At 63.7% G+C, this 461,373-nt stretch carries 399 protein-coding genes, 2 tRNA genes, 1 other RNA gene, 7 pseudogenes and 1 riboswitch (2 of these 410 cut by a window edge); of the genes and pseudogenes, 185 read left to right on the top strand and 224 right to left on the bottom strand.

The window, feature by feature from the left end:
• A protein-coding gene (locus LT988_RS07835) for an alpha-amylase family glycosyl hydrolase (RefSeq protein ID WP_232409619.1) crosses the window boundary here: on the bottom strand, window positions 1-196 show its beginning. 1,559 nt of this gene lie to the left of the window's left edge; 196 of the gene's 1,755 nt are visible here — the first part of the coding sequence; its start codon is at window positions 194-196; the stop codon falls past the left edge of the window.
• An 881-nt stretch (window positions 197-1,077) separates the two neighbouring features.
• On the opposite strand from LT988_RS07835, the gene LT988_RS07840 reads away from it, so the two are divergent.
• Entirely contained in the window at window positions 1,078-2,016 is a 939-nt protein-coding gene (locus LT988_RS07840; protein WP_232409620.1) for a sulfotransferase family protein, read from the top strand.
• Window positions 2,017-2,951: 935 nt separating this feature from the next.
• On the opposite strand, the gene LT988_RS07845 is transcribed toward LT988_RS07840, so the two are convergent.
• A complete protein-coding gene (locus LT988_RS07845; protein WP_232409621.1) occupies window positions 2,952-4,388 on the bottom strand; it encodes a pyridoxal phosphate-dependent decarboxylase family protein in 1,437 nt (478 codons plus the stop codon).
• A 181-nt stretch (window positions 4,389-4,569) separates the two neighbouring features.
• On the opposite strand from LT988_RS07845, the gene LT988_RS07850 reads away from it, so the two are divergent.
• Together LT988_RS07850 and LT988_RS07855 are read left to right on the top strand one after the other, a co-directional pair.
• The gene (locus LT988_RS07850; RefSeq protein ID WP_232409622.1) at window positions 4,570-5,262 is read left to right on the top strand and encodes a YrrC family ATP-dependent DNA helicase; all 693 of its coding nucleotides are present in this window, start codon (window positions 4,570-4,572) and stop codon (window positions 5,260-5,262) included.
• Between the two features lie 16 nt (window positions 5,263-5,278).
• Window positions 5,279-5,515: a type II toxin-antitoxin system ParD family antitoxin gene (locus tag LT988_RS07855; protein ID WP_232409623.1), complete on the top strand. Its 237-nt coding sequence runs from the start codon at window positions 5,279-5,281 to the stop codon at window positions 5,513-5,515.
• 165 nt (window positions 5,516-5,680) lie between these two features.
• Here LT988_RS07855 and LT988_RS07860 read toward each other — a convergent pair whose 3' ends face one another.
• The 6 genes and pseudogenes from LT988_RS07860 to LT988_RS07885 form a co-directional block, all read right to left on the bottom strand.
• Window positions 5,681-6,118 (bottom strand): DUF29 domain-containing protein, encoded by a 438-nt coding sequence (locus tag LT988_RS07860; protein WP_232409624.1) that lies wholly within the window; start codon window positions 6,116-6,118, stop codon window positions 5,681-5,683.
• A 120-nt stretch (window positions 6,119-6,238) separates the two neighbouring features.
• The gene (locus LT988_RS25530; protein WP_408648056.1) at window positions 6,239-6,403 is read right to left on the bottom strand and encodes a helix-turn-helix domain-containing protein; all 165 of its coding nucleotides are present in this window, start codon (window positions 6,401-6,403) and stop codon (window positions 6,239-6,241) included.
• A 41-nt stretch (window positions 6,404-6,444) separates the two neighbouring features.
• Window positions 6,445-6,759 (bottom strand): annotated as a pseudogene (locus tag LT988_RS07870) (transposase); the annotation flags it as partial.
• A 25-nt stretch (window positions 6,760-6,784) separates the two neighbouring features.
• Window positions 6,785-7,132, bottom strand: a complete 348-nt coding sequence (locus tag LT988_RS07875; RefSeq protein WP_232409625.1) for a DUF5615 family PIN-like protein — start codon at window positions 7,130-7,132, stop codon at window positions 6,785-6,787.
• On the bottom strand, window positions 7,129-7,359 hold the full coding sequence (locus LT988_RS07880; RefSeq protein WP_232409626.1) for a DUF433 domain-containing protein: 231 nt from the start codon (window positions 7,357-7,359) through the stop codon (window positions 7,129-7,131). The genes LT988_RS07875 and LT988_RS07880 overlap by 4 nt, the downstream gene beginning before the upstream one ends.
• 333 nt (window positions 7,360-7,692) lie before the next feature.
• Complete coding sequence (locus LT988_RS07885) at window positions 7,693-7,878, bottom strand: hypothetical protein (RefSeq protein WP_232409627.1); 186 nt, start codon at window positions 7,876-7,878, stop codon at window positions 7,693-7,695.
• 384 nt (window positions 7,879-8,262) lie between these two features.
• On the opposite strand from LT988_RS07885, the gene LT988_RS07890 reads away from it, so the two are divergent.
• The 4 genes from LT988_RS07890 to LT988_RS07905 all read left to right on the top strand — a co-directional run bounded on the left by LT988_RS07890 (window position 8,263) and on the right by LT988_RS07905 (window position 9,651).
• Complete coding sequence (locus tag LT988_RS07890; RefSeq protein ID WP_232409628.1) at window positions 8,263-8,511, top strand: type II toxin-antitoxin system VapB family antitoxin; 249 nt, start codon at window positions 8,263-8,265, stop codon at window positions 8,509-8,511.
• Window positions 8,508-8,927 carry a PIN domain-containing protein gene (locus LT988_RS07895; protein ID WP_232409629.1) on the top strand — a complete coding sequence of 140 codons (420 nt, stop codon included), beginning with the start codon at window positions 8,508-8,510 and terminating at the stop codon, window positions 8,925-8,927. The genes LT988_RS07890 and LT988_RS07895 overlap by 4 nt, the downstream gene beginning before the upstream one ends.
• A gap of 266 nt (window positions 8,928-9,193) precedes the next feature.
• Window positions 9,194-9,400, top strand: coding sequence for a hypothetical protein (locus LT988_RS07900; RefSeq protein ID WP_232409630.1), 207 nt, complete (start codon window positions 9,194-9,196; stop codon window positions 9,398-9,400).
• A complete protein-coding gene (locus tag LT988_RS07905) occupies window positions 9,397-9,651 on the top strand; it encodes a type II toxin-antitoxin system RelE family toxin (protein WP_232409631.1) in 255 nt (84 codons plus the stop codon). The genes LT988_RS07900 and LT988_RS07905 overlap by 4 nt, the downstream gene beginning before the upstream one ends.
• Window positions 9,652-10,274: 623 nt before the next feature.
• Here the strand turns inward: LT988_RS07905 and LT988_RS07910 are convergent.
• The 3 genes and pseudogenes from LT988_RS07910 to LT988_RS25535 form a co-directional block, all read right to left on the bottom strand.
• Window positions 10,275-11,318, bottom strand: coding sequence for an LPO_1073/Vpar_1526 family protein (locus LT988_RS07910; protein ID WP_232409632.1), 1,044 nt, complete (start codon window positions 11,316-11,318; stop codon window positions 10,275-10,277).
• A gap of 695 nt (window positions 11,319-12,013) precedes the next feature.
• Complete coding sequence (locus LT988_RS07915; protein WP_232409633.1) at window positions 12,014-12,790, bottom strand: hypothetical protein; 777 nt, start codon at window positions 12,788-12,790, stop codon at window positions 12,014-12,016.
• A 263-nt stretch (window positions 12,791-13,053) separates the two neighbouring features.
• Window positions 13,054-13,203: pseudogene (locus tag LT988_RS25535) on the bottom strand (transposase domain-containing protein); the annotation flags it as partial.
• Window positions 13,204-13,322: 119 nt separating this feature from the next.
• On the opposite strand from LT988_RS25535, the gene LT988_RS07920 reads away from it, so the two are divergent.
• The 3 genes from LT988_RS07920 to LT988_RS07930 are packed head-to-tail and all read left to right on the top strand — an operon-like array spanning window position 13,323 to window position 16,485.
• Window positions 13,323-14,564, top strand: coding sequence for a tyrosine-type recombinase/integrase (locus LT988_RS07920; RefSeq protein WP_232409634.1), 1,242 nt, complete (start codon window positions 13,323-13,325; stop codon window positions 14,562-14,564).
• Window positions 14,561-15,487: a tyrosine-type recombinase/integrase gene (locus tag LT988_RS07925; RefSeq protein ID WP_232409635.1), complete on the top strand. Its 927-nt coding sequence runs from the start codon at window positions 14,561-14,563 to the stop codon at window positions 15,485-15,487. The genes LT988_RS07920 and LT988_RS07925 overlap by 4 nt, the downstream gene beginning before the upstream one ends.
• Entirely contained in the window at window positions 15,484-16,485 is a 1,002-nt protein-coding gene (locus LT988_RS07930) for a tyrosine-type recombinase/integrase (protein ID WP_232409636.1), read from the top strand. The genes LT988_RS07925 and LT988_RS07930 overlap by 4 nt, the downstream gene beginning before the upstream one ends.
• Here the strand turns inward: LT988_RS07930 and tnpC are convergent.
• From tnpC to LT988_RS07965, 7 genes are all read right to left on the bottom strand, one after another.
• Entirely contained in the window at window positions 16,374-18,197 is a 1,824-nt protein-coding gene (gene tnpC, locus LT988_RS07935) for an IS66 family transposase (protein WP_332460556.1), read from the bottom strand. The two genes, LT988_RS07930 and tnpC, sit on opposite strands and share 112 nt — an antisense overlap.
• On the bottom strand, window positions 18,198-18,551 hold the full coding sequence (gene tnpB / locus LT988_RS07940) for an IS66 family insertion sequence element accessory protein TnpB (RefSeq protein WP_269752113.1): 354 nt from the start codon (window positions 18,549-18,551) through the stop codon (window positions 18,198-18,200).
• Window positions 18,548-18,907, bottom strand: coding sequence for an IS66 family insertion sequence element accessory protein TnpA (gene tnpA, locus LT988_RS07945; protein ID WP_232409638.1), 360 nt, complete (start codon window positions 18,905-18,907; stop codon window positions 18,548-18,550). Before tnpA ends, tnpB begins: the two co-directional genes overlap by 4 nt.
• A gap of 394 nt (window positions 18,908-19,301) precedes the next feature.
• Window positions 19,302-19,487 (bottom strand): hypothetical protein, encoded by a 186-nt coding sequence (locus LT988_RS07950; protein ID WP_232409639.1) that lies wholly within the window; start codon window positions 19,485-19,487, stop codon window positions 19,302-19,304.
• Between the two features lie 14 nt (window positions 19,488-19,501).
• Window positions 19,502-20,254, bottom strand: a complete 753-nt coding sequence (locus LT988_RS07955) for a DUF4760 domain-containing protein (RefSeq protein WP_232409640.1) — start codon at window positions 20,252-20,254, stop codon at window positions 19,502-19,504.
• Between the two features lie 127 nt (window positions 20,255-20,381).
• The gene (locus LT988_RS07960; protein WP_232409641.1) at window positions 20,382-20,696 is read right to left on the bottom strand and encodes a hypothetical protein; all 315 of its coding nucleotides are present in this window, start codon (window positions 20,694-20,696) and stop codon (window positions 20,382-20,384) included.
• 534 nt (window positions 20,697-21,230) lie between these two features.
• The gene (locus LT988_RS07965; RefSeq protein ID WP_232409642.1) at window positions 21,231-22,079 is read right to left on the bottom strand and encodes an NAD(+)--dinitrogen-reductase ADP-D-ribosyltransferase; all 849 of its coding nucleotides are present in this window, start codon (window positions 22,077-22,079) and stop codon (window positions 21,231-21,233) included.
• 179 nt (window positions 22,080-22,258) lie between these two features.
• Between LT988_RS07965 and nifH the strand changes: the two genes are divergently transcribed.
• From nifH to LT988_RS08005, 8 genes are all read left to right on the top strand, one after another.
• Window positions 22,259-23,143, top strand: coding sequence for a nitrogenase iron protein (gene nifH / locus LT988_RS07970; protein ID WP_232409643.1), 885 nt, complete (start codon window positions 22,259-22,261; stop codon window positions 23,141-23,143).
• A 310-nt stretch (window positions 23,144-23,453) separates the two neighbouring features.
• A complete protein-coding gene (nifD, locus tag LT988_RS07975; protein ID WP_232409644.1) occupies window positions 23,454-24,938 on the top strand; it encodes a nitrogenase molybdenum-iron protein alpha chain in 1,485 nt (494 codons plus the stop codon).
• A 136-nt stretch (window positions 24,939-25,074) separates the two neighbouring features.
• Complete coding sequence (nifK, locus tag LT988_RS07980; protein ID WP_232409645.1) at window positions 25,075-26,646, top strand: nitrogenase molybdenum-iron protein subunit beta; 1,572 nt, start codon at window positions 25,075-25,077, stop codon at window positions 26,644-26,646.
• A gap of 216 nt (window positions 26,647-26,862) precedes the next feature.
• Window positions 26,863-27,081, top strand: a complete 219-nt coding sequence (nifT, locus tag LT988_RS07985; RefSeq protein ID WP_232409646.1) for a putative nitrogen fixation protein NifT — start codon at window positions 26,863-26,865, stop codon at window positions 27,079-27,081.
• Window positions 27,082-27,095: 14 nt separating this feature from the next.
• Entirely contained in the window at window positions 27,096-27,296 is a 201-nt protein-coding gene (locus tag LT988_RS07990; protein ID WP_232409647.1) for a 4Fe-4S binding protein, read from the top strand.
• Window positions 27,297-27,392: 96 nt separating this feature from the next.
• Window positions 27,393-28,100: a dinitrogenase iron-molybdenum cofactor biosynthesis protein gene (locus LT988_RS07995; protein WP_232409648.1), complete on the top strand. Its 708-nt coding sequence runs from the start codon at window positions 27,393-27,395 to the stop codon at window positions 28,098-28,100.
• Window positions 28,097-28,366: a DUF6129 family protein gene (locus LT988_RS08000; RefSeq protein ID WP_232409649.1), complete on the top strand. Its 270-nt coding sequence runs from the start codon at window positions 28,097-28,099 to the stop codon at window positions 28,364-28,366. The genes LT988_RS07995 and LT988_RS08000 overlap by 4 nt, the downstream gene beginning before the upstream one ends.
• A gap of 486 nt (window positions 28,367-28,852) precedes the next feature.
• The gene (locus LT988_RS08005; RefSeq protein ID WP_007192132.1) at window positions 28,853-29,173 is read left to right on the top strand and encodes a hypothetical protein; all 321 of its coding nucleotides are present in this window, start codon (window positions 28,853-28,855) and stop codon (window positions 29,171-29,173) included.
• Between the two features lie 113 nt (window positions 29,174-29,286).
• Here LT988_RS08005 and LT988_RS08010 read toward each other — a convergent pair whose 3' ends face one another.
• The 6 genes from LT988_RS08010 to metK form a co-directional block, all read right to left on the bottom strand.
• Window positions 29,287-31,485, bottom strand: coding sequence for a sodium-translocating pyrophosphatase (locus LT988_RS08010; RefSeq protein ID WP_232409650.1), 2,199 nt, complete (start codon window positions 31,483-31,485; stop codon window positions 29,287-29,289).
• A gap of 98 nt (window positions 31,486-31,583) precedes the next feature.
• Window positions 31,584-32,363, bottom strand: a complete 780-nt coding sequence (locus LT988_RS08015; RefSeq protein WP_232409651.1) for a hypothetical protein — start codon at window positions 32,361-32,363, stop codon at window positions 31,584-31,586.
• A gap of 332 nt (window positions 32,364-32,695) precedes the next feature.
• Window positions 32,696-33,112 carry a sulfur globule family protein gene (locus LT988_RS08020; protein ID WP_232409652.1) on the bottom strand — a complete coding sequence of 139 codons (417 nt, stop codon included), beginning with the start codon at window positions 33,110-33,112 and terminating at the stop codon, window positions 32,696-32,698.
• A 694-nt stretch (window positions 33,113-33,806) separates the two neighbouring features.
• Window positions 33,807-34,670, bottom strand: coding sequence for a methylenetetrahydrofolate reductase [NAD(P)H] (gene metF, locus LT988_RS08025; protein WP_232409653.1), 864 nt, complete (start codon window positions 34,668-34,670; stop codon window positions 33,807-33,809).
• 384 nt (window positions 34,671-35,054) lie between these two features.
• A complete protein-coding gene (gene ahcY / locus LT988_RS08030) occupies window positions 35,055-36,461 on the bottom strand; it encodes an adenosylhomocysteinase (protein ID WP_232409654.1) in 1,407 nt (468 codons plus the stop codon).
• Window positions 36,462-36,482: 21 nt separating this feature from the next.
• Window positions 36,483-36,568, bottom strand: a riboswitch (S-adenosyl-L-homocysteine riboswitch).
• A 224-nt stretch (window positions 36,569-36,792) separates the two neighbouring features.
• A complete protein-coding gene (gene metK, locus LT988_RS08035) occupies window positions 36,793-37,983 on the bottom strand; it encodes a methionine adenosyltransferase (protein WP_232409655.1) in 1,191 nt (396 codons plus the stop codon).
• Window positions 37,984-38,204: 221 nt separating this feature from the next.
• On the opposite strand from metK, the gene LT988_RS08040 reads away from it, so the two are divergent.
• From LT988_RS08040 to LT988_RS08080, 10 genes are all read left to right on the top strand, one after another.
• Window positions 38,205-38,762, top strand: coding sequence for a thioredoxin family protein (locus LT988_RS08040; RefSeq protein ID WP_232409656.1), 558 nt, complete (start codon window positions 38,205-38,207; stop codon window positions 38,760-38,762).
• Window positions 38,763-39,120: 358 nt separating this feature from the next.
• Window positions 39,121-41,127 carry a transketolase gene (gene tkt, locus LT988_RS08045; protein WP_232409657.1) on the top strand — a complete coding sequence of 669 codons (2,007 nt, stop codon included), beginning with the start codon at window positions 39,121-39,123 and terminating at the stop codon, window positions 41,125-41,127.
• 194 nt (window positions 41,128-41,321) lie between these two features.
• On the top strand, window positions 41,322-42,323 hold the full coding sequence (gene gap, locus LT988_RS08050) for a type I glyceraldehyde-3-phosphate dehydrogenase (RefSeq protein ID WP_007192123.1): 1,002 nt from the start codon (window positions 41,322-41,324) through the stop codon (window positions 42,321-42,323).
• A gap of 84 nt (window positions 42,324-42,407) precedes the next feature.
• Window positions 42,408-42,614 carry a type II toxin-antitoxin system HicB family antitoxin gene (locus tag LT988_RS08055; protein WP_232409658.1) on the top strand — a complete coding sequence of 69 codons (207 nt, stop codon included), beginning with the start codon at window positions 42,408-42,410 and terminating at the stop codon, window positions 42,612-42,614.
• Window positions 42,611-42,823, top strand: a complete 213-nt coding sequence (locus tag LT988_RS25230) for a type II toxin-antitoxin system HicA family toxin (RefSeq protein ID WP_269752114.1) — start codon at window positions 42,611-42,613, stop codon at window positions 42,821-42,823. Before LT988_RS08055 ends, LT988_RS25230 begins: the two co-directional genes overlap by 4 nt.
• 215 nt (window positions 42,824-43,038) lie before the next feature.
• A complete protein-coding gene (locus tag LT988_RS08060; protein WP_232409659.1) occupies window positions 43,039-44,220 on the top strand; it encodes a phosphoglycerate kinase in 1,182 nt (393 codons plus the stop codon).
• A 96-nt stretch (window positions 44,221-44,316) separates the two neighbouring features.
• Window positions 44,317-45,759 (top strand): pyruvate kinase, encoded by a 1,443-nt coding sequence (gene pyk, locus LT988_RS08065; RefSeq protein ID WP_232409660.1) that lies wholly within the window; start codon window positions 44,317-44,319, stop codon window positions 45,757-45,759.
• 64 nt (window positions 45,760-45,823) lie between these two features.
• Window positions 45,824-46,888, top strand: a complete 1,065-nt coding sequence (gene fba, locus LT988_RS08070; RefSeq protein WP_232409661.1) for a class II fructose-bisphosphate aldolase — start codon at window positions 45,824-45,826, stop codon at window positions 46,886-46,888.
• A gap of 368 nt (window positions 46,889-47,256) precedes the next feature.
• Window positions 47,257-47,652: a CPCC family cysteine-rich protein gene (locus LT988_RS08075; RefSeq protein ID WP_232409662.1), complete on the top strand. Its 396-nt coding sequence runs from the start codon at window positions 47,257-47,259 to the stop codon at window positions 47,650-47,652.
• A 44-nt stretch (window positions 47,653-47,696) separates the two neighbouring features.
• A complete protein-coding gene (locus LT988_RS08080) occupies window positions 47,697-48,311 on the top strand; it encodes an arylesterase (RefSeq protein WP_332460557.1) in 615 nt (204 codons plus the stop codon).
• A gap of 46 nt (window positions 48,312-48,357) precedes the next feature.
• Here the strand turns inward: LT988_RS08080 and pdxH are convergent, their stop codons facing one another.
• Window positions 48,358-48,996, bottom strand: a complete 639-nt coding sequence (gene pdxH, locus LT988_RS08085) for a pyridoxamine 5'-phosphate oxidase (RefSeq protein WP_232409663.1) — start codon at window positions 48,994-48,996, stop codon at window positions 48,358-48,360.
• 201 nt (window positions 48,997-49,197) lie between these two features.
• On the opposite strand from pdxH, the gene aceA reads away from it, so the two are divergent.
• Both aceA and LT988_RS08095 read left to right on the top strand, forming a co-directional pair.
• Complete coding sequence (gene aceA, locus LT988_RS08090; protein ID WP_232409664.1) at window positions 49,198-50,502, top strand: isocitrate lyase; 1,305 nt, start codon at window positions 49,198-49,200, stop codon at window positions 50,500-50,502.
• A 285-nt stretch (window positions 50,503-50,787) separates the two neighbouring features.
• Window positions 50,788-54,117 carry an EAL domain-containing protein gene (locus LT988_RS08095; RefSeq protein ID WP_232409665.1) on the top strand — a complete coding sequence of 1,110 codons (3,330 nt, stop codon included), beginning with the start codon at window positions 50,788-50,790 and terminating at the stop codon, window positions 54,115-54,117.
• Between the two features lie 107 nt (window positions 54,118-54,224).
• On the opposite strand, the gene LT988_RS08100 is transcribed toward LT988_RS08095, so the two are convergent.
• The 3 genes from LT988_RS08100 to LT988_RS08110 all read right to left on the bottom strand — a co-directional run bounded on the left by LT988_RS08100 (window position 54,225) and on the right by LT988_RS08110 (window position 56,321).
• On the bottom strand, window positions 54,225-55,061 hold the full coding sequence (locus LT988_RS08100) for an OmpA family protein (RefSeq protein ID WP_232409666.1): 837 nt from the start codon (window positions 55,059-55,061) through the stop codon (window positions 54,225-54,227).
• Between the two features lie 127 nt (window positions 55,062-55,188).
• Window positions 55,189-56,160: an SLAC1 anion channel family protein gene (locus LT988_RS08105; protein ID WP_232410536.1), complete on the bottom strand. Its 972-nt coding sequence runs from the start codon at window positions 56,158-56,160 to the stop codon at window positions 55,189-55,191.
• Window positions 56,161-56,180: 20 nt separating this feature from the next.
• Window positions 56,181-56,321 carry a hypothetical protein gene (locus LT988_RS08110; RefSeq protein WP_232409667.1) on the bottom strand — a complete coding sequence of 47 codons (141 nt, stop codon included), beginning with the start codon at window positions 56,319-56,321 and terminating at the stop codon, window positions 56,181-56,183.
• Between the two features lie 318 nt (window positions 56,322-56,639).
• Here LT988_RS08110 and LT988_RS08115 point away from each other — a divergent pair, with 318 nt between their 5' ends.
• The 5 genes from LT988_RS08115 to LT988_RS08135 all read left to right on the top strand — a co-directional run bounded on the left by LT988_RS08115 (window position 56,640) and on the right by LT988_RS08135 (window position 62,106).
• Window positions 56,640-57,050, top strand: a complete 411-nt coding sequence (locus LT988_RS08115) for a DUF6858 family protein (RefSeq protein ID WP_232409668.1) — start codon at window positions 56,640-56,642, stop codon at window positions 57,048-57,050.
• Between the two features lie 280 nt (window positions 57,051-57,330).
• Window positions 57,331-57,849 carry a ribonuclease E activity regulator RraA gene (rraA, locus tag LT988_RS08120; RefSeq protein ID WP_232409669.1) on the top strand — a complete coding sequence of 173 codons (519 nt, stop codon included), beginning with the start codon at window positions 57,331-57,333 and terminating at the stop codon, window positions 57,847-57,849.
• A gap of 244 nt (window positions 57,850-58,093) precedes the next feature.
• A complete protein-coding gene (gene aceK / locus LT988_RS08125) occupies window positions 58,094-59,860 on the top strand; it encodes a bifunctional isocitrate dehydrogenase kinase/phosphatase (RefSeq protein ID WP_232409670.1) in 1,767 nt (588 codons plus the stop codon).
• A 128-nt stretch (window positions 59,861-59,988) separates the two neighbouring features.
• Complete coding sequence (locus LT988_RS08130) at window positions 59,989-61,047, top strand: thioredoxin family protein (RefSeq protein WP_232409671.1); 1,059 nt, start codon at window positions 59,989-59,991, stop codon at window positions 61,045-61,047.
• 390 nt (window positions 61,048-61,437) lie between these two features.
• Complete coding sequence (locus LT988_RS08135; RefSeq protein WP_232409672.1) at window positions 61,438-62,106, top strand: DUF4397 domain-containing protein; 669 nt, start codon at window positions 61,438-61,440, stop codon at window positions 62,104-62,106.
• 312 nt (window positions 62,107-62,418) lie between these two features.
• On the opposite strand, the gene LT988_RS08140 is transcribed toward LT988_RS08135, so the two are convergent.
• From LT988_RS08140 to LT988_RS08185, 10 genes are all read right to left on the bottom strand, one after another.
• Complete coding sequence (locus LT988_RS08140) at window positions 62,419-64,635, bottom strand: hypothetical protein (protein ID WP_232409673.1); 2,217 nt, start codon at window positions 64,633-64,635, stop codon at window positions 62,419-62,421.
• 23 nt (window positions 64,636-64,658) lie between these two features.
• Window positions 64,659-66,374, bottom strand: a complete 1,716-nt coding sequence (locus tag LT988_RS08145; protein ID WP_232409674.1) for a DUF2207 domain-containing protein — start codon at window positions 66,372-66,374, stop codon at window positions 64,659-64,661.
• 98 nt (window positions 66,375-66,472) lie between these two features.
• Complete coding sequence (locus tag LT988_RS08150; RefSeq protein ID WP_232409675.1) at window positions 66,473-67,024, bottom strand: LemA family protein; 552 nt, start codon at window positions 67,022-67,024, stop codon at window positions 66,473-66,475.
• Window positions 67,025-67,076: 52 nt separating this feature from the next.
• Window positions 67,077-67,880: a lytic transglycosylase domain-containing protein gene (locus LT988_RS08155; protein ID WP_232409676.1), complete on the bottom strand. Its 804-nt coding sequence runs from the start codon at window positions 67,878-67,880 to the stop codon at window positions 67,077-67,079.
• Window positions 67,877-69,040: a glycosyltransferase family protein gene (locus LT988_RS08160; RefSeq protein WP_232409677.1), complete on the bottom strand. Its 1,164-nt coding sequence runs from the start codon at window positions 69,038-69,040 to the stop codon at window positions 67,877-67,879. The genes LT988_RS08155 and LT988_RS08160 overlap by 4 nt, the downstream gene beginning before the upstream one ends.
• Before the next feature lie 31 nt (window positions 69,041-69,071).
• A complete protein-coding gene (gene asd, locus LT988_RS08165; RefSeq protein ID WP_232409678.1) occupies window positions 69,072-69,983 on the bottom strand; it encodes an archaetidylserine decarboxylase in 912 nt (303 codons plus the stop codon).
• Complete coding sequence (locus LT988_RS08170; protein ID WP_232409679.1) at window positions 69,980-70,597, bottom strand: hypothetical protein; 618 nt, start codon at window positions 70,595-70,597, stop codon at window positions 69,980-69,982. Before LT988_RS08170 ends, asd begins: the two co-directional genes overlap by 4 nt.
• A gap of 462 nt (window positions 70,598-71,059) precedes the next feature.
• Window positions 71,060-71,551, bottom strand: coding sequence for a thermonuclease family protein (locus LT988_RS08175; protein WP_232409680.1), 492 nt, complete (start codon window positions 71,549-71,551; stop codon window positions 71,060-71,062).
• A gap of 91 nt (window positions 71,552-71,642) precedes the next feature.
• Entirely contained in the window at window positions 71,643-72,068 is a 426-nt protein-coding gene (locus tag LT988_RS08180; protein ID WP_232409681.1) for a hypothetical protein, read from the bottom strand.
• Complete coding sequence (locus tag LT988_RS08185; RefSeq protein WP_232409682.1) at window positions 72,038-72,286, bottom strand: hypothetical protein; 249 nt, start codon at window positions 72,284-72,286, stop codon at window positions 72,038-72,040. The genes LT988_RS08180 and LT988_RS08185 overlap by 31 nt, the downstream gene beginning before the upstream one ends.
• 166 nt (window positions 72,287-72,452) lie before the next feature.
• On the opposite strand from LT988_RS08185, the gene LT988_RS08190 reads away from it, so the two are divergent.
• The gene (locus LT988_RS08190; RefSeq protein ID WP_232409683.1) at window positions 72,453-72,923 is read left to right on the top strand and encodes an ATP-dependent zinc protease family protein; all 471 of its coding nucleotides are present in this window, start codon (window positions 72,453-72,455) and stop codon (window positions 72,921-72,923) included.
• A 5-nt stretch (window positions 72,924-72,928) separates the two neighbouring features.
• On the opposite strand, the gene LT988_RS08195 is transcribed toward LT988_RS08190, so the two are convergent.
• Entirely contained in the window at window positions 72,929-73,768 is an 840-nt protein-coding gene (locus LT988_RS08195; protein ID WP_456300847.1) for a 20S proteasome subunit A/B, read from the bottom strand.
• A gap of 239 nt (window positions 73,769-74,007) precedes the next feature.
• Between LT988_RS08195 and LT988_RS08200 the strand changes: the two genes are divergently transcribed.
• From LT988_RS08200 to LT988_RS08210, 3 genes are all read left to right on the top strand, one after another.
• On the top strand, window positions 74,008-75,465 hold the full coding sequence (locus tag LT988_RS08200; RefSeq protein ID WP_232409684.1) for a circularly permuted type 2 ATP-grasp protein: 1,458 nt from the start codon (window positions 74,008-74,010) through the stop codon (window positions 75,463-75,465).
• A gap of 59 nt (window positions 75,466-75,524) precedes the next feature.
• Window positions 75,525-76,487 (top strand): alpha-E domain-containing protein, encoded by a 963-nt coding sequence (locus tag LT988_RS08205; protein WP_232409685.1) that lies wholly within the window; start codon window positions 75,525-75,527, stop codon window positions 76,485-76,487.
• Window positions 76,488-76,619: 132 nt separating this feature from the next.
• Entirely contained in the window at window positions 76,620-77,000 is a 381-nt protein-coding gene (locus LT988_RS08210) for a nuclear transport factor 2-like protein (protein ID WP_232409686.1), read from the top strand.
• Between the two features lies 1 nt (window position 77,001).
• On the opposite strand, the gene LT988_RS08215 is transcribed toward LT988_RS08210, so the two are convergent.
• Both LT988_RS08215 and LT988_RS08220 read right to left on the bottom strand, forming a co-directional pair.
• The gene (locus LT988_RS08215) at window positions 77,002-79,293 is read right to left on the bottom strand and encodes a response regulator (protein ID WP_232409687.1); all 2,292 of its coding nucleotides are present in this window, start codon (window positions 79,291-79,293) and stop codon (window positions 77,002-77,004) included.
• A 7-nt stretch (window positions 79,294-79,300) separates the two neighbouring features.
• Window positions 79,301-80,668 (bottom strand): YhjD/YihY/BrkB family envelope integrity protein, encoded by a 1,368-nt coding sequence (locus tag LT988_RS08220; RefSeq protein WP_232409688.1) that lies wholly within the window; start codon window positions 80,666-80,668, stop codon window positions 79,301-79,303.
• Between the two features lie 239 nt (window positions 80,669-80,907).
• On the opposite strand from LT988_RS08220, the gene LT988_RS08225 reads away from it, so the two are divergent.
• Window positions 80,908-81,429 (top strand): TlpA family protein disulfide reductase, encoded by a 522-nt coding sequence (locus LT988_RS08225; RefSeq protein ID WP_232409689.1) that lies wholly within the window; start codon window positions 80,908-80,910, stop codon window positions 81,427-81,429.
• A gap of 255 nt (window positions 81,430-81,684) precedes the next feature.
• Here the strand turns inward: LT988_RS08225 and dbpA are convergent, their stop codons facing one another.
• The 3 genes from dbpA to LT988_RS08240 are packed head-to-tail and all read right to left on the bottom strand — an operon-like array spanning window position 81,685 to window position 84,078.
• Window positions 81,685-83,070, bottom strand: coding sequence for an ATP-dependent RNA helicase DbpA (gene dbpA / locus LT988_RS08230; protein ID WP_232409690.1), 1,386 nt, complete (start codon window positions 83,068-83,070; stop codon window positions 81,685-81,687).
• The gene (locus tag LT988_RS08235; protein WP_232409691.1) at window positions 83,067-83,573 is read right to left on the bottom strand and encodes a YehS family protein; all 507 of its coding nucleotides are present in this window, start codon (window positions 83,571-83,573) and stop codon (window positions 83,067-83,069) included. The genes dbpA and LT988_RS08235 overlap by 4 nt, the downstream gene beginning before the upstream one ends.
• Before the next feature lie 28 nt (window positions 83,574-83,601).
• Window positions 83,602-84,078 carry a hypothetical protein gene (locus LT988_RS08240; RefSeq protein WP_232409692.1) on the bottom strand — a complete coding sequence of 159 codons (477 nt, stop codon included), beginning with the start codon at window positions 84,076-84,078 and terminating at the stop codon, window positions 83,602-83,604.
• Window positions 84,079-84,501: 423 nt separating this feature from the next.
• Between LT988_RS08240 and dnaE the strand changes: the two genes are divergently transcribed.
• From dnaE to LT988_RS08320, 16 genes are all read left to right on the top strand, one after another.
• Entirely contained in the window at window positions 84,502-88,077 is a 3,576-nt protein-coding gene (gene dnaE / locus LT988_RS08245) for a DNA polymerase III subunit alpha (protein ID WP_232409693.1), read from the top strand.
• The gene (locus LT988_RS08250; protein ID WP_232409694.1) at window positions 88,077-89,402 is read left to right on the top strand and encodes a paraquat-inducible protein A; all 1,326 of its coding nucleotides are present in this window, start codon (window positions 88,077-88,079) and stop codon (window positions 89,400-89,402) included. The genes dnaE and LT988_RS08250 overlap by 1 nt, the downstream gene beginning before the upstream one ends.
• A gap of 253 nt (window positions 89,403-89,655) precedes the next feature.
• Window positions 89,656-91,053 carry a Si-specific NAD(P)(+) transhydrogenase gene (sthA, locus tag LT988_RS08255; RefSeq protein WP_232409695.1) on the top strand — a complete coding sequence of 466 codons (1,398 nt, stop codon included), beginning with the start codon at window positions 89,656-89,658 and terminating at the stop codon, window positions 91,051-91,053.
• A 389-nt stretch (window positions 91,054-91,442) separates the two neighbouring features.
• Window positions 91,443-92,192, top strand: coding sequence for a hypothetical protein (locus LT988_RS08260; protein ID WP_232409696.1), 750 nt, complete (start codon window positions 91,443-91,445; stop codon window positions 92,190-92,192).
• Between the two features lie 290 nt (window positions 92,193-92,482).
• On the top strand, window positions 92,483-93,286 hold the full coding sequence (locus tag LT988_RS08265; RefSeq protein ID WP_232409697.1) for a DUF2092 domain-containing protein: 804 nt from the start codon (window positions 92,483-92,485) through the stop codon (window positions 93,284-93,286).
• Window positions 93,283-93,603 (top strand): hypothetical protein, encoded by a 321-nt coding sequence (locus LT988_RS08270; RefSeq protein ID WP_232409698.1) that lies wholly within the window; start codon window positions 93,283-93,285, stop codon window positions 93,601-93,603. The genes LT988_RS08265 and LT988_RS08270 overlap by 4 nt, the downstream gene beginning before the upstream one ends.
• 430 nt (window positions 93,604-94,033) lie before the next feature.
• On the top strand, window positions 94,034-95,383 hold the full coding sequence (locus LT988_RS08275) for an alpha/beta hydrolase (protein WP_232410538.1): 1,350 nt from the start codon (window positions 94,034-94,036) through the stop codon (window positions 95,381-95,383).
• 67 nt (window positions 95,384-95,450) lie between these two features.
• A complete protein-coding gene (locus LT988_RS08280) occupies window positions 95,451-96,230 on the top strand; it encodes a bestrophin-like domain (protein WP_232409699.1) in 780 nt (259 codons plus the stop codon).
• Window positions 96,231-96,374: 144 nt separating this feature from the next.
• Window positions 96,375-96,863, top strand: a complete 489-nt coding sequence (locus LT988_RS08285) for a hypothetical protein (protein WP_232409700.1) — start codon at window positions 96,375-96,377, stop codon at window positions 96,861-96,863.
• Window positions 96,864-97,209: 346 nt separating this feature from the next.
• Entirely contained in the window at window positions 97,210-98,109 is a 900-nt protein-coding gene (gene ppk2, locus LT988_RS08290; protein WP_232409701.1) for a polyphosphate kinase 2, read from the top strand.
• Between the two features lie 85 nt (window positions 98,110-98,194).
• The gene (locus LT988_RS08295; RefSeq protein ID WP_232409702.1) at window positions 98,195-98,455 is read left to right on the top strand and encodes a hypothetical protein; all 261 of its coding nucleotides are present in this window, start codon (window positions 98,195-98,197) and stop codon (window positions 98,453-98,455) included.
• A gap of 26 nt (window positions 98,456-98,481) precedes the next feature.
• Window positions 98,482-98,760, top strand: a complete 279-nt coding sequence (locus tag LT988_RS08300; RefSeq protein WP_232409703.1) for a hypothetical protein — start codon at window positions 98,482-98,484, stop codon at window positions 98,758-98,760.
• Window positions 98,761-99,069: 309 nt separating this feature from the next.
• Complete coding sequence (locus LT988_RS08305) at window positions 99,070-100,008, top strand: hypothetical protein (protein WP_232409704.1); 939 nt, start codon at window positions 99,070-99,072, stop codon at window positions 100,006-100,008.
• 55 nt (window positions 100,009-100,063) lie between these two features.
• A complete protein-coding gene (locus tag LT988_RS08310; protein ID WP_232409705.1) occupies window positions 100,064-100,489 on the top strand; it encodes a hypothetical protein in 426 nt (141 codons plus the stop codon).
• Between the two features lie 3 nt (window positions 100,490-100,492).
• Window positions 100,493-101,722, top strand: a complete 1,230-nt coding sequence (locus LT988_RS08315) for an HlyD family secretion protein (RefSeq protein ID WP_232409706.1) — start codon at window positions 100,493-100,495, stop codon at window positions 101,720-101,722.
• 79 nt (window positions 101,723-101,801) lie between these two features.
• A complete protein-coding gene (locus LT988_RS08320; RefSeq protein WP_232409707.1) occupies window positions 101,802-102,074 on the top strand; it encodes a hypothetical protein in 273 nt (90 codons plus the stop codon).
• A 53-nt stretch (window positions 102,075-102,127) separates the two neighbouring features.
• Here the strand turns inward: LT988_RS08320 and LT988_RS08325 are convergent, their stop codons facing one another.
• Complete coding sequence (locus LT988_RS08325) at window positions 102,128-103,177, bottom strand: AraC family transcriptional regulator (protein WP_232410539.1); 1,050 nt, start codon at window positions 103,175-103,177, stop codon at window positions 102,128-102,130.
• A 278-nt stretch (window positions 103,178-103,455) separates the two neighbouring features.
• Here LT988_RS08325 and LT988_RS08330 point away from each other — a divergent pair, with 278 nt between their 5' ends.
• From LT988_RS08330 to LT988_RS08405, 16 genes are all read left to right on the top strand, one after another.
• Complete coding sequence (locus tag LT988_RS08330) at window positions 103,456-104,052, top strand: rhodanese-like domain-containing protein (RefSeq protein WP_232409708.1); 597 nt, start codon at window positions 103,456-103,458, stop codon at window positions 104,050-104,052.
• Window positions 104,053-104,104: 52 nt separating this feature from the next.
• Window positions 104,105-104,320: a hypothetical protein gene (locus tag LT988_RS08335; RefSeq protein ID WP_232409709.1), complete on the top strand. Its 216-nt coding sequence runs from the start codon at window positions 104,105-104,107 to the stop codon at window positions 104,318-104,320.
• Between the two features lie 64 nt (window positions 104,321-104,384).
• On the top strand, window positions 104,385-104,738 hold the full coding sequence (locus LT988_RS08340; RefSeq protein ID WP_232409710.1) for a potassium channel family protein: 354 nt from the start codon (window positions 104,385-104,387) through the stop codon (window positions 104,736-104,738).
• Window positions 104,739-104,863: 125 nt separating this feature from the next.
• Window positions 104,864-105,925 (top strand): HlyD family secretion protein, encoded by a 1,062-nt coding sequence (locus LT988_RS08345; RefSeq protein ID WP_232409711.1) that lies wholly within the window; start codon window positions 104,864-104,866, stop codon window positions 105,923-105,925.
• The gene (locus LT988_RS08350) at window positions 105,915-107,012 is read left to right on the top strand and encodes a DUF2955 domain-containing protein (protein WP_232409712.1); all 1,098 of its coding nucleotides are present in this window, start codon (window positions 105,915-105,917) and stop codon (window positions 107,010-107,012) included. Before LT988_RS08345 ends, LT988_RS08350 begins: the two co-directional genes overlap by 11 nt.
• Before the next feature lie 138 nt (window positions 107,013-107,150).
• Window positions 107,151-108,203, top strand: a complete 1,053-nt coding sequence (locus tag LT988_RS08355; protein ID WP_232409713.1) for an efflux RND transporter periplasmic adaptor subunit — start codon at window positions 107,151-107,153, stop codon at window positions 108,201-108,203.
• 17 nt (window positions 108,204-108,220) lie between these two features.
• Window positions 108,221-111,256 (top strand): efflux RND transporter permease subunit, encoded by a 3,036-nt coding sequence (locus LT988_RS08360; protein ID WP_232409714.1) that lies wholly within the window; start codon window positions 108,221-108,223, stop codon window positions 111,254-111,256.
• A 91-nt stretch (window positions 111,257-111,347) separates the two neighbouring features.
• On the top strand, window positions 111,348-111,653 hold the full coding sequence (locus LT988_RS08365) for a hypothetical protein (protein WP_232409715.1): 306 nt from the start codon (window positions 111,348-111,350) through the stop codon (window positions 111,651-111,653).
• Window positions 111,654-111,661: 8 nt separating this feature from the next.
• Entirely contained in the window at window positions 111,662-112,699 is a 1,038-nt protein-coding gene (locus LT988_RS08370; RefSeq protein WP_232409716.1) for an Lnb N-terminal periplasmic domain-containing protein, read from the top strand.
• Window positions 112,700-112,722: 23 nt separating this feature from the next.
• Entirely contained in the window at window positions 112,723-114,513 is a 1,791-nt protein-coding gene (locus LT988_RS08375) for a DUF1538 domain-containing protein (RefSeq protein ID WP_232409717.1), read from the top strand.
• A complete protein-coding gene (locus LT988_RS08380) occupies window positions 114,510-114,884 on the top strand; it encodes a P-II family nitrogen regulator (RefSeq protein WP_232409718.1) in 375 nt (124 codons plus the stop codon). The genes LT988_RS08375 and LT988_RS08380 overlap by 4 nt, the downstream gene beginning before the upstream one ends.
• Window positions 114,881-115,273, top strand: a complete 393-nt coding sequence (locus LT988_RS08385; protein ID WP_232409719.1) for a hypothetical protein — start codon at window positions 114,881-114,883, stop codon at window positions 115,271-115,273. Before LT988_RS08380 ends, LT988_RS08385 begins: the two co-directional genes overlap by 4 nt.
• Before the next feature lie 6 nt (window positions 115,274-115,279).
• Window positions 115,280-116,956 (top strand): SulP family inorganic anion transporter, encoded by a 1,677-nt coding sequence (locus LT988_RS08390; protein WP_232409720.1) that lies wholly within the window; start codon window positions 115,280-115,282, stop codon window positions 116,954-116,956.
• 84 nt (window positions 116,957-117,040) lie between these two features.
• Window positions 117,041-117,877, top strand: coding sequence for a DUF2092 domain-containing protein (locus LT988_RS08395; RefSeq protein WP_232409721.1), 837 nt, complete (start codon window positions 117,041-117,043; stop codon window positions 117,875-117,877).
• A 563-nt stretch (window positions 117,878-118,440) separates the two neighbouring features.
• Window positions 118,441-119,199, top strand: a complete 759-nt coding sequence (locus tag LT988_RS08400; protein ID WP_232410682.1) for a hypothetical protein — start codon at window positions 118,441-118,443, stop codon at window positions 119,197-119,199.
• Window positions 119,088-119,387, top strand: a complete 300-nt coding sequence (locus LT988_RS08405; RefSeq protein WP_232410540.1) for a hypothetical protein — start codon at window positions 119,088-119,090, stop codon at window positions 119,385-119,387. The genes LT988_RS08400 and LT988_RS08405 overlap by 112 nt, the downstream gene beginning before the upstream one ends.
• Window positions 119,388-119,490: 103 nt before the next feature.
• On the opposite strand, the gene gshA is transcribed toward LT988_RS08405, so the two are convergent.
• The 6 genes from gshA to rluD all read right to left on the bottom strand — a co-directional run bounded on the left by gshA (window position 119,491) and on the right by rluD (window position 126,541).
• Window positions 119,491-121,149, bottom strand: coding sequence for a glutamate--cysteine ligase (gshA, locus tag LT988_RS08410; RefSeq protein ID WP_232409722.1), 1,659 nt, complete (start codon window positions 121,147-121,149; stop codon window positions 119,491-119,493).
• 216 nt (window positions 121,150-121,365) lie between these two features.
• Window positions 121,366-123,465 carry a carboxy terminal-processing peptidase gene (locus LT988_RS08415; protein WP_232409723.1) on the bottom strand — a complete coding sequence of 700 codons (2,100 nt, stop codon included), beginning with the start codon at window positions 123,463-123,465 and terminating at the stop codon, window positions 121,366-121,368.
• A gap of 232 nt (window positions 123,466-123,697) precedes the next feature.
• Entirely contained in the window at window positions 123,698-124,201 is a 504-nt protein-coding gene (gene def, locus LT988_RS08420) for a peptide deformylase (RefSeq protein WP_232409724.1), read from the bottom strand.
• Window positions 124,202-124,204: 3 nt separating this feature from the next.
• On the bottom strand, window positions 124,205-124,726 hold the full coding sequence (locus LT988_RS08425) for a glycine cleavage system protein R (protein WP_232409725.1): 522 nt from the start codon (window positions 124,724-124,726) through the stop codon (window positions 124,205-124,207).
• A gap of 1 nt (window position 124,727) precedes the next feature.
• The gene (pgeF, locus tag LT988_RS08430; protein ID WP_232409726.1) at window positions 124,728-125,546 is read right to left on the bottom strand and encodes a peptidoglycan editing factor PgeF; all 819 of its coding nucleotides are present in this window, start codon (window positions 125,544-125,546) and stop codon (window positions 124,728-124,730) included.
• A 47-nt stretch (window positions 125,547-125,593) separates the two neighbouring features.
• On the bottom strand, window positions 125,594-126,541 hold the full coding sequence (gene rluD / locus LT988_RS08435; RefSeq protein WP_232410541.1) for a 23S rRNA pseudouridine(1911/1915/1917) synthase RluD: 948 nt from the start codon (window positions 126,539-126,541) through the stop codon (window positions 125,594-125,596).
• 144 nt (window positions 126,542-126,685) lie between these two features.
• Between rluD and LT988_RS08440 the strand changes: the two genes are divergently transcribed.
• A complete protein-coding gene (locus LT988_RS08440; protein ID WP_232409727.1) occupies window positions 126,686-127,513 on the top strand; it encodes an outer membrane protein assembly factor BamD in 828 nt (275 codons plus the stop codon).
• Between the two features lie 222 nt (window positions 127,514-127,735).
• Here the strand turns inward: LT988_RS08440 and LT988_RS08445 are convergent, their stop codons facing one another.
• The 4 genes from LT988_RS08445 to sucC form a co-directional block, all read right to left on the bottom strand.
• Window positions 127,736-128,074 carry a P-II family nitrogen regulator gene (locus LT988_RS08445; RefSeq protein WP_093032757.1) on the bottom strand — a complete coding sequence of 113 codons (339 nt, stop codon included), beginning with the start codon at window positions 128,072-128,074 and terminating at the stop codon, window positions 127,736-127,738.
• Window positions 128,075-128,232: 158 nt separating this feature from the next.
• Window positions 128,233-129,858 (bottom strand): NAD+ synthase, encoded by a 1,626-nt coding sequence (locus LT988_RS08450; RefSeq protein ID WP_232409728.1) that lies wholly within the window; start codon window positions 129,856-129,858, stop codon window positions 128,233-128,235.
• A 139-nt stretch (window positions 129,859-129,997) separates the two neighbouring features.
• Complete coding sequence (gene sucD, locus LT988_RS08455) at window positions 129,998-130,870, bottom strand: succinate--CoA ligase subunit alpha (RefSeq protein ID WP_232409729.1); 873 nt, start codon at window positions 130,868-130,870, stop codon at window positions 129,998-130,000.
• Window position 130,871: 1 nt separating this feature from the next.
• The gene (sucC, locus tag LT988_RS08460) at window positions 130,872-132,059 is read right to left on the bottom strand and encodes an ADP-forming succinate--CoA ligase subunit beta (protein ID WP_232409730.1); all 1,188 of its coding nucleotides are present in this window, start codon (window positions 132,057-132,059) and stop codon (window positions 130,872-130,874) included.
• A gap of 159 nt (window positions 132,060-132,218) precedes the next feature.
• Here sucC and LT988_RS08465 point away from each other — a divergent pair, with 159 nt between their 5' ends.
• The 4 genes from LT988_RS08465 (at window position 132,219) to LT988_RS08480 (ending at window position 140,501) form a co-directional block, all read left to right on the top strand.
• Window positions 132,219-133,865 carry a sensor histidine kinase gene (locus tag LT988_RS08465; RefSeq protein ID WP_232409731.1) on the top strand — a complete coding sequence of 549 codons (1,647 nt, stop codon included), beginning with the start codon at window positions 132,219-132,221 and terminating at the stop codon, window positions 133,863-133,865.
• Window positions 133,866-134,051: 186 nt separating this feature from the next.
• Window positions 134,052-135,404, top strand: coding sequence for a sigma-54-dependent transcriptional regulator (locus LT988_RS08470; RefSeq protein WP_232409732.1), 1,353 nt, complete (start codon window positions 134,052-134,054; stop codon window positions 135,402-135,404).
• A 28-nt stretch (window positions 135,405-135,432) separates the two neighbouring features.
• Window positions 135,433-136,806, top strand: a complete 1,374-nt coding sequence (gene argA, locus LT988_RS08475) for an amino-acid N-acetyltransferase (protein ID WP_232409733.1) — start codon at window positions 135,433-135,435, stop codon at window positions 136,804-136,806.
• A 257-nt stretch (window positions 136,807-137,063) separates the two neighbouring features.
• Complete coding sequence (locus tag LT988_RS08480; RefSeq protein ID WP_232409734.1) at window positions 137,064-140,501, top strand: mechanosensitive ion channel domain-containing protein; 3,438 nt, start codon at window positions 137,064-137,066, stop codon at window positions 140,499-140,501.
• Between the two features lie 31 nt (window positions 140,502-140,532).
• Here LT988_RS08480 and LT988_RS08485 read toward each other — a convergent pair whose 3' ends face one another.
• Window positions 140,533-140,709 (bottom strand): PA3496 family putative envelope integrity protein, encoded by a 177-nt coding sequence (locus LT988_RS08485; protein ID WP_332460558.1) that lies wholly within the window; start codon window positions 140,707-140,709, stop codon window positions 140,533-140,535.
• Between the two features lie 227 nt (window positions 140,710-140,936).
• On the opposite strand from LT988_RS08485, the gene LT988_RS08490 reads away from it, so the two are divergent.
• From LT988_RS08490 to LT988_RS08505, 4 genes are all read left to right on the top strand, one after another.
• Complete coding sequence (locus tag LT988_RS08490; RefSeq protein WP_232409736.1) at window positions 140,937-141,635, top strand: cytochrome b/b6 domain-containing protein; 699 nt, start codon at window positions 140,937-140,939, stop codon at window positions 141,633-141,635.
• Between the two features lie 150 nt (window positions 141,636-141,785).
• Window positions 141,786-142,220, top strand: coding sequence for an RNA polymerase-binding protein DksA (gene dksA, locus LT988_RS08495; RefSeq protein WP_232409737.1), 435 nt, complete (start codon window positions 141,786-141,788; stop codon window positions 142,218-142,220).
• Window positions 142,221-142,224: 4 nt separating this feature from the next.
• Complete coding sequence (gene gluQRS, locus LT988_RS08500; protein WP_332460559.1) at window positions 142,225-143,358, top strand: tRNA glutamyl-Q(34) synthetase GluQRS; 1,134 nt, start codon at window positions 142,225-142,227, stop codon at window positions 143,356-143,358.
• Entirely contained in the window at window positions 143,294-143,785 is a 492-nt protein-coding gene (locus tag LT988_RS08505) for a YaeQ family protein (RefSeq protein ID WP_332460560.1), read from the top strand. The genes gluQRS and LT988_RS08505 overlap by 65 nt, the downstream gene beginning before the upstream one ends.
• Window positions 143,786-144,065: 280 nt before the next feature.
• Here LT988_RS08505 and galU read toward each other — a convergent pair whose 3' ends face one another.
• The 3 genes from galU to lapB form a co-directional block, all read right to left on the bottom strand.
• Window positions 144,066-144,941 carry a UTP--glucose-1-phosphate uridylyltransferase GalU gene (gene galU, locus LT988_RS08510; protein WP_232409739.1) on the bottom strand — a complete coding sequence of 292 codons (876 nt, stop codon included), beginning with the start codon at window positions 144,939-144,941 and terminating at the stop codon, window positions 144,066-144,068.
• 97 nt (window positions 144,942-145,038) lie between these two features.
• Window positions 145,039-145,737, bottom strand: a complete 699-nt coding sequence (pyrF, locus tag LT988_RS08515; RefSeq protein ID WP_232409740.1) for an orotidine-5'-phosphate decarboxylase — start codon at window positions 145,735-145,737, stop codon at window positions 145,039-145,041.
• 159 nt (window positions 145,738-145,896) lie between these two features.
• Window positions 145,897-147,099, bottom strand: coding sequence for a lipopolysaccharide assembly protein LapB (gene lapB / locus LT988_RS08520; protein ID WP_232409741.1), 1,203 nt, complete (start codon window positions 147,097-147,099; stop codon window positions 145,897-145,899).
• Window positions 147,100-147,362: 263 nt separating this feature from the next.
• Here lapB and LT988_RS08525 point away from each other — a divergent pair, with 263 nt between their 5' ends.
• Both LT988_RS08525 and LT988_RS08530 read left to right on the top strand, forming a co-directional pair.
• Entirely contained in the window at window positions 147,363-148,076 is a 714-nt protein-coding gene (locus tag LT988_RS08525) for an SDR family oxidoreductase (protein WP_232409742.1), read from the top strand.
• A gap of 74 nt (window positions 148,077-148,150) precedes the next feature.
• Window positions 148,151-148,576, top strand: a complete 426-nt coding sequence (locus LT988_RS08530) for a hypothetical protein (protein WP_232409743.1) — start codon at window positions 148,151-148,153, stop codon at window positions 148,574-148,576.
• 88 nt (window positions 148,577-148,664) lie between these two features.
• Here the strand turns inward: LT988_RS08530 and LT988_RS08535 are convergent, their stop codons facing one another.
• Window positions 148,665-150,065, bottom strand: coding sequence for a methyl-accepting chemotaxis protein (locus LT988_RS08535; protein ID WP_232409744.1), 1,401 nt, complete (start codon window positions 150,063-150,065; stop codon window positions 148,665-148,667).
• 444 nt (window positions 150,066-150,509) lie between these two features.
• On the opposite strand from LT988_RS08535, the gene LT988_RS08540 reads away from it, so the two are divergent.
• Both LT988_RS08540 and LT988_RS08545 read left to right on the top strand, forming a co-directional pair.
• The gene (locus LT988_RS08540; protein ID WP_232409745.1) at window positions 150,510-152,066 is read left to right on the top strand and encodes a metallophosphoesterase family protein; all 1,557 of its coding nucleotides are present in this window, start codon (window positions 150,510-150,512) and stop codon (window positions 152,064-152,066) included.
• On the top strand, window positions 152,063-153,772 hold the full coding sequence (locus LT988_RS08545; protein WP_232409746.1) for a Na/Pi cotransporter family protein: 1,710 nt from the start codon (window positions 152,063-152,065) through the stop codon (window positions 153,770-153,772). The genes LT988_RS08540 and LT988_RS08545 overlap by 4 nt, the downstream gene beginning before the upstream one ends.
• Before the next feature lie 147 nt (window positions 153,773-153,919).
• Here the strand turns inward: LT988_RS08545 and LT988_RS08550 are convergent, their stop codons facing one another.
• The 3 genes from LT988_RS08550 to LT988_RS08560 form a co-directional block, all read right to left on the bottom strand.
• Window positions 153,920-155,764, bottom strand: a complete 1,845-nt coding sequence (locus LT988_RS08550; RefSeq protein ID WP_232409747.1) for an AMP-dependent synthetase/ligase — start codon at window positions 155,762-155,764, stop codon at window positions 153,920-153,922.
• A 443-nt stretch (window positions 155,765-156,207) separates the two neighbouring features.
• Window positions 156,208-156,810 (bottom strand): histidine phosphatase family protein, encoded by a 603-nt coding sequence (locus LT988_RS08555; RefSeq protein WP_232409748.1) that lies wholly within the window; start codon window positions 156,808-156,810, stop codon window positions 156,208-156,210.
• 28 nt (window positions 156,811-156,838) lie between these two features.
• Window positions 156,839-157,636 carry an MBL fold metallo-hydrolase gene (locus LT988_RS08560; protein ID WP_232409749.1) on the bottom strand — a complete coding sequence of 266 codons (798 nt, stop codon included), beginning with the start codon at window positions 157,634-157,636 and terminating at the stop codon, window positions 156,839-156,841.
• 813 nt (window positions 157,637-158,449) lie between these two features.
• On the opposite strand from LT988_RS08560, the gene LT988_RS08565 reads away from it, so the two are divergent.
• A complete protein-coding gene (locus tag LT988_RS08565) occupies window positions 158,450-159,988 on the top strand; it encodes a lipase maturation factor family protein (RefSeq protein ID WP_232409750.1) in 1,539 nt (512 codons plus the stop codon).
• Between the two features lie 227 nt (window positions 159,989-160,215).
• Here LT988_RS08565 and LT988_RS08570 read toward each other — a convergent pair whose 3' ends face one another.
• The 6 genes and pseudogenes from LT988_RS08570 to LT988_RS08590 all read right to left on the bottom strand — a co-directional run bounded on the left by LT988_RS08570 (window position 160,216) and on the right by LT988_RS08590 (window position 167,195).
• Entirely contained in the window at window positions 160,216-161,979 is a 1,764-nt protein-coding gene (locus LT988_RS08570) for a YfhO family protein (protein WP_232409751.1), read from the bottom strand.
• Between the two features lie 702 nt (window positions 161,980-162,681).
• Window positions 162,682-163,377, bottom strand: a complete 696-nt coding sequence (locus LT988_RS08575) for a MarC family protein (protein WP_232409752.1) — start codon at window positions 163,375-163,377, stop codon at window positions 162,682-162,684.
• Window positions 163,378-163,561: 184 nt separating this feature from the next.
• Window positions 163,562-163,750 carry a hypothetical protein gene (locus LT988_RS08580; protein ID WP_232409753.1) on the bottom strand — a complete coding sequence of 63 codons (189 nt, stop codon included), beginning with the start codon at window positions 163,748-163,750 and terminating at the stop codon, window positions 163,562-163,564.
• A 204-nt stretch (window positions 163,751-163,954) separates the two neighbouring features.
• Complete coding sequence (locus LT988_RS08585) at window positions 163,955-164,614, bottom strand: potassium channel family protein (protein ID WP_232409754.1); 660 nt, start codon at window positions 164,612-164,614, stop codon at window positions 163,955-163,957.
• Between the two features lie 246 nt (window positions 164,615-164,860).
• Window positions 164,861-164,971, bottom strand: a pseudogene (locus LT988_RS25540) (linear amide C-N hydrolase); the annotation flags it as partial.
• A gap of 394 nt (window positions 164,972-165,365) precedes the next feature.
• Window positions 165,366-167,195 (bottom strand): ABC transporter transmembrane domain-containing protein, encoded by a 1,830-nt coding sequence (locus LT988_RS08590; RefSeq protein ID WP_232409755.1) that lies wholly within the window; start codon window positions 167,193-167,195, stop codon window positions 165,366-165,368.
• Window positions 167,196-167,442: 247 nt separating this feature from the next.
• On the opposite strand from LT988_RS08590, the gene LT988_RS08595 reads away from it, so the two are divergent.
• The 3 genes from LT988_RS08595 (at window position 167,443) to LT988_RS08605 (ending at window position 172,163) form a co-directional block, all read left to right on the top strand.
• A complete protein-coding gene (locus tag LT988_RS08595; protein WP_232409756.1) occupies window positions 167,443-167,874 on the top strand; it encodes a CBS domain-containing protein in 432 nt (143 codons plus the stop codon).
• Between the two features lie 198 nt (window positions 167,875-168,072).
• Window positions 168,073-171,285, top strand: a complete 3,213-nt coding sequence (locus LT988_RS08600; protein WP_232409757.1) for a DEAD/DEAH box helicase — start codon at window positions 168,073-168,075, stop codon at window positions 171,283-171,285.
• A gap of 23 nt (window positions 171,286-171,308) precedes the next feature.
• A complete protein-coding gene (locus tag LT988_RS08605) occupies window positions 171,309-172,163 on the top strand; it encodes an SWIM zinc finger family protein (protein WP_232409758.1) in 855 nt (284 codons plus the stop codon).
• A 75-nt stretch (window positions 172,164-172,238) separates the two neighbouring features.
• On the opposite strand, the gene LT988_RS08610 is transcribed toward LT988_RS08605, so the two are convergent.
• The 7 genes from LT988_RS08610 to LT988_RS08640 form a co-directional block, all read right to left on the bottom strand.
• Complete coding sequence (locus LT988_RS08610) at window positions 172,239-172,766, bottom strand: DEAD/DEAH box helicase (protein ID WP_232409759.1); 528 nt, start codon at window positions 172,764-172,766, stop codon at window positions 172,239-172,241.
• Window positions 172,767-173,187: 421 nt separating this feature from the next.
• On the bottom strand, window positions 173,188-173,493 hold the full coding sequence (locus tag LT988_RS08615; protein ID WP_232409760.1) for a P-loop NTPase family protein: 306 nt from the start codon (window positions 173,491-173,493) through the stop codon (window positions 173,188-173,190).
• 12 nt (window positions 173,494-173,505) lie between these two features.
• Window positions 173,506-173,799, bottom strand: coding sequence for a nucleotidyltransferase family protein (locus LT988_RS08620; RefSeq protein WP_232409761.1), 294 nt, complete (start codon window positions 173,797-173,799; stop codon window positions 173,506-173,508).
• Between the two features lie 1,320 nt (window positions 173,800-175,119).
• Window positions 175,120-175,935, bottom strand: coding sequence for a tellurite resistance TerB family protein (locus LT988_RS08625; RefSeq protein WP_232409762.1), 816 nt, complete (start codon window positions 175,933-175,935; stop codon window positions 175,120-175,122).
• A gap of 346 nt (window positions 175,936-176,281) precedes the next feature.
• A complete protein-coding gene (gene nudB, locus LT988_RS08630; protein WP_232409763.1) occupies window positions 176,282-176,863 on the bottom strand; it encodes a dihydroneopterin triphosphate diphosphatase in 582 nt (193 codons plus the stop codon).
• Window positions 176,864-176,870: 7 nt separating this feature from the next.
• Window positions 176,871-178,649, bottom strand: coding sequence for an aspartate--tRNA ligase (aspS, locus tag LT988_RS08635; RefSeq protein ID WP_232409764.1), 1,779 nt, complete (start codon window positions 178,647-178,649; stop codon window positions 176,871-176,873).
• A 103-nt stretch (window positions 178,650-178,752) separates the two neighbouring features.
• Window positions 178,753-179,187, bottom strand: a complete 435-nt coding sequence (locus LT988_RS08640) for an FmdB family zinc ribbon protein (RefSeq protein WP_408648060.1) — start codon at window positions 179,185-179,187, stop codon at window positions 178,753-178,755.
• Window positions 179,188-179,270: 83 nt separating this feature from the next.
• On the opposite strand from LT988_RS08640, the gene LT988_RS08645 reads away from it, so the two are divergent.
• From LT988_RS08645 to LT988_RS08655, 3 genes are read left to right on the top strand one after another with little or no spacing between them, the layout of a single operon-like run.
• The gene (locus tag LT988_RS08645; RefSeq protein ID WP_232409765.1) at window positions 179,271-179,510 is read left to right on the top strand and encodes a hypothetical protein; all 240 of its coding nucleotides are present in this window, start codon (window positions 179,271-179,273) and stop codon (window positions 179,508-179,510) included.
• Entirely contained in the window at window positions 179,500-179,943 is a 444-nt protein-coding gene (locus LT988_RS08650; RefSeq protein WP_232409766.1) for a PIN domain-containing protein, read from the top strand. The genes LT988_RS08645 and LT988_RS08650 overlap by 11 nt, the downstream gene beginning before the upstream one ends.
• Before the next feature lie 19 nt (window positions 179,944-179,962).
• A complete protein-coding gene (locus LT988_RS08655; RefSeq protein WP_232409767.1) occupies window positions 179,963-180,817 on the top strand; it encodes an SDR family oxidoreductase in 855 nt (284 codons plus the stop codon).
• Between the two features lie 146 nt (window positions 180,818-180,963).
• Here the strand turns inward: LT988_RS08655 and greA are convergent, their stop codons facing one another.
• From greA to trxC, 4 genes are all read right to left on the bottom strand, one after another.
• Window positions 180,964-181,440: a transcription elongation factor GreA gene (gene greA, locus LT988_RS08660; RefSeq protein ID WP_232409768.1), complete on the bottom strand. Its 477-nt coding sequence runs from the start codon at window positions 181,438-181,440 to the stop codon at window positions 180,964-180,966.
• A gap of 130 nt (window positions 181,441-181,570) precedes the next feature.
• Window positions 181,571-184,780, bottom strand: coding sequence for a carbamoyl-phosphate synthase large subunit (carB, locus tag LT988_RS08665; RefSeq protein ID WP_232409769.1), 3,210 nt, complete (start codon window positions 184,778-184,780; stop codon window positions 181,571-181,573).
• A gap of 207 nt (window positions 184,781-184,987) precedes the next feature.
• The gene (carA, locus tag LT988_RS08670) at window positions 184,988-186,133 is read right to left on the bottom strand and encodes a glutamine-hydrolyzing carbamoyl-phosphate synthase small subunit (RefSeq protein WP_232409770.1); all 1,146 of its coding nucleotides are present in this window, start codon (window positions 186,131-186,133) and stop codon (window positions 184,988-184,990) included.
• A gap of 337 nt (window positions 186,134-186,470) precedes the next feature.
• Window positions 186,471-186,905, bottom strand: coding sequence for a thioredoxin TrxC (trxC, locus tag LT988_RS08675; RefSeq protein WP_232409771.1), 435 nt, complete (start codon window positions 186,903-186,905; stop codon window positions 186,471-186,473).
• A 124-nt stretch (window positions 186,906-187,029) separates the two neighbouring features.
• Here trxC and trxA point away from each other — a divergent pair, with 124 nt between their 5' ends.
• Window positions 187,030-187,890, top strand: coding sequence for a thioredoxin (gene trxA, locus LT988_RS08680; RefSeq protein ID WP_232409772.1), 861 nt, complete (start codon window positions 187,030-187,032; stop codon window positions 187,888-187,890).
• Between the two features lie 121 nt (window positions 187,891-188,011).
• On the opposite strand, the gene tilS is transcribed toward trxA, so the two are convergent.
• The 5 genes and pseudogenes from tilS to LT988_RS08700 all read right to left on the bottom strand — a co-directional run bounded on the left by tilS (window position 188,012) and on the right by LT988_RS08700 (window position 191,615).
• Window positions 188,012-189,382 (bottom strand): tRNA lysidine(34) synthetase TilS, encoded by a 1,371-nt coding sequence (gene tilS / locus LT988_RS08685; protein WP_232409773.1) that lies wholly within the window; start codon window positions 189,380-189,382, stop codon window positions 188,012-188,014.
• Window positions 189,383-189,386: 4 nt separating this feature from the next.
• Window positions 189,387-190,361 carry an acetyl-CoA carboxylase carboxyl transferase subunit alpha gene (gene accA, locus LT988_RS08690; RefSeq protein WP_232409774.1) on the bottom strand — a complete coding sequence of 325 codons (975 nt, stop codon included), beginning with the start codon at window positions 190,359-190,361 and terminating at the stop codon, window positions 189,387-189,389.
• Between the two features lie 161 nt (window positions 190,362-190,522).
• Entirely contained in the window at window positions 190,523-190,675 is a 153-nt protein-coding gene (locus LT988_RS08695) for a DUF3096 domain-containing protein (protein WP_232410543.1), read from the bottom strand.
• A 12-nt stretch (window positions 190,676-190,687) separates the two neighbouring features.
• A pseudogene (locus LT988_RS25235) lies at window positions 190,688-190,819 on the bottom strand (DUF3096 domain-containing protein); the annotation flags it as partial.
• 88 nt (window positions 190,820-190,907) lie between these two features.
• Window positions 190,908-191,615, bottom strand: a complete 708-nt coding sequence (locus tag LT988_RS08700; protein WP_232409775.1) for a type 1 glutamine amidotransferase — start codon at window positions 191,613-191,615, stop codon at window positions 190,908-190,910.
• 217 nt (window positions 191,616-191,832) lie between these two features.
• Between LT988_RS08700 and LT988_RS08705 the strand changes: the two genes are divergently transcribed.
• The 3 genes from LT988_RS08705 to LT988_RS08715 are packed head-to-tail and all read left to right on the top strand — an operon-like array spanning window position 191,833 to window position 196,233.
• Window positions 191,833-192,504, top strand: a complete 672-nt coding sequence (locus tag LT988_RS08705) for an ABC transporter ATP-binding protein (RefSeq protein WP_232409776.1) — start codon at window positions 191,833-191,835, stop codon at window positions 192,502-192,504.
• 4 nt (window positions 192,505-192,508) lie between these two features.
• Complete coding sequence (locus LT988_RS08710) at window positions 192,509-195,082, top strand: ABC transporter permease (RefSeq protein WP_232409777.1); 2,574 nt, start codon at window positions 192,509-192,511, stop codon at window positions 195,080-195,082.
• A complete protein-coding gene (locus LT988_RS08715; RefSeq protein ID WP_232409778.1) occupies window positions 195,079-196,233 on the top strand; it encodes a lipocalin-like domain-containing protein in 1,155 nt (384 codons plus the stop codon). The genes LT988_RS08710 and LT988_RS08715 overlap by 4 nt, the downstream gene beginning before the upstream one ends.
• Window positions 196,234-196,376: 143 nt before the next feature.
• Here the strand turns inward: LT988_RS08715 and LT988_RS08720 are convergent, their stop codons facing one another.
• The 3 genes from LT988_RS08720 to xseA all read right to left on the bottom strand — a co-directional run bounded on the left by LT988_RS08720 (window position 196,377) and on the right by xseA (window position 202,394).
• On the bottom strand, window positions 196,377-199,475 hold the full coding sequence (locus tag LT988_RS08720; protein ID WP_408648075.1) for a PAS domain S-box protein: 3,099 nt from the start codon (window positions 199,473-199,475) through the stop codon (window positions 196,377-196,379).
• 12 nt (window positions 199,476-199,487) lie between these two features.
• Window positions 199,488-200,717: a hypothetical protein gene (locus LT988_RS08725; protein ID WP_232409780.1), complete on the bottom strand. Its 1,230-nt coding sequence runs from the start codon at window positions 200,715-200,717 to the stop codon at window positions 199,488-199,490.
• A gap of 306 nt (window positions 200,718-201,023) precedes the next feature.
• A complete protein-coding gene (gene xseA, locus LT988_RS08730; protein ID WP_232409781.1) occupies window positions 201,024-202,394 on the bottom strand; it encodes an exodeoxyribonuclease VII large subunit in 1,371 nt (456 codons plus the stop codon).
• Window positions 202,395-202,515: 121 nt separating this feature from the next.
• Here xseA and guaB point away from each other — a divergent pair, with 121 nt between their 5' ends.
• The 4 genes from guaB to LT988_RS08750 all read left to right on the top strand — a co-directional run bounded on the left by guaB (window position 202,516) and on the right by LT988_RS08750 (window position 206,594).
• Complete coding sequence (guaB, locus tag LT988_RS08735) at window positions 202,516-203,982, top strand: IMP dehydrogenase (RefSeq protein ID WP_232409782.1); 1,467 nt, start codon at window positions 202,516-202,518, stop codon at window positions 203,980-203,982.
• A 154-nt stretch (window positions 203,983-204,136) separates the two neighbouring features.
• Window positions 204,137-205,711 (top strand): glutamine-hydrolyzing GMP synthase, encoded by a 1,575-nt coding sequence (gene guaA, locus LT988_RS08740; RefSeq protein ID WP_232409783.1) that lies wholly within the window; start codon window positions 204,137-204,139, stop codon window positions 205,709-205,711.
• A gap of 236 nt (window positions 205,712-205,947) precedes the next feature.
• Window positions 205,948-206,442 (top strand): tRNA adenosine(34) deaminase TadA, encoded by a 495-nt coding sequence (gene tadA / locus LT988_RS08745; RefSeq protein ID WP_232409784.1) that lies wholly within the window; start codon window positions 205,948-205,950, stop codon window positions 206,440-206,442.
• A 62-nt stretch (window positions 206,443-206,504) separates the two neighbouring features.
• Window positions 206,505-206,594 (top strand) — tRNA-Ser (locus LT988_RS08750).
• A gap of 165 nt (window positions 206,595-206,759) precedes the next feature.
• Here the strand turns inward: LT988_RS08750 and LT988_RS08755 are convergent.
• Entirely contained in the window at window positions 206,760-206,927 is a 168-nt protein-coding gene (locus tag LT988_RS08755) for a hypothetical protein (protein ID WP_232409785.1), read from the bottom strand.
• A 385-nt stretch (window positions 206,928-207,312) separates the two neighbouring features.
• On the opposite strand from LT988_RS08755, the gene LT988_RS08760 reads away from it, so the two are divergent.
• Window positions 207,313-208,449, top strand: coding sequence for a glycoside hydrolase 64/thaumatin family protein (locus LT988_RS08760; RefSeq protein WP_232409786.1), 1,137 nt, complete (start codon window positions 207,313-207,315; stop codon window positions 208,447-208,449).
• 238 nt (window positions 208,450-208,687) lie between these two features.
• Here the strand turns inward: LT988_RS08760 and LT988_RS08765 are convergent, their stop codons facing one another.
• Window positions 208,688-209,188 (bottom strand): SHOCT domain-containing protein, encoded by a 501-nt coding sequence (locus LT988_RS08765; RefSeq protein WP_232409787.1) that lies wholly within the window; start codon window positions 209,186-209,188, stop codon window positions 208,688-208,690.
• A gap of 304 nt (window positions 209,189-209,492) precedes the next feature.
• Between LT988_RS08765 and LT988_RS25240 the strand changes: the two genes are divergently transcribed.
• On the top strand, window positions 209,493-209,618 hold the full coding sequence (locus tag LT988_RS25240; RefSeq protein ID WP_269752115.1) for a hypothetical protein: 126 nt from the start codon (window positions 209,493-209,495) through the stop codon (window positions 209,616-209,618).
• A gap of 232 nt (window positions 209,619-209,850) precedes the next feature.
• Here LT988_RS25240 and LT988_RS08770 read toward each other — a convergent pair whose 3' ends face one another.
• Both LT988_RS08770 and LT988_RS08775 read right to left on the bottom strand, forming a co-directional pair.
• Entirely contained in the window at window positions 209,851-210,114 is a 264-nt protein-coding gene (locus LT988_RS08770) for a hypothetical protein (RefSeq protein ID WP_232409788.1), read from the bottom strand.
• 42 nt (window positions 210,115-210,156) lie between these two features.
• Window positions 210,157-210,354 (bottom strand): hypothetical protein, encoded by a 198-nt coding sequence (locus LT988_RS08775; protein ID WP_232409789.1) that lies wholly within the window; start codon window positions 210,352-210,354, stop codon window positions 210,157-210,159.
• 294 nt (window positions 210,355-210,648) lie between these two features.
• On the opposite strand from LT988_RS08775, the gene LT988_RS08780 reads away from it, so the two are divergent.
• The 4 genes from LT988_RS08780 to mtaB all read left to right on the top strand — a co-directional run bounded on the left by LT988_RS08780 (window position 210,649) and on the right by mtaB (window position 213,905).
• Window positions 210,649-211,197, top strand: coding sequence for a hypothetical protein (locus LT988_RS08780; protein ID WP_232409790.1), 549 nt, complete (start codon window positions 210,649-210,651; stop codon window positions 211,195-211,197).
• Between the two features lie 246 nt (window positions 211,198-211,443).
• Complete coding sequence (locus LT988_RS08785) at window positions 211,444-211,908, top strand: Hsp20/alpha crystallin family protein (RefSeq protein ID WP_232409791.1); 465 nt, start codon at window positions 211,444-211,446, stop codon at window positions 211,906-211,908.
• Window positions 211,909-212,146: 238 nt separating this feature from the next.
• Complete coding sequence (locus LT988_RS08790) at window positions 212,147-212,545, top strand: YybH family protein (RefSeq protein WP_232409792.1); 399 nt, start codon at window positions 212,147-212,149, stop codon at window positions 212,543-212,545.
• The gene (gene mtaB / locus LT988_RS08795; RefSeq protein WP_232409793.1) at window positions 212,529-213,905 is read left to right on the top strand and encodes a tRNA (N(6)-L-threonylcarbamoyladenosine(37)-C(2))-methylthiotransferase MtaB; all 1,377 of its coding nucleotides are present in this window, start codon (window positions 212,529-212,531) and stop codon (window positions 213,903-213,905) included. Before LT988_RS08790 ends, mtaB begins: the two co-directional genes overlap by 17 nt.
• Window positions 213,906-213,923: 18 nt before the next feature.
• Here the strand turns inward: mtaB and LT988_RS08800 are convergent, their stop codons facing one another.
• From LT988_RS08800 to xthA, 3 genes are all read right to left on the bottom strand, one after another.
• Window positions 213,924-214,478 carry a hypothetical protein gene (locus LT988_RS08800; protein WP_232409794.1) on the bottom strand — a complete coding sequence of 185 codons (555 nt, stop codon included), beginning with the start codon at window positions 214,476-214,478 and terminating at the stop codon, window positions 213,924-213,926.
• 35 nt (window positions 214,479-214,513) lie between these two features.
• Window positions 214,514-215,374 (bottom strand): glutamate racemase, encoded by an 861-nt coding sequence (murI, locus tag LT988_RS08805; protein ID WP_232409795.1) that lies wholly within the window; start codon window positions 215,372-215,374, stop codon window positions 214,514-214,516.
• Window positions 215,375-215,684: 310 nt separating this feature from the next.
• The gene (gene xthA / locus LT988_RS08810) at window positions 215,685-216,503 is read right to left on the bottom strand and encodes an exodeoxyribonuclease III (protein ID WP_232409796.1); all 819 of its coding nucleotides are present in this window, start codon (window positions 216,501-216,503) and stop codon (window positions 215,685-215,687) included.
• A gap of 195 nt (window positions 216,504-216,698) precedes the next feature.
• On the opposite strand from xthA, the gene murU reads away from it, so the two are divergent.
• The 3 genes from murU to LT988_RS08825 all read left to right on the top strand — a co-directional run bounded on the left by murU (window position 216,699) and on the right by LT988_RS08825 (window position 220,219).
• Complete coding sequence (gene murU / locus LT988_RS08815; RefSeq protein ID WP_232409797.1) at window positions 216,699-217,445, top strand: N-acetylmuramate alpha-1-phosphate uridylyltransferase MurU; 747 nt, start codon at window positions 216,699-216,701, stop codon at window positions 217,443-217,445.
• Window positions 217,446-217,478: 33 nt separating this feature from the next.
• Window positions 217,479-218,903 (top strand): glutamate--cysteine ligase family protein, encoded by a 1,425-nt coding sequence (locus LT988_RS08820; protein ID WP_232409798.1) that lies wholly within the window; start codon window positions 217,479-217,481, stop codon window positions 218,901-218,903.
• 281 nt (window positions 218,904-219,184) lie between these two features.
• A complete protein-coding gene (locus tag LT988_RS08825) occupies window positions 219,185-220,219 on the top strand; it encodes a M14 family metallopeptidase (RefSeq protein ID WP_232409799.1) in 1,035 nt (344 codons plus the stop codon).
• A gap of 72 nt (window positions 220,220-220,291) precedes the next feature.
• Here LT988_RS08825 and lipA read toward each other — a convergent pair whose 3' ends face one another.
• The 12 genes from lipA to pufB (LT988_RS08885) all read right to left on the bottom strand — a co-directional run bounded on the left by lipA (window position 220,292) and on the right by pufB (LT988_RS08885) (window position 228,599).
• Entirely contained in the window at window positions 220,292-221,287 is a 996-nt protein-coding gene (gene lipA, locus LT988_RS08830; protein WP_232409800.1) for a lipoyl synthase, read from the bottom strand.
• Between the two features lie 440 nt (window positions 221,288-221,727).
• Window positions 221,728-222,300 (bottom strand): isopentenyl-diphosphate Delta-isomerase, encoded by a 573-nt coding sequence (gene idi, locus LT988_RS08835; protein ID WP_232409801.1) that lies wholly within the window; start codon window positions 222,298-222,300, stop codon window positions 221,728-221,730.
• Window positions 222,301-222,348: 48 nt separating this feature from the next.
• Window positions 222,349-223,650 (bottom strand): RuBisCO large subunit C-terminal-like domain-containing protein, encoded by a 1,302-nt coding sequence (locus LT988_RS08840; protein WP_232409802.1) that lies wholly within the window; start codon window positions 223,648-223,650, stop codon window positions 222,349-222,351.
• Between the two features lie 3 nt (window positions 223,651-223,653).
• Entirely contained in the window at window positions 223,654-224,082 is a 429-nt protein-coding gene (locus tag LT988_RS08845; protein WP_232409803.1) for a secondary thiamine-phosphate synthase enzyme YjbQ, read from the bottom strand.
• Between the two features lie 95 nt (window positions 224,083-224,177).
• Window positions 224,178-224,381: a light-harvesting antenna LH1, alpha subunit gene (pufA, locus tag LT988_RS08850; protein WP_093189827.1), complete on the bottom strand. Its 204-nt coding sequence runs from the start codon at window positions 224,379-224,381 to the stop codon at window positions 224,178-224,180.
• Window positions 224,382-224,468: 87 nt separating this feature from the next.
• Complete coding sequence (gene pufB, locus LT988_RS08855) at window positions 224,469-224,612, bottom strand: light-harvesting antenna LH1, beta subunit (RefSeq protein WP_232409804.1); 144 nt, start codon at window positions 224,610-224,612, stop codon at window positions 224,469-224,471.
• A 133-nt stretch (window positions 224,613-224,745) separates the two neighbouring features.
• Window positions 224,746-224,880 (bottom strand): light-harvesting antenna LH1, alpha subunit, encoded by a 135-nt coding sequence (pufA, locus tag LT988_RS08860; protein WP_232409805.1) that lies wholly within the window; start codon window positions 224,878-224,880, stop codon window positions 224,746-224,748.
• Window positions 224,881-225,143: 263 nt separating this feature from the next.
• The gene (gene pufC, locus LT988_RS08865) at window positions 225,144-226,226 is read right to left on the bottom strand and encodes a photosynthetic reaction center cytochrome PufC (protein WP_232409806.1); all 1,083 of its coding nucleotides are present in this window, start codon (window positions 226,224-226,226) and stop codon (window positions 225,144-225,146) included.
• A complete protein-coding gene (pufM, locus tag LT988_RS08870; RefSeq protein WP_232409807.1) occupies window positions 226,223-227,194 on the bottom strand; it encodes a photosynthetic reaction center subunit M in 972 nt (323 codons plus the stop codon). The genes pufC and pufM overlap by 4 nt, the downstream gene beginning before the upstream one ends.
• 16 nt (window positions 227,195-227,210) lie before the next feature.
• Complete coding sequence (pufL, locus tag LT988_RS08875) at window positions 227,211-228,047, bottom strand: photosynthetic reaction center subunit L (protein ID WP_232409808.1); 837 nt, start codon at window positions 228,045-228,047, stop codon at window positions 227,211-227,213.
• Between the two features lie 115 nt (window positions 228,048-228,162).
• On the bottom strand, window positions 228,163-228,375 hold the full coding sequence (gene pufA / locus LT988_RS08880) for a light-harvesting antenna LH1, alpha subunit (RefSeq protein WP_232409809.1): 213 nt from the start codon (window positions 228,373-228,375) through the stop codon (window positions 228,163-228,165).
• An 80-nt stretch (window positions 228,376-228,455) separates the two neighbouring features.
• A complete protein-coding gene (pufB, locus tag LT988_RS08885) occupies window positions 228,456-228,599 on the bottom strand; it encodes a light-harvesting antenna LH1, beta subunit (protein WP_093033233.1) in 144 nt (47 codons plus the stop codon).
• Between the two features lie 453 nt (window positions 228,600-229,052).
• Here pufB (LT988_RS08885) and LT988_RS08890 point away from each other — a divergent pair.
• Window positions 229,053-230,441: pseudogene (locus LT988_RS08890) on the top strand (IS1380-like element ISTro1 family transposase); the annotation flags it as partial.
• Between the two features lie 578 nt (window positions 230,442-231,019).
• Here the strand turns inward: LT988_RS08890 and bchZ are convergent.
• The 6 genes from bchZ to LT988_RS08920 form a co-directional block, all read right to left on the bottom strand.
• Window positions 231,020-232,459 carry a chlorophyllide a reductase subunit Z gene (bchZ, locus tag LT988_RS08895; RefSeq protein WP_232409810.1) on the bottom strand — a complete coding sequence of 480 codons (1,440 nt, stop codon included), beginning with the start codon at window positions 232,457-232,459 and terminating at the stop codon, window positions 231,020-231,022.
• Between the two features lie 25 nt (window positions 232,460-232,484).
• Window positions 232,485-233,981, bottom strand: a complete 1,497-nt coding sequence (gene bchY / locus LT988_RS08900; RefSeq protein WP_232409811.1) for a chlorophyllide a reductase subunit Y — start codon at window positions 233,979-233,981, stop codon at window positions 232,485-232,487.
• Window positions 233,974-234,897 (bottom strand): chlorophyllide a reductase iron protein subunit X, encoded by a 924-nt coding sequence (locus LT988_RS08905; protein WP_232410544.1) that lies wholly within the window; start codon window positions 234,895-234,897, stop codon window positions 233,974-233,976. The genes bchY and LT988_RS08905 overlap by 8 nt, the downstream gene beginning before the upstream one ends.
• Window positions 234,898-234,968: 71 nt before the next feature.
• Complete coding sequence (gene bchC, locus LT988_RS08910) at window positions 234,969-235,922, bottom strand: chlorophyll synthesis pathway protein BchC (protein WP_232409812.1); 954 nt, start codon at window positions 235,920-235,922, stop codon at window positions 234,969-234,971.
• A 108-nt stretch (window positions 235,923-236,030) separates the two neighbouring features.
• Window positions 236,031-237,146 (bottom strand): acetylserotonin O-methyltransferase, encoded by a 1,116-nt coding sequence (locus tag LT988_RS08915; protein WP_232409813.1) that lies wholly within the window; start codon window positions 237,144-237,146, stop codon window positions 236,031-236,033.
• 394 nt (window positions 237,147-237,540) lie between these two features.
• Complete coding sequence (locus tag LT988_RS08920) at window positions 237,541-238,407, bottom strand: polyprenyl synthetase family protein (protein WP_232409814.1); 867 nt, start codon at window positions 238,405-238,407, stop codon at window positions 237,541-237,543.
• Window positions 238,408-238,526: 119 nt separating this feature from the next.
• Here LT988_RS08920 and crtD point away from each other — a divergent pair, with 119 nt between their 5' ends.
• Together crtD and LT988_RS08930 are read left to right on the top strand one after the other, a co-directional pair.
• Complete coding sequence (gene crtD / locus LT988_RS08925) at window positions 238,527-240,023, top strand: 1-hydroxycarotenoid 3,4-desaturase CrtD (RefSeq protein WP_232409815.1); 1,497 nt, start codon at window positions 238,527-238,529, stop codon at window positions 240,021-240,023.
• 80 nt (window positions 240,024-240,103) lie between these two features.
• Window positions 240,104-240,937, top strand: coding sequence for a carotenoid 1,2-hydratase (locus LT988_RS08930; protein WP_232409816.1), 834 nt, complete (start codon window positions 240,104-240,106; stop codon window positions 240,935-240,937).
• A gap of 115 nt (window positions 240,938-241,052) precedes the next feature.
• On the opposite strand, the gene LT988_RS08935 is transcribed toward LT988_RS08930, so the two are convergent.
• The 14 genes from LT988_RS08935 to bchF all read right to left on the bottom strand — a co-directional run bounded on the left by LT988_RS08935 (window position 241,053) and on the right by bchF (window position 258,637).
• Entirely contained in the window at window positions 241,053-242,459 is a 1,407-nt protein-coding gene (locus tag LT988_RS08935; protein ID WP_232409817.1) for an AMP-binding protein, read from the bottom strand.
• Window positions 242,460-242,517: 58 nt separating this feature from the next.
• Window positions 242,518-243,123 carry a bacteriochlorophyll 4-vinyl reductase gene (gene bchJ / locus LT988_RS08940; RefSeq protein ID WP_232409818.1) on the bottom strand — a complete coding sequence of 202 codons (606 nt, stop codon included), beginning with the start codon at window positions 243,121-243,123 and terminating at the stop codon, window positions 242,518-242,520.
• Window positions 243,120-244,481, bottom strand: a complete 1,362-nt coding sequence (gene hemN / locus LT988_RS08945) for an oxygen-independent coproporphyrinogen III oxidase (RefSeq protein ID WP_232409819.1) — start codon at window positions 244,479-244,481, stop codon at window positions 243,120-243,122. The genes bchJ and hemN overlap by 4 nt, the downstream gene beginning before the upstream one ends.
• Window positions 244,482-244,494: 13 nt before the next feature.
• Window positions 244,495-246,150 carry a magnesium-protoporphyrin IX monomethyl ester anaerobic oxidative cyclase gene (gene bchE, locus LT988_RS08950; protein WP_232409820.1) on the bottom strand — a complete coding sequence of 552 codons (1,656 nt, stop codon included), beginning with the start codon at window positions 246,148-246,150 and terminating at the stop codon, window positions 244,495-244,497.
• Window positions 246,151-246,539: 389 nt separating this feature from the next.
• Window positions 246,540-247,478: a putative photosynthetic complex assembly protein PuhE gene (gene puhE, locus LT988_RS08955; protein WP_232409821.1), complete on the bottom strand. Its 939-nt coding sequence runs from the start codon at window positions 247,476-247,478 to the stop codon at window positions 246,540-246,542.
• A 262-nt stretch (window positions 247,479-247,740) separates the two neighbouring features.
• Window positions 247,741-248,196, bottom strand: a complete 456-nt coding sequence (gene puhC / locus LT988_RS08960; RefSeq protein ID WP_232409822.1) for a photosynthetic complex assembly protein PuhC — start codon at window positions 248,194-248,196, stop codon at window positions 247,741-247,743.
• A 15-nt stretch (window positions 248,197-248,211) separates the two neighbouring features.
• The gene (gene puhB, locus LT988_RS08965) at window positions 248,212-248,868 is read right to left on the bottom strand and encodes a photosynthetic complex putative assembly protein PuhB (RefSeq protein WP_232409823.1); all 657 of its coding nucleotides are present in this window, start codon (window positions 248,866-248,868) and stop codon (window positions 248,212-248,214) included.
• On the bottom strand, window positions 248,865-249,632 hold the full coding sequence (puhA, locus tag LT988_RS08970; RefSeq protein ID WP_232409824.1) for a photosynthetic reaction center subunit H: 768 nt from the start codon (window positions 249,630-249,632) through the stop codon (window positions 248,865-248,867). The genes puhB and puhA overlap by 4 nt, the downstream gene beginning before the upstream one ends.
• A gap of 282 nt (window positions 249,633-249,914) precedes the next feature.
• Entirely contained in the window at window positions 249,915-250,616 is a 702-nt protein-coding gene (gene bchM, locus LT988_RS08975; protein ID WP_232409825.1) for a magnesium protoporphyrin IX methyltransferase, read from the bottom strand.
• Complete coding sequence (gene bchL, locus LT988_RS08980; RefSeq protein WP_408648061.1) at window positions 250,616-251,527, bottom strand: ferredoxin:protochlorophyllide reductase (ATP-dependent) iron-sulfur ATP-binding protein; 912 nt, start codon at window positions 251,525-251,527, stop codon at window positions 250,616-250,618. Before bchL ends, bchM begins: the two co-directional genes overlap by 1 nt.
• Window positions 251,524-255,261: a magnesium chelatase subunit H gene (locus LT988_RS08985; protein ID WP_232409826.1), complete on the bottom strand. Its 3,738-nt coding sequence runs from the start codon at window positions 255,259-255,261 to the stop codon at window positions 251,524-251,526. The genes bchL and LT988_RS08985 overlap by 4 nt, the downstream gene beginning before the upstream one ends.
• Window positions 255,236-256,840 carry a ferredoxin:protochlorophyllide reductase (ATP-dependent) subunit B gene (gene bchB, locus LT988_RS08990; protein WP_232409827.1) on the bottom strand — a complete coding sequence of 535 codons (1,605 nt, stop codon included), beginning with the start codon at window positions 256,838-256,840 and terminating at the stop codon, window positions 255,236-255,238. Before bchB ends, LT988_RS08985 begins: the two co-directional genes overlap by 26 nt.
• 4 nt (window positions 256,841-256,844) lie before the next feature.
• Window positions 256,845-258,131 (bottom strand): ferredoxin:protochlorophyllide reductase (ATP-dependent) subunit N, encoded by a 1,287-nt coding sequence (locus tag LT988_RS08995; RefSeq protein WP_232409828.1) that lies wholly within the window; start codon window positions 258,129-258,131, stop codon window positions 256,845-256,847.
• Window positions 258,128-258,637, bottom strand: coding sequence for a 2-vinyl bacteriochlorophyllide hydratase (gene bchF, locus LT988_RS09000; protein WP_232409829.1), 510 nt, complete (start codon window positions 258,635-258,637; stop codon window positions 258,128-258,130). Before bchF ends, LT988_RS08995 begins: the two co-directional genes overlap by 4 nt.
• Window positions 258,638-259,208: 571 nt before the next feature.
• Here bchF and ppsR (LT988_RS09005) point away from each other — a divergent pair.
• The 4 genes from ppsR (LT988_RS09005) to LT988_RS09020 all read left to right on the top strand — a co-directional run bounded on the left by ppsR (LT988_RS09005) (window position 259,209) and on the right by LT988_RS09020 (window position 263,148).
• The gene (gene ppsR, locus LT988_RS09005) at window positions 259,209-260,633 is read left to right on the top strand and encodes a transcriptional regulator PpsR (protein ID WP_232409830.1); all 1,425 of its coding nucleotides are present in this window, start codon (window positions 259,209-259,211) and stop codon (window positions 260,631-260,633) included.
• A gap of 5 nt (window positions 260,634-260,638) precedes the next feature.
• Window positions 260,639-261,547, top strand: a complete 909-nt coding sequence (gene chlG / locus LT988_RS09010) for a chlorophyll synthase ChlG (RefSeq protein ID WP_232409831.1) — start codon at window positions 260,639-260,641, stop codon at window positions 261,545-261,547.
• A gap of 109 nt (window positions 261,548-261,656) precedes the next feature.
• A complete protein-coding gene (locus LT988_RS09015) occupies window positions 261,657-262,862 on the top strand; it encodes a geranylgeranyl diphosphate reductase (RefSeq protein WP_232409832.1) in 1,206 nt (401 codons plus the stop codon).
• Between the two features lie 19 nt (window positions 262,863-262,881).
• Window positions 262,882-263,148 (top strand): hypothetical protein, encoded by a 267-nt coding sequence (locus LT988_RS09020; RefSeq protein WP_232409833.1) that lies wholly within the window; start codon window positions 262,882-262,884, stop codon window positions 263,146-263,148.
• A 10-nt stretch (window positions 263,149-263,158) separates the two neighbouring features.
• Here the strand turns inward: LT988_RS09020 and LT988_RS09025 are convergent, their stop codons facing one another.
• Both LT988_RS09025 and ppsR (LT988_RS09030) read right to left on the bottom strand, forming a co-directional pair.
• On the bottom strand, window positions 263,159-265,348 hold the full coding sequence (locus tag LT988_RS09025; RefSeq protein ID WP_232409834.1) for a GAF domain-containing protein: 2,190 nt from the start codon (window positions 265,346-265,348) through the stop codon (window positions 263,159-263,161).
• Window positions 265,349-265,556: 208 nt separating this feature from the next.
• Entirely contained in the window at window positions 265,557-266,924 is a 1,368-nt protein-coding gene (gene ppsR / locus LT988_RS09030) for a transcriptional regulator PpsR (RefSeq protein WP_232409835.1), read from the bottom strand.
• A 145-nt stretch (window positions 266,925-267,069) separates the two neighbouring features.
• Here ppsR (LT988_RS09030) and LT988_RS09035 point away from each other — a divergent pair.
• Window positions 267,070-267,146, top strand: a tRNA-Arg gene (locus LT988_RS09035).
• A 21-nt stretch (window positions 267,147-267,167) separates the two neighbouring features.
• On the opposite strand, the gene LT988_RS09040 is transcribed toward LT988_RS09035, so the two are convergent.
• The 6 genes from LT988_RS09040 to LT988_RS09065 form a co-directional block, all read right to left on the bottom strand.
• Complete coding sequence (locus tag LT988_RS09040) at window positions 267,168-267,986, bottom strand: type III pantothenate kinase (RefSeq protein WP_232409836.1); 819 nt, start codon at window positions 267,984-267,986, stop codon at window positions 267,168-267,170.
• Entirely contained in the window at window positions 267,983-268,834 is an 852-nt protein-coding gene (locus tag LT988_RS09045; protein WP_232409837.1) for a biotin--[acetyl-CoA-carboxylase] ligase, read from the bottom strand. The genes LT988_RS09040 and LT988_RS09045 overlap by 4 nt, the downstream gene beginning before the upstream one ends.
• The gene (locus LT988_RS09050) at window positions 268,831-270,672 is read right to left on the bottom strand and encodes a M61 family metallopeptidase (RefSeq protein WP_232409838.1); all 1,842 of its coding nucleotides are present in this window, start codon (window positions 270,670-270,672) and stop codon (window positions 268,831-268,833) included. The genes LT988_RS09045 and LT988_RS09050 overlap by 4 nt, the downstream gene beginning before the upstream one ends.
• 97 nt (window positions 270,673-270,769) lie before the next feature.
• Window positions 270,770-271,042, bottom strand: coding sequence for an RNA recognition motif domain-containing protein (locus tag LT988_RS09055; RefSeq protein ID WP_007191936.1), 273 nt, complete (start codon window positions 271,040-271,042; stop codon window positions 270,770-270,772).
• 153 nt (window positions 271,043-271,195) lie between these two features.
• Window positions 271,196-272,485 (bottom strand): DEAD/DEAH box helicase, encoded by a 1,290-nt coding sequence (locus tag LT988_RS09060; protein ID WP_232409839.1) that lies wholly within the window; start codon window positions 272,483-272,485, stop codon window positions 271,196-271,198.
• Window positions 272,486-272,860: 375 nt separating this feature from the next.
• Complete coding sequence (locus LT988_RS09065) at window positions 272,861-273,268, bottom strand: H-NS histone family protein (RefSeq protein ID WP_232409840.1); 408 nt, start codon at window positions 273,266-273,268, stop codon at window positions 272,861-272,863.
• Window positions 273,269-273,569: 301 nt separating this feature from the next.
• On the opposite strand from LT988_RS09065, the gene LT988_RS09070 reads away from it, so the two are divergent.
• Complete coding sequence (locus tag LT988_RS09070; RefSeq protein WP_232406313.1) at window positions 273,570-274,916, top strand: IS701 family transposase; 1,347 nt, start codon at window positions 273,570-273,572, stop codon at window positions 274,914-274,916.
• A gap of 122 nt (window positions 274,917-275,038) precedes the next feature.
• Here the strand turns inward: LT988_RS09070 and queA are convergent, their stop codons facing one another.
• Window positions 275,039-276,112: a tRNA preQ1(34) S-adenosylmethionine ribosyltransferase-isomerase QueA gene (queA, locus tag LT988_RS09075; protein WP_232410546.1), complete on the bottom strand. Its 1,074-nt coding sequence runs from the start codon at window positions 276,110-276,112 to the stop codon at window positions 275,039-275,041.
• 149 nt (window positions 276,113-276,261) lie between these two features.
• Here queA and LT988_RS09080 point away from each other — a divergent pair, with 149 nt between their 5' ends.
• Window positions 276,262-277,467, top strand: a complete 1,206-nt coding sequence (locus LT988_RS09080; RefSeq protein WP_232410547.1) for an exo-beta-N-acetylmuramidase NamZ family protein — start codon at window positions 276,262-276,264, stop codon at window positions 277,465-277,467.
• Window positions 277,468-277,500: 33 nt separating this feature from the next.
• Here LT988_RS09080 and LT988_RS09085 read toward each other — a convergent pair whose 3' ends face one another.
• The 3 genes from LT988_RS09085 to LT988_RS09095 all read right to left on the bottom strand — a co-directional run bounded on the left by LT988_RS09085 (window position 277,501) and on the right by LT988_RS09095 (window position 281,321).
• Complete coding sequence (locus LT988_RS09085; protein ID WP_232409841.1) at window positions 277,501-278,925, bottom strand: sensor histidine kinase; 1,425 nt, start codon at window positions 278,923-278,925, stop codon at window positions 277,501-277,503.
• Window positions 278,922-279,596, bottom strand: a complete 675-nt coding sequence (locus LT988_RS09090; protein ID WP_232409842.1) for a winged helix-turn-helix domain-containing protein — start codon at window positions 279,594-279,596, stop codon at window positions 278,922-278,924. The genes LT988_RS09085 and LT988_RS09090 overlap by 4 nt, the downstream gene beginning before the upstream one ends.
• A gap of 186 nt (window positions 279,597-279,782) precedes the next feature.
• Window positions 279,783-281,321, bottom strand: coding sequence for a Do family serine endopeptidase (locus tag LT988_RS09095; protein WP_232409843.1), 1,539 nt, complete (start codon window positions 281,319-281,321; stop codon window positions 279,783-279,785).
• Between the two features lie 342 nt (window positions 281,322-281,663).
• Between LT988_RS09095 and LT988_RS09100 the strand changes: the two genes are divergently transcribed.
• The 4 genes from LT988_RS09100 to LT988_RS09110 all read left to right on the top strand — a co-directional run bounded on the left by LT988_RS09100 (window position 281,664) and on the right by LT988_RS09110 (window position 284,408).
• A complete protein-coding gene (locus LT988_RS09100) occupies window positions 281,664-282,239 on the top strand; it encodes a copper-binding protein (RefSeq protein ID WP_232409844.1) in 576 nt (191 codons plus the stop codon).
• Between the two features lie 139 nt (window positions 282,240-282,378).
• A complete protein-coding gene (locus LT988_RS09105; protein ID WP_232409845.1) occupies window positions 282,379-282,564 on the top strand; it encodes a hypothetical protein in 186 nt (61 codons plus the stop codon).
• Between the two features lie 261 nt (window positions 282,565-282,825).
• Window positions 282,826-282,957, top strand: coding sequence for a hypothetical protein (locus tag LT988_RS25245; protein ID WP_269752116.1), 132 nt, complete (start codon window positions 282,826-282,828; stop codon window positions 282,955-282,957).
• Between the two features lie 29 nt (window positions 282,958-282,986).
• Window positions 282,987-284,408 carry a phenylacetate--CoA ligase family protein gene (locus tag LT988_RS09110; protein ID WP_232409846.1) on the top strand — a complete coding sequence of 474 codons (1,422 nt, stop codon included), beginning with the start codon at window positions 282,987-282,989 and terminating at the stop codon, window positions 284,406-284,408.
• A gap of 67 nt (window positions 284,409-284,475) precedes the next feature.
• Here the strand turns inward: LT988_RS09110 and LT988_RS09115 are convergent, their stop codons facing one another.
• The gene (locus LT988_RS09115) at window positions 284,476-285,294 is read right to left on the bottom strand and encodes a PEP-CTERM/exosortase system-associated acyltransferase (protein ID WP_232409847.1); all 819 of its coding nucleotides are present in this window, start codon (window positions 285,292-285,294) and stop codon (window positions 284,476-284,478) included.
• Between the two features lie 603 nt (window positions 285,295-285,897).
• Between LT988_RS09115 and LT988_RS09120 the strand changes: the two genes are divergently transcribed.
• The 3 genes from LT988_RS09120 to LT988_RS09130 are packed head-to-tail and all read left to right on the top strand — an operon-like array spanning window position 285,898 to window position 289,995.
• The gene (locus LT988_RS09120; RefSeq protein ID WP_232409848.1) at window positions 285,898-286,335 is read left to right on the top strand and encodes a type 2 periplasmic-binding domain-containing protein; all 438 of its coding nucleotides are present in this window, start codon (window positions 285,898-285,900) and stop codon (window positions 286,333-286,335) included.
• A gap of 1 nt (window position 286,336) precedes the next feature.
• Window positions 286,337-287,530, top strand: coding sequence for an OprO/OprP family phosphate-selective porin (locus tag LT988_RS09125; RefSeq protein WP_232409849.1), 1,194 nt, complete (start codon window positions 286,337-286,339; stop codon window positions 287,528-287,530).
• 11 nt (window positions 287,531-287,541) lie between these two features.
• On the top strand, window positions 287,542-289,995 hold the full coding sequence (locus LT988_RS09130) for a putative bifunctional diguanylate cyclase/phosphodiesterase (protein ID WP_232409850.1): 2,454 nt from the start codon (window positions 287,542-287,544) through the stop codon (window positions 289,993-289,995).
• 279 nt (window positions 289,996-290,274) lie between these two features.
• Here the strand turns inward: LT988_RS09130 and LT988_RS09135 are convergent, their stop codons facing one another.
• The 6 genes from LT988_RS09135 to LT988_RS09160 all read right to left on the bottom strand — a co-directional run bounded on the left by LT988_RS09135 (window position 290,275) and on the right by LT988_RS09160 (window position 295,754).
• Window positions 290,275-291,156 carry a 2-hydroxy-3-oxopropionate reductase gene (locus LT988_RS09135; RefSeq protein ID WP_232409851.1) on the bottom strand — a complete coding sequence of 294 codons (882 nt, stop codon included), beginning with the start codon at window positions 291,154-291,156 and terminating at the stop codon, window positions 290,275-290,277.
• A gap of 191 nt (window positions 291,157-291,347) precedes the next feature.
• A complete protein-coding gene (gene glcF / locus LT988_RS09140) occupies window positions 291,348-292,556 on the bottom strand; it encodes a glycolate oxidase subunit GlcF (protein ID WP_232409852.1) in 1,209 nt (402 codons plus the stop codon).
• A gap of 10 nt (window positions 292,557-292,566) precedes the next feature.
• A complete protein-coding gene (glcE, locus tag LT988_RS09145) occupies window positions 292,567-293,664 on the bottom strand; it encodes a glycolate oxidase subunit GlcE (RefSeq protein ID WP_232409853.1) in 1,098 nt (365 codons plus the stop codon).
• Window positions 293,665-293,789: 125 nt separating this feature from the next.
• Complete coding sequence (gene ruvA, locus LT988_RS09150) at window positions 293,790-294,398, bottom strand: Holliday junction branch migration protein RuvA (protein ID WP_232409854.1); 609 nt, start codon at window positions 294,396-294,398, stop codon at window positions 293,790-293,792.
• Complete coding sequence (gene ruvC, locus LT988_RS09155; protein ID WP_232409855.1) at window positions 294,395-295,012, bottom strand: crossover junction endodeoxyribonuclease RuvC; 618 nt, start codon at window positions 295,010-295,012, stop codon at window positions 294,395-294,397. Before ruvC ends, ruvA begins: the two co-directional genes overlap by 4 nt.
• Window positions 295,005-295,754: a YebC/PmpR family DNA-binding transcriptional regulator gene (locus LT988_RS09160; protein WP_232409856.1), complete on the bottom strand. Its 750-nt coding sequence runs from the start codon at window positions 295,752-295,754 to the stop codon at window positions 295,005-295,007. Before LT988_RS09160 ends, ruvC begins: the two co-directional genes overlap by 8 nt.
• A gap of 255 nt (window positions 295,755-296,009) precedes the next feature.
• On the opposite strand from LT988_RS09160, the gene LT988_RS09165 reads away from it, so the two are divergent.
• The 4 genes from LT988_RS09165 (at window position 296,010) to yacG (ending at window position 299,698) form a co-directional block, all read left to right on the top strand.
• Entirely contained in the window at window positions 296,010-297,980 is a 1,971-nt protein-coding gene (locus tag LT988_RS09165; RefSeq protein ID WP_232409857.1) for an LOG family protein, read from the top strand.
• A 226-nt stretch (window positions 297,981-298,206) separates the two neighbouring features.
• Window positions 298,207-298,386 (top strand): hypothetical protein, encoded by a 180-nt coding sequence (locus LT988_RS09170; RefSeq protein WP_232409858.1) that lies wholly within the window; start codon window positions 298,207-298,209, stop codon window positions 298,384-298,386.
• A 72-nt stretch (window positions 298,387-298,458) separates the two neighbouring features.
• Window positions 298,459-299,307, top strand: a complete 849-nt coding sequence (gene zapD / locus LT988_RS09175) for a cell division protein ZapD (RefSeq protein WP_269752117.1) — start codon at window positions 298,459-298,461, stop codon at window positions 299,305-299,307.
• 190 nt (window positions 299,308-299,497) lie between these two features.
• On the top strand, window positions 299,498-299,698 hold the full coding sequence (yacG, locus tag LT988_RS09180) for a DNA gyrase inhibitor YacG (protein ID WP_232409859.1): 201 nt from the start codon (window positions 299,498-299,500) through the stop codon (window positions 299,696-299,698).
• A 29-nt stretch (window positions 299,699-299,727) separates the two neighbouring features.
• Here the strand turns inward: yacG and LT988_RS09185 are convergent, their stop codons facing one another.
• The 4 genes from LT988_RS09185 to LT988_RS09200 all read right to left on the bottom strand — a co-directional run bounded on the left by LT988_RS09185 (window position 299,728) and on the right by LT988_RS09200 (window position 305,607).
• On the bottom strand, window positions 299,728-300,678 hold the full coding sequence (locus LT988_RS09185) for a Nudix family hydrolase (RefSeq protein WP_269752118.1): 951 nt from the start codon (window positions 300,676-300,678) through the stop codon (window positions 299,728-299,730).
• Window positions 300,675-301,913: a bifunctional glutamate N-acetyltransferase/amino-acid acetyltransferase ArgJ gene (argJ, locus tag LT988_RS09190; RefSeq protein WP_232410550.1), complete on the bottom strand. Its 1,239-nt coding sequence runs from the start codon at window positions 301,911-301,913 to the stop codon at window positions 300,675-300,677. The genes LT988_RS09185 and argJ overlap by 4 nt, the downstream gene beginning before the upstream one ends.
• Before the next feature lie 8 nt (window positions 301,914-301,921).
• Window positions 301,922-304,768, bottom strand: coding sequence for a preprotein translocase subunit SecA (gene secA / locus LT988_RS09195; RefSeq protein ID WP_232409860.1), 2,847 nt, complete (start codon window positions 304,766-304,768; stop codon window positions 301,922-301,924).
• Between the two features lie 152 nt (window positions 304,769-304,920).
• Window positions 304,921-305,607: a M23 family metallopeptidase gene (locus LT988_RS09200; RefSeq protein ID WP_232409861.1), complete on the bottom strand. Its 687-nt coding sequence runs from the start codon at window positions 305,605-305,607 to the stop codon at window positions 304,921-304,923.
• 401 nt (window positions 305,608-306,008) lie between these two features.
• Here LT988_RS09200 and LT988_RS09205 point away from each other — a divergent pair, with 401 nt between their 5' ends.
• On the top strand, window positions 306,009-306,566 hold the full coding sequence (locus tag LT988_RS09205) for a DciA family protein (RefSeq protein WP_232409862.1): 558 nt from the start codon (window positions 306,009-306,011) through the stop codon (window positions 306,564-306,566).
• Here the strand turns inward: LT988_RS09205 and lpxC are convergent.
• The 19 genes from lpxC to rsmI form a co-directional block, all read right to left on the bottom strand.
• On the bottom strand, window positions 306,563-307,474 hold the full coding sequence (lpxC, locus tag LT988_RS09210; RefSeq protein WP_232409863.1) for a UDP-3-O-acyl-N-acetylglucosamine deacetylase: 912 nt from the start codon (window positions 307,472-307,474) through the stop codon (window positions 306,563-306,565). The two genes, LT988_RS09205 and lpxC, sit on opposite strands and share 4 nt — an antisense overlap.
• 251 nt (window positions 307,475-307,725) lie before the next feature.
• Window positions 307,726-308,892, bottom strand: a complete 1,167-nt coding sequence (gene ftsZ, locus LT988_RS09215; RefSeq protein ID WP_232409864.1) for a cell division protein FtsZ — start codon at window positions 308,890-308,892, stop codon at window positions 307,726-307,728.
• Between the two features lie 298 nt (window positions 308,893-309,190).
• The gene (gene ftsA / locus LT988_RS09220; RefSeq protein ID WP_232409865.1) at window positions 309,191-310,426 is read right to left on the bottom strand and encodes a cell division protein FtsA; all 1,236 of its coding nucleotides are present in this window, start codon (window positions 310,424-310,426) and stop codon (window positions 309,191-309,193) included.
• A gap of 6 nt (window positions 310,427-310,432) precedes the next feature.
• Window positions 310,433-311,227 carry a cell division protein FtsQ/DivIB gene (locus tag LT988_RS09225; RefSeq protein WP_232409866.1) on the bottom strand — a complete coding sequence of 265 codons (795 nt, stop codon included), beginning with the start codon at window positions 311,225-311,227 and terminating at the stop codon, window positions 310,433-310,435.
• Complete coding sequence (locus LT988_RS09230) at window positions 311,220-312,155, bottom strand: D-alanine--D-alanine ligase (RefSeq protein WP_232409867.1); 936 nt, start codon at window positions 312,153-312,155, stop codon at window positions 311,220-311,222. The genes LT988_RS09225 and LT988_RS09230 overlap by 8 nt, the downstream gene beginning before the upstream one ends.
• Window positions 312,152-313,027, bottom strand: a complete 876-nt coding sequence (gene murB / locus LT988_RS09235; protein ID WP_232409868.1) for a UDP-N-acetylmuramate dehydrogenase — start codon at window positions 313,025-313,027, stop codon at window positions 312,152-312,154. The genes LT988_RS09230 and murB overlap by 4 nt, the downstream gene beginning before the upstream one ends.
• Window positions 313,024-314,454, bottom strand: a complete 1,431-nt coding sequence (murC, locus tag LT988_RS09240) for a UDP-N-acetylmuramate--L-alanine ligase (RefSeq protein ID WP_232409869.1) — start codon at window positions 314,452-314,454, stop codon at window positions 313,024-313,026. Before murC ends, murB begins: the two co-directional genes overlap by 4 nt.
• Complete coding sequence (gene murG, locus LT988_RS09245; protein WP_232409870.1) at window positions 314,451-315,545, bottom strand: undecaprenyldiphospho-muramoylpentapeptide beta-N-acetylglucosaminyltransferase; 1,095 nt, start codon at window positions 315,543-315,545, stop codon at window positions 314,451-314,453. Before murG ends, murC begins: the two co-directional genes overlap by 4 nt.
• Window positions 315,530-316,744, bottom strand: coding sequence for a putative lipid II flippase FtsW (gene ftsW / locus LT988_RS09250; RefSeq protein WP_232409871.1), 1,215 nt, complete (start codon window positions 316,742-316,744; stop codon window positions 315,530-315,532). Before ftsW ends, murG begins: the two co-directional genes overlap by 16 nt.
• Window positions 316,741-318,093 (bottom strand): UDP-N-acetylmuramoyl-L-alanine--D-glutamate ligase, encoded by a 1,353-nt coding sequence (gene murD, locus LT988_RS09255; protein ID WP_232409872.1) that lies wholly within the window; start codon window positions 318,091-318,093, stop codon window positions 316,741-316,743. Before murD ends, ftsW begins: the two co-directional genes overlap by 4 nt.
• Before the next feature lie 112 nt (window positions 318,094-318,205).
• Window positions 318,206-319,288: a phospho-N-acetylmuramoyl-pentapeptide-transferase gene (mraY, locus tag LT988_RS09260; protein WP_232409873.1), complete on the bottom strand. Its 1,083-nt coding sequence runs from the start codon at window positions 319,286-319,288 to the stop codon at window positions 318,206-318,208.
• Window positions 319,289-320,659: a UDP-N-acetylmuramoyl-tripeptide--D-alanyl-D-alanine ligase gene (locus LT988_RS09265; RefSeq protein WP_232409874.1), complete on the bottom strand. Its 1,371-nt coding sequence runs from the start codon at window positions 320,657-320,659 to the stop codon at window positions 319,289-319,291.
• Window positions 320,659-321,903, bottom strand: a complete 1,245-nt coding sequence (locus tag LT988_RS09270) for a Mur ligase family protein (protein ID WP_232409875.1) — start codon at window positions 321,901-321,903, stop codon at window positions 320,659-320,661. The genes LT988_RS09265 and LT988_RS09270 overlap by 1 nt, the downstream gene beginning before the upstream one ends.
• Window positions 321,900-323,669, bottom strand: a complete 1,770-nt coding sequence (locus LT988_RS09275; RefSeq protein WP_232409876.1) for a peptidoglycan D,D-transpeptidase FtsI family protein — start codon at window positions 323,667-323,669, stop codon at window positions 321,900-321,902. The genes LT988_RS09270 and LT988_RS09275 overlap by 4 nt, the downstream gene beginning before the upstream one ends.
• On the bottom strand, window positions 323,656-323,946 hold the full coding sequence (gene ftsL, locus LT988_RS09280) for a cell division protein FtsL (RefSeq protein WP_232409877.1): 291 nt from the start codon (window positions 323,944-323,946) through the stop codon (window positions 323,656-323,658). The genes LT988_RS09275 and ftsL overlap by 14 nt, the downstream gene beginning before the upstream one ends.
• Window positions 323,943-324,881 carry a 16S rRNA (cytosine(1402)-N(4))-methyltransferase RsmH gene (gene rsmH, locus LT988_RS09285; RefSeq protein WP_232410551.1) on the bottom strand — a complete coding sequence of 313 codons (939 nt, stop codon included), beginning with the start codon at window positions 324,879-324,881 and terminating at the stop codon, window positions 323,943-323,945. The genes ftsL and rsmH overlap by 4 nt, the downstream gene beginning before the upstream one ends.
• 2 nt (window positions 324,882-324,883) lie before the next feature.
• A complete protein-coding gene (mraZ, locus tag LT988_RS09290; RefSeq protein ID WP_232409878.1) occupies window positions 324,884-325,339 on the bottom strand; it encodes a division/cell wall cluster transcriptional repressor MraZ in 456 nt (151 codons plus the stop codon).
• A 297-nt stretch (window positions 325,340-325,636) separates the two neighbouring features.
• Window positions 325,637-326,008: RNase P RNA component class A (gene rnpB / locus LT988_RS09295), an RNA gene on the bottom strand.
• 73 nt (window positions 326,009-326,081) lie between these two features.
• The gene (rsmI, locus tag LT988_RS09300; protein WP_232409879.1) at window positions 326,082-326,957 is read right to left on the bottom strand and encodes a 16S rRNA (cytidine(1402)-2'-O)-methyltransferase; all 876 of its coding nucleotides are present in this window, start codon (window positions 326,955-326,957) and stop codon (window positions 326,082-326,084) included.
• A 33-nt stretch (window positions 326,958-326,990) separates the two neighbouring features.
• Between rsmI and LT988_RS09305 the strand changes: the two genes are divergently transcribed.
• Genes LT988_RS09305 through LT988_RS09320 form a run of 4 tightly spaced genes read left to right on the top strand, consistent with a single transcriptional unit; the run spans window position 326,991 to window position 331,302 of the window.
• Window positions 326,991-328,835, top strand: a complete 1,845-nt coding sequence (locus LT988_RS09305; RefSeq protein ID WP_232409880.1) for a penicillin-binding protein activator — start codon at window positions 326,991-326,993, stop codon at window positions 328,833-328,835.
• A complete protein-coding gene (locus LT988_RS09310) occupies window positions 328,832-329,230 on the top strand; it encodes a YraN family protein (protein WP_269752119.1) in 399 nt (132 codons plus the stop codon). Before LT988_RS09305 ends, LT988_RS09310 begins: the two co-directional genes overlap by 4 nt.
• Complete coding sequence (locus LT988_RS09315; RefSeq protein ID WP_232409881.1) at window positions 329,208-329,897, top strand: BON domain-containing protein; 690 nt, start codon at window positions 329,208-329,210, stop codon at window positions 329,895-329,897. Before LT988_RS09310 ends, LT988_RS09315 begins: the two co-directional genes overlap by 23 nt.
• Window positions 329,872-331,302: an FAD-binding oxidoreductase gene (locus tag LT988_RS09320; RefSeq protein WP_232409882.1), complete on the top strand. Its 1,431-nt coding sequence runs from the start codon at window positions 329,872-329,874 to the stop codon at window positions 331,300-331,302. Before LT988_RS09315 ends, LT988_RS09320 begins: the two co-directional genes overlap by 26 nt.
• 26 nt (window positions 331,303-331,328) lie before the next feature.
• On the opposite strand, the gene ptsP is transcribed toward LT988_RS09320, so the two are convergent.
• Together ptsP and LT988_RS09330 are read right to left on the bottom strand one after the other, a co-directional pair.
• Window positions 331,329-333,590, bottom strand: a complete 2,262-nt coding sequence (gene ptsP, locus LT988_RS09325) for a phosphoenolpyruvate--protein phosphotransferase (protein WP_232410553.1) — start codon at window positions 333,588-333,590, stop codon at window positions 331,329-331,331.
• Window positions 333,591-333,688: 98 nt separating this feature from the next.
• Window positions 333,689-334,228 (bottom strand): RNA pyrophosphohydrolase, encoded by a 540-nt coding sequence (locus tag LT988_RS09330; protein ID WP_232409883.1) that lies wholly within the window; start codon window positions 334,226-334,228, stop codon window positions 333,689-333,691.
• A 274-nt stretch (window positions 334,229-334,502) separates the two neighbouring features.
• Between LT988_RS09330 and LT988_RS09335 the strand changes: the two genes are divergently transcribed.
• The 5 genes from LT988_RS09335 (at window position 334,503) to LT988_RS09355 (ending at window position 338,665) form a co-directional block, all read left to right on the top strand.
• Entirely contained in the window at window positions 334,503-335,159 is a 657-nt protein-coding gene (locus LT988_RS09335) for a histidinol-phosphatase (protein WP_232409884.1), read from the top strand.
• A gap of 143 nt (window positions 335,160-335,302) precedes the next feature.
• A complete protein-coding gene (locus LT988_RS09340) occupies window positions 335,303-336,070 on the top strand; it encodes a GNAT family N-acetyltransferase (protein ID WP_232409885.1) in 768 nt (255 codons plus the stop codon).
• Window positions 336,071-336,074: 4 nt separating this feature from the next.
• Window positions 336,075-336,941, top strand: coding sequence for a lysophospholipid acyltransferase family protein (locus LT988_RS09345; protein ID WP_232409886.1), 867 nt, complete (start codon window positions 336,075-336,077; stop codon window positions 336,939-336,941).
• Entirely contained in the window at window positions 336,931-338,166 is a 1,236-nt protein-coding gene (locus LT988_RS09350) for a glycosyltransferase family 4 protein (RefSeq protein WP_232409887.1), read from the top strand. Before LT988_RS09345 ends, LT988_RS09350 begins: the two co-directional genes overlap by 11 nt.
• Window positions 338,138-338,665: a phosphatase PAP2 family protein gene (locus LT988_RS09355; RefSeq protein WP_232409888.1), complete on the top strand. Its 528-nt coding sequence runs from the start codon at window positions 338,138-338,140 to the stop codon at window positions 338,663-338,665. Before LT988_RS09350 ends, LT988_RS09355 begins: the two co-directional genes overlap by 29 nt.
• 151 nt (window positions 338,666-338,816) lie before the next feature.
• Here the strand turns inward: LT988_RS09355 and LT988_RS09360 are convergent, their stop codons facing one another.
• From LT988_RS09360 to LT988_RS09370, 3 genes are all read right to left on the bottom strand, one after another.
• Window positions 338,817-339,194 carry a sulfur globule family protein gene (locus tag LT988_RS09360; RefSeq protein WP_007191877.1) on the bottom strand — a complete coding sequence of 126 codons (378 nt, stop codon included), beginning with the start codon at window positions 339,192-339,194 and terminating at the stop codon, window positions 338,817-338,819.
• Window positions 339,195-339,335: 141 nt separating this feature from the next.
• The gene (locus LT988_RS09365; RefSeq protein WP_232409889.1) at window positions 339,336-340,220 is read right to left on the bottom strand and encodes a uracil-DNA glycosylase; all 885 of its coding nucleotides are present in this window, start codon (window positions 340,218-340,220) and stop codon (window positions 339,336-339,338) included.
• 11 nt (window positions 340,221-340,231) lie between these two features.
• Window positions 340,232-341,782 carry a 2-isopropylmalate synthase gene (locus tag LT988_RS09370; protein ID WP_232409890.1) on the bottom strand — a complete coding sequence of 517 codons (1,551 nt, stop codon included), beginning with the start codon at window positions 341,780-341,782 and terminating at the stop codon, window positions 340,232-340,234.
• 366 nt (window positions 341,783-342,148) lie between these two features.
• Between LT988_RS09370 and LT988_RS09375 the strand changes: the two genes are divergently transcribed.
• From LT988_RS09375 to LT988_RS09385, 3 genes are all read left to right on the top strand, one after another.
• Window positions 342,149-343,753, top strand: coding sequence for an AAA family ATPase (locus LT988_RS09375; RefSeq protein WP_408648062.1), 1,605 nt, complete (start codon window positions 342,149-342,151; stop codon window positions 343,751-343,753).
• A 107-nt stretch (window positions 343,754-343,860) separates the two neighbouring features.
• Window positions 343,861-344,787 (top strand): DnaJ C-terminal domain-containing protein, encoded by a 927-nt coding sequence (locus LT988_RS09380; protein ID WP_232409891.1) that lies wholly within the window; start codon window positions 343,861-343,863, stop codon window positions 344,785-344,787.
• A gap of 3 nt (window positions 344,788-344,790) precedes the next feature.
• Entirely contained in the window at window positions 344,791-345,135 is a 345-nt protein-coding gene (locus tag LT988_RS09385; RefSeq protein WP_232409892.1) for a chaperone modulator CbpM, read from the top strand.
• Between the two features lie 80 nt (window positions 345,136-345,215).
• On the opposite strand, the gene nadC is transcribed toward LT988_RS09385, so the two are convergent.
• Together nadC and LT988_RS09395 are read right to left on the bottom strand one after the other, a co-directional pair.
• Window positions 345,216-346,106 carry a carboxylating nicotinate-nucleotide diphosphorylase gene (nadC, locus tag LT988_RS09390; protein WP_232409893.1) on the bottom strand — a complete coding sequence of 297 codons (891 nt, stop codon included), beginning with the start codon at window positions 346,104-346,106 and terminating at the stop codon, window positions 345,216-345,218.
• Window positions 346,099-348,297 carry a DUF1631 family protein gene (locus tag LT988_RS09395; protein WP_232409894.1) on the bottom strand — a complete coding sequence of 733 codons (2,199 nt, stop codon included), beginning with the start codon at window positions 348,295-348,297 and terminating at the stop codon, window positions 346,099-346,101. Before LT988_RS09395 ends, nadC begins: the two co-directional genes overlap by 8 nt.
• Before the next feature lie 308 nt (window positions 348,298-348,605).
• Here LT988_RS09395 and ampD point away from each other — a divergent pair, with 308 nt between their 5' ends.
• A complete protein-coding gene (gene ampD, locus LT988_RS09400; protein ID WP_232410555.1) occupies window positions 348,606-349,202 on the top strand; it encodes a 1,6-anhydro-N-acetylmuramyl-L-alanine amidase AmpD in 597 nt (198 codons plus the stop codon).
• Here the strand turns inward: ampD and LT988_RS09405 are convergent.
• From LT988_RS09405 to pssA, 3 genes are all read right to left on the bottom strand, one after another.
• On the bottom strand, window positions 349,199-350,011 hold the full coding sequence (locus LT988_RS09405; protein ID WP_232409895.1) for a UDP-2,3-diacylglucosamine diphosphatase: 813 nt from the start codon (window positions 350,009-350,011) through the stop codon (window positions 349,199-349,201). The two genes, ampD and LT988_RS09405, sit on opposite strands and share 4 nt — an antisense overlap.
• 345 nt (window positions 350,012-350,356) lie before the next feature.
• Complete coding sequence (locus tag LT988_RS09410) at window positions 350,357-351,523, bottom strand: hypothetical protein (protein ID WP_232409896.1); 1,167 nt, start codon at window positions 351,521-351,523, stop codon at window positions 350,357-350,359.
• 437 nt (window positions 351,524-351,960) lie between these two features.
• The gene (pssA, locus tag LT988_RS09415; RefSeq protein ID WP_232409897.1) at window positions 351,961-352,713 is read right to left on the bottom strand and encodes a CDP-diacylglycerol--serine O-phosphatidyltransferase; all 753 of its coding nucleotides are present in this window, start codon (window positions 352,711-352,713) and stop codon (window positions 351,961-351,963) included.
• Between the two features lie 221 nt (window positions 352,714-352,934).
• Here pssA and hoxE point away from each other — a divergent pair, with 221 nt between their 5' ends.
• The 8 genes from hoxE to LT988_RS09455 all read left to right on the top strand — a co-directional run bounded on the left by hoxE (window position 352,935) and on the right by LT988_RS09455 (window position 359,456).
• Window positions 352,935-353,429: a bidirectional hydrogenase complex protein HoxE gene (gene hoxE / locus LT988_RS09420; RefSeq protein ID WP_232409898.1), complete on the top strand. Its 495-nt coding sequence runs from the start codon at window positions 352,935-352,937 to the stop codon at window positions 353,427-353,429.
• Window positions 353,429-355,039, top strand: a complete 1,611-nt coding sequence (gene nuoF / locus LT988_RS09425) for an NADH-quinone oxidoreductase subunit NuoF (protein WP_232409899.1) — start codon at window positions 353,429-353,431, stop codon at window positions 355,037-355,039. Before hoxE ends, nuoF begins: the two co-directional genes overlap by 1 nt.
• 187 nt (window positions 355,040-355,226) lie before the next feature.
• Complete coding sequence (hoxU, locus tag LT988_RS09430) at window positions 355,227-355,958, top strand: bidirectional hydrogenase complex protein HoxU (RefSeq protein ID WP_232409900.1); 732 nt, start codon at window positions 355,227-355,229, stop codon at window positions 355,956-355,958.
• A complete protein-coding gene (locus LT988_RS09435) occupies window positions 355,955-356,497 on the top strand; it encodes an NADH-quinone oxidoreductase subunit B family protein (RefSeq protein WP_232409901.1) in 543 nt (180 codons plus the stop codon). The genes hoxU and LT988_RS09435 overlap by 4 nt, the downstream gene beginning before the upstream one ends.
• Window positions 356,498-356,501: 4 nt before the next feature.
• Window positions 356,502-356,846: a hypothetical protein gene (locus LT988_RS09440; protein WP_232409902.1), complete on the top strand. Its 345-nt coding sequence runs from the start codon at window positions 356,502-356,504 to the stop codon at window positions 356,844-356,846.
• Window positions 356,843-358,270 (top strand): Ni/Fe hydrogenase subunit alpha, encoded by a 1,428-nt coding sequence (locus tag LT988_RS09445; RefSeq protein WP_232409903.1) that lies wholly within the window; start codon window positions 356,843-356,845, stop codon window positions 358,268-358,270. The genes LT988_RS09440 and LT988_RS09445 overlap by 4 nt, the downstream gene beginning before the upstream one ends.
• Complete coding sequence (locus LT988_RS09450; RefSeq protein ID WP_232409904.1) at window positions 358,271-358,813, top strand: hydrogenase maturation protease; 543 nt, start codon at window positions 358,271-358,273, stop codon at window positions 358,811-358,813.
• 238 nt (window positions 358,814-359,051) lie between these two features.
• Window positions 359,052-359,456, top strand: a complete 405-nt coding sequence (locus LT988_RS09455) for a DUF4124 domain-containing protein (RefSeq protein WP_232409905.1) — start codon at window positions 359,052-359,054, stop codon at window positions 359,454-359,456.
• Between the two features lie 260 nt (window positions 359,457-359,716).
• On the opposite strand, the gene LT988_RS09460 is transcribed toward LT988_RS09455, so the two are convergent.
• Both LT988_RS09460 and LT988_RS09465 read right to left on the bottom strand, forming a co-directional pair.
• The gene (locus LT988_RS09460; RefSeq protein WP_232409906.1) at window positions 359,717-360,424 is read right to left on the bottom strand and encodes a rhodanese-like domain-containing protein; all 708 of its coding nucleotides are present in this window, start codon (window positions 360,422-360,424) and stop codon (window positions 359,717-359,719) included.
• Window positions 360,425-360,521: 97 nt separating this feature from the next.
• Window positions 360,522-362,084: a CHAD domain-containing protein gene (locus LT988_RS09465; RefSeq protein WP_232409907.1), complete on the bottom strand. Its 1,563-nt coding sequence runs from the start codon at window positions 362,082-362,084 to the stop codon at window positions 360,522-360,524.
• Window positions 362,085-362,344: 260 nt separating this feature from the next.
• Here LT988_RS09465 and tal point away from each other — a divergent pair, with 260 nt between their 5' ends.
• The 3 genes from tal (at window position 362,345) to lon (ending at window position 366,758) form a co-directional block, all read left to right on the top strand.
• Window positions 362,345-363,316 (top strand): transaldolase, encoded by a 972-nt coding sequence (gene tal, locus LT988_RS09470; protein WP_232409908.1) that lies wholly within the window; start codon window positions 362,345-362,347, stop codon window positions 363,314-363,316.
• Between the two features lie 192 nt (window positions 363,317-363,508).
• Window positions 363,509-364,303, top strand: a complete 795-nt coding sequence (gene rsmA, locus LT988_RS09475; protein WP_232409909.1) for a 16S rRNA (adenine(1518)-N(6)/adenine(1519)-N(6))-dimethyltransferase RsmA — start codon at window positions 363,509-363,511, stop codon at window positions 364,301-364,303.
• 46 nt (window positions 364,304-364,349) lie between these two features.
• Complete coding sequence (gene lon, locus LT988_RS09480) at window positions 364,350-366,758, top strand: endopeptidase La (RefSeq protein ID WP_408648063.1); 2,409 nt, start codon at window positions 364,350-364,352, stop codon at window positions 366,756-366,758.
• A gap of 243 nt (window positions 366,759-367,001) precedes the next feature.
• Here lon and rfbD read toward each other — a convergent pair whose 3' ends face one another.
• The 6 genes from rfbD to LT988_RS09510 form a co-directional block, all read right to left on the bottom strand.
• Window positions 367,002-367,913 carry a dTDP-4-dehydrorhamnose reductase gene (rfbD, locus tag LT988_RS09485; RefSeq protein ID WP_232409911.1) on the bottom strand — a complete coding sequence of 304 codons (912 nt, stop codon included), beginning with the start codon at window positions 367,911-367,913 and terminating at the stop codon, window positions 367,002-367,004.
• Window positions 367,910-368,476, bottom strand: a complete 567-nt coding sequence (gene rfbC, locus LT988_RS09490) for a dTDP-4-dehydrorhamnose 3,5-epimerase (RefSeq protein WP_232409912.1) — start codon at window positions 368,474-368,476, stop codon at window positions 367,910-367,912. Before rfbC ends, rfbD begins: the two co-directional genes overlap by 4 nt.
• Window positions 368,473-369,354 (bottom strand): glucose-1-phosphate thymidylyltransferase RfbA, encoded by an 882-nt coding sequence (gene rfbA, locus LT988_RS09495; protein WP_232409913.1) that lies wholly within the window; start codon window positions 369,352-369,354, stop codon window positions 368,473-368,475. The genes rfbC and rfbA overlap by 4 nt, the downstream gene beginning before the upstream one ends.
• Window positions 369,355-369,365: 11 nt before the next feature.
• On the bottom strand, window positions 369,366-370,424 hold the full coding sequence (rfbB, locus tag LT988_RS09500; RefSeq protein WP_232409914.1) for a dTDP-glucose 4,6-dehydratase: 1,059 nt from the start codon (window positions 370,422-370,424) through the stop codon (window positions 369,366-369,368).
• A 222-nt stretch (window positions 370,425-370,646) separates the two neighbouring features.
• Window positions 370,647-371,162: a single-stranded DNA-binding protein gene (ssb, locus tag LT988_RS09505; RefSeq protein ID WP_232409915.1), complete on the bottom strand. Its 516-nt coding sequence runs from the start codon at window positions 371,160-371,162 to the stop codon at window positions 370,647-370,649.
• Window positions 371,163-371,240: 78 nt separating this feature from the next.
• A complete protein-coding gene (locus LT988_RS09510) occupies window positions 371,241-372,623 on the bottom strand; it encodes an MFS transporter (RefSeq protein ID WP_232409916.1) in 1,383 nt (460 codons plus the stop codon).
• Window positions 372,624-372,948: 325 nt separating this feature from the next.
• On the opposite strand from LT988_RS09510, the gene LT988_RS09515 reads away from it, so the two are divergent.
• A complete protein-coding gene (locus LT988_RS09515; protein ID WP_232409917.1) occupies window positions 372,949-373,176 on the top strand; it encodes a hypothetical protein in 228 nt (75 codons plus the stop codon).
• A 204-nt stretch (window positions 373,177-373,380) separates the two neighbouring features.
• On the top strand, window positions 373,381-376,206 hold the full coding sequence (gene uvrA / locus LT988_RS09520; protein ID WP_232409918.1) for an excinuclease ABC subunit UvrA: 2,826 nt from the start codon (window positions 373,381-373,383) through the stop codon (window positions 376,204-376,206).
• Between the two features lie 463 nt (window positions 376,207-376,669).
• Here uvrA and LT988_RS09525 read toward each other — a convergent pair whose 3' ends face one another.
• The gene (locus LT988_RS09525) at window positions 376,670-377,143 is read right to left on the bottom strand and encodes a cytochrome P460 family protein (protein WP_232409919.1); all 474 of its coding nucleotides are present in this window, start codon (window positions 377,141-377,143) and stop codon (window positions 376,670-376,672) included.
• Between the two features lie 255 nt (window positions 377,144-377,398).
• Between LT988_RS09525 and LT988_RS09530 the strand changes: the two genes are divergently transcribed.
• Window positions 377,399-378,028, top strand: a complete 630-nt coding sequence (locus tag LT988_RS09530) for a MarR family winged helix-turn-helix transcriptional regulator (protein ID WP_232409920.1) — start codon at window positions 377,399-377,401, stop codon at window positions 378,026-378,028.
• A 410-nt stretch (window positions 378,029-378,438) separates the two neighbouring features.
• Here the strand turns inward: LT988_RS09530 and cynS are convergent, their stop codons facing one another.
• The 7 genes from cynS to LT988_RS09565 form a co-directional block, all read right to left on the bottom strand.
• Window positions 378,439-378,882 (bottom strand): cyanase, encoded by a 444-nt coding sequence (cynS, locus tag LT988_RS09535; RefSeq protein WP_232409921.1) that lies wholly within the window; start codon window positions 378,880-378,882, stop codon window positions 378,439-378,441.
• Between the two features lie 13 nt (window positions 378,883-378,895).
• Window positions 378,896-379,831: an ABC transporter ATP-binding protein gene (locus LT988_RS09540; protein WP_232409922.1), complete on the bottom strand. Its 936-nt coding sequence runs from the start codon at window positions 379,829-379,831 to the stop codon at window positions 378,896-378,898.
• A 5-nt stretch (window positions 379,832-379,836) separates the two neighbouring features.
• Window positions 379,837-380,679: a nitrate ABC transporter permease gene (gene ntrB, locus LT988_RS09545; protein WP_232409923.1), complete on the bottom strand. Its 843-nt coding sequence runs from the start codon at window positions 380,677-380,679 to the stop codon at window positions 379,837-379,839.
• Between the two features lie 3 nt (window positions 380,680-380,682).
• Entirely contained in the window at window positions 380,683-382,044 is a 1,362-nt protein-coding gene (locus tag LT988_RS09550) for a CmpA/NrtA family ABC transporter substrate-binding protein (RefSeq protein WP_232409924.1), read from the bottom strand.
• 47 nt (window positions 382,045-382,091) lie between these two features.
• Window positions 382,092-382,805 carry a DJ-1/PfpI family protein gene (locus LT988_RS09555; RefSeq protein WP_232409925.1) on the bottom strand — a complete coding sequence of 238 codons (714 nt, stop codon included), beginning with the start codon at window positions 382,803-382,805 and terminating at the stop codon, window positions 382,092-382,094.
• 201 nt (window positions 382,806-383,006) lie between these two features.
• A complete protein-coding gene (locus LT988_RS09560; protein WP_232409926.1) occupies window positions 383,007-383,642 on the bottom strand; it encodes a response regulator in 636 nt (211 codons plus the stop codon).
• The gene (locus LT988_RS09565) at window positions 383,639-384,838 is read right to left on the bottom strand and encodes a sensor histidine kinase (protein WP_232409927.1); all 1,200 of its coding nucleotides are present in this window, start codon (window positions 384,836-384,838) and stop codon (window positions 383,639-383,641) included. The genes LT988_RS09560 and LT988_RS09565 overlap by 4 nt, the downstream gene beginning before the upstream one ends.
• Before the next feature lie 322 nt (window positions 384,839-385,160).
• Between LT988_RS09565 and LT988_RS09570 the strand changes: the two genes are divergently transcribed.
• Both LT988_RS09570 and metH read left to right on the top strand, forming a co-directional pair.
• A complete protein-coding gene (locus tag LT988_RS09570) occupies window positions 385,161-385,376 on the top strand; it encodes a PIN domain-containing protein (RefSeq protein WP_232409928.1) in 216 nt (71 codons plus the stop codon).
• 64 nt (window positions 385,377-385,440) lie between these two features.
• Window positions 385,441-388,080 (top strand): methionine synthase, encoded by a 2,640-nt coding sequence (gene metH, locus LT988_RS09575; protein ID WP_408648064.1) that lies wholly within the window; start codon window positions 385,441-385,443, stop codon window positions 388,078-388,080.
• Window positions 388,081-388,191: 111 nt separating this feature from the next.
• Here the strand turns inward: metH and LT988_RS09580 are convergent, their stop codons facing one another.
• Both LT988_RS09580 and recQ read right to left on the bottom strand, forming a co-directional pair.
• On the bottom strand, window positions 388,192-388,599 hold the full coding sequence (locus LT988_RS09580) for a hypothetical protein (RefSeq protein WP_232409929.1): 408 nt from the start codon (window positions 388,597-388,599) through the stop codon (window positions 388,192-388,194).
• 54 nt (window positions 388,600-388,653) lie between these two features.
• On the bottom strand, window positions 388,654-390,858 hold the full coding sequence (recQ, locus tag LT988_RS09585) for a DNA helicase RecQ (protein WP_232409930.1): 2,205 nt from the start codon (window positions 390,856-390,858) through the stop codon (window positions 388,654-388,656).
• Between the two features lie 177 nt (window positions 390,859-391,035).
• Between recQ and LT988_RS09590 the strand changes: the two genes are divergently transcribed.
• Together LT988_RS09590 and LT988_RS09595 are read left to right on the top strand one after the other, a co-directional pair.
• Window positions 391,036-392,559: a Ppx/GppA phosphatase family protein gene (locus LT988_RS09590; RefSeq protein WP_232409931.1), complete on the top strand. Its 1,524-nt coding sequence runs from the start codon at window positions 391,036-391,038 to the stop codon at window positions 392,557-392,559.
• A 172-nt stretch (window positions 392,560-392,731) separates the two neighbouring features.
• Window positions 392,732-393,151, top strand: a complete 420-nt coding sequence (locus LT988_RS09595; protein WP_232409932.1) for an SCP2 sterol-binding domain-containing protein — start codon at window positions 392,732-392,734, stop codon at window positions 393,149-393,151.
• A 144-nt stretch (window positions 393,152-393,295) separates the two neighbouring features.
• Here the strand turns inward: LT988_RS09595 and LT988_RS09600 are convergent, their stop codons facing one another.
• The 15 genes from LT988_RS09600 to LT988_RS09670 form a co-directional block, all read right to left on the bottom strand.
• Window positions 393,296-394,057: an SDR family NAD(P)-dependent oxidoreductase gene (locus LT988_RS09600; RefSeq protein WP_232409933.1), complete on the bottom strand. Its 762-nt coding sequence runs from the start codon at window positions 394,055-394,057 to the stop codon at window positions 393,296-393,298.
• Window positions 394,054-394,755 (bottom strand): SDR family NAD(P)-dependent oxidoreductase, encoded by a 702-nt coding sequence (locus LT988_RS09605; RefSeq protein ID WP_232409934.1) that lies wholly within the window; start codon window positions 394,753-394,755, stop codon window positions 394,054-394,056. The genes LT988_RS09600 and LT988_RS09605 overlap by 4 nt, the downstream gene beginning before the upstream one ends.
• Complete coding sequence (locus tag LT988_RS09610) at window positions 394,752-395,246, bottom strand: 6-pyruvoyl trahydropterin synthase family protein (RefSeq protein WP_232409935.1); 495 nt, start codon at window positions 395,244-395,246, stop codon at window positions 394,752-394,754. The genes LT988_RS09605 and LT988_RS09610 overlap by 4 nt, the downstream gene beginning before the upstream one ends.
• Before the next feature lie 167 nt (window positions 395,247-395,413).
• The gene (locus LT988_RS09615) at window positions 395,414-396,538 is read right to left on the bottom strand and encodes an IS1634 family transposase (RefSeq protein ID WP_232407511.1); all 1,125 of its coding nucleotides are present in this window, start codon (window positions 396,536-396,538) and stop codon (window positions 395,414-395,416) included.
• Entirely contained in the window at window positions 396,535-397,065 is a 531-nt protein-coding gene (locus tag LT988_RS09620) for a hypothetical protein (protein WP_232407510.1), read from the bottom strand. The genes LT988_RS09615 and LT988_RS09620 overlap by 4 nt, the downstream gene beginning before the upstream one ends.
• Before the next feature lie 372 nt (window positions 397,066-397,437).
• A complete protein-coding gene (locus LT988_RS09625) occupies window positions 397,438-398,019 on the bottom strand; it encodes a DUF3299 domain-containing protein (RefSeq protein WP_232409936.1) in 582 nt (193 codons plus the stop codon).
• Between the two features lie 76 nt (window positions 398,020-398,095).
• Entirely contained in the window at window positions 398,096-399,355 is a 1,260-nt protein-coding gene (locus LT988_RS09630) for an ABC transporter permease (RefSeq protein ID WP_232409937.1), read from the bottom strand.
• 15 nt (window positions 399,356-399,370) lie between these two features.
• Window positions 399,371-399,673, bottom strand: a complete 303-nt coding sequence (locus tag LT988_RS09635) for a 4a-hydroxytetrahydrobiopterin dehydratase (protein ID WP_232409938.1) — start codon at window positions 399,671-399,673, stop codon at window positions 399,371-399,373.
• Between the two features lie 211 nt (window positions 399,674-399,884).
• A complete protein-coding gene (locus tag LT988_RS09640) occupies window positions 399,885-400,172 on the bottom strand; it encodes a ferritin-like domain-containing protein (protein ID WP_232409939.1) in 288 nt (95 codons plus the stop codon).
• Between the two features lie 95 nt (window positions 400,173-400,267).
• Entirely contained in the window at window positions 400,268-401,032 is a 765-nt protein-coding gene (gene phoU / locus LT988_RS09645; protein ID WP_232409940.1) for a phosphate signaling complex protein PhoU, read from the bottom strand.
• Complete coding sequence (gene pstB, locus LT988_RS09650; RefSeq protein ID WP_232409941.1) at window positions 401,032-401,895, bottom strand: phosphate ABC transporter ATP-binding protein PstB; 864 nt, start codon at window positions 401,893-401,895, stop codon at window positions 401,032-401,034. Before pstB ends, phoU begins: the two co-directional genes overlap by 1 nt.
• 64 nt (window positions 401,896-401,959) lie before the next feature.
• Complete coding sequence (pstA, locus tag LT988_RS09655; RefSeq protein ID WP_007191821.1) at window positions 401,960-403,267, bottom strand: phosphate ABC transporter permease PstA; 1,308 nt, start codon at window positions 403,265-403,267, stop codon at window positions 401,960-401,962.
• Complete coding sequence (gene pstC, locus LT988_RS09660) at window positions 403,260-404,651, bottom strand: phosphate ABC transporter permease subunit PstC (RefSeq protein WP_007191820.1); 1,392 nt, start codon at window positions 404,649-404,651, stop codon at window positions 403,260-403,262. Before pstC ends, pstA begins: the two co-directional genes overlap by 8 nt.
• Window positions 404,652-404,736: 85 nt before the next feature.
• Window positions 404,737-405,780: a PstS family phosphate ABC transporter substrate-binding protein gene (locus tag LT988_RS09665; RefSeq protein ID WP_232409942.1), complete on the bottom strand. Its 1,044-nt coding sequence runs from the start codon at window positions 405,778-405,780 to the stop codon at window positions 404,737-404,739.
• A gap of 123 nt (window positions 405,781-405,903) precedes the next feature.
• On the bottom strand, window positions 405,904-406,302 hold the full coding sequence (locus tag LT988_RS09670) for a hypothetical protein (protein ID WP_232409943.1): 399 nt from the start codon (window positions 406,300-406,302) through the stop codon (window positions 405,904-405,906).
• An 84-nt stretch (window positions 406,303-406,386) separates the two neighbouring features.
• Here LT988_RS09670 and LT988_RS09675 point away from each other — a divergent pair, with 84 nt between their 5' ends.
• The gene (locus LT988_RS09675; RefSeq protein ID WP_232410556.1) at window positions 406,387-407,613 is read left to right on the top strand and encodes a glycosyltransferase; all 1,227 of its coding nucleotides are present in this window, start codon (window positions 406,387-406,389) and stop codon (window positions 407,611-407,613) included.
• A gap of 196 nt (window positions 407,614-407,809) precedes the next feature.
• Here the strand turns inward: LT988_RS09675 and dcd are convergent, their stop codons facing one another.
• From dcd to apbC, 3 genes are all read right to left on the bottom strand, one after another.
• Window positions 407,810-408,376, bottom strand: coding sequence for a dCTP deaminase (dcd, locus tag LT988_RS09680; protein WP_232409944.1), 567 nt, complete (start codon window positions 408,374-408,376; stop codon window positions 407,810-407,812).
• Between the two features lie 300 nt (window positions 408,377-408,676).
• Window positions 408,677-423,763 (bottom strand): DUF7933 domain-containing protein, encoded by a 15,087-nt coding sequence (locus LT988_RS09685; RefSeq protein ID WP_232409945.1) that lies wholly within the window; start codon window positions 423,761-423,763, stop codon window positions 408,677-408,679.
• Between the two features lie 381 nt (window positions 423,764-424,144).
• Window positions 424,145-425,236 (bottom strand): iron-sulfur cluster carrier protein ApbC, encoded by a 1,092-nt coding sequence (gene apbC / locus LT988_RS09690; RefSeq protein ID WP_232409946.1) that lies wholly within the window; start codon window positions 425,234-425,236, stop codon window positions 424,145-424,147.
• A 244-nt stretch (window positions 425,237-425,480) separates the two neighbouring features.
• On the opposite strand from apbC, the gene metG reads away from it, so the two are divergent.
• From metG to LT988_RS09725, 7 genes are all read left to right on the top strand, one after another.
• The gene (metG, locus tag LT988_RS09695) at window positions 425,481-427,562 is read left to right on the top strand and encodes a methionine--tRNA ligase (protein WP_232409947.1); all 2,082 of its coding nucleotides are present in this window, start codon (window positions 425,481-425,483) and stop codon (window positions 427,560-427,562) included.
• A gap of 394 nt (window positions 427,563-427,956) precedes the next feature.
• On the top strand, window positions 427,957-428,538 hold the full coding sequence (gene rsxA / locus LT988_RS09700) for an electron transport complex subunit RsxA (RefSeq protein ID WP_007191813.1): 582 nt from the start codon (window positions 427,957-427,959) through the stop codon (window positions 428,536-428,538).
• Window positions 428,539-428,551: 13 nt separating this feature from the next.
• Entirely contained in the window at window positions 428,552-429,124 is a 573-nt protein-coding gene (gene rsxB / locus LT988_RS09705) for an electron transport complex subunit RsxB (RefSeq protein ID WP_232409948.1), read from the top strand.
• A gap of 13 nt (window positions 429,125-429,137) precedes the next feature.
• The gene (gene rsxC, locus LT988_RS09710; protein WP_232409949.1) at window positions 429,138-430,736 is read left to right on the top strand and encodes an electron transport complex subunit RsxC; all 1,599 of its coding nucleotides are present in this window, start codon (window positions 429,138-429,140) and stop codon (window positions 430,734-430,736) included.
• Between the two features lie 111 nt (window positions 430,737-430,847).
• Window positions 430,848-431,894 (top strand): electron transport complex subunit RsxD, encoded by a 1,047-nt coding sequence (rsxD, locus tag LT988_RS09715; RefSeq protein ID WP_232409950.1) that lies wholly within the window; start codon window positions 430,848-430,850, stop codon window positions 431,892-431,894.
• Window positions 431,891-432,538: an electron transport complex subunit RsxG gene (rsxG, locus tag LT988_RS09720; RefSeq protein ID WP_232409951.1), complete on the top strand. Its 648-nt coding sequence runs from the start codon at window positions 431,891-431,893 to the stop codon at window positions 432,536-432,538. The genes rsxD and rsxG overlap by 4 nt, the downstream gene beginning before the upstream one ends.
• On the top strand, window positions 432,538-433,260 hold the full coding sequence (locus LT988_RS09725; RefSeq protein ID WP_232409952.1) for an electron transport complex subunit E: 723 nt from the start codon (window positions 432,538-432,540) through the stop codon (window positions 433,258-433,260). Before rsxG ends, LT988_RS09725 begins: the two co-directional genes overlap by 1 nt.
• 227 nt (window positions 433,261-433,487) lie before the next feature.
• Here LT988_RS09725 and LT988_RS09730 read toward each other — a convergent pair whose 3' ends face one another.
• Window positions 433,488-435,635 (bottom strand): ATP-binding protein, encoded by a 2,148-nt coding sequence (locus LT988_RS09730; protein WP_232409953.1) that lies wholly within the window; start codon window positions 435,633-435,635, stop codon window positions 433,488-433,490.
• A gap of 271 nt (window positions 435,636-435,906) precedes the next feature.
• Here LT988_RS09730 and LT988_RS09735 point away from each other — a divergent pair, with 271 nt between their 5' ends.
• Both LT988_RS09735 and LT988_RS09740 read left to right on the top strand, forming a co-directional pair.
• A complete protein-coding gene (locus LT988_RS09735; RefSeq protein WP_232409954.1) occupies window positions 435,907-436,797 on the top strand; it encodes a phosphoribulokinase in 891 nt (296 codons plus the stop codon).
• Window positions 436,798-437,017: 220 nt separating this feature from the next.
• Window positions 437,018-437,794, top strand: a complete 777-nt coding sequence (locus tag LT988_RS09740; protein WP_232409955.1) for a 23S rRNA (adenine(2030)-N(6))-methyltransferase RlmJ — start codon at window positions 437,018-437,020, stop codon at window positions 437,792-437,794.
• 314 nt (window positions 437,795-438,108) lie between these two features.
• On the opposite strand, the gene LT988_RS09745 is transcribed toward LT988_RS09740, so the two are convergent.
• From LT988_RS09745 to miaB, 7 genes and pseudogenes are all read right to left on the bottom strand, one after another.
• Entirely contained in the window at window positions 438,109-439,116 is a 1,008-nt protein-coding gene (locus tag LT988_RS09745; RefSeq protein WP_232409956.1) for a ribonuclease T2 family protein, read from the bottom strand.
• 39 nt (window positions 439,117-439,155) lie between these two features.
• The gene (locus LT988_RS09750; protein ID WP_232409957.1) at window positions 439,156-440,046 is read right to left on the bottom strand and encodes an HlyC/CorC family transporter; all 891 of its coding nucleotides are present in this window, start codon (window positions 440,044-440,046) and stop codon (window positions 439,156-439,158) included.
• Complete coding sequence (gene ybeY / locus LT988_RS09755) at window positions 440,027-440,554, bottom strand: rRNA maturation RNase YbeY (protein WP_232409958.1); 528 nt, start codon at window positions 440,552-440,554, stop codon at window positions 440,027-440,029. The genes LT988_RS09750 and ybeY overlap by 20 nt, the downstream gene beginning before the upstream one ends.
• Window positions 440,551-440,841 (bottom strand): annotated as a pseudogene (locus tag LT988_RS09760) (PhoH family protein); the annotation flags it as partial. The pseudogene LT988_RS09760 and the gene ybeY, both read right to left, overlap by 4 nt.
• A 242-nt stretch (window positions 440,842-441,083) precedes the next feature.
• On the bottom strand, window positions 441,084-442,478 hold the full coding sequence (locus LT988_RS09765) for an IS1380-like element ISTro1 family transposase (RefSeq protein ID WP_232406659.1): 1,395 nt from the start codon (window positions 442,476-442,478) through the stop codon (window positions 441,084-441,086).
• A gap of 99 nt (window positions 442,479-442,577) precedes the next feature.
• Window positions 442,578-443,288, bottom strand: a pseudogene (locus tag LT988_RS09770) (PhoH family protein); the annotation flags it as partial.
• 14 nt (window positions 443,289-443,302) lie between these two features.
• A complete protein-coding gene (miaB, locus tag LT988_RS09775) occupies window positions 443,303-444,679 on the bottom strand; it encodes a tRNA (N6-isopentenyl adenosine(37)-C2)-methylthiotransferase MiaB (protein WP_232409959.1) in 1,377 nt (458 codons plus the stop codon).
• A gap of 309 nt (window positions 444,680-444,988) precedes the next feature.
• Here miaB and LT988_RS09780 point away from each other — a divergent pair, with 309 nt between their 5' ends.
• From LT988_RS09780 to LT988_RS09790, 3 genes are all read left to right on the top strand, one after another.
• On the top strand, window positions 444,989-447,028 hold the full coding sequence (locus LT988_RS09780; RefSeq protein ID WP_232409960.1) for a ribonucleoside triphosphate reductase: 2,040 nt from the start codon (window positions 444,989-444,991) through the stop codon (window positions 447,026-447,028).
• A gap of 102 nt (window positions 447,029-447,130) precedes the next feature.
• The gene (nrdD, locus tag LT988_RS09785; protein WP_232409961.1) at window positions 447,131-447,319 is read left to right on the top strand and encodes an anaerobic ribonucleoside-triphosphate reductase; all 189 of its coding nucleotides are present in this window, start codon (window positions 447,131-447,133) and stop codon (window positions 447,317-447,319) included.
• Window positions 447,320-447,358: 39 nt separating this feature from the next.
• On the top strand, window positions 447,359-448,111 hold the full coding sequence (locus LT988_RS09790; RefSeq protein ID WP_232409962.1) for an anaerobic ribonucleoside-triphosphate reductase activating protein: 753 nt from the start codon (window positions 447,359-447,361) through the stop codon (window positions 448,109-448,111).
• A gap of 32 nt (window positions 448,112-448,143) precedes the next feature.
• On the opposite strand, the gene LT988_RS09795 is transcribed toward LT988_RS09790, so the two are convergent.
• Window positions 448,144-450,432 (bottom strand): putative bifunctional diguanylate cyclase/phosphodiesterase, encoded by a 2,289-nt coding sequence (locus tag LT988_RS09795; protein WP_232409963.1) that lies wholly within the window; start codon window positions 450,430-450,432, stop codon window positions 448,144-448,146.
• A 353-nt stretch (window positions 450,433-450,785) separates the two neighbouring features.
• Between LT988_RS09795 and LT988_RS09800 the strand changes: the two genes are divergently transcribed.
• The 10 genes from LT988_RS09800 to LT988_RS09845 form a co-directional block, all read left to right on the top strand.
• Window positions 450,786-451,661 carry a sirohydrochlorin chelatase gene (locus LT988_RS09800; RefSeq protein WP_232409964.1) on the top strand — a complete coding sequence of 292 codons (876 nt, stop codon included), beginning with the start codon at window positions 450,786-450,788 and terminating at the stop codon, window positions 451,659-451,661.
• 214 nt (window positions 451,662-451,875) lie between these two features.
• Window positions 451,876-452,538 (top strand): hypothetical protein, encoded by a 663-nt coding sequence (locus LT988_RS09805; RefSeq protein WP_232409965.1) that lies wholly within the window; start codon window positions 451,876-451,878, stop codon window positions 452,536-452,538.
• Window positions 452,469-453,440 carry a hypothetical protein gene (locus tag LT988_RS09810; protein WP_232409966.1) on the top strand — a complete coding sequence of 324 codons (972 nt, stop codon included), beginning with the start codon at window positions 452,469-452,471 and terminating at the stop codon, window positions 453,438-453,440. Before LT988_RS09805 ends, LT988_RS09810 begins: the two co-directional genes overlap by 70 nt.
• Window positions 453,441-453,549: 109 nt before the next feature.
• Window positions 453,550-455,862, top strand: a complete 2,313-nt coding sequence (gene nosZ, locus LT988_RS09815) for a Sec-dependent nitrous-oxide reductase (RefSeq protein WP_232409967.1) — start codon at window positions 453,550-453,552, stop codon at window positions 455,860-455,862.
• Window positions 455,863-455,946: 84 nt separating this feature from the next.
• Entirely contained in the window at window positions 455,947-456,264 is a 318-nt protein-coding gene (locus LT988_RS09820) for a c-type cytochrome (RefSeq protein WP_232409968.1), read from the top strand.
• Between the two features lie 173 nt (window positions 456,265-456,437).
• A complete protein-coding gene (locus tag LT988_RS09825; protein WP_232409969.1) occupies window positions 456,438-457,199 on the top strand; it encodes a c-type cytochrome in 762 nt (253 codons plus the stop codon).
• A 210-nt stretch (window positions 457,200-457,409) separates the two neighbouring features.
• Entirely contained in the window at window positions 457,410-458,612 is a 1,203-nt protein-coding gene (locus tag LT988_RS09830; RefSeq protein WP_232409970.1) for a hypothetical protein, read from the top strand.
• A complete protein-coding gene (gene nosD / locus LT988_RS09835) occupies window positions 458,609-459,979 on the top strand; it encodes a nitrous oxide reductase family maturation protein NosD (protein ID WP_232409971.1) in 1,371 nt (456 codons plus the stop codon). The genes LT988_RS09830 and nosD overlap by 4 nt, the downstream gene beginning before the upstream one ends.
• A gap of 14 nt (window positions 459,980-459,993) precedes the next feature.
• Window positions 459,994-460,845, top strand: coding sequence for a 4Fe-4S binding protein (locus LT988_RS09840; RefSeq protein ID WP_232409972.1), 852 nt, complete (start codon window positions 459,994-459,996; stop codon window positions 460,843-460,845).
• Window positions 460,842-461,373 carry the 5' portion of a NapH/MauN family ferredoxin-type protein gene (locus LT988_RS09845; RefSeq protein ID WP_232409973.1) on the top strand. The gene runs 440 nt beyond the window's last position, so only the first 532 of its 972 coding nucleotides appear in the window; the start codon lies at window positions 460,842-460,844; its stop codon lies beyond the right edge, outside the window. Before LT988_RS09840 ends, LT988_RS09845 begins: the two co-directional genes overlap by 4 nt.

The raw sequence follows: 461,373 nt of genomic DNA on the forward strand, positions 1-461,373 counted from the left end.
TCACCGAAAAGCCACGATCGAGATCGCTGTTGAAGCAGGTGGGCAACAGGTAGAGCAGGGAGAAGGTGCCGTCGAAGTCACTCTCGCCAAGCAACTCCACCAGGTCCGATAGGCGGGTGCCGATGCTGTCCGGATAGAGGTTGAGCATGACCCCATTGGGAAGTGTCTGAGTGGCTGCTGCGTCGTGTCGTTCCATCGTGGATTCCCCCCTGGCTTGCTGTGGCGCCGTTACTCTATATCTGGTGCTGGCGGCCCGAGTGGCGCACTAAAGGCTTTTCGGTTGGGCTTGTGCGATCGGATGAAATGATCGGAAGCCGAACGGTCACGCGAGCTAAAAGGAGTTTAGAGAGCAGGCGTCCCGCGACGGTCGATCCGGCCTATCTGTTGCCGCCCCTTTCGCATTGAAGGCGCAGCGTGTGGAGCGAGAATTTGAACCAGAAACGACACAATTTTACCGCTCCGCCAGCTGCTGGCAAATCCAGCGAGTGAAGGAGGCCCTCCTCAGCCCGGCGGGTGCTTGGCGGTGCCCTACAAGGCTCGACGCCGCTGCGGGGACACTCGCCGACCGGATTCTTAGGCTGCGGGGGTGGTAACACCGCCCTGCTAGCCGACGCGCTCGGCCCCCGTTCCCTCAAACTGCAGCACGGCACCCGTCAAGATCCTATGGCCGTGATGCCAAGCCTAGACCGATAATGCTCGATTACAAGACCTGACCCCTTTTTTCTCCCATAATGCTGGATTACAAGACCTGACCCTTTTTTCTCCCTTACGAATCGAAGTTACCGACTTCTTGTATCATGTCACCTTGTACGGTCATCGAGTGTGACGATCGGAATCATGCAGTCTGGATGGCGGTGTCATATTAACTGTCAAACGACCTATAACGATCGTGTCAAGGTGGCGCTCGCAGAGGGGAATCGGTCGAGGAAGAAGTGCTGGCTCAATGATGTGTTCACCGTGCACAACGATCGTCGACATGGCTCGATCGAGATGCTCGGCAGCGGATTAAATATCGGCGTCACCCAAGTATTCAAGCGTCTTGATTCTCAGATTCATGTTATACCATGAGGCTTAGCGATGAAAACGGATTCAAAAGAAATCACGCCCATTTTTCTCGTTGGTGCAAGACGATCTGGGACAACCCTTTTCAGGGTAATTTTGAATGGACATCCGGATGTGTCATGGGATAGAGGCTGGGAATTCGCAGTCAATTTCATCGGCGACCAGGGTCAGGTTCTCGAGACATTCAAAGACGCAACACCCGAAACCTCCAAAAACCCTACCATTACTGATGTGCGTTCCTACTTAAACCACAAAGCCCAAACAACACTGGGCAATAAAAAAATCCTGGGCGTCACCGTTCATGAGGGATTCAAGAAGATTCCCTATCTCTACAAAAATGCGAAATATATCCATATCATCCGGGACCCGCGGGATATCGCCATTTCCAGCGTCAAACTTGGGTGGGCCGGATCCTATTATTATGCTCCGGACATGTGGATAACCGCACAGCGGGAATGGGGTGAGCTGAAGACGTCCATTGATGAAAATGCATGGATTGAACTAAGGTACGAAGAATTTGTTACCCATCCGGAAGCCGAGCTCAAGAAAGTCTGTGATTTTATAGGCGTCGACTATACTGAAAAGCTATTCGATTACATCAATACCACGAAGTACAACTATCCCAAGGAGTCCTTAGCCTATCGATGGAAAACCCAACTTCAGGAATCCGAGGTACAGCTCATCGAGTCAAGGATCGGGGGTTATCTTCATCAAGGCGGATATGAGCCATCCCCCTATCCTTCCCTCGTCATCAGTTGGCCAAAGGCAATGCAGCTAAAAATCAGGAACTTCATCGGAATCAAAGCGAGAGGTATTTCGGACGAAGGATTTTTTCTATATCTAACTGGATTCGTAGGCCGTAAGCTTCGATTGAAATCGCTGCTCGCTCTGCATAAAAAGAAATTGGGGGAGATAAAGCAGAAGCGCGTTGAGAAGCTGGAAAAAGACTACTGAATCGAAGTCGAGCCGCCGGATGAGCAAATGATGCGCCGGCGGAGCGGGTTCCCAGAAAAGGGACCCAAAAACGGCTACCATTGAGCTGAACCCGATCAATGGTACGTCCCATTTTTTCTTGCCCGGACACGCGTTCGGTCATGCCGCGAAGCGCCGTCCCGTCACCGCAAACGCCCAGTCGTTTCTCGTTGGGAAGGCAAGGTATCGACTCCGATCCGAACCAGCCACCTTTGCGGATCGCGGCCGTGGGAATGTTCCCATTGGGAAGAGACACCCCGCCCCCGGTTCTTATGAAACCCGGAAAATCGCCGGTGCCGTGCCAAGATCCAAGTAGGCCGCGGGTTCGGAGATCGCTGGCGCGACGCCCGGCGGGCGCGGGCCGACCCCCTGGTGGCTCGCCGGCAGGGGCGTCTCGGTCACGACCGTTCCTCCGTGGCGTTTGGCGGGAATGCGCCGGTGCCCGACCCAGGCTCGATGGCTTTCGGCCAAGCCCTTCTGCGAGGTCGCCGGCGCATTCCCAAACCGATGGTACGAAGGCACGACCCACCTCGAAGATCACGGTTCCTTGAGACTGCACAAGCACGGCCGACAGTTTCCCCGTCAATAAGAAACAACCGCGCTCCGTCCCCGTTCTCTTTTCCGCAAGTTGGATAGGTGTGCCGGGGTCAGAATGGACGCTAGAGTAGAGGGCAGATGATCGCGCAATTATTCGCTCAGTGGATCGCTTCCGGTGCAACCGAGCCGTCGCGCGGCGGACTGAACCCGGGACGGCGATCCATGCAAGCTGGCAGGCCGAAAATGCTGGATCGCATGACCTGCCCCCATTGCCCTGCATTGTCCTGTGCCAAACGAAAGGGGGCGGCAACGGATTGGCCCGATCTACCGTCGCGGGACACCTGCCCTCTACTCTACCCGCGGCCTTCAGCGTCGCGCAATTAATAGACGGCGCTATCCGGATTCACCCGCTCCGTATCCCGGATCTGCTCCACCAGCCGCTTGACATCGTCCAGCGTCGTCTCCGGATTCATGAAGACCAGCCGTAGCCAGCGCCGGCCTTGGAATTCGGTGGAGGTGATGTAAAAGTCCCCACGGTTGAGGATTCCGTCGCGCAGGGTGAGCTGGTGGGCGTCCGTTCCCGGCAGGCGCAGGCAGAGGATGTTCGACTCCGGCGCGACAGCGACCTCGATATCGTCGATGCCCTTCAGATAGTCATGGACTTGCTCAGCGAGGCGATACTGATGCTCGACGTAGCGCGCGAGGCCCTGCTCGCCGAGCGCGGCGAGCACCATGAAGAATCGCAGCCCCATGGCACTCTTGGTGCATTCGACGGACCGGTGCAGAAAATCGAAGCCCAGCTGCTCCTTGTCGTGAAAAAGGTAGCTCGCCTGTTGCGAGAAGGCGCTGTCGATGGTGCGATGATCACGCACCAAAAGCGCGGCACAGACGGATGGAGTCCGCATCATCTTGTGGGCGTCCCAAGTCAGCGAGCTGGCGAGCTCCACTCCGTCCAGCCGATGGCGGTATTCGGTCGACAGCAGCGCCGATGCGCCGTGGGCGCCGTCGACGTGGAACCAGATACCGCACTCGCGACAGAACTCGCCGATCGGACGCAGCGGATCGTAGACGCCTACCGAGGTGCTGCAGGCATTGGCGACGAGGGCCAGCGGCGTGCGCCCGTCGGCCTGGATGCGCTCCAGGATCTGCGGCAGGGTCTCCGGCCGCATCGCGCCGCGGGCATCGCAGGGAACCCGGTAGATATTGCGGGTGCCGATGCCGAGGATGCCGACGGCGCGGTCAATGCTGTAGTGGTTGCTCTCGGGGGCAATGACAGCAAGGTCGCCTTGGTCGCCCTGGTGCCAGGCATCGGGGCGCAGTGCACTGCGCGCGGCGATCAGGGCCGTCAAGTTTGCCAGCGAGCCGCCGTGTGTCAGCACGCCGCCACCGCAGATCCGTTCGGCACGCTTTCCGGCCTCGATGGGCGCCGGTGTCCAACCGATCTTTTCAAGCATCCAGTTGATGACGAACCATTCGATGGCCGCGGCGCCGGGGCCCATCTCGTAGATGGCCATCGGGTTGTTCGTCAGCCCGTCGATCAGCGCACCGAGTGATGCGGAGGGGTGAGGCACCGCCACCTGATGGCCCATGTAGCCGGGCTGGTGCAGATTGATGATGCTACCCAAGTAAGCTTCGGTGAAACGCAGCAAAACGTCGCCGGTGAGCCCGCCCTCGCGGGCAAGACAGTCAAGGCGGAGGTCTTCGATCAGTTCGACCAGCGGGCGTTGCGCCAGTACCGGCGTGCGGCGCTCGCGTGCGGCCGAAACCTGACGGTCCAGTGCCGCGGCGACGATCTCGAGGTCTGAGCGAAAAGTCATGGTCTGCACCCAATCCGGGTCTATCAGGCGAGCTGCCGGTCGTCACTTCACCCCAGCGACAAGCCTCTCCGGCGTCGGGGCAGACGTCAATTTCCCGCAGCGGGTTGGTGGCGCTTTACAGTCCGAGCCATACCGCATAACACCTCGCGAGGGCTCCTGCTGTCGCAAGCACCCGGTCGTCATGGCGACACGCGGCTATGACGATGGTCAAATCAACTCAGATCCAGCGCTCCGCGCAATCGCCACCTCCCTAAGCCCCGAATTCGCACCTGACGTGAGCCCGCCATCAATTGTGCCCAGGCTGGTATCCAATACCGGCCGGATCTTGCCGCTCCGGGCCAGCGGCGTCAATGTCCGCACATTGCGGCCGATACCGCCCCAAGACGCTCCGTTCACGCCCACCCCGCAAGCCCCACACCACCGGCGCCAACAATCCGTCGATGATCCCCTCCCTTTCCGCACCCCTCTCGAGCGCCTCGTCGGCGCCGTCGAGCGCGTCACCTTCCACAGCGAGCAATCCGGCTTTTGCGTCCTGCGGGTGAATGCCCGAGGCCAACATGATCTGATGACGGTGATCGGCAGTGCCGTTTCTGTCTCGGCCGGAAAGTCCATCCACACGCACGGGCGGTTGATCAATGGATCTACGCCGCCGTCAGTTGCGCCGTGCGCCGGTTCGAACGCGCAGACGCCGTCACGGCCGCACAGGAGTCGACCTACCGTCGAAGGCACCGTGGTCACGCTTTGTGATCACCGCATTACTCGATTACAAGCCTTGCCCCTAACTTGCCCCCTTCGCGCCGCCGCCCACACCTATGATAAAAAAGGAAACCTCAGCCGAACGATCGTCCGCAAGATTCATATCTGCCAAAAATGAATACAGAAGGTATCTCATGGCAACAACATCCCTAAGCCTAGGGGAACGCTGGGAAGTCTTCATCAAGAACGAGATCGCAACCGGTCGGTATGGCTCGGCAAGTGAGTTGGTAAACGATGCGCTGCGTCACATGGAGGAGCGCAACGCCAGATCGGCTGCGTTGCGTGAACACCTGGCCGAAGGCGAGGCGCAGGCGCGACGTGGCGAGCTCGTCGAGAATGCGGGAAAACCGCGAGCATTCCGCGCGAAATAATTCGGGAATCGGCCGGTGAAACAAAGTGAGCGACAACAAAACGGCATGAGCAGGACGGCCAGCGGGATGGTCAGCCCTATCTGCCAACGAGCCCTGAGCGAGCACGATGAGCGATGTCATCGGCAGGAAGCTTTTCGGCCCGCCGCCAGCGTCGGCTGGTTTCGCCTACTCCGGTGACCAAGCTGGATCGAGAATCTGATCTGGCGTCCAGAGGCATGTCTCGGGGAAATCCGAGAGTCCGGTCTCCTGCGCGGCTTGTGCCGTCGCGTCGTCCCAAACGCCCGCCCACCAGTCGGGGTCGTCGAGCTTTGGAAGCAGGCTCGGGGTCTCTTGGAGTCTACGCAGGATCCCTCGCCGTTGGTTTCTAATGGTGATCTGCCAGCTGGCTCCGCGGCGACCGGGCTGCATCTGCCACTTCACCAGGTGAGCCAAGAGCAGTGCCATGCGGTTCGTCAGCTCTCTCTGCTCACTCTTTCCCACGTCTTCGATCTCCTCGGCCAGATGAGCAATATCCAACAGGTCGAACCGTCTTTCGCGCAGCAGTCTTGCTTGTTCGGACGCCCAAGCGACCACGTCTTCTTCGTACCTTGTTGCGTTCGCCATGGTGGCTGTTCCGCTAATCGTCGTTGGTTTATCTCTCATCGGATGACTATAGATCTGAGTCCGGACACAAGAAAGCCCGCTGGGGCGGGCTTTGTCGAGCGGGCTTGGTGTGCTTTGTGGTCAGGTCCTGAAATCACTTATCCGATGGCTCGACTCCGGCGCGGCCGATCCGGCATCGGCGCGCTCGAACCGGCACACGGCGCGACTGACGGTCGAGTCGTGTACGCCGAAATGCTCGGCGATCTCCCGCATCGTGTAGGCACGGCTCAGGAATGCCCGCGCCATCGCCTCGAGCGGCGTCGCGGATTGATCATCGAACGCCGACAAATGCCCTTGAAGCGGCCCTGAAACAGGTGTCCGACCAGGCCGTGACGGCGATTGACCCGCTGGGTGAAGACGCCGTTGAGCTGCCGCATCCCCTTCGACAGATTCCCCTCCGCAGTCTCCACCACGACATGATAGTGATTGGTCATCTGGCAGTAGGCGTGACAGCGCCAATTGAAGCGTGCGCAGACCTCCGCGAACACCGCCAGCCAGGCCTCTCGGTCCTCATCGTCGCGATAGATCGCCTCACGGCGATCGCCGCGCGAGGTGACGTGATAAAGCCCGCCGGCGAGCTCGATTCGGAGTGGTCTGGCCACGGAAACACCTTAGCCCAGCGATGGATCAAGCGTTCCGGTCGCCGATTTCGACGACGACTTCGCCGACCTCCAACATCGCCATGGCGTCCGGCAGCACCTCTGTCAGGATCCGGCGCGGGTGGGAGTTGGTAACATTGCCGCAGGTGAGCCAGAGGATGCGCGGCGGCGGACCGAGTCTTAAGGCAAGTTCCACGAAATCGCTGTCCTTGCTCATGATGACGACATCGCCTTGGTCGCGAGCCGCTTGGAAAATCGCCCGGTCATCGCTGTCCCGCAGCCCCAGATCACGTACAGCCAGGCATCTGATCTCAAATGTACTTGCCAGCCAGGCTGCAAGGGTCGGCGGCAATTGCGCATCAAGCCAGATCGTCACGCGACCAGTCGCGGGATGTCGACGCGCTCAGCGGCTAGGAGCAAACAGGCTTGAATGTCCTCCGGCTCCAAATCCGGAAAGTCCGCGAGGATCTCGCGGGCGGACACGCCCTCCGCGAGCATCTCAAGGATATCGACGACGCGGATTCGCATGCCGCGAATACACGGGCGCCCGCCGCATTGATCGGGGTTTGTGGTGATGCGGTCTCTAACCAGGTGTTTGTCCATTTGGGACTCCGAGGGGCTGCCAATCGCTTTCTATTAGGAGGTTGTGACTGCGGCCAGTCAAGTCAGATCAGGCCGGACGATAGGCGACGGGAACATAGGCTGACATATCACGGAGTCGCAGTCGGCGACCAGACCGATCGGTCGGGCCTTCCCTCAGTCTCCGACAGGAGCGAGGATCGGAGGCGTGACGTCCACGAGGCTACAGCGTCAGTCCAGGGAATCCCGTATCCGCTGACTCGACCCCGGTTCGGCCGAGCCGACCTCGGCGCACTTGAACCGGCGCACGGCGCGACTGACGGTCGAGCAGTGCACACCGAAATGCTCTTCGATCTCCTACATCGTGTAGACACTGCTCAGGAATGCCCGCGCCATCGCCTCGCGCGGGGGCGCATAGTCATCGGCCATCGCCGATAAGGGTTTCGCCAGCGCGCGGCGCTGGGCACGCGGGATCTCGCCTAAACGCTGCGGATCGCTCGCCAGTCCAGGGTGACGCTGTACGAAGCCGTCCGTGCCGAGCAAGACCCGGCACCGCAGCCCATACCACACGCCACGTGATAGTGATTGGTCATCTGACAGTAGGCATGACAGCGTCAATTGAAGCGTGCGCAGACCTCCGCAAACACCGCCAGCGAGGCCGCTCGGTCCTCATTGTCGCCGTAGATCGCCTCGCGGCGATCGCCGCGCGAGGTGACATGATACAACTCGCCCGCAAGCTCGATTCGGAGTGGTCTGGCGATGGAAACAGATTAGCTCAGAGATGCTTGAAAACAAGACCTGACCCCAACTCCCCCTCTGCACGTGCACGCGGCCGTCCCTCAGGTAATCGTTGCCATCTTGCCAGCAGAAAAACTCAGCCCTAAGCTGGAGCTTTACTCGAACCCTCAAGACGACAGGAGGCGATCGATGGCTGAACCGCAACTCTCCGTGCGCAGCGCCAAGGCACGCGAACTGGCCCATCGGCTTGCGCGCTACGAACGCCGCTCGGTGGCCGAAGTCGTCGAGCGGGCGCTGGAGATGTACCAGGCACGGCAGCTCGGACACGAGCCTGCACGGGCGTTCTATGAGAGGCTGGCGCGGGATTGCGCGACCGATGTCGATCTTGAGGCGCTGGTCCGCGAGGAACGCAAACCCCATACGGGCATCGACCTTTGATCTTCGCAGACACCAACGTGGTGTCGGAAACGCTGCGCAAGACGCCCGACAAACACGTCCTCGATTGGCTGATCCGTTTCGACGCCGAGATCGCCTTGCCCCCCGTAACCATCGCGGAAATCGCCTTCGGCATCGACAAGATCCGCACGGACCAGCGTGCCGCGCGACTGACCCGAGGGCTGGAGGACTGGCGCACCCGATTCGTCGACCGAATTTATCCGTTCACCGAAGCCGCCGCCCTCGCCTACGGAACGATCATGGGCGGAGCGAACAGGCGAGGGCGCCCTCTGAGCGCGCCGGACGGCATGATCGCTGCGATCTCGATCGTCAACCGCAGCGCCCTGGCGACCCGGAACATCGCCGGCTTCCGGGCGATCCCTGAGCTTGAACTCGTGAATCCATGGGATTTCCGCTGACCTGGGCAGGAACCGCCCGTGCGTCGCTCCGAGGCCAATAGCCGGCTTCAGTGCGGGCCAGCACAGCAAGCCCGGCTGAACCTGCAGCTGCTCGCTGTGCTCCCTCAGGCCTCGGCACCATGGCGGCGCGGAGCGTCCGATCAGGCTTGCTGCACCGAACGCCAAAATATCGTATTACAAGACCTGACCCCGCCACCTCGCTATCGCGTTCCGCCTCAAGGCTTAGGGGTATAATCCGCCAATCGCGAAGCAAGCTGGACGATACGATGATCACCGTGCACGAAGAGTACCTAGTCGACGAAGCCGGCAACCGTAAGGCCGTCGTCCTACCGTTTGACGCATGGCAGCAGATCAAATCAGAGCTGGAGGAGCTCGATGACATTCGCGCATACGACGAGGCCAAGGATCAACCCTCGGAGCCGATGCCGTTCGAGGAGGCGATGCGCGAGATTGCCGAGGGAAGGCTCGATTGACCTACGCCATATTCATCGAGAGGCGCGCCCAACGTTCACTGTCACGAATCGCCGGACAGGACCGGGACCGGCTATCCAATGCCATCCGCCGGCTGGCCGATGAACCCAGACCACAGGGAGTCAAGAAACTCAGCGGACGAAACGCCTGGCGGATTCGTGTCGGTGATTATCGCATCCTCTACGAGATCCACGACGAGCGTCTCCTGATCATGGTGGTGGACGTCGGCCACCGGCGAGAAATCTACCGGTAGGACCGACGCACGCCATGGCGAATGGCGATTCCGGCGCCGAGCCAGATGCCGGAGCCTCTCGGTAGATGCCAGAAAACCCAGCCGCCTCCTTGCCTTCCGGCAAGTGGCCGAACCGCGTCTCCGTTCCGCCCTGCGCGGGCTAGTAATCTTCGCGATTTTCGCGATCTCCGCGAAATGTGAGACCCCGTGCCCTAACACCTTAGCTCAGCGATGCTGGAAAACAAGACCTGACCCCACCGCCTTTACTCTGAGCGCGCCGGACGGCATGATCGCTGCGATCTCGATCGTCAACCGCAGCGCCCTGGCGACCCGGAACATCGCCGACTTCCGGGCGATCCCCGAGCTTGAACTCGTGAATCCATGGGATTTCCGCTGACCTGGGCAGGAACCGCCCGTGCGTCGCTCCGAGGCCGATAGCCGGCTTCAGTACGGGCCAGCACAGCAAGCCCGGCTGAACCTGCAGCTGCTCGCTGTGCTCCCTCAGGCCTCGGCACCATGGCGGCGCGGAGCGTCCGATCAGGCTTGCTGCACCGAACGCCAAAATATCGTATTACAAGACCTGACCCCGCGGCCCCTCATTAGCGCGGCCCCTCATTAGCGCCAGTGTCCGCTGGAATCCCTTATTAAAGCCAGATTGACAAATCTGCCTCAAATCCGACCTTCTTTCTAGAATGCGCGTGAGCTATTGCGATGCCTACACTAGTTAGGTCAAGATGTTCAAATGTTGATTTCGTTATATCTTCAAGGAACTTCTCAAACTTCGGGCATATTGATTTCAGGTAATCCGTTGCCTCTTGCTTGCTCATCATTTCGCTACTATTTATCTGTATTAATTTATTGGTGTTATCTTCTGAGATGGCCTGCTGCTCGCAAAGGATTCGGATTATGTCGTCATTCATTCCTCTTGCCTGAACAAGATTGACGTTGTGCTGACATGGAATAATGACGTGCCAGATGTTTGGGCTTTCTTCTGCTATTTCGGCTAGTTGATCTCTTTCAAATCCTTTGCAGAATATGGCATTATAGTTCTGCATTAAAGTATTTACAACGTCTCTTGAGCCCGCCCTTATGGCTGCGCAGCCAACATACTCAATATGCCTGTAGTTTGACGCCTTTTCGCCTACGGCATCTGCGAATACTAGTACAGCATTGTTCAGATAATCAGAAAACATCTGAAGATTGGTGATATTAAGTCTTCTCGTGTAGTAGAGATTAAAAAAACAAGCCAATATATCGAGTTGCACACCATTCAATTTCGGTGCTATTGAGAGAGATTCATTTAGAACTACTTGAAGTAGACTTCTTTCTTCTTCTCTGGAGCGATCAACCAATATATCAACCAGAATGTCTCCCAACTCCTTATCACCAGAGCGAGCATATTCCTTTTGTGCTTGAAATAAAGAATGTTGGAAATCCGGGTCTTCAGACGCCTTTAGGCCTTCTGGATTCTTTACTGAAAGCTCTTCTAGAAACTGCTCCGTAATCTCTTTTGCTCGCTCATCAGCAGTGTCTTTGGCTGCACCAGCAAGTTTGTAGAAATTAACTTCGAATACCTCTAACGCAATTTCTTTAACATGTGCAATCGACAGGCCTGTGTTTACGGTTATGCTTTCCGCCTGTAAATTCACAGAGTTGTCGCCTGATTCTTGTGTTTTCTTACTTATCATCACTTTCCTTGTCTTTATTCGAGATGTTGATACTACCGCCAACCTGAACATTTGTTGAGTTGTCGCCGCTTTTTTGCGTCATTTTTGTGCTGGATGACGTTCGGACCAAAAACCACGAAATGACTGAAACCCCGACCCCGCTGAAGATCCATTCTTTATTGTTGACTATGTAATCTAGCACTAGACTCTCCATTTTAAGATTCAACGTGTTCTAGATTGCGAGCATGTTTTCATGTCCTAGACCGCATGCTGTCCAGTAACCATGTCACCGCAAAGGCGCCGTGCCGCTCCCCCGTCTCAGGAGATGCTGGACCGACATAGGCGAGCCCTCAAGAGCTAGAGTAAAAAACCCTCAAGCGATCGGCAATCGCTCCAGGCAGTTCGGCTTTCGCTTCGCTGTCTTCGTCCGGTCCATGACCTTAGCTTTCCCCGCAACGTGTGCGAGAAATATAGCACGAGATTCCGGGCACGCCCGAGTCACACATGCACCTTGGCGGGGAACCGACGATTTTCTGGGGTTCCATCGAGCCACTGGCCGGGTGTCTACTCCCAACGGAGCGGCCCCCTCGCCTTGTGAGCGTGCTTGGGTGCGAGAACATAGGTCGCGCCATTGATTAATGTCGGCTAAATGGTGAGCCCTTTCTTCATGAAACAGATGGCGATTTAATTCGACCAGGGTGTACTAGAGACATTTGTTAGTGGCTTTTGCGAAGGCTTGCCTCCAATGCTTTTAGAAGACCTGGCGCAGACTGCCTAACAAAATCGACTTGATCAGATGTTATATCTTCACCATGCACCGCATAGTTACAAATTGATATGACCTCTTGTATACCGACCACAATCTCTCTTGATATATAGTCTGATCGCCCCAATTGATTTAGCATTTTTCCGACAGAGACTCTTCTAGTATCAAGCCCAAGTGCTATCGAGTGCCGGCGAAGTAGCTTTTCGAAGGCCAACCTAACCTGAAACATCTCTGTTTCAATCGAATCAGCATACCTCCCGCTTAGATTGTCTGTATCTTCTGGCTTTATACCTAGCTTGGCTAGTGCATCTTGTATCTGAGCCGTTAAATCCGGGATTTCCGAATCCTTTGGTGGTTCGGGACTCGTACGTATATATATTTGGTTATTGTTAGCGGAAGAAACCTCAATAGAAGAAGTAACTTCGGTTTTTAGGATGGCTAATTGATGGGTCAGGTCCTTCTTTAACTCTTGAATATCTTGCTTAAGCTTAATTCCGAATATATCCATTTCTTGAAAAATGGGAGCGAGGCAGATACCAATCCATACAATAAATACCATTGAATCAAAATAAGTCGGGTTCCCGCCTATTAGATCTTCCTGTCTGCTAAACAGAAAAGAGCCTACGACAACCACAAGGACAAACCACCAAAATAACTTAAAGTTTTCCGTGTTTTTCATAAACAACTCGATTCGCGTGGTTGCCTTATAGCCTGCTTTTGATTCCATACACCATCTCGGTACTAGGCCGCATTTAGTCACGTACCCTACGCAGTGAGTCATCCTCCCTACGATGCAGTAAGCCAAGGTCCTGCCAGCCTCGGTTCACGCTATCTCAAAGCCCCATGCCGGGTACGGATACCATTGCGGGGGTTTCCAGGCACCTTCATGCCACACATGGACCTTGGTGGGGCATCGACGTCTTTCCAGGGTGCCATCGAACAAGGGGCCGGGTGTCGACTCCCCACGGAGAAGCGTAAGCGTCCGGGCAACTACCGGATTTCCCCTTCCCTTTTGAGGTCGTCCATTTTCAGATTGTGCGGCAGCAGCGCCGCGACCGCCTCGGGGGACTTGGCACCGGGCAGGTGCTCGAAGAGGTGGTTGAGGTAGGCCCAAGGCTCCAGGCCGTTGGCCTTGGCGGTTTATGCCGCCCGCCGAACTATGCCGAGCGGCGAAACTATTGCCGGGAACCGCCGAAAGTCCATTGTGACGAATTCGGCATAGTCTTGTATCTCCGCGTTCAACACCGGAGGGCAAGATTATGTTGGCGGAAGAGTACTTGCGTAAAAGTCGGCTATTCAAAAGTCTGAAGTGCGGGCCCGACGGACATGTGATCGATCTCTACACAACCCGCCTGGTCAAGGAGGGGCTCGCTCGCCAGGGCACCTGGCGATGTCTGAGTCTAGTCGATGGTCTTTTGAAGTGGCTGACCGGCAGCCGCTTGGAGCTTGCTCGGCTCGATGAGCACGTGCTCGAGCGCTACCTGAGGCACCGAGGCCGCAAGCAGTCTATCCAGACGGGCGACCGAGCCGCGCTGAAGCGCCTACTTGAGGTCCTGCGAGAAGCGCAGGCGATTGCGCCTGCACCAGTGCCGCCGATGTCGTGGGATGAGGAGATTTTCGAACAGTTCGCCGATGACCTGCGACATGAACGCGGGCTGGCACCGACGTCCATCCTCCGCCACCGACCGATCGTTCGCCGGTTTCTTCGCGAGGTATGTCCCGCCGGCGCCGGCAATCTCGACAACATTGGACAAGAGGATGTCATCGGCTACGTCGAGCGCCACGCCCGGGACGCAAGCGCGGCGTCCGGGAAGGCCATGTGCTGGTCCCTGCGTGCCTTTCTGCGCTACCTCTACCGGCGCGGGGCGAACCCGAGGGAACTTGCCGACTGCGTGCCTTCCATCCGGGGATGGCAGCTGACAGATCTGCCGACCGCTCCGTCCTGCTCGCAAGTTGAGAAGGTTTTGGCCCAGTGCGATCGAACGACAGCGTTAGGACGGCGCGACTATGCCATCCTCCTGCTGCTCGCCAAGCTCGGTTTGCGCGCCAACGAGGTTGCGACCCTCACGTTGGACGATATCGACTGGCGGTCCGGGGCGATGCGCGTTCGCACCAAGGGTCGGCAGCAGACCTGGATGCCAATCCCCGCCGATGTCGGCACGGCCATCGTTGCCTACCTGCGTGAGGATCGACCGGTGTCCGATTCTCGCCAGCTGTTTCTGCGGATCTTGGCGCCCCACGTCGGTTTTGCCTCCGGGTGCGCCATCACGATGATTGCCCGGGCTGCGCTCGAGCGTGCGGGAATCAGCGGCTTTGCACACCGAGGGGCGCATCTGTTCCGCCACAGCCTTGCCAGCGAGCTGCTGCGCTCCGGCGCCACCTTGTCGCAGATCGGCCAAGTGCTCGGACACGCGCATCCCGACACCACGCGCATCTATGCAAAAGTCGATCTCGAGGGGCTTCGGTCGTTGAGCCTTCCTTGGCCGGGAGGTCTGCAATGATCGCGCTACGCTGTGCACTCGAGCACTACCTGAGCATCCGCCAAGGGCTCGGTTACAAGTACCGGCATCAGGCGCGGCGACTGGCCGACTTCGTTTCATTCATGGAGCGGCAAGGGGCTGTCACCATCACGACCAAGCTGGCTTTGGCTTGGGCGACTTTACCCGCCGATCGGCACGCTTCCTGGGCCTTGCGGCTGAGCGACGTCCGTGGCTTCGCGCGTCATGTTGCGAGCATCGACCCGAACACGGAGGTGCCGCCCACCGGAATCTTGCCGCCTGTGAAGCGCGCCAAACCCTATCTCTACAGCGATGTGGAGATCCGTGCGTTATTGGCCGCCGCCCTGGCCCTGCCACCCGACGATGCCCTGCGGCGGTGGACCTATCATTATCTGTTCGGGTCGATCGCCGCGACAGGCATTCGCCTGTCCGAATCGCTCGGACTTCAGCGCAGCGACGTCGACCTCGACGAGGGCGTGCTGACCGTGCGAGAGAGCAAGTTCGGCAAGTCCCGGCTGGTGCCGGTGCATCCGACGACCTGCGCAGGCTTGCGCGACTACGCCCGGCGGCGGGATGCGCACCTCGGATCGCCGCGCGGGCCGCACTTCTTCGTTGCGGAGCGCGGCGGCGCATTGCTACCCCAATATGTCTATCGTGTCTTCTGGCGGCTATCGCGCGAGATCGGACTGCGGCAAGCGGGTCAGCATACCGGCCCCAGAATCCATGATTTACGCCATAGTTTCGCGATTCGGACGCTCCTCGGCTGGTATCGCGACGGGCTTGACGTTGCGCAGCGGCTCCCGCTGCTTGCGACCTATCTTGGCCATGCCAGCGTGCGCGACACCTACTGGTACCTCTGCGCCTGTCCGCAGTTGATGGGAGAAGCCGCACGGCGCCTCGACCGACGCTGGGAGGGACGGCCATGAGCGCAAGCCCCAGTGCCGCCCCGCTCATCGAGCGCTACTTCACCGTTCGACTGATGCGGCAGCGCGAAGTCAGTGCGCACACGATCGCAGCCTACCGCGATACGTTCCGGCTCCTGTTCCGGTTCGCCCAAAAACGGCTCCGCAAGCTGCCGTCGGCGCTCGCCCTCGAAGATCTCAATGCCACCCTCATCGACGCGTTCCTGGCCGATCTCGAGACCGCGCGCGGCGCGAGTGTCAGGACGCGCAACTTGCGCCTGACGGCGATTCGATCCTTCTTTCGCTTCGTGTCTTTCGAGGAACCGGCCGCCAGTGCGCTGATTCAGCGCGTTCTCGCAATCCCCGCCAAACGGCATGACAAGCGCCAAATCGATTTCCTGACGCGGACCGAGATCGATGCCATTCTTGCCGCACCCGACTGCACGACATGGCTGGGATGTCGTGATCGTACCTTGCTGCTGCTCGCGGTTCAGACCGGCTTGCGCCTTAGCGAGCTCGTCAATCTGGATCGGGCATCTGTCCATCTCGCAGCACCGGCTCATGTGAGGTGCCTTGGCAAAGGCCGGAAAGAACGCTGTACGCCGCTCCCTTCGGCCACACAGGAGGCACTCAAGACGTGGCTCAAGAAGCCGGTGCGGTGCGACGGGGACGCGCTGTTTCCCAGCATGCACGGTGAGCGGCTGAGCGCCGACGCTGTCCAGGCACTCCTCGCCAAGCATGTCCGCACCGCAAGCGCGCGCTGTCCATCCTTGGCATCCAAGCGCGTATCGCCGCATGTACTCAGACACAGTACGGCCATGGAACTGCTGCAAGCGGGGGTCGATTGCTCCGTGATCGCGCTGTGGCTAGGCCATGAATCCATCGAAACGACGCAGACTTATCTGCATGCTCACCTCGAACTCAAGGAAGCGGCCCTGGCCAAGCTCGTACCCCACGAACTCGGCGAGCCCAGCCGCTTCCAAGCGAGCGACCAGCTGCTCGCCTTCCTGGACTCTCTGTAAGGCATCAGACTATGCCGAATCGTGCCTCTGTCCGCACCCGCTTCTGCGCGGCAAGTCCGCGCAACCGGCGGGCTGCGGCCAAGACCGTTCGGCATAGTCCGGCGGGCGGCATAAACCACCTTATGCCGCGCACGGCATAAGGCGGTTTCGATCAGGCTGTAAAGCAGCGCGCTCGTCTCGGCGCCCTTCGGACTGCCGGCGAAGAGCCAGTTCTTTCTCCCGACCACAAAGGGCCGGATGGCGTTCTCGGCAATGTTGTTGTCGATCTCCAGGTGCCCGTCCTCGAGAAAGGTGATGAGGATCGGCCATTGGCCGAGGGCATAGCCGATGGCCTCGCCGAGCAGACTTTTGGGAAGCACGCGGGTGGCGGTGCGATCCAGCCACTGGCGGATGCGCATGAGGATCGCCCTGCTGTGCTCGGCACGCCCGCGCAGCCGGGTCTGGGGATCGGCGTCGCGCAGGCGCCGCTCCACCGCATAGAGCTCCGCGATCAGGGCCACCATCTGCTGCGCGGCACCGGCGTTGCGCCCGTTGGCGGCATCGACGAACTTGCGCCGCACGTGCGCCCAACACCCGGCATGGCCGATGACTCCGGGCGCAGCGGCGAGGACACCATAGGCGCCGTAGCCGTCGGATTGCAGGTAGAACGGCAGCGGCGGCGGATCGACGTCGGCGGGGAACAGCACCCGACGGGGAACCTCCGCGGCCCGACTCGGGGCATACTCGAACCAGCGCACCGGTGTGTCCGGCGGCCCGCCGCAGAACACCCACATGTAGGAGTCTTGGGTATTCTCGCGACCGGGCTCGCGCAGGACCTGCACCGGTGTCTCGTCGATATGCACCACCGCTCCGCGGCGCAGCAGGTCTTTCAGCGCCGCGGCGACGGGTTGCAGCGGGGCCTGCAGTTGGATGAGCAAGCCCGCCATGGTCTGGCGCCCGAGCGCGATGCCCTCGCGGGCGAAGATCGTCTCCTGACGATACAGCGGCAGGGCATCGACGAACTTGGCCGTCACGATGGAGGCCAGCAGCGAACTGTGGGCGATGGATTTGGGGATGATCTGCGCCGGACGCGGGGCGATCTTCACCCCGACCTCCGCGCCCGGCACATCTTCGTTACGGGCAACGTATTTGGCGCGCTTGTATTCGATGACGTCGGTCTGGCGGGGGATGACCGCCAGTTGCTCGGAGCTGTCGTAGCCGATCAAGACCCAGTCCTCGCCCATGGCGGCTTTCTCCGCCTCGGGCAGATCCAGGATACGCTCGACCCGCGGCAGATGGCTCGGCAGCGGCCGGCGCACCGGCTTGCCCTTGGGCGGCGCGAGGGTGTCTTCGGCGGGTGTCGCCGGCGGCGGGGTGTCGGCCGGCAGCTCGGCTTCGAGCGCGGCGATCAGCGCCTCGAGCTCGGTCTCGTCAAACAGCCCGAGCTGACTCTCGGGGATGCGATCGGCACTGCGGCCGAAGCGCTTGCGCCGCAACAGCTCGATGTACTCGAGCAACTGGTCAATACGCCGGGTCTGCTGTTGCAGGGTATTGGCGTGCTGTTCCAACTGCAGCGACTGTTCGGCTCGCTCGCGTTCGGATTGCGCCAGTTGATCGCTTAACCGGCCAATGATCCCGTGGAGGACCCCGGGGTCATTCGGAAGCGTTTGAAGGGGGCCGTCCATGACGTGAATGATACCGGAATACCGACCTTGATTCGAGCGTGATGGCATTTAAAGCAGATCGAATTCAGCCCGCCGATGGGCGTTGACACGGCGCGGATCGAGCCCTTCGAGCAACCAGCCCAATTCGCGGATCGAGAGCATGACCGGTGTGACGCTCTGCGGCGCCGGCCACCAAAACCGCTCGCGCTCCAACCGCCGATACCACAGCCAGAAGCCGTTGTTGTGCCAATAGAGAATCTTGAGCTTGTCGCGGCCCCGATTGCAGAAGACGAACAGATGATCCGAGAACGGATCGGCCTGAAGGACATCGACCACCAAGGCCGCAAGACCGTCGATTTGTTTGCGCATGTCCGTGGCTCCTGCGGCCAGATACACCTGCGTGCGTGCACCGAAGCCGATCATGCCGTCGTGCGCTGCGCGAGCACATCCACCACCCGCGCGAGCGTGGCGCTATCGCACCCGGGCGGGACCTCCAGGCGCACGCCGTCACCGAAGACGACGGTCAGCACCCGATCACTGCGCGGCGGCTCGAGGGCGTCGCCGAACTGCACCGGCAGCAAGCGCACCGGCGCCTCGGCGTCGGATCGCGCCGGCCCGCCGCACGCGTGGTGCTCCCGGCCGAAGACGGCCCGCCACCGCGACAGGCTACCGGTCGAAATGCCGTGACGTTCGCAGTACTGTGCCTGCGTCAGACCACTGCCCGGCCAGCCCCGGACCAACTCCCGCCACTGCTCGCGACTGCGCCGCTTCTCTGCCATGCTCTTCTCCTCGGTGCGTGGAACATGGCGGCATCTTGCAGATGGCGCAGTGCGCGGGATAGATGTATTTCGCTGGACGCTTACGGAGAAGCCACATCGCCTCGTGAGCGTGCTTGGGTGCGAGAACATAGGTCGTGCTATTGATCGGGGTCAGCTAATTGGTGACCCGGTTGCCCAGTGCCCAGCATGTAGCATGCGTAGTACATACCGATGTTGCCTGTTACTTGCGTCTCTCACTTCATGCAGTAGTTTGTAGGCTAACGCCGCAAGTAACCGGATCACAAAAGGCGCCAGCCTTTTGTGGATCCGTGTGCTCTTATCTTGTTAACCCATGCATTGATAGCGAGCCGAGAAACTCGCCACTTTATATGATGCTTATCCTGGCAACCGAAAACTATTGCTCTTCTTCATTCTCGGAATAGATATCAGTTATCTGGAGACTTACAACATAAGCTGCATTTTCCTTTTTTAGCTCCGACATTTCCTCTACACGAATCTGTGGTGATCGGGTTAGAAGAACAGCCAACCTCTTAGCTTCCATTTTGTTGTCCGTTGAGATCACGATGGTTACATCAGTCATCTTCAGCTCTCCGTCTATGTATATGAGTCTTTATTAATCGGTTCGGGGGTATACGCATGGTTTATTCGACCTCTGGGATCGGGGCGCAATCTTCTTTGTTCTTCAAAATCATGGATTAACTCTCTAAACTCAACATATGCATACTGATTCTTTACTTGGGCAGACTCTATATATGTACTCATTCGCCTGTATATCCTTATCAAATACGAGCCAGACATACGGTAGATCATGTCCTTATCAAATACTTCCGTGTTTGCGCCAACGGACAAATGCTCTAACCAGCTAAGAACTTCTCTAACCAATCTTTGCAGATCTTTGTCGGCATCAATCTTTTCAATGTCCCCATCTGACAAATTATTATTTCCAAATGCATCATTTAGTGCACGCCGGCCTTTGCTCCAAATTGGTCGAACGGCACGCATATAATCGATCGTCGCTTGCTTTCTCCTCCTATCGTGATCGGCAAGCATTGTATTGTTTAACGTTTTTTGCGCGCTTTCCTGCGCTTCCGCCGCTCTTGCAAGTTCCTTTCTCGTAAGTTCAAGTTCAAGCTTCTGAAGCTCAAGCTGGTTTGCTTGAAGAAAAATCGCATAAATTACACCAGCGAACGCAAAACCACTGAAAAGGGTATTTACGACGCCAAACATATCTCCGAACGCGCCGCGATCAGCGAGCGTATCGAACGAATTATATACCGAAATAGCAAAAACCGCCTGTAATGTCACGACAACAAGAATCAGAATTACTAAATGCCGATGCTTACTCATGCTCAATGTACCCTTTTTCAGGATGTCAATATGGCAGACGGATTTCTCGGACTAGTATTGATCGGCTAACGCCACGCGTAACAGGACCCCAAAAGCGACGCTGCGATCCATTTTTCACGATCCATATTCACGCGTTTGTTAGCTTGTTTTCAAAAAGATTCAAAAAGTGTGCAATATATCCCAAAAACACCGATGCTAAGCCCGAAGCAGCTATAGCCACCTGAGGATACAAGGTAACGACCTCGAACTTGGTAAAGGCAGTTGTAAACCAAGCTCCGGCGAAAACGGGAATGAAAATAATCGCTGAACCCAGTAACGAACTCAAAGACTGGTTGGCATTCTGAAAGCGATAAAGCATTAATCCTGCGACAAAGCAAATACTAAGCAAGAATTTCCATAGATGCCATTCAGACTGCGATTCGATTTGTGCGAAGCCTAACACGCGTTAGTTACTCGCTTGAATTTTGCATCTACATTTTCAACAGCCTTCAGTAATGCGCCGGATAGTCGTTCTCTTTCTTTTGGGTTCTCTCGCCAGCCATTTTGCCAGCTAGCCAGAGCAATCATTAATTCGTCAGAAAATCCCATTTCTATCCCTTAGGTGTGTAGCTGACCTCGCGAATACATATAGTGTTCTTGCTTGCACACGTACTGTCCCGTACGAGATCGCATGCAGTCTCGTACCCAGGTGGCATCCAGAGCCCCTCTCGGTTCATGCTTGAACGACACAGCCCACCCCCCAAGAGCCAGACTCAAAAAAGCCGAACCCCTCGGTTGCTCCAGGCGGTTCGGCTCTTGCTGTCTTCGTCGAGTCTTTGACGTTCGTTTCCTCCGTAGCGTGTGCGAAAAATATATCACAGGATTCGGAATCCGGCCGTCACGTCAGGCGCCCGCATCAATCGAGCGGCACCGGAAGGTCCCAGATCACCCACCCCCGTCCCACGCCCCTGTCCAAAACCCGACACCCTCTCGGACCTCAAAGCGTACTGATCGAAACCTCATACACCCCCCCAACCACCACAAACTCATCCTCCCCCTTCAGCATCCCCGGCAGTAGCCGATTGAAGAAGAAGATCTTCGGTAGGGGCACCTCCGCGATGAGGATGTAGTCCCCGAACTCGTCGGCGCGCTCGCGGCTGCTGGTGAAGCTGTTGAGGTTGTTGAAGAGCACCCGGTAGCGCCCGCCGCCGAGGGTTTCGAGGATCTCGTGCTCGTCGATGCGGTTGATGCCGCGGTAGAGGCTGAGGTGGGTCTCTTCGGGGTGGGCCTGGAGGAGCTCGTACTGACAATAGGTATAGAGGAGGTCGAGCTGGGCCTCGAGGGCGTTGGTGGCATAGAGGCCGCGGGTGCCCTCGGTGACATAGCGCTCGTACGCCTCGCTGTGTCTGCCCTGGAGCGGTCCGGCGTGGTGTCGGGCGAGCAGGCCGAAGCGGCTCTCGACCCAGCGTTTGAGGATGGCGCCTTCGCGGCCGTCCGAGTCGAAGGACCAGCCGCGTGCCATGCGCAGATAGTTGGCGTTGATCCGTTTCTTTTTGGTCTTGTCCTTCGCGAGTCCGGCCTCGTCGAGATGATCGAGAAGGAAGTGGGCGCTGACGTAGTCCTGAAAGGCTTGGGAGCGTGCGGCGTGCTGCGGGATCGGCGCCAGGGTGCGAAAGAGGTCCGCGTGGAAGTTGCGAATGCCGTCGAGCTCCAGCGGGACCGGGTGTTGTTGGTAGGTCAGGCTGCCCAGGATCACGGCGGGGAGGTTGCAGTGATTGATGGGGAGACGGGCGTTGGCCGGGAGCGTGGCGGGCGGCGGTTGTTGGGTTTGTCGGTTGTTATCCATACATGCCTTGCGGCTTTGTCGGGGATGCCACCAAACCGGCGACATCTGTGAGCCATTAACAACTCCATTTAAAACATGATGATGGAGCGCATTGGCGTGGTTGGCATATGGTTTGCTGAAAGGCTCGTGAGGCAAATTTGTTCAACGCCCGCGAGAGCGGACCTACAGGAGACCACCCCATGGCTATGCGTCAATGTGCCATTTACGGCAAAGGCGGAATCGGCAAGTCCACCACCACTCAGAACCTCGTGGCCGGTCTCGCCGAGCTCGGCAAGAAGGTCATGATTGTCGGTTGTGACCCCAAGGCCGACTCGACGCGCCTGATCCTGCACGCCAAGGCACAGAATACCATCATGCAGATGGCCGCTGACGCCGGCTCGGTCGAAGACTTGGAGCTGGAAGACGTGCTCAAGGTCGGCTACGGCAACATCAAGTGCGTCGAGTCGGGCGGCCCGGAGCCGGGCGTGGGTTGCGCCGGTCGCGGTGTCATCACGGCCATCAACTTCCTCGAAGAGGAAGGCGCTTATGAAGACGATCTGGACTTCGTCTTCTACGACGTGCTCGGCGACGTGGTCTGCGGCGGGTTCGCCATGCCGATTCGCGAAAACAAGGCGCAAGAGATCTACATCGTGTGCTCCGGCGAGATGATGGCCATGTTCGCGGCCAACAACATCGCCAAGGGCATCGTGAAGTACGCAAGCTCCGGCTCGGTGCGTCTGGCCGGCCTGATCTGCAACAGCCGCAACACCGCCCGCGAAGACGAGCTGATCATGGAGCTCGCCCGCCAGCTGGGCACGCAGATGATCCACTTCGTACCGCGCGACAACGTCGTGCAGCGCGCCGAGATCCGCCGCATGACGGTCATCGAGTACGACCCCAAGGCCAAGCAGGCGCAAGAGTACCGCGACCTGGCCAACAAGATCATCAACAACACGAAGTTCGTGATCCCCACGCCGATCACCATGGATGCGCTCGAAGATCTGCTGATGGACTTCGGCCTGATGGATGGCGAGGACGAGAGCATCGTCGGCAAGACCGCCGAAGAAGAGGCGGTCGCGGCCTGAACCGCGTCTCTCGGTGACATGCGCTGTCTGCGTTTGGGTTTGACCTTGGTGGTCCCTGCAGCCCTCGGCGGGGCGCGGTTCAGGATGATTGAAGACTTAGGGATGAGTTGGCGCGGCTTGGCGATGAAGGCTGCCGGGAGCGAGGTTTCGCTTGGATGAAGGCAACGCGGGTCAGGCCGGAGCGGGTTCGGCACGGGGATTGTTGTTTTGAATGGACACGGCGGGTCGATGCCGCTGTCCCTTGTTCTTCCATTTCTCAACGCGCGACCGTCGGCGGATTGGCCGCGGCGCCGAATCGAGGAAAACCAGTATGTCAGCATTGACTCGCGAAGAGACCCAAGCCCTCATTCAAGAGGTGCTCGAGGTCTATCCTGAAAAGGCGAAGAAGGATCGCGCCAAGCATTTGGCGGTCAACGACCAATCGGTCGAGCAGTCCAAGAAGTGCATCACCTCCAACCGCAAATCCTTGCCGGGCGTCATGACCGTGCGCGGGTGTGCCTATGCCGGTTCCAAGGGCGTGGTGTGGGGTCCGATCAAGGACATGATCCACATCTCGCACGGCCCGGTCGGCTGCGGCCAGTATTCGCGTGCCGGGCGTCGCAACTATTACGTGGGGACGACCGGCGTCAACACGTTCGGCACCATGAACTTCACCTCGGATTTCCAGGAGAAGGACATCGTGTTCGGCGGCGACAAGAAGCTCGACAAGCTGATCACCGAGATCGAGGGGCTGTTCCCGCTGAGCAAGGGCATCACTGTCCAGTCCGAGTGTCCGATCGGTCTGATCGGCGACGACATCGAAGCGGTCGCGAAGAAGCAGGGAAAGGCGCTCGACAAGCCGGTCGTGCCGGTGCGTTGCGAGGGTTTCCGCGGCGTGTCTCAGTCACTGGGTCACCACATCGCCAACGACGCGATCCGCGACTGGGTCATCGGCAACCGTGACGGCGACGAGTCCTTCCAGGTCGGCCCCTACGACGTGGCGGTGATCGGCGACTACAACATCGGCGGCGACGCCTGGTCCTCGCGCATCCTGCTGGAAGAGATGGGCCTGCGCGTGGTTGCCCAGTGGTCGGGCGACGGCACCCTGTCGGAGATGGAGCTGACCCCCAAGGTCAAGCTGAACCTGATCCACTGCTACCGCTCCATGAACTACATCTCCCGTCACATGGAAGAGAAGTACGGCGTGCCGTGGATGGAGTACAACTTCTTCGGCCCGACCAAGATCGCCGAGTCCTTGCGCAAGATCGCCGGCTTCTTCGACGAGACCATCCAGGCCAACGCCGAGACGGTCATCGCCAAATACACGGCCGAGTACGAGGCGATCATCGCCAAATATCGCCCACGCCTGGAAGGCAAGAAGGTCATGCTCTATGTCGGCGGCCTGCGTCCGCGCCACGTGATCGGTGCCTACGAAGATCTGGGCATGGAAGTGGTCGGCACCGGGTACGAGTTCGCGCACAACGACGACTACGACCGCACCATCAAAGAGATGGGCAACGCGACCCTGCTCTACGACGACATCACGGGCTACGAGTTCGAAGAGTTCGTCAAGAAGGTCAAGCCCGATCTGATCGGCTCCGGCATCAAGGAGAAGTACATCTTCCAGAAGATGGGCATCCCCTTCCGCCAGATGCACTCCTGGGATTACTCGGGTCCGTATCACGGCTACGACGGCTTCGCCATCTTCGCCCGCGATATGGACATGACGATCAACAACCCCTGCTGGAAGAAGATGCAGGCCCCTTGGCAGCAGTCAGGCGATCAAGAGGCTGCACCGATGGCCGCCAGCGCCTGATCTCGAGGCTTCGTCCGCCAGCCTTTTGTCACCGGCTATCCGCCGGAGGCTGGCGGCAGGCGGCTCGAAAAAGACACCGAACGCAGTCCCAACCATGTCGTTGTCCGCGGATGAGCGGCGCGGCAGGAGCACACTCATGAGCCAAACCACCGACCAGATCAAACCCAGCTATCCCTTATTCAGGGATGCAGACTATGTCGAGAACCTCGCGAAGAAGCAGGGCGGCGTGGAAGAGCGCCACTCCGACGAGAAGATCGAAGAGGTGTTCCAGTGGACCACGACCAAGGAATACCAGGAGCTCAACTTCAAGCGTGAGGCCCTGACCGTCAACCCGGCGAAGGCGTGTCAGCCGCTTGGCGCCGTCCTCTGCGCCCTCGGGTTCGAGAAGACACTCCCCTACGTGCATGGCTCGCAGGGCTGCGTGGCGTATTTCCGCACCTATTTCAACCGTCACTTCAAGGAGCCGATCGCCTGCGTATCCGACTCCATGACGGAAGACGCGGCCGTTTTCGGCGGCCAGAAGAACATGATGGACGGCCTGCAGAACGCCCGTGCGCTCTACAAGCCCGAGATGATCGCGGTCAGCACCACCTGCATGGCCGAGGTCATCGGTGACGACCTCAACGCCTTCATCGGCAACGCCAAGAAAGAAGGGTTCGTCCCGGACGAATTCCCGACCCCGTTCGCGCACACACCGAGCTTTGTCGGCAGCCATACGACCGGCTGGGACAACATGTTCGAGGGGATCGTCCGCTACTTCACGCTCAACACGATGGACGATAAGGTCGTCGGTTCGAACAAGAAGATCAACCTGGTCCCCGGGTTCGAGACCTATCTCGGCAACTACCGCGTCATGCACCGCATGATGAAGGAAATGGGCGTCGACTACAGCCTGCTGTGCGACCCGACCGAGGTGCTCGACACCCCTGCCGACGGTGAATATCGCATGTACGACGGCGGCACCAGCATCGATGCGGTGAAGGATGCCCCCAACGCGATCGACACTCTGCTGTTGCAGCCCTGGCAGTTGCCGAAGACCAAGAAATTCGTCCAGATCACCTGGCAGCAGCCGGCAACCCCCATCCACATCCCGATGGGATTGGAGTGGACCGACGAGTTCCTGATGAAGGTCTCCGAGCTGACCGGAAAGGCCATCCCCGAGTCGCTGGCCAAGGAGCGCGGTCGTCTGGTCGACATGATGACCGACAGCCACACCTGGCTGCACGGCAAGAAGTTCGCGCTCTACGGCGATGCCGACTTCGTGCTCGGGATGGTCAAGTTCCTGCTCGAGCTGGGTGCCGAACCGACCCACATCCTCTGCAACCACGCCAACAAGCGTTGGAAGAAAGAAGTGGAGGGCGTGCTCGCGGAGTCGCCTTACGGCAAGGAGGGGAAGGTCTATACCAGCTCCGACCTCTGGCACTTCCGCTCGCTGTGCTTCACAGACAAGCCGGACTTCATGATCGGCAACAGCTACGGCAAGTTCATCCAGCGCGACACCCTGCACAAGGGCAAGGAGCATGAGGTCCCGCTGATCCGGATCGGCTTCCCGATCTTCGATCGGCACCACCTGCATCGCATGACCACGTTGGGCTACGAGGGTGCCATGTACATCCTCACCACCCTGGTCAATGCCGTGCTCGAGCGCCTGGACGAAGAGACGCGCGAGATGGGTGTAACGGACTACAACTACGACCTGGTGAGATAGCCTGCTCGGGCGGCGCTCTGCGCCGCCCGAGGATGCGTTGGGAAAGCGATTCGCCGTGAATCTTGGATTCAAGTCCATCTCCCCGAACCCGGCACGGAATCCGTCGTACCCGGGGCTGGACCCCACCGCCAAGCCGGCACTCCGCTGTTCCCTCACCATCCCTTCCAGACGAGACGCTCGGCGCACCCCTTCAAGACGACGAGAGGCAACCCACTGATGCCCAATGTGATGATTCGTAAGAACGACGCGGGAGAACTGCTCTTCTACGTCGCGAAAAAGGACATGGAGGAGACGATTGCCTCCGTGGAGCTGGATGACGCCGAACACTGGGGCGGCGAGGTGGAGCTGACCGACGGGTCGCGTTGGTATATCGACCCGATCAGCCCGCCCCCCGCGTTTCCGACCACGCTGCGTTTTAAGCGCGGCGACGAGTAATCAGGAGAATCGACATGGCCCTGCAAATTATTCGCGAGCTCTGCACCGCCTGCGGCGACTGCGAGCCCTTGTGCCCGACGCAATCCATCTCGGCCTGGAAGGGCGTCTACCGCATCGACGCCAACACCTGCAGCGAATGCGAGGGTGACGGCGAACCCGGCGTGCCGCAGTGCCTCGATGCCTGCATGGAAGAGGACTGCATCGTCCCGGCTTGAACCGTGCGTGGCGTGACGAGCGGGTCGAGAGGGTTTTCGGTCGCTCGTCCCATCACGCAATCCATCTCCTACCCATAGCAGACAGGACCGAATCCGATGTCCAACGACACACTCTCCGACGATATCGCGCTGCGCATCGGCCTGGCCGCCCGCACCCTCCCCGAACCGGATCCGGCGCGCCTGATTCGTGTCCTCGCCGACGCCGTGGGCCTGCCGCCCACCGCGACCACATTGGACACCCTGCGGGTGAAGGATCTCAAGCAGGCCGCCGACGGGGAGTTGGGCGATCTGGACACTGATCTGCTGAAATCCATGCTGGCCATCCTCAAGGGCGAGACCGGGGAGACCGTCGCGCCGGCTCCGCCGATCGAGCCCTATGCCGAGGGCGACATGCCCGGCTCGGTTCGGGTCGCCTGCGCATCGAACGGAGGCGATGAGCTCGACGGACATTTCGGGGCCGCGCGGCATTTCCTGGTCTACCAGGTCTCGGCGAACGAGATTCGCCTGATCGACGTGCGCGAGGTCGACGAATCCGGAACGGTCGAGGACAGGAACGGCCAGCGTGCCGCCTTGATCGCCGACTGTCAGGTGCTCTATGTGGCCTCGATCGGGGGTCCTGCTGCAGCCAAGGTCGTCAAGGCCGATATCCACCCTATCAAAGACGCGGCGGGCGGAAGCGCGAGAACCCGCATGATCGCCCTCCAGCGCATTCTCGGCGAGAAGGCCCCGCCTTGGCTCGCCAAGGCGATGGGGCAGTCGCCCGAAGAACGGGTTCGATTCGCGCGCTCGGAGGATGCGGCATGATCGCGGGGGAGCGACTCGACCAGATCACGGAGGTGGTGCGCCGAGCGGGGCTCAGCGCAGAGACCCTCGGCGCCTTGCGGGAGACCTTCACCGATATCCATTTCACCCATTGCAGCGATGACGACATCGGCGTCGGGAGGCCTGTTCGCAGCGCCGAGGGCTTCAAACTCTACCTGGTGGATGGACGAGAGCACTGTCTCGTCTTGACCGACGACCCGGCGAACGCCACCGGCGTTGTCCTTGCCGAGGTCGAAGAGCAGGATTGACCCTCGGTGATGAGGTGCCGCATCGCTCTCGAATCAGGTTGATCAGACTCGGGTCGGCAGGCGATAGGCAAGTCCTGCAGGCGACACAAGACGGATAAAGTCTGCCCGAGATGTCCGCGCAAACGGTGAGGCCCTCTCCGAAAGGCAAGCCACAGCATGGCCTCTCTCCCTGTCCGATGCCGCGGTCCCTCGCGCCTCGCCCACCGTGTCTCCTTCGGTGTTAAAATCCGCCCGCTCCGTGCCGGACCTCGTCCGTGCCGGTCATGATGTCGTCCAAACCGGAATCGATCCTCGCGTCACGCTATACCGAGCTCAGGTGGGTTTTTCGGAAAGCAGGGTGCGTCCCGCGCTCGCCGGTACAGGGCGCGCCTAGGAGGCGAAGCGCCGGCCCGGCGTGCGCGGGGCGCGCAACGCGGCGAAAAACCCACGTGCGCTCGGTCAATTTATTTCGCCCGGCTTGGGCGATCAATCTGGTGGAGAAACCCCATGAAATGCGCAATGTTGGTGACCGGAAACGGTCCGATCGTGATCGTGACCTCGTACGACTCGCTCGAAAATCCCGATCTGCTGGAGCGTCTGAAGGATAAAGGCATCCCGAAATTCCTGGCGTACGAGATCCCGATGGAGTTGGCACGGGAGCGCTACAAAGGCCATTTCGAGAAGGTCATGAACGGGTTTACCGAGTCGGACAGCCTCCGAGTGCTCGATCACAACGGACATCGCGCCTTCAATCTCTTCACCTGGGCGGAGCTCGGCACCCCCCTTGCCCACGAAAGCCCGCTCGACGACCTTTATCACCAACACTGATTCCTCGGCAAGGACCGCCGCACGCAGAGATGCGCCGAGCGGCGGAGGACAGCCGACGCACCGCAAAGGCGCCAACGATCGCGCCTCTGCGGTTCAGCTGTCCCGTATCGAGATCAGAGCACGCTGTAGGTCACGGTCACTCCGGCCATGACGATGGCCATGATGCTCATCAGCTTGACCAGGATGTTTAGGCTCGGACCCGAGGTGTCCTTGAAGGGGTCACCGACGGTATCGCCGATCACGGATGCCCGGTGCGCGCGCGAGTTCTTGCCGCCGTGATAGCCGGACTCGATATATTTCTTGGCGTTGTCCCAGGCGCCGCCGGCATTCGAGAGAAAGACCGCGAGCACGAAGCCGCTGGCAAGCCCGCCCATCAGCAAACCGATAACGCCCGCAACACCCAGCAGCAGGCCAACCACGACCGGCGCGATCACGGCCAGCAAGGCCGGCAGCACCATCTCGCGCTGCGCACCGACGGTGGAGATCGCGACACAGCGCTCATAGTCGGGCTGGGAGGTGCCCTGGAGGATGCCCGGATCTTCGCGAAACTGCCGGCGCACCTCTTCGACCATCATAATGGCCGCACGCCCGACCGCCTGCACCGTCAAGCCGCTGAAGACGAAGGCCACCATCGAGCCGATCAGCAGGCCCACGAGTACGGTCGGGTTGAGCAGGGTCACGTTGAAGAAGGTCATGAAGTCGGTCAGGGTGGCCCGCGCCGTCTCGACGGTTGCATCGTTACCGAGCGTCAAGACCGTCTGCCCGGCGTTCACCAGCTCGATGCGGATCACCTCGATATAGGAGGCGATGAGTGCGAGCGCGGTCAAGGCGGCGGAGCCGATCGCGAACCCCTTACCGGTCGCCGCGGTGGTGTTGCCCAGTGAATCCAGTGCATCGGTGCGTGCCCGCACCTCGGCGCCCAGACCGCTCATCTCGGCATTGCCGCCGGCATTGTCGGCGATGGGACCATAGGCATCGCTGGCGAGCGTAATCCCCAGCGTGGACAGCATCCCGACCGCCGCGATGGCCACGCCATAGAGACCCTGGTTCATTTGGGTCAGATCGAAACCGGACGCGAAGAGGAAGGCCAGCATGGTCCCGGTGCCGACGGCCAGGACCGGAATGGCGGTCGAGAGCATACCCACACCGACGCCTGCGATGATGAGGGTTGCCGGCCCGCCTTCGGCCTGGGCCGCAATGAGCCGGGTCGGGCCGTAGCTGGGCGAGGTCGAATACTCGGTCGAGCGACCGACGATGATGCCCGTGACCAAGCCGGTCACAACCGCGCCCCAGACCCCCCAGACATTCGGGATGCCGAGGAGAAGCAGCAGCCCGGCGGAGGCAATTACGATCATGAGCGCACTGGCATTGATACCGCGCGAAAGCGATCCGAGCAGATCCTTTTGGGTCGCGCCTTCCTTGGTCTTGACCAGATAGACCCCGACGATCGACAGCAGAATGCCGATGCCGGCAATGGCGATGGGGGCGACCACGGCCTTCATCTGAAGCGCCGGATCCAAGACATAAGCGGCCGCCCCTAGCGCGGCGGCTGCGAGGATGGAGCCGCAATAGGATTCGAAGAGGTCGGCACCCATGCCGGCGACATCGCCCACGTTGTCCCCGACGTTGTCCGCGATGACGGCGGGATTGCGCGGGTCGTCCTCCGGGATGCCGGACTCGACCTTACCGACCAGGTCGGCACCCACATCCGCAGCCTTGGTGAAGATACCGCCGCCGACACGTGCGAACATGGCCTGCATGGAGGCGCCCACGCCGAAGGTCAGGATCGTCGTGGTGACGAGCACCATACGGACCCCTTCACCGGCTGCGCTGTGAGGGATCAGCAGGTCGGCCAGGATGAACCAGACGACGATATTGCCGAGTCCGAGCCCGACCACAACGAGCCCCATGACGGCACCGCTGCGGAAGGCGATCTTCAGTGCCTCCGGGAGCGATGTGCGCGCAGCCGCGGCCGTGCGGGTCGATGCACGGGTCGCGGTCTGCATGCCGAAATAGCCGGCGAGTGCCGAGAAGAAGCCCCCGAAGACGAAGGTAAAGGGCAGCCAGGTGTTTTGAACCTGGTAGTAGTAAGCGAGAACGCCGAAGACGATGGTGAGGACCGCGAACACCAAGAACATGATCTTGTACTGCTGGCGCAGATACGCCATGGCGCCGTGGCGGACATGGTCGCCGATCTCCTGCATCAACGCGGTTCCCTGGTCCTGCCGGAGCATCTCTTTGAAAAACTTCCGGGCATAGATCATCGCCAACAGCGCGGCGATCGGTGCGATCCAAAAGACAGGCTCGTTCATGGGTATTCCGATGGACGTGGGAGGCCAAAAGAACCCGCCGCCGGAAATGCGCCGGGCAGGACCTGAGTCCGAGACTCAGGGGAATCGAGAACCGCGTATCACTCGAGCCCGGTCACCTGGGCCGAGCGCCACCAGCCCCGATGACGGTTCTCGAGCTCCTCGAGATCCGGGAAGCGGTAGAAGGCAAAGTCGGTCTGGTCGCCGACATAGAACCCGCCCTTGACCATTCGGTAGAGCACGCCTTCCTTGACCTGCTTGAGTACCAGCTTGCTCGGCTTGGTGTCGTTGTGTTTCAGCTCGTAAAGCACATCACGCAGATGAGCGAGGTTGGGATAGGGAAGATCGTCGGCCGCGCCGTTCTCGGGATCGGTTGCGAGCGCGCCGAGATGGAGCTCCGAGAACACGAGACGAGGCACATGGACCGTGTGCGACGGGTCCGTGATCGCGTCGCAAAACTCATGCGGTTCCGAACGACTGGCGACCATCGGCGTGATGGGGCAGAACTCTTGATAAAGATGGAGACGACCGCCCGGCTCGGGCACATAGACCGAGCGCGGCAGCTCGAGCGTCTTGCCGTCGTTGGTCACCAGATAGAGGTTGCCGAGCGCGGATACGGGGATGCGCGACAAGACACGATAGATCGAGAGATAAACCGAGCGTTTCGGGGCGCCGTCCGGCTGAGTAATGCAGCGTTCGTCCACCAGATGGAACGGGAAATCCTCGGAGCGGAATGCCGGGTCGACCTCGAAAAAGATCGCCTCGCCTTTGACGTGGGCCTTGGACCCGACCGCATAGTAGCTGCCGAAAGCCTCCGGCTCGAGCATCGACGCGATCAGCGCCTGCGGGATCAGGGACAGATACAGATGCTTTTCAGCCATGCCGAGCCTCGCCTTGATGTGCCCGGATATCCGACCGGACCCGGTGTTTCTCAATTATCACCATAAATGCAGGCGATGTGGAGAGTAGATCCGGGTCATTTGTCGAAGGGACGCAGTCAGAGTGCGTGGCGGAACCAAACGGCGGACGATCAAGGCAGGCTAGCGAGGGAGACTGAGGGATGTTCGGAGCAGATATTGCGTCGGAAACGCCGACTGGACTGGAGGAAAACTGGGGGAAAAGCCATGCGGGTTCGGGGTTGGATACATCCCTGTATCCGAGCCGCCTCGGGACTCTCGGCTTGTACCGAGGTCCCTAGACGAACAGCAGGTTCTTATTGCGCGGGAGCAGCCGGAGGAGCCATCGGGGCTGGCATTGCGCCGCCGTAGGGGGCACCGTAGCCGGGCGCACCGTAAGGAGCGCCGTAGCCGGGCGCGCCGTAGGGGGCACCATAGCCGTAAGGCGCGCCGTAGCCGTACTGATCGCCGTAACCGTAACCGCGACCATAGCCACGACCCTGACCACGCCCGTAGCCGCGGCCGCTTCCGCTCATGTTCATGTTGAAGTCGCCGGTGCCGTCACCGAACATGTCGCCGAAGTTGTCCATCATGCCGCTGCCGTAGCCGGGCCCGCCGCCGTAGCCGCCGGGTCCGCCGTAACCGGGGCCACCCCACCAAGCACTGGCGGAGAAGGAAGCACCGGCCAGAGCGACAACGGCTGCAAGACCTGCAAACTTGATCGTTTTATTCATATTCGTCCTACCTCTAATCAGGAAACGTTGGGCGCGGGCTTGCCCGCAATGGGGTCTCCGAAGTCGGGATGCTGTTGTCTCCGACTGCGGGCTTGATGTGGAGCCTGCGACCGAACCCTGCGGGGATCGGACTGAGCTCCGAGGTGAACCGTATGAGGGCGCAAACAGCCGACCGGCGCGATTTGCCGTGTTGCACAAATCCGGGCAGAAGGGGAGGTTGCGGGCTCGACGGCCCATCGGAGTAACGGCTAACCCTGCGAAGAAGCCCGGGCCGCTCATTACCGGTAGAAGCGGATCGAGTATAGGCGCCGATGGCGTACAGGCGCAACGTATTAAACGGCGCCGCGCTGGTTGAGCGAACCTGATCGGGTCAACCGGACGATACCGGCGAGCACTTTCCTCGAATATCGCGAGACGCTACCGATGACGCCATTCAAGCTTATTCAGTAGCTTCCGTCAGGAACAGGACTCATCTCACGGTAAGCACGGCGACATGCGCCGGGACGACAAACCTTACTTTTTGCGTTGGTTAAAGGCGCGACCCTCCGGACCCAGCACGATCAATGCGCCTCGGATTCGCCCGGGCGGAACGCAACGAAGGCCACCTTCAGCCCAACCGCGGCGGAAATGTGCGCCATCGTCGGCGCGAATCCAGGAAGACCCGGGCGCGGCAACGCTTCGCATCCGATCGAGCTCAGGCGGGCAACGGAAGCGCGAGATCCTTCCACAACCGCAGGGTCGGGCCCGACTGGTTCATCGTATAGAAGTGCAGTCCCGGCGCCCCGCCGTCGATCAGGCGACGGCAGAGGTTGAGCACGACCTCGTGCCCGAAGGCACGCAGACTCTCCACGTCGTCGCCGTAACCCTCAAGTCGGCGCCGCACCCAACGCGGGATCTCGGCACCGCAGGCGTCGGAGAAACGCGCGAGCTGCGTGTAATTGGTGATGGGCATGATGCCGGGGATGATCGGCAGGGTGACGCCGACCCGATCGCAACTCTCGATGAAGGCGAAGTAGGCATCCGGATTGTAGAAATACTGCGTGATGGCGGCATCCGCACCGGCCTGCACCTTGCGCTTGAAGTTGGTGAGGTCCCGCTCGGGACTCCCGGATTGCGGGTGATACTCGGGATAGGCCGCAACCTCGATCTTGAAACTATCCCCGAACTCGTCGCGGATGAAGGACACCAGCTCGTTGGCGTAACGGAAATCGCCCCCGGTGCCCCCGCCCATACCGGAGGGGAGATCACCGCGCAAGGCCACCAGGCGTCGGATCCCCTGCTCCCGATAGCGGCCGAGGATCTCGCGGATCTCGGCCCTTGCCGAACCCACACAGGCGATGTGCGGGGCGGTCTCGATGTCATGGCCGCGCAGCCAGTCGACGGTCTCGAAGGTGCGGTCGCGGGTGGATCCCCCGGCCCCGTAGGTCACCGAGAAGTAGCCCGGCGAAACACCGTTGAGCTGCGCGATCTCGCGCTTGAGCTTCTCCATTCCCTCCGGGGTCTTGGGCGGGAAGAGCTCGACGCTGAAGGTCGGGGGTTGTTGTGATACGGGCGGCATGGCTCAAAAGCCTCCGGCCTCCGGCCTCTCGCCTCCCGCGCGTTGAACGACAGCGCGGTCAGTGGCTTCGATCCGGCGGCGAATGGGTGGAGACGGACAGCACCGCGACGGGCCACGAACGCCAATGGGCAATCGGCGCACGTGGCGCGGAGCGCCCGACAGAGACGTGACACCGCAGAGCGGTGTCACGAGCAGTTCAAGGCGTAAACAGCGCCATACGCAATTGTTCTAGGCGATCCACCGGGGACAAACCCGAAGCGGCTGAAGCGGACGCGATCCAAGCCCCTGTCTCAAAGACTTAAACCGCGCCAGCTCCAACGCCTTAAAGTGCCCGCGAGGCCGCGAAGCCCGCGAACCCCGCTGGATCAAGACAACGCGCGCGGTTTAATACCTGTAGTTCTCGGCCTTGTAAGGACCCTCGACCGGGACGCCGATATAGTCGGCCTGCGCCTTCGACAGTGTCGTCAGCTTCGCGCCGATCTTGCCCAGATGCAGACGCGCGACATCCTCGTCCAGATGCTTGGGCAGCACATAGACGCCGACCGGATAGTCCTGCGGCTTGGTGAAGATCTCGATCTGGGCCAACACCTGATTGGTGAAGCTGTTGGACATCACGAAGCTCGGATGTCCGGTCGCGCAGCCCAGGTTGACCAGCCGCCCCTCGGCCAGCAGGGTGATGCGATGCCCGTCCGGGAAGACGATTTGGTCGACCTGCGGCTTGATGTTCACCCACTCGTACTGCTTGAGCGCGTAGACCTGGATCTCGTTGTCGAAGTGACCGATGTTGCAGACGATCGCTTGGTCCTTCATGGCGGCCATGTGATCGTGGGTGATGATGTCGGTGTTGCCGGTCGCGGTGACGAAGATGTCGACCATGCCGACAACATCCTCGATGGTCACGACGCGATAACCTTCCATCGCCGCCTGCAGCGCACAGATGGGATCGACCTCGGTGATCCAGACGGTCGCGCCCAGACCGCGCAGCGATGCCGCGGAGCCCTTGCCGACGTCGCCGTAACCGCAGACCAAGGCGATCTTGCCGGCGATCATGACGTCGGTCGCGCGCTTGATCGCATCCACCAGCGACTCGCGGCAGCCGTAGAGGTTGTCGAATTTCGATTTGGTGACCGAGTCGTTGACGTTCATGGCGGGGAAGAGGAGCTGCCCGTCACGGAACATCTGATAGAGGCGATGAACGCCGGTGGTCGTCTCTTCGGTGACGCCGCGGATGCCCTCGGCGATGCCGTGCCAATGCTTGGGATTGCGCGCAAAGGTCCGTGAGAGAAGCCCTAGGATGGACAGCCATTCCTCGCTGTCGTCGGCCTTGGGTGCCGGAATGGCGCCGGCCTTTTCGTACTCCACACCCTTGTGCACGATCAGGGTGGCGTCGCCGCCGTCGTCCAGGATCATGTTCGGGCCGCCGCCGTCGGGCCAGTTCAGGACCTGCTCGGTACACCACCAGTACTCGTCCAGGGTCTCGCCCTTCCAGGCATAGACGGGGATGCCGGCCGCGGCGATGGCGGCGGCGGCATGGTCCTGGGTCGAGAAGATGTTGCACGAGCACCAGCGGATCTCGGCGCCGAGTGCGACCAGCGTCTCGATCAAGACGGCGGTCTGGATGGTCATGTGCAGACTGCCGGTAATGCGTGCGCCGGCGAGCGGCTTGCTCTTGCCGAACTGCTCGCGCAGGGCCATCAGACCCGGCATCTCGGTTTCGGCAATCGCCATCTCTTTGCGACCGAAATCGGCCAGGGAGATATCGGCCACCTTGTAATCGGTAAACTCACTCATGGTTATCAGCTCCTGATGAAACGTGAGTGAGCGCCGTTGTCGTGTCGACCCCGCCGCCGAGCCTGGCCCGGGCTCCGATGGCCCGGGTCGCAACGCTCCTCGGTCGCGAGGTGTATGAGGAAGATCAATCCCAACTTGTCATGGAAAACGCATGCCGAGACGAAAACGGCGCCAAGCGAACACGCCCTCGGATTACGATGCCCAAACGCCGACCATCCCGGACGCGATTCAAGAACAGCATTTTCCTCGACCGCGTCCCCCGACGGCCTCGTGCGAACGTGATCCGACGCGCACCTGAAAGACCCCGTATCCCAGCGGGCGCGGTCGAGCCTTAGATCCCCGCCGCTTCGCGCAGCATCTCGGCCTTATCCGTCCGCTCCCACGTGAAGCCCGGCTCCGAACGCCCGAAGTGACCGTAGGCCGCAGTGTCGCGGTACTTAATCAGGTCGCGGTTGGTGAGATCCAACATCCGGGTGATCCCGTAGGGGCGCAGATCGAAGTGCGCGCGGATCAGCTCGATGATTCGGTGCTCGCTGATGCTCGCCGTGCCGAAGGTATCGATGGACAGCGACGTCGGCTCCGCAACCCCGATCGCATAAGACACCTGAACCTCGCACTTCTCGGCAAGGCCGGCGGCAACGATGTTTTTCGCGACATAGCGCCCGGCATAGGCCGCCGAGCGGTCGACCTTCGAGGGGTCCTTGCCGGAGAAGGCACCGCCGCCGTGGCGCGCCATACCACCGTAGGTATCGACGATGATCTTGCGCCCGGTCAGGCCGCAGTCGCCGACCGGGCCGCCGATGATGAACTGGCCCGTCGGGTTGATATGGTACTTGGTGTCGCCGGTCATCCAACCGGTGCCGCCGAGGACGGGCTTGATGATCTCTTCCATCACCGCCTCGTGCAGCACGCCTTGACTGACATCCGGGCTGTGCTGGGTGGAGAGCACCACGGCCTCCACTGCAGCCGGCTTGCCGTCGACATAACGGAAGGTGACCTGCGACTTGGCATCCGGGCGGAGCCACGGCAAGGTGCCGTTCTTGCGAACCTCGGCCTGGCGCTTGACCAGACGATGCGCGTAGTCGATCGCCGCGGGCATCAGTTGATCGGTCTCGTTGGTCGCATAGCCAAACATCATGCCCTGGTCGCCGGCCCCCCGGGACTCCTCGTCCTCGCGATCGACACCCTGGGCGATATCCTTGGACTGCTCGCCGAGCGCGACCAGAACGCCGCAGGTCTGACCGTCGAAACCGACCTCGGACCCGTCGTAGCCGATATCGGTCACGACCTTGCGAACGATGCTCTCGTAGTCGATCTTGAGGTTGCCGTCGGTGAGCGTGATCTCCCCCGCCAGCACCACGAAACCGGTCTTGACCAGGGTCTCGCAGGCAACACGCGCCTTGGCGTGGTTCGGATCGCGGCGAAAGATCTCGTCGAGCACGGCATCCGAGATCTGGTCCGCCATCTTGTCCGGATGTCCTTCGGAGACGGATTCGGAGGTGAAGATATAGTCCTTGCTCATAGTGTCGATGGCCTTCTTTTTGTCCCGATGAGGTGCGTGTCTGGGTGCGCTATGATAGCGAGTCGACGCAAAACCGCAAAACCGTCCGGCGGTTGCGAATGCCGGTCGTTGCCGCGCATCGGCGCGGGGATTTAGAAATCACCGTCCTTTCGGTAACATACTGATACGTCGGAACAGACCTGGGCTTCCCGGCAGCCCTGGCTTTCACTCGGAGACCTTCGATGGCTTCGCTCGAAACCCCCGTTTGCGACTTCGGGCGCCCCGCGCCGGATTTCGCCCTCCCCGGCACCGACGGCAAGGTCTGGACCCGCGACGCTTGTGCCGGAGAGCGCGGCTTGCTCGTCATGTTCATCTGCAACCACTGCCCCTACGTCAAAGCGGTTCGGGAGCGCATCGTCAAAGATGCTCGCGAGCTGATCGACATCGGAATCGGCTGTGTTGCGGTCATGTCCAACGATCCGCACGACTACCCGGAAGACTCCTTCGAGAACATGCAACGGGTCGCCGAAGCGTTTCGCTTCCCGTTTCCCTACCTGCTCGACGAGACCCAAGCCGTCGCGAAGGCTTACGGGGCAATCTGCACGCCGGACTTCTTCGGATACAACGCGGCGCTCGAGCTCCAGTACCGAGGGCGTCTCGATGCCAGTCGCAAGGAGACGGCGCCGGAGGATGCGCCACGCGATCTTTTCGAAGCCATGCAGCAGGTTGCGCGAACAGGAAACGGCCCTGAACGACAGATCCCGAGCATCGGCTGTTCCATCAAATGGAAGTCGGCGTAGCCGTCGTGCAGGTCGCGGGATCTTCGATCCGCACGAAATAACTGGTCATTTTCTCGCGCAATTCTTAATATTAGGATCTGATAACTTCCTTTTTGACGGTATAAGTTTGTTTTGATTTTCGGGTCGACGCTCTTCGTCCACAATGACGCACCTTCGCAAGGGTTTCGAAACCGGCCAATTCGTTCGCGCAAGCAAGACCTCGCCGAGCGCAGCGGCAATCGCTTCGGCCGCTAGCCCTGCACACAGCATTCCGCCGTCGTGCCATATCCCGACATGCGCCCGCCGCGACGCGGCCGGCGGTCGCGACTCGCGGCACGCTTGACCGACTGACCATTGCTTCTGAACTTAGGAGGGACTGATGTCCTCACGTAAAGATCTTGCCAATGCCGTACGAGCACTCGCGATGGACGCGGTCCAAAAAGCCAATTCGGGTCATCCGGGCGCGCCGATGGGCATGGCCGACATCGCCGAGGTGCTCTGGAACGACTTCATGTCGCACAACCCGGAAAACCCGGCCTGGCCCGACCGAGACCGATTCGTTCTCTCGAACGGTCACGGCTCGATGCTGATCTATGCTCTGCTGCACTTGACAGGATATGAGCTCGGGATCGAGGACCTCAAGCAGTTCCGCCAACTTCACTCCAAGACACCCGGGCATCCCGAGTACGGTTACGCCCCGGGCGTCGAGACCACAACGGGGCCGCTCGGTCAGGGCATCACCAACGCGGTCGGGATGGCACTGGCCGAAAAGGCACTCGCCGCACAGTTCAATAAGCCCGGCCACGACATCGTCGACCACTACACCTATGTCTTCCTCGGCGACGGCTGTCTGATGGAAGGCATCTCGCACGAGGCCTGTTCGCTGGCCGGCGCCTTGGGTCTGGGCAAGCTGATCGCGGTCTACGACGACAACAACATCTCGATCGACGGCGAGGTTCGCGGCCACGGCGACACGCCGGCCTGGTTCCTCGACAACACGCCGAAGCGCTTCGAGGCCTACGGGTGGCACGTCATCCCCAAGGTCGACGGCCATGACCCGGAGGCCGTGAAGGCGGCGATTGAAACCGCTCGCGAGATCACCGACCGTCCGAGTCTGATCTGCTGCCAGACCATCATCGGTTTCGGCTCTCCGAACAAGCAGGGCAAGGAAGAGTGTCACGGCGCGGCCTTGGGCGAGGACGAGGTCGCGCTGACCCGCGAGGCACTGGGCTGGAACCATCCCCCCTTCGTGATCCCCGACGCCGTCTATCAGGGTTGGGACGCCAAGGAGCGCGGCGCCGCGGCCGAGTCTGCGTGGAACGACCGCTTTGCCGCCTACGCCGCGAAATTCCCGACCGAGGCCGCCGAATTCAAGCGTCGCATGGCCGGCGATCTGCCGAGCGACTGGGCCGCGCAGTCGGACGCCTTCATAGCCGCCGTGGTTGAAAAAGGCGAGACCATTGCCTCGCGCAAGGCCTCGCAGAACGCGCTCAACGGCTTCGGCCCGCTGTTGCCCGAGCTGCTCGGCGGCTCGGCGGACCTCGCCGGCTCCAACCTGACCCTGTGGAAGGGCTGCAAGGGCATCGGTAAGGGCGACGCGCCCGGCAACTATGTCTATTACGGCGTGCGCGAGTTCGGCATGTCGGCCATCATGAACGGCATCGCTCTGCACGGGGGTTTCGTGCCCTACGGCGCGACCTTCCTGATGTTCTCCGAGTATGCGCGCAATGCACTGCGCATGGCCGCACTCATGAAGATCCAGTCGATCTTCGTCTATACCCACGACTCCATCGGCCTGGGCGAGGACGGCCCGACCCATCAGCCGGTCGAGCAGATCCCGACGCTGCGCATGATCCCGAACATGAGCGTCTGGCGTCCGTGCGACGCGGTCGAGTCCGCGGTGTCCTGGAAGCTCGCCATCGAGCGGCGTACCGGCCCGAGCTGCCTGATCTTCTCGCGTCAAAACCTCGCGCACATGAACCGCTCGCCCGAGCAGCTCGATGCCATCGCGCGCGGCGGCTACATCCTGCGCGACTGTGCCGGCACCCCGGATGCGATCATCATCGCTACGGGCTCCGAGGTCGAGCTGGCCGTGAAGGCGGCCGAGGCGATGTCGGACAAGGCGATCCGCGTGGTGTCCATGCCGTCCACCGACACCTTCGATGCGCAGGATGCCGCCTATCGCGAATCGGTGCTGCCCAAGGGCGTGACCGCCCGCGTTGCGGTCGAGGCCGCAGTCACGGACGGCTGGTGGAAGTATGTCGGTCACCAGGGCGCGATCCTCGGTGTCGACCGCTTCGGCGAGTCGGCGCCTGCCGGCCCGCTCTTCAAGGAGTTCGGGTTCACGGTCGAGAATCTGGTCGCCAAGGTTCGCGGCGTGCTCTGATCGTTACCACCGCTGCGCAGACGGGACGCCGGGCGCTCACCCACCCGGCGTCCGAAGCACGCGAGAGCAGTGCCGAGCGCAAACCCACGACACGGTGGTCTTCGCTCGAATCGAGGGTTCCCCGACCCTTCGGCATCCCGGATGCCTGATTCGCGCAATACAGGTTTTTGTTCCCTTTAGAGGAGTATCTCTCGATGACAATCAAAGTCGGCATCAATGGTTTCGGTCGTATCGGTCGGATGGCCTTCCGCGCAATCGCGAAGGATTTCCCGGGCATCGAGGTCGTTGCCATCAACGATCTGCTCGACCCCGAGTATCTGGCCTACATGCTGAAGTACGACTCTGTCCACGGTAACTTCAAGGGCGACATCGCCGTCGACGGCAATACCATGATCGTCAACGGCAAGAACATTCGTCTGACCGCAGAGCGCGACCCGGCCAACCTCAAGTGGGGCGATGTCGGCGCAGAGCTGGTCATCGAGTGCACCGGCTTCTTCCTCGACGACGCCTCTTGCCGCAAGCACCTCGAGGCCGGCGCCAAGAAGGTCGTGCAGAGCGCGCCCTCCAAGGACGCGACCCCGATGTTCGTCTACGGCGTCAACCACAAGACCTACGCCGGGCAGGAGATCATCTCCGCCGCGTCCTGCACCACCAACTGCTTGGCGCCGGTCGCCAAGGTCCTGCACGACAACTGGGGCATCAAGCGCGGCCTCATGACCACGGTGCATGCCGCAACCGCGACCCAGAAGACGGTCGACGGCCCCTCAATGAAGGATTGGCGCGGCGGTCGCGGCATCCTGGAGAACATCATCCCCTCCTCCACCGGAGCGGCCAAAGCGGTCGGCAAGGTCCTGCCCGAGCTCAACGGCAAGCTGACCGGCATGGCCTTCCGCGTGCCCACCTCCGACGTCTCCGTGGTCGACCTGACCGTCGAGCTGAGCAAGGAAGCCAGCTATGCCGACATCTGCGCCGCCATGAAGAAGGCGTCCGAGTCCGGCGATCTGGCCGGCGTGCTCGGCTACACGGACGAGAAGGTGGTCTCCACCGATTTCCGCGGTTGCCCCACCCCGTCTGTCTTTGATTCCGAGGCCGGGATCGCGCTGGACCCGACGTTCGTGAAGGTGGTCTCCTGGTACGACAACGAGTACGGCTACACCTGCAACATGCTGCGCATGGTGGAGCACGTTTCGAAGTAAGCGTCGTCGACGCAAACAGCTCGTTCCCGCGCAATGCGTGGGAACGGATTTGTCGAAGAGGGCCGAAGCGCAACCGGAAAAGCCATGCACTTCCATATCGAATCGGAACAAGAAGAGGACGGCCGCTGGATAGCCGAGATCCCCGAGATCCCGGGCGCGCTTGCCTACGGCAAAGACGCCGAAGAAGCCATGGCGAAGGTCGAGGTGCTCGCGCTTCGCGTGCTCGCGGAACAGATCGAGGTCGGCGAAACCCGCCCCATGGCCATCTGCATCGATCTCGCTGCGGCATGAGCCAATGGCCTTCGGTCAAGGGCAGAAGACTCATTTCCGCCTTGCTGAGCATCGGCTGGAGCATTAAACGTCAAACGGGCTCCCATCGGACTCTGTCGCGTCCTGATTGGCCCGACTATGTCTTCGCGTTTCATGATCGCGAGACCATCGGTCCCCGAATGCTGGCTCGGGTTGCGAAGCATACGGGGCTGACCCCCGAGGACTTATGATTGATGAGGTCTCGGTTTCTCTACCACGCAAGAAGACCGGCCCCGGCGTTTCCGCAGTCTCTCCGGAGGCAAGGGTTGTGCGAGCAAGTTCCTTGATTCAGCCTGATCATCGTGACGAAGTGACGTCTAAAAAACCATTGATATCGATGTAAAAATCAGTTTTATCTCTGAATTTCATATTTACAAAAATATCCGATCCAACGAGGAATCTCACCATGTCCTTCATCAAGCTGACCGATCTGGATCTCGCCGGAAAGCGGGTGCTGATCCGCTCCGACCTCAACGTGCCGGTCAAGAACGGCAAGGTCACCTCCGATGCGCGCATCACCGCCTCCATGCCGACCTTCGAGCACTGCATGAAGGCCGGCGCCAAGGTGATGGTGATGTCGCACCTGGGTCGTCCCGAGGAAGGTGTCTTCTCCGAGGCCGACTCGCTCAAGCCTGTTGCGGATGCCATGAGCGCCAAGCTCGGCCGCGAGGTTCGGCTGGTGCGAGATTATCTCGGCCAGGCTCCCGAGGTCGCGGACGGGGAGCTGGTGCTGCTGGAGAACGTCCGTTTCAACAAGGGCGAAGGCAAGGACAACGCGGACCTCGCCAAGCAGTACGCCGCGCTCTGCGATGTCTTCGTCATGGACGCCTTCGGCACCGCCCATCGCGCCCAAGCCTCCACGCATGGCGTCGGCCAACAGGCACCGGTCGCCTGCGCCGGACTGCTGCTCGCCGAAGAGCTCGATGCGCTCCGGAAGGCGCTCGCCGCTCCAGCCCGCCCGATGGTCGCGATCGTCGGCGGCTCCAAGGTCTCGACCAAGCTGACGGTCCTTGAGGCGCTGTCGGAAAAGGTCGATCAGCTCGTCGTCGGCGGCGGGATCGCCAACACCTTCCTCGCTGCGTCCGGCTTTCCGGTCGGCAAGTCCCTCTGCGAGCATGATCTTATTCCAACCGCCAAGGCGTTGATGGAAAAGATGACCGCGCGCGGTGCCACGATCCCGATCGCCGTCGACGTCGTCTGCGGCAAGAAGTTCGACGAGAACGAGCCGGCCGTGACCAAGGCCGCCGCGGACGTCACCGACGACGACATGATCTTCGACATCGGGCCGAAATCAGCGCAGGAACTGGCCGATATCATCGCCAAGGCAGGAACCATCGTCTGGAACGGCCCGGTCGGCGTCTTCGAGTTCGATCAGTTCGGCGGCGGCACCAAGGCGGTCTCGATGGCCATCGCCGAGGCTCCGGGCTTCAGTCTAGCCGGCGGCGGCGACACCATCGCAGCGATCCAGAAGTACGACATCTATGACAAGGTCTCCTATATCTCCACCGCAGGAGGTGCCTTCCTCGAATACCTGGAAGGCAAGACACTCCCGGCAGTAGCCATGCTCGAGGCCCGGGCGAAGGACTGATCAGCGCAACCCGCCTCCTGCCACCAGCCTCCAGCCTCCGGCGATTTGCTCGGAAGCCGGGGCTGGAGGGCGGAGGCAGGCGGCCGGAGGCTAGACATGCCAAGACGCACTAAGATCGTCGCCACGCTCGGCCCCGCGACCGACCCGGTCTCGGTGATGGACGAGATCATCGCTGCCGGGGTGGACGTGGTTCGCCTCAATCTCTCGCACGACAGCCATGAACGGCATCGCGAGCGTGCGGAGCGGATCCGCGAGCGTGCGGCAGCCGCCGGGCGCGAGATCGCGCTTCTGATGGACTTGCAGGGACCCAAGATCCGCATCGGCAAGTTCGCCGCGGGCCCGATCCTACTCGAGCGGGGGGATATCTTCGCGATCGATGCCGAATGTCCTCTGGATGCCGGTGACCGCCATCGGGTCGGCACCACCTACCCCGAGCTTGTGGATGATGTCCGCCACGGCGACACGTTACTGCTCGACGACGGCGCGATCGAGCTGTGGGTGGACGCGGTCGACGGCGGACGGATCGACTGCAAGGTCGTCGTCGGCGGTGCCCTGTCCAACAACAAGGGCATCAACAAGAAGGGCGGCGGTTTGTCGGCCCCGGCCCTGACCGAGAAGGACCAGGACGACATCCGCTTCGCAGCCGAGATCGACGCGGACTATCTTGCGGTGTCATTCGTGCGCAATGGCGATGATGTCCGACTTGCGCGCGAGCTCTTCTACGAGGCCGGCGGTCACGGCGGCGTCGTCGCGAAGATCGAGCGCGCCGAGTCCCTTCGGGCGATCGACGACATCATCAATGCCGCCGATGTCATCATGGTCGCACGCGGCGACCTGGGCGTGGAGATCGGCGATGCGGAGCTGCCGGCCGCACAGAAAAATCTGATCAGCCGTGCCCGCGAGCTCAACAGCGTCGTCATCACCGCGACTCAGATGATGCAGTCCATGATTGAAAACCCGATCCCCACGCGGGCGGAGGTCTTCGACGTGGCCAATGCGGTGCTCGACGGCACGGACGCGGTCATGCTCTCGGCCGAGAGCTCGATCGGGAAGAACCCCGCCAAGGTGGTGGAGGCGCTGGACCGCATCTGTCTCGAAGCGGAAAAGCATGTCACGCGCTCGGGACACCGGATCGATTCGGTCTTCGGTCGTGTGGACGAGGCGATCGCCATGGCCGCCATGTACACGGCCAACCACCTGGGCGTGAAGGCGATCGCCGCTTTGACCGAGACCGGCTCGACCGTGAAATGGATGTCGCGTATCCGCTCGGGCATCCCGATCTACGCGATCACCCGATCCGCCCCAACCCGACGAAAAGTCAGGGTTTTCCGCGGTGTCTATCCGGTAAGCTTCGATGTGGCCAGCACGGACATCCACGAGGTGAATCGCGAGGTCATCGAGGAGCTGATGCGACGCGGGACGGTCCGTGACGGCGACCTGGTGATCATCACCAAGGGCGATCGCTCGGGGGTTGAAGGCCAAACGAATATCTTGAAAATCATGCGGGTCGGCGAGCACAAGCTCCTGACGAAAGACTGAGCCAGCGATCCTTGCTGCTTGCCCGCTCGTTTTTAGCTGTCAGTCCGATACGAGGAGAACCTACATGGCCCTGATTTCGCTGCGTCAATTGCTCGACCATGCCGCCGAGCACCAGTACGGCGTCCCTGCCTACAACGTCAACAACCTCGAGCAGATGCGCGCCATCATGGAGGCCGCCGACGAAACGGACTCCCCCGTGATCGTGCAGGCCTCCGCGGGTGCCCGCAAATATGCCGGCGCCCCCTTCCTGCGTCACCTGATCCTGGCCGCCATCGAAGAATGGCCGCACATCCCGGTGTGCATGCACCAGGACCATGGCACCTCCGCGGCCGTCTGCCAGCGTTCCATCCAGCTCGGCTTCTCCTCCGTCATGATGGATGGCTCGCTCGGCGAGGACGGCAAGACCCCGACCTCCTACGAGTACAACGTCGACGTCACCCGTCGCGTCGTCGAGATGGCCCATGCCTGCGGCGTGTCGGTCGAGGGTGAGCTGGGTTGCCTGGGCTCCCTGGAGACCGGGCAAGCCGGCGAAGAAGACGGCATCGGTGCTGAAGGCGTCCTGGACCACAGCCAGCTCCTGACCGATCCGGAAGAGGCTGCCGACTTCGTCAAGAAGACCAGTGTCGATGCGCTCGCCATCGCCATCGGCACCTCGCACGGCGCCTACAAGTTCACCCGTCCGCCCACCGGCGACATCCTCGCCATCGAGCGCATCAAGGAGATCCATAAGCGCATCCCCAACACCCATCTGGTGATGCACGGATCTTCCTCGGTCCCGCAAGATTGGTTGGCCATCATCAACCAGTACGGCGGCGACATGGGCGAGACCTACGGCGTGCCGGTCGAAGAGATCGTCGAGGGCATCAAGAACGGCGTTCGCAAGGTCAACATCGACACCGATCTGCGCATGTCCTCCACCGGCGCCATCCGCAAGTTCCTGGCCGAGAATCCCAAGGAGTTCGATCCGCGCAAATACTTCATCGCCGCCACCAAGGCCATGAAGGGCATCTGCAAGGCGCGCTACGAGGCCTTCGGCACCGCCGGCAACGCAAGCAAGATCACGCCGATGTCTCTGGAGGCCATGACCGATCGTTATGCCAAGGGCGAGCTTGAGCCTAAGGTCAACTAAACCGCGTCTCGGTGTGATATGCGCTGTTGTCGCTTGGTGCCTGGTCTCCGGGCATCCACAGGCGTCGGAGCTGACGCGGTTTAGGATGGTTTAGGGATGACTCAGGATCAGCGTCGCAAGCTGGGTCGATGCGCATCCATCGGGCTTCATGGAGGTTCACCGGCTGATTGAAAACAGCGTTTATCGCGTCGGACAGGGCTTAGGTAGGCGCCAATCCGAGGGTATGGAAGGGAACAAGGGGCGCCGATAGCGCCCCTTGTTTCATTGAGTGCCGGGCAGTCGCGAGGCCAGTGTTTTAGCGGCTGATGGCTGACAGCTGGAGGCTGACGGATGGCAAACGGCGCCAACCCACCCACACGGAGACGGTATTGACCGACGACACCAAATTCCCCTGCCCGTGCTGCGGCTACCGCGTCCATGATCGCGAACCCGGGTTTCACCAGGTCTGCCCGATCTGCGGCTGGGAGGACGATCTGACCCAATTGCGCTTCGCCCGGATGCCGGGCAGCAGCAACACCGTGAGCCTGGAAGAGGCCCAACAGAATTTCCGAGACTACGGCGCGTCCGAGCGCCGCAGCATCGGCAACACCCGCACCCCGGTCGAGGGCGAGAGACGTGACGACGGCTGGCGTCCCCTCGACCCCTCGCGCGACAACATCGAGCAGCCGGTCCGCGGCGTCGCCTACGGGGACTCCTATCCCTGGCCCGATACCACCGTGCTCTACTACTGGCGCATGAGCTATTGGCGTCGGGTAGTGGGGTAATGCAACGCGTAAGGCTCCCGTGCACTGACGTTGATGCGGAACGCATGGCGGAGATGACCCATCGCCTGCTCACCCTGTTGATCGCTGTCGTCCTGATCGTCGGCTGCAGCCGCGCGCCCGAGCTGCCCTCGTTGCCGAGCGGCGCGGTGATCCTGGCCTTCGGCGACAGCCTCACACGCGGCACCGGGGCAGGCATCGGCGAGGGTTTCGCGGAGGTCCTGGCAGTATCGAGCGGCCGCGAAGTGGTGAATGCCGGCGTGCCGGGGGAGGAAAGCGACGCCGGTCTCGCTCGGCTGCCGGGGGTGCTCGACACCGTGCAGCCGGACCTGGTCATCCTCGGTCATGGTGGCAACGACATGCTGCGCCGGCGCGACCTGGAGCAGACGAAGTCCAATCTTCGGCAGATGGTCATGCTCGCGCGAGACCGGGGCGCATCGGTCGTGCTGCTCGGTATTCCGAAGCCCGGGCTGTTCCTCGGTACCCACCCGCTCTATCGGGAGCTGGCGGACGAGCTCGAGATCCCGCTCGAGGACACGGTGCTGGCCGATGTCCTCGCCGACCGCGACTTGAAAGCGGATCAGATCCATCCGAACGCGGCAGGCTATCGGCAGGTCGCAGAGTCGGTTCACCGACTCTTGATCGACGCCGGAGCGCTTTGAGTCAAAACCGCAGTGACCGTCCATCACATACCGCGCTGGGCGCGGTTTAAGGCGCGAGCCTCTCGATTCGCCAGGACCCGTCACCCTCGCGCGTGTAAAGAAAGCGGTCGTGTAATCGGCTTTCGCGCCCTTGCCAAAACTCGATCTTGCTCGGAATGATCCGAAAGCCGCCCCAAAAGTCCGGGAGCGGGATCTCGCCGTGTGCAAATCGCTGCTTCATCTCGGCGACCTTCGCCTCGAGCAAGGATCGCGAGGTGATCACCTGACTCTGAGGAGACGACCACGCGCCGATCTGGCTGCCGCGCGGTCGGGTGGCAAAATAACGCAGCGATTCCGCGGTCGGGATGCGTTCCGCTCGTCCCGTGATCTGGACCTGCCGCGCCAACGCCACCCAAGGAAAGAGCGCCGCGACCTGCGGGTTGCGGTCGATCTGCCGCGCCTTACGGCTTTCGAAGTTGGTGAAAAAAACGAACCCCTCGCGGTCGAAGAGCTTGAGCAACACGGTGCGGACGTAGGGTTGACCACCGTCGTCCACCGTACACAGGCTCATGGCGTTGGGTTCCGGCAGCTCCGTCTCGATCGCGGCGGTGTACCAATGTTCAAACAAGCGGATCGGATCCGGATCGAGACTGCCCCGCGAAAGGCCCTGCTCCATCGCTTCGATCCTAAATGCATCGGCGTTCATTGAAAATTATCAAAAACAATAGAGAAAATTAGGATAATTGCCTCGCCAAATGGTCGAAGCCCCGGTAGTTTCCTAGGTCAAGACCGAGTAGGACGGTCAAACATCTGCGATCCTGAAGGGGAAAACCACTGAGCCCCGACAAGACGGCCTGCCCCGGGCAAGCCGAGCGGATCGGTAAAAAGACTTCATTGGAGCACCACCATGACCCGCCAAGAACAGATCCACGCCCTGAAGCAGGACTGGGCCGAAAACCCCCGTTGGACCGACGTGACCCGCGGTTACTCCGCCGAGGACGTGGTCCGTCTGCGCGGCTCGGTCCAGCCCGAACAGACCTACGCCAAACGCGGCGCCGAAAAGCTGTGGAAACTGGTGCACGGCGAGGCCAAGAAGGGCTACGTCAACTGCATGGGCGCGCTCACGGGCGGTCAGGCGATGCAGCAGGCCAAGGCCGGGATCGAGGCGATCTACCTCTCCGGCTGGCAGGTCGCCGCGGATGGCAACACCTCCGAAACCATGTATCCGGATCAGTCACTCTACGCCTACGACTCCGTCCCCACCATGGTGCGGCGCATCAACAACGCCTTCAAGCGCGCCGACGAGATCCAATGGTCGAAGGGCATCGAGCCGGGTGACGCGGGTTACATCGATTACTTCCTCCCGGTCGTGGCGGATGCCGAAGCCGGCTTCGGAGGCGTGCTCAACGCCTTCGAGCTGATGAAGAACATGATCGCCGCGGGCGCCTCCGGCGTTCATTTCGAAGACCAGCTCGCCGCGGTCAAGAAGTGCGGCCACATGGGCGGCAAGGTGCTGGTACCGACCCGCGAGGCGGTGCAGAAACTGGTCGCTGCGCGGCTCGCCGCCGACGTCATGGGTGTCCCGACTCTGCTCTTGGCCCGCACCGATGCCGAAGCGGCAAATCTGCTGACCTCCGATGTCGACGACAATGACCGTCCGTTCGTGAGCGGCGATCGCACGGACGACGGCTTCTATCGCGTCCGCAACGGCTTGGAGCAGGCGATCAGCCGCGGTCTGGCCTATGCACCCTACGCCGATCTGGTCTGGTGCGAGACCGGTACGCCGGACCTGGGCTTCGCTCGCGAATTCGCCCAGGCGGTTCTCGCGCAGAACCCCAACAAACTGCTGGCCTACAACTGCTCGCCGTCCTTCAACTGGAAGAAGAACCTCGACGATGTCACGATCGCGAAGTTCCAGGACGAGCTGGCGGACATGGGCTACAAGTACCAGTTCATTACGCTGGCCGGCATCCATAGCATGTGGTTCAACATGTACGACCTCGCGTACGATTACGCCCGCGGGGAAGGCATGCGCCACTACGTCGAAAAGGTGCAGGCCCCCGAGTTCGCGGCGCGCGAGAAGGGCTATACCTTCGTGTCGCATCAACAGGAGGTCGGCGCCGGCTACTTCGACGACGTGACCACGACCATCCAAGGCGGCGCCTCCTCGGTGACGGCCTTGTCCGGCTCGACCGAAGAGGCCCAGTTCTGAAAAACCTCTGATCGCGGCTTCGCGCAGACGCGAAGCGCGATCGTCCATCGGCCGGGTCTCCGGCCGGCCGCGTTCCGAAAACCGACGGTGCATCAGCGCCGCCGGTTTTTTTGTTGTCCCGGCGCTCGCCTGCTCTCGGATCACTGTCGCCCTGCATAGCCCCGTGATAGAGTGAGCAGCAGGAAATGACGACACTTTTCGTGTGCTCTCCCGCGAAGCTAGGGTCAATACCTCAACCTCTGCCGAATGATTCGCACAAAGGCGCAAAGATCGCCGATAGGCCTGGTGGCGCTCGTTCTGGCACTGGTGCTTGCCCTGCACCTTGCCTATCAGCTTTCCCTCGGTATCCCCGCACGCGTCCGAATCGAGCAGGAAGCGGCCGCGGAGAGGCTGCTGCAACAAATCGCCTCCGCCATCTTGCAGGATCCATCGCGCGGCAACGAGCCGGCCGTGGCGTTCGTCCTCGGCGCATCCAGCGCGCATCCGGGTCTCCTCGCACTCGGGCGACTCGACAAGGGCCGATCGGCTCAGGGTGCCGGCGCGCAGCAGCCCGCAGACCCTTCAACGACGAAGACGATCGATGCGATACCGGCCGACATCGCGCGTGCGGCCGCCGCTTTGCCCATGCAGCCGCACTTCAAGGTTGGACCCGAATCGGGCCGCCTGATCGGCGTGATGAGCGTCGGCAAGACGAGCAACGCGGATGGGTCGCGCGTCGATCCCGCCGCACTTGAGCCGGAGCCCATGCTCTATTTGGTGATGGACCTGACCGCAGCAGAGGATGCCGAGCGCCACCGACTCCTGTCGTGGGCCGGCGTGTGGCCTTGGGTCCTCTCGATCGGGCTCGCCCTCCTTCTGGCCCTATCGGCGAGCCGTTACGCAGGCACGAGGACACTGCCGCGATCCGGCTCGGGGATCCTTACGGGCGGTGCGAACCCCGAAGCGGGCTCGGAGATTCGCGCCGAGTCTGGAGAACCGCGCCTCGCCGAGGTCGAACACATCCTCGACAGCGCCGCCGTGATCCTGGTCGGTTTGGATCTCGATGGTCGTGTCCGGCTCATCAACCGCAAAGGCTGCGAGGTCCTGGGCCTCGACCGAGAGCAGATCGTGGGGCGTGATTGGACGGAGTCCTTCGTACCCGAGCGCGAGCGCGAGCAGGCACGCCGAATCCTTGCACGTGTGAGCTTGGAGGACGACGAGCCATTGATCGCGGTCGAGGGTACGATCCTCTGCGCGGATGGCTCGGAGCGGCTGATCGAATGGAACAATAGCCGGATCCGCGACAACGCAGGACAACTGATCGGCGGCCTCGGCTCGGGGACCGACATCACCGAGCGCAAACAGGCAGAGCGGGCGCTCTCGTATCTGGTCACGCTGGAGACCGTCCTGGTCGAGACATCGCGATCCTTGGTGGCCGCTCCGGCGGATGCAGTCGGCCCCTTGGTCGAGAATGCCTTGGGGACCGTCGCGCGGCGCATGGGCGCGGAGCGGGCCTATGTCTTCGTGCTGAGCCGCGACGGCTCGAGCATGCGCAACACCCAGGAATGGAGCGCGAGCGGCCTCGGGCTTGCCGGCGCAGGCGCGCCGCCGGTGCCCACATCGCTGATCCCGCGTTGGATGGAAACCCTGCAGCACGGGGACGACATCCGTATCGACGACGTCGGCAAGCTCCCCGAGACCTGGCGTGTCGACCGCGAGCAGCTCGAGCAGCTCGAGGTGCGATCGGTGGCCGCCGTCGCCATTCGGGTGGCCGGTCGGATGGGCGGATTCGTCGCCATGGAGATGTTGAGCGACACGCGCAACTGGCGTGACTCGGAGATGCGTGCACTGGGGTTTCTCGGCGATCTGATCGGCGGCGCCTTCGAGCGACGGCGCAACGAGCAGAAGCTGCTCGACAGCAGACGCCAACTCGAAGAAATCGCGCTCTACGATCCTTTGACGCGCCTTCCGAACCGGCGGCTCTTGGCCGAACGCATGGACGCGGCAGTCGTGCAGGCCCGCGAGCAAGGTCTCTTGCTCGGAGTCTGTTATCTGGACCTCGACGGGTTCAAACCCATCAACGACACACACGGGCACAAGATGGGCGACAGGGTGCTGGTCACCGTCGCCAGCCGGTTGCGCGGCTGCGTGCGCGAGGACGACACGGTGGCCCGGCTCGGCGGTGACGAGTTCGTCCTGCTGATGAATCGGATGGAGTCGTTGTCGGACTGCGCCGCGCTGCTCGAGCGCGTGCTCGCGTCGCTCGCCCAACCCATCCTGATCGACGGTCACTCGCTCGCGGTCACCGGCAGCGCCGGTGTGACCCTCTTCCCGCAGGACGCAGGAGATGCAGATACCCTCCTGCGCCATGCCGATCACGCCATGTATCAGGCCAAACAGCAGGGCCGCAACCGCTTTCAGTTCTTCAAGGCGGTCAAGGACCGCCCCGATCAGGCTCACAAGCTCGAGCTGGTGCGCATCCGAGAGGCCATCGAAGGCGACGAGCTGAGGCTACATGTGCAACCGAGGGTCGATATGCGCTCGGGCCGAGTCGTGGGTGTCGAGGCACTCGTACGCTGGGCGCATCCCGAGCGCGGACTCTTGCCTCCGAGTGAGTTCCTGCCACTGATGGAAGGCGACGAGCTCCTCCATGACCTGGACTGGTGGGTGATGGATCGGGCGCTGCGATTGCTGGAAGACTGGCAGAGCGCTGAGCTGGATCTCACGATGAGCCTCAATCTTTCGGCTTGCTCGCTGCAGGACGCCGGCTTCGTCGCCGCCTTGCAGGAGATGCTTGCGCAGCATCCGGGCGTCGATCCCGCGCGGTTGCTGTTCGAGATCATCGAGTCCGAGGCGTTGCGCGACATCGAGACTACCGCCTCGGTCATCCGAGCATGTGCTGTCCTCGGCGTCCAGTTCGCGTTGGACGGCTTCGGCAACGGCTATGCGTCCTTGACCGATTTTCGCTGTCTTCCGGCCCAGGTCGTCAAGATCGATCAAACCGTGGTCCGCGACATCCTACGCTCGCGCGACGGTCGCAATCTGGTCAAGGGCGTCATCGGGATCGCCAATGCCTTCCAGCGCGAGGTGATCGCCGAGGGCGTCGAATCCGCCGCGCACGGCCTGCTGTTGATGGACCTGGGCTGCATCCTGGCGCAGGGCTACGGCATCGCAGACCCGATGCCCCCCGAGCAGCTCCTTCCCTGGATCAAGGGTTTTCGCCCACCGCAACTCTGGACCGATCGCCCCGACGTGGACTGGACCACCGAGGACCTATCGCTTTTGAGCCTGGAGGCGATCCATCGCGACTGGGTCAATCGTCTCGTGCGCCACGTCTCGACCGATACCGCAGTACGGCGACCCGAGCTTGAACCCGAATCGTGCGACTTCGGGCGTTGGTACCTCGGAACCGGCCAAGAGCGTTACGGAGAGATGCCGAGCTTCCGCTCGCTCGACGCCGTGCACCGACAGATTCACCTGCACGCCGGGGAGCTCCTCGCGCTCGATCGCCTCGACCGCGAGGCACTGACCGACCCGATCAAGAAACTGCTTCAGGAGCGCGACGAGCTGGTCGCGGGCATTCGATCGCTCCAGGCTGAAGTGCTCGAGCACCCACACCAGGATGCGACCGTCTGAGCCTGCGAACTAGCCTTGCTGCATGCGAGGGCTTGATCGCGCTTTGACGATGACGCTGGACCGCAGGCCCGTGGGCCGGGTAATGCCAACGACGGCCGCATCCGGGTTCAACGCTCGATCAGATAAACCTCGACACGGCGATTGCGCTGCCGCGCCTCGGCGGTCCGGCCCGCATCGATGGGTCGGGCCTCCCCCATCCCTACGATCTCGATGCGTTCGGCGTCGACCCCGGTTGCGGCCAAGGCATCAGCGACCGACCGGGCGCGTTCCCGGGAAAGCGTCAGGTTCTTGGTTGCACTGCCGGAGCGATCCGTATGGCCCTCGACACGTGCCACTAGGCGGTCATCTCGCGCAAGAACCTCGGCGATGGCCTCGAGCCCTTCGGGACGCTCCGATAGAAGCGCACTCCCGCCGACCGGGAAGCGCAGCTCCGAATCGGTCAGTGTCACCAAATAGCCGCGCTCCGTCGGACGCGCACCGAGACGCGCAAGGTCATCCTCCAACCGGCTCCTGGAAGATGCCGTGTCCAAAGCATCCGAGTCGCCATCGGTCGCGGTCGTTGTATCGATCTCGGGGAGCATCTCGGCCGGACGACCCTCTTGCTCCGAAACGACGCGTGCGAACGCCACCTGCTTCTTCGCCACCGCCACCACCTCCTTTTCGAGACGCTGGAGCTCGGCTTCGACATCGCTCAGACGCCCGTTTAGGACAGCCCAATCGGCATGGCCAGCTGTCCCGACGGATGTCGAGACGGGCGCGTCGGACCCCGCGACCTCAAGGGTCACAAGGGTCTCGGTCGCCAACGACTCGCTCTTCAGCGGCTCGGTCGGCGTTGTCTGCGGGCCCCGCAGATAGGCCAACAGGAGTCCTGCCGAGAACGAGAGGATCAGAAAAACAAAGGCATAGATCGGATTCGATTTCACCGCGGAGGCGACGTCGGACATGGTAATTCCTCGAGTACGAGATCGGTTCGGAGGCTCGGCGACCGAGAAGATTCGACCGGTTCGGGAGATGATCGAGGCCTCGAGACGACGGATCGGCAAACCCGTCGTCCCGCGCCTGCCGAGGGCGTCAGTGGCCGGGAACGCAGATCCCGTTGCGGCGGACCGCGATGGCGGTGCGCGCGAGCAACAAGACGACGATGCCGGTCAGGAGGGTCAGCAGACCGAGACCGAGATAGCGGTAGATGTCCTGTCCGGTGCGCTCGAACATCAAGAGACTCGCAATGCCGATCGCCGCAAGCGGGAAGGAGTAGGCCCACCAGGAGAGGAAGAATCCGAGCTTTAGGAATCGGTTCGCTTGAGTGAACAGCAGCACGGTCAGAAAGAGACCGATGAAATAGAGTACCCGCGCAAAGGCGTCGAGCTCCCCGACAAGACGCGAATAGGCAATGAACCCGACGGCGGGCGGGGCGATAAGGATGAAAAGCGTCGGCATCAAGCGCTCTTCGATCGGATGATGAAACAGCACCCGATAAAAAATGATCGTCATCAGGATCAACCAGAACAGCATTCCGGTACTGAAGAAGAACCAGGAAATATCCTGATAGCCCAAGGGGACTCCGGCCACCGGAACCAAGACATTCCCGACCGCCGGAATGAACCAGGCCGGATTCATATGATGCACCTGAAAATGCTCATGATGGATCCAAACATTCACGACATAGAGCGTGAAAACGAAATGAAGCGCCGTTCCCGCCATCCAAAGCGAACGACTCACGTCATTCATGACCGGTAAGAAGGCGATAGAGAGCAGGAGCAGACTGATCGAGATGGTCGGAAAGAAATTGAGCTTCACCGGATGGCGCAGCTCTTGGATCACGGCCTGCCGGTACCTCGCCAGTTTGGCCGCATACAGCACCATCAAGATCATGAAGAGAGTACTCGTCACGCCGATCAGCCAAGGGGTGATGCCCAAGTCGAGGGCGAGGACCGTCTGAGCCTTCTCCCAACCGATGGTGAGGCCCGACAGGCCCATCACCATTGCGAAGAAGGAGATCGGGAAGTGCTCAAGCCGCCCTGATTGCTGTTTTGGAGTCTCCATCATGCTGCAAACATCCTCGCTCAAATAATCGACGGCATAGGCACAAACAAGAGCACAGCGAGGATCATGGTCGTCGCAAGCACTGGGGCCCACAGCCAATAAGGTGTCTCCGATACGCCGATGCGAGTCGAGCGCGGAACGATCCGGGTCTGCTGGGTCATGGTCTAGCTCCGATGTGCGTCGAGTCCTGGCGAGAGGTGCGTCGGTCTTCGCGACCGGGGCACCCGACGTCGGCTCCCGAAATGAGGTTGATGCGCAGTCTAGGCATCGTCGCGGTGCGATGCATTGATAAATCTCAGACTGCTCAGCTCGGGTTTATCCGGCGCCTCGCTTCCGCTCGGCAGCCCAAACGCGGATTGTGAATCTTCAATGCCAAGCCGTGCTTTAATCCATAGCCTCGCGGTCGGACTTCGCCACGCTCGGGCCTCCTAACATTCCCGCATCGCGGCATCATCAACCACGACTCCGGAACGACGCCAATGAAACAATCCCTGCTACAAGAGAAATATCCCGTGTACAGCCTCGAGCTACTCAAGCCGGAAACCCCCATGAAGGATGCCGGAGCCATCATCGAGTACCTGAAGGGCTGCATCGCACGGCATAAGATCGCCGAATTCATCTCGACCTTCGATCACTACGCGCACACCCGAGCGCTCGAAGAAGGCGAGATCGCCGATGACATCCTCGCTGCCAAACACGTCATCTTCTGCTTCGGAACCCACCTGAAGGATTCCCATGTGATGGCGGTCAGGCCTCGCTCGATCGGTGTGGTCGAGAAGGCCGATCGATTCGTCATCACCTTCCTCGAGGCCCCGATGCCCCTGGCGAATTCGGCAATGGAAGGCTGGGTCAAGGCGCTCGCTCGATCTCCCGAGGCGATCCCCGCTTAAACCGCGCCCAGCGCGGTATGCGGTATTTTTGGATGGGTTTGTTGGAGTCGGCGCGGTTTAAGAGTTCAAAAAATATTAAAATCTAAACCGCGTCTCCCCAAAGGTCGAAAAAGTACCTAAGACCAATACAACATGAAAATGACGCATGTCGCTCTGGACGCGGTTTAGAGCAGGGTCTCGCGGACATCACCTGGTTGGGAGAGCTGCAACCTCGCCGGTGCGGTCGCGCGGGGTTGCGATATACTCGGCGCTCCGCCGACAGCCTCGCCCACGACCGCCGATGCCCACAGAAAACCCGTCCGCGCAGCACAGGTCCGACTTCAAAACCGCTGACCTCTCCGATCAATACGACGAACGCGTCCGCATCTGCGACCCGATCTTTCGGGATTTCGGCGGCCAGGTGCGCTTCTGCGGGCCGGTCGTGACGGTCAAGTGCTTCGAAGACAACACTCCGGTGAAATCGACCCTGGCCGAGCTCGGCCACGGCCGCGTCCTCGTGGTCGATGCCGGCGGATCGATGCGCTGCGCGATGCTGGGAGACCTGATTGCGGCGAGCGCGGTAGAGCAAGGCTGGGCCGGAATCATCCTCTACGGGTGCATCCGGGACAGTCGCGACATCGCCGCCATGCCGTTGGGGGTCAAGGCACTGGGGACACATCCGCGCAAGAGCCTCCGGCGCGGTGAAGGCCAACGCGATATCCCGGTCACCTTCGCCGGGGTGCGCTTCATCCCGGGTGATCAGGTCTACTGCGACGAGGACGGCATCCTGGTGGCCGACGGTCCGCTGGATCTCGATTAAACCGCGTCCAGAGCGAGAGGCCGAGCTCCGAGTGAGTCCACCGGTAAGTGCACTCCCGAAATCTTAGCGGGGACGCGGTTTAAGATTTTCATTTTTCATCATCATGGACCGCGTCAGCTCCGGCTTTCGTGGTTTCAACGGTGGCGGATCCAATCCAATCACTACAGATGCCGCTCCAGGCGCGGTTTAAGTCACTAAACCACCCGGCGGCGATCGATCCGGCAGGGTACAGCGAGGGAAAACAATGGCGTGGACCGAGGCGAAACAGATTGCCGAGGCGATCCTCGACGGATTCGGACGTCATTATCGGCTGTTTCGCGAGATCACCGGCAGAGCGCGGGAACGCTTCGAAACGGCGGATTGGCCGGCGGTCCAGGCCGCCGCACGCGAGCGGATCAGCTATTACGACGAGCGGGTCGGCGAGACGGTCGCCCTGCTGCGCCGCGAGTTTCATCTGCGCGACCCGACCGACATCCTGTGGCGCCGCGTCAAGATCGAATACATGCGCCTCCTGCCGCTGCACCACCAGCCTGAGCTCGCCGAGACCTATTACAACTCGGTCTTCTGCCGACTCTTCGATCGGCGCTATTACAACAACAGCTACATCTTCGTCTGGCCGATGATCTCGACCGAACACCTCGAGGCCGAGATCCCGATCTTTCGACCCTATTACCCTGCGCGTGACGGTTTCGCGCGGGTGATCGCCCGCATCCTCGGCGACATGGGTTTTCAGCGCCCCTTCCGAAACCGCCGGCACGACATCCGCTGCCTAATGCGTGCCGTGCGGGACCGCTTCCCGCGCAGGCGCGCGCTACATCAGAACTTTCAGCTCGCCGTCCTCTCCGAGCCCTTCTACCGCAACAAGGCTGCCTACATCATCGGCAAGGCGATCAACGGGGCAGACCAGATCCCGTTCGCCATCCCGATCCTCAACGACGAGGGAGACGCGGATTCTCCCGGCGGACTCTATGTCGACACGCTGCTCTCGGGCGGGGACGAGATCTCGGATGTCTTCAGTTTCTCGCGCGCCTACTTCATGGTCGACAGCGAGGTGCCGGCTGCGGTCGTCGATTTCCTGCGACCCTTGATGCCGCATAAGGGCAAGGCCGAGCTCTACACCGCCATCGGTTTGCAGAAATTCGGCAAGGCGGAGTTCTACCGCGACTTTCTCAAACATCTAAGGTATTCGGCGGACGATTTCGTCATCGCACCCGGCATCCGCGGGATGGTGATGTGCGTCTTCACGCTTCCCTCCTTCCCCTTCGTCTTCAAGGTGATCAAGGACCGTTTCCCGCCGCCGAAGGAGATGACGCGGGAGACCGTCAAGGAGAAGTACCAGCTGGTGAAGCTGCACGACCGCGTCGGGCGGATGGCCGATTCCTGGGAATACTCCCACGTCGCCTTCCCGCGTCACCGCTTCTCGTCCGCGCTCGTGGAGATGCTGGAGACCGACTGCGCAAAGAGTCTGGAGTCCGACGGCGATCAGCTCATCATCAAGCATCTGTACATCGAGCGACGCATGTCGCCGCTGAATCTGTATCTGCACACCGCCGACGACGAGGACATCCGCCACGCGATCGGCGAATACGGCGACGCCATCAAGCAGCTTGCGGCGGCCAACATCTTCCCCGGCGATTTCCTGTTCAAGAACTTCGGCGTGACGCGTCAGGGTCGCGTCGTCTTCTACGACTACGACGAGCTGTGTTACCTGACCGAGTGCCGTTTTCGGGAGATCCCGCCCGCACCCTACCCCGAGATGGAGATGGCCGAGGAGGTCTGGTACAGCGCAGGGCCGAACGATGTCTTCCCGGAGGAGTTCGAGACCTTCCTGCTCACTGACCCGCGAATCCGCAAGGTCTTCCGCGAGCTGCACAGCGAGCTATTCGACCCGGCCTGGTGGCAGGCACGCCAGGAGCACATTCGGGCGGGCCATCTCGAAGACGTCTTCCCTTATGACGAAGAACGGCGTTTCGGTCGCGCCGACCGGATCGGGCCCGATCCGGACAGTTAGGAACCTCGGCACTCGCCGACCATCTCAAGCGAAGGCGCCATCCGCGTCCTAGCCGCATGACGACAAGGGGAACCGTTGCGCGCATCGGCGCTCGGTAGCCCCGTTGCACCGCAGAGGAGACTGGAACGATGAAGATGCCTTCGCCTCGAAGACACCACCTGGCATGGAGTCTGCTCCTGCTCGGCACGCTCGCCGGCGCCGCAAGCGACGGACCCGCCGAGCTGGCCCCCGGGATGCAGAATCCCGGCTATCACGAGCAACCCGCCTGGTTCAAGGCGTCCTTTTTGGATCTCCGCGAGGATGTCGCCGAGGCCACCGCGCAGGACAAGCGCCTGATCCTATACTTTTATCAGGACGGCTGCCCCTATTGCGCCAAGTTGTTGCAGGAAAATTTGGGCGATCAGTCGATCTCCCGTCGAATGCAGGCGAGTTTCGACGTCGTCGCCATCAATCTCTGGGGTGATCGGGAGGTGACCGGCTTGTCCGGGGATCTCACCACGGAAAAACAACTCGGCGCGGACCTCAAGGTCCAGTTCACACCCACGATGTTGTTGCTCGACGAGGCCGGGCAGGTCGTTCTGCGGATCAACGGCTACTTCCCGCCCCATCGCTTCAAGGCTGCACTCGACTACGTCGCCGAGCGACGCGAGCAGATCGGCGAGTCTTTTTCCGACTATGTCGCCGGCCTCGATCCGGCCGAAGCCAAGGGCACGCTGCATACACAGGGGAGCTTCCTGAAGGCCCCGTTCCGGCTCGCCGACAATCGCGATGCCTCCATGCGTCCTTTGGTGGTGATGTTCGAGCAGCCCACCTGCCGAGACTGCGACGAGCTGCACGAAGACATCCTCAAGCGCGAGCCCGTCATCTACGCGCTGAGCAACTTCGACGGGGCAATCCTGGATACCTATTCGCGCGACCTCGTTCAGACGGTCGACGGCCGCGAGATCCCGATCCGCGACTGGGCCGCGGAGCTCGGCATTAAGTACACGCCCAGCCTGGTCTTCTTCGATGCCGCCGGGCGCGAGGTCTTCCGCACCGAGGGATACTTCAAGGCATTCCACATCCACGGCGCATTGGACTACGTCGCAACGGGCACCTACCTGTGGCAACCGAGCTTTCAACGCTACCTTGCTGAACGCCGCGAGGCCCTCGCCGAGTCGGGGCTCGAGGTCGATCTGATGGATTGACCTCGGGGAAAGCGCATCGGTCATCTTGACCGCGCGAACGCCCAATCGCCTCGGGCGCGCAACCCGTCTCCCGTGGGGGCAACTCCCGCCGGTCGACGCCGACATCCGGAGCAAAGAGAGGGCCGAGCGACTCCGAACCCCGTTCGCAGCGCAGCGATGTCCCGCGGCGTGTCGGCATCCGCGCGGGCACGCGCAATCCGAACGCGCCCGACGTTCCGGACAACGCATTCCCCGAAGGCGGCCCGCCTGAACAGTATTTGAACATTAAGGAACGCACAATAAACGGGAGATGAAAGGTTTTTGTTGATTTTTTTCCTTTTCGCGACCATTTCTTGCGGGGCGCGAGTTCAACTCGCCACAAACCTCCACCCGATGAAAGGAGAACGAGACATGATCAAGAAGGCTATTGTTGCCGCCTTGTTGTTTGGGAGCGTACCCGTCGGCGGCGCCCTCGCGGCCGAGGCATACCTGGTCCATGGTATCGATGGTGCTGACCTGGGGCTCGAGACAGCACTCCCCGTCGATGTGTCGCTTGACGGCGCGTGCGTCGCAGCCGGCGTGACCTATACCTCATCCCCCGGACCGGCGCATCTGGACGCCGGCCTGTACACCTTGGAGATTCGCCTCGCAGACGACACCCCCTGTGCCGGCCCCATCGCCGCGACCACGCTGCTTCCGGTCAACTTCGGCGAAAACTTTACGCTCGTGGCTCATCTCACCGACGCCGGATCGATCACCACCACGAAGTTCGTCAACGATATCCGCGCACCGGAGTCCGGCGCAGCCAGGCTGATCGTTCGTCACACAGCCGACGCGCCGCTGGTCGATGTCCTGGCCGACGGAGCACCGCTCTTCACCGATCTGGCGAACGGTCAGCAGGTTTCCGCCACGCCACCGGCCGCGATCTACTCGGTCTCCGTGGCGCCTGCCGGCACCGGCGTACCGGTCATTGGACCAGTGGACCTTCCGCTCGGCGATGGCACCGTCACCGCGGTACATGCCGTGGGCTCGGCTTCCGGCGAAACCTTGAACCTCATCTTGGTGGACCTCACGCCGTAGCGACGTCGCGGGTTCGGGATGTCTGTTGCACTGCGCCACCTGTCGGGGCAGTGCGACATCTACGATTGGTTCGACCATTGGCCGCGCCCGCTTCCTCCGTCACCCGGCGCCGAATCGCGACCACTCCGTATCGAAGAACGGCCTGTGCAAGGACCAAGCGGATGGGTTCAAGCGCTGGCCCGAGTGCAGTGAGCGGCTTGCCGGCCCGATCGACATCGACACCAATCCGGATAGTTCATCCGACGCGGCCATCCCGGTATGCATGCCTCTCCCGGGGCCTTTGGATTGGCGCGAGGCTCCGCCGGAGGCGCCCTACAAGCGACGTTTGGCTATTTTGCGACGTCGTCCGAGACAAAGGCCGGTGCCGTTTCCGCTGCAGATCACCCGACCGCTCGCATCGTCAGCGGCGTAGGAGATCTGGACGATGCCGCGACCACGGCACCCGTAGAAGAGATCGCCGCGCCAGGTGTTGCGGCCGATCTTGCGCAGCGCGCAGTTGCGACATCCGGGGTTGGTGGAGGTCACGCGGGCGACGCGCTCGCTGGCCGGCGGATCGATGGTGACGATGTGTCGGACACGGTCGCCGTCCCAGCCGGAGGTCGGGTCGATGGTCAGGCGTCCCGTGCAGTCGCCGCGCATGGCGAAGGAGCCGCTTCCTTGGGGGGGCGGGGGTGGGATGGTCGGTTTGGTGCCGGTCTTGATCTCGGGTGGCGGGGCCTTCGGGGGCGCTTGGACCACGACGGGTTTCGGTGGCGGCGGGCGGCACGGGCCGATCCGCTCGTCGAGCGCTTGCCTGACCGGTCGCAACGTCGGGGCGGACTCGCGTTTGAGATCACGCTCGAGGGCGACGAGGCGCGTGCAGTCCGTGCCGGCCTCGGCGAGACGTTGGGTGTAGCGGTCGATCCGATCGCAGTCGGCGATCGGTGCCACGAGGGCGGCGCGCGCCTTGGCGAAGCGCGGGTCGCCCTGATCGGCGAGGCGTGCGGCCAGCGCACGCGCCTTGGTGCAGTCGCCGCCGATGGCGGCGATCTGCTCCTGCAGCGCGTCGGCCTCGCTGCAGATCTGGAGCTCGGGCGCCAGACGGGTGCGGATGTCCAGGAAACGAAGGTTGTTTCGATAGCCCTCCAGCCCGTCGGCCAGGGCCTGTAGAGAATCACAGTCGCCGTTGGCCTCGGCGAAGCGCTGCTCCAGGTCGTTCAGGTCGGCGCACTGGCGCAGCGCGACGGCGAGTCTCCCGGCCACGGCGGCGAGTGGCTCGCGGTCCGGGTCATGGCGCGAGAGGGTTTCGTCGAGTCCGGCAAGGGCCAGACAATCGTCCTGCGCGCGGGCCAGCTCGTCCTCCAGATGATCGGCGAGGTCGCAGCGTGCGAGGGCCTCGTCGAGCCCTCGGCGGATCTCGCTCAAGGGTGGTCGGCTTGCATCCAGCTCGACGAATGCGGGGGCGGTCTCGCGCGCCAAGGTGCGCAGCGCCGTGCAGTCCTCGAACGCATCAGCCAGCTGCGGGCCGAGTGTCTCGGCGAGACGGCAGGCGGCGAGTGCGCGATCGAGTCCGACGCGCAGCGCGGCCAGCGCGCGCTTGGGTTCATCAAGTGTTGCGATCTCTTGGTCCAACTCGGCGACGGCGAGGCAGTCGCCGGCGACGACATCGAAGCGTTGCGCGAGTCCATCGACCCGCGTGCAGGCCGAGATCCGCCGGTCCAGGTCGGTCTTCAGGGCGCGGAAAGGCTCGCGTTCGAGATCGTAGAAGGCAAGCTCTTCGTCCAATGTGGACAGATGATCGCAGGGTGGCTCGGTCGCGAGTCGTTCGGCAAAGAGCGCGGCCTCCTCGCAGATGCCGATCTCGGTGAGGACCGCCATGCGGATATCTGCGTAGCGCGCGTCCTCCCGATCGATCCGGTCCAGGCGGGAGGCGAGCTCCACGAGCGGCGCGACCGGATCGCAGTGGTTGGCCAGCGCGGCGTCGAGATCCTCGCGCAAGCCCTGCTCGGTCTCCTCCAGTTGCCAGAACCAGATACCGAGGCCGAGACCGACTCCCAACGTTGCGAGTGCGATCAACCCCAGGAGCGGCAGGATCCACGCAGGGCGCCGCCGCGGGGGCGGCACGGTCGCGGGATCGGGCGTACCGACTGCGCGCGGCGGCCGGCCGGGGTCGGTCCCGCCCCAGGAGATCAGGACCGGGGCGTCGCCGATTACATAGACGGACTCGTCGCCCGGGTAGACGATGGCGCGCTTTAAGAGCTGCGCGGGCTCGGGATCGTCCGGCTCGCGGCGGGACAGCTCGTCGGCGAGACGGGAGATCGCGTTCAGGTGATCGGCGAGGATGCGCCGCGCCGCCGCCTGCGCCTCGTCGGGCAGATCCAACAGAGGCCGCGGTTGTCCGGCCAGCGCGCTGGTCCAGGTGACCGTACCCGCGCCATCGAGGGCAATCTCGGGGCGTGCGAAGAGGGCCGCCGTTGCGCCCGGCAGATGACGTCTCAGGGTTCGGCCGAGCGCGTCGAATTGCCGCCAGGGATGATCCGGCGCCAACACCGAGGCCGACGGCGCGTCCCGACTTACCGCCCGCGCCCGCCACCGCCGCCGCCACCGCCGCCGGACGAGCCGCCGCCACCCCCGCCCGAGCTGCTGCCGGGCGGCGTCGCGGATGACGCGATCTGACGACTGAGGGTCTGGCCAAGCGACCGGCTCACACGCGAGAGATCGCCCGCGGTGCCGCGGCCTCGATACCAGGATATGCCGCCTGCGGCGGCCGCCGCGGCGGCGACGCCGACGGCAAGCGTGAACTTGCGAGTCCAGGCCTCTTCGACATCCAGCGCCAGGGCATAAGGCAACAGCGCCTCGTAGCGTTCGGCATCCAGCAGGGGCGGCGCATCGCTGCCCGGCCCGGGGAGCGAACTCAACGCGTCACGCTCGGCGACACTCAGGTAGAGCTTGAGACCCTCGATTCGGTCGAGCAGCTGTCTCCCCTCGGTGGTCGGTGCCTTCAGCAGCCAGGCAAAGAGGACATGCGCACCGACGGCAAGCCCGAACAGGACGAGCATGGCCGGGATTCCGTCTCCGCCCGCAACCATCCAGGCCACACCGCCATAGAGCACGGAGAAGGCGATCCCAAGGGCGAGCTTACCGTCGTTGACGAGAAAAAAGCGCGGGCTATAGAGTTGCACGAGGCTCTGAGTGTGGCCCTTCTGAGCCGGCCCGACCCGATCCGCCTGCTTGTTGGTCAGTACCAGCTGATCGCCCTTGGCGAAGAGCAGCCGAAGCAAGGTCGCTTGACTCGCCGTGAGTGCGGCCTGGTCGGCGCCATGCAAACGCTCGAGCCGCCATGCCTCGCGCCAACCGGCCTTTTCCTGATGGATCACCACATGGCCCTTCACCGCCATCTCGACCAGATCGGCGGCAAAGCAACGGTGGTCGTAGCCCATCCGACTCAGATACCGCAGACCCGCGGGTGAATGTTCATCCGGGGGACGGTAGTGCGGAAAGATCGGGCCGGCCTGCGGATCGCGCCCGACGCGCCACCAGGTGGTCCCGCAATACGCGAGCAGCAGGATCAGCCCGACCAGGGCGACCAGCACCCCGCGATTGTCGTACAGGAGCCAGCCGAGACGCTGGGCCTTCGTCGGCTCGGCGATCAGACCTTTCGGGAAGCCTGCAACGATCGTCAGACCCTCGCCGACACCCAGGGGTCGTGTCGTCGCGAAACGGATCTCGTCGGGCGCGACCACCTCGGCAACCAGGTCTCGACCGACAGCGCCCTGAGGACCCGTATAGCCCTCGGCCGTGATCTTTTCGATCGGGACTTCGGCAGGAAGCCGCACCGTGGCACTCGCCTCGAGGATCGGAAAGATCCAACCCGTACCGGTGACGTTCCAGTACAGCTCGTCGTGCCCCTCGAAGAAACCGAGCTGGCGGGTCGTGCGATAACGAATGCGGTAGGTGTAGGTCGCCGGGACAGCAAGAAGATCGTCGTTGCCGGTGTTGATCTCCACGCCGTTGGAGACGCGCTCGATGAAATTGGGCTCCGGCTCACCGTCGCGCTCCACACCGAGAAGCTCGAAACCGACCCGGACCTGGTTGCCGAGCCGGTCGCGATAACGAGTCGGAAATTCGCGGACGATGCCGCGGCGGATCTCGCTGCCCTCGGCGCGAATCGCGATGGTCTCGGCCACCTCGAGGCTGCCGTCGGACTGGATCGAAAGATCGCTGTGGAAGGAGAGGATCTCCTCGGCTGCACCTGCCTGAGCGCCGACGCCGAGGAGGAGCAGAAACACGAGGCCGAGGAGCCATCCACCCCCGGAACCAGCGCATCGCTGCATCCTGGAGAAGGAGATGCACGGGACAGAAGGCTCGGGGCGGCGGTCGACCCTGCTCATGTTTCGGCCTCGAGTCGCGGTGCCGCGCGCTCGGACTCGCGAGCTAGATAGAATTCGGCCGACGCAAATCCGAACAGCCGGGCGACCAGCAGATCCGGCACCTTTTGAATCCCGTCGTTCAACTCGCGCACCGCACCGTTGTAGAAGCGGCGGGCGTATTGGAGATGCTCCTCGACATCGACGAGATCACGTTGAAGACGCAGGAAATTCTCGCTCGCCTTCAGATCCGGATAGGCCTCCTCGAGCAGCATCAGCCGCCCGACCGACTGCTCCAGGGCCGCCTCCAGGGTCGCCAGCTCGGCGGGGCTTCGCGTCTCGATGGCACGAGTGCGCAGCGCCGCGACGGCCTCGAAGAGTGTCTTCTCATGCGTCGCATAGCCGCGCACCGCCTCGACCAACATGGGGATCAGGTCGTGACGCCGAGTCAGCTGAACATCGATATCGCTCCAGGCCGCGCGCACGCGATTGCGCAGACGCACCAGGCGATTGAAGACCCCGATCCCCCAGCCCAGCGGGATCAGGAGGAGCGCCGCTAACCCGTAAACCATTGACCGTGGAACCTTCCGAGCGATACCGACGATGTTCCGTCCATGACAAACATCAGGGTCGACCGCTCGCGCCCAGCTCGAACATCGGCTTGCTCTCCGGACCCACCTCGTGAAGGGCCGGATTCAGGCGCTTCAGGTCGAGCGTCGGCTTGACCTTGAGCGACAACAACGACGGATCCAGATACTTCTTCATGAGGCGCCGCGCCTTGCCGAGATCGCGTGTCCCGCGCAACGCGCGCACCTGGTTCAAAGCCACCTGAGTCGGCTTGGTTCCGCCGTTGCGGCGGTAATAGGTGATCACCGCCTCGGTGTAGTTGAGCGTCTCGAGATAGGTCACCTGACTGTTGGTGCGATCGACCACGCCCTCGCCCGCGTTGTAGGCCATGATGACCCGACCGTAATCGTTGTTGTATTTTCGCAGGAGGCGCTTGAGGTGACGTGTGCCGGTATCGAGGTTGATCTTGGGGTCGAAGAGATCGGCGACCGAGGTCACCCCGTAGTCCGCTGCCGTCGGGGGCATCAACTGCATCAGCCCCACCGCGCCCGCGCGGGACACGGCGTGGGCGTTGTAGTTCGACTCGGCCGCGACGACCGCGCGCACCAATTCCTCCTCGACACCGTGTCGCCGGGCGACCGCCGGAATCATGGCGATGACCTCCGCGCGGCTCGGACGCGGTCGGTTCGGCGCCACGGGCAAGGCCGGCCTGGTCGGGGCGGCCTCGGCCTGAGGCGTCTCGGCACCCTCCGTCGCGGGGGATTTATCGGCCAAGGTGCCCCAGGAAACGAGCGGCCAAACGGCCAACGCCAGAAACGCCAGGCGTCGCGCCCGTTTTTGATCGGCACCGAAGGATGTCATGACCCGTCCACCACTGAGGTTGCCAATGAGGCGTCCGTCGAATCGCCGTGAGCAACCCGGGACGCATGATGCGCGCGTGGGAGCCGACGCGTCAGAAGGGGCTCCAGAAGATCCGCCACCTCCTCGATACCGGTCGGCTCCACGGCGGGAGGTCGATCGGCGCTGCACAGCGTAAGGATTGCCTCTGCGAGGTCTCCGGCCAGGAGATCCTCCCGCGTGATCTCGCGTGTCGGCATCCGCTCCGCGAGCCAGGGTATCAGGGCGGTCTCCTCCGGCCAATCGCCGCGTTTGACATAGAGCACGGGGATCCGGTTGACAGCAGCCTCCGAATAGGTACCGTAGCCGGGCTTGCAGAGCATGAGATCGCAGGAGGACATGACGTCGGGCACCCGCAGCTCGAGAGAAGAAATCCCGGTCGCATCGCGCCTCGGACCGGCGGGGAGATCCTGAGCCAGCCAATGGACCTGGTCCTGCTCGGGCCACATCGCGAGCGGATCGAAACCCTCGAAGCCGCCGAACTGCATGAGGGCGAAGGGCCGATCGGCGGGGACGCCGCAACGCGCCCGCAAGTCTTCCCGACGGTCCGGATAGCGGCTCGCGACGGGGCCCACATCGATCGCATTCGGCAACCATGCCATGGGCATCGAGGGGGCCGGTCGGATGAAGCGCTCCGCTGCGGCATAGACCGACCGCATCCGCTCCATCACCGCATCTGAGACCTGATCGGCCACCGGGCTCTCGCGCAGGATGTCGTACCAGTTGAGCGAGCACAGCGCCACCGCCGGAATGCCCGCCCGCCGTGCCGCATCGAGCGGCAGCCAAGGCACGTCGGCCAGGACAAGGTCGGGCGCCGCGCGGCGCAACAGCGACATCTCGCGCTCGAGCAGCCGATCGTAGTCGGCCTCGAAATCGGCATAGCGGATCAGGCTTTCCGACCAACGGGTGCTGAGCGGGCCGTGCATGAGCAGACCGATATCCGTCGCCTCGTGGATCTGCGTAAACCCACGCGGCAGTCGACTGCGCGCAAAACCAGGGTCGATGTCGCTCTGTAAGGTGATCTGCAAACCGGGCAAGCGTCGCGCCAGCTCATGAACGACCGGCGCCGCCTGCGCCAGATGTCCGTAACCGTGAGCGGTCACTGCAAGGAAGAGATGTGACATGAAAGCGCCTCCGGTTCGCCTTGGGCCCACGTCAGGATTCGAGGTACTCCGTCGCCGCGGCGGGGCGGCCGAGCCTCTGCCCGAGTCGGACCTTGCAGCCCGGCGCAAGCGTCTCGTCCAACTTCACCCGACCCGGCTCGAAAAGCAGGATCACGGTCGAGCCCAGATTGAAGCGGCCCATCTCGGCGCCGCGCTCGAGCCGGACCGATCCGACTCCGGCACCCGCAACGGTGCCCGCCGTCGACGCCCGATCCCTGCCTCGCGCAGGCGTCACCTCGCCGGCCCAAACGGTCTCGATGCCGCCGACGAAGATGGCCCCGACCAGGACCATCGCCATCGCGCCGACCTCGGTCTCGAATCGGCAGGCCACCCGCTCGTTGCGCGCAAACAGCCGAGGCACCAAATCCGCAGTAACGTTGTTCACGCTGAACAACCGTCCGGAAATATGCCGCATCCAGGCGAGATCACCGCCGAGCGGCATGTGGATCCGGTGGTAATCGCTCGGCGCCAAATAGATGGTGGCGAAGGTCCCACCGTCGAAGACCCGTGCGCGCTCGGGGTCTCCCCCGAGAAGTTCCTCGACGGTGTAATCCCGACCTTTCGCTTGGATCAAGCGACCCGCCGTAATCCGACCGCTCTGACTGATCGTGCCGTCGACGGGGCTCACGACCGCCAGTGGGTCCGGATCAAGAGGCCGGGCGTCGGGTCTCAGCGCGCGGGTAAAAAAGGCATTGAAGTGCGCATAGGCCTTCGCGTTCGGCTCCACCGCCTCGGTCATATCGATCCGGTAGAGGCGCAGGAAGATCGCGATCAACAGGTCCTTCAGTGGACGCCACCGCACGCGCGCCAGCCGATACATGAGGGCCGACAACAGGTGCTGCGGCAGGACATGCTGAAGGGCGACGAAGAGCCGCGCCCCCACGCCCCGAACGGGTTCCGTCATGGTGTCTCCGGCAATAAGAGGTACGAGCCGGCATGGATGGCTTTCAGATCCTCGGCCATCTGTGCGCCGCCTTCGGTCTCGGGAAGGAAGGCGAGTACATATCCCCCTGGCGCAACAACGAAGATCGACGGCGTGTCTGCGCCGCCGAGGCCGATGTCGGCGCGGAGACGTTCGATCTGCTCGGGATCGCCGCCGAGTATCTTCAACGCGGGCAAGAGACCGGCGAAATCCCGGTGAAGGCTTGAATCATTGCCCGTGGTCACGAGCACGAGACGCAGCTGTTTGCGCAGAGCGCGCTCGTCGGCCACCCGGTTGTAGACATCGATCAGACGCTGGACGGCGAGTTGTCCAGAGGCGCGCGATAGGTCACCGAAGGCGAGCAGGGTCCAGCCTTGGGACAGATCCTTTTGGCCGAAGGGGCGGCCGAGCGCCTCCCGGAGCTCGAAATCCGACAGGTTCGCAGGCGGACGGATCAACAACCCGCTGATCACCGGAGGCGCAGCGCTCCGGCCCTGGTACTGATTACCCCATTGGTAAGCCAGAATGAACAGCGAGATAGCACCGAGGATCAGGACCAAGCGGATCCAAAGGGGGTGTCGGTTCCGCAAGAACATCTCAGACGCACGCCTCGGGTGCTCGGGCCGGCTCGGAGTCGGTCGACAAGGGTTTCGCGTATCCCGGGGAGCGGCTCGGGCCCCATCGTGCGGACCGCCACGTCGGCGAGTAGACATCACAGCGATGCGCCCGCGCTCCCTGCGCTGTCGGGTGGACAAGCGCAGCGCAGTCCACCGGCGTCAGCGCAGGACTCGGTAGACTTCGCTCACTCTCGTCAACCCTACCGGCCGATCTTGTCGGCAAGGCATCAGGGCGGGGCGTCGCGGACAACGTCATGATAGCGATGGGATCGGAACCGAGTCGCGGGCGGGGTCGCGAACCATCACGATTCGGACCCGAGGATGCGGCCAGTATACGGGGCGCTTCGCCCGAGGCTCAAGCCGAGGCCGCCGATGGCGCGTCGGGGGCTCTGGACTTCGCGCCGAAGGACTGATCGCCCGGAAGACGGCGGCCGACGCTGGCTAAGGCGGGCTCACCGAATCCACGACGGTCCCCCACACGCCACGGGCGTTCGCCCGCGCGATACGCTCCATGGCGTGATACTCGAAAGGCGCATTGGGAAGCGCGAGCGCCCAGCCGCGTTGGATCAGGTAGGCACCCAAGTCCTCGCCCGGGCTTAAGCCGGTGCGATCGACATAACAGACGGCCTGAGTCATTCCCTCGGCGGAGCGCGCGCGCGGCTCGCAGGTCACGAAACCCCTGACTCGAAAATCGAGCGCGAGCACAGCCCGGGAAGCGCACCTCACCGGGCGCTGCCGGGTGCTGCATTGCCGACCGGCGTCGGGCAGATAAATGCCGAAGAGCTCGATCGACTCGCCCTTGATCAAAAGAGATCCGTCGTCCTGAACGATCGCGAGCCCGACGATCTCTCGGGGCCCGGCGGCGACGGCGACCGCGCCGGCGAGGACGCTGGCGAGTGCTCCGAAAAACAACCTTCCGAACAGCGGGCGCATCCGCGATCGAACCTGAGCGCGTATCCGCCTCTTGCCGAGTCTTGCCCTCATCGCCTCGAGCACCGGCCGGCGCCGGCTCGACGGCTGGGCCCTACTCGTCATTCGACGAACTGGCCGCGCCGGGGCTTTCGGTCTCGGGAGCAGACTCCGTAGCACTGTCGAGTCCGTTGGAGCCTGTTCCGGTACCGAGCATCCCCGCCTTCGCGCTCTTGCCGGGAAACTCGAACCTCATCTCCGGCCAGATCGCCAGTCCCTTGGCCGCCGATACCGTACCGCCGGTCGCCTCGTTCATGGCGGTTCCGCTGAGTGCCGTGCGCACGATCATGTCGCTCTGACCGGTGATCCCCGCAAGGCGCCCCGTTCCGCCGGTGAGCGTGAATTGGCCTGTGCAGGAACCGGGCTCGCCGTTGCAGGTGAACTCCGCATAGACGTAATCACCGGTCGGACTTTCGATGGTGCAGTAGCCCTGCCCGTTCAGCTGATTGCTCAGGACGTGGATGATCTGGGTCGATGGCATGTAAATAGCGCAGCATCCAGCAGGCCGTCCCCGTGTTCGATATACATGACACCCTCGAACGTCCCGATGAATTGGAGCTTATCCACGGCGATCTGAAAGAGCTGACCGTTCGCCTCCCAGGGCGCGAGGATCTTGGCCGTGCCCTCATCGGCGACGGCGGCGCGGGGCAGCGCCAAGGCGAGAAAGAGCAGGAGGGTCGAATGGATCAATGTACGCATGGATGCCTCCGAAATGCGATGTGCGAGCTCGTCCGAATCGCTGCCGAGTCTAACAGCCCCCGTCGAGGCGCGGCTCTGATAACATCGACCATCGATGATTCAAAACGATCGAAAGGGAGGGCGAGGTGAGGATTGTGAAGTCGAAAGCCGATGTCGAGGGGGCTCCGTGACGCCCTGCGAGGGTCCGGAGACCCTGCTGCTGGGCTGGCGCGAGTGGGTCGGATTGCCGGAGTTGGGGTTGAGCCTCGTCAAGGCCAAGATCGACACGGGGGCACGCACGTCTACGCTGCATGCCTTCTATGTCGATGGCTTCCGGCGGGGCGGGCAGCACTGCGTTCGCTTCGGCGTCCACCCGCTGCAGAAACGCACCGATGTTGTGATCCACGCCGAGGCGTTGGTGCTCGACCAACGGCGAGTCACCGACTCGGGCGGTCATCGCGAGGACCGCTACGTGATCCGCACCCGGCTCGCACTGGGCGGACAGGATTGGCCGATCGAAATGACCCTCACCAATCGCGAGAGCATGCTGTTTCGTATGCTGCTCGGTCGCACGGCGCTCGCCGGGCGCGCTCGGGTCGATCCCGCACGCTCCTTTCTGACCGGGCGGATCGCGCGACCCCGGGAGCATTACGCCTGACGCCGTCAACTTGGTAGCCGCTGCGCCGGCGCCTCGCCCATCGCCTCCCAATCGAAACGGGGCAGTTGATCGAAGACGCCGCGGATGCCCTCGTTCCAACTGCTGGAAAGTGCCCGCAAAGCCGGCGAATCGGCGGTCAGCTTGAGTCGGTGAGTCAGCGTCAGGCTGTCCTTGGCGTAGATGGCGACCTCGAACGGCGGGCCGACCGTCACATTCGAACGCGAGGTCGCGTCCAAGGAAACCACGCACAGACGCGCCCCGTTCTCGAGCGACAGGTCTGGCTTGGCGATCCGGTCCAGCGCCGGCTTGCCGTATTTGGTCTCGCCGATCTGCAGATAGGGCGTCTGAGGCGATGCCGCAAAATAATTGCCCTGCGGATAGATCAAATAGAGGCCGTGCGGCTGATCGGCGATCTGCCCACCGAGGATGAGCGTGGTCTCCGCGCTCACGCCGCTTTGGTGGAGGGCCGGGGCATGATCGCGCTGCACCCCGACGCTGACCCGCCCGACATAATCCGCCGCCTCGAAGAGATAACGCGCACTCAGCAGGTCGATCCGGGATCGCTCTCGGTGTGGATCCGTAATGGGCCCCGTATCGCGCGGCTGGTCGAGGTCGCGTCGGATGCGGTTCAGCACCTCCTGCGTGGTCGCGAGATTGCCCGCGGACATCAAAACGAAGATCCGATCCGCGGCGGGTTGGAAAACATGGAGTTTGCTGAACGTGGTGACATAGTCGACGCCGGCGTTGGTGCGGGAGTCGGCGGCCATTACGAGGCCCTCGTCGAGGGCGAGTCCGAGGCAGTAGGTCATGATGATCGTGTCTATGTGGCAATGCTCGGGGGTCATGCTCGGGTGATCGCATTCGAACGATCGCTCGCATGCCGGACCGATGCGTGATGTGTCTGCGCGAGAAGCCCGGGGCATGCTGGCGGACGAATGCTTCGTCACCGCGTGAGCGGATGGACGTCGCAGCCCGTGTCCAGCATACTCCGAGCGGGAGGTTTCGAGGTCGGTCTTCGATGGATCGACGTCGCAAATCGTCCCGGCCGAGACACCCCCCGACACCTGGTCTGCGAGTAAGAGCCATGAGTATCGATTGGAATGCCTATCCCTCCGAGGGTTTCTACGACGAGTTGGTCGCCGGCAACGGGCATCGGGCAATCGCCGGCCTGCTTGCCGATCTGGAAGCACTCGGCCCCGAGGAGCTCGTATCCCGCCAAGAGGCCGCCGATGTTTCGATCAAGGAGATGGGCATCACCTTCACCGTGTATTCGGAGGAAGGCGGCGCCATCGATCGAACGTGGCCCTTCGACATCATCCCCCGCATCATTGCTCAGTCCGAGTGGGAACGTGTGGATGCCGGGCTGCGCCAGCGCGTGCAGGCCCTGAACCTCTTCATCGACGACCTCTACCACGACCAGAAGGTGATCAAAGACGGTGTCTTTCCGGCCGAGGTTCTCGCCAAATCGGTAAATTTCCGCCCGCAATGTATCGGGGTCGACCCGCCCTTGGGGATTTGGGCCCATATCTGCGGCTCGGATCTGGTGCGCGACGCGGACGGAACCCTCTACGTCCTGGAGGACAACCTGCGTGTCCCGTCCGGGGTCTCCTATATGTTGGAGAACCGTCTGGTCACCAAACGCGTGCTCCCCGAGCTGTTCGAGCACTATGCCCCGCTGCCGGTCGACGATTATCCGTCGGAGCTCTTCGACACCCTGGCGGCACTCTCGCCGCGACCCGCGGACTATCCCGCGGTGGTGGTACTGACCCCCGGCATCTACAACTCGGCCTATTTCGAGCACTCCTATCTCGCACAACAGATGGGCTGCGAGCTGGTCGAGGGCCGCGACCTCTTTGTCGATAAAGACGACTGCGTCTACATGCGCACCGTCGACGGGCTCGCCCGTGTGGACGTCGTCTATCGTCGCATCGACGACCTCTTCCTCGATCCCGAGGCATTCCTTCCCGACTCCGCGCTCGGGGTGCCCGGACTGATGCGCGCCTGGAAGGCCGGCAACGTCGCCTTGGCCAATGCGCCCGGCGCCGGGGTTGCGGACGACAAGGTCGTCTATGCCTTCGTGCCCGAGCTGATCCGCTATTATCTCGACGCCGACCCCATCATTCCGAACGTCCCGACCTACCGCTGCATGGAGCCGGATGCCCTGGCCTATACGCTCGAGAATATGGAACGGATGGTGGTTAAACCCGCAAACGAGTCAGGCGGCTACGGCATGCTGGTGGGGCCCGCATCGACCAAAGCCGAGCGCGAGCACTTCGCCGAGCTGATCAAGAAGGACCCCCGCAATTATATTGCCCAGCCGGCCCTGAAGCTCTCGACCGTGCCGACGATCATCGGCAAAAAGCTCGAGCCGCGTCATGTGGATCTGCGCCCCTTTATCCTCTCGGCGGACCGCCAGCAGGTCACGATGGGCGGGCTGACACGGGTGGCGATGCGAAAAGGGTCTCTGGTCGTGAACTCGTCCCAAGGTGGCGGCAGCAAAGACACCTGGATCGTGCCCGAGCCGCCGCAGGCCGACGAATGAGCGGCCGAGCCGTCGGCATGAACCGTAGCGAATCCAATCGAGCATAGGGGTCGGAACGCATGCTCTCGCGCGTTGCAGAAAATATCTACTGGATGGCCCGCTATGTCGAGCGGGCCGAAAACACCGCCCGTATCGTGACGGTCAACGCCAATCTCCTGCTCGACCTGCCGAAAGGCATCGCGCCCGGCTGGAGGCCATTGGTGGACATCACGGGCGCGAACCTGCTCTTCGAAGAGCACTACAAGGACTACAGCGAACGCAACGTCGTGCGGTTTTTACTCGCAGACGAGCGTAATTCAGGATCGATCGTGCCGGCTCTGGTGGCGGCACGCGAGAACTGTCGCACCATTCGCGACTTCGTTCCGCGCGAGGTCTGGGAGCTGCTGAACGAGATCTATCTCTTCGCCCGCGAGGATCTCCCCAAGGGGATGACGAAGGGCGGTCGACACGCCTATCTGAAGCGGGTGATCCAAGGCGCCCAGAACATCAACGGGCTGCTCTCGGGCACCATGCTGCACGATCAGGGTTATGACTTCCTCCACCTAGGGCGCTTTCTGGAGCGTGCGGACATGACCACCCGGATCATCGACGTTCGCTCCGCCAATCTGCTGCCCGAGGAGGCAACCGAGCTACGACCCTTCGAGACGATTCAATGGGTCAGCGTGCTGAAATCCATGACGGCCTATCAAGCCTATCGGCGCAGCGAGCAGATTCGCGTACTGCGTGGGCCGGTACTGCGTTTTCTCTTTCAGAACGAGGCGTTCCCGCGCTCGGTCGTGCATTGCATCGAAGCATTGCGGACTAGTCTTTCGAAGCTGCCGCGCAACGAATCCGCTTTGCGCGTGGCGGGACGTCTCAAGCGCAATCTCGAAGGAACCGAGCCGCGTCGACTCAATCAGCAACAGCTCCATGCCTTCATCGACGACCTTCAGGTCGGGATCGGCGATCTGCACGAGGAGCTCGCACGGACGTGGTTTCCGCCGCCTCCGGAGACGCAGTCGCAATCCCAGACGCAGGACTGAAGCTGAATCGCGTTCGGAGCACTCTGCGGGGCTTGAGGATGCGCTAATCGCAACGTCTTCGGGTGTCGATTGGACGCCCCCAGGAAAACCCTGCACCATGAGCGCTCCTTCTCGCCGAACCGGAAGACGACGGTGACCCCAGACCCTCTGTCGATCGTGGATGCCTATCTCGACGCCCAATTGGCGCGGGATTTCCATGCGATGCGTGGTTTGCTCGCCGACCAGGGTTTCTGCTACCGCAGTCCGATCGCTGCGTTCGATCGGGCGGATGAATTCATCCAGTACGCCGCCGTGTCGAGCGGCATCATGATCGACAGAGAGATCCGAAAGGTCTTTGTGGATGGCGAGGACATCTGCCATTTCCTGACCTATCGGATCCAAATCTCCGAGAAGCTCTCCGTCGAGGCCGCGCAGTGGTCGCGCGTGCACGAAGGCCGGATCCAAAGGATCGAGGCGGTCTTCGACGCCTCGGCATATCACGAACTCTTTCCGAACGACGAGCGGAGCCCGTAATTCACCCTCGTTTCGCAACCGGCAACCACCGGAGTAAGGTCTCGCGCAGCTCGGCAAGCTTGACCGGCTTGGCGAGATAGTCGTCCATCCCCGCCTGCAGACAGGCATCCCGATCCTTAGCCATCGCGTTGGCGGTCATGGCGATGATGGGGGTGCGTGAACGGCCTTCGCGATGCTCGCACTCCCGCCATTGTCGCGTCGCCCCGAGGCCGTCGAGCACCGGCATCTGCATGTCCATCAGCACGGCGTCGTAGCGCCCGCTCGCAAGGTGCTCGATCGCCTCGGCGCCGTTCTGAACGAGGTCGGGCTCGATGCCCAACCGCATGAGCATCCCGCGCGCCACCTGTTGATTCACCGGATTGTCTTCGGCCAGCAGCACACGCCCCTCGAGGGGCCGATCGAGCATCGGCTTCTCGCCTTGATCCGGGATCGACCTGTCGGTGAGGAGAACCTGCGCGAGTGCGTCGCGAAGCAGACCCCGCCGCACCGGCTTGCTCAAGACAAGATCGACCAGATCAGCGGTCTCTCCGAACGGCTCCGGGCGCCCGCCCGAGGTTAGCAGGATCAGTCGGACGTCGGCGATGGCCGGGGTCGCGCGAATCTGACACGCGAGCGCAAGGCCATCCATCTTGGGCATCTGCAGATCCAGCACGGCGGCCTCGAAAGGGCGATCAAGCGCCTGCGCATGGAGAAGCCGCTCGAGCGCTGCCGGACCGTCGGGTGCGGCCTCGTAGGCCACACGCCAGCCGCGCAGATAGTGTCCGAGGATCTCCAGATTGGTTGCGTTGTCGTCGACGCAGAGGATCCGCCGACCCTCAAGCCCTGCACCGCCGGCCGGCTCAGCCTTGGCGGGCTGATGATCCAACGGCAGTCGGATGCGAAACCGAGAACCCCGGCCGAAGGTGCTCTCGACCTGGATGTCGCCACCCATCAGCTCGATCAGATCCTTGCTGATGACGAGACCGAGACCGGAGCCTCCGAAACGCCGCGTCGTGGAGCCGTCCGCCTGGACAAAGGGCTTGAAGAGACGCTCGAGCTGCTCGGGCGTCATGCCGATCCCGGTGTCCGAGACCTCGAAACAGAATCGGCTGCGCCCGCCCTCCTCCGCGCAGACATCGACGCGCAGAGCAACCTCGCCCGAGAGCGAAAACTTCACCGCATTGCCCAAGACGTTGGTCAGGATCTGCCTCAGACGGTGGGGATCGCCCAGGACGCGGTCGGGCATCCCCGGCGGCACGAAGCAGACCAGCTCAAGCTCTTTGCTGCGCGCGCTCGCCGTGAAGAGACCGGCGACATCCTCGACAAGACGGCGCAAATCGAACGGGATGCGCTCGAGATCGAGTCGCCCGGACTCGATCTTGGAGAAATCCAGGATGTCGTTGATGACGTTGAGAAGACTTTCGGCCGAAGTGTGCGCCACATCGACCAGTCCCTTCTGCTCCGCACTCAGGCGCTCGTGCGAGAGCATCTCCAGCAGGCCGAGCACGCCGTTCATCGGCGTGCGGATCTCGTGGCTCATGTTGGCAACGAACTGACCCTTGGCGATGCTCGCCGATTCGGCCTGCTCCTTGGCGACCACCAAGGCCGCCTCGGTCGCACGCCGCTCCTCGATCTCGCGCTCCAGATCCCGATTCAACGCGGCGATCCGCTCCTTGTCCTGCGTCAAACTTGCGATCAGATCGAGATTGACGTGCCCCAGCTCGAGCGAGTGGCGCAGGGTGCGATGGTAGCGGCCCGCGTTCAGCCACATGAAAACGGCGAACAGCAGGATCAACGCGAGAAAGGTATAGGCAAGCTCGTCGCCGATGACGATCATCCGCAGCGCGAAGGGCACCAGCGCGCCGAGCATGTACAAGAGATAGGCCATCAGGCAGGCGCTCAAGCTCGGGATGGCTCCGGCGACCATCCCCGAGATGACAAAGCCGAGAAAGACCTGGTAGGTCAAGACATGACTGGGGAGCAGGAAGACCGAGAGGCCCCAGGCGAGACCGGTTGCGGCGGCACCCAGCGCGAAGCGACGGGTCCAATCGGTGGAAGAACGGGCCTCGCCGGCCCGCCGATAGCGCAACATCAGGAGCCCGCGGGCGATCAGAATCACGATGAGTGCAGCGAACCAGATCCAGGCCCCGGCCGGAGACGAGACCAGGCTCATCGCGCCTGCCACCAGCAGGGCATTCGCCGCAGTGATGACGAGACTGGCCGGAAGCTGCTCGAACATGAGGCGCGTAAGATCCGCCTCGATCAGCGCATCCGTCGCGGGATGATGCGGCAGATCGTTACCACGGTAAGGCATGGTCGGATCAACCCTTCCCGGAGTCGACGAACGGAGCCGCAACCGCGGACGTGTCGAGCGCACGGGCGAGGTCACGCAGCGTCATGCCGCCGAGCGCCGCGTCAATGGCCTGATCGATGCCCGTCTCGATCCGTCCGATCTCCCCGTCCGGGAGGGTGCCTCGACAACCGCTCTCGCGTTCTTCGAAACAGCGCACCGCATCGAGCATCGCCTTGACCGAGATAGCGTCCGTTGCGCGCGCCGGGACGAAGGTCGGCGAATCGCCGATCGTGCGAATCAGAAAGCCGGCCTCCTCAAGCACGGCCAACATCCGTTCGGCATTGCTCTTGGGAACCCCGAACGTCTGCGCGAGCGCCTCGCTGCTCCAAGGCGGTTCGCCCGACTCGTAACGGCGCGCCACCTGACCCGCAAGGAGTAGGGCCAGACGCTCGCGCTGTCGATTGCTCAACTGCAGATCACGCGATCGGATCCTGAGATACTCGGGGTGTTGGTGGTAGAAGGCGATGCTTGCGCCGATCAGCAGGATCAACCATGCGATATAGATCCAGATCATGAAGAGGATCAGGATTGCCAGACTCGAATAGACCGCCATCAAGCGCGTCGAGCTGGCCATGAAATAAGAGAACATCCCCCCGATGAACTCCCAAAGCAGCCCGGCGATGAGTGCCCCGACGAGCGCGGAGAGGATATGGACCCGCGTGTTGGGAACGAAGAGGTAAAAAAAGGCGAACGTCAGCGAAATCATCATGTAGGGCCCGAGCTGACCCAACGCATGCCAGACATGTCCGAATGGCTTCGCCTCGATGATCGCTTGAACGAAGGCGTTCCCGCCGAGCGAGGCCGAGAGCCCGACAGCCGAGAAAAAGAGCACTGGGCCCACGAGGATAACGCTCAAATACTTGCTGAACCGTTGCGCGAAGGAGCGTTGCGTGGAGACGCGCCAAGTGAAGTTGAAGACCTGCTCGATCTTCTGGACCAGCGAGATGACGGTGTAGATCAGCAGTGCGAGTCCAACCGACCCCAAGACGCCCACTCGCATGTTGTCGACAAAGCCGATGATCTGGGTGGTGATCTCCACGCCGCCCTCGCCGAGCGGTCCGAACACCTTCAGCAGCAGAGGCTCCAATTGATTGTGGACACCGAACCCCTTCAACACCGAGAAGGTCACCGCCAGCAGGGGCACGAGCGCCAAGATGGTCGTGTAGACCAGGCTCATGGCCTGCAGGGACAGATAGCCTTGCGTCAGGTCGCGGACGAGCGCATAGATCAAACGCCCGAGCCAGATCGGAAGGGCTTGCCAAGGCGGCACTTCGTCGAGCGGGCGACTCCAGAGCAGCGCATCGATGCGCTCGGACACGGGCATGGCGTGGTTCATGTGCGCTCTCTCGGGGGAGGAGTCGGACGGCACTTCCGGCCGCTTGCCGTCGCTTCATTATATCGGGTCGGTGCGCGTTGTCGCCGTGATCTACCCAGGGTGTCGCGCCGACTTGAAGCCTGCTTGTGCCCTCTCCATCTCCGTAGTCCCGAGGGCGCGATGAGCCCCTGCCTTGCCAAGGCGGCATGAATCGCGTTCGCGGGTGATCGACAGACATCACCTCATCGAAGAGCAACCCCATGCGTTCTCTCTGCAACTTCGTCGGGGCTTCGGCCCTCTTATTCTCGTCTGCCGCCTTGACGGCGGACGAGCCGCAAACCCTGACGCCGATGTCGGACGACATCCAGGCACCCGAGTTCGACCTCCAAGGGCCCGCCGGCGAGCCGCAACGTCTCGCCGATCATCGCGGCAAGCCCATCATCCTCAATTTCTGGGCGACCTGGTGCCCGCCCTGCCGCGCCGAAATGCCCTCGATGCAGCGTGCCCACGAAACCCTCACCGACGAGGGCGTCTCGGTCATCGCCGTCAACGTCGGCGAAGACGCCGAGACCATCGCACGGTTCCTGAGCGAAACCGACGTCGACTTCCCGATCCCGATGGACCTGGACTCCGAGGTCGTGCAGAGCTACCCGGTCAAGGGGCTGCCGACGACCTTCGTCATCGACCCGGAAGGCCGCCTGGTCTACAGCGCCACCGGCGAGCGTGAATGGGACGATCCCGCACTGCTCGATCAGGTGCGGGCGCTTAAGACCGGGCCGTAGGCCGAGGACGCGCGATGCCCGCAGATCGGCTCGTACCCGCGCCGCCGTGTCGAAGCTTCAATCCACGCCCGGTCAATTGGCCGGGCGATGCAGGCCGCTCAGCGCCAGATCGGGCGTCATCGTTTAGCCCCCCCTTTCTTCGAGCGCGCCGATCGGGATGATCGAGCGCCACCCGGAAGTTGTCCAATGCCCGCCCACGTTCATCCATGCTGATGGAGATCCCTTCACGCGGGAGGACACCGCTGAAGAGCGTGGTTATTCGATCAGCCTGATACGAAACGCGCGTCCCTTCAGCTTGCCGACCGACAATTTTTTCAACGCCGCCCCCACGCTCTCTCGGCTGACCGCCACATAGGCCCAATGATCGGCGATCTGGATCTTTCCGACTTGATCACCACGAATACCACCCGGGCCCGTCAAAGCGCCCAGGATATCCCCCGGGCGAACCTTTTGCTTCTTTCCACCATCGATCTGAACGGTAACCATCGGCGGCACCATCGGGCGGTGCTCCTGCGGGTCGAGTGACGGCAACAACTCGCTGTCCATGATTGGATCCACCGAGGTATCCAATAAGGCGACGCGATGAGCCTCACCGTCATCGTAGAGAGAAAAGGCCGCCCCCTTGCTGCCGGCACGCCCGGTACGACCAACGCGATGGGTATGCACCTCCACGTCCAGTGCAATCCGATAGTTGATCACCGCATCGAGTGAGTCGATGTCCAAACCACGGGCCGCTACATCGGTGGCCACCAGCACCGAGACGCTCTTGTTGGAGAACCGCACCAGGATCTCATCCCGATCCCGTTGCTCCAGGTCACCGTGCAGGGCGAGGACGCTAAAACCACTGTCCCGTAACCCCTGAGCCACGTGTCGCGTATCGACCTTGGTATTGCAAAACACGAGGGTCGACACCGGTTGGTGCTGCAACAGCAAGAGACATAGCGCTCGCTGCCGCTGTCGATCGTCGGTCACGCGATAGAAGTGCTGGGCGATACTGTGATTGTCGTGAGTGGACGCTACTTGGGCCATGACCGGTTCAGTCATGATGCGCCGAGCGATAGCCTGGATCCGACTGGGGTAGGTGGCGCTAAACAGCAGTGTTTGGCGAATCGTCGGTATCCGGTCGATGATCGCATCCAGCGACTTTTCGAAGCCCATCTCAAGCATCCGATCCGCCTCGTCGAGCACCAGCATGGTCACCTCATCCAACCGCAGCGTGCCTCGCTCCAGGTGATCCGCGATGCGTCCCGGGGTTCCCACCACGATATGGGCACCGTGTTCCAGTGAGCCGATCTGAGGGCCAACGGCAACCCCGCCGCAGAGTGTCAGCACCTTGATGTTGTGCCTCCTACGCCCGAGCGCGCGGATCTCCTGGGCCACTTGATCGGCGAGCTCGCGGGTGGGACAGAGGACGAGAGACTGGACCCGAAAGCGTCCGACATCGAGCCGTTCCAGTAGACCGAGCCCAAACGCAGCGGTCTTCCCCGAACCGGTCTTTCCCTGTGCGATGACATCCCTCCCCGCCAGGATATCCGGACAACTCAGTGCCTGGATGGGGGTCATGGTGTCATAGCCGAGCGAGGACAGATTCTCAAGCAGATCCGGGTTGAGGTTAAGAGAGGCGAATGACGTCTTAGTCAAGACACGTGTCCCGCAGTCGCGCTGGGGTCGTCCTGTTGCGGACGACCATCCCGGTACTCCAACTGCACGCCGCTGAGAAAGTTGCGCAGAATTTGATCTTTACATTGGCGGTAGTGCTTATGATCCGGCTTGCGAAAGAACGCACTCAACTCATGCTTGCTGATGTGAACATCGCTTGCGGCCAAGAGACGCAGGATATCGTCCGCTTTCAGATCCAAAGCGATTTTGAGCTTCCTAAAGATGATGTTGTTGTTCAATGATTGCTCCGGCTCGGGCAGCTCGCTGTCTTTCGTGCCCCGTCGATCCTTGATCAAGCCGTTGAGGAAGGTCGCCAATTGGTGATCGCCACATTCCTCGAACTCCGGATCATCGCTTTTTTTCAACCAATTGCTGACTTGGGAGCGGGTCACCCGACTGTTCGCTGCGGCAAACACCGCAATCATCTTGGAATCATCGAAATCGAATGTGTATCGAAGGCGGCGCAGGATGTCGTTGTTGGTCATACAGGGGCTCAATGGTTAAATAGGCAGGTCATCGCCCGGCTCTGCCGGGACAACAATCGCAGTTTGACATTTCCTGGAGTCCATCGAGGATATACCCCTCAGTTCCGGGGACCAGTTCCGAGGACAGTTTACTCAACGCCGAAAGTCCGTCCGAAAAATCTGTGGAATTGACGGGCGTTCGTGGATATTCGGTTATCCCCCTCTTCTCCAAGCGGACCGATCGAGGGGGCCGGGCGTCGCCCGGTGCCGTTTCGGCACCCAGCCCCGCCAGGCTGTGATGCTCCAGAACGAAGTGCTCCGGGAAACCTGCAAAGACGTCGCGGTAGACGCGAGCGGTCTGCTCGATGATGGTGAGGAAGGGAACCGCCAAGACGATGCGCTTGAGCCCGTGGCGCCGCGCATGCTCAAGTGCGAGCTTGAGCATGGCAAGGGTCTTGCGGGAGCCGGTCGGCGGTTTCCGGAAGTCCAAACCATCGATGCGGGCACGGGCACAGAGTCGGTCCATCTCAGGGTCGGAATCGGACGCTCTCTTCCAGACCGCACGGCATTCGCCGCTGAGAGTGGCTCAAACGTGAACCTTTGCGGAGTCCATTCCACGACCCTGCCGCGGATCACTGAAGCGCCGCCGGGCTTCGTGCTCCTTCGGCGTCAGGGTTTGTGAAAACATGGACAGCCCCCGCAATGCCTCTTGGCTGAACCAGCCTAAACCGGAAAAGTCCGCGAAATCAAACCGGCCCCAAGCCCGTCGTTGCGGTTGCTCCCGACCGGTCAGGGAACAAACCGCCGCGGCGACATTCGACCCGGTCGAGGATCCCGACCCGGATCCCCGATCCGATCTGTTTTTCCGAATCGGCGTGACGCCGGCAGACCGGTAGACTATGTGCCCGGCATCACCTGCCGCCATCGTCGAATCCCGATCAGGACAACCGTGGATCCCAGCTTCGTCCATCTGCATCTGCATTCCGAGTATTCGCTGGTCGACGGGCTGGTGCGGATCAAGCCGTTGGTGAAACGTGTCGCCGCGCTGGGGATGCCGGCGGTCGCCATCACGGATCAGTGCAACTTCTTCGCGCTGGTGCGCTTCTACAAAGCCGCGGTCTCGGCCGGACTCAAGCCGATCGCGGGGGCCGACCTCCTGGTGCGCAACCCGGAGGACGTCAATAAGCCACACCGCCTGGTGCTGCTCGTCCAGGATGCGATCGGCTACCGCAATCTCACGCAGCTCATCTCCCGGGCGTACGTCGAGGGCCAGCATCTCGGGGTGCCTTACGTGGAACGCGACTGGATCGCGTCCGCGGCGGAGGGTCTGATCGCGCTCTCGGGCGGGCCGCAAGGCGACGTCGCCCAACTGCTCCTGAACGGCCATCGCGAAGCCGCCGAGCGTCGGCTCGCGGAGTGGCTCGCGGTCTTCGGCGACCGCTATTACCTGGAGCTGGTGCGCACCGGACGCGAGCAAGAGGCCGAGCTGGTCGAGACCAGTGTGGATCTGGCCATCCGCTTGGGCGTGCCCGTGGTGGCGACCAACGACGTGTGTTTCCTCCATCCCGATGACTTCGAGGCCCATGAGGTGCGGGTCTGTATCCACGAGGGGCGCACCCTGGAAGATCCGCGCCGTCCGCGCCGCTACAGCGCCGAGCAGTCGCTGCGAAGCCCCGCGGAGATGGCCGAGCTCTTCGCCGATCTGCCCGAGGCGCTGGAGAACTCGGTCGAGATCGCCAAGCGCTGCAACCTTGAGCTGACCCTCGGCGAGAACTTCCTCCCGGATTTTCCGGTGCCGGCCGGGATGACGGTGGACAGCTATTTCGCCGAGGCATCGCGGGTCGGGCTCGAGGAGCGCCTGCAGCGGATCCTCGACCCGGAGGCCGCCGACCTTGCCGATCAACGTCGACTCTATTGCGATCGACTCGATCTGGAGCTGTCCGTCATCACCCAGATGGGCTTCCCCGGTTACTTCCTGATCGTCGCGGACTTCATCCAGTGGGCCAAGGCGCAGGGCATCCCGGTCGGTCCGGGCCGCGGCTCGGGCGCGGGCTCGCTGGTCGCCTATGCGCTCAAGATCACGGATCTGGACCCGATCGAGCACGATCTGCTGTTCGAGCGGTTCCTCAATCCGGAACGCGTCTCCATGCCCGACTTCGACGTCGACTTCTGCATGGAAGGCCGCGACCGGGTCATCGACTATGTCGCAGGGAAATACGGGCGCGAGGCCGTCTCCCAGATCATCACCTTCGGCACCATGGCAGCCAAGGCGGTGGTGCGCGATGTCGGGCGCGTTATGGGTCACCCCTACGGATTCGTCGATCGGGTTGCGAAGATGGTGCCCTTCGAGCTGGGGATGACCCTGGAGAAGGCGCTCGCCGAGAGCGACGATCTGAAGGCCGCCTACGAGGACGACGAAGAGATTCGGGCACTGATCGACATGGCCCGCAAGCTCGAAGGCCTGACCCGCAATGCCGGCAAACATGCAGGCGGCGTGGTCATCGCGCCGACCAAGCTCACCGACTTCGCTCCGCTCTACTGCGAGCAGGGCGGGGAGAACCTGGTCACCCAGTTCGACAAGGACGACGTAGAGCAGGTCGGACTGGTCAAGTTCGACTTCTTGGGTCTGCGTACCCTGACGATCATCGATTGGGCGCTCAAGACGGTGAACGCGCTGCGTCGCGAGGCCGGCGAGCCGGCGATCGACATCGAGCGGATCGAGCCGCAGGATGCCGAGGCCTTCGCGCTCCTGAAGCGCTGCGAGACCACGGCGGTCTTCCAGTTGGAGTCGCGCGGTATGAAGGAGCTGATCAAGAAGCTCCAGCCCGACAGCTTCGGCGACATCACCGCGCTGGTGGCGCTCTTTCGCCCAGGCCCGTTGCAGTCGGGCATGGTCGACGACTTCATCAACCGCAAGCACGGACGCGCCGAGGTCGCCTATCCGCACCCGGATCTGGAGCCCATCCTTAAACCGACCTACGGCATCATCCTCTATCAAGAGCAGGTGATGCAGATCGCCCAGGTGCTCGCCGGCTATTCGCTCGGCGGCGCCGATCTGCTGCGCAGGGCGATGGGCAAGAAGAAGCAGTCGGAGATGGACAAGCAGCGCACCATCTTCGAGGAAGGAGCGGTCGCGCGCGGGGTCGACCGAGCGGTTGCGACCTACATATTTGACTTGATGGATAAGTTTGCCGGTTACGGATTCAATAAATCGCACTCGGCCGCCTACGCGCTGGTCAGCTATCAGACCCTCTGGCTGAAGACGCATTACACGGCGGCCTTCATGGCCGCAGTGCTGAGTGCGGACATGGACAACACCGACAAGGTGGTGACCCTGATCGAGGAGTGCCGTGCCCTACGCCTGCGGGTTGAGCCGCCGGCGGTCAATCGCTCTGCCTATCGCTTCACCGTCGCCGATCCGCGCACCGTCATCTACGGCATGGGCGCCATCAAGGGGGTCGGCGAGGGCGCGATCGAGGCGATCATCGCGACACGCACGGCCGAGGGCCCGTTCCGCGATCTGTGGGACTTCTGTCGACGGATCGATCTGCACAAGGCCAACCGACGCGTCCTCGAGGCCCTGGTGCGCGCCGGTGCACTCGACGAGCTCGGGCCGAACCGTGCAACCCTGATGGCCGAGCTGCCCTTGGCGCTCAAGCTGGCCGAGCAGCACCATGCAACCCGGGCGGCCGGTCAGGCCGATCTCTTCGGTGCATTGGAGCCTGTCGCCTCGCCCGAGCCCGATCCACAATTAGCGAGCGAGGTCCGCGCCGACTGGGAAGACGAGCAGCGCCTGGCGGGCGAGAAGGAGACGCTCGGGCTCTATCTGACGGGACATCCGATCGATCGCTACGAGTCGGAGCTTCGGGCGATGGCGGTCAGCCGTATCGCCAAGCTCTTGGAGACGGATCGCGAGCTGGGCCGTCGGGACCGGCGCGACCGCGAGAAACGCAGTGTCGCCGGCCTGGTCGTGTCGGTGCGTCACAGCAAGACCCAGCGCGGGCGCATGGGCTCGGTGGTGCTCGACGATCGCACGGGGCGCATCGAGATCACTGTCTTCTCCGAGCTCTACGAGCAGTTGCGTCATCTCTTGGTGCCGGACCAGATCCTACAGGTTTCGGGGGCGCTCAATTTCGACGAGTACCGAGACAGCTGGTCCTTGCGTGCCGACGACGTGCGGACCTTCGAGCAGGCGCGGGCAAGCATGGCCGATCATCTGCGTCTCATCCTGGACCTCTCGGATCCGGCTGCCCATGCCGAGGGCCTCGCTCGGCTCGATGCCTTGCGCGTGGCACTCGCGGCCTTTCGCGACGGCGATCTCCCGGTCCGTCTGCGCTATTGCCGCCCCGGCGCAGCGGGCGAGATGGTCCTCGGAGACGCTTGGCGAGTCGAGCCGACCGACGCCCTGTTGAAACGTCTGCGACAGCTCCTCGGAAGCGACGCGGTGAACGTCGTCTACGAGCGCTCGCCGCTGCCGGCAGCGCAGACCGAGACGCAACCTCCGCGTCTGGCGGCGGTCGGCTGATGCAGACCGGACGACGCGTTCGACAGGTCTTGGCCGTCGCCCTGCTGATCGGGGCCGCCTGGTTGATGGTCGGCCTGGTCGCCGATCTGAACCGCGTGAAGATCCTGAAGACGGATCTTGCCGAGATCCACCATGTCCGCTACGGGCTGCTGGATGCCGACGTCTGGGTCGCGCGGATCGGCGAGATCCTGGAGAAGCGCGTCGACGAGTTGGATCTCACAGAGGCTAGCCGGGCCCAGGTGACGGAGGCCGTGACCCAATTGCTCGATACCCTGATCCGCGAGATCGAGCGCAACCTCGCGCAGCGGCGGCCCGACCCGGGCGGAAGCTGGCTGGACCAGCTCCAAGGCGCACTCCAGCAGGGTTTGCAGGATCTGCTGCTGGACGTGGCGCGTCTGCGCGACCGAGTGCCCGAGTATGCCGATGCCTTCGTCGAGCAGCTGTCCGTGCCCGGTGTGAAGGAGCAGATCAAGGCGCGGTTGCGGGTCCTGCTGCGCGATGCCGTGGCCTCGAGCGGTGCCGGGACCGATCGCCGCCCGCTGGAGGCCGTCTTGGTGCGCTATGGCTGTGCGGATGTGGATGCCTGCTCGCGCCTGATCGAGACCGAGATCGACATGGTCCAACCGCGGATCCGTCAACAGCTCGGGGCCGTGATCGGGCTGACGGCCTTGGTGTTCATGGTTTCGCTGGTCGGCGGTGCCCCGCGCGGGCGAGGGTCGGACAGGACGACCGATCGGCTCGCCCCGGTTCTGCTCTTCGCACTCGTGGGTGCGACCTTCCTCCTGCTCGTCGGCGGCCTGGCCACGCCCATGATCGAGGTCGATGCGCGCATCGCCGAACTGGCCTTTCAGCTCCTCGGCGAGCCGGTCGTCTTTACCGATCAGGTGCTCTATTTCCAGACGAAGAGCATCTTCGACGTGATGCGGATCCTGTTCGAGTCCGGCCAAGCCGACATGCTGTTGGTCGCCGTACTCCTGACCCTCTTCAGCGTGGTCTTCCCTGCGCTCAAGTTGTTGGGGACGTATGCCTTTTACTACGATTGGAGCGGGTCACGCGGATCGTCGATCGTCCGCTTCTTCGCGCTGAAGTCCGGTAAATGGTCGATGGCGGACGTCATGGTCGTTGCCATCTTCATGGCCTACATCGGCTTCGATGCCCTGGTCGGCAACCAACTCGGCAGCCTTCGGGGCGCAAGTGATGCGGTCGCCGTCTTGACCACCAACGGCACCTCCTTGGAGCCTGGGTTTTATCTCTTCCTCGGATTTGTCCTCGCCGGACTCGTCCTGTCGAGCGCTCTGGAGAACCGTCTCGACCGGGATGGATAGGCCGTGGCGAGGAATCTAAGCGCCTCGTTGCCGGAAGGCGTTATCCATAAGCACTGAAGGCGGACGATCCGTGTAGGGTGGACGAGCGAGAGCGAAGTCCACCGAACCCTGCGCCGGCGTTGGTGGACTGCGGTGCGCTTGTTCACCCTACAGCTGCGAATTGCCCAGGCGCGGCAATCCGCGCGTCGAAATGGCCCGTTACTTGCATATCGTTTTAAGGCGCCCTTTTGAACCCCAACCGGAATCCATCGCGATGACCACCAGAGAATTCGACAGCATCGTCATCGGAACCGGACCCGCCGGAGAAGGCGCGGCAATGAAGCTCGCCAAGGCCGGGCATCGGATCGCCGTAGTCGAGGCCCACAACGCGGTCGGCGGCGGCTGCACCCATTGGGGCACCATCCCCAGCAAGGCGCTGCGCCACTCGATCCAGATGCTTGCGGACTATCGGCGCAACCCCCTGTTCCAGCACACGCAGCATCAGATCGAAGCGGAATTTCCCGACCTTCTGCGCGCCGCGGACGGCGTGATCAACGAGCAGGTCCGCACCCGGTATCGCTATTATCAGCGCAATCGGGTCGAGGTCGTGTTCGGACGTGCGCGCTTCCTCGGCGAGGATCGGGTCGAGGTCCAACGCCCGGGCGGCATGACCGAAGAGCTGCGCGCTCAGCACATCGTCATCGCCACGGGATCGCGACCCTACCATCCGCCGGATGTGGATTTCACTCACCCGCGCATCCGCGACAGCGACTCCGTCCTCGGACTGAAGCACACACCGCGATCCATGACCATCTATGGTGCAGGGGTCATCGGCTGCGAGTACGCCTCGATCATGGGCGCGCTCGATGTGAAGGTGAATCTGGTCGATACACGCGACCGACTCCTGTCCTTCCTCGACGACGAGATCACGGACGCACTCGGCTATCACCTGCGCCAGCAAGGCGTGGTGATCCGACACAACGAGACCTACGAGCGCGTCGAGGCCGATGACAAGGGTGTGGTGCTGCACTGCAAGTCAGGCAAGAAATTCAAGACCGACATCCTGCTTTGGGCCAACGGACGGACCGGCAATACCCACGACCTGGGGCTCGAGAGCATCGGACTGACACCCAATCAGCGCGGACAGCTCGAGGTCAACAAGAGCTACCAGACCGCCTTGCCGCACATCTATGCCGTCGGCGACGTGGTCGGCCAGCCCGCACTGGCCAGTGCCAGCTACGATCAGGGGCGATTCGTCGGTGCGCACATCGCCGACGGCGCCTGCGACTGGTCGCTGATCGAGGAATTCCCGACCGGGATCTATACGGTCCCGGAGATCAGCTCCGTGGGCCGGACCGAGCGCGAGCTCACAGCTCGGCAGATCCCCTACGAAGTCGCCCAGGCAGACTTCAAGAGTATCGCTCGCGCCCAAATCACGGGACACACGGTCGGCATGCTCAAGCTCCTGTTCCACCGCGAGACCTTGGAGATCTTGGGAATTCACTGCTTCGGCGAACAGGCCGCCGAGATCGTCCATATCGGTCAGGCGATCATGTCCCAGCGCGGCGAGGCCAACAGCATCCGTTACTTCACCGAGACCACCTTCAACTATCCCACGATGGCGGAAGCCTATCGGGTCGCCGCACTCAACGGCTTGAATCGGCTCTTCTAACTGAACCGCGTCCGGAATGACATGCAGCCTCTCATGTCGATGAATCATCCTGCCGATCAACGGGCCCCGCGGTCGACGCGGTTCAGAAAAACAGAAATTTCATTGGCTTAATTCGCGATGAGGGGGTGCACTTCGTTGCGGGCACAACTTTCGGTTGATATGTTAGCAAATACTTATATAATGATTCCCTAATCAGGACGGCGATCGAAGGGCAACGACAATAATCAGCTTGCTGCCGACACCCCGACGCTGTTGCCTGCGTCCGTCCTTGATGAAGACCCGCGAGTCCCGCTCGACCCAGGCGTCGAACGAGAGCTGCTCCCCGATTGACAGGGAGGACTCGCAAGAAGACCGAAACCCATCAATTTCAAATCCTAAAGGTGTGTTCCATGTCCAAGCTCGTCCAAGCAGCCTCGATCATCGCACTTGCCGCCGCCGCGTCCTCCGCCGGTGCCTGGTACAATGCCCCTGTCGCACCCGTCATGACTCCGGAAATGGCGGAGCAACAGATGCAGGCCAGCTCGGCACGGCATGAGGCCATGGCCGAGCAACGGAACAAGGCCATGGAGGACGCGATGGATGCGCACCGCCGGATCATGGAGCAGCATGCCGCCGCTTTCGATCGGATGCCCTCCGAAGCGGCACCGGCCTTCCCGGGATTCCCACCGGCACCGGAATTCGGTCAGTACCCGGCCATGGCCGAGATGCCCGCGATGCCCGAATTCGGTCAATACCCGGCTATGCCTGAGATGCCCGCGATGCCTGAATTCGGTCAGGTTCCGCCCATGCCCGAGATGCCGGCCATGCCCGAGTTCGGACAGTACCCGGCGATGCCTGAATTTCCGAGCGTCACGGAGATGCAATCCCCGACCACGCCTGAATTCATGAAGACGCGTCTCGAAGAAATGGATGCCCATCGCGCCAAGGTTGAGCAGGAGATCCAGGAGCGCCGCGATGCCTTCAGGACGATGAGTGAACAGCGCCGCGCCCAACAGCCGCGCGCCATGGACCGCACCCACATGGCCGGTTATGCACCGCAGATGCACCCGACGATGATGTCGAGACAAGACTGCGCGCCCAAGACCCCGGCGGCCGACCAGCAGGCCACCGCACCGGCGCCCGCCGCGACTGTACAGTAAAGGCAAGGCACCGCGCGGTGCCGTGCGGGAAAGAGATGCCTGACGCATGACCCGAAGACCCCGGCAACGGGGTCTTCGGCGTTTACGACGCCCGCAAGGGCCTGCACGGCTCAATCCGGCGGCCGGTCTGCGGCCGCACGCGCGCAAGGATCCGAAGACAAATAGCCCGGTCAAGTGGTTCAATTGCGCATCCGAGAGACGCCGGCACGCCAAGACATGCATCGGGTTTGCGTTGCGCGAGACGGTTCCGGATCCGCTCCGCATGATCATCAACACAGGAGGACGCTCACTTGATCCAGCCAAATCAGCGAATGGTCGATGTCAGGAGGCTCGTCCAAGTGACGGGGTTTGCCCTGAGCCTCGGGGTTGCGAGCAGTGCCGTGGCCGAAGGCCCGGACGTCGATCCCGAGGCGGATCGGATCCTGCGCGACATGTCGACCTATCTGAGCGGTCTGGCCGCCTTCAGCGTGCGTGCGGAGGTCGATGACGAGGTCATCGATCTCGCCGGTCAGAAGCTGCAACTGAGCAGCTCGGCAACCCTGATGCTGGAACGACCCGATCATTTCCATGCTCATCGTCAAGGGCCCCTGGCCGATGTGGAGATCCTCTTCGACGGCCAGACCCTGACCCTGCATGGTCGGCGCGAGCAGATCTATGCCGCCATCGATGCCCCCGGCAGCATCGATGCCGCGCTGACCGAACTGCGCGCCGCGACCGGTCTCGATGCCCCGGCCGGCGATCTCTTCGTGTCCGATCCCTATCCGGGTCTGATGACCGATGTCACCCGGGGTGCCTATCTCGGGACCGCCTACGTGGACGGAACCGCGGCGCACCACCTTGCCTTTCGCGCCGCCACGGTCGATTGGCAGATCTGGGTCCGGACCGGCGATCAACCGCTGCCGTTGAAATACGTCATCACCAGCAAGTGGGTGACGGGCGCGCCGCAATACGCCGTGCGGTTTCGTGACTGGAACACCGCGCCGACATTCGAGGCCGGTCAGTTCACCTTCCTTGCGCCCGAGGGCGCGCGGCAACTCGAGACGCTCTCGGTCGACGACCTGGGTGTGCTCACGATCGAGGAGAATCAGCAATGAAGACGCGCGGCCCAGTGAATTCCATCGCCCTGGGGACAGGCCTGATCCTCAGCGCGCTGCTTGTCGACGGTTGGCTGCCGATCGGATTCGCCATCAAGGACGCGCAAGCGGTCGTCGGTCGTCCCATGACACCCGCGAGCGTCGCAGGCGTCGCGCGCCGGACCACCCGCCGGACCATTCGCCGCACCGCGGTCTATGCGGCCACCCTGCCCGCGGGTTGCCGGTCCGTCGTCATCGACGGGACATCCCTGCACAGCTGCGGCGGAACCTACTATCAACCCTACAACGGGCGCTACGTCGTGGTGGATGTGTATTGACGGCATTTCGGCCGGTCCCCGTGGACCATTAGAGCCACGTCAGGGCCTGCCTTGACTCGAGTGACCTCGCGGTGGCGACGCTTGGAGCGCCGACACCGGCGAGCCGAGGGTCGTCGTCTTGAACGGCAACCCGCCGGCTGGCCCGGCTCCGCGCACGCGGCCCGCACGACCAGACCGCCAATGGCCGAGGATCGTCGGCCTGATCCCCGAGCGCTCTTGCCGGGAAAGGATTGCCGCTCACCGGCGCCTGATCCTTGTTGGGTATTCCCCCTCAAGAGACCCAGGTCCGGGGACGTTCCGAGAGCCCCCGGCATCCGCGAGCAACGTCTATTCTAATGTGGTTCCGATGACCTTGGAGTGAACCCGCATGAACGCCATTCCGATGCTTGACCGGCGCGCCGGCGACTTCGACGACCCTTCTCAAACGGCCATGCAACAACGACTCATCAAGATCGGTCTCGCGCTCCTGGCCACCCTTCTGCTCGCCGGCTGCGCCACCAGCGCGCGCCAACTGATGCCGACACCGATCCTGTATCAACTTCCAGGCGGACAGCCGGTGTTCGAGGTCACCGAGACGTCTCGGCAGACTCCCGATGTCGACCTTCTTTTCATCACCGACCGGGCCCCGCCAACGCCCGCGGAGCTCGAGGCGCACGCCAAAGACGAGGCGCGGCCGGCTTACGGCCAAGAGCGTGCCCGGCACATCGCCTTCGGCTCCGTGCGGGTACGGATGGTGCCGGGGTTGGACTGGGAGACCCTGAGCGAGCAGAGCCAGCTCGCCGAGCGCACCCGGGAGGTCAATCTGGAGCTGGGGCCGGTGCGGGAATTGGGCGTCTATCCGGAGGAGCCCTACCCGGTGTCCAAGGGCGCCGACGGCAAGGTGCTGCGTGATCGTGCCGAGCTCGCGCGCCACTTCGAGGCCAAGGCCGAGCTCCAAGGCGAGGTGGAGCGCAGGCTGGCGCAGGCGCCGAAGAAAGAACTCATGCTCTACGTCCACGGCTTCAACGAGACCTTCGCCACCGCCGCCTTTACCGCCGCGGAACTGTGTCACTTCCTCGGCCGCGAGCAGGTCTGCGCCTTCTTCACCTGGCCCGCCTCCACCACCGGCAATTTCCTGATCTCCTACACCACCACCACCGAGTCCGCCGACTACGCGGTCGCGCATCTGAAGAAGACGATCCGCACCCTCGCCACGACCCCGGGGCTTGAGCGGTTGCAGATCCTGGCCCACAGCCGCGGCACGGCCCTGACCTTGCGCGCCGTGAGCGAGTTGGTGACGGAGGCGATCGCCGCCGGCAAAGAGCCGATCGACCTGTACAAGATCGACAACCTGGTTTTGCTCTCGCCGGACATCGACGTGGACATCGCCGGTCAGCAGATCACCGGCTTCCTCTCCGATCCGGAATTGATGACGGTCTGGCCGGAGGGGCGTCTACCGCGGGTGCTTCAGGGCCGCTTGACCATCTATGCCTCGCCGGAGGACCGCGCCCTATTGGTCTCCCGCATCCTGTTCCGCAGTCGCAACCGGGTCGGTCAGCTGCGCCCGGAGGACATCCCGGACCGAGCACAGCGCTACTTCGAGGCCGTCGGGCGCATCGACCTGATCACCTACGAGGGCAAGCGCACCGATGCCTTCGGCCACTCCTACTTCACCACCAATCCGCAGGTCAGCTCAGATCTGATCCAATTGATCCGCTACGGCAAGCAGTTGGGCGAGCCGGGCCGGGAGCTAACCAAGACCGGACGGGTGACCTGGGAGTTTCCGGTGGATGGGTCATGAGGCAGACACGCGCGTTCTTGGACGACAAACCTTATCCACCCACTCCAGACTGACCAGGAATCGATTTATGCACCAAGCCGTCAACACAACGCTGACTGCCATCGCACTGTTTATCGCGATGCTCGTCCTACTGGAGGTGGGCCGCCGCGTCGGCAACAAACAACTCACCAGAGATCCGGAAGGTGCGCGAGCCGGTACAGGCGCCGTCGAAGGAGCCGTCTTTGCCTTGTTGGGTCTGTTGATCGCGTTCACGTTTTCCGGAGCCGCGTCGCGTTTCGATGCGCGCCGCGATCTCCTCGTTCAGGAGAGTAATGCAATCGGTACCGCCTATCTGCGGCTCGATCTACTGCCGGCCGACGCCCAGCCGGCGATGCGTGAATTGTTTCGTCGGTACCTGGATGCCCGCTTGGACATCTATAGCAAACTGCCTGACGTGCAGGCCGCGTATGCCGCACTCAAGACGGCTACGGACCTGCAAACGGACATCTGGAACGCGGCCCTTGCCGACGGCCAACAGACCGGCGCGATGCCGGACGCGATCAAGCTGCTGTTACCTGCCCTAAACGACATGTTCGACATCGCCAGTTTGCGGACCATGGCGACCCAGATGCATCCGCCGATGGTCATTTATGGACTGCTCTATCTCATGGCTATGGCCAGCGCATTGCTGGCCGGATACGGCATGTCCGGCGGTCGCTCGCGCAGCTGGCTCCACGTCATCGCCTTCCCGGCCGTCATGGCGATTGCGGTGTACATCATCATCGACATCGAGTACCCGCGCCTTGGCTTAATCAAGGTCGACAGCTTCGACAAGGCACTGGTCGACCTCAGGGCGAGCATGGACTGAGCTGAAACCGGCGACATCGGAACGCGCAAGCTTCAGCGAGCGCGGGATGACAGAAGTGGCCATGACGACGGAACACAGCAGGCCGTCGGAGACCTCCACCTGCGCCTTCACCGTAGATCGATCTCATCCGTCGGTCGGCATCCCATGCCGACACGGCTGCCCGCAGGGCAGGCGTGTCGAGGACGGGGCCAATCCTTGCCATGTCTGCTGGTCGCGCTGACCGCCGGTGCGCTTCTGTCCGGGGTGCGCGTTGCGCAGGGGCAGGAGATCGAGCCACGCACCTACTCCAACGCGCCGGTTGGCGTGAACTTTCTGATCGTTGGCTCCGCCTTCACGCGGGGTGGTCTGCCATCCGATTCCGCGTTGCCTTTGACCGACCCGGAACTCGATACCTCCAGCGCGGTGCTGAGCTATGCGCGGGTGTTCGATCTCCGGGGAATGTCGGGCAAGTTCGACGCTATCGCCCCCTACACCTGGCTGTCCGGATCGGCAAACTCGGTGGACGGCCCGGTCGATCGGCACAATTCCGTCAATCTGTATGTCAGCCGTGGGGTGTTCGCACGTACCGGCAACGATTTCGATCTCATCGGCATCGCCATCGCCTGGCAGCTCCGCTGCGGCGGCGGGCTCTAGGATCGCCTGGGAGCCGTTAACCGAACCTCCGAAGTTCCGCCTCCGAGATTGCGTAGAATCAACGCCATATCGGTGCCCGTCGGCGCGCTCCTGTGCAGATTCGCTTCATCCTGTCGGGCTACGAACTGATCGTGTTTACATCCCTTCCGGCAGCTGGCCTGGTGGACCGATGGCAGGTTTATTGCGCTGTTGTTTCGCAGGCTTATCGCTTAAACCACCCCAGCTCCAGCAAGTGTTGATTCTTCCGAGGCTGAATCGAATACAAAACAATCGCATACTGCGCTGGTCGCGGTTGAATTGTTCGATAATGAAAGAACCAGCGGCACTGCGGAGGAGGCAGCATTCAATGAACGAGATCAAAGACGTCATCGACCAAAATGAGTCCACGGAAAACGAGGGAGCTGACGCCGAAACTCCGGCAGCCGAGAGCCGGGCAGCAGAGGTCAGACCCCCAAAGAAACGTAAGCATCCGAAAAAGCTGAAGAACAAGAAATACCTGCGCGAACTGGAAGGGCTGCACGTCGAGCTGGTCAAGCTGCAGCAATGGATCATCCATGAAGGACTCAAGGTCTGTATCGTATTCGAGGGTCGCGATGGTGCCGGCAAGGGCGGAGCCATCAAGGCGATCACAGAGCGGGTCAGCCCGCGGGTCTTCCGCGTCGTCGCGCTGCCGGCGCCCACCGAGCGCGAGAAGTCTCAGATGTATATCCAGCGCTACATGCGTCATTTCCCGGCAGCGGGGGAAGTGGTGATCTTCGATCGCAGTTGGTACAACCGCGCCGGTGTGGAGCGGGTGATGGGCTTCTGTACCGAGAAACAGACCGAACGGTTTCTCGAGTTGGTGCCGCTGACCGAGAAGGCGATGGTGGATTCCGGCATCATCCTCCTCAAATACTGGCTCGAGGTCAGTCCGCAGGAGCAGACACGACGCCTGGAGGGGCGCATCGAGGACGGGCGCAAGACCTGGAAGCTCTCGCCGATGGACCTCAAATCCTACAGCCGCTGGTACAACTACTCGCGGGCGCGCGATGCGATGTTCGCGGCCACCGACACCGATTTCGCACCCTGGCACATCGCACCGTCCGACGACAAGAAGCGCGCACGCCTCAACATCATCAGCCACCTGCTCGCGACGATTCCCTACAAGACGCTGCCCCACAAAAAGATAGAGTTGCCGAAGCGGCAGAAGGCCGAGGGCTATCGCGAACCCGACTATCCGTTCAAGTTCATCCCCCGGGCGTTCTGACCGTCCGTCAACGCTGGCGCCCTCTTGCAACGGGTCGCTCGCTGCGGACGGGACGGAACCGTCGACACACTCCAAGGAGTCAACTATGAACAACATGAATCGTCGCAACCGCAAGAGCCGAATCGTCGGCCTGCTCTTGGTCCCGGTCCTTCTGAGCCTGCTGCCGGTCAGCTACGCCGCACGCGTAGGCGGTCCCGGCGGCGTGGCCGATCCGCGCGGTATCGCCGATCCGAGAGGCGTTGCCGATCCACGCGGCATTGCCGATCCGAGAGGGATTGCCGATCCGCGCGGCGTTGCCGACCCCCGAGGCATTGCCGATCCGCGTGGCCCCCTCGACCCGCGTTAGTGATCCATTCAGTTCCGGAGGACAATATGAGCGAAATCCCGCATGAAGACGGCGTGATCGTCACCATTCTTGAGCGGTTCGAGCAGTTCCGCCTGCCACGGGCGCTCGATCTCAAGGCCAAGGTCGAGCGCGGCGAGCGACTCGAGGATACCGATCTTGCGCATCTCAACGAGGTGATGCGGGACGCGGAGGAGATCAAGCGCTTCGTGGACAAGCGGCCGGATCTCCAGTCGCTCTATACGCGCGCCATCGGTCTCTACCAGGAGATCACCCGCAAGGCGCTCGAGAACGAGCAAGGCTCCTAAGCCGCGCCGTCAGCTCATGCAGCCGCCACCGATGGTCGTGTTCTCGTTGAGCCGCTTCGTGCCGTCATTGCGTCGCTCCGACTTCTTGAACAGTATCGGCCCGCTGCTCGAACCGACACACGTCCTGCGCAGGGGCCACCATAGGCAGATGCGATCCGGCAGTGGTCAACGGAAATGCCGAGCATGACCGATGACGCGAGCCACCACGCCCAGCGCAGCGAAGCGCTACGGGGATAGAATTTGAAACTGTTTCAGTCAATTTTCGGCGGTGGCGAGAAGGTCGGAACCTATCCTGAGTCACTCATCAAGATGGCCACGGAGCGCGCCGTAGACGGCACGGATTCGCGACTGCGTCTGCTGCCGGGCTACGCAAAGCGCCTGCGCAAGCCCGTCATTCAGGCCATCGATCACGTGGTTACGCTGGTGGCGGGGATACCGGCACCCGTGGCGGCGACCCGCACCAGCTATAGCACTGAGCCGCGCCTCGCGGCATTGTTTGCCTCTGCCCCGGATATGCTGGACACCTTCAGCCGAGACCCTGAGCTGGGGGCATTTCTGTCGGGCTCGGACGGCGGCGAGGTTCCCGCCGTCACGACGCTGCTCCTGGCGGAGCGAACGGAAAAGAGCATCCTCGGCATGGACCTGGTCGGCGACCAGGTTCGGCACGATGTACAGCAGGTCTCGGTCAGTTTCAGCGGACACCGGCTGCTCGACCCCAAGACCAGCGAAGAAGACATGCGGCGCCAACTCATGCGGCGCGCCTTCGACCATCTGCTGAGCCTGGCGCTGAGCCGCATCGCCGAGGCGCGCGTGGAGCGCGCCGACCTCACACGCCAGCGCGATCTGCTGCGTCGCAAGCTGACGACGCTCGAACGCGGCGGCTGGGGCTTCAATGCGCCGGGGGGCGAGCACCCTGATCCCGCCGCATTGGCGACCGAGTTGGACGCCATCACGGCTCAGTTGGGCACCATCGGCTCGGACGCCGGCGTCCTGCGGGCGCATCTGGACATGGTCGCCGAGCTCCTTGGCGAGGCCGATGACCAGCTGCGAAGGGATGAGATCACCCTTTATCTTGATCCGATGAACATCCAGCGCGACGCACGGGACCCATCGGTTCGCCCGATCGTGTTGCAGGAGCTGCGCAATGCCAGGGGCCGCACTGCCGTCATGCTGCCCATTGCAATCGACCCGGCTGAGCTGCCGCCGCGCGAGGATTTCGTCACCGCGGCGCAGCGCTACCTGTACTGACTTCGGCTCGCCATGGAGCCACGGACCTCAACACGATCGATTCGGAGATTTGCAGATGACGGAGCCGCTACACCCGGCCGCGATCCACCACTTGCCCCCGTTCGTCACCGCGCCGGGCGAGACCGACGTACTCTTCATCGTCACGGCCTTTTTCGTGCTGTTCGCCGTGGTCGGCATCGGCATCTTCTACTTCAAGCTCCACGCGTTGCCGGAACAGATGGCGCATCGCGGTCAGAAGGTGCAGTTCGAGCTCGTCGCGGTACTGGCGCTGCTGGCGCTCTTCACCCACAACCACTTGTTCTGGATCGCCGGGCTACTGCTCGCCTTCGTGCCCTTACCGGACTTCACGACGCCGCTGCGGTCCATCTCCGGCTCCCTCGAGCGAATCGCCAACAGAGCGGAGCCCGCGACTTCAACGCCGCCGGTGCAGGACGCGCCTGTCCCGGCCGATCATCAGCCGATCGGGCAGCGGGAGGCCTAAGCGATGTTGGAGCTACTCCTGTGCTCGATGCTGACCGTGTTGCCGGACTACCTCTTTCGCCGTTACGTGCAGGGCAAGCGGTTCGGGCGCGAGATCACGCTGTTCACGGTCTGGTTCGAGCTGCGCTGGGGGATCACCCTGTGCCTGATCCTGACCGTGGCCCTGATCACGACCATCTTCTACTTTCACCCTTCCACCAAGTCCGCCACGTCGGTCTTCCGCACCGTGACCGTGCTGCCACAGATCAACGGCCGAGTGGTCGAGACCTTTGTCGAGCTGAATCAGCGGGTCGAGGAGGGGCAACCCCTGTTCCGTCTGGACAGCACCGAGCAGGAGGCGGATCTCGAGACGGCCCGGCGCCGCATTGCCGAGATCGAGGCCGCAATGATCGTGGCCAAGTCTCGGCTCGACGAAGCGGACGGTCGCATCACTCAGGCGCGTGGTGCACTGCAGCAGGCCGTAGACGAGTTCGAGACCCGCTCCGAAGCGAATCGTAAGAGTCCCGGTTCAATCGCGGAGCGGGACGTCGAGCGCATGGGCGTTCAGGTCGAGACCCAGGAGGGCGCACTGGATGCTGCCCTGGCGAGTCGCGAGGCCATCGTTTCGGAGATCGAGTTCAAGCTCCCGGCGGAGAAGGCGAGCGCCGAGGCCGCGCTGCACGAGGCCGAGGTCGAGATCAAGAAGACCCTGGTCGTGGCCGGGACCGCCGGCGTCGTGCAGCAGTTCGCGCTGCAACCGGGCGACATCGTCAATCCGATGATGAGACCCGCCGGCATCCTGGTGCCGGAACGTCACGCGACGGGCCTCATGGCCGGCTTCGGGCAGATCGAGGCGCAGGTGCTGAAGGTGGGCATGATCGGCGAGGTCACGTGCGTCGCGATGCCTTGGCGGATCGTGCCGATGGTCGTGACCGAGGTCCAGAACGTCATCGCCTCTGGCCAGGTGCGCCCGACCGACACCCTGATGGACGTGCAGCACTTCGCTAAGCCCGGCTCGATCACCGTCGTCATGCAGCCGCTCTATCCAGGGCAGCTCGACGACCTGCCCCAGGGCGGCAGTTGCATCGCCAACGCCTACACCAACAACCACGATGCGCTACAGGACCCAAACATCGGCAGCCTGCACAAGTTCGGACTGCATGCCATCGACACCGTCTGTATCGTGCATGCGATGATCCTGCGCATCCAGGCACTGCTGTTGCCGATCAAGGCCCTAGTGTTCAGCGGGCATTGATCGGCAAGGCGCGGGCGACACGGACGGCCGATTGCGTGCCGTTCGATCGCAGAATCCAAACAACCAACGAGGACAACGCATGAAAGACCCACAGCGGGATGAAGGCGTGCTGCAGGCATTGCTTGAGCGACTCAGTGAGCAGCGCCTGCCGCGGCTGCTGGCACTGAAGCAGAAGGTTGACGCCGGACAGACCCTTGCCGAGCAGGACTTGAGCTTCCTGCGACAGGTCTCCGAGGATTGGGAGCAGGCCAAGCCCTTCATCGACCGACAGCCGAAGTACCAGGACCTGGTTGCCAAGGTTGTCCACCTCTACGGAGAGATCGCCGCGAAGGCGCTCGAAAATGAGGGATGACATGAAGTCTAGCCGCGCTATCCGTAATCCGACTGGGCTTGCGCTCCAGTACATCACTTCCCGCGCAATCTCGCAGCCTTGTGATTCTTTCGCCATTGGCCAGGCGTGCTACCGCTCCAGCGCCGGAATGCGCGCGTGAAGGCACTCGCGTCGGCGTAGTCGAGTGTCTCGGCGATCTGGTGCACCTCCATCCGGGTGTCTGCGAGCAGCTGCCGGGCGATCTCGAAGCGCCCTTCGTCCAGAAGTTCCTGAAAGCTCGTGCCGCAAGCATTCAAGCGACGGCTGAGCGTGCGGCTGTGTATCGAGAAGAGCTTCGCGACCTGGTCCGACCGGGCCTGATCCATCAGCAGTGCCGTCCGCAACACGCGCCGCACCTGCCCAGGCAAGTCGTCGCCGTATTCGGCCTCGAGCGCATCGATCTGCGCCTGCAGCGAGCGGCGTAGCTCGGGATCGGCCCCTGGCAAGGGGTGATTCAACCAGTCGGCAGGGAACACCACCGCGTTCAGCGCGGAGTCGAAGAGCAACGGAGCCCCGAAAAAACCGCGAAAGGGACGGACGTCCTCCGGCTCGCGGTGAGCGAACCGGACCTCGGTCGGCTTCCAGTCCGGGCCGCACAGCGTGCGCAGGATGTTGAACATGGCGGCAACTGCACCGTCCCCAATCTGATCGGTCGCCACCGTGCCGGATTGATAGATGTCGTACCTCAGCATCGCCAGATCGCCGTCCAGCTCCAGGTGCGCCACCGCGCCGCGGACGTGGAGATGCAGAAAGCGCACGAGGCTGCGTAAGGCCATCCCTACGTCCGGTGAGTACTTCACCAGCAGGCCCATCAATCCCAGGGAATGCAGATCGGCCTGCTGGCCGACCAGCAGACCCAGATGCTGGCAGCCGGTGCTGTCGACACAGTGCGCCAACAGACGGCTACGGGCCGCGTAGGAAATCCGATTTTCAGGATCATCGAACAGGCTCAGGTCAAACCCCGCCCCGGCCAATACCTCAGCCGGATTGGCACCCAGGCTTCGGAGAGCCGCCGGCAGTGCCATGGTGGCGCCGATACGCAGCTCGGTTGCCGGGTGTGGGGGTGCTGTTCCGCGTCGGGTCATAGTCACGGCGTTTCCACTGCTTGATCTCGTTCGACATCCTAGGCGTTGCTGTCCGGAAATGTCCATTGTTTGTCTTGATATGTCCAGTGCGGCGGCAAGCGCCGTGTTAGAGTCCTACGCTACCGTCGATCTATGCGCGTTGTTGGAGGTCTCCGTCCAGCCGACCGAATTCGACATGACACCCACAGTGACGTTGAGGGGTCGCGTGCCGACGCCGCAACGCACTGAATCCCGAATTGGGCCCGTAACTGCGCCCCGATCAATGAGAGGAGTCGACGATGAATCCAAGGTGGCTTTCGAGTGTCGTTGCAGCGACCTTCCTGCTTGCTTCTACAATGATCCTCTCTGCGTCCGAAGAACAGCAGGTTCCCGAACGCAAACAGACGACCCTCGGTCTCTACATGAATGCCGCGCAGGCCTACGAACAGTGGAAGGCCGCACCTGAGAAAGTGACGATCATCGACGTGCGGACCCCGGAAGAATACGCCTTTGTCGGTCACCCGGAGATGGCATGGAACATCCCCTTCGCCTTTGTCACCTATCAGAGGAAGGACGGCAAGACCGAATACGGCCCGAAGATGAACGCCGATTTTGTAGAGCAGGTGAAAGAGTTAGCGGGAACAACCGACACCGTGCTGCTCATTTGCCGCTCAGGCGACCGCAGCGCCAAGGCGGTCGAACTGTTGGCGGCTGCCGGCCTCGAGAACGTCTACACCGTCACTGACGGATTTGAAGGCGACAAGGTCAAGGATCCCGGCAGCGTCTTTGACGGTAAGCGGATGAGGAACGGCTGGAAGAACTCGGCCCCCTGGGTCTATGACATCGATCCGGAAAAACTCATCCTTGAAGAGTATGCATCAGAGCATAAGCAATAGTGCGGCCTATGGGCCGGACTCGAACCAACCCAGAAGCGACGATCCAGAAGCGATGATCATGATCGATAACCGTTCCGCTATGGTGCGACTGTCTTGCGTTATTGTCTTTGCCGCGGCGGTTCTCGTGAGCGGTTGCGCCACGGATTCCAGCCTCCTCGGCGACGGCACCGGCGTCACCGCCAGCGACCCGACCCGCGTGACGCAGAGCGGCTTCCTGTCGAACTACGGGCGCCTGGCCGCATTGCGTGGCGTGGGGGCGGCGAACTAGGCTGGGACAAGGACGCGCCCATTCAGGGCTCGTCGCTGGTCTAGGTAGCGAGGGCTGCAAAACGATGCGCGATCTATTGCTGTTCGTAAACAATTTTTATGTGATCGCCCGCTTCGTCCGGCAGGTCTTCGTGTTCCTGTGCCTGCTCCTGATGCTGTTGGGGCTCGCCCTGGCCTGGGCGGAAGACTGGACCCTGGGGGACGCCGCCTATTTCACCTTGATCACCGGACTAACCGTGGGCTACGGCGACATCACGCCGGTGACGACACTCGGCCGGATTGCCAGCGTCGCGTCGGCGATTGTAGGCGTTGGCGCGACCGGTCTCTACGTCGCCATCGCCAGCAAGGCGGTCGCCACGGCAATCCGGGGCCAGCGCCCCCGTCGCGACACGAAGATTGCGGACGCTGATGTTGACTAATGGCCCTGCAGCGCGGCGCCGGCGGGCCGCATTCGGACTTGAGCCGGGTCACCCTCGCCACCCTGATGTCTTTGCCGGATGCAGACGAGACCTAAAACAACCACACACGCATGGCCGGCCAACCGATGAAAACGACCACAAGACTTGTCACCTTCCTGGCGCTGCTGCTGTTCGTCTGGTACCTGTTCGCCGACCGCATCACGCCCTACACTTCACTCGCGCGGGTCAAGGCGATCGTGATCGAGGTCGTGCCGCAGGTTTCGGGCTATGTCGCGGCACTTGCGGTGACCAACGCGCAGCTCGTCGAAGGCGGCGACCTGCTGGCCCGGATCGATCAACGACCCTTCGTGCTGGAGGTCGAGAAGGCGCGTTCCGCGCTGCAATCTGCGACCCAGTCCGTCGGCGCCAGCTCCTCCCAGGTCGAGGTCGCCCAGGCCACCCTCACCCAGGCCGAGATCAACCTTGAGAACGTGAAGGTCCAGAGCGCGCGCATCTTCGAGCTGGAGCAGAAGGGGCTGGTCGCCAAGGCCAAGGCCGACGACATGCGCGCCGACCTGGCCGCCGCCGAGAGCAAGGTGGCCGGGGCGCAGGCGGATCTGGAAAAGGCGCGCCAACAGCTGGGTGATCAGGGCGCCGACAATGCGCAGATCCGCTCCGCCATCGCGCAGTTGGGCGAGGCGGAGCTCGATCTGGAATGGACCGAGCTGCACGCGCCCTCGCGCGGTGTCGTGGTCGATCTGACGATCGGCGAGGGCACCTTCGCGAAGGCGGGCCAGGCGCTGATGAACCTGGTGTCCTTCGAGGATGTCTGGGTCGAGGCCTATCTGACCGAGAACAACCTGGCGCGGGTGTCCGTCGGCGATCCGGTGGACATCGTGCTGGATCTCTATCCGGGCCGGATCTTCAAGGGCGAGGTCAGCAGCATCACCAATGCCGCGTCGGTCGGCCCAGACTCGCCCGGTAGCCTGCCGAGCGTACCGAAGGAACAGGCCTGGCTGCGCGACCCGCAGCGTTTTCCGGTGCGTATCCGCATGCTGGGCTACGAGATCGGCAGCGAGAACGCCGACATCCGGCGCAATCTTAACGGCCAGGCCAATGTCATCGTCTACACAGGCGATAACGGGTTCCTGAACGCTCTTGGGGCGGCCTGGATCAGGCTGATCAGCTGGCTCTCCTATGCCTACTGAGCCGTCTACTGAGATCGGGCTCCCTGAGCCGGCGGACGACCAGGCCAGCGCGCGGCAAACCCACGACCGCCGCGCGCTCCGGCTTGGCCTCGGCGTGACCCTTACCTTCGTGATCGCGCTCGCCTACGACTGGACCCTGGCGTATCTCGCGCCCATCTTCACCGCGCCCTTGTTGCAGGCGCCGAGGGCGCCAACCCCGCGCGCGGCGGTCGGCATCCTGCTGGTGACGAGCCTGATCATGGCACTGTGCCTGATGGCGGGCGGCGTGTCGCAAGCCTACCCAGCGCTCTTTCTGCTCGCGCTCTTCCCCGCGTTGTTCTGGACCTTCCGCTCCGGTCTGCGCGGTGGCTCGTCCCTGGTGATGATCCTGCTGCTGGTCGGGCTGATGCTGGTGCCGATGGTCGCGAACACCACGGTCGAGATCACACGGGATGTCGCCGGCTCCTTCGTCGGCAACATCGGCGTCTCGCTGGCGGTGACGCTGCTCCTCTTCGCCCTGCTTCCGCCACTGCCGACCGAGCCGACGCCGGCGCCGAAGCCGGTCTTGCCGGCGGCGGAGGTGGATCGGCGTGCCTGGATCCTGACGGCCATCACCGGTTCCTACGCGGTCGCCTACTTCAGCTTCGGCTGGACCAACGTCCACACACCCATCTACATCGCCATCTACGCTTACAGCGCCAACCTGGCGCGTGGTCTGACCGTCACCAAGGGCATCCTCGCGGCCAATGTCGCGGCGGGTCTAGTCACCTTGGTCATGTACCAACTCACCGTCATGGCGCCGCACTTTCCGTTCGTGGCGACGATGACGCTGGCCGTCGTGCTGGTCCTTGCCCGCATGATCACGTCCGATGCGCCCTGGGCCCCGTTGGCCGGATTCGCTCTCAGCGTGGTGATGATCCTCTACGGCGAATCGATCATCCCCTTCAGCGACGAAGGCGGCGCCAACTTCGCCGATCGCTTGGGCGAGCTCGGCATGGCGGCGATCTACGCGCTGGTGGCGCTCTACGTCCTCGACGCGTATTTTCCCCCGAGAGAGGCTGGATCGGGCGACGCGCAAGCGTCCGCCGCGCCCGCAGCCGAAAACTAGGTGATTTCCGTGTATCAGCAACTTCCCCTGCTCTGTCGTCGTCGGTTCCTGTGTCTTTCAGCATGGATGGCGCTTGTCCCTTTCCTCGTTGGTTGCTCCAAGAGCGAGGAACCGGTTCCGGCGGAAACACCACGGCCGGTGAAGACCGTCGTGGTCGAAGTACCCGATATCGGCGGCGTGCGCCGCTTCCCGGGGCGTATCGATGCGCTGAACAAGGCCGAGGTCGCCTTCCGCGTACCGGGCACCATTGCGGAACTGCCGGTAAAAGAGGGCGACCTGGTCGAGCAGGGGCAGCTGCTCGTCGCCCTGGATCCGACCGACTTCGAGATCACGGTCAAAGACGCCCAGGCCAGCTTCGACCGCGCCGATAACGACTTCAAGCGCGCGCAGGAACTGGTCGAAAAGGACTTTATCTCGCGCACGGACTTCGACGAGAAGGAGGCCCAGTTCAAGAGCGCACAGGCCGCCCTCGATCAGGCCAAGCAGGATCTCTCCTACACCAGGCTGACGGCCTCCTTCCCCGCCACCGTCGCTAAGCGCTACGTGCAGCGTTTCGAAGAGGTCCAGGCCAAGCAGCCGGTGCTGGCGCTGCAGGACAGCACGCAGCTAGAGGTCAGGATCGACATGCCGGAGAACATCATGCTCAGCATCCGGCCCCCGGGAAGCGGCCAGCCGGAGGCCGGACGGGTACCGGTCACGGCCAGCTTCGACAACCGCCCGGGCAGGGAGTTTGATTTGACCCTTCGCGAGGTCGCGACCCGCGCCGATCCCAAGACCCAGACCTTCGAGGTCAGCTTTACCATGCCGGCCCCGAAGGACTTCCTGGTCCTCCCCGGCATGACCGCGACGGTGACCGCGGATCTGAGCAAGGTCGCGACGGCCGACACGGTCTTCTACCTGCCCGCCGCGGCCGTGACCGCCGACGAATCGCTCCAGCCCTTCGTCTGGGTGGTCGACGAGACGACGATGAGGGTGCAAAAGACTCCGGTCGAGGTTGGTCGCTTGACGGGCCGGTCGATCGCGGTCAAGGACGGCCTCACCCCCGGCAGCCGGGTGGTGACCGCCGGTGTTGGCTATCTCGCCGAGGGCATGCCGGTGCGCCTGCTGCCCGAGCGCGAGGAGGCCGAGCCGCGGCCCGGCGAGGTGCCGAGCGAATCGCCGCTTCCCGCCTCGGCCCCGCCTGCATCCTGATGGGAACATCCAAGACCGTGAACATCGGCGAATACTCGGTTCGAAACCCCGTCATTTCCTGGCTGCTGGTCATCATCCTGATCGGCGGCGGGCTCTGGGGCTTTCAGGGCATGGGCAAGCTGGAGGACCCGGCCTTCACCGTCAAGGTGGCCAAGGTCATCACCTATTACCCAGGGGCCTCGGCGCAGCAGGTCCAGGACGAGGTGACCTACCACATCGAAGAGGCCCTCCAGCTCATGGAGCAGGTGAAATGGATCAAGAAGTCCATTTCGCGGCCCGGAATGTCCGACATCACCGTCGAATTCCAGGACAAGTATCGCGGGCCGGACTTTCCGAACATCTACGATGAGCTCAGGCGCAAGATCGCCGACATGCAGCATGAGCTGCCGCCCGGCGCCCAGGCCCCGATCATTGTCGACAGCTTTGCCGACGTCTACGGCATCTACGTGACCTTGGGCGGCGAGGGCTACAGCTGGCGCGATCTCTGGGATACGGCCGATGACCTGAAGAAACAGCTGATCCTGGTCCCTGGGGTGCGCAAGATCGTCATCGACGGCGCGCAGCAGGAGGTGGCCTACCTGACCATCTCGCGCGCCCGCCTGGGCGAGCTCGGCATCCCGGTTGAGCGCATCGCCAGCGTGCTCAAGTCGCAGAACGTGGTGGCCGACGCCGGCAACGTGGCGGTGGGCGACGAGTACCTGCGCATCTGGCCGACCGGCGAGTCGAGCTCGGTGCAGTCCATCGGCGACGTGCTGATCGCATCGGACGAGAAGAAGCTGGTGCGTCTGAGCGATATCGCCGAGATCCAGCGCGCCTACCAGGAGGTCACCGGCAAATACTATTACAGCGACGGCCGGCCGGCGCTGGCCCTGGGCATTTCCCTCCAAGCGGGTCAGAACGTGGTCGCGGTCGGCGAGGCGGTGGACCGGCGCCTGGCCGAGCTGCAGGCCGACGTCCCCATCGGCATGGCGTTGAGCGCGGTCTACGACCAGCCCAAGGAGGTCGATGAATCGGTCAACGGCTTCATCGTCAGCGTCGGCCAGGCGGTGGTCATCGTGCTGGTGGTGCTACTGCTGTTCATGGGCCTGCGCGTCGGCCTCATCATCGGCGCGACGCTGCTGATCACCGTGGCCGGCACCCTGTTCATCATGGCCCTGTACGGAATCGAGCTGCAGCGCATCTCCCTGGGCGCCCTGGTGATCGCACTCGGCATGCTGGTCGACAACGCCATCGTCGTCGCCGAAGGCATGCTGGTGCGCATGAACGCCGGCATGAAGGCGCCCGAGGCGGCCAGCGAGGCGGTCGGCAAGACCATTTGGGCGTTGTTGGGCGGTACCGTCATCGGCATCCTCGCCTTCGCCGGTATCGGCTTTTCGCAGGACAGCACCGGCGAGTTCGCCGGCTCCCTGTTCTACGTCATCCTGATCTCGCTCAGCCTCTCCTGGATCACCGCCATCAGCACCACACCGCTGCTGTGCGGCCTGCTGCTCAAGCCCGGCGAGGCGGGCAGCGAGCAGCAGGATGCCTACAGCGCGGCCCCTTTTCGCATCTACCGCGGGCTGGTCAGCTCGGCCTTGCGCTTGCGCTGGGTCACGATGGGCGTCGTGGTGGGGCTGTTCGTGCTGTCGCTCTGGGGCTTCGGCTTCGTCAAGCAGGCCTTCTTTCCGTATTCCAACACGCCGCTGTTCTTCGTCGACATCTGGGAGCCCCAGGGCACGGACATCCGCAAGACCCGCGAGGACACGCTGCGGGTGTCGGAGTACCTGCGCGGTCTCGAGGGCGTGGAGCAGACCACCTCGGTCATCGGCGGGCCGCATCAGCGCTTCACCCTCGTCTACGACGCCAAGGAGGCGAGCCCGGCCTATGCGCAGATCATCGTGCGCACCGATACCCGCGAGCGCATCGATGCCGTTTGGGACCAGGTCGACGCCTTCCTGAAGCAGGAGCTGTATTGGACCGACCCCATCCTTAAACGGATGATGATCGGCCCCGGTCGCGACAGCAAGATCGAGGCGCGCTTCCATGGACCGGACGCGGCGGTGCTGCGTGAGCTGGCTGGGGAGGCCAAGGCCATCATGCGCGCCGAGCCGGGCACCAAGGAGGTCCGCGACGATTGGCGCGAGCCGGTCAAGGTAGTGCGCCCGATCTTCAACGAGCAGGTCGGCCGACAGCTCGGGATCAGCCGCGAAGACCTCGCCGCCGCGCTGCAATACGCCTTCGAGGGCACCCAAGCTGGACTGTACCGCGACGGCGAGCGGCTGTTGCCGATCCTTTTGCGGGCGCCGGAGGAGGAGCGCGCCGATGTCGCCAACATCCAAGACATCCAGGTCTGGAGCCCGGTACTGCAGAAGGCGGTGCCCGTCGGCCAGGTGGTGAGCGGCTTCGAGACCGAATGGGAGAATCAGGTCATCGGCGGGCGCGACCGCATGCAGACCATCATCGCCTCCTGTAATCCCAAAGGCGCCTTGGCCGGTCCGCTGTTCGAGCAGCTGCGACCGCAGATCGAGGCCATCGCCCTGCCGCCCGGCTACAGCCTGTCCTGGGGCGGCGAATATGAGGACCAGACCAAGGCGCAATCCTCCCTGCTCGGCGCGCTGCCGCCGTCGTTCCTGATCATGATCCTGGTCAGCATCCTGCTCTTCGGCAAGCTCAAGCAGCCGCTGATCATCTGGCTCACGGTGCCGCTGGCGCTGGTCGGCATCACCGCCGGCCTGCTCGCCGTCGATGCCGCCTTCGACTTCATGTCACTGCTGGGCGCCCTGTCCCTGGTGGGGCTGCTGATCAAGAACGCCATCGTGCTCATCGAGGAGATCGACCAGCAGATCGAGACCGGCAAGCCGCCCTTCCCGGCCATCCTCGACTCCGGCGTCAGCCGCATGCGACCGGTATTGCTGGCGGCGGCCACCACCATCCTGGGTCTGATCCCGCTGCTGCCCGATGTCTTCTTCGTCAACATGGCCATCACCATGATGGCGGGGCTCGGCTTCGCGACGGTGCTGACGCTGGTGGTGGTGCCGACGCTGTATGCGATTCTGTTTCGGGTCCGAACGTAGAGCTGCTCTACATCAGTGCGTGCGAGCGGTCGAACGTCGTTTTTGGGTTCCCGGCCCGGTTGGCCTCTTACGCTGCGGAGGAATCAGGCGGATGCTCCAGTCAACGATACACTTGAAAATCCATTCAACGCTCAGGGCCACGCTGCTCGCATCGCCGACGTTAACGACCGAAGCGAATGCAATGTTCCAGAACAGCGCCGCCTTCGAACCGTTTGTTGCCCAGGGCCTGGATGCGACCGCCGAGGCCGGAACCATGACTGGTGAACAAAAGGATCAGCTCGCAATGCGGTTCAACGAAGGCAAGGCCGTATTCGTGTTGATCGGCAAGAGTTGGAAGATCGCGGCCAAGCTGACCGGATCGAGATACTGGCCGGACGACGAGCTGAATGGCCGCTGAGTGAGAGGATGATCCTCTCGCGCATCAACCGCCTCGTCCTGCGTATCGCCATTTCGCTGGCACTGGCGATCGCGATCCTGTGGGCGGGCGCGGCACTCTGGATCGACGGTCCCGAATCCCCCGTGCTCGCCGGTACGCTCGCAGGGGGCCTCGTGCTGCTCGCCGGGCTTTCGGCGCTGATGGTCCGTCCCTGGCGGCGGGCCGTCGTCGCGGTCTTCGTGCCCTTCGCGATCGTGCTTGGCTGGTGGCTGACGCTCGCGCCGAGCAACCAGCGTGATTGGCAGCCGGATGTCGCGCGGCTACCGACAGCGACCGTCGATGGCTCCATACTGACCCTACACAACGTCCGCAACTTCGCGTATCGCGGCGATCAGGCGTTCACCGAGCGTTGGGAGACCCGCACCTACGACCTCGACACCCTCGTCGGCTTCGACCTGTTCATCTCGTTTTGGGGGCCGACAGCCTATGGTCACACCATTGCGAGCTGGGAGTTCGCCGACGGGCGTCAACTTGCGGTCTCGATCGAGACGCGCAAAGAAATCGGCGAGGAGTACTCGGCCCTGCGGGGCTTTTTCCGTCAATACGAGCTCTACTACGTCGTCGCCGACGAGCGCGACGTCATCGGGGTTCGGGCAAACCAACGCGGCGAGACGGTCTACCTCTATCGATTGGGAGGGGCGCCGAGCACGGCCCGCGCGCTGCTGCTCGACTACGTCAAAGAGATCAACGCCATTTCCGAGCGACCGCGCTGGTACAACGCCCTGACCCACAATTGCACCACGACCATCTGGCACCATACGAAGGCGATCGGTATCGGCCCTACGATCGACTGGCGGTTGCTTGCGAACGGCTACGTCGTCGACCTTGCCTACGATCGCGGGACGGTCGACACCGGCCTCGGGCTCGATGAGCTGAAGCGCCGCAGCGATATCACCGCGCGCGCTCGGACGACCGGCGACCCGGAGGCGTTTTCGAGAGCCATCCGGGAGGGATTGCCGCCTCGACCTGATCACGGCGCCGCGAGTGCCGTCCCGCCTGCGCGCTGACTCTTGTTTCACGGGAAAACTGCATGAAACGCACGCTTAGATACGGAGACTATCTGCGAGCCGTCGGCGCCGGGCGGCGTGAGCTCAGCTACAACGCCATCCTGCCGACCCTGCACCGGGACGCGCAGGGGCGCCCGCTGCCGCCACCTACACCCAGCCCCATCCGTCTGCATCCCGACGAGGTCGCGGCGCTGTTGCGTCCCTATGTGTCGGTTCGTTTCATGGACCAGGTCAAGGCGGTGGTGCCGCTCGGGCTCTATCTCGCGCTGTTCCAGGTTCTGATCCTGCGCCAGCTGGTTGCGGACTCCTGGCTGATCAGCGCCGGCCTGTTCGCGGTGATCGTCGGGCTGATGTTCTTCATGGAGGGGCTGAAGCTCGGCCTGATGCCGTTCGGCGAGGTGATCGGGCATAGCCTGCCGCGCAAGTCGCCGCTTCCGCTGGTGCTCTTCATCACCCTGCTGCTCGGCATCGGCGTGACCTTCGCGGAGCCCGCCATCGGCGCGCTCCAAGCCGCGGGGCAGAACGTCTCGCCGGAGCGGGCACCCTATCTCTGGGTGCTGCTCAATCAGTGGTCGGGCGCGCTGGTACTGGTCATCGGCGCCAGCGTCGGTCTGGCGGCGGTGCTCGGCACGTTGCGCTTTCTGTATGGCTGGAGCCTGAAGCCGCTGATCTACGCCGCCCTGGTGCCGGTGATCGGACTGACCCTCTACGGCGCCGGCGACCCGGAGCTGGCCAAGGTGTTGGGGCTCGCTTGGGATGCCGGCGCCGTGACCACCGGGCCGGTCACGGTGCCGCTTGTGCTGGCGCTGGGCATTGGCATTGCGGCCGCCGCCGGCCGCGGGGATTCCGGTCTGTCCGGCTTCGGGATCGTGACCCTGGCGTCGCTGTTTCCCATCATCGGCGTGCTGCTGTTGACCTTCTACGTGGCCGGCACGGTCAGGCCCGCGGAGGTGCTCGCCGCCGCCACCGCCGCAGCGGCCATGCCGGCCGAGGCGCTCGCCTGGTATGAGCGCAGCCCAGGTGTCGAGATCGTCTTGGGGCTGCGCGCCATCCTGCCGCTGGTGATCTTCCTGTTCCTGATCCTGAAGCTGGTGCTGAAGGAGCCGTTGCCGCGCCCGCGGGAGATGTGGCTCGGCATCGGGCTGACGGTGCTCGGCATGTGCCTGTTCAACCTCGGGCTGACATACGGGCTGTCCATGCTCGGCGGGGGCGCCGGTGCCTTGGTGCCGGCCGCCTTCATGCAGGTGCCGGGCGCGGCGGGTTCGCCGCTGTACGTCTATGCGGTCGGGCTCACCCTGGCCCTGGTGTTCGCCTGGGTGCTCGGCTTCGGCGCCACCATCGCCGAGCCGGCCCTGAACGCACTCGGCGTCACCGCGGAGCAACTGACCAACGGCTTTTTCAAGAAGCGCACGCTGATCCTTGCGGTCTCGGTCGGCGTCGCCTGCGGCATTGCGCTCGGCCTGACCAAGCTGATCTTCGACCTGCCGCTGGCCTGGCTGGTGGTGCCGCCCTATCTGCTCGCCGCGGCCCTGACCGCGGTGTCCTCGGAGGAGTTCGTCAACGTCGCCTGGGACAGCGCCGGTGTCACCACCGGCCCCATCACGGTGCCGCTGGTGCTGGCGATGGGGCTCGGTTTCGGCAACGCGACCCAGGCCGTCGAGGGCTTCGGCATCCTCTGTCTGGCTTCCATCGGCCCGATCATCAGCGTGCTGTTGACGGGCCTTTGGGCGGGCATGCGGGCCAAGCTACAGGAGCGGGCCGCCCGGCATGCGCAGCCCATCCACCATGAGCAGGAGATTCAAACACAGGTATGAACGACAACAAGATCACCTATCTGATCGATGTAGCCATGATCACCTGCATCGTCTCGGCCGGGCGCGGCGACACCGTGATCAAGGCCGCACAGGCGATCGGGGCCACCGGCGCGCTGGTCTACCACGCCCGCGGCATCGGCCCACGGGAGCGGCTCGGACTGCTGGGCATCGCGATCGAGGCGGAGAAGGACGTCGTCAACGTCCTGGTCGCCAGCGATTACCAGGACGCGGTCTTCGAGGCGATCTACCGCGCCTCGGAGCTCAATGTGCCCGGTGCCGGCATGGCTTACATCACACCCATCGAGAGGTTGGCGACCTATATCCCACGCGAGATCCTGGAGCGCGTATCCGGCCAAGAGGATACGCCATGAGCGACCCGCAAACGCCGGCGCCCATCCCGGGCGCGGCCGCCAAGCTCATCTCCTGCATCCTGCCCGACGACGGTACCGAGCGGCGCTTGCTGGGCTGGCTGCGCGACCAACAGGGTATCCTGCGGGCGAACAGCGTCTATTGTCGCGGTCATTCGGTGCTGAAGCAGATCCCGGCGCGACGGGGCCGACTTCCCGAACCGTCGCTGATCCGCCTGGTCACGATCGTGGTGGCCGCGGACGAGGCCGATGCGCTGTTCGAGCGCGTCTATGAAGAGGCGGCGATCCATCGCCCGGAAGGTGGCTTGATGATGATGACGCCGCTCACCTTCGCCACCCCGTTTGCGCTCCCGGCGAGCATCGCCAATGAGACCGGAGAGCTTCAGGAGTAAATCCGCATGCGTTTTCCGATGCTCGACTGGCTCGCCGGCTACCAAAGGGGCTGGCTGCGTCTGGATCTGGTCGCCGGCCTGACCACCGCGGCAGTAGTCATCCCCAAGGCCATGGCCTATGCCACCATCGCCGGGCTGCCGGTGGAGGTCGGACTCTACACCGCCTTCGTCCCGATGGTGATCTACGCCATCCTCGGTACCTCGCGACCGCTCAGCGTCAGCACCACCACCACGCTGGCAATCCTGACCGGCGCGCAGCTCGCCCTGGTGGTGCCGAGTGGCGACCCGGCGGCGCTGCTGACCGCCGCCGCCACGCTCGCCTTCCTGGTCGGGGGCATGCTGATCCTGGCCGCGGTGCTGCGCCTGGGGGTGGTCGCCAGCTTCATCTCCGAGCCGGTGCTGACCGGCTTCAAGGCCGGTATCGGGCTGGTCATCATCCTCGATCAGGTGCCGAAGCTGCTGGGCATCCATTTCGAAAAGGGCAGCTTTGTCGAGAACCTGATCGCGCTCGTCCATCATCTGCCCGAGACATCGCTCGTCACGCTCATGGTCGGCGTGGCGATGCTGGCCGTTCTGGTCGGGCTCGAACGCTTCGCCCCGCGCGTGCCGGCACCGCTGGTGGCTGTCGCCGCCGGCATTGCCGCCTCGGGCCTATTCGCGCTCCAGGGCTATGGCGTGGAGACGGTCGGCCACATCCCACAGGGCCTGCCGTCGTTCAGCGCGCCGAGCCTCGATCTGATCGCGCAGCTCTGGCCCGGTGCGCTGGGCATCGCGCTGATGAGCTTCACCGAGTCCATCGCCTCGGCGCGGGCCTTCGCCGGCCGTGGCGAACCGCGCCCCCATCCGAACCGTGAGCTGGTCGCAACCGGCCTCGGCAATCTGGTCGGCGGTCTGTTCAGCGGCATGCCATCGGGCGGCGGCACCTCGCAGACGGCCGTGAACAGACTTGCCGGCGCTCGCACCCAGGTCGCCGGTCTGGTGACCGCCGCCGCGGCGGTGGCAACGCTGCTCCTGCTCGCGCCGCTCATGGGCCTAATGCCCCTGGCGACCCTGGCCGCGGTGGTCATCGTCTATTCCATTGGCCTGATCCAACCGGCGGAGTTCGTCGCCATCCTGCGTATCCGGCGCATGGAGTTTCTCTGGGCCTTGGCCGCCTTCGCGGGCGTGGTTCTGCTCGGGACACTGAAGGGGATACTGGTTGCGATCATTGTCTCCTTGGTAGCGATCGCCTATCAGGCGGCCAACCCACGACTCTATGTGCTCGGCCGCAAGCCCGGCACCGACGTCTTTCGACCGAGGTCGGACGCGCACCCGGAGGACGAGACCTTCCCCGGACTGCTGATGGTCCGGCCCGAGGGACGCCTGTTCTTCGCCAACGCCCAGCGCATCGGCGAGCAGATCTGGCCGCTGATCGACGCCGCCCAACCCAAGGCGGTAGCGATGGATTTCAGCGCCGTACCGGACATCGAGTACTCGGCGCTGAAGATGCTGATCGAGGGCGAGGAGCGGCTGCGCGAGCGCGGCAGCCTGCTCTGGCTGGTCGCCCTCAACCCGGAGGTGCTGGCCATGGTGCAACGCTCGTCGCTCGGCGAGATGCTCGGCCGCGAGCGGATGCTGTTCAATCTGCCGACGGCGGTCGAGCGCTATCTTGCTCAGACCGCTGTTCAGAATGGCCCAGACTGAGCCTACACTTGGAAGGAGGCGACAGAATACGTCGACCTCTTGAGGACTCTCAAATCACTGGAGATCGATTATGAATACGAACCGATGGGAAATTTCAGCGCGAAGAGGCGAATTGCAATGAAAACATCACGCATACTCATGAAGCCCTCTGTACCTCGTCTGTCGACGATGACGTTGTGCATGACCGTTGCGCTGGGAACATCGACTGGCGTGAGTGCCGATGAGGCAGATGCCAAGCGGCTACTCAAGGCCATGTCCGATTACTTGGTCGCACAGCAGGCGATCTCATTTGACTACGACGCCGTCCTCGAGGTGATCACCAAGGACGCGCAGAAACTCGCGCTGGCGAGCTCGGGTACCCTCGTCCTCGATCGGCCGGACAAGATCCTCGCGACACGCTCGGGCGGTTTTGCGGATGTCGAGATGTCTTTTGACGGCAAGACGCTGACTTTGCTTGGAAAAAACCTGAACATCTATGCGCAGCAGGCCGTCCCCGGCACGGTCGACCACCTGGTCGATGAGCTGCGCGAGCGCAACCGGCCCCTTCCTGCAGCGGATTTGCTGCTATCGGACCCCTACGAGGTACTGATGCAGGACGTTGTCGACATCAAGGACCTCGGCAGCGGCGTGATCGGTGGCGTCGAATGCGACTATCTCGCCTTCCGGGCGAAGGACGTAGATTGGCAGATCTGGATCGCTCAGGGGGATCGGCCTTATCCGTGCCGCTACGTCATCAGCTCCAAGGTCATCGATGGTGAGCCGCAGTACAGCATCCAGATCAGGGACTGGAAGGCGGGCGACGAGGTCGCGGCAACGGAGTTTACCTTCAAGAATCCAACGGATGCGAAAAAGGTGGACCTGGACAATCTCGAGGGTACCGATGAATTACCGAAACATTTCAAACTAGGAGCATCGCAATGAAGGTGTCACAACGACTTGGTGTTGTGCTGATTGCCGGGATTACCTCAATTGCCGCCGCTGGACTCGGAGAGCGGTTTTCGGTACCTGGTTTTCATGGCTTCATCCCGACGGCCGAAGCCAGAGTCGGCCGTCCACTCACACCGGTGAGCGTTGCCGGGGTCGGGCGTCGTACTGTGCGGCGCTGCGCAGTCGGCGTTTATAACTGTTAGGGCCGTAGGGGCGCAATTGGACGGTAGCCGTATTGAGCAGCATCTGTTCGCCAAGGAGCAGCGCGAACACGCGGGGTTGAGCATCTCCGACGCCTCGGCCCGGGCGGACCGAGCTGACGAGGGGCCATATCAAGCCCACCGATCGTGGGCTTGGGCAGAACAGACCGAGGGGATTTCGCCGAAGGCGGCGTCGTTACCGCCGAGCTTTCTCGTTGATCAAAACGCTCGCTTGACCATCGTCGACTCCAGAGGGGCAAGGTCATCACCCATCCTGTGTTTTCATGCCGCCTTCACCTGGGTGCGCTTTTTCTGTTGGCCGGATGCGCCTCGGCGTCGCTGGATCGCACGGATCTGATGCCCGCCCCGGCTGTCTTCGAAGCGGGGCGCATCGATCCGTTCGCCGAGTTGCCGTCGCAGGGGCGGAGACTCCAGAGCGAGATCCTGTTTGCAACCGATCGAGACCCGGCAACCGCCGACGACGTCGAGCGACACTGCGCGAATCGGCGCGGTTACCTCGTGCGCCTGGGCCGCGCCGACATCATCCACGGCGACGGCCGCCTGAGCTTTCAGGATGCGCGGCGGCTCTCCCTGCAGTCGGCGCGCACGATGCCTTATCGGGTGCAAGTCGGTGCCGTCGAGGAGATCGGAATCCTGCCCGACAGTGTCTCGCCGTTCACGGATCCGGCCCTCGTACCACAGGATCGAGACGCCGCCGCGGCGGCATTCGCCGCGGCGATCAGCGAGAAGCTTGCCAGCTCGAAGAGCCGCGACATCGTCGTCTACGTGCACGGGTTCAAGGTGCCTTTCGAGAACCCGCTGTTGGTGGCGATCGAGATGAAGGCGATCGAGGGCGGTGCAGATGCCGAGACCAGTCGACTGGCCGAGGTGATCCTGGTCGGCAGCGACTATGAGACACCGGGCTCTTCGGGGCCGCGGTCGCCAACGGCATCCTGGATGTGTCCGAGCGACTCACGGTCTACCTCTCCGGCATCGACGGCGCGCTGCGCTTCGCAAATCGCGTCTTCGGTCGCGAGCGCCTGGGGGAGATGCTGGACGCCGCCCTTCCGGAGCATGAGCGAACCCTATTGCTTGGCGCGGACGACCTGGTGCTGATCGACGTGACCGACGCGGAGAGCGCCGGCGCGCGAAACGGGCATTCCTATTTCCGCGATAGCCCGTGGGTGAGCAGCGATATCCTGGCAACACTCACCTACGGACTCGGACCTGCCGAACGCGGGCTGATTCGCCGCGATCCCGACGTACCATCTGGAGCTACCCTTCGGATTTCATCCAACGTCTGAGGGTTCAGCTCGCGGCCGAGTCCAACCGTCCAGCAGCGCTTTGACCGCGCCGAGCAACCCGGGCAGGGCGTGGAGTGCCGGGCTGGGCAAGTCGGAGAGTTTGCTAGAGACCCGCTGCCGTCTCGGCTGCAGTCGGCATACGAGAACCCGGCATGCCGCCCGATTCTGGGCTGTCGGTCGCTCGATCCCGGCTGAAATAGTCCGCGAGAAACTCATCGAAACCCCGATCGTCGACAGCCTCGATGGCCTGCTGTTGCGCGATCGACTCGCGCGCGAGCCGTTCGAGCAGTGCCTCGCGCTCGGGGTCGAGGCGGTGATGCCGGAAGGTCTCCCGATGAGACTCCGTAAGGCGTCGCGCGAAGGCGAAAAACCCTTCCTGCCGGTCCCTCATCGCCTCGAGGATTCGGGCCGACGGGGTCGCGTCCGGATCCTCGACCTTCTCGCGTTGCCGCGCGACGCTCCGCACATGAACACCATCCGACGCCCCGTCGAGGAGCTCCGCGACGGCGACCATGTCATCCAAGATCTCGCTCGCCCAGACACGCAAGGGCACTGCCGTGCGTTGACGCGAGAGCGCAAGTCCCGACTCGCGCCCACGATGGGCAGTGAGGACCTGATTCTCGTCGATCTCGCGCCGCTCACGCGCGCCGATGCGCGGGCTGTCCAAGACCAGGCAATAGAGCATCAGGGTTTCGAGCACGCGGATCTGCTCGGTTGTGATCCCGACCGGCTCGAAGATGTTGATGTCGGGCGATCGGAGCTCGACGTAGCGAATACCGCGGCGGCGCAGCGCCAGCGTCGGTCGCTCCATCCACTCCGTGATCTGCTTTGGACGCACCGTGCTGTAGTACTCGTTCTCGATCTGCAGCACGTTGGCATTGAGCTGCTCGTAACGATCGCCGACCTTCACGCCGATCTTCTCGTACTGCGGACAGGGGGTCTCGATCGCCCAGGTCAGGCTGCGCACATAGGAATCGAGGCTGTCGTAGCTCGCCTTCATCCCGGTGCCTTGTTCCTGTTGGTTTTGATACCCGATGTCGCCCATGCGCAGCGAGGTCGCATAGGGGTAATAGAGCGTATGGCGATCGAAGATCTGCAGATCGGTCTCGCGTCCCTGGACGAAGCTAGCACAGACCGCGGGGGATGCACCGAAGAGATAGGGCACGATCCAGCCGACACGCTGCAGGTTGCGGACCATCCCCATCTGCACCTCGGAGCGAAAGGCCACGACATCGCCCTCTACGCCCTGAATCGCCTTGTATACATCCAAAAAGTCTTCGGCAAACGAGAAGTTGAAATGCAGACCTGCGATCACCTGCATCGTGCGACCGTAGCGGTTGCCCAGCCCACGCCGATAGACCGTCTTCATGGTCGCGGCGTTTGACGTCCCGTATTGCGCCAGCGGGATGCCCGCACCGCCCTCGAGGACGCAGGGCATACTGGTCGCCCAGATCAGCTCGTCTCCGAGACTGTGATAGACATAGGCGTGGAGATCGGTAAGGAATCCCAGGACCTCCTCGACGCTGGAGGCCGGAGGCGTGATGAGCTCGAGCAGGGCCTCGGAGAAATCGGTCGTGATGTAGGGATGCGTCAACGCCGAGCCGAGCGCTCGCGGATGCGGCGACAGGGCAAGATGTCCGGCCGCCGAGGCACGCAGCCCCTCCTTCTCCAAGCCGATGCGATTGCCGCGCAGCCGCTCTGAAGCGCCGCCGGAACGCAGACGCTCGATCCGCGTTTCAAGATCCTTTCGAGACTGATTCAATGAATAACCCTTAAGTTCGGCAGTGTGCTGCGCCCAACCCTGGGTATGGCCGACGACCGGCTAAACCACGGCGAAAGGATGCGGCAGAGTCCCCGCGCGCCATCCGGGCGACAATAGTCGAGATTCGAAAACCTGAATCGCGTCCACTTCAACCCACGTCAATCTACGCGACGTTGATTCAACGTACCAACGGCGCATGTCATCGAGGGGCGCGATTCAGTCACGCATCACGGCGCGCGGTCGTTCGGTGCGATCGAGCAACACGGCATCGGCGAGGATACGGGCCGCCTCTTCGACCTGGATGCGCGCGATCGCCTCGCGTTGGGCGTCGAGCAGATCTTCGTCGACTTGCTCGTCGTCCTCGTCGACAGGCGCAATCCCGCGAGCACGCAGGTAAGCGTCCTGCTGCTCCTTGAAGACACTCCCGCGCCGCTTGTCCTCATCGCGACGCGCCTTCTCCTGGAGCGAGACTTGGGTCTGGGCCTCGACATCGCGCATCAGTTTGCTTCGCTCGACCAACATCGTGAAACCCGGATCCTTCGACACGCGCTCGGCGGACTGCAAGGCAAGGAGATCGACACTGACGGAACCCGCCTTTTGGTAATCGGCCGGTCGAATTCGGGTCCAAGGCAAGGCGTTGTCGAGTGAGCGCTCGCCGTGCTCGGCCATAAGCTCTGCAGTGGGGAACCGGATATCCGGCTCGACACCGCGCAGTTGCGTACTCCCGCCGCTGATGCGGAAGAACTCGGCCATCGTCAGACGCAAGCGCCCGAGGTTATTCTGTTCACCGGGGACGTATCGATTCAGATCGATCAGGGTCTGCACGGTGCCCTTACCGAAGGTCGGCTCGCCGATCACCAGACCCCGCCCGTAGTCCTGGATGGCACCGGCAAAGATCTCCGAAGCGGAGGCGCTGTCGCGGTCGACCAGGACGGCTAAGGGCCCGCGGTAGGCAAGGCCGGGTTCCGGATCCGTCTCGACCTCGATCTTGCCAAAGGCGTCCTTCACCTGAACGACTGGGCCGGTATCGATGAAGAGACCGGTCAGCGAGGTCGCCTCGGCCAACGAGCCACCGCCGTTCCCGCGCAGGTCGATCACGATGCCGTCGACACCCTTCAAGACCAGCTCGTCGATGAGCAGGCGGACATCCCGGGTCGTGCTGCGGAAGTCTCGATCGCCAGAGCCCTCGGCTTGAAAGTCCCGATAAAAGGCCGGGATCTCGATCACGCCGATCCGTATTCCCGGCGCGTTGCCGAGGTCATCGAGGACAACCGCCTTCGCGGCCTGGTCCTCGAGTTTGATCTCGTTGCGTACGATCGCGACCTCGCGCACACCGCCGTTGGTCGCGGCGGATTTCGGCAGCAGCTGCAGTCTCACGACCGAGCCCTTGGGTCCGCGAATCTTGTCGACGACGTCTTGGAGCCGCCAACCCACGACGTCCTCGATCGGGCCTTCGAGCCCTTGGGCGACACCGACGATCCGGTCGCCCGTCTGGACCTGACCGGACTCCCGGGCCGGACCGCCGGGAACCGTGCTCTGGATCACCGTATATTCATTGTCTGCGCGCAGCACCGCGCCGATGCCTTCAAGCGAGAGCTTCATGCTGATGTCGAAGTTCTCGGAGGTGCTGGGCGACATATAGCTCGTATGCGGCTCGAGCGTCTGGGTATAGGCGTTCATGAACGTCTGGAAGACGTCGTTACCGTCAAACTGATGAGTGCGCCGTACCAACCCTTGATACCGTTCGCTGAGCCGCTCGCGAATCTCCTCGTCCGTCTTGTCTGCCAGGCGCAGGGTGAGGAAGTCGTTCTTCACGCGCCGGCGCCAGATCTCGTCCAGCTCGGCGCTGTCCTTGGCCCAGGCCGCATCCGGGGAGTCGAGCGTGTAGGTCTCGTCGCGATCGAAATCGAAGGGACCCCTCAGAAGGCTCTCGGCATAGATGACCCGCTCGTCGACCCGCATCCGATAGACCCGAAAGACATCGAACGCGAGATCGAGCTCGCCGCGACGCAGCCCTTCATCCAAACGTTTGGCGCCGCCCTTGAAGCGCTCGACATCACGGGCCAGAAAGAACGAACGGCTTGGATCCAGCGCCTCGAGGTAGTTGTCGAGCACGGCTTGCGCAAACGCGGAGTCGATGTCGACCTTCTTGTAGTGAAAGCGCTCCAACACCTTGTTGATCACGACCGCCGACTTGGTCTGGGCAGGGCTCGGAAACAGCTCCGACAACGGGACCTGGCGAGGAGCGGCAAGGACAAGCGTCGCCGCCAGGAAGGCCGCGACGAATAAGATAAGGCGTGACAGGCGCGATCTCATAGGCATTTCTCGTAATCCATCTCTTTGGGGAGAGACAACGTTGGTCGGACGGGGTTTCTGGTCCATGCCGAAAATACCTGCATCCAACGCCGAACGGACGATTGCCCCAGAAGGGAATATGGGTCCGCAACCGCCTCTCTTCATGTGCGTTTAAACCGCGCCTCACGGGGATCAAGGATATCTCCGAAGCCAAATGCACGATGAAAACGACGCATATCGCTCTGGACGCGGTTTAGGTCTGGTAGACCTTACGCCGGTAGAGATCGGTGCGGCGGCTCACCACACGATCGACGAACAGCAGGCCGTCGAGGTGGTCCATTTCGTGCTGGACTGCCCGCGCCTCATATCCCTCCATCACGTACTCGCTCTCCCGACCATCGAGATCCTGAGCCTTTAAGCGGATGCCGGTGGCGCGGATGACGTTACCGGTGTAGTCCGGCACCGACAGGCAACCTTCGCGACCGATCGCGTAGCCCTCCCAATGGACGATCTCGGGATTCACCAGGATCAGATGGCCATGGTTCGGGGTCTTCGGGCGACCCGAAACATCGACGATGACGATGCGCTGAAAGCGCCCGACTTGCGGCGCAGCAATACCGACAGCGGCCGGACCGGCCAGACGGGTTTCTTCGAGATCCGCCACGAAACCACGCAGGTCATCGTCGAAACGCTCGACCGGCTCGGAGACCTGCTTCAGACGCGGATCGGGGAGCTTGAGGATATCGAGGATCGCCATGGCTCAGCCGATCAGCACATCGACGGGAGCGACATCGACGGAAACGCCCCGGTTGCTCAGTGCCGAAAGCGCCGTCTCCAGCGCTTCGATGGTGTGCTCGCAGTAACCCTGGATATTCATAATGTAGACAGGGTGTTGCGCATCTCCGGCGACATCGGACTCCAGCTCCAGGATGTTGAACCCCTGTTCGGCGAGAATCTCGGTTACATCGGCAACGATGCCGGCACGATCCGCCCCGAAGACCCGGACCTGAAGATTCGGCACCAGGTGCCGGTGCAGACCGCCCGGCACGGGATCCAGGTGGACACGCAGCCCCAGCTCCTCGGCCACCGGGTGCAAGGCCGCGAGCAACTCCTCGCAGGGGCGCTCGCCGCTTACCATCAGCATAATGGTGAAGTTGCCGCCGAGGCGGATCATGGACGCCTCGCCGAGGTTGCATCCGCAGGTATAGAGCGCGCGCGTGACACGCGAGACGATCCCCGGGCGGTCGGCTCCGACCAATGTCAGCATGTTCCAATCAGGCATCTTATGTGTCTCCCGCAGCGGCAGCGCCGTCGCCGGCAAGCCAGATCAGGCTCGCCATCCTCCCGGTGACGCCGTCGCGCCGATACGAAAAAAAACGTCGTGGATTCGAATGGGTACAGTAACCGCCTCCATGGACCGCTGTCACCCCGAGCCTCGCAAGCCGGCGTCGTGCCAGACCGGCGAGGTCGGCTAGGAAACGCCCGTTGTTCGACGCACGGAATGCATCGATCGACTCCGGATCCGCCTCGAGGAATCGCTCGCGCACCTCGGGGCCGACCTCGAAGGCATCCGGGCCGATCGCCGGGCCGAGCCAAACCAGGATGCGCTCGGACGGGATCCGTTCGGCCAGGGGACGCTCGGACGCACGAAGGGCGGACGACGCACATATGGCCGTGACCGCCCGCTCCAGGATGCCCGAGGCCAGACCGCGCCAGCCGGCGTGGACCGCCGCCACCCGGGTTCCCCGGTCATCGCACATCAGGACCGGCAGACAATCGGCCGTCATGACGACACAGACCACACCGGCCTCGCTGGTCACGGCCCCGTCGGCCTCGCAGCCTCCGCGCTTGCACGCATCGCTCGAGAGGGCCGCATCCTCGCCCGCGAGCCGGCAGCCGTGCACCTGTCGGAGCCAAAGCGGCTCGCTCGGGAGCTGCAGGTGTTCTCGCAGGATGGCGCGATTCCGGGCAACCCGCTCGGGCGCATCCCCGACATGATCCGCCAGGTTGAGGCTCGCATAGTCACCGGCTCCGACACCGCCCTCGCGCGTCGTTGAATAGGCCTTGACGCGAGCCGGCGCAGGCCAGTCGGGTACGATCATCTCCGGCAGGCTCCTCTCCGGCACAAGTCGCTCGGGTAACGTCCGGTTCAAGCGGACGCCTCGCCCCGAAACCGCTCGAGCAACTCGGCCAGATCAGCCGGCAGCGGGATCTCCCAGCTCATCGCCGTCCCGAGCGTCGGATGCTCCAAGCCCAGACGCAAGGCGTGCAGCGCCTGGCGCGGGAAGCCCTGGAGCGCCTCGACGAGACCTGCGGATGCCCCTTTGGGCGGCCGCGGCCGACCACCGTAGGCACGATCGCCGACCAACGGATGCTGCGTATGGGCCATGTGCACGCGAATCTGATGCGTCCGGCCGGTCTCGAGCTCGACGGCGAGCAGGCTGTGACCGGCGAATCGCTCCAAGACCCGGTAGCGGGTGATCGCAGGCCGCCCGTTGGCGACCACGGCCATGCGGGTGCGCTGTGTCGGATGACGCCCGACCGGAGCCTCGATCCGACCGCCGGCGACCACCTCACCGATGACCAGGGCACGATATTCACGGTGGACCTGCCGAGCCTGTAGCTGCTCGACCAAGGAGCGATGCGCCTCAAGCGTCTTGGCCACCACCAGGAGCCCGGTCGTGTCCTTGTCCAAGCGGTGCACGATGCCGGCCCGCGGCACGCGCGCCAGCCCCGGAGCATGATTGAGCAATGCGTTTTGCAAGGTCCCGTCGCGATGACCCGCCGCCGGGTGAACCACCAAACCCGCCGGCTTGTCGAGCACGAGGATCTGCTCGTCCTCGAAGACCGGATTCAGCGGGATCGCCTCCGGGAGACAATCGCCGACCGGCTCGATCGGCGCGTCGAGCTCGATGAGCTCACCGCCCCAGACTTTGTCGCGCGAGCGCCGCGCCACCCCGTCGACCAAAACCTGTCCGGACTCGATCCAAAGCTGCAACCGGCTGCGGGAGAGTTCCGGGATCAAGGTCGCCAACACCTGATCGAGCCGTCGGGCCGCCAGCTGCGGCTCGACCCGGATTCGGCGTTGGATGCGCATCGGACCCGAAGCGGCGGGCCGCGGGATGTCCGGCGTGGCTTGCGTCATGGCCGACTCACCCGTCCGCTGCCGGGATATCCCCGCGCGCGAGGAGTTTTGCCTTCGGGTATACTGCGCAGGGAAATCAACAGGTATCTCTGATTCATGCGAAGAACGTTAACACGACTTCCGGCGCTCGTGCTCGCCGTCGCGCTCGCCGGATGCGGCGTCTTCGGCAAAGAGATCGATCTCACCGAAAACTGGAGCGCAGCGAGACTCTACGCCGAGGCATCCTCCGAGCTGGATTCGAACAACTATGCCAAGGCGATCGAGTACTACGAGAAGCTGGAGGCTCGTTACCCGTTCGGGCGTTATGCGATGCAGTCGCAGCTCGACATTGCCTACACGCATTACCGCGCGGACCAGCCCGAGGCCGCGATCGCCGCGGCGGATCGATTCATCAAGCTGTATCCTCAAAACCCTTACGTCGACTATGCCTACTACTTGAAGGGTTTGGTCAACTACAACCGCAGCGTCGGGTTTTTGGATCGGTATGTTCCGGTCGATGCCTCGCAGCGCGACCCGGGATCGGCGCTCGACGCCTTCGTGGATTTCTCGGTCTTGGTCGAGCGCTTCCCCGACAGCCGCTACGCCGAGGATGCCCGTCAGCGCATGCTCTATCTGCGCAACAATCTCGCAAAGCACGAGGTCAATGTCGCACGCTACTATATGCGGCGCGGCGCTTACCTCGCTGCAGCGAACCGTGCGAACTACGTGATCGAGCGGTTTCAGCGGACAAGTGCCGTTGAAAGCGCCCTCGTGGTCTTGATCGACGCCTACACGGCGCTCGGAAAAAAGGAGCTAGCGGCCGACGCGAAGCGTGTTCTCGACTTGAATCGGGAGGCGGGTCGTTTCATCTCCGACGAGCCGGATCCCGGCGAGGTCAGTCTCGCGCGCAAGGTCTGGGACTATCTCAGCCTGGACGAGAATTGACGTCGAGACACGGAGACACCGCTTGACGCAACGACAGGGCAGTACGCCGGGCCTCACTCTCCTCAAATCACGCCTGGAGAGGAGACGATAGCGACCACGCCGGAACGAGGCGTCAGCCGGGCCTTGACCTGAGGCCGATCAACACCCCGGCGTACGCGGGGCGTGCAATGCGGCGATCACCCGCACGCGCTCGGTGTACAACCCCGAGCGAGATGCCTCGACTCAGACTGCGGCCTCGTTCTCTTCACCGGTCCGGATACGCACCACATGCGTCACATCCGAGACGAAGATCTTGCCGTCGCCGATCTTACCGGTCCGAGCAGCGGTCGTGATGGCGCTGATACAGGTCTCCACCAGGTCATCGGTGAGCACCAGCTCGATCTTGACCTTCGGGAGGAAGTCCACGACATACTCGGCGCCCCGGTAGAGTTCGGTGTGCCCCTTCTGGCGTCCGAAACCCTTGACCTCGATCGCGGTCATGCCGGTGATGCCCGCGGCGGAGAGCGCCTCGCGGACGTCGTCCAGTTTGAATGGCTTAATGATGGCTTCAACCTTCTTCATGACGCTCTCCATTGTGGGAACCGGCTACCGAAGCCGTTGAGTATAAGTTCCGCGCATGCCGTTGAACAGCGAACGGCTTGAACCCTGACCGAGACAAGGACCGCCGACGAGGGATGCGCGATGCACTGGAACACAAAAGACTTCGCCCGAAGCGCACTCTAGAACCCGCTCGTGATCGGATAACGGCGATCGCGGCCGAACGCCCGAGTGGAGATCCGCACGCCGGGCGGGGCTTGGCGGCGTTTGTACTCGTTGCGATCGACCAACCGGGTAATCCGACGCACGATCTCGGCGGAATATCCGCGCGCGACGATGGCTTCGACACCTTCGTCCTCCTCGATATAGAGCCGCAGGATCGGATCCAAAACCTCGTAAGGAGGAAGACTATCCTGATCGGTCTGATCGGGCCGCAGCTCCGCGGAGGGCGCACGCGTCAACACACGCTCCGGAATCACCGGCGAACAGCGGTTGCGATAGCGCGCCAGTCGATACACCAAGAGCTTGGGCACGTCCTTGATGGGCGCGAAACCGCCGGCCATGTCGCCGTAAAGGGTCGCGTAACCCACAGCCATCTCGCTCTTGTTTCCTGTGGTCAGGAGGATGCGCCCGGTTTTGTTGCTGATGGCCATCAAGATGATACCGCGGCAGCGCGCCTGAATGTTCTCCTCGGTGACGTCCGCAGCCAGACCCTCGAAGGCCGGCTCGAGCATCGAAAGGAACGACCGGAAGGCCGGCTCGATCGAGATCAGCTGGGCCTTCACGCCGAGTGACTCCGCCTCCTCGAAGGCATCCGCGTTGCTCATCGGCGAGGTATAGCGCGACGGCATCAAGACGCCCTCCACCGCGTCGGCGCCCAACGCATCTACCGCAACGGCGAGCGTCAACGCCGAGTCGACACCGCCCGAGAGACCGAGCACCGCGCCGCTGAAACCGTTCTTGCGGACATAGTCGCGCACACCCAACACCAGGGCGCCGTAGACGCTCGCCTCCTCTTCCATCGCATCGTCGTCGAACGCCGACGTACTGCACTCGGGGGTGGAGCCGACGGGGCCCCCGTCGTCATCGAGGTCGAACGTGAGCAGGTCCTCCTCGAAGACCGCCGCGCGATGCAGGATCCGACCCGCACCATCCGCGACAAACGAGGCACCGTCGAAGACCAATTCATCCTGCCCCCCGACGAGGTTTGCATAGACGACCGGGATGGCGTGCTCGCTGGCCCGACGTGCGACCAGCGCCTCGCGCTCGGCACGCTTGCCGACATGAAACGGCGAGGCATTGATGTTGACCAGGATCTGCGCACCCGCCTCGACCGCCTGCCGTGTCGGATCTTCTTGCCAGATGTCTTCACACACGCTCAGGCCGATCCTCAATCCCAAATGCTCGAGCACCAAAGGGGTCGCGCCGGCTTGAAAGTAACGCTTCTCGTCGAAGACGCTGTAGTTGGGCAAATGCTGCTTCGCGTACTCGCCGATCACCTCGCCATCGCGCACCACGCCCGCAACATTGAACAAGCCACCGACGGCCCGCAGCGGATAACCCAACACCAGGGTGATGCCGCGACACTCGCCTCGGATCCGATCCAATGCACGCTCGACACGCTGCAGCAGCTCGGGACGCAGCAGGAGATCCTCGGGCGGATAACCGGTGAGGGTCAGCTCGGGAAAGACCAACAGATCGACGCCGTCCGCACGCGCAGAGGCCGCCTCTGCGACCACCCGATCGGCGTTGCCGACGACATCCCCGACGACGAGATTCAACTGCGCGATCCGGATACGACATCCCACGGCGGGATCCTCTTGGTGTGATGGGCAGTTTGTTTTGGCCCGCTATCGCCGGCCGCGGCCTCTACGCGAAAGGTGAAAGATGTAAGGTGGAAGGTGAAGGGCCAAAGGCTGATAGCTGGCGGCCATCATCGCCCCCTCGTCAACCGCCGAGAAGCTCCGCCAGTCGACTCCCCATCTCCGCGGGCGATCGCACGGTGACGGCACCCGCCCGCTCGAGGGCGGCATATTTGCCTTCGGCCGTTCCGCGCCCGCCCGTGACGATCGCGCCGGCATGCCCCATGCGCTTGCCGGCCGGCGCCGTGACCCCGGCGATGTAGGCAACCAGCGGCTTGGAGATTCGCTCGCGGATGACCTCGGCGGCCTCCTCCTCCCCACTTCCGCCGATCTCGCCGACCATGATGATCGCCTCGGTCTGCGGGTCCTGCTCGAAGAGATCGAGACAGGCGATGAAATCAAGCCCCTGGATCGGATCCCCGCCGATCCCGATGCAGGTGCTCTGCCCCAGCCCCGCTTGGGTCGTTTGCCAGACCGCCTCGTAGGTCAGGGTTCCCGAGCGCGAGACGATGCCGACCCGACCGGGCGCGTGGATGTTCCCCGGCATGATGCCGATCTTGCAGGCGCCCGGCGTGATGATGCCGGGACAGTTGGGACCGATCAGGACCGCCGGGCTGCCCGCGAGCGCGGCCTTGACCCGCACCATATCCAGAACGGGGATCCCCTCGGTGATACACACGATGACGTGAATCCCTGCGTCCGCAGCCTCCAGGATCGCATCCGCGGCATAAGCTGCGGGGACGTAGATCATGGTGGCATCCGCGCCTGTATCGCGAACCGCCTGATGCACGGTATCGAAGACCGGCCGATCGAGATGGCGCTGCCCCCCCTTGCCGGGGGTCACACCGCCGACGAGGTTTGTGCCGTAAGCAATCGCCTGCTCGCTGTGGAAGGTGCCTTGCTTACCCGTGAAGCCCTGACAGATGACCCGTGTATTGCTGTCGACGAGAACGCTCATCTCAAACCCCTCCGGCGACGGCCGGTCGACCGGCCGCTGCGTCCACGACCCGCCGGGCCGCCTCGCCGAGACCTGCCATCGTCTCGACCGCCAACCCGCTGCGTGCGAGCATCTCCAGGCCCTGCGCCGCATTGGTACCCTCCAGGCGCACCACCACCGGGACCGAGACCTGAACCTCCCGCACTGCGGCGATGATACCCTCGGCGATCAGGTCGCAACGCACGATGCCGCCGAAGATATTCACCAACACCGCGCGGACGTTGGCGTCGGACAGGATCAGTTTGAACGCCTCGGCGACGCGCGCTGCGGTGGCGCCGCCGCCGACATCGAGAAAATTGGCCGGCGCGCCGCCGTGCAGCTGCACCAGGTCCATGGTTGCCATGGCAAGCCCGGCCCCATTGACCATGCACCCGATGTTGCCGCTGAGGCTGATATAGCTCAGCTCGTGCCGCTTTGCGGCCAACTCGCGCGGGTCCTCTTGACCGGGGTCGCGAAGCGCCTCGAGCTCCGGGTGTCGATAGAGAGCGTTGTCGTCCAGGTTGATCTTGGCATCCAACGCGATCAGCTCGCCGCGGTCGTCGACGACCAGCGGGTTGACCTCCACGAGACTCGCGTCCTTCTCGACGAAGAGTCGATAGAGACCATCCATCAGCAGCCCGAGCGACTTGATCTGAGCGGCCTCCAAGCCGAGTCCGAACCCCAAACGGCGCACCTGATAGGGTTGCAGCCCGACCGCCGGATGCACGCGCACCCGCAGCAACAGCTCCGGCGTTTCGGCCGCGACACGCTCGATATCCATCCCGCCGGCTGCCGAGGCGACGAAGAGAACACGCTGGGTCTCGCGTTCGAGAAGTAGTCCGAGATAGATCTCGCGGACAATCGCCATCGGCCGCTCGATCAGGAGCGTGTCGACCGGCAAGCCGTCCGGCGCGCTCTGTCCCGTAACGAGACGCGTGCCGAGCAAACGCCGCGCGGCATTCTCGACGGCGGACGGACTCTCGGCCATGACCACGCCCCCGGCCTTGCCGCGTCCGCCCGCATGGACCTGCGCCTTCACGACCCAACGTTCGCCGCCGAGCGCGCCGCAGGCCGCCACGGCCTCCTCGACCGTGCTCGCCGTTAAGCCGTCCGGGATGTGGATCCGGTGCTCTTTGAACAGCCGTTTCGCCTGGTATTCGTGTAGATTCATGGTGTGCTCGCCGTCGCGGTGTGCCGAATCCCGAAGCGCCGCGACCAGATGGCCGCGCCTCCGGCATTCTGGTCTAATCCGCGGCAGATTGGCAAAGGCGCATTCATCCCCCGCACGCAATGCGCTGCCCGACGGCCTGTCCGAGCGCGAGACCACTCAATGACGCATCACCCAGAACCCGCGACGGGCCACCCGAGCCCGGCAACGCCGCCCGAGAGCACGCCACAACCCAGGGCGCCCGGCCATTCCCAGTCGAGCTGGCTTGCGCTGCGCTGGCTGTTTCTGTTTCGGCTCGTGGTGCTGATCGGACTCATCCTGCTCTTTTCGCCCTCGGCGATGGACCCACTCATAACGCCCGCCAACGCCGCTCTGGCCTGGAACGTCCTGATCCTCTACGCCATCCTGGTGCTGCTGAGCGGCCTGACCCTCTACGCGCATTGGCCCAGCCGCGGGAGCCAGGTCCACCTCGCCATCTATATCGACATCATCGCCTTCACGCTCGTGATGCATGCCGCGGGCGGCGCCGCAAGCGGTCTCGGGATCCTCATCGGGGTGTCCGTGGCGGCCGGAGCACTTCTGATGGAGGGACGCCTGGCACTTCTCTTTGCGTCCTTCGCCTCCCTTGCCGTGCTCACCGAGCAGATCTACTCGGACCTCTCCGGGGGCGTCGCGACATCGAGCTATACCCAGGCCGGCCTCCTCGGCAGCATCTTCTTCGCGGTCGCATTGCTGGCGCATGTGCTCTATCGCAGGGTGCGCGAGGCCGAGGCCATGGCGGCGCGACGCACGGTCGATATCGCCAATCTCACCAAGCTCAACGCCTTCATCATCGCAAACCTCGAGACCGGCATCCTCGCGGTCGACGGCGAACGTCACCTACGCCTGAAGAACAAGGCCGCCCTGGGTCTTCTCGACGTCGATGCGGCCGCCCCCGGCAGCTCGCTCGGCGATTTCTCCCCGGAGGTCGCCGAATGGCTCGAGACTCAGGTCAAGAACCCGGCGCCCCAGGGCACCATCATGCGCGTCGGCGAGCGCGAGCTGCGTGCGACCCTCAAGCTCCTCGGTGATTATCGGGCCTCCGGCGCCTTGATCTATCTGCGCGACAATCAGGAACTCACTCGCGAGGCCCAACAACTCAAGCTCGCCGCACTCGGCACCCTCACCGCCAGCATCGCCCACAACATCCGCAACCCGTTGAGCGCCATCACCCATGCGAGCCAACTCTTCGCAGACGGCAAGGACCTGCCGGAAGACGATCGCCACCTACTCGAGATCATCCAGCGCAACAGCGCGCGCATCGACGAGACGGTGCGCAGCGTGCTCCAGCTTTCGCGTCGCGATCGGATGGATCCGGTGTCGCTCGATACGGCACTCTGGATCGAGGAGTTCGCCCAAGAGTTTCGCGAGACCCACCGACTTGCGCCGGAACGCCTCGCTCTCGAGATCACCTTTTCGCCCGATCCGGTGGAGGTGGATCCGCGTCATCTGCACCAGATCATCTCCAACCTGTGCGAAAACGCTTTGATTCACGGCGGATACGGCAGTGAGCCGCCGCGGATCAAGATCCGCCTCCTTCCGAGCGGCGAGACCGCCGGGCGGCCTCTGATCGAGATCGCCGACGAGGGGCCCGGAATCGACGCCAAGACCGCGCGCGACATCTTCAATCCATTCTTCACCACCAAGACCAGCGGCACAGGCCTCGGTCTCTATATTGCCCGGGAATTGGCGCAGACCAACGGCATCCATCTCACCTACGAGCCCGCTGATCCGCACGGCAGCCGATTCAGGCTCCATTTCGATGGTTGACGGGTGCCCATGACCCTTTCGACGGGGTGACACGGCTTCTGTCGGGCCCGGCCACGCGCTATGCTTGGGGAACACACCCGGGACAGGGCAACACACGACAACGCTGTTCTGAACGCGGGTATGGAACGCATCGGGAGTGCAGGCTCCGAACCCAACCACCTTGACCACACCGAGGGAGCTGGCCTAATGACGAAGGCTCAAGCGCTGGTCGTCGACGACGAGTCCGATATCCTCGACCTCTTGAAGATCACGCTCGGGCGAATGGACATTCGGGCATTGACCGCCATGACGGTCATCGACGCCAAGCACCAGCTCGAACGCAACCGCTTCGACCTCTGCCTGACCGACATGAGCCTCCCGGACGGAAACGGCATCGATCTGATCCGCCATATCTCCGAGCACTATCCCGACCTCCCGGTCGCGATGATCACCGCCCACGGCAACATGGAATCGGCGGTCGCCGCCATGAAGGCCGGGGCCTTCGACTTTGTCCCCAAACCGGTGGATCTGCAGCTGCTGCGCCAGCTCGTCGGCTCGGCGCTGCGGCTGCGCGAGACCGCGGCGACCGGCGGGGAAAGCCGCGGCGCCGGCGGGGCAAACCTGATCGGAGACTCGCGCGCGATGGAGCAGATCCGCCAGATGATCGGCAAGCTCGCGCGTAACCAGGCCCCGGTCTTCATCACCGGCGAGAGCGGCACGGGCAAGGAGCTCGCGGCTCGACTCATTCACGGCCAAGGCCCGCGTGCCGCCGGGCCCTTCGTCGCCGTGAACTGCGGGGCCATTCCGCAGGACTTGGTCGAAAGCGAGCTCTTCGGTCACAAGAAGGGCAGCTTCACCGGCGCCGTGAGCGACAAGGAGGGGCTGTTTCAAGCCGCCTCGGGCGGCACCTTGTTTCTCGACGAGGTCGCGGATCTGCCGCTCCCGGCGCAGGTGAAACTCTTACGGGCCGTGCAGGAGAAGAGCGTGCGTCCGGTCGGCGCTCAACAGGAGGTCGCCGTCGACGCACGGATCATCAGCGCCAGTCATCGCGATCTCAACCTGGAGGTCGACAAGGGACACTTCAGGCAAGATCTGTTTTATCGCATCAACGTCATCGAGCTGCGCATGCCCGCGCTGCGCGAGCGCCCCCGCGACATCCCCGCTCTGGCGGAACGGATGCTGTTGCGAATCGCTCGGCATCATAAGGGCCAGCCCGCCATGACCCTGTCGGAGGACGCCGTCGACGCCTTGATGGACTACGGCTTTCCGGGCAACGTGCGCGAGCTCGAAAACATCCTGGAGCGCGCGACCGCACTCTGCGAAGGATCGGTCATCGAGGTCGGGGATCTCTATCTGCCGCAGGCCGACGGCCCGGCGCCACCCGCCCGCGCACAGATCGACGACAGTGTTCCGCTGGAGGATTATCTCGGCGAGATCGAGAAGAAGGCGATCCTCGACGCCCTCGACGAGACGCGTTGGAACCGCACCGCCGCGGCAAAGAAACTGGGGATGACCCTGAGATCACTGCGTTATCGTCTCGCCAAGCTCGGCATCGAATAGCCGATCGCATGCCGCGAGCGGACCGAACATGACACCCTCCGATTTCGACCCGAAACACCCCGACCCGGCCCACGACCCCTTCGTGGACTGGGTGCGCCAGGCCACACCCTACATCCACGCGCATCGCGGTCGCACCTTCGTGATTGTCTTCGGCGGCGAGGCGGTCGCGGATCCGCGCTTCCCGGATTTGGTCCACGATATCGCCCTGCTGCACGGGCTCGGCATTCGGCTGGTCCTGGTCCACGGCGCGCGCCCCCAGATCGAGGCACGCCTCGCCGGTCGCGGTGCACAGCTGCGCTACGTCAACGGGCTGCGCATCACGGATCAGACCGCGCTGGCCTGTGTGAAGGAGGCCGCCGGGGTGGTCCGGGTCGAGATCGAGGCACTGCTCTCGCTCGGGCTCGCCAACTCGCCGATGGCGGGCGTGCGCATCCCCGTCGTCTCGGGAAACTTCGTCACGGCGCGACCTCTGGGCGTGATCGACGGGGTCGACTACGCCCATACCGGGGCGGTGAGACGGATCGACCGTCAGACGCTGCGTGCGGTCCTCGACCAGGGCGCGGTCGCACTGATGCCGCCGCTGGGTTATTCGCCGACCGGCGAGGTCTTCAATCTCAGCTCGGCGGACGTCGCGCGCGGCGCAGCCGTCGCGCTCGGTGCCGACAAGCTGATCTTTCTCACCGAGGATCCTGCAGGGGATGCCTCCCTGGAAGGCGAGATGCGGGACCTATCTCAGGATGTGCTCGGGCCCAACCTCCTGGCCCGCGACATCGACGCCCTGCTCGCCGCCTCGAGCGAGATCCCCGAGGACGTCGCCCAGTGCCTGCGCGCAGGCGCCGAGGCTTGCCGCAACGGCATCCGCCGCGTACATCTCGTGCGACGGCGGCGCGGGGGTGCGCTGCTGCGCGAGCTCCTCACACCCGACGGCAGCGGCACCCTGATCTCCGCAGAACCCTACGAGGAGCTGCGCCCGGCGCGTATCGACGATGTCACGGGGATCCTCGAGCTGCTCCGTCCGCTGGAAGAGCGCGGCGTGCTGGTTCGGCGCTCGCGCGAGCGCTTGGAGACCGAGATCGACCGTTTCTTTCTGACCGAGCGCGACGGATTGATCACGGCCTGCGCGGCGCTCTATCCTTATCCGACCGCAGGGATGGCGGAGTTGGCCTGCGTCGCCGTCCATCCGGATTATCGAGCGAGCGGACGCGGCGATCGACTGCTCGCACATATGGAAAACATCGCCCGCGCCGGCGGCATCGCGTCCCTGTTCGTCCTCACCACCCAAACCGCACATTGGTTTCGAGAGCGCGGGTTCGAGCCGGGATCGCTCGGCGCCTTGCCGATGGAGCGGCAAGCCCTGTACAACTTCCAGCGGAGCTCGCAGGTCTACATCAAGACCCTTTAAATCGCGTCCACCACCAGATGCGCGGCTTCGATATCGGCTCGGCCGTCGAGCGCGTCTCGATGCGCTTGACCCAACGCGATTTCGATTTCCGAGGATATTCCATTTTCCAGACTTCGGCTGCGGAGCCGTCACCTGTTCAGGCGATGGCCGAGCCGTTCTTTTGTGACCAGATCATGACAATGTCGACCCCGATAATGACCACACCAGCACGAATCCCCGGCCATTCGGAGCAACGGTGGTTTTTGAGACCCCTCGGATTGCTTCCGTTCCTCCTGGTTTCCTCGATGATGCTCGCGGGCGACGCGCCCGCGGCCGAGCCGACGCCGGCCGGGTCGATCCCGACCGCACCGGCAACCAGCAGCGACGGCTTGCCGTCGGTCGACCAAATCGAGGCCAAGATCGCCGAGGTGGCGGCTGATACGGCACTCGACGAGGCCGGCAAGGCGGCTTTGACCGAGCAGTATCGGCGGGCACTGGCAAACCTCGAGGCGACCCGGACCTTCGATAAACAGGCCAACGATTTCGCCAAGGCGCTGACGACGGCACCCGCGGAAACCACAGCGATCCGGGAACGACTGGCGCAACGCGAGCAGGGCGCGAGCGAGCCCGACGAGATTCCGAAGGATCTTCCGAAGGAAGAGATCGCGCGGCGCCTGAGCATCGTACTCGCCGACGCGACCGCACAGGAGACGCGAGTCGGCGAGCTCGACAAGGCGATCGAGCGCAACGCGGGCCGACCCGCCGCCATCCGCGCACGCCTGTCGGATGTGAAGACAGCGCTCGGCGAGATCGATACCGAACTGAACCAACCCACCAGCGCCGACGCGGACGCCGCGTCGGTCGAAGCACGCCAATGGGCGCTCGAAACCCGTCGAGCGTCGCTCTGGGCCGAGACGCGTATGCTCGAGCAGGACCTGCTGAGTCAGTCCGCGCGCGAAGCATTGAACCGCGCTAAACGAGAGGAAGCTGTCCTGGAGTGGGAGACCCTTCAAGCCCGGCAGCGCCAGCTCGAGGAGCTGCAAAACCAGCGACGTCGCGACGAGGCGGAGGCGGCGCAGCGGGAATCCGAGCGTGCAAAGATCGCGGCCTCGGACAAGCATGCCCTGGTGCAGGAGGCAACCCGGGAGAACGCCGAAATCACGACATCCATGGGCGATCTGGCCCGCGATCTCGATGCCCTCGCCCTTGAGATCGAGACCCTCGAGGCCGAACGCAAACGGGTAGAGCAGGATTTCAAGGCGGCGCAGGAACGCATCGAGGCCGCCGGTCTCAGCAAGGCGCTCGGTCAGGTTCTGGTCGAGCGGCGCGACGAGATTCCCGACCAGCGGAGGCTGCGCGGGGAGATCGAAGATCGCGAAGAGAAGATCGCCGAGGCCACACTTCGACAGATCCTCTACCGCGAGGAGCAACGTCAGCTGCGCGATCTCGATGCCTATCTCGACGAGCTCACCACGCGTGATCCAACCGCGCAGGCCCCGGAGGTCCGCGAGCAACTCAAGGAGGCACTCGAGCAAAGACGCCGCTTGATCACACAGGCACTGAGCGTCGAGGACGACTACATCCGCCAGCTCGGCGAGTTGAACTATGCCGCCGACCAGCTCATTCAAACCGCCGAGCGTTACGACGACTATCTTGCCGAGCGGTTGCTGTGGGTACGCAGCACCCTCCCGGTCGGCATCGAGACCCTCGTCACGCTGCCCTCTGCCATCGGCTGGCTCGTCGCGCACGAGCATTGGGTCGAGGTCACAAAGGTACTGACGCACGCGGGGGTGCACTCGCCGCTGCTCTGGGGTCTATTGCTCGTTGTCGTCGTCCTGTTCTGGAAGCTTTCGGCGCTGCGGCGCGCGATCCGCGCCACGGCCGAACCGCTGCGCAGGATCCGAACGGATCGCCTGCGCTATACCGGCAAGGCTATCGGCCTGAGCCTTTTGGCGGCACTCCCCATACCGCTCCTGCTGTGCCTGATCGGACTGCCGCTGTCGACGTCCATCAACGCCACCGGCTTCACGCGCGCGCTTGGGTCGGCCCTGATCGCCGCCTCCGTCGGTCTGTACTATCTGCGTGCTTTCCGAACGCTCTGCATCACCGGAGGGGTCGCCGACCGACACTTTCGCTGGAGCCAAGAAACCCTTCAGCGGCTCAGACGCGAGTTTGATTGGTTCAGCATCTTCATCGTACCGGTCGCCCTGACGGCCATGGTGCTCTACAACGACAGCGATCCGGCCTTCAGCGGCAGTCTCGGACGCCTGGCGATGATCGTGACCATGGTGGGATTCTCCGTCTTCTTCGCGCGCCTATTGAGCCCCGCGAAGGGTGTCGTGAAACCGTTCCTCGCGGCGTCCCCGAACGGTTGGTTCAACCGCTTGCGTCTCATTTGGTTTCCGGTGATCGTCGGCGCGCCGCTCGGGTTGGCGGTGCTCGCGCTGCTGGGCTATGTCTACACGGCCGGCGTGCTCTTCGAGTCGCTGGTCCAACAGACCTGGCTTGCGCTTGCATTGATCGTGCTGCATCAGGTCATCGTGCGATGGCTGATCGTCACGCGGCGACGCTTGGCGCTGACGGCAGCCGTCGAGCGTGCGAGCGCGCGCCGTGCGCAAAACGAGGCCGAGCGTAAAGAGACCGCTCAGGCGCCCTCGGAGCTGCAGGTCGACGAGCCGGAGCCGAATCTCGCCGCACTCGACGAGCAAACCCGACGCCTGATCAATGCCTCGGTGTTCTTCACCGCATTGCTGGGGGTGTGGCTGACCTGGTCGGATGTCCTGCCGGCTCTGTCCATGCTCGAGCGCATCCCGCTGTGGTATTACGAGGGAATGGTCGACGGCGTCGCCCAACCGGTCCCGGTGACGGCGGCCAACCTCGGCCTGGTGCTGTTGATCCTCTTCGTTGCGACAGCTGCCGCCAAGAACCTCCCTGCCCTGTTGGAAATCCTGCTGCTTCAGACCGAATCCGTCTCGGCGGGCGGGCGTTATGCGATCAAGACCCTGGTCAGCTACGGCATTACGGTCGCTGCCTTCCTGCTCGCGTTCAGCACGCTCGGACTGAACTGGGGGCAGGTGCAATGGCTCGTCGCGGCGCTGGGCGTCGGTATCGGGTTCGGCCTTCAGGAGATCGTGGCGAACTTCATCAGCGGCATCATCATCCTGTTCGAACGCCCGGTGCGCGTCGGCGACATCGTTACCATCGGCGATACGACCGGCGTGGTCACCAACATCCAGATCCGCGCAACCACTATCCGTAACTGGGACAGGCAGGAACTCCTGGTACCCAACAAGGAGTTTATTACCGGCCGGTTGTTGAACTGGAGTCTGACCGATCAACAAAACCGCATCACGATCCCGATCGGCATCGAATACGGAAGCGACACGCGCAAGGCGCTGAGCATCCTCGCGCAGATCGCCAAACAGCATGAGCGGGTACTCGATGATCCCGCTCCCTTGATCAGCTTCGAGGGGTTCGGCGACAACGCCCTGACCATCGTGCTGCGGTGCTATCTCAACGCGCTCGAGGGTCGGATCGGCGTCGCCACCGAGCTACACCAAGCGATCTACGATCGGTTCAAGGAGGAGGGGATCGGTATGGCGTTCCCGCAACGCGATGTCCATCTTTCGCTGCGCGAGCCCTTGGATATTCGTTTGGATCCCGCCGTTCGCGACGCGGTTCGGGCGGCGTCACCGGTCCGGCAAGGCGGATCTTGAGCAGGCCCGCCTCCCGGGCGGGCCATCGGCATCAGCCCAGTTCGTCGAACTCGGGGTCTTCGAGAAGCTCGCGAAGCCGTTTGATTTCGCGCATATGCTCGATCCGACGACGCACCGCAAGGTTCGCCGCGGGGGCGCGCGAATCGGGGCCGGTCATCGACGGTACACGTTCGTTGGCGTCCTCGCCATAGCTGCTCTCGTTGTCCATCATCTCGGCTACCTCGGGTCACACCATCACAAGGGAAGATTCGGCGCTCTTTAATGCAAAGAAGAGCCGCCGTCAAGTATTAGTTTGATGCTTGCCTCGAACAGCGGTGCATCACGCTCGGCAACTTGACCCTGGAGTCGGTGCGGATCGAGTTGCCCCGAGCCACCGCGGGCCTCAAGATACCGGGCTGACACCGAATCGGTTCGGAGCGAAGAGGAGACCCTACGTTGAACGAGCGTGTAATCCTGGTCTGGGACCTACCGACCCGACTCTTTCACTGGCTCCTTGTGTTGCTTGTCGCGGCGTCGTTCGTGACCGGCCTGCAAGGCGGGAATCTGATGGTTTGGCACGGCCGCATCGGTCTTGTGATCCTGGGCCTGCTGGCCTTTCGCCTCGCCTGGGGCGTCCTGGGGTCGACCTATGCGCGATTCGGGCATTTCGTGCGCGGACCGGGCGAGGTCATCGACTACCTGCGCGGTCGCTGGCGAGGGCTCGGACACAGCCCATTGGCGGCCCTTTCCGTGCTCGCATTGATCGGCTTACTGCTGTTTCAGTCGATCAGCGGCCTCATGAGCAATGACGATATCGCCTTCAGAGGCCCCCTCTACGACCTGGTCTCCAAAGCAACCAGCAACTGGCTGACCGGGTTGCACCGCCAGAACATCTGGTTGATCGGCGGGCTCGTCGCACTGCACGTCTGCGCGGTTCTCTTCTACACGCTGCTGCGCAAGGACGACCTCATCCGTCCGATGATCCACGGCCGCAAGCGCGTCTCGGGCGCGGCCGCGAAACCGGCGACCGGAGGCGGCTGGATCGCCCTTCTCGCGGCATTGGCCGTTGCCTTCACCGCCGTGTGGATCGCCGACGGAGGGCTTCTTCCGCCACCCCCGCCGCCTCCGCCCCCCGGCAGCATTCCGACGTGGTAACCGCCGTCGACACTCAAAGACGCGGCCGTCACTGCCAATTGAGTTGCTCGGCGACCGATGTTCTGGTACTTAAGCGTGTTTTTCGCGGCAGGCCCGGCCAGCCGTATCGGGCGCATGCCATCCACGACAAGAGCCTTCGGGAGTACATTCATGGCCGAAGCGAACGCCACTCAAGCCAACACAGCCGAGTTCGAGCCCTACCGACAAGGCACGGACGAGGACTATATGAGTCCCGAGCAGGAGGCGCATTTCCGCGAGATTCTCCTCGCCTGGAAAAAATCCCTCATGGAAGAGGTCGACCGAACCGTACACCACATGCAGGACGAGGCCACCAACTTCCCCGACCCCAACGATCGCGCCACGCAGGAGTCCGAGTTCAGCCTGGAGCTGCGCACCCGCGATCGCGAGCGCAAGCTGATCAAAAAGATCGACGAGGCGCTGGGTCGGATCGACGACCACGACTACGGCTTCTGCGAAGCGTGCGGGGTCGAGATCGGCATCCGACGTCTCGAGGCTCGGCCGACCGCCACACTCTGCATCGACTGCAAGACACTCGACGAGATCCGAGAACGGCAGCGAGGATGATCGATTGCGCAGGACGCCGCTCTCGGTCGTGACGCCGATGCGCGCTCCCGCGGATCCCGGTCCGAGCAGCGATCCCGGGAAGGCCGCGTATCGCGGCCGCTTCGCGCCCTCCCCGACCGGCCCGCTCCATCTCGGCTCGCTCCTCGCCGCCGTGGCCAGCTACGCTGACGCCCGCGCAAACCGAGGCATCTGGCTGGTGCGGATGGAAGACCTCGACCGCGCGCGCGAGGTTCCCGGGGCGTCCGACCTGATCTTAAGAACCCTGAGCGCATTCGGTTTCGAATGGGACGAAGCCGTGGTCATCCAAAGCCGTCGCACCGACGCCTACCGAGACGCACTCGACACACTCAAGGCCCTGGATCTGACCTATCCGTGCGGATGCAGCCGCACCGAGGTTGCTCGAGCCGGGCGCTCGGGACCGGAGGGGCCCGTCTACCCCGGCACCTGCCGCGCGGGTCTTGCCCTCGGGCGGCGTGCCCGCACCGAGCGCTTCCGCACCCCGCCCGGCGCACTCGGCTTCGAAGACCGAATCCAGGGGCGACAGCAGCAGAAGGTCGATGAAGCGGTCGGCGACTTCGTGCTGCGGCGCGCCGACGGCATCCACGCCTACCAACTCGCTGTCGTCGTCGACGATGCCCTTCAAGGGATCACCCAAGTGGTGCGCGGCGCGGACCTGCTGCTCTCGACGCCTCGCCAGATCCTGCTGCAACGCGCCTTAGGGTTCAGTCAACCCGGCTACGCGCATGTCCCTCTGGTCTTGGACGCGGCGGGCCGAAAGCTCAGCAAATCACTGGCTGCCGCACCCGTGGATGCGCGCGATCCGCTTCCCGCCTTGCGTGCAGCCTGGACCCTGCTAGGTCAGACCCCGCCGCCCGCGGATCTTCACATCGATGCCTTTTGGACGTGGGCCATCGCCGAGTGGAGGATCGCGCGCATCCCGGCCAAGACCTCGGCGGAATACCCGAGCGCCGCATCGCCGCGGACGCGTGAGCCCTTCGCGCGCCCCTCGACCCCGAGACACCCCGATGGCCCTCAATGCAACCGTTTTCAAAGCGCAGATCCAGATCAACGACATGGACCGTCATTATTACGAGGCCCACACCCTGACGCTGGCCCGGCATCCGTCGGAGACCGATGAGCGGATGATGGTGAGGCTCCTCGCCTTCGCCCTGCATGCCGACCCGCAGCTTGCCTTCACCAAGGGGCTGAGTGCGGATGATGAGCCGGATCTCTGGCAGCGCAGCCTGAGCGGCGAGATCGAGTGCTGGATCGAGGTGGGTCAACCCGACGAGCGGCGCCTGCGGAGAGCAAGCGGACGCGCTCGCGAGGTGGTGGTGATGACCTACTCCGGGCGCGCGGCCGATCTTTGGTGGCAGCAGAACAGCGCCGGTCTGGAGCGCCTTCGCAACCTTCGGGTTGTCGATCTGAACAGCAGCGAGAGTCAGGCACTGAGCCGCTTGGTCGAGCGCTCGATGGATCTACAGTGCACCATCGACGGCGGCGAGGTTTGGATCGGCAATGAGCGGGAGACGGTCGCCCTGTCTCCACGCCTGCTCCAGGTCTGAACTCAAGCGCGCCCGGCGCGGTATGGGGTGTTTTCGGATGGGATCGGACTCGGCAGCTTTGACGACCGCTGGAGTCGGCGCGGTTTGAGGTACTAAAAAATAAATCATTTTATACCGCGTCCCCGCCAAGGGCCGTGGATATACCAAACCTCGAACTTACTCGAAAGTTTGCATTTCGCTCTGGACGCGGTTTAAACAGGGCGGGGCAGGCCGGAGCACGCAGGCTCCGGGCACGACCCCGAAGAGCCGTCGAGAGTCCGGCTGCCGGCGCCTCGCGATGCTACTGCTGGCCGAAGGCCCGCAGATAGGCCGAGAAGCGCTCCCCGACCTCAGGATGCGCCAGACCGAACTCGACGTTGGCCTGGAGATAGCCGAGCTTGCTGCCGCAATCGTAACGCTTGCCCTGGAAGGGATAAGCGATCACCGGCTCGTCCTTGAGGAGCGCGGCGATGGCATCGGTCAATTGGATCTCTCCGCCGGCTCCTTCCTGGGTCTGTTCGAGCTTCTCGAAGATCTTGGGCGTCAGCAGATAGCGCCCGACGACCGCAAGATTCGATGGCGCATCGGCCGGTGCCGGCTTCTCCACGATCCCCACGACCCGCAGCTCTCCGTCCGGACCGGACTCGACCTTCACGATGCCGTACTTGTTGGTTTCCTCTCGCGGGACCTCCTGGACACTCAGCACGCTGCAGCCGAACCGCTCGTAAACCTCGGCCATCTGCTCCACCACGCCCTTGCCTTGCGAGCGGATCAGGTCGTCGGCCAGCAAGACGGCAAAGGGCTCACTCCCCACGACGGACTTGGCGCAGAGGACGGCGTGCCCGAGACCGAGCGCCTCGGCTTGGCGCACGTAGATGCAGGTCACGCTCGGCGGCATGACGTTCTGAACGATGTCCAGGAGTTGCAGTTTTCCGGCACTCTTGAGCTCGGACTCGAGCTCGTAGGCCTTGTCGAAATGATCTTCGATCGAGCGCTTGTTGCGCCCGGTGATGAAGACCAGCTGAGTCGCCCCGGCGTCCTCCGCCTCCTCCGCCGCATACTGGATCAGCGGCTTGTCGACGATCGACATCATCTCCTTAGGGCTTGCCTTGGTGGCCGGAAGGAACCGGGTCCCGAGTCCGGCGACCGGGAACACTGCCTTTCGAATCTTCGCCATCGCGTCTTCTCCTTCAGGATCGATCAATAGTGAGCGGACAGCTCGGACGAACGCCGAGATGGATGTTGAGACGGGTCATGCCCGGGTCTGGAGCGCATCAGTCCACGAGCGAATCCTCGATGGCCTGCAACGCAGCCAAGGGATCCTTTGCCGCCGTGATCGGGCGCCCGATGACCAGGTCGTCCGCACCGGCTGCGAGGGCGTCGCGTGGCGTCATCACGCGCACCTGGTCACCGAGCGACGTACCGGCTGGTCTGACCCCCGGCGTCACCAGTCGAAAATCGGGGCCCTGTGCGGCACGAACCGCAGCCGCCTCCAAGGGCGAGCAAACGACCCCGTCGAGACCTGCGGCATGCCCGAGCGCGGCAAGTTGGACGACCCGCTCGCCCGGCTCGCCCGGACATCCGACAGCGATCAGATCCTCCCGGCTTAGACTGGTGAGCAGGGTCACTCCGATCAGCAACGGCCGACTCGACATGGCATCGAGCCGAGTGCGCGCCGCCTGGATCATTCCGGCCCCGCCCGAGATGTGCAGGTTCACCATCCAGACCCCGAGATCCGCAGCTGCAGCACAAGCCCCGGCCACTGTGTTGGGGATATCGTGAAACTTTAGATCGAGAAAGACATCGAAACCGCGCAACTGCAACGCCTCGACGAATGCCGGCCCGCATCGGGTGAAGAGCTCCTTGCCGACCTTCAGCCGGCAGCGCGTCGGATCGAGCCGCTCGACCAGGGACACCGCTTGGGCCTCGCTCGCGAAGTCGAGCGCGACAATGATGCGTTTGGCTGACGTCACGGCCGGTCCTCGGGTGCATCGTCAATGTTTCGGGCGGGGTTGTTTTCCCAAGTCGACGGCTGAGTCTCGTTCAACGACCTTCGGTCGGTGCGAGACGCGCCGAGCTCGCAAGCCGCGACAAACATCACAGGCATCATTGCGGACCGGCCCCCGACAGGGTCAGGCGAGTCGCCGCTCATGCAGCACCTCCTCTCCGATGATCGGCTCCGGCTGAACAGGAACGACACTCCCCCAGCATCGGCAGCTGGGACACTGCCAATGCAGCGAGCGCGCCTCGAAACCGCAGTGGTCGCAACGATAAATCGCCTGCCCGGCGAGCAAGTGCCGCGTCACGTCCAAAGCGACACGCATACGCTCGACGGTCAAACCCTGCCCCTGGGACGGACTCTCGACCTGAAGCGCAAGGAGGCGCTCGAGCGCCGCTAAATCCGCATGCTTGGAGAGGTAACGCGTCAGTAGATCCATGGCCGCCTCCTTGCCGCGGCTCTGGGCCACGACATCACCGAGACTCAGGATCAGGGCCGGACTCGAATGCCGCTGCGCCAGGTCCTCCAAGACCGCCGGGGCATCCTCGCGTCCGAGCCGCCGCAAGGCGTCGATCAGCTCGGGCAGGATCTCCGGGACATAGGACGCGCGTTGCTCCGCGACATGCAAAAAAAGTGCAAGGGCGCGCTCCGGTGCACCGTCTTCCAATGCAGCACGACCCTCCAGCATGGTCGCACGGACACACTCGGGATCGGCCTCCCGCGCCAGGCTGAGTTGGACCATCGCACGCGCAGCATCGCCGCAGCGCCTTGCATCTTCGGCGAGCTCGCAGTGGTAGTGGCCGATCGCGACCTTGACGGACGGGTCGTTCGCAGGCTCGAGCAGCTCGGCGACCTCCAGGCAGCGTGCCCAGTCACGCTCCTGCTCGTAGAGCTCGCGCAGACTTTGGAGCGCACGCTGGCGGTGCAAGCCGAGCCCGACCAGCTCCTGGAACAAGCATTCGGCGCGGTCCAACAAGCCTGCGCGCATGTAGTCTTGGCCGAGCTCGAAGAGCGCATCCCCGCGCTGCTCCGCCGCGAGATTCTTACGGGCGATCAGATTCTGGTGAATGCGAATCGCTCGGTCGACCTCACCGCGGCGCCGGAAGAGACTGCCGAGGGCAAGATGGGTTTCGACGGTCTCCCCATCGACCTCGACAAGCTCGAGGAACATGTCGATGGCTTTGTCCGGCTGCTCTTCGACGAGGTAATTCAAGCCCCGCAGAAACGCGGGGTGAGGTGGCGATCCTCGAGTGCGTCGCGACGGCGTGCCGCGGCGCGCAACCCACCACCCCGAGGCTGCAGCGACGGGCAGGAGCAAAAACAGCAGCTCGATCACGGGCGCCACCGAGAATGCTGGAGGACAGGGAGACCGCCATCGACCACGCGGCGGCGACCGCTCTGATATGCTGGTTTGGGTAAACTGCTCACGCCCTAGATGATACAGGCAACCCGCCCGCCCCGCATGAGGAAGCCGAGCCGATTGGCGACCGACCCTGTGCGCCCGGGTTGGGCATCCCGCTCCGGGCCCCAATCTTCCGGGACAAGCGCATCGCCGACAGGCGCCCTTAATAGTCGGCACAACAACCAGGAGTCACGAGCGTGCAGGAATTCACCGGGAAAACCGTTGTCGTCACCGGCGCCGCGGGGAATCTGGGCCGCGCCACCGCAAGCACCTTCGCCCGCCGAGGCGCACGACTCGCCCTGATCGACCGGAACCCTGAGGCCTTGCACTCGGCGCAGAAGGCGCTGCCTGAGGGATGCGAGTCGGCCGTCTTTGCGACCGACCTGTTGGATCCTGCCGCGGTAGCGGACACGATCGCCGGCGTCAAAGACCGGTTCGGCGCGATCCATGTCGTCGCGAATATCGCCGGTGGCTTTGCCATGGGCCCCGCCATCCACGAGACGACGGATGAGCAGTGGGATTCTCTGATGGATCTGAACCTGCGCACCGTCTTTAACTGCTGCCGAGCGGCGATCCCCGAGATCCCGAGCGGGGCCGGCGGGCGCATCGTCAACATTTCAGCCAGGGCGGCCGTTCGGGGAGCCGGACATATGGGGCCCTACTGCGCCTCCAAGGCCGCCGTCATCACCCTCACCGAGAGCCTCGCCGAGGAGCTGAAACACCGGGGGATCACCGTCAACTGCGTCTTGCCCGGGACCCTCGACACCCCCGAAAACCGTTCGGCGATGCCCGACGCGGATCACGACACCTGGGTCCCCTTGGACGCACTCGCCGACGTGATCGTCTTTTTGGCCTCGGATGCCGCACGCTGCGTGACAGGCGCAGCGGTGCCTGTCTACGGACGGAGCTAAGACGCGTCGTGTACCCTGAATCAAAAGGACGCAGCCTGACCCATCACACCCGATCGGACGTCGGATCGACGCGAGTGAACGATCGGAGACGCGCGCTTCACCGCTGGGCCGCGTCGATGTGCTTCATCATGGGCTTCGGCATCCAAAGCGCCGTCGCCTTGGAGTTGGACGAGACAACCGAAGTGCTTCTGATCGAAGCGGTCGAGGCCGCCTACGCATTGGATCTCTATCACGCCCGCTGCCGAAGCGACGGTTCTAACCGGCGCACCGAGAACCTCAACAAGCTGCTCGCCAGCCGGATGCGCTTGACCGTGCTCAGGGTTCAGGACGACGTGTTTCCCGAGCGTAATTATCGGAAGGTTCAGGAACGGCTCCAGCGGGAGTTCGTGGCGACGCTCAACGCAAACGGAGGGTGTGCCGGGGTGAAGGACTCGGAGCTCCCCGCAGAGTTGCGAGCACGTTACGACGAAAAGATCAAAGCGATCGAAGCACTTCCCTGAAACGCTGCGCCTGAATGGATGCGCTCCTGCAGGTGCGCTGCCCCGAGTCGGCGGCCGAACCTCAACGTGCCGGGTCGGTGGCCGGGCCCTATCGCCGATCCAATGGCTCCCCGGACTCCGCTTGGAGGATCTTCGAGAGGGCCGACAAGCCGGCCGCAGCCTCCTTGAGCCGCTTCACGTCACTGGAGGAGACCTTTGCTCCGGATTGCGGAAGATGCGCGATCAGGTTCTTGACGATGGCGCTGTTGCGCTCGATCCCGTCGCGAAGGGCCAGGATGCGCTCGAGCCGCGCATCGACGGCCGAACGCAGCTCTCCCGCTGCGCGCGCGCACTCGCTCGGCTCGGCAGCGGCATGAAGATCGCGCAGGGCCACGGCCTCGCGCATCGCACTACGCCACCAGTTGACGAAGGTCGATTTGTGATCGGCCAACACATTGAGCGAAGCCGCCATAGCGTCGATCTCGTCGCGCGCACCAGGCACCGTCGGGATGCGCTCGCGCGGTGTTTCGGTGGTCATACGGTCGAGCAGCCCTGCGATCTTGCGCACCGGACGGACGATCCTCAGGGTGATCATGACGGCGAAGACCGCCCCGAGCAGGGTCGCCCCAAGCGCGATCAACAGGTTGATCCGCGCCCGCGCAGCCGCGCTCTCCGCGATCGCGGCGGTCATCGAGGTCGTCAGCCGACTGGCTTCGACAAGATTGGCCTCGACCAGCGGCGTGATCCGTCCCGCGGCGAGGTCCATGGCGTCCTCGAGCCCTTCGATGTGGCGGTCCTGCTCGACCAGCGCATGAAAATCGCGCCCGTAGGCCGCGAGGCGCTCGGTCAAGGCCGCTCGCTCGGGTTCGGCGATCCGAGCCCGCGAGACGCGCTCGGCGGCCTCGCTCAGGATGTCGTCCACCATCGTGACGTAGGTCTCGTCGCCGCGCAGCAAATAATCCTTCTCGCGGCGCCGCAGCTGGAGGATCGCGATCTCGAGACCTGTCGCCTGTTCGACCGAACCTGCCAGCGATCCAGCCAGCGCCTCAAGCTCGTGCGCGGTTCGGCGAAACGCGCCCTGCAGACCGCTGTTTTCGTCGAGCCCATTGGTCCGCCACGCCTCGACGACCGATTCGAAACTTGTCAGGTAGTCGGCGATCAGCGTTTGAATCTCGGTCGCCGCGCGACGTGAGGCCTCATCGAGACGCGCGAGTACCGCGGCCTCGGCATCCAATGCAGCCGCTGCGCGCGCGACCTCCGCGACCGCATCGAGATTCCTGGTCACAAGAAACTCGGACTGAGCCGCCCGCATGGCGCCGAGACGTCGCTCGATGCCAAAGGCATGGGACTGACGTGCACCGTAGAGCGCGTGAAGTCGCTCGTAGTCAGCGCTCAGCCGCGCCAGTGCCAACTGATTCTGAACGATGACCCCGAGAAAAATCAGGATCACCAGACCGAATCCCAGCCCGATCTTCTCACCGATACGCAATCTGCTCGCGAGCTTGCTCACCCTGCCTCCCGGGCCTGATATGGCCGGTCGAAACCCGTGCCTCGGCCGATCACACGCCAGCCTACCCTAACCCGGCCGAGCCGTAACCAAGAAACGCCGTCGAAAGCTCTACTCGTTGTCGTAATCGGATTCCGTACGAACGCGACAACGACAACGACAACGACAACGAACAATTTTGCGACGGTTTGTTCAAGATTTTCGGCTTGATGGACTCGTCCACACGACCCGCCGATCGTTGCGCACGCCACCGCACGGTCGATCCCAGATCCGGCAGTTGAACGCTTCGTGCCCCACGCAAGGCTTTGACGCGGCCTGAAAATCTTGGAGATCGGACGCCTCGACTGCCGGATCTAGGTTGATGCTCATCGGCCGGAATGCGACGCTTGGGCCGTCCAGCAGACCCCGCATCCCAACTCAGCCCCCGGAGGGTCATCCAAAACGCCTATGTCGAACCCGAGTCACACCAAGCGGAAAGGTTTTCTCAGACACTTCCGCGGTCTGGTCCGCGAGGCCCACCCGTGCGCCGACCTCGACCTTCGCGGCTCACTGCGTCTGGGCAAGTCGACGGTGAGGCTCCCGCCGCCCGCGCTGCCCCTGCAGATCCTTCTCGGCGGCGAGCAGGGTTATCGGCTCCATCTCTATCCGGAGCCGGTGCTCGATTCGGAAGGACGTTTCGAGCACCGCGGCAGCTATCTGCTCGTCGACCCCATGACCTACTTCTCCGACATCAGCGGATTCATCCGACTGAGCGAGGGCGATACCTTGACCCTGGGACGCGACGACCCGACGCAACGCCTGCTGCTGCGATACCCTCGCGCCGTCGAGCCGCAGCATCTTCGGCTCAAGCTCTCGGCCGATGAACTGTCCTTCAAGAATAAATCCAGGTCGGCGGGTGTTTGCATCGCTCCGCTGGCCACGACCGACCTGATGGAGCGCATCACGCGTTCGCGTCGCCTTGCACTCGAGCGCCTCGCTCGGGTCCTCGGCGGACCGATCGAGCCTTTGCCGCGGGCGCCCTCGCTGGACCTGCTCGAACAGGTGATCGCGCTGATGGATCAAGAGCCCTATCGCGCACTCAATCGGCTCGGCCAACCGGGAGGTCTCTTGATCCTACCCGATCGCGCGACCCCCATCTTCGTCGGCGATCTGCGCGCCCGTATCGACAATCTCCTCGTCATCCTGACACAAAACGCCTTTCTTCAGGCACTCGAAGAGGGCAGCGCAATCCTGATCATCCTGGGCAGTGCCGTACATCCGGATCGGCCCGAGCAAGCCGCCGAGATGGACAGCTCCATCCTGATGATGGATCTGATCTTTCGACTCAAGCTGCGGTTTCCCGAACGCGTCTTCTATCTGCGGGGACATCACGACAGCTTCTCCGAGGCCATCAGTTGTGCCGGATTGCCGCAGGGGTCGCTCTGGGAGGATGCTCTACATCAGACACGGGGACCGGCCTATCGGGACGCGATGCGGCGTTTCTATGCCCGTCTGCCCTTGGTGGCCGTCACCTCCCGCTACCTCGCCGCGCACGCGGCACCGCCGATCACGGCCGAGGGATGGCAGACGCTCGTGGATATCGACCGGAATCCGGAGCTGGCCGACCGCCTCGTTCGGGTGCCCCATCCCTCGGAGGATGACCCGAGCGGCACCTATGGGAGGCGTGAGCTGAGCCGTATGTTCCGACGCCTCGGCCTGGCGGAGAGCGCCGTCTGCGTGCTCGGGGGTCATCCGGCGGCTTCGGCCGGGCATCGCACCCGAGACACCGAAGACCCTGAGCACCTTCGGAGGGTCTTCAGCGCCGATCCGCACTGGGTCGGCACCCTCACGCGTTCCCACAAGCGTTTACTGCCGCTTCGCTATCCGGCCGAACCGCTTCTGGAGGTCTACAACCGGCTGTTGCGCACCGCAGGTGCGGGAAACCCCTCGAATCGACCGCTGACGAGCCTGGCTCAACCGACCCCGACTCAGCCGAGGGACGCCCCCGACGAGGTGCCACGATGACCCCCGATCTCACCCAAGCGATCACGCCGGCGATCCACTGGTGGGCAATGGCGATGAGCCTTTTCGGCGGCCTCGCACTCTTTCTCTACGGCATGGATCAGATGGCCGAGGCGCTCAAGGCGGTCGCCGGAGAGCGGATGAAGGACATCCTGGCGAAACTGACCGCCAACCGCTTCATGGGCGCCATCACCGGAGCCTTCGTCACGGCCGTCATCAATTCCTCTTCCGTGACGACGGTCCTGGTGGTGGGCTTCATCAGTGCCGGACTCATGACCTTGAGTCAATCCGTGGGCGTCATCATGGGCGCCAACATCGGCTCGACCGTCACCGCGCAACTGATCGCCTTTCAGATCACGGAGGCAGCCCTGTTGATGATCGGCATCGGCTTCACGATGCAGTTCGCGTCCACGCAGGAGGCGATTCGCCAATACGGCGGCATCCTCATGGGTTTGGGTCTGGTGTTCTTCGGCATGAGCATCATGAGCGACGCGATGGGGCCGTTGCGGACCTACGAACCCTTCCTGGAGTTTGTCCGGAGGCTGGAGAATCCGGCGATCGGCATCCTGGTTGCCGCCGTCTTCACCGGCGTGATCCAATCCTCCGCCGCCACGATGGGCATTGCGATCGTCATGGCGAGCCAGGGTCTCATCAATCTCCCCACCGGGATCGCGCTCGCCCTCGGGGCCAATATCGGGACCTGCGTCACCGCGTTGCTGGCAGCCATCGGCAAACCGCGCGATGCGCTGCGCGCTGCCTTGGTGCATGTGATCTTCAACGTCTGCGGCGTCTTGCTCTGGGTCGGCTTCATCGCGCAGCTCTCGACCTTCACGCAGCTGATCTCGCCTTCCCATCCCGGCCTATCGGGAACCGCTCGACTCGCCGCCGAGGTCCCCCGGCAGATCGCCAATGCACATACCTTGTTCAATGTCGCCAATACAGTCCTCTTTATCGGCCTGAGCACGCAGTTCGCACGCCTCGTGCAGTGGCTGGTTCCGGACAAACCCCCGGGCGCGGAGGCCCTTGTGGTCCGCGCAAAGTACCTGGACGACGAGTTGATCTCCACGCCGTCCTTGGCGCTCGATCGCGTGCGCCTGGAAGTCCTGCACATGGGCGAGTGCGTGGACGCGATGATGTCGCGCATCATGCCGGCGATCCTCAGCGGCAATCGTCGCACGCTGCGCGAGATCGAGCTGATGGACAACGACGTCGACACGCTGCACGCCCAGATCATCACCTATCTGGGCAAAATCAGCCGTCTATCGCTCACCGAGAAGCAGACGGCGACCCTGATGCGCCTGATGGCGGCGGTGAACGACTTGGAGAACATCGGCGACGTCGTGGAAACCAACCTGATCGTGCTCGGACGCGAGCGGATCGACGCGGGCGTCTCCATCAGCGGGCCGACCCGCGAGGTCCTCATGGGCTTCCATCGGATCGTGACACGCTCGGTCTCTTCCGCGGTCCAGGCCGTCGCGCAGAACAACGAGATGGCCGCGCGCACCGTGACCTCCATGAAACAGGAGATCCAACATATCGCCGACTCCGCGGCCATCCACCAAGCACAGCGCCTCGTCGCGGAAGAACCGAATCGCATCCCCGCCTACACAATCGAGATCGACATCATCGAGAAGCTCAAGCGGATCTATTACTTCGCCAAACGGATGGCCAAAACGGTCGAGACCGACGAGGATGAGAGCCCGTCTTGACGGGGTGTGGGTCGCGGCCGATTCAGGATCCCAAGCGCGCTGATCGGGACGCATCGTCCCGTCGCCACCTGAACGATGCAGACTCTCCGATGGATACGAAGGAACCCCGGTCTACCGGTAAAGCCATGGCATTGGACGCGTGATGCATCACACGACAATGGTATGGCCCGCGTAGAGCGCATCGACCTGCGCCTTGAAACGCTCCAGCACCTCCTCCCGTTTCACTTTCATCGTCGGGGTCAGTAGGCCGTTGTCCAGGGTCCAAGGGGTCAGAAGCAACTGGACGCGGCGGACCTGGGCGTGGGCCGGGAAGTCGCGTAGCAAATGCCCTAGTCGGCTGATGACGGCTCGCTTGACGCGCTGGTTTTGGAGTGTGCTCGGGTCGGCCGGGTCCGAGGAGAACTCTTTCGCCAACGATTCCCAAGCCCCCGGCTCCAGCACCAGGAGCGCGGTCACGAACGGCTTGCCCTCCCCGACGACCAAGGCCTGCTCGAAGAGCGGATCGGCGGCAATCGTCTGCTCCAGGTCGCCGGCCGGGATTTTCTCTCCCGACGACATCACCAAGATGTCTTTGATGCGCCCGCGGATGTAAATCCGCCCCTGGCGCATCTCCGCGATATCCCCGGTGTGCAGCCAGCCGTCCGAGTCGATTGCCTGCCGCGTCTCCTCCGGTCGCTTCCAATAGCCGAGCATCACGCCAGGACTGCGTGCAAGTAGCTCTCCGTTGGCGGCAAGACGCACCTCGGCGCCGGGAATCGGCAGACCCGCCGAGCCAGGCACATTGTCCTCCGTACGGTTACCCGCGATCGTGGGGGAGGCTTCGGTGAGGCCGTAACCTTCCAGCAGATTGAGTCCAAGCCCGATGAAGCAACGTGCCACCGGCTCGGAGAGAGGGGCCGCTCCGCTGATCGCGATGCGCAGGCGTCCGCCCAGCCGAGCCAGAACCTTATCCGCAACCAGAGGCCTCAGCAGCTGCCACAGCATCCGATCGACGAACCCAATCTCCGCACCACGGCCTTGCGCGGCGAGGAAGCGGAGCCAGCCGATGGCGATGGCCTGACGGAACAGCGCCCGGGCGATCCGCCCCTCCCGCTCGAGCTTGGCCTGAATCCGGGCATAGGCCTTCTCGTACACACGCGGCACCGAGATCAGTGCTGTCGGACGGATCGTCATCAGGTCTTCGCCCAACGTCTGCAGGGAGCGCGCATAGGCGACACAGCTGCCCGCCATCATCGGGAGGTAGTAGCCGAGGGTGCGTTCGAAGGCATGGGACAGGGGCAGGAAGGAGAGCAGGATGTCGTCGTGATAAGTCGGCACCATCTCGAGCTGAGCCGCCGCATTCCAGAGAATGTTGTGGTGGGACAACATCACGCCCTTCGGTCGACCGGTCGTGCCGGACGTATACACCAGGGTCGCCGGATCGCTCGGATCCGCGTCATGATCGCCGTGCACTGCCCCCTCTCGATTCAGCCAATCGGCCACGCAAACAACGTCCGGAGGCCCTTCGAAAGGCACGTCTGCGCGTGCGGCGTCTTCCAGGCAGATGACCTGTCGCAGCTCCGGAAAGACTGTCCGCCGGGCCCCCAACATCCGCCATTGATTCAGGCTACCGATCAAGAGTGCCTGACTCCCGGAATCGGCCAGGATGTAGGCGACGTTCCCTGGAGTGTCGTTGGGATACAAGGGAACCACGACCAGCCCGAGCGCCAAAGCCGCCTGCTCGTAGCAGACCCACTCGACGCCATTGCGCAGCTGCACCGCCACGCGCGCACCGGGGGCCAGGTCCAGGTCGGCGAGCGCGCGTTGCCAGCGGCCGACGCGCTCGGCCATCTCGCCCCAGTTCAGGCTCGACCACTGGCCGCATGTCTCGTCGAACTGTCGGTAGGCAGTGAGATCCGGGGTGCGGGCAACCCGCTCACGAAAAAGTCCCGACAAGGTTCCGGCCGTTTCAATCGGGATCAGATCGGCCCTGCGATCCAGCGACGTCTTCATCTTGATCCCTCCCAAGAAGGTCAGGGCGCCACGTCGCCCGCGGTCTATGCAACCGCGAGGTCACTCGCGTCTCTACCTGCAAGTATCGAACAGCCGCGACAAAGCAGCTAGCGTCATCCGCCTGTCGGGTCGGCTGTGCCGACCGAAGCTCTCGCGGTGGCCCCGTCTTGTTTCTCAGATGATTTCGTCATGAACTTCTAAAATTTGCCGGCCTCACGACCGGCGATCTGTCCTACCTTCGGGCACCGCCTAAGGGGTGTTCACAAGGGCTACAATCGACCCCTAACGGAAACAGGCATTACGAACCAGAACGACTGCACGCCGCGTCATAACGGACACTGCGGGGACGGCTCCAGAGCAGATCAATGAGGAGGGAGGCTAGCCCGCTTCCAGTGAGACGGTCCGATCCTGCAGGGCACCTCGGCCTCGCCGAGGCTCATAGGTCAGTCGCTATCAGCAAAGCGGATCACCCCGAGTTCCTCATAGTCGCCCGCGCCATCGGGGGCCAGCACCAGCGCGTCCAAGTAATCCAGCAGCTCGAATGACACCGCGGCGATGTTTGGCCGATGAGTGATCAACACCAAGTTACCAGGCCCACCATGGGCGCTGGTGATCTGCTGCAGGTGCCGGCTCTGAGCCGCCGCCTGCGCTGGTGGCATCTCTTCGATCAAAGCCAGAAACCCGGACGGTGTGGCATGCTCAAAGGCGATGGTCGCGGTTTCTGTGGTGCGGCAAAAGGGACTGTGAAGGACCTGCGACACCGCAACCTGATGCGCCCGAAAACGACGCCCGAACTCGGCGGCGTCCCGACGTCCCCGGGCGGATAGCTTGGCTTCGGTCTGACAGGAAGGGTCGCGGACACGCGGGTCAGTTTGTCCCGGCCCACGCTCGATTGGGGCGTGACGCACCACGACCACCTTGCCGCCCGCTTGCAGGGCTTCCCACAGCGCCTCACTAGCCATGGCCAAAGTGGTTGGCGTGAGCACGGTCACCCAGGCACCGCACAGCCATATGAAGGCACGCCGGCCGTTGAATCGGCTTCTCATGATCTGGACCCTCGTTGTATGAGCGACGTTAGAACTGGTCCTGTTCGATCTGCAGATACATCTGGCTGATGACGCCACCGAGTTGGTCGAAGTCGTACCATTGGCGATACGCCCCCAGATCCGCTTTGAGCTGTTCGGTCACCTCGAAGTCGGCCAATCCGGCGTCATAACCGACGGCAGTGCCGTCGTACAGCGCTGTCAGAAAGGCCAACGCGCGCTTGGGCATGGCATCTCCGGCAGGCTGGCCGCGTCCGGGAATGTAGACATCGGCGTGCAGCGCGATGGCTTTCTGAGTTGCGGCGATCTGTCCTTGGAAGTTGGCATCACGGGGCACGCCCTGTGAGGGTACTTCGGGCTCGACCACTAAACCGCCGAGGAAGACGGCGCCCTCTTGCGGCACCTCGACCACCAGATCACGGTCGGTATGCCCATGGCCGAAGTGATGCACCATGATCTCGATACCGCCCAGCGTCAGCGTTTCGCCGCCACGCAGCTGATGGTCAGGGACGACGAACTCGGTCTTCTCACCGTCATGATCGCCAGTGACGGCTTGGACCCAGAAGTCCCCCTCCCCCTGAAGGATGCGCTCGATCATGCGCGCATGGGCGTAAATAGGCACACCGGGATACCGTTCTCTGATGGCTTGGTTACCCAGCCAATACAGCCCGTGAATGTGGGAGTTGAAGACGGCGACAACGGGCTTCTCGGTGATCTCCCGAAGGCGCTCCAATACCAAGCGGCCAGTCTGCACGCTGCTGCCGGGATCAATCAGGATGACGCCGGTTTCACCAATGATGGCAGCGGGATTCGTCAGCGGATGTTCCACCGACCGCAGAGGGCAGCTTTGGTGATCGGAACCGACGATGACCGCGATCCGGTTGCTGACCGGCCTGAAGGGACACGGTGGATCGCTGCTGCCGACTGTCGCGGAGAACGGAAGGAAAAGACATATTGCGCCGAGTAGACCGCGCAAAGAACGCGGTCGGTGTCGTGACGTAGGTGCCCACATCGGAAGACCTCCGGGCGATGTTGGCACCCACGGACCCGCCGCTGACGGTCACCAGAGATCTTGTCGGCCGCTGGTCGAAGCCAGACAGCGCCAATCGATCGCCGTTCAAGGCATGACAAGCCGACGCCAAAGCGTTGGCGGCTGCCGGTCTCACTGCGGCCGGGAACACCGGGGAGTTAAGGCCAAAGAACGAAAGGTTGTCAAGTTGGCCAACCCGCGCGGCATGGCCCCATGGGTCGAGCGAAAGCGGCTCAAGTAACCTGCACGCACACTTCAAGGGCGGTGGCCACACTGCTCAGACGGCTTGCCTGAGGTCCGGTCCGTGGAACATTGCCGCCGCTGGTCGCCGCCGCGGTGTTGTCCGGTCCTCGCCGGTTCCTGCCGTTAGGGCCGACTGAACCGACCCAAGACCGGCTGGACCACAGGCACTCGTAACAGCGGTCGACGAATCCGGGAGCGTCAGTGCGGATGGCTCTGAAAGATTTCCGTGGCATACAGTGAGCGACAACAACTCGCACAACGGGCCGCGTCATCATGGCGTCCGGCCTGCGCGCATGCCCCGAGGTGTCGGAAACGATGACGATAAGCTCGCGGAGTAGCACTCCCGGAAGTCGCCGGCGTCTGACGCCGTTGTTCCCTTCGATCGCGCGCCTGACCGGGGAGGCGGCCGGGTATCGCCTGCTTGCGTGGGTTTTCGTCCGTCTGCTTGCGGTCATCTATCTGGTGGCCTTCGTGTCTTTCGCGGTCCAGGTCGAGGCCCTCGCCGGCAGCCAGGGCATCTATCCGATCGCGGAGCAGCTAGCGTTGGCCGCGGAGCAGCACGGTCAGCTTCGCGTTCTATTCTACCCATCCTTGTTCTGGTTGGCGTCCGGGGACGCCGCACTGCTCGCCGTCGCCTGGGGCGGTGCCGTCTCGGCTACGCTGCTGCTGGTCCTGCCCTGGCTCGGCTGGGGGCGCGTCGAGCGGCTTGTCTTGATCCTGCTCTACCTGCTCTATCTGTCGCTTTACCATACAGGCCAGTTCTTTACGAACTTCCAGTGGGATTACTTGCTCCTGGAGACCGGTTTCCTCGCCATCCTGCTGCCCGGCGGGTCGCGCCTGGTTGTCTGGCTGTTCCGGTGGTTGTTGTTCCGTCTCCGTTTCGAGTCGGGACTGGCGAAGCTTCTGAGCGGCGATCCCGCTTGGCGGGATCTCACGGCGCTGCGGTATTACTTCGAGACTCAGCCACTCCCGCACGTTGGGTCTTGGTACGCTCACCATCTCCCCGATTGGCTTCTGCGAGTCGGCACCGGCGGGACCCTGGTGGTCGAGTTGATCGTGCCCTTCTTTATGTTTCTGCCGCGCCCTTGGCGTCTCTTCGCCGCCGGGGCGACGGTCTTCTGGCAGGTCCTCATCATTGCCACGAGTAACCACAACTTCTTCAATCTTCTGACGATCCTCTTGTGTCTTTTTTTGCTCGACGACCGTGCGATTTCACCGGTCGTCCCCCGGCGCTGGCGACGCCTGGCCGAGGCAGGGGCGACCTTGCCGCAGCAGCCGCCGCGCCGGCAGGCTGTCTTGACCATCGTCTTGACCTTGATCCTGGTGCCTGCGAGCCTCGTCTCGGGCGCGGAGTTGGTGGCCGGCCGCACGTTCGAGCCCGTCAGCACCTGGGTCCGCGGATTGAACGCCTTTCGTCTCGCCAACCGCTATCACGTATTCCCGACGATTGAGACCGAGCGGATCGAGATCCAAATCGAGGCGAGCCCGGACGGAGCGCAGTGGCAGCCGTTGGATTTCCGCTACCGCCCCGGCGACCCGGCCCAGGCGCCGCGCTTCATCGTCCCGCACCAGCCCCGCGTCGACTGGATGCTCTGGTTTACGCCCATGAGTCCGATCTTCCTCGACTGGCTCGAGCGCTTTCTGGACCGCCTCTTGGAGGGGTCGGAGCCTGTGACCAGCTTGCTGGCACACCCACCGACGGGCGCGGAGCCGCCGCGTTTCCTGCGGCTTCAGGTCTGGCGCTATCGGTTCAGCTCGCCCGAGCAGCGAGCCGGCACCGGTGCCTGGTGGCAGCGCGAGCCGCTGGGCCCCTTCTATCCACTCCCGGCAGCAATGCGCCCGCCGATCTCGGGCGAGGGCGGGAACGCAGACGGGGCGTCGAGAAGCCGCGATGATCGGGATGAGTGAGAAAGGAAAGCGGGTGATGTGCGCCGGCTTTCAGGTCAGCGGCAACCCCGGTCTGTCGACCGGGCGCGCGTTCGCTTGCTCAAGTCAGCGCTGTCCGGCGACCTGGTCGAGCAATCTCTGGCCACCGCTACCCTGGCGGAGGCCATGGACCGCTGCGCGGCGAGCGAGGGCTGCGAAAGCGAGTGGCGAGGCCAACCTCAGTTCGCTCAAGCGACAGATCCCGCGTTTCAGCACCCCGAATGCCGCAAGAACGGCACCGGATGGTATGTCATCCGGAGCGTCGACGAACCCGCCGGAAGCGTCACGGCCCGAAATAGGTCGGCGAATGGCTCGACCGGTATCGGCGTGCCGTTGATGCAGGCGGTCCAACCCGGCGCATAGATTTCGCCGATCACCAATGTCGTCTGCACCGGCGATCGACACTCGATAACGAGACGCGTATTTCCGATCTCCACCACGTCGCAAGGCGCCGATTCCAGAGCCTCGATCGCCGCGGAGTCGGACACGGAAAGCCAGCGTGACGTCCCTGGCCGTTCCCACACCTCGTATCGGTCGTCGGCGAAGCGTTTCCGAGCGCCAGCGTTCGCCAGTTCGTCCCGATAGCGCCGGGCCTGCTCCGACGCCGGCGATGGATCTCTCTCCACTGCTCGAGCCCACTTGGACATGATCGCGACGTAGCGCAGTCCGAGCACGTCGAATCGGGGGTCGAGTGGACCCTCCGAGCCATCGACAAATCTACGGGGCTCGTCGAAGGTCACGAAGGCCCCGATCCGTTCGGCATAGCGCCTCAACTGAATGGGGTTATACCCTTGCGTGTTGTACCATCTGGCGGTGCTTGAATGACCCATTGATTCGCCGCCGCCGATGATCTCGACTCGCGCCCAGGGCGCTGTTTCTGATTGTAGCCAAGCGTCGAGTGAATCCGCTTCGGGAGGCTGCGTATGCTGATAGGCCCTAGCGAGGGCGACTTTCGAATAGCGCTGAGAAAACAATCCACTGTAGCGACCAGCCGCGCCAAGGTCCACGGCGAAGAAGAGCCCGGCTACAAACAGCACCAAGAAAGATCGATTCGGATTCGCAAGCTGCTTCGCCATCCACCGGAGCAGGATTGCCAATAAACCAAGGCGAACCACCAACCAGCCGTAATTTTCCATCAGTACGGGCAACGCGTCTCGCGCTTGCGCCGCTGCGCCCAACACGAATGCCAGCAACGGAATAGAAAGCGCGAAGGCAATCGGAAGGTACTGCCTGTTCAACGCGAATTGCCATGCCTTTTCGGCGCTCGGAAGCGCTGAGGTTCGCGCGGCTTCACGTCCGACGACCAGCAACCCCGATGCGAACAGAAGATTCAACATATACGCCGCATCGGCCGGTCGCCTGAAGAAATCGAACCCGGGGATATGATCAAATACAAATGGATACAAGGACCCGTTGACGCCCAATGAAAAGAGAACGAAAAACACTGTAAGCGCGAGCCAGGCCAAAACGACCGGAGACCACCAACGCACTCCGAGGAAGATCGCGATCAGATACAACGACACGGGAATCATCCCGATATACAAAAAATCCTGCGTGATATCCGTGACGCTCCAAATCGTCCCATCCAAATTCCCGAACAAGGCAGGAAAAAAGACGCTCGTGAACACGATGGGTGAAAACGATGCATGCGCGGAATCGGCCGGCGTGAAATCGTTTCGTGTCGATACACCGACGACCTCCAGGATCGCGGAGTAGACAGGCGCAAGGAGAATGAGCGATACGATTGCGGCGACGCCGTACATCGCGATGAGACGCCATCGATTGACGGATCGTGTGATGGTCACAACCACGGCTCCAGCCAACAGGAGTCCGCCCAGAAAAACGACCTGATTCGCATTGGCCGCCCAGAACGCACTCAACAGCCCCAAAAGAACCGCTCGACCGATCCCCGGCTTGGACTCGAGCAGCAATAGAAGCCAGAACAACACCGGCAACAAGCCGTAGGCGATCATCTGCGGCACATGTTGCAGTCGACTGGTCGCCACACCCCCCAGCACAAAGACCAAAGCACCCGAGAGAAGCCAGACCCTCGGGACGCCGCGCGACGCACCGATCGCGTAGATCGCCAATCCACCGATCAATGGATGAATCAAGGTGACCAGGTCGAACGCCTGCAACGTGTATCCTGGCCCAAGCAGCATGCCCACGAGCGTGTGCAGTGTAAAGAGCATGCTTTGCGGATCGCCGAGAACAGGCAGGCCGGAGTATTGATAGGGGTTCCACCAAGGCCAATCCCCGCTCCGAATCGAGTCGACCACGAAACGCGATTGCGGATAAAACTCACCGACCGAGTCATATGGAATGAAATGATAGCCCAGGATCCAGGGCACCGACGCCAAGAGCCAGACCACAACCAGTAGAAAGACATCTTGGTTGGCAACCGGCCGGGCAAACAAGACGCTTTCTCGGGATGTATCGATTGCGCGGAACGCCGTCACCCTGAAACCCTCGTCGTGCGTTTTCGACCCTCCCGCCGGGTCGCCGTGGAGTCATCTCGAAGTTCACTGTGCCACGGCGGAGATTGTATCGAGTGCTCCGAAGCAGCCGACAATGACGGCACGCACTGTATCAAAACGGTGTCACGATCGGGAGGAGATCGGCGAAGACTGGTGACCCAGTGACCGTCGGAACGCGGCGTTGGCGGTATTACGCGGTCATGCTGTCCCTGCAGCGAGAATTGCGGCTCCCAACGGCGTGCCGGCGAGTAATTCCGCAAACCCCCTGATCAACATCTGCATCGCCAGCGCGACCAGCACGATACCGGAGAACCGGGCAAGCGCGTCTTGCGCCCCGGCAGAGAGTCGGCCGGTGACCGGACCCGCAACCAAGAACGTCACCGCCACCACCGGCACCATCGCAAACACGACGGCACTCAGCACCGCTTGGTCCGCAAGAGCCGGGTATTGGTCACTGGCTGCAATCGCAACCGCAATGGTCCCGCCCCCGATCGTGATCGGGAACAGCAGCGGCACCACCGCAAGCTCTCGCCAGTTCACGTCGCCGGCCGCCTCGCGCACCAGATCCTCGGACTCCGCGACCTTTGACTCCGAGGACTTCGCACCGCGGGTCATCAACGGGAACCCCTGGTACAGCAGCGCAGCGCCTCCCGTTGCGCTCAAGGCGCCGGTGGAAATACCGAGAAACATCAACAGCCAGCGCCCCAACCAGATCGCCAGCAGCAGAACGATTGCGTAATTGCGCGCAATCTCCCAGGCCAGACGCCGGTGCACCTCCGGCGGCGCATAGCGTAAGAAAGCCGCTGCCGTGCCGAGCGTGGCAGGCGGACTAAACATCGCAAGGAGGGTCACGAATACGACGATGACGTCGGTCCAGGTCATGGTCATCGTCATTGCACCTCGGGCCGGCCTCGGGTCGCAGGGCATGCACAAGCGGGCGAAGAGCAGACTCGTCAAACGGGCTGCGACGAGAATGCCGAATAGTCCGACTACACCTGACGCCGGGACGGAAGGCCCCCGGACAGGGTCGCATCGCCCGATAGAGTCTCGGCAGGGCCCACCCGCAGGAGACTGGGCATTAGGTGTCGGAGCCCACGCGCGCCAACGACGCTTGCAGGGCATCGAGGATGAGTCGACGCGCGGCTTGCTCGTCGAGGTCGGGGACATCCCATCCCATGATGCGGCTGTACTTTTTGAGGAGGTGACGCACGTCCTCCTCGAGCTCTTTGGCATAACGGTCCATTTCGATCTCTTCGATTGTGGCCATGTCGAGTCGCCCTTGTTTAGCGTTCTGTTCATGCGAACCCGCAAGCCTTCGCCCGCGACGCGAGGCGACACCGGAGGCGGATCCCGTGTATGCCCTCACCGTTCAAACGTTAACCCGCGCGAGGCGCGTCTGCAAGCCCAGCACCCGTAGCCAAGCAGGCTTACCGGCGATCGAAAACGGTCTCGGAATCTCTGCAGTGCTCCATCAGTGACTCGAGGTGCGTATTCCAACCAAGCGCGCGAGGAACACGGCGACGAACATCGGGCCGACAACCGCCTCGATCATCACCAACGACTTTGCCGGTGGCGTCAATGGAGTGATGTCGCCGAAGCCGACGGTGGTCAAGGTCACGAAGCTAAGGTAGATCAGCTGACTCTGGATCTGAACGATGCCAACCGGGGCCGCGTGCGTGTAATAGAACGAGCCCGGTGAGAGTGTCTCCAGCAGCATGAACACGAGAGCGAAGCAGTAGCCGAGCAGGATGTAAACGCAAATACCGCCGTAAACCGTGTCGTTGGTTGGTGATCCGCGGCGCTGGATGTAGACAAAAAGGGCACCGGCATTGAATCCGGTAAACAGCAGCGAAAACAGAATCGAGGCCGGCGCCAGCGCCGAGGCTTGGAGCCAGAAAAAGGTCCAGCGGGCTGCAAGTGCCGGCACCAAGAGCACGCAGCCGACGACGAGCAGTATCCGGCTGTGGTACATCGAGGCCAGTCCGGCGAGCAGGACTATTGATGCCGCGATATTGCCCAGTACTTCCCCGTTGACGGTGGTCGCGAAGCCGCTGGTGACAGCGAGAACAAGGAGGCTAAAGAGCAGGATGGCGAAACGGAACGGGCGCTCCTGTGGCGTGGAGTCGCGCATGAAACCACTCGTTGCCCGATTCCCTCGATGGATCTTGAACATGCGATGGACCTCGAGCGCGGCGCTTAATCGGCAATCGGCGTTGCTGCGGTCATGAAGGCGCCTTTCAGAGGTCCGCGAGCATCTGTACACCGCTCATTACGGCGGACGCTCGCGCAAGGGTATTGTGCAGCATGTCTTCACCCGGCCTCGGGAAGATCGATCGTTAACCCCCGCGGCCGGTCGAAGGTGTTCGTCAAATGCCAGTCAAGAGCGCGGCGCGTTGGTCATCACCCACGCGGGTTTGTCGTAGACCGACATCTCATCCTGATGAAACTCGACGACGAAAGAATCACCGGTGGCGTCGTTTACCAGATCATGGAAGGGAGACCACGCCGCCCGGGATGGCGAGGGCCTCCAGCATCACAGGCTGCGTGGCGAGCGCGGCTTCAAGGTCAGCAACGGAGCCGAATTGACCGAGGGCCCCCTCGATCAAAAGGTGACGAGATCATAGCGAATGTCGCGTCGAACGAGAAGGCTCGCCAGATGCAGCTGCATCTGCGCAGCCATGGCCGGCGTATGCGGTTGGCGAGGATCGCATGACCAATCTACGGTTGGACGCAGGTGGAAAAATCCCGCAAGGTCAGGGCGGGCTATCGTGAGAATTTCAGTTGAGAGCGAGCAACAACAGGTACGATCGACAATAACCGGGGATTACGGCCACCCCGGCGCGTTCCGCCCCGCCGGGAACGACGGGGACGCCACCGCCCCGTCAGGGCAGCGCAAGCCGCAAGGCGGGCGGTGCCTGAGCCGGCACCGTTGCAGCATCTTGGAACTGCAACGACGCTAACCGCGCATAGAGCCCGTCTTCGGCCATCAACTCATCATGTCGCCCGCTCGCGACGATCCGACCCTGATCCAGGACCAGGATGCGGTCTGCCGTGCGTACGGTCGCCAGCCGATGAGCGATGACGATACTGGTGCGGCCCTGCATCAGCTGCTCCAACGCTTCCTGCACCAGCCGCTCGCTCTCGGCATCCAGCGCACTGGTCGCCTCGTCCAGCAAGAGGAGCACCGGATTGCGCAGCACCGTGCGTGCGATGGCGATGCGCTGACGCTCGCCGCCCGAGAGCCTGACCCCGCGCTCGCCCAGAAAGGTGTCGAAACCCTGCGGCAAACGGTCGAGAAACTCGGCCGCGTGCGCGGCCTCGGCGGCGCGGCGGACATCCGCATCGCTCGCGTCGACGAGACCGTAACGGATGTTCTCCCAAGCGTTCGCCCCGAAGATGACCGGATCCTGCGGGACCAGCGACATGTGCCGGCGCAGCTCGGCGGGCGCGAGATCGCGCAGATCCACCCCGTCGAAGCGCACCGCACCGGCAACCGGATCGTAGAAGCGCAACAGCAGTTGAAAGAGTGTCGACTTGCCGGCGCCTGAAGGCCCGACCAGCGCCACCCGCTCGCCCGGCTCGATGACCAGATCGAGGCGATCGAGCGCCGGGGTATCCGGACGCGCCGGATAGAGGAAACGCACCGCATCGAACTCGACCCGCCCGCGCGCCGGATCCGGCAACGCCCTCGGTTCGGGTGGTGTGCGAATACTCGGCTCCGACTCCAACAACTCCATCAGCCGCTCGCTCGCGCCCGCACCGCGGAGCAACTGGCCCATGAGCTCGCTCAAAGACCCGACCGATCCGGCGACCACGACGGCGTAGAACAGAAAGGCCGAGAGCTCGCCCCCGCTGATGGTGCCCGCCAGGACCTGCCGACCGCCGACCCAGAGCACCACCCCGATCGCGCCGAAGGTCAGGAGGGTCGACACCGCCGCCAGCAAGGCACTGGTCTGCGAGCGCCGCGCCGCGACCTCGAAGGCGGATTCCACCTGGGTGCCGTAGCGCTCGCGATCGATCGGCTCGTGACAGCAGGCCTGCACTGTGCGAATCCCGTGGATCACCTCGTCGACATAGGCCCCGACGTCGGCGATCCGGTCCTGGCTGGCGCGCGACAGGCGCCGGACGCGATGCCCCAGGAGCCAGGCCGGGAGAATCACGAATGGCACCCCGAGCAGCACCAAACCGGTCAGGGCCGGGCTGGTGATCGCGAGCATGACGATGCCGCCGATCATCAGGAGACCGGTGCGCAGCACCATCGCCAGGGTCGAGCCGACCACGACCTGGAGCAACGCCGTGTCGCTGGTCAGACGCGAGATGACCTCACCGACCCGGGTCGTCTCGAAGAAACCGACATCGAGCGACAGTACCCGATCGAAGACGCTCTTGCGGATATCCGCCACCACCCGCTCGCCGATCCAATTGAGCAAGTAGCTGCGCACTCCCACGGCGATGCCGGTCGCGAGAACCACGGCGAGAAACAGCATCAACGCCTGATCCAACGCCTGCGTCGAGCCGCTGGTCAGGCCCGAATCCACCAAGGTGCGAATCACCTGACCGAACGCAAGGACCGAACCGGCCCCGACGAAGAGTGCCACCAGCGCCCCTGCGAGCTGCCAGCCGTAGGGCCGGGTGAAACCAAGGAGCCGTCGCAGCGCTCCAAGGTTGCGCGTTCCGGGGCGGTCGTTGGGGGTGACGGCTTGCTCTCGCATAGGTCTGATCTCGTTGGGACGACAGCGGGGTTCACCGCCCGGTGTCAAAGGATTCGGCGCCCGAGCGGGCTCGACCGGAACGCTCGGCTCGGCCTCGCCCTCCGATTCCAACTAGGACCATCGGTTAACCCTCTGCTAACCTCCGAGGAACCGAGTCGCGGTCGGCGACCGTGATCCGGCCCGGGCAGGGAACGCCGACAACACAGCAGGAGTCGATTCCCCACTACCGAGGGAGCTCGAAGAGACGATGAAGACGATTCAACAACTGCTCGGCGACAAAGGCTCGCAGGTTTGGTCGATCGGCCCCGATGCAAGCGTCTACGATGCACTCGTGCTCATGGCCGAGAAGCAGATCGGCGCCCTTCTGGTCATGGAAAACGGCGCAATGATCGGTCTGATCTCGGAGCGCGACTACGCGCGCAGCGTCATCTTGAGGGGGCGCACATCCAAGGAGACGCTCGTGCGCGACGTCATGACCGAGCGCGTCGTCTGCACCCAACCGGAGCAGAGCCTCGAAGAGGCGATGGCCCTGATGACGGATAAGCGGGTGCGCCATCTCCCGGTCATCGCCGACGGCAAGGTCATCGGCCTCATCTCGATCGGCGATCTGATCAAATCCATCATCTCGGAGCACAAGTTCATCATCGAGCAGCTCGAGCACTATATCAGCAGCGGCTGATATCCGGATCTCAAAACCCGCGGCGGAATCGATGCTCTCGCCGGTTCGGCAGGCCGGTCAGGAGGTCGTCACCGGTACGCGTCCAAGCGGCGGACGCTGAACGCGACGACTCGCCGTTTCCATTGGCATCGACAGGATCCTCCATCGGACCGGACCTGTGGATTGACGTGATGGACAGCCAAAGCTCCAATAGCGGGCATGAAGATCCTGCACGCGTTCTGGCTTCCGGAGTCAAGCCCCGACTTTGTTCAGTCGGGGACGATGCGCCTGTGGTGCGAAACCGACCGGGCCGATCCGGACGACACGGAGCCGACATCGGCCCGGCACCCGGGCCAGTTGCCGCGATCGGACTGGCCGGCACTGCTCGAGGGTCTCGGGCTCGCGAACGGGACGACGGTCCTCAAGCCGACCCCCGGCCTCGTGCGTTTGCCGAGCCACGGCGCGAGACCGCTGCCGTGTCCCGAGCTCGCCAAGGCACTGCAGGAGCCGGTGGATGTCTCCGGCGCGACCCTGCGGACCTGGGAGGTCGACTGCATCGCGCTCGAGCGGCCCATCAAGCAGCTCGCCGACATGCACTACCTGGCGGCCTTCGGGTTCGACGATCTGGAGCCGGGCAGTGACTTCCTCTTCTGGTACTGGTTCACGCAGGAATTGAAGCAACGGCTGCTGCGCGATCAATACCTGCCGGCACTGCGGTACCGTCAGCCGCCGATACCGAACGGCAAACGCAAAGCACCAGCGCCCGAGATCTACGGGGCTTGGCGGTGGGCAGCGGGCCCTGAGGACCCGCTGATCGCGACGGCGGCCCGGCGCATGCCCGCCGCCTGCGGTGCCGGCCTCGATGCCCACCTCGGCTCCGGCCGGGATGCGGGCCCACACGGGACCGGACACGAGTGGCTGGAACCCATGAGCCTGCTGCGGCACTGCGCGGACGTGCTCCTCGACCGGTTGATTCGACAGACCAAGTGGCCCGCCGCATTCCACAAGCGCGTCGAGGCCACTCTGCTCGCACCCTGCCTGGCGCCCACGCCGGCCGCTGCCCGCTGGACGCCCTTCGCGCCGGACCCATCGCACGGACTGGAGATGCTGCGCCAGTGGCAGGCGTGGCGCGACCGTATCGTCGGCAGCGAACGGACCGCGGCCTTCCGATTGGGCTTTCGGCTCGCGGAGCCGCCGACGGACGATGCCGGCGACCACATCGTCGGCCATCAGGGCGACGATCAAGACACTTGGCGCCTGCACTTCGTCGCCATCGCCACAGAGGATCCGTCGCACCGTTTGGCGCTGGCGGACTACTGGGCTGCATCGACATCCGCGCGTGCCACGCATCGGTCGCGCTTCGGCGCCGATTTCGAACAGATCCTCCTGCTGAACCTCGGCCTCGCCGCGCGCATGGTGCCGATGCTTTGGGGCGGACTCGACACCGCCGAACCGCAGTCGGTCGCGTTGGACCTGGATGGCGCCTTCAGCTTCCTGAAGGAATCCGCCTGGGTGCTGGAAGACGCCGGCTACAGCGTCATCGTCCCGGCCTGGTGGACGCCAAAGGGCCGCCAGCGCGTCAAGCTGCGGCTGCGCCCGTCCGCGGGCAAGACAGGCAAGAGCGCCGGCAGCAGCCCCGGCGCCGGGCATGTCAACCTGTCCAATCTCATCCAGTACCGCTACGACCTGGCGATCGGTGACCAGACCCTGACCCCCGAGGAATGGCAACAATTGGTCGAGGCCAAGACGCCGCTGGTGCGCTTCCGCGGCCAATGGGTCGAGCTGGATCGGGACAAGATGCAGGAGATGCTCGCCTTCTGGCGCGAGCACGGCGGCGAGATGCCGAGCATGAGCCTGCAGGAGATCCTGCAACGCACTGCCGAGGACGACGCCTTCGAGGTCGATCCCGACGCCGCCCTGGCCGGGATGCTGGAGCGGTTGCGCGACCAGAGCCGGTTGCAGCCGGTCGAGACCCCGACGGGCCTGCACGCCGACCTGCGCGACTACCAAAAACGCGGCCTGGCCTGGATCGGGTTCCTGGAGGGGCTCGGGCTGAACGGCTGCCTGGCCGACGACATGGGTCTGGGCAAGACCATGCAGGTCATCGCCCGACTGGTGCAGGAACGTGTCGGCGCGGACCGCATCGCGCCAACCCTGTTGGTCGCCCCCACCTCGGTCATCGGCAACTGGCAAAAAGAGGTTGAGCGCTTCGCGCCGGGCTTAAGCACCTGGATTCATCACGGCGCGAAACGCGAGAAGGATACCAAGGCGTTCCAGGCGCAGGCCGCCGAGCACGACCTGATCATCACCTCCTACGCGCTGGTGCGGCGCGACCAGAAGCTGCTCGCCGGCGTGGACTGGCAGCGCGTGGTGCTCGACGAAGCGCAGAACATCAAGAATCCGAAGGCCGACCAGACCCGCGCCGTGTGCAAGCTCGAAGCCCGGCATCGGCTCGCCCTGACCGGCACCCCGGTGGAAAATCGGCTCACCGACCTCTGGTCGATCTTCAACTTCGTCAATCCCGGCTATCTCGACACCCAGCCACGCTTTCGCAAACGCTTCGAGCTGCCCGTGCAACGCGACAACGACCCGGTGCAGACCGCAACACTTAAGCGCCTGATGGAGCCCTTCATCCTGCGCCGCGTGAAGACCGACAAGTCCATCATCGCGGACCTGCCGGACAAGCTCGAGGCCATCGCCTACTGCAATCTCAGCCGCGAGCAAGCGGCGCTTTACGAATCGGTGGTGCGCGACGTCGAGCAGCAGCTCGAAGAGAAGACCGGCATCGAACGTCAGGGCCTGATGCTCTCCACGCTGATGCGCCTGAAGCAGATCTGCAACCATCCCGCGCAGTTCCTTCAGGACGGCAGCGCCTTCACCGCCGCGCGCTCGCACAAGCTCGAGCGGTTGCACGCGATGCTCGAAGAGGCCATGGCCGAGGGCGACAGCGTGCTGATTTTCTCCCAGTTCACCGAGATCGGCGAGCAGCTCGAACACACGCTGCGCCGCGACCACCACTACAACACCTACTATCTGCACGGCGGCACCTCGCGCGCCCGGCGCGAGCAAATGATCGACGCCTTTCAAGACCCGGACGGCGAGCCGTCGGTGTTCGTGCTCTCGCTGAAGGCCGGCGGCGTCGGCATCACCTTGACCCGCGCCAACCACGTCTTCCACTTCGACCGCTGGTGGAATCCGGCCGTCGAGGACCAGGCCAGCGATCGCGCCTATCGCATCGGCCAGCAAAAAACCGTCTTCGTGCACAAATTCGTCACCATCGGCACGCTGGAAGAGCGCATCGACGCCATGATCCAAGACAAAAAGGCCCTGGCTGGCACCATCGTCTGCAGCGACGAGTCCTGGCTGACGCAACTCGACAACGACCGCTTCAAAGACCTGATCCGCCTCAATCGCCAGGCGGTGATGGGCTGATGCGGCGATAGGCGACGACACCCATGAGCAACCCAGGCAGAACTTGGTGGGGGAGCCGCTTCCTCGCTGCATTGGAAGGCTTCACCGACAGCGGCCGCCTGCAGCGCGGACGCGGCTACAGCAGCGACAACCGCATCCTCGAGTTCGCCATCGCCGACGGCTTGGTTACCGCAACAGTGCGCGGCAACGTAAACCCCTACTACGGCGTCTACAAGGAGCCAAAGTACAAGACCCGCATCCAGATGACCCCGCTGGCAAAAGACGAATGGGCCAGCGCCATCGCCCGGATCGGCAGCCGAGCCGACCTGGTCGCACGCCTGTTGATGAACCAGATGCCGGACGACATCGAGTCGGCCTTTGCCGGCACCGGCAAGGCCCGAGTCACGACGAAATCACTGCTGCCCCGCAATCGCCAGGACTTCAAGCTCACCGACTGTTCCTGCCCCGACTACGCCAACCCCTGCAAGCACATCGCCGGCGTCTATTATCGTCTCGCTCGCCAACTCGACCAGGATCCCTTCCTGCTGTTAGAGCTGCGCGGCCTCGGCCGAGAGCAACTGCGCGCGGCGCTAAGCAAAACCCCTCTCGGCCACGCCCTGCACGGGCTCGCCGACACCGCAAAACCGGAGCCCGTCGCCACCGAGAGCTACTTCACCCGGCCCGAGCCCGCGAGCGCATCACCCGACTACCACGCCTTCTGGCACGGCACCAAGCGCCTGCCGCGCGAGCTGCCGGCCATGCGCCCGGCTGAAGTCCCCGCCATCCTGATCCGCAAGGGCGGCGACTATCCACCGTTCTGGGACAAGGATGCCTCGTTCGTGGCACTGATGGAGGAGCTGTATCTGCGGGTGCGCGAGAAGAACAAGACGTTGCTGTAGCCGGCGCCCCTTGCGTAATCCGCGACCACGACGGACGTCCCGGCACAGCTCGCAACCAAGAGGCGCGCGATGCGCTTACGGACGTAAACCCCGACCGATGGATTGCTCGATCAGGACGCGCGCATTGGCCGCGCGCAGGGGCACGATGGTGTAGAGGTTGGTGACGTCCCAGCCCTCCTTGAGCATGTTCACGTGGATCACGATCTCGGTCGTCTCCTCGGTGTGCTCGACCTTGAGCAAGCGGGTGATCATGGCCTCTTCTTCGGCCCCGCTTTTGCTGGAATCCACCTGTATGACCTTGTCTTTGTAATGCCCATCGAAGAAGGCATCGGATTGGATCAGCGTCAGCAGCTCGCCCGCATGGGTGGTGTCGCGTGCGATGACCAATACGAAGGGCTTGACGATTGGCTTCTCGGTTGCGCGCGCATAGGTCTCCAGCTCGACCTTCACCCCCTCATGCCGGCGCACCCCGTCTTCGAGCTTGAGCCGCTCGATCTCGGAGGCGGACATCCCGCTGGGGTCGAAGTCCTTGCGTGTGACGACCGCGGGTTTCTTCACGAAGCCGTCGGCCATCGCACGCGCCAGCGGGTAGTCGAGGATCACGTTCTTGAAGGCGACGGCGCCCCGGCTGGTCTCGACATAGGGCTGGCCGTCAGCTCGAGCCCGAGGATAGGACGAAGCTCGTTGATCGCCCGAATCCCGGCGCTCGCGCGGTAGCCGTGCGACTCGTCCATTAGGAGCACCAGATCCGGCAGTCCGGCCAGATAGTCGAAATAGCTGGTGCCGATGTACTCCGACAGTCGCTTGATGCGCGGCGTCTTGCCGCCACGGACCTCCGTTGATCTTGGAGATGTTGAAGATGTTGATCCGCACGGTCCTGAACAGGCCGGCCCCGGTGACATTCTGTTGATCGTAGTTGTCGCCTGTGATGACCATGGGCGTATTGGTCGCGAACTCGGCGATACCCCGGAGGACATACTTCGTCGTGTTCGGCGTGAAGTCCGTGATCAGCTTGTTTAGTTGGTCAGGTTGGGCGCCAGCACGAAGAAGTTGTCGGTCCGTGGGCCTGATGCAGATAACTGACGAAGGCACCCATGAGCCGGGTTTTGCCCACGCCGGTCGCGAGCGCGAAACACAGCGAGGGGAGATCCCGCTCGAAATCGGAGACCGAAGCAAACTCCCCGCGGATGATGTCCAGCACGGCGGTGACCTCGGGCGCTTTGCCGGGCGTCGTGATCTCCATGATCCGATGCAGGATCTCCAGCGATCGGCGCTGGGGCGGGCGCAGGCTCAGGCGGCCGGCGATGGCGTTCACATGGCGGACAGTCACGAACCACCTCCTTCAAGCGACACGGAGCAGATCCTTTTCGATATGCCGGCGCAAGCGGGGTTTGATCATCGCATCCGTTGCAAGGTCGACCTTGGTGCCGAACAGTGCCTCCAGGCAATCCTTCAGATCCATGTAGCCGTCGAAGGTCGGCGGGCCTTCGAAGTCCACCAGCAGATCGATATCACTCCCGTCCCGAAGTTCATCGCGGGCAGCGGATCCGAAGAGGGCGAGATGCTTCACGCCGAACCGTTGCCGCATCTCCTCGCGGTGCCCGTTAAGAACCAATAAGACCTGTTCTCTGTTCATCAGGATTCCTCTTGACCGAAATCAAACCTCTGCTGCCCCGACTGCGGGGGCGCGATCGGAAGATTGTCGACCCGAAGCGAGTAATCGTCGCGGCCCCACTCGCAGCGCGAGAGCACTGGCGGAGGATCTTTTTGACCGTGAGATTGGAGTAGAGGTCGGCTCGGGCACGAAAGGCGGTGCAGAGCACCAGGAGGCTACGCTCGGGTCCGACCTCGTCGCTCAGTTGCTCAAGCTGCTCATGATTCAGGTTGGCAGTGGTGATATAGATGAGATCGCTCTCGGTCGAGTAGCCGTGCTGGCCTTGATCATCGGTTGGTCCAGAACGGGGGGTTTTGGTAGGCGATCAAGCACCCTGAAGGAGTTGCAGGAGCGCCGGGTAGGCGTAACCTTGGAAGTGCAAACTGACCGAGGGAAATGCCGTTATCCGATGCCCCTGCCTGCGTTGACTCTAGTGCAGATCGACGCCCCACGCCAATCCACGATCGCCCGTCGATGGACAAAGACATGCGGTCAGCGACATTCAGGCACGGCATTGTGGCGGGTTTTGATGCAGGGCTCAGCGACTTCCGCTGCCCCCTGGAGTCCCGCGCAAAGAAATCGGATTCACTGGGCATGGGCCGGCGTCAGATCCAAAGCGGCCTTCACATCGAGCCAGAACAGATGCGCAGGCGAGCTTGGCAACCCACCGGCGTTGGGGCGAGGCCGAGGCCAGGGGTAGATCCGGAGACAGTAAATTTAACTCGTAAACGAGGCGAGTGTCAGCTGTCCACTCGACTGCGAACCCCGGACCAGCGAATCACCAGCGTCGGCTACTGGCCGGTTGCAGACGTTAGGGGCGACCCAATCGACCCAAGACCTTCCGGACCGCCGGCACCCGTATCAGCGGTGGACGAATCCGGCAGCGTCAGCGCGGATTAGTCCGAGAAATTCCAGGGGAATAGGGTGAGCGAAAACAGCTGGTCTCGCGGGCATACTCCCGTGGCAGCATGTTCTCGGTCTTGGGCTCGACCCCGAATCTCGCCTGGTCCTAGGTCTCGAAATCGGCGAACTCGTCCTCGGCAGACAGAAACGGGTGCGCCTGGCCATCTCCTTTCATTAAGGGCACCGCCAAAAGGCAACCGCCACGACGAAAGTGTGAGTTGGCATCAACATATCGTCCTCAGATGAACGGGCCTTTTCTAAAGCACCCAAGGTCCGCCGTGCGGACCTTGGGTGAACGTTTCTCCCTACCTTTCCGCTAGCGCCCGTACTCAAATCGGCCAGGCATGGAGCGGTAGCGTGTGCTGCGCGGAAGAATCGATGACCGGCAGGCGCTGCTGCTCAGGCGACGCCGACGGCCTGGTGCAGATAGGCAACCGCATGCTGATTCAGCCCGAGTTTGGACGCGAGCTCTTGCAGGTAACGCTTCTCGGCATCGGTGTCGACCTGGATCGTCATCAGCGAGGCGGTATAGATCTGCGCTGCCGCCTGCTGGTTAGGCACCGCACGTGCGATGGCATCGGTCTCCATCGGCTTCTGCATCTCGGCGAGCACGAACTGGCGCTCCTCCTCGGAGACGCCGTCCTCCTGCATCTTGCCGAGCAGGCGCTGTGCTTCCTGTTGGTCGATCTGGCCGTCGGCCTTGGCGGCATTGATCATGGCGCGAATGGTCAATGTTGCCATGTCCTGGACCTTTTGCTCCTCCGCGGCATTGGCTGGCTTGCGCAGGCCGGCAATGATGGCGCTGGCATCATCGAGGCTGAAGCCTCCGCCAGCTTCGGCTGGGGCGGTGGCCTGCCCGCTGTCGGACATCATCTGCCTGGCCATGCCGAGCGCCTGAGCGGCCAGTGCACCGAACATCGAGAGCGCGCCGGCGCCGGCGGCGGTATTGCCGGAGCTGGCGACATTGGGGCCGCCCTGGCCACTGAAGATGGTGCCGCCGAGCTTTTTGAGTATGTCGAAGGGCAGACCGCCGCCACCCTGGCTGCCACCACTCATCATCGGCCCGGCAATCTTGCCGAGCATGTCGAATAGACTGCCGCCGGGGCCGCCTTGCTGCGGCATACCGCCTTGGCGGCCGAGCATATCCTGCAGTCGGCCGGCGGATGGACCCATGCCGCCTTGCATGAGTGAGCCAAGAATGTCGAACGGGTTCATATCAGCGCTCCAATTTTAATGGCGACCGCGTTGCCGGAGACGGATCTCCGTCGCAGCGGAGATGATGGCCGGCGGACAACCCGCCCGGCCGTGCTCAAGCGACTGCTCCATCGGTGACGGGCTCCCATCCGTCGTTGTCGTCCTAGCGAAATTCGGCGCACGATTCGGATGATCTGGCCTACCTCCGAAGCTCTGCTCCGGATAGGGCGAGTACTGGCGGGCTCAGCTCTCTATCGAGTTGCTCAACGCGCAAGCTTAAACGGCAGAGTCCGTAGCCGCCCCCTTCGCAGCGGCCGACCGCATGGACAGCCCCGACATTCCGACCCGGTACGCCCGGCCGACGAGCCTACCAGGCAATCCCGGCCAGCCCGCGAATGGCATCGCGATTGGTACGAGACGTCGCAAGGGCCAACGCCGGTTGAGCCGCTAGCCATCGATACTGCGTATGCTCGCGCGGATTGAGGCGAATCAAGCGTCGCGTTTCAAGCATGAGGGCGAACCAGTATTCGCGATTGAAGCAGACGTTGGGTGCGTAGCGTTTCCGCCAAGCTTGGATAATCGGAAAGAGGTTTGAGTGATGCAGATCGATTAGCGCGCCGCCGACCAGCAAGCCTGTTTCTTCGAAGACCTCACGCGCCGCCGCATGTCGCGGCGACTCCCCGGGCGCCAGGCTGCCGGTGACCGACTGCCAGAAGCCAGCGGGGCGGGTCCGTTTCAAGAGCAGAAACTCGCCGCCGCGGGTGCAGATGACGACCAGCACCGATTGAGCGCGCTTGCGTGTCTCATCCGACATGGATGCGGGCTCCAACGGCGGCTCATCGGCTTGGACGGCGAGCGCAATGCTCCGCGCCTCCTCGAGCGACCGCACCGACCGCACGGAATCACCGACAACCGGCCCCGGCATCATCCCCGCCGCATCGACAGCCATCCCCGCCTCAGGCCCGCAGCCTGATGCGCAGCGCGAGCTCCTTGAGCTGGGTCTCGTCGACGGCCGAGGGGGCGTCGGTGAGCAGGCAGGCGGCACTCTGGGTCTTGGGGAAGGCCATGACGTCGCGGATCGAGCTCGCGCCGGTCATCAGCATGACGAGGCGATCCAGACCGAAAGCGATGCCGCCATGCGGCGGACAACCGAAGCGCAGCGCCTTGAGCAGGAAGCCGAAACGGTCCTCCGCCTGCTCGTCGCTGATGGCCAAGAGCTTGAAGACCTGCCGCTGAACGGCGTCGCGATGGATACGAATGGAACCGCCGCCGATCTCGGTTCCGTTCAGCACCATGTCGTAGGCACGCGAGAGACAGGCGCCCGGATCGCTCTCGAGCAGCTCCAGCTGTTCCTCTTTCGGCGCCGTGAAGGGATGGTGCAGGGCGACCCAGCGCTGATTGACGGCATCGCGCTCGAACATCGGAAAGTCCACCACCCAGACCGGGTGCCAGCCCTCGGCGAGCAGCCCGCGATCTTGACCGAGCCGAACCCGCAGCGCGCCCATCGACTCGTTGACCACCGTGGTCTTGTCGGCGCCGAAGAAGATGAGATCCCCATCGACGGCCTCGGTGCGGGTCATGATGGCGTCGACCGCGCTGTCGGGGAGGAACTTGAGGATCGGCGACTGCAGGCCCTCGCGCCCTTTTTCCGCCCAGGCGTTCACCTTGATGTAGGCCAGGCCCTTCGCACCATAGATGCCGACGAACTGGGTGTAGCCGTCGATCTCCTTGCGCGAGAGCTCCCCGCCGCGCGGCAGACGCAAGGCCACGACGCGACCCTCCGGGTCTTGCGCCGGCTCGGCGAAGACCTTGAAGTCGACCCCGGCCATCAGATCGCCGACGTCGATCAGCTCCAGGGGCACGCGCAGATCCGGACGATCCGAGCCGAAGCGACGCATCGACTCGGCATAGGTCAGACGCGGGAAGGGATCGGGCAGCTCGACACCCTGCACATCGCGGAAGAGCGCGCGGATCATGGTCTCCATGATCCCCATCAGCTCGTCCTCGGTCATGAAGGAGACCTCGATGTCGAGCTGGGTGAACTCGGGCTGGCGATCCGCGCGCAGATCCTCGTCGCGGAAACAACGGGCGATCTGATAGTAGCGGTCCATGCCGGACATCATGAGCAACTGCTTGAAGAGCTGCGGCGACTGCGGCAGCGCGAAGAACTCGCCCGGATGGGTGCGGCTGGGGACCAGATAGTCGCGTGCGCCCTCGGGCGTCGATTTGGTCAGGATCGGGGTTTCGATGTCGAGAAAGCCCTGCGCGTCGAGGAAGGAGCGCATCGCCCGGGTCACTTGGCTGCGCGTGCGCAGGCGCGCCTGCATCTCGGGGCGACGCAGATCCAGGTAGCGATAGCGCAGACGCAACTCCTCGGAGGCGTCGGCGCCGTGCTCGTCGAGCTGGATCGGCGGGGTCTCGGAGGCGTTGAGGATCTCCAGATCCAGGCCCAACACCTCGATCTCGCCGGTCGGCAGATCCGGGTTGACGGTGCCTGCCGGGCGCGGTCGCACCCGACCCGTAAGTTTGAGCACATACTCGCTGCGCGCTTGCTCGGCACGGGCGAAGACCTCGGCGCGATCCGGATCGAGCACGACTTGGACCAGCCCGTCGCGGTCGCGCAGATCGATGAAGATCACCCCGCCATGATCCCGACGCCGATGCACCCAGCCGCACAATACGACCTCTTGGCCCTCATGGCTGCTGTTCAGTTCTCCACAGTAATGCGTGCGCATCGTCGTCTCGCCTCGTGTCTTCGCATCGAGCGACGCAAAAGCGCGTCGCTCGATGAGGTGTATTGCGTGATGGGATGGGGAAAGGTCGGTCGCCGCGTCCGGCTCAAGCCGCGGGCTTTTTTTCGACCGGCTTCGGCTTCGGGGCGGCGCTCGCATCCGGCTTCGCCGTCGCGCTGCTGCCCTTGTCGCCCGAGCCGGAGCCAGAGCCGGACTTGGACCCGGAAGCCGCACTGTCGCCCGACTTGGTCTCTTTCTTCTCACCACTGTCGTGCAGATTTTTCTGATTCGACTTCTTGAAATCGGTCTCATACCAACCGCCGCCCTTCAACCTGAAGGCGGCAGCGGAGATCTGCTTGCGCAGCGTCGGCTGACCGCACGCGGGGCAGTCGACCAGGGGCGGGTCGCTGATCTTCTGAATCTGCTCAAGCTCATGACCGCAGGACTCGCAGCGGTACTCGTAGATCGGCATCGTTCGTTCCTCAAACAAAAACAAGCTGGCGCCGATTATCAGGCGTTGCCGGGAGATTTCATACCGCACGACGCAGACCGACCTCTCGACGACAACCGCCGCTCGACCCGTCTCGTGCTACACTGAACTAGTGTACTCGTGGAGAGACCATCATGGCCAATCTGACAATCACCGTCGACGACGAGGTTCTCAAGCAGGCGCGAATCCGCGCACTCGAAGAGAACAGCTCGGTCAACGCCATACTGGGGCGCTACCTGCAGGACTACGCGCGAGCCGACGAGGCGCGACAGCGCCGCCAGGACGCGCTCGACGCCCTCCTTGCGTTGGCGCAGCAATGCGGCTGCGGACGCGGCGGACAAACCTGGACGCGAGCGGATCTGCATGAGCGGTGAGATCCGTTTTTTGGACACCAGTATCCTGGTCTATCTCTTCGACGGCGATGAGCCGACAAAACAGGCGATTGCCGAGCGGATCTTTCGCGACGATTCCGGGATTCGACTCAGCACCCAGGTGCTGGCGGAATTTTATGTCACGGTCACCCGCAAATTGGGGCGTCCGATGTCGCCCGAACAAGGCTTGGCCGCCGCGCAACACTTCAAGACGTATCCTGTCGCGCCGATCACCCAAGACCTGGTCACGCGAGGCATCAGCCGCAGCATCGACTCGCGGATCTCCTTTTGGGACGGACTGATCGTCGAAACCGCACTGGCCGAAAAGGCTCGACTGCTGGTCACGGAAGACCTTCAGGACGGCTGGACGATCGGGACCATGCGGGTGTGGAATCCCTTCACGCCGACCGGCAGCGACAGGCCCCGGCCATGCTGAACACCGATGCAAACCGCCGATGACATCCTCGACCAAGCGATCCATCCTCCTCACCGGCTGCTCCAGCGGCATCGGGTTCACGTGCGCAATGGGCTTGGCCCGACGCGACTGGCTGGTGATCGCCTCCGCGCGCAAAGCGCAAGACGTGTCGCGCCTGAAGGAGCAGGGTCTCACGGCCGTTCAACTCGACCTGGACGACCCCGAGAGTATCGCCGACGCGCTCGCGCAAACCCTGGACATCACCGGCGGCAGGCTCGATGCGCTCTTCAACAACGGCGCCTACGGACAACCCGGCGCGGTCGAGGATCTCAGCCGAGATGTCCTGCGCGCCCAACTGGAGACCAATCTGCTGGGCTGGCATGATCTGACCTGCCGGGTTATCCCCATCATGCGCAAGCAAGGCCATGGGCGCATCGTTCAGAACAGCTCCATCCTCGGCTTCATTCCGCTCCCCTTTCGCGGCGCCTATGTCGCGAGCAAATACGCCCTGGAAGGGCTCACGGACACCCTGCGTCTCGAGCTGCGCGGCAGCGGGATCTCGGTCTCCTTGATCGAGCCGGGGCCCATCCTGAGTCGCTTTCGCGACAACGCCTACCTGGCCTTGAAGGCGAACATCGACACCGAGCACAGCGTCCACCATGCAGCCTACGCGCGTGCGCAGCAGCGACTCACCAAGACCGGCGCCGCCCAGCCCTTCACGCTCCCGCCCGAAGCCGTACTGAAGAAGCTTATCCATGCCCTGGAAAGCCCGCGACCGCGGATTCGCTATGCGGTCACCGTCCCCACTCACCTCTTCGGCGTGCTCACCCGGCTCCTGCCGGACAGCGCGCTGGACTCGGTCATCGCACGCATCTCACGTGGGGGTGCCGGGTAGCCGCAACCGCCGCCAGTCATCACGCCCCACCCTGCGGCCCCGATCGATCCACGAAAAACATGCGTTTAAACCGCGTCCCGCCGGCGAATGGAGGCCAGCCGACGCCAACCTCACCAACAACCATCACAACTCCCGCCGGACGCGGTTTAAACGTACTTGACTTCCAGAATTTCGAACTCCCGAATACCGCCGGGCACCTGCACCGAGGTCACATCGCCTTCGCTCTTGCCGATCAGACAGCGTGCGATGGGCGAGCCGACCGAGATCTTGCCTTGTTTCAGATCGGCCTCGTCTTCCCCGACGATCTGAAAGCTATGCTCGATATCCTTGTCCAACTCCAGCACCTGCACAGTCGCGCCGAAGACGACCCGCCCGCTGGCGGCAAGCTGCGTCACGTCGATGATCTGGGCGTTCGCGAGCTTGCCTTCGATATCCTGGATACGCCCTTCGACAAAACCCTGCTGCTCGCGCGCGGCATGGTACTCGGCGTTCTCCTTCAGATCGCCGTGCGCCCGCGCCTCGGCGATCGCCTCGATGATGCGGGGGCGCTCGACACGCTTGAGCCGCTCGAGCTCTTCGCGCAATTTCTCAGCGCCTCCGACGGTCAGAGGGACCTGATTCATGGGTGATTTCCTCGTCTGGATGCACCGCCTTCGTCACGTATGCGGATCGGGCCGGAGGCCCTCGCGAGTCGGATCTTAGGGGTGTCGCATAGAAAACGTTGCGGGCGCCGAAGGGCGCCCGCGAGGTTGGTCACGCGAGATCTTGTAACCGATTGACGCTCAGAATGTCCAGCTGTTTCAGCGCCAAACAGGTCGCCTCCGCACCCGAAATGGTCGTCGTATAGCTGACCTTGTGTTGGAGCGCGGCGCGGCGGATCGCCGCGGAATCGGCGATGGCTTGAGAGCCTTCGGTCGTGTTGACGATGAAGCTGATGTCGTTGTTCTTGATCATGTCGACGACATGCGGACGCCCCTCGGCGACCTTGTTGACGCCGATACAGTCCAGACCGGCGTCACGCAGCGATTGTGCCGTACCGTGGGTGCCGAAAAGCGTGAAGCCGAAGCCGACCAGGTCGCGAGCGACTCGGATCAGGCGCGCGCGATCGGCCAGGCGAACGCTCAAGAGCGCTGTTCCGCCGAGCCGCGGGAGGAGTGTCCCCGCCCCCTCTTGCGCCTTGGCATAGGCCTCCCCGAAGGACTCGCCGACACCCATGACCTCGCCGGTCGACTTCATCTCCGGACCGAGCTGGGTATCCACGCCCGGGAACTTGATGAAGGGGAAGACCGCCTCCTTGACGAAATAGTGCTTGGGCATCCGCTCGCGGCGGATGCCCTGCTCGGCGAGTGTCGTGCCGGCCATGCAGCGCGCGGCCACCTTCGCGAGCGGGAGGCCGATGGCCTTGGAGACGAAGGGAACGGTTCGCGAGGCCCGCGGATTGACCTCGAGGATGTAGACATCCTCGCCCTTGACGGCGAACTGCGCATTCATCAGGCCGACGACCTTGAGGGCATGCGCCATCTGCGCCATCTGCTCGCGCATGCGGTCCTGAATCGACGGAGACAGGGTGTAGGGCGGCAGCGAGCAGGCCGAATCGCCCGAGTGCACGCCGGCCTGCTCGATATGCTCCATGATGCCGCCGATCAGCACGTCCTTGCCGTCGCAAATGGCGTCGATGTCGACCTCGATGGCATCGTCGAGGAACCGATCGAGCAGGACGGGGGACTCGTTGGAGACCCGCACCGCCTCGCGCATGTAGCGGTTCAGCTCCGACTCGTCGAAGACGATCTCCATCGCCCGACCGCCCAGAACATAGGAGGGACGCACGACCAGCGGATAGCCGATCCGGGCGGCCCGTTCGATCGCCTCGGCCTCGCTCCGCGCGGTCGCATTCGGCGGCTGTCGAATCCCCAGCTCCTGGATCATCTGCTGAAAACGCTCGCGATCTTCGGCCAGATCGATGCTGTCCGGACTGGTGCCGATGATGGGCACGCCGGCAGCTTCCAGATCGCGCGCGAGCTTCAAGGGGGTATGGCCGCCGTACTGGACCACGACGCCGAGCGGCTTCTCCTTGGCGACGATCTCGAGCACGTCCTCGAGGGTCAGCGGCTCGAAATAGAGCCGGTCGGAGGTGTCGTAATCGGTCGAGACGGTCTCGGGATTGCAGTTGACCATGATGGTCTCGTAACCGTCGTCGCGCAGTGCGAAGGCGGCGTGGACACAGCAGTAGTCGAACTCGATGCCCTGGCCGATGCGGTTCGGACCGCCGCCGAGGACCATGATCTTTTGGCGATCGCTCGGCTCGGCCTCGCACTCCTCCTCGTAGGTGGAGTAGAGATAGGCGGTGCTCGACGCAAACTCGGCCGCGCAGGTGTCCACGCGCTTGAACACCGGCCGCAAGCCCTGCCCGTGCCGCAGTGTCCGGATCTCATGCTCGGTCGTGCCGACGAGGTGACCGATCCGCCGATCCGAGAACCCCTTGCGCTTGAGCAGACGCAGATGCTCGCGGCTCAGGGCCTCGTGACCACCCGCGCGCACCTGTGCCTCGACATGCACGAGATCCTCCAGTTGAGACAAGAACCAAGGATCGATCTTGGACAGGTCGTGGATCTCCTCCAGACTCATTCCCAGACGGAAGGCGTCGGCGAGATAGAAGATCCGCTCAGCCCCGGTCTGACGCAGCTCGTGGCGAACCTGCTTGGCGGCATCCGGCTCGCGCGGATCGACGATCTCCTCTAGACCGTAGCGGTCGATCTCCAGGCCGCGGAGGGCCTTTTGAAGCGACTCTTGGAAGGTGCGGCCGATCGCCATCACCTCGCCGACCGATTTCATTTGGGTGGTCAGACGCGCGTCGGCCTGCGGGAACTTCTCGAAGGCGAAGCGCGGGATCTTGGTGACGACGTAGTCGATGCTGGGCTCGAAAGAGGCCGGCGTGGCACCTCCCGTGATCTCGTTGCGCAACTCGTCGAGCGTGTAGCCCACCGCCAGCTTGGCCGCGACCTTGGCGATCGGAAAACCGGTCGCCTTGGAGGCGAGCGCCGAGGAGCGCGACACGCGCGGGTTCATCTCGATGATGATCATGCGGCCGTCGGCCGGATTGATCGCGAACTGCACGTTCGATCCGCCGGTATCCACCCCGATCTCGCGCAACACCGCGATCGAGGCGTCGCGCATGATCTGGTATTCCTTGTCCGTCAGGGTCTGCGCCGGCGCGACCGTGATCGAGTCGCCGGTGTGCACCCCCATCGGGTCGAAGTTCTCGATCGAGCAGATAATGATGCAGTTGTCCGCGCGGTCCCGGACTACCTCCATCTCGAACTCCTTCCAGCCGAGCGCCGACTCCTCGATCAGGAGCTCCTTGGTCGGGGAGAGATCCAGCCCGCGCCGGCAGATCTCCTCGAATTCCTCCTGGTTGTAGGCGATGCCGCCGCCGCTGCCGCCCATCGTAAAGGACGGACGGATGATGGTCGGAAAGCCGATCGAGGCCTGGACCTGGATCGCCTCCTCCAGGCTATGGGCGATCGCCGAGCGCGGCATGTCCAGCCCGATCTTGCGCATCGCCTTGCGGAAGAGGTCGCGGTCCTCGGCCTTGTCGATCGCCTCGCGCGAGGCGCCGATCAGCTCGACGCCAAAGCGCTCGAGCACGCCCTCGCGCACCAGATCGAGCGCGCAGTTCAGCGCGGTCTGACCGCCCATCGTCGGCAGCAGTGCATCCGGGCGCTCACGCTCGATGATGGCCGAAACCGCGCGCCAGGTGACCGGCTCGATGTAGGTGGCGTCCGCCATCTCGGGGTCGGTCATGATGGTTGCGGGGTTGGAGTTCACCAGGATGACCCGGTAGCCCTCTTCGCGCAGCGCTTTGCAGGCTTGCGCGCCGGAGTAGTCGAACTCGCACGCCTGACCGATGACGATCGGCCCGGAGCCGATGATCAGGATGCTGGAGATGTCGGTACGCTTAGGCATGGAGGTTCATTCGCCGGTTAAACCGCGCCCAGCGCGGTATGCGATGTTTTTGGATGGGATCGGCTCCGGCAGACCTGACGATCGCTGGAGCCGGCGCGGTTTAAGATATTAAAAACAATACCCTTTTAAACCGCGACCCCGCTAACGGCCGTGGATGCACCAAACGTCGAGTACACTCGAAGATCAGCATCTGGCTCCGGGCGCGGTTTAGGCCTTGCGGGCGCCCATGAGCTCGATGAAACGATCGAAGAGCGATGCAAGATCGTGGGGACCCGGACTGGCCTCGGGGTGACCCTGGAATCCGAATGCCGGGCGATCCCGATGCCGGATGCCCTGCAGACTGCCGTCGAACAAGGAACGATGGGTGGCCTCGACCGTCGGGGGCAGACTCTCCTCGTCGACCGCGAAGCCGTGGTTCTGGCTGCTGATCATGACCTCGCCCGTAGCGAGATCCTGGACCGGATGATTCGCGCCGTGATGTCCGAACTTCATCTTGAGCGTGCGCGCACCGCTGGCAAGGCCGAGCAGCTGGTGCCCGAGACAGATGCCGAAAAGCGGCATGTCGTTGCCAAGCAGCTCGCGGATCGCCTCGATCGCATAGTCGCAGGGCTCCGGATCGCCAGGGCCGTTGGAGAGAAACACCCCGTCCGGCTTCAGAGCCAGCACCGTGGTCGCAGGCATGTGCGCCGGCACGACCGTCACATGACAGCCGCGCGAGGCGAGCATCCGAAGGATGTTGCGCTTGATGCCGTAGTCGTAGGCGACCACGTGAAACGGCAGGCGATCGCCGACCGGATGGATGGATTCGGGATGGCCTTCGCCCAGGACCCAGACGCCTTGGGTCCAGGAATAGGTCTCGGAGGTCGAGACCTCTTTCGCCAGGTCCATGCCCTTGAGGCCCGGAAAGCCCTGTGCGGCGTGCAGAGCCGCCGCCTCGTCAATCCCCTCGCCAGCCTGAAGGCAGCCGTTTTGGGCACCCTTCTCGCGCAGCAGGCGGGTCAGGCGTCGGGTGTCGATATCGGCAATGCCGAGGATGCCGTGGCGCTGCAAATAGGCGTCGAGACGCTCGGTCATGCGAAAGTTGCTGGGGAGGATCGGCAGGTTGCGGATGATGAGGCCGGCGGCCTGAACGCGGTCGGACTCCTCGTCCTCAGGGTTGGTGCCGACGTTACCGATATGCGGATAGGTCAGGGTGACGAGCTGTCGCAGATACGAAGGATCCGTGAGGATCTCCTGATATCCGGACATGGCGGTGTTGAACACCACCTCGCCGATGCTCGATCCATCGGCGCCGATCGACGTTCCCCGGAAGACGGAGCCGTCCTCCAGCACGAGTACCGCGGGTTTGCTCAAGGGTTTCTCCGATCCGGGCGGGGGCGTGCAACGGCCGCGACGCGAGCGAGTGTGACGGCGCGATGACACCTGGGCGGGCACACGGGCACCACCCTGACCCGCCGGAATTCTAAAGAAGCCGCGCGCGGGTGTCCATGCGCACCGTGATGACGAACGACGACAAGCCGCAGAACGTCAGCACTGAAAACCGCCCGCGCTGCCGGCCGCGATATCCGCAACACGATCTGCGTCTCGGACCCGGCGTCGGATCCCGTGCTAAACGGCGCCGACTCCAGCGGTCGTCAAAACTGCCGGGGCCGATCCCATCCAAAACATCGCATACCGCACCGGGCGCGGCTTAAAGCGCCTGCCGCGCCCAGGTGATGATTCCGTTCGTATCCATCGCCCCGGCGGTGCGCGCAACCTCGGCACCGCCGCGGAACAGCGCCAGGGTCGGGATACTGCGGATGCCGAAACGCGCACCCAGGGCCCGCGCCTCCTCGGTGTTGATCTTGACCAGACGCATGCTCGGCTCAAGCCGACCGGCAGCAGCCTCGAAAGCGGGTGCCATCATCCGACAGGGTCCGCACCAAGGCGCCCAAAAATCCACCAAGAGCGGCAGGTCGCTGCGCGAGAGATGACGCGCAAAACGGGACTCGTCCAGGGCCAGCGGCTGACCGAGAAACAGCGGACCGTGACACTTTCCGCATTTCGCAGCGGCTCCGAGACGCTGCCGAGGGACCCGGTTGACCGCGTCGCAGGCAGGACAGACAACATGAAGCGATTCGGACATGGCGATGACTCCTTGCGGTTGTATCCGGATACCGGGCTCGATCGGCTTGAATCGACTTCATCGGACAGCTATGTTCGAGGATTAAATCCACGCCATCCGATCCGTTTGAAGGAGTGTCCCGATCATGGCCGATTCCCCGCATATCGTAACCGTTACAGCAGAGAACTTTCAGTCGGTCGTCCTGGAGGGCTCGTTCGACCACCCGGTTCTGGTCGACTTTTGGGCCGACTGGTGCGCGCCCTGCCGCATGCTGATGCCCATCCTCGCCAATCTCGCCGCCGAGTACCGCGGGCGCTTCATTCTGGCCAAGGTCAACACCGAAGAGCAACAGGCGCTGGCCGCCGAGTTCGGTATCCGCAGCCTCCCCACGGTGCAGCTGTTCAAGTCCGGCCGACCCGTGGATCAATTCATGGGCGCTCTTCCCGAGGGCCAGATCCGCGAATTCCTCGACCGGCACATCCCGCGCGCCTCCGACGGACTCTTGGCGCAGGCGCAGGGGCTTCTGGCCGCGGGCGATCTCGACGGTGCCCGAGCCTTGATCGACCGGGCACGGGAGGCCGATCCGGAGAATGCACGCCTGGCACTCGCCGAGTTGCAGCTTTTGGCCGCTCGGGGCGAGATCGCCGAAGCGCAGGCAGCGATCGACAAGCTCCCGATCGAGCTTGCAGGAGAGCCCGAGGTCTTGGCGCTGCGCGGACAGCTCAGGTTCGCGACGGCACTCGAAGACGCGCCGCCGGAATCGGATCTGATCGCACGGCTCTCGGAGGATCCCGCCGACAGCCTGGCGCGCTACCAGCTCGCTGCACACCAGGTCGTGCGGGGTGATTACGCAGCGGCGCTCGAGAACCTCTTGACCCTCATGAAACGCGATCGTGCCTTTCAGGACGACGCCGGACGCAAAGGGATGCTTGCGGTCTTCGACCTGCTCGGCGGCGGAGATCTGGTCGCCGGGTATCGCGCCAAGATGATGAATGCGCTCTATTGAGCCGCCTGCCGATCGATCCTCTCGGGTCTGAGGTCGCTTCCGCGTCGCGAATGACAAACCACCTGATGAGCGACGCGACTCAAGCTCTTTATCGACTTTAGAGTGGCGTCGGGTGTGGGCGTCATTCGGTTTGATTCCGAAAGAGGGCGAGATCTTCCCAGGGATGGCCGAGCCATCTTGGCACCTCATGCGGAGTCAGGTCCTCTGACTCGCCCCAGCATCTGCACACACCGCCCACGGCGATCAGGGTGTCCCCCGAGAAAACCAAGGGAACGTAGGGGCGAAGCCAGCGCGGGATCCCGGCCTCCTGGAAGAGGTTCTTGAGGGTGCGGCGGCGGGATCTCGGCTTCGGCCGGCAGTTCTGCCCGATTGAGCCGAAACGCACCGTCGCAGACACGCCCGACCCGTAAGCCTCCCCCGAGCTGTCGCCCGCCTCAGCCCATTGTAGCCACCCCAGCCCGGCTGGAAGCTCGAGCACGGGCGGCACCCCGCTCGGCGAGCGACGGATCGTCAATGCGCCGGGCGAAGGCGGCAGGGGATCCAGTGCAAAGAGGTCGTCCCGATAGCGACGCACCTCGCAACCTGTCCAGGCGACCAGCGGATCGGCATCGGCACGGGCCCGAATGACCTCCTCGAGGATGCGTTCGAGATGACGCCGATCGGGCAGCGCGAACCCGCGGCGACGCAGCCACAGGCGCAGCACCGCCTTGCGGCGCGAGCGCCCCAGCGCCCCGAGCGCGCGCACACCGAGCGTACCGGGATGTGCGCCGGTGCAACCTTCCATCAGCTCCGCGGCCAGGCCGTCGACCAGTTGGGCCGTCTCGGCACAATGATCGGCGCTGCGCGAGAGGGTCACGGAAAGTCCCGGCCAGCGCGAGCGCAGCAAGGGCACGACACTGTTGCGGAGATAATTGCGGTCCATCCGAACCGATGCATTGCTGGGGTCCTCGATCCACGACAGCCCGCAGTGGCGGGCATACTGCTCCAGCGTCGCCCTCGAGACATCCAGCAAGGGTCGCACCAGCCGGCCCTGCCCAAGCTCGGCCTCGCGCGGCATCGCCGCCAACCCGTGAACCCCGCTCCCGCGCAAAAGCGCGAGCAGCAGCGTTTCGGCCTGATCGTCCTGATGGTGAGCGGTGAGCATGAGATCGCCGGGGCCCAGCACGGCGGCAAGCGCGCGATAGCGTGCCTCGCGTGCCGTCGCCTCGAGGCTCTCCCCGGGGACGGGTTTGAGATTCAGACGGCGCACCACCAGCGTCACGCCGAGAGCGTCGCAGATGTGGCGACAGCGATCGGCCCACCGGGGCGAGTCGGGGTGAAGGCCGTGGTCGATGTGGATAGCCCGCACCGCGCCGGTCGCTTGATCGGCTCGGGCGGCGGCGTGAAGCAATGCCGTCGAATCCGCTCCGCCACTGAAGGCGACCCAGCAGTCTTCGAACGGGCCGAGTCGCCGCAGCGCCTCGGCTAAGCACTCCGGGACGCGCCCGGTCATGCCCTCACCGCGACGCCGGGCGTTCGTCCTTGAACTTGCCGTAGCCCATCAGACGCCCGTAGCGCCCGGCGATGAGCACGTCCGGGTCGATCCCGCACAGCTCGTCGAGACGGGTCAAAAGAGCGGCTTTGATCGAGGCCGCCGTCGCCTCCGGGTTGCGATGGGCGCCGCCGAGCGGCTCCTTGATGATCTGATCGATCAGACCCTGCTCGAGCAGCTTGTCCGAGGTGATGGCCATCGCCTCGGCGGCGAGCTGGGCCTTGTCGGCGCTCTTCCAGAGGATCGAGGCACAGCCCTCGGGCGAGATCACGGAGTAGGTACTGAACTGCAGCATGCCCAGCCAATCGCCGACGCCGATGGCCAAGGCACCGCCCGAACCGCCCTCGCCGACGACCGTGCAGAGGATCGGGGTGCGCAGCCTGGACATCTCGCGCAGGTTGCGCGCGATCGCCTCGCTCTGGCCGCGTTCCTCCGCACCGACGCCCGGATAGGCCCCGGGCGTGTCGATGAAGGTCAGGATCGGCAGACTGAAACGCTCCGCCATCTCCATCAAACGCAGGGCTTTGCGATAGCCCTCGGGGCGAGGCATCCCGAAGTTGCGCAGGATCTTTTCTTTGGTGTCACGGCCCTTTTGATGGCCGATCACCATCACCGGCCGACCCTCGATCCGGGCCAGTCCGCCAACGATGGCACGGTCGTCGGCGAAGGCGCGGTCGCCATGCAGCTCATGGAACTCGTCGAAGATCCGCCGTACATAGTCGAGCAGATAAGGCCGCTGCGGATGCCGCGAGAGTTGAGAGATCTGCCAAGGGGTGAGCGCGGAGAAGATCGAATCGGTCAACGCGACACATTTGGTATGAAGCCGCTCGATCTCTTCTTGGATGTTCACCTCGTTGTCGAAGCCGACGAGGCGAAGCTCTTCGATCTTGGCCTCGAGTTCTGCGATGGGCTGTTCGAAGTCGAGAAAGTTCAGGTCCATAACCACAGGATCGTCGTTGGAAGCTGCGGGAGTCTGGCATTGCCGTCCCGCGAGTTCAAGCCGCTGTCGAGGATCCGGGGGGTTGCGGGTACGCCGCACGGCGGAGCGCAAGACCGCTGCGAAAGACGTGCGAGTGCGATCGGCCCACGCAGAGCGTGGGATTAAAAGCGAATGACGCCGCCCTCGAGAAGGCCCACGAGGATCAGGTAGATCCCGATGACATAGTTGAGGATATTGGGTTTGACCAGGATGAGGACACCGGCGACCAAGGCGATAATGGTCTGCGCCTTCACCGCTTGCCCCTGGTAGACCAGCAGCAGGCCAAGTGACCCGACCGCGAGCAAGTAGGTCGCGACGGCGTAGTTGAGGACGCGCGGAACGATCAGGATGATCAGGCCCACAACGATCGCAAGAACGGCCTGCAACGGCCACTGGACCAGAAAGCTCGGCATCTCCATCGGTGTATCACCTCTGCTGGTGTGGTTGAGGTTCGCGGTGCGCGCTCGATTCGGGCGGATCGCGTCGACCGGCGGCCACCTGGGCGAATCAGGGGCTCGCCGGTCCGACGAGATCGTCCAGGATACGGCTCATCAGACGATTGGCCTCGCCGTAAGCGCCCGGATCGACCCCGAGAATGTCTGCCTCGGTCTGGACCCAAGGCGCGGACACCAGCTCGTCCCGGCAGTGATCGAGGATCGCCTCGGCACTCTGCGCCGTGGTCTCCAGGTGGAACTGGAGCCCGATCACCTGTCGCCCGATCCGGAACGCCTGGTTCTCGCAGGCCGCGCTGCGGGCCAAGCGTATGGCACCTGGCGGCAGATCGAAGGTCTCGCCGTGCCAGTGAAAGACCAGGCTTTCGGCCGGAAAGCGGCAACAGTCTTCACCCGTATCGGCGCCCTCGCAGACCCCTCGAATCGGGAACCAGCCGATCTCCTTCTCCGCATTGGGATAGACACGGGCACCGAGTGCGTCGGCGATCAGTTGTGCGCCCAGACAGACACCGAGCACCCGCGCCCCATGCGCGATTGCCTCGCGCAGGAATTGCTTCTCGGCACGCAGCCACGGCAGCTGCGCCTCGTCGTTGACGCTCATCGGACCACCCATGACGATGACCAGATCGAGACCTTCGACCGGCGGGAGCACGCCATCGTCAAAAAAAAGCGTGTAGTTCGGCGTGAGACGTCGCTCCGCCAACCAGGACTCCATCGAGCCGATGCCCTCGAACGGGACGTGTTGCAGGACCTGAACCCTCATCGATGGCCTCTTTGGCAGATGGTCGTGTCGGACGCGGACCGTCACCCTTTCGGCAGCCGGCGGACGCGAGACAATTTGAACCGCAAAGGCGCGAGTGACGCAAAGGCTTTTCGGGGCTCGCCCCGACGCGCGCCGGGCGCACCCTGCCGACCGTAAGATCCACGTGCGCTCGGTATAGAATGGCGCCCGCCCATGAGCCGGATGTTGGCAATCACCGATGCTGTCTATCGAAAACCTCTCGAAGCGTTTCGACACCTCCCTCGATCACCCGCTCTTCGAGCAGGTCTCCCTGACCCTCTCACCGGGCGAGTCAGTCGCCGTGATGGGCGAGTCCGGCGTGGGCAAGTCGACCCTGCTGAACTGTATCGCGGGCCTCGAGCCTGTCGACGGCGGTCGCATCCGGTTGCGCGACACCGAGGTGACCGCACTCGACGAAGACGCCTGCTCGCGCCTGCGCCGGCGCGATCTCGGGTTCGTGTTCCAGGCGTTCCACGTTCTGCCGCATCTGACCTTGGCCCAGAACGTCGCCCTGCCCCTTTGGCTGCTGGGCGAGCGTGAGGCCGTCGCCGATCGGCGCGCCCGCGCCATGCTCGAGCGGGTCGGACTGGGTCGACGCGGCGACGACTGGCCGCGTCATCTCTCTGGCGGCGAGCTGCAACGTGTCGCGATCGCACGCGCGCTGGTACATGCGCCGGCGGTCGTGCTGTGCGACGAGCCGACCGGGAATCTCGACCCGGAACGCGCACAAGGCGTGCTCGAGCTTCTCTTCGAGGGCATTCACACCGCCGGGGCAATCGGGATCCTGGTCACGCACTCGCGCGTGGCGGCCGCCCATGCAGACCGGATCCTGCGGTTGACCGCGAACGGCCTGGTCGAGGATGCGGGATAAGACGATGGGGCTCCTCGGATCCGGCACGGGTGCAGCACTGCGGCATGTCTTCCTCGCCAGTCTTCGGCGACGACGCCTCGCCACCGCGCTATCACTGCTCGCGATCGCGCTCGGCGTGGCGCTCGGGCTGGCGGTCCAGCTCATCCATACCGCCGCGCTAGACGAGCTCGGTCGCGGGATGCGCCTGCTGAGCGGCGAGTCCGACCTTCAGGTGGTCGGCCCGCGCAGCGGCTTCGGCGACGCGGTCTATGCGCGGATCGCCCTTCATCCGGCGGTGGCGGCGGCGAGTCCGCTCCTGGAGATTCAAGCCCGGCTGCCTGGTCGTGACGAAACGCTGCGGGTGTTCGGGATCGATCTCTTTCGCGTTGCCCGGGTCACCCCGTCGCTGCTGCCCGCAGTCGACACGACAGGGGCTGACGACGACGCTAACCCCGATGGCTCTGACCCCGATCGACCCGATCGACTGGCTGCGCTTCAGCCCGATGCCCTCTTCCTGAGCCCTGCCGCGGGCGCGCGGCTCGGGCTCGATGCGGGTGATGCGGTTGCGGTCCAGATCGGGCTCGGCGAGGCGCGTCTGCGGGTCGCCGGTTCCGTGCCGGGCGCAGGGGTCGGGCAGATGCTGGCCGTGATGGACATCGCGGCCGCCCAGCAGACCTTCGATCGGATCGGCCGCCTTACCAGGATCGATCTGCGTCTCGCCCCGAGGATCGAGCGCGGTCCGGCACAGGAGCAGCTGCGCAACCTTCTGCCGCCGGGCGTCACGCTCCTGACACCGGAGGAGACGGCGTCCGAGATCACAGGCGTGTCGCGCGCCTACCGGGTCAATCTGACCATGCTGGCGGCCATCGCGCTCCTGACCGGCGGCTTCCTGGTCTTCTCGACGCAGTGGCTTGCGGTCGTGCGCCGACGCCGTGAATTCGCCTTCCTGCGCGCACTCGGGCTCGACCGCGGCAGCCTCAGGCGCGGATTGCTCACGGAGGGCGCCCTACTCGGACTGGTCGGCGGCATCGCCGGCGTGCTCCTGGCCTATGTGCTGACCGCGGCCGCCTTCCGTCTGATCGGCGGCGATCTTGGCGCGGGTTTCTTTCGAGGCGTCGCCCCGCAGCTACGCGTCGAGCCGGTTCTGACGCTGGCCTATCTCGCGCTCGGCGTGCTCGCGGGCGTGGCCGGCGCATGGCTGCCGGCACGCGAGGCTGCGCGCATGGTGCCCGCTCGCGCTCTGCGGGCCGGCGACGAGGCCCAGATGTACCAGGCGCGCCCGCGCTGGGGTGCAGCCCTAATCGCGCTGACCCTCGCCGCCCTGCTCTGTTTGCTGCCGCCGGTCGGCGGCGTTCCTGTGCCCGCTTATCTGGCCGTCGCTCTCATCCTGGTCGGCGCCGTTCTCGCCATCCCCGGAGCGACAGTCGGCGCGATGCGTCTCTTGCCCGTGCGGGGCGCGCTCGTGATCCGACTGGCGCGGGCGCGTCTCGCCGCTGCCCCTGGGCAGGCGGTCGTGGCCGGCGTCGGCGTTGTCGCCAGCGTCGCGCTGGCGGTTTCCATGGCCATCATGGTCGATTCGTTCCGGGATTCGCTCGACGACTGGCTCACCCGGATGCTCCCCGCCGATCTCTATCTGCGCGCATCCGACTCGGGCGCGAGCGGCTTTCTGGATCCGGATGCCGTGGCACGGGTAGCTGCGCTGCCGGGCGTGGTGGCGGTCAGGCCGGTGCGCTTCGAGAGCCTGCGCATCGGCGAGGTGCGCGAGGCGATCGCGCTCATCGCCCGGCCGGTGCAGGACACCTCGGGCCTTCCGCTCGTCGCCGGCACGCTCGATCCGCCCACCGAGCCGGGAACGCATCCGCCGACCTGGATCTCGGAGGCCCTGGCCGATCGGCTGGACCTCGGGGTCGGGGATCCGCTCGCCCTGCCGATCGGTGAGCAGCTGCAGACCTTTCGCATCGCCGGCATCTGGCGCGACTATGCGCGCCAACAGGGTGCGGCGGTGATCGAGCTGGGGACCTTCCGCGCGCTGACGGGCGATCGGCGCACCAACGATCTGGGCCTCAGCTTGGCGTCGGGGACAGATCCCAGGGAGGTGATGACCGCCATCCGCGTGGCCCTCGGCGACCGGGTGAGCGAGATGATCCTGCCCGGAGAACTGCGCGGCATGATCCTTCAGGTCTTCGATCGCACCTTCCTGGTGACCTATCTGATGCTGGCGGTTGCCGTCATGATCGGTCTGTTCGGCATCGGGACCACGTTCGCTGCGCTCGCCGCCAGTCGCCGCAAGGAGTTCGGGATCCTGCGCCATCTGGGTCTGCCGCGACGCCGTATCGGGACCCTGCTGGCACTCGAGGCGGCGCTGACCGCTGCGGTCGGCGTCGGTGTCGGACTGGCTGCAGGCGGGGCGATCGCCCTGGTGCTGATCGAGGTCATCAACCCCCAGAGCTTCCACTGGAGCATGGACATGCGGATTCCCGTCGGCCTCTTGATGATCTTCGGCCTGGCGATGGTTCTCCTCGCCGCGCTCGCCGCCCGACTCGCCGGTCAACAGGCGATGCGTCAGGATGCGGTCCTCGCCGTGCGGGAGGACTGGTGAGCGCGGGCCTTCGCATCGCGATCGGTACAGCTTGCCCGGGACGCCTCGCGCGCGATATGCGCCGCCTCGCCACGGGCGCGCTGCTGGGACTGCTCGCCGCCGTCGTCGGCTCGGGTCCGTCGGTGCGGGCCAGCGACTTCGCCCCGGTGGTCGAAGGGCGCGCACTGTATTTTCCCGAGGACAGCGGCGCCCATCCCGAGTACCGGACCGAATGGTGGTACATCACCGGCTGGCTGACCGACGAGACCGGCACCGAGCGGGGCTTTCAGGTCACCTTCTTTCGGGTCGGCACGGGCATCGGCGCGGACAATCCAAGCCGCTTCGCGCCGCGTCAGCTCATGCTGGCCCACGCCGCCATCGCGGATCCGGCCACCGGACATCTGATCCATGCCGAGCGTGTCGAGCGCGCACTCGATCCCTTGGCCGGGGCAGCCACCGGGCGAACCCGCGCCTGGATCGAGGACTGGGAGCTCGCCCTGAGTGACGGCGACGCGGCCGAGCGGTATCGGACCCGCATGGAGGCGGACAACTTCGCGCTCGACCTTGCGCTGATCCCGGCCGGCCCGCCCCTGCCGAACGGCCGGGACGGACTCAGCCAAAAGACGCCGAACCCGGAGAACGCCAGCTATTACTACAGCCGACCCCAGCTCGCCGTCGAGGGCCGAATTCGGATCGACGGCACGGATCATCCGGTAACGGGACATGCCTGGCTCGACCACGAATGGTCCAGCGAGATCATGCCGGAGGAGGCCCAAGGCTGGGATTGGATCGGCATCAACCTGCACGACGGCGGCTCGCTGATGGCCTTCCGGATGCGCCGGCGCGACGGCTCGGCCCTCTGGACCTCCGGGACGCTCCGACAGGGAAGCGAACACGCGCAAACCCTCGCCCCGGAGGAGGTGCACTTCGAACCCGGACGCCTTTGGCAATCGCCCCGCACGGGGACCCGATACCCGGTCGAATGGTCCCTGGAGATCGACGGCAGGCCCCTCCGCCTCGAGCCGTTGATGGACGATCAGGAGCTCGACGGCCGCCGCTCGACTGGCATCGTCTACTGGGAGGGTGCCGTCCGCCTTTACGACGCGGATCGGGAGATCGGACGCGGCTATCTGGAGATGACGGGATACGGGCAACGGCCGGACAACCTTTGATCCCGAACGGCGCGGCATTCGCGCCGCGACCGGCCACAAACGCCGGACTGCGTCGGGGCTTCTTGAGTCCGAGAAGCGACCGGTAGCGGCAGGGAGTGTGCCCGACAGAGTCGGGATCGCCATGCGTGACTTGGCCGGAAGGGTTATTCGACCGCTGTTCTCAGCGTCCCGATCAAAGCCTCGAGATGACCGATCAATTCGTCGCGAGCCTTGAAGAGATTGGGCACTCGCGACCGCGCCGAATCGATCTCGCCGTGTTCGGCCGTCGCCATGATGGAGATCGCCAGATCATGCACGGCGGCGTGACACGGGCCTACCGCATGAAACGCTTCGAGCGCCCCGTAGTGGGCAGCTCCGGTTCCTTCGTACCAGCGTTCGAAACGGCAAGCGTCTCTCTCGATTGCGGACAGTCTCGAGAGGTCTGCATCGTTGAGCGCATCGACGAATTCATCGACCCATCGGCGGTGGTTCTGCATGGCCATCATCAACGGAATGTCATCCTTACCGATGTCCTGGTCGACGACCATGCCTTCGCCTTGCTCCGGCCAGGTTGACACCCAGCCGGGAATCGCATCCGCAGGCATCGGACGCGCAATGCCGAAGCCCTGGCCCAAGGGGCAACCGAGTAGGATCAGCAAGGCCCCATGCTCGGGTGTCTCGACGCCTTCGGCAATGACCACCCGCTTAAAGGCACGAGCCAGTCTGACGACACTCTCGACGATCTCCATGTCATCCGGATCATCGAGCATGTCGCGCACGAAGCTCTGGTCGACCTTCAGCACGTCGATCGGCAATCGGCGGAAATAGGCAAGTGACGAGTAACCGGTGCCGAAGTCATCGAGTGCGAAACGCACCCCGAGTGCACGACAAGTCGTCAGGGTTCGGCCGGCTCGCTCGACGTCGCTCAAGGCCGAGGTCTCCAAGATCTCCATCTCGAGACAACCCGGATCACACTCGGGATGCTCGGCAAGCAACTCCCCCAGGCGCTGAGCGAAGCTCGGTGCCAACAAATGCCCGGCGCTGATATTGACGCTGATCGGTAGTTTGAGGCCGCGGTGCTGCCAGATCGCGGCTTGGGTCAGTGCGGCCGAGATCACCCACTCACCGACGGCAATCTCCAGGTCGCTGCCGTCGATCAGGGGCAGGAAGGCACGCGGCAACAACAGACCGTCTTCCGGGTGCCGCCAACGAATCAGCGCCTCGACGCCGATGACCTCGCGAGCGGCCATATCGACCTTGGGCTGGTAGAACAGCACGAACTCCTGCTCGGCCAGCGCCTCTTTGATGCGTTGCAGTTTCAGCCGGCGCTCCTGAAGCTGCCGATCTTGTTTGGCGTCGTACAAGTGATAGCGATTCCTGCCCGCTTCTTTGGCACGGTACATGGCTTGGTCGGCGTGACGCAGCAAGATGTCGGCACTGTCGCCCTCAAACGGAACATCAGGCGGACTGAGGGTGACCCCGATGCTGGCGGAGACCCGGTGGGTCACTCCCTGCAGGACGATCGGGCTGGTACAGGCGGCCAGTACGCGCTCCAGTAGGACATCACTGTCTTCCAGTCGCATGAGGTCGTTAAAGAGCAGGACAAACTCGTCACCGCCGAGTCGAGCTACCGTGTCTTGTGCGCGCAGCACCTTGCGCAGCCGATTTGCGATGCCGATCAGGACCTGATCGCCAACGGCGTGTCCGTACTTGTCGTTGATCGGTTTGAAGTCGTCGACGTCGAGATAGCAGACGGCCATGAGCCGGCCCGAACGCCGGACTCGGACGCTCGCCTGTTCAATTCGATCGAATAAGAGCCGTCGATTCGGCAAGCCGGTGAGTTGGTCGTAGTTGGCGATACGATCCAGTTCCTCCTCATGGGCCTTGAGCTCGCTGATGTCGGAAAAGATCGCAATATAGTTTGCGATCGACTGGTCCGCATGGCGGACCACCGAGATCGACAAGAGCTCGGCATAGAGCTCACCATCCTTGCGCCGATTCCAGATCTCGCCCTGCCAAGACCCCTTCCGTGTGATCGCGTCCCACATCTCACGGAAGAATGCCTGATCGTGTCGACCGGAGGCCAGGATCTTAGGATCCTGGCCGAGCACGCTTGCCTGTTCGTAGCCCGTGATGGCGCTGAACGCGGGATTCGTATCGATGATCCGGTTTTCGGCATCCGTGATCAGAATCGCCTCAAAGCTGTGTTCGAAGACGCTGGCGGCAAGACGCAACTTCTCTTCAGCCTGCTTACGGTCGGTGACATCCCGAATCGAACCGTGCCACAGCACACTCCCGTCCGGCTGCCGCTCGGGAGACGCTTCGCCCTCGACCCAGGTCAAGCGCCCGTCGGGACACTCGATCCGATAGCTGTCTTGCCAGGTGGTCAAATCATGCATCGACTCGGCGATCTTGGCCTCGACCCTTGAGCGGTCGTCTGGATGCACCGCGTCGAAGACGGCGGTCGCATCCGTCGAGGCATCAGCCGGCTCGACGCCATAGATGTCTTTGATGCCTGCGCTGGTATAGGGAAAGGCGGCGTGCCCGTCCGGCCACTGCTGATACTGGTAAATCATACCCGGGACATGCGCCGCAATCTTCTGGATACGGTTATGCAGTTCCTCGCGCTTGCTGATGTCGTACTCCGTCGTGAAGATCAATGGCGGCTCGCCGCCGATATCGATACGTTTCGCATTCACGGAGACGGCGAACGTCGTACCGTCCTTACGGACATGTATATTCTCGACGGAAAACGGCTTTCCTGTCATGATTTCAGCCGTTCTCTTCTTGACCAGCTGTTTTCCGGCTTGATCATCGATGTCGGAGACGGGTCTACCGATAAAGTCCTCGCGCTCATAGCCATGCATTAAGCAAGCTGACGTGTTTGCGTCGACAATAAGGGGAATACCATTCGGGGTATTCGGATCAAGGATCATGCAACAGCTACCAGCCTGCTCAAAAAGCGCGCGAAACTTCTCCTCACTATTTCGCAACGCGAGCTCGGACTGCTTACGCTCGTTGATATCTTCAATAATCGAGATAAAATACCCAGGATGTCCTATCTTGTCTCGCACCAAACTGACGGTAAGATTGATCCAGACAACATCACCACTCTTTTTATAGTAACGCTTTTCCATTGCATAGGTATTAATGGCACCCGCGAGCAACCGGTTCACATAGCCGAGATCGGCCCGTAAATCATCCGGATGAGTAATGTCTTGAAACGTCTTCGACAAAAGCTCGTCTCGCGAATAACCAACAATACTGCAGAGCCTTTAATTGACTTCCAGCCAGGTACCATCCGTTGCGAGTCGCGCCACCCCTACGGCCGCTTGCTCAAAAACAGAGCGAAACCTTTGCTCGCTCTCCTGTAATGCCTCTGCTGCCTGTTCGTGCTCGAACAGCACCCGCTTGAGCTGAATTCCAGCATGTCTCTCGCGAGTCCGACTCTGGCGCATGGCTTCGCTGATCAAGCTGGTAATTGTGCTGCCGATCAAGAAGACCGTCAGGGCAAGCCATTCGGTTCCAGTCAGCACGCCGCCGTGGAGCCAGGCCTGCACGTAGATGCCCGCGAGCAGTGTTGCCAGCAGACCACCCGAGAGACCGGTGGACAGCGCAATGATCAGAACTGCGGGGTAAAAAATGACGTATGGAAGGACGTCTCCCCCATCTTCACCAACGATGACCGCTCGCAGGGCAGCGGCAACGACAATGCCGATCACCGCAACCCCGACGACGACCCAGATCCTCTCGTAGGCCGTCATACCGGCGGGCGATTGGAACAGCCTCAGTTGCGTCAGCGAAGGCAGCAAAATGGCCACGCTCGCCAGCATGAAGGCGAACGCCGTCAACACGGCCGGGGGAATCGTCGAATGTCCCAACACGGGCGGCAGACCTGAGGCGTATCCGGTGAGCGTCACCTCGCTGATCACGAAAATGCCCCAGGACAGCGCTACGGACGTCAAGAGGCAGGCGGGGCGACGTTTCGACGCCGACCACCGGCAATAGAGTGCGGCGCTTGCGAGCAGAAACGCCAGGGCCGTAAGGGGGGACATACGCCCGACAGGGATCCCCGTTGAGGTTGAGAGATCTCCGACGATCCAATGCTCCAAGAAGGAATTGCCGCCAATGGTCTGCGCGCCCAACAACACGCTGAGAACGATAACGATCGAGAGGCAGCCGATGTTGAAGAGGCGAGCGACAGGGGAAAATGGCCAGCGGCTGGAGGAGACCAGCACCGTCCCCAGCAATACGAACAAGAATGCCGTGGACGGTGCCATCGGCACATTGCTTGCGCCGAATGCCAGGGCTTGCCAACGATCAAACCACCATGACACCCCGACGACCAGGCCCGAACCGACGGTCAAAAACCCTAGGAGTTGAGCGAGTTGGCGACCTATTATCTCTTCTTGGTTTATGAACTCGGTGTCAGCGTCTAGAGTCCGGGCTGTTTGAGCATTCCGTCGGTCACTGACCGGATGCTCATGGATACTTTGAGTGGTCATCGCCGCCCTTCTCTCGTGATCGGCAAGTCCGACGAGTAGGAAACCCAATCGTCTCTAGGTGCAAGAGTACGGCCTGAAGAGGCAGGTTGGCGAGAAACCGATGTGCTTTAAGGTTCGCCGAGCTCCATTGCAAACCGCGCAATGGGAGCGAACGCCTTTAAGGAGAGGAGCCGGAGCGGTTTTGAAAGCAACCCTCGGCGTGACCGCGTGTCGCGTCCGAGTTGATCGAGCGCGTCGGGCGGGGCGCGCATGCATCGAGCAGGCTCTCGGCATCACGCGTCGTGGCGAAACGCGACGGCGATGCCATCAGGCGCTGCTTTCGGACTCGACGACCGCGATCAAGCGCCCCCGCGCGAGCCGTGCCTCGATCCGTGTACCGGACGGGGCCTGCTCGGGCGCGCGCACGATCGCGCCGTCCTGCAAACGGGTGACGATGGCGTAGCCGCGGGCGAGCGTCGCCAAGGGGCTGCGGGCCTCCAAGCCGGCGACCGCGCGCAGCAGCCGCTCGCTCCGGGTCTCGGCCAGCCGGGCGCGGGCGCGGGCGAGACGCTCGGCGAGCGCGTCGACCCCGATTCCGAGCCCCGCCAACCGTCGCCCCGGCGAGGCGGGCATCAGGCGTGCCGCCGCCGGGCGCAATCGGGACCGAGCCTGCACCAGCCGGTTCGACAGGAGCGAAACCAAACGCTGTTCGAGCTGATCAAGACGCTGGGCGCGCTGCTGAAGACGCGCTGACGGGTGGAGCAATGCCAAGTGTCGCGCGACGGCGTTCAGCCGTTGGCCGGCGGCGACCCGGAGACGCGCATGGGCCGCGTCCAGACGCCGACTCAAGGCGACGAGCCGGTGGCGCAGATGCTCGCCCGAGGGCGCCACCAGCTCGGCCGCGGCCGACGGGGTCGCCCCGCGTCGGTCGGCGACGAGATCGGCGATGCTGATGTCGCTCTCGTGCCCGACTCCGGTGACGACGGGGATGGCTGAGGCGCGGATCGCCCGCGCGAGGGCCTCGTTGTTGAAGGCATGCAGATCTTCGAGAGAGCCCCCGCCGCGGGCCAGGATGAGCACGTCGCACTCGGCGCGGGCATTCGCCGCCGCCAACGCGGCGCGGAGCGACGCCGGTGCGGCCTCGCCCTGCACCTGAGCCGGATAGATCACCACGGGCAAGGCCGCGAACCGGCGCTTCAAGACGGCGAGCAGGTCACGCACGGCCGCACCGCTCGGCGAGGTGATCAGACCCACCTGTCGCGGAAATGCCGGAATCGGACGTTTGACGGCCTCGTCGAAGAGGCCTTCCGCGGCCAATTTTCGCTTCAGGCGCTCGAATTCGAGCCGAAGGGCACCCTCGCCACCCGGCTCCATGTAATCGATCACCAACTGAAAATCGCCGCGCGGCTCGAAGAAGCTCGCCCGACCGCGAACCAGCACCTCTTGACCGTTGGCCGGGCGGAAATTCAAGAGCATCCGCTTGTGACGAAACATGGCGCATCGGACCTGCGCCGCCGCATCCTTCAGCGTGAAATAGATATGGCCGGAGGCCGGCTGGGCCAGATTCGACAGCTCGCCTTGAACCCAGAGCACGGGGAAACTCCCGTCGAGCACGGCGCGGACCTCGCTCGCCAGTCGGGCGACGCTGTAGATGTCGCGATCATCGTCAAAGGCACGGGCGGGTCGTTGGAGTGGCATGGCGGGATTCGCAATCAAAGGGTTCAAGAGGTTGGCGTCAGACGGAGTTTACCTGCGGCCGTTGAAATTCTATACTTTCGGGTTACTTTCCTGTTCTGGTCACTGATTGCGGAGCCTCCCCATGCGCCTGATCCAGGAAGCACTCACCTTCGACGACGTCCTGCTTGTCCCGGCCCACTCGCGGGTGCTCCCGAACGAGGTCGATTTCCAGACCCGGCTGACCCGCGACATTACCCTTAAGATTCCGCTCGTTTCGGCCGCGATGGATACGGTCACGGAGGCACGTCTGGCGATCGCAATGGCGCTGGAAGGCGGTATCGGGATCATCCACAAAAACATGAACGCCGAGCGCCAGGCCCGCGAGGTCATGGCGGTCAAACGCTACGAAAGCGGGATCATCCGCAACCCCATCACGGTCGGGCCTCAAACCAGCATCGGCGAGGTGCTGAAGCTGACCCACGCGCACAATATCTCGGGCGTGCCGGTCACCGAGAACGGCCTGCTGGTCGGCATCGTCACGGGGCGGGATCTGCGCTTCGAGACCCGCATGACCGAGCCGGTCTCGACCATCATGACCCCGCAGGAACGCCTGGTGACCGTGCGCGAGGGCGCCAGCCGCGAGGACGTCGTACGACTCCTTCACGAGCACCGTATCGAGAAGGTCCTGGTGATCAACGACAAGTTCGAGCTGCGCGGACTCATCACGGTCAAGGACATCCAGAAGGCGAAGGACTTTCCCAAGGCCTCGCGCGACGCCCAAGAGCGGCTGCGCTGCGGTGCGGCCGTGAGCGTCGGCAAGGGAACGGACGAGCGCGTCGCCGCCTTGGTCGAGGCCGGGGTGGACGTAATCGTCGTCGATACGGCCCACGGGCACTCGCAAGGTGTGCTGGATCGGGTCGAGTGGGTCAAGGTCCGCTACCCGGAGGTCCAGGTCATCGGCGGCAATATCGCCACAGCGGATGCAGCCCGCGCGCTGGTCGACGCGGGTGCCGACGCGGTGAAGGTCGGGATCGGGCCGGGTTCCATCTGCACCACCCGCATCGTGGCCGGTGTCGGCGTCCCGCAGATCACGGCGGTCGCGAACGTCACCGAGGCATTGGAGGGCACGGGCGTCCCGCTGATCGCCGACGGCGGTCTGCGTTTCTCCGGAGATGTCGCCAAGGTCATCGCCGCCGGGGCCAACAGCGTCATGATCGGCGGACTCTTCGCCGGTACCGATGAGGCGCCCGGAGAGGTCGAGATTTACCAGGGACGCTCCTACAAGTCCTACCGCGGGATGGGCTCGCTCGGGGCGATGGGCTCGTCCGAAGGCTCGAGCGATCGCTACTTCCAGGAAGAGACCGAGAAGGAAAAGCTGGTCCCGGAAGGCATCGAGGGGCGGGTGCCGTACAAGGGCAGCGTGCTGAACGTCATCCACCAGCTGGTCGGCGGCTTGGGATCGAGCATGGGCTACACCGGCTGCGCGACGATCGAGGAGATGCGCACCAAACCGCAGTTCGTGCGCGTGAGCGCCGCGGGGATGCGCGAGTCCCACGTGCACGACGTGCAGATTACGAAAGAAGCACCGAACTATCGGATCGACAATTGATTGCTTGCGCCGGATTGTGCTTTGGGCACAACCCGGCGCAAGCAATCAAAATACGTCAGTAAGGTTTTCTTGCTTTTTTCTCAAACCTCGCGTCGTCGGATCTCTGTTGTCCTCTCCTTCTTCCCCGCTCGTCGTCCGGAACCATCGCCACGTTATGACCAATATTCATGCCGACCGCATCCTGATCCTCGACTTCGGGTCGCAGTACACACAGCTCATCGCGCGCAGGGTGCGCGAGGCCGGGGTGTATTGCGAGTTGCACCCGCACGACATGGCTCCGTCGGCCATCCGGGAGTTCGCACCGAGCGGCGTGATCCTGTCCGGTGGTCACCAGTCGGTCCATCAGGACGAGACGCCCCGCGCCGATTCGCTGGTGTTCGAGCTAGGCGTGCCGGTGCTGGGTATTTGTTACGGCATGCAGACGATGGCCGCACAGCTCGGGGGCAGTGTTGCCCCGGCCGTCCATCGCGAGTACGGCTACGCGCAGGTGCGCGCGCGCGGCCACTCGCGCCTGCTGCGCGACATCGAGGATCACACCAGCCCGGAGGGCTACGGCCTGCTGGATGTCTGGATGAGCCACGGCGACCGGGTCGAGGCCCTCCCCCCGGGCTTCCATGTGATTGCCGAGACCGCCAATGCGCCCTTGGCCGGCATCGCCGACGAGGAGCGCCGATTCTACGGGGTGCAGTTCCATCCGGAGGTCACCCACACCCGCCAGGGTCAGAGGATCATCGAGCGCTTTCTCCATGAGATCTGCAACTGCGGACGCCTCTGGACCCCCGGCAACATCATCGAGGACAGCATCGCCAAGATCCGCGATCAGGTCGGCAGCGACGCCGTCCTGCTTGGACTCTCGGGCGGCGTCGACTCCAGCGTCGTCGCCGCCCTGCTGCATCGCGCGATCGGCACCCAGCTGACCTGCGTCTTCGTCGACAACGGCCTGCTGCGGCTCGGCGAGGGCGATCAGGTCATGAGCACCTTCGCGCGCCACATGGGTGTGCAGGTGATCCGGGTCGATGCCGAAGACCGTTTCCTCGGCCGACTCAAGGGCGTGACCGACCCGGAGCAGAAACGCAAGATCATCGGCAACACCTTCATCGAGGTGTTCGACGACGAAGCGAGCAATCTCGTCAACGTTCAGTGGCTTGCTCAGGGCACCATCTACCCGGACGTGATCGAATCCGCCGGAGCCAAGTCCGGGAAGGCGACGGTGATCAAGTCACACCACAACGTCGGCGGTCTGCCGGAGGAGATGAACCTCAAACTGGTCGAGCCCCTGCGCGAGCTCTTCAAGGACGAGGTCCGCAAGATCGGCATCGAGCTCGGCCTGCCCTCCGAGATGGTCTATCGTCACCCCTTCCCGGGGCCCGGCCTCGGCGTGCGCATCCTGGGCGAGGTCCGAAAGGACGACGCGATCACCCTGCGCAAGGCCGACCACATCTTCATCGAAGAGCTGCGTCGCGCCGACCTCTATAATCAGGTCTCCCAGGCCTTCGCCGTCTTCCTACCGGTCCGCTCGGTCGGCGTGGTCGGCGACAACCGCCAGTACGCCCATGTGATCGCGTTGCGTGCGGTCGAAACACTCGACTTTATGACGGCGCGCTGGGCACACCTTCCCTACGACTTCCTGGATCTCGTGTGCCGGCGCATCGTCAACGAGGTACCCGGCGTATCGCGCGTCGTCTACGACATCACCGGCAAACCGCCCGGGACGATCGAGTGGGAGTGACCGCGCGGCGCGTCGCACCTTAGACCAGCCACTCGGGGAACTCGTGACACTCGCTCCGCGGTGTCACGCATGTCCTCGGCGCTCCGCGCCACGTGCCGATTGGGCCGCGTTCCCAAACCAGGTCTGCGATCACAATGTCATGTATCCAGCGCAAGCCTCCGCCGAGGCGCGCGCCTTGCCGGCGGAGCTCCGAAACACGACCGAATACTCCGGAAACCGCACGGGTCAACCCATCGATGGACCCTTCTAACGACACCGACGAGCACTGGATGCGATTGGCCCTGAGCCTCGCCGATCGAGCCGCGGCCGAGGGCGAGGTCCCGGTCGGCGCGGTCCTGGTGCTGAAGGACGAGGTCATCGGCGAGGGCTGGAACCGACCGATCGGTGCCCACGACGCGACCGCCCATGCCGAGATCCAGGCCCTGCGCGATGCCGGGCAACGCCTCGGCAATTACCGCCTCCCCGGCACGATCCTCTATGTGACCCTCGAGCCCTGCGTCATGTGCGCGGGCGCGATCATCCATGCGCGCGTCGGCGAGGTGGTCTTCGGAGCGGCGGATCCGAAGGCGGGCGCCTGCGGGAGCCTCTTCGACATCCTGCCGTCGGACGGGCGATTCAATCACCGCACCGGATGCCGCGGAGGCGTCCTCGCCGAGGCGTGCGGCGAGACGCTGCGTGGCTTCTTCCAGGCCAGGCGCCGACGACAGACGATCCCGACGATAGACAAGTAAGTTTCCGCGACTTACACTTACGGGCTTGTCGAAGGCGAGCAACTCGCACGACCGACAAACCTGGAGAGGTGCCGGAGTGGCCGAACGGGCTTGACTCGAAATCAAGAGAAGGCGCAAGCCTTCCGTGGGTTCGAATCCCACCCTCTCCGCCAGTCACGCTCGAGCAACCGATCGAGAGCCCGCTTACCGAAGTCGGCTCAACCGCAACCGCCCCCGGACCCGTTCACCACGCGAACCTCGGCCTACGGCGCGTCGACCGGGCTCGGTCGCGCCGTGCTCCGCTCGCCGAAATCTCCACGCGCCGAGGCGCCCTCTCGTCAAGACTCGCCGCCGGTCTTCTCTCGACCGCTCGTCTCATCGTTCCGCGTCTCGTCCTTGTTGTCGAAGTCCTTGTACGGATTCTTGGAAATGAGGTGGCGAAGCCAAAAGAAGAGTCCGAGGAGAGCAATGGCTTCCACAACCGCGAACGATCGGGTGTACTCCATGGAGGCGTCCTCTCGGAAAGTATGTTAGAGGCACGAACGTTGCCACAGGTTGCCTGCATCACAAACAACATTCGGACACCGAGGTGGTGTCGGGGAGATCGACGCGAAGTCGAAAACGGCGACGACCTCAGCTGCCGGAGAACCAATGCCGTCGCCGAGTGCCGTCATCTCGTTACGCTCGCCGAGGTCAAAGCGGTCGGTCCCGGGACTTGGGTTGGCTTTGGACTGCGGCCGGAAACTGCAATAGACTGAGTTTGCAGGGTCAATGATCGAGGTCTCGGAGCCTTCCCGGCCGCCCGACTCGCGGCGAGGCCCTTTCCGAACCGGCGCATGCCATCGACGGCGAACCCCGGCCCGATCCACGAGGATTCGCGAGGCTCGATCGATGAACAAACACCCGTCTGTCGTCGTGCGCCCGATTCGCGCCTGCGCCTGCGGCGCATTGCTGCTCGCCTCGCAGGTCTCGGCCGATCCGGCGGTCGGCGGATCTTGCGAGGCCGAGGTCGGCGTCATCGCAGGCGATTACATCGCATGTCTGTTGGCAGCCCGCGCCGATAGCCTGAATGGCCAGGCACAGGACCCGGCACGAATGGCCGTCGGTCTCGAGGACTGCGATCGCGAGCATCTGCGGCGTTACGTCGAGACGGTCCTGCGGGACCCCGCGTCCTGTCCCGGTGCGGAGGAATCCTTGGATGGCATCTTCAAGCACCTCCGGCAGTTGCACGATGGCGCCTTGGACGCGGTCGATCAGGTGGCGCTGATCGTCTCCGGTCGGTCGACCACGCCGGTCGCCGGAAACATCATCCTATTCAACAACTGCGCCCTGCCCTTGAAGCTGATGTCGGACACCAATGCCACGATCGACGGCAATGTCCTGCAGGCGGGGGATCAAGAGACCTTCCCGATCGGCGAACTTCACGTGGGGAGTCCGAACAAGATCTTGGTCGCACCGGTGACCACCAGGGACCAATGCCGAGAACTGGCGTGCGAGGATTGGACCGCGGTGCAGCCGAACACAGTGCAACGCGAGCCCGGGATGTGGGAGCACCCGAACCTGACTTACGCGGCCTACTGTCAGCCGACGAATGCGGGTGCCGCACAATGCTTGAGCGATCCCGCCGAGACGCCATGCTGCGGTCCGAAAATGAACTACGACAAGACATTCGGAACCCATTTGGAGTTGACGCCGGATTTCCAGGGCCAGGACTTCGTGAACCTCAGCACCAACGCCATGCCTCCCTTGCTTTGCGGCCCTGGGGTCGACCCGAACAACTGTGTAACAGTAAGCGCCAATATCTTCTTCAACCTGCCGATCCAGGTCGACATGGCCGGCGGAGACTGTGCATGCGACAGCCTTGGAAACCGCACTCAGTTGATTTGTACAACAGTGAGTTGCGAAGATGCTTACCAATATCCCCTCGATCCGAAGCAATGCGCCTGTTCGAGCGGCGGCCAGCGCGGCTATACCGTGACCTACTGCCCGGAGGGCTCGCCGCTGCCGCGGATTCCGAGCGCGCCTTGAGCCGGCGGCGCAAGGGCACGAGCGTCACGCTCATGGCATCGGTATTCCGGCATGGGAAATCGGGGCGGACCCGACAGATGCCGTTTCGAGGTGCCCGCACTGTCGCTGGAACTCTATCGTATACGAGCAACTCCACTGGCTGGACTTCGACCAGCAAGTCAATCCGCCTGTTACCGCGTTAGGTCCATTCTTGTAATCAGCCATTGCATGATTGCAAGACCTAACCCTACTTTCCTTTTCATAGCTGATCCAGAATCCGCTTGCGAATCGACTGGTATTCTTCAGCACTGATCAAGCCCTGTCTGCGCAGCCCCTCCAGTTCCTCCAGACGCTGGGCCGTCGCCCCGCTTCCGCCCGGCGAAGCCCGCGTTGCCGCCGCCGGCTGTGCGGGCACCGCTTGGGATGCGCTCACCATGGGCGCGTCAGGGCGGCAATCCAGGTCCACGGTCAGGCTGCGCTTAAGCAGTTCGTTGTCGACCTCCATGGTTTCGGGCGTGCACCCTGATCGTTCAAGCGTAAGGGTTCCTTCCCGATGCCAGTCGAGTCCCTTGCGCTGGTGCGGAAATACGCGATCCGCGTAGATCTGCATGGGCGTGGTCCCGATCACCTGGCCATTTGCCAACACGGTCGCGCCAGTCGGATCAGACCGAATGTTGACGGGAATCGATAAACAGCCTTGCAGCGTCAGCGCCAGGGCGGTGACACCCAGGACGGCGACCTTGGATCGGATAGTAGTCATGTAAGCTTATGTTCCCAAAGCTGGCGTTACAGAAGACCAAAGAGCTGGCGTGGCAACTGCTGGGCCAGCAGGGCAGCTTGAGCCATCAGCAGCCGGTCCAGATTGTACGCCACCAAGGAGTCCCAAGGCGGCCTAGGTGTTGCGATTTGCTTCGCGCATCCTCGGGAGCCGAACGATTGACGCCAAGTTCCCAGCGGATACTCTGCGGGCCGACTTCGGGTCGCCTCCGGGCCGCGGATCTCGACAAGTTCGATTCGGAGATTTGCAGATCACGGAGTCGCTACGCCCGGCCGCGACGCAGCACTTGCCCTCATTCGCGACTGCGCCGGCGGAGACCGACGTCCTGTTCATCGTCACGGCGGTGTTGGTGCTGTTTGCCCTCATCGGTATCGGTACCTTCTACTTCAAAATCCTCGCGTTGCCGGAGTAGATGCCACATCGGTGACAGAAGGTGCAGTTCGAGCTCGTCGCGGTGCTGGCCGCCGCTCCCCCAAACGGACAGCCGATCGAAGAGCGGGGGCCTAGGCGGTCTTGGACCTGCTTCTTTGCTCGATGCTGACCGTCCTGCCGGACGACCTGTATCGCCGCTACGCGCAGGGCAAGCGGTTCGGACGCGAGATCACGCTGTTCTTCGATGAGACATGTCCCGTCCCTCGTGATTTCTATCGGTGTCGGGAGTCCTGTCCCATGTGCTTCACGGTCGCCCTCGCCATGGTCTCTTCCTGGTTGTTGCCGTCACTGGTGGCGAACCAGGCCACGGCCGTGTCGGTGGACGGCGAGATGTAGACGCCCTGCCCGCAGACGCCGGCTTTGTAGAGATCGCCCTCCGATGTCACCGCATCCCACTGGTAGCGGCTGGTGAGCTTGCCCGCGTCGTCAGAGAAGGAGCTGGTGCACTTCTGACCGGCCCAGCCCGTGTCGTACATGTCGAGGTAGGTGCGATAGAAAAGGCGACAGGTTCGGTTTATTCACAACGGCAACTTGCCCTGCCCCGTATCGTCGGCTGATTGCGGCTCGTCCTGCTTCCGCGGCCTGCCGCGCTTGCGCAATTGGCGGCGCTGGCCGGTCGTCGCTTCGATCTCTCGACAGAAGCGATCATTGCCGACGGGCTGGTCTTGATTGCGTGCCATCCGCAGGTCGCCGAGCGGTTTGTCGATGGCCTGCACGCCCCCTGTGTACGCTTCGCAGGCGGGATCGCTCCCGCACCACGCAACACTCGGTTCCGGTGGATGGCCACTCCTTACCGGCTCGGGACTTGCACCCGGTGGGTCGCAAAAAGGAGTTTCCGATTTGCTTATCCGTTCGCTATCTTCCCCTCCTTCCAGGCTTTGCCTGGCGCAACGGGCTTACGAGCAAGGCCCCGTCTGCCTCAGAAACCCGCCGTATGGTTGCTCGTTCGCTCATCACCACGCCGCAGACCGAGATCCGGCGACCGACTCCTGAAAGCCCGCAGCGACAGCATGTTCGACGATCACGCGCCCGCCGCAAGCCCCCTACCTGTCCAGACGCTCGGCGCCATCGGTGAGCAGATCACGCAGGTCGTGTCCTTGCTCGGGCGTTTCGGCTTGGGTTTCACCCTTCACGACGCAGGCCAACAGATTCCAGGCTCTTATTGGGGTGAATCGGAAGCCGGCCTGGTCGGCGACGTTCTACATGCCACACCCGAGACGCCCCTGCACTCGGTTCTGCACGAGGCGGGGCATTGGATCTGTATGGACCCTGATCGGCGTGGGCGCCTGCATACGGATGCCGGCGGCGACGACCCGGAAGAGAACGCGGTCTGTTATCTCCAGGTGCTGCTGGCGGATGCCGTCCCTGGTCTCGGGCGCGAGCGCATCTTCGCGGACATGGATGCCTGGGGCTACAGCTTCCGACTGGGCTCGACCAAGCGTTGGTTCGAGCAGGATGCCGAGGATGCACGACTCTGGCTCTTGGCGCATGGGCTCGTCGATTCGGCGGATCGCCCGACGTGGCGGGTGCGCCAATGTCCTCGGCCGCCCTATACTTGACGTATCGGATCCCCGCAGATGTAGGAGTCACCGATGCGTATCGCCCACATGACCGCCGCGGTTTTAGTCATCGTCGCTTCCGCCCCGACCTTCGCATGGGGCCCATATCGGCCGCCACCGCCCGGCCCTTACTATCCCGCAGCCCCATGGGCCGGCGGATGGAGCAACCCTGGCCCCTTCGCGGATCCAGGAGACCCGTACGCGCCGCAGTCTTTCGGACCACCGCCGTTCATGGAGCCGCCAGGGTTGCCTGTGCCGCCGAGCAACCCCTTCGCCGCACAATCGCACGCGCCTTCCGCGCAGCCCGCGACCTCGAACCAGCAGGCGAGACATCTGTCGATCTCGCGACGAACGACCCCCGACGCCTACCTCGTCGAGATCCGGCTCGCGAACATCAATCCCGAGCAGGTCCAAATCATTCCCCGAGGACGCGGATTGCGGATTGCTTACCGGACCCGCGCCGAAGAGTATCGGGAAGACCGCTTCGGCGCGGGCTATGGCCGCGGCTACAGCGTCATGAGTGGCTCGGCCAGTCAGGGCCTGGCCCTGCCGCCGGACGCCGATGTCGCAACCATGTCTCGCGAGGTGACCCCTGACCGGATCCAGCTACGCATCCCGCGGGTGGATCTGCGCCGATCGGCGCCTTGGTTTGGCCCACCGGTGCCCGAGCGGAACACGGAATCAGGCCGGAGCGCAGCTGCACCGGAGTGAGCAGTCATCTATTAGCGATCAGCTAAGGAGGGTTTCCGGAGAGCATCGACGCACCGGGGCGTCCGGCGCACCGGCCCTCCGCCTCGTAAAGGTTCAGAAACAACTTAGCCATTCCGGTTCATTCTCCCCCTCTCCCCAACCCCTCTCCCGCGAGGGGAGAGGGGCTAAGATGGATCACTTGTTATAGAACGGTTGCCTACCGCCAAGAAGCAACCCATCAGCCAGGGAACCGAAGCCAATGCCTTTCGACACACCTCAGGACGCCGAGGACGCCTTCTACGATGCGCTGGAGGCGGGCGACCCCGCGGCCATGAAACAGGTGTGGGAGGACTCGGAGAGCATTGCCTGTCTCCTGCCGATGACGCCGCTGGTGATGGGGCATGAGGTTCTGCAGCTTTGGCGATCCATCTTCGAGCAGGCAGGGGCCTTCGACATCCAGGTGCGTCACATCGCCTGGATCGAGGCCGGAGAGACCTCGATCCACCTGATCGAAGAGCGGATGCAAGGCGGGGCACCGGGCCAGCCGGGGCCGGCGATCTACGGCACCAACGTCTTCAGGAGAGGGCCCGATGGCTGGCGTCTGCTGATCCATCAGAACTCCCCGACGCCGCAGGCACCGAGTGCGCCGGGGGCTTGAGATCGGACCCGATCGACACGGAGCCGCCCTGAGCCTCGGTCGTCGCGTCCATATCACGACGCTCGGCTGCCGGCTCAACGAGGCCGAATCCGAGGAGTGGGCCGAGCGTTTTCGAGACGCGGGGTTTCGCGTGGTCGATGCAAGCGCCCCCGCCGACCTGGTCGTCGTCAACACCTGCGCCGTTACGCAGGAGGCCGTGCGCAAATCGCGCGGAGTCCTGCGGCGCAGCCAACGCGCCAATCCAGGGGCGCGACTGATCGTAAGCGGCTGTCTCGCCACGCTCGGAGACAACGCCGTCTCGGCCGAGACCGGTGTCGATCTGATTGTCGCCAATCGCGACAAGGACCGCCTGGTCGAGATCGCGCTCGCAACCCTGAACCTTCCGGCCATGCCCGAGACGGCTAAAAACGATTCCGCTGGAGCACTCTTCGCGCGGGGTCGCCAGCGTGCCTTCATCAAGATCCAAGACGGCTGTCGATACAGCTGCACCTTCTGCATCACCACCGTGGCGCGCGGTGCCGAGCGCAGCCGGACTGATGCCGAGATCATCGGCGCCATCGATCGACTGGTCGCGCAAGGCATCCGCGAGGTGGTCTTGACCGGCGTGCATCTCGGCGGATACGGCAGCGACTCGGGCAGCACGCTCTCCGATCTGATCGCGCGCATCCTCGGCGAGACCGGGATCCCCCGTGTACGCCTCGGCTCGCTGGAACCTTGGGATCTCGGCGATGCCTTCTGGCGGAACTTCGAGGATCCGCGCCTGATGCCGCATCTGCACCTGCCGCTCCAAAGCGGCTCGGACCCTGTCCTGCGACGCATGGCGCGGCGCTGCAAGACCGTGGAGTTCGGCGGACTGGTCGAGGAGGGTCGCGCGCGCGTGCCGGACCTCAACATCACGACCGACATCATCGTCGGGTTCCCCGGCGAGAGCGAAGAGGACTGGGACGACACGCTCGCCTTTGCCGAGTCGATGCGATTCGGACACATCCATGCCTTTGCCTACTCGCCACGGCTCGGAACCCGGGCAGCCGAGATGTCGGGGGGGATCGATACCGAGACCAAGCGTCGGCGCTTGGGTGCGCTTCAGGACATCGGATTGCGCATGCGAGAAGCGATCCTGCGCGAGCAGATCGGCAAAACCGTCGAGATCCTCTGCGAGGGCAACCCCGACGGCGAGCGGCGGGAAACCCGATTCGGCTACACCCCCAACTACCTGCCGGTCCAGGTCGCGGCACGCGAAACCGCGATCGAGGGCAATCAGCTTGTCGAGGTCGTGCTCTCGCGCCTGGGCGAAAGCGGGCTCGCGCTGGTCGGGCAGCCGATCGATCCGAAGGATCGGGGAATAGACATCCAGGTCTAGAGGGATGCAAGACCGGGCTCAGAACCCCCGGTCGATCTGCGCAGCACGAGCAGCACTGAGCTCGGTGGCGACATAGGCAAGCGAGAGGCCCATCTCGCGTGTCCAGGACAGCTCGATGCGCCAGGTCGGCGACGGCGTCCAGACATGCATGGCGATGCCTTCGCCGCGACGGATCGCGACCAAGCGGCGCCCGGGCGTGGTCGCATCGGAGGAGAAGCGGCTGCGGTCTTCGCCGAGCCCGTAGATATCGCGCAAGGCAGCGTAGGTCTCCTCGTACCGCAGCTGTGTCGAGACGCCGAAGGCCCGCACGACCTTGTAGATCTTGCCGTTGAAGGCGAGCACGTAGAGTCGATCCGGACCATCGACGAACACCAAGGCCAAGCTCGCGTCCTGCTCCTGGCGCACAAGCGGAGGCGGAACGGCCTGCAACAGTGGTCCGACATCGCCGCCCAGACAATAATGCCCGAACACCATCTTTAGGCACGGCTCGTTGGCGAAGGCACCGGAGGAGGCGAGCGCGACCAGGAGAAGTGCCGGGATCACGGCGATTCGGATACCCCTAGTCCAGCGCATGATGCCTCCGCAACAAGGTTGTAGGCCGCCGGACATCATCGACTGCGCCCGGCGCCTTGGGCAATGAGGGCCTCGCCCTCCCTGAAAAACGGTGTCGCCGCCTCTCGGCTCAGCGGATGGAGCTCCAGGGGGGCGCCCCAGAGCCGCTCCATCACCGCAGCGACCTTGAACGGCTCGCCGCTCGTCCAGAAGCGCTCGGTCCCGACACCGCCGGGCGGTGCCAGCAATCCGGACTCGTCCAGGCGGCGGCGAACCTGCCGCGCAACGGCAGCGCCCGAGTCCAATACCCGGGTCCGCGGTCCGACGATCTCGCCGATCAGCCCCCCCAGGTGCGGATAATGTGTGCATCCCAAGACCAGCGTATCGGCGCCTTTCGCCAAGAGCGGTTCCAGGTAGGCGGCCAATAGGAGTCGTGTACCTTCACCCTCCAGGTCGCCGGCCTCGACCCGCTCGACCAGCCCCGGACACGCCTGGAGGAGAATCTCCGGTCCCTCCCCCAAGCGCGCGAGCAGTTGCTTGAAGGTGTGACTGGCCAGGGTCTGTCGCGTGGCCAGAACCCCGACCACGCCCGAGCGGGTCTGCTCGATGGCCGGCTTGACCGCAGGCTCCATGGCGATGACCGGCACCGTATACCGGTTTCGAAGTACCCGGGCCGCCGCGCCCGTGGCCGTATTGCAGGCCACGACGATCGCCTTAGCACCGCACGCGATCAGCCGCTCGGTGACGGCAACGGCGCGCAGCTCGATCGCCTCGCTGGACTGATCGCCGTAGGGCGCATAGGCCGAGTCGGCGACATAGAGCAGATCTTCGTCCGGCAGCTCGCGACGGATCTCGCGCAGGACCGAAAGACCGCCGACACCCGAGTCGAAGACGCCGATCGGCTGATGCGACGTCATCGATCGAGCGCTCTTGCCGAAGCACGTTTTCGGGACATGATGTGAGGCACTAGGATCGCCGTGTCGATGAAAAAAGAGGTTAAACCGCGCCCGGTGCACTATGCGTCTTTTGTTGGATTGGCTTGGCCGCGCAAGCTCCGACAACTGCCGGAGTTGGCGCGGTTTAAGGCATTAGAGACGCTTAAATTCTAACCGCGTCGCCACAGAGGTCGGAAAAATCCTTGAGCCCGACACAAGCCGAAAATGACGCATTTCACTCTGGACGCGGTTTAGCCCGGATCCGAATCGTCGTTCGACCTCGGAGGCGGCCTCAGAGATCGAATCGCGCCCAAACCGGACAATGATCCGAGGGCTTGTCCATGCCGCGAATGGCATAATCGATATCGGCATCCAGCAGACGCTCGCGCAGTGGTGCAGTCACCAAGAGGTGATCGATACGCAGTCCGTGCTTGGGCTCGCGCTCGAAGCCGCGCGAGCGATAATCGAACCAGCTGAAGCGGTCGTCGACCTCGGGATGTACCGCGCGGTAGGCGTCGACCAGACCCCAATCGGTCAAGGCCTTGAGCCATTCGCGCTCCTCCGGGAGGAAGCTGCATTTGCCGGTCCGCAGCCAGCGCTTGGCGTTGTCCGCCCCGATGCCGATATCCAGGTCAAGCGGTGCCACATTCATATCGCCCAACACGACGAGATTCTGGTCGGGCGAGCAGACATCCCGCAGATAAGCCGTGAGATCCGCATAGAACTTGCGCTTGTTCGGGAACTTGATCGGATGGTCACGGCTCTCGCCCTGCGGGAAGTAGCCGTTGATGACCGTGATTTCACCACCGCCGGGTAACGGGTACGACCCGATAATGGCGCGACGCTGCGCATCTTCGGCATCCCCCGGAAAGCCTTTGACGACTGCGAGCGGCTCGACCTTGCTCAAGAGCGCGACACCATAGTGCGACTTCTGACCGTGAAAATGGGTCGCGTACCCAAGCCCTCGCACCAGATCGACCGGAAAGGCGTCGTCGGCGACCTTGCATTCCTGTAGGCCCAGGACGTCGGGATCATGGGCGGCCTTGATCGCTTCGAGCTGATGGGGTCGCGCACGAATCCCGTTGATATTGAAGGAAACAATCTTGAACACGACGAAGACGCTCAGTCACCACGTTGGCCGACGGTAAGCGAAAAGGCTACCACGGCAACGGCGGGCATCCAAACCGAGCGTCTGCTGGGTTCGAGCCCGCAGGATCCGGATCGAGCCGACGAGGATCGAGTCGACGACCCTAACGATGCCGGCTGGTGTATCTTGGGGTACCCCAACAGGAGTTCACCCGCTCTCATGAAGGCGATGATCCTCGCCGCCGGTCGCGGCAATCGAATGCGTCCCCTGACCGATCAGGTCCCCAAGCCCCTGCTCGAGGCCGGCGGTCGCCCGTTGATTCAGTATCACCTGGAGCGTTTGGCCGCGGCCGGCATCCGGGAGATCGTGATCAACCACGCACACCTCGGCGAGCAGATCGAGGCGGCACTGGGCGACGGCAGTCGGTTCGGGGTCCACATCCGCTATTCCCCAGAGCAAACCGCCCTGGAGACCGGCGGCGGCATCTTTAAAGCCCTGCCGCTCCTCGGATCCGACCCCTTCCTCGTGATCAACGGCGACATCTGGTCCGATATTGATTTTACAGGCCTGAACATCGCCGGGACCGACCTCGCTCACCTGGTACTGGTCGACAATCCGCCACACCACCCCGGCGGCGATTTCATCTTGCGGAACGACCGTGTCCGAGCCGAGGGAGACCAAGCCGAGGGCGGCCGAATCGAAGGCGACAGGCGTCTGACCTTCAGCGGCGTCGGGGTCTACAGCCCTGGCTTGTTCGCGGGGTGTCGCCCGGGGGCCTTTGCACTGGCACCGCTGCTTCGAGACGCAATGGAACAGGACCGGGTCGGCGGAGAACACCACCGCGGATACTGGCTCGATATCGGGACGCCCGAGCGTCTCGCGGAGTTGGATCGGCTCCTGCGCGAGGAGTCCCAGCACGGCCGGCACCCCGCGACGCCTATCGAGCGGCCCGAGATCCGACCATAATGGGGCTAAGTCAACCCTGACGGAGGACAAGGGATGGGCCAGGAGATCGCGGGGGCGCATTTCACCGAGCAGGACTTCGTCGAGTTCGCCGCCAGGCTGCGCGAGGAGACGGCGCTCCTGGAACACTGGCTGGACTCCGATCGGTTCGAGACATCCGATCCGACCGCGGGATTCGAGCTGGAGGCTTGGCTGGTGGATCCTCGGCTGGATCCGGCACCCGAGGTCGAGTCGCTCCTCGCGGGTCTGAACGACCCCTTGGTGGTCGCAGAGCTCGCAACCTTCAACGCGGAGATCAACGGTTCGCCGATGCCGCTGACGGGCGACTGTCTGTCTCGGCTCGCGACCGAGCTCACGGCGACGCTGCAACGCTGCGACCGCGTGGCGCAGACACTGGGGACCCGTCTCCTGACGATCGGCATCCTGCCGACCGTGCGCCCGCAACATCTCAGCCTCGGCGCCATGACACCACGACAGCGTTACCGGGCCCTCAACGACCAGATCTTCGCCCTGCGGCACGACCGGCCTTTGAAGCTCGACATCGCGGGTCGCGACCGCCTCGCGTTGGAGTGGCACGACGTGATGCTGGAGGCCGCCGCGACCTCGTTTCAGATCCACCTTAAGGTGAGCCCCGGCGAAGCGGCGCGCGTCTACAACGCCTCGAAGCTCATCAGCGGGCCCATGGTCGCCATCGCGGCCAACTCACCCTATCTCTTCGGGCACGACCTGTGGGACGAGACCCGAATCCCGCTCTTCGAGCAGGCGGTCTCTCTGGGCGGCCCCATCCTGCAGGAACGGGTGAACTTCGGTTTCCGCTATGCCGAGCGTTCGATCATGGAGACCTTTCGCGCAAACCTCGACCGTTATCCGGTTCTGCTCCCGCACCTCATGGTCGAGGAGCCGCAGGCACTGGCCCATCTGCGTCTTCACAATGGTACCATCTGGCGCTGGAATCGCCCGCTGCTCGGCTTCGATGCGGCAGGGCGGCCGCATCTACGCATCGAGCACCGCGTCGTTCCGGCCGGTCCGACGGTGTCGGACATGTTGGCGAATGCGGCCTTGTACCTCGGTGCCGTGCGTGATTTGGCCGGGCAACTCGAGCCGCCGGAGGCGCGAATGCCCTTCCTGCAAACCCGCGCAGCCTTTTATGCCTGTGCGCGAGAGGGGCTCGATGCCGAAATCCCGTGGGTGGACGGCGCAATCCTGCCCGTCACCCACATCCTCGGGAAGGATCTCTTGCCCCGAGCGCGACGCGGGCTGCAGGCTGCAGGCATCGACCCGCCGGAAATCGCGCATTGGCTCGGCATCATCGAGCGGCGGCTCGAAACGGGCCGGACCGGAGCCCGTTGGCAGCGCGCTTGGGTCGCGCGCCATGGCCCAGACATGGCCGGGCTGACCGCCGCCTACCTCGAACAGCAAGGGACGGGGCAGCCGGTACACGAGTGGGCCTTGCGCGACTGATCGGATCGAGCGGAAGCCACGGAACCCTCGCATCGACCACGACAGGCTGGATCGGATACTTAGGCCACGTCCTGAGCGAGATGCTCGTTTTCGAGTGAGTTCGACGTTTGGTGCATCCACAACCCTTAGCGGGGACGCGTTCTAAACAACATCGTTATAACATTTTGAACCGCGCCGGCTCCAACGGCCCTTAAGTCTGCCGGGGCCGATCCCATCCGAAAACATCGCATACCGCGCCGGGCGCGGTTTAAACCCACTCCCGAATCGACGACTTAGACGCCATGCTCCAAGAGCTCGATCACCTTCCGGAAGGCATCCTCAAGGCCGAAAGCCACGACCTGGATCGGCTGCTCGGAGCGCCGACCTTAATCCATCTGCACGGCGCACGCGAGCCCGCGCTCTTCGTGTCGGTGCTCATGCACGGCAACGAGACCGTCGGGTGGGAGGCGATCCGCGCATTGCTGCGCGACCGGCTCGAACGCTTCGGCGAGCTGCGCCTGCCGCGCGCGCTGAGCCTCTTCATCGGCAACGTCAGTGCAGCGGCATCCGGGGTGCGCCATCTGCCCGGACAGCCGGACTACAATCGTGTCTGGCCGGGCACCGATCGTCCGCATACCCCCGAACATGACCTCATGGCAAAGGTCGTGCGCATCATGGCCGAGCGCGGGATGTTCGCCAGCCTCGATCTGCACAACAACACCGGCTCCAATCCACACTATGCCTGCGTGAACCGGATCGACAACCGATTCCTGAACCTCGCGAATCTATTCGGACGCATCGTCGTCTATTTCACCCGACCGGCCGGCGTACAATCCCTCGCCATGGCCGAGCTGTGTCCGTCCGTCACGGTTGAATGCGGCAGGGTCGGCGAACATCAGGGGGTCGAGCATGCCCGCAGCTTCATCGAGGCCGCGCTGCACCTCGCCCGCATCTCACCGCATCCGGTGGCGTCGCAGGATATCGATCTGTTCCACACGGTGGCCCAGGTGAAGGTGCGCGAGGACGTGGGATTTGGATTCGCTCCGGAAGAGGCCGACTTGCAGCTCAATCCGACGATCGAGCACCTCAACTTCTGCGAGCTGCCGCGGGGCATGGCCTTCGCTCGCATCAACCCGGGATTCGGGATCGGTCTGGACGTGCGCGATGAGCATGGCCGGGATGTCGGCGAGCGTTATTTCCATGTCGAGGATCACGAGCTGCGGCTGCGTCAGCCCGTCATGCCCTCGATGCTGACGACCAATCAGGTCATCATCCGCCAGGATTGTCTCTGTTACCTGATGGAACGCTACAGCGACCATCTGCCGCGCGAAGACTGAAGATCGCCCGATGGTGGAGAGGGATGGCGCGGCTGGAGACGCCATGCGTCTCGGGGTCGCGCCGGCCGGTCGTCAAACGCCTTCCGATCCCGAGCTGTCGAGCACCTCGCTCGCCTGACGATCGGCGTGGTAGGACGAGCGCACCATCGGCGCGCTCGCAACATTGGAAAAGCCGATCGACTCGGCGAAGCGCCGCAGGTCGTCGAACTCGTCCGGTGTCCAGTAGCGCTTTACGGGCAGGTGATCGCGGCTAGGCTGGAGATACTGGCCCAGGGTGAGCATGTCGCAATCATGCGCACGCAGATCCCGCAGCGTCTGGTCGACCTCCTCGCGCATCTCCCCGAGACCGAGCATCAATCCCGATTTGGTCGGAACGCCCGGATGCGCCGCCTTGAATGCAGCGAGCAATCGCAACGAGCCGGCATAGTCCGCGCCGGGGCGCGCCTCGCGGTAGAGTCGCGGAACCGTCTCGAGATTGTGGTTGAAGACATCCGGCACGCCGGCGCCGACGAACTGCTCGAGGGCAATCGCCTCGCGACCACGGAAATCGGGCACTAAGACCTCGAGCTTGATTGCCGGACTGCGTTCGCGAACCGCGGCCAGACAGGCCGCAAAATGCGCGGCTCCGCCGTCACGAAGATCGTCCCGGTCGACCGATGTGATCACGACATAGCGAAGGCCCATGGCCGCGATCGACTCGGCCAGATGTCGCGGCTCAAGCGGATCTAGAGGCTGCGGACGCCCGTGCGCGACATCGCAGAAGGGACAGCGACGCGTGCAGATGTCGCCCAGGATCATGAAGGTCGCGGTCCCGTGATTGAAGCACTCGCCCAGGTTCGGGCACATCGCCTCCTCGCAAACGGTCGCCAGTTTGCCCTTGCGCAGCAGGCTCTTGATTCGGCTCACGCCCGCTCCGAGCGGTGCTTTGGCACGAATCCACGCTGGCTTGCGCAGAATCTCCGTTGCGGGCTCGACCTTGACCGGGATGCGCGATACCTTGTCGTGCCCGCGCAGGTGGGTTTCGGGGGTTGTCCGCGAAGGGGCATCAAGCGGTTGTTCGAAAGCCATGGCTGATATCGCGCAACGTAGGAGTAAAGAATCGGTATCGGATCCGCGCGACCGGCTGGCGGAGCGGATATCGTGTGTTTCGCGGGCGGGTGTTCTTTTTGCGCGTTCGCCCCGCCCCGACCGGATCGGATCGGATCGGATCGGATCGGATCGGATCCGGCGAATGGTCCAGTGTAGAGATTCCGAGACCGTCCGAGATCAATTTCGTTGTCGTTGGCGTTGTCGTTGTCGAAATCGTCGTCGGATCGATGGTCGATTACGACTACGGCAATGGACGACCTCGACACATCTGCCGCACTGCTCTAGGAGAATCGCCGCATTTCGTCCAGAGACAGTTGGGACATGCTCGTCCGATCACCAGTGCGGCCTCGACCTTGGTCGCTTTGCGTGCAGGTTTCGTACTTCGCGCACGCACCCGGCGGGCCTATTTCATCGCGGGCTCATCGCGGGAACAGGCGATTCATCAGCAGTCCGAACCAGGGCGTAAACCACTCGGGCCGGCGCGCGAGAGCGCGGTGGATGGCCGGGACGGACATCCACCGCCAGGCACCGATCTCGGAGGGATCGGGGCGAGGATCCCCGGCGTAAACGCCGAAGAAAACGTGAAGATACTCGTGCTCGATCAAACCGGAGGCCTGATCCTCCGCACGGTAGACGAGCTGGGAGCGTTCCGTGAGCGGAACCCGGATTCCGAATTCTTCCTTCAGGCGTCGCCCGGCGGCCCGGGTCGTCGGCTCGTCCGGCCTGGGATGGCCGCAGCAGGTGTTGGACCAACGTGTCGCGAAATGATATTTCACATCGGCGCGCCGCTGCAGCAAGAGTCGGTCGTCGGCGTCGAAGACCAGGATCGAGAAGGCGCGGTGCAATTGACCGTCGCGATGCGCGTCGATCTTCCCGGCGGGGCCGAGGATCTGGTCCCGGTCATCGACCAGGATGACCTGCTCGCTGGCGTCGCGCTGCGATGCGCGTTCCAAGGCGTCGGCCGCAATCGGGGGTACGATTCGAGCACTCAAACATGACCTCCAGCGAAACGTCTCGGCGCGATGCCGATGCAGTGCGGCTCAGGCACGACAACCGAAGGCGTCGATCGCGGCGCTCAGCTCCGCGTGTTGAATCGCGTAATCCTCGATCGGGATCCCGGCAGCAATGGCCTCCCACGCCTGACGGATGCTTGCGGCGCCGCCACGTGGACCCATTGGGTGCCCGAAGACCCCGCGCCCGGGCACGAAACCGAAATCACGCGTTCCGAGCTGATCATGGACCCGCTTGAGCGTCCCGGCCCAATCGCTCCCGCCAGGCACCGGCAGACTCGGGCGTAGATGGCCCATCGGCTCCAGGCACGCGGCGGCGTTGCGACGAACCTCGGTATCCGACATGAACATTCGACCGCCGAACCCCGGCATGATGATGACGTCGAATCCGGCGAGTCGCTGCAACTTGGTCATCACCACCGAACCGATGCCGAACCGCTCCAAGCGACTCAGGGCGGCGATCATCGGGAAGTGCGCCACTAAGGGGACGCGGGTCTGCCGAGCCAGCATTCGAACGGCGCTCAATCCGACAGTCAAGGCATTGACGAGCAGGGCGTTTGCTCCGTTCGCGACCGCCACATCGTGCAGGTCGGTCAATCGATCGACCTCGTCGGTGACGTTGGCCAGGTAGACCTTCGCGGTGCCCGTTTCCGCTTCCGCCGCACGACGCGCCGATCCCAAGAGCGCGGAGCGGCGCTCAAGGCTACACCAATCGGTATCGCAAAGCATCTCGTCGTCCTTGGCCACGTCGAGCCCACCCAACCACCCGTGGAGGCCAAGCTCCGCCATATCCTCCGGCGCAAGTCCAATATTCGGCTTGATGACCCCGAAGAAGATCGGACGATCGTAGACCCCGAGCAGGTCGCGAAAACCCTCGACACCGTAGCGAGGGCCGTCGAACTGGCTCAGATAGACATCGGGAAAATGAATGTCGAGCAGCTTCACGACCGGGGCGCCGGGCGAGAAGAAGGTGCCTTCGCCGCAGACCGCACTGAGAAGATTCGGGATTCGGGGACCGAAATTGCGATGTGGATGGGCGATGCGAACGCGACAAGCGTGAATCTCGCCGTCGCCCGGTGCCGTCAAACCGTAGCTGAATTCCGGGAGCGTCGCATCAACGGAGAGATGGACGACTTTCGCACCGAACTCGCCGCGTAGGTCCTCGCCCGAGCCGACGCGGTGCCACTGGGCGGTCGACTGCTCCGAGCAGAAGTGTGCAACCGCAACGCGCGGGTCTCCCCGGCACTCCAGGTAATAGTCGAGACGCAGATAGGCGTCGGGATCCAGATTATCCGCATCCGCAAAAAACCCTTCGAGATCGGCTGCCGTCATCCGCTATTGCTCTCCGCTGATCTGCATCAGAAGCCGGCGCTCATCGCGCGGACCATCCAATTCGATGAAAAAGACCGATTGCCAGCCGCCGAGAAGCAAACACCCGTCTGCAACCGGGATGGTCTGCGATGCAGTCATCAGAAGACCGAGCAGGTGGGAATGCGCGTTCAGGCGACCGTCGATCGGATTGCGGTTATGCCGGAAATCCGTATCGGCGGGAACGAGACGGTGAAGGAAATCGAGCATGTCACGCTGCAACATCTGCTCTTTTTCATTCAAGCACACGAAGGCGGTCGTGTGGGGCGAGAATAAGGTGACTTGACCTTGGACAATTCCGCTTTCTTTGAAGCGTGTCTGAACGAGTGCCGTGATATCGATGATCTCGATCGGTGCGGCCGTGCTCAGGACAATCGATTCGCAGAGGAGGAACATCGGCAGGGCTTCGGGCGGAGACCTTCGAGCGTCGCGATCTCGGGCGGGGTCGGCGTTGCCCACCGCCCGCCCGAGATCGCAAACTGCGGCCTGATCTAACGGCCGGCGGGCAGGGGAGCCATCTGAGCCGCAGGCGTCACAGCGGCAGCCTTGCCGGCAGCAGGCGTGCCGTCGGACAGCCAGTTGAAGTCGGCCGTGCTGAGCAGGATAAAGTGGATCAACAGCCCGAGCACCAACAGGAAACCGAACAAAGCGACCAGCGTTCTGCGCGGATCGAAGATCTGCCAAATTTTGTGCATGTGTTTATCTCCTAAGGACGTAATGCGGGACGGTGCAGATCGCTGCGCTCCTCCCGTCGGACTCCATTGCGAGTCTAAAGCGCTCGACTACAGCCAGGGGCGCCAGAGCCATGCAAGGATGTGAGCGACAATGACGACGCCGAAGAACCCGGTCATGCTCTGCACGAAGATACCGTGGAATTCTTTCGCCTCTTCTTCGGTCAGACCGGACATGCTTTTCACTTCAGCCATGGAATTACCCTCACTTGTCATGTTTTGGCCAGTTGGCCGTTACCGCGAACTTCCCCGCGGCGGGGACCACAGTGGACCGGACCATCCACGCGTCCTGACGGAGCGCGCGGATGCTCCCGATGCGAACACCGGACTAAACGCCCCCGAGCCAGTTGAAGCCCGGACTGCTGAGCAGGATAAAGTGGATCAACAAAGCCAGGACGAGCAGGAACCCGAACAAGCCTACGAGTGTTCTGCGCGGATCGAAGATCTGCCAAATTTTATGCATCTGTGTACTCCAGTGACTATTAGATGGGTGCTGCTGCATCAGCAAACGCCCGTTGGGCCTTCAATCGTGCCCCGCTGCCCGATCAGAGCCAGGGGCGCCATCACCGATCTGTTCCGCTTGACCCGATCTGCCTTGCGGCAACCTAGGGCAGCGCTTACGGGCACGGCCTGCTGAACCATCTCACCCGATGTGCGCCGGACCGAAATCCGGCGCTGCTTTTGGCCTCCCTGCCTTGTGCCGACCAGCCAAGCCGGCCGACTTGCTTACAACTGCTTCGGCTGGGCCGCAGGCGTTGGTACCGCCGCGGGCTCGACCGGAGCCGCTTCCTCGGGCGCCGCAATCAGGGTCGGACCTGCGAGTGCGGGGTAGTCCTTGAGCATCTGAGCACCGTAAAGCGGCTTATAAGCGCCCTGATGGCAGGTCGCGCAGCTCACACGGTAGGGATCGCCCAGCGGTCCTTTCCGCGTCTCGGGCAACACCTCGTTCAACGGCCAGATATATTCCTGGTTGATCTCGCGCACATGCCGGATCGCATACCAAGCGGTCGTCCGCTGCGGCGTGCTTTGATCCCAGGCGAAGAAGGACCGGCTGTTGTGGCAGAAGGTGCAGTTGACGCCGAGCGAATCGGAGATCTGCATCATCAAGCCATAGGTCCACTCCGCTTGCTTGGTCGAAGCCAGGTTGCCGCTCGGCAGAGCCGAGTCGCCGATCACGCGGATCTCGTTCGCCTGATCCAAGAACGGCGTAAAGGGATCGAACGGCAAAGACGCATAGGCAACCGTCGACGAAGCAATGTTCTGGCCCGTGGGAGACACGCCTGAGGGCAGATCCGGACCGGGATCGGTCGTCCAGACATACTCAGGTACCGGCTTGCCCCGATGGCAGGTATAGCAGGTCACACCAGTGTTCGCGACATGATCCTTCCATGCGGAATTCGCTTGCTGCGTCATCTGGAACATCTTGCGAGATACGACCTTCGTATAGATGTCGTCCGACGCCCAGTTGCCGGGCACGTGGCAATAGTTGCAACCCTGCTCCGGAGCGACCCAGGTCGTGACGGCCACCATCAGACGGGTGAAATCCGCAACGGTGAGATCACTCAGGACCTGAACGTTCTCATAGACCTCGGAGACCTTCGGCCCGCCCGGTGCTGCCGCCGGAATCGGCTCCGGAGGCTGGTTCGCTTTAAAGCTTCGAGCCAGGTCGCCGGGGTTTTTGACATGCTCCATCGCAAGACCGCGGTAACCCAACTGGACGGTCTCGGGTGGCGGTGCTTCACAGCCGGCGACAAAAACCGAAGCGACAACAGCCGCGAGCGGGATCGACGTGTAATGAGCCATCTTCATTGCGAAACCCCCTGCAACATCGTCGGATCCACAGCACCTTCAAGCGGATAGACGGGAGCAACACCATGCTTTACGGCCCAAAGATACCAGTTGTCGACCACGGTTCCGGTCAGGAGAATCCCGATACCGGCGGTGATGACCGTCAAGACCGCAAACCACCAAGCCCAGCGATGAATCGATTCCATCGTGGCATTGAAGCCCATCGTCCAGCGCCAGAAGAGAGCTGCACGCTCCGCTGCGGTGCCGCGATCCGTGATCTGGTCGATCTCTCGATCGCCGCCAAACCGGCTGACGGAGAGGATCGTCGCGCCATGCATCGCAAACAGCAGGGCGGAGCCATACAGGAACGCAATCGAGAGCATGTGGAACGGGTTGTAATAGAGGTTCCCGTACCGAATCGAGAAGGCCGCCGTCCAGTCAAGGTGAGGGAAGATACCGAAAGGCACTGCCTCCGCCCAACTACCCATCAGAACCGGGCGAATGAAACCCAGGCTCAGATAGAAGAAGATCGCCGCCGCAAATGCCCACGATAGCCACTGACTCAAACCAAGATCCGCAGCCCGCTTGTAGGTCCGAATCCACCAAAGGATGATGGACGTGGTCAGAAAGAATCCTGCGATCAACCACCAGCCACCATCACCCAAAGGAGGGATACTGAGGCCGTAGGATGGTGGCGGCGGCTCAAGCGCCAACCAGAAGAAGTTCTTCAGAAACTCGATTGGGCTCCAATTTACGGAAGCCGCCATGTTGAAGCCGATGATCTCGATGGCGATGAAGCCGAAGAGCAAGGATGCAACACCGGTGAATCCGAGGTAGATGGGACCAATCTGAGCGTCACCGAGCTTGCCTGCCCAGTAGGAGAAGATCGGCTTGCCGATACGCGGCAGGTTGCCTTTCGGCATCGGCGTTCCGGGGTAAGCCGGAGAGCGCACCTGCACGCTTGTAAAAATGTTCTGATATTCAGCCATTGTTGTCTCCTAGACCCTACCAGAGCGGAAGCTCAAGCCACCAGTTCCACCATTCCGGCCAGCCGCGCGTCCAGAAGGGTCCGCTGATCACGATACAAACAGCGCTGAAAAACACCGCGGCGAGGGCCAGGAACAGACCCAAGCGATGGATGCCGAGTGCGCCGATGGAGTAACCGATCAGATCGCGAAAGAAGGTGTTCTCGTGCTCACCGGTCTTGACGGGCTCACCTTTCTTGGGATTCGTCACCGACAGGATGAGCGAACCGTGCATCGCCAACGCCAAGGTGGTGGTGAAGAAGAAGGTGATCGCCAACATGTGGGCCGGGTTGTAGTGGAAGTGCAGGTACTGGTACCCGACATTCGATACCCAATCCAAATGGCTCAGAATCCCGTAGGGGAAACCGTGACCCCACGCACCCATCAGGATGGGACGAATCACAACCAAGGTGACGTAGGCGCCAATGGCGAACGCAAATGCAAAAGGAACATGGAAACCGATCCCGAGCTTGCGAGCGATTTCGACCTCGCGAAGTGCCCAAGAGACAAAGGCCCCAATCGCGCAAACGGTAATGAACTGCCAGAGACCGCCTTGATCAAGCGGGGCCATTCCAAGCCCATAGCTCAGATCCGGTGGAGCGATGTTGATCTGCCAGATATTGAATGTCTGAAGCTCGGGACTCGGGCCCAGGGTGGCACCCCAGACGATCAAGAGCGTACCTAATATGGCGAAAAAGAGCGTAGCGACCCCGAAGAAGCCGACGTAAAACGGCCCCACCCAGAAGTCGAATAGGTCGCCCCCTATCAGCGTCCCGCCACGGACGCGGTATTTTTTCTCAAAACTGAGCATGGCCATCGTAAAATCCTCTGCTGGGGAGGCATCCGATCCGGCTGCCTCCTCTTAGCACTGTCGGCGGTAGGTGGGGTCTGGCTAATGAGCCACGCCTCCCCTGCCACCCCCGAAAAGGACGCTATTGCCTTTGCGGCACAACCGGCGTCACTTGCATCTGGCTGACCGCGGACTTCGCCGGGACGCCATCTTCGAGCCAGTTGAAATCTGCAGTGCTCAGCAGAATCATATGGATCGCCAGACCAAGGACAATCAGGAATGCAAACAGCGCGATCAGGATGCGGCGCGGATCCATGATCAGCCAAATTTTCCACAAGCTTTCAGTCGAGAACATATGCTTTTCTCCACGAATAGGGGCGGGTTAGATGTCCGCGTGACCAGCACCCTTTGGCGCCAGTAACGAATAGGTTTCCGCTACAGCCAGGGGCGCCACAGCCAAGCAAGGATGTGAGCAACGATGACGATCCCAAAGAACGTGGTCATGCTCTGCACGAAAATGCCATGGAACTCTTTCGCTTCTTCTTCGGTCATGCCGGACATGCTGGTGTTTTCAGCCATTGATCGATCCTCCAGTAGGAGATGAACCTAAGTGACGCCGCACCGACCCCGTGCGGCGGGGGTTTCGTCGCGGACCAATGGACCGCGACGGAGAAGCTGATCGAAACGCCCGAGCAACTTCTCGACTCAATCGTCCCGACGAGAGGGACGGGCAATTCATGTCGAGCGGAGCAGTCACTTCGCTCGACAGACAACACCGGCCAGTGCTCGGCGAAAGACCTCGCCCGTGGACCTCGACCTCCGAGGGTATGTCTAGCGACGCCGACGGCAGTAAGTCCGGAGCGTCGAATCGTAGATTGTTCAGGTCGGGTCTCACGGGTCCGGTACGAAAGCCTTGCAGGGTGACTGGATTTAGCCCGAATATTTCATAAAAAAGGGCGACTCTCGTTCAACCCATTGATAAAATGGCTGTTCCGCCAAGAACGCTTCGGAAGAAGCTAAACGAGGTCGCCCATGCCCGAGTCTACCCCGGAACAGCTGCGTTTTCCCCCGGTCGCCGGTTTCACGGTCCGCGGCGACTTCGACGGCGGCGCCATGTCGTCTGACTTTGGCCCCATGATTCTGCGCGGGGTTGATCGGCAGATCGGCCTGACCGAGCGGTTGAGCGCAGCGATCGATGATTGGCGCCATCCGTCCTACACCACCCATCCGATGCGTGAGCTGATCGCGCAACGGGTCTACCAGATCGCCTGTGCTTACGAAGACGGCAACGACGCCAATGCGCTGCGCCGTGATGCGCTGTTCAAGCTGGGGCTGGAGCGCAAGCCGCTGGATGCGACGACGGACCTGGCCAGCGGGCCGACCTTCTCGCGTTTGGAGAATGGGGTCGGCGCGCGCGACCTCTACCGCATGGCGCAGGCCTTCGTCGAGGCCTTCATCGCCAGCTACCCGAAGGCGCCGCAGGTGATCGTGCTCGATATGGACCACTCCGAAGACGCCACCCATGGCCAGCAGGAGTTCGCGTTCTACAATCATCACTACGGCAACCATTGCTACTTGCCGCTGTTTCTCTTCGAGGGCCTCTCGGGGAAGTTCATCACCGCGGTGCTGCGTCCCGGCAAGCGCCCCACCGGCGCCGAGAACGCGATGATCCTCAAGCGCGTGCTCAAGCGGCTGCGGGCCGCGTGGCCACGCACACGCATCATCCTGCGCGGCGACGGACACTTCTCCAACCCCGAGTTGATGGCCTTGGCGATGGCCGATCCGTTGACGGATTTCATCTTCGGCCTGGCGGGTAACCGGGCTCTCACGCCACGGGCCGAGCCGTTCTTGGCCGACGCCCGCAAGCTCCATGCGCTGCGCATCGAGAACGCCCGGCGCGCCGACGCCGACGTACCCGAGCGGACCCGCACCTACCACGAGGTTGACTACCGTGCCGGTTCCTGGCCCGGCGCGTGTCGGACCATCCTCAAAGCCGAGGTGACGGCGCGCGGCGACAACCTCCGCTTCGTCGTCACCTCCTTGGACTTGCCCAGTCCCGAGTGCGTCTACCGCGATCTGTACTGCGCGCGCGGCCAGGACGAGAACTTCATCAAAATGATCAAGAACGATCTGGCCAGCGATCGCACTTCCGACAGCACCTTCTTGGCCAATCAGATGCGCTTGTTCTTCTCCTGCGCCGCTTACGTCTTGCACCAAACGCTGCGCACCGAGGTCCTCGTCGGCACGGAACTGGCCAACGCCCAGCCTGCCACCGTGATCATCAAACTGTTCAAGCTCGCCGTGCGCGTGGTGCAGTACAAAGACCGCGTGCGCCTGCACCTGCCCTCGAGCTGTCCGGTCAAGACGCTGTTGCAGCAGGTCACCGAGAGGCTCTTCAACGCGCAGCCCGGGCGGCGCCCGCCTAGACGCACATACATCCCCGCACGGGGATTTCAGCACGCGCACGACGACTATGCCCACCTCGGGCAGGGCATCGTACGCCTGCGCGGCGACAAAACTACTCGTGCCCCGTTGATCAAGCCCGTTGCCGCTCGGTATTTCCACCATTCAACCCCCGCGGCGTCCCGGTCATCGCCCTCGGTGACGCCCAGCGCCGCGCAAATCCGCGAGGCCAGTGTCGGCTGTGTCGGTTTATGAAACATCCGGGTTAGGTGTCAGTCTAGCTTGACTGACGTAGATGTCAATCTACATTTACACCTGTTTTGCAGCACACCTGCGCACGGACAACGAAAGGGGGAAACTTGCCCCCAGGCCGAGGTTGATCACGGGAAAGAGGCCGGGACAAGGGCTGCGGAGGGAGTCGTGACGAGGCCGTCGAGCCGACGGCACCGGCAGGTCGGTACCACAATCGTCTCACGAGTAGCCAACGAGGACCCGCCGGCCGAGCCGGCGGGTTGAGACGGGAATAAGCCTCGCGACGATCGCCCGTCCGATTGGGTGCGGCAGGGATGGCGTGGGCCGAACAGAAGACTCCGGGACTACACCGAGCGCTGAGCGTCGACCACGCGAGCGAGACTCACCCGTTCATCCCCTGCATTGCGGGATGCGCGCTCGGCGGCATCGCGCAAGCGTTTGGCTGCCGAGATGCGCACCAGCACGGGCTGGGCATCGACGATGCGATCGAATGCCACGAGGGCATCCTCGTCCCAGGGCAGCTCGCGATGGAGTCGAGCAGGCGTGGCATCGACCTTGTCGAGATCGGTTCCGAGCGGAATGATGTTGAAGAGGGCGTCGAAGAGTGCGTTGCACACCTCTTGGACGATGTAGGTCGCACCCGAGTAACCCATGAAGGGTGTCCCCGTGTGCCGACGGATCACGGTGCCCGGAAACGATGCCGGGATATAGGTCGCGCGGGCGCCGATCTCGGACAGATACATGCGCTCGTTGTAACTCCCGAAGACGATCAGAGGCGTCTTCGTGTGCACTGCGTCGCGCACGGCATCGTTGTCCGGCTTCACGCCGGCCTTGCGCGAGAAGGTGAAATGACAAGGCAAACCCAGCTCGTCCTCCAGGAAGTGGCGGAGACCTCGAGCATAGGTGTCGGTGGCGACCACTCCGAAGCTGGCCGTGCCGAAGAAATCCTGCGTCACCGACCGCCAGAGATCCCAGATCGGCTTGATGGTCGTGTGCTTCTCCTGCTCGATGAAGGGCTCGGGATCCAGCTCAAGCAGCTCTCCGAGGGTGAGCAGGAACTTGGTCGTGCTGTGCAGACCGATCGGGGCTTGGAGAAAGGGCCGCTCGAGCGCCTCGCAGAGACTGCGACCGAACTCGCGGTACATGCAGATGTTGACCTCTGCATTCACCAGCTCCGGCACCCGATCCAGATGGCTCCCGAGCGGGAAGACCTGGTTGACCGTCGCCCCGATGCCTTCCACCAACCGTCTGATCTCGGCTAGATCCGACGGGGTGTTGAAGGTCCCGTACATGGGTCCGATGATGTTGACGCGCGGGGGCTCTCCCGGCTTGCGCGGCTTGGCCTTGGGCATCCCGCCTTTCTTCAGTCCGTATTGACTCCAAAGCCAGTACATGGCGCGATTCGCACTCTGCCACTGATCCTCGTCGATGGTGCGTGGCAGGAAGCGATGGATATTGGTCCCTTCGGGCGTGACGCCGCCGCCGATCATCTCGGCGATCGAGCCGGTGACCACCACGGCGGGACGCTTCGGATCCAGGGTGGCATAGGCGCGACGCATCGCCTCCTCGGTCCCCTTCTGGCCCAGCTCTTCCTCGCCCAGGCCGGTCACCACGACCGGAAGCTCGTGCGGCGGCAGTCCATCCGTATAGTGCAGCACGGCAGTCACCGGAAGGTTCTCGCAACCGACCGGCCCGTCGATGATGACCTGCAGGCCCTTGATGGCCGCAAAGACGTAGACGGAGCCCCAGTAACCGCCGGCGCGGTCGAGGTCGTTGATCAACATGGGTAAAACGTCCTCGATACCGGACTTAAAGTGGCTTGACGACTGGGGATAGGGCGGGTGCGGTGACCGACACGGGCGGCTGATCCCAGATCCCGCAGGTCTCGCCCGCGCCGACGCCCTCGAAGAAGACGCGCATGGCCGTGAAACGATGCCGATTGGCCAGCGCAGTATTGATGACCTGCGCCAGAGAGCCGGCACCCGCGGGGCCCATCAGCGGACGCGCCGAGATGAGATTCGTGAAATAGAGCGCGGGGATACTCATCTCCTTCGCCGCCTGCACCACCGGCGTGGTCCCGATCGCCAGATCCGGCTCCAGCGCCTTGACGGCCGCGAGATCCTGCTCCAGAGACGCACGGAACTGTACCGGCACACCACGCGACTCCAGCCAGGCGAGATCCGTTTCGGACCAGGGGGTTCGCCCGCAGGCCGTACCGACATAGGGCACGTCCGCGCCGGACTCGATCAGCAGACGCGCGACCAGCAACTCGGAGCCCTCGTAACCGGAGACCGTCACCCTGCCCTTGATCGGACTGCCCGACAGGGCGCCGGCAATGGCCGGCAGGATCTTGTTTTTGGCCAGATCGACCTTGTCCTGCGCGATCCCGCAGGCCGCTCCGATCGCGTCGAGCCAGCTCGCGGTACCCTCGCACCCGACCGGCGCGGAGCCGACGACGGGGCGACCCGCCAGGGCGAACTCGCGCGCACTCGCGGTGTATTGAGGATGAATCGCTGCGGCAACCCGACAATCGAGCGCACCGTACAGCTCGCGCCATTCGCGGGTCGGCACGACCGGGCCGGGGGCCAGTCCCATCGGCTCGAGCATCATCCCGATGCCGACCGGATCGGCCGGGAACATCTCACCGAGCAGCGTCACGGTTGGCCGCTCGCTGCGACCGCCGCGCGGTGCCTGCACCGGGCCTTGCTCTGCCTCGGTGCGCGCATACTGCAGCATCGCGCCGGCGAGCACGTCCTTCGCCTCGGCATGGGTCGGCACCCCGAATCCGGGGACGTCGATCCCGAGGATGCGGACGCCGTTGAGCTCTTTTGGCAAGAGACGCAGCGGCACGCCCGACGCGGTCGGCACGCAGAGATTGATCACCACGATGGTGTCGTAATGATCCGGATCGGCGAGCTTGAGCACCGCCTCGCGCACGTCTTCGAAGAGCGCGCCCGAGACCAGGGTCTCCGAGTCGAAGGGAACATAGCCGACCGAGCGACGCGCGCCGTAGAAATGCGAGGTGAAGGTCAGACCGTAGACACAGCAGCCCGAGCCGGCGAGCACCATGGCCGTGCGCCGCATCCGCAACCCGACCCGCAAGGCGCCAAACGCCGGACACATGGTCTGGGGTTGATCGTGCGGGCCCTTCGGATAGTCCGCCGCGTAGCGCTCCAGCAACTCGCGGTTTCCCGCTGCTGCCGCTGCGGCGTGCAAGGTCTCGGCGCCGCCGTGACAGCCGCCGCCCTCCCCCGCGTCGGTCGAGCGATTCAACGTCGCCCCTTCGCGCTCGGATGGCTCAGACATCGTCGTAGATCACCTCGAGCGAGGGTTTCTTGAAGGTCTCGGCACTGCACATATCCTCGGGCCGCGCGGGCTCGAGCACCACATGCCGGCCGACCACGTCACCCGTGAAGAGTCCCAGGAGCCCGTCTTGATCGAGCGGCTTGGGATGGATCGGCGGGGCCAGCGCGACATTGGTCGCCAGCTCTTCGAACAGCGGTCCCCAGCGATCGCCCGGCCGGCCGATGATCTCGTAATTGGCACTCTTGCGCCGGATCTCGTCGTGCGCCGGAATGGTGGCCAGGATCGGGATCTCGACGGCCTCGGCAAAGGCCTGTGCCTCGCCGGTACCGTCGTCCTTGTTGATCACCATGCCCGCGACACCGACATTGCCGCCCAGTCCACGGAAATATTCCACCGCCGAGCAGACATTGTTGGCGACATACAGCGATTGCAGGTCGTTCGATCCGACCACGATCACCTTCTGACAGAGGTCACGCGCGATCGGCAGGCCGAAGCCGCCGCAGACCACATCGCCGAGGAAGTCGAGCAGGACATAGTCGAAGTCCCACTCATGGAAACCCATGCCTTCGAGCAGCTCGAAGCCGTGGATGATGCCGCGACCGCCGCAGCCCCGGCCCACGTCCGGACCGCCGAGCTCCATCGCGAAGACACCGTCGCGTTTGAAGCAGACGTCGCCGATGCTGACCTTGTCCCCGGCGCGCTTCTTCTCGCCCGAGGTCCCCAGGATGGTGGGACAGGCACGCCCGCCGAACAGCAGGGTGGTGGTGTCGCTCTTGGGGTCGCAGCCGATCAACAGGACCTTCTTGCCCTGCTGCGCCATCATGTAGGAGAGGTTGGCGAGCGTGAAGCTCTTACCGATGCCACCCTTGCCGTAGATCGCGATGATCTGGGTCTCTTTGATGGATGGGGCGGCGATCGAGGGTGCGCCGACCGGATCCTTGGTCGATTGGCGCCCGGGCGCCAATGCGGGACTCTTGACGGATACACTCACGAGATCGATCTCCAATCCAGGATCATTTTCAGACAGTTGGGGTCGCCGAAGGCGGTGCGATAGGCCGCATCGGCTCGGCTTGCGGGCTCGCGATGGGTGATAAGCCCGCCGAGCGACAGACGCCCAGAATCGACGAGCTGTTTGACCGCGACGATATCCGGCGGACGCCATTCGGCGGCCACCTGGATGCGCGTCTCGCGCATGAACGCCGGCGGGAACGAGAAGGACAGAGGTTGGCTGTAGAACCCCGCCAGGATGACCTCGCCTCCAGGGGCCATCCGAGCGATCAGGGTGTCGAGGATCTCCGAGTCGCCGCTGACGTCGCAGATGCGTCGATAGTCGGTACGATGATCCTGATCCGGTGCAACGACCTGATAGCCGTGACCTTCGGCGCCTTGCGCCCGCTCCGGATTGGTTTCCCAAACCGTCGGGCGAGCCCCGTCGACGAGTGCCGCGATGCGCGCCACCAGTCGCCCCAGGACGCCATGGCCGATGATCAGGTCGACCGGGCCTGCACTCAGGCCGCCGATCGCGTGATAGGCCGTCGCCGCCAGCGCAAGCAGGACGGCTTCCTCGCCGAGGGCATCGCTGACCGGCACGGCCCGCTCGCCGGGCAGGACGATCCGGGAGGCCGCCCCGCCGAAGAGTCCGCGCGCCTCGTTGTAGCAGCGTGCTCCGGGGACGAAGACGCGCTGACCCACCTCGAGCCCGGAACGATCGCCGGCCCAGGTGACACGACCAACCGATTCGTAGCCCGGCACCAAGGGATAGCCCATTCCGGGGAAACTCGGCATGCGCCCGGACCAGAGCAGTCGCTCGGTGCCCGTGCTGATTCCGCTCCATTCAATGCTGACCATGACATCCGCGTCGCCCGGCGGGGTGAGTGTCAGCGGTTTGAGCGCAAGGAATTCAGGCTGATCGAGAACGACGGCGAGGGTATCGAGGTTCAATGTTCGACCCTGATAGTGACGGTGGCAGTGACAATCAAACGCATTGGAGTTTAACCCAACTCGAGCGCGTCCGGCAGAAGATGCCGGACTGAATGCATAGGACGGACCTTACGCCATGCGCGTCGCGGCCAACAAGCGTGTCAAGATCGGTCGGACGGTCGGGACCAAACGCACCGGATCGAACACGTTGAGCCGCAGCATGTTCTCGATCTCCACCGGGGTCCGCGGGCGCCCGCTGCCCATAGCGAGAAGGTAGAAACCGAAATAGGCGTCGCCGATCGGCTCCGCCCCGCGCGTCCCGGACATCGGCTCGGCGACCAGGAGCGTTCCGCCCGTCGGCAGGACGCGCCGGGCGGCCTTGATGATGGCAAGCGCCTCTTCATCGTCGTGATCGTGCAGCACCCGGACGAGAGAGACGACATCCGCGCCTTCCGGCAAGGGATCGCGCATCACATCGCCGCCGACCACGGTCGCCCGATCCGCAAGGCCCTCGCGCTGGAAGCGGGCACGCGCGCGTTCGGCGACGGCGGGCAAATCGAACAGGATGACCTTCAGATGCGGCCAACGCTTGGCCGCCGTCACCAGGAAGGTGCCGTCGCCGCCGCCGACGTCCAGGAGACACGTGTGGTCCTTCAAGGAGTAGGCATCGAGGACATCGCCGGCGATCAGCGACTGGCTGTCGGACATCAGCGCCGTGTAGCCGTCGATCGATTGCTCGTCCACGTTCGCCGCGTCGGCGTTGGCCGCGTAGGACCAATAGCTCGACAAGACCGTGCGCTCGACCTCGCCACGCAGCAAGGCAACCGGATCGGCGAGATCCGAATAGACCATCGCGTGATGCTCGACCATGGCGGCAATTCCGGGGTTTCCGATCATGGCCGCACCCAGCTCTCCCAAGGCGTAGCGCTTGTCCTCGCACGGGGCGACCAACCGCAGACTCACCGCGGCACGCAGCAGGCGGATCGCACCCTCGGGCGGCAGCGACATCCGCTTGGCCAATTCGTCCGCGCTCTGCGGGCCCTCCGCGAGGATCTCGAACAGCTTCAGACGGACGCACGCGAACAAGATCTGCGAATAGACGAACCCGGCGACGATGTCGAAGAGCTCGCGTGCACGTTTTTGTGCGATCGGGCGGGTCAAGGGGAAGGCCGAGGCCCAGCGCTGAAAACGGGGGCTTGCCAGCAGATGGTTGCGTACACCCAACCAGGAATCAAAGATCGACACGTCAACTACCTCGACGAATGGATAAAAGGCTAAAGGCTAAAGGCGAATCCGGTCGCGAGGACGTACAGGTTGCGCCCCTGACGACGAACGCCATCGCTGAATATCGCGTCCCGCCCGAGCCGCGTCATTCAACGACACAGACAGGCGGCGCACGACAGGCGCGAAAGACCGAAAGCGGCTGTTTGACGTGCGAACCGACGCGACCTAAACCGCGTCCAGAGCGAAATGCGTCATTTTCACTTTCGTGTTTGGCTTTGGGGATATCCTCGATCTCGGTGAGACGGGGTTTAAAATTGAATCGTTTAATATTTTAAACCGCGCCAGCTCCGACATTCGTCGGAGCCGGCGCGACCAAGGCAATCCAACAAACTTCGCACATCGCACCGGGCGCGGTTTAAGCGCGATCGGCGAGGCCCTTCGGCATAATATGTCGCGATTCCGACATCAGGACCTCTGCAAGTTGCGCGGAGCCCGGACATGGCGGGATCGCATCGATGGCGCCCTTGACCAGACCGCGAAGCAGAGCGACCGCGCCGTCCACCCCGAGCTCGCCTGCAGCGCTCGGGCGATTGAGTACCGCATCGCGCCCGACCGGCTTGCCGACCTCTTGGGCACTGGCGGCGACGTCGCGCAGATCATCCGCGACCTGGTAGGCTTCGCCGATCTTGTCGCCGACCACACGCCAGGCATCGGCATCGGCCCCGGCCACTTGAGCACCGGCGGCGGTTGCAGCGGCAAAGAGCGCGCCTGTCTTCGCCCGGTGATAGTCTGCGACGGAGACCTTGGGCTCACACTCCCAAGCCTGACCGGCGACGATGCCGGACGGCATCCCGACAGCTCGGCTGACGGTCATCAGGAGTGGCGCCAGACGCTCCGGGCTGTTGCCCAAGACGCGGGCCAAATTTTCGAAGGCGAGGACGATCAGGGCATCGCCGGCCAACACGGCGAGCGGCTCGCCGTAGGCCCGATGGACCGAGGGCAGACCTCGACGCAGCGGGGAGTCGTCGAAACAAGGCAGATCGTCATGGACCAGGGACGCGCAGTGGAGCAGCTCGATGGAGGCGCCGGCGGCATCGGCAGCCTCGACATCGCGGCTGCCGCACGCCGCAGCGACGGCCAAACAGAGCCGCGGTCGCACGCGCGCTCCGCCCGGGAAGACGGCATGGCGAACCGCCTCGGCAAGCCTGGGCGGGCAGGCCGACGTCGTCACCGACTCCAAGGCTGCCGCCAGTGCTTGCTCGATTCGCGTGGTTGGATCCATCGCCGCTCCCCCGGTCGCCGCCGATCTGTAAATATTAGTTGACACTTGTAAGTGTCATGTACAATAGACACGGACGCCAACGGCGTCAAATACAAATCGTAAAGAGAGGCCATCATCGGATGCCCACAGAGAAAGTCATCGTCGTCGGCGCCGGCATCGGCGGACTCGTCACCGCAGTTCAACTGGCCTCGCGCGGCCTTGAGGTGCGTGTCCTCGAACGGGCTACGGCCCCCGGCGGAAAGATGCGCGAGGTCGTGGTCGGCGATCAACACATCGACGCCGGACCGACGGTCTTCACGATGCGCTGGATCTTCGAAGAGATCTTTGCCGAGGCGGGCGCATCCCTGACCGACTATCTGACGCTCGAGCCGTTCGAGATCTTAGCACGCCACGCTTGGAGCGAGCATGAGCGCTTCGACCTCTTCGCCGACGAGGAGCGCACCATCGATGCGATCGGCGACTTCGCCGGCGCGGCCGAGGCCAAACGCTATCGCGGCTTCTGCGAGCACGCGCGCACCATCTTCGAGACGCTCGACGGACCCTTCATCCGGTCCTCGCGTCCGAACCCGATCAGTCTGGTGAGTCGTTGCGGGATCAGCGGCTTTCCGGGCCTGCGCCGCATCAAGCCGTTCGACAGCCTCTGGCAGTCCCTCGGAGAGCATTTCAAGGATCAGCGTCTGCGCCAACTCTTCGGGCGCTACTCGACCTATTGCGGCTCCTCGCCCTTTCTTGCACCCGCCACCCTGATGCTGATCGCTCACGTGGAGCGCCAAGGCGTCTGGTCGGTCGAAGGCGGCATGCATCAGACGGCCGTTGCCTTGGCGCGGCTGGCCGAATCGCTCGGCGCCCGCATTACCTACGGCGCCGATGTGTCGGAGATCCTTGTCGAGCGCGGGCGCGCCCGAGGGGTTCGGCTCGGCTCGGGCGAGCAGCTCCAAGCCGACGCGGTCGTCTTCAACGGCGACGCCGCCGCACTCGCCAACGGGCGCTTGGGCGCAGGCGTCGGACAGGCCGTCGCCAAGACCGCACCGTCCGAGCGCTCGCTCTCCGCGATCACCTGGAGTCTGGTCGCACGCACGGAAGGCTTCCCGCTGTTGCGCCACAGCGTCTTCTTCTGCCGCGACTACCCGGCCGAATTCGAAGACATCTTCGGCCGCGGCCAGGTCCCGCGCGAGGGCACCGTTTACATCTGCGCCCAAGATCGCGGCGCCCACGACGACGCAGCACCGCAGGGACCCGAGCGTCTACTTTGCCTCCTCAACGCCCCTGCAAAGGGCGACCGGCACCCATTCGACACCGCGGAGATCGAGCAATGCGAGCAGCGGGCATTCTCACTCCTGGAGCGCTGTGGGCTCCAGGTCCATCGGACACCCGAGACGAGCGTCGTCACGACGCCGGCCGTCTTCAACCAGCTCTTCCCGGCGACGGGCGGGGCCCTTTACGGCCAGGCGTCACACGGATGGAGGGCCTCCTTCACGCGTCCTCCGTCGCGCAGCAAGGTGCCGGGGCTCTATCTGGCCGGGGGGAGCGCGCATCCGGGAGCCGGGGTACCGATGGCGGCCATGTCGGGACGCCTGGCGGCAGCGACCCTGCTCGCGGACCTCGCTTCGACCTGAGGATCACGCCCGGCGGCTATCTCTGGTGGTATCTGGATGCACTGAGCGATGACGGAGACCATGGCCTAACCATCATCGCCATGCTCGGCAGCGTCTTCTCGCCGTACTACGCGTGGGCGCGACGGCGCGGCAATCCGGACCCGCTCAATCACTGTGCGCTCAATGTCGCGCTCTACGGCAAAGCAGGGAAACGCTGGACCATGACCGAGCGCGGGCGCAAGGCACTGCGTCAGGCGCCGGGCCGGCTCGACATCGGTCCGAGCCATCTGACCTGGGACGGCACGGCACTGACCATCGACGTCAACGAGATCACCGCACCCATCCCCTCGCGGGTGCGCGGACGCATTCGGGTGATTCCGGCCGCCGTCAACGCGCGCGAGTTCACGCTCGATCCGGCGGAACGCCATGTCTGGTGGCCGATCGCGCCGATCTCGCGCGTCGAGGTCGACCTGGAAAAACCGGCATTGCGCTGGAGCGGCCATGGCTATCTCGACTCAAATCGCGGGGAGGAGCCGCTCGAAGACGCCTTCCAGTGTTGGGACTGGTCGCGCGCCAATACGCCGTCAGGCACCACCATGCTCTACGACGTGACCGCGCGTCACGGGACCGGCGCCAGCCTCGCGCTGCGCTTCAATGCCTCGGGCGAGGTCGAGGAATTCCCCCCGCCGCCGCGGGTGCGGCTGCCCACGACCGGGATCTGGCGCATCAAGCGCGGGACCCAGTGCGAGGCGGGGCATCAGGCGCGCGTCGTGGAGACGCTGGAAGACACGCCCTTCTACGCACGCTCGCTCGTGGAGACACGCCTGGCCGGCGAGACCGCAACCTGCGTTCACGAGAGCCTCTCGCTCGATCGCTTTGCCTCGCCCGTCGTGCAACTGATGCTGCCGTTTCGGATGCCACGCGTCGGCGGCTGAGAAGACACTCAACCGCGCTCAGCGCGGTATGCGATGTTTTGGATGGGATCGACGCCGGCAGACTTGACGACCGTTGGAGCCGGCGCGGTTGAGGATACGAATAGAAATACAATCTTTAAGGGCCGGATACGGATTCAAGGGCAAAGGCACGGATCGCAATTCGATCATACTTGCCCGAATCCAGCAGCGGGAGCCCGGCGACCCGCTTGAAGGCGCGGGGTCTCTCGGCGCCCGAGAGGGCACCGTCGCACCAGCGCTCGAATGCCTGCTCGTCGAGATCGCCGCTGTAGACAACGACCAAGCGATGCCCCCAGGTCGCATCGTCGAGAGCGACGACGGCCAGGTCCGAGACGCCGGGGGCCGCGCGGAGGAGCTCATCCACGCGGGTCAGCGAGATGTTGTTGCCGCCGATGACCAAGACGTCGTCGGCGCGTCCGACAACTCGGAGATCACCCTCCGCGTCGAGGCCGCCCAGGTCCGAGGTCTCGAACCAGCCCTCCTTGAGCCCCTGCCCAGGACGGCGTCCGGGGTTGGCGTAACCGGCCATCAACATGGGTCCGCGGACCCGAAGCCGACTCGGACCATCGCGCCCGTCGTGCCGATCGATCTCCACGTCCGGGAGCAACGGACCCACGCGACCGTCGCACGGGACGCGCTCCAGCGAACACGCCGAGGTCGCGATCTGGGATGCGGTCTCGGTCATGCCGTAGGTGAGGAAGAGCGGCCAACCGGCGAGGAGTGCGCGCTCGGCCAACACTGGATTCAGGGCTTGTCCGCCTACCAGAACCACGCGCAGGGAGGGTGGAGGCGCGGCACCCGACTCGAGCAAGCGGCCCAACATCGGCGGCACCAGAGAGATATGAGTCACCGCGTAACGTTGCAGATCCTCGGCGACGGCCTGCGCGTCGAATCCTTCATGCAGGATCAAGCTCGCCCCCGCGAGCGCCCAACGATGGATAATCGCCAGACCGCCGATATGACTCAGCCGTAGGCAACAAAGCCAAAGGTCCCCGGATCCGAAACCGAGGCGGCGATTTACAGCCGCAGCCGAGGCAAGCAGGTTATGGCGGGTCAACATCACAACCTTGGGCCCGCCGCTGCTGCCGCTGGTCTTCAGGAGCAGAGCCAGCTCCGAAGCCGAGGTCCCGGTACCCGGGGATGCGTTCCCGGTTGCGACACCGATCGGAAGGCCCGTCGGGATCAGGGTCTCTGACTCGGGAGACCAACGCCACTCCGCCCCGGTCGCGGCGGCCAGCGCGAGTAGCGCGCTCGGATCCAAACCGGTGCGATACGGCAGCAAGGCCGCCCCGACCCGCATAAGCGCCAGGTTCATCACGACCGGCTCGATCACGGGGGTATCCGGACAGAGGACGACCTGTGCCGGCCGAAGCCCGTGCTTCGTCAACCCGAGCACACGCTCGCGCAGCTGCGTCTCTCGCTCGAGCGGATCCAAACAGGTGCCGCCGAAGAGAAGGCGGCCGTGACAACCGAATCGATCGGACAAGACGATGGATGGAGACAATCGGTCGCGAATGGGTCGACGAGGGAACCGAGAAGGCCGGGCTATCGGGCGGAGTGCCCTACCAGCGCACCTCGAAGACACAGGATTCGTCACCGTTGGCCTGGCAGGCAACCTCGGTGACCCGCGCGTTCGGGTGGACGAGCCTGGAGAACAGGCGCTCGAAGCTCCCGGCATAGAAATCACAGAGAGGTTCGTTGGCCGAAGCGCCTCGGCAGATCGGACCATCCGTCACCGTCAGCCTGGTCGGACGACCGGGCTTGCCGTCGAAGACACCGCTACCGACAAAGGTCCAGGCGTTACGACGAATCGCCGAAATCAGTACGCGGCTCGCGAGACGAGCCGGAAGGATGACGAGGAGGCGCTGGACCGGACGAGGGATGCGGTTTGCGAGCAGATAATCGCCCGTACGCAATCCAGCATCGTGGGAAACGGAACGCGCTTCAGCGAGACCCAAGTGCTCGCGCAGCGCGGCCTGGAGCCGAGTGACCTCGAACTCGTCGACCATCTCGGACGGGGGTGTCTTCAGATAGTGCTCGAGGCCGGCGGCTCGGAATACCTGAGCGACGACATCTGGTCCGCGCGCCTCATCCAACGCCTCGGCGACGCGGATGACGGCGTTGGGTCCCACCCGCGCGGTCGCACCAAGATCGGCGGGCGCGTTCAAGGCCCTGCCGTCGCGCGCCACTGGGTGCTTCCCCAGTCAACGGACGCGTCCTGCTCGACACAGAGCCCATGCAGGAGATAACGTCCCTCTTCGGTGACCCGGATCCCATCGTCCGTCACCTCAAGCAGGCCACGTCCGCCGTCGCGGCAAAGGCTTTCGTACTCGCGCTCCAAGCCGTGCGCAGATGACGCGGGTAGCTCAAGGTTGCACATGAGATAAAGGATGGCCTCCCGACGGCGCCGATCCTGATCACTCAGCCGCCGGCCCCAGGACACGGGAAGCAGACCGGACGACACGCAACGCTGCCAGGTTTTGAGGTCCGGCGCGTTTTGAACCAAAGCGCCACCGACCTCCCCGATCCCGCTCGGACCGAAGGCGAGCACCTGCTTGGCCGGCATCGGGGTGTAGCCGATTGCGTTGCGATAGAGTCGGCGCTCGTCTTGGGCGCTGGTGAGCTCGTCCGCCTCGCGCGCGAAGACATCCAGACCGACCCAGCGATAACCTGCTGCCGAAAAGCACTCGACGGCCTGATGGAACAGGGCCAGCTTTTCGGCCACCGACGGAAGGTGGTCCGCGCTGATGGCATGTTGATGAGGCCTGCTGACGGGATCGTGCGCGTAGCTGAAACAGGCGACCCGATCCGGCCCGAGCGCGACGATCTGGTCGAGCGTCTGCTGAAACCCCTCCGGCGTCTGGAAGGGCAAACCGTAAATCAGATCGAGATTGATGCTCTCGAACCCGGTGTCCCGCGCGGTCAGAAAGACGTCGCGCACCATATCGAGTGACTGGACGCGACCGATGGCCCGCTGTACGTCTGAGTTGAGGTCTTGCACACCGAAACTGATGCGCTTGAATCCGAGCCCGTAGAGGAGGTCGAGCTGGCCAGCCGAGGTGCGTCGCGGATTACATTCGATCGACGTACAGGCTCGATCCGAAATCCGGAAATAGCGCTCGACGATTTCCATCAGCCGAGCCAGTTGGGGTTCGTTGAGATGGTTCGGGGTGCCGCCTCCGACGTGAAGCTGATCGGTGACCCGACCGCGGCCGATGATGTCGGCAACCAGCCCCATCTCCCGGTCGAGAGTATCGAGGTACTGATCGACCTTCTCCTCGCTGTGCGTGATGGTTGTATTGCACGCACAGTAGAGACAGCGCACGTGACAGAAAGGGACGTGCACGTACACGGAGACATGCTCGTCGGGGCTGTTGCGCAGCCCCATGAGCGCTTCTTTGTAGTTCGAATCCGAGAAGGTCGCGTCGCCGCCCATTTGCGATGTCGCCAAGGCGCACCCGGGCGGCAAATGTCCGAACCGCTCGAGGAGCTCGAGCGGCAGACTTGAGGGGAGTGGAGGCGCCATGTCTTGCACCCGGTTAGTCAGGTTGGACTGCCGTCATCTTGGGCTTGGAGGCTGCGGCTTTGACCGGCAGATCCGATTCGGAAACCTGCAGATCGTCCGGAGCTCCGCAAGCCACGATCTTGACGGGCGTCCCTTTGAAATTCATGTCCGCCGACAGCTCCGGACGATCCCGCTTCAACTGCGCGATCTCGTCTGCAGTGAGGACCTTGGACGCGTCGAAGCCCAAATCGACTTCGGTCGACATCCCCTTCATCTTGAGGCGCTCGAGGTCGTAGAACTTTTTCGACGCCGTGGTCTTCGCGAAGGCCTTGAGGCAGCCGAGCATGTAACGTCTGCGGAACTTGTCCTTGATCCAAGGATACTCCAAGAAGCTCTTGCGCATGTAGAAGCGCGCATAATTCTTCAGGACGCCCTTGAGCACCTGCTCGCGGGTCATCGCCTCGGGCTTCATGATCGGAGTGACGAAATTGTACTTCGAGTAGTCGCGAACCTCCACCCGGTCACCCAACTCCTCGAACAGCTCCGCGAACGGCCATGGCGTATACATGTTCCAGTTCGCCATGTCGGGCTTCCAGTCCTGGGCGAGCTTGTAGGTCTCCTCGATGGTCTCGGGCGTCTCGTTTTCGAGGCCCATGATGAACTGGACCTCCGCGACGATTCCGGCCTGCTGCAGGAGCTTGACCGCGAGCTTGTTCTGCTCGACCGTCGTTTGCTTGCGGAAGGTGTCGAGGTTCAACTGCGAGACCGCCTCGGTGCCGAGCGAGACATGGACCAGACCGGCCTTACGGTACAAGGGCAGCAGGTTGCGATCGCGCATGATGTCGGTCACGCGCGTGTTGATGCCCCAATGGAGCGGGAGGTCGCGCTTGATCAACTCCTCGCAGAGTGCGACGAACTTCTTCTGGAAGATCGTCGGCTCCTCGTCGGCGAGGATCATGAAGCCGACGTTGTAGTCTCGAACCAGGGTTTCGATCTCGTCGACGAATTTCTTCGGATCGCGATGACGGTACTTGCGCCAGAACTTCCACTGCGAACAAAAACGGCAGGTAAAGGGGCAGCCACGCGCGAAGTTCGGCACGGCGACCCGGCAGTTGAGGGGGGTGTAGATGTACTTGTCCCAGTCGAGCAGCGACCAGTCCGGCGTCAAGGTGTCCAGATCTTCGATCACCGGACGCGCAGGGGTTGCGACGACTTGGCCGTCGTCATCGATATAGGCAATACCCCAGATACGCTTGCGATCTTGCCGATGGGTGCCCGCCTCGATCGATTGCAGGAGAGCGACCGCGATCTCCTCGCCCTCTCCGCGCACGATATAGTCGATCCAGGGCGCCTCGCTGAAGACCTGGGTATACATGAAGGTCGGATGGATGCCGCCGAGCACGGTGACGCAGTTCGGAAGCACCTCCTTGGCGATCTGCAGCGTGGTCTGCGCCTTGTAGATCTGCGGCGTGATGGCGGTGGCGAGGACGACGTCGGGCTGATTGACCCGAATAATCTCGCGCAGTTTCTCATCCGGAATATCGTAGGTCATGGCATCGATGAACCGGATGTTCGTCATGCCCGCGTGCTTGAGCGCACCTCCGATGTAGGCGACCCAACCGGGTGGCCAGTTTCCCGCGATTTCCGCACCACCACAGTGATAGTTAGGCTGGATCATCAATATACGCATGAGAATTCCTCAGGAACGGGTCGAACGGCAAACGGCCATTCGAGCCTGACCGCATCAGTCCGATCTCGGGCGTCACCGAGCGCTAGAGCCAACGGCGCCGGCACCGAGACGCGAGGCCACCGGGTACGATGCCTCGGCGATGCCTTGGCCTAGAGCTCGAACGTTTCCGAATCGGGTCGTTTCGTATCGCGCCTTCCGGACGCGCATTGCCTCACACCTTAGCTGATTCCCGAGCAGCTCGATATGATTCGCGTCAACCGCGCCGAGCGCGACGACATCGTCTCTCCGACACCGCCTCGACCGATATGCCCACAAGCGTAGCCGAGACTCCGGCTCGGATCAAAGTCTGCAACCGGGCGGGCGCGTGCGCCCTTCACCGAGGTCGAGGTTCACGGAAGCTCCGCGATTGGAGCCCCGCTTCGAGCCTTCCCGACGCAGCGGCCGGGTGACGGCGATGTCGTTTGCGGCCGCAACACTTTTCGGGTGGCGGCCATTGCCCGCTTGGGCCCATCGGAACGCGTTTCCCCCTGTCCAGGTTGGCGACTCGGTTCCCCGCCGGGTTTCCCGTCTGCATCCCGAGAGGGCAGAGCCCACGCCCAGAGCGCCTCGTCCGGCAAGGGAAGCACGAGGAACCAGTGTTCGAGGATGCCCAGCGCCAAAAGGCTTGCCACCAAGATCAGGCTGACCACTTCAAACTCGCTCGCACCGGGACTCAGCGCCCGCGACACCATCAGCACCACGACCAGAGTGGGCACCGTCACCGAGATCGGAAACAAGAGATTCATGCTCCGCTTCGGCATGTAGGACTTCAGATAGGCGAGGTGCTCTGGCAGCCAGTCGTTCAGATTTGGAACCCCCAGGAAGAGATTGAGCTTCGCGCTCCAGCGCATCAGCCAGAGCACAACGAAGGTCCAGGTTCCGACCTGATTGGGCTCGCCCCAGGAGATCACGACGAGGAAGGCCACCGCCGACAGAACGGCAAACTCATGATAGAGGCTGGTCAAGATGGCGAGGCCGAAACGCTTCCAGGCCGGGCAACCGGGCGGGCAGGGTGCCTTACGCGGCCCGGTCAGGAGTCCCGTGAAATAGCTCATCTCCAAGACACCCCAAACGATCACGCCGGAGGTGAAGGCAATGTAGGTTGCGCTCAGCGAGGTCGAGGTGCTGCTGACGACAAGCGCAAAGACGGCAAACGCCAGCACTGCAGCGCCGCCGAGCATGGTCCACCCGAAGGTGCGTCCGGGCAGATTGTCCAGATAGAGCACCAGACCCGTGCTGAACCACCAGAGCCCGAGCGCGAAAAGAACGGGGTAACCATATTCGAGCATGAAATGCGCCCTATTCTCTGGCCGATGGCGATCGGAATGTTCCCGCTTCCGGGATCACCCCTGCCCTCAAGCGAAGGACCTCGCCGACGCCGTATCGAGGAACGACCGATGTGTCGCTCGGTTGGAGCCGATCCCGCGGACGCGGAATGTCGAGGTCGGGGAGCCGGATAATACCAGGCGAGACATCGCGCGAGCATTGTTCGCTGCGTCGCGACGGCGGCCGGGCAGAGGACGTCGCGCGCCCCGACACCCGGCCACAACCTCACTGAGCCGACGGGGGTGCCGATAGGAATCGACCTACGGAGGCTTCGTTCGTCGGTCCGAATGCCCTGAGGTCGATAAAGAAGTCGGTCGTTTGATCCTCCAGCGTAAAACGACCGTTCTCGCGCAGGCTTAGCCGGTAGGGTCGATCCATCGCCACGCTATGCATCCGACGCTCGCGCTCCAGCGTCCGAAGCACCCCGCGGATGAAACCGTCTTCGCCTGGCGGAAGCCTCTCCAACAACTCCCCGGAGGCGGCATCGTAGACCGCCAGGTCGCCTTGGCCGACCTCGACAAAGCTCAAATCCCGAACCGCAACCTCGGGCGAGATAGGACCCTGGCTTGGATCGAAGCCAATGAGCCTTGCGACAGCGACGGCCAGGATCGTAAACCCGATCAGCGAGGCAACCGCAATCAGCATGCCCCGCGGAAACGGACGATCATGCAATTCAGTCAAGATTCAACCTCTTCTTCAGGATGTCGGAACGGCATCGGGACCGGCGCGATCGTCGGCGCCCGCTTCGGCAGGCTCCCCGCCTTGCTCGTTTTGGGCGAGGTAACGGTTGAGGGCGTCCGAGAGGATCCCGGCGACCCGCGCCACGTCGGGAACCGCCCTCAGCATCGGCTGCGGTTTCGCGAAATGCCACGGCCGAACATGCGGCCACAAGACCATGTACGACGTGCGCGTGGATGCCACCAGGATGATGGGGATGTCACCGGTTTCGTCGCGATAGCGCTTCATCTGCGCGGAATGGACCTGAGCGAACGGGAAGTTGACGATCATCGGCAGTGCAACACCAAAACGCATCACGACGCGACGCGTCGTGATGGTATAGACCGTGGACCTCGCATTCGCCCAGGCAAGCAGCAATAGCCCGCCGATCGAGACGACCCCGAGGGCCAGGATCCAGAGCGCACCGACCACGACCTCGGCCGCAGTCTCCCCCGCGGAGAGATCAGCAAAGATCCTCCAGCCGAGGATGATGGCGAAATAGACGGCGACCTTCCGAACGTGAAAGGCGCGCCGCGCCAGAGCGATCCAGCGCGGCGCGCCCTGCCAGAGCATCTCCTCTCCGGGAGGAAGATGCTCGGGCAAGCCCCGAATGGGCTCGAACTCATACTCTCTCACAGCAGAGGCTCAGACCGATCCGCGGTTGCGTAGAGTTGACCACCGGCGTAATAGGCGCAGACCTTGTCCTCTTCGTAGAGGGTGACCTGGTCCGGCTTAGCCAAACCCGGCACATTGGCGAAGTGCTTGCCGGCGATCGACTGAACCTTAACCTTGCGGTTCTTCTTGTCGAAACGCGTGAAGTTGATCGGCAGCAGGACCTGCTTACCGCCCTTCGCGACCTTCACCTCCAGATACCGGATCTGCGGCTCGGAGCGGTCGACCCAAACGTCGGTCACGGTACCGCCCACTTCGCCGTCGCATCCGACAACCGTCATACCGCGCGGGTCCGGATCCTTCTCGGCGATCGAGAAGTCGGTGGCGACGCGCAGCGGGACGATCTTTGGCGCACCTTCGAAGGTCAGATCCGGGTGCTTCTCGCGATCCGGGGAAGCGGACGGACCGAATCCGGACAGCATCGGATCGCCGTTCGGGATCAGCGGCGAGCCCGCGCCCGGCTGAGTCGGCGTGGCATTGACCTTCTCGACAGCCTCGACGCGAGGCGCGGAGACGGTCCCGCCGTTGTGCGGCAGCAGATAGGTCTTCGGCTCCGGCATGGACGGGAAGCCTTCGATCTTGATCTTACCGCCGCGCGTGGACTCGAGCGGATAGCCTTCACGCTTGTTTTCGCGATGCAAATAGAAGACGAGACCGGCGAAGAAGAACCAGAAGACATAGAGAACGAGCTGTGCGACGTCGATATAGCTGGTGATGGCTGCTGACATGATGTGACCTCCGTAGGACGAAAGACTAACCGCTGAAACCGGTTAGGCCGAAGCGCGAGAACTGCCGATGACCGGATTCGTTCGGGGGAGCGACGAGCGGATCAAGGGCGGTCAACGCGGCGAAAGATGCTCTGGATCTCGATGTAATAGACGCCCCCCTAGCCAGTGAAAGGGCCGGCGCACGCCGGACCGAGACGACACCCGAGCGCCGCGCCGCAACAGGCAGCGGAGCCACACGCATGGGCGCGCGAACCGCAGTCTCGACACACAACACTCGACTGCTCATACAGGCACCAACTCCAGTGCCTGCGACGTATAAAACCCGACGGCGATCCGTTTGGTCCGCTGCGCGCGCCAGCCGGCGAGGGCCGGATCGGCAGCCAGGAGCGTGCGCAACCGATCCGGTCCGACCGGTACGATCGCGGGCGAACGGTTGCCGCGCGGAAAGAGCTGCCCGACCGCGTGCATGACAGCCAAAACGGGCGTCTTGGGCGCGAAGGTAAAGATGATCGAACCGCTGGTGCGCCCCGCAAGCCCCGCAAGCACCTTGACGACGTCCGATGGCACGTAATGGATCAGCGAGTCCATGGCGACGACGTGATCGAATCGCCCATGCGCGGGGTCCAGCATGTCACCGGCCTCGAAATGCACGGATCCGGGGCCGAGATCGTTCGGAGTGCGCTCCTTCGCGATCTGGATCAGGGTCGGCGCCACGTCGATGGCGACGACCTCCGCGCCACGCCGCGCCGCCTCGAGCGCCAGGGCACCCGTGCCGCAGCCCGCGTCGAGCAGGCGCTTGCCCGAAAGATCGGCGGGCAACCAGTCCAACAGGGTCGCCCGCATATCGTCGCGACCCGCACGCACGGTGGCCCGGATCCGGCTGACCTTCACGTCGGACGTCAGTTTGCGCCAGGCGTCGGCGGCGGTGCGATCGAAGTAGGTTTCGATCTCTTCGCGGCGCTCTTGATACGAGCCGTTGGCCATCAATCGAACCCCAGAAAATCAAAGATGTCGCGGTCGCGCATGGGCTGCGCATCCAATGGCTCGACGCCGTCCCAGAGCATCTGGGCAAGTCGCAAATACTCGGACCTGGCATGTTCCAACCCGGGCGCCTCGTCCATCTCGAACAGGGTCGACTTCTTCAAACGACTCCGCCGAATCACATCGAGGTCCGGCAGATGCGCAAGCCGTTTGAGACCCACCGCATCGTTGAAGCGGTCGATCTCGTCGGTGTTCACGCTGCGGTTGGCAATCACGCCGCCAATGCGCACGCCGTAGTGTTTGGCCTTGGCCTGAATTGCGGCCGCGATGCGGTTCATCGCGAAGATCGAGTCGAAGTCGTTAGCCGTGACGATCAGCGCGCGCTCGGCGTGTTGCAGCGGCGCGGCAAACCCGCCGCAGACCACATCGCCGAGCACGTCGAAGACCACCACATCGGTGTCTTCGAGCAGGTGATGCTGCTTCAGCAGCTTCACGGTCTGACCGACCACGTAACCGCCGCAACCGGTACCGGCCGGCGGTCCGCCCGCCTCCACGCACATGACGCCGTTGTAGCCTTCGTAGACGTAGTCGCTCGGACGCAGCTCCTCGGCGTGGAAATCCACCGATTCGAGGATGTCGATGACCGTCGGCACCAGACACTTGGTCAGGGTAAAGGTCGAGTCGTGCTTGGGGTCGCAGCCGATCTGCAGCACACGCTTGCCGAGCTTGGAAAAGGCGACCGACAGGTTCGACGAGGTCGTGCTCTTGCCGATGCCGCCCTTGCCGTAGACGGCAAAGACCTTGGCCGTATCGATCCGGATATCCGGATCGAGCTGGACCTGGACGCTGCCCTCGCCGTCCGGGTGTCCCGAGAAATCGCCGAGCATGCCGGCCGGGATCTCTTGGATCGTCACGCAGCGGCCTCCTCGACAATGCCTTCAAGCCGGTCCTCGAGCTCCTCGCCGGCTTGACGCAGCGCTTCGAGGGTTGCCGCATCGGGCGACCAGTAGTTGCGTTCGTGGGCCTCGATCAGCCGGTTTGCGACCTTTGCCGATGCCGTCGGGTTGAGCTGCGCGAGACGATTGCGCATCTCCTCGTCCAGCACGTAGGTCTCGGTGAGCTGCTGGTAGACCCAGGGTGCGACCTGTCCGGTCGTGGCCGACCAGCCCATGGTATTGGTCACGTGCACCTCGATCTGGCGCACGCCTTCGTAGCCGTGCTTGAGCATGCCCTCGTACCACTTGGGATTGAGCATGCGGGTGCGCGTCTCGAGCGCCACCTGCTCGGCCAGGGTGCGGACCACGCCGTCGCCGCGGGTCTGGTCACCGATATAGACCGGCACCTCGTCGCCCTTGAAACGGCCGACCGCACGGGTGATCCCGCCGAGAGTGTCGAAATAATGGTCGACCGTGGTCACGCCCAGCTCGACCGAGTCGAGGTTCTGGTAGGCCAGCTGTACGGTGGAGAGCACGCTCTTGAGCAGCTCGGCCTGACGGACCGGCTGACCGGAACGCCCGTAGGCGAAGCACTTACGGCGCGTGTAGGTCTCGGCCAGCTCATCCTCGGCGTCCCAGCTGCTGCTATCGACCAGGTAGTTGACGTTGGCGCCGTAAGCCCCGTCGGCGTTGCTGAAGACCCGCAGCGAGGCGGTCTCCAGGTCGCAGCCCTGCGCCTCTTGATAGGCCAGCGCATGCTTGCGCACGAAGTTCTGCTCGAGCGGCTCGTCGGCTTGGGCGGCAAGGAAGGCGGCCTCGGCCAGCAGGCGGGTCTGCAGGGGCAACAGATCGCGGAAGATGCCCGAGAGGGTCATGACCACGTCGACACGCGGGCGCCCCAGCTCTTCGAGCGGGATCAGGGTCGCGCCGGCCAGACGGCCGTAGTTATCGAAACGCGGCAGCGCACCGATCAGCGACAGGGCCTGCCCGATCGGTCCGCCCTCGGTCTTGAGATTGTCGGTTCCCCAGAGCACGAGCGCGATGGTCTCGGGGAAGCTGTTGCCCTCCTCCGACAGATGACGCTCGATCAGACGCTGGGCCTGGCGCGCGCCGTCCTTGACTGCGTAGGCGCTCGGCAAACGGAAGGGATCGAAGCCGTGCAGGTTGCGCCCGGTCGGCAGGATCGCCGGCGTGCGCAGCAGGTCGCCACCCGGCGCGGGGCGGATGAAGCCGCCGTCAAGCGCGTGCAGGATCGCCGGGGTCTCGGTGTCCTGGACCAGGAGTCGGTCGGTCTCGGCAAGCTCGCGGAACAGCTCGACGTTCTCGTGGGAGGTCGCCATGCCGCCGGCTTTGAGTGCCTTTTCCGGGGTCTTGCCCGCGACCAACGCCTCGATGGCTGCGCGCGTCGGGTGCATGTCCTTGGACGCCTCGGCAACCGCGAGCAACAAGTCGAGCCGCTCCTCCTCGGTCGGCGCCTCGCCGACGACATGCAGTCCATGCGGGATCAAGGTGTACTCGAGCTCCAGCACCTTATCGTGCAGCGCGGCAATCCGCTCCTCGACATCCTCGCCCCAAGCCGGCTCCAGCTCGGCCAGCTCCAGCTCGGCGGCCTCGGCCTGAATCAGCTCGGCCAGCTCCTTGCGCTCGTCCTGCTCCTCGGGCGGGAGACCGCGCCGCCGCTCCATCGAACCCTTCAGATCGATCAGCCCTTTGTAGAGCCCGGCGTGGGCGATCGGCGGCGTAATGTAGCTGATCAGGGTCGCCGCGGCACGCCGCTTGGCGATGGTGCCCTCGGACGGGTTGTTGGAGGCATAGAGATAAACGTTGGGCAGGTCCGTGATCAGACGATCCGGCCAGCAGGCGCCCGAGAGACCAGCCTGCTTGCCGGGCATGAACTCGAGCGCGCCGTGCGTTCCGAAGTGCAGCACCGCATGGGCGCCGAAGTCGTCGCGGATCCAGCGATAAAAGGCCGAGAAGGCATGGGTCGGGGTGAAACCCTTCTCGAAGAGCAACCGCATGGGATCGCCCTCGTAGCCGAAGGCCGGCTGGATTCCGACAAAGACGTTGCCGAACTGGGCGCCGAGCACGAACAGCGAGCCGCCATCGGTTTGCTGCTTGCCGGGGGCCGATCCCCATTGGGCCTCGATCTCGGCCAGATAGGGCTCGCGCCGGACATGATCGTCGACCGGGATACGGACATGCACGTTGGCGTGGGAGCCGAAACGCCCGGAGTTGCCGTTGACGATCTGCTCGCGCAGGGCGTCGACATCCTTGGGCACATCGACCTTGTAGCCTTCGGCATGCATCGTCTTGAGCGTGTGATACAGCGATGCGAAGACCGAAAGATAGGCGGCCGTACCCGTGTTGCCGGCGTTCGGCGGGAAGTTGAACAGCACGATGGCGACCTTGCGCTCGGCGCGCTTGGCCCGACGCAGACGCACCAGACGCTCGACACGCGAGGCGAGGCGTTGCGCCCGCTCGCCGTGCGACTGCATGTCGCGCGCGCCTTCGCCCGAACCCCCGCCGCTGCGACCGCCGTAGACCATGGAGCCGGTCGCGCCGTCGAGCTCGGGGATGGCGACCATCATGGTTGCCTCGACCGCGAGCAGACCCTGGCTCGACGATTCCCATTGGTCGACGTGCTGGAACTCGACCGCCAGGGTGGACAGATAGGGGACATCCAGCTTGGTCAGGATCTCCTCGGCCGCTTTGGAATCGTTGTAGGCCGGTCCGCCGACCAGGGAGAAGCCGGTGAGCGAGATGACCGCATCGACCGTCGCCTTGCCGTCCTTGAGGAAGAACCGCTCGATCGCCGGGCGCGCGTCCAGACCGCTCGCGAAGGCCGGAATGACCTGCAGACCGCGTGACTCCAGGGCCTCGATCACACCGTTGTAATGGGCGGCATTGCCGGCCAGCACGTATGAGCGCATCAGCAGCAGACCGACGCGACCGACAGGGCGTCCGTTGACGGGCGGCAGGCTCGCGATCTGATCGGAGATCCGGCCCTTCATCTTCGGATGGTAGAGACCGACGTCGGGGTACTCGACCGGCGGTGCGGCCTTGATGGTCCCGCGCAGATGGCGCCTCGGGCCGTCCGCATAGCGGTCGACCAGGAACCGGATCATGTTGCCCAGGTTCTCGTCCGAGCCGGCTAGCCAATACTGAAGCGTCAGGAAATAGGCGCGCACGTCCTGGGCGGTGCCCGGGATGAAGCGAAGCAGCTTGGGGATGCGCCGCAGCATCGACATCTGCTGTGCGCCCGCACTCTGCTTCTTCTCCTTGCCGCCGCGCAGACGCTTGAGCAGCGCCATGGGGCCGCCGGGGGAGCCGTCCATCTTGAAGCCGCCGAGCCGCGTCATCTTCATCAGCTCGCCGGCCGACATGCAAACGATCATGGCATCGCAGTCGTCGCGGCGGGCCGCCAGCGCGGGCAGGATGGGTTTGAAGTGCTCCTCCATGACCAACATAGTGATCATGATGATGTCGCCGCGCGCGATGTCGGCGAGACAGCGCTCCAGCGACTCCGGGGAGTCGGCCCACTCGGTCGCGGCGTGCAGGCTCAGCTGCAGGCCGGGCAATTCGCGCTGCAAGGACGGACGCGCCCGCTCGGTCGTACCGGCAAGATGCCCGTCGAGATTCACAATGACCACACGGACGGGAGTGATGTCCGGGGTCGAGGCGCGCTTGTCAGCGGCCGAAGTGCGCTTTGGCATCGTAGAGCGTCTCCACAGTGATGGTCTGAATGCCCTGTTCCTCCGCGAAACGCTCGGTATTCCGACGCGCCTTGCCGCGCACGAAGAAAGGGATCTTTTTCAGCTCCTGCTCGGCTTCCGCTGCCCAAGTGATGGTGGAAGCATCGGCCGAAACCGGCATATCCGCCGGGTCGACCGCTGCTTGCGACTCGGATCCGGGCGACTCGGACCCGGCCGGCCAATTCGTGCTGCCCCCCGAGCCGAGATGAGACGGTGTCGCCGAATCGTGAAACTCGAAGTCCTCCCGGAACATGGTGATGAGATGCTCTTCGAGCCCCATCATCAAGGGGTGGACCCAGGTGTCGAAGATCACGTTCGCACCCTCGAAACCCATCTGCGGCGCATACCGCGCCGGAAAATCCTGCACATGCACGGGCGCCGAGATGACCGCGCAGGGAATACCCAACCGCTTGGCGATGTGGCGCTCCATTTGGGTGCCCAACATCAGCTCGGGCTGCAGCTCCGCCGCCCGTTTCTCGACCTCGAGGTAGTCGTCCGTGATCAACGGCTCGACGCCGTAGCGCTTCGCACACTCGCGCACGTCGCGCGCAAACTCGCGGGCATAGGTGCCGATGCCGACGACGGCGAACCCCAACTCTTCGGCACACATCCGGGCGGCCGCGACCGCGTGGGTTGCGTCGGCAAAGATGAACACACGCTTGCCGGTGAGGTAGGTCGAGTCGACGGACCGCGAGTACCAAGGCATTCTAGACGAAATCGGCGACTTGGCATCAGCCACGTCGATCCCGGCGATGCGACCGACCTCGTCGAGAAAATCGTGCGTTGCACCGATGCCGATCGGCACCGTCTTCACCGTCGGCTGACCGAACATGCGCTCCAGCCACAGGCAGGTCTGATCGGCCGTCTCGGGATAGAGACAGACGTTGAAATCCGCCTCCGGGATCCGGAGCAGGTCCTCGGGGGTCGCGCCCAAGGGCGCGACCACATGGACATCGACACCGACCGAGGCGAGAAGCCGAGTCACCTCTTCGATGTCGTCGCGGCATCGAAAACCCAGCGCCGTCGGGCCGAGCAGATTGGCGCGCGGACGCCGGTCGGCCGGTCTCGGCTCGGGGTGACGCCCCGCTTCCGGGACCCGCGGTTTGAGCAGACCGCGCACGAGTTGGTAGAAGGTCTCGTTCGCGCCCCAGCACTCCTTGCGCGCGTAAGCCGGCAGCTCCAGCGACAGCACCGGCACCGGCAGCCCCATTCCGCGGGCCAACGCACCGGGCTGGTCCTGGATCAGCTCGGCCGTGCAGGCCTCGCCGACCAACAGCACGCGTGGTTTGAAGCGCTCGAAGGCGTCGCCGACACTGGTCTTGACCAGTTCAGCGGTATCGCTTCCAAGCTCGCGCGCCTGAAAGGTCGTGTAGGTCACGGGCGGGCGTGTACCGCGCCGCTCGATCATGGTGAAGAGCAGATCGGCATAGGTGTCGCCCTGAGGCGCGTGCAGAACGAGATGCACACCTTGCATGGAGGCGACGACACGCATCGCGCCGATGTGCGGGGGGCCTTCGTATGACCAGAGTGTGAGTTGCATCGCGTCAGACCCGCAACAAGGCAGCGCGCCGCAGCGGCCGCGCGAAGAGCTCGGCAAGATCGGCGGCCTGATCGAATCCATGAACCGGCGTGAAGACCAGCTCGATCGACCACTTCGTCCGCAGGCCCTCGGACTCCAGCGGATTGGCTAGGCCCAGACCGCAGACCGTCAGGTCGGGGCGATCTTCGCGCAGGCGATCGAGCTGCCGTTCGAGGTCCTGTCCTTCGGTGAGGCGTACGTCTTCGGGTAGTAGACGCATCTCCTCGGCCATGAGCCGACGATCGAGGAACGGCGTGCCGACCTCGACCAAATCCATCCCGCACTCGCGCTGCAGGAAGCGCGCTAGCGGGATCTCGAGCTGCGAATCCGGTAGGAAGCTGATGCGTTTGCCCTCGAGGGACTCACGATGATGGGAAAGTCCGCGTTGCGCCCGCGCGATCGCCGGCGCCGTGACGGCGTCGAGTCGCTCGCGCGTCACACCCCACGCCTCGGTCACCGCACGCATCCAACCGAGCGTGCCTTCGATCCCGAACGGATAGGGCGCGGACAGCAGGCTCGCCCCTCGCGCCTCGCAGGCCCGTGCCGTCTCCCCTAAAAAAGGCTGGGCCAGCAGGACTTTGGTCCCGTTGCCCAGGGAAGGAAACTCGGTGGTCCGACGCGGCGGCAGAAAGTGCACCGGACCGATCCCCAGATCGGCAAACAGCCGGGCGAATTGATCTTCGACCACGTCGGGCAAGGTCCCGAGGACCAAGAGCGAACGCTCCCCGCTCGGCAGCTGCGGCAACTCGGGCACCAGCGCCTTCAGACAGGCGTCCTCGCCTTGCGTGAAGGTGGTCTCCAGGCCGCTTGCCGAATAGTCGAGGATCCGCACCCGTCCGCGATAGACACCGGACAGACGCTCGGCAGCCTTTGCCAGGTCGAGCTTGATGACCTCGGACGGGCAAGAGCCGACCAGGAACAGGGTGCCGATGTCGGGCCGCCGCTCCAAAACCTCGGCAACCACGCGATCCAGCTCGGCGTTACAGTCGGCCAGACCGGCGAGGTCGCGCTCGTGGAGGATCGCTGTCGCAAAGCGCGGCTCTGCGAAGATCATGACACCTGCAGCCGATTGCAGCAGGTGAGCACAGGTTCGCGAGCCGATGACCAGAAAGAAGGCGTCCTGAATCTTACGGTGCAACCAGACGATCCCGGCGAGACCGCAGAACACCTGACGCTGGCCGCGCTCGCGCGTCACGACCGGCAGTCCATCGCCGACGGCGGATGCCCGATCCTGCGTCTGCAGCCCGCTCATTCAGCCGCCTCGGCGAGGGTCTCGCGGTCCTTTGCCCGATCGCGGGCTTGGTCGAGCCTGGCGGCGCGCAGTTTGATCAAGAACTGCCCGGCATTGATGACATAGGTCGCGTAGGCGGCCAGTGCCAGCCACATCAGCCCCTGAGTATCGAGTGCACCGGTGGCGAGCGCGAACAAATAGGCCGTATGCAGGGCCAGCACCAGCATGCTGAAGACGTCTTCCCAAAAAAACGCCGGCGCGAAGAGGTAGCGACCGAAGACGACGCGCTCCCAGATCGCGCCCGTGATCATGATGGTGTAGAGCACCAGTGTCTTGACGACGATCGATACGGTCGCGGCGAACGCGCCCTCGCCCGTTGCCAAATAACGCAGCACCAGATAGAGGCTGACCAGAAAGACCAGAAACTGCACGGGCGCAAGAATGCCCTGGACCAGCGTCCACGGGGACTCGTCGCGGCGGAGGCGCTCCTCCGGGGTGTAGAGAGGTCTGCGTTGCTGCGGTTGCATTCGAGGATGATTCATCAGTGGGCGAACTAGGGTATGATCCCTCGTCGCGTTCTACATATGACGAATCTAGTCCGCTTTCAGGGATGCGTCAACCAAACTTTACGTAAACCTGACTTGACAACCCCGCACCAGGCACCACAATAGGGTAGCGAGCCCGACAGTGGTGAACCGGCGTTTCTGCATTGCCATCAGCAGCAGCTTCGCCCCGCAGCAGACGCACACAGGCTGCTGTACAAACCCCCGACTCGGACTCCGCACAACGGCGGCGCTCGGCCGATCCGGCATGGATCGACAGGGCGGCATGCACCTCGCGCCTCGGCGTGTTTTTCGTTGACGACTGACGTCCCGAGCAGCGCAAGCGGTCTCTTGTGATCATCGATACGAGACAGGATCCGGTCGAAGCCGGAAGCCGCGTCGAGCGATGCGCTCGAGACCGCCGGGCGCAATGGCGCATGTGTCGGGTGCCCATGGGCACGCCGCCCTATCAGGAGCGCTCCGGCGAGCCGACCGCAATCGGCACCGAAAACGGGTTGCGCGGGCGCGCCCAGAGGCATTGGAGGGTCTGGTCGTCGTGAGTCCGTTCAGAGCCCCGAAGGAATCGTTCGGCACCCTCGATGCCGAAACGGCGGCGGCGCTGGTTGAAGGCGCAACCGACATCGCGGTCGTGGTGGACCAGGCGGGCATCGTCTGCGACATCTCGTTCGGCAGCGAGGATCTCTCGAGCGAGCTCACCAGGGACTGGATCGGACAACCCTGGCTGACCACCGTGCTCCCGGAGAGCCGCGCAAACCTCGAAGCCTTGCTCAGCGAGGCATCCGGGACCCGCGTCACCCGATGGCGCCAGGTCAACCATCCCTCCGTGCGCGGGACCGATATCCCGATTCAGTACAGAGCGTTACGTTTGGGAACGAGTGTCGTGGCACTGGGGCGCAACCTCCAGGGCATGGCAGCCCTGCAACAGCAGCTCGTCGATGCACAACAAGCCCTTGAGCGCGACTATTGGCGATTCCGGCAGGTCGAGACCCGGTATCGATTACTGTTTCGTATGGTTTCGGAGGCCATCCTGATCATCGATGCGCCGACCCAGCGGGTTGTCGAGGCGAATCCGGCCGCCGGACAGCTCCTCGGCGAATCGCCCACACGTGTGATCGGCCGTCCCTTCCCGGAAGGATTCGACACCGAGGGCACACAGTCGATCAATGGTCTTCTGGCCGGCGTCCGGGCCGCCGGTCGGGCGGACGACGTGCGGGCCAAGCTCGCCGACGGCATGCAGGAGTTCTTGGTCTCGGCCTCCCTGCTGCGTCAGGAAAACCTCTCTTTTCTCCTCGTGCGGCTGTCGCCGATCGTCGCCGAGAGTGCCACCTTTACCCTCCCGGAGAACCGGGCGCGCTATCTCCGCGTCCTGGAGAACGCACCGGACTGTGTCGTGATCACGGATGCAGACGGACGCGTCTTGAGCGCCAACAACACCTTCTTGGCCTTGACCGAGATCGCCGCGGAACAACAGGCGCGGGGCGAATCGCTGGACCGTTGGCTCGGACGTCCGGGCGTCGACCTGAATGTGCTGATGGCGAATCTGCGCCAACACGACACGGTCCGCCTCTTCGCGACCACGTTGCGCGGCGAATATGGATCCACGACCGATATCGAGATCTCGGCCGCCGCGGTTCGCAACGGGGAGCGTCCCTATTTCGGCTTCTTCATCCGAGATGTCGGTCGCCGGCTGCATGCCGAGCAACCGACGAGTCCGGAACAGCCTCGCTGGCTCGATCAGCTTACGGACCGGGTCGGGCGGGTTCCCCTCAAGGAGTTGGTGCGCGAATCGACCGATACCATCGAGCGCCTGTGTATCGAGGCGGCACTGAAACTGACCGGAGATAACCGCGCCTCGGCGGCCGAGTTGCTGGGCTTGAGCCGCCAAAGCCTATACGTCAAAATCGACCGTTACGGCATTTCCGACCAAGCAGCCGAGCCATCGGCGCCATCCGACAAGTGAGCGGCATGAATCGAAGCGCGTTACCCGCGGCAACGTCCGCCTATCCGTCCATGCCCGCGATCCTGGAAGTGTCGCACCCCATTACCTGGTTCCCGCCGATGTGGGCCTTCGCGTGCGGGGTCGTCTCCTCCGGCGCGCCCGTCCTGCAGCAGTGGTGGCTCCTGCTCGCCGGCGTGCTGTTGGCCGGCCCCCTGATGTGCGGAACCAGTCAGGTCGTCAACGACTGGTACGATCGTCATGTCGATGCCATCAACGAGCCGGACCGCCCGATCCCCTCGGGCCGAATCCCGGGGCGCTGGGGTCTCTATCTCGCACTGATCTGGACTACGGTCTCGCTGCTGCTCGCTTGGATGCTGGGACCCTGGGTCTTCGGGGCATCGCTGATCGGCATGGCCCTGGCCTGGGCCTACAGCGCGCCGCCTTTCCGGCTCAAGGGTAACGGCTGGTGGGGCAACCTCGCTGTCGGATTCTCCTACGAGGGATTGGCGTGGGTGACCGGCGCCGCCGTCATGCTCGGCGGCGCCATGCCGGACTGGCGGATCCTCGCACTCGCCGTGCTCTACAGCATCGGCGCACACGGCATCATGACGCTCAACGATTTCAAGGCGATCGAGGGCGACAAGCAGATGAACGTGCGCTCGCTACCCGTTCAACTTGGTGTCGACGGGGCCGCGCGCCTGGCCAGTCTCGTGATGGCCGTTCCTCAGGTGATCGTGATCGCGCTCTTGTTCGCCTGGGACAAGCCGGCCCACGGGATCGCCGTCGGCGTGGTCCTGATGATTCAACTGCTGCTGATGGTTCGCTTCCTGCAAAGTCCGCGCGAGCGGGCGACCTGGTTCAGCGGCCTCGGCGTCAGCGTCTACGTCACCGGGATGATGATCAGCGCATTTGCTCTGCGCGGGCTGCTCGTGTGATCCGAACCCGACCCTGCAATCTCCGTTGAGACGCTCGATCGTGCCGGGGCGGCACGGACAGCGGTCTTCCCAATACCTCGCTTTTTCCCAACATCAGGGCCAGCAATCGATGACAAATCTTGAAACATTCGACGTTGTAATCGTCGGCGGCGGGCCCGCCGGTGCAACCGCTGCAACCGATTTGGCCCGGCGCGGCCGGCGCGTCCTTCTGCTCGATCGCGGCGGGCGCATCAAGCCCTGCGGCGGCGCCATTCCGCCGCAAGCGATGCGTGAGTTCGAGATTCCCGAATCCATGCTGGCGAACCAGGTCAACTCAGCGCGAATGGTCTCCCCGTCCGATCAGCGTGTGGACATGCCCATCAACGGCGGCTACGTCGGCATGGTGGATCGCGAGCATTTCGACGAGTGGCTTCGGGAACGCGCCGCGCAAGCCGGGGCCGAGAGACGGACCGGAACCTTCGAGGCGGTCGAGCGCGACACCGACGGTACGGCACTCATCCGCTATCGACCGGGCGCCGGGCGCAGCGGCAACGAGTCCGAGCGGGTCCGCGCGCGCGCCGTGATCGGCGCCGACGGGGCACACTCGTCCGTCGGCAAGCAGTGTGTGCCGGGCGCAGACATGATCAAATATGTCGCCGCGTATCATGAGATCGTGCGGACCCCGGCCAACGGCGGTCCGGCCGATTTCGACGGCACGCGCTGCGATGTCTACTACCAAGGCGACATCTCGCCGGACTTCTACGGCTGGGTCTTCCCGCACGGGGACACGACCAGCGTCGGTGTGGGCACTGCGGTCGAAGGCTTCTCTCTGAAAAGCGCGACCACCGAGCTGCGGCGGCGCGCCGGATTGGAGCACGCCGAGACCCTACGCCGGGAGGGCGCGCCCATCCCGCTGAAACCGCTCAAGCGCTGGGACAACGGACGCGATCTGGTCCTGGCCGGCGATGCCGCCGGTGTCGTGGCTCCCGCCTCTGGCGAGGGCATCTATTACGCGCTGGTCGGCGGACGGCTGGCCGGGGACGCGGTCGACACCTTTCTCGCCACCGGCGATGCGCGTGCGCTCAAGACGGCACGGGCGCGCTTCATGAAGGCACACGGCAAGGTCTTCTGGGTGCTCGGGATGATGCAGTACTTCTGGTACTCCAGCGATAAGCGTCGCGAGCGCTTCGTGAGCATGTGCAAAGACCCGGACGTGCAATCTCTGACCTGGGATGCCTACATGAACAAGCGTCTGGTCCGCGCCAAGCCGGCGGCCCATCTGCGGGTCTTCTTCAAGGATATGGCGCACCTCTTGGGCTTCGTCTCGGCACGCTGATGCGAGCACCTTGGACATCATGGCCGAGCTCTTCGCAAGCGGGCGCTTGATCGATCTGATCCTCGGCCTGGTGCTGGTGGAGGCGATCGCGTTGGGTGTCCTTCACCGTCTGACGGGCAAAGGTGTCGCACCGCGCGATCTGGTCGGACTGCTCCTCGCGGGCGCCTTTCTCTTGGTCGCGGTCCGTCTGGCCTTGACCGGCGCCGAGTGGTTCTGGATCGGACTCTCGCTGGGCTTGGCTCTGGTCGCTCATCTCGCCGATTTGGCCCTGCGCTGGCGAACCTGACCCAGCCGCGTCAGTTGCCGATAGGCGGATCGTCCTTTGTGTTCTGCGCCGAGTACCAGGCGAGGTGCTCGAGGAGCTGCGTGGTCCGGTGCACCGAGGACTGAACTGCATCGACCAAGGCGGGCACGCGACCTAAATCGACGCCGTCGGTCACCTCGAGCGCGGCAAGCTGCGCATTCCCGACAATCGCCGAAAGCAGCTCGCGGTACATGGGATTGGCACTCCACTGCAACTGCTGGCGCATCAGTTTTTGCTGTTCCAGCAGACCCGCCTGAACCCGATGCCGGGCATCCTCGGCGCTCTTGCGCTCGCTCAGATCGGTGAGCAAGATCACGAATCCCAAGACACTTCCCGGCGATGAAAAGACCGGATCGGCGCGCACCAGAAAGGGACGAAGGCCGATATCCCTGGTGTTCAACTCCACCTCGCCGCGCCAAGCCCGACGATGGTTCACCAATTCGTTGAGGCGGCGGCGAGCCTCCGCCGGCTCGGAGAACAGGGCGAGCAGATCATCAAGACACTGCGGCGGCGGTTGGTCCGGATGCAGGAGTCGCTCGAAGGACTGCGTGGTCAGTAAAAAGACGCCATCTGCATCGGCGATCAGGATGGGCTGCTCCGAAACACGAACCTGAGAGCGAACCTGAGCGAGCTGCGCTTGGGCGATCAGCACACGGACCGAGCGAAACTGCTGGATGACATCCGCCACGGATTCGCCGATCAGCCTGGCGGTCGCTAGATTTGCGGAGGTCCAGGGGTCGGACGTGCCCTCCACCACTTGGTGCCATTGCGCGAAGGAGCGCCGCGGCGAAAGCTGCGCGGGATCGTTTCCGCTGAAGACAGGCTTAAAGGGATTGCCACCCCAAGTAACGGTCCTAACCCGCTCGGGACGACACCAGATCAGGTATTCGCCCATGCAGCTCGAGACCGGCGCGGCGAGGATGCCGCTCGCCACCGGGGTCAGATCCGCAAGGCGCGGCTCATCGCGCCGCAGCGAGGCGGTCGCCATCACAGCACTCCGCGGTTGAGTGTCGAGCCAGGCGCCGATCTCGCGCAGGTCCCGAGTTCCGGGAACCTCTCCGGTGGTCAGAATGCGGCCGTCGCAAATCAAGGCCGCTCCCGCTGCATCGACGGTCTGAAGCAAGGTTCGGGGATCGTCGAAGAGGGCGGATGTCCAGTCACCCTCGCGCGAAATCGCCTCCACCATCCTCTGCTCGAGGCGTCGGACCGATAGCTCCGCCTGAGCCTGGACAAAGCTCTCCAAGGCAGCGATGCGTGTCGCCACCGCCTCGGCCAGTAGCTCGCAGACGGCGCGAATCTCGTACTGCACGAAGCGCGGCCCGCGGTGATGACACGCGATCAGCCCCCACAGCCTGCCCCCGACCAAGAGCGAGGCGACCAGCGTTGCCCCGACACCCATATTCTTCAAATATTGGATGTGGATCGGCGACATGCTGCGCAGGCTGCACAGCGACATATCCAGATCCTCACCCGTGACGGGCGATGTGCGGGGGTGGATGCGCACCGGTTCGTAATCGACGTCGACCAAGAGGCGGATCCGGTTGCGCTCGTAGAGCCGTCGAGCGATTCGAGGGATATCGGAATCCGGGTAACGGTTTCCGAGGTATGCCTCGAGCTCGGGCTCGCGCTGCTCAGAAAGAACCTCGCCGTGACCCTCGTCATCGAACCGATAGACCATGACCCGGTCGTAACCGGCGATCGACTTGAAGATCCGCGCGGCCTCGTCGCACAAAGACCGCAACGACGCCGAAGCGATGATCGTCTGCAGCGCGGCATTGATCCGAGCCGATAGATCGACCGCGGCCCCCGACGGCTCGAGCTCGACGACCAATCCACCCGCCGGCGGACGATGCACGATGGCATCGAAATCCCGCTCCGGGCGCACCCCCACCGGTGTTCGCAACACAAGCGGGATCTGCGCCAGATTATCGCCGAGTCTAGGACGAACCCTCGCTGCCAGCACCGGCACCAGCTCGTCGAGGCGGGCCCCGATCAGATCCCGGTCGATCCGCAAGAGTGAGCCTGCATTTTCGCTGACCTGGATCACAACAAGATCCGGCTCCGACAGAACGATCAGGGCACCGTGCGGCTGGATGGATGCGGCGAGCTGAATCTGCTCGCGTTCGCAATTGGAAAGATCGGCGTACCCGAACGCCGGTGAGGAGGAAAGATCGGGGGTCAATTGGACTGCGCTCCGATGCTTAAACCGCGCCCGGCGCGGTATGCGATGTTTCTGGATGGTATCGGCCCCGGCAGACTTGACGCCCGTTGGAGTCGGCGCGGTTTAAGATATTAAAAAATATACCATTTAAAACGCGTCCACGCTAAGGGTCGTGGATGCAACAAACGTCGAGCTCACTCGAAAACGAGCATTTCGCTGTGGACGCGGTCTAGGTTCGACTTCCCGGATCCGTAACCGTGTCCGGATCCATACCGTACCGCTTGAGCTTGACGTAGAGACTCTGACGACTCAACCCGAGCAGGTCGGCGGTTGCGGTACGATTACCGCGCGTGAGCTCCAACGCCTCCTCGATATAGTGCTGCTCCAGCACGCTGATCGCCTCGTCCACCAGCGCACGCAAGGGACCTTTGCCGATCCGCCCGCTCAGGGCGTTCAAGCGTCCGCCGAGACGCTCGTCGTTGTCTTGTCGCGGCAGGCGCCTGCCGACATCCCGGAACAAGATTCCGATCGACGACGGTTCGGTGTCCAAATCGCCGGCCGCCGAGATCTCCACCTCCGTCTCGCCGCCGAGCTCGCCGCGGAGCCTGGTCGAGAACGGACGAACGACGCCCAGTCGGGCGATCGTCGTCAACAACACGCTCATATCCGCGCCCGGTCGATCGAGCCAACGTCCTAGGCTTCGTTGCAGCACCCCGACCGAGGTCGGCATCTGAACGAGGTCGAGGAAGGATGGATTGACCCAGCGAATCAGGCCACTTCGATCGGTCACGACGAAACCATCGGGCAAGCGCTCGATCAGGACGTCGGCAAACGCTCCGTCGGCAGTCTGTCGAGACGTCGACGCGGCCTCAGTGGCTGTCAGTTGAAGAAGGTACAGTGAACCGGCCTCGGACGCGAGCCGCGAAGCACGCACCATCCAAGCCGCTCGCTCCGCTCCCAGATGCAGCAGGATCCCTGGCGCGCTGCCTTGATCGTCAAGCCGTTGGAGCATCGCGTAAAAGAGGTCGCGCTCGCCGTCGACCAACTCGCCGGCAAAGTCTTTGCCGACCAACGGCCGCTGTGATCCGCTCGGACCAACGAGGGCACGCGATGCAGCCGGGTTGACGTCCTGGATCGCCAGACCGTCGACTCGCAACAGAATCACCGCATCGCTCGAGGATCCGAACAAGAGCCGATACCGGGTCTCGACCTCGCGCAGCTTCCAATAGTCGCGCTCCATCGTCTGCTGCGCCTCCACAAGGCGCGTCTGCAGCTCGGTCACGGCCTGGAGACTGCGGCCGATAGCGACCAGACCGGCATCGCCACCCAAACGCACGGCGGTATACTCGATCGGAAGACGCAACCCGGATGGAAAGATCTGATTGACCTGCCTGAAGGCCGAGACGCCCGAGTCCCGCGCGTCATCGACGAGGCTCTGCAGGCTCTCGCTCCCGACCGAATCGACCGTCTCCGCCCAAAGACGCCCGACCCAGGCGTCCAGCGCCTCGCCGCGGAACGCGGGCGACAACGCTGCTCGCCGGATCACGCCGACGTGATCTAGGAAGATGGTGACGTCGGGCTGGGCCAGATGGGTCATGGATATGGACGTATGAACTTGATCACGCTTCAATAATCACCGCTTCGCGGTTGGACTTCAACCGATATCGGTCTGAATCGTGATCGTGACCGGTGCCTGCAGTCATTCCCCGGGTTACACTAATCCCTGCGGTTCTCGACAGCACGCCCTCGTAGCTCAGTTGGATAGAGCGATCGCCTCCTAAGCGGTAGGTCACAGGTTCAAATCCTGTCGAGGGCGCCAAATCCGCGTCAACAAGCGCCTTCACTGGACCTTCCCAGCACCGGGAGCCGACTCACCCGATTCGGACCCACCCAACGCGTCGGACACGCATCCGATGTCCACGACTTCGCCCGAGACGACCTCGCTGAGTCCGCGCAAGACCAAATCAGGCACCACCCGGCAGGGCCGATCCATCGCCGGGACCAGACGCTCGGCGTCGCCGCCGGTCAAGATCAGCGCCGGCGGCGCCTGTGTCTCCTGCCGGAGTCGGTCGTAGAGCCGAGTGGCGAGGGCCGCAAGCGCCTGAAGACTGCCGGCCGCAACGGCGGGGCCCGTATCGACCGCCCAGGGTTCGTCGGTCGGCTCGGAAGCGATCCGCGGAATGAGGGTGCCGGCCAGAAGGCTCGCACGCATCATCTCGACCCCCGGGAGAATCAGGCCGCCGAGATGACGGCCATCGGCAAGCAGGAGGTCGAAAGTGGCCGCCGTTCCGGCATCCACGACCAGCACCGCCTCGGCAACCAGGCGGTGGGCGGCAACCAAGGCGAGCCAGCGGTCGACACCGAAGCGCTCCGGATCACGATACGCGATCTGGAGCGCTCCAAATCGCGCTCGGGTCTGCACGAACTCCACGTCGAGACCCCAATAGGCCCGGGTCGCGCGGCCGATCGCTGAGGCGACCGATGCGCCGCCCACGTTACTCGCCACGACACGCTCGGGGGCATCGAGCCGTTCCCAGTCGGCCAGAAGGTCGATCGGCACCGCCCCGCCGTGGCGCACGATCCGGACCTCGCCGTGAGTGCCTGCGCCCGAGAGAGTCCAGCGCAGGTTGGTATTTCCAATATCAAGCAGAAGCATCATCGATCGTCCCCGACCTCGCCTCTCAAACTGACCTCCCCCGCATGGAATCGCCGTTCCCCATCGGCGGTATCGAGCCGTAAGGCACCGTCCGACGCGATCCCGAGCATCCTGCCCCGAATCTCCCGGTCCGCGAGCAGCAGGCGCACCTGCTCGCCGCGAAAGGCATCGAACTCGTCCCAGAGTGCAAGGAATGGGTTCAGACCCTCCCGACCGAAGCGTTCGAAGGCATCGATCAGGGCATCGACGAGCAGCGCCGCCAAGACGTTGCGGTCAATTCCCGGACCACCGAGCACTTCGGCAAGATCGACCCACGGCTGGTCGATGGAGCGGCCTTGATCAGGCGTCATCCGCACATTGATCCCGACCCCAACCACCAGAGCACTGGGGCCTTGGGATTCGCCGGCCACCTCCAAGAGCATCCCGCCGAGCTTGCGCCGATCCCAGAGCAGATCGTTCGGCCATTTCAACGCAAGTCCCTCTGCGCCGCTGCGATGCAGCACGTCCGCGACGACGGCGCCCGCGACCAGGCTGAAGCCGCCCAGCACAGCAGGCGGAGCGCTGTATCGCCAGAGCGCGGACAGATAGAGGTTCGCGCCGAAAGGGGATATCCAGGGACGCCCGAGACGCCCCCGTCCGGCGGTTTGGCACTCCGCAAGGCACAACGTTCCGGAGGGCGCACCCGCCGCAGCCTCGCGCATCAGGGCGCGATTCGTCGAGTCGATCTCGGTGTGAATCTCCAGTCGTTCCATTGCCCGGCGAGCGGTTGGGGACAGCGCCGCCAGAATCCGCTCGGCATCGAGGAGATGAGGGGGCGCTTTGGCGTCATGAAACCTCGAGCCGGATGTCACGCGTCGCCATCCCCGTCGGAGCGAACGACACTGGCAAGCCACCGCGTGCGGGCCTCGAGCACTTGCGGCGACACCCCATCCAAGAGCATCAAGTCACAGGTATCAAAACGCGCCGGAGCCGGGATGGCCAGCACCTCGATCAACTCGTCGCGCCGGAAAAGATGGAGCCTGACCCCGGACGGAGCGGCAGCACGCGCGACCAAGGACTCCAAATTCTCCGCGGTAGCACGCAGGCCGTCGACCGCGACCACGACATCTCCAGGAGCGATACCCGCACGCTCGCCCGGACCGTCGCGGATCACGTTCTGGACAATCGCCTCGGCGGCGCCTGGACGCAGACGCAGATCCAGGGTCGGGCGCGCTTCCCGATGATCGAAGTGCTCCGGACAACCGCCTTGGTCCTTAGGCCCATCCGAGGGGCGCAGGCGCATCGCGATCCCGACGCCCGCCAAGAGCGGCTCCAGATCGAGCTCCTCGGTCCCTTCCAAGGCGGTCGAGAAGAAGCCGCCGAGATCGAGCCCAGAAACCTCGGCCGCAATCGCTTCGACCCCATGCTCGGGCACGCCGAGACCGGTACGGCCATAGCGACCCCAGAGCGCGCGCATGACGTCGTCGAGCGATACCCTGCCCTGCGTGCCGTCGCGAATGGTCAAGTCCAACGCGAGTGCCATCAAGGCGCCCTTGACGTAATAGCTTACGATCGCATTCGGCGCATTCTCGTCTTGCTTGTAGAACTTGGTCCAAGCATCGAAGCTCGACGCAGCCAGGGTCTGCACCTCGCGCCCGGGGGTTCTCGCCAGACGCGTGATGGTCGCGGCGAGCAAGCCGAGATAGGTCCGGACATCGATACGACCGCTGCGCACCAATGCAAGCTCGTCGTAGTAGGACGTGATGCCTTCGAAGGCCCAGAGCGTGCGTGTATGAATCTCCCGATCCAGCCCGCCGTTCATAAGCGCTAAAGGCCGAATGCGTTTGACATGCCAGAGATGAAAATACTCGTGGCTGCATAGGCCTAGAAATCGGACATAGGCGTCGGTGGGCTTCTCGTCGTTCGGATGCGGAAGATCGTTCCGAGAGCAGAGCAGACTGGTCGAGAATCGATGTTCCAATCCGCCGTATCCCTCTCCCAATGCCGTGACGAGAAAGAGGTAGCGATCGATCGGCAATTCTCCGAACAGGGCCGCGTGCTCGCCACAAATGCGCAAGAGATCGCTCTCGAGTCGCGCCTTATCGGCGTACTGGCGGCCCGTGATCGCCATGCGATGCGGCACACCTGCAAGATCGAACGCGACCCGTTCAAAGCGACCCATCTCGACGGGATGATCGATCAGGTCATCGTAATTCTCAGCGCGATAACATCCGAAACCACGCACATCGATCTGCTCGGGCGTAAGGCTGGTGGCAACCTCCCATTTCCCCTCGACCCGTCCATCCGCCGGTAATAGATCGACCAGACAGCGTCGGTCGTCCATACCGCGAACCCGCATCAGGAGAACCGCCCCGTTGAAATAGGCGTGCGTCGTATCGAGATGCGCTGCTCGAACAGAGAGATCCCAAGCGTAGACCTGATACCGCACCCTGATTGCGCTGCCCGCCGCCCGACAAAACCACGTTTGTTTGTCGCGCTTTCGACACTCAAGCGGTGTTCCGTCGGCCGATTCGGCGACGAGCGTCAGAACATTCCTGGCGAAGTCCCGAATCATATAACTGCCGGGGATCCACGCGGGCAGAGAGAGCTCGACAAGCTCGGCCCCCGAGCTCGGGATCTCGATATCGACTTGGAACCGGTGTGCTTGCGGAACGGCGGGGCGAACGCGATAAATCAGGTCGAGCGACATCAGAGCAGGAGGTGTCGTGAGGGGTAATTTGTTTTTCGGCGATTCGAGTCTGGCATTGAGGACGACCTCGGGGCATTGCCCCGAAGCCGGAGTCAGCTTACCAGCGCGGCCCGCGTGAGGGGCGCTCACCGCGCGGCTTGGCTTGGTTGACCTTCAGGTTCCGGCCTTTAAGCGGCGTCTCGTTCAGCCCCTTGATGGCGGCATCGGCCTCGGAGTTGTTCGGCATCTCGACGAAGCCAAAGCCTTTGGACTCACCAGTGAACTTGTCGGTGATCAAGTTCACGCTCGAGATCTCGCCATAAGCGGAGAATGCGGTCTTCAGCTCGTCTTGGGTCACGCCGTAGGCCAGGTTGCCAACGTAAATATTCATTATTCAAGAGTTCCGTGAGAGCGCATTGAAGAGAAAGAGAGAACGGTCGAAAAATCAATACGCAACTGATTCGACAGTCTTTGCCCCCAACCGTTGGAGACGAAGGTGTGGCGGGACCGGAGCGATCCGGCTCCCGCGGTGCTCGTCAAAGACCTACGGCGTTGCGCCGCGCCCGCGGCGGTCGCCCCCACGCCAGGGACGTTTCCCGGCCGCTGAAGCGGCGGCCGTTAGCGGCTTGCGTGCCGGCCGGTTCTGGCCTCGCGAGTCGCGGCGACCGCCCAGGCTGCGATCGGGCTCGGACTCGGGAGGAATCAGAGACGGCTCGAAACCGACCACGGGATCCAGCGCGATCTCCTTACGCAGGAGACGCTGAATTCCTTGAAGCAAACCGCGTTCGTCATGACTGACCAAGGACAGCGCCTTTCCGCCTGCGCCCGCTCGACCGGTCCGCCCGATGCGATGCACATAATCTTCGGCGACGTTGGGCAACTCGAAGTTCACCACTTGGGGCAGATCGACGATATCCAATCCCCGCGCGGCGATATCCGTCGCCACCAGCGCTCGAACGCTGCCGCGCTTGAAATCGTCCAAGGCGCGCGTTCGAGCCGACTGGCTCTTGTTGCCGTGGATGGCCGCGGCGGTGATGCCCTCTCGCCCGAGGTGCTCCACCAGCCGATTGGCGCCGGCCTTGGTTCGCGTGAAGACCAGCACCTGGTGCCACTCCTCGCGACGGAAGAGGTGCGCGAGCAGATCGCGCTTGCGGGCCTTGTCCACGGGATGAGCCGCCTGAGTGACCGTTTCGGCCGCCGTGTTGCGGCGTGCGACCTCGATGAACTTCGGGCGCTTGAGAAGCCCGTCGGCCAGCCGTCTGATATCGTCGGAATAGGTCGCCGAAAACAATAGATTCTGGCGCCGCTCGGGGAGGAACTGGATGATGCGCCGGATGTCGTGGATGAAGCCCATGTCCAGCATGCGATCGGCTTCGTCCAGCACGAGCATCTCGACGCGCGACAGGTCGACGGTGCGTCGGCCGGCGTGATCGAGCAGGCGGCCCGGTGTTGCGATCAAGACGTCGACACCCCGCTGCAGCTGATTGATCTGCGGTTGCATACCGACACCACCGAAGACGATGGCCGATCGCAAAGGCAAGTGCAGGCCGTAGGCGTGCACACGCTCCCCGACCTGGGCCGCCAGCTCGCGCGTCGGCGTCAGGATGAGTGCACGCGGGTGACGTTGCGGGTGCCCCTTCTCGGAGAGACGCTGCAGGAGAGGCAGCACGAAGGCCGCAGTCTTCCCTGTTCCGGTTTGAGCCCCGGCAAGTAGGTCATGACCGGCCAGAATTTCCGGTATTGCCTGCAGTTGAATCGGGGTCGGGCGGGCGTAACGCTGCGTTGCTACGGCACGCAGCAAGTCGGCCTGAAGGCCGAGTGAATCGAATGACATTGAAACTCCTGAAACCGGCCTAAGACCGCGCAAGCGCGGGACCGGCCTAGGCAGAAAAAGAGGCGTTCGAGGATGAAGCCTTGGGAAAAGGTGGGGTCAGCCGCGAGACGACGCATCGACCGGATGATGCGAGAAGTGGAGTCTACGCGACGCGCCCAATGAAAGCCAGCGCCGTCGGTAGCCTATTTATCTTGCATTTTTCGCATCGGGATTTTGGAGCCCGCTGCAACCTGCGGCCTCCCGGTATCGAAATCTTCACCGACATTCCATCTCGGCATCCGAGGTCAACATCGGCTCGTGCGACCGAGCCAAGCCCGCACGATGCCAAAATGGATGCCGAGATGGTGCCCGGCAAATCGCCGGAGCAATGGCGCCTTAGGCGTCGACCGCTTGGAGATAGCTGGATTTGAAGGCTTCGCGATCGGCCTTCGAAGAAGGGTCATAGCCCTGCTCCGCCATTTTCTGCTTCATCCAGCCGGGAAGCACGCCGCGCACATAGACGTTGTCCGAATTCTCCGGATCGACATATCGCGTATACTGCCGCCCCCCAGTAGAGGCGCGCCGGACCGACGCGCCTGCACGCCGGCGCTTGGATTCCACAAGAGGCAGAATGTCTTCCAATTCGTAGCCGTATTGGGCGATCAGGCCCTTGATCTGTTGAGCGACTTCCGATTTCGCTTCTTGACGGCGCACTTCCAGTGCGCGCTTCAGCTCGGCCTTGCTGCTTTCGATTTCGGCAAGCTGCTGCTGAATCTCGTCGACGCTAAGGTTAGCGTACTCCACGTGATATACCTCCAAAACGGGTAAAGGATGATTCCCGAAAAGTCAAACGAGCCGTCATGCGGCTCGATCCTGCATAATTTATGCGATTTATAATGGATGTCAAGCAGAAAGGGTAAAACGCGACCGGATGAGATGCTCCGATCGATCCATCGAACATCTTACTCGACTTTGGCCATTTCCGGGCCTCGGCGGAAGCGCCGCGAGGCGCCGGGAGCGACGGTGACAGACCCGATTGATGTGGCGGCAGAGGGCCGCGGACGGTATCGTCCGATGTCGACCAAAACCTCGGACCTGCCCGCGGATGTTCCCTCTGCCAGCCTCGATTGTATCTGTTCTGCAGCCCTTTGCCTGCCTGTTCACCGCGCCGACCCTGGCGCATCTGCACGTCTTGCTCACGGGAACGCTGCTGGCGCAAGGACCACGCACGGTGACGGCGGCACTGCGGGCGATGGGGCTGAGCGCGGAGCGGCGCTTCGAGCGTTACCACCGGGTGCTGAATCGGGCGCGTTGGTCGTCGCGCCAAGGGGCGCGGATTCTGCTGGGGTTGTTGCTCGGGATGTTGCCGGCGCAGGTGCCGATCGTGGTGGCGGTCGACGAGACGCTGGAACGGCGCAAGGGCGCGCGCATTCGAGCGAAGGGGATGTATCGCGATGCGGTGCGCTCCTCGCGCGGCAAGGTGGTGACCTGTTTGGGGCTGGAGTGGATCTGCATGGCGTTGTTGGTGCCCGTGCCGTGGAGCACGCGGCCTTGGGCGCTGCCCTTTCTCACCCGCTTGGCGCCGTCGAAACGGGCCGACGAGGCGGCCGCGCGGCACCATCGCACGGTCGTGGAGCTCACCATCGGGATGGTCTGGCTGGTCTCGCGCTGGCTGCAGCAACGCCGCTGGATCCTGCTCGGCGACGGCAGCTACTCCTGCATCCAGCTGGGGTGGGAAGTGCTGGCTGCGCAAGCGACCCTGATCACGCGCCTGCGCCTGGATGCACGCCTGTTCGCCTTTCCCGAGCCGGTGCCCGCCGGGCGGCGCGGCCCCAAGCCGAAGAAAGGCGGCGTACTGGCCAAGCTCGCCACACGCGAGGAAGCGGCGCACACCCGAGGCGAGGAGGTCGCGATTCAATGGTACGGACAGCCCAAAACGCTGCGCCTGCTCAGCGAGGTGTGTCTGTGGCACACCGCGGGATGGCCGCCGTTGCCGATTCGCTGGGTGCTCGTGGTCGATCCCGAGGGCCGGCTGCCGACGCAAGCCTTCTTCACCACCGACCTGAACATGGCGCCGGCCCGCGTCGTGGAGCTGTTCGTCCAGCGCTGGTCGCTCGAGGTCACCTTCGAGGAAGTCCGTCGCCACCTCGGCGTCGAGACCCAGCGCCAGTGGAACGACCTGGCGATCGCACGCACCACGCCGATGCTGATGGCGCTGTTCTCGCTCGTCTGTCTCATGGTCTACCGGTGGCGCGAGCGCTGGGACGCCCTGCCGCGCTCCACGGCCTGGTATCTGAAGTCCCACGCCACCTTCTCCGATTGCCTGGCCCTGGTGCGGCGCACCATCTGGGCCGAGGAGAATTACGCCTACTCACGGTCCGAGGGGGAGATGGTCCTAATTTCGTCCAAGCGACTCGATCGCCTGCTGGAACAGCTCGCGGCGACCGCCTAGATTGGCCAAAGTCGAGATCTTAAAGAGCCGCTCAGTCGCGCAGCTTCACGCAGATGCTCGGCTGGGTCGCACACACGGATTGAGCAATTCGGAACCGAATCGGACACGCCGGGAAAGGAGACTCATCGGCTCGATGATTGGTCGAGCATCGCATCCTCCTGCGCCGTATCCTCGGCATTACGGCTCAGAAACATCGCATCGCCGTAGCTGAAGAACCGATACCGAGCCTCCACGGCATGGCGGTAGGCATCCATCACGGGACGATAGCCTGAAAAGGCGGAAACCAACATCAGCAGTGTCGATTCTGGCAGGTGGAAGTTGGTAATCATCGCGTCCACCACCCGAAACCGATAACCCGGCCGAATAAAGAGACGACTGTCGCCCCGAAAAGGGCGAAGCTCGCCTTCGGCCGCGGCGCTCTCGAGACTCCGGACGCTCGTGGTACCGACCGCGACGATACGCCCACCACCCGCGCGCGTCGAATGGACTTGACGGCAGACCTCTTCATTGACGTCGATCCATTCCGCGTGCATCTCATGCCGATCGAGGTCATCGACGCGAACCGGCTGGAAGGTTCCTGCGCCGACATGCAATGTCACCTCCGCGAACGCGACGCCCATCTCCCGCAGACGGGCCAACATGGCCTCGTCGAAGTGAAGGCCGGCCGTCGGAGCGGCGACAGCCCCGCTGTGACGAGCGTAGACGGTTTGATAGCGCGCATCGTCAGAAGCGTCGTCCGGACGCTGGATATAGGGCGGCAAGGGAATGTGGCCCTGCGCCGACATAAGGTCGGCAAAGCTGCCTTCGGTCAGTCCAAGGCGATAAAGATCGCCTTCGCGCCGGCGCACGAGAAGGCGAACGCCCGCGCCGAGATCGATCCAGCGCCCCGGCTTGAGTGACTTACTTGCGCGGACCTGGGCCAATGCCTCGCGGGCCCCGAGGACGCGCTCGATCAGGATCTCGACTCGACCGCCGGTATCCTTGTGCCCGAGCAGTCGGGCTCGCATCACCCGCGTGTTGTTGAAGACCAACAAATCACCCGGCCTCAGCAACCGCGGCAGATCGCGAAAGAAGAGGTCGCGACACCCCTCGCGCAAGGGATCGAGCGCAAGCAACCGCGATGCACCGCGATCGGGCAGCGGGCGCTGGGCAATCAAGTCGGCGGGCAGGTCGTAGTGAAAATCACGAAGGCGCATGAAGCGAATAGACATGAAACAGGTTGCAACGGTCTACGACGAAGGTCTAGAAGCAGGCGGTCGGCGAACGCGGCGGGCATGATAGCACTCGAAGCTCGATCGTCTTCGGTTATCCTTATCCGCTGGATCCCAATGACGCCCGCCTGAATATCGTGAGACTCGGCATCGATCGACTATTGGACGACCCCGCCCTTCATGGGCCGCTTCGAGGCCGCCGCGTGGCGTTGCTCGGCCACCCGGCATCCATGACCGCCGCCGGCCAACACAGCCTGGACGCGCTGATGGCGCTAGGCGACGTGAACGTGACCGCCGCCTTCGGCCCTCAACACGGAATGCGTGGCGACAAGCAAGACAACATGGTCGAGACGGAAGACACCCTGGATTCGCGACACGGTATCCCGGTCTTCAGCCTTTACGGCAAGGTACGCTATCCGACGGGTGCAATGCTCGATCACTTCGATGTCCTACTGGTGGATCTGCAGGACATCGGGACCCGCATCTATACCTACGTCACGACGCTTGCCTATCTGATCGACGCTTGCGCCGCGGCAGGCAAAACCCTCCGGGTCTTGGATCGACCCAACCCCGCCGGACGCCCGATCGAGGGCAGCATCCTGGAAGCAGGCTGGGAGAGCTTCGTCGGCGCAGGTCCGCTCATCATGCGTCACGGACTGACCTTCGGGGAGCTGGCCCGCTGGTTTGTCGCCTACCGCGGTCACGATATCGACCTCGAGGTGATCGCGATGGACGGTTACCGCCCCGAGGTCGGCCCCGGTTTCGGCTGGCCCGCCATGGAACTGCCCTGGATCAACCCCAGTCCCAACGCCGCGAGCCTCAATATGGCCCGCTGCTTCCCCGGCACCGTCCTGTTGGAAGGAACAACACTCTCCGAAGGGCGCGGCACCACGGTGTCGCTGGAGGTCGTCGGCGCGCCGGACCTGGACTTCGAGCGCGTACTCGAACGCATGCGCACCGAATCCGCGGATTGGACAGAGGGTGCCTTGATCCGCCCCTGCTGGTTCGAGCCGACCTTCCACAAGCATGCCGGGCTGCTCTGCTCGGGGCTGCAGATCCACACCGACTATCACGGCTACCGTCACGATCGCTTCAAGCCGTACCGACTGATTGCGCTTCTGTTGAAGGCCGTTCGATCCGAATACCCGGATTATCCGATCTGGCGCGACTTCCCCTACGAGTACGAGACCGAGCGTCTGGCCATCGACCTACTCTCGGGCGGTACCTTCCTGCGCGACTGGGTCGACGACCCGGAGGCCCGGCCCGGCGACCTGGAACTGCGTCTGAGTGCCGACGAGGCACAATGGGCCGAGTCGACAGCGGAGGTCCGGCTCTATTAGTGGAAGGTGAATCATCCGAGTGGCGATTCGACGTTACGCTGCGGGTGAGCGAGCGTCGCGGAAGCGGATCGTCACGAGAAGCCCGTCGGCATCGCCGCCGAGGGCGATGGACGCCTGGTGCAGATCGAGCGCCGCTTTGACGAGGCTCAACCCGAGTCCACTGCCGGGGGTCGAGCGACTGTCGTCGAGCCGGACGAAACGATCGAGGACCCGCTCGCGCGCCTCCGGCGGAATGCCGGGTCCGGAATCGCGAATCGTCAATATCACGCCGTCCTCCCGAGACGCGACGGCAAGCGCGATGGTCCCGCGCGGCGGCGTGTATTTGATGGCGTTGTCGACCAGATTGACCAAGGCCTGAAACAGAAGATCGCGGTCACCCATGACCTGGGCCGGTCCATCGAGTCGAAGCGTTAAGCTCTGGCCCTTCTCGGCCGCGAGCGGCTCGTAGAGCTCGGCCAAATCCTCCATCAAGGCACCGAGATCCACGCGCGCGAAGGCGGCCCGTCGGGCGCCGGACTCGATGCGTGCGATCCGCAGCAAGGCATTGAAGGTCCCGAGCATCTCCTCGGCATCGGCGATCGCCTCGCCTGCGAGCGAGCGAGCGTTCTCGCAATCTTCGAGCTCGTTGTAGAGCAGCTCGAGCTTGGTTCGCACACGCGTCAGAGGGGTGCGCAGATCATGGGCGATGTTGTCCGAGACCTGACGGACGCCCGCCATCAGCTGCTCGATGCGCTCCAGCATCCGGTTGAGATTCTCGGCCAGCTCGTCGAAATCGTCGCCGCTGCCGTTGAGCGGGATACGCCGGGAGAGGTCTCCGGCCATGATCTTGCCGGCGGTCTGATTGATGATCTCCAGCCGTCGCATCACACCGGCACTCATCACCCATCCGCCCAACAAGGCCAAGGCAGCGGTGATGGCCAACCCCCACGCGAGCGCGTCCAGGATGAGGGCGCGCGTCGCCTCCAGATCGCGCACGTCGCGCCCGACCAGCAGCCTGAGACCACCGCGCAGCAAGAAGACCTGTCCGCGGGCCGCATGCTCTTCGGCGCGATCGGGTCCGCGCTCGCGCAGGCGGAATCGGATCCAGCCCTCCGAGCCGGGAAAGCCCGTGGGCCAGCGATCGAGGTTGCCGGCGAGCCGCTCGAGGTTGTCGTCGACCAGGAGATAGACGCTCGAGCCGACCGGATCGCGCGCAACGCGCTCGCTGATCACCGAAGACAGACCGGCGAGACCGCGGCGCCGATACTGCTCGGCCAGCCCACGGATTTCCGCCTCGATGGTCGCCGCGGTTTGGCGGTCCATGTAGCCGGCGGTCGACCAGTAGATAAACGCCATGAGGATGCCGACCGACACGCCGAGAAGCAGCACGTAGAGGACGGCCAGGCGGAAGGTGGAGCTGCGCAGGGTGTTGGCGGCCCGCGCACGCAGCGCCGACGGCGGATGCCCGGTGTCGCTCATGCCCCGCGGAGCATATAACCGACACCGCGGACAGTCTGCAGGAGAGGCGGCTCGAAGTCTTTGTCGATCTTGCTGCGCAGGCGGCTGATATGCACGTCGATGACGTTCGTCTGAGGGTCGAAGTGATAGTCCCAAACCTGCTCGAGCAGCATGGTGCGCGTGACCACCTGGTCGGCATGTCGCACCAGGTATTCGAGCAACCGAAACTCGCGCGGCTGAAGTCGGATCTCGCGCCCGGCGCGGGTCACCTCTCGCTTGAGCAGATCCATCTCGAGATCGGCGACCCGCAGGCACGTCTCCGGCGTGTCGGCCTTGCCGCGACGCAGCAGGGCCTCGAGACGCGCATGAAGCTCGGAGAAGGCGAAGGGCTTGACGAGATAGTCGTCACCACCCGCCCGCAGGCCTGCCACGCGATCGTCGACCTCGCCCAAGGCACTGAGAAAGAGCACCGGCGTGCGGTTACCGGAGGCGCGCAGTGTTCGCACGATGCCCACCCCGTCGAGCCCGGGCAACATACGGTCAACGACCAGGGCGTCGTACTCGCCGCTGGCGGCTTGCAGCAGGCCCGCGCGTCCGTCGGCGACGTGGTCCGTGACCGCGCCGGTTTCGGCGAGGCCCCTGAGTAAATAGTCGGCGGTTTGGCGATCGTCTTCGATCAGGAGGACTCGCATGGGTTGCTCGTCGGGGTTCGGGAATTGGTTATTGGTTATTGGTTATTCGTGGCCGGTTATCGGCGTTCCGGCGAGATAGGATAGCGCGGAATCTGTTCGATCAACCCCCGGGGGCACTCGATCGCGAACGTGCTGTGCGGCAAGGTCGCGATCGAGGCCGGCAAGCGTTGGTAGGTTAGGGATCGATCAGGTTGCGAAGGGAACGGCGATGAAGAGAGGCCGGCCATCCTTCTCGACACGCAGGATCAGGCTGTCGCGCTTCTCGTCGATCGCTTCGCGGACCGCCGCAACGACCTGGTCGGGCGTGTCGACCGATTCCGTCCCGACCATCGAGATGAGACTGCCCGCCTCGACCCCCGCGCGATCGGCCGGGCTGTCGGCCTCGACCTGCGCCACGAAGACACCGGCTGCATCCGCGTCGAGCCCGCGCTCGGCTCGCAGCTCGGGGGTGAGCGGCGATAGATAGAGGCCCAGACGGGGGCGGTCCGACTCCGCGGCGTCTTCGCTCGGCATCGCGGCGATCCGATCCTCTTGCGGCATCGGACCGATTGTGAGCGTCAGATCGCGTGCCTTGCCGTCGCGCATCAGGCGCAGCGTCATGGGTGTGCCGGCCTTGGTCCCTGCCACCAACTTCGAGAGGTCCTTCGCGCTCGTGAGCTGCTGCCCGGACGCACTGAGGATGACATCGCCTGTGCGAAGATCGGACGCAGCGGCCGGACTGCCGGGAATGAGATCCGCGATCAAGACGCCGGTCGCCTCGTCGAGCCCGAGCCCGGCCGCCAATTCTTCGGTCACCGGCTGAATCTGGACGCCCAGCCAACCGCGCTCGACACGTCCGTTCTCCCGAAGGCTTGCCACCACGCGCTCTACAGTTTCGGCCGGAATGGCGAAGCCGATCCCGACATTGCCGCCGGTCGGGGAGAAGATGGCGGTATTCACGCCGATCACCCGGCCCGCGATGTCGAACAGAGGACCACCTGAGTTACCCCGATTGATGGGCGCGTCGATCTGCAGGTAGTCGTCGTAGGGGCCCGAGTTGATGTCGCGTCCGCGTGCGGAGATGATGCCGGCATTCACCGACCCGCCGAGCCCGAAGGGGTTTCCCACGGCCAGAACCCAATCGCCCACGCGCGCTGTGCTCGAGTCGCCGATCTGGACGGTGACCAACGGGCGATCGACATCGATCTTGAGCAGGGCAAGGTCTGTCTTGGGATCGCGGCCGACCACCCGCGCCACATGGCTGGTCCCGTCGTTCAGGACAACAGTCACCTCGCCGGCGCCTTCGATCACGTGAAAATTGGTCACGATGTGGCCGTCGCTGTCGACGATGAAGCCTGAGCCCTGGCCAGTGACCTGGCGGGGCATCGCCCGCCCCGGCTGCTCGAAGAAACGGCGGAAAGATTCCGGCACGTCGGCATCCGGCGGGAGCGTCGGGTGGCCGCGCAGCCCCGTGGGCTGCACACTCTCGGCCTTAACCGACACGTTGACCACAGCGGGGGTGACCCGCTCGGCCACGTCCGCGAAGCTGGGAAACGCGGCGGATGCAGCTCGCGCATCCGCGGGTATGGGTTGATCGGCCGCCACGGCACCGCGGCCGCTCCAGTACAGAGCGCCGGATGCGAGGGCGAGCGCCAGGGTTGCGCTGACGAGCCCGGGATGCCGCAAAGGCAGCCGAGGGGCCACGGCAATCGATCGCGTCGGGGTCGTGATTCGGCGTTGTGACACGGTATTCTCCTGACCAAGAGCCGGGCGACATCGCCATTGAGGCGAATACGCACCGGGAGATTGTTGAACAGGACTCAAAGTATGCGGACGCCTTCGTTGCGCAAGGATGTCCGACATCTTAATTCTTGTTCATCTATCGGGAGCCCCTTCCGGACGCTTGCGGGAGGGGCGAGGACGGGGTACCGTGCGGACGCGGTCAGCACGGCGTCGGCGCTATTCGCAGCTCGGCGGGGATCCGAGAAACCGTACCTTCACGCAATCACCATTCCTTGGGACCGGCAGGGTCGCCGACCCCGAGAGGAAGTTCCGAGCCGATTCGACGGCACAAGCGGAGAACGCATCATGAATGGAAAACCAATGGTCTGGACCTTGGCTTTCGCACTTGCAGGCGGGATCGTCGTCGCGACCTCGACAGCCCGATCGGAGGTGACCGTCATTCCCGTGACAGGCGCCGAGGTGAGCTCGGAGATCAGCGGGACCGTCGAGATCGTCAACGTCGAGCGACGCATGCTCACGATCAAGACACCGGATGGCCGGTTCCAGGTCATCAATGTCCCGGAACAGGTCGGGCGTCTCGACGAGATCAAGATCGGCAACAAACTCACCATCACCGAGACCGAGGCGGTCCTCGTCGATTTGGTCAAGGGATCGGAGGAGCCCGCCGTCGGCACGACTCAGGAGACAGTCGTCGACCGGGAGAGCGGGGCAAAGCCCGCGGGCACCATCACCGATACCATGACCCTGTACGGCCGAATCGCCGCGGTCGACAAGGCCAACCGGAAGGTCAGCGTCCAGGGCGCGCAGGAAACGGTCGACTTCACCGTCAACGACCCGGCACTCCTCGACGAGCTTGCCGTTGGGGACGGTGTGGTCGCAACCTTCATCCGGTCGGTCAAAGGCAAAGTCGAAATTCGCTGAGTGTCGGTCCGAGCATCGGGTATCGTCGCGAAGCAGCGCCGATATTGCCCGAGCAGCCGACCGGCTCGAAAGAGCCCCGCTCGGTGCTACCCGCATCCGGCTCGACCCATAACCTTCCCGAAAACACTTGGAGGTCGATATGGCAACGATCGAAGAAGTCGAGATGGGGCGTTACGCGCAAGAGTTGGAAGACGACGTCCGCCATCTGGTGCGCAAGTATTGCCGCATTATGGCTTGGGATATCCCCGACCTCGACGAACAAGCCGCGCGCCGGCTCATCCTCGCAGCCCTGCGTTCCTCCGTGACCCGTGTCGAATCCGAGTAACGGGGCATCGACATGTCCAACGGCGTCGCCGCCGTCGTGGCTATCCGACGCCATCGGGCATGCTCGGGACCAGCGGCGGGCCGCCCCGGGATACGTCCCGCGACACTCGGCTTTCTGGTTTGCATGCTTGCAGTGGCCGGCTGTCAATCCACGCCATCGAGCTCGCGCAGCGATGCCTGCAACTTCGTCCCGGGCATGACCACGGATGACCTGGCTCGATGCGGCTGCATCGCAAGTAACTCACGAAGCGACGGATCCGTCATGCTGATGTCGGAGGAAGCGCTGAACAACACGCGCACCGTCGCCATCGTCAATTACATGTGTCCGCTCGGTGCATCCGGTGTCGCGAGGGTCGCGGTCATGAACGGCATCGCCACGACCGTCTACGAGTAGAAAACACGAGACCAAGCGAGTCGATGACGATGAGAGCAATAGACAAGCTCGTTCGGCGATGGCAGCTCAAAGCGATGGACCACATCGACACGGCGGCGCTGGTACGGGCCGGCAACCGACGTCTCGTCGAACGGTTTCAACGCGTCGCACGCGACGTTCCGGCCTATGGCGCCATCCTGAAGAGGCACGGCGTCAGTGCGGAGAAGATCCGCACGCCCGCCGATTTCCAGGCACTGTGCCCGGTTCTCGAAAAGCAGGACGTCTTCGGAAGCGCCCCGATCGAGCAGCTGTGCGTCGGCGGACGGCTCGGTCCGCTGGCGGGTGTCCTGACAAGCTCGGGACAGGGCGGGCGGTTCGCCTTCGGTCTCTCCACGCATCGGCAAAACAAACGCGCGGCGAAGGTGATCGAGTTGGCGATGGAATATGCCTTCGGTACCGATCGCTACCGCACCCTCCTGATCAATGCGCTACCGATGGGCGTACGCTTTTCCTGCTCGACCGTCACGGTCGCCGAGACCAGTGTGCGCGAGGATATGGTGTGTGCCTTGGTCGAGCGGTTTTCCCCTCGGTACGACCAGACCGTCCTGGTCACGGACCCGCTCTTCTGCAAACGCATCCTGGATTACGGCCGTGCGGCGGGGCTCGCGTGGGAACGCTTCAAGATCCATGTCATCCTCGGCGAGGAGACCTTCGGGGAGGCTTTCCGTCACTACGTCGCAAGTCGACTCGGGCAGGACCCCGAGGGTTGGACGCGCGGCTTGGTCGGCTCCTCGATGGGTGTCGGCGAGCTCGGCCTCAATCTCTTTTTCGAGACCCGGGACACGGTTCGCATTCGACAAGTGGCGTATCGGCAGCGCGATGTCCTCGGCGAGGCACTCGGCGATTGGCCAGGCCGGGTCCCGCCGCTGGTCTTCGTTTACGATCCGATGCGGATCTTCGTCGAGATCATCGAGCCCGATGCAAACGGTTTCGGTGCCTTGACCCTATCGACACTCGACCCCTCCTTGATGCTTCCCCTCATCCGTTATCGCACGGGTGACCGCGCCAAACTGGTGAGCAACACGGAGATGGCGCGCGCTCTGCCGCGCGCGGGCGAGAACGGCATTGCCGTTCCGAAGCTGCCGATGATTGCCTTGGCAGGGCGGGAGAAGGATGTCCTACCCGACGGACGCACATTGCTCGACATCAAGGACGCGCTCTACTCGCGGCCGCATCTCGCGGATCAGCTCAGCGGGGCCTTTCGGATCGAGCCCGGGGATTCCGGAACCCGTCTACACGTTCAGATGGGGCCGGCCTCGGAGGCACGGGAAAACGAGATCGCCGAGGGCTTGGCGGCCTGCCTCCAGCGGCCGGAGTCTGCACCGCGCGATCGGCTGGAAATTTGGCGCTACAGTGAATTTCCATTCGGCCGAACGCTCGACTACGAGAGGAAATTCAGCTATATCGAATAGACTCGAGCCGATCGGGCAGCCGAGGTGCTCGGCTCACGCGAGGAAGCCGCCTCCCATCGGCCGTCACTCACGCGGCGGAGCCGCACGCCCGCCACCTGCTATCCGGAACCTTTAGGCCGTCCGGCAGAAGGTCGTGCTCGAGACCCGTGACCATGTAAGAAAATGTATCGGGAGATGCCCGGGAAATCCCTTTCTCGAGCGCCTCGATACTGACGACATAGGGTCGCACGGGACCGTAATAATCCGTTTCCGGCCCGGCCGGCATGTATTTGAATCCCATGCGCTTGAGCAACACGTACAAGCTTCGCTCCATGGCGAAGACCCAGTGGGTAATTCCGAGCCGCTTGCTCTGCTGGTAAAGCACGCGACAGAGTCCCATCAAGATCTCCGGGGTATTTCGGGGTGGCGCAAAGTAGACGACATCTGCCCCCGCCCGCGACCGTGGATCATCACGCGGCGGACCCCCGTAAGGCGTGTCACCCTCGCGCCTGCGAAACGCCTTGGAGACTGCGAGACGCGATAACTCTCCGTATCGGGGCAGCAAGGGATGACTCGGGTCGTTGAGGAAGCTGAATTCCTCCGAGAAGACGCAGTGCTGCGTCGCCGGAAAGCCGAGCGGAGAGTGCATCACCAGCCGCGCAGTGCCCGCCGGATGCCCTCCCCGATGGGTTGCCAGCACATGCAGCGCGTGCGAGTCGTAGGCGTCCGTCTCCAACTGCGCCGGATAGTCCGCCTCGTCCAAGAACCCGCGCTCGACGCAGTAGACCTGATAGCGAATCGCATAAACCGTTGCCAGATCTGCCGCATCGCGGACACAGGTGAACCGGAAATACGGATCCTGAGCGTGCCCCGCCCCCGGATGAATCGCTGACTCCAATGTATTCAAGCTTTTTACCCCCCGGTGGACACTATCGAATCCCGCGACCGCAGGCCAAGAGTCGGCGAAACAGAGGCGAGATTGCGCTGACCTCGAAGATCCCGTCGAGATTTCGCCGAGACACGCTTGGTTCTGCCCCAGAGATCGTGACTAGACCGATTGTGGAGCCTATCACATCAACAAGATAAGGCGTAATCCCAAAGATTACTGATCCAGCCTGCAATCGATCTTCGGCACCAACGCGACATGAAGCGCTTTTCACACGGATGTAACCCTTGTGTCTACGCACGCGCAGCAATTAGACTTGGGGCATCGCATCATCTCCCCAAGCACGGTCGCAAAGCGCGCTACCGCGCTCGATCATGGCAAAGATCATGACGAGAGTTGCGACTCGCAGACGCCCAGACAAGACGATCCACGCCGGTGCCCCCGGTTAACGGGGTCGATCGGCAAGGCATCGGTGCTGTTCGAAAAGGAAGCCGGCCCGCGATCAAGCGGGTCGCGACGACCTTCGACACTGTCCGCCGGCGCTTTTAAGGACCTCGCCACGGGGCCTCGATCTTCGAGCGCACCCGTGATGGATGAGTCGATTCAGGACATCTGGAACACGCCTTGATCTCCCGACGGTCCGTGCGCAACATCCTCAAGAGCTTGGTCGCTGTGACCTTGTGCTGCGGGTCGTTGCATGTGAGCCCGCAAGAGTTGATCGCCAATAGGGACGCCGGAGTCGAGAGCTTGACGCGCAACGAGGCCCGCCTTTTCTTCACGATGCGCCTCAAGAACTGGCCCAACGGAACCTTGGTCAAGGTTTTCGTACTCCCCGACAACAACCCGCTTCATATTCGCTTCTCGAACGAAGTCCTCGGACTCTACCCCTACCAACTTCGCCGCGTTTGGGACCGGCAGATCTTCTCCGGGACCGGACAAGCACCGACAACGGTATCGAGCGAGCAGGAGATGCTCGAGCGCGTCGCAACGACGCCTGGAGCGATCGGCTATGCAGACGGACCCATCGATAATTCAAGCATTCGCGTGTTGGAGGTGCGTTGAGATGCGTACCCGGCTCTCTATCGCGGTCATGCTGGCATGGATGGCCCCGAGCGCGGCTCCGGCCCTGGAGTTTGTCGAGGGGAAACTGCAGGTTCACGGCTTCGCCAGCCAGGCGGTCGTCAAGTCGACCGACAACTACTATTTCGGCGACAGCCCCAGCACGTCGTTCGATTTCACCGAAATCGGACTCAATGCCTCATACCAAAGTACGCCGAACCTTCTGTTTTCGGGCCAGCTCTTGGTGCGACGCGCCGGTGAGATGTACGACGGCACCCCGTCTCTGGACTATGGTCTGGTGGATTTTTCGCCCGTCTCCGATACCGAGAAGCGCCTTGGGGTGCGTCTCGGGCGCATCAAGAATCCGTTCGGACTCTACAACGAGACGCGCGATGTTCCCTTCACGCGCCCGAGCATCTTTCTCCCCCAAGTCATCTACTACGACAAGATTCGCAACGGATTGCTGTCGTATGACGGCATCATGTTCTACGGTGACCGTTACCTGGAGCAGGGGAATCTCTCGCTGCAACTGGGCGTCGGGCAGTCCGTGATCGACGACAACGTGGAATGGGCCTATCTCGGCGACGACGTGGACGGCGAGATCCAGGCGGAGGGCATCAACTGGGGGATCGGCAGCTTCTGGTTCTCGACCCCGGCCGACGAGCTCAAGCTCGGTCTCAGCGCCATCGTGACCGAACTGGACTTCAATGCCGGCCCGGAAGCCTTCCTGAACTCCGGCACCATCGATGTCTTCGACTGGGTCGCTTCGTTCCAGTACAACGCCGCGGATTGGACGATCTCGGCCGAGTATTCCCGTGCACCGACGCGCTGGAACGATCTCGGCCCCTTTTTCCCCTTCAAAGACCAGGTCATGGAAGGCTATTATCTCCAGGGTGCCTACCGGCTTCGACCGAATCTCGAGATCATGGCCCGCTACGAGGAAGGTTTTGCAAACCGCAACGATCGCGACGGGCGGGATTTCTCGGATCTCACCGGCGGCATCACACCACGCTTTGATTTCTTCTCCAAGATCCTGACCGCGGGCCTGCGCTGGGACATCAACCCGAACATCATGTTGCGTCTCGAATTTCAGCGATACGACGGAACCTATGCCTTGTCGATCCGCGAGAACCCGGAGCCCGGCAATCTCGTTCGCGAGTGGGATGTCTTCGCCGCTTCGATTTCGGTGCGTTTTTGAGGCCCCCGGGAATGGAGGAGGAAGCCACCCTCAAGGCCACGCCCTCGGTCGATCTGAGTCTGCGCTGGAAGGCACTCATCGCCATGACCCTGGCGCTCGTGCTCGTCAATGCATCGCTCGCGTTGATCTCGAACTTTCAGCTGACCAGTCAATTCGAGCTCCAACAGAGCGCGGTCCGGGATCAACAGGCTCGGCAGTTGCGCGCTCTCGTGGAAGAAGACACGCTGGAAATGTCGAAACTCGCCAGCCTGGTTCCTTTGCTCAGTGGCGGCCAAGCAGCGACGATGGGCCCGGACGCTGCGATCGAGGAGGCATTAGTCACCAACGGCGCCATGCTCGATCTGGAATGGGATATTCGATCGGTACAGTGGGTACGGCCCGACGGCAGCACGGCCATCGTCTGGCCGGAAGATGCGCAGGATGTTCCAGATGCGCTGCGCGCCGAGCTTCGCGACAACCCGGAGCAGGCGATTGCGGCACTCCTATGCAGCCCGGAATGTCGGCAGTACAAGGCAACCCCATTGCTGTGGGAGGGCTCCTTCGCCGGAAACCTGGTCCTGGGCCGCTCGCTCGCCGATGCATTGCTGGCCTTCAACGCACTGACCGGAGCCGAGGTCGCCATCACCTGGCATGACGATGCCCGATCCGCCGAGCTGCTGGATCCGCTGAGCCCGAACTACCTGGATTTTCCCGCCGTCACCTACCCGGACGACACCCTGCCGGTTCTGCGCGCCGCCGCGCCGACGCTCGCGAGCGGCGACACGAGGCATGAGCCGCTGCTGATCCCGCATGGGTCGGGTTGGTACGAGATCTTTCGCATCCCGGCACTTGCCGCCCGTATCGACGCGCTGGTGATCAACGACGTGACCACTCAGCGCGAGGCGATCCGCACGGCCACGACCGGCAGCATTCTGCTCGGAATCCTAGGCTTGATCCTTTCGGGCTCGTTGCTCCTGCTGATCATCAAGGGCCCTTTGTACCGACTCAGGGATCTGGCCACGGTCATCCCTTTGCTGGCGGAAAACCGCTATACGGATCTTCGCCGTCAGCTCCCGGGACGTTCCAAGTCGCTTATGCCGCGCGACGAGATCGATCTCATGACGGAAACGGTCAGGAGCCTCACCGACCGCATGGAGCTGCTTCAGTACGACCGCGTGCAGGCCGAGGCGCGCCTGGTCTGGCTCGCCGATCACGACCCCTTGACCCAGTTGTACAATCGCCGTCGTTTCAACGACGATTTCGAGCGCATCCTGGATCAAACGATCCGTTTCGGTCATCAGGGAGCGCTCCTCTTCCTGGATCTCGATCAGTTCAAGGACGTTAATGATCTGAGCGGCCACCGCGTCGGCGATACCTTGCTTCAGCGCGTCTCCGAGCAATTGAGACTCGTCACCCAGACGAGCGATCTGCTCGCACGCCTGGGCGGCGACGAGTTCGCCCTGGTCTTGCCCGAAGCGACCGAGGACGACGCCCTCGCCAGCGCGGAGTCGATCCAAGAGGCCGTCTGCTCGATCAGCCTTCAGGAGCACGGCCGCCGCCACAGGGTCACTGCGAGTATCGGCATCGTCATGTTTCCGACCCAGGGGACCGACATCGGCCAACTCATGGCGAGTGCCGATCTGGCCATGTATCAGGCCAAAGAGAAGGGACGCGGGCGCTGGTATCTCTTCTCCGAGGACGACCAGGGCAAGGAGCAGCTCGACGCCCGGGTGCTCTGGCGCGAGCAGATCAATCAGGCATTGACCCAGGGCCGATTCGAGCTGCACGTGCAACCGATCATCGAGATTGCGACCGGAGGAATACGGCACATGGAGGTCTTGCTCAGGATGCGCGATGCACGCGGCGGGATGGTCTATCCGGATCGGTTCATCCCGGTGGCGGAACGCACCGGGCAGATCCAAGCGATCGATCGGTGGGTCATCGACAATGCTCTTGCCGCCATGGAGCTGCGAGCCGACCTGAAGCTCTCGATCAATCTCTCCGCCAGCGCCATGGACGATCCCTTACTGCTGATGGACCTGCGACATCTTCTGGAAAGACACCGCATCGCGCCCGAGCGGATCTCCTTCGAGGTCACCGAGACCGCCGCGATCAACAGCTTGCTGAACGCGACGCGCCTGATGCGCGGTATGCAGGAGCTCGGGTGTCGTTTCGCCCTGGATGATTTCGGCAGCGGTTATGCCTCTTACGCCTACTTGCGCAAGCTTCCGGTCGACGAGGTCAAGATCGACGGGGCCTTCGTGCGAGACATCGCCAAAAACCCCGAAGATCGGATTTTCGTGAAGGCGATCACCGACATGGCCCACGGCATGGGGAAGCGCGTCATCGCCGAGTTCGTCGAGAACGCCGAGATTCTGGAGATTCTAAAGGGACTCGGGGTCGACGACGCCCAAGGATACTATTTCAGCAAGCCGGTCAAGCTGCAGCAACCGGACACGCCGATAATGTTCGACGGCGTCCTTTGAATACCGAAGCGTCCCCACGACGGATGGTCACCTCACCGCACCGGACATGAATCGCCCGTGAGCTCGTTGCGGGACGATCCAGCGGGGCTGCGGGCCGATACAGCCGGCGTGCCTGCGGCATCAGGAAGGGTTCAAGAACAAATGAGACGACTCGACGAGAGAATACCTTTGTCACGATTGTCGTTGTCGTAATCGACAACGATTCGGTGCTCAACGGATTTCCGGCACTTGACCAAGTAGCATCGACCGGGACCCTGGAGGCGGGGTACGGGAAGGAATCTATCCCTCGCCGACCGACCCGCGGATCATCTCGAAGATCGCCGCTGAATCCTCCTCGCCCAGCCCACGCTCGACCAGCATGTCCAACCATTGCGCCACCGTCGCCGCCGTCGTCAGGGAGATCCCCAACTCCTGCGCCGACTCGAGCACGATCCGCATGTCCTTGCGGTGCAGGCGTGCCTTGAAGCCCGGCGTGTAATCGCCCTCGATCATCCGCAGGCCGTGCACCTCCAAGATGCGGCTGCCTGCGAAGCCGCCGAGCAGGGCCTCGCGCACCTTCCGCGGATCAACGCCGCTCGCCTGAGCCAACAGGACCGCCTCCGAGACGCCGGCAATGGTCGCTCCGACGACAATCTGGTTGCAGGACTTGCAGACCTGACCCGCGCCGTTGGGTCCGACATGCACGATGCTTCCGCCCATCGCCTCGAACAGTGGCTGCACCCGCGCAAAGGCGGCCGGCTCGCCCCCGACCATGATGGATAGCGTACCGGCTTTCGCTCCCGCCTCCCCTCCCGAGACCGGGGCGTCGAGCATCGCGGCTCCGGCGGCGCGAAGTCGCTCGGCCATCATCCGTGTCGACGAAGGAGAGATCGTGCTCATGTCCACCACCACTGCACCGGGCCGAACACTTTGGATGATGCCCTCCGGCCCGAGGATCACCTCTTCGACATCCGGGGTATCCGAAACCATCGTGAAGACGACATCCGCGTCGCGCGCCACGGCGACAGGACTCTCGGCTGTCCGCGCACCGGCTTCGGCGAGAGGTTGCATCGACTCGGTCCGACGTGCATGGACGACGAGCTCATAGCCGGCCTTTATCAGGTTCAGGGCCATCGGCCGACCCATAATGCCGAGTCCGATGAAGCCGACACGTTCGTTCATGATGTGATCCTCATTGACGGCCGAGACCAGGAGTCGAAGGCCGCGATGCGCCTGATCGTCGCCGAACCGCGCAACGTACGCCCCCGGGGCCTCGGTCCTCTTCTTGTTTCACGGAGGCCTCGCCCCCCGAACGCATGCAGAGGGGCAAGGACGAGGCGACCAAAAACCGCGCCGAGCGGACCGACCGTGACTCAGCCGTCGAGCAGCTCGAGCCAGTGCACGACTGGAATCTCGGTGCCGCCGGCGATCTGGAGCTGGCAGCCGATGTTGGCTGTCGCGATCAGCTCTGGCCGTCCGGACTCCAGGGCTTCGACCTTGTTCCCGAGCAGACGTGCGGAGAGCTCCGGCTGGGTGATCGAATAGGTTCCGGCGGATCCGCAACACAGATGGCCGTCCGGCACGGGAGTCATCGCGAATCCGAGTCCAGTCAGGACCGGCTCGACCACCTGCTTTATCTGCTGACCGTGCTGCAGCGTACAGGGTGCATGGAAGGCGACGCGGCGACCTCCGCCGGGCGAACCGAGCGGCGAAAGATCCAGGCTCGCGACGACCTCGATCGGATCACGCGCCAAGGCCGCCACACGTGCGGCCCGCTCTGCGTAAAGCGGATCCTCGGCCAAGGCGTGACCATAGTCCTTCACCATGGCGCCGCACCCGCTCGCGGTCACCAGGATCGCCTCGCAACCCGCCTCGATCTCGGGCCACCAGGCGTCGATATTGCGCCGCATCGCATCGAGCCCGTCGGTCAAGGCGTTCAAATGATAGGCGGCGGCACCGCAACAGCCGGCAGCGGGCGACTCGATCAGATCAATCCCGAGCCGCGCCAGCACACGCGCGGCCGCGGCATTGGTCACAGGCGTCGCGACCGACTGGACGCACCCGCCGAGCACCAGCATTCGACGATGCGCGGCCGGCTTCGGCCAAGCGCCGGCCGGACGCGGTGTCGGCAGCTTCGCCTTGAGCTTGGCCGGGAGCAGTGGTTTCATCCAACGCCCGATCCGCATCAGGGGGCCGAAGCGCGACGGATAGGGCACGGTCTTCACGAGCGCCCAGCGCAGCAGCCGCTCGGACACCGGACGCTCAACGCGCTCCTCGACCAGGTGTCGTCCGATATCGAGCAGTCGCGCGTAACGCACACCCGACGGACAGGTCGTCTCGCACGAGCGGCAGGTCAGACAGCGGTCGAGGTGCTGTTGCGTGATGCGGGTCGGCGCCTGTCCCTCCATGACCAGTTTGATCTGGTAGATCCGTCCCCGCGGACCGTCGAGCTCGTCGCCGAGCAGTTGATAGGTCGGACAGGTCGCGGTGCAGAAGCCGCAGTGGACGCAGGAGCGCAGGATGGCGTCGGCCTCGCGACCGGCGGGCGTGCTCAGAAACTCGGGCAGGATCTCGGTCTGCATGCCTGGCTCCTTACAGGGTCGGGTAGAGGCGACCGGGGTTCAGGATGCCGTTCGGATCGAAGGCACGTTTCATCTCGCGATGCAGTGTCATGAGTCCCGCAGGGAGCGGGTGGAAGACCTCCGAGCGGCGGTCACCCCCGCGAAACAGCGTGGCATGTCCGCCCACGGACGTCGTCGCGGCGCGGATGATATCGGCCGCGGCGTCGCTCCGCAGCCAGCGTTGCGCACCGCCCCACTCGATCAGCTGGACGCCCGGCAGAGACAGGGGCGGGACGGCAGGAGGCACCGACAAGCGCCACAAGGGTGCATCATCTGCAAAGAAAGGGTGGCGCTGCTCGCGGATCTGATCCCGCCAGAAGACGAGCGCCTCGCCCTCATCGACCGACTCGCCCCCGATGCGCTCGGCGGCGGCCGAGACGCCGCCTTGGTTGCCGGACAACCGAACCCACAGCCGCTCGCCGTCGAAGCAGGTCGCACTGATCGGCAGCGGCTTCGCGGCCCAGCCCGTCATCCGATGGATCGCCTCCGGCTGCGAGCAGGTCTGCACCAGTGTCCGCACGGTCGTCGAGATGGGGAGCACCTTCACGCTGATGTCCAGCAAAATGCCGAGTGTCCCGTAGGCTCCGGTCATAAGCCGCGAGATGTCATAGCCGGCGACGTTCTTCATCACCTCGCCGCCGAAACGCAGGATCTCGGCACGCCCGGTCAACACGCGCGTGCCCAGCACCAGATCGCGGGCCGAGCCTGCGTAAGGCCGCGCAGGCCCGGAAAGGCCGCAGGCGATGGTTCCACCCAGGGTCGCACCCAGGGTCGAGTTGTCCCCGTCCGAGTCATCGGCGAAATGCGGAGGCTCGAACGGGAGCATCTGCCCCTGCTCGGAGAGCGCCGCCTCGATCTCGCACAGCGGGGTGCCGCAGCGCGCAGTCACGACCAACTCCTTGGGCTGGTAGTTGAGGATCCCGGTATGCCCGGAGAGCGACAAGCCCTCGCCGTCGACCGCGCGACCGAGGGCCGACTTGGTGCCGTTGCCCTCCAAACGCAGGGGCAACGAGGCATCGGCCGCGGCTCGAACCCGATCTTGAAGCTCGGCGGTTAGGTCGTTGCTCACGGAGTCCACCTCGACAGATTGAAAAAGCCCGTATTGAACATCTCCAAACCGGGTCGGTTCCGACATCCTTGTCTGCCGCAAGGCCGAATCGGGCCGGAAGGATCGCAGATCGCGCGGGACGCGGTTCAGCGCGCGCTCGCGGCACGCAATGCGCTGCGGATGATGTTCTCTGCCCCGCCGCTGCCGTCGTCCGCCGCGCGGGCCATCCGGGTCGCATCGACCGGGCGGTAGCCCAGGGCCACCAGTGCGCTCACCGCATCGGCGAGCACCTGATCGCGCGTGTCGGCACCGCGGGGTTGCGTCTCGGGTAGATGGGGGGCGCTGCCCGGAATCATATCCAGGCTGTCCCGCAACTCCATCACGAGGCGCTGTGCAGTCTTCCGGCCGATCCCGGGGACCCGCACCAGCACATCGAGGTCTTCGTGCTCGATACATTGCGCGAAGCGTGCGGCGTCCATCGACGAGAGGATCGCCAGGGCCATCTTGGCGCCGACGCCCGTGACCTTGAGCAGACGCCGAAAGAGCGCACGCTCCTGCTCGCGGCCGAAGCCGTAGAGCAACCAGGCATCCTCGCGCACCACCAGGTGAGTCACCAGGACCACGGTCTCGCCGACGGCGGGCAGGTCGTAGAAGGTCGACATGGGGGCCTCGACCTCATAGCCGACACCGCCCACGTCCAGCAGCAGCTGGGGCGGGTGCTTGGAGAGGATCCTGCCGTACAGGCGGCCGATCACGGGCGCCAATCCCGCCAGGAAGCGGAGGCCCGCCCGCGCGCCGGGATGCCCATCGAGTGGGCATGACAGAGCGCGATCGCCAGGGCGTCGGCCTCGTCCTCGCAGGGGGTCTCGGTCAGCGCAAGCAGGACGCGAATCATGTGCTGGACCTGGGCCTTGTCGGCCCCGCCCGTGCCGACAACGGCGAGCTTCACCGTCTTGGGACTGTATTCGTGCACCGTCACGCCGGACTTGAGCCCGGCGCAGAGTGCCGCACCGCGCGCTTGACCGATCTTGAGCGCTGCGGTCGGATCACGGGCAAAGATGAGCTGCTCGACCGCCATCTCGTGGGGTGCGTGCTCGGCCACGATGGCGGCGACACCGTCGAAGATGCGGCCGAGACGATCCGGCCAGGGGTGTTCGCCGACCCGCAAGGTGCCGCTGGCGATCCAACGGCTGCGCTGACCGTCGGTATCGATGACACCGTAGCCGGTCGTGCGCGAGCCGGGATCGATACCCAGGATGCGGTGGCGAAGTCTCTCCGGGGATCCGATCGATGTGCGGCCGACCGACGCGCCGGGCCGGACGCCGGGCAGGCCCTGCCGATCGGCGGGTCGCCGGCGGTCTTCAGGCATCGAGCTCGGCCAGGATCTCGTCGGCGATATCGGCGTTGTGGTAGACCTCTTGGACATCGTCCAGATCGTCTAGGACATCAACCAGACGCAGCAGCTTCTCGGCCGTGTCGCGATCGAGCTCGGCGAGGGTCGCGGCATTGTAGGAGACTTCCGCCACCTCGGTATCGAACCCGGCTTGGGTGAGCGCGTCCTTGACCGAGGCGAAGGCCTCGGGCGTGGTGACCACGTCGAGCGAGCCGTCGTCGTTGGCGACCACATCCTCGGCTCCGGCCTCGAGCGCCGCTTCCATCACCGCATCCTCGTCGGTACCGGGCTGGAAGCTGATGATGCCTTGCTTGCTGAAGAGATATCCGACCGAGCCGTCGGTCCCCAGGTTTCCGCCGTGCTTGCTGAAGGCGTGACGAACCTCGGCCGCGGTGCGGTTGCGGTTGTCGGTCATGCAATCGACCATAATGGCGACCCCGCCCGGACCGTAACCCTCGTAGCGGATCTCCTCATAATCGTCGCCCTCCATCCCGCCGGCGCCGCGCTTGATGGCGCGCTCGACCGTATCGCGGGGCATGTTGGCGCCGAACGCCTTGTCCATCGCCAGACGCAGACGCGGATTCGCACCGGGGTCACCTCCACCCTCGCGGCTTGCAACCGTGACCTCGCGGATGAGCTTGGTCCAGACCTTTCCGCGCTGTTTGTCCTGAGCCGCCTTGCGGTGCTTGATGTTGGCCCATTTGCTGTGACCCGCCATCGGTAACCTCTCTTCACTCACGATCGACCGAGCGCGCGCCCCACCCCACGAGCCCGGCCCCGGATAGGGAAGCCTGATCAGGGCCGGTTGACATGGCGGGAGTCGCGCTGCATGTTGTTTGGCCCGGCATTCTAGCATCGGCCGGGGAGCTCCGGGGGAACCGGGCGCGCGGATGCGGGCGCAGACCGAACGACAGATCCGTGCCCGCACGCCGACCCCTTTGCGGCGCCCCCTCAACGACTTCAGGACCCGTCCATGTACGCGACCCCCGAAACCGGCGACGGTTGGATCACGGCCCTCGTCGGCACCGACGCGGAAGGCTTTCGGGTCGAGGCGCGCTTTGCGATCTCGCCGCAGTTTCGCGCGCTCGTGAAGGGCCGGGAGTCCGACCTGGTCTTTGCCGCCCGCAGTCGTCTGGCACGGATGGGGATCAACATCTGTCCGCTCGACGAGCCGCTCTTCGACGGGGACCACTGCACGCTGAAACTCCAGGTGGTCTCCGCGATCCACTCCTTCGGCATCGCCGAGCACCTGGAGCATATCGTGATCCCAGGCCTGCGGGTCGGACGCCTGGTGTTCTGCCCGCAGGACAACAGGCTCGACTCCTCCGCCATCCACGGACTCATCCGGGGCAACGAGATCCAGGTCCCGGACGGCTTCTCGGTCGACAGCAACGGCTATCTCATCCTGCGGCCGCAGCGGCAGCGCTTTCGGTTTCTCGAGCCCTTGACACTCGAGCAGATCACGGCGATCGCCACGCATGCCGACGGAAAGGACCTGCTCAATCGCCTGCAGACCCGCGAAGCGGTCGACCACATCGCGCTGCCGGCGAACAACGGCCTGGTCACGGCGTGCTCCATGTTTCTGCACCGCCACTACGTGGTGCTTCGCAATCTGGACGACGCGCTCGGCTTTCATCTACAGGCGACAGTCCTCGACCCGGTCTCCACGCGCGGCACCAACGTCTACCTGGAGTTCATCAACCGCTCCGAGCAGTTGATCGTCAACCCGAGCGTGGCCGCCTCGGTGCACGACGCCATCCCGCTCACCCCGAGCCGTCGTTATTGGCACGGGCGCGCGAGCACCGCGCCCCCCGAGACCCGATCCGGCAACGACTACCCGCAGCTCGCCGAGATCTTCGATGGGCTCGAAGCCGGACCGCTCGAGGAGTGCTACTCGCATCGCATGATGGCCGTGACGCAGCATCCCGAGACCCTGCTGAACGGCGCCCGCCCCGATCGCATCTGGACCCGGCCCGTGGAACCACGCGACCCGCGCGGCGGGACCGACTTGGCGGCCGGCTTGGTCGCCGAGGGCCTCAAGCTCGACACCCGCACCGAATACGGCACCGGCATCCTGGAGGATCTTGCAGACGGCGCACGCGCGACTCTGCTGCTCGGCTACTTCCCGAATCTGATCGAGCACACCGAGATCTGCGCCGCGGCCCTGCGCCGGCGGATCGGTCGCATCGTCTTTCGGCGCGCCTCCTTCGAGCACGGGCACTTCCTCTCCGCCCGCGACCACGGCCGACTGGCCGACTACGAGGGTCTCGGCATCGAGGTCTTCTGGTGCAACGATGAACGCGCTCAAGTCGCGCGGCACGTCTTCCGGGGGCTTCGCGGTTATTTCACCTCGCCCGAGCAGGTCGATCGCTTCCGCACCAGCCTGGTCTTCGCCATCTATGGATCCATCAAGCCGCTCGACGACAGGTCAGCCCTCCAGATCGAACGTCTGCTGACCAACCTAAAGGGCCTGTTCGGAAGCGACATCAGCGTCCTAACCGGCGGCGGTCCGGGCGCCATGCTGCAGGTGACCGAAACAGCGCACCGGCTCGGTCTCCTGGTCGGCTCCAGCTACATCGAGACCCTGGACCAGAAGCCCAATCAAAGCGCCGACTATTACCAGACCTTCCAGGCACGCAGCCGCCAGTCGCGCCAGCGCTGGTTCGAGATTGCGAGCTTCCACATCTTCCTCTCCGGCGGAGTCGGAACGCTCGAAGAAATCGGCCTGACCCTGACCGACATGAAGCTCGGCGTCATCGAGTCCGGACCCATCGTCTTCTTCGACGGCTCCGGCGAGGGCTTTTACTGGGAGGGTCTCAAGACCCAATTGAACCGCATGGCGGCACAAGGCCGGCTCCCGGACTGGGTACTCGACAACATCCTCATGACCGCCGACCCCGACGCCATTCCGCGCTTCTACAAACAGACCCTCCGGCTGGGGTAGCCGCGGGGCAGACCACCGAAAGGTCCGTCGCCGCAGGATACGACTCCGGCGGGGGTTTCTTGCTCCCCGGACCGAGCACGGTTAGGATCCGCAGACTATAGGATGACGCGAGTTTCCGCCTTCGAAGCGCAGAGGGGGTGGTATGCCGTGGTGTCGGGCCGACTCCGTGTGCCGACCTCCCAACTCGTACTTCAAAGCACTCGGACGGCCAACGGATGGACCCTTTTTGAACGACGTGTTTCGACAAGTAGCACGGATCGCGGGCCAACTGCTGATCCTCTGCGCCCTGGCGGTCTCGGCATCCGCCGCGGAGCTGCCGCTCTGGGAGGTCGGCCTCGGCGCCCTCGACACGGCGGGCGGCCCGATGAGACGCCCGAGGCGCGTGCCTGCCGCGATCAGGGGATGATCGGTGCGGACGTGACAACCCCTCGCAAAATCGGGAGAATTCCGGTTATGGTACCGCGCACCGGATCGATGGATGCGCGACGTTCGAACGACTGCCGCGCCGACCGAGCCGAGATATCCGGATCCGGGTCGCGCCGAGCCCCGAGGCGCCCTTGTGTCGACACTCATGACCTTCGAGCATCCGCTGAACGAGCGCGTCCGCACCTTCCTGCGGATCGAGCATCTGTTCGAGCGACTCAACTACTTCGCGCCTCAGTACGACGCCTGGGCGACCCGTGTGGCCGTCGAGACCCTGCTCGACATCGCCGCGGTGACTGCACGCGCGGACGTCAAGAACGAGCTGCTCAAAGAGCTCGATCGCAACATCGCCACGATCAAGCGTTTCGGGGATCAGCCCGGGGTCGATCCGCGGGCATTGGACCAGGTGCTCGGCGACCTCGCGGATGCCGTCGGCGGTGTTCATCGCCTGTCCGGACCGATCGGACAGATCGCCCGAGAGGACGACCTCCTCAAGAGCGTCGCCCAACGCAGCAGTATTCCGGGCGGGGCCTGCAGCTTCGATCTACCGCAGTTCCATCATTGGCTCATCCAGGCACCGGAGATCAGGCAGGCGCGGCTCGACCACTGGCTTCAGGATCTGCGGCCGGCGGAGCGGGCGATCCGCCTCGTCCTTTCGCTCGCCCGAACCAGCGCATCGCCGCGTCAGGTGCTCGCGGAGGGCGGCTTCTTTCAGGAAGCGCTCGATGTCCAGGCCCCGGCGCAGATGGTGCGGGTCGGGATCAACGGGACCGGTGCACTCTACCCCGAGATCAGCGGTCACAAGAGCCGCTTCAGCATCCGTTTCATGAAGACCGGATCTCAAGGGCGGCCGTCTCAGATCCCGGAAAACATCCCCTTCAAGCTCACCTGCTGCGTCTTTTGAACCGCGTCCTTCACACCATGCACTGTTTCGACTCGCTCGCTGCCCAGGCACCCGCCAAACGCCTCATCCGTGGACGCGGTTCAGATGATTCGGATCCATTCCTAAACCGCGTCCAGCACGGATTCTTCGGCGTCCACCGAGCTGCGCTCGCCAACAAAGCATCGATTTTCGCACGGGACGCGGTTTAGCCATGGACACGATCGTCTCCTGTCCACGTTGCGGCAAGGCTGTCGTTTGGGGTCCGGCATCGCCCTGGCGCCCCTTCTGCAGCGAGCGCTGCCGTTTGGTCGATTTGGGCGAGTGGCTGGACGAGAATCACCGGATACCCGGCACGGAAGACGATCTCGACGATGATTCACCCATCAGCGAGCATTCGCCGGGGGCACACTGAGGCCCGGCGCACATCGCGACCCTTAGCGATCAGTCGATCGGCCAGAAACCTCGAATCGCCGCCAAGCCCTGAGCGCCATGCTCTCGGGCCACCTCCAGATCAGCTCGGGTCAAGCCACCGAGTGCATAGACCGGAAGCGTCGCCGTATCCACCAGCTCCGCGAAGCGGCGCCAGCCGAGCGGCTCTGCCCCGGGGTGGGAGACCGTGGGCTGGACCGGCGACAGCAGCGCATAGTTGAGCCCGAGACGCGCCGCGCGCATGAGATCATCGGCCGTGTGACAGGAGGCTCCGACCAGGTCGTCCGGCCGACCCGGACGCTCGCTCAGTCGGGCGAGCGCGCGTCCGCCGAGATGTAAGCCATGACGCGGGATCTCCAGTATCTCTTCCGGGTGTCGGTTCAGGAGGAGAGCTGCACCGCCTCGCTCGCAGACCACGAAGGCGCGACGCGCCAAGTCCCGATAGGCCGACTGATTCAGGTCGTGTGCACGCAGTTGGACGAGTCGGATTCCGCGCGCGACGGCGCGCGCAAGCCGAGCCAGAAAGACCTCGGGGTCAAGAGGATCAAGACCCGTGATCAGCATGCAAGCCGGCAGGCGCAGGGCTGTGATAACGGGACGATCGGCCGCGGGAAAGCAGGCCGGATCCATGGTCTCGGGACGTTGCCAGGCGAGAGGCTGCCCTTCCAAACCGGCGGGGACGCCCGCGTACGACACGACACGCCGGACATCCAGCAGGACATGGCGATCACCGTAATGGTGTCGAATGCGGATGAGCGGACGGCTGTCGTGGACCTTGATGCCAAGCTCCTCTTCAAGCTCGCGCGCCAGACCGCGCTCGGGTGATTCGCCGGGTTCGAGCTTGCCGCCCGGAAACTCCCAGAGCCCGCCCTGATGGACGCGATCCGGGCGTTTGGTGATCAGCACCCGTCCCGCAGGATCGGAAATCGCGCCGACCATCACATGAATCAGGTCGCTGCTCAACTGCGGTATTCGGCGTTGATCCGGACGTAGTCGTAGGAGAGATCGCAGGTCAAGACCCGTGCCTCGGCCGGACCCCGGCCAAGCGAGACGCGGATCAGAATCTCGGGCTCGGCCATGACGGCGGCCCCGGCCTCCTCCGTATAATCAGGTGCGCGCCCCCCATCATCGACGATCAAGACCTCGCCGAGATGGATTCGAATCCGATCAATGTCGAGATCACGAACACCCGCACGCCCGACCGCGGCCAGGATGCGACCCCAGTTGGGATCGGACGCAAAGAGCGCCGTCTTCACCAACGGCGAATGGGCGATGGTGTACGCCACCGCGCGGGCTTCATCGACATCAGCCGCGCCTTCGATCTGCACGGTCACGAGCTTGGTCGCACCCTCGGCATCGCGAACGATGGCGGTCGCCAGCTCGACGCAAACCGCATCGACGGCACTCTGGAGTACGCCGTATTCCGGCGACGCACCGTCGCGTATCTCGGGATTTCCGCAGGCCCCGGTCGCGACCAGCACGCAAGCGTCGTTGGTCGAGGTATCGCCGTCGACCGTGATGGCATTGAATGATCGGGTGACCGCCGAGCCCAAGCAGGCTTCGAGCACGCCGGGTGCCACGGCCGCATCCGTCGCGATGAAGGCGAGCATGGTCGCCATGTTCGGACAGATCATCCCGGCGCCTTTGGCGATCCCGGTGATCGACGCGGTGCGTCCGTCGATCTGGAAGGTGCGCGAGATCAACTTGGGCACCCGATCCGTCGTCATGATGGCGCGCGCAGCGGCAGGCCATGCCGATGCATCCAATCGGCCGAGCAGCTCGGGCAGTGCCGCCGCAATACGATCGACCGGCAGATGCTCGCCGATCACGCCCGTGGAGAAGGGCAGGACCTCCTCCGCGGCACAGTCGCCCAGAGCGGCGAGTGCAGCACAGCTCGACTCCGCATCCGCCAGCCCGCGCCGACCCGTACCCGCGTTGGCATTACCCGCGTTGATCAACAGATAGCGGGGCATCGCTTGACCCAAATGGGTCTTGGCGACCCGCACGGGCGCGGCGCAGAAGGCGTTCCGGGTGAAAACGGCCGCGCAGCGGCTGCCGGGGGCGAGTTCCATGACCAACAAGTCATCCCGTCCCTGATAGCGAATACCGGCCGCCCCGGCAGCCAAACGCACACCGCCGACGGGATGCCAGACCAAGTCGCGCAACTGGCCCGGGACGACGGGATCGGATGCGGTCATGGTGTCCGTCAACTCGCTTTGCCGTGGCATTGCTTGTACTTCTTACCCGAACCGCAGGGACAGGGCTCGTTGCGCCCGACCTTGCGATCGCCGCGGACATAGGGTTGAGCGTGCGCAGGTTCGGCGCCGCGAGCGCTCGCCCGGTCGCGGCCTTCGGGATCCGCATCGCCCGCGGAACCGAGACCCTCGAAGCGCTCGTGCTTGAACTCGAACTCCCGTTCCCGAGCGGGCGCCGCTCCGAGCGCGGAGACAGGCTGCGGCTCTGCACCGGGCTGTGTCTGCACCTGGAGTTTGGCGAGAGTGGCCACGACGTCGTGTTTGATGCTGTCGAGCATCGCGGAGAACATCTCGAAGGCCTCGCGCTTGTACTCCTGCTTGGGGTTCTTCTGCGCGTAGCCGCGCAGATGGATCCCCTGACGTAGATAGTCCATCGCGGCAAGGTGGTCCTTCCAATGGGTGTCTAGGGTCTGGAGCATCACCGCGGTCTCGATCTGACGCATGGTCGGCGAGCCGATGAGCTTCTCGCGATCGGCGTAAGCCGAGATCAGGGTATCGTGGATGCGTGCCCGCAGGGTTTCTTCATGGAGCGAGTCGTCCTCGTCGAGCCACTTGCGGATCGGCCAGTCGCCGCCGAAATGCTCGTTCAACGCGACACTCAGCCCTTCCACATCCCACTGCTCTTCGAGACTCTCGGGCGGAACATAGGTGTTGATCAGGCGCGTCAGGGCATCGTCGCGCATCGCCGTGACGGTATCCGAGACATCCACGCTGTCCATCAGCTCGCGGCGTTGGCGATAGATGACCTTGCGCTGATCGTTGGCGACGTCGTCGTATTCGAGCAGCTGCTTGCGGATATCGAAGTTGCGGCCCTCGACCTTGCGCTGGGCGTTCTCGATCGCCTTGGTCACCCAGGGGTGCTCGATCGCCTCGCCCTGCTGCATGCCGAGCTTTTGCATCATCTTGCCGACGCGATCGGAGGCGAAGATGCGCATCAGGTTGTCTTCGAGCGACAAATAGAAACGCGAGGAGCCCGGGTCACCTTGGCGGCCGGAGCGACCGCGCAACTGGTTGTCGATACGACGGGACTCGTGCCGCTCGGTGCCGACGACATGCAGACCGCCGGCCGCCACCACCTGGGCGTGGCGCTCCTTCCAGGCGGCGCGAATGGCGTCGCGATCGGCATCGGGACCGGCCTCTTCGAGCTCGGCCTCCAGATTACCGCCGAGCACGATGTCGGTCCCGCGACCGGCCATGTTGGTGGCGATGGTGACGGCACCGGGACGGCCGGCCTGGGCGATGATCCCGGCCTCGCGCTCATGCTGCTTGGCGTTCAGGACCTCGTGCGGGATCTTCTGCTCGACGAGCAGACGATCGATCAGCTCGGAGGTCTCGATCGAGGCGGTACCCACGAGGGCAGGCTGACCGCGAGCAACGCAGTCGCGGATGTCCTCGATGATGGCCTGATACTTCTCGTCTTGCGTGAGATACACGAGGTCGCCCCGATCCTCGCGGACCATGGGCTGATTGGTCGGGATGACGACGACCTCCAGCCCGTAGATCTGCTGAAACTCGTACGCCTCGGTATCCGCCGTGCCGGTCATACCCGAGAGCTTGGGATAGAGCCGGAAGAGATTCTGAAAGGTGATCGACGCCATCGTCTGGTTTTCGGGCTGGATGGCGACCCCTTCCTTGGCCTCCACCGCCTGATGCAGACCCTCCGACCAACGCCGGCCCGGCATCGTGCGCCCGGTGAACTCGTCGACGATGACGATCTGACCGTCGCGCACGATGTACTCGACGTTCTTCTGAAACAGCGCATGCGCACGCAGCGCGGCATAGACGTGGTGCATTAGGACGATGTTGGCGGGGTCGTAGAGACCGCCTTCCTCGGCGAGGAGTCCGATCTCCACCAGCATCTGCTCGACGTGCTCGTGACCTTCCTCGCTCAGATAGACCTGGCGCGCCTTCTCGTCGACCGAATAATCGCCGGGACCGAAGTCGGGTTGACCCTCCTCGTTGGTGATGGGGGCCTGACGCGTAAGGCGCGGAATGATCTTGTCGATCTGCTTGTAGAGATCCGTGCTCCCTTCGGAGGGACCCGAGATGATGAGCGGGGTGCGCGCCTCGTCGATGAGGATGGAGTCGACCTCGTCGACGATCGCGTAGAAGGGATCGCGCTGAACGCGCTGCTCGGCCACGAAGGCCATGTTGTCGCGCAGATAGTCGAATCCGAACTCGTTGTTGGTGCCGTAGGTAATGTCCGCGGCATAGGTCTCCTTGCGGGAGACCGGGCGCATGTGGCGATAACCTTGACCGACGGGCGGCTCGTAGCTCAGATCGAAGAGGAAGGACGCGGAATCCGGGCCGGTACCGCCCGATGAATTGATCACGCCGGTGGTCAGACCGAGGAAATGGTATATCTGCCCCATCCAGGCGGCGTCGCGCCGTGCCAAATAGTCGTTGACGGTGACGACGTGCACGCCCTTGCTCGGGAGGGCATTGAGGTAGGCCGAGAGGGTCGCGACCAGGGTCTTGCCCTCGCCGGTTCGCATCTCGGCGATCTTACCGTCGTTGAGCACCATACCGCCGACCATCTGCACATCGAAGTGACGTAGGCCGAGCGTTCGCTTGGATGCCTCGCGCACGACCGCGAATGACTCCGGAATCAGGCTGTCGAGATCCGCTCCTGCGGCAAGACGCTCGCGAAACTCCGTCGTCTTCGCGGCGAGGGCTTGATCGGAGAGTCGCTCGAGCTCGGGCTCAAGGGCATTGATCCGTGCGACTGACTTGAGCAGCGTCTTGACGAGCCGGTCATTCCGGCTGCCGAAGACCTTTTTGAGCAGATGCTTGACCATCGGATACGTTTGAGACCTGTCGGGAAAATCCCGGCATGATACCGGAATTCAATGACAGCCGCAGGTGCCGTCGCAGGTTCGGCCACCGCCGCGAGCCCGCGCAAACCGCCCCGCCGTGCACCCGGCTCGGTCCTTCGACGGATCGCCGGCATCTAACCGGGTTGACCCTCGGATGTCGCGGCCACGACCGGACGAGGCTGACGGTCGATGTAGCGGAAGGGATCGACCGCCTTTCCGTCCTTCAGAACCTCGAAGTGAACATGCGGGCCAGTCGCGGTTCCGGAGGATCCGACCGTCGCGATCTTCTGACCTTGGCGGACCATCTGCCCCTCTTTGACAAGATTGTCCTGGTTGTGGGCATAGCGTGTGACGAGCCCGTTGACATGCCGAATATCGACCGTGCGCCCGTATCCGCCCTTACGACCGCTGAAGGTGACGACACCGTCGGCGACCGCCACGATCGCGGTACCTCGCGGACTTGCGAAGTCGACGCCCTCATGGAAGAGGCGCTTCTTCTTGATGGGATGCACCCGAAACCCGAATCTCGAGGTGATGTAACCGGCGCGGACAGGCCAGCCGGACGGCATCACCTGAGCCGTGAGACCCTTCTCCATGATGACGTCTTCGATGACCTCGAGCTTGCGCTGACGGTCCTGAACCAGACTAACCATGCTGCCGAGCTCGCTGGCGATTTCGCGGATCGTAAAGTCTCGCGCCGGACCGTCTTCGGCACCGCCTCGCGGAGGCGGATTCTCGAAATCGAATTCTTCGGGGTTCAGACCGGACATCTGAACGAGTCGTTCGCCGAGTGCATTGAGCCTGAAGAGTTCAGCCTGCATGTCGCCGACGCGGGCGGTGATCGCATCGAGGTCGTCGGAGTTTGCGGGATCGGAGACGGGGGGAAGCGGTGCTGGCGAGGCTCGGGGAACAAGCGCCGGTTGAGCGGGGTTGTCGACAAGTGTTGTCAGATTTTGGTAATGCCCTATCCAGAATCCTAATCCTACCCCCGCCACGGTGAACAGGGTAACGGCCAAGAGTGTTATAACGGCCTGTCCGCGATCGGTTTTTCGTCGGTCGAGGTGGCGCATCGTCTTCCCTCTGCTGCTTCTCTAACTGGATGGGCACTGGGCACAAAGGTTAATTGTCGCCACAATCGTGGCCCAGGTCGATTCGTTTTTCCGCGCGAACGACCATCGGGATCGCTTTCGCTCAGCCGTTCGCATGTCGAGGATTACCTCCGATGCTTTATCCGAGACTGGCTCATGTCCGCGAATTGCTTCAGTCCAACCGATTGATCCGCAAGCATCTCGAGCACAGAGACCGCGAGCTGGCCTTGCTGGGAATGGTGCTGAATCGGCTGCCGGATCCGTTGCGCGCGCATTGCCGCGACGCGACCCTTGCCGGGGAGGTCCTGACGCTTGTTCTGGATTCGCCGGCTTGGCTTACCCGCACACGCTTTTTGATCGAGGACCTGGCTCGATCGCTCCAGGGCGAGGGCGTCGCCAAGATCTCGACGCAGGTCCGCATCCCGGGGGAGGGCGATGCGGCAGCGGGGGATCGAGCCGGCCCGCCAATCGAATCGCCGAAAGCGCCCAACGGCGGAAACCGACTGAGCGTTCGAGCAATCGCACATCTGCGCGGCGCGGCGGACGGGATGACGGACCCGGCCTTGGCGGAGGTCTTTCGGCGTTTCGCAAACCACCATGCCGCGGCCGCCGAGGCGGCGGTCGGGGACGGACGGGGTGAATCGCAGCGGTTGCCCGGCGTCGAAGAGAAGCTCGCTCCAGAGGCGAACTAAGCCAGCGCCACCGGGTGCGCATAGCAGATGGGAGATTGCGCGGAGTCCTCGAACACCACCTCTTCCCAGGCATCGACGTCGGCCACCAGCGCGCGCAACAGGTTGTTGTTGAGCGCATGACCGGACTTGTGTGCCTGGAAGGACCCGATCAGTGTATGACCCAGGAGATAGAGGTCGCCGATCGCATCCAGGATCTTGTGTTTCACGAACTCGTCTTCGTAGCGCAAGCCTTCGTCGTTGAGCACACGGTATTCGTCCACGACGACTGCGTTGTCCAGACTCCCGCCCAGGGCCAGATTCTGAGCGCGCAATGCCTCGATCTCGCGCAAAAAACCGAAGGTTCGCGCCCGGCTCACCTCCTTCACGAACGAGGAGGTCGAGAAATCCACGATCGCCCGGTTGGACCGCGCGTGGAATGCGGGATGGTCGAAATCGATCGAGAACTCGACCTTGAAGCCGTTGTATGGCGAAAAGCGAGCATACTTGTCGCCGTCGCGCACCTCGATCGGCCGCTTGATACGGATAAAACGCTTGGCGCGATTCTGTTCTTCCATCCCTGCCGACTGCACCAGGAACACGAACGGCCCGGCACTGCCGTCCATGATCGGCACCTCGGCCGCGCCGACATCGACATAGGCATTGTCGATCCCGAGTCCGGCAAAAGCCGACAGGATGTGCTCGACCGTCGAGACACGGACATCGCCTTTCACGAGGGTGGTGGACAGCCGGGTATCGCCCACGTTGAAAGGTGTCGCCTTGATCTCGACAGGCGCCTCCAAGTCGACCCGGCGGAAGATAATGCCCGTATCGGGCGCCGCCGGCCGCAAGGTCAGGGGGATCTTCTCGCCGGTATGCAGGCCAACACCGGTCGCCCGGATCACATTCTTCAAGGTACGCTGCTTGAGCATCGGTCGAGGTCTCCCATCGCAAGCCGTGGCGGCTGTCGGCATCCGTTGCCGGCTGATCGACGATCGAGCGTGGTCCGGCAAATCCGTGCCGGGACCACGATCGTTCTCCATTCGTCATGTTGTTTTGCGGCTCGCATGCGAGCCACCTGCCGCTAAGCTTAGGGTTTTCCCCGACGTTTATCAAGATCACTAACGAACCATTTTGAAGGCGACTGTTTTGGAAGAACTATTTGATACAGGGAAACCCCTGATCAATCCGCCTGCCGGCGCAGAAACGCCGGAATATCGAGATAGTCGAGATCGCTCTCCACGACCGCCTCGGCCACAGCCGCAGCACCGCCGCGACGATAGATCGCGGGGCGGCCGAGGTCGTTATAGTTGGGTGCACTCTCGTTGTTGCCGCCGCCGACCAGGTGCATTGCAGCCGCCTCTTGGGCACCTTGCCGCTTGAGCGTGACGCGACGCTCGCCCAAACCGGTCGCGACAACCGTGACACGCAGCTCGTCGTCCAGCGCCGGATCGATCACGGTACCGACCACGACGGTCGCATCATCGTCGGCGAAATCACGCACGGTGTTGCCGACCTCGTCGAACTCGCCGATCGTCAGACTCAGTCCGGCGGTGATATTGACCAGGATGCCCTTCGCACCGGCAAGGTCGATGTCCTCCAGGAGCGGGCTGCGGATGGCGGCCTCTGCGGCCTCGCGGGCACGATGCTCGCCGCGAGCTGCACCGGTCCCCATCATGGCGACACCCATCTCCGACATGACCGTTTTAACATCGGCGAAGTCGACGTTGATCAGGCCTGGACGAGTGATCAGCTCGGCGATGCCCTGAGTCGCATGCAACAGCACGTCGTTGGCGGCACTGAAGGCGCCGAGCAGGCTCATGTCCTTACCGAGTACCGCCAAGAGTTTTTCGTTGGGGATCGTGATCAAGGAATCGACGTGCTTGGCCAATTCCGCAATGCCTTCCTCTGCGATGCGGCGCCGTTTGGTCCCCTCGAACGGGAACGGTTTGGTCACGACGGCGACCGTCAGGATACCGAGCTCCTTGGCCACCTGTGCCACGACCGGCGCCGCACCCGTACCGGTACCGCCGCCCATGCCGGCGGTGATGAAGACCATGTCCGCCCCGTCGAGGGCCTCTTGGATGCGATCCCGATCCTCCATCGCGGAATTGCGACCGACCTCGGGATCCGCACCCGCGCCCAACCCCTTGGTGATGCCGGCACCGAGTTGAAGGATCGTCTTCACCTGCGAGCTCTTCAGCGCCTGCGCGTCGGTGTTGGCGCAGATGAAATCCACCCCTTCGATGGTCGCGGCGACCATGTGGTTGACCGCGTTCCCGCCGCCGCCACCGACCCCGACGACCTTGATGACAGCGTTCTGACTGTGGGTATCCATGAGCTCAAACATACTGTTGTCTCCTCTCGAATTCATGTGTTGCACGACCTATGAAACCCCGTACGTGCGCGCTTCGGCGAGCACGTCCCCCCGACACCGCCGCGACACCTGTCGCGGCACCGGACCGCAGGCCGCGGCCCCCGACCGATGGGGCTTGACGAAACACCCCACCCCAAATGCGCCTTCAAGTGACTGAACGCCCCCCCCGAACACATTCGACCGACTCAACCGCATCGGCTGCGACACGCGCAACGCTGAACAGGATCCGCGAAACACGCCCAAACGCGATGTGGCAGCCGACCCGATTCCATCAAAAATTGCCCTGAAACCAGCTCCGCATCCGCGACCACGCACCTCGCAGCCCGGCGGAATCCCCGATCTCGGGCCGCCGCGAGAAACGGTGCTGCCGCGCGTACATCAACAGACCCACGCCGGTCGAATAGATCGGATTGTTCACGACCTCGTCCATCCCGATCACGTACTGCGGGACCCCGAGCCGCACCGGCATATGGAAAACCTCCTCGGCCAGCTCGATCAGGCCGTCCATCTTCGAGCTGCCGCCGGTCAACACGACGCCGCCCGCGACCAGATCCTCGAAACCGCTGCGCCGCAGCTCGTTGTGCAGCAGGGTCAGGAGCTCCTCGTAGCGCGGCTCGACCACCTCGGCCAACGTCTGGCGCGAGAGTCTGCGCGGCGGTCGATCCCCGATGCTCGGAACCTCGATGGACTCGCTGTTGGCCGCCAGCTGTGCCAGGGCACAGGCATGCTTGACCTTGATCAGCTCGGCATGCTGCGTCGGCGTGCGCAGTGCGACCGCGATGTCGTTGGTGACCTGATCGCCGGCGATCGGGATCACCGCGGTGTGGCGAATCGCCCCGTCCGTGAAGACGGCGAGATCCGTCGTACCGCCGCCGATGTCGACGACACAGACTCCGAGCTCCTTCTCGTCGTCGCCGAGCACCGAGTAACTCGAGCTGAGCTGAGCGAGCACCAGATCGTCGACCTCGAGCCCGCAGCGCCGGATGCACTTGACGATGTTTTGGGCGGCACTCACCGCACCCGTGACCATATGCACACGGGCTTCGAGCCGCACGCCGCACATCCCGATCGGCTCGCGGATGCCCTCCTGATCGTCGATGATGAATTCCTGCGGCAGGATGTGCAGGATCTTCTGATCAGCCGGGATCGCCACCGCCCGTGCCGCATCGATGACTCGGTCGACGTCGGCCTGGGTCACCTCGACCTCCTTGATCGCGGTGATGCCGTGCGAGTTGAGGCTGCGCACATGGCTGCCGGCAATCCCGGCATGGACCGAGTGGATCTCGCAGCCCGCCATCAGCTCGGCCTCCTCGACCGCACGCTGGATCGACTGGACGGTCGACTCGATGTCGACGACGACGCCCTTCTTCAGACCCCGCGAGGGGTGTGTGCCGATGCCGATGATCTCGATCTGGTTGTCGTCCTTGAGCTCGCCCACCAAGGCGGCCACCTTCGAGGTGCCGATATCCAGGCCCACCAATAGATTCTTGTCGTTACGTCTCGACATCCGGTCTCATCCTCGTTTGCCGGATCGCCTCTGGCGATCCGTTGTCGCACGAGCCTGCGGCTCGGCGTTCGCTGCCCATTTCACGGCGAAACCATTGCTGTAGCGCAGGTCCACCACCAGCGGCTGACCGGCCGCCTCCAACTGTGTCGCGCTGGCGATATAGCGCGCAAGTCGCTGATCGATGTCCTCCGTGCCGAGATACAACTCGACACCCATGACCAGCTCGACGCGCCACGCCCCCCGCGGGTCGACGGAGAGCGACTGAATGAGATGGCCGATCAACATCAGATCGTCGCGCCACTGCACATAGCGCTTCACCACCTCCGGCGCACGTCGATCCTCGCCTTCGAGCAGCGGGAGACCCGCCGGGACCGTACCCGTGCCGGGCCGAAAAACGATGCCCTCGGCCGTCACCAAACCGTCGCGATTCCAGCGCGCGATCGGGCGGTGCTCCTCGACCTCGACCTGCAGCCGATCCGGCCAAACGCGTCGCACGGTAGCGTGACCGACCCAGGCCAAGTCCTCGGCGGCCTGCTTCAGATCCTTCAAATCGGCCGTTAGGATGCCGCCGCGCAGCCGCTCGCTGATGGTCTCCTGCAACAAGCGCGATGAGTGGTGATGCAGCTCGCCCTCCACGGCGATGATGCGCACAGGCAACAACTGCGGCTCCCAAAGGCCCAGCAGCCAAATGCCGCTCGCCATGACCGAGATCAGAAGGAACCCGACGAGAGCGAGCCAACGCCCGGAGCGACGTGGACGCACTTCCTCGACCGTCGGAGTGATGTGAGCCGGGTCAACCACGGTCGAGACTCGTCTCCAGGATTCGCAACACCAAGGTATCGAAGTCCAGCCCCGCCACCCGAGCAGCCATCGGGACCAGGCTGTGGTCGGTCATGCCCGGGACCGTGTTGATCTCCAGCAGGAACGGCTCTCCGCTCCCGTCGACCATCAGGTCGACCCGTCCCCAGCCGCTCGCCCCGGTGGCCTCGAAGGCGTCGAGCGCGAGTCGCTGCAGCCGCGACTCCTCCACTTCGGGCAAACCGCAGGGGCAGTGATAACGCGTGCTGTCCGCCCGATACTTGGCTTCGAAGTCGTAAAAGGCGTGCGGCGTTTCGAGTCGGATCATGGGGAGCGCATCCCCCCCGAGCACGGCGCAGGTGTACTCGGCGCCATGAATCCATCGTTCGGCGAGGACCAGGGCATCGTAACCGCGGGCCGCGCGCCAAGCATCGGCCAGCGAGGCCATGTCCTCGACACGCGCCATGCCGATGCTCGATCCCTCGTGGACCGGCTTGACCATGAGCGGGAAGCCAAGCGCCTCTGCGGCTGCCAGATCGGCGTCCGTGCGCAGCAACACCGAGGCGGCTGTGGGCAAACCGCACCCGGTCCATGCCAGCTTGCAGCGATACTTGTCCATGCCGAGCGCCGAGCCCAGCACACCGGAACCCGTGTAGGGCATCCCGATGGTCTCCAGGGCACCCTGGATCTGGCCGTCTTCGCCACCGCGCCCGTGCAGGATGACGAAGGCGCGATCGAAGCCGCCGGTGCGTAGGTCTTCGAGCACACGCTCGTCCGGATCCAGCGGATGGGCATCGATACCCTGACGCAGCAGGGCCGCCAGCACGGCACTTCCGCTCTTGAGCGAGATCTCGCGTTCCGCCGCACGCCCGCCGAGGAGTACTGCGACCTTGCCGAACCGAGCGCGCGCCTGGATCTTCTCTGGTGTCATGAATGCTCTCCGGCGATGTGTTTGACCTCGGGCACCAGTCTGACGCCGGTGGCGTCCTCGACCCGGCGCTGCACCAGGTCGATCAGCTCGCGGATGTCCGCGGCACTGGCCTCGCCCGTGTTGATGATGAAGTTCGCGTGCTTCTCGGACACCTGAGCGCCGCCGATCCGATAACCCTTAAGCCCTTCCGCCTCGATCAGGCGCGCCGCATGATCGCCGGGCGGATTGCGGAACACCGATCCGCAGCTCGGCAGCCCCACGGGCTGTGTCTGCGCACGCCGGTCGAGCAGCTCGCGGATCCGCGCCATCCCGGCCTTGCCGTTGCCGGGGGCAAGCTCGAGCGCGACATCCAGGAACCACTCGCCGGGCGGCCCGATGACCTCGCGGTAGCCGATCGAGAAATCGCCGGGCACGCGCTCGCGAACCCGACCGACGCGATCGATGGTCCGCACCGAGACGACATGCTCCCAGGTCTCGCCACCCCAAGCGCCGGCATTCATGGCCAAAGCGCCCCCCATGGTGCCGGGGATGCCGGCGAGGAACTCGCACCCGACCAAATCGTGCCGCGACGCGAACCGAGCCACCTTGGCGCAGGAGACACCGGACTCGGCCTTAATCCCGGTTTCACCGCATCGTTCCAAACGTGTCAGACAGGCCTGCGTCTGGATCACGGTGCCGGGAAAACCGGCGTCGTCCACCAGCAGATTGCTCCCGAGTCCAAGCCACAAGAGCGGCTCCTGCGGGTCGAGCCGGGCCAGGAAGGCCGCGAGATCCTCCGCATCCGTGGGCCGATAGAAGCGGCGCGCGGGCCCGCCGACCCGCCAACTGGTATGGCGGGAGAGTGGCTCGCGCTCGCGCAGCTCGCCCATCATGCCCCCGACCGGACCATCAGGCTCGGCAGACGCGCCGCCAGACCGCCAATGTCGCCGGCACCCATCATCAGCACCATGTCGCCGTCGGCCACCAAGTTGTCCAAAAGACCCGGCACCTCGTCGATCCCCTGTGCAAAGATCGGATCCAACTCACCGCGGGTGCGGATCGCACGGCTCAAGGCACGCCCGTCGGCCCCCGGTATCGGCGCCTCGCCAGCCGGGTAGACCTCGCACAAGACGAGCGCATCGGCGCTGGACAGGACGGCCACGAAGTCCTCGAACTGCTCCTGGGTCCGCGTATACCGATGGGGTTGGAAGACCAAGACCAGTCGGCGTCCGGGCCATCCGGCGCGGGCCGCCGCCAGGGTGGCCGCGACCTCGCGCGGGTGGTGCCCGTAGTCGTCGACCAAGAGCAGTCGGCGACCGGATGTGTCGGTCAGCGCGCTGATCATGAAGCGACGTCCAACCCCTTCGAAGCGGGAGAGTGCGCGCGCGATCGCCTCATCCTCGACACCCAGCTCGAGCGCAACGCTGATGGCGGCCAGCGCATTCAGCACGTTATGCCGACCGGGCAGGTTCAGATCGATCTCCAAAGGCGACTCGAGATCCCGGGCCTCGACGCGAAAACGGGTGCGCATGCCGTCCTGCCGGATCTCGACCGCGCGCACGTCGGCCTCGGCGCGCGTGCCGTAGGTGCGCACGGGACGCGGCACCGTCTCGATCAGGGCTCGGATCTCGTCGTCGTCGATACAGAGCACCGCGAGCCCGTAGAAGGGCAGGTGGTGCAGAAACTCCATGAAGGTGCTGCGCAGCCGATTAAAGTCGTTGCCGTAGGTGCGCATGTGATCGGCATCGATATTGGTGACGATCGAGATCATGGGTTGCAGATACAGGAAGGAGGCATCGCTCTCGTCGGCCTCGGCGACGAGATATTTGGTGGTCCCCAGCTTGGCATTGGCGCCCGCGCTGTTGAGCCGACCGCCGATCACGAAGGTCGGGTCGAGTCCGCCCTCGGCGAGGATGCTCGCGACCAGGCTGGTGGTCGTCGTCTTGCCATGCGTTCCTGCCACGGCGACGCCGTAGTAGAAGCGCATCAACTCGGCGAGCATCTCGGCACGACGCACGATCGGGATACGCCCGGCGCGCGCGCCCTGAATCTCGGGATTGGTCTCGTCGATCGCGCTCGACACCACGACCGCGTCGGCATCCGCAACCTGCTCGGCCCGGTGCCCTATAAAGATCTCGACACCCAGCCCCTCGAGGCGGCGCGTCGCATCGCTCGCGCGCAGATCCGACCCCGCGACCTCGTAGCCCAGATTGGCCATCAGCTCGGCGATGCCGCTCATTCCGGAACCACCGATCCCGACGAAGTGGAGTCGACGAACCCGACCCATCCGAGCGGCGGTGTGTTGAAGGTGTGCGTTCATCGCTCGGCGACCTCCAAGCAAGCCGCCGCGATCCGTCCTGCGGCATCCGGCTGTGCCCGCTCGCGGGCTGCATCGGCCATGGCCGACAGGGTCTCGCGGTCTCCCAGCAAGTCATTGAGCAGATTAGTCAAACCGGCGACGGTGAGGTCGCGCTGAACGACGAGTCGCGCCGCCCCGACGTCGGCCAGATAGCGAGCATTGCCGACCTGATGGTCGTCGACCGCGAAAGGATATGGCACCAACACCGAGGCGACGCCGGCCGCGGCCAGCTCCGAGACCGTGAGCGCGCCGGCCCGGCAGACGACCAGGTCGGCCCAACCATACGCCTCGGCCATGTCGGTGATGAAGGGTGCCACCTCGGCCTCGATCCCGACCGACCGATAGGCCTTCCGCGCCGTCTCGAGGGTGCTCTCGCCGGCCTGATGGCGCACGCGCGGACGCCGCTCCGCCGGCAGCTCTGCCAGGGCAGCCGGGACCATCTCGTTGAGGATTCGAGCCCCGAGCGAGCCGCCCAGGACGAGCAGACGAAGGGGCTCCGCAGTGCCTGCCGCGCGGCGGCGCGCCAGACGCTCGCGCGGCGACGGCAGATCGAGGATCGCGCGACGCACCGGGTTTCCGCAGGCATGGGCATCACGCGCACCGGGGAAGCTTCCGGGAAAGGCCTCGAACACCCGCGTGGCAATCCGTGCCAACCACTGATTGGTCATGCCGGGCACAAAGTTCTGCTCGTGGATCACCAGCGGCAGACCCAACACTCGCGCGGCCAGACCGCCGGGACCGGACGCGAATCCACCCATCCCCAAGACCACCGAAGGACGGCGCCGACGCAGAATCCGTGCGGCCTGCCAGAGTGCAACCGCGATCTTGAAGGGGGCGCCGAGGATCTGAGCGATCCCCTTGCCGCGCAGACCTTCGATGCGGATCCACTCCATCTCCACTCCGTGCTCGGGCACCAGACGCGACTCCATCCCGCGGCGCGTGCCGATCCAGAAGACACCCACGCCCTGCTCGCGAAGACGCTCGGCAACGGCCAGCGCGGGAAAGACATGCCCACCGGTGCCCCCGGCCATGACGGCTACGCTCGTACCCATGGCAGCCCCCGTGCAGGTCCCTTCTCTGCTTCGATGCGACGCACCGTCGCGTCGATCCGCAGCAGGATCGCAATCGCGATACAGGCGGCGATCAAGCTGTTGCTCCCGTAGCTCATGAAGGGCAGCGTCAAGCCCTTGGTCGGCAACATCCCCACATTCACGCCGATATTCACGAAGGCCTGCAGACCGAGACCGAGGCCGATCCCCTGGGCGACATAAGCGGAGAAACGTTCGCCGACGGCCTCTGCCCGCGCCCCGATCGAGAAGGCCCGCCACGTCAGGAAGGCGAAGGCCGCGATCAGCACAAGCATCCCGACCAGACCGAGCTCCTCGCCCACGACCGATGCGATGAAGTCCGTATGGGCCTCGGGCAGAAAGAACTGCTTCTGGATCCCGTTACCCAGCCCCACACCGAGCCATTCACCACGACCGAAGGCGATCAAGGCCTGGCTCAGCTGATAACCCGTGTTGAAGGGGTCTTGAAAGGGATCGATAAACGAGGTCACGCGCTGCAATCGATAGGGTGAGACGACGACCAGCACCAAAAGCCCGGCAGCGACGACCAGGAACAGCACCACGAAAGGCATGAGGCTGACCCCGCCCAAAAAGAGCAGGCCCATGACGGTCGCCAGCATGACCGCCGTCGTCCCGAAGTCCGGCTGCTGCAGGATCAGTGCACCGGCAATTCCGATCAAAATCATGGGCCGGATGAATCCCGAGATCCGGTTGACGACGTCATCGGCATGGCGGACCAGGTATCCCGACACGTAGACGATCGCAAACAGCTTCACCAGCTCGGAGGGCTGAACATTCAGCGGACCGAGCGGGATCCAGCGCGTCGCGCCGTTGACCTCGCGACCTACTCCGGGCACCAACACCAAGACGAGCGAGAGGACACCGAGCAGGAAAAGCCAAACCCCGCCGCGCTCCCACCACTCGACCCGCACACTGTAGGCCAGGACGGCGAGGGTAAGGGCCAGTCCCAGCGCCAAGCCGTGGCGCGTGACGTAAAAAAAGGGATCGTCGCAGCATTTGACCGCGATCGACATCGATGCCGATGCCACCATCACAAAGCCGAACGCCACCAACCCCAGCGCGCAGAAGAGCAAGGGGTAGTCCACCCCGGCCACCGGGCGCCCACGCCTGCGGAGCGCGCTGCGCGCTGGATTGCCACGAACCTGGCGGGCGGCGACCGTCATGCGCCGAGTCCCCGCACCGCCTCGGCAAAGACACGCCCGCGATGCTCGTAGCTGTCGAACATATCGAAACTGGCGCAGGCCGGCGAGAGAAGAACCGTATCACCGGGCCGGGCGATCGCCGCAGCCCGAGCGACCGCATCCTGCATGTTCGCGGCCTCGACCAGAGGGACCTCGCCGTCCAACGCCTGCGCGATGATCCCGGCGTCCCGTCCGATCAGAACTACCGCGCGCGCGGCGCGCTTGACCGCCGAGCGCAGAGGCGCGAAATCGGCACCTTTGCCGTCGCCGCCGGCAATCAGGACCGCGCGGCCTGCGCTGCCGGAAGGGATCAACCCTTTAAGTGCCGCCACGGTCGCCCCCGGATTCGTCCCCTTGGAATCGTCGTACCAGCGCACGCCGTCGCGCTCCGCGACCAGCTCGCTGCGGTGGGGCAATCCCGAGAAGCGACGCAGAACCGCGCAGGCCTGTTCCATCGGCAGGCCGCACCCGCCGGCCAACGCCAAGGCCGCAACGGCGTTTGCCAGATTGTGCATCCCCGGGATGCGAACCTCGGAGGCCCGCATCAGAGGCTGTGTCCCTCGGCAGATCCAACTCGTACCGCCGTGCACGCGCAAACCGAAGTCGCTTTCGGTCGGCTCGCCGAGGGTGAATCCGATTTCGAGCGCGGCCTCCCGCGGCATTGCGGCAACGATCGGGTCGTCGCGATTCACGACGGCTACCCGCGCTCCCCGGTAGATACGTCCCTTGGTTCGCGCATAGGTGTCCAGATCGGGATAGCGGTCCATGTGGTCGGCCGAGACATTGAGGACGACCGCCACATCGGCGCGAAGGCTAACGGTGGTCTCCAGTTGGAAGCTCGACAGCTCCAGGACATAGCGCTCGATCGAGGCGTGGAACAACTCCAACGCGGGCTCGCCCAGGTTTCCGCCGACGGCCACACGCAGCCCGGCGGCCGCGGCCATCTGCCCGACCAGCGTCGTCACCGTGCTCTTGCCGTTCGATCCGGTGATGGCGCAGATCGGGGCCCGCGCGGCACGTGCGAAGAGCTCGATGTCGCCGATGACCTCGACACCGCGCGCGATCGCAGCCTGAATCAGTGGCTCGGAGACGGGCACACCGGGACTGACGAGCAGGCGCGCAGCGGCCGCAAAGACCTCGGACTCGAAGCCTCCGACGAAGACCTCGACCTCCGGCATCTCTTCGCGCAACTGCTGCACACCGGGCGGATTCTCGCGGGAGTCGATCACGACCGTCGCGATGCCTTGCGAGCGCAAATAACGGGCACACGAGAGCCCTGTCTTACCGAGACCGACCACTAAGGTCTTCGCGGCACCGGACAGCAGACTCATCGTACCTGCTCGGAAGACATGCGCGGACCCGTGCCGCGATTGTCCGTTTCGATCGCTTTCATTCCCCCCCCATCGAATCAAAGCCTACACGAACCCTACGCTGTCGCTGCGCCTACCGGATCTTCAGACTCGCCAATCCGACCAGCACGAGAACAACCGTCACGATCCAGAAGCGGACGATGACGCGCGGCTCGGGCCAGCCTTTGAGCTCGAAATGATGATGGATCGGCGCCATTCGGAAGATGCGTTTGCCCGTGAGCTTGAAGGACATCACCTGCATCATCACGGAGATGGTCTCGACGACGAAGACGCCGCCCATCACGAAGAGCACCAACTCTTGGCGCGCCGCCACCGCAACCACCCCGAGAGCGGCGCCCAGCGCCAAAGCGCCGACGTCGCCCATGAAGACCTGCGCCGGATAAGCGTTGAACCAGAGAAACCCCAAGCCCGCGCCGACCAAGGCACCGCAGAAGACGACCAGCTCGCCAACCTCCGGGATGTGCGGGATCAGGAGATAGCTCGAGATGGGTCCATGGCTCGCGGCATAGACGAAGACCGCCAATGCACCGGCAACCAAGACCGTCGGCATGACTGCGAGACCGTCCAGACCATCGGTCAAGTTCACCGCGTTGCTGGCGCCGACGATCACGAAATAGGTCAGCACAATGAACCAAGGTCCGAGTTGGATCGAGACGTCCTTCAGGTAGGGAATCAGCAGCTCGGTTTCCGCAGGCGAGCCCGCCGTCACGTAGAGCGCGATCGCGGCGGAAAAACCCGCGACGGTCTGCCAAAGATATTTCCACCGGGCCGCCAAGCCACGTGGATTCCGAAGCACCAGTTTCTTGTAATCGTCTACCAGACCGACAAGGCCGAACGCAAGCGTGGTCAGGAGCACGATCCAGACGTAGCGGTTGTCCAGATCGGCCCACAACAGCGTGCTCACTGCGACCGCAACGAGGATGAGCGCACCGCCCATCGTCGGCGTACCGGCCTTGGAAAGATGACTCTGCGGGCCGTCGTCGCGCACCATCTGACCGACCTTGTAGGCGCGCAGACGCATGATCATCGGCCGGCCGACGAGCAAAGCGATCGCGAGCGCCGTGAGAACGCCCATGATGGCGCGCAAGGTCAGATACCGGAAGACATTGAATCCGGTCTGAAACTGCGACAACCATTCGGCAAGGTAAAGCAGCACCTAACGCTCTCCTTCGGCGCACAGCGCCTCGACGACCTGCTCCATCCGCGCGGAGCGGGAGCCCTTGACCAGGATACGGTCATCTGAGGACATCTCGGTCCGAAGCGCACGCACGAGATCCCCCTGGTCGGTAAAGTGGCGTGCGCCGTCGCCGAAGGCAGACGTCGCCGACGCGCTCAGGATGCCCACGCTGAAAAGACGATCGACGCCGGCCTCACGCGCGATCTCGCCGATTTGACGATGCAGGGCGTCGGCCTCGGAGCCCAGCTCGGCGAGGTCGCCCAAGACCAACCAACGCCTGCCCGACAGTCCCGCGAGGACCTGGATCGCCGCGGCGATCGAATCCGGATTGGCGTTGTAGGTGTCGTCGATCACGCCTGCCGCACCACATTGACGGGGACAGAGACGGCCCTTCACGGGCGTCAGCGTCGCGAGGCCCGCCTGGATCGCGCTCGGCTCGATCCCGAGCGCCAGCGCCGTCGCAGCGGCGGCCAAGGCATTGCGGGCGTTGTGCTCGCCGGCTAGACGCAGGGCGATCGGGACCGCCTTTCCGTCGTGATGGGCAACGACATGAGTGCTGAAACCCGCCTCGTTCCACTCGACCCGGATCGCCGAGCGATCCGCCCGGAGATCCGCCCGGAGATCTTCAGGACCCTCCAGCCCGAACGTCAGGGTGCGGCGATCGGCCGCCAGTCCGTGCCAGAGAGCGGCGTACGGGGAATCGCCGGCGAAGACGAACACTCCGTGGCTCGGCAGGCCGCGGGCGATCTCGCCTTTTGCATGGGCAACGCCGTCGACACTGCCGAAACCCTCCAGGTGAGCGCGCCCGGCATTCGTGATGAGGGCGACATCCGGACGGGCGATGTCGGTCATGTAACCGATTTCGCCGTGGTGGTTGGCCCCCATTTCCAAAACGAGAAAGTCCTCGTCGCGGGCACTCAAGAGGGTCAAGGGCATCCCGATATCGTTGTTCAGATTACCGCGGGTCGCGCGGACGCTACCGACCTGACCGAGGATGGCGGCGACCATCTCCTTGACCGTGGTCTTGCCGTTGCTCCCCGTGATGGCGACGACTCGACCGGCGAAGCGGTCGCGCCAAGCCGCCGCGAGGGCCCCGAGCCCGGCGCGGGTATCCTGAACGATCCACTGCGGAAGGTCCACGGAGAGCGGGTGATCGACCATCGCAGCGACGGCACCCGCGGCACGGGCGGCGGCGACATGGTCATGCCCGTCGAAACGCTCGCCGCGCAGCGCGACAAAGAGCTGGCCGCTGCAATCGGCACGGCTGTCGGTGCCGACCGAGGCGAAGTGACGATCCTCGCCTTCGAGACGACCACCGGCGCGAGCAACAGCTTCCGAGAGAGACCACATCACCGACGACCCTCCTTCCATTCCCGTAATGCCTCGACGACTTGGGCGCGGTCGCTGAAGCGCACCTTGAGCTCGCCCATCTCTTGGATCGTCTCGTGACCTTTACCGGCCACCAGCACGGCATCACCGATGCCCGCCAGGGTGATCGCAGTGCGGATCGCGAGGGCGCGCCGGCGTCTCACCCGTACGCGCCCCGGATCGACAACGCCGGCGAGGATATCGGCGAGGATGGTCTCGCCGCACTCCCCGCGCGGATTATCGTCGGTGAGGATCAGCTCGTCGCTCAGACGCTCGGCAATCGCCCCCATGACGGGGCGACTGTCGCGGTCGCGTTCGCCGGCGCAGCCGAAGACCGTGAAGATGCGCCGTGGACCATGTCGGCGCAGATTCACGAGCGCCGTCTCGAGTGCGGCCGGTGTCCGGGCCTCGTCGACGACGATCAGCGGTGTTTGCGCGTCGCCGAAACATTCCATGCGGCCGGGCACGCCCTGGATCAGGCTCAACTCCCTCGCAGCGCGCTCGAGCGGAAGACCGCGCGCGAGCAACACGGCCAAGACGGCCAGAAGATTGTTCGCATTGAAGGCACCGATCAGACCGACAGCGAAATCCGCCTCGGTATGGGCATCGCGCGTCTCACAGGCGACGCACAACCGCAGACCCCTCGGCATCGGCGCGATCTCTCGGGCACGAAGCCGGATATCGCATGCGCGCAGGACGTCGTCATCGGGGAGCGCCGCGTTCCGCTCCACTAAGAAACCCGCCACAGCGACACCCGTCGGCAGTGCATCCAGGATGGTCTTCGAAAAAGGATCGCTCAGATTCAGGACGGCCCACTTCAGATCGGGAGACCCGAAGAGACGCAGGACAGCGTCGGCGCGATCCGAAGACGCGCCCCTATCGCTCGGATCGGCTCCATCCATTCCGGTGAAGAGCACATGCGTGAAGTGAAGGTCCTCCGCCCGGGAGCACGCGAGCGCCTCGAAGGGGACCTCGATGGCAACGGCCCGGGCACCGCGCAGACAGAGCCCCTCGAGCGTCGCACATAGGCCGCGAGCGGCGGGGTCGCCCGTCGTCTTGAGGTCGCCGGGAAACCCGTGACCGACGGTGGCGATGACGCCGCAAGGCATTTCTACGGCCAAAACCTGCGCCAGAGCGTGGGCAACGCTGGTCTTCCCCCGCGCCCCAATGACGCCGAAGGTCTCCGGGCGGGCGTTCGGCGAGCCCAAGAGGCGATCCGCCATCATGGCTGGGCCTCGCGTCGGGCAAGCAACATCGAGGGTTGCGGGTCGTCCGGAGGGACATTGAACAGTCGCAAAGCGCCTTCCATCACTTTCTGGAAGACGGGCGCGGCCACGAGTCCACCGTAGTAAGCCTTGCCCTTCGGTTCGTCGATCATCACCGCGATCACCAAGCGCGGCGAGCCCGCGGGGGCGAAGCCCGCAAACACGGCCTGATAGCGCCCGCCGCCGTAGCCGGCGCGACCTGACGATTTCTTGGCCGTCCCGGTCTTGCCGGCGACCCGATATCCGGTGATGGCTGCGCGTTTCGCGGTGCCTTGATCGGAAACGACCGTTTCCATCATCGCCCTTACCTTGCGCGCCGTTTCGGCGCTCAGGACGCGGGTTTCCTCGCCCGCACGCGCAGGGGAGGCGGGATCCTGTCTCATGAGTGTCACCGGACGCTTGATGCCGTCCGCGGCCAACACTCCATAGGCTTGAGCCAGTTGCAACGCCGTGACCGACAAGCCGTAGCCGAAGGCCTGGGTGGCATGTTCGAAGACGCGCCATGTCGAATGATGCCGCAGCACGCCTCGGCTCTCGCCCGGCACGCCGACATCGGTCGCGTGGCCGAAGCCGAGCTGATCGTAAAGACCCCAAAGATCGCCGTAGCTCATCATCTGGGCGATCTTCACGATGCCGACGTTGCTCGATTTGGTGATCACGCCGGTCACGCTGAGGTTGCCGTAGTTGCGCACGTCCTTGACGGTATTGCGCCCGACCGACAACACCCCGCCCCGCGTCGCGATCGTCGTCTTCGGCGTGATCAAGCCCCGCTCCAGCGCGGCGGCCACGACAAACGGCTTGATCGTCGAACCCGGCTCCATGACGTCGGTCACCGCACGATTGCGACGACGCTCGCTGCTGCCGCCGCGCTGTGCGTTCGGGTTGTAGCCCGGCTGGTTGACCATCGCAAGGATCTCGCCGGTCTCCACATCCAGAGCCACCAACGTGCCGCCGACCGCCTTGTGCTCGGCAACGGCGGCCTTGAGCTCGCGGTAGGCGAGGAACTGAAGGCGACGGTCGAGACTGAGCGCGATATCCGCGCCCTGGCGCGGCGCGCGGACCTGTTCGATCTCCTGAACGATCTGCTGTCGACCGTCGCGAATGACCCGACGCAGCCCGGGTTCGGATTTGAGCCAGGAATCGTAGGTCAGCTCGATACCCTCCTGGCCCTTGTCGTCGATATCGGTGAATCCGAGGACGTGCCCGAAGACCTCGACACCCGGATAGAAGCGGCGATACTCGGTCTCGAAGTCCACGCCGACGAGATCGTGGTCGGCGATGACTTGGCGCACCGCGCGCGCTTCCTCGAAGCTGACACGCCGCTTGAGATAGAGAAACCCACGCTCGGCGGTGGCATCGAGCCGTTCCTGCAGCGCGTTCGGTTCGAGCCCCAGTGCCCTGGCCAACGGCGGGATCGCGTCGCGTCGCTCGACCAGCTTGCGCGGCTCGCCCCAGACCGTCTCCACTGGTGTGCTCACCGCCAGCGGCTCGCCGTTGCGGTCGGTGATCATGCCACGGCGCGCTGCGATCTCGCCCACACGCAGATAACGACGCTCGCCTTCACTGCGCAGATAGTCGGTCTCGACGACCTGGCGATAGAAGACCGCAACCGAGAGCACGACAAAGGCGCTCGACAGGACACCGACCAACAGGCGGCGACGCAGCGCGAGATTCGGCTTGGCGCGCCTCGGCTCCGGACGTCGGGCACGACGGTTACGGGTAGACACGGCCGACCTCCTCGATCATCAACACATCCTCGAACCTAGGATTGAACATGCCCAGCTGGTCCCTGGCTTTGCGCTCGACCCGAACATGCGTCGAGAGAGCTGCCTCCTCGAGACGAAGCCGATTCCACTCGACGTCGACGGCATCGCGCTGAGCGCGCAACTCCTGCAAGTGACTGAAATGGAGACGCGTCTGGTACTTGGTGTACACCACGGCGATCGCCGAAAGGGTCACTGCCAAGACCAACCCGACCAGAATCCAAAGCGGGCGGGCACTCATGCAAGACGCTCCGCAACCCGCATGACGGCGCTGCGTGCACGGGGGTTGGACGCGACCTCGGCAGGCGACGGGCGCACCGGCTTGCCCAGGATGCGCAAGCGTCCCCGCGACTCCTCGGCGGTCACCGGAAGACCCTTGGGCAGGACGGGACCGCGCGATTCCGTACGCATGAAGCGCTTGACGATACGATCCTCCAGAGAGTGAAAACTGATGACGACCAGCCGTCCGGCGCCAGCCAAGAGGTCGCAGGATTGGCGCAGGCAATCCTGAATCTCCTCGAGCTCGTCGTTGATTCGGATACGCAGTGCTTGGAAGGTGCGTGTTGCCGGGTGCTTGCCGGGCTCACGCGTCGGTACCGACCTCGCAACCAACGCAGCAAGCTGGGTCGTCGTCGTCAAGGGGCTCTCGCCGCGCTGCGCAACGATGTTGCGTGCGATGCGTCTGGCGAAACGCTCCTCGCCGAAATCAAACAGGACTTGAACGATCTCGGCATCGGAGGCGTGGGCCAGCCATTGCGCCGCCGATTCACCTCGGGTGGGATCCATTCTCAGATCCAGAGGACCTTCGGAGGAAAAACTGAAACCACGCTCGGCTGTGTCGAGCTGAGGCGAGGACACCCCGAAATCCAGCAGCAAGCCACAGAGATCGCCTTGGACGCCGACGTGCGCGAGCAGCTCGGTGATCGAGCCGAAGCGGCCGGACACCATCGTGAAGCGCCGATCGGCATGCGCAAGCTCGCTCCCCGCATCGACCGCTTCGGGATCGCGATCGATCGCGATCAATCGACCGGACTCGCCGAGGCGCGCCAGAACGGCACGACTGTGCCCGCCGCGCCCGAAGGTGCCGTCGACATAGATGCCGTTCGGATCCACGACCAAGGCGTGCACGCTCTCCTCCAGCAGCACCGGCAGATGTTGTTGTTCGATCAAAGAAATACTCAAAGCGTCAAAGAGCCGAGCCCGGCTGCCGTCGCCAACTCCCCGATATCCGCATCGCCGAGCGCCGCCTCGTTGCGCGCGTTCCACGCGGGTTCGTCCCAGAGCTCGAACTTCGAGCCCTGACCGACGAAGGCCACACGTTTCTCCAGCGAGGCGAATTCACGCAAGTACTGCGGCAGCAGGATTCGGCCCTGGGCGTCCATCTCGACCTCCTGTGCGTTGCCGATATACAGGCGCTGGATCGCACGGGCCGTGTTGTCGAACGCGGGAAGTGCAGCGAGTTTTGCTTCGATCAGCTCCCACTCGGGCTCCGGGTACAGCAGGAGGCAGCGGTCGCGGTCGACGGTGACGACGAGTTGGGAGTTGCACGACGACTGGAGCCGCTCGCGGTGCTTTGCAGGAACCGCAAGACGCCCTTTGACGTCGAGATTGACAATGAAAACCCCCCGAAACACGGCCGCCCCCCGTGGTGACTTGCGCCCGGCGACTACTCCCCCAATTCCCCACTTCCCCCCACTTCAACCTCATCTTAGAGGTGCTCAATGGGATCGTCAAGGCGAGATGCAGCTTTATTTCTTCACAGACAGCAACTTAGATGCGGCGCCCCACGCACAGCATAATCCCCGCCTAATGCATTTATTTTCATGCGACTAACGGGTAAAGCTGAAGAGGGTTTGCAGAAGAGATGCGAGGAACGAGGCGCAGCGGTTCGGCTGCCGTCGGTCGGATCCATGGAAGGGTCCGGGAGAGGGGCTGGGAGCCGGCCTGTAAGCCGGGTTCTGTCGGGGACAGCCATTCATCTGGGACGTACGTCACCGTACGCCTCGAGCGACCTACCCGGGGGCACGCGCGGGCCGCGCGCTGCAACACAGAGTTGCACGCCCCCCTATTTGGTCTTGCTCCGGGTGGGGTTTACCCTGCCGCTGCTGTTGCCAACAGCGCGGTGCGCTCTTACCGCACCATTTCACCCTTACCTCCCATCACGAAGACGGGATCGGCGGTATCTTTTCTGTGGCACTTTCCGTGGACTCTCGCCCCCCAGGCGTTACCTGGCACCCTGCCCTATGGAGCCCGGACTTTCCTCCCTCGCCGCGAACGGCGAGCGCGACTGTCCGGCCGACTCCCAGCCGGCAAGTATAACGCCAACCGGTGCTTCGGGTCTCGGTCGATCGCGAACGCGTGGCGCATCACGACTACTCACTCTCCACTGTCCGTCGCGGCAGTGCCTTGAGCCAGGTTCAGCTCGAGACCCAGTCGGTAAAGCGCGTTCTTCTTCACCCCGGTCAGGCGCGCCGCGATCGAGACGGCCTGAGCCAACGGCAAGCTCTCGCCGAGGATGCGCAGAACCCGCTCCGCTTCAGCCCGATCCGCATCGCCCGCATCGGCGTTGCCCGCGACGAGCACGACGAACTCCCCGAGACGTTGCTCGGCGTCGCCGTCGAGACGTTGCACCAACTCGCAGGGCGTGCCGGCGAGGAAGGTCTCGAAATACTTGGTCATCTCGCGCGCCAGGACCAAGCGCCGTGACTCGCCCAGCGCTTCGCCGATATCAACCAGGGTGGCGAGGATGCGCTTGCCGCTCTCGTAGAGGATCAGCGTACCCCGCTCCTCGTCGAGCTCGGCGAGCCAGGCCAGGCGATGCGATCGGGTGCGCGGGGGAAATCCGACGAAGAGGAAACGGTCGCTCGGCAAACCCGCCGCCGAGAGGGCGCAAATGGCGGCATTGGCGCCCGGCACCGGGACAACGCTCAGACCACGCTCGCGCGCCGCGGCCACCAGGCTGAAACCGGGATCGCTGATCAGCGGCGTACCCGCATCGGAGACGAGCGCAACGCTTCTGCCTGCATCGATTTCGGCTAGGAGCCGAGGCGCAACAACGGCTTCGTTGTAGTCGTGATAGGCCACGAGCTTGGACGAAATGCCGAAATGGGTGAGCAGCCGAAGTGTTTGACGGGTATCCTCCGCAGCGATCAAATCGACCTCACTCAACACCTTACGCGCCCGATCGGTCATGTCCCCGAGATTGCCGATCGGCGTGGCGACCACGTATAGTACCCCCGTTGACTGCTGCACCTCGCCTCCCAACGTCTCGAACCGGAACGGATCATGCCCAAGAATCGCGTTGACCACCGTCCCCTGTCCACTCCGATAACGATCATCGCCCTCCTCGTTGCTCTTTCACTGACCGGATGCGCGATCGATCCAGCTCGGGACGAGGCGCGCCTGTTGGCGCCCGTGGCAGGAAAGCCGCTGAGCCAGGCCGATGCGCTCGCCGCGCAAGGACAGGCGGATGCGGCGGCCCGGGCGTATCTGGACATCGCGAAGGGGGCCACGCCGCCCGCACGCGAGCAACTCCAGCTCAAGGCGGCCCGCACCTTCCTCTCGGCGGGAGACACACTGCAGGCGCAGCAGACCATCGGCGAGATCTCGCGCCCGGCACTCACGAGCAGTCAACGCGAGCAGCTCTTGCTCATCGAGGCGGACCTCGCCCTCTTGGATGGACGCCCCAAGGATGCGATCCCGCGTCTTCAGTCCATGCAGGTTCAGACCCTGCCGAAGGATTTGAAGATCCAGCGGCTCGGCACACTCGCCGCAGCCCAGCGTCTCGCCAACGATCCTGTCGCCTCGGCGGAGTCGCTGATCGCGCTCGATCGCCTGCTCGACAACGAGGATGCACGTCTCCTGAATCAGGTCTCTCTGGTGACGACCTTAGGCACGATGAGCAGCGATCAGCTGCGCAAACTCGCACGCAGCTCAAGCGGGGCAATGAAAGGCTGGGCGGAGATCGCACTCTTGGCCCACGACGCAGGCGCGGATCCTGCGACATTCCAGACGCGCTATCGGCAAGAGCAATCCAAACGACTCGGCCATCCTGCTCATCCCGGGTTGGCCGAAGCCTACGTCAATATCTTGTCGGGGGGATACGCCTCGGGTGAGAGCGTGACCGTCATGCTCCCGCGCGGTGGACGCTTCGCGGGCGCCGCCAGGTCGGTCAAGGAGGGCATCGAGGCCGCCAGCCGAGCCGACACCAGCGGCAGCCGACCGGCGCTCGATTTCATCGACAGCACCCAAACCTCGCGCGCGCGCGTCCTTCACGCAAAGGCGGTGGAGTCCGGCGCGGACTATGTGATCGGCCCGCTCGCGAAGGAATCGGTGGACAGCCTCGCAGCCGGCCCCGCACTCGCCGTGCCGACACTGGCCCTGAACCAAACGACCCGCGACACCCAGCCCGCAGCGAATCTCTTTCAGTTCTCGCTGTCGCCCGAGAACGAGGCCGCGGAGGTCGCCGACAAGGCCGCCGCAATGGGTCTGAAGCGCGCCGCCGTGCTGTATCCGCAAGGACCTTGGGGAGCACGTCTCGCCAGTGCGTTCCGCAACCAATGGCGCCGACTGGGCGGAACACTGGAGGCCGAATCCGTGTACAGCCCGACGGCGCGAAACTTCCAGAAGACGGTGACCACGCTTCTCGGCGACTCGCAGGCGGATGTCCTCTTCCTGGTTGCGACCAACGAGCTCGCGCACAAGCTGTATCCGCAGATCCGGCTCAGCAAATCCTCGATGGCGGTGATGTCCACTTCGCACGTCTACTCCGGCGTCTTCGATCCGGCTCGCGACCGCGTGCTGGCGGGGCTGTATTTCGTCGATATCCCTTGGATGCTGAACAGTGGCGGAGAGGGTGCACTGTCGCGGCGACGCCTGAGCGGATCGTCGTTCGAGGTCGCCAATCCGCTGGCCCGTCTCTACGCGATGGGGATCGACGCCTATCGCATCACCCCGCGGCTGCCCGCGCTGGCCAAGAACCCGGGCGCCTTTTATCCGGGACAAACCGGAGGTCTCTCGATCGACTCGCTGGGCCGCGTCCAGCGCCAGCTCGCGCTCGGACGCTTCGGCGAGTCGGGGGTTCTCGAAGCTGGGGAGCCATCCGACACGCCGGCCTCGGAGAGCCCTTGAGCGGCGAGAAGCGTCGCCCGTCATCGGGGGCAACGGACGAGGCAGCCGGAACCCGGGGCGTCGGCGACGCCAAGGAGCGTCTCGCAGAGGTGTATCTGAAACGCCGGCATCTGCAACCCATCGCGCGCAATCACCGCTGCCGCTTCGGGGAGATCGACCTGGTGATGCGCGACGGCGAAACGTTGGTCTTCGTCGAGGTGCGTTACCGACGCTCGGACCGCTTCGGATCCCCGGCGGAGACCGTCGACCGACGCAAGCAACAGCGTTTGACGGCTGCCGCCAGCCATTATCTTCAAGCCCACCCGACCGTGTTACCCTGTCGGTTCGACGTGGTGGCGGTCAGTGGCGGAGACCGCATCGAATGGATCAAAAATGCCTTTGCCGTTGAATCGTAAATCCCTCCGCAGTTGCTTCATTCGGACGCCGCTCGATCAGTTCGGCGCGATCGTGCGCGCGATCGGACGGCACCGACGCACCGCAGCGGCCCTACTGCTGCTCGGTGCAACGCTGCTGTCCGGCTGCGCGCCGATGATCTTCGGCGCAGCAGCCGTCGGCACCGCCGCGACGGTCCACGACCGACGTCCGGCAAACGTGATCCTCGACGATCAGCAGATCGAGCTCGAGGCGATGAGCGCCCTGATGAGCAATCCCGATATCGGCGGACGCTCCCAGATCTCATCCACCAGCTACAACCGTACCCTATTGCTCACCGGCACGGCCGATACGACCGAGGTTGCACATGAGGCCGCGGCGCTGCTGAGCCGCATCGGAAAGGTCCAGCGGGTCGTCGACGAGATCGTGGTCGGGCCCCGCCTCGACCTGACCCGACAGGCCCAGGACACCTATATCACGGGGCGCGTCAAGACGGACATGCTCAGCATTCAACTGCCCGGATTCGACCCGACGCGGGTGAAGGTGGTCACCAGCGACGGCGTGGTCTTTCTGATGGGTCTGGTCAACCCCACGGAAGCCGATGCCGCAGCGGAGAAGGCCAGTTACGTCCCTGGGGTCAAACGTGTGGTGAAGCTTTTCGAATATGTCGACGACTACACCGACACCTGAGCTGTCTGCGGGATTCCTGAAGAGTCTGGCACGGATCGCCGGCGCGGGACACTTGCTCACGGATCCAGCGGATTGCTGGCCCTATGGATACGACAACAGCAGACTCCACGCACTTCCCAAAGGCGTCGTCTTCGCCGCCGACGAGGCGCAGATCATGTCACTGGTCGTGCTCTGCCGCGACGCCGGCGTCCCGCTCGTCGCGCGAGGACGCGGTACCGGCACGACCGGGGCGACGGTTCCGGACCAGGGCGGCATCGTGCTCTCCTTCGAGCGCATGGACGCCATCCTGCGCATCGCCCCGGAGGATCGACTCGCCGTGGTGCAACCCGGGGTACTCAATGAACAGCTCCAGCGTGCCGTCGGCGCCTTCGGCTTCTTCTGGCCGCCGGACCCCACCAGCGCAGCGAGCTGCACCATCGGCGGGAATCTCGCCTACAACTCGGCCGGACCGAGGGCGGTCAAGTACGGAACGCCGCGAGAAAACACGCTCGGCCTTGCGGCCGTCAGCGGTCGCGGCGAGCGACTGCGCACGGGTGTACTGACCACGAAAGGCGTGGTCGGCTACGACCTCACCCGGCTCATCATCGGCTCGGAGGGCACGCTCGCCCTGATCACCGAGGCTACGCTGAAGCTCACCCCCATGCCCGAGGCCAAGCGTACGCTGCGCGCAGCCTATGCGGACATCCACGCGGCCGCGGCTGCCGTGTCGGCAATCATGTCGCAACCCGTGATCCCCTGCGCCTTGGAGATCATGGACGCCGCGGCAATCCGGGCCGTACGACGCTACGCAGGGCTCGACCTTCCCGAGGATGTCGGGGCGCTGCTGATGATCGAGGTCGACGGACCCGCCGGCTGTATCGATCAGTCCGTCGCCGCGGTCGCCGCAGCCGCAAATCATGCCGGCCTCGTCGAACTTCGCCGGGCAGAGTCGCCCGAAGAGGTCACCGCGCTCTGGACGACACGCAAGGCGCTCTCGCCGGCCTTGCGCCATATCGCGCCGAAAAAGATCAACGAGGATGTCGTCGTCCCGGTCTCGCGCATGGGCGAGCTCATCGAGGGCCTGGAGAGGCTATCGCAAGAGAGTGGCGTGCAGATCGTGAATTTCGGTCATGCGGGCAACGGCAACATCCATGTGAATCTTCTGATCGACCCGGACGATCCGGTTGCCGTCGAGAGCGCGCATCAGTGCCTGGACGCAATGTTTTCGCTCGTGCTGCAGCTCGGCGGAACGCTCTCGGGCGAGCACGGTGTCGGGATCGCCAAGCGCGCCTTCGTCGACCGCGAGATCGAGGCACCCGTGCTCGCGCTCATGCGCGACATCAAGCGGCAGTTCGATCCGGCCGGGATCCTCAATCCCGGGAAAGGCTTTCCGGAGACCACCAAGCGCACCGAAACAGGTCGCTGAACCGAAACCAAGAATGCCGGTATCGGCTACTTGCCCGGGCGCACCAAGCCGCCGAGCCCGACCGCCTCGAGCGCATCCAGGAGCAGGCGTCGCACGGACGCCGCATCCTCGCATTGGAGGGCCACCTTGAGCACCTCGCGGGCCCGTGCCCGACTGATGCTGCGGATGACGCGCTTCACACGCAGCAGGCTTCCCGCACCCATACTCAAGCTGTGCACGCCCATGCCGAGCAGGAGGAAGCTCGCGAGCGGATCACCCGCCATTTCCCCGCAGACGCTCACCTCGCGGCCGTGAACGCGCGCGCCCGCGAGGATCTGCAGCAGTGCGCGCAAGACCGCCGGATGAAACTCGTCGTAGAGCTTTGCGACGTGGGCGTTGTTGCGATCGACGGCGAGTAGATACTGGGTGAGGTCGTTGGTCCCCACGGAGATAAAATCGACCCGCCGCGCCAGTGCCTCGCACTGATAGACGGCGGCCGGGACCTCGATCATCACGCCGATCGGCGGCAATCGCACCTGATAGCCCTCCTCGAGCAGCTCATCGTGTGCGCGATGGATGAGCAGCAGCGCCTCGTCCACCTCGCCGACCGTGCTGATCATGGGCAACAGGATCTGAAGATTGTCCAGTCCGATGGACGCCCGCAGGATCGCGCGCACCTGCGTCAAGAAGATCTCGGGCTGATCGAGCGTGATCCGGATGCCGCGCCAGCCCAAAAAGGGGTTGGCCTCGTGCATCGGGAAATAGGGCAACGGCTTGTCCCCGCCGATATCCAGTGTCCGGATGGTGACGGGGCGCGGGGCAAACAGCTCGAGCACCCGCCGATAGTTCGACATCTGCGCGGTCTCGCCCGGAAAGGTATCGCGCACGATGAAGGGCAGCTCGGTGCGGTAGAGCCCCACACCGGCCGATTCCTCGATCCCGAGCGGTCGTGCCTCCGAGACCAAGCCCGTATTCAAGTAGAGCGGCACCAGGTAACCGTCCGAGGTCTCGGACGGGAGATGGCGCAATGCCTGGAGCTCGCTGGTCAGGGCCGCCTCGTCTTCGGCGAGACGCTGATACTCGGCGCGAACGGTCGGGCCGGGCGCAACGTAGACCCGCCCGCGGTAACCGTCCACCACCAGCTCGCGTCCCTCGACACGCCCGACCGGCAGGTCGGCAACCGCCATCGCCGCCGGCACGCCCATCCCGCGGGCAAGGATGCCGACATGCGATGAGCCCGAGCCGGTGGTCGAAACGATCCCCGCCAGCATCTCGCGCGGGACATCGGCGATCTGCATGGCGCTGAGCTCGTCGCCGACCAGGATCGTGTTGGGCACGTACTGGATCGGCGCCGCCGTCAGCTTCTGCAGATGCGTCAGGATACAGCGACCGAGATCGCGCACATCGGAGGCGCGCTCGCGCAGATAGGCATCGTCCATGTCGTCGAAGACCTTCGCGTGCTCGGCGATGGTCTCGCGCAGCGCCCCGGGCGCCCAGTTGCCTGCACGAATCCTCGAGAGCGTTCCGTCGATCAGGGTGTCGCTCTCGAGCATCAGGCGCCAAGCGTCGAACAAGGCCATGTCTTCGGCACTGAGATGTGCTTGGGTCCGCAACGCAAAGCGATCCAGGTCCTCGGCCACGTGCTCCACTGCACCGAGAAAATCCTTGGCCTCGTTGTCGAGGTTCTCGGCGCGCCGATCCGGAACGGCGTTGAGATCGGCCGGCGGGTAGACCACCACCGCGACGCCGATGCCGATGCCGGGCGATGCCGGCAAGCCGGGCAGGAAACGTTGCGGGATCCCGTCGTCCTGAAGACGGGCCAACTCTCCGTTGGTGCGCGCAAAGGTAATGGCGCCGGCCAGCTGCGATGCCAACGTGACGACGAAGGTGACCTCGTCGTCGCCGAAGTGGCGCTTTTCGCGCTGCCGCAGGACCAGCACACCCAGGACCTTCCGATTCTGGATAATGGGCGCACCGAGGAACCCGTGATAGTGCTCCTCTCCGGTATCCGTGATGCGCTGGTAGCGTGGATGATTGACCGCGTCGTCGAGGTTGATCGTTTCGGCGCGCTCGCTGACCAACCCGATCAACCCTCGGCCCAACTCCAACCGCACCCTGCCGACCGCCTTCGCGCGCAGTCCATCGGTCGCGTGCAACACGTGCCGACGGTTGTCGAAGTCGTTGAGATAGACCGAGCAGACATCGGCCCCGACTGCCTGCTTCACACGCTGGACGATGATGGTCAGTGCACGCTCGAGGTCGGGGGCGTTGTTGACCTCCTGCACGATGCGTCGCAACGATTCGAGCATAGGCGAGGCCTGCCCCGGAGCCGCCGCGGACCCGGCAACCGAGCCGGCGCCGTCGAGTCCGACCGACCCTCGCTCGAGCTGCTCCGCCGCGAGCCCTGTCATCGTCCGCGCTGATGCATCAAGCCGACCGCCCGGGACTGGATGTCCTCGCGGGCGGGCGGACCCTCCGGGTACAGGCTCGGAGCGAGCTCCTCAAGCGCTTGCGTATAGACCCGGCGTTTGAAGTAGACCACCTCGTGCAGCGGTTGCCAGTAGCGGACCCAGCGCCAGGCATCGAACTCGGGCTTTTCGGTCTTGTCGAGACAGAAGGCGTCTTCACCGCAATCCACCCGTAACATGAACCAGACCTGCTTCTGGCCGATGCAGGTCGGACCGCAATGCCGCCGGATGTAGCGTTTGGGAAGGTGATACCTGAGCCAACCGCGTGTGCAGCCGAGGATGGTAACCTGGCGGGACTGAAGTCCGACCTCCTCCTCGAGCTCGCGATACATCGCCTGCTCGGGCGTTTCGTCCGAATGGATCCCGCCCTGCGGAAACTGCCAGGCATTCTGGCCGACGCGACGACCCCAAAATAGACGCCGGTCCTGATTGCTCAGGATAATGCCGACGTTGGGTCTGAAACCGTCGTGATCGATCAAGGAACCGAGTCCGTGAGGCCGTGATGCCTCATTCTTCCACATCCGGCGCATGACCGGCAAGCAGACAGCTGTATAAGCGATTGCCATTCAACGGCTTTCGCATGCCATCGGAAACGGCTCGGAGGCCCCCTCACGCGACGCCGGACGCAGGCACCCCCGGCTTGAAACACCGGTAGGATTCCGAGACCATCCGGCGATGCGAGGCGACACGCGGGCGCCCGAGCACGACGCCGATGACCACATCACCGCGAGACATCAACCGAAGGACTAGGACATGGCGCTGGCGATCTTCGATCTGGACAACACACTCTTGGCAGGCGACTCCGATTATCTCTGGGGTCGCTTCCTCGCCGCCGAGGGGGTGGTCGATGCAGACCATTACGACAGTGAGAACGAGCGCTTCTATCGCGCGTACAAGGACGGGACCCTGGATATCCGGGAATTCTTGAGATTCTCCCTGCGCCCGCTGCGCGACAACCCGCGAGGGTATCTCGAAGCGCTGCGCGAGCGCTTTGTCCAAGAGCTGATCGCGCCCATCATGCTCCCGGCCGCCAAGAACCTCGTCGAGTCGCATCGCAAGGCGGGAGATACGCTCATGATCATCACGGCGACCAATGCCTTCGTCACGGCCCCGATCGCGCAGCGCTTCGGAATCGCGCATCTGATCGCGACGCTGCCGGCGGAAGAGAACGGGCGTTTCACAGGTGAGCCAGCCGGCCAACCGGCGTTTCGCGAGGGCAAGGTCAACCGGCTCGATGCTTGGCTGCGCGAGCATCGAGAGACCCTCGAGGGCAGCAGCTTCTACAGCGACTCGCACAACGATCTCCCGCTCCTGGAACGCGTCGATCGGCCGGTCGCGGTCGATCCCGACCCGCAACTGCGCGCGACGGCCCTGTCACGCGAGTGGCCCGTCATCTCGCTGAGACCCTGAACCCGGGGCGCAAGGCCGCCGGCGCGCCTCGCAACCGCGTTCGGATCCACGTTCACACCGGCGTCACGCAGCCCACATACGCCCGCAATACTCCGAATCTATGATGGCCCTCCACGCAATGGTTCTTTTTCCGAGGGCATGCAATGGTTGCGACTGCGTCTGCGTTGACCGCCAAGCGCGGGGAGCGCCTTTTCGTCGAGCTCGCCGCGAGCGAGTCGGAGATCCGCGAGGCACAAGCCCTGCGGTTTCGCGTCTTCGGAGAGGAGTTGGGCGCAAAGCTGAAGACGGGCTCGAGCGGACTGGATGTGGACGATCTCGATGCCTACTGCCAGCATCTCTTGGTGCGGGACACACGCACCGGCGAGGTCGTGGGCTGCACGCGGCTCCTGACCGACCGCAACGCCGAGCGCATCGGTCGGTTCTATTCCGAGAGCGAATTCGACTTGGGGGCAATCCCCCGGCTTAAGGGCCGCCTCCTGGAGGTCGGTCGGACCTGCATCTCGGCCGAATTTCGACAAGGAACAGCGATCGCCGTGCTCTGGTCCGGGCTGGCCGGATTCATCCAGCTCCACGGCTTCGATTATCTGTTCGGCTGCGCCAGCATGCCGCTCGGCGAGAACGACATCCAGGCCGCGGCCATCATGAACCGATTGCGGCGACATGCCACGGTCTCGCCCGAGCTGCAGGTCATCCCGCGGGTGCCGCTGCACACCGCACAAGTGCACGACGATGTTCTGGATGCGCCGCTGCCGGCCTTGCTGCGCACTTACGTGAGGCTCGGGGCGAAGGTCTGCGGGGAGCCCTGCCGCGATCCTGATTTCGGCGTGGCGGATGTACTGATGCTGCTCGACGTCCATGCGCTGAATCCGACCTATTCGCGGCACTTTTTCGATCGCACCGCGAGTCTGTGACGCGATGCGGCACGCGCGGTCGACTCGGCGGCTTGCACTCATCCTCGCTCACCTGGGCAAGGGTGCGTCGCTCGCACTCTACATCGGCCTTCTTTCGCGACTCGGCCGGAGACCGACGCGGATTCCGGACATGGCACGGCGCTGGCACCGACGTCTCTGCGGAATCCTCGGAATCCGGATTCGCGTCGTCGGCCGCCCACATCCCGGCTGCCTCTTGATCGGCAACCATATCTCCTGGCTGGACATCCCCGTCGTCGGCGCGCAAGGCGAGATCGCGTTCCTCTCCAAGGCCGAAGTGCGCGATTGGCCCCTGATCGGCTGGCTTGCCGACACCGCGGGCACGCTGTTCGTCGAGCGCGGCGCCATCCGCATCGAGGAGATTGCCTGGCAGCTTCGCAAAATCGGCCGAGATCGGACCCTGATGCTCTTCCCGGAAGGGACGACAAGCGACGGCTCGGGCGTACTGCGATTCCACCCGCGTCTCTTCGCGCTTGCGCAGGAGACCGGACTGGAAATTCAGCCTGTCGCCATCGCCTACCGTTGCGACACCAGCGGGGCGCACGACAGCGTCGCGCCCTTCATCGGCGACGATACCCTACTCGCCCACCTGCTGCGGGTGGTTCGCCACCCCGGGCTCACCGCGGAGGTCCATTTCCTCCCGCCGGTGGCGATCGACGAAGAGAACACGACCCGACGCCTCCTCGCCGAGCGCACGCGTCGCGCGATCGTCGAAGCACTCGGTATAGGCCCCGACGCCGCGCCGCATCGCCCGCGCCCTGCGGGGCCTACCCGGCTGCCGGATCCCGTTCCGGACCCGATCCACGGGCGACGGGAATCCATCACGACGGACGGAATCGCTCATGTCGCCTGACAACGTTGTCCCGGAAACCGATACGGTCTCCGGGCGTCTGCGCGTCGCGATCGTCACCGAGACCTATCCCCCCGAGATCAACGGTGTTGCCCACACCATGCGGCATCTCGCCGAGGGATTGGCCGAACGCGGACATACCATCCAACTGATTCGCCCTCGACAGCACGGCGAGCAACGCGACCCGGTTGCACCGTCGCTCGGCCGCATCGGCGTGCACCTGGTCCCCGGCCTGCCGATCCCGGGTTACCGAGGTCTCAGATTCGGGCTCCCGGTGTACTGGCGGCTGCGCCGCCTCTGGGGCCGTGTCGCGCCGGATCTCATCTACATCGCGACCCAGGGCCCGCTCGGCCACGCCGCGCTCTCCGCCGCGCACCGACGCGGGATACCGACGGTGACCGGATTCCACACCCAGTTTCAGCAGTATAGCCAGCACTATGGTCTCGGGCTCTTCACCCACCAGATCGCCGAGACGCTGCGTCATTTCCACAATCGATCGGATGCGACCCTCGTCCCTACAGCCGAGCTGAAAGCGGAGCTCTCGGGCGAGGGATTCCATGATGTCCACGTCTTCGGTCGCGGTGTGGACGTGGACCTCTTCTCGCCCGCTTGGCGCGACGATTCGCTCAGGCGCAGTTGGGGCTGCGACGAGGACACCTTGGCTGTACTCTACGTCGGGCGAATTGCGCCGGAGAAGAATCTCGATCTCGCAAGCGAAGCCTTCCAAGCGATCCGGGCCGCTCGACCGAAGGCACGTTTCATACTGGTCGGAGAGGGTCCAGCGCGCGAGCAGATCCAACGGGAAAGTCCCGAGCTCATCTGTCCCGGGGCCAAGATCGGGGTGGAACTCTCGAAATATTACGCCTCGGGAGATCTCTTTCTCTTTCCGAGCCTGACCGAAACCTTCGGAAACGTCGTGCTCGAAGCAATGGCCAGCGGCCTACCGGTTGTCGCTTTCGACTACGCCGCGGCCAGATCCCTCATTGCTCCATGGCGGAACGGGGTTACATTACCGCTTGGGGATCGTGCAGCGTTTATCGCTGCCGGATGTGAGCTGGCTCGTGACCTGCCACGGGTTAGAAAGCTCGGCGAACAGGCCCGTTGCGCGGCGGAGGAGATCAGCTGGGATCGCGTCATCCGGGGCGTCGAAGACCGTCTCTTTCAGGTCATCCACCGAGAACGTGGAACGGAGGCTTGCCGTGCGGCTGTGGCTACAACATCTCAATGAGATCGAGGTCTCGCTCTGCCGCACGTGGAGCCGAGGCGGTCGGCGCCGTTGGATTCAACGTCCGTTCGCCGTCATCAGTCGGCTCGGCGACGGGGTCTTTTGGTACAGCTTGATCGCCATTTTGCCCATGACCCATGGACTTCTCGGCCTCAAAGCCAGTGTCCACATGCTTGCCACGGGCGGCGTCGCGCTCGCCCTCTACAAATCGCTCAAGGTCTATACGCGTCGCGAACGGCCCTGCCATTATGCCGCCGAGATCATCGCCTTGGTCCCCCCGCTCGACCGATACAGCTTTCCGTCCGGCCATACACTCCACGCCGTGAGCTTCTCGAGCGTCGCCGTCTACTATGTTCCCGAGCTCGCCTGGATACTCGTGCCGTTCACTATGCTGGTCGCCAGCTCGCGGATCATCCTCGGCCTGCACTATCCCAGCGATGTTCTCGTTGCGACCTTTATCGGACTGACTCTTGCTTTTACCGGCATCTCGATCGTGGCTTGAACCTGGAATCCGGCGTTCTCATCAGACCCGCCGGCTGAGGGGACACCCAGAAACGACACCGCCCCGAAACGTGCCCACGAAAAAGGCCGGGCGATTGCCCGGCCTTTTTCGTGGCGGCGCACACGAGGTGCGCCAAGCCATCGGTCAAGTCTTACTTGGCTTCAGGCTGAGCCGGAGCAGCGGGCGCCATCGGGGCGACAGGTGCTGCATAGGGGTAGGCGTAAGGATAACCGCCGCCGTAGTAAGGAGCGCCGTAGCCGTAAGGCGCGCCGTAGCCATAGTAGGGGTTGTTGTAGCCGTAGCCGTAGCCGCGACCCAGTCCGCGACCGTAGCCGCGACCACTGCCGCCGCCGCTCATGCCGAAGTTGAAATCACCGTAGCCGTCGCCGAACATGTCGCTGAAGGCATCGCCGAGTCCGGAGCCGTAGCCGGGGCCGTAACCGCCGTAACCCGGGCCCCACCAAGCGGACGCGGACGCGGAAGCACCGAGGAGAGCGGCAACGGCAGCAGCAGTAGCAAGCTTGTTCATTCTATTCTCCGAATCGATTTATGTTGTTGGCAGCAAGCGTGGATGCCTTATCGCCACCCACGGAACGCATTATATTAGCAAATGATTAAATATGAAATAAGTAATATCAATCGGATTGATCTTTATCATTGCCTTTACCGATTACCTTGCCTTGTCCGCGCGCACACGCCGCGCAACCTCGACCAAATCCTCCCAGGCTTTCCCCTTCTGATCCGGCGAGCGCAGCAGGAAGGCCGGATGGTAGGTCACGCGCAGCGGAATCGACCCTTTCCGAAACGCCATCCACCGTCCCCGTAGGCTCCCCAGCGGCGCGTCCGTCTGCAGAACATTCTGGGCCGCCACGCGCCCGACGCAGAGGATCGCTCGCGGACCGAGCAGCTCGATCTGTCGCAAGAGATAAGCCTCGCACTGCCTGGCCTCCGCGGGGTGTGGATCGCGATTTCCCGGCGGGCGGCACTTGAGCACGTTGGCGATGTAGACCTCCTCGCGCGCCAGGCCGATCGCCGCGAGCATGCGGTTGAGCAACTGGCCGGCGCGCCCGACGAAGGGCTCGCCGGCGCGATCTTCGTCCGCGCCCGGCGCCTCGCCGATGATCAGGAGGTCGGCATTGCGATTGCCGACTCCGAAGACCGTATGGGTGCGGGTCTCGCAGAGCCCGCAGGCGCGGCAGCCGGACACTGCCGTCTCGAGCGCATCCCAATCCATCCGCGCCGGATCGGGGGAAGACGGAGCGTCCGGCAAATCGGACTCGCCGGCCCCAGACTCGCCGGGTCCAGACTCGACGGCGCCCGGCGGAACCGGATTCGGCAGGACCTCGGGATCCGCGGCTCGAATCGGCGGTGTTTGATGCGGAAGTCGCGCGGACGGGGAAACGAAGCTCGGGGCGGTTTGACCCGGCGCGGGGGACGCGGGCGAGACGAGGGCCTTCTCTTCGAGGCTCTCGACCGCACTCGCTGCGACCTGGCGCGGCACCCACACATCGACGCCCATTGCGCCCAGGTAGTCCAAGCGTCGGCGCTCGTCCATCTCCATGCGCGTCAGACGTCGCCGGTTTGAGGATGTGCGCGCTGGGCCGGCTGGAGGATCTTGTTGCAGGCGTTGATATAAGCCTTTGCCGAGGCGATGACGATATCGGTGTCGGCGCCCTGCCCGTTGACAATGCGCCCGCCGCGTTCGAGCCTGACGGTGACTTCCCCCTGGGCGTCGGTGCCGCTGGTGATGGCGTTGACCGAGTAGAGCTTCAGGACCGTGCCGCTGTCGACGATCGACTCGATCGCCTTGAAGGTCGCATCCACAGGACCACCGCCGCTGGCGGTTCCGGTCAGCTCCTCCCCGTCGAACGTCAGCACCAGGTTCGCGCAGGGCGTCTCGCCCGTCTCGGAGCAGACCCTCAGCGAGACCAGCTTGACCCGTTCGTTGGCCGCGTCCAGCGTCGCATCCGTCACCAACGCCTGCAGGTCCTCGTCGAAGATCTCATGCTTCTTGTCGGCGAGATCTTTGAAGCGCGAGAAGGCGGCGTTGAGCTCCTCCTCGGAACCCATCACGATGCCGAGCTCCTGCAACCGGGTGCGAAAGGCGTTGCGACCGGAATGCTTGCCCATCACCATCCGATTGGCGTTCCAACCGACGTCCTCGGCGCGCATGATCTCGTAGGTCTCGCGATGCTTGAGCACCCCGTCCTGATGGATACCGGACTCGTGGGCGAAGGCGTTGGCACCGACCACCGCCTTGTTCGGCTGAACCGCAAAACCCGTAATGCCCGAGACCAGCCGCGAGCAGTTCATGATCTGGGTGGTATCGAGCCGGGTTTGACACTCAAACAAATCCTGACGGGTGCGGACCGTCATTACGATCTCCTCGAGCGCCGCGTTGCCGGCGCGCTCGCCCAGGCCGTTGATCGTGCATTCCACCTGGCGGGCACCGTTGCGTACGGCGGCAAGCGAGTTGGCGACCGCGAGTCCCAGGTCGTTGTGACAATGCACCGAGAAGATCGCCTTGTCGGCGTTCGGAATTCGTTCGCGCAAGGTCCGAATCAGGCTTCCGAACTGATCCGGGATGTTGTAGCCGACCGTATCCGGGATATTGACGGTCCCGGCACCGGCGTCGATGACGGCCTCGAGGACGCGACAGAGGAAATCGATCTCCGAACGTCCTGCGTCCTCGGGCGAGAACTCCACATCGTCGGTATAGCGACGCGCCCGCTGGACGGCATGCACCGCTTGTGCGAGCACCTGATCAGGGGTCATGTTCAGCTTGCGCTGCATGTGGATGGGGGAGGTGGCGATAAAGGTATGGATCCGCCCGGCGGTCGCACCGGCCAACGCTTCGCCGGCCCGGTCGATGTCCTTGTCGAGCGCGCGCGCCAGACCGCAGACACGGCTCTCCTTGACCGTCTCGGCAACCGCCTTGACCGCCTCGAAATCACCCGGACTGGCGATGGGGAACCCCGCCTCGATCACATCGACACGCATCCGCTCCAGGGCCTTCGCGATGCGCACCTTCTCGTCGCGGGTCATGGATGCACCCGGACTTTGCTCGCCGTCGCGCAGCGTGGTGTCGAAAATGATCAAGTGGTGTTTTGCGGTCATGGATGATCTCTGCGTCGCGCGGCCGTCTGGAAGGAAGGGACCCGGTCTTCGGGAAGCTATTGTAGGCGATCGGCGCGCAAGCGGCGCCTTTGCGATCGCGGTTTGGGGCGATCGGACCGATACGGGCGGACTCGGGAGCTTGTGGCTCGCAGCGGTTCCTGTATAAGCTGCCGCCGGCGGCACCGGGAGCCAGAACGGGAGATTGGGGCGTCGGTGCTACGCCGGCGGTGCCGGGAGTCGGGAGTCGGTGCGGTTCGCTCTCGCTCACCGCACCCTACGCCGGCGCCGGGAGCCGGAACGGGATATCGTGGCCCCGAGCCCGGCCGGCGCCCGACGACGCGACGCCCCAAGGATCCCGAGGAGGCCATGCACGCGATGATGCCGGACCTGCACGACCTGGAGATTCTGCTGCGCTCGGACACCCCGATCGTGCTCATCGAGTCGATCGAGGAGCCGCGTGTCGTCGAGCTCTTCGCTGGACTTGCCGTGCGTCTTGCCGAGCCGGCCTTTCGCTGGTCGGTGACCGAGGGGCTGCGGCGCATCGAGCTCGATACCGAGCCGCAAAGTCGCCTCGCCGATCCGACCGAAGTGCTTCGCAACATCCGCTCGACACGGCAACGCGGCATCTATTTGCTGCTCGACTTCCATCCCTATCTCGACAATCCGCTGCACGTACGCCTCCTGAAGGAGATCGCTCAAGGCTACGCGGACCTGCCGCGCACCCTGGTCCTGCTCAGTCATGCGCTCGAGGTTCCGCCCGAGCTGCATCATCTGAGCGTACAGTTCGGCCTGCGCCTGCCCGACCGCCAGCGCATCATGGGCCTGATTCGGGAGGAGGCGAAGCGCTGGCAGGACTGCGCGAACGGGCGCAGCTTCAAGACCAGCCGCGACGCGGTGGATCAGCTCGCCCGCAACCTGCTCGGGGTCACCGAATCCGACGCGCGCCGCCTGATCCGCAACGCCATTCGTCACGACGGCGCCATCACCCGCGAGGACGTCGAAGCGGTCAAACGCGCCAAATACGACCTGCTCGGTCCCGAGGGCGCCATCGGCTTCGAGTACGACACGCGATCCTTCGCCGAGGTCGCCGGTCTGGGCAATCTCAAGGCCTGGATCGATCGGCGCCGCGATGCCTTCCTGGATCCGGACCGCAAAGGGGATCACCCGCGCGGGGTCTTGCTCCTGGGGGTGCAGGGCGGCGGCAAGAGCCTAGCCGCGAAGGCGGTCGCCGGGCGTTTCGGCGTGCCGCTGCTGCGCCTGGACTTCGGTGCGCTCTACGACAAATACATCGGCGAGACCGAGAAGAACCTCCGCAAGGCGCTGGCGACGGCCGATGTCATGTCGCCCTGTGTCCTGTGGATCGACGAGATCGAGAAAGGCGTCGCGACGGGTGCCGAAGACGACGGGGTCGGACGACGCGTGCTCGGCACCCTGCTGACCTGGATGGCCGAGCGCAACAGCCGCGTCTTCCTCGCGGCGACCGCGAACGACATCTCCAGACTCCCGCCCGAGCTTATCCGCAAGGGACGGATCGACGAGCTCTTCTTCGTGGATCTCCCCGGCGCAACCGTGCGGCGCGAAATCTTCGCGATCCACCTGCTTAAGCGGCGGATCGATCCCGAACGCTTCGACCTCCCGCGACTCGCCGAGGCGAGCGAGGGCTTCACCGGCGCCGGCATCGAGCAAGCCATTGTCTCAGCGCTGTACGCCGACGAGACCGCCGGAGATGGACTGACCACGGCTGGTCTGCTCGGCGAGATCGCAAGCACCCAACCCTTGTCTGTCGTCATGCGCGGACAGCTTCAAGCGCTGCGTGCCTGGGCATCCGGCCGAACGGTGCAGGCGCACGCACCCGACGAGCAAGACGACCCAGGCGCCATCGTGCTCGATGACACCGCCGAGATCCCATCCGCCGGGATGGAGGCCACTCGCAACACGGCCGGCGGTAAGCCGCCGGAGCAGCCCGGATAAGCCCGCTCACCTGACCGCGACCCGTGCAATGACCTTCGCCAGCCCATACCTCCCCTCACAACACGAGGTTCACGAGTTCGTGTCGGCCAAACCTTCGAGGCGCTGCGATGGAATACAAGGATTACTATAAGACGTTGGGCGTGGCGCGAGACGCCACCCAAGCCGAGATCAAGCGGGCCTACCGAAAGCTCGCGCGTAAATTCCATCCCGACGTCAGCAAGGAAGCCGACGCCGAGGCCAGATTCAAAGAGATCAACGAGGCCAACGAGGTCCTGCACGACCCGGAGAAGCGCGCCGCCTACGACGCGCTCGGCAGCAGCTGGCACGCCGGCCAGGATTTTCGCCCGCCCCCGGGAGGTGTCCATCACGACTTCCATTTCGGCCCCGACGAGGCGGCCGAGTTCAGCGACTTCTTTTCCAGCATCTTCGGACGCGAGTTTCACGCGGGGTCCCAGAGTCAACGGCGCCGCCGCGGTCAAGATCAGACCGCGCGCATCGCGATCGACCTCGAAGACGCCTACCGCGGCGCGACACGTCAGCTGCGTCTCGACATCCCCGAGATCGGCGCAGACGGGCGCGTCACCTCCCGTACGCGCACACTGAATGTCCGCATCCCGCCCGGTGTCACGCAGGGTCGCCAGATCCGTCTGGCCGGTCAAGGCGGACCGGGGATCAATGGTGGTCATGCCGGCGATCTCTATCTGGAGATCGAGATCAATCCGCACCCTTTCTTTACCACGGACGGCAAGGACATCCATCTGCGACTGCCCATCGCGCCCTGGGAGGCCGCACTCGGCGCGTCCGTTTCGGTCCCGACACTCGGCGGAACAGTGAACCTTAAGGTCCCTCCGGGATCTCAGTCCGGGCAACGCCTGCGCTTGAAGGGTCGGGGGCTGCCCGGCGAGCCGGCCGGGGACGAGCTGGTCATGCTCGAGATCGTCACCCCGCCCGCAACAACCGATATGGCCAAGGCGGCCTATCGCGAGATGGCCGAGCGTCTACACTTCAACCCAAGGGCCGAGATGGGAGTCTGACCCATGACGCAGACCGAGACACGCATTGAAGGGATCGTGCTCGACGAGGGGCTGACGGTCACACTCACCGAGCTGACCCAGCTGTGCGGCTCCAGCGGCCGAGTGGTGAGACTGATGGTGACGGAAGGGCTTCTGCGGCCCAAGGGTCGAGCCCCCGACGATTGGCGATTCGACGGCTTGGAGGTGCGTCGCGCACGCCGCGCCGTGCGCCTGCAGCGCGACCTCGACCTCAATCTCGCCGGTACGGCACTCGCGCTCGATTTGCTCGACGAGCTCGAACAGCTGCGCGAGCGGCTTCGCGCGCTCGAGCACCAACTCGGGCAAAGACGCACCCGCGAGCTCGGTTAAACCGCGCCCCGCGCGGTATGCGTCATGTGTTGGATTGCCTTGGCTGCGCCAGCTTCGACGACTGTCGAAGCTGGCGCGGTTTAACCCATGAACCGCATGGAAAGGTCGACCGCGGCGACGTCCTTCGTCAGCGCACCGACCGAGATGCGATCGACACCGGTCTCGGCGATCGCCCGGATGGTTGCGAGCGTGACGCCTCCCGATGCCTCCAAGCGAGCGCGACCCCCGCTCATGGCGACCGCAAGACGCAGATCTCCGAGCGCGAAGTTATCGAGCAGGATCGACTCCGCCCCGCCATCCAAAGCCGTTTGCAGATCGTCGAGACTCTCGACCTCGATCTGAATCTCCACGCCGGCACCGGCCGCGGCGCTCGCGGCCTTAAGGGCCGCCGGGATCGAGCCCGCCGCGAGAATGTGGTTCTCCTTGATCAGGATCGCGTCGAACAGACCCATGCGCTGGTTGTGGCAGCCGCCGCAGAGGACTGCATATTTCTGCTGCACGCGCAAGCCGGGTAGGGTCTTGCGCGTATCCAAGACCTGGACGGGCAGACCGGCGACCGCGGCCGCAAATCCAGCCGCGCGGGTCGCCGTCCCGGAGAGGGTCTGAAGGTAGTTCATTGCCGTACGCTCGCCGGTCAGCAGACCGGCCGACGGACCATCGATCAGGGCGAGGCGCTGACCGGGGCTGACGCGATCGCCGTCGGCAACCTCCCAGCGGACGGCAATATCGGGGTCAAGCAGCCGAAACGCGGCATCGAACCAGGCGCACCCGCAGACGACCGCAGGCTCGCGCGTGATCAACTCCGCCCGGGAGCGTTGAGCGCGCGGCAACAAAGCAGCCGTGAGATCCCCGGAGCCGACGTCCTCTTCGAGAGCCGCTCGGACTTGGGTCTCGACGAGACACAGGTCCGGATGCCGCAGCGGCCGAGCCGCCGTGGGCGAGGGAGCCGTCTCCTGCTTTGAATCAGTCATCGAAGGAGGCCTCTCGTAGATTCGTCAACATCGCCTGCAACGCCTGATCGGCCAGCGGCGTCTCGCCGTTTCCCAAAACCGCGACCCGCCCGGCCCCGATCGCCTCGGCGAGCCCGCGTGCGGAAAAACGCGTCGGGCACCGCCCCTGTCGGTCGAAGAACAACAACTCGTCGCGTTCGGCGTTCCACGCGGCCAACTTAAGACGGACATGCCCGACGTCCTCGCGAGCCCAATCGATCCAATCGCCGATCGCGCATCCGCAGGGGACCGGGATCGGGACCAAGTGGCCGGTCTCGACACCGGAGCCTCCGAGCACGGCAACGCGCGCCGAGCCCTGGAGCACGTCCAGATGCAGGGTCTGCAGCTCCCCGAGCCACCGCGCCGTCAAACGGGGATCGCAGCCCGCCTCGGCGAGCTGCCTGCGCAAGGTCTCGAGCAGGCGCGGGATCCGCTGGAGTAACTGACGGCGCTCCTCGGCGGTGCGCTTGGCGCTCACGCTCCAGAGCAGTCGATCGATCAACTCGAGAGCGGCTTGCCAATCCGCGCTATCCGTGCCCCGGGAGTGATGGATCGCGAGCAGAACCAGAGACCAGCCCTCGCGCAGGAGGACCTCGACCGCACCCGGGATCTGGGTATACGGCGCCAGGCGATCGGCGACGGCAGCCGCGACCCGCTCTTGCGCAGAGTCGGCATCGACGGACAGGTCGGTTCGATCGGCATCGAGGATCGGAACGCCCGCGCTGCGAAGAGCGATCGAGATCCCGTCGCGTGACTCCCCCGCATGGGGGTCGCCGGCCACACCGTAGGCTCGGGCATCCTCTCGCGCAAGAAAGGCTCCGAAATAGCGATTCATCCGGACAAACACCTTGGTATCACCGTCGAAGTCCAGCACCAACCGCTCGATCACCCGCTCGATCATCCCGTAGAGGCTGTCCGGGCCGCGCCCGTCGGATTCGCTCCAACCGATCGCAGCCCTGCCGATATTGTTGATCAATACCCGCGCGGGATGTGTATCCTTCGAAAAAAAATCCTTGTCCAACAGTGCCATCTTCGCGACCGGGATCTGCATCCTCCCGATCAAGATCTTGATCGGGTCTGGAATGGCGCCGCCGGCCAACAGATGCTCGAAGAAGAGAAACACCAGATCGAGCGCATCTTCGTCCCGCTCCGCCAAGGCATATCGCGGGCGATCCTCGCCCGCGAGGGCCGCGGACAGCTGTGCACGCAGGAACGTCTCCGGCGCCGGACACCCGATCGCCGGGGCGGAAGCAACATCCAAATTGTCCAACAAGGCCAGAAGCTCCGCCGTTGCGACCTGCACCTGACCCGAGTCGGTACGCGAGGCGCCGCTCGGTCGCTGGCGTGCGAGCAAGGCCCGCAGCGCATCGAACGGCATCGAGAGCGTGTCCGGCGACTGGCGCGGCCGATCTCGCGGGCCCGGAATGCCCTGCATCGGCCTGGGTGTCGATGTCGGACGCGGTCTCGAAACAGGGACGGCGATCGCGGACGAAGCGGGCTCGAGTTGCCTCAGACAACTGCGGTAGAAGTCGTCTAGCTGGTCCATGACATGCCGATCGAACAGCTTGTAGACGACCAGCTTGACGGACGGCTCGAACGGGGGTAGCGCGGCCAAAGTGTCGTGAAACGCATGGCACAGGGCGGAGGGACCGAACGGATTCTCCGCGAGACCGACCTCTCCCCAGCCCATCAGGGCGGCAAAACGCCGATCGAACTCCATCAAATCGCTGCGATAGCGGGATTCCGCCTTCGAGACCAGGTTCTCGGTGGCCAGCATCTCCTCGAGCTCGGATTCCGCGAGCAAGGCTAGATCGCCGAACCCCGACTCGGCGCCAGCGCCTTCGCCATGCGCAGGCCTGAACTCGGCCCCGCGATCTCGACCGATCAGATTCCCTGCTCCTTGCTCGACGCGCCGCAGGAAATCACTCTGAAGACGTCGGCGCTGTTTGACGAGGATCTCGCGAGCATCGAAATAGACCCGATAGCTCAAATCGTTGGTCGACTTGTCGGCGAGGTCGTGCAATGCGTCGTCGAGCCTCGCAAACAGTGCACGCCAGAGCGACGGCAGGCGCTCGCCGAGCAGACGCGCACAATCGGCCACAACACGCTCGCGCGCGGTCAAAGCATCGCCGCCGGGACCGGATGCGGGCTGGATTCGCGGGGACTTGATCAAGTGAATCTCGACGCCGATTGCCGGTCATGTCACCATCATGACCCGAGGCACGGGCGGCCGGTAAACCTCGAGGAACCGATGGAATATGTTGCGACGATGGTAAGCAATGAAGGGTTCGGTGTCACCTTGCATCGACGGATTCAAGGCCGACGGATCCTGCAATCCCAAGACCGATGCGACCCTCGACGCCCCGTGGTACCGGTCGACCTCGCGGTGCCCGCAGCGCGTTACGCTCGCGCAGCAGCGATCCGGGCAGCCGCGTTCATCCGGACAGCCGTGCAGAAGCCCGAGTGAACGCCGACGACACGATGGACGGCGGTGCGGGCATCGACGGAGAGGGATGGCTCTCCGGAGCGGAGCGGCGGCCCTCGCCGAGCCAGGACCACCGCCCACCGGGGACGAACATCGATCTGCTGGTCATCCACAACATCAGCCTGCCGCCGGGCGACTTTTCGGGCGATTGGATCGACGATCTCTTTCTCGATCGACTCGATCCCGCCGCGCATCCCTATTTCCAGGCGATCGCCGGTCTGCGCGTCTCGGCGCATCTGTTGATCCGGCGCAGCGGTCGGCTCCTGCAGTACGTCCCTTTCGAGCAACGCGCCTGGCACGCAGGCGTCTCGCGGTTCGCAGGGCGAGAGCGCTGCAACGATTTTTCGATCGGGATCGAGCTGGAGGGGACCGACGAGATCCCGTTCACCGAGGCACAGTACGCGCGCCTTGCCGAGTGCACAAGGCGAATCCTCCGCCGCTACCCCGCGATCACCGAGGACCGGATCGCCGGACACGCCGAGATCGCCCCGGGTCGCAAGACGGACCCGGGGCCGGCGTTCGATTGGAATCGCTATCGAAGATCGATTCGCGGAGAAGGCCGAGGGATCGCGCCCGAGCTGCCGCTCGACTAACCGGCCTGCGGCAAGGCAAAGCGCCCCTGCTCGATGTCCGAAGCCCGGGGATAGGCGTCGGTCCAGCGCAGCAACTCGAGGCGACCGTCGTGTTGCTCCACGATGGCGGTGCAGCTCTCCACCCAGTCACCGCAGTTGCAGTAGGCGACACCGGCGATCTCGCGCAATTCCGGGTGGTGGATATGTCCGCAGATCATGCCGTCGACGCGACGGCGCTCCGCCTCGCCCGCGACCGCCGCCTCGAAATTGCCGATATAGCTCACGGCATTCTTGACCTTGTGCTTGAGATACCCGGCTAGCGACCAGTAATCCAGGCCGAGCCCACGGCGCATCCGGCTGACGAGTCCGTTCAGCATCAGCAAACCGTCGTAAGCGCGCGAGCCGATCATGGCGAGCCACCGACCGTTCTGGACCACGGCGTCAAACGCATCCCCGTGCATCACCAGGAAGCGACGACCATCGGCAGTGGTATGAATCACCTCTTCACGGACGGCCACGTTGCCGAAATCGGCACCGAGATGCGTGCGGAACAGCTCGTCGTGGTTGCCCGGTGTGTAGATGACCTCCGTCCCACGCTTGGCCTTATCGAGCACCTCGCGGACCACCTGATTGTGGGCCTCGGGCCAATAGACACCGTTCTTCATCGCCCAGATGTCGACGATGTCACCCACCAAGTACAGCTGCTTGCACTCGGTCGACTGCAGGAAATCGAGCACGAGAGCCGCTTGGCACCCTCGAAAGCCCAGGTGGACATCGGAGATAAAAATACTCCGATATTTCAACGGATTCATTCGCCTGATGTCGGTCATCGTATCGCCGGCCTCGAGCCATCAACGTCGCGACATGATCTCCGCGCGCGATTGCCGGGATATTGACGAACCGTGAAGATGCGATGAAATCTCGGGGCACCGCGCAACGCCGACTCACTCGGGGCGATCCACCCAGGCGTGCCGGCCCGAGCCACCGATCGCCCCGGACAGCACCGGGCAATCCCCTCGTGAAGCAGTGCAGAGATTCCGAGACCCTCGGAGATCACTTTCGTTGTCGTTGTTGTAATCGGCCATCGATACGACTAGGTCTACGACCACGACAACGACAACGAACGGTCTCGACACATCCGCCGTGGTGCTCCACTCCGTGGAGGGGAGCGAGACTCAGTCCGCGGACCAATGCGGGGTGGCGATGCCGTCGCCGAGGTCGGCGGCGACGAGTAGACGCCGGATCTCGAGCAGACGCTCGATGAGCGCCGGCTCGCACGCCTCGTAGGCGGCACGGTCCGGAACGCGCTTCACCACAACGCCGAGCAGCTCTGTGATGGCGTTGCCGATCGAGTTCTGACTAATCGTAAGCATCAGGCGGCCGGAGTCGTGCCGAAAGATGAGCTGTTTGAAGGCCGGCTCCCAGCGGATCGAGTTGGCGTAGGCGGGGTCGCCGAGACAGCGCTCGCGAACGCGTTTCGCTGTCTGCATGAAGGCGTTGTCGAAGAGCAGGACCGATTCGATCTGATCCGGGAAGTAGACGTCCGGCAGGATCTCGGCGTTGCGGCTCGACACCTGCGAGAAGAAGGTGCGGTAGAAGTCGAGAAAGCCACGGAGGATCTCGTCGTACTCCGCCCAAAAGGCGATGTCGCCGAGGGCCGCGACCCCGCCCTGGATCTCCCAGCAGGGCAGACCCTCGGGATAACCGGTGAGGGCGAGGCGCGACTCGTCGGTATGCACCGTTTTCAGGATGCGCAGGTCCAGCGCCTCGTCGAAGAAACGGCGATAGACATCCCGCATGTGCGCCTGAAAGAGGCTGTGCTGGCCCCCGTCGGTCAGGTTGGGATGGCTCGGATCGGCCAGCGGAGCCGAGCGCAGCTGCTCCATCGGGAAGACGATGAAATGGTTGTGCAGCATACGGATGCTGGGCACGCCCGGCGAAGTCAACGGCCAGGTCGCATCCAGACTCGCCTCGCCGGCCATCACCAGGGCATCCGCGGGATCCGGATAGCGGCGGAGCATCTCCTCGATGATGATCCGATTCATCCGGTTCCAGACGCGCTTCACGGACGGCGAGACCTGGGTCCGGCGGACCGGACGGCCGAGCGGATTGAGGATGCGCTTGGAGGTATCGTAGATGATCGAGCAATCCAGCTCGGTAGAATGCCCCAGCGCCTTGCGGTAGAGCAGAAGATCCTCTTGGTTGCGCAGCAGGCCGTTGTTCTGCACCAGATCCCGAAGGTTCTCGGCGCTGTTGAAGAACTCGTTCGGCGTCAGACCCGCCGGGACATCCAACGGGATGGGCCGAAAAGGGGTGACAATCTCGCGCGGACCCGATGACATCGCTCAACCTTGTTCGTGGTCTTCTGTGCGCCGATCGCGGAGTCGTTCGGCGTAGTCGAGACGCAATTTACAGCGCTCCCAATCGCCTCCGACGCATTCCGCCCGCCGACAATCGAACTCGCAGCACGAGACCTCGTCCGGTACACGAGGAGCCAGCCGCTTCGACAACGACGACCCGAGACGGCGCAGTAGGCCCGGTTTTTTCTTGTTGGACGTCTCGCTCATTTCGCCCCTCCGCAGATCGATCTGGTGTTGCCCGTCACAGCGTCCTCGAGGGTGCGAGCAGTCAACCGGATCCATCCGTTCAGGGTCGGTCCGTCAAGACGGCTTATATCCTAGCAGTTTCCGGACCCGAGTAGAGCACATCACCGAGACCTATCGGCTTGATTCCGACCCGCTCGCACCGGCGGATCCGAACCGTTCGGCCCCGACCGGGCTCAATGCCTCTCGCGCCGATGGCGCGATCGACTTTTACGCAGTCGCAACAGGGTCCACACCGGCCCCGAAACCGCATAGGTCGTCGCCATCAAAAAGAGCATCAGCGGCGGGTTGATGAAGATGACGCCAAAGCCCAGCATGACGGCGACGGCCAGGAGAAAGGGCACGCGGCCCTGGAAGTTGAGCTGCTTGAAGCTGATGTAGCGGAAGTTGCTGACCATCAACAGACCCGCGCCCGCGGTGAGGAAGGCCGCAATCCAGGCGACATCGGCCCCGGCGATCCCCGTATCCGCGCCGATCCAGACCCCGCTCGCGATGATGGCCGCGGCCGCTGGACTGGCGAGCCCCTGGAAGTAACGCTTGTCGGCGATCCGCACCTGCGTGTTGAAACGTGCCAGACGCAACGCCGCGGCGGCGGTAAAAACAAAGGCGGCAAGCCAGCCGACCTTGCCGAGCCCGCCCAAGGCCCAGTGATAGGCAACCAACGCCGGGGCCACACCGAAGGCCACCATGTCCGAGAGGCTGTCGTACTCGGCACCGAAATCGCTTTGGGTTTGAGTGATACGGGCCACGCGCCCGTCGATCCCGTCGAGCGCCTGAGCCGCAAAGATCGCCAGCGCAGCCGCCTCGAAGCGATCCTGCGTGGCCGCGAGAACCGCATAGAATCCCGCAAAGAGTGCTGCGGTCGTGAAGAGATTGGGCAGCAGATAGATTCCGCGTGGTCGCTTTCGGGTGGCTGGCACGTTGTCCATTGGATCGATCTCGTTGGCGGGCGTCTGGTCGGGTCGCGAGTATAGCCGCCAGCGGGGTGGCACCGAAAGGAAGCGCCGCGACACCGAACGCACCGAAAGTGCGCGAAAAGAAGATCCTCGTCCGGCTATCCATTGGTCATCGACTTGTGGCATGGTTCGGTCGCATCGGCGTCGGCGACTCGATCGCACGGCAATCATGGCCCATTGAATTCGGAGGGGAGATGAGTCTGCAGCAAGCCAAGCCGCCATTGCCTAGTGACGACAAGCGTTGGAAGCTCGTCAACGCGACCATGCGCCGCAACGGCTATGCCGGCCATGCCCTGATCGAGACCCTGCACAGCGTGCAGGACGCCTTCGGGTTTCTCGACGAAGGCTCGCTGCGATTCGTCGCGTCATCGCTCGACCTGCCGCTGAGCAAAGTCTATGGTGTCGCGACCTTCTATCACCTCTTCGCGCTGAAGCCGAAAGGCCGTCACGCCTGCGTCGTCTGCACGGGGACCGCCTGCTACATCAAAGGGGCCGGAGGTCTCGTCGAGCGTCTGCAGGAGCGCTACGACATCAATCCCGGTGAAACGACTGAAGACGACCGGCTGTCGCTGCTGACGGCACGCTGCGTCGGCGCCTGCGGTCTAGCCCCGGCGATCGTGATCGACGGCGATGTGCTCGGCAAGCTCGACAGCGAATCACTCATTGCCAAGCTCGAGGAGCTGACCTGATGAACCTCGACGATCTGACCGACCTGGCCGAGAAATACCGGGAAGCCGAAGCCGGCGTGGATCGCGAGGTGCGTGTCTGCCTCGCGGCCAGCTGTCAGTCATCCGGTGCCGTCCCCGTCTTCGATGCACTGGTCGCCGAGCTCGGCGACACCAAACCCTCCTGCAAGGTCAAAGGGGTCGGGTGTATGGGCCTATGTTCGGCCGGGCCGCTGGTCGCTGTCGCCGATCGCGAGGCGGACCTCCAAGGCTCCGTGCTCTATCGCGACGTGACCGCGGACGACGCCGAGGACATCGTCGCCAGCATCGATGGCCCGCCTGTGGAGCGCTTACGTTGTCCGACCAATCAGCCCTTCTTCGCGCGTCAGCAGAAGATCGTGCTCGAAAATGCCGGCATCATCGATCCCGACAGTTTCAAGGGCTATGTCGCCGTCGGCGGATACTCCGCGCTGATCCGGGCCTTAAGCGAGATGACCCCCGCCGATGTCTTGCGCGAAGTGACCGACAGCGGTCTGCGCGGACGCGGCGGCGGCGGCTATCCGACCGGCTTGAAATGGTCGACCGTCGCGAAGATGCCGGCGACCCAGAAATACGTCATCTGCAACGCGGACGAGGGCGACCCGGGCGCCTTCATGGACCGGGCGATCCTGGAGTCAGACCCGCATCGTGTCCTTGAGGGCATGGCGATCGCCGCCTACGCGATCGGGGCCAACAAGGCCTATGTCTATGTCCGCGCCGAGTACCCGCTCGCGGTCGAGCGACTTCAGACGGCCATTCGCAAAGCCAAGCGCTCGGGGCTTTTGGGCAACAAGATCGGCGATACCCAATTCAGCCTGGAGGTAGAGATCCGCCTCGGCGCCGGGGCCTTCGTCTGCGGCGAAGAAACCGCACTCATGGCCTCCATCGAAGGACTACGTGGACAACCGCGCCCGCGTCCGCCGTACCCCGCCGAGGCGGGACTCTGGGGCTACCCCACGCTCATCAACAACGTCGAGACCTTCGCCAACATCGCCCCGATCGTGCGCGAGGGGGGCGATTGGTTCGCCTCGATCGGCACCGAACGATCGAAAGGGACCAAGGTGTTTGCGCTGGCCGGAACCATCACGAACACCGGCCTCATCGAGGTCCCGATGGGCACCTCTCTGCGCGACATCATCGAGGTCATCGGCGGGGGCATCCCAGGCGGCAAGGCTTTCAAGGCCGTGCAGACCGGCGGCCCCTCGGGCGGTTGTATCCCGGCGCAGCACCTCGACATCGCCGTGGACTACGACAGCCTCAAAACGCTCGGCACCATGATGGGCTCAGGCGGCATGATCGTCATGGACGAGACCTCCAGCATGGTCGACGTCGCACGCTATTTCATGGAATTCTGCATGACCGAATCGTGCGGAAAGTGCATCCCCTGCCGCACCGGGACGCAACAGATGCACAGCATCCTCGACCGGCTGGCCAAGTCGCAGGCCACACGGGCCGAGCTCACACTGCTGGAAGAGCTCTGCGAAGTGGTGCAGGCAACCAGCCTCTGCGGACTGGGCCAGACGGCGCCCAATCCCGTGCTGAGTACCATGCGCTATTTCCGCGACGAATACGAAGCGAAGCTCGGCGAGGTTTAGCGCGAAGCAGACCGTCGCGATCACGACGGCGCGACGTGCGAAAGAGAACAAAGGATGTCGAGCCGTCAAACCCCGGCGCCGGGGCCAGGGGATCCACCGAGAGCGAACACCTGCAGCGACGCACTCTGCGTTGCGTCCTGAGCACCTTTGCGGTCCAAAATGTACGAACGAGGTTGACGGAGCCGATATGCCCCTACCCGCCAAGCAACCGAATGTCCGGGTCGTCACGCTCAACATCGACGGCCGGGATCTCTCCGCCCGCGAGGATGAGACCATCATCGAGGTCTGTCGCGAGAATCAGATCCCGATCCCGAGCCTCTGTTATCTCGAAGGTCTCTCGGTCTGGGGCGCCTGCCGGCTCTGTCTCGTGGAGCTGTCCGGTCAGGGGCGCTTGTTGGCCGCCTGCTCGACGCGCGTCACCGAGGGGATGCAGATCCAGACCAACACCGAGAAGCTCCAACGCTATCGCCGTACCATCGTCGAGCTGCTCTTCGCCGAGCGCAACCATGTCTGCTCGGTCTGTGTCTCCAACGGACACTGCGAGCTGCAGCATATGGCTCAGAAGTGCGGGGTCGACCATGTCCGCGTGCCCTATCGTCAGGCGAGCTACCCGGTGGACAGCTCGCACGAGATGTTTCGGCTCGATCACGACCGCTGCATCCTCTGCACCCGGTGCGTGCGTGTCTGCGACGAGATCGAGGGTGCACACACCTGGGACGTCATGGGCCGCGGCAGCGACTGTCGCGTTATCACCGACATGGCGCAACCCTGGGGCGAAAGCGACACCTGCACCAGCTGCGGCAAATGTGTGCAGGTCTGCCCGACCGGCGCATTGGTCAAACAGGGCACTTCGGTCGGCGAAATGGTCAAAGATCAACACTTCCTGCCGATTCTCGCCCGCCGGAGACACTCCCAATGAGCACACCGCCCAAGATTACGGTCGCGACCACCTGGCTCGACGGCTGCTCGGGCTGTCACATGTCCTTCCTGGACATGGACGAGCGCCTGATCGAGCTGGTCCAGCAGGTCGACATCGTTTATAGCCCATTGGTCGACACCAAGACCCTGCCCGACCACGTCGATGTGGGCATCCTGGAAGGCTCGATCAGCTCGGAAGATGACCTGGAAAAAGCGCACGCGTTTCGCAAGCACTGCAAGATCCTGGTCAGCCTGGGCGACTGCGCCGTCAACGGAAACGTCCCCGCCATGCGCAACCATTTCAAGCTCGCCGATGTCGTCGATCGCGCTTACCGCGACACCGTCACGTTCCAGCCGCAAACGCCGACCCAAGGGGTGCCGGCTTTGCTGGCCGTCGTCAAACCCATCCACGGCGTCGTCGGGGTCGATGTCTTCGTACCCGGGTGCCCGCCGAGCGCCGACGCAATCTGGTACGTGCTGAGCGAGCTCATCGCAGGGCGCATACCGGAACCCAGCGCGGTCACGCGTTTCGGGGCCTGAAGCCATGACCAAGCACCCTGCCGGACACCAAGCACCACAGGATCCCGACGCGGGCGTGATCGTCGCGCTGCTCAAGCGTCTGCGCACGCAGCGCCTGCCGCGCCTGCTCGACATCAAGGCCAAGGTCGAGCGGGGGGCGCGGCTCGACAGCTTCGATATCGCGTTCCTGACCGAGGTCTTCACCGATGCCACGGCCATGCAGTCCAAGTGGGCGCAGCACCCGGAGCTCGACGAGATCGTCGCCAAGATGGTCCATCTCTACCACGAGATCACCGAGCGCGCCTTGAACAACGAAAGCGACGACTCGGACGCCACACCCAATCCCAACCCTCAGGGGCCGCATCCATGAGCCGCACCGTTACCATCGAACCCGTCACCCGCATCGAGGGCCATGCCCGCATCACCCTGCAGCTCGGAGACGCCGGGGAGGTCGAAGACGCCAAGTTCCATCTCACCCAGTTTCGCGGCTTCGAGAAGTTCTGCGAGGGCCGGCCCTATCGGGAGATGCCCGCGCTGACCGCGCGAACCTGCGGCATCTGCCCGGTCAGCCATGTGCTGGCCTCCAACAAGGCGTGCGATCACCTGCTCTCGGTCAGCATCCCGCCGACCGGCGAAAAGTTGCGCCGCATCATCAACCTCGCGCAGCTCACCCAGTCGCACGCCTTATCGTTTTTTCATCTCTCCTCGCCGGACCTTTTGCTCGGTTGGGACTCGGATCCCGTCTCGCGGAACATCTTCGGCGTCATGCGCCAAGACCCGGCGCTGGCTAAGGACGGCATCCGTCTGCGCCAGATCGGCCAGACCATCATCGAGACCTTGGGCGGAAAGAAGATCCACCCTACCTGGGTCGTCCCCGGCGGGGTTAGCGAACCGTTGACGCAGGAGAAGCGCGACGCGATGCTCAAGCTGATCCCCGAGGGGCTGGAGATCGCCAAGCGCACCTACGCCTTCTTCAAGACGCTTGTGCCCAAGTTCAAGGACGAAGCAAACCACTTCGGCAGTCAGCCGACCATGTTCCTCAGCCTGGTGAGCCCCAAGGGCCACCTGGAACATTACGACGGCTTCCTGCGACTCAAGGATGCCCAAGGCCGCATCCTCGAAGACATGGTGCCGCCGCACGAATACGAGCGTCTGATCGGTGAGGCCGTCGAGGACTTCAGCTACATGAAGTTCCCCTACTACAAGCCGCACGGCTATCCCAATGGCATCTATCGGGTCGGACCCCTTGCACGTCTGAACAACGTCGATGCATGCGGAACACCTTATGCCGACGTGGCGCTCGCCGAATTCCACATGCTTCAAGAGTCCGGCCCGATCGCCAGCAGCTTCCACTATCACTATGCCCGACTGGTCGAGATCATCTACGCCCTCGAGATGATGGAACGTCTGCTCAAGGATCCGACCATCCTCGATGCACGCGTGCGAGCCCGCGCGCGGAGCAATCGCTACGAAGGGATCGGGGTCGCCGAGGCCCCGCGCGGGATCTTGATGCATCACTACCGCATCGACGACGAGGGCCTGATCACCTGGGTCAACCTCATCATCGCGACCGGGCACAACAACCTCGCCATGAACCAGAGCATCCGCCAGGTCGCCGACGCCTATGTCGACGGCAACAATCTCCAGGAGGGAATGCTCAATCGCGTCGAAGCGGTCATTCGCTGCTTCGACCCCTGCCTGTCTTGCGCCTCGCATGCCTTCGGCGAGATGCCGCTCGCCATCGAGCTCAAGGATGCGACGGGCCGCGTCGTCGACACACTCAGGCGCGGCTGAATGGATCAGGCATTGAAGGGCCGGAAGGTCTTGATCATCGGCTACGGCAGCCCGATCCGCGGAGACGATGCAATCGGACCACTGGTCGCGGATCGGTTGCAGGCCGAGGGCATGCCGGAAGGCGTGGAGGTGGTCTCGCGCCACATCCTCACCGCCGAGCTGGTCGCCGACTTGGTGGAGCACGACCGCGTCATCTTTCTCGATGCCGCAGTCGACGGAACGCCGGGCGAGGTCCGCTGCCGATCACTTGCCCCCGACGCCAGCGCCATGTCGACCATGGCGCATTTCCTCGATCCTCGCGAGCTCCTCGCCTGGTGCGAGACACTCTACGACAAGGTCCCCGAGACCTTCCTCGTCTCGGCGTGCGGAAGCGCGTTCGACTATTCCAACTACGTGCTGACACCGACCGCCGAAGCGGCGATCGAGCCCATGCTGGATTGGGTGCGGCGGCTGATCGACACGAACGCACCCACCTCGACGGATCAGGTTCAGGCCACATCGTCACGCGAAACAGGTACGCAGGCCCCGCTTCAGGCCCGATAGGCGGGCCTCGCCCGAAGTCACGGGTCGACGTCGATCGACAGCGGCGTCGACCCGTCGCCCATCCGCCACTTCACCTCGACTCCAGCGCGGCTTGACTCGGGCCCATCGATGAAGCTTGCAAAACGTGTACGGTTCAGGCCAAACTGGACTTCCGATGTTCCAATGATGCGGCGTGATCCTGTCGGGGTCGGCAGCCCCTAGCAGAGGCATCGATCAACAACCCCGATGGAGACGGGCGATGCGAGCGGCGATCCTCGTCGGATTGATGCTGGTCTACAGGTCGGTCCAGGCGGCCGAGATCTACGGATGCACGGATCCGGAGGGCGCGGTGACCTTCTCTCAGACGCGCTGTGCAGTCGATGCGAGGCGCGTCGATCTGTCCGATCGCCCACGAACCGATCGTTCCATGCCCGATCGCGATTCCTCTCCCGAGACCCGGAACGCACATGTCGCCACACCCGAGCCCGCGCCGATCGACGGAAGTCGACCGGTAGCCGAACACACGCATCGACGCGAGGAGCGCGAAAAGCGCGCGCGGATGCGCATGATGGCCATCGAGGCCGACCGATGGGGACGCGAGGCATGGCGAGACGGGATCCCGGACGAGAAGACCTTTAGCAGCAGCACGCAACAGCGTCGCTGAGGATGCATCGGCAACGTCGGTCGAGGTCACCACTGCGGACGTTCGGGCCGCCAACGATGGCGCCGTCACAGATCAAACCGCGGCGGGAGCGATAGGCTCGGTTTCGAGCGAGTCCAACGGTGAGTAAACCCCCACTCCTCGGCCGTGACGCGGTTTGAAATTCCGTATTCGTGAATTCGAAAGCGGTTCGGCTCCGGCACGCGTGGTCTCAGCCGTCGCCGATCCGATACAATCACGGCACACACCGCTCCGGACGCGGTTTAGTCGTCAGCGTTTGCCGACGGTTTCACGGTCGTCAAGCCGAGCTGCTCCCACATCTGCATCCCGCCGCGATACCACTTGATCCGATTCGCAGGGTAGCCGAGCGCCAGCAAGGCGCGGATATTGGTCGGGGACTGCCCGCACCAAGGTCCGTTGCAGTAGAAGACCAAGGTCTTGGCGGCGCTGAAATTCCAGAGCGCATTCAAACGAATCGCACCGAGCTCGAATTCCAACAGATCTGCGATCGCCTCGGGCTGCGCGTGCGCCGGATCCAATCGCGTGTAGGGGAGGTGGATTGCACCGGGGATCATCCCCTGAGACACCCAAGGTTCGGTGCGTGAATCGATCACCAGGATCGGCTCGCCCCGGGAGGCGCGCTCGAGATAGGCGATCAGCTCGAGCTCGCCGATCGTCTCCACACCGGGGGACAACTGCATCGACTGGATGCAGTAGGGAGGACAGTCACGGGCGGTCTGGTCGTAGGGCGCGACGATGGTGTGATCCGGCTCCTGATGACGCATCAGGAGAACCGGTTTCCCCGCGTGCTCGACCTCGACATACGGCAGGGTTTCGGTGAGCTTGACCCGAAGATCGTCCAAATCGAAGAGCCCCTCCTCCGGGTTGGCCGCACCGGCGCCGGTCGCATGAGCGGCGAGAGAAACGAGCGCAGCCCTCAGGTAGGCCGGCAGGGTGAATCTCATCGACATCTTTCTAGACCTCCTCCGAACCGCATCGGCGGCAAGGGTTGTTCATTGAGCCCGGCCACATCCGCACGGCATGGGCGTTTCTCGAGCCGAAACTGGATCAGTTGCGCTCGAACAGGGCACGGAACAAGGCTTGGTTTCCATCGTGAAGGTACTGATCGAAGACCTCGGCGAAGGCCGCGCGGGCCTGCTCTTGACGCCCCAAAAGCTGACCGACGAGCGCACCCATTGCGAGCAGCGTCTCGGTATCGGCCTGACCCTCGGCCTGCATCTGTTTGGCCCAGTCGAGCAAGTGCTCGGCCTGTACCGCCAAGTCCTGAACCAAACCGAGATGATCGAGCAGCGTCTTCAGAAGCTTGATCAATCGGGTCATCTTGCCGCGCGGATAGAGACTCTGGAAAAGTTCCATCAGGTATCGGAGCTTCTTACAGCTCTTACGCAGCTCATGCAGCTCAGCGGCCGGGGAATCCGGGCGAATGGCGAGACCCTCGCGTCGCACGCGTTTTCCCATGCGCCGGATGCGCTCGTCTGCAAGCGCCTTGACCGGACGCGCAGCCTTGGGTTCGGCCGGATGCTCGGCGATCGGCGCATCGAGGAAGGTCCGCCACTCCTGAATCAAATCAATGAAGGCAGGGGAGCTCAGGGCGACGGCAAGGCGTTCCTGCTCCTCGCTTCGGCGGGCACAGAGGAACGCGTGGAACGCGCCGAGACAGGGACGCAAGCGAACCGGAAGGGCCTCGCGATAGCGTTCGAAGTCCAGAAGATAGACATCCAGATCGCGGACAGGCCCGGTGATCTGCTGCAGCCATGTAAACTTCACCTTGTAATGCTTGACGACATCAGCCGGAAACACGCCCTTCGCCTGCCCTAGGGCCGACCGCGTGCGACGCGTGGCAACACGCAGATCATGCAGAAACTCGGTGTCAAGATGCGCCCGCGCACCTTCCAGATTCGCGATCAGGGTCCCGAACAGACTCTTCAGGAGCGCCTTGAGTGCCTCGTCCGACCTCTGCTCGGGATCGAGGCGATCCTGGATCTTGGACGAATAGTCGCCGGGGGATCGACCGCAAGCCGACAACGCCTCCGTGAGAATCGGTGTCTCGGCGGACTCCAGCCCGAGTCGCTCGGCCAACAGATCGGCCACTTCCTGCGCGACCTGCTCGTGGTAGGACTCCGCGACGAGGTGGATACGCGACGCTAGCGGTCCGCAGGTCGCGCCGCTCGGAGTGCGCGCGCTCAGCGCCTCGATCTCGACGCGCAGCAAGGTTTCGGCGTCGTCGTTGACGAGCCGGAAAACGGTCACGTGACTCTGGACCTCGACAAGCGGGAGCAACCGTCGGATCCCGCAAACCTGCAGGATACGCTCTCGCACCGGCCCGAGCGGAAGATCCGAGGCGAAACCGGGCTCGTCGGAAAGGGTCTGAGAAAGTGGCGGAGACACGCCATCGAGGTCACTTCTGATCAGACGCCGTATCGAGCGCTGCGTGCGGCATTCCAGCGCGCCGCCGTCGTGAAAGATCGCCCAGTCGAAGGTGTCGTAAAACACCCGCGTTGTTGTCTCCGGGGACGCGAGGATCGGACGATAGAGTCCCGTCAGCAGATCCGAGACCTGTCGGAACGGCGTGCCGTCGGGAACCCGAAGCTCCGTTGTCGATTTCCTCATGGGATATTCGGAACACCTCGCAACCTTGGCCCGATAGGTTTCGAGTATGAACGACTGGAGCGCGGAGGGCACCTGCGTCCTCCATACCAGCAGGATTCCTCCTGCGGGCCGAGCCGCCGGCGCGGTTCTTGCCCAGCTTCTAGACATGCCCCGGCGTCGAGGCGAAACGACCGCTGGGCCGATTCGAAATCGTCATCCGATTCCGTTAAGGTCAACCCATCGACGCCGAGGCGTCTGAACCTTCGAAAAGGTACGGAACCATGAGCAAGCTCGACCAACTCAAGACCATGACCACGGTCGTTGCCGACACCGGTGACTTCGAGTCCATTGCCGCGTACCAGCCCCAAGATGCCACGACCAACCCGTCATTGATCTTCAAGGCGGCCCAGATGCCTCAGTATCGCGAGCTGGTAGAGGACGCCGTCCTTTTCGGTACGCGTGAAGGCGGCAGCGACGCGATGGGCCAGGCCAGGGCGACCATGGACAAGCTCGCCGTCAACTTCGGCACGGAGATCCTGAAGATTGTTCCCGGACGGGTCTCGACCGAGATCGATGCGCGTCTGTCATTCGATACCGAGGCCACGCTCAAGCGCGCTGCGGCGTTGGTGGAGCTCTACCAAGCCGCCGGCGTCGACCCGAGCACCCGAGTCCTCTTCAAGATCGCCTCGACATGGGAAGGGATCCGAGCGGCGGAGATCCTGCAACGCCAGGGCCTGCACTGCAATTTAACCCTCTTGTTCAGCTTCGCGCAGGCCGTCGCGTGCGCCGACGCAGGTGTCACGCTCATCTCGCCGTTCGTCGGACGCATCCTCGACTGGTATAAGAACACCGACAACGTCCCGGGCTATCCGGCCGACGAGGACCCCGGCGTGCAGTCCGTCACCCGGATCTACAATTATTACAAACGCCACGGCTACGAAACGGTCGTGATGGGCGCAAGCTTCCGCAACCTCGACGAGATCCTGGAGCTGGCCGGCTGCGATTACCTGACCATCTCGCCCGCCCTGCTCGGCGAGCTCGCCTCGACCGAAGGCGATGTCCCACGGAAACTCGATCCCGAAAGAGCCCTCGGTATGGAGATACCGAAGGTGGGCTTCGACGAGCCCGGATTCCGCTGGGAGCTCAACGAAGACGCGATGGCCTCGGAAAAGCTCGCCGAAGGGATCCGCCTCTTCGCCGCCGATACGCGTAAACTTGAGCAGTTCGCCCATGAGGTCTGTCACAACTGTTAAATCTAAACCGCGTCTCGGGCCTTCCTTGGTAGCGGAGCGCGAAAAACCCTTCGACGCCCTCAACGACCTTAGAGTTGACGCGGTTTAAATGAAAAAAAATAATAACTTAAACCGCGTCGACTCCGAAGCTCGCAGATTGACTCAAGCTCACCCCGATCCCGAGCCGGGTCATATCGCACAGGACGCGGTTTAATGGAGCACCGCGCACGCAAGCGCTTCGGCCAGAATTTCCTGCACAATCGCCAGGTGATCGACCGTATCCACGGGGTGCTCGCCGCCACACCCGGCGAGCGCGTCGTCGAGATCGGACCCGGCCAGGGCGCCATCACTGCAGGGCTCCTGACCGCGGTCGGCTCGCTCGATGTCGTCGAGTTGGATCGCGACCTGGTTGGACCGCTGCACGATCGGCTAGGCGCGCTCGGCGCGTTGCGGATCCACCAGGCCGATGCCTTGAATTTCGACCTCTGTGCGCTCGTGCATAAGGGCGAGCGCCTCCGTCTCGTCGGGAATCTGCCCTACAACATCTCCACGCCCCTCTTGTTCCGATTCCTGGAGCAGGCCGACTGCATCGAGGATATGCACCTGATGCTTCAGAAAGAGGTCGTGGAGCGCATCGTCGCCGAGCCCGGCGACAAGACCTACGGACGTCTCTCGGTGATGGTTCAGACGCTTTGCTCGGCCGCCTGTCTCTTTCGCATCGGCGCGGGCGCCTTCACCCCGGCCCCGAAGGTCGAGTCGGCCTTCCTTCGACTGCGGCCCCATCGACCGTTCCCTTACCCGATCGAGGACCCCGCACTGCACGCCCGGATCGTCGCCGCGGCCTTCGGACAGCGCCGCAAGACCCTGCGCAACAGCCTCTCCAAGCTGATCGACGCGGACCTGCTGATCGAGACCGGGATCGATCCGACGCTGAGGGCCGAAAACCTCGACGTCGCAAGCTTTGCACGCTTGGCGAACGCCGCTTGCAAATTGCTGCGGATACCCTGAAATTGGCCGATCCGACGAGGGGTATTTGCGAACGAGGAGAATGACGATGGTGGGCCGGGATTCAGACAAGGATATGAGCGAAGTCAAGGTCGACGAAGGTTCCGAAATCACGCTTGCGCGGGCCAACGACGTCCTCCCGACCCACATCCCTATTCTGCCCGTCGCCTCGCGCCCCTTCTTCCCCGGGCAGGCCGTTCCGCTGTTGATGGACGCCGAGGGCTGGGCCTCGACGCTGGAGGCGGTCGGGGCAAGCGAGCATAAGATTCTCGGTGTGGTTTTGGTGCGCAGCGAGACCTCTGAAGAGGCGCAGACCACAGACTTCTATCCCGTCGGCACGGCGTGCCGGGTGCATCGCGTCCACCAACAGGACGGCCACCTGCAGGTGCTCGTGGAATGCCTTCAGCGTTTCAGAATCGCCAATTGGATCAGGCGAGAGGCGCCGTTCGACGCACAGGTGACCTATCTCCCCGAGCCCGCGGGCCCACCGAACGAAGAGATCAAGGCCTACGCCATGGCCGTGATCAACACCATCAAAGAGCTGCTGCCGCTCAACCCGCTCTATGTCGAAGAGCTGCGGATGTTCCTCGACCGCTTTGGCCCCGACGATCCCTCGCATCTCTCCGATTTCGCGGCCAGCCTCACGACCTCGACCAAGGAGCAGCTCCAGGAGGTGCTGGAAATCCTGCCGCTTCTGCCACGGATGGAAAAGGTGCTCGTCCTGCTCAACAACGAGCTTGAGCTCGCCCGCGCCCAACAAAAGATCCGGCGCACGGTCGAGGAAAAGATGCAGAAGCAGCAGCGCGAGTTCTTTCTGCGCGAGCAGCTCAAGGCGATCCAGAAGGAGCTCGGCATCGCCAAGGATGACCGAACCGCCGAGATCGACCGTTTCAACGAGCGGCTCGCCAAGCTCACGCTGACCGAGCAGGCGACCAAACGGGTCGAAGAGGAGATGGACAAGCTGCGCATGCTGGAGACCGGCTCTCCCGAATACGCCGTGACCCGCAACTATCTGGACTGGATCAGCATCCTGCCGTGGGGCAAGCACTCCGCCGACAAGCTGGATCTCAAGCGTGCACGGCGCGTCTTGGATCGAGACCATTACGGCCTGGAAGATGTGAAGAAACGCATCCTCGAGTTCCTCGCCGTGGGGATCCATAAGGGCGAGATCGCCGGCTCGATCATCCTGCTCGTCGGCCCGCCCGGTGTCGGCAAAACCTCGATCGGGCACTCCATCGCCGATGCCCTCGGGCGGCGCTTCTACCGCTTCTCCGTGGGCGGCATCCGCGACGAGGCCGAGATCAAGGGCCACCGCCGAACCTACATCGGCGCCATGCCCGGCAAGTTCCTGCAAGCCATGAAGGACGCCGGCACGGCCAATCCCGTGATCATGCTCGACGAGATCGACAAGATCGGCGCCTCCTACCACGGGGATCCGGCCTCGGCCCTGCTCGAGGTCCTGGACCCGGAACAGAACAGCGACTTCCTCGATCACTATCTGGATCTGCGCTTCGACCTCTCGAAGGTCCTCTTCGTCTGCACTGCAAACCAGACCGACAGCATCCCCGGCCCCTTGCTCGACCGTATGGAGGTCATTCAGCTCTCGGGCTATATCGCCGAGGAGAAGCTTCAGATCGCCAAGAAGTACCTGCTGCCCCGTCAGATCGAACGCGCCGGGCTCGCCAAACGCACGGTTGCACTCGACACCAAGACGCTACGCGCCTTGATCGAGGGTTACGCCCGGGATGCCGGGGTGCGTCGCCTCGAGAAACAGCTCGGCAAGATCGTCCGCAAGGTCGCCGTGCGCATGCTCGAGGGCGAAGAGACGCCGATCAGCGTCGGCGAGAGCGATCTGAAGGACTATCTGGGCAGCCCGGTGTTTCGCGACGAGCGCAAGCTTTCCGGGCCAGGCGTCGTGACAGGCCTCGCCTGGACCGCCATGGGCGGCGCGACACTCTCGATCGAGGCCGCCCGGACCCACAGCTTTACCCGAGGGTTCAAGCTCACCGGCCAACTCGGCGACGTCATGAAGGAATCCGCCGAGATCGCCTACGGCTATCTGGTCGGCCACGCCGCCGAGCTCGGCGCCGATCCGGCCTTCTTCGAAAACGCCTTCATCCATGTCCATGTCCCTGCTGGCGCCACCCCGAAGGATGGCCCCTCGGCCGGCATCACCATGACATCCGCCCTCCTCTCGCTCGCCCGCAACCAACCGATCCGTCGGCTCGCCATGACCGGCGAGATCACGCTCACCGGCGAGGTCTTCCCGGTCGGCGGCATCCGCGAAAAGCTCATCGCGGCGCGGCGCGCCGGCATCCGCGAGATCATCCTTCCCGAGGACAACCGCGGCGAGTTCGAAGAAGTGCCCGAGCATGTCCGCAAAGGCTTCAAGGTGCATTTCGCCTCGCGCTACCACGACGTCCTGCCGCTCTTGTTCGGGCCAGCGTCGAGGAATTGATCTCGTCCGGGTGGACAAACGCAGCGCAGTCCACCAGCGCCGGCACAGGGCAAAACCGCGTCCAGAACGACACGTGTCGTTTTTCATGCTGCGTTTGACTTTGGAGATCTCCTCGATCCCAGCGAGACGCTGGTTTAATTTTAAATGTTTTTCAATATCTTAAACCGCGCCAGTTCCAACGGTCGTCAAGTCTGCCGGCGCCCGATCCGATCCAAAAACATCGCACACCTCGCTCGGCGCGGTTTAAGTCTTCTCGTCCAAACACTGCGTCAAGGACAGACGCCAATCGGGCATCGCCAGGCCAAAGGTCTCTTGGAAGAGGCTGTTGTCCAGGACCGAATAGAGCGGGCGGCGCGCCGGCGCCGGATATTCGGACGAGGGAATCGGGATCAGACTCGCCTCCAAACCCGCATTTTCCAGGATCGCACACGCAAACCCGTACCAGCTGACGTGACCCGAGCCGGTCAAATGATACAGCCCGCCGACCTTCTCCAGATCCAGCTCGCCGCGCAAGACCCGATAGAGCACCAACGCCGTCGCCGAGGCCAACATCCGGCTCCAGGTCGGCGAGCCGATCTGATCGTCGACGATGCGCAGCTCATCGCGCTCTTTGAGCAGACGCAACATCGTCAGCAGGAAATTCGCCCCCCGGATTCCGTAGACCCAGCTGGTGCGAAAGATCAGCGCGCGGGCACCCGAGCTCAGCAACGCCTTCTCGCCGCCGAGCTTGGTCTCGCCGTAGACATTGAGCGGACCCGGTGCGTCGTCTTCCCTGTAGGGCCGATCGAGGTTGCCGGAGAACACGAAGTCGGTCGAGTAATGGATGATCGGAGTACCCCGACCGGCCAGCATGGCGCCCACCTCGCCGACCGCATCGGCATTGATCCGCCGCGCGATGTCGCGGTCCGTCTCCGCCTTGTCCACGGCGGTGTAGGCGGCGGCATTGACGACCGCATCCGGGGAGGTGTCTTCGACAAGCCTCGCCACGGCGGTGGGGTCCGTCAGATCGATCGTCGGCCCGTACTCCCCTTCGAGGGAGGCCGGGATCACATCACCGAGTGTCGCGAGTGTGCGCCGCAATTCCCAGCCGACTTGACCGTTGGCGCCGATCAGAAGGATACGGGGCCGTTCGGCGGTCGTACGCGTGGTGGTCATAGGCTGGCCTCGTAGTCGGGAAGGCGTTCGGGAGAGATCTCGTTCAGACAGAGCGCGGCCGAGTCCTTTGCAGAGAGTTCCGGCATCCCTTCGAGCGGCCAATCGATGCCGATTTCGGGGTCGTCCCACCGCAGACTGAGCTCGGTCTCGGGGCTGTAATAATCGGTGTTTTTGTAGATGAAGAGGGCCGAATCGCCTGTCACCAGGAAGCCGTGCGCGAAGCCGGGCGGGATCCAGAACTGGCGACGGTTCTCCCCCGACAGGGTCGCTCCGACCCAACGCCCGAAGGTCGGCGAACCGCGACGGATATCGACCGCGACGTCGAACACCTCGCCGTCCATGACCTGAACCAACTTGCCTTGGGCATGCGGATGCTGCACATGCAGGCCCCGCAGGACACCTCGGCGCGAAAAGGACAAGTTGTCTTGGACGAAGGGCGCCGGGATACCCGCCTCGGCGTAGCGATTGGTCCGATAGGTCTCCATGAAGAAACCGCGCTCGTCGCCGAACACCTTGGGTTCGAGGATCAGCACATCCGGGATTGCCGTTTCGATGACCTTCATACGCCACCTCGACGCAGCAGGCTCAGCAGATACTCGCCATAGCCGCTCTTCTTCAGTGCCTCGCCCATCGCCCGAAGTTGATCCTCGTCGATCCAGCCATTGAAGTAGGCGATCTCTTCAGGACAACAGATCTTGAGGCCTTGGCGACGCTCGATCGTTTCGATGAACTGCCCGGCCTGCATCAGCGACTCGTGCGTGCCGGTATCCAGCCAGGCCGTCCCGCGGCCGATCCGGCTCACGTGCAGCTCGCCCTGCTCGAGATAGCGGATGTTCAGATCCGTTATCTCCAGCTCGCCGCGCGGCGACGGACGCAACTCCTCGGCGAGTCTGCAGACCTGATTGTCGTAGAAATAGATGCCGGTGACCGCCCAGTTCGACTTGGGTTTGATCGGCTTCTCTTCGAGGCTCAAGACGTGCCCGCTCGCATCGAACTCGGCCACTCCGTAGCGTTCGGGGTCAGACACGTAGTAGCCGAAAACGGTAGCGCCGCGCTCGCGCGCGCCCGCGGCGCGCAGCTGATCGACCAGGCCGTGGCCGTAGAAGATGTTGTCGCCGAGGACGAGACAGGAGGGCGATGTCCCGACGAAGTCCTTGCCGATCAGGAAGGCTTGCGCGAGTCCACCCGGATGGGGCTGCTCGGCATACTCGAGATGCAGCCCCCATTGGGATCCGCCGCCTAGCAGCGATCGGAACATCGGCAGGTCGTGCGGCGTGGAGATGATCAGAATCTCGCGAATCCCCGCCAACATCAGGGTCGAGAGCGGATAGTAGATCATCGGCTTGTCGTAGATCGGCAGCAGCTGCTTGCTGATCGCCCGCGTCAGCGGATAGAGCCGCGTACCGGAGCCGCCGGCCAGGATGATGCCTTTTCGATTCATGATGCGATCCCTCAGCCGGCGGCGCCGAGACGCTCGCCGAGATAGCTCCCGTCGGTCACCCGCCGGCACCACTCCGGATGGCCCAGATACCAGTCGACGGTCAGGCGCATGCCGGACTCGAAGGTCTCCTGCGGCTCCCAACCCAGCTCGCGTTGCAGCTTGCCGGCATCGATCGCGTAGCGCCGGTCATGGCCCGGGCGGTCCTTGACGAAGCTCTTGAGACCGACATGCGGCCGATACGGCGAATCGGGCAGGCGCTCGTCGAGCAGGGCACAGAGGGTATCGACAACCTCGAGATTGGTCTTCTCGCTGTTGCCGCCGACGTTGTAGACCTCGCCCGGTCTGCCGGCCTCGAGCACGCGCAGGATCGCCCGACAATGATCGATGACGTACAACCAGTCGCGTACGTTCCCGCCGTCGCCGTAGATGGGCAAGGACTCGCCGCGCTGGGCTTTCAGGATCATGAGCGGGATCAACTTCTCGGGGAACTGGTAAGGCCCGTAGTTGTTCGAGCAGTTGGTCGTCAGCACCGGCAAGCCGTAGGTATGAAACCAGGCGCGCACCAGATGGTCCGATGCGGCCTTGGACGCGGAATAGGGCGAGTTGGGCGCGTAAGGGGTCGACTCCGTGAAAAGACCGGTCGGTCCCAATGACCCGTAGACCTCGTCGGTCGAGACATGCAGGAAGCGAAAGGCGTCCTTGGCCGCGCCGGTGCGCTTGGACCAGTGCGCGCGCGCGCAGTCCAGCAGATTGAAGGTCCCCACGATGTTGGTCTGGACGAACTGAGCCGGGCCGTCGATCGAGCGGTCGACATGACTCTCGGCCGCGAAGTTCACGACGGCGTCGACCTCGTAGTCGGCAAGGAGTCGGGCGACCAGCGCGGGATCAGCGATGTCGCCCTGTACGAAGACGTGACGCGGGTTGTCCTTCAGATCGGCCAGGGTGTCCAGATTACCGGCGTAGGTCAGAAGGTCGAGGTTGACCACCCGCGCATCGGTCGTCTCGAGGATGTGATGGACGAAATTGCCGCCGATGAATCCGGCCCCGCCGGTGACGAGAATGGTCAGCACACGCGATGCTCCTTGACGCTGGTGGTGGAACGCTTAAACCGCGCCCCGCGCGGCATGCGATGTTTTTGGACGGAATCGGCCCCGGCAGACTTGACGACCGTTGGAGTCGGCGCGGTTTAAGAACTTAAAAAATTGATTATTTTAAACCGCGTCCCCGCCAAGGAACTTCGATGCACAAAAGGTCGAGCTCACTCAAAATCAGCATCTCGCTCTGGACGCGGTTTAAAACGGGATATCGTCGTCGAAATCCGCCGCACCTTGGCTGCTTCCTCCGGGGCCGCTCCCTCCGGAGGACGGCGCCGGACTCGAGGACTGGGGCCGCCCGCCGCCCCGCGACGACTGATACGCAGGCGCTTCGTCGAAAGGCACCGACGATCCCACACCACCGCCGCCGGAACGGCTGTCGAGCATCTGCATGGTCCCGTTGATGTCGACTATGATCTCGGTCGTGTAGCGATCTTGTCCGTCCTGACCCTGCCATTTTTTTGTACGCAGCTTGCCTTCGACGTAGATCTTCGAGCCCTTATGCAGATACTGCTTGACGATCTCGGCGAGCCTCCCGAAGAAGACAACGTTGTGCCACTCGGTGCGCTCCTGTTTATCGCCCGTGCTCTTATCCTTCCAGGTCTCGCTCGTTGCAATGCGGATATTCGCCACCGCATCGCCGTTCGGCATGTAACGCACATCCGGGTCAGCCCCGAGGTTGCCGATGAGAATCACCTTGTTGACGCCTGCCATGCAGTCCTCCCGCTCCGCGCCGAACGCGGGCGTTTGTTGTCTCGCCTAGAAGTTCGCGGCCGACTTTGGCGTTCCGCCTCAAGCCCTGGCCGAAAATGCCTGCAATGTTGCCCAATCCAATCTGCCACTGTCCACCTTCAGGTAGGCGACACCCTCGTCGAGCGCGACGACGGCATCCTCCACGCCCGGGATGGCCAGCAGACGCGCCTCGAGACCCAGACCCTCCTCGGCCGGCTGTTCGCCGAGCGACAGAACATGCGCCGTCAGATTCGCCGGCATCGCCATCGTCGCCGCCAAGCCGATCCAGACCAACGACGTCACGGCCCCGACCAGATAGACGGCATCCGCCCCGAAGCTCTGGTGCGCCAAGCCGCCGAGCAAGCCACCCAAGAAGGCCCCCACGAACTGCGAGCTTGAGAAAACCCCCATCGCCGTCCCGCGTGCACCGGCGCGCGCCGCCTTCGAGACCAGCGACGGCAGGATGGCCTCCATGAGGTTGAAGACCGTGAACATCACCAGCAGCAGGATTCCGACGACCCAAATCGACTGATGGAAGAGATAGAAGCCCACCATGGACGCACACATCGCCGTAACCGCACCGAGCAGCACTGCCTTCACTTTGCCGCCGCGCTCCGCCATGATGATGAAAGGGACCATTGCGACGATAGCGAGCAGCACGACCGGCAGATAGAGCAGCCAATGATCCACGGGCGCCAAACCGGCCGACTCGATCGACAGGGGCAGCACCACGAACATGCTCACCATGGTGAGGTGCAGCAGGAAGATGCCCAGATCCAGGCGCAACAACGTGGGGTTGCTCAGCACACCCGCGAACTGATCGAGCACCGGCTGGGCCTCGCGATGGACGCTGGAGCGCTTGGGATCGGGGACGACATAGACCAGAACAAGCATGCCGACGACCGCTAGAAACGCGGTCAGCCAAAAGATCCCCGAGATCCCGAGCCAGCGCGCCAAGGGCGGCCCGACGACCAGTGCCGCCGCAAACGACAGGGCGACGCTGATACCGATCGCCGCCATGGCCCGGGTACGCACCGCATCGCGGGTCAGATCCGCGGTCAACGCAATGGTCGCCGCCGCGATGGCACCGCTGCCTTGGAGTATGCGCCCCAGAATGACCAGCTCGATCCCGTCGGCCAGTGCCGCCACGACGCTGCCGATCGCAAAGAGCACCAGCCCCCCGTAGATGACCGGCTTGCGCCCGATCCGGTCCGAGAGCAAACCCAGCGGAATCTGAAACAACGCCTGCGTCAAGCCATACGCGCCGATCGCCAGCCCGACCAGCAGAGGCGTCGCGCCGTCCAGGTCGTGCGCGTAGAGCGCGAAGACCGGCAAGACCATGAAGAGACCCAGCATGCGCGTGGAGAAGATGGCGGCCAACCCGACCGCAGCGCGCTTCTCCAGCCCGGTAAAGGCGACGAGGGGTTGATGGGACGGGGTCAAGGACGGTGGCCTTCTACATCGATTCGGCGGAAAACCCGAGTATAAGGGCTTGTCGAAGATCGTGCCCGATCGCGATTGACAGGGATCCTCCCGCAGACCAGTCTTCTTAAACCGCGCCCAGTGCGGTATGGAATGTTTTTGGATGGGATCGGCCCCAGCAGACTTGACGACCGTTGGAGCCAGCGCGGTTTAAAATATTAAGAAATTTATCATTTTAAACCGTGTCCCCGCTTACGGTTGTGGATGCACCAAACGTCGAGCTCACTCGAAAACAAGCATCTCGCTCTAGACGCGGTTTAAGACAAATTCCGCGGAGACACACCACATGACGGCAGAGATCGAAAACCTTGTCCTCGAACATCTTCGCGCGATCCGAGCGGACGTCGCCGACATCAAACGCGAGGTGACCGCCAACAGTCTCCAGCTCTCGGCAATGGGACAACAGCTTGCCGGGCTGACTGCCGCAGTCTACGGCAGCAAATCGGATGTCGACGACATCAAACGCCGCTTGGAACGTTTGGAGCGGCGATTGGAGCTTCATGACGAACATTGAGTGCCGCCTGTAGTACCCGCCGATCGGTGACGCGGCGGCCACACCTGCCTTTGCATCTTCTCCGACACGGGGGCCAGCCTTATTCGTCGGCCCGTAGCCATCCGCTGCAGACCGCGCGATCCTCTGCGACGGGTGGAGGCGTTCGAGCGGCCTTTGCGGAATAATCGCGGATTGGCCGCCCACCGCCGCAGGTCTCCCAGCCCTATGGACACAATCCGCATTCGCGGCGCACGCACCCACAATCTGAAAAGCATCGATCTGGATCTCCCGCGCGAGCGGCTGATCGTCTTCACCGGCCTGTCGGGATCCGGCAAATCCTCCCTCGCCTTCGACACCATTTATGCCGAGGGGCAGCGCCGCTACGTCGAGTCGCTATCCGCCTACGCCCGGCAGTTCCTCTCGATCATGGACAAGCCGGACCTGGATCATATCGAGGGCCTCTCACCGGCCATCTCGATCGAGCAGAAGACGACCTCGCACAATCCGCGCTCGACCGTCGGCACCATCACCGAGATCTACGACTATCTGCGCCTGCTCTTCGCGCGGGTCGGCCAGCCGCGCTGTCCAGCGCATGACGAGGCGCTGGAGGCCCAGACCATCAGCCAGATGGTCGACCAGGTGATGGCGCTGCCGGAGGGCGATCGGCTCATGCTGCTCGCACCCGTCGTCTCGGCGCGCAAGGGCGAGTACCAGCGGCTAATCGGCGAGCTGCATGCACAAGGCTTCGTGCGCGCACGCATCGACGGCGATCTCTGCGAGCTCGACGACCCGCCCGAGCTGGACATCAAGAAGAAGCACGACATCGAGGTGGTGGTGGACCGCTTCCGCGTGCGGCCGGATCTCGCCCTACGTCTGGCCGAATCCTTCGAGACCGCGCTCAAGCTCTCCGGAGGCATCGCCCGCATCGCCGCGATCGACGAACCCGAGCGGCCGATGATCACCTTCTCGGCGTCCTTCGCCTGCCCGGTCTGCGGCTACAGCATCCCGGAGCTCGAGCCGCGGATCTTCTCCTTCAACAACCCGGGCGGCGCCTGCCCCACCTGCGACGGGCTCGGCATGGAGCAGTTCTTCGACCCCGCCAAGGTGGTTCTCCATCCGGAGCTGAGCCTAGCCGGCGGCGCGGTGCGCGGATGGGATCGGCGCAATGCCTTCTATTTTCAGGTGATCCGTACGCTGGGCGAGCACTATGGCTTCGACGTCGAGGCCCCTTGGAACGAGCTGAACGCCGGGGATCAGCAGCTGATCCTCTTCGGCACCGGCAAGGAGAAGATCAAGCTCAAGCTGCCACACGAGCGGGGTGCCGCCAAGGTGCGCCCCTTCGAGGGCATCATCCGCAACATGGAGCGGCGCTACAAAGAGACCGACTCCAGTGCGGTCCGCGAGGAGTTGGCACGTTATCTCTCCCACCAGCCCTGCCCGACCTGCGGCGGCTCACGTCTGAACGAAGCGGCCCGCCATGTCTTTTTGGAGGACCACAACCTGCCCGCGGTCGCCGCAATGCCCGTGGGTGACTCGCTGCGCTTCTTCGAGAAGCTGGAGCTGCCCGGCAAGCGCGGCGAGATCGGAGCGCGGGTGATCAAGGAGATCGCCACCCGGCTGCGCTTCCTGGTCGACGTTGGGCTCGACTATCTGACCCTCGACCGCAGCGCCGAGACGCTCTCCGGCGGTGAAGCGCAACGCATCCGTCTCGCCAGCCAGATCGGTGCCGGGCTTGTCGGTGTCATGTACATCCTGGACGAGCCATCGATTGGCCTGCATCAGCGCGACAATGCCCGTCTGCTCAAGACCCTGACCCACCTGCGCGACATCGGCAACACGGTCATCGTGGTCGAGCACGACGAGGAGGCGATCCGCTCGGCCGATCTGGTCGTCGATCTGGGGCCGGGCGCCGGCGTACACGGCGGCGAGATCGTCGCCCAAGGGACCGCCGAGGCGATCGCCGCCGCGCCTGCGTCCTTGACCGGACGCTATCTGTCCGGTGATCTGCGAATCGACATCCCGAGCCAGCGCAAGCCCAACGACCGGGATCGGCAGTTGCGCATCCTGGGTGCTCGGGGCAACAACCTGCGCACCGTCGATGCCGAGATCCCGGTCGGCTGCTTCGTCTGCATCACCGGGGTCTCGGGCTCTGGCAAGTCCACCCTGATCAACGACACGCTCTTCCCGGTCGCCGCGCGTCATCTCAACGGCGCCAGCCTGCAACCGGCACCCCATAGCGCCATCGAAGGGCTCGACTTCTTCGACAAGGTCGTCGATATCGATCAGAGCCCCATCGGTCGGACCCCGCGCTCCAACCCCGCCACCTACACCGGACTCTTCAACCTGGTGCGCGACCTCTTCGCCGCCGTGCCCGAGGCGCGCTCGCGCGGCTACGGTCCCGGCCGCTTCAGCTTCAACGTCAAGGGCGGGCGTTGCGAGGCCTGCAAAGGGGACGGACTCATTCGGGTCGAGATGCACTTCCTGCCCGATATCTATGTCCAGTGCGACACCTGCAAGGGCCGACGCTACAACCGCGAGACGCTCGAGATCCGCTACAAGGGCAAGACCATCGACGAGGTCCTGAACCTCACCATCGAAGACGCGCTCGAGTTCTTCTCGCCCGTGCAGCTCATCAAGCGCAAGCTCCAGACCCTCATGGACGTCGGCCTAGCCTATGTCCGGCTCGGCCAGAGCGCCACCACGCTCTCCGGAGGCGAGGCCCAGCGTGTCAAACTCAGCCGCGAGCTCAGCAAGCGGGATACCGGCCGGACACTCTATATCCTGGACGAGCCCACCACCGGCCTGCACTTCCACGACGTCAAGCATCTGCTCGACGTCCTGCACCGCTTCCGCGACCAGGGCAACACCGTGGTCGTCATCGAGCACAACCTGGATGTGATCAAGACCGCGGATTGGATCATCGACCTGGGGCCCGAGGGCGGGCACCGGGGCGGCGAGATCATCGCCGTCGGCACGCCCGAAGAGATTGCCGCGAACGACCGGTCGCATACCGGGCGATTTTTGAGGCCGTTGTTGGAGAGGGGGTGGTGAGGGGACCAATCATCGTCTCGGCCATTCGGCATCCCGCCGGATCCACGCCGCGCGGGTCGCTCCCGTCGCGCCCTGCGGACCGTTCCGAGCGGAGGCCGCAAATCGTTGCGTTGGGCCGTGTCAACCGATGGGCTCGGGCCTAAAGGGATCGAATCGAAGCTATCGAGTGACCACATCGACGGCTCGCGCCGATCCATGTTTCCCGGCCATCGCCAGCAGGTGAATTGAACCTGAACCTGCACCCTTAAACCCCGAGCTTCAGGCGGCGCAGGCCCAGGTCAAAGGCCAGCTGAGCGCACGGGAAGCCGACTACCCCGGTCTTCTTGCGGCCTGGGGCAACCTGAAGCAGAGCCCGGCAGCCGAAACCAAGACCAATCGTGCGTTGGAGGCGCGGGTCGCCGGGATCGACAGCAGCGTCCAGGCACGCAAGGGCGCCGATTCGAGTCGCTCGATCGAGGCGACCTCAGTCCCTCCACTCACTGAAGACGAAGTCCTGCTCGGCGCGTTGGGTATGGCAGGCGAAACAGGCCGCGCCACCGTCCGTGACCAGTCGCTGGTCGCGGCTGTCATCGGCCCAGCCCTCGAAGCCCCAACCGCCAGTGCCGGCGAAGCGCGCCGAATCCTTAACCATGACGCCGAGCAGTACACGGTTGCCTTCGGTGGACGCCTGGTCTTGTGTTAGGTATTCGAGCTGGTCGAACACCAGCACGGATCCGTCTGCGAAGGTGCCGGCTTGTAGTCCGGCGAGCGCCGGTTCGTTGGCATAGATGTGATGGATGCCCAGAAACGGGTCCTCGAGTGGATGGCCGGGATGGATGGTCATGGATTTGACGTGCGTCCAGCCACGGTAGGCATCTGGGTAGTCGATGAGGTCCGAGGCGACGGCCGATGTGCTCATGCCTGCGAACAGCGTCACTGAAATCAGGGTCTTGTTCATCGTGAGCTCTCCTCGTGGGTGGAATGAATCAGGCATCGAGACGAGTGTGCCGGGATCCGTCTCGGCTTTGGACCGGCTTTTAGCGGCTCTGCACACGTGTTGCAGGTTGATGCGCATCGGTCCGTCAGGACACTGGTATCGACTCGATACTGACTAAAGAAAAGCACGGCATCGAGGTTCTGTCAAGAAAGTATCGACGCGATACTATTTCCCGGCTAAGCTCGAGACATGACTTCGCTGGAGGGCTGAGCAAAGATGTCGGAGACCGCGATCAGGGAGCTTCACGACCACCTCGAGCGCCTCTGCAATCTGCTGCGGGCCCAAGCGCGTGCGGCGGGCACGGGTCTGGGCCTCCAGCCTGTGCAGTTGGATGCGCTCCACTACCTTGCGCTTTGCAACCGCTATTCCGACACCCCGCAGGCCGTGACCGAATACCTTGGGTTGACCAAGGGGACGGTCTCGCAGACCATCAAGGTTTTGCAGGCAAGGGCGCTGGTCGATAAGATGCCCGACCCCAATGACAGACGAGTGATTCACCTGCGTGTGACGGCCGCGGGCAAGGTGCTACTCGCTCAGGTCGCGCCAGCGCCCCTGCTGCGTCGGACGATGGTCGAGATGCCTGACCCCGAGGTGGACGGGTTGGTCGAGGGATTGAGGAGGTTGCTGCGAGCCGTCCAACACGCCAACGGCCTCAAGACCTTCGGCGTCTGCGCCACCTGCCGATTCAACCAGGAGACCATCACCGCACAGGGACAGGACGCAGGTCACGGATGTGGACTGACGGGCGAGACCCTCACCGACTCGGACCTCACGCGGATCTGCCGGGAACACGAGTATCCAGGCGCTGACGCAGGGCTTCTGCCACGAACGGAAGCGGTGGCCTGATGCATCGGCTGCATCGGCGCGCGATCGGCCATCCATGGAGGTGGTGGCGCGGCCTGCCGCGAGTGCGGACTCTGCGACTTGGCGAGGGAGCGGATCGCCGAGCATCTCGAAGCCCCGGCCGAGTGCCTTTTCAAGGCGCCTTATGCGCCGCGAGCGATCAGACTGCGCGCGTCCCACACACCGAGGATCGTCGGGTGATCGCGTGGGCTGCGATCCCGGTCAGGCCGCCAACAACCTTGGCGACATCGGCGCCAACTGCAACGACGTCGGTATCGATCTCCGCCTGCCCGCCCCCGCCGATTGCCCTTTTGAATGAACGACCCGGGTGCCGGCGGGGGTTGGGGAGGATCCGATTAGAATCGGTGCTCGGACCCTTTGCTCGGATCGCGCGTTTGCCGGGCAGAAAAGCGTCAGTAGGTCTTGTAAGGCAGAAATTTCCCGCTCATTCGGATCTGAACGCGGTCGCCCTTCGGGTCGGGCTCGCGTTGGATATCCATGCTGAAGTCGATGGCACTCATGATGCCGTCGCCGAACTCTTCGTGGATCAATGCCTTGATCGATGTGCCGTAGACATTGATCAGCTCGTAGAAGCGGTAGATGAGCGGATCGGTCGGCACGGCGGTAGGTAAGGACCCTTTGTAGGGGACAATCTGGAGCTGGGTGATCGCCTCATCGGGCAACCCGAGCGCGGCACCGACAGCCTTGGCCTGGGTCTCGGTGAGGGTCATCTGGCCCAGGAGGGCGGCGGTCGACCATTCTTTACTGTGGCCGATGATCTCGGCGAGCTGGGACCAGCTCAGTCCTTTCTCGAGCTTGGCGGACAGGATGAGAGCAGTGACGTCGTCGCGTGTCATGGCGTGGTCTCCATCAGTTGGATGCGTTGCGAAATGCGATGCCGGGGCTGGGCTGTTCCGTGGGGCTTGGTGTTTTGGGAAGCGGGACGACACGGGCGCCGCCGTCGAGTCCGGGACGGACGAGCGGCGGGTGCACCGGGTCGTCGACTTGCTCGCCCGCATAGGTCTTGGAGCGATTCACCAGGAAGTCGACCAAGTGATTGCGAATCCGGTAGTACTGAGGATCGTGATGAACGGTCGCGCGGGTGCGGTCACGCGGCATGGTGATCTCGACGATCTCGGCGATCTTCGCGTAGGGACCGTTGCTCATGAGCAGCACCTTGTCGGCGAGCAGGATGGCCTCGTCGACGTCGTGCGTGATCATGAAGACGGTCTGGTGCGTGGCCTGGACGATCGAGAGGAGCTCGTCCTGGATGGTGCCGCGCGTGAGCGCGTCGAGCGCCCCGAAAGGCTCGTCGAGCAGGAGCATCTTCGGCTCGATCGCAAAAGCGCGCGCGATGCCCACACGCTGTTTCATGCCGCCGGAGAGTTCGGCCGGCTTCTTATGAAGAGCCGCGCCCAGGCCGACCATCTCCAGGTAGCGGATGCTGTGGGCCTCGATCTCTTTGGCCGACCAGCGGGGCCAGCGTGAGCGCACGCCGAAGGCGACGTTGCCCAGGGCGGTTAGCCAAGGTAGCAGGGCGTGACTCTGGAAGACTACGCCGCGTTCGAGCGAGGGACCCGCGATCTCGCGACCGCCCATGACCACGCCGCCCTCGGTCGCCTCGTCCAGTCCGGCCAGGACGTTGAGGATGGTGGTCTTGCCGCATCCGGAGTGGCCGATGATGCAAGCGAACTCGCCCTTCTCGATCCCGAAAAAGATGTTTTCGAAGACGGTGAAGTCGGACGCTCCGCCTGTGCCCGGAAAACGTTTGGTCAATCCCTCGATCTTCAGAAAGGGCTGCGACATGCTGCTCACTCCTTGTAAGTGACCGCGCGTGCCAACTGCGCGAGCATGGTGTCCAGCATCATTCCGACCAGACCGATCAAGAGAATGGCGCTGATGATGTTGGTGATGGAGAGGTTGTTCCACTCGTTCCACACGAAGTAGCCGATCCCGGTGCCGCCGACCAACATCTCGGCCGCCACGATGACCAGCCAGGCGATGCCGACCGAGATCCGCATCCCGGTCATGATGGTCGGCGCGGCGGCGGGAAGGATGACCTGGAAGGCCGTGCGCAGTGGCGAGACCTCAAGCGTTCGGGCGACATTGAGCCAGTCCTTCCGCACCGAGGCGACACCGAAGGCGGTGTTGACCAACATCGGCCAGAGCGAGCAGATGAAGATCACGAACACGGCCGAGATGTCGGAGTCCTTGATGGTGTAGAGCGCTAGCGGCATCCAAGCGAGCGGCGAGATCGGTTTCAGGACCTGGATGAAGGGATCGAGCGCCTTATAGATCAAGGGAGACATCCCGATCACGAAGCCCAAGGGGATGGCAACCAGCGCCGCGAGCGCGAACCCGATCAGGACGCGCCCGATCGAGTAGATCAGCTGGGTGCCGATCCCCTTGTCGTTGGTCCCCCGATCATAGAAGGGGTCCCGGATGTGCTCCCACAGCTTCGCGCCGACATCCAGCGGCCCGGGCATCGCCGACTGCCCGCCCGTGGCCGCCTGTGCGCCGATCAGGGCCGCGTATTCGGGATCCACCGTCACCTCGCCGAGGGTCTGCTGCGTCGAGAAGTGCCAGACACCGACGAAGACCCCGAAGAAGAGTACCGATAGGATCGGTGCTGCCCAGAAGCTGGTTGGCTTCATCCGTCAGGTCCTCCGGATCGGGAAGCTCTCGATATAGGCCTCCGGCTTCGACGGATCGAACGGCTTGCCCATGACCGAGAAGGCCATCACCGGATCGGTCGGTGCCTCCATGCCGACCTCTGTCATGAGACGAGCCGCATCGGTCGCCAGGAAGACCTCGCGTGCCACGTTCGCATAGTCGACATCGCCATCGATCTGCCCCCAACGCTTCATCTGAGTCAGGATCCAGATGGCGAAGGATTCGTAGGGGAAGGGGTCGAAGTCGATCCGATCGGGATCCCGGACGATATTGCCCAAACCGTCGGCGAAGGTCCCGGTGAGAACCTGTTCAACCACCGTGACCGGCTGATTGAGGTAGTTGGCCGGGGCGATCGCTGCGGCGATCTCCTTGCGGTTTTCGGGTTTGCGGGCATAGGCGGTCGCATCCAGGATCGCCTTGAGCAGGGCCTGATAGGTGTTCGGCATGTCGGTGACGAACTCGCGGCTGGCCGCGAAGGCGCAACAGGGGTGTCCGTCCCAGATCTCTTTGGAGAGGAGATGGATGAAACCGACGCCATCGTAAACCGCGCGCTGGTTCACGGGATCGGGCGCGAGGAAGCCGTCGATGTTGTCGGCACGCAGGTTGGCGACCATCTCGGGCGGGGGCACGGCGCGGATCTGCACGTCCCGATCCGGATCCAGGCCATGCTCGGCGAGGTAGTAGCGCAACAGATAGTTGTGCATTGAGTAATCGAAGGGGACAGCGAACTTGAACCCCTTCCAGTCGGCCGGGTCGCGCTTGTCCTTATGCTTCATCGCGAGCGTGATCGCCTGGCCGTTGATGTTCTCGACCGCAGGCATGGTCCAGGGGATCGGGTTGGATCCTGCACCGATCGTGATGGCCAGGGGCATCGGCGAGAGCATGTGGGCTGCGTCGTACTCTTTCGCCAGGGATTTGTCGCGGACGACGGCCCAACCAGCGGTCTTGACCACCTCGACGTCGAGCCCGTACTTGGAGTAATACCCCAGCGGATGCGCCATGATGATGGGGGTCGCGCAGGTGATGGGGATGAAGCCGACGCTCAGCTTGGTCTTCTCGAGCGGCCCGTTGGTCTCCGCGAAGACCTCTTTCGCGAGCCCGAGCGGAAAGATGCTCGAGATCGCGGCCAGGGCCGTTCCTGCCCCGACCGACTTCAAGAAGCGACGCCGCTCGGCGTCCCGAGGGAAGAGCGCACGCATGACGGTACCCTCGACCAGCCGATCCTGCTGCTCACGCTGGTCCCGGGCGTGGGCCTGATCGTGCTCGGCTTGGTTGCGATGGTGTCCGCAGGAGCAGCCGCCGCGGTGCAGTTTGACGTCGGGATCGAAGGGATTGGGCAGAGACATTGGTGATTCCTCGTTCCGGTGGGGGGATCCGATTGGAATGTTCGGGCTTAGGCGGAGATGAGCTCGGGAACTCCGAGCGGCGGATTCGCGTACTCGATGTCGTGCTCGTAAAGCGCGTAGGCGCGTTGGTACTCCATCACCCGAGCGACGCCCTGGATGAACGCGGCGTCATATCCGGCGCGCCGCAGCAGATGGAATCCCAGCTCCATCCCCGAGCTGATGCCGCCTGCGGTGACAATGCGTCCGGCATCGACGACGCGGGCGTGACTGATTCGACAGGCCGGTGCCAGCTCGGCCAATCGGGCGATCGGCGTCTTGCCGAGGTGGGATGCCTCGAGCCGATCGGGCTCCTTGCGGTTGGTGGCCGGCAGTCCGTCGAGCAGGCCCATACAGGCATAGACCCAGGATCCGGTGCAGACGCTCGTGAGGAGACAAGCGTCCGGGAGCCCCTGAATGAAGTCGTGCAGATTGCGGTTGTGCATCTCCTGACGTGTGCCAAACCCTCCCGGGATCAGAAATGCGTCCATCGCCGGTCGGTCGGTGAAGCCGTAACTAGGCAAGACCGTAATGCCGGCCTGGGTCTGGACAGGACGCAGGGTCTCGGCCACCAGGAACACATCGATCTCGGGGTCGAGCCGTCGTGCCACAGAGAGCACACCGCAGGGTGCGGCGTAGTCGATCACCTCGGCGTCCTTGAAGACGTAGACCCCGAGTCTAAATCCGGCCTTGCGCATCTCGTGCTGTTCCCGACTCTTTCGCATGGTTTCATTCTCTGGGCCGACGATCACCCGCGGTATCGCGAAACGCATGATTTCGTCGTAGGGGGATCACTACAGGGATGTCGTCCCGGCGACTGTTGGCCCCGAGGGATCATCGAGTTGCATTCAGCCTGGATCCGGCAGTCGGCACGATGAGGGAAGACAAACAGGATTCGGTGATCCGGCGTCCCGAACCGGTTTGGCTCAGGGCTCGAGCAGACCATGGCGATTGGCATAGGTCACCAATTCGACCAGGGTCCGAATGCCGAGCTTCTCGAAGACGCGGCTGCGATAGGTGGAGATGGTGTTCGAGGACAGGGCGAGCTGCTCGGCGATCTCGGAGACGGATCGCCCCTGGACGAGCAGGTTGAGCACCTGAAATTCCCGATTGGAAAGGCTCTCGTGGGGTGGTCGGGCGCCGTCCTCGCGGACGCTGCGCGCGAGCATCTCGGCGATGCCCGGCGTGATGAAGACACCGCCGGCAGCCACCTTGGTGATGGCGCCGAGCAGTTCCTCGGGCGAACAGCCTTTGTTGAGGTAGGCGCCGGCACCGGCGCGAATGGCACGCACACCGAACTGTAATTCGGGATACACCGAGAGCATGACCACCCCAACCTTGGGAAACTCGCTCGTGATGAGCTTCAACGCCTCGAACCCATCGCGGTCACCCAGAGCAATGTCGAGCAGGATCACGTCGACCGGGGTCGTTCGCAGGATTCGCAGCGCCTCGGGACCGTCGGAGGCCTCTTGGATGGAGCCGATCCGTGGCTCCTCCGACAAGATCTGGATCAGACCCCGGCGGATGATCATGTGATCGTCGACCACGAGGAGCCTGATCACGCGAGCACACCCCTCAGCCTCAAAGCCACCCGAGTGCCCTCGCCGGGGTGACTGACGATGGCGAGCTCGCCCCCGATGGCTCGCGCCCGTTCATGCATCCCGAGCAATCCGAAACTGATGGGCTGAGCCGGTAGCCGCATGCCGCGGCCGTCGTCGGACATCTCGATCAGCAGGTCCCGGTCTTGTGCCTCCGTCGAGAGACAGACCCTGCGTGCTCCGGCATGGCGCTGGGTGTTCGTCAGCACCTCCTGAACAATGCGGTAGACCGCGATCTCCGCGTCCCGACCCAGGCGGCAGCGCTCGACCTCGGCAGGGCAGATGAAGCTGCAGCGGAGGCCCGAGCGGGCCTCGGTCTCTTCCAGCAAGGACTCCAGCGCAGCCCAGAGACCCAGGTGATCGAGGACGCCGGGACGCAGGTCGTTGAGAATGCGGCGCAGGGCGTCCATGGCGCCGCCGCCGATCTCGAGCGCCGCGTCGATATGACGGCGCATCACCGGGTCATCGGTCAGGCGTTGCCGCAACCAATTCAGCTCGAGCTGCATGGCGGTCAGCGAGGCACCCAGATCGTCGTGAATCTCGCGTGCGATGTGCGCCCGCTCCTCTTCCCGGACCGAGTTGAGATGGGCCGAGAGGCGGAGGAGTCCGTCGTGCGCCTGGCTCAGTTGCCGGTGCGCGGCAGACAGCTCCGCGGTCCGCTCGACGACGCGCCGCTCCAACTCGGCGCGGGCGGCATGGAGCGCCGCCTCGGTGCGCTTGCGCTCGGTGATGTCGGTGAAGGTGACGACCGCGCCGACCACCTCGTCGCCGTTGCGGATCGGGTAGGAGGCATACTCGGCCGGGAAGGGGCTGCCGTCACGCCGCCACAGGACCTCGTCCTCGACCCGGCAACTACAGCCCTCCCTGAATGCCTTGAAGATCCGGCAGTCCTCTACCGGCATTCGCGCACCGTTTCCGTGCGAGTGATGGATGAGATAGTGCATCTGGCGGCCCAGCACGTCATCGGGCTCGTAACCCAGCAGCTCGGCGCCGACCCGGTTGATGAAGATGCAACGCCCGGCCAGGTCGATGCCGTAGATGCCTTCGCCGGCCGACTCGAGCAACATCTCAAGTTGGCGCCGCCAGGCCGCGTGGTGGGAGAGGTGGTGGAGATTCGCGAACATTCGGAGACAGGATGGCCCGGCGATGCGTGTCGACATTGCAAGAAAGGGACCTCTCCGAGCCGACGCCGACTCCATGCCTCTTCGGACCCTACCGCAACGACCTGATGCGGAGGCGGACGTGCCCGGATCCTCGCGTGACGCCCTTGCTCGCTGTCGACCCGGACCCTATAGTCGAACCTCCGGAATCTTCGACGACGACTGCCATTCTCAACGTAACGGACGCCAAGGTACACTTCTCCGAGGTCGTCGAGCAGGCCAGTTAAGGCCAGCACATCATCCCCGGGATGCGTAAGCCCATCTGACCATTCGTTACGAACCCGAGCCGTCAAATCAGCGCCTTGGGCTTTTTCAGAGGCAATTGTGGATCGCCGACGACTTCGAGGCGACCCCGAAGGCCGGCGATTCTTTACTCCAGATCGAGATTCCTCGTCTGACGGCGTATCCCGGCTTGCCGATGCATCATCGCGACCCTTTTGACCGGCTCCTGGTGGCGCAGGCCCAGACGTCCGGCTTGGTTCTGGGCACCCGCGATCCGGAGATTGCCAAGTATGATGTGCGAACCCTGCTCGCCTGAGCGCACGCGTCCGACGGCTCCGAGCCGCAACGCAACCGCCCCCCCGCCACAGCGAATCGATGCCATGACCCCACAAGCCAGCTTCATCAACATCGGCGAACGCACCAACGTCACCGGCTCCGCCAAGTTCAAGCGACTGATCCTCGACGGCAACTTCGACGCCGCGCTCGATGTCGCGCGTCAGCAGGTGGAGAACGGCGCCCAGATCATCGATATCAACATGGACGAAGCGATGCTGGACTCGCAGGCGGCCATGGTGCGCTTCCTGAATCTGATCGCCGCGGAGCCGGACATCGCCAGGGTGCCGATCATGATCGACTCGTCGAAATGGTCGGTGATCGAGGCCGGGCTCAAGTGCGTCCAGGGCAAGTCCATCGTGAACTCGATCAGCCTGAAAGAGGGCGAGGTCGCCTTTCGCGAGCAGGCGAAGAAGGTCAAGCGCTACGGCGCGGCTGCTGTGGTCATGGCCTTCGACGAGATCGGTCAGGCCGACACGCAGGAGCGCAAGTTCGAAATCTGCTCCCGCGCCTATCGTATCCTGGTCGACGAGATCGGCTTCGCCCCCGAGGACATCATCTTCGACCCCAACATCTTCGCCGTGGCCACCGGGATCGAAGAACACAACAACTACGCGGTCGACTTCATCGAGGCGACCCGGCGCATTAAGCGCGAGCTGCCTTATGCCAAGGTCTCGGGCGGGGTGTCCAATGTCAGCTTCTCCTTCCGCGGCAACGACCCGGTGCGCGAGGCGATCCACTCGGTCTTCCTCTATCACGCCATCCGCGCCGGGATGGACATGGGCATCGTCAACGCCGGCCAGCTCGCCATCTACGACGATCTGCCCGCGGAGCTGCGCGAGGCGGTCGAGGACGTCATCCTCAATCGGCGCCCGGATGCCACCGAGCGGCTGCTCGATCTCGCGCCCAAATACAAGGGCGACGGCTCGGGCATCGAGAACAAGCAGGATCTCTCCTGGCGCGAAACGACGGTCGAGAAGCGCATCGAGCATGCGCTCATCAAGGGCATCACCGATTTCATCGTCGAGGACACGGAAGAGGCACGCCAGAAGCTCGGCGCGCCCATCAACGTCATCGAAGGCCCGCTGATGGACGGCATGAACGTGGTCGGCGATCTCTTCGGCGAGGGCAAGATGTTCCTCCCGCAGGTGGTCAAATCCGCGCGCGTCATGAAGAAGTCCGTCGCCTATCTGGAGCCCTTTCTGGAGGCCGAGAAGTGCGAGGGCGACACCCAGGGCCGCATCCTCATGGCGACGGTGAAGGGCGACGTGCACGACATCGGCAAGAACATCGTCGGGGTCGTCCTCCAGTGCAACAGCTATGAGGTGATCGACATGGGCGTCATGGTGCCGGCCGATCGGATCCTCGCGAAGGCCCGCGAGGTGAATGCGGACATCATCGGGCTGTCCGGCCTGATCACCCCCTCGCTCGACGAAATGGTCCATGTCGCCAAGGAGATGCAGCGCCAGGGCTTCACCATCCCGCTGCTGATCGGCGGTGCGACGACCTCTAAGCTGCACACCGCGGTCAAGATCGAGCCGCAATACACACACCCGGTCATCCATGTCAAGGACGCCTCGCGCGCCGTGGGCGTGGCGGGCAGCCTACTGTCGAAGGAGATGAAGGAGAAGTATGTCGCCGGCGTGCGGGCCGAATACGTGCAGATCCGCGAGCGTCGCGCCTCCCGCGACGAGGCGCGCGACCTCGTGCCTCTGACCAAGGCCCAATCCAACCGCACGCCGATCGATTGGGAGCACTATCAGCCGCCGGTCCCCGCCGAGCCGGGCGTGCAGACCTTCCGCGACATCCCGCTCGATGAGATCGCCGCCTATATCGACTGGACCTTCTTCTTCCACGCCTGGGAGCTGCGCGGGCGCTATCCTCAGATCCTCGACGACCCCGAGAAGGGCGTCGAGGCGCGCAAGCTCTTCGACGACGCCAAGGCGATGCTGCACAAGATCATCACCGAGAAGTGGCTCGGGGCTGCCGCGGTCATCGGACTCTTCCCCGCCAACGCCGTCGGCGACGATATCGCGGTCTATGCCGACGAGAGCCGCCGCGAGACCCTGCTGACCTTCCACTGTCTGCGCAAGCAGGGAAAGCAGCCCCCCGGTAAGTACAACGAGTGTCTGGCCGACTACGTCGCTCCGGCCGAGACCGGCATCCCCGATTATGTCGGCGGCTTCGCCTGCACCACCGGGATCGGGATCGATGAACGTGTTGCGGCCTTCGAGGCCGATCATGATGACTACTCCGCCATCATGCTCAAGGCCATCGCCGACAGGCTCGCCGAGGCGCTGGCCGAGATGCTGCACGCACGGGTCCGCACACGCCACTGGCGCTATGCCTCGGATGAGGATCTGAGCAACGAAGACCTGATCGAGGAACGCTACCAGGGCATCCGCCCCGCGATGGGGTATCCGGCATCGCCCGACCACACCGAGAAGGATCTGCTTTGGCAGGCGTTGGAGGTCGAGCGCAATACCGGCATCTGGCTAACCGAGTCCAAGGCCATGGTCCCGACCGCGGCGGTCAGCGGGCTCTATTTCTCGCACCCGGACAGCCGCTATTTCGCCGTCGGCAAGCTCGCCCGCGATCAGGTGGCCGACTACGCCGAGCGCAAAGGCATGCCGCTGCCCGAGGTCGAGCGCTGGCTGGCGCCGAATTTGGCGTACGAGGCTGACTAAACCGCGCCCGGAGCGGTATGCAATGGTCTTCGATGGGACTCGCCCTGGCAGACTTGACGACCCCTGAAGCCGGCGCGGTTTAGGATATTAACGCGAATTTCCGAAATCGCCTTACCACAACTTACCGGCGGCAATGACCAGGCCGCCGACGGTGGTGATGAACGCGATCAGCCACAGGAAGTGGCGGTCGTGGCGACGGATCATCTCGTCGAAACGCTTGTCGACCTGCTCGAAACGCTTGTCGATCTGCTCGAAGCGTCGCTCGATCTGCTCGAAGCGTCGCTCGACCTGCTCGAAGCGCTTGTCCATGTTGACCTGCATCGCCTCGAAGCGCTTGTCCATCTGCTCGAAGCCCTGACGCATCAACTCGCGCTGGTGCTTGAGCTCCTCCTCGACGCGCACCATGCGCTCGCGCAGCTCGATCTCATAGACCGCAGGCGGCTTGCCGAGACTCTGCTCAGCAAGCCAAACGGCCATGTTGGATTTGATGAAATCGATGTCTTGCTGGGTCAAGGTCATAGCGGACTCCGCTGGATCGCGCACGGGTGCGATTATAGACCGAGCTGACGCGGATCAATCCCCGGCCGAGCCCCCCATCCCGGCTCGCACGCATCGCAGCAGGCCGTAATCGTAGCGGCCTTCGAAGGCGTCGTAGATCGGTTTGAGGCTCATGAGCGCGCTCTCGGGCAGTCGCTCGATGGCGAATTCGATCGCCCGGACGGTCTCATGATCGAGGCGCACAACGTCCTTCACGGCGACTTGCCCTTCCTCGATGCACCGCTCCAAGTGCGTGTAGACCGTGCTGGGCTTCAAGGCACGCTGCTCGGCGATCGCCTCGACTCCTTGGCCTGCGCGAAAGAGCTCGAGGGTTTCTCGAATGGTGTCGGTCAATCCGGACTCGCGGGCGCGCGCACCGACCGAGGCGGGCCTCGCGACCGGCAGCTTCGGTACTATCGAGGGTCGGCCGTGCTTGGCCGCGTGCGTGGCGAGCAGCTTCAGAAAGCCATCACCGAAGCGCTCGAGCTTGGCCTGACCGACACCGCTGATTCGGCTCAGCTCGTCGCGATCGCGCGGGCGGTAGGTCAGGATCTCGCGCAGGGTGGCATCGCCGAAGATGACGTAGGCAGGGACATCCTGCTCCAGGGCGAGTTGACGCCGGTAGTCGCGTAGCGCTTCCCACAAGCCGAGCGCCTCCGGATCGCTCGGCAACTCCGCGGCGGGTTTGCGGCCTGCCCCGGTCGATTTTTTGCGGTCGGGGTCTTGGCGCAATCGGATCCGACGCTCACCACGGAGCAAAGGCCGGGCCTGCTCGGTCAGCCGAAGGGCGCCATGACCCTCGATATCGACGGCGATGAATCCCGCCGCGACGAGCTGGCGATAGACCGACTTCCATTGATCCGCGGACAGCTCTTGGCCGATGCCGAAGGTCGTGACCTGGTCATGCCCGAAGCGGCGAATGCGCTCGTTGTTCTTGCCGAGCAGAACATCCACCAGATAGCTGCTGCCGAAGCGTTGGCCGGTGCGATAGATGCAGGAGAGCGCCTTCTGCGCCGCCTGCGTTCCGTCCCAGGTGGCGACGGGCTCCAGGCAGGTGTCGCAGTTGCCGCAGGGCTTGGGTAGGGGCTCGCCGAAATAGTTGAGCAGAACCTGGCGCCGGCACTCGGTCGTTTCGCAGAAACCGAGCATGCTGTCGAGCTTCTGCATCTCCACCCGCTTGAAGCGCTCCTCGGCCTCGGACTCTTCGATCATGCGACGCAGCATCACCACATCGCCCAGACCATAGGTCATCCAGGCATCCGCCGCTTGGCCGTCGCGCCCGGCGCGCCCGGTCTCCTGATAGTAGGCCTCCAGACTCTTGGGTAGGTCGAGATGAGCGACAAAACGCACGTCCGGTTTGTCGATCCCCATCCCGAAGGCGATGGTCGCGACGATGACCACACCTTCCTCGCGCAGGAACCGGGCTTGGTGCGTGCGACGAGTCTCGGCCGGAAGCCCGGCGTGATAGGGCAGCGCGGTCACGCCCTGCGTCGCAAGATAGGCCGCCGTCTCTTCGACCTTGCGTCGCGACAGACAGTAGACGATGCCTGCATCGCCGGGATGCTCGTTGCGCAGGAAGGCGATGAGCTGTTGGCGCGGGTTGGCCTTCTCGACGATGCGATAGCGGATGTTCGGTCGGTCGAAGCTGGACACGAACTGCCCGGCCTGTTCCAGACCCAACCGGGTGAGGATCTCGGCACGGGTCGGTGCATCGGCGGTCGCCGTGAGTGCGACGCGCGGGATTTGGGGCCAACGCTCGTGCAGCAGGTGGAGCTGGATGTATTCGGGGCGGAAATCATGGCCCCACTGAGAGACGCAGTGGGCCTCGTCGATCGCGAACAGGGCAACTTGGACGCGATCCAGCAAGGCAAGGAAACGCTCGGTCAGAAGGCGCTCCGGGGCGACGTAGACCAGGTCCAGATCGCCCGAGATCATCGACTCCTCGACCGCTCGAGCCTCCTGCACTGTCAACGACGAGTTCAGGAAGGCGGCTCGCACCCCGAGTTGCCGCAGCGCATCGACCTGATCCTGCATCAATGCGATCAGCGGCGAGACCACCACGCCGACCCCGGGCCGCAGGAGCGCCGGGATCTGATAACAGAGCGACTTGCCTCCACCCGTCGGCATCAGGACCAGGGCGTCTCCGCCGCCAATCACCCGGTCGATGATCTCGGCCTGGGCGCCGCGAAAACGGTCGTAGCCGAAGACGCGGTTGAGGACCTGAATCGGCGTCTCGTTCATCCTGTCACTCCACAGAATCGCAACCGCATCGGTTGCGATGCGCATTTTAGCCTATTCGTGTACGCCAGACCCTCTGCCATCATGCGTGTGACCCGCTCAAGCGGCATCGACGCACGACACCCGCGATGGACCCGGCTTCTGGTACCATTTACGTGCCGTTCAGCGTTGGACCCTGCCATGATTGAAGAGCCCGTTCAGGCCGCCGTCGAAACCATGCTGCCAGAGGTCGTCGCAGCCGTCGATCTCGGATCCAACAGCTTTCACATGATCGTGGCCCGCATCGGCAACGGTCATATGCAGGTGACCGATCGCCTCAAGGAGATGGTTCGACTCGGCGAAGGCTTGCGAGACGACAAGCAGCTCGACCCGCAGGTCGCCGAGCGCGCATTGGCGTGTCTGGAACGATTCGGCCAGAGGCTCCGCGGATTCCCTCCCGGCAGCGTGCGGGCGGTCGGAACCAATACCCTGCGTCAGCTCGCACCCGAGAGCGATTTCCTCCCCCTTGCCGAAGCCAAGCTCGGCCACCCGATCGAGGTCATCGCGGGCCGCGAAGAGGCCCGACTGATCTACCTCGGCGTCGCCCATGATCTAGCCGCAGGGACCGAGCGGCGCCTGGTCATCGACATCGGCGGCGGAAGCACGGAGATCATCGTCGGGCTCGGTTTTTCACCACGGCTGCGCGAGAGCCTGCACATGGGCTGCGTGAGCATGTCGCGCCGTCATTTCGCCGACGGTCGCATCACGGCCCGGATCATGGAGAAAGCCGAGCTCACGGGCGCGCTCGAGGTGCGGCCCGTGCGCGAGCTGTTTCGCCGCACCGGCTGGCAGACGGCGGTCGGCAGCTCCGGGACCATCAAATCCATCGCGGCGGTCGTGGCGGCCGAGGGCTGGTGCGAGGACGGGATTTCGGCGACGGCGTTGCTGCGGCTTCGCGATGCACTGGTGGAGACGGGCCGAACCTCCGCTCTCGCGCTCAAGGGCTTAGCCGAGGAGCGTAAGCCGGTCTTCGCCGGCGGTGTCGCCGTGCTGCGTTCGGTCTTCGAGACGCTCGGGATCCAGCATATGCAGGTCTCGGAATATGCACTGCGTGAAGGCTTGATCTACGAAACGATGGGGCGCAGCCAACACGTGGATGTCCGGGAACGCACCGTCGAGACCCTCGGCCGACATTTCCAGATCGACCAGGACCACGCTCAACGCGTCCGGGCGACGGCTTTGTCCCTCTTGCGCCGGCTCACCGCGCCTTGGGCGCTGCAGGATCCCACGCACGGACTCATGCTGGCGTGGGCGGCACGACTCCACGAAATCGGCGTGATGGTGGCCCACAGCCAACACCAAAAACACGGGGCCTATCTGCTGCGCAATGCCGACCTCGCCGGCTTTACGCGACCGGAGCAAATGCTGCTCGCCGCGTTGGTCCTCGGGCACAGGCGGAAGTTTCCCGTCCAAGAGCTCGCAGCCCTACCCCACGGGACCGGGGAGCCGGCACGCAAGCTCTGTGTCATCCTACGCCTGGCCGTTCTGCTGCATCGCGGACGCTCTTCGGAAACCAAGCCCGATCCGACGCTCACGACCGACGGCGATAACCTCGCGTTGAGCTTCCCGGACGGGTGGCTCTCCGATCATCCACTGACGCAGCTGGAGCTCGAAGAGGAGGCCGAGCGCCTGGCGTCCTCCGGGATTCGTCTGAACTTCGGCTAAACCTGCCGGCTCCGCCCGGATGGAACCGCGCCGTCCCGTATCCTTTTCCCCTCATCCTGGTAAAATTAACCGTGCAACGGGGCTTCGCGCTGCACAGACCCCGGAACGGAATTTCCCCGCCGCCGCGGTACCGCGCGCGGTTCCCACGCCGCTAAACTGGAGGACTACAACAATGGCCGCACTCTTTTCCGCCGAGTGGATGAACCATCTCAAGGACGCTTGGAACGCCGAGCCGGAGGTCAAAGACAAGCTGGCCGAGATCGACTTCGACTCGGTCATCTATTGCGGGTTCAAGAACGAGGAAAACCCACGCGGGGTCTTCGTCGTCGAGAAGGGCGAGTGCGTCCGTGCCGGCTCCTGGTCGGATACGGATCCGCCGGCCAACTGGGACATGCGGGCCGACCTCAAGGATTGGCTGAAGTGGGTCGAGAAAGGCATCGGCATGGCCGGCATGGGCACCGCCTTCATGACCGGCAAGCTGAAGTTCAAGGAAGGTGACTACAAGGCAATGCTGAAGGATCCGCGCATGGCGAACCCCTTCGTCAAGAGTTTCGGGCTCATGCAGCAGATCCCGACCGACGAGCTCGGCTGAACCTGAACCGCGCCAGCAGTGACATGGTTCGTTTCGAGGTGGCTGCGAGGTCACCTCGAACAATCAACTCGGCGGGACGCGGTTCAGGTTGATTGAGGATTTTCCCGCGCTTCGCCTCTCGGCTTGATAACGGCTCTTTTCGGATTAGCCAAGCGCATAACCCGCATCGACATTGAGGCATGCACCGGTAATCCGGCGAGCCTCCTCGGACGCGAGAAAGAGCACGGCGCGCGCCACGTCGCTCGGCTCGACGGCCTCTTGTCTCAAGCGGTGGCGGCGTTTCACGGTCGAGGCGATTAGATCGCTCGCTCCGCCCCACATCGGGGATTCCACCACGCCCGGAGCCACCGCGTTCACACGAATTCCGCGCGCCCCCAATGCCATTGCCAGCCGCTGAGTCAACATCTCCAGGCCCGCTTTGCTGGCGGAATAGCTTGTCGATGTGCACGTCTCGAAAGGGTGCTGCGCACAGGCCGACGACATGTTGATGACGACCGGGGCCGCGCTTTGCTCCAGCAAACCGAGACAGCCTTGAGTCAGGGCAAAGGGCGCAATCAGGTTGACTTCCAGGGTCGTCCGCCAGGCCTCGACCGTCTCCTCGATATCCCCTTGACTCAAGATCACGCCGGCGTTGTTTACCAAGACATCCAGTCGCCCGTCCCTGTCCCGGATCTCGGCGACGAGTTGCTCGCGGAAATCCGCATGCGTCACGTCGCCCACCAGGAGACGTAGGCGTCCGCGATCGACGGCCTGACCCCACAGCCGGGCAAGCGCGGCGACCTTCTCCGGATCCCGCCCGAAGGTCACGACGCGATCGCCGGCCTCGATAAAGGCACCGACGAGCCCCGCGCCGATCCCGGATGTTCCCCCGCTGATACAGACGATGCGCGGCACCGTCGCAGTCATCGCTCGCGCTGCCCGAGGTTGGCGTGAATCAGCGCCCCGTTCAACACCGGGGCATGTGCCGCAAAGGCCACAGTCTCGGCGATCTCCTCCGGCTCGATCAGCCGATTGAAGGCCGACATCCCCGCCAGAGCAGCAAGCGTGTCCGGGTCGTCCCCGATCATGGCACGGATCTGCTCGGTGTCCGTGAAGCCGGGACAAATCATGCAGGTGTGGATCCCGCGCCCGGCAAGATCCTGGCAGGTGGAGCGCATCATCCCGGCCAAGGCATGTTTGGCGATCACGTAGCTCGCCACGCCGGGAACCGCCTTCTCCGCAAGGGTCGAGCCGATGTAAATGATGCTTGAGCCGGCGCCCATATGCGGCAGAACCAATTGGTTCAGCGCATTGGCGGCAACCAGATTCAGTTCGAGTACGGCACGCAGATCCTCGCTCGGCAAGGCGTCGATGCTGTCGCGACGCATGATCGAGGCGTTGTGGACCAGACAGATCCGATCGGCATCGCCCAACCAGGCAATCAGCGGGGCGGCGATCCGATCGATTGCGTCGGGCTGCGCGAGATCGCACATCAGATTCTCCACCCCCCGCTCCGTGCAGGGACGGCGGGAGAGATTGACGACGACGCTGCCATCCAAAAGAAAGCGTGTCGCAATGGCGCGACCGATCCCCGCGCTTGCGCCGGTGACGACGAGCAGATTCATGATGTCCTCCAAGACGAAAAGGCCCATTGTCCGTCGCCCGACGAGACACCCAGCTCGATGGCGCGCAGATCTCGACCGTCCAGCTCGGGCCGCACGCGCAGACGCGCAAGCAGGAGCTCGGCCAGCTCTTCGATCGTCACGTTTCGAATGGGCAGGAGCAGCACGTCGCGCTCGAGAAAGGTCAGGCGCTCCTCGCCGAACCAAGCGATCACCATTCCGTCGCCATGCTCGATCCTTAAATGGGGCGACCGCTCGGGCAGCAGCAGGCGCTCGTCGAACTCGTCGCAAAGCGTCTTGAGCACCCTTTTGAGCATGACGTAATCGAACGCCATGCCGTCCGCCCCGACCGGTGCCGTTACATTGCAGCGGATCCGAAAATTGTGGCCATGGAGGTTCTCACGCTCGGTCGCGGAGAAGATGGTGAAATGGCCTGCGCTGAAATTGAGATATTCCTTACTGATCTCGATACGGGTGAGGATGTCGGTATCCAAGGTCGTCTCCGATGCTGCTCGCGTGCCCCAGGCTCGGAGCACCTGTCGGTGCAGTCGCGATCGTTCGCCACTCGCCTCCGACTCTTGGCCGATTTTCCCCCTGCAGACCGGCCGAAAACCCTCGCCACTACTGGGCTGGCGGGCGATTTCGGATTTCACGTGGGTGGCTACATCGTGACTTGCAGGAACTCCACTATCTGCGCTTGCTCGGGTGTTGGGGTACTATTCCGATCGAACTCAGCACCGTTGACGGCCACGCGATTGCGCGTGATCTGAGACAAGCAATCAATCACCCCGCGGAATGTCCAGCGTCTGTCTTCGCCCTTGCCATCGTTGGCAAAGAGCGGCGCTAAGCGCTGCTCCATGTGCCATTGCAGGTAATAGGCCAGCATACAGAGAAAGACGTGACTGCGAATGCGCTCATCGCTCTTGTGATAAACCGGGCGAATTTCCAGCTGCACGGTCTTGAGATTGCGAAAGGCGCGCTCGACAAAGGTCAGGCTCTTATAGGCGCGCACCACGTCCAAGGTTTTCATCTGCGCTTGATCGACATCGCTGGTGATTACATAGCACCCATCGAAACGCTTTTCGTGCTCCACCTTCTCGGCGTTAATCGACCAGGTGAGGCGATGCGCGCACGATGTTTCCTGTTGCGGATCGGCCTCAATCGCCCATTGGATGAACTTGCCCATCTTGTATTTGGCCAACACCTTGCCAACGCGCGCACCGAGCTTTTCGACGGTCGCGGCGCGCTTGTAGGCGGCGATCTCACCCAGGGCCTTGGTGGTGAGATCCAGCAACCGTTGGCGCGTCTGCGACTCGCGCTGAGCGGTCTGTGGATTGCGGCACAGGCAATACCGGCGGGACGGGTCGTCAGGATCGCTGACCTCATGGATATTGCGCTCATCGAACAGATCGAGGGTGATCACCTTGTTCTTCAGCAGGGTCATCATCTCGCCATGGGTCAGGGCGCCAATGGTCTGCAAGTCCGCCTCGTCTTGCAGCGCGTTAATGTTGCTGCGGGTGACCATCCCGCGATCACCGACGAAGATGATCGTCTCGATGCCGTAGCCTTGCTTGATCTCATGCACCTTATCAACCACGGTGGTTTCGTCCTTGGTGTTGCCCGCATAGACTTCCACCCCGACCGGGCAACCTTGGTCATTGCAGATCAGCCCGACAACCACTTGCTCACGACTTTTTTTGCCATCGCGGTTATAGCCGAAGGCCACCAGTTCGCTGTCTTTGTACTCGCCTTCAAAATAGACACTGGTGATATCGTAGAGAATCACATGCCCATTGCGCAGATGACGCCCGGCCAGGGCTTTTGGATCGCCTTCTGGCGCTGTAACAGCCGATCCATTGGCTCGTAGCAATGCGCCTCGACCTCGGGGGTCTCAGCGATTCCGCAAAGCTCCCACAGACAGGTATTGGGATGATGGTTGCATAACGCGAGCTTACTTCCGGCATAGACCAAGCGACCGACAATCATCGCCAGTGCGCCGCTGACCCAGGGTTCGGCGCGCGAGTAGAGGATGCGATGCAGACCCAGTTGCTTGGCAATGGCCAGGATGGCCTGACTGGCGCCGTATTCGCGGCTGTTGAGAATCCGGAAGGCCTGTGGGTCATCGACGGGAACCACGCGCTCACGAAAGGCCAACTGCAGGAGTTGGAGTTGCTCCAGTGAGCAGCCGGTGATGCGCCCATGCTGGGTGTGGCACATCTTGCCGTTGTCGCGAAAGGAGGTGCGCAAGATGCCCACCGGGCTTTTGCGGGTGGTTTGGATTTCCAGGTGCAAATTGCCATGCGCGGTCTGCATGGCTAATTTCTAGCCTATGAACGCTGATATCGCAAGCGCCAATATTTCACATGCATGGCGACATTTTGAAAAAACTTATCGGCGAGGAAGTCAGTAGCCACGCGGCCTAGCGGCGAAAAATGGCCAGATCTGCAGGGGTAAAGTCGGTCTTGGGGGATGTGGGGTCACGGAGCCGAATCCAAGCTGAACCGCGCCCGCGGTGCACGATGATGCTTGAGTGCACTCGCCTCTTGAACCAACAGCGCTGGAGTCGACGCGGTTCAGAGAAAAGGTGCAAGACTTAAACCGCGCTCGTGGAAAGGGTGATTGGTTCGTGCGAGACGGAGCCAGAATCACCCTGTCGCATGTCCCAACGGGCGCGGTTGAAGCGGTTTAAAGGGGCTCCAATTCGCCTTCGTAGGGCTCGATCTCGGTCACGTCGATCCGATAGCCGGCTTCGGCCAGGTCGCTGCTGGTGCGGATCACTCGAAGCGTCCCGGTGACCCAGACGGTATCGAACAGCTCGCCGACATACTCGCGGCCCTCGGGCGCAACCACATGAACCGTCTGGTTTGCGGGCGGCGGCGGCACATGAATACAGGCTCCGTAATAGGGAACCAACAGGAACTCGGTCATCCTGCTCGCATCCAGCTCCAAGGGCACGACGAAGCCGGGCAATCGGACGAGGCGTCCGTCCAGCTCTTCCACGACCGGGGCATCGGCCCAGAGCGCCATGAGCTTGTCCATCAACGCCATGGCACGCGGATCATCGTCGTCCATCTCATCGAGCGCGTCGAGGTCGAAGTCCTCGAGCAGTGTCTCGGGCTGCCACTCGACCGGGATCAAGCGATCCCAATCGATCTCCTCTGCCTGCACCGCGCTTGAAGTCGCTGACTCTGGCCCAGCCGATTCCTCGCCGCAACCCACGAGCCACAGGGCGAGAATGACCGGGAACAACCGCGCAAACAGTCTCATCGTTGGTTTCTCAAGGATTAGACCCTCGTCGAGGGCAAGTGAGCCGATCAGGCGCAATGGTTCTCGCGGGGAAGACTCATACCCGAATCAACAGCCCGTCGGCCAAAGACAATCGATATGCGCGATAGCCGGGGATCAGACCGACTAGGAACCCGGCGGCGAGGACCAGCGCCAACAGCATCATCTCATAGGCCGAGAGGATTCCGACAGCCACGAAGATCCCCGTCGCCGACTGGATCAGCGGCTGGGCCCCCAGGAGGACCGCATAGAGAAGACCCAAGCCAACGAGGATGCCGAGCAGTGTCAGCGCGAACGCCTCGCCGAGAATAAGCGAGAAGACATGGCTCGGACGGGCGCCGACCGAACGCAGGATCGCCATCTCGCGCCTGCGCTCGCCGAGACTCGTCAGCAGCGCCGTCAAAAGACCGAAGAGACCGACGACGACCACGAACCCCGAGACCAGCAGCAAGGCCCGCTCGCCGACCGCAATCAGGCCCCACAGCTCCGCAAGCGCCACGCCGGGCAGGATGGCCATCAGCGGCTCCGTTCGGTAGTCGTTGACGAAACGTTGCACCTGGAAGGTCGAGATCCGCGAGCTCAGGCCCACCAAAGCCGCAGTGATGGCTTTGGGGGCAAGGTCCATGGCACGCGCCTCGTCCGCATCGACGACCCGGCCCGGCAAGGGCGCACCGCCTTCCCAACCGACATGGATCGCCTCGATGCCCTCCAGGCTCACGTGGACCGTGCGATCGACCGGCGTGCCGGTCGGCGCGAGTATCCCGGCGACGTGGAATGGATGCTCGTCATGACGCGCGAAGGCGACATCGGAGGCGCCGTGAGCGATCACGACGGAATCGCCCAAACCGTAGCCCAGCGCCTTCGCCACATCGGCGCCGAGTACGGCGTCATAGAGGTCGGAGAAGGGCGCGCCCTCCTCAATGACAAGCGAGCGGCCGCGGCCGTATCGATAATGCTCGAAGTAGGCAGAAGTGGTGCCGAGGACGGGGTATCCGCGGTGCGAGTCACCCAGCGAGATCGGGATGGACCAGGCGACACGTGGGTGAGCGGCGATATCCGAATAGGAGGCCCAGGAGATGTTGTTGGTGGCGTGACCGATTCGGAAGACAGCGTAGAGCAGCAACTGAACCGGTCCGGTCCTCGCGCCGACGATCAAGTCGGTGCCCGAGATGGTATTCGCGAAGCTCGCGCGCGTCTCGGTGCGCAGGCGCTCGACACCGACAAGCAGCGCAACGCTAAGACCGATCGAAAGGACCGTCAGCAACGCCGTACCGCGGCGATTGAGGAGGCTCTTCCAAGCCAAGCTCAGGATAGGCACGGGTCCTCGGGACGCCTAAAGCCTCAGGCCTTCGATCCGGCTCGCCAGCGTGAAATCAAGCGCAGTGATGCCGCCCGGGTCGTGTGTGGATAGATCAACGACGACTCGACTGTAGACATTGCTCCACTCGGGGTGATGATCCATCGACTCGGCCACCAATGCGACCTGACTCATGAAGCCGAACGCCTCGACGAAGTCCTTGAACTGGAATGCCTTGTGCAACTTACCGTCGACTAGACTCCAGGGCGACGCGGCAGTGGCATTGAGCTCCGAGAGCGCCTTCGCGATCGATTCGGTATCGAGCTTGGCGCGGCTCATGTTGAACCGCGCCGGGTTCGATATGCTCGGGGCGAGGAAATGCATCGCTTCACATGAATCCCCAAAGGCTTGAGCGGACGCGGTTCAAGACACCTAACAGTTCCATCGTGAAACTGTCCGTCGTTTTCACCTGAACCGCGTCGGCGCGAAGGTTCGTGGTGGCCACGAACGTGCGAATGACGCTGCCCCAACATGAACGGACGGACGCGGTTCAGTGATGAGCAATCTCTTTTTCGGTAAAGAGATAGTCCTTCAACTCCTTGTCGAAGGTCGGATCCTGACGGCGGATCCATTCCAGCACCATGGCTGCATGCTCCTTTTCCTCGTCGCGATTGTGCGCCAGGATCGCCTTTAGATCGCCGTCCTTACAGGCGTCGACCCGCTGGTTGTACCAGTCGACCGCTTCGAGCTCCTCCATCAGCGAGATGATGGCCCGGTGCATGTCCCGGGTCTCGTCGGACAGTTCTTCGGTCGGCTCGTGGTAGCCCTCGTTCGCCATTGGCACTTCTCCGAATCGTGTGGTTCACAGGTCGGGCGCGTCGTGCGCGCTTCGTCGATTGTCGGACGTGCCGCGACGAAACACAACCGCGCGACCTAGGACGCGCGGTCGCGACGCAGGGTCTCGATCAGGATCTCGCGATTGCGGTAGCGGATGTCCTTGCCCTCGGACACGTAGATGACCTGCTCGGCGATGTTGGAGGCGTGATTGCCGATGCGCTCCAAGGCATGGGCGCCGGTCAGGAGACAGACGATTTGGCGCGGCGTAAATCCGGCGAGATCTTCTTGGCCGAGGAAGTCGCGGGCCTCGTCGGAGGCCCCGAAGAGCCGCGGCTCGTCCTCGAAGACCCCGAGTGCGAGCTCCACGTCGAAACCGGCGACGGCCTGGATGCTGCGCTCGAACATACAGCAGGCATGGTCGTCGAGTTTACGGAGCAGATCCTTGAGTGCATCCGACGGGAGCCCGCCCGGCATGAGGCCGCCTTCGCGCAGCGCCAAGGATTGACGGGCGATGCGCACGGCCTTGTCGCCGGCCCGCTCGACATCGCCGGCGATGCGCGAGAGCGCAAGCACGATGCGCAGATCGACCGCGGTGGGCTGGCGACGGGCGATAACGCGGAAGATCTCTTCGTCCGCGTCGAGGGAGAGGAAATCGATCTGGGGTTCGCGATCGAGCACGCGGTAGGCTTGGGTGTCCTTGCCGTCGACCAATGCAGCGACGGCGGCTTGGGTCTGCTCGATCACCCGCTGCCCCATGTCGAGGATGATCCCGCGCAGCTTCGCGAGCTCTTGGTCGTAACGGCGAACCGTATGACCGCCCGCAATGTCGCCGGCAGCGAAGCCAGTGTTGTCGCCGACCATCAGCCGAACCGCCCGGTAATATAGTCCTCGGTCAACCTGTGCTTTGGGTTGGTGAAGATCTGATTGGTCTCGCCGACCTCGATCAGATCACCGAGATGAAAATAGGCGGTGCGCTGCGAGACGCGCGCGGCCTGCTGCATCGAGTGGGTGACGATGGCGATGCTGTAGTTGGCCCGCAGCTCGTCGATCAACTCCTCGATGATGGCGGTGGCGATCGGATCGAGCGCAGAGCAAGGCTCGTCCATCAGGATCACCTCGGGGGAGACGGCGATGGTGCGCGCGATGCACAGCCGCTGCTGTTGGCCGCCGGAGAGCCCGGTCCCGGGTTGGTCCAGGCGATCCTTGACCTCGCTCCAGAGGCCGGCCTTCTGAAGACTGGCCGAGACCAGCTCGTCGAGCTCGGCCTTGTTGTTGGTGAGCCCGTGGATGCGCGCACCGTAGGCAACGTTCTCGTAGATCGACTTGGGGAAGGGATTCGGCTTCTGGAACACCATCCCGACCTGGGCGCGCAACGGCACCGGATCGAGTCCCTTGTCGTAGATATCCTGACCGTCGAGCTGGATGGACCCGGTGACGCGACACCCGTCGATGGTGTCGTTCATCCGGTTCAGACAGCGCAGAAAGGTCGATTTCCCGCAGCCGGAGGGGCCGATCATGGAAACGACCTCGTTCTTGCCGATATCCAGACTGACGCCCTTGATGGCTTGCTTGGCGCCGTACCAGACATCGACGTCGCGACACACCATGCGCGGGTTCGCAACCGTGACATCTCCGACCGTCGCGCGCGACTCGCGCTCGCCGGACAACTCCGCAGAGCTCATCGCGCCGGTGCGTCGACTCATCTCATCAACCGTGGTGCTCATGACTGACCTCGAGTGTAGACCCAACGTCCGTGGACGGTGGGATCGAAAATGTTCGCAAACGCGCTCACCAGCGCCGCTCGAAGCGACGGCGCAGCAGGACGGCGGTCAGGTTCATCAGGATCAGGAAGGCGAGCAGAACCATGATGGCCGCGGAGGTGCGCTCGACGAAGGCGCGCTCGGGGCTGTCGGCCCAGAGGAAGATCTGGACCGGCAGCACCGTGGAGGGCGAGGTGAAGCCGCTCGGAATATCGACGATAAAGGCGATCATACCGATCATCAGCAAGGGCGCGGTCTCGCCGAGTGCCTGCGCCATCCCGATGATGGTGCCTGTCAACATGCCGGGCATCGCCAGCGGCAGCACATGATGCAGCTGCGTCTGCAGGGGCGAGGCGCCCACGCCAAGCGCCGCCTCGCGGATGGAGGGCGGGACCGACTTCAGCGCCGCGCGGCTGGCGATGATGATGGTCGGCAAGGTCATCAAACTCAGGACCAAGGCCGCGATCAAGGGTGTCGATCGCGGCACGCCGAAGATCCCGATAAAGACCGCGAGCCCCAAGAGCCCGAACACGATCGAGGGAACGGCCGCCAGGTTGTTGATGTTGACCTCGATCAGATCGGTCCAGCGATTCTTGGGCGCGAACTCCTCGAGATAGAGTGCCGCGCCCACCCCGATCGGAAAGGAGAAGAGCAGGGTCAACGCCAAGGTGTAGAAGGACCCCATGAGCGCACCCGCAATCCCGGCCAGCTCGGGCTCGCGCGAGGTTCCGTGCGTGAAGAAGATGGTGTTGAAGCGCTTCTCGATGCGCCCCTCGGACTCGAGCCGTTCCACCCACCCGAGCGTTTGGTCCTTCACACGGCGTTCGCTCTCCGGAAGCGTCCGATCGATGTGCCCTTTGACCAACATGTCGATGTCGTCGTCGGCAAGCAGCCAAACCTCTTTCGTGGTCCCGATCAGATCGGGGTCGGCCAGAACCATATCGCGAAGATGCGAGGAAGCGCCGACGCTGATCATGGACCCGAGTGCCCGCGTATCCCGGCGCGCCGTGACCTCGGGGAAGACCTCGCGCTGGGCCTTTCGGATCAGCGCGGCATAGTTGGCACGCCTGAGGGTCTCGGGGTCGAGCGCACCTTCGGGATCGATGACGGAGGCATCGAAGGTCACCGGCAACTGGATATAGGTCTGCTGAAAGGCCGTGTAGCCCTTGCCGACGATATCCGCGAACAGCAGCGCGACGAACAACAAGCCCAAGACCACGGCGCCGAGGCCGAGCAGGCGGAAACGCCGCTCCTTGGCATAGCGCCGCTTCAGACTGGCGTTGACGATGTCGATGGTGCGTTGAGGCGGGGCACCGGCCGCACGCGCGTTATTCATACTGCTCCCGATACTTGCGCACGATCTGAAGGGCGATCACGTTGAGCGTCAGGGTGACGACAAACAGGGTCAGACCCAGGGCGAAGGCCGCCATGGTCTTGGGGCTGTCGAATTCCTGGTCCCCCGTGAGCAGGGTGACGATCTGAACGGTGACGGTCGTGACGCTGTCGAGCGGGTTGGCCGTCAGATTGGCCGCGAGACCCGCAGCCATCACGACGATCATGGTCTCGCCGATCGCCCTCGAGACGGCGAGCAGAATCCCGCCGACGATCCCGGGCAGAGCCGCCGGGATGATCACGCGCCGGATCGTCTCCGACTGGGTGGCCCCGAGGGCGTAGGAGCCGTCGCGCATCGCCTGCGGCACGGCATTGATCACGTCCTCCGACAAGGACGACACGAATGGGATGATCATGATGCCCATCACCAAACCCGCGGCCAAGGCGCTCTCGGAGGCAACGTCCAGGCCCAGAGAGATTCCGAGCTCCCGAATGACGGGCGCAACGGTCAGGGCGGCAAAGAATCCGTAGACCACCGTCGGCACGCCCGCAAGCACCTCGAGCGTCGGCTTGGCATAGGAGCGAACCCGGCGCGGCGCATACTCCGACAGATAGATGGCCGACATGAGCCCGATCGGCACCGCCACCAGCATGGCAATCGCCGAGACCATCAGTGTCCCGGTGAAGAGCGGCACGGCACCGAAGGCGCCCGAGGCACCGACCTGATCGGCCCGCAGCGCGGTCTGCGGACTCCAAAGTGTGCCGAAGAAGAATTCGAGCGGCGAAACGGATTTGAAGAACAGCAGCGACTCGAACAGGACCGAGAGGATGATCCCGAGCGTCGTCAGGATGGCGATCGAGGAGAAGATGACCAGGATAACCATAAAAATGGTCTCGACCCGGTTGCGCGCCCGCATGGTCGGCTTGGTCTTGGCCCAAGCGTAGCCCATACCTGCGACCGCAACCGCCAAGACAGCCAGCCACATGGCCCAGCGTGCGATCTGATCGAGTTGAGTGTAGCGATCCGCGGCGGCCTGCATCTCGGGCGTCACGACACCGGAGACGATGGTGCCGGAGGCGAGGTTCTTGATGTCGTTCACGATCAGGCCGATCTGACCGGAAGACATGCCGTCGAGGATCTCCGGCGGCAGCTCCGATTTGACGATCGTGATGAGGATCTCGTTCTGGAAGCCGACCCAGAGCCCCATCAGCAACAATGCCGGGATTCCGGCCCAGAGTGCCGCGTAGAGCCCGTAATAGGCGGGGAGCGAATGCAGTGTATTGAGGCGTGCGACACCGCCGGCGGCGGAGATGGCGCGTTTGCGCCCGAAGTGATAGGCAAACGCCATCAACCCAAGCAAAACAATCAATAGAGTCGATGGATTCATGGATGTGCTGTGCCGTGGCGGATGAAACACGCCAGCGGCCCGAAGGCCGCTGACCGGTCGGGCACGCTCTGCCGAGCGAGTCCGCTTACTTGGCGGGAGCCTCCATCGGGGTGAGCGCCTGCGCCTGCTCGGCCACGCTGGCACGCATGTCGTCCGGCAGCGGGATCAGACCCTTGTCGGCCAGATAACCCTCGGGGCCCCATGCCTTGTCGTTGGTGAACTCGGCGACGTATTCCTGGATGCCCGGAATGGTGCCGACGTGGGCGTTCTTGACATAGAAATAGATCGAGCGCGAGACCGGATAGGAGCCGTCGGCGATCGTCTCGAAGGTCGGCTCGACGCCGTCGATCTTCGCACCCTGCACCTTGTCTGCGTTCTGATCGAGGAAACTATAGCCGAAGATGCCCAAGGCGTTCGGGTTGGCCACCAGCTTCTGAACGATCAGGTTGTCGTTCTCGCCGGCCTCGACGAAGGCGCCGTCTTCGCGGATACCGTGACAGACCGCCTTGTGCTTGTCCTTGTCGGTCTTCTTGAGCGCCTTGATGGAATCGAAGCTGTCGCAGCCGCCTTCCATCGCCAGCTCCACGAACGCATCGCGGGTGCCGGAGGTGGGCGGCGGGCCGAGCACCTCGATGGCCACATCAGGCAGATCCTTGTTGATCTCGCTCCACTTCTTGTAGGGGTTCGGAACCAGCTCACCGGCGTCGTTCGGGACGTCCTTCGCCAGTGCCATCCACAGCTCACCGAGGGTCAGGTCGACCACGGGACCGGATTTGGAGTTCGCGATCGCGATGCCGTCATAGCCGAACTTCACTTCGGTGATCTCGGTCACGCCGTTGGCCTGACACTGCTCGAACTCGGAGAGCTTGATGGCCCGCGAGGCGTTGCTGATATCGGACTTGTCGACGCCGACGCCGGAGCAGAAAAGCTTGAAGCCGCCTCCGGTGCCTAGGGACTCGACCTTGGGCGTGGGGAAAGACGACTCGCGACCGAAGGTCTCGGCGACCGCGGTGGAGAAGGGGAAGACGGTGGACGAGCCGGCGATCCAGATGGAATCACGGGCCATCGCCTGGGTCGAGAGAGAGGCCGCCGCGAGTGTGACCGCTGCAGCGATAATCGTTTTGTTCATGACATGACCTCCGGGAGGCGTTGATAAGCGAGCCCGAATTGTGCCCCTGCATCATGCCGATTGTATGAAGTTCATGTGACGATACGATGACGAAGCCCGAGCTGACCGACCCGTCGCGTGCGCTCAATTCTTGTCCGGATCGCCCAGAGACCGGACCAAACGCATGGTGGCGTTGAAGAAGTCGTCGTTCGGATGACGCTCGCAGTTGGCCCGAATCCGGATCATGGCGGCATCGAGCTCGGCGCCTTTCAACACGTCGCGCCCCGTCGCGAGATTCAGCCCGGTCACGAGTCCGGACAGCCACTCCTGATAGCGACGATAGCCCTCCCCTGCGATGGCTTGCGCACTCGGATCCGACGGTGCGATGGCCAGAAAGTCCGAGCACGGTTTGACGCCCGCACCCCACAGCACGGGCGCCCCCGCAGCGAAGGCGTTCCCGAGAGGACCGACGGTTAGCGCAGCGCCGAGGAGCATCGAAAACAACGGTTCGCCAAGCGACCGCCGGCTCGAGAGATCGGTCATGTCATGAGTCCTTCATTGGATGGGCTTAGTGATCGACAGCAGGTATGATTCGCCGATTTGCCGACAGCCCGCAAGTCCATCGTCATGCGCATCCTGATGATCTCCGACGTCTACTTCCCTCGCATCACGGGCGTGTCGACGTCGATCCAGACGTTTGCGCGGGAGTTCGTGGACAAAGGACATGAGATTACCTTGATCGCGCCGGATTATTCGGCGGCCGGCGGCGAATCTGCCCCCGAGCCCTTCGAGGTTCTGCGCATCCCGTCGCGCTATCTGGTGATCGACCCCGAAGATCGCATGTTGCGTCCCCGCGAGATCCGTCGCCACGACCGCATGCTGGCGAGCCGCGGATACGATCTCTTGCATATCCAGACCCCTTTCTTCGCGCACTATCTCGGCCTCGGGATCGCCAAGCGATTGGGTGTCCCGGTGGTCGAAAGCTACCACACCTTCTTCGAGCAGTATCTCCATCACTACGTGCCTTTTGTCCCGACCGCCTGGATGCAGCGGCTGGCACGCGACTTCTCGACGGCCCAGTGCAACGCTGTCGATGCGCTGGCGGTGCCCTCGCATGCCATGCTGGAGGTCTTGAAGAGCTACGGTGTGAAGACGCCCGCGACGGTCATCCCGACCGGGATCGAGCTCGTCCAGTTCAGCCAGGGCGACGGTGCTCGTTTCCGCAACAGTCGGGGCATCCCGCCCGGGCGTCCCGTTCTGGTGCACGTCAGCCGTCTCGCCTTCGAGAAGAACATCGACTTCATCCTGCGGATGCTCGTGCGCGTGAAGACGCAGGTCCCGGAGGTCCTCCTGGTCATCGCCGGGGAGGGCCCGGCACACCGTCGGCTTCAGACCCTGGCGAACCATCTCCGGCTGGCCGACAACACCTTGTTCACGGGCTATCTGGAGCGCGACGGCTCCCTCGAGGACTGCTACTGCGCGGGCACCGCCTTCGTCTTCGCCTCGAAGACCGAGACGCAAGGACTCGTGCTCCTGGAGGCAATGGCGCTCGGGGTGCCAGTCGTCTCGACGGCCGTGATGGGAACCAAGGAGGTGCTGGCGGGCGGCGGCGGATCGCTCATCGCGGAGGACGACGAGACCGACTTCGCGGACAAGGCGGTCCGACTCCTCACGGATCCGGCACTGCGCGCGCGACTCGCCGTCGAGGCGGTCGAGCACGCAAGATCCTGGTCGGCACCCGTCCTCGCGGAGCGGATGTTGCGGTTCTACACACTGGTCATCGAGCGGCGGGTGCGCAATCAGGCGACGGATCCGGCGGTCGACCCGACCCCGAAAACCGACGACGTCGTCTAAACCGCGCCCGGCGCAGTATGGAATGTGCTCAGACGGGATCTGCCCAGGCAGACTCGACGAACGCCGGAACCGGCGCGGTTTAGGGTATTGAAGAATAAATGGTTTTGAACCGCGTCCCTGCCAAGGGCCGTGGATGCACCAAAGGTCGCGCGCGCTCGAAAGTCAGTATGTCGGTCCGGACGCGGTTCAGCGGACATCACGACTTCGGCAGAGTCACACCACGCTGGCCCTGATACTTCCCGCCACGGTCCTTGTACGAGGTCTCGCAGACCTCGTCCGACTCGAAGAAGAGGATCTGCGCCACGCCCTCGTTCGCGTAGATCTTCGCCGGCAGAGGCGTGGTGTTGGAGAACTCAAGGGTCACGTGGCCTTCCCATTCAGGCTCCAACGGCGTGACATTCACAATGATGCCGCAACGCGCATACGTGCTTTTTCCGAGGCAAATCGTGAGGACATTCCGCGGAATGCGGAGATATTCGACGGTGCGCGCCAGTGCAAACGAGTTCGGCGGGATGATGCAGACGTCGGACTTGAGATCGACGAAGCCGTTGGAGTCGAAGTTCTTCGGATCGACGATGGCCGAGTTGATGTTGGTGAAGATCTTGAACTCGTCGGCACACCGCACGTCGTAGCCGTAGCTCGAGGTTCCGTAGGAGATGACCCGGCCATGCTCGCCCTCGCGGACCTGAACCGGCTCGAACGGATCGATCATGCCGGCTTCTTCGGCCATACGGCGGATCCAACGGTCGGACTTGATGGGCATCGGGGAATCTCGATAGGAAGACGGCCGGTGAGCCTACACCAGGGCCGATCGCTCCAACAAGTCCACAGACATCTCGACCGCGTATGGCGCTCAAACGCGAAGCAAAGTAGCCACGCCAACCCCTTGCCTATCGGCAGACGTGGACACGCCAAACCATCCCCGCGCGAGCGCACGGACTTTCCCGCTGGTCTCCATCGGTGTCGCGATCCCTACCGAATCGGCGCCCGGTTCCATCGGGCACGCGCGATACGCGACTGTGTTCCGAACCGACGGCCCGCAAGACAGGAGCCGGTCAACCCGTCAGCGACGATTTCGCGCAGTTCCTCCCCGATGATGCCTGTAGCCGATTCCGGCCATCAGGATCATGCACAACAGCAACCCCCAAACCGACACGGCCGGGATCGCAGTTGGTGAAGTCGGATTCCAGCGCGTCGGGCCGCCACTGGTGACCGGTGTCTGATCGTCGTCGACACTCCCGTTGCCATCCTCGTCCCAGTTGGCAAATGCCTGATTGACGACCGGACGCCGGGAATCCTGGATGCGCGTGCGAAAGACAATGACGATCTCGTTTGCGGCGTCATCGGCACCGGTCGCGCCCGGGTCCGGTCCGATCCGTCCTTCGAAGACGACCTGGAGAGCGGCTGCATCGTATTCGCACACGGATGTCTCGGAGACGCCTTCGACAAGGCATTCCAGGCTACCGTCCACAAACGTGCTATTCGCCGGAATCGGGTCGACGACCCTGATCGGCATCACGTAGGCCGCGTTGGGGTTCAGCCAAACCATGGTCCATTCCAGCTCGGGCCGGTCGGCGTCGCTGACGACCTTTCGCCCGGTCGGCGGATCGAAGGGATCGAAGACCTCCACGGGGATCTCGACGGTGTCGGTGTCGGAGTCTCCGGAGTCATCCCGGATCGTGGCCTCGTTGCGCAGCAGGCCCGGTTCATCGGCCGTCACCAAATAGGTCACCGTCGCGCTCGCACCGGGGGCCAGGTCGCCGAGGTTCACCTCGAGGGGCGAGAGACTGGAGACCGCACCTTGGCTGGTCGTGACGCTCTCGACCAGCAAGGTCCCCACACGAGCATCCTCCAGTCGGTCGCTCAGCCGCACATCGCGCGCCATTGCACTACCCTGATTGAAGGCCACCAGCGTGAAACGAAGGGTCTCGCCGGGATTGACCAGGCCATCGGAGTTGGCGTCATCGATGAGCACGGCCCGTTTAGCAAGCGAGAGCCCGGGTGCGCCCACCTCGCCGGCGGGTACGACCGGGAATACGGTCGGCTGCGCTCCGTTGTCCGGGTTCCCGTCTCCGTCGCTCGGGGTCGAGCCGAGCTGGTCGCTGCTCGCTCTGGCCTGGTTGACGACCTCACCCGCTGCGTTGGCAATGCCGGTGATCGTGATCAAGACGCTTGCTCCAGGCGCAAGCGTGCCGATATCGCCGATTTCGATCGTGTTTCCGACCGGAGCGGGTGCCGTGCCCTGCGTCGTCGTCACCCCGGTGACGCTTACCCCGGGCGGGTCGAGCCCGAGCGGAACCTCATCGGCAAATACGAGATTGGTCAGATCGACCTGGCCCGTATTCAGCAGCACGACCCGGTAGGTGATCTGGTCGCCCACATTGATGGTCCCGGCCGGAGCAACCAGATCGCCGCTCAAGGCGTAGGTCTTGGTGAAGCGCAATGCGGATGTCGGTCTCTCACCGACGACGATATCGGTGGGCTGGAAGCCATTCTCGGGAATACCGTCGGCATCCGTCGGTGTCGGCACTGTTTGGTCGGAGCTGACCACCCCTTGATTGGAGATGATGACTCCAGGCGGCAAGGGTGCATCGACCCGCACCTGGAAGCGGATGGTCAGACTCGCGCCGCTCTCCAGTTGGCCGATCTCCACGCGCACCCGCGTGGGGTCGGTCTGATCGATCACGCCCGCGTCGCTGACCAAGGAGTCGGCGATGTAGGTCGTATTGAGCGGCACCGGATCGGTAAATACCACCCCGCTGGCGGTTGTCGTTCCCTGGTTGGTGACGACGACGCTGTACTCCAGCGTATCGCCCGGATCGAGTTGTCCGTTGTTCGGGACGTCGTTGACGATCGCGACACCCTTAACAGCATACAGGGAGGTATCCGCGGTCGGAGTGACACTCGCCTCGGAGACCGCCGCATAGTTGTTCAGCGCGCCGTCGGGGCCATCCTCCCCGTTTCGGCCGCCGTCTGCCGCACCCGTCGAATCCGGTTGGCTGGCATATCCCAGGACCACCCTGTTGGTCAGCGGAATCGCCACCGCCGTCGACGTTTCCACCCGGGCGCGATAGCCGAGACTGGTGGTCGCGTCACCCAATGTCAGGCTGGCTCGATCCCAGCGCAGCGTTTGGCCGTCAACGTCGGACGGCGCCGGATTGGCCGAGCCCGGCACATAGCTCAGCCCCATCGGCAAGCGATCCTCGACCACCAGGTCGAAGGCGTCGGCCGTGCTTGTCACGCTGTGGTCGATGGTGAGTGTAAAGGTCACTTCATCCCCGAGCGAAACCGCCGGGCGATCCGCCGTCTTGCTCAGCTCGAGATCCGGCTCGACCACATCGAGGTCCAACGGCTGCAGACCGGGCTCATCGAGATCGGCGTCGAAATCCACGCGCTGCTCGTCACCATCGAAGTCCAGATACGAGACGTGGGCGTTGTTGCCGAGCTGGATGCCGTTCTGGTTCTCGAGGATATTGTCCACCCGCACGCGGATATCGACGGTGACGACATCATCGTCGACGTTGCCGTTGGCCGGATTGGAGAGGTTCCCGAGATCGAAGGTCAAGATCCCGCCGGCGATGGCGGTCGGTTGATCGTCGGGACCGGTTGGCCGCTCGGTCGTGATGCCGGCATTGCCCAAGCCGATGTCGGCACTGATGAAGCTGACACCCGCCGGCAGGCTGTCGACGATCACGACATCCCGGGTCACGCCCTCGATCACGCCGAGCGTCAGCCGATAGCCGACCTCCTCGCCGATGGTGTAGCGCGCGTTGCCGGGATCCGGATAGAAGGCTTTGTCCAGCGTCACCGCGGCATCCACCGTGATGATCGGGGACTTGGCCGAGGTGTTGTAGTTGTTCAGCACCTCGGGGTCGGTCTGATCACCCCCGTCGCGGCCGTCGCGCGCATTCGGGTCATCGCCGTCGCGGCTGCTGAAGCTCGCCAGAACCTGGTTTTGAATGGCCTGGCCCTCCACGACCAGGTCGGTGAGTCGAGCCCTGAATGCGAGCGTCACGGAGGCCCCGACCGGCAGGTTGAAGGGCGCGCTGTCAAAGCCCTGGTCACCCGGATTGAAGTCGGGGAACGTCGGCACCGGCGCGCCGCCGCTCGTCGCGGTCACCTCGAGGTCCGTGACGTCCTGCAAGCCGACCGGCAGCGTATCGCTCAGGACCGTGGCGAAGGCCGCGGTGCTGCCGTTGTTGGTCACGACGACCCGGAAGTCCAGACGCGCACCGGCTTCGAGCCCGGTGGTCGGGCTGGTGATCGTCTTGGCCAAGGCCAAGAGAGGCTCTCCGACGGTCACGCTGTCCGCGTCGAGAAGCGGTGTCGCAGCCTCACCGGTACCGGGGTCGATGAAGGCGAGCTCGGCCCGGTTGATCAGGCTTTGGTTGTCCTGGTTGCCGAGCTGGTTTGCGATCCGAGCGCGGTAGGTCGCCACCAGGGTCCGGGTGTCGCCGGTCGTGTTGGCGAGCGAACCGAAGTCGGCCGTCAGGGTCGTGTCGTCGCCACTCGAACCGATCGCGAAATCGCTCGGTGTCGTATCGGCACTTAGGCCGTCGAGTTCGAGCAGCAGCGAACCGGCGACGTAGTCCAGACCATCGGCAAGGACATCTTCCAACACGGCGCCATCGAGCACCGTAGCGGGCGGCACACTCAGGCGCAATTCGTAGTCGACCTCGTCTCCAATGGCATAGCGGCTCTGTCGATCAAGCACTTGCTTGCTCAGCACGGGCTGACCCACGCGGACCAGGGCGCTGTCGCTGGTGGTGAAGTCATTGGCTCCGGTACCGGAACCCGTCCGCTCGCCATCGGGGTCGCCGGGATTACCCGGCGTGGCATCGTCGGTGCCCTTCTCGCCCGGCAAACTGGTCCAAGTGCCGGTCGCGGTGTTGGGGATGGTGTCTCCAGGCGACAAACCGGCCGGCGCAACCAAGGTGTAGATGATGGTCACGACGGCACCGGCCGGCAGCTGCCCGACGTCGAGGGCAAGGCTGTTTCCAGCGAGATCGCTGCGGTCGGTAATGCCCGTGGCCCCGCCGCTCGAGTCGATATCGACCCCGGTCAGATCCCAATCCGCGGGGATCGGATCCGAGATGACGGCATCGTAGGCCGTAGCCGCCCCCGCTTCGTTGGTCATGATCAGGGTATAGGTCACCGTGCCGCCGCCCGGCAGGAGCGTCATCGGATCGACCGATTTACTCAGGTTGATCGTCGGCTCGATCGCCTTCACGGCCAGAGAGACCGGCGTCAGACTCGAGGGCTGATTCAGCCCATTCAGATAGCGCAACCTGGCCTGGTTGGACAGGGTCGTGCCGGCCTGATTGGCTGCGACATTCCTGACGACGGCCTGATATTCCAAGGTATAGGCGGCGGCCGCGGCATCGGAGTTGATGACATCGCCGAGCAAGAGGCTGATGGTCTGACCCGACTGTTGCAGCTCGCTGCCATCGATCAGGTCGACGAACACGCCGCTCGCGGCCACGTTGATGTCGCCGGGATTTCGGGAGGCATTCAGACCGGTGGTGAAGGTCCTGCTCAGTCGCGCGGTGCCGGGGATATAACCCAGACCCGCGGGTAGGACGTCCTCGATCAGCGCATCGCGCAGGGTGCCGGGCGGCATCTGCACACCGACCCGGAAGGTCGCGACCTCGCCGATCAGCAGATCGCTGCCGCTGCTGGCCGCCTCGGACGTCGCCGCCAAGGTCTTGGTCAGCCCGCCGGGCGTGGCGAAAGCCGGATCGTCGGTGACCACCGGCGTCAGGGTCGGATTGAGTCCATCCGCCGGGTTGCCGTTGTCGTCGCTCGGGACGGCGCCGAAGTTGTTGCCGGTCACAGTGGCCTGATTGGCGATGACGGTACCGTCGGCGACGTCGGCGTCGATAGTCACGCGGAAACGCACCGTGGCGACATCTCCGGGCAGCAGACTCCCGAGATTGACCGCGATCGGGTCGCCGGCGTCGACCACGACCCCGAGGTCGGTCGTCACCGAACCCGGCACCAGCGATGTATTGGGCGGGATCGCATCGGCCAATCGGGCGTCGACCGTCGCCGCCGAGCCGGTATTGGCGACACTGATGCTGTAGCCGATCACATCACCCGGGTTGGCAAGGCCGTTGCCGTCGCGATCCGACGCCAACGTCCAACGCTTTTGCGCATCGACTCGCGGCTGACCGGCGCCGGTGGTCGCCTCGATCTCGGTGGGCTGGAAGCCGTCGGTTGGATCGCTATTGCCGTCGGTCAGGCCAGGCAAGGTCTGGTCGGAGTCGGTGGCGCCCTGGTTTGTGAAGGTGTAGTCGTTGGCATTGCCCGGCAGCGGATTGTCCACCGTGACGTTGAAGACCAGGACCTCGAAGTCGCCGGCCGCGAGCGTGGGCACGGACCAGCTCAGCGATTGGCCGACCACCGTCGGCGTGCCGCCCGTAGCATTGGCGCTGCCGCTCACATAGATCAGGCCGGTCGGGATCGTGTCGGTGAGTGAGACGTTGGTTAGATCCTCATCGCCGTTGTTGCTCAGCACCAGGCTGTAGCGCAGGGTGTCACCGGGGTTGACGACGCCGTTGCCGGCAACGTCGGTGAGCAGGATGACGCCCTTCTCGGCATACAGCGGGCTCTGCACGCTCGGCTGGCCCCCGACCGGAATGTCGGTCGGCTGGAAGCCGTTCTCGGATACGCCATCCGCGTCGGTGGGCGTCGGTACGGTCTGGTTGGAGTCGACCAAGCCCTGATTGCTGATGATGGTACCGAGCGCAGTACCCGAATCGACCGTGACCCGGAAAGTGATCGTCGCCTCGGCCCCGCCGGCCAGATCGCCGACTTCCACAACCAGCGGATCGGCACTCTCGTCCGTCGTGCCGACGGTGCTGCTCAGCGACCCGGCAACGTAGGTCGTATTCGCGGGAATCGAATCGGTGAAGACCACGCCGGTGGCATCCGTGCCTTCGTTGCTCAAAACGATGCTGTATTCCAGCGTATCGCTCGGATCGAGCTGACCCGAAACGCCTCCATCGACGGCGATGTCCACCGTCTTGACCGGATAGAGGAACGCCGTGGTCGTCGGGGTGACCGCAGCCGAGGTGTCGAAGACATAATCGTTCAAACCGCCCTCGCCGTCGCTGCCGTCGCGTCCGCTGTCTTCGGATCCATCGGCATCGGCTGTACTGGCAAAGGTCCCGCTGATGCTGTTCTCGAGCGCCGCGCCCACGACCGCATCCAAATCCACCGCGGCGAGATAGGAGAAGGTCTTGCTGCCGCCTGCTTCGAGGAAGCCGAGACTGAAGACGGGCGCTGCGGGGTCGGTCTCATCCACAGCAGCCTCGCCCATCGTGGAGCCGAGCTGATAGGTCAACCCCGCGGGGATCACATCGGCGAGCTCGACCTGATAGGCATCCGCAGCGCTGCCGCTCGCATGGCTGACCGTGACGCTGTACGTGACCAGATTACCCAGTGCCGGGGCCGTGGTATCCGGTGTCTTGTTGACCTGCAGGATGGGCTCGACGACGGTCACATCGAGGCTGTCGGAATCACTGCCGATGTCGCTGGTCACGGCAACGTTATTGGTCAGGACGTCACCGTTCTGATTGTCGGCAATATTCTCCACCCGCGCCTTGATCCGCAGGATGAAGAAATTATCGGTCGCACCGGGCGTATTGCCGACATCACCCATGTCGATGGTCAGGACGCCCTCGGGGTCTTCGACAACACCGACCGGGTCTTGGGTGTAGCTGACGTTGTCGCCGGCTTCGATGGTAACCAATTCAACGAACGCAAGGCCGACGGGCAGCGTGTCGGTGACGATCAGATTCCGGGTCACGCCGGGCAACAGCGAGACCTTCAGGTCGAACTGAACCTCCTCTCCGATGGCAAGGTTCGCGTCCTGGCCCGTGGTCAGGGTCTTCTGGATAGCGATGTCGGCATCCAGGGTCAGGTCACGGCTGGTGGTCTGGCCGTAGTTGTCGAGCTGGGTGTCATCGGTATCGTCCAGGATGTCGCTGCCGTCGCGACCCGCATCGCCTGCGGCAAGGCTGTTGTATTCGGCTTCGACGGTATTCGTAAGCGTTGCGCCGGTGACGGCATCGGCGACCACGGTCGCCTTGTACGTAATCGTCAGGGTCGTCTCCGGCGGGAGATCGAACGGGGGCCAAGCCAAGGTGTCCGGATTCGTCTGGTCGGCATCGGCAGCGGTCAAGGCACCGCCCGCCGTCTTGACCACCGTACCCTCGGGATTGGTGACCTGAATCTCGGTGAAGAACGGACCCGTCCCGCCGTTGGCTCCCAGCAAATCCGCCGGCAGCACATCGATCAGAGTCATCCGGTACGCGGTCGCAAAGGCGTCGCTGTTGGTCACGGTCAAGCGATAGCTGACCTCGCTTCCGGCGCTCGCCGGCGTGCCCGCGGTGATGGTCTTGCCGAGCGCCAGGCTCGGCTCGCGCACCGTGATGGTGTCCGCGGCCGAAGGAAGGGGTTCGCTCGCGCCGTCATAGGCGAGCGTCGCGGTGTTGGTCAGCGTGGTATTGCGCTGATTGCCGATGACATTGGCGACCTGGACGTCGTAGGCGATAACAATGTCTTGCGACGTGGCGGCACTGTTCTGCACGGTACCGAAGTCGAATTCCAGCGGACCGGGCCCGGCACCGGGATTGGTGTCCGGGATCCCGGTGGCAGAGAATCCCGTCTCCGGCAACGTGATCGTGATCGGCGTACCGGTGTAGAGGAGGCCTGCCGGCAGCACATCTGTGACAACGAAGCCATCGGTTTGACCAACCGGCACCGAGACGGTGATCGTCGCCGTCGTCACATCGCCGATCTGCAGAGAGTCGTCCGCGACCGCTTTGCCGATGCTCGGCCGATTGGCCGTGACCGTGGCGCTGTTGGTTGCGGCGAGGTCATTGACCGCCTGACCACCGGTATTGACGTCACCGGAGCCGGTGCGCTCGCCGGTATCGCTGTCCGGGGCTCCGGGGGTTGCGCCCTCTGTCCCGTTGCTGCCCGGCAGGCTGGTGCCCTGCACCTGGACGGTGTTGGTGACGACCTCATCGAAGGCGATGTTCGGGTCCAGCGTCGCGGTATAGGTGAGCGTGATGCTCTCCCCCGGCGCGAGATAGCGCTCGGCGGGATCGAGACAATCCATCGTCAAGGTCAGTGTCTGCAACGACACGCCGCCACATGTCAGGACGTTCACCGAATCGCGGCTCAGCACGGCGCCGGTCAGGATCAGGTTCTGATAGCGCACCGGCAGGGTATCGACGACGGCGATATCCCAGGCCCAGGTGCGATTGCCACCGGTCGGGGTGTTGGACGCCACCACGGTGAAGGTCACCGTGTCGCCACCCCCGGCCGTCGTCGGGTTGGCGGCCTTGGTCACCGCCGGCGTCGGCTCCTGGATCCTGACCACTTGGGTCGCGCTCAATGACTGCTCGGTCCCTTCGCGATTCAGATAGTTAAGCGTTGCTGTGTTGGTCTTTTGATCGCCGCGATTGTTGACCGCGGTGTTCAGGACCAGCGCATCGAAGCGGATGACGACCTGGGCATTCTCCGCAGCGCTCTGCACGTCGCCGACATCGAATCCCAGTTGCTGTCCGTCGACACTCGGCGCAATGGCGATCGGAGTTGTCGCCAATGAGCCGCCGTTGGCGACACTGACACCCGCGACGGATGCCTGGATCGTCGCCGTGCCGGTGAGGAATTGCTGTCCGTTCGGCAAAGTGTCGGTAAAGATCGGGATCGTGAGCGGACTGCGGGTCTCCCCGCGGGGAATGCTGTAGGCCATCTCATAGGTAATGACCTCGCCTATGGCGACATTCGCGCCGGTGGTCCAACCCTCGGAGGTTTCGGCAATCGTCTTGGCCACGGCGCCGACCTGGGTGCCTGCGGTGACGATATTGGAGTCAGCGACCGGGGTGTCGCGCCCGACCTCGGGATCGTTCTGGCTGTTGCCCTGGACACTGGCCTGGTTGGTGTAGGTCCAGCCGCTTCTGATGTCCGGCCCGACGGTGGCGGTGAAGCTGAAGATCACCTGGCCGCCGTTCGCGGCTAGGTCGACACCGTCCTTGGCGGTATAGCTGATGGTGCCGTTGCCCTCGTCGTAGGCGAAGTCGAATTCGCCCGCTACGGCTGCAAGGCTCGTATCTTTGACCCCGGCTGCGTCCAGCGCGAACAGCTCGTTGTCGACGCCGTCATTCAGCACATCCGTGACATCGATCCCATAGACCGGGACATCGCCGCTGTTGGTGGCGGTCAACGTGATCGTGACGATATCGCCGGTTTTGAGGCCGGTGGTCGGCGTCATCGTCTTGGCGATGCCGAGATCGGGCTCGCCGACGGTTGCGTCGGCAGTGTCGCTCCAGGTCTGCGTGGTGTCGTCGGTGGACAACGTGACCGCATTGGTCAAGGTCGCGCCGTCGGTATTCGACGGGATGTCCAGTACGCGGACCCGATAGCTGACCTCGAAGGTCTGGCTGGCGCCCGTGGTATTGCGGACCGTGCCCAGCCCAGCGCTTAAGGTATTGTTTGTATCGGTGAAGTCAGTCGGCAGCGAACCGCCGAAGATCAATCCGGACGTGGATACAAGGCTGTAGGAGCCGGTGACGTATTCGACGCCGGCCGGCAAGACATCGGTCAAGGTCATGCCCTCGACCACAACCGGGCTGATCGCGCTCAAGCCGCCCGGCACCGTCACCGTCAGCCGATACGGGACCTCGTCGCCGATCGCATAGGGGCCACCCGGCTCGACGAGGACCTTATCCACACCAAGACCGGTGACCCGCAGTCGCGCGCCGGTACCGACGGCGTTGTTGCCGAATCCGGTCTGTAACGCACCAGCGGGGATGCTGTTCAGATGACCGGCGTTGTTGGTGACCGAAGAGGTCACATCCACCGAAACCGAGCAGCCCCCGGCCGGAATGGGTGCACCGGATTGATAGGTCACGGTAACCGCGCCGGCATTCGCAACCACACTGCCGGCAGCACAGCCGTTGGCGACCTGGATGTTCGGAGCGGCGGCGATGAAGACACCGGCGGGAAGCGTATCCACCAGATCCGCGGTCAACGTGGTGTCGGCACTGTTGCCGTTGCCGAAGGACAGGGTCAGTGTCGTCGTGCCCCCTGTCAGGATGGTGGACGGCGTGAAGAACTTGCTCAGACTCGGCGGCTGCGGCGGGTTGACGAGCAGATTGGCCGTCGCCGGCGCGCCGTTGTTCCCCGCACTGGTTTGCAGCGCCCCGGCAGGGATGGTGTTGACGAACGGCGAGGCGGTGTCGTCGTCGGCGGTCACATCAACGGCGATGGTGCAGCCGCCGTCCGGGATCGCCGCCCCGCTCGCGTAGGTGATGGTGCCACTGCCGACGGTCGCGGTGACGTCGCCGGTGCAGGTGCCGCCGATGTTGGGCGTGGCGGCGACGGTGACGCCGATGGGCAGCGTGTCCACCAAGTCCGCGCTCAGCGTGATCGCGTCGGCATTGGCATTGCCGAGGCTGATGGTCAGCCGCGCGACGCCGCCGGGGTTGATGGTGTTGGGCGAGAACGCCTTGGCGACCGTAGGCGGCGTCGGTGTCTGCACCACGAGCCCTGCGTTGGCGGGGTCGAGGTTGGCACCACTGTTGGTGACCAACGCGCCGGACGGGACGGTGTTCGTATAGCTGCCGCCGGTGTCGGACGTGACCGCGACCGTGATGGTGCAGCCGCCGGCCGGGATCTCGGCGCCGCTGCCGTAGGTGATGCTGCCGCTCTCCGGCTCGGCGGTGACGGATGGCAGGGTACAGGTCCCGCCAAGGTCGGCCGGGTCGGCAACCTTAACGCCGGTCGGGAGGTTATCGACGAAGTTCGCCGAGAGCGTCAGCAGGCTGCTGTTCGGATTGCCCAGGCTCAGGGTCAGCGTGGACGTGCCGCCCGCCATGATGGTGCCGGGACTGAAGGTCTTGCCGAGCGTCGGCGGCACCAGCGGATCGAGCGCGGATATCGCGAGACTGGCCGTTGCCGGGGACGGATTGGTGCCGGTGGAGGTCTGCAACTGGCCGGCGGCGATCACGTTGGTGAACACCCCATCGACGCTGCCGGTGACATCGACGCTGATCGTACAATCGGCATCGGCCGGGAGCTGCGCGCCGGCGTCGAGCCTGATGCCGGTATCACCGGCATTGGCGGTGAGAACACCGGTACAGGTGGTGGCCGCATTCGGCAACGCGGCCACAAACAGGTTGCCCGGTAGCGCATCGATCAGCGGCGCGGTCAGGGTGATCGGCTCCGCATTGGGGTTGGTAAGCGTGATGGTCAGGGTCGAGGTACCGCCCGAGGCGATGCCCACCGGGTCGAATGCCTTGCTGATCATCGGCGCCATGCCGACACGCATGGCGGCATCCACTGGCCCCGGATTGGTCAGGCCCTGATCGGTACTCAAGCTCTCGGCGGCAATGAAGTTGCTGTAGTTGCCGGGCGCGTTGCCGACCACGTCCGCATAGAAGGTGCAATTGGCATCAGGACCGATCGACGCGCCGATCAGGCGCATGAAGCCTTCGCCGGGATCGGCGATGACCTGACCGCCGGCACAGTCGGTGCCTGAATCGGGCGTCGGCGCAATGGCCAGGCCCGCCGGCAGCATATCGGTCAGCGTCACACCGGTCAGTGTAATGACGGTATCGTTGTTGGTGATGGTCACCGTCAGCCGGTTGGGCTGACCGGGATTGCGTGTTGCGTGTTCAAACGCCTTCGCGAGGGTCGGGGCTTCGACGACGTTCAGTGTGGCGCTGGCCTCGTCTTCATTCACCACACCCTGATCGCTCTGAACCTCGCGCTCGGGGATGATATTGGTATAGGCGCCCAATTCGTCGACGGTAACGTCGACCTCGAGGGTACAGTTCGTGTTGGGCGGAATCGTGCCTTGGGATATCGTGACGAGACCGCTGTCCGCATCGTTTCCGGTCGCGACGACGGCTTCCCCGCCAGGGCCGGTGCCCGCACAGGTGGTGCTCGCGTTCGGGGAATCGGCAATGAACATGCCGACAGGCAACCGATCCGTATAGCTGACGCCGGTCAATGTGACGGGGCTGGCGGCATTCGGATCAAGCGTGCTGACCAGGCGAATCTTCAAGCGCGAGATCTGGCCCGGGCCGATGAAGGCCGGCGCGAAGCCCTTCATGACCCCGAGCCCCTGCAGGGTCGAGAGCGTCGCGATGGTGCCCTCGGGATTGGTATAGCCTTGGTCGCTGACGATGGCCCCGACAGGGATACTGTTGGTCAGGTTGAGAAACCGCACGGAGGTGGTTGTCACGAACACCTGGCAGGTCTGGTTCGGCGGGATAGCGGCGCCGGACAGGACGAGTTTGTTGTCGCCCGGGATGGCGGCCACCTGACCGCCGGGGCAGGTGGTGCTCGCATCCGGGACCGAATAGACCTCGATGCCCAACGGGAAGGTATCGGTGAGCCCGACGCCCTGCATCGTGATCGCCGACGGGTTGACCACATCGATGCGCAGCACCGAAGGCACGCCACCGGTGACGATGACCGGATCGAATGACTTGTTGAGATTGATCTGGGCGCTGGCCTCGGCCAGCGTCGCCGTCACCGCGTCGGTGCTGGCGGGTCCCTCGGCACTGGTGATGTTGCCGGCCGGGATGGTGTTGATCCAGTCGCCTTCGCCGCTGGTCAGGACGTCGAAGAATAGATCGCAACTGCCGCCGGCGGACAGGGTCGCGCCGAGCAGTTGGGCACTGTCTGTGCCGGGGTTGGCGACGATGGTCGGCGCACCGCCGCAGTTGGTGCTGGCGTTGGCCGGGTTGGCGATGGTCAGGCCGGTGCCGAGCGGATCGGTGAGCGAGACATTGGTTAGGGTGCCGTTGAAGCCATTGAGGACACTGATCTTGACGCGGGCGATGCCGCCGGGCGCGACCGAGGTCGGGGAAAAGCTCTTGGAGCCGGACAGGCCGGTGCCGATACCGAGCGTCGCCGTGGTATTCGCCGGAATGCTGCCGACCGAGGAGCTGAAGTCGCCGGGCGTGATGATGTTCTCGTAATTCCCGACCGTGCTGCCGGTGACCCGAACGGTGATGACACACTCCGCAGACTCGCTGTCGTCCGGCCGGGCCGGGACGGCGCCGCCGGTCAGGATCACCCGGGCGCTGTTCGGGAACACCTGCAACGCACCGCCGCAGGTGTTGGTGGCGGCCGGATTGGCCGACAGCGTCACGCCCTCGGGCAGATTGTCGGTCAGATCCACCGCGGTCAGCGCATTGACCACCCGATTGCGGATGCGGATGGTCAGCGTGGACTGGCCACCCTGGGGGATGCTGGCCGGGCTGAACGCCTTATTGACCGCAACGGAACTGACGCTGACGATATTGACGGCGGGGCTTGGGCCGGGGTTCGAGATGGTACCGCCGTCGCCGCCCTCGCCAGAGATGGCGTCTGCCGGAATCTGATTCGAAAAGCTCAGACCGGTCGCCGCGTCCGCCGGCAGACGCGCATCGAACACCACCGTGCAGATGCCGGGGTCGAGCCCGCTGCCGGCGACGATCGTGCCGCCGCTCCATTCGAGCGTTGGGCTGTTGTCGTCGCCGGACCAGGTGCCGCCGACGCAGCCGACGCTGGAGACGGGGTTCGCGCCCTGCAGCACCATCCGAGCGTCACCGTTCGCCGGCAACTGATCGAGGAAGTTGACATTCGTCACCTCCCCGCCGGACCAGTTGCGAATGGTGACGGTGAAACGGGTCCATTGGCCGGGCGCCACACTCGTCAGCGTCGCGGTCTTATCGACCGTCAACTGCGCATTGACGCCAAGGTCCGCCGAGGCTGCCGGGCTCGGGAAATTATTCGGATTCTCTACCGCATCCACCGCGATGCTGTTGGCATGGACGCCGTCATTGAAGGACGTGACATAGGCGGTGATGGTGCATGCGCCGCCCGGACCCGCGGTCGCGCCGCTCAGTCTCAGGACGGAATCTTCACTGTCGGCCGCGAAGCCCAACGTGCCGTCGACCGCATCGGTGCCGGTGCAGACGACCACGGGATCGGCCGGTGCAGGCACCGGCAAGCTTTGCGTGTCGCGCACCAGCAGGGTTGTGCCCGCCAGATCATCGGCGAAGCCGGTAATGGCGAGCGGACTGCTCAGGCTGTTGTTGGCGATCCTAATGGTCATCAAAGCCGGTTGCCCGGCGGGAATGACATCCGGGCTGATGGACTTGGTGACGGCGATCGGGGTGTTGACGCTCAGGTCTCGGGAGAACGCCGGGCTGATGAGCCCGCGACTGTTGCCGATAGCGCCCTCGCCGAGGCTGTTGGTGATGCCGCCTGGCTCGGCGACAACGACGCCGACGCCGATCACGCAGGCACCGCCGGCACCGATCGTGCCGCCGGTCAAGGTCACGCTATCCGCACCGGGATCGGCGGTCAGGCTGCCGTTGACGGCGCCGTTGCCACTACAACCGATACTCGCATCGGCGGGATCCGCGACCTCCGTGCCTTCGGGCAGCGTGTCGGTAAAGAGGGTCAGCGGAATGGTCGCGCCGGCATTCGGGTTGGTCAGCGTGATGGTGAGCCTGGTCGGGTCACCGGCGACGGCGGGCGACGGCGAGAAAGATTTGGTACCCGTGGGAGGCGCCAGAGCACTGACCGACAGCGTGGCGTTGGCCTGCGTCGTGTTGAAGACCTCCGTCGTGCCTTCAAGCGCCGAGTAGCCCGCGGTGCTCTCAGTGGGCGCGCTATTGGCTGGAATGTTGGCGACGTGGTTGCCGGGGATCTGTGATCGGACCACGACCTCGAAAGAGCAAAGCCCGTCGGTGGTGCCGGTGCCCGCGGGGATGACTCCTCCGGTGAGGTAGACCCTGGAGGTTCCGGGATCCGCGGCGTTGACTGTGAAGCCGCAGCTGTTGCTGTTAATGGACTGCGGGTCGGCGATCTGGATCTGCCCCGGCAGCAGCACCGTCACCGCAGCGGAGGTCAAGGGTACCAATGAATCGTTGGCGATCGTGATGCGGTAAGACGATGCATCGCCTTGGTTGATGGTCGCCGGGATGAAGCTGTTGTTGATCGTCGTCGTTGCTGCGGCCAGACCGGAGAAGAGTAGAAGGCCCAGAGCGATCGGGATCCGCGCCTGGAATCCCCGACGCCGAATCACGGAACCCAGGGCGGCAACCTGCCTTGTCTTGCCTTCCTTTGACATCATCGACTCCTCACCTTTCCGTCCTGTTGGCGCGGCTGCTTAGAGCCACGATGGCAATCCCGTCTTGATCGACGTCACGCCGCAGGCGCGCTTGCCTGAGACTGACGAAGCCTTGGAATCTTCGAATCCGGTCTAGTCCCCACGGGCCGAGTGAAGCGGGGGCGGTCGTCGGCCGAGGTCGTGGCTGTGTAGCGCGCGCGAAACGCTAGCCCACCAACCAAAGCTACTGCCGAACGGGGAGAATTGATCTAGGCGCGCGCAGAGGTTAGCACAGCGCTTGTGAGGCTTTCGAGCGATGATTCGAAGGATCGAGCCTCGTCCACGAGGCGTCGCGCGTCCAAGTGGCTGAACGCTGCGCCTCCGTTCCTCGAGACCCTGAGGGGCCTAGTTGTTCTGGATCACGATCCGCGGGAATTTCGAAGCATAGTCCTTGGCTTGCAGCGAAAGCTTCGCGGCCGTCTTACGGGCGATCTCGCGGTAGATTTCAGCAACGCGCGAATCGGGTTGGGCAACCACGGTCGGCTTGCCGTTGTCGGTCTCCTCGCGAATGTGGCCGTTCAGGGGGAGCGAGCCGAGCAGATCGATCCCGTATTGCTCGGACATCTTCTGCCCGCCACCTTCGCCGAAGATGTGCTCCTCGTGGCCGCAGGCCGAGCAGATGTGCGTGCTCATGTTTTCGACCACGCCCAGCACCGGCACCTCGACTTTCTGGAACATCTTAAGACCTTTGCGTGCATCGAGCAGCGCAATGTCCTGGGGGGTGGTGACGATGACCGCACCCGACACCGGCACCTTCTGCGCGAGGGTCAATTGCGTATCGCCCGTACCCGGCGGAAGGTCGATGACCAGATAGTCGAGATCCGACCAGTTGGTGTCGTTCAGCAACTGCTCCAGGGCCTGTGTGACCATCGGGCCGCGCCAGATCATGGGCGTTTCTTCGTCGATCAAGAAGCCGATCGACATGGCCTGAAGGTTGTAGCTGGTCATCGGCTCAAGGCTTTTGCCGTCCTTCGACTCGGGTTTGCCCGAGATCCCGAGCATACGCGGCTGGGACGGGCCGTAGATGTCGGCGTCCAGGATACCGACACTCGCGCCCTCGGCCGCTAAAGCGAGCGCCAGATTGACGGCGGTCGTCGATTTGCCGACGCCGCCCTTGCCCGAGGCCACGGCGATGATGTTCTTGATGTTGTCGATCGGCTTGAGCGATTTCTGAACCGAGTGCGACTTGATCTGCCAGGTCACGTCGACCTGCACCATCTCGACGCCATCGACCTTGAGGACGGCCTCTTCGACCGCCTTGGCGATGTCCGCGCAGATGGTCTTGGCCGGGAAGCCCAAGACAACCTTCACTCTGACCTGACCGCCCTCGATCTCGATGCCCTTGATCGAATGCGCCGCCACCAGATCGCGCCCGAGATGAGGTTCCTTGTAGCCCTTGATGGCGGCTTCAACGGCTTCTTTCGTGGGTTCGGACATGAGGTACTCCAGGATAAATGGATGCGCCCGGCACTCCCGGGTCACATGAGACAAATGCTTTTCAGTAGGCCGGGATGGTCGACCCGGGGCCGGAAAAGTTCCCGCAGACTTTTGGTGTGTGCCTGCCTTAAATCAAGTCCGGGCCCGAAAGACGCGACCGGGACCGCGCTGTCCGGACCGGGACGGGCCGTGAGATACTGGGGCATCGTTCGAGATCCTAAAGCCGATTCACTTGAGCCCACCCATGAGTCAAACCCGCGACATCCCGGGCGGCAGCCCCCGAGAAATTCTGGTCACCAGCGCACTGCCCTACGCCAACGGGCCGATCCACATCGGCCATCTGGTCGAATACATCCAGACCGACATCTGGGTGCGTTTCCAGAAGATGCGCGGGCACGCCTGCTGGTACGTGTGTGCGGACGACGCCCACGGCACGCCCATCATGTTGCGCGCTCGTCAGGACGGCATTAAGCCCGAGGCGCTGATCGCGCGGGTCGCGCAGGAGCATCAGTCCGATTTCGCGGCCTTCCGGGTGGGCTTCGACAACTATCACTCGACGCATTCCGAGGAAAACCGCCACTTCGCGAATCTGATCTACAGTCGCAACCGCGACAAGGGTCACATCGGCAAGCGCACCATCACCCAGGCCTACGACCCGGTCGAGCAGATGTTTCTGCCCGATCGCTTCATCAAGGGCGAGTGTCCCAAGTGCGGGGCGCCGGACCAGTACGGCGACAACTGCGAGGCCTGCGGGGCGAGTTATTCACCGAACGAGCTCAAAAACCCGCGCTCGGCGGTCTCGGGCGCCGCGCCCGAGCAGCGCGAGTCCGACCATTATTTCTTCCGCCTCGGCGACTTCGAACCGATGCTGCGCGACTGGACCCGCGGCGGCGGTCTGCAGCCCCAGGTCGCGAACAAACTCGACGAGTGGTTCGACGCCGGTTTGCAGGAATGGGACATCTCGCGCGACGCGCCCTACTTCGGCTTCGAGATCCCGGACCATCCGGGCAAGTTCTTCTACGTTTGGCTCGATGCCCCGATCGGCTACATGGCGAGCTTCCTGAATCTCTGCGAAAGCACCCGCGGGCGCGACGCCGGATTGGATTTCGATCGGTTCTGGGCCAAGGAGTCGACCGCGGAGCTGTATCACTTCATCGGCAAGGACATCATCTATTTCCATGCGCTCTTTTGGCCGGCGATGCTGCACGGCGCGGACTTCCGCACGCCCTCGGCGGTCTTCGCGCATGGCTTCCTGACGGTCGACGGACAGAAGATGTCCAAGTCACGCGGGACCTTCATCAAGGCCCGAACCTACCTGGACCATCTCAACCCCGAATATCTGCGCTACTACTTCGCGGCCAAACTGGGACCGGGCGTCGACGACATCGATTTGAGTCTTCAGGACTTCACCGCACGCGTGAACTCGGATCTGGTCGGCAAGGTCGTGAACATCGCCAGCCGCAGCGCCGGGTTCATCGCCAAGCGTTTCGCGGGCCGACTCTCACCGACCTTGGCCGATCCGCAGCTCCAGGCCGACTTCGTGCAGGCCGGCGAATCCATCGCCGGCGCCTACGAGCGACGCGAGCTCAGCCGCGCCGTGCGCGAGATCATGGCGTTGGCCGACCGCGCCAACCAATACATCGACGAGCAGGCACCTTGGGTGATCGCCAAAGACCCGGCTCGAGAGGCCGACCTGCACGCGGTCTGCTCCATGGGCATCAACCTCTTCCGAATCCTGATCGGCTATCTGCGCCCCATCCTGCCGGGCACCGCCGCCGACTCCGAAGCCTTCCTGCGGATCGAGCCGCTGACCTGGGCCGCCCTCCCGGAGCCCCTCCTGGATCACGAGATGGCACCCTTCAAACCTTTGATGACCCGCGTCGAGCCGGCCCATATCGAGGCCATGCTGGAGGCGTCCAAGGAGGACCTGAGCACGACGGCACCGCGGCCGGCCGACATGGACGAAGCAAGTCAGCACCTGACCGAACACCCCATCGCCGAGACAATCGACATTGAGACCTTCGGCAAGCTCGATCTGCGCATCGCCCGCATTCGCTCGGCCGGTCTCGTCGATGGCGCCGACAAGCTCTTGAGACTCGAACTGGACCTCGGGGGCGAGACCCGCACCGTCTTCGCCGGTATCCGCTCGGCCTACGACCCGAGCGACCTGGAAGGGCGGTTGACGGTCATGGTCGCCAACCTCGCCCCGCGCAAGATGCGTTTCGGCATCTCCGAGGGCATGGTGCTGGCCGCCGGTCCTGGCGGGAAGGACATCTTCATTTTGAGCCCGGATGGCGGAGCGCAGCCCGGGATGCGAGTGAAATAGAGTAGTTAAACCGCGTCGAGAGCAAGATGGTCATTTTCGAGTGAGCTCGACGTTGGTTGCATCCACAGCCCTTCGTCGAGACGCGGTTTGAACTGATATCGTTCTGAAGATCTTAAGCCGCACCGGCTCCAACCGTCGTCAAGTCTGCCGAGGCCGACCCGATCCAAAAACACCGCTTACCGCGCCGGGCGCGGCTGACTCGAGGTGATAAAGGGTAAGGGGCTGGAAGCTGCGGCCGGAGGCGATCCCCCGATAACCCTTCAGTCCCGGTGTTGTAGCAAACCGCCCCCGGGGCGTATCCTTCGGCGATTTCGCGCTTGCAGCATTTCGCGACCCGTTTCGCGACTCGACAGCTCAGCAAGCGCCCATCGCACGACCCGAAGCCAAAGAGAGCATGACCGAATACGCGCTCATCCTGATCGGCACCGTGTTGGTCAACAACTTCGTGCTGGTTAAGTTTCTAGGGCTCTGCCCCTTCATGGGCGTCTCGAAGAAGCTCGAGACGGCCGCGGGCATGGGTCTGGCGACGACCTTCGTGATGACGCTCTCCTCCGTCACCTCCTGGCTGGTGAACGAGTACATGCTGGTGCCGCTCGGCATCGAGTATCTGCGCATCATCGCCTTCATCGTGGTCATTGCGGCCGTGGTGCAGTTCACCGAAACCATCATGCGCAAGACGAGTCCCCTGCTCTATCAGGTGCTCGGGATCTTCTTGCCGCTCATCACCACCAACTGTGCCGTGCTCGGTGTGGCCTTGCTGAACCTGCAAGCCGAGCGCAGCCTCGTCGAGGCGACGCTCTACGGTTTCGGTGCCGCGGTCGGCTTCTCGCTCGTGCTGACGCTGTTCGCGGCCGTGCGCGAGCGTGTCGCGGTCGGCGATGTCCCGGAGCCTTTCCAAGGCAGCGCTATCGCCCTGATCACCGCGGGCCTCATGTCCCTGGCCTTCATGGGTTTCGCCGGGCTCGTGTCGAGTTGAGCGGAGGATCGCCATGTTGACCGCCATCCTCGCCATGACCGGACTCTCCGCTGTCCTCGGACTCCTGCTCGGCTATTCGGCCATTCGGTTTCGGGTCGAAGGCAACCCGATCGCCGATCAGATCGACGCGCTCCTGCCGCAAACCCAATGCGGCCAATGCGGCCACCCCGGATGCCGACCCTATGCGGAGGCATTGGCCCGCGGCGAGGACGAAATCAACAAGTGCATCCCGGGCGGGGAAGCGACCCTGCTCGCCTTGGCTGATCTGCTCGGGCGCGAGCCTGCCGCACTCGAAGTCGAGGAGAAGCCGCCCTCGGTCGCCGTGATCGACGCCGAGACCTGCATCGGCTGCACCCTGTGTCTGCAAGCCTGCCCGGTGGACGCCATCGTCGGTGCCGCCAAGCAGCTCCACGGCGTCATCGCCGCGGAATGCACGGGCTGCGAGCTCTGCCTGCCGCCTTGCCCGGTGGAGTGCATCCACATGGTGCCGATCGCCACCGACATCCCCCATTGGCGCTGGCCTTATCCGTCCAGCGAGCCCGCCTCCCGCTCGGCATCGCCCGAGCGGGAGACCGAGGCAGCCTGACCGGAGCCCTGCCATGGCAGCCATCCAATCACTTCTGCACCGCGACCGCCTGTGGACATTCCACGGCGGGATCCACGTGCCCGACGAGAAGGCGCTCTCGAACAGCCGGCCGGTGGAGGTCATGCCGCTGCCCACACGGCTCGTGATCCCGCTGCAGCAGCACATCGGGGCGACGGCACGGCCGGTGGTGACGGTGGGCGAACGCGTCCTCAAAGGCCAGCTGTTGGCGCAAGCCGAAGGCTATGTCAGTGCCTGCATCCACGCCTCGAGCTCGGGAACCCTGGTCGCGATCGAGCCCCACCCGGTACCGCATCCGTCGGGACTCTCCGCACTCTGCGCGGTCATCGAAACCGACGGCGAGGACGCTTGGACCGAGCTGCCGGAACCGATGACGCATTACGGGCAGCTGGACGTGGCCGAGATTCGCGAGCGGATCCGTTGGGCCGGGGTAGTCGGACTCGGCGGCGCATCGTTTCCGACCAGCGTCAAGCTCAACCCCGGCCCGGATCAGCGCATCCGCACGCTGATCATCAACGGGGCCGAGTGCGAGCCCTATATCACCTGTGACGATCTGCTGATGCGCGAGCGCGCCGGCGACATCCTTGCAGGTGCGCGGATCATGCATCACCTGCTCGGCGATCCGCGAATCCTGATCGGGATCGAGGACAACAAGCCCGAGGCGTTCGAAGCCATGCGCTTCGCGCTCGCCGAGACAGACATGAAAGGCTATACAGAGATCCGCTCGATCCCGACGCTCTATCCGAGCGGCGGGGAGAAGCAGCTTATTCGCATTCTCACCGGCGAAGAGGTCCCGACGCATGCGATCCCGGCTCGGATCGGCATCGTCTGCCAGAACGTCGGATCTGCGGCCGCGGTTGCAGACGCCGTTCTCGAGGGTCGGCCGCTGATTTCGCGTGTCGTCACCGTCACCGGACGGGCGATCGCCGAGCCGCGCAACCTCGAGGTGCGCATCGGCACGCCCGTGTCGGACCTGATCGCGCACTGCGGCGGCTATCGCGAGCGCCCGCGCAAGCTCGTCTGCGGCGGGCCCATGATGGGGTTCGAGATCGCGCATCCCGAGATCCCGGTCACCAAGCCGGCCAACTGCGTGCTGGCCTTGACCGAGGCGGAAACCCCCGATGCCGGCCCCGCGCTCGCCTGTATCCGCTGCGGGCGCTGCGCCGAGGTTTGCCCGGCCAAGCTCCTGCCGCAACAGCTCTACTGGCATGCGCGCGCGAAGGATCTCGACCGGGTCCAGGACTACAACCTTTTCGACTGCATCGAATGCGGATGCTGCGCGCAGGTCTGCCCGAGCCACATCCCGCTGGTTCAGTACTATAGGTACGCCAAGAACGAGGTCTGGGCACGCGAAGAGGAGAAGCGCAAGGCCGAGCTCGCGCGCATGCGTCACGAGGCCAAGCAGGTACGCCTCGAACGCCAAGAGCGCGAACGCAAGGCCCGGCTTCGCCGGAAGAAGGAGTCGCTGGAAGCGGGCCCGGAAAAGGGTCAAACGGATCAAGAGGCGAAGAAGGCGGCGATCGAGGCGGCCAAGCAACGCGCCGCGGCCAAGAAGGCCGCTGCCGCTAAGGCGGAGGAGACCAATGACGCCTAAGAAAAACCGGTGCAACGGCCGCAAGACCGCATCCTCATACGAGCGGCCGGACCGACCTTCCGCCTCGTCGACGGGAGCGGTCTTCGCGGGTACGTCGCCGCAGGGGCAGGCATGACCAACACGCTCGTCTCCTCGCCCCACGGGGCCCGACCGAACCGGGTCGACCGGGTGATGCAGGAGGTCCTGCTCGCGCTGGTCCCCGGCGTCCTCGCGATGATCTGGTTCTTCGGCTGGGGCGTGCTCATCAACATCGCGCTCGCAGTGGCCGTGGCCGTGGCCGCCGAGGCGGCGGTCATGAGCATGCGCCGACGCCCGATCGCTCCGGCCATCGGCGACTACAGCGCCGTCGTCACGGCGGTGCTCTTCGCGATCTCGGTCCCGCCGACCTTGCCTTGGTGGATGACCCTCCTCGGCACACTCTTCGCCATCGTTTTAGTCAAGCAGCTGTATGGGGGCATCGGGTACAACCCCTTCAATCCGGCGATGGCCGCCTACGTCTTTCTGCTCGTGTCCTACCCGGTCGCCATGACCACCTGGCTGGCACCCGACATGCTCACCGCGCACGCACTCTCGTTCACGGAGTCCATGCGACTGATCTTCACCGGCGGTTTGCCGAACGGTATCGCGTGGGACGCCATCTCGGCGGCGACCCCGCTCGACGCGATGCGAGGGAAGCTCGATCAAGGCATGCTCATCGAGGAGATCCGACTCAGTCCGCTGTGGGGCGACTTCGGCGGACGCGGCTGGGAGTGGGTTGCGAACGGATTCCTGCTCGGTGGGGTCTACCTTCTGTGGAGACGCATCATCACCTGGCACATCCCCGTCTCGATGCTGGCCGCGCTCGCCGTCGCGGCAGGCGTCTTCTGGCTGGTCGACCCGACGACCCACCCCTTCCCGGCGTTCCATCTGTTCAGCGGAGCGGCCATCTTGGGGGCCTTCTTCATCGCGACCGACCCGGTCAGCGCCTGCACGACCAAGACCGGGCAGCTCATCTTCGGGGCCTCGATCGGGTTGGTGGTCTTCGCGATCCGTACCTGGGGCGGTTATCCGGACGCCGTCGCCTTCGCGGTCTTGTTGATGAACATCGCCGCCCCGACGATTGACCACTACACCCAGCCCAGGGTCTTCGGGCACAGTGGAAACCGAGCAAACCCATGAAGAAAGCACCGATCCTACTAGCCGCCGTCGTCCTGAGCGCCTTCTCCGTCACCGGCGTCGCACTCGTCGCGGTGACCCATCATTTGATGGACGGGCGCATTGCCGAGAATCAACGGATTGCGATGCAGAGCAAGTTCGAGTCGATTATCCCGGACGGACAGTTCGACAACGATCCGCTCGAAGATCTGATCCACGTGAGCGCGCGTGATCTCCTTGGCGCCGAGAACACGAGCGTCTATCGCGTGCGTAAAGCCGGTGAACCCATCGCGGTGATCCTCGACCCGGTGGTACCCGACGGCTACGCCGGCCCGATCCAACTGCTGGTATCGGTACTGCGCGACGGCAGCGTCGGCGGGGTGCGGGTGCTCTACCACCACGAGACCCCGGGGCTGGGCGACAGAATCGAGGAGCGCAAGTCGGACTGGGTGTTGAGCTTCGACGGTAAGTCGCTGTCGAATCCGACGCTCGAGGGCTGGGCGGTGAAGCGCGACGGCGGCGAATTCGATCAATTCACCGGCGCAACCATCACACCCCGCGCGATCGTCCAGGCGGTCAAGAACACCCTGATCTACGTCCAACAACAGGGCGAGACCCTGTTCGCACCAGCCGAAGGCGCGAAGACCGTGGCCGTCGGAGCGGGCTGATGGCGGGACCTCAACCCTACGGCAGCATCATCGGCGACGGCTTCTGGAACAACAACCAAGCCCTCGTTGCCCTGCTGGGACTCTGTCCCTTGCTCGCGACCACCACGAGCGCCACAAACGGCTTGGGCATGGGTCTCGCCACAACGGCGGTGCTCATCCTTTCCAACGTCACCGTTTCCCTGATCCGCGACCTAGTGCGCCCGGAGGTCCGCTTACCCGTCTTCGTGCTGGTGATCGCCTCCTTCGTCACCGCGGTCGAGCTCACCGTCCAAGCCTATTTCTACGAGCTCTATCTTGTGCTGGGGCTCTTCATTCCGCTGATCGTGACCAACTGCGCCATCATCGGCCGAGCCGAGGCATTCGCCTCCAAGAATCGTGTCGACCGTGCCCTGCTCGACGGGATCGCAATGGGGCTCGGCTTCACGCTGGTGCTGGTCACGTTGGGAGGGATGCGCGAATTCGTCGGTCAAGGCACCCTCTTCTACCAGGCCAACCTTCTGCTCGGGGATGCCGCGACCGGCCTCAGTTTGAGCCTAGGTGAAGGCTTCCAGGGCGCGCTGATCGCCATTCTCCCGCCCGGCGCCTTCATCGGCCTCGGCCTCTTGATCGCGCTGAAGAACCTGATCGACAGGCGTGTCAAGCGCCGCTCGGCTGTGCGAGCGGCCAAGTCCGCCCCGGCTCAGACACCCGCCGGCGGCGCGGCGGCACCAGCCGCGGGTTAAGGGGCGGTTCGCCGATCGGAGCGGCACGGAGATCGGATCCGAAGCGACAACTGCCGTAGGGTAATGGGCAAGCGCCGTAGGGCGAGCAAGCGTAGCGCAGTCCACCAGCGTGGGCGCAGGACTCGGTGGACTTCGCTCTCGCTCGTCCATCCTACAGGTCTATCGCATGATTGACGCCCCGCAGCTCGCTCGGCTCGCGCCGGGCGATCTCTTTCAGCCTTCCGACTTCAGGCTCGGCATTCATCGAGGCCGCCTGCATCATCAACGCGTTCGGATACCGGAAGCGCGCGGAGCGCCGCTTCCAGCGCCCTCCGTAGGTCGTCCGGTTTGACCGGTTTCGACAAAAAGGCATCCATACCTGCCGACAAGCAGTCGCGCTTCACGTCCTCGGAGGCGTTGGCGGTCAACGCGACGATCGGGATCGGTCGATGGGGCACCTCCTCGCGGTATCGCCGGGCGAAGCCGATCCCATCGAGCTTCGGCATCCGCAGGTCGACGATCGCGATGCCGTAGTCGCCGCCGAGCGCTTCGGTCAGGGCCGCCTCCCCGTCGGCGACACGGGTGAGCTCGAAGCCCATCTTGCCCAAAAAGCGGGTGATCACCTTGGCGGCAATCTCGTTGTCCTCGGCCACCAGGACACGCATCCGCGCGGCATCCGCAATCGGCTCCAAACCGCGTGACGGCGAGGCCTGCCCGGCCCGCGGCGCTCTAGCCGTCGACATGCCGGCGCGCCCCAAGAGCGACTCGGCTGCGGCGACAAGGTCCTCCCGCAGATAAGGCTTCGCCAGACAGGCGTCCTTCGTCTCCTCGAGCAGGGGGCGTCGTCCAGGGTAAACGAGAAAGAGGCAGGGCACCGCCTCGCCGAGGGCCGCTTTGACCTCGTCCCGCGCCGCATTGAGATCCCGACCCTGCGGGTGATCGGCGATCACAAGGAGATCGTAACCTTGCCCGCGGATCTGCTCGGAGCCGATATCGACAGGCTCGACAGCCGTCTCGCAGACCGCGCCCTCGCGACCCAATGCGGCACAAGCCAACCCGCGACGAGTGGGATTCGGCTCCAGGATCAGGATCCTCGAATGGAGCAACCGACCGCCCGGCGTGCTCGGCACCGCCTCGACATCCTCGATCAAGGGCAGACGAATCCAGAACCGACTCCCGCGTCCCTCCTCGCTCTCCACGCCGATCGTCCCGCCCATCAACAGGGTCAGCTCGCGCGAGATGGTCATCCCGAGACCGGTTCCGCCGAAGCGTCGCGTGGTCGACTCGTCGGCCTGGCGAAAGCGCTCGAAGAGTCGTGGGAGCTTGTCGGTCGGAATGCCGATCCCGGTATCGACGACCTCGAAGAGCAGCTGCGGGCGGCTATGCCCAGCCTCGGGTGGCCGGACGCTCAGAACGACTCGGACCTCACCCGCCGGCGTGAACTTCACGGCATTCCCCATCAGGTTGAAAAGGATTTGGCGCAACCGGAGCGGGTCGCCGATCAACCGGATCGGAACCTCGGGATCCACGTCGGCAATGAGCTCGAGCCCGGCCGAATGCGCCCGCATCGCGAGTGCGTCGGAGACGTCGCGCACCAGACTGCGCGGATCGAAAGGAATCCGCTCTAAGACGATCCGACGGGCATCGATCTTCGACAGATCCAGAATGTCGCCGATCAACGCGCCGAGGATATCCGCCGAGTTCGCGATGGCCTGGACGCAATCGCGCTGCTCCTCATCCAATCGGGTCCCTCGCAAAAGCTCGGTCATCCCGACGACGCCGGTCAAGGGGGTGCGCAGCTCGTGCGTCATGAAGGCCAGAAAGGCTCCTCGCGCTTGATTCGCCCTTTCGGCCTCGGCACGTGCATCCTGGACCTTGCGCAGCAAGGAGTACTGGTAAAGAGGCAAGAGCACCAAAAGCGCCAGGAAGAATGTCGCCTCGAAGGTGTGAAGACGCCATTCATCGAGCGCGACCAGAACGACGTTGTAGCCGACGACGGCGGCTAGCGAGGCCACCACGAGATGGTTCTTGCCGAAACGGGTCCCGGCGGAGATGAAGACGAGGATATAGAGCAGGTAAAATGGGCTGATCGCCTCGCGGGTGATAAAGATCGCCAGGCTGATGGCGACGACGTCGAGACAGATCCCGAGGTACACCCGCGCGGGCCATTCGGGCCGCAGAGCAATACTGATCAGAAACCCGACGTTGGAGACCAGATAGATCGCGAAGAGCGTGAGATAGTAGGGAACGTCCACCCGGTAGTACTGCGTCAGGGCGCCGACGGCGATGTAGACCGCGCCCAGGAGACAGGCGGTAATACGTACTAAGGCCGATTGAAACTCGGGGTTTCCCGTCAGTCCCTGCGACACACCGAACCGTCTGATCAGTCCTTTCATTCCCTTCCCTCCGAGCCTGCGTTTGTGCATCCGACCCCGTTTCCGTGATCGCTGCCGTGCGGATCGATCATGGTATATTAGCGAATCGTTTCGCGCTTTTCGGCCCGTCGCCGATTCCGAGCCGCGAAACGCGATTGACCGGCCCGCGCGCATCCATTCCGATTCCGGGTTCGAGCCCCGATTCGCCCCCGGACCGATCGCAAGCCCGATCGCAGCCAGATCAGCGCTGGCCGCGACGAGGCCCTGAGCTCAAGAGAACGAGGAGAAGACTATGTCCAAGAAGCATCCGATCGTTGCGGTAACCGGTTCCTCGGGTGCCGGTACAACCACCGTCAAGCGCGCCTTCGAGCACATCTTTTACCGCGACGGCATTAAGGCCGCCGTGATCGAGGGCGACAGTTTCCACCGCTACGACCGCGTCGAGATGAAGGCCGAGATGGCCCGTGCCGCCGAGACCCACCGCAACCTCAGCCATTTCGGTCCCGAGGCGAACCGGTTCGACCTCCTCGAGGAGCTCTTTCGCAGTTACGGCGAGAACGGTACCGGCAAGCAGCGCTACTACATCCACAGCGACGCGGAGGCCGATCATCACAATGCACGCCTCGGGACTCAGCTCAAAGCCGGCCAATTCACGCCGTGGGAGGATCTTCCCGAAGGCACCGACGTACTCTTCTACGAGGGACTCCACGGGTTGGTCGTGACGGAGGAGGATAACGTCGCCCAACACGTCGATCTCGGTGTCGGCGTGGTCCCGATCATCAACCTGGAGTGGATCCAGAAGATCTTCCGCGACAATGCAGAGCGCGGCTATTCGGCCGAGGCGATCGTCGATACCATCATGCGCCGCATGCCGGACTACATCCGCCACGTCACGCCGCAGTTCTCGTTGACCGACATCAACTTCCAGCGCGTGGCGACGGTCGACACCTCCAATCCCTTCATCGCCCGCGACATCCCGACACCGGACGAGAGTTTCGTCATCATTCGTTTCAAGGATCCCGAGCGGCTCCAGATCAATTTCCCCTATCTCCTGTCGATGATCAACGACTCCTTCATGTCGCGGCGCAACACCATGGTCGTGCCGGGCGGCAAGATGGGGATGGCGATGGAGGTCATCCTCCAGCCCATCATCGAGCGCATGATGGACGCATGCAGGGTCTGAGCGCGCCGCAACACTGAGCCTCGCGGGTGACCTCGCCCGCGAGCCGACTCGTCGGCGCACGGCGTCGGCGACTCGATCGGCGCATACCGAACGCTTTTTCGTTTGCGATCGACGCATCAAAGGCGATGGATCCGAGAGGAGCACCGGCCTGTTAAGCTACCTTCACGGCTTCCACGCCGGCAATCACGCAGATGTCTTCAAGCATGCGGTTCTGACCCTCGTGCTCGAAGGACTCCTAGCCAAACCCAAACCACTGGTCTACGTCGAATCACACGCCGGAGCGGGCCGTTACGACCTCGGGGGCGAACAGGCACGCAAGACCGCGGAGTATCGGCTAGGAGTCGAGCGACTCTGGGAGCGGCGTGAGGCCTTTCCGCAGCTGTCCGCCTACCTCGGGGCCATCTCCGCGCTGAATCCGGACTATGGATACTCGACCTATCCGGGCTCTCCCGCCCTTGCGGCCCATCTACTGCGCCCCGACGATCGACTGATCCTGATGGAGCTTCACCCGACCGAGTCGCAGACGCTGCGTCGCCATCTCGGCAGCGACCCCCGGATCGGCATCCACCGTCGCGACGGTCTCGAAGGCTTGACCGCACTCTTGCCGCCGAAGCCGGCACGCGGACTGGTTTTGATCGACCCGCCATACGAGCAGGTCTCCGAGTACAGGCGCGTTGCAGAGGCACTCGTCGCCGCGCATGCTCGCTGGCCGACCGGGGTCTACGCACTCTGGTATCCGCGTTTGGGGTTGCAGCGCGATCGCTCCGCGGATCTGATCGGACGGATCCGGGGATCCGTCCCAGGCGGGCTTCTTTGCGAACTGAGGGTGCGGCGACAGGCCGACGACTTCGGGATGCACGGATCCGGAATGCTGCTACTCAACCCCCCTTGGCGACTGGAAGAGCAGCTCTCGGACCTGCTGCCGCGACTCGCCGATGCGCTCGGGATCGAAGAAGCGGGCCGATCGGCACCGGCGTGGATGATCGATCGACTCTAGTACCCCGTTCCACCCTATTTTGCGTGCTCAGCGAGGCGAGAAGCGTTCGGCGGCTAGGCGCGCGAGTGAAGGAAGAGTGGTCCTCTTTCAAGCTCGCGCAACAACGGCGCCGAACGCTTCTCGCCTCGCCCTTCGGGAGCCCCCCAAAGGCGCCGGGGCGGCGTTACAGCCCTTGGAAATAGGATCCACTATTCCCCGCGGCCTGTGCCTTGCCCCGGCGCTTTTGGGGGGCTCTGAGCATGCAAAATAGGGTGGAACGGGGTACTAGTACCTCGTTCCACCTTATTCTGCGTGCTCAGCGAGGCGAGAAGCGATCAACGCGGGCGCGCTCCCTGGATGCCCACCTGATCGACCCATCCACCGCGGCAGTCAGGGCTTCGCTTGGGCGCGGCAAGGATCAACTCGCCCAGCTCGGCGGTGTCGTCGACGACGCCCGCCAGACCGATTCTCAGCTCCTCGATCAGACCATCGGAACAGCTCAGGCGGACCCGCTCGCCAGCCCCCTTGCCGAAGGCGTCGTCGAACGCGGCGCGCACCCGTGTCGCACTCAGGCGCTTGCCGATGTTCTCCTCGAAGAGGACGCGGACGCCGGATGCGTTGAGCTGCTCGAGCAGCATAAGGGAATGATTGAAATAAGTGTCCGCATCCGTGCCGTAGCAGGTTCCGTGCTTGACCCACTGATGTCGCTGCAGATCGGAGCGGGTTCCCGGCATCAATGAGTCAAGCCGCGCGAGGGTCGCCTGGTCGAGATCGAGCGCCGGCAGGAGACGCCAGCGGCCCGATTTCGAGAATGTCCGCTCCCGTTCGCCGACACCGCAATAGGTCTTGCCGATGGGCTGAGGCCAGAGACCGTGGAGCGAGAAGCGCCGCGCGTCCGCACGTTCCGGCGTCTGGTCCCGGCATTCCGTGCGTGTCGCGCGCGACTCGCAGAAGGCGGGCTGCCAACTGGCCGCCAGCACGAGCTGGCTCTCCATCGAGCCCGGACGCGATGGCGGCGGGGGCGACTGCGCACCCGCCGCAGGCACGGAGAGGTCCACAAGACGACCGCATCGGATCTCGACCCAGCGCTCTTTCGGGTTCGCGTCCTCGAATCTGAGTCGATAGTGGCTCGGATCCGCCCGATTGGTTCCGACGACCACATAATCTTGGCCGGGGACGAGCCGGATCGAACCGGGGTTGTCCGGTCGCTTGGTGGAGACCGTCGCAGAGCAAGGTTGCTCGGCGATCAGAACGGCGTCCAGGCGCTCGGCGAAGGGCGCCGGCGACCACAGAAGCACGAAACAACCGAGGATTCCGCACAAGCGCGAGGGCTGCGGTGCCATTGGTTCCTGCCTCTTCACTCCTGCCGCCTGCCGTCAGCTTCAGGATGGATGCGCAACATCCTCCGAGACACCGGGTGGGTTCTCGGTGAAATCCAACGCCTCGACACTCACAAGGTGCACACGCCGGCTGTCTGCACGCATCACCGTGAAGCGGAACCGGCCGAGCTCGACCGACTCGCCTTTCTTGGGCAGGTGCCCCATGGCGTTCACGACAAGGCCGCCGATGGTGTCGAATTCCTCGTCCGAGAAGTCGCTGCCGAAATACGTGTTGAAGTCCTCGATGGTCGTGCGTGCCTTGGCGCTGAACTCGTTCTTGCCGCGTCGGAAGATCCCGGGCCCTTCGTCGTAGTCGTGCTCGTCGTCGATCTCGCCGACGATCTGCTCGAGCACGTCCTCGATGGTCACGAGCCCGCCGGCGCTGCCGTACTCGTCGATCACGATCGCCATATGGTTGCGGCTCGAACGAAACTCCTTGAGCAGGACATTCAGACGCTTGCTCTCGGGAACGAAGACCGCGGACCGCAACAGGTCGCGGATGTTGAAGGCGCGCCCGGAGTGGTCTCGGCAGAAAGAGAGCAGGTCCTTGGCGAGCAGAATGCCGACAACCTCTCCTTTGTCGTCGCCCGTGACGGGGAAACGGGAGTGCGCCGATTTGACGGCGATCTCGAGGATCTTTTCCAGCGGGTCGTCGCGCCTGAGATAGACCATCTCGGCACGTGGAATCATGATGTCGCGTACACGCAGATCGGAGACCTGCAACACGCCTTCGATCATACTCAAGGCGTCGGTATCGAGCAGCTCACGCTCCTTCGCATCTTTGAGCACCTCCAGGAGCTGCTCCTTGTCTTGCGGCTCGCCCCCGAGCATCTGGCCGATCCGTTCGAACCAGTTACGTGAACGCGAGCCCTCGCTAGATCGATCGCTGGCCATCGTGTGCTGTTTGATCCTCGTAAGGTGAAGGGAATCCCAAGGCGCCGAGGATACCGGATTCCACGGCTTCCATCTCCTCGGCATCACTCTGGGTAAGATGATCGTAATCAAGCAGATGCAGGACGCCGTGCACCACCATGTGGGCCCAGTGGGCCTGCTCGCTCTTGCACTGTTCGCGTGCTTCGCGCTGCACCACATCGGCGCAAATCACCAGATCGCCGAGTAGATCGGCGATCGGGTCCTCCGGATCGAGCCCGAGATCCAGATCGGACGGCAAGTCGAACGGAAAAGAAAGGACGTTGGTCGGTCCTTCGCGCCCGCGATAGCCGCGATTCAGGGCAGCCCCCTCCTCGGCATCCACGAGACGAATGGTCAGGGCCGCACGCTCGCGTCGGCCAGCCAAGGCGGCGGCCGCCCAGCGCTCGAAGTCCGCCGAAGGCGGGAGGTCCGATGCCTCGCTGGCAATCTGGAGATCCAGATCCAGGGTCGCGGGCCGATCGCCGCTCATGCCTTCGGCGCCCGCCCTCGCAGTGGCACCGGCTGCTCGAAGGCATCGTAGGCATTGACGATGCGCTGAACCAGGGCATGGCGCACCACGTCGCGAGAGTTGAAGAAGGTAAAGCTGATGCCATCGACGTCCTTGAGGATCTCGACCGCTTGGCGCAGGCCCGAGGGTTGGCCGCGCGGCAGATCGACCTGGGTCACGTCACCCGTGATCACAGCGGTCGAGCCAAAGCCGATACGCGTCAAAAACATCTTCATCTGCTCGGGCGTCGTGTTTTGGGCCTCGTCTAGCCCGGATGTTTCATAAACCGACACAGCCGACACTGGCCTCGCGGATTTGCGCGGCGCTGGGCGTCACCGAGGGCGATGACCGGGACGCCGCGGGGGTTGAATGGTGGAAATACCGAGCGGCAACGGGCTTGATCAACGGGGCACGAGTAGTTTTGTCGCCGCGCAGGCGTACGATGCCCTGCCCGAGGTGGGCATAGTCGTCGTGCGCGTGCTGAAATCCCCGTGCGGGGATGTATGTGCGTCTAGGCGGGCGCCGCCCGGGGCTGCGCGTTGAAGAGCCTCTCGGTGACCTGCTGCAACAGCGTCTTGACCGGACAGCTCGAGGGCAGGTGCAGGCGCACGCGGTCTTTGTACTGCACCACGCGCACGGCGAGCTTGAACAGTTTGATGATCACGGTGGCAGGCTGGGCGTTGGCCAGTTCCGTGCCGACGAGGACCTCGGTGCGCAGCGTTTGGTGCAAGACGTAAGCGGCGCAGGAGAAGAACAAGCGCATCTGATTGGCCAAGAAGGTGCTGTCGGAAGTGCGATCGCTGGCCAGATCGTTCTTGATCATTTTGATGAAGTTCTCGTCCTGGCCGCGCGCGCAGTACAGATCGCGGTAGACGCACTCGGGACTGGGCAAGTCCAAGGAGGTGACGACGAAGCGGAGGTTGTCGCCGCGCGCCGTCACCTCGGCTTTGAGGATGGTCCGACACGCGCCGGGCCAGGAACCGGCACGGTAGTCAACCTCGTGGTAGGTGCGGGTCCGCTCGGGTACGTCGGCGTCGGCGCGCCGGGCGTTCTCGATGCGCAGCGCATGGAGCTTGCGGGCGTCGGCCAAGAACGGCTCGGCCCGTGGCGTGAGAGCCCGGTTACCCGCCAGGCCGAAGATGAAATCCGTCAACGGATCGGCCATCGCCAAGGCCATCAACTCGGGGTTGGAGAAGTGTCCGTCGCCGCGCAGGATGATGCGTGTGCGTGGCCACGCGGCCCGCAGCCGCTTGAGCACGCGCTTGAGGATCATCGCGTTCTCGGCGCCGGTGGGGCGCTTGCCGGGACGCAGCACCGCGGTGATGAACTTCCCCGAGAGGCCCTCGAAGAGAAACAGCGGCAAGTAGCAATGGTTGCCGTAGTGATGATTGTAGAACGCGAACTCCTGCTGGCCATGGGTGGCGTCTTCGGAGTGGTCCATATCGAGCACGATCACCTGCGGCGCCTTCGGGTAGCTGGCGATGAAGGCCTCGACGAAGGCCTGCGCCATGCGGTAGAGGTCGCGCGCGCCGACCCCATTCTCCAAACGCGAGAAGGTCGGCCCGCTGGCCAGGTCCGTCGTCGCATCCAGCGGCTTGCGCTCCAGCCCCAGCTTGAACAGCGCATCACGGCGCAGCGCATTGGCGTCGTTGCCGTCTTCGTAAGCACAGGCGATCTGGTAGACCCGTTGCGCGATCAGCTCACGCATCGGATGGGTGGTGTAGGACGGATGGCGCCAATCATCGATCGCTGCGCTCAACCGCTCGGTCAGGCCGATCTGCCGATCAACCCCGCGCAGAATCATGGGGCCAAAGTCAGACGACATGGCGCCGCCGTCGAAGTCGCCGCGGACCGTGAAACCGGCGACCGGGGGAAAACGCAGCTGTTCCGGGGTAGACTCGGGCATGGGCGACCTCGTTTAGCTTCTTCCGAAGCGTTCTTGGCGGAACAGCCATTTTATCAATGGGTTGAACGAGAGTCGCCCTTTTTTATGAAATATTCGGGCTAGGATGATAAAGGAGTCGTTGAGCGTTCGACCGCGCATGTAGGCCAGCGGGGCGACCTCGATGACGTTGCGCTCGAGGAGCTTGGTGACCTTCTCGAAGCCAAGCATCTCGAAGAGCGCATCGTAGAGCGGACGCAGATAGGGATCGATCTTCTGGGCCAGATCGCCGGGCAGGAATCCCAAGCGCTCGCCGGCCTCGACCGCCGGACGCACCAGCAAGAGTCGGCGCACGCGGTCGGAATCGAGTGCCTCGACCGCACAGGCCACCGCGAGATAGGTCTTGCCGGTGCCGGCCGGGCCGACGCCGAAGTTGATGTCGTGCTTCAGCATGGCGTGGAGATAGCTCTGCTGATTCGGTCCGCGTGCTCGGATCAGACCGCGCTTGGTCTTGATGACGACATCCGGCAGACGATCCTCGGCCGATTCCAGAAGCGCGTCGGCCCCGGACTCTTGAAGCCAGAGATGAATCGTCTCGGGCGTGAGCACCTCGGCGGCGGTCTCGGCATAGAGATCCTGCAGAAGCTGCTCCCCGAGGCGCACACCTTCGGGATCGCCGATCAGACGGAAATTGACACCGCGATTGCTGATCTCGATACCGAGTCGGCGCTCCAACTGGCGCAGATGCTGATCGAGCTGGCCGCAAAGGTTGGCGAGCCGAACGTTGTCGGCGGGCTCGAGCTCCAGATCCAGGGTTTGCGGTTGGATCGACACGCCGGCCGCCGCGCTCAAACGCCGACCCCGCACATCGCCGTGCGCGCCGGTGCGTCGGTCATCAAGCGACCGCGCAGCGAATTGGGCAGCGCTTCGGTGATCTCGATGTCGACAAAATTGCCGATCAGCTCGGGCGCGCCGGCAAAGTTGACGACGCGATTGTTCTCTGTCCGACCGGCGAGCCGGAACGGATCCTTGCGCGACGGACGCTCGACCAAGACGCGCTGGATGGTTCCGACCATTGCCTGGCTGTAGTGTCGGGCATTGTCGTTGATGCGCGCCTGAAGCCGTTCCAGACGTGCCTTCTTGTCGGCAAGCGGTACCGCGTCCGGATAGTCGGCCGCGGGCGTGCCGGGGCGGCGGCTGTAGATGAAGCTGAAGCTCTGATCGAAGCCGATCTCCTCGATCAGATCCATGGTCGCGGCAAAGTCGCTCTCGGTCTCGCCCGGAAAGCCCACGATGAAATCACTCGAGATTCCGATCCCGGGGCGTGCTTGGCGCAGGCGACGGATCTTGGATCGGTACTCCAGTGCCGTATGCCCCCGCTTCATGGCGGCGAGGATGCGATCCGAGCCGGATTGCACCGGCAGGTGCACGAAGCCGACGAGCTCCGGCACCTCGGCATAGACCTCGATCAAGCTCTCGGAAAACTCTACCGGATGGCTTGTGGTAAAGCGGATGCGGTCGATTCCGTCGATCGCGGCGACATAGCGGATCAGAAGGGCAAGATCCGCGACGTCACCCTCGCCGGCTTCGTCGGCCAATGCGCCACGATAAGCATTGACGTTTTGCCCGAGCAGAGTGACCTCGCGTACGCCCTGCTCGGCCAGAGCGGCGACCTCCGCGATCACGTCGTCGAAGGGCCGACTGATCTCCTCCCCGCGCGTGTAGGGCACGACGCAGTAGGTACAGTATTTCGAGCAGCCTTCCATCACGGACACGAAGGCGGCCGGCCCCTCGGCACGGGGTGTCGGCAGGCAATCGAATTTCTCGATCTCCGGAAAGGAGACATCCACCTGGGGCGAGTGTCGCTCCCCGAGGTTCTTGAGCATCTCGGGCAACCGATGCAGCGTCTGGGGGCCGAACACGAGGTCGACATAGGGTGCACGGGCGCGAATGGCATCGCCTTCCTGGCTCGCCACACAACCGCCCACGCCGATCACAAGGTCCGGATTCTCGAGTTTCAACGCCCGCCAACGCCCGAGCTGCGAGAAGACCTTCTCCTGCGCCTTCTCGCGGATCGAACAGGTGTTGAGCAGCAGGACGTCGGCGTCCTCCGCCCGTTCCGTCAGCTCCAGACCCGCCGACGCATGCAGGACGTCCGCCATGCGGGCGGAGTCGTAATCGTTCATTTGGCAGCCGTGAGTCTGGATAAAAAGCTTGCGGGGCATTGAAGGCATGAGAGCGAGGGGAGGCGCGATCGCGCAACTAAATAAGAGGGATGGGGTGAGGAGAGGCAATCCGCAACCCCCGGCCGCCGAGCGACCCGGCCGCGCAGAGCTGCATCGTCCGGATTCGGTACCCGGGTGTCAAGCGCGCCGATCGGTCCGCAGGCGCATGGTCGGCGCTGTCGAACTACAACCGGAGAATGCATCCCGGTTGACCTCGGTCAACTCCACCTCAAACTCTTCAACACAGCATCTAGTTGGCGCTATAGTCCGCACCACAAGATATAGTGGAAATGGACGAGAGACGCCTCCATGGGACAGCTCCGAAACAACCTGTCGACCCTGCCCGTACGGGTCCGCAAGCGCGACGGTGTCGAGGTGCGCTTCGATGCCGCCAAGATCGAGTCCGCGATTCGTCGCGCCGGACAGGCGAGCGGCGAGTTCGGTGCGCCGGAGGCGAGTCTATTGACCGCTCAGGTGGTCAAGGTGCTGGCCCATCGCTACGGAGCAGAGCGTTTGCCCGACATCGAGGGTATCCAGGATGTCGTCGAGCAGACCCTCATCAGCGCCAACCACTTCGAGACGGCCCGCAGCTACATCGTCTATCGCGAGCAGCACAAGAAGCTGCGCGACGAGCAGCGCACCTTGGTCGACGTCGGCGGCTCCATCAACGAGTATCTCGACCGCTCGGACTGGCGCGTCGCGGCCAATGCCAATCAGGGCTACTCGCTCGGCGGCTTGATCCTCAACACCTCGGGCAAGATGATCGCCAATTACTGGCTGAGCCATGTCTATCCGCCCGAGATCGGCCAGGCCCATCGAGACGGCGACATCCATATCCACGATCTCGACATGCTCTCCGGCTACTGCGCGGGCTGGTCGCTGCGTACCCTGCTCAACGAGGGGCTGAACGGGGTGCCTGGCAAGGTCGAGGCCGGTCCGCCCAAGCACATGTCCTCCGCAATCGGGCAGATCGTGAATTTCCTGGGCACACTTCAGAACGAGTGGGCCGGCGCACAGGCGTTCTCGAGCTTCGATACCTATATGGCAGCCTTCGTGCGCAGCGACGGGCTGGATTATCCGCACGTCAAGCAGGCCATCCAAGAACTCATCTACAACCTGAACGTGCCCTCGCGCTGGGGCTGCCAGACTCCCTTCACGAATCTGACCTTCGACTGGGTCTGCCCCGAGGATCTGCGCGAGCAGGTGCCGGTGATCGCTGGCGTGGAGCAGCCCTACACCTACGGTGATCTTCAGGCCGAGATGGACCTGATCAATCGGGCCTATATCGAGGTGATGACCGAGGGCGACGCCAAGGGCCGGATCTTCACCTTCCCGATCCCCACCTATAACATCACCCCGGATTTCCCGTGGGACAGCGAGAACGCAGAGCACCTGTTCGAGATGACGGCGAAGTACGGTCTTCCCTACTTCCAGAATTTTCTCAACTCGGAGCTTTCGCCGAACATGGTGCGCTCCATGTGCTGCCGGTTGCAGCTGGATCTGCGCGAGCTGCTCAAGCGCGGCAACGGGCTGTTCGGCTCGGCCGAGCAGACCGGCTCGCTCGGTGTCGTGACCATCAACTGTGCGCGGCTCGGATACACCCATCGAGGCGACGAGGCCGGGCTTCTGGCACGGCTCGACACACTCCTGAACCTCGCGCGCAACAGTCTCGAGATCAAACGCAAGGTCATCCAGCGGCACATGGATGCCGGACTCTTCCCCTATACCAAGCGGTATCTGGGCACGCTGCGCAACCATTTCTCGACCATCGGCGTGAACGGGATCAACGAGTTGATCCGCAACTTCACCAACGATGCCGAGGACATCACGACGGATCGGGGCCACGCCATGGCCTGCCGGATCCTGGATCACGTCCGCGCTCGGATGGTCGAGTTTCAGGAATCAACCGGCAGTATGTACAACCTGGAAGCCACACCCGCGGAGGGCACGACCTACCGCTTCGCCCGCGAAGACAAGAAGCGCTTTCCGGACATCCTACAGGCCGGCACGGCCGAGACGCCCTACTATACCAACAGCTCTCAGCTGCCGGTGGGCTACACGGACGACCCCTTCGAGGCGCTGTCCATGCAGGAGGCGCTGCAAACCAAATATACGGGCGGCACCGTGCTGCACCTGTATATGAACGAGCAGATCTCGACGACCGACGCCTGCAAGCGACTGGTCCGTCGGGCACTGGAAAACTTTCGTCAGCCCTACATCACGGTCACGCCTGTGTTCTCGATCTGCCCCAAACACGGTTACATCGCGGGCGAGCACGAATTCTGCCCGGTCTGCGACCGCGAACTCATCGCGCGCAAGACTGCGGCGCTTGAAGAGGCGGAGGCATAGGTCGATCACGGGCTCGCCGAACGCACGGCCGCTCGACAGGACAACGACCGCCGCACACGCCATCGACGCACAATCATCCGAAACGACATCAGGAGCGAAACCATGACCCACCAAACCATCGAGCTGAAGACCGAAGAACGCACCCGTTGCGAGGTCTGGACCCGCGTGATGGGCTATCACCGCCCGGTTTCGGCCTTCAATGCCGGCAAACGCGCCGAGCACGCCGAACGCTGCTACTTCACCGAGACACCCACCGGATCCGCAAATCGCGAAGAGCGCCGCGCCGCCTAGATCTTTGAGCCGAATCGAGCCGATCGAAGCGCAACGCCCATGTCACGACAAACGCCCTGCCCGAGCGACGTCGATGGGCCGACCGCTGCGGACTCGGCGGACGCAGAGCGCTTGCGGATCGGCGGCTTCGTCCCACTGACAACGATCGACTACCCGGGCGAGCTCGCCGCAGTCGTCTTCCTTCAAGGCTGTGCCTGGCGCTGTCGCTACTGCCAGAACGGCGCCTTGATCGACCCGGGCGCGACCCCGGTCATCGCCTGGCCGACGATCCGCGAGATCCTCAAGCGTCGCCGCGGTCTTCTCGATGCAGCGGTCTTCAGCGGCGGCGAGCCGACCCTCCAGTCCGCACTAGCCGCGGCCATGACCGAGGTCCGGGAGCTCGGATTCAAGGTCGGCCTGCACACCGCGGGGCCCGCGCCGAAACGTTTGGAACGGCTCTTACCGCTCCTGGATTGGGTGGCCCTCGACATCAAGGCGCTGCCTGAGGACTATCCCGCAATCACGGGTATCCCCCGATCCGGCGAGGCGGCGTGGGAGAGTCTATCGCTGATCCAGGCGTCCGGTGTTCCGCTGGAGGTCCGCACCACGACAATGCCGCAATGGACGGCACGCGATCTCGCGACGCTCGCAGCCCTCCTCGCGCAAAAGGGCGTGCGGCGATACGCGGTTCAGGCCTGCGAGACCCGAAACGCCTTGGATCCTCTTCTCACTCAGCCCGCAATTCCGCTCGCACAGCTCGCCGCCGCCATCGATCCGGCATCCTTCGAGGGATTCCTCCTGCGTGGCCACTGACGCATCGGGCGAGACCCGCGCGCCCGTAGACCTCAGGATCGGGGCGTTTCGCGTTGACGGGCCAGCATGGCCCCCAAGCCATTGGCGTCGATAGGGCGGCTGAACAGGTATCCCTGAGCAAGATCGCAGCCCTGCTCAAGCAAAAAGTCGCGCTGCTCGGGCCGTTCAACCCCCTCCGCGAGTACGCTGAGGTCAAGCGCCTGGGCCATCGCGATGATGGCGCGTGTCAGCTCTGTATCCTCCTGGTTGTCGGGTATGCCCGCGATGAAGCTCCGATCGATCTTCAGCACGTGGAACGGAAACCGCCGCAGATAACTCAAGGCCGAATAGCCGGTTCCGAAATCGTCGAGCGAGAGCCGAATTCCGCGGCGATCCAAGCCTGCCAGCAAGGCACCGATGGTGGGGCGGTCGCGCAGCAAGACCCCTTCGGTGATCTCCAGCTCCAAGAGTCCTGCATTCAAACCGGAACGTTGCAGTGCCAGCTCCACTTGCTCCGAAAAGGACTCCGGCGCTTGGAGCTGCAAAGACGAGACGTTTACGGCAACCCTGCAAGGCGCGATCGACTGCCATCGCGCTGCGGCCGCGCAGGCACGCTGGAGGACCCATCCGCCGATCTGCTGGATCAACCCCGCATCTTCGGCCACCGGAACGAGAAGATCCGGGGCAACGGTACCGAGCTCCTCGCTGGTCCAGCGCAGCAGCGCCTCGGCGGCAACGACGCGCCCGCTGCGCAGATCGATCAAGGGCTGGTACAGGAGTGCGAGCTCCCCGCGCTCTGCGGCGTGTCGAAGGAGATTCGCCATCGATAACCGCTCACGGATCTGAACATCGAGCCCCGTGACATAAAAGCTGTAGCGGGCCCGCCCACTGTCCTTGCCCTCCTTCATCGCCAAGTCCGCATTCTTGAGCAGATCCTCCGCGCTCTTCCCGTCGTGCGGACTCATGGCGACACCCAGGGTCACCGTCAAAAAAAGTTCTCGACCCTCGATCGAGAAGGGCGCTGCGAAGAGGTCGAGTAGCGCCTGCGCACGCTCGGCCGCATCGACGGGATCACGAAGATCGGGGTAGATGACGAGGAACTCGTCGGCTGCTAGACGCGCCAGGGTATCGCCCGCCGACACGAGCGAACTCACCCGTTCGGCCGTCTGTATCAGAACCTCGTCGCCGGCAGCATGGCCCAAACTGTCGTTGACCCGTTTGAAGTGATCCAGATCCAGATAGAAGACCAACACCCGATGCCCGTCGCGCGCGGCGATCATCAGGCTCTGCTCGAGTCGATCCATGGCCAAGGTGCGATTCGGAAGGCTCGTCAGGGAATCGTAGTTAGCCTGGTAGATCAAACGGCGCTCGTACTCCTTCCGCTTCTTGATCTCTCCGCGCAAGCGCTCGTTGTGCTCACTGAGCTTGCGCCGCTGGTCTCGCGCAACATCCATCCGAGTCTGCAACACCAGGTTCTGACGCTGCGCCCCCAGGAGCATCCAACCACCGACCAACAGGGCGACGGCCAAGACGACGAGCGCGAACAGGAACCAGCGCGATGTCAGCAGGCGCTCGTCGAGTGATGCCCCCGCGCGGTCGACCAGTAAGAAAGGTGTCCCGGATACCTCGACCGGCGCTCCGGCCGCACCCTCCATCGCGGTAAGCTCCTCCGCCGAGCGCAGCAGTCGGTAGCGGGCGAATCCGCTGCCTCCGGGATCGAACCCGACCAGTGCAGCCAAAGTGGTCCGCTCGTTGACCCAGGCGACCAAGGTCCCGCGCGCACGTCCCGCGATCAAGATCGGCGCTTCCACCAGGATGGCATCCGGGTGATCGGATACATCGACAACCAATCGGACCTGTGTCGGAGCGCCACGCTCCCGTAGCGCCCACCGCTCCGACGGCGGCGGATCGGCACCGGTGTCGACCAGGATTGACCCGTCGGCATCGAACAAGACGATTCGATCGAAAAACGGCCCTGAATCGACACGCTTCTCGCCGACGCGCTCGATCAGGAGCTCTCGGATCGAGACCAAGCTCGCTTGTAGCCCGTACTTCATGGACATGCCGAGGTCGCGATTCACGAAAAAAGACTGAACCGCCTGATCACGGCGCAGATTCGCCAGATCGCCGAGACGCTCGGCGTAGAAATAACTCAGTGCGTTGGCATGCAGCTGTGCATCCAGCGCATGCCGGGCCGCGGCGGAATGACTCAGACGCTCCTGGGCGACCCAAGTCGTGACGAGCAGAAGCGCAAGATAGACGACCAGCGCCACGCCGCCCGCAATGGTCGGAGCCAGCAACCAGCGTCGGCTGCGGCCCTTCTTGCCTTTTGGATCGGACATGATGGACGGCCCCAACGGATCGATCCTCCCCGAATTGAAACAAGGCTCGGGGACGACCTTGCCAAGCATCCCGAGACATGCCGGCCGGCGCCCGTCTCGATGCAGCGGCATGCCGATGAGTGTACTGCAACCTCGTGAAATGAGCGGATTCGGATGCGGAGCGATCACGAAACTGTGAGGGCGATCCCAAAATCGCCGAGATCGGTTTTCGGGGGTGCGGCCTCTCCCTCGATATTCACGTTGTATGGCGGCAGCGCATGCCGCGTGAGGCTCGCACGGATTTGTAGGAGACACTCCGCCGCCCCATCTCGGGAACCATGTATCTTCACCGACCCCGAGGACAAGGTCCTGCCATGCGCGACATCCTGCTGGTCGACAACGGTTCGAAGAGAGCCGATGCCACGCTGAGGCTGAGACAAATCGCGAGCCGTCTCGCCGAGCGCCTCGGCGAGACCGTTCACCCCGTCTCCCTGCTGCACTCGGACCGAATTCCGCCGGACAAGCTGCACGGTCAGCCCGCCGAGACCTTCGAGCTCTTTCTGCGTCGTCGTCTGAGCGAGGACGCTCGGCGCTTTTTGATTCTCCCGCTCTTCTTCGGCCCGAGTCGAGCCATCAGCGACTATGTCCCCGAGCGCATCGCGGCCCTGCAAAACGATTTCGGCCCGTTCGAGGTCCAGATTGCGCGAGCCCTCTGTCCCCTCCCGGAGGGCGAGCCCGACATGGTCGAGATCCTTCTGGAGCGGATTCACGACGTCGCCATCGAGCAGAACATCGCGCCGCGTCGGATCGTGCTGCTCGACCACGGCTCGCCCATTCCCGCCGTCACGGAGGTACGGCGTTGGCTTGCCCGACAGTTGACGCAACGGCTCGCCAACGACCCGGGTCCCGACGTCACGCTCGGCGAGGCCGTGATGGAGCGGCGCTCAGGAGCTGAATACGACTTCAACGGAGAGCTTCTGGAGGATCGTCTGCGCGCGCTCGCCGCAGAGGACATCTCGACGCCCGTCATCCTCGCCATGCTGTTCCTGTCGCCCGGACGGCATGCCGGCCCACGCGGCGATATCGCCGAGATCTGCTTGTCCGTGGAACGCGAACACCCGGGCTTTCGTGTCCACCCCTCTGGGTTGGTCGGCGATCATCCTCGGCTGCTCGACATCTTGGCGGCGCGCATGGCGGAGACGGAGACGACACCTGCCGGCCGAACCGACATCTTAGAACCGGCTCGTTAAGGACGGTTGCCGGCCGGCGGCCCTCGCCACGACGCCCGACCGAAAGTGCCTTGTCGGCTCGGGCGGAAGACACCCTTCAGCGCTTTCGGATTCCCATCCACGCCGTCGCAGTCCATATTGCCGAATCGGAACACCACCCCGAGAAGGAGAAGACTCGAATGGCCAAATCCGTTCGTGCCCCGGACTTTCGCTGACGCTTCCAATCGCCGATATCATGGGCTGCCTCGGCAGCACGCCCGACCGCAGCGGCGCCGAGGGCATCTCCCCGGAAATTTGCGAGCGCTTCTTCGCGGAGGCCCGCGCCTATTCGGAATGGTGGGCTGAAGCCGAGACGGATCCCGCCAATCTGCTGCCGCTCGGCGAGGCGACCAAGTCGGCAACGCAAGCATTCGATGCGGTGAAGGCCAAGATCGACGACTTCTTCACCCGTACCCGGCTCGCCGAATATGACCGCAGCGCGGCCGGCGCCCTGAATCCGAGCGAAGCGGCCTATCTGGCCGTCTCGGCGCGAGAGCTGTCCGAGGGCACAGAAGACATCGCCGCCTTTCCGATGACCCGAATCGAGGCCAAGCGTGCCCTGCCGCTCGACCAAGGCGTCAATCCGGCTTGGTCAGCAGCACTGCGGGAATTTCGCGATCGTGTCGTCAACCCGCTGCTGGGGCGGCATGAAAAGCTCACCGAGACCGAATGGCTGGACATCCGTCGGCGGTTCGACGCAAACGCCGCTTGGATCGCACGCATACAGGGCTCGACGGTCGCAGCAGCGAACTGTGTATTCAGGTCAAGGACATCGAGGCACACAGCGCCATGGCCTCGCTCAGCCGGACCTATCTCGCCTACTGCCATTGCGTGCGCCGCGGCGGAACCGAGACCATGAGCATCGTCGCCGCCTTGACCGGCGGCCATGCCGACAACCTGATGGTCGGTCGCAACGGCATCTTCTACGATCGGCAGGGTCGTGACTGGGATGCCACCATCACCAAGATCGTAGAGCAGCCGATCAGCGTCGGCGAGGCCTTCTGGAGGCCCTACAAGCGCACCGCGAGGATGGTGTCGGAGCAGATCGAGAAACTCGCCGGCGCGCGCGACAAGGCGGTCGACGATGCCGCCGGCAAGAGACTTACCGAGGCCACGGCCGCGAGTCCGGCCGCCGCGCCCGCGGTAAGCGGCTTCGACATCGCCAAGTTCGCCGGTATCTTCGCCGCCCTCGGTCTTGCCGTGGGTGCAATCGGCACGGCGCTCGCAACGGTCCTGGCCAGTCTGCTCAAGCTCCCCTGGTGGCAGATCCCGCTCGCCGTGCTCGGGGTCATCCTCGCGATCTCCGGGCCCTCGACTCTGCTGGCCTACATGAAGCTGCGCGCGCGCAATCTCGGTCCGCTCCTGGACGGCAACGGCTGGGCGATCGACAGTTCGGCGAAGATCAACATCCCCTTCGGTGCCAGCCTTACGCGGCTCGCCGAGCGTCCTCGGAACTCGGAATATTCACTCATTGACCCCTTCGCGGAAAAGCGACGCCCCTGGCGACTCTCTCTCATGCTCCTTGTCCTGCTCGGTGTCCTCTTTTTGCTCTGGCGAGAAGGTTACATCGCGCGCGGTTTGGAGCAGTTTCAGCAGGCATCGGGCGTCTTCGGGGAAGCCGCGCCTGCCGTCGGGACCGAATCTCCACCCGATACCTCGCACGAGGCCGCACCCGATCCTACAGAGGCCGTCATCGCCGATGATGTCGCCGGCTCCGAAGAGGCGGTCGCAGTGCACCCGGCCGAGCCGGAAGCCGAGTAGGGCCCGCCGGATTTAACATAGATCAAGTTCCTCCCCATTGCCTTTTGCTAGCTTGAACCGGTCGAGAGACCGGTTCGAGATCTCGTTCAATGGCACCGGAGGAGGACACATGAATAAAAGACCGCAACGTTTGACGACCCTGGCCACGGGAGTCGTCCTCGGACTGGGGGTCGCGGGGGCCGCCTGGTCGGAAGACACCTTGAAGGACGTCATGGATCGACGCGGCCTTACCGAAAAGGATCTTCTCGCCGCGGCCAAGACATACGTCCCCACGGGAGGGCGCGACGAATTCGTGGTCTTCGCCTCCGGCGGACAGTCGGGGCAGGTCATTGTCTACGGCATCCCCTCGATGCGCCTGCTGAAATACATCGGCGTCTTCACGCCCGAGCCCTGGCAGGGTTATGGCTTCGACGACGAGTCCAAGGCAGTACTCGAGCAGGGCCGTACCCGCGGCAAGGATCTGGTCTACGGCGACACTCATCACCCGGCGATATCCGAAACCGACGGCGACTACGACGCCAAATACGTCTTCATCAACGACAAGGCAAACCCGCGCATCGCGGTGATCGATCTGCATGACTTCGAAACCAAGCAGATCGTCGTCAACCCCTTCTTCAAATCATCGCACGGCGGTGCGTTCGTGACGCCCAATACCGAGTATGTCATGGAAGCAGCGCAATACGCGGCGCCGCTCCTCGACGACGGCTTCGTGCCCCTCGAGGAGTTCAACGACAAATACCGCGGCGGCTTGACCTATTGGAGCTTCAATCAGGAGAAAGGCCGTATCGAGCCCGAAAACTCCTTTACGCTCGAACTCGGCCCCTACAGCCAAGATCTTTCAGACGCAGGCAAGAAGGACAGTTACGGCTGGGGTTTCACAAACTCCTTCTGTACCGAGCGCTATGTCGGCGGCATCGAGCGCGGACGCCCGCCCTTCGAGGCCGGATGCTCTTCCAAAGACACCGATTATCTGCATGTCACCCATTGGAAGAAGGCCGAAGAACTGGTCAAGGCAGGCAAGGTGAAGAAGGAAAAGGGAATGTACTTCATCCCGCTTGAACAGGCGATCGCCGAGGGCCTGCTTTACCTGGTGCCCGAGCCCAAGAGTCCGCACGGCGTGGATGTCACGCCGGACGGGAAATTCATCATCGTCGCCGGTAAGCTCGACAGCCATGTCTCCGTCTACAGTGTCGAGAAGATCATGAAGGCCATCGAGGAGGGCAATTTCGAGGGTAAGGATCCCTACGGTGTGCCGATTATCCCGATGCAGGACGCGCTCCATACGCAGGTCAATCTCGGGCTGGGTCCGCTGCACACCCAGTTCGACTCCAAGCCCTGCGTCGCCTATACCTCGCTTTATGTGGACTCGCAGGTCGCCAAATACGACTACTGCGAAGGTAAGGTTCTCGACAAGCTGTCCATCCATTACAACATCGGTCATCTCATGACGATGGAGGGCGACACGGTCAACCCGCAGGGCAAGTATCTGGTGGCGCTGAACAAGCTCTCGATCGATCGTCATCAGCCCGTCGGCCCTCTGCATCCGCAGAACCATCAGCTGATCGACATCAGCGGCGACAAGATGCAGCTGATCTACGACATGCCCTTGCCGCTCGGCGAGCCCCACTATGCCGCCGCCATTCGCGCCGAGAAGCTGCAACCTGCGGTACGCTATAAATCAGGTTGGAACAGTCGAACCGATGAAGTGCATCCGAATCGCACCCGCGCCGGCCGCGAGACGACCGAGCGTACATGCGATGCCGGCGGAAAATGCACCACGCGCGTCATGGGTACCGTCATTCGCTCGCACATCACCCCCGAGATCATCGAAGCGGAAGTCGGCGACGAGGTCCACCTGCATCTCACCAACCTTGAGCGCGCTCAAGATCAAGTCCATGGATTCGCACTTTACGGACAAAACGTGAACCTCTCGATCGAGCCTGGAAAGACCGCGTCTTTCAGCTTCGTCACCGATGAAGAAGGCGTCTTCCCCTACTACTGCACGGAGTTCTGCTCCGCTTTGCATCTGGAGATGCAGGGATATCTTCTGGTCCGCCCCAAGGGCTATGAAGCGACCACGGTATCGATGGTCGAAGGCACGCTGTATTCACAAGCAGACTATGAAACCCAGGTCAAGACCAACCTCGAGACCCAAGCCGTCATCGATCAGGTGGTCGCCTATATCACAGCTCGGAACTTCCAGGACTTCCCGACCGCGGTCGCGCTCGTCGAGGACGCCACCGACCAGCTCGGGTTTGCACACGAGTCCAAGAAGAAATCGGAAGACGCCGCCACCATGGCCGACTGGCAGAACGCCATGCTCTGGGCCAATCAGTGGTGGCAATACCAGGTGAAGGCCGCCGACCTGGGCCTGCGAGCGAAGAACCTCCTGGACGAGGAGGGCGCGACGGTCAACAAATGAAGTCGCGTCATTGACCGGGATCTGGATCCCGGTCAATGGCAGCCTCTCGACATCCGCAATCGGCTATCGACCGGAGAGTCCACGATGAACGCCTTGAAGTCCGTTCTAATCTCGATCGCCGCGGCGATAACGGCATCCTTGCCCGTTCTCGCCATGGACGGCGCCGAGCTCTATGTCACCAAGACCTGTGTGGCCTGTCACGGCAAGGACGCCAAGACGCCCCTTCTGCCCATCTATCCAAAGCTCGCGGGACAAAGCCCGGATTACGCCTACAATCAAATGGTGGATATTAAAAGCGGCGCTCGTAGCAACGGCATGACTGCGGCGATGAGGGGTGTCATGCACCTCGTCAACGAGGAGGAGATGCGAGCCATCGCAAACTGGCTCGCCACCCTGAACTGACCCTGTGCCCTTTTTGCAATTCCATCATCAATGCATGCATCGTCGTCCGCTTTTATGGCGCCCTTATCAACTCGCAGCGCAAACATGCTCGATCTCAATAGACAAGACCTCGGAGCGATTTGCAGACGCGTGAGGCGCCGCCCGAGTCCTACGAGCCCGAATTGGAGTACGCCATGAATCAAAGTGACCTGTTTCAAATCGCTATCCTAGCGGCGGCCGTCTGTACGGCCGGAACGATCTCGGCAGCGGACACGAGCGACGCCGACCGCGTCCATCGCGCCGAACCCATCGATTGGAATCAAGGCGGAGGCGAACAGGACGAAGCCCTGCATCTCGAGCCTGACGTCGAGAACGGCATGGACGTCTATGAGGTCTGTGCCGCGTGTCATCTGCCCGAAGGATGGGGCACACCGGACGGGACCTTCCCGCAACTGGCCGGCCAGCATCGCGGTGTGCTGATCAAGCAGATGGCGGATATCCGCGCACAAAATCGGGACAATCCGACCATGTATCCCTTCTCGCTTCCGCAATCGATCGGCGATGCACAAGCGCTGGCCGATGTGGTCGCCTATATCGAAAGCCTGCCGATGAACCCGGCTTGGGGGAAGGGACCGTATGGACCCGGGACCGAAGACTATGCTCTGGGCGAGCAACTCTACCAGGACAACTGCGTGAAATGCCACGGCGAGACCGGGATGGGCGACGTGGAGAAATTCTATCCGCGTATCAACGGTCAGCACTATGCGTACATGGTTCGCCAGTTCGAATGGATCCGTGACCATAAGCGCCGCAATGCCAATCCGGAGATGGTCGAACAGATCAAGAACTTCTCCGACAAGGATATGCAAGCGGTCATCAGCTATGTCTCTTGGCAACCCGTTCGCGAGGAGCAGTTAGCCGACTCGGTCGATTGGAAGAACCCGGACTTCGAATGATCCGAATCGGATCCCGATTCGGATCCGGCGTTTGAAGGACCGAATCGATGCCGCGCCTTCCGGATCACGAGATCCGGAGCTCGATTGCGAACGCGGGACACTGCTGCGGCAGTGTCACGTATCGCTTTGACGCTCCCCGCTTCAGCTGTCGCCGGCCGCATCGATCCTGAAGGCTCTTTCACCCAACGCACGCGCACGACCGTATCCATCATGAGCAATACATCGACTCTCTCCTTTTCGGATCGGCACACGCCGTTGATCTTCGGCTTGATCCTGATCGGACTGCTCCTGCTCGGTGCCATCTATTTCGTTCCCGTCTGGTGGGTCTCGCTGACCGCGCCCAACTATCCGCCCGAGTCCTTCCCGGACGGCGTGCGCATCCATTTCCACATGAACGGTGTCTTCAATGGCTGTCAAAAGGTCGAGAAGTCGGAGATCACCGAGGACGAGGCGCTCAATTGTGTCCATGAGATGGACACCATCAATCATTATGTCGGCATGTATCCCATCTCGGCCGGAGGCGTCGTCGAGCGTGCCTTTTCACCATTCCTGTTGTCGATGCTCGCGGTCATGATCGTCGGATTCGCCATCCCCGGATCCAAGACCCGATTGGCGGTCATGGGCGTCGGGTTTGCGCTGATTGTCGGCTGGATGGCCATGACCTTCTATACTGCCGACGGGCTGAAGCTGAACAGCCAAGGCTATCTAAGTGCACTGGCGTTCGCACTCGATCAAGAGACCGCGACACCCGAGGCCGAAAAACGCCTTTCACCGGCCGAAGCACTGATCGCGCAGATGAAGGCATCGTTGGAGGGTGATGCGCAACCGAAGGCCACCTCGGGTGCTCCGAGCATCGACGACACCGGCGAGCCGGACAAGACCGCACTCGCCGCAAACCTGCGCGGCGCTTTCGAGCGCGATCAGGCAAAACAGCCCGCCGGCGAGCGTCGAGAGTGGACCGGAAGCGGCCACCAACTGCTCACCTGGCATTACGGCAAGAGCCTCGGGCGCTACTTCAACAACCCCGAAGAAATCCGGCCCATGGTCAGCGTCATGGGCACTGCGGCGCATGTCGTCTTTTGGGGCATCATCGGGGCCATGTTGCTGCTGCTCTGGGGTGCTCGCCGGTCCGAAGGCCCGATCTATTGGCTCTTGATCCTGGCGCCGATGGCCCTGCCGCTGATCTTCATCCTGGACTATTCCGCCTGGCTCTGGTGGTACGGCCACAACATGAACGCGATGGGCGCCTTTACGGTGAAGTCCTTCATGCCGACCGTCTTCGGCGACGGCAAGGTCGCCCAGTTCGGAACCCATTCCTATCCCTATTGGGGCTTCGGCCTGATGCTGTTGCTCTCGGCCGTTCTGGCGGCGGCGACCCTGCTGCGACGCAAGCAGCTTAAGTTTGCCCCATGAACCCGATCCGGCTTGCTTGCGCTGGACTGCTCCTGATCCCTGCATGGGTCGGGGCCGCCTACCCGTCACTGCAGCCTCTGGTCGACGCCGCGGAAACGGGCTCGGTGCTTACGCCCGAGCCCGGCATCTACGCCGGCCCCGTGCGCGTGGACAAGCGGCTGACCATCGACGGTCGCGATCGGGTGACGATCGACGGGGGCGGCAAGGGCACTATCGTGCTACTCGAAACCGACGGGGCGACGCTTCGGAACCTGCATCTCACCAACTCGGGCAGCTCGCACAACGACCTGGATTCGGGCGTGCAGGTTCGGGGCAAGTTCAACGTGATCACGGACAACCGCATCGATAACGCCCTGTTCGGCGTCGACCTGCAGCAGTCCGAAAACAATATCGTGCGGCGTAATGACATCTCCTCCAAGCCGGTCGATCTGGGTGTGCGGGGCGATGCGATCCGGCTCTGGTACAGCTTTAACAACGAGGTGACCGACAACATCATCCGCAACGCGCGCGACACCGTGGTTTGGTACTCGCGCGACAACCTGATCGCTCGCAACGACGCACGCGGCGGGCGCTATTCGCTGCATTTCATGTACTCGAAGGGCAACCGCGTCGAGGGCAACCACTACGAGGGCAACACGGTCGGGATCTTCCTCATGTACAGCGACGGCATCGTCGTTCGCAACAACCTGATCGCCAATGCCACCGGCACGACCGGCATCGGGATCGGCTTCAAGGAGACCTCGGACGTCGTCATCGAGGGCAATCGCATCCTGTATTGCGCCGAGGGCCTGTATCTGGACGTTTCGCCCTACCAGCCGGGCAGCATCAATTATTTTCGCGACAACCTGATCGCCTACAACGGCATCGGGATCCGCTTCATCAACGACTGGCAGGGCAACGTCCTGACCGGGAATCGGTTCAAGGGCAACACCACTCAGGTCGTCGTTGAAGGCGGCAAGACCGCCAACCGCAACACCTGGGACGGCAACTACTGGGACGACTACGAGGGCTTCGACCGAAACGACGACGGCGTCGGCGACTCGCCGCATGCCATTCAAGCCTTCGCCGACCGGCTCTGGATGGACGTGCCCCCGGCGCAGTTCTTCAAGGGCTCCCCGATGCTCGAGGTCATCGATTTCCTTGAGCGCCTCGCCCCCTTTTCGACTCCGGATCTTCTGGTGCGCGACGAGCATCCGCTGTGGGACGCCGATACCGAGGTCGTACTCGCCGTACCGCAAGCCGGATTGGCCGGCGGCTCGGAGTGGGAGCTGGATCCGGACACCGAGGCCGAGGCGCCTGCCCCGGACGTCGCACCGGGCGGCTATGACGCCTACGAGGCGTTGCGTCGCTCGCTCGGGAGGGATTGAGAGGTGAACCGAGCATGAACGAGAAACCGACTGCCCAACCGAAGACGAAGCAGAAATCGAAGCGCAAGACCAAGAAGCTGCGCGAGCAAGGCCGGCGTGAGTTCCTGCGCAGCACAGCCCTCCTGATCGGGATGGTAGGGGCCTCGCTCGCCGGGCTCATTCCGCTGATCGGCCAGGCCAACGCGCGTCTACGCCCGCCGGGCGCGCTCAAGGATCGGCTCGACGAGCAGGGATTCCTCTCGGCCTGCATCAAGTGCGGCCAGTGCGTGCAGGTCTGCCCGGTCGAGGCGATCAAGCTGGCGGATCTCAACGACGGTGTCGGCGTAGGCGCGCCACACATCGAGGCGCGCGACCAGGCCTGCGACTTCTCCTGCGACGGGCTGCAATGCGTGCTGGCCTGTCCGACCGGGGCACTGACACACGATATCGACTATCCCGCCGAGACGCGGATGGGATTTGCGCGAGTCGCCCGGCCGGGCCGCTGCCTCGCCGTGCGCGGTCAGCCCTTCAAGGGTGCTGCGCGCGGCCCGGATCACCCCGCATTGCTGCGCTTCGAGTCCGTCGACCGCTGGAATCCGATCCCGCTGGCCGAGCATCCGTTCGACCTGCCGCTGTGCGATCTGTGTGTCCGACTCTGCCCGATCGAGATCCGGATCGCCCAATGCGAGGCCGGCACCCCGCCATCGGGCGATCCCAATCAGTGCCCACCCTTGCACGCCATCCGGATGCAACCGATGCCGGACGGACGCACCGCGACACCGGTCGTGGAAGACGGCTGTGTCGGGTGCGGCGTCTGCGAGATGGTCTGTCCCGCCGAGCCCGCCGCCATCGTGGTGGAGATCCATCGGAGCGCCGACTTCCAATGAGCTACTTCGTCGAATCGCTGCGCCAATTGCTCGGGCTCAAACCGATCAAGCCCACACCCGAGCAGATCCCGATCCAGACGATCTACAAGGAGAAGCGCAAGACGCCGCTGTCCCGCGAGGCGTTGCACGCGGTCGAGGCGGGTCACGCACGCAGCGCGAACCGCCACAAATGGCGCAATCGCCGCTGGATCACCTTGATCGTGGTGAACCTGCTGTTCGTCGTGTCCTACGTGCTCGACGTGCAGTTGGTCGAGGGCGCGCTGACTGCCTCGCGCGTCATCGGCTTCCACCTGGCCGATCTGAACTCGGCGCTGCAGGTCACGCTCGCATACAAGCACATCGTCGTCAACCTGCTGATCGGCACCCTGACCGTCCTGGTGCTCTGGATCCTGCTCGGCGGGCGGACCTTCTGCTCTTGGGTCTGTCCCTATCATCTGGTCGCCGAATGGGCCGAGTCGCTGCACCTGTGGCTCGCCAAGCGCGGCTGGGCGATCGACATCCAGTTCCATCGCACCGTTCGGGCGGTCT

Source organism: Thiocapsa bogorovii (assembly GCF_021228795.1).
GTDB lineage: Bacteria > Pseudomonadota > Gammaproteobacteria > Chromatiales > Chromatiaceae > Thiocapsa > Thiocapsa bogorovii.

What these genes read in the sequence shown, in the direction of transcription:
- LT988_RS08800 (WP_232409794.1), bottom strand. Translation starts at nt 214,478, where the DNA reads ATGCGCTGGACTAGGGGTATCCGAATCGCCGTGATCCCGGCACTTCTC.
- LT988_RS09230 (WP_232409867.1), bottom strand. Translation starts at nt 312,155, where the DNA reads ATGACACCAGAGAAGATCCAGGCGCGCGCTCGGTTCGGCAAGGTCGCA.
- uvrA (WP_232409918.1), top strand. Translation starts at nt 373,381, where the DNA reads ATGGACACAATCCGCATTCGCGGCGCACGCACCCACAATCTGAAAAGC.
- lpxC (WP_232409863.1), bottom strand. Translation starts at nt 307,474, where the DNA reads ATGCTCAAGCAGCGTACCTTGAAGAATGTGATCCGGGCGACCGGTGTT.
- LT988_RS07955 (WP_232409640.1), bottom strand. Translation starts at nt 20,254, where the DNA reads ATGAGTAAGCATCGGCATTTAGTAATTCTGATTCTTGTTGTCGTGACA.
- LT988_RS09750 (WP_232409957.1), bottom strand. Translation starts at nt 440,046, where the DNA reads ATGGCCAGCGATCGATCTAGCGAGGGCTCGCGTTCACGTAACTGGTTC.
- LT988_RS08790 (WP_232409792.1), top strand. Translation starts at nt 212,147, where the DNA reads ATGCCTTTCGACACACCTCAGGACGCCGAGGACGCCTTCTACGATGCG.
- nifK (WP_232409645.1), top strand. Translation starts at nt 25,075, where the DNA reads ATGAGCCAAACCACCGACCAGATCAAACCCAGCTATCCCTTATTCAGG.
- hoxE (WP_232409898.1), top strand. Translation starts at nt 352,935, where the DNA reads ATGAGTCTGCAGCAAGCCAAGCCGCCATTGCCTAGTGACGACAAGCGT.
- bchB (WP_232409827.1), bottom strand. Translation starts at nt 256,840, where the DNA reads ATGCAACTCACACTCTGGTCATACGAAGGCCCCCCGCACATCGGCGCG.
- LT988_RS08505 (WP_332460560.1), top strand. Translation starts at nt 143,294, where the DNA reads ATGGACCGTCATTATTACGAGGCCCACACCCTGACGCTGGCCCGGCAT.
- LT988_RS09100 (WP_232409844.1), top strand. Translation starts at nt 281,664, where the DNA reads ATGAATGGAAAACCAATGGTCTGGACCTTGGCTTTCGCACTTGCAGGC.
- galU (WP_232409739.1), bottom strand. Translation starts at nt 144,941, where the DNA reads ATGGCGAAGATTCGAAAGGCAGTGTTCCCGGTCGCCGGACTCGGGACC.
- LT988_RS25230 (WP_269752114.1), top strand. Translation starts at nt 42,611, where the DNA reads ATGAGCCAATGGCCTTCGGTCAAGGGCAGAAGACTCATTTCCGCCTTG.
- LT988_RS09125 (WP_232409849.1), top strand. Translation starts at nt 286,337, where the DNA reads ATGCGTACCCGGCTCTCTATCGCGGTCATGCTGGCATGGATGGCCCCG.
- rsxC (WP_232409949.1), top strand. Translation starts at nt 429,138, where the DNA reads ATGGCAGCCATCCAATCACTTCTGCACCGCGACCGCCTGTGGACATTC.
- LT988_RS08620 (WP_232409761.1), bottom strand. Translation starts at nt 173,799, where the DNA reads ATGAACAGAGAACAGGTCTTATTGGTTCTTAACGGGCACCGCGAGGAG.
- bchZ (WP_232409810.1), bottom strand. Translation starts at nt 232,459, where the DNA reads ATGTTGATCAACGACCTCGACCGCGCCGGCGGTTACTGGGGCTCCGTC.
- LT988_RS08300 (WP_232409703.1), top strand. Translation starts at nt 98,482, where the DNA reads ATGAGCGAAATCCCGCATGAAGACGGCGTGATCGTCACCATTCTTGAG.
- LT988_RS09380 (WP_232409891.1), top strand. Translation starts at nt 343,861, where the DNA reads ATGGAATACAAGGATTACTATAAGACGTTGGGCGTGGCGCGAGACGCC.
- LT988_RS08580 (WP_232409753.1), bottom strand. Translation starts at nt 163,750, where the DNA reads ATGGCCACAATCGAAGAGATCGAAATGGACCGTTATGCCAAAGAGCTC.
- LT988_RS08280 (WP_232409699.1), top strand. Translation starts at nt 95,451, where the DNA reads ATGCACCAAGCCGTCAACACAACGCTGACTGCCATCGCACTGTTTATC.
- LT988_RS09600 (WP_232409933.1), bottom strand. Translation starts at nt 394,057, where the DNA reads ATGACTGCGACGGTGCCGCGCATCGTCTGTATCAGCGGGGGAACATCC.
- LT988_RS09440 (WP_232409902.1), top strand. Translation starts at nt 356,502, where the DNA reads ATGACCAAGCACCCTGCCGGACACCAAGCACCACAGGATCCCGACGCG.
- LT988_RS08780 (WP_232409790.1), top strand. Translation starts at nt 210,649, where the DNA reads ATGTTCGACGATCACGCGCCCGCCGCAAGCCCCCTACCTGTCCAGACG.
- pstB (WP_232409941.1), bottom strand. Translation starts at nt 401,895, where the DNA reads ATGAGCACCACGGTTGATGAGATGAGTCGACGCACCGGCGCGATGAGC.
- LT988_RS09805 (WP_232409965.1), top strand. Translation starts at nt 451,876, where the DNA reads ATGGGCTGCCTCGGCAGCACGCCCGACCGCAGCGGCGCCGAGGGCATC.
- LT988_RS08260 (WP_232409696.1), top strand. Translation starts at nt 91,443, where the DNA reads ATGTCCAAGCTCGTCCAAGCAGCCTCGATCATCGCACTTGCCGCCGCC.
- LT988_RS08315 (WP_232409706.1), top strand. Translation starts at nt 100,493, where the DNA reads ATGTTGGAGCTACTCCTGTGCTCGATGCTGACCGTGTTGCCGGACTAC.
- LT988_RS09200 (WP_232409861.1), bottom strand. Translation starts at nt 305,607, where the DNA reads ATGCAGGCTGAACTCTTCAGGCTCAATGCACTCGGCGAACGACTCGTT.
- LT988_RS09450 (WP_232409904.1), top strand. Translation starts at nt 358,271, where the DNA reads ATGGATCAGGCATTGAAGGGCCGGAAGGTCTTGATCATCGGCTACGGC.
- LT988_RS09360 (WP_007191877.1), bottom strand. Translation starts at nt 339,194, where the DNA reads ATGAACAAGCTTGCTACTGCTGCTGCCGTTGCCGCTCTCCTCGGTGCT.
- LT988_RS08320 (WP_232409707.1), top strand. Translation starts at nt 101,802, where the DNA reads ATGAAAGACCCACAGCGGGATGAAGGCGTGCTGCAGGCATTGCTTGAG.
- LT988_RS08995 (WP_232409828.1), bottom strand. Translation starts at nt 258,131, where the DNA reads ATGAGCGGGCTGCAGACGCAGGATCGGGCATCCGCCGTCGGCGATGGA.
- LT988_RS07930 (WP_232409636.1), top strand. Translation starts at nt 15,484, where the DNA reads ATGAGCGCAAGCCCCAGTGCCGCCCCGCTCATCGAGCGCTACTTCACC.
- LT988_RS08845 (WP_232409803.1), bottom strand. Translation starts at nt 224,082, where the DNA reads ATGTTCCTCCTCTGCGAATCGATTGTCCTGAGCACGGCCGCACCGATC.
- LT988_RS08655 (WP_232409767.1), top strand. Translation starts at nt 179,963, where the DNA reads ATGACATCCTCGACCAAGCGATCCATCCTCCTCACCGGCTGCTCCAGC.
- nifT (WP_232409646.1), top strand. Translation starts at nt 26,863, where the DNA reads ATGCCCAATGTGATGATTCGTAAGAACGACGCGGGAGAACTGCTCTTC.
- LT988_RS09525 (WP_232409919.1), bottom strand. Translation starts at nt 377,143, where the DNA reads ATGAACAAGACCCTGATTTCAGTGACGCTGTTCGCAGGCATGAGCACA.
- pyk (WP_232409660.1), top strand. Translation starts at nt 44,317, where the DNA reads ATGCCAAGACGCACTAAGATCGTCGCCACGCTCGGCCCCGCGACCGAC.
- nuoF (WP_232409899.1), top strand. Translation starts at nt 353,429, where the DNA reads ATGAACCTCGACGATCTGACCGACCTGGCCGAGAAATACCGGGAAGCC.
- LT988_RS08920 (WP_232409814.1), bottom strand. Translation starts at nt 238,407, where the DNA reads ATGGATCCAACCACGCGAATCGAGCAAGCACTGGCGGCAGCCTTGGAG.
- LT988_RS07990 (WP_232409647.1), top strand. Translation starts at nt 27,096, where the DNA reads ATGGCCCTGCAAATTATTCGCGAGCTCTGCACCGCCTGCGGCGACTGC.
- LT988_RS09335 (WP_232409884.1), top strand. Translation starts at nt 334,503, where the DNA reads ATGGCGCTGGCGATCTTCGATCTGGACAACACACTCTTGGCAGGCGAC.
- LT988_RS08225 (WP_232409689.1), top strand. Translation starts at nt 80,908, where the DNA reads ATGCGTTCTCTCTGCAACTTCGTCGGGGCTTCGGCCCTCTTATTCTCG.
- LT988_RS08220 (WP_232409688.1), bottom strand. Translation starts at nt 80,668, where the DNA reads ATGAACCACGCCATGCCCGTGTCCGAGCGCATCGATGCGCTGCTCTGG.
- queA (WP_232410546.1), bottom strand. Translation starts at nt 276,112, where the DNA reads ATGCGCCTTCGTGATTTTCACTACGACCTGCCCGCCGACTTGATTGCC.
- LT988_RS08440 (WP_232409727.1), top strand. Translation starts at nt 126,686, where the DNA reads ATGCGAAGAACGTTAACACGACTTCCGGCGCTCGTGCTCGCCGTCGCG.
- LT988_RS09135 (WP_232409851.1), bottom strand. Translation starts at nt 291,156, where the DNA reads ATGAACGAACGTGTCGGCTTCATCGGACTCGGCATTATGGGTCGGCCG.
- pgeF (WP_232409726.1), bottom strand. Translation starts at nt 125,546, where the DNA reads ATGATCGTACCCGACTGGCCTGCGCCGGCTCGCGTCAAGGCCTATTCA.
- LT988_RS09040 (WP_232409836.1), bottom strand. Translation starts at nt 267,986, where the DNA reads ATGATGCTTCTGCTTGATATTGGAAATACCAACCTGCGCTGGACTCTC.
- LT988_RS08605 (WP_232409758.1), top strand. Translation starts at nt 171,309, where the DNA reads ATGAGCAACCCAGGCAGAACTTGGTGGGGGAGCCGCTTCCTCGCTGCA.
- LT988_RS08385 (WP_232409719.1), top strand. Translation starts at nt 114,881, where the DNA reads ATGAGCGACCCGCAAACGCCGGCGCCCATCCCGGGCGCGGCCGCCAAG.
- pufA (WP_232409809.1), bottom strand. Translation starts at nt 228,375, where the DNA reads ATGTTCTCGACTGAAAGCTTGTGGAAAATTTGGCTGATCATGGATCCG.
- LT988_RS08650 (WP_232409766.1), top strand. Translation starts at nt 179,500, where the DNA reads ATGAGCGGTGAGATCCGTTTTTTGGACACCAGTATCCTGGTCTATCTC.
- LT988_RS09305 (WP_232409880.1), top strand. Translation starts at nt 326,991, where the DNA reads ATGCCCAAGAATCGCGTTGACCACCGTCCCCTGTCCACTCCGATAACG.
- LT988_RS08770 (WP_232409788.1), bottom strand. Translation starts at nt 210,114, where the DNA reads ATGTACGACACGGGCTGGGCCGGTCAGAAGTGCACCAGCTCCTTCTCT.
- LT988_RS09130 (WP_232409850.1), top strand. Translation starts at nt 287,542, where the DNA reads ATGGAGGAGGAAGCCACCCTCAAGGCCACGCCCTCGGTCGATCTGAGT.
- LT988_RS09825 (WP_232409969.1), top strand. Translation starts at nt 456,438, where the DNA reads ATGAATCAAAGTGACCTGTTTCAAATCGCTATCCTAGCGGCGGCCGTC.
- LT988_RS08585 (WP_232409754.1), bottom strand. Translation starts at nt 164,614, where the DNA reads ATGCGCGACTCCACGCCACAGGAGCGCCCGTTCCGTTTCGCCATCCTG.
- LT988_RS08395 (WP_232409721.1), top strand. Translation starts at nt 117,041, where the DNA reads ATGGGAAATTTCAGCGCGAAGAGGCGAATTGCAATGAAAACATCACGC.
- LT988_RS08135 (WP_232409672.1), top strand. Translation starts at nt 61,438, where the DNA reads ATGATCAAGAAGGCTATTGTTGCCGCCTTGTTGTTTGGGAGCGTACCC.
- LT988_RS08930 (WP_232409816.1), top strand. Translation starts at nt 240,104, where the DNA reads ATGCTCGGCAGCGTCTTCTCGCCGTACTACGCGTGGGCGCGACGGCGC.
- LT988_RS07915 (WP_232409633.1), bottom strand. Translation starts at nt 12,790, where the DNA reads ATGGAATCAAAAGCAGGCTATAAGGCAACCACGCGAATCGAGTTGTTT.
- LT988_RS09160 (WP_232409856.1), bottom strand. Translation starts at nt 295,754, where the DNA reads ATGGCGGGTCACAGCAAATGGGCCAACATCAAGCACCGCAAGGCGGCT.
- LT988_RS07920 (WP_232409634.1), top strand. Translation starts at nt 13,323, where the DNA reads ATGTTGGCGGAAGAGTACTTGCGTAAAAGTCGGCTATTCAAAAGTCTG.
- LT988_RS09270 (WP_232409875.1), bottom strand. Translation starts at nt 321,903, where the DNA reads ATGATGGCGGATCGCCTCTTGGGCTCGCCGAACGCCCGCCCGGAGACC.
- LT988_RS08330 (WP_232409708.1), top strand. Translation starts at nt 103,456, where the DNA reads ATGAATCCAAGGTGGCTTTCGAGTGTCGTTGCAGCGACCTTCCTGCTT.
- LT988_RS08080 (WP_332460557.1), top strand. Translation starts at nt 47,697, where the DNA reads ATGGCGGAGATGACCCATCGCCTGCTCACCCTGTTGATCGCTGTCGTC.
- LT988_RS09780 (WP_232409960.1), top strand. Translation starts at nt 444,989, where the DNA reads ATGGGACAGCTCCGAAACAACCTGTCGACCCTGCCCGTACGGGTCCGC.
- sthA (WP_232409695.1), top strand. Translation starts at nt 89,656, where the DNA reads ATGACCACCAGAGAATTCGACAGCATCGTCATCGGAACCGGACCCGCC.
- bchM (WP_232409825.1), bottom strand. Translation starts at nt 250,616, where the DNA reads ATGGCCAACGGCTCGTATCAAGAGCGCCGCGAAGAGATCGAAACCTAC.
- rfbC (WP_232409912.1), bottom strand. Translation starts at nt 368,476, where the DNA reads ATGAAGGTCATCGAAACGGCAATCCCGGATGTGCTGATCCTCGAACCC.
- ahcY (WP_232409654.1), bottom strand. Translation starts at nt 36,461, where the DNA reads ATGAGTGAGTTTACCGATTACAAGGTGGCCGATATCTCCCTGGCCGAT.
- LT988_RS09410 (WP_232409896.1), bottom strand. Translation starts at nt 351,523, where the DNA reads ATGTCATCGGGTCCGCGCGAGATTGTCACCCCTTTTCGGCCCATCCCG.
- LT988_RS09590 (WP_232409931.1), top strand. Translation starts at nt 391,036, where the DNA reads ATGATTGAAGAGCCCGTTCAGGCCGCCGTCGAAACCATGCTGCCAGAG.
- phoU (WP_232409940.1), bottom strand. Translation starts at nt 401,032, where the DNA reads ATGGTCGGCGACAACACTGGCTTCGCTGCCGGCGACATTGCGGGCGGT.
- LT988_RS09435 (WP_232409901.1), top strand. Translation starts at nt 355,955, where the DNA reads ATGAGCACACCGCCCAAGATTACGGTCGCGACCACCTGGCTCGACGGC.
- LT988_RS09090 (WP_232409842.1), bottom strand. Translation starts at nt 279,596, where the DNA reads ATGCGAGTCCTCCTGATCGAAGACGATCGCCAAACCGCCGACTATTTA.
- LT988_RS08060 (WP_232409659.1), top strand. Translation starts at nt 43,039, where the DNA reads ATGTCCTTCATCAAGCTGACCGATCTGGATCTCGCCGGAAAGCGGGTG.
- LT988_RS08425 (WP_232409725.1), bottom strand. Translation starts at nt 124,726, where the DNA reads ATGCCTGATTGGAACATGCTGACATTGGTCGGAGCCGACCGCCCGGGG.
- LT988_RS08465 (WP_232409731.1), top strand. Translation starts at nt 132,219, where the DNA reads ATGACGCATCACCCAGAACCCGCGACGGGCCACCCGAGCCCGGCAACG.
- rsxG (WP_232409951.1), top strand. Translation starts at nt 431,891, where the DNA reads ATGAAGAAAGCACCGATCCTACTAGCCGCCGTCGTCCTGAGCGCCTTC.
- LT988_RS09345 (WP_232409886.1), top strand. Translation starts at nt 336,075, where the DNA reads ATGCGGCACGCGCGGTCGACTCGGCGGCTTGCACTCATCCTCGCTCAC.
- crtD (WP_232409815.1), top strand. Translation starts at nt 238,527, where the DNA reads ATGCCCACAGAGAAAGTCATCGTCGTCGGCGCCGGCATCGGCGGACTC.
- LT988_RS09670 (WP_232409943.1), bottom strand. Translation starts at nt 406,302, where the DNA reads ATGACCGATCTCTCGAGCCGGCGGTCGCTTGGCGAACCGTTGTTTTCG.
- LT988_RS09465 (WP_232409907.1), bottom strand. Translation starts at nt 362,084, where the DNA reads ATGAGGAAATCGACAACGGAGCTTCGGGTTCCCGACGGCACGCCGTTC.
- LT988_RS09665 (WP_232409942.1), bottom strand. Translation starts at nt 405,780, where the DNA reads ATGAACAAAACGATTATCGCTGCAGCGGTCACACTCGCGGCGGCCTCT.
- nosZ (WP_232409967.1), top strand. Translation starts at nt 453,550, where the DNA reads ATGAATAAAAGACCGCAACGTTTGACGACCCTGGCCACGGGAGTCGTC.
- LT988_RS09795 (WP_232409963.1), bottom strand. Translation starts at nt 450,432, where the DNA reads ATGTCCGATCCAAAAGGCAAGAAGGGCCGCAGCCGACGCTGGTTGCTG.
- bchY (WP_232409811.1), bottom strand. Translation starts at nt 233,981, where the DNA reads ATGTCTGAGCCATCCGAGCGCGAAGGGGCGACGTTGAATCGCTCGACC.
- LT988_RS09675 (WP_232410556.1), top strand. Translation starts at nt 406,387, where the DNA reads ATGCGCATCCTGATGATCTCCGACGTCTACTTCCCTCGCATCACGGGC.
- nrdD (WP_232409961.1), top strand. Translation starts at nt 447,131, where the DNA reads ATGACCCACCAAACCATCGAGCTGAAGACCGAAGAACGCACCCGTTGC.
- ftsW (WP_232409871.1), bottom strand. Translation starts at nt 316,744, where the DNA reads ATGACGGTCGCCGCCCGCCAGGTTCGTGGCAATCCAGCGCGCAGCGCG.
- LT988_RS09745 (WP_232409956.1), bottom strand. Translation starts at nt 439,116, where the DNA reads ATGGCACCGCAGCCCTCGCGCTTGTGCGGAATCCTCGGTTGTTTCGTG.
- LT988_RS09365 (WP_232409889.1), bottom strand. Translation starts at nt 340,220, where the DNA reads ATGGACGAGCGCCGACGCTTGGACTACCTGGGCGCAATGGGCGTCGAT.
- LT988_RS09050 (WP_232409838.1), bottom strand. Translation starts at nt 270,672, where the DNA reads ATGTCGCTCGACCTGATTTATCGCGTTCGCCCCGCCGTTCCGCAAGCA.
- asd (WP_232409678.1), bottom strand. Translation starts at nt 69,983, where the DNA reads ATGACGGAACCCGTTCGGGGCGTGGGGGCGCGGCTCTTCGTCGCCCTT.
- LT988_RS08415 (WP_232409723.1), bottom strand. Translation starts at nt 123,465, where the DNA reads ATGAGATCGCGCCTGTCACGCCTTATCTTATTCGTCGCGGCCTTCCTG.
- ppsR (WP_232409835.1), bottom strand. Translation starts at nt 266,924, where the DNA reads ATGACCCATCTGGCCCAGCCCGACGTCACCATCTTCCTAGATCACGTC.
- pufC (WP_232409806.1), bottom strand. Translation starts at nt 226,226, where the DNA reads ATGAAGATGGCTCATTACACGTCGATCCCGCTCGCGGCTGTTGTCGCT.
- puhE (WP_232409821.1), bottom strand. Translation starts at nt 247,478, where the DNA reads ATGCTCGAATATGGTTACCCCGTTCTTTTCGCGCTCGGGCTCTGGTGG.
- tadA (WP_232409784.1), top strand. Translation starts at nt 205,948, where the DNA reads ATGGACCCTTCTAACGACACCGACGAGCACTGGATGCGATTGGCCCTG.
- xseA (WP_232409781.1), bottom strand. Translation starts at nt 202,394, where the DNA reads ATGCCACTCCAACGACCCGCCCGTGCCTTTGACGATGATCGCGACATC.
- LT988_RS08370 (WP_232409716.1), top strand. Translation starts at nt 111,662, where the DNA reads ATGATCCTCTCGCGCATCAACCGCCTCGTCCTGCGTATCGCCATTTCG.
- LT988_RS07860 (WP_232409624.1), bottom strand. Translation starts at nt 6,118, where the DNA reads ATGGCGAACGCAACAAGGTACGAAGAAGACGTGGTCGCTTGGGCGTCC.
- LT988_RS08015 (WP_232409651.1), bottom strand. Translation starts at nt 32,363, where the DNA reads ATGGCTGAAAAGCATCTGTATCTGTCCCTGATCCCGCAGGCGCTGATC.
- rsmA (WP_232409909.1), top strand. Translation starts at nt 363,509, where the DNA reads ATGGAGCACCGCGCACGCAAGCGCTTCGGCCAGAATTTCCTGCACAAT.
- hoxU (WP_232409900.1), top strand. Translation starts at nt 355,227, where the DNA reads ATGCCCCTACCCGCCAAGCAACCGAATGTCCGGGTCGTCACGCTCAAC.
- LT988_RS08625 (WP_232409762.1), bottom strand. Translation starts at nt 175,935, where the DNA reads ATGAACCCGTTCGACATTCTTGGCTCACTCATGCAAGGCGGCATGGGT.
- LT988_RS08590 (WP_232409755.1), bottom strand. Translation starts at nt 167,195, where the DNA reads ATGCGAGAGCAAGCCGTCACCCCCAACGACCGCCCCGGAACGCGCAAC.
- LT988_RS08005 (WP_007192132.1), top strand. Translation starts at nt 28,853, where the DNA reads ATGAAATGCGCAATGTTGGTGACCGGAAACGGTCCGATCGTGATCGTG.
- LT988_RS09405 (WP_232409895.1), bottom strand. Translation starts at nt 350,011, where the DNA reads ATGACCGACATCAGGCGAATGAATCCGTTGAAATATCGGAGTATTTTT.
- tnpC (WP_332460556.1), bottom strand. Translation starts at nt 18,197, where the DNA reads ATGCCATCACGCTCGAATCAAGGTCGGTATTCCGGTATCATTCACGTC.
- trxC (WP_232409771.1), bottom strand. Translation starts at nt 186,905, where the DNA reads ATGTCCGAATCGCTTCATGTTGTCTGTCCTGCCTGCGACGCGGTCAAC.
- ampD (WP_232410555.1), top strand. Translation starts at nt 348,606, where the DNA reads ATGGACGGCGGTGCGGGCATCGACGGAGAGGGATGGCTCTCCGGAGCG.
- nifD (WP_232409644.1), top strand. Translation starts at nt 23,454, where the DNA reads ATGTCAGCATTGACTCGCGAAGAGACCCAAGCCCTCATTCAAGAGGTG.
- def (WP_232409724.1), bottom strand. Translation starts at nt 124,201, where the DNA reads ATGGCGATCCTCGATATCCTCAAGCTCCCCGATCCGCGTCTGAAGCAG.
- LT988_RS07950 (WP_232409639.1), bottom strand. Translation starts at nt 19,487, where the DNA reads ATGACTGATGTAACCATCGTGATCTCAACGGACAACAAAATGGAAGCT.
- LT988_RS08170 (WP_232409679.1), bottom strand. Translation starts at nt 70,597, where the DNA reads ATGTTCTTGCGGAACCGACACCCCCTTTGGATCCGCTTGGTCCTGATC.
- LT988_RS08115 (WP_232409668.1), top strand. Translation starts at nt 56,640, where the DNA reads ATGAAACAATCCCTGCTACAAGAGAAATATCCCGTGTACAGCCTCGAG.
- guaA (WP_232409783.1), top strand. Translation starts at nt 204,137, where the DNA reads ATGACCAATATTCATGCCGACCGCATCCTGATCCTCGACTTCGGGTCG.
- LT988_RS09730 (WP_232409953.1), bottom strand. Translation starts at nt 435,635, where the DNA reads ATGAAAGGACTGATCAGACGGTTCGGTGTGTCGCAGGGACTGACGGGA.
- aspS (WP_232409764.1), bottom strand. Translation starts at nt 178,649, where the DNA reads ATGCGCACGCATTACTGTGGAGAACTGAACAGCAGCCATGAGGGCCAA.
- LT988_RS09725 (WP_232409952.1), top strand. Translation starts at nt 432,538, where the DNA reads ATGGCGGGACCTCAACCCTACGGCAGCATCATCGGCGACGGCTTCTGG.
- LT988_RS09735 (WP_232409954.1), top strand. Translation starts at nt 435,907, where the DNA reads ATGTCCAAGAAGCATCCGATCGTTGCGGTAACCGGTTCCTCGGGTGCC.
- LT988_RS08350 (WP_232409712.1), top strand. Translation starts at nt 105,915, where the DNA reads ATGCCTACTGAGCCGTCTACTGAGATCGGGCTCCCTGAGCCGGCGGAC.
- LT988_RS08705 (WP_232409776.1), top strand. Translation starts at nt 191,833, where the DNA reads ATGCTGTCTATCGAAAACCTCTCGAAGCGTTTCGACACCTCCCTCGAT.
- rsxB (WP_232409948.1), top strand. Translation starts at nt 428,552, where the DNA reads ATGTTGACCGCCATCCTCGCCATGACCGGACTCTCCGCTGTCCTCGGA.
- argA (WP_232409733.1), top strand. Translation starts at nt 135,433, where the DNA reads ATGACACCCTCCGATTTCGACCCGAAACACCCCGACCCGGCCCACGAC.
- LT988_RS09830 (WP_232409970.1), top strand. Translation starts at nt 457,410, where the DNA reads ATGAGCAATACATCGACTCTCTCCTTTTCGGATCGGCACACGCCGTTG.
- LT988_RS09515 (WP_232409917.1), top strand. Translation starts at nt 372,949, where the DNA reads ATGACGGCAGAGATCGAAAACCTTGTCCTCGAACATCTTCGCGCGATC.
- LT988_RS08820 (WP_232409798.1), top strand. Translation starts at nt 217,479, where the DNA reads ATGGGCCAGGAGATCGCGGGGGCGCATTTCACCGAGCAGGACTTCGTC.
- dksA (WP_232409737.1), top strand. Translation starts at nt 141,786, where the DNA reads ATGGCCGAAGCGAACGCCACTCAAGCCAACACAGCCGAGTTCGAGCCC.
- LT988_RS09445 (WP_232409903.1), top strand. Translation starts at nt 356,843, where the DNA reads ATGAGCCGCACCGTTACCATCGAACCCGTCACCCGCATCGAGGGCCAT.
- LT988_RS08365 (WP_232409715.1), top strand. Translation starts at nt 111,348, where the DNA reads ATGCTCCAGTCAACGATACACTTGAAAATCCATTCAACGCTCAGGGCC.
- LT988_RS08175 (WP_232409680.1), bottom strand. Translation starts at nt 71,551, where the DNA reads ATGCGCCCGCTGTTCGGAAGGTTGTTTTTCGGAGCACTCGCCAGCGTC.
- ftsZ (WP_232409864.1), bottom strand. Translation starts at nt 308,892, where the DNA reads ATGTTTGAGCTCATGGATACCCACAGTCAGAACGCTGTCATCAAGGTC.
- LT988_RS08275 (WP_232410538.1), top strand. Translation starts at nt 94,034, where the DNA reads ATGCAACAACGACTCATCAAGATCGGTCTCGCGCTCCTGGCCACCCTT.
- LT988_RS09800 (WP_232409964.1), top strand. Translation starts at nt 450,786, where the DNA reads ATGCGCGACATCCTGCTGGTCGACAACGGTTCGAAGAGAGCCGATGCC.
- tnpA (WP_232409638.1), bottom strand. Translation starts at nt 18,907, where the DNA reads ATGGCAGAGAAGCGGCGCAGTCGCGAGCAGTGGCGGGAGTTGGTCCGG.
- LT988_RS07880 (WP_232409626.1), bottom strand. Translation starts at nt 7,359, where the DNA reads ATGGACAAACACCTGGTTAGAGACCGCATCACCACAAACCCCGATCAA.
- LT988_RS09550 (WP_232409924.1), bottom strand. Translation starts at nt 382,044, where the DNA reads ATGTCTCTGCCCAATCCCTTCGATCCCGACGTCAAACTGCACCGCGGC.
- LT988_RS08575 (WP_232409752.1), bottom strand. Translation starts at nt 163,377, where the DNA reads ATGACGATGACCATGACCTGGACCGACGTCATCGTCGTATTCGTGACC.
- LT988_RS08380 (WP_232409718.1), top strand. Translation starts at nt 114,510, where the DNA reads ATGAACGACAACAAGATCACCTATCTGATCGATGTAGCCATGATCACC.
- LT988_RS07855 (WP_232409623.1), top strand. Translation starts at nt 5,279, where the DNA reads ATGGCAACAACATCCCTAAGCCTAGGGGAACGCTGGGAAGTCTTCATC.
- sucC (WP_232409730.1), bottom strand. Translation starts at nt 132,059, where the DNA reads ATGAATCTACACGAATACCAGGCGAAACGGCTGTTCAAAGAGCACCGG.
- aceA (WP_232409664.1), top strand. Translation starts at nt 49,198, where the DNA reads ATGACCCGCCAAGAACAGATCCACGCCCTGAAGCAGGACTGGGCCGAA.
- tilS (WP_232409773.1), bottom strand. Translation starts at nt 189,382, where the DNA reads ATGACCGGGCGCGTCCCGGAGTGCTTAGCCGAGGCGCTGCGGCGACTC.
- LT988_RS25530 (WP_408648056.1), bottom strand. Translation starts at nt 6,403, where the DNA reads ATGGCGCGGGCATTCCTGAGCCGTGCCTACACGATGCGGGAGATCGCC.
- bchF (WP_232409829.1), bottom strand. Translation starts at nt 258,637, where the DNA reads ATGCAACCGCAGCAACGCAGACCTCTCTACACCCCGGAGGAGCGCCTC.
- murB (WP_232409868.1), bottom strand. Translation starts at nt 313,027, where the DNA reads ATGATGGGCGAGCTGCGCGAGCGCGAGCCACTCTCCCGCCATACCAGT.
- LT988_RS08195 (WP_456300847.1), bottom strand. Translation starts at nt 73,768, where the DNA reads ATGACCCCCGAGCATTGCCACATAGACACGATCATCATGACCTACTGC.
- guaB (WP_232409782.1), top strand. Translation starts at nt 202,516, where the DNA reads ATGCGCCTGATCCAGGAAGCACTCACCTTCGACGACGTCCTGCTTGTC.
- rfbD (WP_232409911.1), bottom strand. Translation starts at nt 367,913, where the DNA reads ATGACCACCACGCGTACGACCGCCGAACGGCCCCGTATCCTTCTGATC.
- nadC (WP_232409893.1), bottom strand. Translation starts at nt 346,106, where the DNA reads ATGACTGATTCAAAGCAGGAGACGGCTCCCTCGCCCACGGCGGCTCGG.
- LT988_RS08700 (WP_232409775.1), bottom strand. Translation starts at nt 191,615, where the DNA reads ATGAGGGTTCAGGTCCTGCAACACGTCCCGTTCGAGGGCATCGGCTCG.
- LT988_RS08305 (WP_232409704.1), top strand. Translation starts at nt 99,070, where the DNA reads ATGGCCACGGAGCGCGCCGTAGACGGCACGGATTCGCGACTGCGTCTG.
- puhA (WP_232409824.1), bottom strand. Translation starts at nt 249,632, where the DNA reads ATGTCAGCAGCCATCACCAGCTATATCGACGTCGCACAGCTCGTTCTC.
- murU (WP_232409797.1), top strand. Translation starts at nt 216,699, where the DNA reads ATGAAGGCGATGATCCTCGCCGCCGGTCGCGGCAATCGAATGCGTCCC.
- LT988_RS08150 (WP_232409675.1), bottom strand. Translation starts at nt 67,024, where the DNA reads ATGGTTTACGGGTTAGCGGCGCTCCTCCTGATCCCGCTGGGCTGGGGG.
- LT988_RS08760 (WP_232409786.1), top strand. Translation starts at nt 207,313, where the DNA reads ATGAACAAACACCCGTCTGTCGTCGTGCGCCCGATTCGCGCCTGCGCC.
- LT988_RS09790 (WP_232409962.1), top strand. Translation starts at nt 447,359, where the DNA reads ATGTCACGACAAACGCCCTGCCCGAGCGACGTCGATGGGCCGACCGCT.
- LT988_RS09385 (WP_232409892.1), top strand. Translation starts at nt 344,791, where the DNA reads ATGACGCAGACCGAGACACGCATTGAAGGGATCGTGCTCGACGAGGGG.
- LT988_RS08400 (WP_232410682.1), top strand. Translation starts at nt 118,441, where the DNA reads ATGCCCGCCCCGGCTGTCTTCGAAGCGGGGCGCATCGATCCGTTCGCC.
- LT988_RS08540 (WP_232409745.1), top strand. Translation starts at nt 150,510, where the DNA reads ATGTCGAACCCGAGTCACACCAAGCGGAAAGGTTTTCTCAGACACTTC.
- LT988_RS08235 (WP_232409691.1), bottom strand. Translation starts at nt 83,573, where the DNA reads ATGACCAACAACGACATCCTGCGCCGCCTTCGATACACATTCGATTTC.
- pufM (WP_232409807.1), bottom strand. Translation starts at nt 227,194, where the DNA reads ATGGCTGAATATCAGAACATTTTTACAAGCGTGCAGGTGCGCTCTCCG.
- pufB (WP_232409804.1), bottom strand. Translation starts at nt 224,612, where the DNA reads ATGGCTGAAGTGAAAAGCATGTCCGGTCTGACCGAAGAAGAGGCGAAA.
- LT988_RS08180 (WP_232409681.1), bottom strand. Translation starts at nt 72,068, where the DNA reads ATGCCATCGACCCAGATCATCCACGTCCTGAGCAATCAGCTGAACGGG.
- LT988_RS08340 (WP_232409710.1), top strand. Translation starts at nt 104,385, where the DNA reads ATGCGCGATCTATTGCTGTTCGTAAACAATTTTTATGTGATCGCCCGC.
- miaB (WP_232409959.1), bottom strand. Translation starts at nt 444,679, where the DNA reads ATGCCCCGCAAGCTTTTTATCCAGACTCACGGCTGCCAAATGAACGAT.
- nudB (WP_232409763.1), bottom strand. Translation starts at nt 176,863, where the DNA reads ATGGCTGTCGATGCGGCGGGGATGATGCCGGGGCCGGTTGTCGGTGAT.
- LT988_RS08250 (WP_232409694.1), top strand. Translation starts at nt 88,077, where the DNA reads ATGCAGACCGGACGACGCGTTCGACAGGTCTTGGCCGTCGCCCTGCTG.
- LT988_RS09350 (WP_232409887.1), top strand. Translation starts at nt 336,931, where the DNA reads ATGTCGCCTGACAACGTTGTCCCGGAAACCGATACGGTCTCCGGGCGT.
- LT988_RS08595 (WP_232409756.1), top strand. Translation starts at nt 167,443, where the DNA reads ATGAAGACGATTCAACAACTGCTCGGCGACAAAGGCTCGCAGGTTTGG.
- ptsP (WP_232410553.1), bottom strand. Translation starts at nt 333,590, where the DNA reads ATGCTCGAATCGTTGCGACGCATCGTGCAGGAGGTCAACAACGCCCCC.
- LT988_RS08825 (WP_232409799.1), top strand. Translation starts at nt 219,185, where the DNA reads ATGCTCCAAGAGCTCGATCACCTTCCGGAAGGCATCCTCAAGGCCGAA.
- LT988_RS09540 (WP_232409922.1), bottom strand. Translation starts at nt 379,831, where the DNA reads ATGTCGCAGCCCTTTCTGAAGATCGAGGGATTGACCAAACGTTTTCCG.
- LT988_RS09640 (WP_232409939.1), bottom strand. Translation starts at nt 400,172, where the DNA reads ATGGCGAACGAGGGCTACCACGAGCCGACCGAAGAACTGTCCGACGAG.
- pufA (WP_232409805.1), bottom strand. Translation starts at nt 224,880, where the DNA reads ATGCATAAAATTTGGCAGATCTTCGATCCGCGCAGAACACTCGTAGGC.
- LT988_RS08295 (WP_232409702.1), top strand. Translation starts at nt 98,195, where the DNA reads ATGAACAACATGAATCGTCGCAACCGCAAGAGCCGAATCGTCGGCCTG.
- pstA (WP_007191821.1), bottom strand. Translation starts at nt 403,267, where the DNA reads ATGAATAACGCGCGTGCGGCCGGTGCCCCGCCTCAACGCACCATCGAC.
- carB (WP_232409769.1), bottom strand. Translation starts at nt 184,780, where the DNA reads ATGCCTAAGCGTACCGACATCTCCAGCATCCTGATCATCGGCTCCGGG.
- LT988_RS09620 (WP_232407510.1), bottom strand. Translation starts at nt 397,065, where the DNA reads ATGCAGACCGCGCATGGCAATTTGCACCTGGAAATCCAAACCACCCGC.
- LT988_RS08160 (WP_232409677.1), bottom strand. Translation starts at nt 69,040, where the DNA reads ATGTCACATCTCTTCCTTGCAGTGACCGCTCACGGTTACGGACATCTG.
- metF (WP_232409653.1), bottom strand. Translation starts at nt 34,670, where the DNA reads ATGCCGCCCGTATCACAACAACCCCCGACCTTCAGCGTCGAGCTCTTC.
- rsxA (WP_007191813.1), top strand. Translation starts at nt 427,957, where the DNA reads ATGACCGAATACGCGCTCATCCTGATCGGCACCGTGTTGGTCAACAAC.
- LT988_RS09605 (WP_232409934.1), bottom strand. Translation starts at nt 394,755, where the DNA reads ATGAATCTGCTCGTCGTCACCGGCGCAAGCGCGGGGATCGGTCGCGCC.
- LT988_RS08765 (WP_232409787.1), bottom strand. Translation starts at nt 209,188, where the DNA reads ATGACTACTATCCGATCCAAGGTCGCCGTCCTGGGTGTCACCGCCCTG.
- aceK (WP_232409670.1), top strand. Translation starts at nt 58,094, where the DNA reads ATGGCGTGGACCGAGGCGAAACAGATTGCCGAGGCGATCCTCGACGGA.
- pufB (WP_093033233.1), bottom strand. Translation starts at nt 228,599, where the DNA reads ATGGCTGAAAACACCAGCATGTCCGGCATGACCGAAGAAGAAGCGAAA.
- LT988_RS09340 (WP_232409885.1), top strand. Translation starts at nt 335,303, where the DNA reads ATGGTTGCGACTGCGTCTGCGTTGACCGCCAAGCGCGGGGAGCGCCTT.
- LT988_RS08445 (WP_093032757.1), bottom strand. Translation starts at nt 128,074, where the DNA reads ATGAAGAAGGTTGAAGCCATCATTAAGCCATTCAAACTGGACGACGTC.
- LT988_RS08215 (WP_232409687.1), bottom strand. Translation starts at nt 79,293, where the DNA reads ATGCCTTACCGTGGTAACGATCTGCCGCATCATCCCGCGACGGATGCG.
- LT988_RS08485 (WP_332460558.1), bottom strand. Translation starts at nt 140,709, where the DNA reads ATGGACAACGAGAGCAGCTATGGCGAGGACGCCAACGAACGTGTACCG.
- pufL (WP_232409808.1), bottom strand. Translation starts at nt 228,047, where the DNA reads ATGGCCATGCTCAGTTTTGAGAAAAAATACCGCGTCCGTGGCGGGACG.
- ppk2 (WP_232409701.1), top strand. Translation starts at nt 97,210, where the DNA reads ATGAACGAGATCAAAGACGTCATCGACCAAAATGAGTCCACGGAAAAC.
- LT988_RS09810 (WP_232409966.1), top strand. Translation starts at nt 452,469, where the DNA reads ATGGCCTCGCTCAGCCGGACCTATCTCGCCTACTGCCATTGCGTGCGC.
- pssA (WP_232409897.1), bottom strand. Translation starts at nt 352,713, where the DNA reads ATGGACAACGTGCCAGCCACCCGAAAGCGACCACGCGGAATCTATCTG.
- LT988_RS09820 (WP_232409968.1), top strand. Translation starts at nt 455,947, where the DNA reads ATGAACGCCTTGAAGTCCGTTCTAATCTCGATCGCCGCGGCGATAACG.
- LT988_RS08285 (WP_232409700.1), top strand. Translation starts at nt 96,375, where the DNA reads ATGCCGACACGGCTGCCCGCAGGGCAGGCGTGTCGAGGACGGGGCCAA.
- LT988_RS07900 (WP_232409630.1), top strand. Translation starts at nt 9,194, where the DNA reads ATGATCACCGTGCACGAAGAGTACCTAGTCGACGAAGCCGGCAACCGT.
- LT988_RS25245 (WP_269752116.1), top strand. Translation starts at nt 282,826, where the DNA reads ATGCTGATGTCGGAGGAAGCGCTGAACAACACGCGCACCGTCGCCATC.
- LT988_RS08390 (WP_232409720.1), top strand. Translation starts at nt 115,280, where the DNA reads ATGCGTTTTCCGATGCTCGACTGGCTCGCCGGCTACCAAAGGGGCTGG.
- ybeY (WP_232409958.1), bottom strand. Translation starts at nt 440,554, where the DNA reads ATGAGCGGCGATCGGCCCGCGACCCTGGATCTGGATCTCCAGATTGCC.
- argJ (WP_232410550.1), bottom strand. Translation starts at nt 301,913, where the DNA reads ATGACCGCATCCGATCCCGTCGTCCCGGGCCAGTTGCGCGACTTGGTC.
- greA (WP_232409768.1), bottom strand. Translation starts at nt 181,440, where the DNA reads ATGAATCAGGTCCCTCTGACCGTCGGAGGCGCTGAGAAATTGCGCGAA.
- ftsA (WP_232409865.1), bottom strand. Translation starts at nt 310,426, where the DNA reads ATGTCGAGACGTAACGACAAGAATCTATTGGTGGGCCTGGATATCGGC.
- LT988_RS09565 (WP_232409927.1), bottom strand. Translation starts at nt 384,838, where the DNA reads ATGTCGACACGCATCGCCGGGCCATCCTGTCTCCGAATGTTCGCGAAT.
- LT988_RS09375 (WP_408648062.1), top strand. Translation starts at nt 342,149, where the DNA reads ATGCACGCGATGATGCCGGACCTGCACGACCTGGAGATTCTGCTGCGC.
- LT988_RS08335 (WP_232409709.1), top strand. Translation starts at nt 104,105, where the DNA reads ATGATCATGATCGATAACCGTTCCGCTATGGTGCGACTGTCTTGCGTT.
- LT988_RS08755 (WP_232409785.1), bottom strand. Translation starts at nt 206,927, where the DNA reads ATGGAGTACACCCGATCGTTCGCGGTTGTGGAAGCCATTGCTCTCCTC.
- tkt (WP_232409657.1), top strand. Translation starts at nt 39,121, where the DNA reads ATGTCCTCACGTAAAGATCTTGCCAATGCCGTACGAGCACTCGCGATG.
- metH (WP_408648064.1), top strand. Translation starts at nt 385,441, where the DNA reads ATGACCCCACAAGCCAGCTTCATCAACATCGGCGAACGCACCAACGTC.
- LT988_RS08040 (WP_232409656.1), top strand. Translation starts at nt 38,205, where the DNA reads ATGGCTTCGCTCGAAACCCCCGTTTGCGACTTCGGGCGCCCCGCGCCG.
- murI (WP_232409795.1), bottom strand. Translation starts at nt 215,374, where the DNA reads ATGACGTCGCATCAGCCGATCGGCGTCTTCGACTCGGGTGTCGGCGGT.
- trxA (WP_232409772.1), top strand. Translation starts at nt 187,030, where the DNA reads ATGGCCGATTCCCCGCATATCGTAACCGTTACAGCAGAGAACTTTCAG.
- LT988_RS08345 (WP_232409711.1), top strand. Translation starts at nt 104,864, where the DNA reads ATGAAAACGACCACAAGACTTGTCACCTTCCTGGCGCTGCTGCTGTTC.
- LT988_RS09020 (WP_232409833.1), top strand. Translation starts at nt 262,882, where the DNA reads ATGGCCGAGCTCTTCGCAAGCGGGCGCTTGATCGATCTGATCCTCGGC.
- LT988_RS09595 (WP_232409932.1), top strand. Translation starts at nt 392,732, where the DNA reads ATGGCCGCACTCTTTTCCGCCGAGTGGATGAACCATCTCAAGGACGCT.
- yacG (WP_232409859.1), top strand. Translation starts at nt 299,498, where the DNA reads ATGGACACGATCGTCTCCTGTCCACGTTGCGGCAAGGCTGTCGTTTGG.
- rsxD (WP_232409950.1), top strand. Translation starts at nt 430,848, where the DNA reads ATGACCAACACGCTCGTCTCCTCGCCCCACGGGGCCCGACCGAACCGG.
- LT988_RS08110 (WP_232409667.1), bottom strand. Translation starts at nt 56,321, where the DNA reads ATGACCCAGCAGACCCGGATCGTTCCGCGCTCGACTCGCATCGGCGTA.
- LT988_RS08600 (WP_232409757.1), top strand. Translation starts at nt 168,073, where the DNA reads ATGAAGATCCTGCACGCGTTCTGGCTTCCGGAGTCAAGCCCCGACTTT.
- LT988_RS08985 (WP_232409826.1), bottom strand. Translation starts at nt 255,261, where the DNA reads ATGCCAAAGCGCACTTCGGCCGCTGACAAGCGCGCCTCGACCCCGGAC.
- LT988_RS08325 (WP_232410539.1), bottom strand. Translation starts at nt 103,177, where the DNA reads ATGACCCGACGCGGAACAGCACCCCCACACCCGGCAACCGAGCTGCGT.
- LT988_RS07890 (WP_232409628.1), top strand. Translation starts at nt 8,263, where the DNA reads ATGGCTGAACCGCAACTCTCCGTGCGCAGCGCCAAGGCACGCGAACTG.
- LT988_RS09370 (WP_232409890.1), bottom strand. Translation starts at nt 341,782, where the DNA reads ATGACCGCAAAACACCACTTGATCATTTTCGACACCACGCTGCGCGAC.
- cynS (WP_232409921.1), bottom strand. Translation starts at nt 378,882, where the DNA reads ATGACACGCGACGACGTCACTGCTCTCATCCTGTCCGCCAAGCTCGAG.
- pdxH (WP_232409663.1), bottom strand. Translation starts at nt 48,996, where the DNA reads ATGAACGCCGATGCATTTAGGATCGAAGCGATGGAGCAGGGCCTTTCG.
- LT988_RS09055 (WP_007191936.1), bottom strand. Translation starts at nt 271,042, where the DNA reads ATGAATATTTACGTTGGCAACCTGGCCTACGGCGTGACCCAAGACGAG.
- murG (WP_232409870.1), bottom strand. Translation starts at nt 315,545, where the DNA reads ATGGGTACGAGCGTAGCCGTCATGGCCGGGGGCACCGGTGGGCATGTC.
- pufA (WP_093189827.1), bottom strand. Translation starts at nt 224,381, where the DNA reads ATGCACAAAATTTGGCAGATCTTCGATCCGCGCAGAACGCTGGTCGCT.
- LT988_RS07910 (WP_232409632.1), bottom strand. Translation starts at nt 11,318, where the DNA reads ATGATAAGTAAGAAAACACAAGAATCAGGCGACAACTCTGTGAATTTA.
- LT988_RS09015 (WP_232409832.1), top strand. Translation starts at nt 261,657, where the DNA reads ATGACAAATCTTGAAACATTCGACGTTGTAATCGTCGGCGGCGGGCCC.
- metK (WP_232409655.1), bottom strand. Translation starts at nt 37,983, where the DNA reads ATGAGCAAGGACTATATCTTCACCTCCGAATCCGTCTCCGAAGGACAT.
- LT988_RS09635 (WP_232409938.1), bottom strand. Translation starts at nt 399,673, where the DNA reads ATGAGCCGCGCCAAGCTCGATACCGAATCGATCGCGAAGGCGCTCTCG.
- LT988_RS09765 (WP_232406659.1), bottom strand. Translation starts at nt 442,478, where the DNA reads ATGCCCGAGTCTACCCCGGAACAGCTGCGTTTTCCCCCGGTCGCCGGT.
- LT988_RS07845 (WP_232409621.1), bottom strand. Translation starts at nt 4,388, where the DNA reads ATGACTTTTCGCTCAGACCTCGAGATCGTCGCCGCGGCACTGGACCGT.
- hemN (WP_232409819.1), bottom strand. Translation starts at nt 244,481, where the DNA reads ATGGCGCCTCCACTCCCCTCAAGTCTGCCGCTCGAGCTCCTCGAGCGG.
- LT988_RS08000 (WP_232409649.1), top strand. Translation starts at nt 28,097, where the DNA reads ATGATCGCGGGGGAGCGACTCGACCAGATCACGGAGGTGGTGCGCCGA.
- LT988_RS07850 (WP_232409622.1), top strand. Translation starts at nt 4,570, where the DNA reads ATGGCGACACGCGGCTATGACGATGGTCAAATCAACTCAGATCCAGCG.
- LT988_RS07925 (WP_232409635.1), top strand. Translation starts at nt 14,561, where the DNA reads ATGATCGCGCTACGCTGTGCACTCGAGCACTACCTGAGCATCCGCCAA.
- LT988_RS09455 (WP_232409905.1), top strand. Translation starts at nt 359,052, where the DNA reads ATGCGAGCGGCGATCCTCGTCGGATTGATGCTGGTCTACAGGTCGGTC.
- tnpB (WP_269752113.1), bottom strand. Translation starts at nt 18,551, where the DNA reads ATGATCGGCTTCGGTGCACGCACGCAGGTGTATCTGGCCGCAGGAGCC.
- rfbA (WP_232409913.1), bottom strand. Translation starts at nt 369,354, where the DNA reads ATGAATCGAAAAGGCATCATCCTGGCCGGCGGCTCCGGTACGCGGCTC.
- LT988_RS08555 (WP_232409748.1), bottom strand. Translation starts at nt 156,810, where the DNA reads ATGAGAAGCCGATTCAACGGCCGGCGTGCCTTCATATGGCTGTGCGGT.
- LT988_RS09685 (WP_232409945.1), bottom strand. Translation starts at nt 423,763, where the DNA reads ATGATGTCAAAGGAAGGCAAGACAAGGCAGGTTGCCGCCCTGGGTTCC.
- LT988_RS09530 (WP_232409920.1), top strand. Translation starts at nt 377,399, where the DNA reads ATGTCGGAGACCGCGATCAGGGAGCTTCACGACCACCTCGAGCGCCTC.
- nifH (WP_232409643.1), top strand. Translation starts at nt 22,259, where the DNA reads ATGGCTATGCGTCAATGTGCCATTTACGGCAAAGGCGGAATCGGCAAG.
- pstC (WP_007191820.1), bottom strand. Translation starts at nt 404,651, where the DNA reads ATGAATCCATCGACTCTATTGATTGTTTTGCTTGGGTTGATGGCGTTT.
- chlG (WP_232409831.1), top strand. Translation starts at nt 260,639, where the DNA reads ATGAATCGAAGCGCGTTACCCGCGGCAACGTCCGCCTATCCGTCCATG.
- lon (WP_408648063.1), top strand. Translation starts at nt 364,350, where the DNA reads ATGGTGGGCCGGGATTCAGACAAGGATATGAGCGAAGTCAAGGTCGAC.
- LT988_RS08570 (WP_232409751.1), bottom strand. Translation starts at nt 161,979, where the DNA reads ATGATCGCCTACGGCTTGTTGCCGGTGTTGTTCTGGCTTCTATTGCTG.
- apbC (WP_232409946.1), bottom strand. Translation starts at nt 425,236, where the DNA reads ATGTCCGAACCCACGAAAGAAGCCGTTGAAGCCGCCATCAAGGGCTAC.
- murD (WP_232409872.1), bottom strand. Translation starts at nt 318,093, where the DNA reads ATGAGTCTGCTGTCCGGTGCCGCGAAGACCTTAGTGGTCGGTCTCGGT.
- LT988_RS08055 (WP_232409658.1), top strand. Translation starts at nt 42,408, where the DNA reads ATGCACTTCCATATCGAATCGGAACAAGAAGAGGACGGCCGCTGGATA.
- rluD (WP_232410541.1), bottom strand. Translation starts at nt 126,541, where the DNA reads ATGCGCATCCAACGCCGAATCCGGGTCGAGCCGCAGCTGGCGGCCCGA.
- LT988_RS08185 (WP_232409682.1), bottom strand. Translation starts at nt 72,286, where the DNA reads ATGCGTACATTGATCCATTCGACCCTCCTGCTCTTTCTCGCCTTGGCG.
- LT988_RS09070 (WP_232406313.1), top strand. Translation starts at nt 273,570, where the DNA reads ATGTTCCCTCTGCCAGCCTCGATTGTATCTGTTCTGCAGCCCTTTGCC.
- LT988_RS09580 (WP_232409929.1), bottom strand. Translation starts at nt 388,599, where the DNA reads ATGACCTTGACCCAGCAAGACATCGATTTCATCAAATCCAACATGGCC.
- LT988_RS09165 (WP_232409857.1), top strand. Translation starts at nt 296,010, where the DNA reads ATGTACGCGACCCCCGAAACCGGCGACGGTTGGATCACGGCCCTCGTC.
- LT988_RS07840 (WP_232409620.1), top strand. Translation starts at nt 1,078, where the DNA reads ATGAAAACGGATTCAAAAGAAATCACGCCCATTTTTCTCGTTGGTGCA.
- tal (WP_232409908.1), top strand. Translation starts at nt 362,345, where the DNA reads ATGAGCAAGCTCGACCAACTCAAGACCATGACCACGGTCGTTGCCGAC.
- LT988_RS09110 (WP_232409846.1), top strand. Translation starts at nt 282,987, where the DNA reads ATGAGAGCAATAGACAAGCTCGTTCGGCGATGGCAGCTCAAAGCGATG.
- LT988_RS07965 (WP_232409642.1), bottom strand. Translation starts at nt 22,079, where the DNA reads ATGGATAACAACCGACAAACCCAACAACCGCCGCCCGCCACGCTCCCG.
- LT988_RS09205 (WP_232409862.1), top strand. Translation starts at nt 306,009, where the DNA reads ATGCTTTATCCGAGACTGGCTCATGTCCGCGAATTGCTTCAGTCCAAC.
- LT988_RS08725 (WP_232409780.1), bottom strand. Translation starts at nt 200,717, where the DNA reads ATGACCACTCAAAGTATCCATGAGCATCCGGTCAGTGACCGACGGAAT.
- LT988_RS09555 (WP_232409925.1), bottom strand. Translation starts at nt 382,805, where the DNA reads ATGCGAAAGAGTCGGGAACAGCACGAGATGCGCAAGGCCGGATTTAGA.
- LT988_RS08205 (WP_232409685.1), top strand. Translation starts at nt 75,525, where the DNA reads ATGCTCTCGCGCGTTGCAGAAAATATCTACTGGATGGCCCGCTATGTC.
- metG (WP_232409947.1), top strand. Translation starts at nt 425,481, where the DNA reads ATGAGTCAAACCCGCGACATCCCGGGCGGCAGCCCCCGAGAAATTCTG.
- LT988_RS08130 (WP_232409671.1), top strand. Translation starts at nt 59,989, where the DNA reads ATGAAGATGCCTTCGCCTCGAAGACACCACCTGGCATGGAGTCTGCTC.
- ssb (WP_232409915.1), bottom strand. Translation starts at nt 371,162, where the DNA reads ATGGCAGGCGTCAACAAGGTGATTCTCATCGGCAACCTCGGGGCTGAC.
- gap (WP_007192123.1), top strand. Translation starts at nt 41,322, where the DNA reads ATGACAATCAAAGTCGGCATCAATGGTTTCGGTCGTATCGGTCGGATG.
- fba (WP_232409661.1), top strand. Translation starts at nt 45,824, where the DNA reads ATGGCCCTGATTTCGCTGCGTCAATTGCTCGACCATGCCGCCGAGCAC.
- accA (WP_232409774.1), bottom strand. Translation starts at nt 190,361, where the DNA reads ATGGACCTGAACTTTCTCGACTTCGAACAGCCCATCGCAGAACTCGAG.
- LT988_RS08240 (WP_232409692.1), bottom strand. Translation starts at nt 84,078, where the DNA reads ATGGACCGACTCTGTGCCCGTGCCCGCATCGATGGTTTGGACTTCCGG.
- LT988_RS08020 (WP_232409652.1), bottom strand. Translation starts at nt 33,112, where the DNA reads ATGAATAAAACGATCAAGTTTGCAGGTCTTGCAGCCGTTGTCGCTCTG.
- LT988_RS09085 (WP_232409841.1), bottom strand. Translation starts at nt 278,925, where the DNA reads ATGAGCGACACCGGGCATCCGCCGTCGGCGCTGCGTGCGCGGGCCGCC.
- LT988_RS08550 (WP_232409747.1), bottom strand. Translation starts at nt 155,764, where the DNA reads ATGAAGACGTCGCTGGATCGCAGGGCCGATCTGATCCCGATTGAAACG.
- LT988_RS08840 (WP_232409802.1), bottom strand. Translation starts at nt 223,650, where the DNA reads ATGACGGCAGCCGATCTCGAAGGGTTTTTTGCGGATGCGGATAATCTG.
- LT988_RS08375 (WP_232409717.1), top strand. Translation starts at nt 112,723, where the DNA reads ATGAAACGCACGCTTAGATACGGAGACTATCTGCGAGCCGTCGGCGCC.
- zapD (WP_269752117.1), top strand. Translation starts at nt 298,459, where the DNA reads ATGCGCGACGTTCGAACGACTGCCGCGCCGACCGAGCCGAGATATCCG.
- nosD (WP_232409971.1), top strand. Translation starts at nt 458,609, where the DNA reads ATGAACCCGATCCGGCTTGCTTGCGCTGGACTGCTCCTGATCCCTGCA.
- LT988_RS08545 (WP_232409746.1), top strand. Translation starts at nt 152,063, where the DNA reads ATGACCCCCGATCTCACCCAAGCGATCACGCCGGCGATCCACTGGTGG.
- LT988_RS09320 (WP_232409882.1), top strand. Translation starts at nt 329,872, where the DNA reads ATGTCGACGACTACACCGACACCTGAGCTGTCTGCGGGATTCCTGAAG.
- dcd (WP_232409944.1), bottom strand. Translation starts at nt 408,376, where the DNA reads ATGCCCATCAAGTCCGACCGTTGGATCCGCCGTATGGCCGAAGAAGCC.
- LT988_RS08710 (WP_232409777.1), top strand. Translation starts at nt 192,509, where the DNA reads ATGGGGCTCCTCGGATCCGGCACGGGTGCAGCACTGCGGCATGTCTTC.
- LT988_RS09625 (WP_232409936.1), bottom strand. Translation starts at nt 398,019, where the DNA reads ATGAGACTGTTTGCGCGGTTGTTCCCGGTCATTCTCGCCCTGTGGCTC.
- LT988_RS07995 (WP_232409648.1), top strand. Translation starts at nt 27,393, where the DNA reads ATGTCCAACGACACACTCTCCGACGATATCGCGCTGCGCATCGGCCTG.
- LT988_RS08200 (WP_232409684.1), top strand. Translation starts at nt 74,008, where the DNA reads ATGAGTATCGATTGGAATGCCTATCCCTCCGAGGGTTTCTACGACGAG.
- LT988_RS09105 (WP_232409845.1), top strand. Translation starts at nt 282,379, where the DNA reads ATGGCAACGATCGAAGAAGTCGAGATGGGGCGTTACGCGCAAGAGTTG.
- murC (WP_232409869.1), bottom strand. Translation starts at nt 314,454, where the DNA reads ATGAACGCACACCTTCAACACACCGCCGCTCGGATGGGTCGGGTTCGT.
- LT988_RS08100 (WP_232409666.1), bottom strand. Translation starts at nt 55,061, where the DNA reads ATGTCCGACGTCGCCTCCGCGGTGAAATCGAATCCGATCTATGCCTTT.
- LT988_RS08270 (WP_232409698.1), top strand. Translation starts at nt 93,283, where the DNA reads ATGAAGACGCGCGGCCCAGTGAATTCCATCGCCCTGGGGACAGGCCTG.
- ruvC (WP_232409855.1), bottom strand. Translation starts at nt 295,012, where the DNA reads ATGCCTGAAGACCGCCGGCGACCCGCCGATCGGCAGGGCCTGCCCGGC.
- LT988_RS08155 (WP_232409676.1), bottom strand. Translation starts at nt 67,880, where the DNA reads ATGACATCCTTCGGTGCCGATCAAAAACGGGCGCGACGCCTGGCGTTT.
- LT988_RS08105 (WP_232410536.1), bottom strand. Translation starts at nt 56,160, where the DNA reads ATGGAGACTCCAAAACAGCAATCAGGGCGGCTTGAGCACTTCCCGATC.
- glcF (WP_232409852.1), bottom strand. Translation starts at nt 292,556, where the DNA reads ATGCAGACCGAGATCCTGCCCGAGTTTCTGAGCACGCCCGCCGGTCGC.
- LT988_RS09460 (WP_232409906.1), bottom strand. Translation starts at nt 360,424, where the DNA reads ATGTCGATGAGATTCACCCTGCCGGCCTACCTGAGGGCTGCGCTCGTT.
- LT988_RS08470 (WP_232409732.1), top strand. Translation starts at nt 134,052, where the DNA reads ATGACGAAGGCTCAAGCGCTGGTCGTCGACGACGAGTCCGATATCCTC.
- LT988_RS08010 (WP_232409650.1), bottom strand. Translation starts at nt 31,485, where the DNA reads ATGAACGAGCCTGTCTTTTGGATCGCACCGATCGCCGCGCTGTTGGCG.
- secA (WP_232409860.1), bottom strand. Translation starts at nt 304,768, where the DNA reads ATGGTCAAGCATCTGCTCAAAAAGGTCTTCGGCAGCCGGAATGACCGG.
- bchE (WP_232409820.1), bottom strand. Translation starts at nt 246,150, where the DNA reads ATGCGTATATTGATGATCCAGCCTAACTATCACTGTGGTGGTGCGGAA.
- sucD (WP_232409729.1), bottom strand. Translation starts at nt 130,870, where the DNA reads ATGAGCGTTCTCGTCGACAGCAATACACGGGTCATCTGTCAGGGCTTC.
- LT988_RS09315 (WP_232409881.1), top strand. Translation starts at nt 329,208, where the DNA reads ATGCCTTTGCCGTTGAATCGTAAATCCCTCCGCAGTTGCTTCATTCGG.
- recQ (WP_232409930.1), bottom strand. Translation starts at nt 390,858, where the DNA reads ATGAACGAGACGCCGATTCAGGTCCTCAACCGCGTCTTCGGCTACGAC.
- LT988_RS08310 (WP_232409705.1), top strand. Translation starts at nt 100,064, where the DNA reads ATGACGGAGCCGCTACACCCGGCCGCGATCCACCACTTGCCCCCGTTC.
- LT988_RS09840 (WP_232409972.1), top strand. Translation starts at nt 459,994, where the DNA reads ATGAACGAGAAACCGACTGCCCAACCGAAGACGAAGCAGAAATCGAAG.
- rraA (WP_232409669.1), top strand. Translation starts at nt 57,331, where the DNA reads ATGCCCACAGAAAACCCGTCCGCGCAGCACAGGTCCGACTTCAAAACC.
- LT988_RS09265 (WP_232409874.1), bottom strand. Translation starts at nt 320,659, where the DNA reads ATGTGGTCTCTCTCGGAAGCTGTTGCTCGCGCCGGTGGTCGTCTCGAA.
- LT988_RS08645 (WP_232409765.1), top strand. Translation starts at nt 179,271, where the DNA reads ATGGCCAATCTGACAATCACCGTCGACGACGAGGTTCTCAAGCAGGCG.
- ntrB (WP_232409923.1), bottom strand. Translation starts at nt 380,679, where the DNA reads ATGAAGCCAACCAGCTTCTGGGCAGCACCGATCCTATCGGTACTCTTC.
- ftsL (WP_232409877.1), bottom strand. Translation starts at nt 323,946, where the DNA reads ATGAGTGCCCGCCCGCTTTGGATTCTGGTCGGGTTGGTCTTGGCAGTG.
- lipA (WP_232409800.1), bottom strand. Translation starts at nt 221,287, where the DNA reads ATGGCTTTCGAACAACCGCTTGATGCCCCTTCGCGGACAACCCCCGAA.
- LT988_RS09060 (WP_232409839.1), bottom strand. Translation starts at nt 272,485, where the DNA reads ATGTCATTCGATTCACTCGGCCTTCAGGCCGACTTGCTGCGTGCCGTA.